Raw genomic sequence first — 440,824 nt, 5'->3', positions numbered from 1 at the left:
AAGGCCAGGTCGCCGACCTTGCGCGTGGTGTTGCGCAGGCGGTCGGCCATCTGGCTGCCCAGAGCGTAGAGAATCTCCGGGTCCTGCTGGGTCAGCTCGCGGAACTTGGCGTAGCTCAGCTCCGCCACCTCGCACTCGGTCTTGGCGCGCACCCAGGCGCTGCGCTCCTTCTCGGTGCCTTCCTTCTCGAACAGGCCCATTTCGCCGAAGAAGTCGCCGGCGTTGAGGTAGGCGATGATCATTTCGCGGCCGTCGTCGTCCTCGATGAGGATGGTGACCGAGCCCTTGATGATGAAGAACAGGGTCTCGCAACGGTCCCCTGCATAGATGATGGTGCTCTTGGCGGTGTAGCGGCGGCGGTGACAGTGCGCGAGCAGCTTGTCGATGTTCTTGATCTTAGGTGTAAGGGTAATAGCGACCATGCCCGAGTCCCGAAAAGTGAGTAAGCCTTTGTCCAGCAGGCGAATTTCTTATTAGTTATCCGAACAAGTGTGCCAGTTATCCGCCGCCAGCTTAACAGACACTCGGGGTGCGGCAACGCGAATTTGCGACGCAGTCAACACTGACCGTGGCCCATTGCCGCGAAATGGCGTGTCAGGGCCGTGCTGGGGCGCTGTGTTAAGCTAGCGACCTTTTTCGGGCAGTGGAGTCCTGGCGATGAAAGCACGCATTCAATGGGCCGGCGAGGCCATGTTCCTCGGTGAATCCGGCAGCGGCCACGTGGTGGTGATGGACGGCCCGCCCGAGGCCGGTGGTCGCAACCTCGGCGTGCGCCCGATGGAAATGGTGCTGATCGGTCTGGGCGGCTGCAGCAACTTCGACGTGGTTAGCATCCTGAAGAAGGCGCGCCAGCCGGTGGAGAGCTGCGAAGCCTTCCTCGAGGCCGAGCGCGCCGACGAAGATCCCAAGGTGTTCACCAAGATCCACCTGCACTTCGTGGTCAAGGGCCGTGGCCTCAAGGAGGTGCAGGTCAAGCGCGCCGTCGAGCTGTCGGCGGAGAAGTACTGCTCGGCCTCGATCATGCTCGGCCGGGCCGGTGTCGAGATCACCCACGACTACGAGATCGTCGAACTGGGCTGACCCGCGTTCGTCATCTCGGGCGCGCATGCTCTGGCGGAGCCGGTCCCGGCTCTGCATAATGCGCGCCTTTTCGCGGGCACCCGCCCGCAACCCCAAACCACAATCGCCATCGCGAAGAGGTGTTAACCGTCCTACGCAGCTGAGTCGTTCCCAGCTGACGGGCATGCTCGATCACGCGGCAGGGCCGCATCCACATAGAGAGTTCCAAACGGTGAAAAGCAAACTCAAGCTCCACGGGTTCAACAACCTGACGAAGACCTTGAGCTTCAACATCTATGACATCTGCTACGCGGAAACCCCGGAAGACCAGCAGGCCTACGTGCAGTACATCGACGAAGAGTACGATGCCGAGCGCCTGACGCAGATCCTCACCGATGTTGTCGACATCATCGGCGCCAATATCCTGAACATCGCCCGTCAGGACTACGACCCGCAAGGCGCCAGCGTGACCATCCTGATCTCCGAGCAGCCGGTGGAGCCCACCGCCAGCCAGATCGAGGAATCCCCGGGGCCGCTGCCGGAGACCATCCTGGCGCACCTGGACAAGAGTCACATCACCGTGCACACCTACCCGGAGATCCATCCGGTCGAGGGCATCGCGACTTTCCGCGTGGACATCGACGTGTCGACCTGTGGCGTGATCTCGCCGCTGAAGGCGCTCAACTACCTGATCCACCAGTTCGACTCGGACATCGTCACCGTCGACTACCGCGTGCGTGGCTTCACCCGCGACGTGGAAGGCAAGAAGCACTTCATCGACCACGAGATCAACTCGATCCAGAACTATCTCTCCGACGACACCCTCGACGCTTATCAGATGATGGACGTCAACGTGTACCAGGAGAACCTGTTCCACACCAAGATGCTGCTCAAGCAGTTCTACCTGGACAACTACCTGTTCGGCGACGCCACCCGCAACCTCACCGCCGAGCAGCGCAAGCAGGTGGAAGAGCGGGTGCGTCACGAGATGCTGGAGATCTTCTACGCGCGCAACATGCCGCGCTGAGTTTCCCGCCAGAAAAAAGCCCGCCGATTGGCGGGCTTTTTCATGGTTGCCGGCTCAGATCCGGTAGGTGCTCTTGGTCATCACCTTGGACAGCAGACTCATGCCCAGCTTGACCGGTGCCGGGAAGCGCAGGCCGCCGGCCTCCAGGGCGCTGGTGGCATGCTGCTGCTCGTCCTCGCGCATCTGCTCGAGGATGGCGCGGGTCTTGGCGTCGTCCGCCGGGATCTGCTCCAGGTGCTCGTCCAGGTGCTTGACCACCTGATCCTCGGTGGCGGCGACGAAGCCCAGGCTGACCCGGTCGCTGATCAGCCCGGCGACCGCGCCGACGCCGAAGGAAAGGCCGTAGAACAGCGGGTTGAGCAGGCTCGGCTGGCTGCCCAGCTCGCGGATGCGCTGCTCGCACCAGGCCAGGTGATCGATCTCCTCGTCGGCGGCATGCTCCATGGCCTGGCGCACTTCCGGCAGCCGGGCGGTCAGCGCCTGGCCCTGGTACAGCGCCTGGGCGCAGACTTCACCGGTGTGGTTGATGCGCATCAGCCCGGCGACGTGGCGGGCCTCGTCGTCGCTCAGCTCCGACTCGTTCTGCAGGATGGCCGGCGAGGGGCGCGCCGGGGCGCCGCTGAACGGCAGCAGGGTGCGCATGGCGGCATCGGCCTGGATCAGCAGGCGGTCGACGGGGGAAAACTGGCGTTCGTTGCTCATGGCCACCTCCACGGAAAGCATGCCGGCAGTTTACCCGAAGCCCGGCGGACAAATCCGCCCGGCGACAAGAGGCCGCACCGTCAGCCCGGCGGCCAGTGCAGCTGGCGCTGGCCGAGCACGTGCATATGGATGTGATGCACGGTCTGCCCGCCCAGCTCGTTGCAGTTCATCACCAGGCGGAAGCCTTCTGCACATCCCTCCTGCATGGCCAGGCGCTGGGCGGTGTAGAGAATGTGCCCGGCCAGTGCCCGGTCATCTTCGGTGAGCTGGTCGGGGCGGGCGATGTGGCGCTTGGGGATCACCAGGAAATGCACTGGCGCCTGCGGGCCGATGTCGTGGAAGGCCAGCACCTGGTCATCCTCGTAGAGCTTGCGGGCCGGTATCGCGCCGGCGACTATGCGACAGAACAGGCAGTCCATGCGCTTTCCTCCGAAGGCGGTGGGTATGCTGCGAGTTTAGGGTCTGTTGCCGTTTCGCCGCGACCGCGACGGAGCCAGTTTTTGTGCGGAGCTAGGCGCGAGACGCGAAGTTTGGCCATCCAAATGAGCCGTCGAGTAACGATGATCCGCACAAAAACTGGCCCGGCCCTCCGGGTTGCGCGGAAAATCGCGCCATGCGTCGTTGCGGAACTTGGCAAGGGATCACCATTCCCTGCGTCCCGCGCCTAGCCTGGCGCGATTTTTCGCGGCAACGCGGCTTGCGCCGAAACGGCAACAGACCCTAATGCTGCACAAGGAGAGGCTGTGAAGAACGACGTACACGATCTGGGGCTGGTGCTGGAGTCCCGCGTCAAGCTGGTGGTGATCGAGTCCTGGGACGAGCCGCGGGTGCTGGAGACCCTCACCTCGCTGGCGATCAAGCGCGGCCTCGGCATCTACACCTGGGCGGTGACCGAGGGCCTGCAGCGCCTGGGCTTCGGCGGCGAGCCGGTGGGCGAGCTGGACAGCCGCGAGCCGGAGCAGGCGCTGCGCCTGATCAAGGCCGACCCGACGCCCAATCTCTACGTGATGTGCGACCTGCACCCGTTCCTGGTCGACAACCCCAAGCTGGTGCGCCTGCTCAAGGAAATCGCCATGAGCGAGGTGGCGCACAAGCCGACCCTGGTGCTGGTGTCGCATGCCCTCAAGCTGCCGGTCGAGGTGCAGCGCTACGCCGCGCGCTTCAGCCTGGCGCTGCCGACCGAGGAGGAGCTGCTGACCATCGTCCGCGACGAGGCCACGCGCTGGAGCGAGCGCAACCGCGGTGCGCGGGTGCGCACCGACAACCGCACCCTGCAGCAGGTGGTGAAGAACCTGCGCGGCATGAGCCACGCCGAGGCGCGGGCGCTGGCGCGCAACCTGATCTGCGACGACGGCGCCATCACCCAGGAAGACCTGCCGGAACTGAACAAGGCCAAGTTCCAGCTGCTCGACCTGGAGGGCGTGCTGAGCTTCGAGCATGACACCGCGCGCTTCGCCGAGGTCGGCGGCCTGGTCAACCTGAAGCGCTGGCTGGGCGAGCGCCAGGAGATCTTCGCCAGCGGCAAGGGCACCGACATGCCGCGCGGCGTGCTGCTGGTCGGCGTGCAGGGCGGTGGCAAGAGCCTGGCGGCCAAGGCGGTGGCCGGTCTCTGGGGCCTGCCGCTGCTGCGCCTGGACTTCGCCAGCCTGTACAACAAGTTCTTCGGCGAGACCGAGCGCAACCTGCGCGAGGCGCTGAAGATGGCCGAGCAGATGGCGCCCTGCGTGCTGTGGATGGACGAGATTGAGAAGGGCCTGGCCACCGGCAGCAACGACGACGGCGTCAGCCAGCGTGTGCTCGGTACCCTGCTGACCTGGATGGCCGAGCGCAAGGCGCCGGTGTTCATGGTCGCCACCGCCAACGCCATCGACCGCCTGCCGCCGGAACTGGTGCGCAAGGGCCGCTTCGACGAGCTGTTCTTCGTCGACCTGCCGGATGCCGAGGTGCGCGCGGAGATCTTCGCCATCCACCTGCGCCGTCGCGAGCTGGACCCGGCCCAGTTCGATCTGGCGGCGCTGGCGGCGGCCTGCGAGGGCTTCTCCGGCGCGGAGATCGAGCAGGTGGTGGTCAGCGCCCTGTATTCCGCCCAGGCCCGCCAGCAGGCGGTGGACCAGGCATTGCTGCTGAGCAACATCCAGGGCACGGCGCCGCTGTCGGTGGTGATGGCCGAGCGCCTCACGGCGCTGCGCGCCTGGGCCGCCGGGCGCACGGTGGACGCCGGCTAGGTCTCCTCGGCGCCCGCGCGTGGCAGCAGCGGGCGCACCATGTGCATGGCGATGCGCCGTACCAGTGCGCGCGGGGTCAGGCGCAGCAGCTGCGGCAGCAGGCGGTGGCGCCAGCCGGGGATGATGATGGCGCGGTTGCGCTGCAGGCCCTGCACGGTGATCTGCGCGATCCGCTCCGGGCTCTCCAGCAGCTGGCGGCGCTGCAGGCCCTCGCTGCGCAGGCGGGCACGGCGGAAGAAGGCGGTGGCTACCGGCCCCGGGCAGAGCACCGAGACCTTCACGCCGAAGGGCGCCAGCTCGCTGCGCAGCGCCTCGGAGAGGTGCAGCACATAGGCCTTGCTGGCGAAGTAGTTGCTCATCAGCGGCCCCGGCTGGAAGGCGGCCAGCGAGGCGACGTTGAGAATCTGCCCACCGCCGCGGCGCTTCATGTCCGCACCCAGGGCGTGGCACAGGCGGGCCAGCGCCAGCATGTTGAGCTCGATCAGGTCCTGTTCGTGGCCCCAGTCCTGCTCGACGAACAGCCCGGCGCTGCCGATCCCGGCGTTGTTCACCAGCAGGTCGATGTGGCGCTCGCCCTGTTCCAGCTCCTGGATCAGGCCGGTGAGCTGCAGCGGCTCGGTCAGGTCGCAGACGCGCAGCAGCGCCTCGATGCCGAAGCGCTGGCTCAGCTCGCAGGCGATGCTCTCCAGCGCATCGCGCTGGCGCGCCACCAGGATCAGGTTGTGCCCGCGCCGGGCCAGCGCTTCGGCCAGGGCCAGGCCGAGGCCGCTGGAGGCGCCGGTGATCAGGGTGTAGGCGCTCACGTCTTACTCCCCTGCTGAGGGTTTATTGAAAGCGCCGTATCTATTTAGCCTGCTGGGCGCAAGTTTTGTTTCATGTGGCCAGCACATCCTGCTTAGTCCTTAAGCACCAAAGTTCCGGCAATCATGTCATGCAGTGCCTGCTTCTTCTCAGTGAATGCAGCCATGATGTAGCCAATACACAAGATGATTGCAGAAAGTATTTTTGCCCAATAGCGGGCATTAGCCCTGCCGAAACCAATTCTATTGCCATTCAAGTCAGTAGCCCGCAATCCAAGCATCTTCTTCCCTGGGGTGGCTTGCCATCTAGAGGATTCAAAGATGGTGAAATACAGCCAACTTACAATCCAGCCGAACACATTTCCCATGCTTTCACTTATCGACTCGATCTGCTGTGCGGGGCTTCCAGCCATTGATGCGCCAAATGCGAAGGCAAGAGGGAGTACCAGAATGATCGCGGCAATAGTGCTCAATATCGTATCTATCAACAGGGCTAGCGCTCTATACCAAAAGCCTGCATAGATTTGTGCCGACATTGTTGGGTGGAGCGATGACTCAGGAGTGCGGTATGGCGATTGTGTTGGGCTGTCGAGCGTTGTCTGTGCCTGACGTGCTTGGTACTTCTCGATGATGATGCCGCAGGCCGCGCACTCGGGCGCCTTGGCCTGCTCGTGGCCGCACTTGGGGCAGCTCATTCTGGCGTCGGCGGCAGCCTCTGCCGGGCGGTGATCATCGGTGTCCACCAGGCTGAGACCAGCGCCGATGTCGCGTTCCTTGCGCACCAGGGCGCCGGCCTGCTGCAGGGCGGCCAGGTACTTGTCGGCTTCGGCCTCGGCCAGGTCGCGCTTGAGCGCCACCGGCGAGCCGCTGAACAGTGCATCGATCTTGCTCTGGTCGCTCTTGAACAGGCGGGCCAGGTTGTTCTTCACCGTATCCAGCGCCATTTCCGGCATCAGCTGGCCGTCGAAGACGATCTTGTAGCGGGCTTCGGTCATGCGTGCATCCCTGTCTGCTGTATTGAAGTGCCAGAGCCTAGGGGCTTTGCCGTGGGTGAACAAGCGAACGCCTGCGCAAAATGCCGCTCAGCGCGGCCAGCGCTGGGCCAGCTGCAGACCGCGGCTCTGGGCGGCGCGGTATTCGGCATCCAGGCGGGCCACCAGTTCGGCCACCGAAGGCAGGTCGTCGATGCCGCCGACGCCCTGGCCGGCCGACCACACGGTCTTCCAGGCCTTGGCCTCGTCGCTGATCGGTTTGAGCTTCTCGCCGTAGTTGACGTCACCCTTGTCCTGCAGGCGCCCCAGGTCGTAGCCGGCCTTTTCCAGGCTCTGCCGCATGAAGCTGGCCGGCACGCCGGACACCGCCGGGGTGTGGATGATGTCGGCGGCGCGGGCGCCGAGGATCATCTGCTTGTAGTCGGCGTCGGCTGCGCTCTCGCGGGTGGCGATGAAGCGCGTGCCCATGTAGGCCAGGTCGGCGCCGAGCAGCTGGGCGGCGAGGATTTCGTGGCCGTGGTTGAGGCAGCCGGACAACAACAGGGTCTTGTCGAAGAACTGGCGGATCTCGGCGATCAGGGCGAACGGGCTCCAGGTGCCGGCATGCCCACCGGCACCGGCGGCCACCGCGATCAAACCATCCACGCCGGCCTCGGCGGCCTTCTCCGCATGGCGGCGGGTAGTCACGTCGTGGAACACCAGGCCGCCATAGCCGTGTACCGCATCCACCACTTCCTTGACCGCGCCCAGGCTGGTGATCACCACCGGCACCCGGTGTTCGACGCAGATGGCCAGGTCGGCCTGCAGGCGCGGGTTGCTGCCGTGCACGATGAGGTTGACCGCATAGGGCGCCGAGTCTGCCGCAAGGCCGGCCTCGATCTCCTCCAGCCAGGCTTTGAAGCCGCTGCTCTCGCGCTGGTTCAGCGCCGGGAAGCTGCCGAGCACGCCGCTGTGGCAGCAGGCCAGCACCAGCTGCGGGTTGGACACCAGGAACATCGGCGCGGCGACCACCGGCAGGCGCAGGCGTTGGTCGAGCAGGGCGGGCAGGGACATGGGGCTTTCCTCTTGTTATCAGAAGGGTTTGACCACCACCAGGATCACGATGCCCAGCAGGAACAGCACCGGCACTTCGTTGAACCAGCGGTAGAACAGATGGCCGCGGACGTTCTCGCCGCGTGCGAAGCGCCGGAGCTGGGCGCCGCAGACATGGTGGTAGCCGACCAGCAGAACCACCAGCAGCAGCTTGGCATGCAGCCAGCCCATCTGCAGCCAGGCCGGGTTGAGGTAGAGCAGCCAGGCGCCAAGGACCAGGGTGGCAACCATCGAGGGGTTCATGATGCCGCGGTACAGCTTGCGCTCCATGATGCAGAAGCGCTCGCGACTGGGCTGGTCCTCGGCCATGGCGTGGTAGACGAACAGGCGCGGCAGGTAGAACAGGCCGGCGAACCAGCAGACGATGGCGATGATGTGTAGGGCCTTGACCCAGAGATAGAGCATGGACGTCATCCGGCGGCAGATTTGCCGTCGATAGTAGAGAAAGCCATGCCCGTGCGTCACCCATGAGGTTGGCCGTCGCGGCCCGTGGCCTTATCATCGGCAGCCTTTCTCAACGGTCGCGTAGCGGGGGTGTGCAATGGTCAAGGTCGGAATCGTCGGCGGCACGGGTTACACCGGGGTGGAGCTGCTGCGCCTGCTGGCCCAGCACCCGCAGGCCGAAGTGGCGGTGATCACCTCGCGCTCCGAGGCCGGGGTCAAGGTCGCCGACATGTACCCCAACCTGCGCGGCCACTACGACAACCTGGCCTTCAGCGTGCCGGACGTGGCCACCCTGGGCGCCTGCGACGTGGTGTTCTTCGCCACCCCGCACGGTGTTGCCCATGCCCTAGCCGGCGAGCTGCTGGCGGCCGGCACCCGGGTCATCGACCTGTCCGCCGACTTCCGCCTGCAGGACGCCGAGGAGTGGGCCAAGTGGTACGGCCAGCCGCATGGCGCGCCACAGCTGCTCCCCGAGGCCGTCTACGGCTTGCCGGAAGTCAACCGCGAGGCGATCAAGGGCGCGCGCCTGATCGCCGTGCCGGGTTGCTACCCGACGGCCACCCAGCTTGGCCTGATTCCGCTGCTGGAGGCCGGCCTGGCCGACCCGAGCCGCCTGATCGCCAACTGCGCCTCCGGCGTCAGCGGTGCCGGGCGTGGCGCCAAGGTTGGGTCGCTGCTGTGCGAGGCCAGCGAGAGCATGATGGCCTATTCGGTCAAGGGCCACCGCCACCTGCCGGAGATCAGCCAGGGTCTGCGCCGCGCCGCCAAGGGCCCGGTCGGCCTGACCTTCGTGCCGCACCTGGCGCCGATGATCCGCGGTATCCATGCCACCTTGTACGCCACCGTCGCCGATCGCGGCGTCGACCTGCAGGCGCTGTTCGAGCAGCGCTACGCGGGCGAGCCCTTCGTCGACGTGATGCCCGCCGGCAGCCATCCGGAGACCCGCAGCGTGCGTGGTGCCAACGTCTGCCGCATCGCCGTGCACCGTCCGCAGGGCGGCGAGTTGGTGGTGGTGCTGTCGGTCATCGACAACCTGGTCAAGGGTGCGTCCGGCCAGGCCGTGCAGAATATGAACATCCTCTTCGGCCTGGACGAGCGCCTGGGCCTGGCCCACGCCGCGCTGCTGCCCTGATCGCGGTGGCGCCTGCGGTGGCTTGAATTCGCCGCAGGTACTCCTATCTAAAGCGGTAGGGGCTAGTGCCTCTGTCGTCGCGCAATAATTGACCGATTTGCTCGGGTAAGCGGATAATCGCCGCCCGTGTGGTACGTAACATGGCGCCTGGCGCCGGGAGAGCAGCAAGATGAGCGTCGAGACCTTCACTCCAACCCCCCTGATCTTCACCCAGGGTGCGGCGAACAAGGTGAAGAGCCTGGTCGATGAGGAAGGCAATCCGCGCCTGAAACTACGGGTGTTCGTCACCGGTGGTGGCTGCTCGGGCTTCCAGTACGGCTTCACCTTCGACGAGGACGTGGCCGACGACGACACCATAGTCGAGCGCGAGGGTGTCAGCCTGGTGGTCGACCCGATGAGTTTCCAGTACCTGGCCGGGGCCGAGGTGGACTACCAGGAAGGCCTGGAAGGTTCGCGCTTCGTGATCAACAACCCCAACGCCACCACCACCTGCGGTTGCGGTTCGTCCTTCTCGATCTGAGCCCGCTGTCCTGCAAGAAGCCGCGCATCTGCGCGGCTTTTTCGTTTCCGTATGGCGCGCTTCAGGCCGGATAGATGGCGCCCAGCACCCGTGGGCCACGGGCGCCGCTGACGCTGGGGCGATTGGCCGGGATGCGTTCCAGGCAGCAATGCGCCAGCCAGGCGAAGGCCATGGCCTCGACCCAGTCCGGCGGCACGCCGCGCACGGCGGTGCTGGCCACCTGGCAGTTCGGCAGTAGTTCCTTCAGGCGCTGCATCAGCGCGCCGTTGTGCGCGCCGCCGCCGCACACCAGCAGCTCGCTGGTGCCGTTCTGGGCCTGCCGCAGCGACTCGACGATGCTGCGTGCGGTCAGCTCCAGCAGGGTGCGCTGCACAACGGCCGGTTCCAGGCCGGGAAGCGCGGCGAGATGGGCTTCCAGCCAGGGCAGGTTGAACAGTTCGCGGCCGGTGCTCTTCGGGCCCCGGCCGGCGAAGTAGGGATCGCCTAGCAGCCGTTCCAGCAGTGCCTGGTTCGGCGTGCCGCTGGCGGCCCAGGCGCCATCGCGGTCGAACGACTCGCCGCGCACCTTGCCAATCCAGGCGTCCAGCAGCACGTTACCCGGGCCGCAGTCGAAGCCGCGTACCGGCTGGCCGGGGTCGATCAGGCTGAGGTTACTGAAGCCACCGACATTGAGCACCGCGCAAGGCGCGCCGCGGTTGTCGAACAGCGCCTCGTGGAAAGCCGGGACCAGCGGTGCGCCCTGGCCACCGGCGGCGACATCGCGGCGGCGGAAGTCGGCGACCACCTCGATGCCGGTCAGCTCGGCCAGCAGCGCCGGATTGCCGATCTGCACGGTGAAGCCGCGGGCTGGCTCGTGGCGCACGGTCTGGCCGTGGCTGCCGATGGCGCGGATATCGCCCGGGCTCAGCTGCTCGCGTCGCAGCAGCTCATGGATGCCGGCGGCCGCCAGTTCGACCCAGCGCTGCTCGGCGATGGCGGCGCGCGCCAGCTCGTCCGGGCCGGGTGCGCACAGGGCTAGTAGCTCGGCGCGCAGGGCGTCGGGCATGGGCAGGTAGTGATGGGCGAGCAGGGTGGGGCGGGTGTCTTGCTGGATCAGGGCGATGTCCAGCCCGTCGAGGCTGGTACCGGACATCACCCCCAGGTAGCGCGGCATCTCAGGGCTGCTTGTTGGCGGCCAGCAGGGTGGCCCTTTCCTGGTCCATGCGCGCCATCAGCGGCTTGCTCAGCTGCAGGAAGCGCTGCTTCTCGTTGCGCGCGATGGGGTCGGCCATCGGCAGCTTCTGGCTGAGCGGGTCGACGTGGCGGCCATTGACCTGGAACTCGTAGTGCAGGTGCGGCCCGGTGGACAGGCCGGTAGTACCGATGTAGCCGATGATCTGCCCCTGCTTGACGTTGGCGCCGGTACGCACGCCTTTGGCGAAGCCCTGCATGTGCGCATAGAGGGTGCGGTAGCTGTTGCCGTGCTGGATGACCACGGTGTTGCCGTAGCCACCCTTGCGTCCGGCCAGCTGTACGCGGCCATCACCGGCGGCCTTGATCGGCGTGCCGCGTGGCGCGGCGTAGTCGACGCCCTTGTGCGCGCGGATCTTGTTCAGGATCGGGTGGCGTCGGCCCATGGAGAATTTCGAGCTGATGCGGGCGAAGTCCACCGGGGTGCGGATGAACGCCTTGCGCATGCTCATGCCGTCGGCGTTGTAGTAGCTGGAGACGCCCTGCTTGTTGGTGTAGCGCACGGCGGTGTAGGTCTTGCCGCGGTTGGTGAAGCGAGCGGAAAGGATGTTGCCACTGCCGACCTGCTTGTTGCCCACCACCTTCTCTTCATAGATCAGTTCGAATTCGTCGCCCTCGCGGATGTCCATGGCGAAGTCGATGTCGTAACCGAAGATATTGGCCAGATCCATGGTCAGGCTGTGCGACAGGCCGGCGCGTTTGGCCGAGAGGAACAGCGAGCTGTTGATCACGCCGTGGGCGTAGGTGGTGCGCACATCCGGCTTGACCAGTTCGCGCTTGAAGGAGAAGCCCTTGTCGCTACGCGCGAGGGAGATGCTCTCGAGGTCGTTCAGCTTGCTGCTCAGGCGCTCCAGGCGGCCATCGCTGGTCAGCTTGAAGTCCAGAACCTGGCCGACGTGCAGGCGGCCGAAGCGCTTGGCTTCCTTGCTGCTGCCAAGGGCTTCATGCAGGGCGTTGGCATCCAGGCCGACTCGTGCGAACACGGTCGACAGGGTGTCGCCATTGGCGACGGTAACGCTTTTCTGCAGTGGGTCTTGGGGCTGAGAAAACTGGCTGTCTTCGTTCTTTTTGTTCGCGTCTTGTCCGGCGCTGTTCTGAGTGCTGGCGAGGCGGCTGAAGGGCGCATCGCCTCTATCCCCGGCTGCGGAACCTGGTCGGAGGTCGTCCTTTTCCTGCACCAGCTGTTCGGCGCCGTTGTCCAGTTCCAGGCTCAGGTAGGTCTTCTTCGCCTCGACTTCGCGGGATGGGAACACCAGCAAGGCCAGGCTAAGCAGCGCCGCTACACCGCTGGCGGCCAGCAGGTGGCTCCTCGGGTAGGGCGGCGGGGCTTTGGGTACGGAATGCGTCATGGCTCAGGGTGTTTCTTGGAAGAATGCATTAACTGATTAAAATATAATCAAAATTCTCTATAGGCAACCCTGAATGCAGGTTATCGGCCCAATGGCTCGAGCCGGTCGCAAGGCTTGTAATTGGTCAATGATCTTGTATGGTTGGCTCCCTTTTGGTTTGCGAGTGGCAACGAGTCCTGTCATGAAGTCGGTAGAAGAGCAGCTGGCGCTGATCAAGCGTGGTGCGGAAGAGGTCCTGGTCGAGTCCGAGTTGGTAGAGAAGCTCAAGCGCGGCCAGCCGCTGCGCATCAAGGCCGGTTTCGATCCGACCGCCCCCGACCTGCACCTCGGCCATACCGTGCTTATTAATAAGCTGCGCCAGTTTCAGGAGCTCGGCCATCAGGTCATCTTCCTGATCGGTGATTTCACCGGGATGATCGGTGACCCCAGCGGCAAGAGCGCGACTCGTCCGCCGCTGACCCGCGAGCAGGTGCTGGACAACGCCGAGACCTACAAGGCTCAGGTATTCAAGATCCTCGATCCGGCCAAGACCGAAGTAGCCTTCAACTCGACCTGGATGGATCAGCTGAGCCCGGCGGATTTCATTCGCCTGGCTTCCCAGTACACCGTGGCGCGCATGCTCGAGCGCGATGATTTCCAGAAGCGCTATGAAGGCAACCAACCGATTGCCATCCACGAGTTCCTTTACCCGCTGGTGCAGGGATATGACTCGGTGGCCCTGCGTGCCGACGTCGAGCTCGGTGGCACCGACCAGAAGTTCAACCTGCTCATGGGGCGTGAGCTGCAGCGTGCCTATGGTCAGTCCTCGCAGTGCATCGTCACCATGCCGCTGCTGGAAGGGCTGGATGGCGTGAAGAAGATGTCGAAGTCGCTGGGTAACTATGTGGGTATCCAGGAGGCTCCGGGCGTCATGTACAGCAAGCTGGTCTCCATGCCCGATGCGCTGATGTGGCGTTACTTCGAGCTGTTGAGCTTCCGTTCCATGGAGGAGATCGAGCAGTTCAAGGCGGATGTCGACAAGGGCGCCAATCCGCGCGATATCAAGATCAAGCTGGCCGAAGAGATAGTCGCGCGCTTCCATGGCGAGGAGGCTGCTGCCAATGCGCACCGTTCCGCAGGCAATCGCCTGAAGGATGGCGAGCTGCCGGACGACCTGCCGGAGGTCGAGCTGCTTTCTATAGAGGATATGCCGATCTCTTCCGTCCTTAATAAGGCTGGCTTGGTGAAGAATGCCGCCGCCGCACGCGATCTGCTGAGCGCAGGTAGCGTCAAGGTGGATGGCCAGGTGGTTGATCGTGGCTTCACGTTCAAGCTGGGCGCGAGCCACGTGTGCCAGGCCGGCAAGAAGGCCTTCGCGCGCATCTCCTTGAAGGCAGAGTGAAAATCTTTGCAGAAAGGAGTTGACGGTTAAATTTGGTCCCCTATAATGCGCACCACTTCCGGCGCAGTCCCCTCAGAAAACTCCTTGAAAATCAAAGAGTTGGATGAAAAAAGAGGTTGACCGGATGGCGGATTCGAGTAGAATGCGCCGGGCTGACAGGGTGGTGGTTGAGTCCTGTTGGTGCTTCGGTCGAATGGATCGGAAGCGGTTGAAAGAGGTGGTTGACAGCGGTTTTGAGCGCTGTAGAATGCGCCTCCCGCTGACGAGAAGAAGTTTGGCTCTTAAGCGCAAGCGGTTGAGAAGAAACGAAAAATTCTTCAAAAACAGCTTGACAGATTGAAAGGCTGCTGTAGAATGCGCGGCCTCGGTTGAGACGAAAGACTTGATCGAAACGCTCTTTAACAACTGAATCAAGCAATTCGTGTGGGTGCTTGTGGAGTAAGACTGATAGTCGCCTGATTATCAGCAACACAAGTAACACTCGTGAATTCGAGAGTTTATTTGCGATTGCTGGGCCAAGTTTAGGGTTTTCTCAAAGCCCAAGCAGTATTGAACTGAAGAGTTTGATCATGGCTCAGATTGAACGCTGGCGGCAGGCCTAACACATGCAAGTCGAGCGGATGAGTGGAGCTTGCTCCATGATTCAGCGGCGGACGGGTGAGTAATGCCTAGGAATCTGCCTGGTAGTGGGGGACAACGTTTCGAAAGGAACGCTAATACCGCATACGTCCTACGGGAGAAAGCAGGGGACCTTCGGGCCTTGCGCTATCAGATGAGCCTAGGTCGGATTAGCTAGTAGGTGAGGTAAAGGCTCACCTAGGCGACGATCCGTAACTGGTCTGAGAGGATGATCAGTCACACTGGAACTGAGACACGGTCCAGACTCCTACGGGAGGCAGCAGTGGGGAATATTGGACAATGGGCGAAAGCCTGATCCAGCCATGCCGCGTGTGTGAAGAAGGTCTTCGGATTGTAAAGCACTTTAAGTTGGGAGGAAGGGCAGTAAGTTAATACCTTGCTGTTTTGACGTTACCAACAGAATAAGCACCGGCTAACTTCGTGCCAGCAGCCGCGGTAATACGAAGGGTGCAAGCGTTAATCGGAATTACTGGGCGTAAAGCGCGCGTAGGTGGTTCAGCAAGTTGGAGGTGAAATCCCCGGGCTCAACCTGGGAACTGCCTCCAAAACTACTGAGCTAGAGTACGGTAGAGGGTAGTGGAATTTCCTGTGTAGCGGTGAAATGCGTAGATATAGGAAGGAACACCAGTGGCGAAGGCGACTACCTGGACTGATACTGACACTGAGGTGCGAAAGCGTGGGGAGCAAACAGGATTAGATACCCTGGTAGTCCACGCCGTAAACGATGTCGACTAGCCGTTGGGATCCTTGAGATCTTAGTGGCGCAGCTAACGCATTAAGTCGACCGCCTGGGGAGTACGGCCGCAAGGTTAAAACTCAAATGAATTGACGGGGGCCCGCACAAGCGGTGGAGCATGTGGTTTAATTCGAAGCAACGCGAAGAACCTTACCTGGCCTTGACATGCTGAGAACTTTCCAGAGATGGATTGGTGCCTTCGGGAACTCAGACACAGGTGCTGCATGGCTGTCGTCAGCTCGTGTCGTGAGATGTTGGGTTAAGTCCCGTAACGAGCGCAACCCTTGTCCTTAGTTACCAGCACCTCGGGTGGGCACTCTAAGGAGACTGCCGGTGACAAACCGGAGGAAGGTGGGGATGACGTCAAGTCATCATGGCCCTTACGGCCAGGGCTACACACGTGCTACAATGGTCGGTACAAAGGGTTGCCAAGCCGCGAGGTGGAGCTAATCCCATAAAACCGATCGTAGTCCGGATCGCAGTCTGCAACTCGACTGCGTGAAGTCGGAATCGCTAGTAATCGTGAATCAGAATGTCACGGTGAATACGTTCCCGGGCCTTGTACACACCGCCCGTCACACCATGGGAGTGGGTTGCTCCAGAAGTAGCTAGTCTAACCGCAAGGGGGACGGTTACCACGGAGTGATTCATGACTGGGGTGAAGTCGTAACAAGGTAGCCGTAGGGGAACCTGCGGCTGGATCACCTCCTTAATCGAAGACTTCAGCTTCTTCATAAGTTCCCACACGAATTGCTTGATTCACTTGCGAAAAGCGATTGGGTTGAGACCCGAGAGTGACGATTGGGTCTGTAGCTCAGTTGGTTAGAGCGCACCCCTGATAAGGGTGAGGTCGGCAGTTCGAATCTGCCCAGACCCACCAATTGTCGGGATGGCCAGTGTCTAAACGGGGCCATAGCTCAGCTGGGAGAGCGCCTGCTTTGCACGCAGGAGGTCAGGAGTTCGATCCTCCTTGGCTCCACCATCAACTCAAGATCGCTGAAAGCTCAGAACTGAGCATCTGCCAAGACTGGTTGAGATGTTGAGTTCTGGACTTTGCGCCAGAACTGTTCTTTAAAAATTTGGGTATGTGATAGAAGTGACTAACAATGTGTTTCACTGCACATTGTTAATCAAGGCAAAATTTGCGAGTTCAAGCGCGAATTTTCGGCGAATGTCGTCTTCACGTTACGAATCTATAACCAGATTGCTTGGGGTTATATGGTCAAGTGAAGAAGCGCATACGGTGGATGCCTTGGCAGTCAGAGGCGATGAAAGACGTGGTAGCCTGCGATAAGCTTCGGGGAGTCGGCAAACAGACTTTGATCCGGAGATCTCTGAATGGGGGAACCCACCCAGCATAAGCTGGGTATCATGCACTGAATACATAGGTGTATGAGGCGAACCAGGGGAACTGAAACATCTAAGTACCCTGAGGAAAAGAAATCAACCGAGATTCCCTTAGTAGTGGCGAGCGAACGGGGATTAGCCCTTAAGCTTCTTTGATTTTAGCGGAACGCTCTGGAAAGTGCGGCCATAGTGGGTGATAGCCCTGTACGCGAAAAGGTCTTAGAAGTGAAATCGAGTAGGACGGCGCACGTGAAACGTTGTCTGAATATGGGGGGACCATCCTCCAAGGCTAAATACTACTGACTGACCGATAGTGAACCAGTACCGTGAGGGAAAGGCGAAAAGAACCCCGGAGAGGGGAGTGAAATAGAACCTGAAACCGTATGCGTACAAGCAGTGGGAGCCTACTTTGTTAGGTGACTGCGTACCTTTTGTATAATGGGTCAGCGACTTATATTCAGTGGCGAGCTTAACCGAATAGGGGAGGCGTAGCGAAAGCGAGTCTTAATAGGGCGTTTAGTCGCTGGGTATAGACCCGAAACCGGGCGATCTATCCATGGGCAGGTTGAAGGTTAGGTAACACTGACTGGAGGACCGAACCGACTACCGTTGAAAAGTTAGCGGATGACCTGTGGATCGGAGTGAAAGGCTAATCAAGCTCGGAGATAGCTGGTTCTCCTCGAAAGCTATTTAGGTAGCGCCTCACGTATCACTCCAGGGGGTAGAGCACTGTTTCGGCTAGGGGGTCATCCCGACTTACCAAACCGATGCAAACTCCGAATACCTGGAAGTGCCGAGCGTGGGAGACACACGGCGGGTGCTAACGTCCGTCGTGAAAAGGGAAACAACCCAGACCGTCAGCTAAGGTCCCAAAGTTATGGTTAAGTGGGAAACGATGTGGGAAGGCTTAGACAGCTAGGAGGTTGGCTTAGAAGCAGCCACCCTTTAAAGAAAGCGTAATAGCTCACTAGTCGAGTCGGCCTGCGCGGAAGATGTAACGGGGCTCAAACCATACACCGAAGCTACGGGTATCACGTAAGTGATGCGGTAGAGGAGCGTTCTGTAAGCCTGTGAAGGTGAGTTGAGAAGCTTGCTGGAGGTATCAGAAGTGCGAATGCTGACATGAGTAACGACAATGCGAGTGAAAAACTCGCACGCCGAAAGACCAAGGTTTCCTGCGCAACGTTAATCGACGCAGGGTTAGTCGGCCCCTAAGGCGAGGCAGAAATGCGTAGTCGATGGGAAACGGGTTAATATTCCCGTACTTCTAGTTACTGCGATGGGGGGACGGAGAAGGCTAGGCCAGCACGGCGTTGGTTGTCCGTGTTTAAGGTGGTAGGCAGAGATCTTAGGTAAATCCGGGGTCTTAATGCCGAGAACTGATGACGAGCGTTCTTTTAGAATGCGAAGTGGTTGATGCCATGCTTCCAGGAAAAGCCTCTAAGCTTCAGGTAACTAGGAACCGTACCCCAAACCGACACAGGTGGTCGGGTAGAGAATACCAAGGCGCTTGAGAGAACTCGGGTGAAGGAACTAGGCAAAATGGCACCGTAACTTCGGGAGAAGGTGCGCCGGTGAGGGTGAAGTATTTACTACGTAAGCCCATGCCGGTCGAAGATACCAGGCCGCTGCGACTGTTTATTAAAAACACAGCACTCTGCAAACACGAAAGTGGACGTATAGGGTGTGACGCCTGCCCGGTGCCGGAAGGTTAATTGATGGGGTTAGCGCAAGCGAAGCTCTTGATCGAAGCCCCGGTAAACGGCGGCCGTAACTATAACGGTCCTAAGGTAGCGAAATTCCTTGTCGGGTAAGTTCCGACCTGCACGAATGGCGTAACGATGGCGGCGCTGTCTCCACCCGAGACTCAGTGAAATTGAAATCGCTGTGAAGATGCAGTGTATCCGCGGCTAGACGGAAAGACCCCGTGAACCTTTACTGTAGCTTTGCACTGGACTTTGAGCCTGCTTGTGTAGGATAGGTGGGAGGCTTTGAAGCGTGGACGCCAGTTCGCGTGGAGCCATCCTTGAAATACCACCCTGGCATGCTTGAGGTTCTAACTCTGGTCCGTCATCCGGATCGAGGACAGTGTATGGTGGGCAGTTTGACTGGGGCGGTCTCCTCCCAAAGAGTAACGGAGGAGTACGAAGGTGCGCTCAGACCGGTCGGAAATCGGTCGCAGAGTATAAAGGCAAAAGCGCGCTTGACTGCGAGACAGACACGTCGAGCAGGTACGAAAGTAGGTCTTAGTGATCCGGTGGTTCTGTATGGAAGGGCCATCGCTCAACGGATAAAAGGTACTCCGGGGATAACAGGCTGATACCGCCCAAGAGTTCATATCGACGGCGGTGTTTGGCACCTCGATGTCGGCTCATCACATCCTGGGGCTGAAGCCGGTCCCAAGGGTATGGCTGTTCGCCATTTAAAGTGGTACGCGAGCTGGGTTTAGAACGTCGTGAGACAGTTCGGTCCCTATCTGCCGTGGACGTTTGAGATTTGAGAGGGGCTGACCTTAGTACGAGAGGACCGGGTTGGACGAACCTCTGGTGTTCCGGTTGTCACGCCAGTGGCACTGCCGGGTAGCTACGTTCGGAAAAGATAACCGCTGAAAGCATCTAAGCGGGAAACTTGCCTCAAGATGAGATCTCACTGGAGCCTTGAGCTCCCTAAAGGGCCGTCGAAGACTACGACGTTGATAGGTTGGGTGTGTAAGCGCTGTGAGGCGTTGAGCTAACCAATACTAATTGCCCGTGAGGCTTGACCATATAACACCCAAACAATCTGTAGATTGTCGGTGATGGTGAAGTCGACAAACGAACCGAAAGTTCGCTAAGAACCGCAAAGCCAAGATCACATACCCAATTCGCTGTGGCGGCTTAACACCGACACAGCAACCGAATTGCTTGACGACCATAGAGCGTTGGAACCACCTGATCCCATCCCGAACTCAGTAGTGAAACGACGCATCGCCGATGGTAGTGTGGGGTTTCCCCATGTGAGAGTAGGTCATCGTCAAGCTCCTATCCCCAAACCCCCATCCGCGAAAGCGGGTGGGGGTTTGGCCTTTCTGGGCGAAAAACTTTCCAGGGCTGCTGTCTCGGCAGTCCGAGGGCAAAGTGCGCAGGCCGCATGCGTGAATCGCGCGCATTAAAAAGCCACCGCACCGGTGGCTTTTGTCTCTGTGGCAAGTCGGCGCGGCTCTTGTGCTCTGCGCGGGGTCACATTTCTAGGCATTTCCGGGCCGCATCGTTATGATGCCTGCCTCTTTGCCTGGGCGTTATTTTGATGCGCGAAGTGCTGCAACTGCTGCGAGATGGCGAGTTTCATTCCGGTGAGGCCCTGGGGGCTTTGCTGGGGGTGAGTCGTGCGGCTGTATGGAAGCGCCTGGAGCATCTCGAGGCCGAGCTCGGTCTGGTAATTCACCGGGTGCGTGGTCGGGGCTATCGCCTTGCGTCGCCGCTGTCTCTTCTGGATCGGGAGGCGATTGTCTCCGCCTCCCGCGATGCCGGTTGGAATGCCTTGGTCTTTGATAGTCTCGACTCGACCAATGCCGAAGTGCTGCGCCGTCTGGCGGCGGGAGAGGCGGCGCCCTTGCTGGTCCTGGCGGAGCGACAGGAGAGTGGTCGTGGTCGCCGCGGTCGGGCCTGGGTGAGTCCTTATGCCGAGAATCTCTATTACAGCCTTGGTCTGCGTCTGGAGGGTGGGGTCTTTTCTCTCGACGGCCTCAGCCTCTCCGTGGGTCTTGCGGTGTTGCGTAGCCTGCATGAGTTTGGGGTGACCGATGCCGGGCTCAAGTGGCCCAATGATCTGCTGGTGGCGGGGCGCAAGATAGCCGGCGTGCTGCTGGAGCTTTCGGGCGACCCTGCCGGTGCTTGTCAGGTGGTGATAGGCATTGGCGTGAACGTGAATATGCTGCCAGGCCCCGGCGTCGCTATCGACCAGCCTTGGACGTCGCTGCGTGAGCGCTGTGGCCGCCTGGTCGGGCGTACCGAATTGGCCCTGGCGTTGGGGCAGTGGTTGCGGCATTACCTGGGGCGGCATGAGCGCGGGGGATTCGCGGCGTTGCGCGAGGAATGGGAGTCCTGCCACCTCTGGCAGGGGAGAGAAGTCAGCTTGTTAGCTGGCCCGCAATGCATCGATGGTGTCGTTCTGGGGGTGGATCACCAGGGGGCATTGCGCCTGGATGTGGCGGGACGGGAGCGGCAGTTCAGTGGTGGCGAGCTTAGCCTGAGGTTGCGTGATGATTCTTGAGCTGGACTGCGGGAATAGTCTGATCAAATGGCGATTGCTGGGTCGTGATCCGGTCGGCGGTGTGGTCGGCTCCGACGATGAGCTGCTGCGAGCGCTGCGTGCTATGGCCGGGCTCGTTCTCGAAGGCTGTCGGTTGGTCAGTGTACGCAGCGATGCGGAAACCTCCGCGCTGGTCGCGGCACTGACTGCCGAGTTCGGCTGTCGAGTACTGTGCGCGCAGCCGGCGCAAGTGTTGGCCGGGGTGCGCAATGGCTATGACGAGTATGCGCGGCTGGGGTTGGACCGCTGGCTGGCTGTGGTAGGCGCCTACCAGTTGGCTCGGGGGGCTTGCCTGGTCCTGGATCTCGGTACCGCGGTGACTTCCGATTTCGTCGCGGCTGACGGCGAGCACCTGGGGGGCTTCATCTGCCCGGGGCTGCCGCTGATGCGCAACCAGCTGCGTACCCATACCCGGCGCATTCGTTATGACGATGCTGCGGCCATGCAGGCCTTGCAGAGCCTGGTACCGGGGCGTTCGACGGTGGAGGCTGTCGAGCGTGGATGCGCCCTGATGCTGCGCGGCTTTGTCCTGACGCAGGTCGAGATCGCTCGAGAGCGCTGGGGTGATGAGTTCAGTATCTACCTGACCGGGGGGGACGCCGGGCTCGTTTGCGAGGTGCTGCCGCAGGCCAGGCTGGTGTCTGACCTGGTGTTTGTGGGGCTGGCGCAGGCCTGTCCATTGTCTGGAGACTGAGCATGCGCTGGTTCTTTCTGCTTCTACTGGTTCTCAACCTCTTCTATTACGTCTGGCATCAGCAGCAGGCGCCGCTGAGGGTGAAGGAGGTCGAGCCCATGCTGCTGTATCAGGGCGGGCAGCAGGGGTTGCGTCTGCTCGATGCCGCGGATCGTGCCAAGGTTCGTCCCGAGGCTCCGCAGCCTTCGCTGGTGGCGCAGGGGGAGACCTGTCTGTATCTCGGCAGTTTCCAGCAGGAGGATGGCGCACGGCAGGTGGAGCAGCGTCTGATGGCGCTGGATATTCAGGCGCAGGTGCGTGCTGTCGATGCGGCGGCCGGGCTGGATTACTGGGTCTACCTGGCTCCCCTGGCATCACGGCAGGCGTCGCTGCGTCAGCTCAAGGAGCTGCAGGCGCGCAAGATCGACAGCTACATCATCACCCAGGGGGATCTGGCCAATGGCATTTCTCTGGGTATCTTTCCGCGCAGTGATTCGGCGGCGAGTGTCATGCAGCGTTTGCGCGATGCGGGCTATGAGCCGCTCCTGCGCGAGTTGCCGCGAGCGCAGCGCAGTTTCTGGGTGCGCATCGCCCCCGAGAGCAGGCGCCTGGCGGATGATGCGCTGCCGCAGCTCGCCTCGGACTTCAAGGAGCTGCAGCATCAAATAATGCCATGCGAAAACGTTGCAACTGCCCAATAGTTTGCATAGAATGGCGCCCGCTTTGCGGGGGTGGATTCGCAGAGTTGCTGTCAGACATTGCTAACCTCAAGTTTTTATTGAGAAATTGCTTGACAGTAGGGTGGCATGAGAAGAGAATGCCGCCTCCATTTGGAGGGGTTCCCGAGCGGCCAAAGGGATCAGACTGTAAATCTGACGTCATAGACTTCGAAGGTTCGAATCCTTCCCCCTCCACCAGATTAAAGCGTGAGCTGCAGGCTCCGCGGGCATAGTTCAGTGGTAGAACCTCAGCCTTCCAAGCTGATGATGCGGGTTCGATTCCCGCTGCCCGCTCCAAGTTTGTTGTTCGTGCAAAGTGTTTCGCTCATGTAGCTCAGCTGGTAGAGCACACCCTTGGTAAGGGTGAGGTCAGCGGTTCAAATCCGCTCATGAGCTCCACTTCAACAAAGGCAGATATGCAGATATCTGCCTTTGTTTTAATGGCAGTGTCAGTTCTCAATTCCTTGTTCGGAGACGAGTCAGATGGCTAAGGAAAAATTCGAGCGTAACAAACCGCACGTCAACGTTGGCACCATCGGTCACGTTGACCACGGTAAAACCACTCTGACCGCTGCTCTGACCCGCGTCTGCTCCGAAGTGTTCGGTTCGGCCAAGGTCGAGTTCGACAAGATCGACTCGGCTCCGGAAGAGAAGGCTCGTGGTATCACCATCAACACTGCTCACGTTGAGTACGACTCGGCTGTGCGTCACTACGCGCACGTTGACTGCCCGGGCCACGCCGACTACGTGAAGAACATGATCACCGGTGCTGCCCAGATGGACGGCGCGATCCTGGTGTGCTCGGCTGCCGACGGCCCCATGCCGCAGACCCGCGAGCACATCCTGCTGTCCCGTCAGGTAGGTGTTCCCTACATCGTCGTGTTCCTGAACAAGGCCGACATGGTTGACGATGCCGAGCTGCTGGAACTGGTCGAGATGGAAGTTCGCGACCTGCTGAGCACCTATGACTTCCCGGGTGATGACACCCCGATCGTCATCGGTTCCGCTCTGATGGCTCTGAACGGTCAGGACGACAACGAGATGGGTACCACCGCTGTCAAGAAGCTGGTCGAGACCCTGGACTCCTACATTCCGGAGCCGGTTCGTGCCATCGACATGCCGTTCCTGATGCCGATCGAAGACGTGTTCTCGATCTCCGGTCGCGGCACCGTGGTTACCGGTCGTGTCGAGCGCGGTATCGTCAAGGTTCAGGAGGAGATCGAGATCGTCGGTCTGCGTCCGACCACCAAGACCACCTGCACCGGCGTGGAAATGTTCCGCAAGCTGCTCGACGAAGGTCGTGCCGGCGAGAACTGCGGCGTGCTGCTGCGCGGCACCAAGCGTGATGAAGTCGAGCGTGGCCAGGTTCTGGCCAAGCCGGGCACCATCAAGCCGCACACCAAGTTCGAAGCCGAAGTGTACGTGCTGTCCAAGGAAGAAGGTGGTCGTCACACCCCGTTCTTCAAGGGCTACCGTCCGCAGTTCTACTTCCGTACCACCGACGTGACCGGTTCGTGCGAACTGCCGGAAGGCGTTGAGATGGTAATGCCGGGCGACAACATCAAGATGGTTGTCACCCTGATCAAGCCGATCGCCATGGACGACGGCCTGCGTTTCGCGATTCGCGAAGGCGGCCGTACCGTTGGCGCCGGCGTGGTTGCCAAGGTCATCGAGTAATCGGTTGATCTGACTCGGTAAGGCCGGCATAATGGTCGGCCTTACTTCGATTTAGGCCAGTAGCTCAATTGGCAGAGCGGCGGTCTCCAAAACCGCAGGTTGGGGGTTCGATTCCCTCCTGGCCTGCCAGATTCCTGGTTAGAAGTGGATCTGGCGTTTCTTTCAACAGGGTTTTCTCATGAATGCCAAAGCTGAAGCTCAAAACTCCCGCTTTGATGTGCTGAAGTGGTTCGCTGCAGCTGCTCTGGTCGTCGCAGGTGTTGTCGGCAATCAGTATTTCTCGGCTGAACCGCTTCTGTATCGCGTGCTGGCTTTGCTGGCGCTGGCCGTTGTGGTCGGCTTCGTCGCGCTGCAGACTGCGAAAGGTCAGGCGTTCTTTGCTCTGGCAAAAGAAGCGCGCATCGAGATCCGCAAGGTGGTCTGGCCGACGCGCCAGGAAACCACCCAGACCACGCTGATCGTGGTCGCCGTGGTGCTGGTGATGTCGCTGGTCCTGTGGGGCCTGGACAGCCTGCTGGGCTGGCTTGTTTCGTTGATTGTCGGTTAAGGGTGTCCCGTGGCTAAGCGTTGGTACGTCGTGCATGCTTACTCGGGTTACGAGAAGCATGTCATGCGCTCGTTGATCGAGCGCGTCAAGCTGGCTGGCATGGAAGGCGAGTTCGGCGAGATTCTGGTCCCCACCGAAGAAGTGGTGGAGATGCGTAACGGCCAGAAACGCAAGAGCGAGCGCAAGTTCTTCCCTGGCTATGTGCTGGTGCAGATGGAAATGAACGAGGCGACCTGGCACCTGATCAAGGATACGCCGCGCGTCATGGGCTTCATCGGTGGTACCGCCGACAAGCCGGCGCCGATCACCGAGAAAGAGGCTGACGCCATCCTGCGCCGGGTTGCCGACAGTGGCGACAAGCCGAAGCCGAAGACCCTGTTCGAGCCGGGCGAAACCGTCCGCGTCATCGACGGTCCGTTTGCCGACTTCAATGGCGTCGTCGAAGAAGTTAACTACGAGAAGAGCCGGATCCAAGTGGCCGTGCTCATTTTCGGTCGCTCCACGCCGGTGGAGCTGGAGTTCAGTCAGGTCGAGAAGGCATAACTGGACAATGCATCCCGTACCCCGCAGCCATAGGCTGCGGGGTTTTGTCGTCACTGGGATAAATGCGTACTAACCGGGGAGCCTCGCCGAGGCGTCTGACCCGATATTGGAGTAGCTCATGGCTAAGAAGATTCAGGCTTACATCAAGCTGCAAGTGAAGGCCGGCCAGGCCAACCCGTCGCCGCCCGTCGGTCCCGCTCTGGGTCAGCACGGCGTGAACATCATGGAATTCTGCAAGGCGTTCAACGCCAAGACCCAGGGCATGGAGCCTGGTCTGCCGACTCCTGTGATCATCACCGTTTACAGCGACCGCAGCTTCACCTTTGAAACCAAAAGCACCCCGGCTTCGGTGCTGCTGAAGAAGGCTGCCGGCCTGACCAGTGGTTCCGCTCGTCCGAACACCGTCAAAGTGGGCACCGTTACCCGTGCTCAGCTGGAAGAGATCGCCAAGGCCAAGCAGGCCGATCTGACCGCAGCTGACCTGGATGCGGCCGTGCGTACCATCGCCGGCTCCGCGCGTAGCATGGGCCTCAACGTGGAGGGTGTGTAATGGCTAAGCTGACCAAGCGCCAGAAGGCTATCGCCGAGAAAGTCGAAGCCGGCAAGGCATACAACTTCGAAGAGGCCGCCAAGCTGCTGGCCGAGCTGTCCACCGTCAAGTTCACCGAGTCCTTCGACATCGCCGTGAACCTGGGTGTGGATCCGCGTAAATCCGACCAGGTCGTGCGTGGCGCCACCGTGCTGCCGAACGGCACTGGCAAGACCGTCCGCGTTGCCGTGTTCACCCAGGGGCCGGGCGCCGAAGCCGCTCTGGCCGCCGGTGCCGACAAGGTCGGTATGGACGACCTGGCCGCCGAGATGAAGGCTGGCGATCTGAACTACGACGTGGTCATCGCTTCCCCGGACGCCATGCGTGTCGTCGGCCAGCTGGGCCAGGTTCTCGGTCCGCGTGGCCTGATGCCGAACCCGAAGGTCGGTACCGTGACTCCGGACGTGGCTACTGCCGTGAAGAACGCCAAGGCCGGTCAGGTACGTTTCCGTACCGACAAGAACGGCATCATCCACACCTCCGTCGGCAAGGTCGGCTTCGACGCCGCCGCGCTGAAGCAGAACGTGGAAGCCCTGCTGACCGACCTGAAGCGCCTGAAGCCGTCGACCTCCAAAGGTATCTACGTCAAGCGCGTGACCCTGAGCACCACCATGGGTCCGGGTCTGGTGATCGATCAGGCTTCTCTGGAAGCATAAGTGACAAGGCCGGCGGATTCGTCCGCCGGCCCGCAAGATTGGGGTCCCTGCCTGGCGGGGGCTATCCAAGACCGTAGGCGGCGCAAGCCTTAAACCAGGACGTTCTCAAGCCTACGCAGATGGTGCTCCCGATTCTACCGAATCAGACACCAAAACGACGTCAGCCCTAGGGCCGACGAAACGGTAACATCCAGGAGTAAACCCGTGGCAATTAAACTCGAAGACAAGAAGGCCATCGTCGCTGAAGTCAACGAGGCTGCCAAAGCCGGTCTGTCCGCTGTCGTGGCTGATGCCCGTGGCGTGACCGTCGGCGCAATGACCGGACTCCGTAAAGAGGCCCGCGAAGCTGGCGTATACGTGCGTGTCGTGCGTAACACCCTGCTCAAGCGCGCCGTTGAAGGCACTCAGTTCGACGTGCTCAGCGACGTGTTCAAAGGCCCGACCCTCATCGCTTTCTCCAACGAGCATCCGGGCGCTGCCGCCCGTATCTTCAAGGAGTTCGCCAAGGGTCAGGACAAGTTCGAGATCAAGGCAGCTGCGTTCGAGGGTCAATTCCTCGCAGCCAATCAGATCGACGTACTGGCAACTCTGCCGACCTACAACGAAGCCGTTGCCCAGCTGATGAGCGTGATTCAGGGCGCCACCAGCAAGCTGGCTCGTACTCTGGCGGCTATTCGCGACCAGAAAGAAGGCGCTGCCGCCTGATTCAGGCGCGACGTCCCTTTCCCGTTAATTTGTTTAATTCGATGGCCGCGAAGGCTGTCACCCCAATACAGGAATTAGAGTCATGGCTCTGACCAACGAAGACATCATCAACGCCGTATCCGAAATGTCCGTCATGCAGATCGTTGAACTGATCAAGGCGATGGAAGAGAAGTTCGGCGTAACCGCCGCTGCCGCCGTTGCCGCTGGCCCGGCTGTTGCTGCTGCCGCTGCTGAAGAGCAGACCGAGTTCAACGTCGTTCTGGCCGAAGCCGGCGACAAGAAAGTGAACGTGATCAAGGTCGTTCGCGAACTGACCGGTCTGGGTCTGAAAGAAGCCAAAGAGAAAGTCGACACCGCTCCTCAGGTCGTTGCCGAAGGCCTGACCAAGGAAGCTGCCGAAGACGCCAAGAAGAAGCTGGAAGAAGCTGGCGCCAAAGTCGAGCTCAAGTAAGCGACGACCTTGCGTCTACAGCCCGAGCTTTGAGCGAAAGGCTGATGGCTGGTGGCAAATGCCACCGGCCTTTTTCCGTTATGGGCAGCTGGCCGAAAAGCCGCTGCCCATGGCGTGAAAACCCCGCCCGAGGGCGGCGCAAACCGAGGGGTTTGCACGATTTTCTGGTTGTTGCCGTCGGCAGCGACCAAACAAGCAGGTGACCAAGCTGGGGAACGCTGATGGCTTACTCATACACTGAGAAAAAACGTATCCGCAAGGACTTTAGCAAGTTGCCGGACGTGATGGATGTGCCTTATCTCCTGGCCATCCAGCTGGATTCGTATCGCGAATTCCTGCAGCAAGGAGTGAGCAAGGAGCAGTTCCGCGACGTTGGCCTGCATGCGGCCTTCAAGTCCGTATTCCCGATCATCAGCTACTCCGGCAACGCCGCTCTGGAGTACGTCGGCTACCGCCTGGGCGAGCCCGCGTTCGACGTCAAAGAGTGCGTGCTGCGTGGCGTGACCTTCGCCGTGCCGCTGCGCGTTAAAGTCCGTCTGATCATTTTCGACAAAGAATCGTCGAACAAGGCGATCAAGGACATCAAAGAGCAAGAAGTGTACATGGGCGAAATTCCGCTCATGACCGAGAACGGTACCTTCATCATCAACGGTACCGAGCGTGTGATCGTTTCCCAGCTGCACCGCTCCCCGGGTGTGTTCTTCGACCACGACCGTGGCAAGACCCACAGCTCCGGCAAGCTGCTTTACTCCGCGCGCATCATCCCCTACCGCGGCTCCTGGCTGGACTTCGAGTTCGACCCGAAAGACTGCGTGTTCGTCCGTATCGACCGTCGCCGCAAGCTGCCGGCCTCCGTCCTGCTGCGCGCCCTGGGCTACAGCACCGAGGAAGTGCTGGACACCTTCTATGCCACCAACGTGTTCCACGTGAAGGGCGAGAACCTCAGCCTGGAACTGGTGCCGTCGCGTCTGCGTGGCGAGATCGCCGCGTTCGACATCAAGGACGAGAAAGGCAAGGTCATCGTTGAGCAGGGCCGCCGTATCACCGCGCGCCACATCAACCAGATCGACAAGGCCGGCATCAAGGAGCTGGAAGTTCCGCTCGACTACGTGCTGGGTCGCACCACCGCCAAGGCCATCGTCCATCCGGCCACCGGCGAGATCGTTGCCGAGTGCAACACCGAGCTGACCGTCGACCTGCTGGCCAAGATCGTCAAGGCCCAGGTGGTCCGCATCGAGACCCTGTACACCAACGACATCGACTGCGGTCCGTTCATCTCCGACACCCTGAAGATCGATTCCACCGGCAACCAGCTGGAAGCCCTGGTCGAGATCTACCGCATGATGCGTCCGGGCGAGCCGCCGACCAAGGATGCCGCCGAGACCCTGTTCAACAACCTGTTCTTCAGCGCCGAGCGTTACGACCTGTCCGCCGTCGGCCGCATGAAGTTCAACCGTCGTATCGGTCGTACCGAGATCGAAGGCTCCGGCGTGCTGTCCAAAGAGGACATCGTCGACGTGCTGAAGACCCTGGTCGACATCCGTAACGGCAAGGGCATCGTCGACGACATCGACCACCTGGGTAACCGTCGCGTACGTTGCGTCGGCGAGATGGCCGAGAACCAGTTCCGCGTCGGTCTGGTCCGCGTCGAGCGTGCCGTCAAAGAGCGTCTGTCGATGGCCGAGAGCGAAGGCCTGATGCCGCAGGACCTGATCAACGCCAAGCCGGTTGCGGCGGCGGTGAAGGAGTTCTTCGGTTCCAGCCAGCTCTCGCAGTTCATGGACCAGAACAACCCGCTCTCCGAGATCACCCACAAGCGCCGCGTCTCCGCACTCGGCCCAGGCGGTCTGACCCGCGAGCGCGCCGGCTTCGAAGTCCGCGACGTACACCCGACCCACTACGGTCGCGTGTGCCCGATCGAGACCCCTGAAGGTCCGAACATCGGCCTGATCAACTCGCTGGCCGCCTATGCCCGCACCAACCAGTACGGCTTCCTGGAAAGCCCGTACCGCGTGGTGAAGGACACCCAGGTCACCGACGAGATCGTGTTCCTGTCCGCCATCGAAGAGGCCGATCACGTGATCGCCCAGGCTTCGGCGACCATGAACGCCAAGGGCCAGCTGGTCGACGAGCTGGTGAACGTACGTCACCTCAACGAGTTCACCGTCAAGGCGCCGGAAGACGTGACCCTGATGGACGTGTCGCCGAAGCAGGTCGTCTCCGTCGCTGCCTCGCTGATTCCGTTCCTCGAGCACGACGACGCCAACCGTGCACTCATGGGTTCGAACATGCAGCGTCAGGCCGTGCCGACCCTGCGTGCCGACAAGCCCCTGGTCGGTACCGGCATGGAGCGCAACGTCGCCCGTGACTCCGGCGTCTGCGTCGTGGCCCGTCGTGGCGGCGTGATCGACTCGGTCGACGCCAGCCGTATCGTGGTGCGTGTGGCCGATGACGAAGTCGAAACTGGCGAAGCCGGCGTCGACATCTACAACCTGACCAAGTACACCCGCTCCAACCAGAACACCTGCATCAACCAGCGTCCGCTGGTGAGCAAGGGTGACGTGGTTTCGCGCGGTGACATCATGGCCGACGGCCCGTCCACCGACATGGGTGAACTGGCGCTGGGCCAGAACATGCGCGTGGCGTTCATGCCGTGGAACGGCTTCAACTTCGAAGACTCCATCTGCCTGTCCGAGCGCGTGGTCCAGGAAGACCGCTTCACCACCATCCACATCCAGGAACTGACCTGTGTGGCGCGTGACACCAAGCTCGGCCCAGAGGAAATCACCGCGGACATCCCGAACGTCGGTGAGGCCGCGCTGAACAAGCTGGACGAGGCCGGTATCGTCTACGTCGGCGCCGAAGTCATGGCCGGCGACATCCTGGTCGGCAAGGTCACCCCGAAGGGCGAGACCCAGCTGACTCCGGAAGAGAAGCTGCTGCGTGCGATCTTCGGTGAGAAGGCGTCCGACGTGAAGGACACCTCCCTGCGCGTGCCGACCGGCACCAAGGGCACCGTCATCGACGTGCAGGTGTTCACCCGTGACGGCGTGGAGCGCGACAGCCGCGCCCTGGCCATCGAGAAGCAGCAGCTCGACGAGATCCGCAAGGACCTCAACGAGGAGTTCCGCATCGTCGAAGGCGCCACCTTCGAGCGTCTGCGTTCCGCCCTGGTCGGTGCCAAGGCTGAAGGCGGCGCCGGCCTGAAGAAGGGTGCCGTGATCACCGACGAGTACCTGGACGGTCTGGAGCGCGGCCAGTGGTTCAAACTGCGCATGGCCGACGACGCTCTCAACGAGCAGCTGGAAAAGGCCCAGGCCTATATCAGCGACCGTCGCCAGATGCTCGACGACAAGTTCGAAGACAAGAAGCGCAAGCTGCAGCAGGGCGACGACCTGGCGCCGGGCGTACTGAAGATCGTCAAGGTCTACCTGGCCATCAAGCGCCGCATCCAGCCGGGCGACAAGATGGCCGGCCGTCACGGTAACAAGGGTGTGGTCTCGGTGATCATGCCGGTCGAAGACATGCCGCACGACGCCAACGGTACTCCGGTCGACATCGTCCTGAACCCGCTGGGCGTACCTTCGCGTATGAACGTCGGGCAGATCCTCGAAACCCACCTGGGCCTGGCGGCCAAGGGCCTGGGCGAGAAGATCAACCGCATGCTCGAAGAGCAGCGCAAGATCGCCGAGCTGCGCAAGTTCCTCAACGAGATCTACAACGAGATCGGTGGCCGTCAGGAAAACCTCGACGAGTTCTCCGACGCCGAGATTCTCGAGCTGGCGAAGAACCTGAAAGGCGGCGTGCCGATGGCTACCGCCGTGTTCGACGGTGCCAAGGAAACCGAGATCAAGGCCATGCTGAAGCTGGCCGATCTGCCGGAAAGCGGCCAGATGCGCCTGTTCGACGGTCGTACCGGTAACCAGTTCGAGCGTCCGACCACCGTCGGCTACATGTACATGCTCAAGCTGAACCACCTGGTCGACGACAAGATGCACGCCCGTTCCACCGGTTCCTACAGCCTGGTTACCCAGCAGCCGCTGGGTGGTAAGGCGCAGTTCGGTGGTCAGCGCTTCGGTGAGATGGAGGTCTGGGCGCTGGAAGCCTACGGCGCCGCCTACACCCTGCAGGAAATGCTGACCGTGAAGTCGGACGACGTGAACGGCCGGACCAAGATGTACAAGAACATCGTGGACGGCGATCACCGCATGGAGGCCGGCATGCCCGAGTCCTTCAACGTGCTGATCAAAGAGATCCGCTCGCTCGGTATCGACATCGAACTGGAAACCGAATAACACGCCTTGCTGCGGCCGCATCGCCGGCCGCAGCAAGTCTGTGAGGAGGAAAGGCCTTGAAAGACTTGCTGAATCTGTTGAAAAACCAGGGTCAAATCGAAGAGTTCGATGCCATCCGTATTGGCCTGGCCTCGCCCGAGATGATCCGCTCCTGGTCCTTCGGTGAAGTGAAGAAGCCGGAGACCATCAACTACCGTACCTTCAAGCCGGAGCGCGATGGCCTGTTCTGCGCCAAGATCTTCGGCCCGGTGAAGGACTACGAGTGCCTGTGCGGTAAGTACAAGCGCCTCAAGCACCGCGGCGTGATCTGCGAGAAGTGCGGCGTGGAAGTGGCCCTGGCCAAGGTCCGTCGTGAGCGCATGGCGCACATCGAACTGGCCTCGCCGGTCGCCCACATCTGGTTCCTGAAGTCGCTGCCGTCCCGTATCGGCCTGCTGCTGGACATGACCCTGCGTGACATCGAGCGCGTGCTCTATTTCGAGAGCTACGTGGTGATCGACCCGGGCATGACCACCCTGGAGAAGGGCCAGCTGCTGAACGACGAGCAGTACTTCGAAGCCCTCGAAGAGTTCGGTGACGACTTCGACGCGCGCATGGGCGCCGAGGCCGTGCGCGAGCTGCTCAATGCCATCGACCTGGATCACGAGATCGGCCGCCTGCGCGAGGAAATCCCGCAGACCAACTCCGAGACCAAGATCAAGAAGCTGTCCAAGCGCCTGAAGCTGATGGAAGCCTTCAAGGACTCCGGCAACCACCCGGAGTGGATGGTCCTGACCGTTCTGCCGGTACTGCCGCCGGACCTGCGTCCGCTGGTTCCTCTGGATGGCGGCCGCTTCGCGACTTCCGATCTGAACGATCTGTACCGTCGCGTGATCAACCGTAACAACCGCCTGAAGCGCCTGCTCGACCTGGCTGCGCCGGACATCATCGTGCGCAACGAAAAGCGCATGCTGCAGGAAGCGGTCGACGCCCTGCTGGACAACGGCCGTCGCGGTCGCGCCATCACCGGCTCGAACAAGCGTCCGCTGAAGTCGCTGGCCGACATGATCAAAGGTAAGCAAGGTCGCTTCCGTCAGAACCTGCTCGGTAAGCGCGTGGACTACTCCGGTCGTTCCGTGATCACCGTGGGCCCGACCCTGCGTCTGCACCAGTGCGGTCTGCCGAAGAAGATGGCCCTCGAGCTGTTCAAGCCGTTCATTTTCGGCAAGCTCGAAGCCCGCGGCATGGCCACCACCATCAAGGCGGCCAAGAAGATGGTCGAGCGCGAACTGCCCGAGGTCTGGGACGTTCTCGCCGAAGTCATCCGCGAACATCCCGTGCTGCTCAACCGCGCACCGACCCTGCACCGTCTGGGCATCCAGGCGTTCGAACCGGTACTGATCGAAGGTAAAGCCATCCAGCTGCACCCGCTGGTCTGCGCCGCGTACAACGCCGACTTCGACGGTGACCAGATGGCCGTGCACGTCCCGCTGACCCTCGAGGCCCAGCTGGAAGCCCGCGCGCTGATGATGTCGACCAACAACGTGCTGTCGCCCGCCAACGGCGAGCCGATCATCGTGCCGTCGCAGGACGTGGTTCTGGGTCTGTACTACATGACCCGTGAAGCCGTTAACGCCAAGGGCGAAGGTCGCGTGTTCGCCGACCTGCAGGAAGTCGACCGTGTGTTCCGCGCCGGCGAGGCCTCGCTGCACGCCAAGGTCAAGGTGCGCATCAACGAGACCGTCAAGCAGAAGGACGGCAGCCTGGTCAAGAACACCCGCATCGTCGACACCACCGTCGGCCGTGCCCTGCTGTTCCAGATCGTCCCGGCCGGCCTGTCCTATGACGTGGTCAACCAGTCGATGAAGAAGAAGGCGATCTCCAAGCTGATCAACCAGTGCTACCGCACCGTGGGTCTGAAGGACACCGTGATCTTCGCCGACCAGCTGATGTACACCGGTTTCGCCTACTCGACCATCTCCGGTGTGTCGATCGGCGTGAACGACTTCGTCATCCCGGACGAGAAGGCGCGTATCATCGACGCCGCCACCGAGGAAGTGAAGGAAATCGAATCGCAGTACGCCTCCGGCCTGGTAACCCAGGGCGAGAAGTACAACAAGGTGATCGACCTCTGGTCCAAGGCCAACGACGAAGTGTCCAAGGCGATGATGGCCAACCTCTCGAAAGAGAAGGTCATCGACCGCGAGGGCAAGGAAGTCGAGCAGGAGTCCTTCAACTCCATGTACATGATGGCGGACTCCGGTGCGCGTGGTAGCGCCGCCCAGATCCGTCAGCTGGCCGGTATGCGTGGCCTGATGGCCAAGCCGGACGGCTCCATCATCGAGACCCCGATCACCGCGAACTTCCGTGAAGGCCTGAACGTACTGCAGTACTTCATCTCCACTCACGGTGCGCGTAAAGGTCTGGCGGATACCGCACTGAAGACCGCGAACTCCGGTTACCTGACCCGTCGTCTGGTCGACGTGGCCCAGGACCTGGTGGTGACCGAAGTCGACTGCGGCACCGAACACGGTCTGCTGATGACTCCGCACATCGAAGGCGGCGACGTGGTCGAGCCGCTCGGTGAGCGCGTCCTCGGCCGCGTGATCGCCAAGGACGTGCCGAAGCCGGGCAGCGACGAGATCATCGTCCCGGCCGGCACCCTGGTCGACGAGAAGTGGGTCGAGTTCATCGAGCGCAACAGCATCGACGAAGTGGTCGTGCGTTCGCCGATCACCTGCGAAACCCGCTACGGCATCTGTGCCAAGTGCTACGGTCGCGATCTGGCCCGTGGTCACCAGGTCAACATCGGTGAAGCGGTCGGCGTCATCGCCGCCCAGTCCATCGGTGAGCCGGGTACCCAGCTGACCATGCGTACCTTCCACATCGGTGGTGCGGCTTCGCGTACCTCGGCTGCCGACAACGTCCAGGTGAAGAACGGTGGCGCGATCCGCCTGCACAACCTGAAGCACGTCGAGCGCGCCGACGGCAACCTGGTGGCCGTGTCGCGTTCCGGCGAGCTGGCCGTGGCCGACGAGTTCGGTCGCGAGCGCGAGCGCTACAAGCTGCCGTACGGCGCCGTGATCTCGGTGAAGGAGGGCGACAAGGTCGAAGCTGGCGCCATCGTCGCCAAGTGGGACCCGCACACCCACCCGATCGTGACCGAAATGAAGGGTACCGTGACCTTCGTCGGCATGGAGGAGGGCATCACCATCAAGCGCCAGACCGACGAACTGACCGGTCTGACCAACATCGAAGTCCTCGATCCGAAGGATCGTCCGGCTGCTGGCAAGGACATCCGTCCGGCGATCAAGATGGTCGACGCCAATGGCAAGGAACTGCTGCTGCCGGGTACCGACGTTCCTGCCCAGTACTTCCTGCCGGCCAACGCCCTGGTCGGTGTGGCCGACGGTGCGCAGATCGGTGTCGGTGACGTCATCGCGCGTATCCCGCAGGAAACCTCGAAGACCCGCGACATCACCGGTGGTCTGCCGCGCGTGGCCGACCTGTTCGAAGCTCGTCGTCCGAAGGAGCCGTCGATCCTGGCGGAAATCAGCGGCACCATTAGCTTCGGCAAGGAGACCAAGGGCAAGCGCCGTCTGGTCATCACTCCGACCGATGGCAGCGATCCGTACGAGGAGCTGATTCCGAAGTGGCGCCACCTGAACGTGTTCGAGGGTGAGCAGGTCAACAAGGGCGAAGTGATCTCCGACGGCCCGAGCAACCCGCACGACATCCTGCGCCTGCTGGGTGTCAGCGCGCTGGCCAAGTACATCGTCAACGAGATTCAGGACGTGTACCGCCTGCAGGGCGTGAAGATCAACGACAAGCACATCGAGACCATCCTGCGTCAGATGCTGCGCAAGGTCGAGATCACCGAGTCCGGCGACTCCAGCTTCATCAAGGGCGACCAGATGGAGCTGACCCAGGTGTTGGAGGAGAACGAGCAGCTGGCGAGCGAAGACAAGTTTATCGCCAAGTTCGAGCGCGTCCTGCTGGGTATCACCAAGGCCTCGCTGTCCACCGAGTCGTTCATCTCCGCGGCTTCCTTCCAGGAAACCACCCGCGTGCTGACCGAAGCGGCCGTGACCGGCAAGCGCGACTACCTGCGCGGCCTGAAGGAGAACGTCGTGGTGGGTCGTCTGATCCCGGCCGGTACCGGTCTGGCCTACCACAGCGAGCGCAAGCGCAAGCGTGACGCCGACAAGCCGCAGCGCGTGAGCGCCAGCGAAGTGGAAGCGGCGCTGACCGAGGCGCTGAACTCCAGCGGCAGCTGATAAGGCAAGCCCCGGTCGAGCGATCGTCCGGGGCTTCGTCTTGACTGGGGCGGTGAGTCTCTTTAGACTCATGCACCCCTAAATTTGGCAGGGCGCTTGGCTCTGCCATTTTGCTTTAGGGCAATAGCGTCGAAAGACAACAGTGGAGCTTATAGATGGCAACTATCAACCAGCTGGTACGCCAGCCGCGCAAGCGTCTCGTCGAGAAGAGCGACGTGCCTGCGCTGCAGAACTGCCCGCAGCGTCGTGGCGTGTGCACTCGCGTGTACACCACCACGCCGAAGAAACCGAACTCCGCACTGCGTAAAGTGTGCCGTGTTCGTCTGACCAACGGTTTCGAAGTCACCTCCTACATCGGCGGTGAAGGTCACAACCTGCAGGAGCACAGCGTAGTGCTGATCCGCGGCGGTCGTGTAAAAGACCTCCCGGGTGTGCGTTACCACACCGTGCGCGGCTCGCTGGACACCACCGGTGTCAAAGACCGTAAGCAGGGTCGTTCCAAGTACGGTACCAAGCGTCCGAAGTAATTCGGTGCACCCTTTTTCTTTTTATTGAGTCGATAAGAGTAAGGTCGGGCGTAATCAACTGGTTATGGTCCCGGGCTAACCTGAAGACCGTTTGAGGGCTTATCATGCCAAGACGTCGTGTAGCAGCTAAGCGTGAGATTCTGGACGATCCGAAATACGGAAGCCTGATTCTCGCCAAATTCATGAACCACGTGATGGAAAGCGGCAAGAAGGCCGTTGCCGAGCGCATCGTTTATGGTGCTCTGGATACCGTCAAGACCCGCAAGAACACCGACCCCCTGGAAGTCTTCGAGAAAGCTCTCGACGCCATCGCTCCGCTGGTCGAAGTCAAGTCCCGCCGTGTAGGCGGTGCTACCTACCAGGTTCCGGTCGAAGTTCGTCCGTCCCGCCGTAATGCGCTGGCCATGCGCTGGCTGGTGGAAAGTGCGCGCAAGCGTGGTGAGAAGTCCATGGCTCTGCGCCTGGCTGGTGAGCTGCTGGACGCCTTCGAAGGCAAAGGCGCCGCCGTCAAGAAGCGTGAAGACGTGCACCGCATGGCCGAAGCCAACAAAGCGTTCTCGCACTACCGCTTCTAATCACGGCATCCATTCTTTTGCGAGGGCTTTATGGCTCGTACCACACCAATTAACCGCTACCGGAACATCGGTATCTGCGCCCACGTTGACGCGGGCAAGACCACCACGACCGAGCGGATCCTGTTCTACACAGGTCTCAGCCACAAGATGGGTGAGGTGCACGACGGCGCTGCTACCACCGACTGGATGGTGCAGGAGCAGGAGCGCGGTATCACCATCACTTCCGCGGCGATCACCACCTTCTGGGAAGGTTCGCGCGGTCAGTACGACAAGTACCGTGTAAACGTCATCGACACCCCCGGCCACGTAGACTTCACCATCGAAGTCGAGCGCTCCCTGCGCGTACTGGACGGTGCTGTCGTGGTGTTCTGCGGCACCTCCGGCGTTGAGCCGCAGTCCGAAACCGTATGGCGTCAGGCCAACAAGTACGGCGTTCCGCGTATCGTCTACGTGAACAAGATGGACCGCGCCGGCGCCAACTTCCTGCGCGTCGTCGGTCAGATCAAGAACCGTCTGGGTCACACCCCGGTTCCGGTTCAGCTGGCCATCGGTGCCGAGGATGACTTCCAGGGTCAAGTCGACCTGCTGAAGATGAAGGCCATCTACTGGAACGAAGACGACAAAGGCACCAGCTACCGCGAGGAAGAGATTCCGGCCGAGCTGGTCGACCTGGCCAACGAGTGGCGCTCCAACATGGTCGAGGCTGCGGCCGAAGCCAACGAGGAGCTGATGAACAAGTACCTCGAAGAGGGTGACCTGTCCATCGAGGAGATCAAGGCCGGTCTGCGTCAGCGCACCATTGCCTGCGAAATCGTTCCGGCCGTCTGCGGCTCCTCGTTCAAGAACAAGGGCGTGCCCCTGGTTCTCGACGCGGTGATCGACTTCCTGCCGGCCCCGACCGAGATCCCGGCGATCCAGGGTATCCATCCGGATCACATCGACGACGGCGACGAAGCTCCGAAAGACGAGCGTCATGCCGACGACAATGCGCCGTTCTCCGCGCTGGCGTTCAAGATCGCGACCGACCCCTTCGTCGGTACCCTGACCTTCGTTCGCGTCTACTCGGGCGTTCTGGAGTCTGGCCAGTCGGTCATCAACTCCGTGAAAGGCAAGAAAGAGCGCGTTGGTCGTATGGTGCAGATGCACGCCAACCAGCGTGACGAGATCAAGGAAGTGCGCGCGGGCGACATCGCCGCCCTGATCGGCATGAAGGACGTCACCACCGGTGACACCCTGTGCGATCCGGAAAAGCCGATCGTTCTCGAGCGCATGGACTTCCCGGAGCCGGTTATCCACGTAGCCGTCGAGCCGAAGACCAAGGCTGACCAGGAGAAGATGGGTATTGCACTGGGCAAGCTGGCCCAGGAAGACCCGTCGTTCCGCGTCAAGACCGACGAAGAGTCCGGCCAGACCATCATCGGTGGTATGGGTGAGCTGCACCTGGACATCATCGTCGACCGCATGAAGCGCGAGTTCGGCGTTGAGGCCAACATCGGCAAGCCGCAGGTGGCCTACCGCGAAACCATCTCCAAGGACAATGTCGAGATCGAAGGCAAGTTCGTTCGTCAGTCCGGTGGTCGTGGTCAGTTCGGTCACTGCTGGATCCGCTTCTCGTCCGCCGATGTCGACGACAAGGGCAACATCACCGAAGGTCTGGTGTTCGCCAACGAAGTCGTGGGCGGTGTGGTTCCGAAGGAATACATCCCGGCGATCCAGAAGGGTATCGAAGAGCAGATGAAGAACGGCGTTGTCGCCGGCTACCCGCTCATCGGCCTGAAGGCAACCGTGTTCGATGGCTCGTACCACGACGTCGACTCCAACGAGATGGCGTTCAAGATCGCGGCCTCCATGGCGACCAAGCAGCTGGCCCAGAAGGGTGGCGGTAAGGTGCTTGAGCCGATCATGAAGGTCGAAGTGGTGACCCCCGAGGACTACATGGGTGACGTGATGGGTGACCTGAACCGTCGTCGTGGTCTGATTCTGGGTATGGAAGATTCGGTTTCCGGTAAGGTAATCCGTGCCGAAGTTCCGCTGGGCGAGATGTTCGGTTATGCGACCGACGTTCGTTCCATGTCTCAGGGTCGTGCCAGCTACTCCATGGAATTCTCCAAGTACGCCGAAGCTCCGTCGAACATCGTCGAAGCGCTGGTTAAAAAACAAGGCTAATCCCGCCCTTTAAGTAAGAGGTTTACTGTCGTGGCTAAGGAAAAATTCGAACGTAACAAACCGCACGTCAACGTTGGCACCATCGGTCACGTTGACCACGGTAAAACCACTCTGACCGCTGCTCTGACTCGCGTCTGCTCCGAAGTGTTCGGTTCGGCCAAGGTCGAGTTCGACAAGATCGACTCGGCTCCGGAAGAGAAGGCTCGTGGTATCACCATCAACACCGCTCACGTTGAGTACGACTCGGCCGTGCGTCACTACGCGCACGTTGACTGCCCGGGCCACGCCGACTACGTGAAGAACATGATCACCGGTGCTGCCCAGATGGACGGCGCGATCCTGGTGTGTTCGGCTGCCGACGGCCCCATGCCGCAGACCCGCGAGCACATCCTGCTGTCCCGTCAGGTAGGTGTTCCCTACATCGTCGTGTTCCTGAACAAGGCCGACATGGTTGACGACGCCGAGCTGCTGGAACTGGTCGAGATGGAAGTTCGCGACCTGCTGAGCACCTATGACTTCCCGGGTGATGACACCCCGATCGTCATCGGTTCCGCTCTGATGGCTCTGAACGGCCAGGACGACAACGAGATGGGTACCACCGCTGTCAAGAAGCTGGTCGAGACCCTGGACTCCTACATTCCGGAGCCGGTTCGTGCCATCGATATGCCGTTCCTGATGCCGATCGAAGACGTGTTCTCGATCTCCGGTCGCGGCACCGTGGTTACCGGTCGTGTCGAGCGCGGTATCGTCAAGGTTCAGGAAGAGATCGAGATCGTCGGTCTGCGTCCGACCACCAAGACCACCTGCACCGGCGTGGAAATGTTCCGCAAGCTGCTCGACGAAGGTCGTGCCGGCGAGAACTGCGGCGTGCTGCTGCGCGGCACCAAGCGTGATGAAGTCGAGCGTGGCCAGGTTCTGGCCAAGCCGGGCACCATCAAGCCGCACACCAAGTTCGAAGCCGAAGTGTACGTGCTGTCCAAAGAAGAAGGCGGTCGTCACACCCCGTTCTTCAAGGGCTACCGTCCGCAGTTCTACTTCCGTACCACCGACGTGACCGGTTCGTGCGAACTGCCGGAAGGCGTTGAGATGGTAATGCCGGGCGACAACATCAAGATGGTTGTTACCCTGATCAAGCCGATCGCTATGGACGACGGCCTGCGTTTCGCGATTCGCGAAGGCGGCCGTACCGTTGGCGCCGGCGTGGTTGCCAAGGTCATCGAGTAATCGACGACTGCTGGAGAAAGGGGCCCTTCGGGGCCCTTTTCTTTTGATTGGTTAAAAGTTGACACCCCCCGGGGGCATCCGTACAATCACGCCTCCTTTTAACGGGCGTAGTCCGTCCGTTGGGGAAAGCAGAGATAGAGTCTGAGGTCAAAATGCAGAACCAACAAATCCGTATTCGGTTGAAGGCTTTTGACCATCGCCTGATCGATCAATCCACCCAGGAAATCGTGGAAACCGCGAAACGTACTGGTGCTCAGGTGCGTGGTCCTATTCCTCTGCCTACTCGCAAAGAGCGGTACACCGTTCTGATCTCTCCGCACGTCAACAAAGACGCGCGTGATCAGTACGAAATTCGTACCCACAAGCGTGTGCTGGACATCGTCCAGCCGACGGATAAAACCGTCGACGCGCTGATGAAGCTCGACCTTGCGGCAGGCGTGGAAGTGCAGATCAGCCTCGGCTAAAACCTGGCGGTTTTAGTCGTGTAACGCTCTGAAATGGGCGGCCATAGCGGGTGAAAGCCCCGTACACTCATGAGGTTTACAACATGACTATTGGTGTAGTCGGTCGTAAGTGCGGCATGACCCGCATTTTCACCGAAGAAGGTGTCTCCATTCCGGTCACGGTCATCGAGATCGAGCCGAATCGCGTCACCCAGTTCAAATCCGAAGAAAGCGATGGCTACCGCGCTGTGCAGGTAACCGTGGGCGAGCGTCGTGCTTCCCGCGTTACCAAGGCTCAGGCCGGTCACTTCGCCAAAGCTAATGTCGCTGCTGGTCGTGGCGTCTGGGAATTCCGCCTGGAAGAAGGCGAGTACCAGGCTGGCGATCAGATCACTGCCGAACTGTTCCAAGCTGGCCAGCTGGTAGACGTTACCGGCGAGTCCAAGGGTAAAGGCTATGCCGGTACCATCAAGCGCTGGAACTTCCGCGGTCAGGACAATACCCACGGTAACTCCGTTTCCCACCGCGCTCCGGGCTCCATCGGCCAGTGCCAGACTCCTGGTCGTGTATTCAAGGGCAAGAAAATGTCCGGTCATCTTGGCGCCGAGCGCGTGACCGTACAGTCCCTGGAAGTGGTCCGTGTCGACGCCGAGCGTAACCTGCTGCTGGTCAAGGGTGCCGTTCCGGGCGCTACCGGTGGCGACGTGCTGGTGCGTCCGGCTGTCAAAGCTCGCGGTTAATAGGGGAACTGAGATGCAACTGAATGTAAATGGCGCTCAGGCTATCGAAGTCAGCGAGCGCACTTTCGGCGGCGAGTTCAACGAGACTCTGGTGCACCAGGCTGTCGTCGCCTACATGGCTGGCGGTCGTCAGGGCTCCCGTGCTCAGAAGACCCGCGCTGAAGTCACCGGTGGTGGCAAGAAGCCGTGGCGTCAAAAGGGCACTGGTCGTGCTCGTTCCGGCTCCAGCGTTGGCCCGATCTGGCGTGGCGGTGGCGTGACCTTCGCGGCCAAGCCGCAGGATCACAGCCAGAAGCTGAACAAGAAGATGTACCGCGCTGCTCTGCGCTCCATCCTCTCCGAGCTGGTACGTCTGGATCGCCTGGTCGTGGTTGAAGACTTCGCCGTCGAAGCTCCGAAGACCAAGGCTCTGCTGGGCAAGCTGAACGGCATGGGTCTGAACGACGTGCTGATCGTCACCGAGGCCGTCGACCAGAATCTGTACCTGGCTGCGCGCAACCTGCCGCACGTTGATGTTCGCGACGTTCAAGGCACCGATCCGGTCAGCCTGATCGCCTTCGACAAAGTGCTGGTAACCGTGTCGGCCGTGAAGAAATTCGAGGAGCTGCTGGCATGAACCAGGAACGCGTATTCAAAGTGCTGGTTGGCCCGCACATCTCCGAGAAGGCCTCCGTGCTGGCAGATGGCAAGAGCCAATTCGTTTTCAAGGTTGCCGTTGATGCAACCAAGCTGGAAATCAAGAAGGCCGTCGAAAGCCTGTTCAGCGTGAAAGTGGACGAGGTCCGCACTGTCAATGTACAGGGCAAGACCAAGCGTACCGCTCGCGGTCTGGGCAAGCGCAACGACTGGAAGAAGGCGTATGTCTCCCTCCAGGCTGGCCAAGATCTCGATTTCACCAGCAGTGCTGAGTAAGGTAGGGGCGCATCATGGCAATCGTTAAATGCAAACCGACTTCCGCTGGCCGCCGTTTCGTGGTCAAAGTGGTCAATCAGGAGCTGCACAAAGGCGCTCCTTATGCTCCGCTGCTCGAGAAGAAGTCGAAAACTGGCGGCCGTAACAACAACGGTCGTATCACCACTCGCCACATCGGCGGTGGCCACAAGCAGCACTACCGTCTGGTCGATTTCCGCCGCAACAAGGATGGCATTCCTGCCGTCGTTGAGCGCGTGGAATACGATCCGAACCGTACCGCCCACATCGCTCTGCTGAAATACGCCGACGGTGAGCGTCGCTACATCATCGCGCCGAAAGGCGTGAGCGCTGGCGACCAACTGGTATCCGGTGCCGCTGCTCCGATCAAGGCCGGTAACAGCCTGCCGCTGCGCAACATCCCCGTTGGTTCGACCGTTCACGCGATCGAGCTGAAGCCGGGTAAAGGCGCTCAGCTGGTTCGCTCCGCTGGTGCTTCCGCCCAGCTGGTAGCTCGTGAAGGTGCCTACGTCACCCTGCGTCTGCGCTCCGGCGAGATGCGCAAGGTTCTCTCCGAGTGCCGTGCAACCCTGGGTGAAGTGTCCAACTCCGAGCACAGCCTGCGTTCCCTGGGTAAAGCCGGTGCCAAGCGTTGGCGTGGCGTTCGCCCGACCGTTCGTGGTGTTGCCATGAACCCGGTCGACCACCCGCATGGTGGTGGTGAGGGTCGTACTTCTGGTGGTCGTCACCCGGTTTCGCCGTGGGGCTTCCCGACCAAGGGTGCGAAGACCCGTGCGAACAAGCGTACCGACAACATGATCGTTCGCCGCCGTAAGTAATTAGAGGGATACGACAGTGCCGCGTTCTCTGAAAAAAGGTCCTTTTATCGATCTTCACCTACTGAAGAAGATCGAAGTGGCGGTGGAAAAGAACGATCGCAAGCCGGTTAAAACCTGGTCGCGTCGCTCCATCATTCTGCCGCAGATGGTCGGTCTGACCATCGCTGTGCATAACGGTCGTCAGCATGTCCCGGTCCTCGTGAACGAAGACATGGTCGGCCACAAACTCGGCGAGTTCGCTGGTACCCGCACCTATCGTGGGCACGCTGCGGACAAGAAAGCCAAGCGTTAAGGGGTAAGGAAAGATGGAAGTAGCCGCTAAGCTGTCGGGCGCTCGAATCTCCGCCCAGAAAGCCCGCTTGGTCGCCGACCAGATCCGCGGGAAGAAGGTGGGCGAAGCGCTCAACCTGCTGGCTTTCAGCTCGAAGAAAGCCGCCGAGATCATGAAGAAAGTGCTGGAGTCGGCCGTTGCCAACGCCGAGCACAACGAAGGCGCAGACGTTGATGACCTGAAGGTCAGCACCGTTTTCGTCAACGAGGGGCGTTCGCTTAAGCGCATCATGCCGCGTGCCAAAGGCCGTGCTGATCGCATCGTCAAGCGGTCTTGCCATATCACTGTCAAGGTTGCGGACAAGTAACGGAGTCGATCAGATGGGTCAGAAAGTACATCCCGTTGGCATCCGCCTGGGAATCGTCAAGGAGCACACCTCCGTCTGGTACGCAGACAAGCGTCAATACGCTGATTATCTGCTGGCCGACCTTCAGGTTCGTGAGTACCTCCAGGACAAACTAAAAAGCGCGTCCGTAAGCCGCATCGACATCGCTCGCCCGGCTCAAACCGCACGCATCACCATCCACACCGCTCGTCCCGGCATCGTGATCGGCAAGAAAGGTGAAGATGTTGAGAAGCTGCGTCAGGACCTGACCAAGCAAATGGGTGTGCCGGTGCACATCAACATCGAAGAGATCCGCAAGCCGGAGCTCGACGGTATGCTGGTAGCTCAGAGCGTTGCTCAGCAGCTGGAGCGCCGCGTCATGTTCCGTCGCGCCATGAAGCGCGCCGTGCAGAACGCCATGCGCATTGGTGCCAAGGGCATCAAGATCCAGGTGAGCGGTCGTCTCGGCGGCGCGGAAATCGCCCGTACCGAGTGGTATCGCGAAGGTCGTGTGCCCCTGCACACCCTGCGTGCCGACATCGACTACGCCACCTACGAAGCGCACACCACCTACGGTGTGATCGGTGTGAAGGTTTGGATCTTCAAGGGTGAGGTCATTGGTGGCCGCACTGAAGAGCTGAAGCCGCAAGCGCCCGCTCCTCGTAAAAAAGCTGCTAAGTAAGGAGTACGCAAAATGCTGCAACCCAAGCGTACAAAATTCCGCAAGCAGATGACCGGCCACAACCGTGGTCTGGCTCATCGCGGTAGCAAGGTCAGCTTCGGCGAATTCGCCCTGAAAGCTGTTTCCCGTGGTCGCCTGACTGCCCGTCAGATCGAGGCAGCCCGTCGCGCCCTGACCCGTCACGTGAAGCGTGGCGGCAAGATCTGGATCCGCGTGTTCCCGGACAAGCCGGTTACCAAAAAGCCCCTCGAAGTTCGTATGGGTAAAGGTAAGGGTGGCGTGGAGTACTGGGTAGCCCAGATCCAGCCGGGCAAGGTGCTGTACGAGATCGAAGGTGTTCCGGAAGAGCTGGCGCGTGAGGCTTTCGCCCTGGCTGCTGCAAAGCTGCCCCTCGCCACCTCCTTTGTTAAGCGGACGGTGATGTGATGAAAGCGAAAGAACTCCGTGAAAAATCGGTTCAGCAGCTGAACGAGCAACTGCTCGGCCTGCTGCGCGACCAGTTCAATCTGCGCATGCAGAAGGCGACTGGTCAGTTGGGGCAGTCTCACCTGCTCTCGCAAGTGAAGCGCGACATCGCTCGCGTGAAAACTGTGCTCAACCAGCAGGCAGGTAAGTGATCATGGCTGAAGCAGAGAAAATCGTCCGTACGCTGACTGGCCGTGTCGTCAGCGACAAAATGGACAAGACCATCACCGTCCTGATCGAGCGCCGCGTCAAGCACCCGATCTACGGTAAATACGTGAAGCGTTCGACCAAGCTGCACGCTCACGACGAGAACAACCAGTGCAAGATCGGCGACAAGGTCACCATCCGTGAGACCCGTCCGCTGGCCAAGACCAAGTCCTGGGCGCTGGTGGAAATCGTCGAACGTGCCGTGGAAGTCTAAGGACTAAGGGTCGGAGAAAGATATGATTCAGACTCAATCCATGCTCGACGTCGCTGACAACAGCGGTGCTCGTCGCGTTATGTGCATCAAGGTCTTGGGTGGTTCGCACCGTCGTTATGCCGGTATCGGCGACATCATCAAGGTCACCGTGAAGGAAGCGATTCCGCGCGGCAAGGTGAAGAAAGGCCAGGTGATGACCGCTGTCGTGGTCCGCACCCGTCACGGCGTACGTCGTGCCGACGGCTCGATCATCCGCTTCGACGGCAACGCCGCTGTTCTGCTGAACAACAAGCAAGAGCCGATCGGCACCCGTATCTTCGGGCCGGTGACTCGTGAACTGCGTTCCGAGAAGTTCATGAAGATCGTCTCGCTCGCCCCCGAAGTGCTGTAAGGAGAAGCCGTCATGCAAAAGATTCGTCGTGACGACGAGATCATCGTCATCGCCGGCAAAGACAAGGGCAAGCGCGGCAAGGTGCTGAAAGTGCTGGCTGACGATCGTCTGATCGTCGGCGGCATCAACCTCGTCAAGCGTCATACCAAGCCGAACCCGATGATCGGTGTTCAGGGCGGTATCGTCGAGAAAGAGGCGCCCCTGCACGTTTCCAACGTCGCCATCTTCAACAGCGAAACCAACAAGGCTGACCGCGTTGGTTTCAAGGTCGAAGACGGCAAGAAAATTCGTGTCTTCAAGTCCACCCAAAAGCCGGTTGGCGCTTGAGAATCATAGGTAAAACACCATGGCACGACTGAAAGAGATTTACCGGAAAGAAATCGCGCCCAAGCTGAAGGAAGAACTGCAGCTGGCCAACGTGATGGAAGTTCCGCGCGTTACCAAAATCACCCTGAACATGGGTCTTGGCGAAGCGATCGGTGACAAGAAGATCATCGAAAACGCTGTTGCCGACCTGGAAAAGATCACCGGTCAAAAGCCCGTCGTGACCTTCGCCCGCAAGTCCATTGCCGGCTTCAAGGTTCGTGAAGGTTGGCCGATCGGTGTCAAGGTGACCCTGCGTCGCGATCGCATGTACGAATTCCTGGATCGCCTGCTCTCCATCTCCCTGCCGCGCGTGCGTGACTTCCGCGGCCTGAATGCCAAGTCCTTCGATGGTCGTGGCAACTACAGCATGGGCGTGAAAGAGCAGATCATCTTCCCGGAAATCGATTACGACAAGATCGATGCTCTGCGCGGCCTGGACATCACCCTGACCACCACCGCCCGTACGGACGATGAAGGTCGCGCCCTGCTGCGCGCCTTCAACTTCCCGTTCCGCAACTGATTGGAGTAGGACATGGCCAAGAAGAGCATGAAGAACCGCGAGCTGAAGCGTCAGCTGACGGTTGCTAAGTTCGCTAAGAAGCGCGCTGAGCTCAAAGCTGTGATCGCCAACCCGAACTCCACTCCGGAGCAGCGTTGGGAAGCCCAGATCGCCCTGCAAAAGCAACCGCGTGACGCCAGCGCCAGCCGCCTGCGTAACCGTTGCCGCATCACCGGCCGTCCGCACGGCGTGTACCGCAAGTTCGGCCTCGGCCGTAACAAGCTGCGCGAAGCTGCGATGCGCGGTGATGTACCGGGTCTGGTGAAAGCCAGCTGGTAAGAAAAGCGAAGCCGGCCTAGCGCCGGCTTTGTTTTTAACGATCAAGCCCCTTTGGGGCTTGATTCATTTTTGATCGATCTCTATAATGTCCGGCTCTCCTGAGCCTGGCATTTCTGGGCTCGAGGATGGTTCCAGCCGCAAGGCTGTTCTTTTTGTATCAGGAGCATCTAGCCCATGAGTATGCAGGACCCGTTAGCGGACATGCTAACTCGTATCCGTAATGCCCAGATGGCTGAAAAGTCGGTAGTAAGCATGCCGTCTTCCAAGCTGAAGGTGGCAGTAGCCAAAGTTCTCAAGGACGAAGGCTACATCGCGGGATACCAGGTCAGCAGCGACGCCAAGCCGCAGCTGTCCATCGAGCTGAAGTACTTCGAAGGCCGTCCGGTCATCGAGGAAGTCAAGCGCGTCAGCCGTCCTGGCCTGCGCCAGTACAAGCCTGTCGACCAGCTGCCGAAAGTTCGCGGCGGTCTGGGCGTTTCCATCGTCTCCACCAACAAAGGTGTGATGACTGATCGCGCTGCACGCGCTGCCGGTGTCGGCGGTGAAGTGCTCTGCACCGTGTTCTAAGGGGGGATAAGCATGTCTCGCGTTGCTAAGAACCCCGTCAAGCTGCCGGCAGGCGTCGAGGTCAAACTCGCTGGCCAGCAGCTCTCGGTCAAGGGCGCCAAGGGCACCCTGGAGCTGAATGTGCACCCGTCCGTGGAAGTCATCCAGGACTCCGGTGAGCTGCGTTTTGCCGCCCGCAATGGCGATCTGCAGAACAAGGCCATGGCCGGTACCACCCGTGCACTGGTCAACAACATGGTCATTGGCGTGAGCCAAGGCTTCGAGCGCAAGCTGCAGCTGGTCGGTGTGGGCTACAAGGCCCAGGCCAAAGGCCAGGTGCTGAATCTCGCGCTGGGCTTCTCCCATCCGATCGACTACGAACTGCCGCAGGGCATTACCGCCGAAACCCCCAGCCAGACCGATATCCTGATCAAGGGCATCGACAAGCAGCTGGTCGGTCAGGTGGCTGCGGAGATCCGCGACTTCCGTCGTCCTGAGCCGTACAAGGGCAAGGGTGTGCGTTACGCCGATGAAGTCGTACGTCGCAAAGAAGCTAAGAAGAAGTAGGGCATAGCAAATGAGCGTAAAGAAAGAAACTCGTCTGCGTCGCGCTCGCAAGGCACGCCTGAAAATGCGCGAGCTGGAAACCGTACGCCTTTGCGTGTACCGCTCTTCCCAGCACATCTACGCCCAGGTCATTTCGGCCGACGGCGCCAAGGTTCTGGCCAGCGCCTCGACCCTGGACAAAGAACTGCGTGACGGTGCCACCGGCAACGTCGACGCGGCCAAGAAAGTCGGCCTGCTGGTTGCCGAGCGCGCGAAAGCCGCTGGCGTTACCCAGGTAGCGTTCGACCGTTCTGGCTTCAAGTACCACGGCCGCGTGAAAGCGCTGGCTGATGCTGCTCGTGAAGGCGGGCTGGAGTTCTAAGTTATGGCAAATCACGAGCAAAAGCGCGATCGCGACAATCGCGGTGACGACGCCCAGGGCGAAGGCTACATCGAGAAGCTGGTCCAGGTTAACCGCGTTGCCAAGACCGTTAAGGGTGGCCGTATCTTCACCTTCACCGCGTTGACCGTGGTGGGTGATGGTAAGGGCCGCGTCGGTTTCGGTCGCGGCAAGTCCCGCGAAGTGCCGGCCGCCATCCAGAAGGCGATGGAAGCTGCGCGTCGCAACATGATCCAGGTCGACCTGAACGGCACCACCCTACAATACCCGATGAAGTCCGTGCATGGCGCTTCCCGCGTCTTCATGCAGCCGGCTTCCGAAGGTACCGGCATCATCGCCGGCGGCGCCATGCGTGCCGTGCTGGAAGTGGCTGGCGTGCAGAACGTTCTGGCCAAGTGCTACGGCTCTACCAACCCGGTGAACGTGGTGTACGCCACCTTCAAGGGTCTGAAAGCCATGCAGTCGCCGGAATCCGTGGCTGCCAAGCGTGGTAAGAGCGTCGAGGAGATTCTCTGATCATGGCTACCGTCAAAGTCACTCTGGTCAAGAGCACCAATGGCCGTCTGGCCAACCACAAAGCTTGCGTCAAGGGCCTGGGCCTGCGTCGCATCGGTCACACCGTCGAAGTTCAGGACACTCCTGAAAACCGCGGCATGATCAACAAGGCTTACTACCTGCTGAAGGTGGAGGGTTAATCATGCAACTGAACGATCTGCGTTCCGCGCCGGGTGCCCGTCGCGAAAAGCACCGTCCGGGCCGTGGTATCGGTAGCGGTCTGGGCAAGACCGGTGGCCGTGGCCACAAGGGTCAGACCTCCCGTACCGGTGGCTCCATCGCCCCGGGCTTCGAGGGTGGTCAGCAGCCGCTGCACCGCCGTCTGCCGAAGTTCGGCTTCGTTTCCCTGAAGGCCATGGATCGCGCTGAAGTGCGCACTTCCGAGCTGGCCAAGGTGGAAGGCGACGTCGTAACCCTGCAGTCGCTGAAGGATGCCAACGTGATCAACCAGAACGTACAGCGTGTGAAAGTCATGCTGTCCGGCGAGGTTACTCGTGCGGTCACCCTGAAAGGTATCGCCGCCACCAAGGGTGCGCGCGCGGCTATCGAAGCAGCTGGCGGTAAGTTCGAGGACTAAATGGCTAAGCAAGGTGCTCTCTCCGCGCTCAGCAATGGCGGGTTGTCCGAGCTCTGGGCTCGACTGCGTTTCCTGTTCCTGGCGATCATCGTCTATCGGATCGGTGCGCACATTCCGGTGCCCGGAATCAACCCTGACCGGCTGGCCGACCTGTTTCGGCAGAACGAGGGGACCATTCTTAGCCTGTTCAACATGTTTTCCGGCGGCGCGCTGGAGCGGATGAGCATCTTTGCACTGGGGATCATGCCGTACATCTCGGCCTCGATCATCATGCAGCTGATGACCGCTGTCAGCCCGCAGCTGGAGCAGTTGAAGAAGGAAGGGGAAGCTGGCCGTCGCAAGATCAGCCAGTACACCCGCTACGGCACCCTGGTGCTGGCCGTGATTCAGGCAATCGGCATGTCCGTTGGTCTGGCGGGTCAGGGCGTGGCTTTCTCGGCTGATTTCGGCTTCCACTTCGTGGCGGTGACGACCTTCGTGGCCGGCGCCATGTTCATGATGTGGCTGGGCGAGCAGATCACCGAGCGGGGTGTCGGCAACGGTATTTCGATGCTGATCTTTGCTGGCATCGTGGCCGGTCTGCCGTCGGCAATCGGGCAGTCTTTCGAGTCTGCACGCCAGGGCGATATCAACATCTTCGCCCTGATTGCCATCGGTCTGCTGGCGGTAGCGATCATCGGTTTCGTGGTGTTCATCGAGCGTGGTCAGCGTCGCATTGCGGTGCACTACGCCAAGCGTCAGCAGGGCCGCAAGGTTTTCGCTGCGCAGACCAGCCACCTGCCGCTGAAGGTGAACATGGCGGGCGTGATCCCGGCCATCTTCGCCAGCAGCCTGCTGCTGTTCCCGGCTTCGCTGGGTACCTGGTTTGGTCAGTCCGAAGGTCTGGGCTGGCTGCAGGATATTTCGCAGGCGATCGCTCCCGGACAGCCGTTGAACATTCTGCTGTTTAGTGCAGGGATCATCTTCTTCTGCTTCTTCTACACGGCGCTGATGTTCAACCCGAAAGACGTAGCGGAAAACCTGAAGAAGTCCGGTGCCTTTATTCCGGGCATCCGTCCGGGCGAGCAATCCGCGCGCTATATCGATGGCGTGCTGACCCGCTTGACCATGTTCGGTGCTCTTTACATGACGGCCGTTTGCCTCCTCCCGCAGTTCCTGCAGGTGGCAGCCAACGTTCCGTTCTACCTTGGCGGGACCTCGTTGCTGATCGTGGTCGTGGTTGTGATGGACTTTATGTCGCAAGTACAATCGCACCTCGTTTCGCACCAGTACGAATCCCTGATGAAGAAAGCCAACCTGAAGGGCTATGGCGGCGGCATGCTCCGCTGACATGGTTTCCGTAAGGTTCTAGGAGTTACTGATGAAAGTTCGTGCATCGGTCAAGAAGCTGTGCCGTAACTGCAAGGTCATCCGTCGCGACGGCGTCGTGCGCGTGATCTGCAGCGCGGAGCCGCGTCACAAACAGCGCCAAGGCTGAGTGTGATCCACGCGTAATGAGCCCGGCAGCTAGTGCGCTGCCGGGTTGATTCTTTGTTATTACAGCGCTAATATCGCGCGCCCTATTTCTTGGCTTCCAGGGCGTGGGTAGCTGTCAATTGGAGTTCCACTGAATGGCCCGTATTGCAGGCGTCAACATTCCGGATAACAAGCACACTGTTATCTCGCTGACCTACATCTACGGTGTTGGTCGCACCACTGCGCAGAAGATCTGCGCAACCACCGGTGTCAATCCGGCGGCAAAGATCAAGGATCTCTCTGACGAGCAGATCGAGCAGCTGCGTGGCGAAGTCGCCAAGCTCACCACCGAAGGTGACCTGCGCCGCGAAATCAACATGAAGATCAAGCGTCTGATGGACCTGGGCTGCTACCGCGGTCTGCGTCACCGCCGTGGCCTGCCGGTCCGCGGTCAGCGCACCAAGACCAACGCGCGCACCCGCAAGGGCCCGCGTAAGCCGATCCGCAAGTAATTGCGCCCGCGAATCGACAGGAAATAAGTCATGGCTAAGCCTGCTGCTCGTACTCGTAAGAAAGTCAAAAAGACAGTGGTGGATGGCATCGCCCATATCCACGCTTCTTTCAATAACACCATCGTGACCATCACCGACCGTCAGGGCAATGCTCTGTCTTGGGCGACCTCCGGTGGTTCCGGTTTCCGCGGCTCCCGTAAGAGCACCCCGTTCGCTGCCCAGGTGGCTGCCGAGCGTGCCGGTCAGGCTGCTCTGGAATACGGCCTGAAGAACCTCGACGTGAACGTCAAGGGCCCGGGCCCGGGTCGCGAATCCGCTGTGCGTGCTCTGAACGCCTGCGGCTACAAAATCGCCAGCATCACCGACGTGACGCCGATCCCGCACAACGGGTGCCGTCCGCCGAAGAAGCGTCGCGTGTAATAGGAGACAGTGAAGAATGGCTCGTTACATTGGTCCCAAGTGCAAACTGTCTCGTCGTGAAGGCACCGATCTCTTCCTGAAGAGTGGTGCGCGCGCGCTCGAATCCAAGTGCAACATCGAATCGGCTCCTGGCCAGCACGGCGCTCGCCGCGGCCGTCAGTCCGACTACGGTACCCAGCTGCGTGAGAAGCAGAAAGTCCGTCGTATCTACGGCGTGCTGGAGCGTCAGTTCAGCGGTTACTACAAGGAAGCTGCCCGTCGCAAGGGTGCTACCGGCGAGAACCTGCTGCAGCTGCTGGAATGCCGTCTGGACAACGTGGTTTACCGCATGGGCTTTGGTGCCACCCGCGCCGAATCCCGCCAGCTGGTATCGCACAAAGCCATCACCGTGAACGGTTCGACCGTGAACGTCCCGTCCTACCAGGTCAAGGCTGGTGACGTGGTTGCGGTTCGCGAAAAGGCCAAGAACCAGCTGCGCGTTGCCCAGGCTCTCGAGCTGTGCGCCCAGCGTGGTCGTGTTGAGTGGGTCGAAGTGGATGCTGAGAAGAAGTCCGGCGTGTTCAAAAGCGTCCCGGCTCGCAGCGATCTGTCCTCCGACATCAACGAAAGCCTGATTGTCGAGCTCTACTCCAAGTAAGGGCTAGAAAATAGGTGCATCCATGCAGATTTCGGTAAATGAGTTCCTGACCCCCCGTCATATCGACGTTCAGGCGGTCAGTCCGACCCGCGCCAAGATCACCCTCGAGCCCCTCGAGCGTGGTTTTGGCCATACCCTGGGCAACGCGCTGCGTCGCATCCTGTTGTCCTCCATGCCTGGCTGTGCAGTAGTCGAGGCCGAGATCGACGGCGTACTCCACGAGTACTCCGCCATCGAAGGTGTGCAGGAAGATGTCATCGAGATCCTGCTCAACCTGAAAGGTCTGGCCATCAAGCTGCACGGTCGTGACGAAGTCACCCTGACTCTGGCCAAGAAGGGCTCGGGTGTGGTCACCGCTGCCGATATTCAGCTGGATCACGATGTCGAGATCGTCAATGGCGATCACGTGATCGCCAATCTGGCGGACAACGGCGCTCTGAACATGAAGCTCACCGTGCGTCGTGGCCGTGGCTACGAGCCGGCCGATGCCCGTCAGAGCGACGAGGACGAGAGCCGCAGCATCGGTCGTCTGCAGCTGGACGCTTCGTTCAGCCCGGTTCGCCGTGTGGCCTACGTGGTTGAGAACGCCCGCGTCGAGCAGCGTACCAACCTGGACAAGCTGGTCATCGACCTGGAAACCAACGGCACCCTGGATCCTGAAGAGGCCATCCGTCGTGCCGCGACCATCCTCCAGCACCAGCTGGCGGCTTTCGTCGACCTGAAGGGCGACAGCGAGCCGGTGGTGGTCGAGCAGGAAGACGAGATCGACCCGATCCTGCTGCGTCCGGTAGACGACCTCGAACTGACCGTGCGTTCGGCCAACTGCCTGAAGGCGGAGAACATCTACTACATCGGCGACCTGATCCAGCGTACCGAAGTAGAGCTGCTCAAGACTCCGAACCTGGGCAAGAAGTCCCTGACCGAGATCAAGGACGTCCTGGCCTCCCGTGGTCTGTCCCTCGGCATGCGCCTCGACAACTGGCCGCCGGCAAGTCTGAAGAAGGACGATAAGGCGACTGCCTGATCGTCCGTAATCACCGAACCGAAAGTTTGGTAAGGAATTAATCATGCGTCATCGTAAAAGTGGCCGTCACCTCAGCCGCACCAGCGCTCACCGCAAGGCCATGTTCCAGAACATGGCGGTGTCGCTGTTCGAACACGAACTGATCAAAACCACCCTGCCGAAAGCCAAGGAACTGCGTCGCGTTGCCGAGCCGCTGATCACCCTGGCCAAGGTAGACAGCGTCGCCAACCGTCGCCTGGCCTTCGACCGTACCCGTTCGAAAGCCATCGTCGGCAAGCTGTTCAACGACCTGGGCAAGCGTTACGCCACCCGTCAGGGCGGCTACCTGCGCATCCTCAAGTGCGGTTTCCGCGCTGGCGACAACGCCCCCATGGCGTACGTCGAGCTGGTTGACCGCAAGGTTGCTGGCGAGGCCGTAGAAGCCGCCGAGTAAGCGACTTCTGCTTCACGAAGAACCGGGCCTAGGCCCGGTTTTTTGTTTTCAGGGCTTCGGGTTTGCCCGCGCTGGCGCTCTATCAAGAGACAAAAGCTATCAGGTCGTTACTCTCCATAAATTGGTTCTTCGGATAAGGCGGGTCTACTCTTGATCCATCGTCGGCCGCAGTCGATGGGACCGACCCGGTGAGAAGAAAGGAGAGAGCGATGTCGAACCAAGGTAAATGTCCGTTCCACCATGTCGCCGGTGGCGGCACGACCAACAGGGACTGGTGGCCGAACCAGCTGCGCGTGGATCTGCTCAACCAGCACTCGGAAAAGTCCAACCCACTCGGCGAGAAGTTCAACTACGCCGAAGAGTTCAAGAAGCTCGATTACAAGGCGCTCAAGGCGGATCTGGTCAGACTGATGACCGACTCGCAGGACTGGTGGCCCGCCGACTTCGGCCACTACGGCCCGCAGTTCATCCGCATGGCCTGGCACGCTGCCGGCACCTATCGCACCACCGACGGCCGCGGTGGCGGCGGTCGCGGCCAGCAGCGCTTCGCTCCGCTGAACTCCTGGCCGGACAACGTCAACATCGACAAGTCGCGGCGTCTACTGTGGCCGATCAAGCAGAAATACGGCCAGCAGATTTCCTGGGCCGACCTGCTCATTCTCGCCGGCAACGTTGCACTGGAGTCCATGGGCTTCCGTACCTTCGGCTTCGCCGGCGGTCGCGAGGATGTCTGGGAACCGGACCAGGACGTCAACTGGGGCGCCGAGATGCAGTGGCTGGGCGTCGACCCGGAGCGGGTCAAGGATAATCGCGAGCTGAACGGCCCGTTCGGCGCCACCCACATGGGCCTGATCTACGTGAACCCGGAAGGGCCCAACGCCAGTGGCGACTACCTGGAGGCGGCCAAGGATATCCGCGCCACCTTCTACCGCATGGCCATGAACGACGAGGAAATCGTCGCGCTGATCGCCGGTGGCCACACCTTCGGCAAGGCCCATGGCGCTGCGCCGGAGTCGCACAAGGGGCCGGAGCCGGAAGCCGCGCCGATCGAGGCCCAGGGCCTGGGCTGGATGAGCAACTTCGGCAGTGGCCATGGCAAGGACACCATCTCCAGCGGCATCGAGGTCACCTGGACCAAGACCCCGGCGCTGTGGAGCAACAACTTCTTCGAGAACCTGTTCAAGTACGAGTGGGAGCTGACCAAGTCGCCGGCCGGCGCCAAGCAGTGGGTGGCCAAGGATGCCCCGGAGATCATTCCGGATGCGCACATCCCGGGCAAATTCCACAAGCCGACCATGCTCACCACCGACCTGACCCTGCGCTTCGATCCGGAGTTCGGCAAGATTTCCAAGCGCTTCCTCGATGATCCGCAGGCCTTCGCCGAAGCCTTCGCCCGCGCCTGGTTCAAGCTGACCCATCGTGACATGGGGCCGAAGGCCCGCTACCTGGGCCCGGAAGTGCCGAAGGAGGACCTGATCTGGCAGGACCCGCTGCCGGCTGCCACGCACAACCCGAGCGCGGCCGATATCGCCGACCTCAAGGACAGGATCGCCGCCTCCGGCTTGTCGGTGGGCGACCTGGTGTCGGTGGCCTGGGCCTCGGCCTCGAGCTTCCGTGGCAGCGACAAGCGCGGTGGCGCCAATGGTGCGCGCCTGGCGCTGTCGCCGCAGAAGGACTGGGCCGTCAACCAGCGGGCGATCAAGGCCCTGCCCAAGCTGGTGGAGATCCAGAAGGCCTCGGGCAAGGCTTCGTTGGCCGACGTGCTGGTTCTGGCCGGTAACGTGGGCGTGGAGCAGGCCGCCAAGGCTGCCGGTGTCAGCGTGGATGTGCCGTTCGCGCCAGGGCGGGTCGATGCCCGTCAGGACCAGACCGACGTCGAGTCCTTCGCCGTGCTGGAGCCGGTCGCCGATGGCTTCCGCAACTACAACAAGGGCAATCTGGGCGTGCCGACCGAGGCCATGCTGATCGACAAGGCGCAGCTGCTGACCCTGACCGCGCCCGAACTGACCGCGCTGGTCGGCGGCCTGCGGGTGCTCGGTGCCAACTACGATGGTAGTGCCCATGGCGTGTTCACCGACAAGGTCGGTGTGCTGTCCAACGACTTCTTCGTCAACCTGCTGGACATGGGGCTGGAGTGGAAGGCGACCGGCGCCGATGCCGAGCTGTTCGAGGGCAAGTGCCGCAAGACCGGCAAGGTGCAGTACACCGGCACACGCAACGACCTGATCTTCGGCTCCAACTCGGTGCTGCGCGCCTACGCCGAGGTTTACGCCAGCGCCGACGGCAAGCAGAAGCTGGTCAAGGACTTCGTCGCCGCCTGGACCAAGGTGATGAACCTGGATCGCTTCGATCTGGCCTGATTCACCTGCGCCCAGAAAAAAGCCCCGCATCTGCGGGGCTTTTTCATGCTGGCGACGGTCAGGCGCGATCGCGTTCCAGCAGGGGCTTGAGGAAGTGCCCGGTATGCGACGCCGGGTTGGCGGCGACCTCCTCCGGGGTGCCGGTGGCGATGATCATGCCGCCCTTGGAGCCGCCCTCGGGGCCGAGGTCGACGATCCAGTCGGCGGTCTTGATCACGTCCAGGTTGTGCTCGATCACCACCACGGTGTTGCCGTGGTCGCGCAGGCGGTGCAGCACGTCGAGCAGCTGCTGGATATCGGCGAAGTGCAGGCCGGTGGTCGGCTCGTCGAGGATATACAGGGTCTTGCCGGTGTCGCGCTTGGACAGCTCGCGACTCAGCTTGACCCGCTGCGCCTCTCCGCCGGACAGGGTGGTCGCGCTCTGCCCCAGCTTGATATAGGACAGGCCGACGTCGACCAGGGTCTGCAGCTTGCGCGCCAGGGCCGGCACGGCGTCGAAGAAGTCGCGGGCCTCCTCGATGGTCATGTCGAGCACCTCGGTGATGCTCTTGCCCTTGTACTTCACCTCCAGTGTCTCGCGGTTGTAGCGCTTGCCCTTGCACACGTCGCACGGCACGTAGATGTCCGGCAGGAAGTGCATCTCCACCTTGATCACGCCGTCGCCCTGGCAGGCCTCGCAGCGCCCGCCCTTGACGTTGAAGCTGAAGCGGCCCGGGCCGTAGCCGCGCGAGCGGGCCTCCGGCACGCCGGCGAACAGCTCGCGGATCGGGGTGAACAGGCCGGTGTAGGTTGCCGGGTTGGAGCGCGGCGTTCGGCCGATCGGGCTCTGGTCGATGTCGACCACCTTGTCCAGGTGCTGCAGGCCGTCGAACGAGTCGTGCGGCGCCGTCTCCAGGGTGGTGGCGCCGTTCAGCGCGGTGGCGGTGATGGGGAACAGGGTGTTGTTGATCAGCGTCGACTTGCCCGAGCCGGACACGCCGGTGACGCAGGTGAGCAGGCCGACCGGGATCTCCAGGTCGACGTTGCGCAGGTTGTTGCCGCGGGCGCCCTTGAGCTTGAGCAGCTTCTTCTTGTCGCGCGGGGTGCGGCTGGCCGGGTAGCGGATCTTTTCGCGGCCGGAGAGGTACTTGCCGGTCAGCGAGTCGGGGTGGTTCATCACCTCGTCTGGGGTGCCCTCGGCGACCACGCGGCCGCCGTGCACGCCGGCGCCGGGGCCGATGTCGACCACGTAGTCGGCCAGGCGGATGGCGTCCTCGTCGTGCTCGACGACTATCACCGTGTTGCCCAGGTTGCGCAGGTGGGTGAGGGTGCCCAGCAGGCGCTCGTTGTCGCGCTGGTGCAGGCCGATGCTGGGCTCGTCGAGGATATACATGACTCCGACGAGTCCCGCGCCGATCTGGCTGGCCAGGCGGATGCGCTGGGCCTCGCCGCCGGACAGGGTGTCGGCGCTGCGGTCCAGGGTCAGGTAATCAAGGCCGACGTTGACCAGGAACTGCAGGCGTTCGCGGATTTCCTTGAGGATCTTCTCGGCGATCTCGCCGCGGCGCCCGGTCAGGCTCATGCCGCCGAAGTAGTCGCAGGCCTCGCCCACCGGCAGTCCGGTGACCGCGGGCAGGGTGCGCTCGCCGACCCACACGTGGCGCGCCTCGCGGCGCAGGCGGGTGCCGCGGCAGTCCGGGCAGGGCTGTGTGCTGAGGAACTTGGCCAGTTCCTCGCGCACGGTGGCCGACTCGGTCTCGCGGTAGCGCCGCTCCAGGTTGGGGATGATGCCCTCGAACGGGTGCGAGCGTTTGACGATGTCGCCACGGTCGTTGAGGTACTTGAAGTCGACGTTCTGCGTGCCGCTGCCGAACAGGATGACCTTCTGGTGCTCGGCGGCCAGGTCGTCGAACGGCTCCTCCAGGCTGAAGCCATAGTGCGCGGCCAGCGAGCCGAGCATCTGGAAGTAGTAGACGTTGCGCCGGTCCCAGCCGCGGATGGCGCCCTCGGCCAGGGTCAGCTCGCCGTTGACCAGGCGCTTGGCGTCGAAGAACTGCTTCACGCCCAGGCCGTCGCAGGTCGGGCAGGCGCCGGCCGGGTTGTTGAAGGAGAACAGCTTGGGTTCCAGCTCGCTGATCGAGTGGCCGCAGTGCGGGCAGGCGAAGCGCGCGGAGAAGATGATCTCGTCGCCTTCTTCATCGTCCATGGGCGCGACCAGGGCAATGCCGTCGGCCAGGTTGATGGCGGTCTCGAAGGATTCGGCCAGGCGCTGCTGCAGGTCCTCGCGCACCTTGAAGCGGTCCACCACCACGTCGATGCTGTGCTTCTTCTGCTTGTCCAGCTTGGGCAGCTCGTCCAGTTCATAGAGCTTGCCGTTGACCCGGGCGCGGACGAAGCCCTGGGCACGCAGCTCGTCGAACACCGCCAGGTGCTCGCCCTTGCGCTCGCGGATCACCGGGGCCAGCAGCATCAGCTTGCGGCCCTCGGGCAGGGCCAGCACCTGGTCGACCATCTGGCTGACGGTCTGCGCCTCCAGCGGCACGTCGTGGTCCGGGCAGCGCGGGATGCCGACGCGGGCGTAGAGCAGGCGCAGGTAGTCGTAGATCTCGGTGATGGTGCCGACCGTCGAGCGCGGGTTGTGCGAAGTGGACTTCTGCTCGATGGAGATGGCCGGGGAGAGGCCCTCGATGGTGTCGACGTCGGGCTTCTCCATCATCGACAGGAACTGCCGGGCGTAGGCCGACAGGGACTCCACGTAGCGGCGCTGGCCTTCGGCGTAAAGGGTGTCGAAGGCCAGCGACGACTTGCCGGAACCGGACAGGCCGGTGATCACGATCAGCTTGTCGCGCGGCAGGGTCAGGTCGACGTTTTTCAGGTTATGGGTGCGCGCACCCCGGATCAGAATCTTGTCCACGAACGGCCTCGCAGGTGGGCGGGCGGAAACCACGCAGTATACGGCCGCGGGCTGGCACGCGGCAAAGCGCCGCGCCTGTATCGGCGCGGGGATGGCTGCTAGAATCGCCGGCCAATTTGTTCAGGGTTTTTCCATGCACGATCCGCACAGCGAACGCATGAGCGCCAGCGAGACGCGCGCCGCGAGCGGCCTGGCCCTGGTGTTCGCCTTCCGCATGCTGGGCATGTTCATGGTCCTGCCGGTGCTGGCCACCTACGGCATGGACTATGCCGGCGCCACGCCGGCACTGATCGGCCTGGCCATCGGCGCCTACGGCCTGACCCAGGCGCTGCTGCAGATTCCCTTCGGTGTGCTCTCCGACCGCATCGGCCGCCTGCCGGTGATCTACGTCGGCCTGCTGATCTTCGCCGCCGGCGCCGCCCTCGCCGCTACTGCCGACTCCATCTGGGGGGTGATCGCCGGGCGCGTGCTGCAGGGCGCCGGGGCCATCTCGGCGGCGGTGATGGCGCTGCTCTCGGACCTGACCCGCGAGCAGCACCGCACCAAGGCCATGGCCATGATCGGCATGAGCATCGGCCTGTCGTTCGCCGTGGCCATGGTGGTCGGCCCGCTGCTGACCCGCGCCTTCGGCCTGTCCGGGCTGTTCTGGGCCACCGCCGGCATGGCCCTGCTGGGCATGCTGATCATCGCCGCCTTCGTCCCGCGCGCCTCCCGCACGCTGCAGCACCGCGAGTCCGGTGTCGCCCGTCAGGCGCTGCGGCCGACCCTGCGCAACCCCGAGCTGCTGCGCCTGAACCTGGGCATCGGCGTGCTGCACGCGATTCTCATGGCCAGCTTCGTGGTGCTGCCGCTGGCGCTGGTGGAGCAGGGCGGGCTGGCCAGGGAGGAGCACTGGTGGGTCTACCTCAGCGCCCTGCTGATCGGCTTCTTCGGCATGGTGCCGTTCATTATCTACGCCGAGAAGAGGCGCCAGATGAAGCGCGTGCTTTCCGGTGCGGTGCTGGTGCTGGTGCTCTGCGAGCTGTACTTCTGGGCCTTCGGCCACAGCCTCTCGACGCTGGTGCTGGGCTTCATCCTGTTCTTCACCGCCTTCAACCTGCTAGAGGCTTCGTTGCCTTCGCTGGTGAGCAAGGTGGCGCCGGCCGGCGGCAAGGGCACGGCCATGGGCGTGTACTCCACCAGCCAGTTCCTCGGCGCCGCGCTGGGCGGCATCCTCGGCGGCTGGCTGTACCAGCATGGCGGCCTCGGCCTGGTATTCGTCGGCTGTGCGGCGCTGGGGGTTTTCTGGCTGCTGGCAGCTGCTACTATGCGCGAGCCGCCTTATGTGACCAGTCTGCGCCGCCCGCTTGCCGAGACGGCGCTGGCCGACAGCGGACTGGTGGGGCGACTCCTCGCGATACCCGGCGTCAGCGACGCCATCGTGGTGGCCGAGGAGGCCGCGTTGTACATCAAAGTGGACACCCAACAATTGGACCGCGCGTTGCTCGAGCAGGTGCTCGAAGAGGCCGCGGAGACGCATTCAGCTTAGGAGAACGAAATGGCCCGTGGGGTTAACAAAGTCATTCTGATCGGCAACGTCGGCGGCGACCCGGAAACCCGTTACCTGCCCAATGGCAATGCGGTGACCAACATCACCCTGGCCACTACCGACAGCTGGAAGGACAAGCAGACCGGCCAGCAGCAGGACCGCACCGAATGGCACCGCGTGGTGTTCTTCGGCAAGCTCGCCGAGATCGCCGGTGAATACCTGCGCAAGGGCAGCCAGTGCTACGTCGAAGGCCGCCTGCAGACCCGCGAGTGGGAGAAGGACGGCGTCAAGCGCTACACCACCGAGATCGTGGTCGACATGAACGGCACCCTGCAGCTGCTCGGCGGCCGCGGTGGCAACCAGGAAGGCGGTGGTGACTACGCCCCGCGCCAGCAGCAGTCGCGCCCGGCCCCGCAGCAGGCCGCCCCGCGCCCGGCGCCGCAAGCGGCGGCCCAGCAGCCGGCCCAGGACTTCGACAGCTTCGACGACGATATTCCGTTCTAAGCCCGGCCGAAGGTCCACGAGAAGCCCGCCCCGTGCGGGCTTTTTGTTGTCTGCGGGGTGCGACGCCGTGTCCAGCGCGCCGCCCGGGCCTGGTCGCTAGAATGCCCGGCCCATGACCCCCCTCAGCCGCAGTTTCCGCGATTGGCTCTACGCCTTTGCCCTGGTGGGCATGCTCCTGCGCGTGAGCATGCCGCTGTGGGCATTGCCGCAGATGAGCGATGCGGCCTTCATGCTGATGTGCACCTCGCATGGTCTGCAGTGGCAGATCGGTGGCGAGGAAGACGCCGGCCTGGCCGCCCAGCAGCTGCCCTGCGTGCAGTGCGGCGCACAGCTGGCCAGCCTGCAGTCGTTTCCCTTCACACCACCGCCGCCTCCGGTCGCCGCCCCCGAGCGGCCGCGTTTCGCCGAGGCGCTGAACCTCAGCCCGCCGTTCCTGGTGGCGCCGCCCGGCAGGGCCCCGCCGGCCATTTCCTGATCCAGCCATTCAGCGCCCTCCGTGCGAGGGCTTAGCGCTGTCTTTTTTTCAGGAAATACCATGAACGCATCCGTATTCGTGCCGGCACGTGGCTGCCGTCTGCCTTTCATCCTTTCTGCCCTGAGTCTGGCCATCGCCGCGCCGGCCTTCGCCGCCGAGTCTGCCGATGTCGAGTTGGCACCTGGCGTGGTCACTGCCGTGCAGCAGAGCTCGCCGCTGACCGTGATCGCCGACCCCAAGGACGCCCGCCAGCCGGTGCCGGCCAGCGACGCCACCGACTACCTGAAGACCATCCCCGGCTTTTCCGCCATCCGCAGCGGCGGCACCAATGGCGACCCGGTGCTGCGCGGCATGTTCGGTTCACGCATCAACCTGCGCAGCAACGGCGGCCTGATGCTGGGCGCCTGCCCGGGACGCATGGACGCCCCGAGTTCCTATATCGCCCCGGAGACCTACGACCAGCTCACCGTGATCAAGGGGCCGCAGACCGTGCTCTGGGGGCCGGGTGCCTCGGCCGGTACCGTGCTGTTCGAGCGCCAGCCGGAGCGTTTCGGCGAACTCGGTACGCGACTGCATGCCAGCCTGCTCACCGGCTCCAACGGCCGCTTCGACAAGGTGCTGGACGCTGCCGCGGGCGGCGAGCAGGGCTACCTGCGTTTCGCCGGCAACCAGGCGCAGTCCGATGATTACGAAGATGGCGACGGCGACAGCGTGCCGTCGCGCTGGCAGAAGTGGAACGGCGACCTGGCCATCGGCTGGACACCGGACGCCGACACGCTGCTCGAGCTCAGTGCCGGCAAGGGCGATGGCGAGGCGCGCTACGCCGGGCGCGGCATGGACGGTGCGCAGTTCGCCCGCGAGAGCCTCGGCTTGCGTTTCGAGAAGGGCAACCTGGGCGGCGTGCTGGATAAGGTCGAGGCGCAGGTCTACTACAACTACGCCGACCACATCATGGACAACTTCAGCCTGCGCGATCCCGACCCGAGCAGCATGATGCCCATGCCGATGGCCTCGCAGGTCGACCGCCGCACCACCGGCGCACGCGTGGCGGCCACCTTCGCCTGGAGCGAGGTCGAGCTGGTCGCCGGGCTGGATGCGCTGCGCAGCGAACACCGCGCCCGCGCCTCGCGCTACCGTATGCCGATGATGGGCCAGCCGGCGCAGTACACCGATGCCGACCAGTTCCCCTGGACCAAGGACTCGGTGATGCACAACTACGGCGCCTTCGCCGAGCTGACCTGGCAGGCCGCCGAGCGCAGCCGGGTGATTGGCGGCGCGCGCCTGGACCGTGCCGACGCCACGGACTACCGGCAAACCGTCACCCACATGAGCCTGGTGCAGGCCAACCCGACCACCGGAGAGCAGCGCAGCGACACCCTGCCCAGCGGCTTTGCCCGCTACGAGTATGACCTGGCCGACTCGCCGACCACCCTCTATGCCGGTATCGGTCATGTGCAGCGCTTCCCCGACTACTGGGAGCTGTTCTCGCCCAAGCGCGCTCCCGAGGGCGAGGTCAACGCCTTCGACGGGATCGAGCCGGAGAAGACCACCCAGCTCGATTTCGGCGTGCAGTACGCCGGTGAGGACCTGCAGGCCTGGGCATCCGGCTATGTCGGCCAGGTGCGCGACTACATCCTGTTCAGCTACAGCCGCAACATGATGGGCAGCCTGGTCTCCCAGGCCGACAACATCGATGCGCGCATCCTGGGCGGCGAGCTGGGTGTCGCCTATGACCTCACCGACGCCTGGAAGACCGATGCCACCCTGGCCTACGCCTGGGGCAAGAACAGTTCCGATGGCGAGGCGCTGCCGCAGATGCCGCCGCTGGAGGCGCGCCTGGGGCTGACCTACGAACGCGAGTCCTGGAGTGCCGGCGCCCTGTGGCGCGTGGTGGCCCAGCAGAACCGCGTGGACGAGGGCAAGGGCAACGTGGTCGGCCGCGACCTCGGCAAGAGCGCCGGCTTCGGCGTGTTCTCGCTCAATGGCGCCTACCGCGTCAGCGAGCAGGTCAAGCTCAGCGCCGGCGTCGACAACCTGTTCGACAAGGACTACGCCGAACACCTCAACCTGGCCGGCAACGCCGGTTTCGGCTACCCGGCAGCCCCCGTGGCCATCGACGAGCCGGGACGCACCCTGTGGACCAAGGTGGAGCTGAGCTTCGACTGAACGGCGCCGCGCCTTGGCCGCGAACAGGCGCTTGGCTGGCCGTTTGGGCCCTCATCTGTCGCTGGGTGCTGCTCTAGTGTGATGGCATCGAAACGACAGCGAGCGTGGGAGAGGGCTATGCGGGCAGTGTGGGGCAAGGGCTGGCGCGGCCGGGCCGCGGTGCTGGGGCTGTGTGTGGGGCTGGCAGGCTGCGGCGAGGAGGCCGGCACGCCGTCGCCGGTCGCAGCGGTGCAGGCCATGCCGGCGGATGCGGCACTGGCGCAGCTGTATGGCGCCAGTTGCCGGCAGTGCCATGCCAACCCGGCCGCCGGCGCACCGCTCAGCGGTGATGTCGCGGCCTGGGCGCCGCGCCTGGAGAAGGGCATGGACACCCTGCTGGAGCACAGCATCAACGGCTTCCAGGGCATGCCGCCGATGGGCATGTGCATGCAGTGCTCGGAGCAGGAATTCCGCGCGCTGATCGCCTTCATGGCGGGCGCCTCCGCGGCGCAGGAGCGCTGACATGGGCCAGCCGTTCTCGCGTCGTCAACTGCTGCAGCGTGCCAGCCTGCTGGGCGCCCTCCTGGCGTTGCCGGGGCGCGGCCTGTGGGCCGAGCCGGCCGGCGCGGCGCGGCCCATGCCCTGGCGCAACTGGTCGGGCGCGCAGAGCTGCCTGCCGCTGCAGCGCCTGGCCCCCAGGGACCTCGACGAGCTGGTGCAGGCCATCCGCCGGGCGCCGGGCAAGATCCGCCCGGTGGGCTCCGGGCATTCCTTCAGCGCGCTGGTGCCCACCGATGGCACCCTGCTGTCGCTGAGCCACTTCGCCGGTCTGCTCGAACACGACGCCCGGACCCTGCAGGCCGAGTTCGGCGGCGGTACGCCGATGTCGCAGATGGGCGCGCCGCTGCAGGCGGTCGGCCAGGCGCTGGTCAACATGGCCGACATCGATTACCAGACCCTGGCCGGGGCCATCGCCACCTCGACCCATGGCACCGGCATCGAGTTCGGCTCCTATTCCACCCAGGTCTGCGGCCTGCAACTGGTCAGCGCCAGCGGCGAGGTGTTCGACTGCAGTCGCGAGCAACGCCCCGAGCTGTTCGACGCCGCCCGCGTGTCGCTCGGCGCGCTGGGCGTGGTGACCCGCGTGCGCCTGCAGAACCGCACGGCCTACCGCCTGCGCGAGCGCCAGTGGATCGCCAGGACCGAGGAGCTGCTGGAGGACGTCGACAACCTCAAGCGCGACAACCAGCACTGGGAGATGCTGGTGGTCACCCACTCCGACTATGCCCTGGCGGTGGCGCTGAACGAGACCGAGGACCCGGCGACGCCGCCGCTGGCGCCGGACGAGGAGGGCGGCAACGGCTTCATCGGCCTGATCGAGGGGCTGGACAAGCACCTCAGCGACTTCCCCGAGCTGCGCCGCAGCCTGCTCAACAACCTGCGCCACCTGGCCAGTTTCGAGGACCGCGTGGGCGCCTCCCACGAGGTCTTCGCCAACGTGCGTAACGTGCGCTTCAACGAGATGGAGTACTCGGTGCCGGCCGAGCATGGCCCGGCCTGCCTGCGCGAGATCCTCAAGCGCATCGACGACGGCAACCTGCGCACCTGGTTCCCCATCGAGTACCGCTACATCAAGGCCGACGACATTCCCCTGAGCATGTTCGAGGGGCGCGACAGCTGTGCGATCTCGGTGCACCAGCACTATGCGATGGACCATCACAACTTCTTCGCCGCCATCGAGCCGATCTTCTGGAAGTACCAGGGCCGGCCGCACTGGGGCAAGCTGCACAGCCTGGGCGCGCGCCAGCTGCAGGCGCTGTATCCGCGCTGGCAGGAATTCACCGAGGTGCGCCAGGCGCTGGACCCCCAGGGGCGCTTCGTCAACGCACACCTGGCCGGCCTGTTCGGCCTCGCCTGAGGGATTAGCATGAAACGACGTGCATTGATGCTGGGCGGGCTGGGGGCCGCCGGCGGGCTGCTGGCGGCCGCCTGGCTGCGCCCGGGAGATCGCGGGCAGCCGCACGACGCCTATTTCCAGGCGCTCAACCGCGAGCTGCAGGCCAACGGGCCGATGCGCCCGGTGCTGCTGATCGACCTCGACCGGCTCGACCACAACATCGAGGTGGTGCGCCAGTTCCTCGCCCGCAGCGGCAAGCAGCTGCGCCTGGTGGAGAAGTCGCTGCCGTCCCCCGAGCTGCTGCGCTACCTCGGCGAGCGCCTCGGCACGCGGCGCCTGATGTCCTTCCACCAGCCCTTCCTCAACCACGATGCGCGGCTGTTTCCCGAGGCCGACATCCTGCTCGGCAAGCCCTTGCCGGTGCGTTCCGCGCAGCTGTTCTACCAGCAGCACCGCGGCCCCTTCGACCCGGCGCGCCAGCTGCAGTGGCTGATCGACAGCCCCGCGCGCCTGCAGCAGTACCTGGCGCTGGCCCGGGGGCTGGGCACGCGGCTGCGCATCAACATCGAGCTGGATGTCGGCCTGCACCGTGGCGGGGTGGGCGAGGCGCAGGCGCTGGCGCCGCTGCTGCAGCTGATCGCGGACCATCCGCAGCACCTGCAGTTCGCCGGCTTCATGGGCTACGACCCCTTCGTCGGGATGAACCTGCCGGCGCTGCTCGGCACCCCGGACGAGCTGCTGGCCAAGGTCATGGCGCGCTACCAGGGCTGCGTCGACTTCACCCGCCAGCGCTTCCCCGCGCTGTGGCGCGAGGGCCTGACCCTGAACACCGCCGGCAGCCCGAGCTACCGCGCCCACGAGCAGGAGACCCTGAGCAGCGAAGTGGCGATCGGCACCGGCCTGCTCAAGCCCAGCCACTATGACCTGCCGTCGCTGGCCGAGCATGTGCCGGCGGTATACATCGCCACGCCGGTGCTGAAGAGCACCGGGGCCCTGCGCCTGCCGGCACTGGACGAGAAGTCGCGGCTGCTGGCCTGGTGGGACGTCAACCGGCGCGAGACCTTCTTCATCTATGGCGGCAACTGGCAGGCCGACTTCGCCTCGCCGGCCGGGCTGCAGCTGAGCGGCCTGTACGGGCGCAGCTCGAACCAGGAGCTGCTCAACGCCTCGCCGGCGGCGGGGCTGCGGGTGGACGACCAGGTGTTCCTGCGGCCGACCCAGAGCGAGTCGGTGCTGTTGCAGTTCGGCGACCTGCTGGCCGTGCGCGGCGGGCGGATCGTCGAGCGCTGGCCGGTCTACCGGGAAAGCTGAGGGCCCTGCCGGGGCGTCGACTCGGCGCTAGTGCTGCGGGGCGATGCGCTGCTTCGCCGTGCGCGGCGTGACCCCGGTCCAGCGCTTGAAGGCGCGGCGGAAGTTGCGCACATCACTGAAGCCGGTGGCGCAGGCCACGTCGATCAGGCGGTTGTCGCGCTGGCCGAGCAGCTGCAGGGCGCGGGTGCGGCGCAGCTCGTCGACGATGCCGGAGTAGCTCAGGCCCGCCTCGCCGATGCGCCGGCGCAGGGTGCGCTCGCTCAGGTTCAGCTGGCGCGCCAGCTGGCCCAGCGACGGCGGCTCGCCGAGGTTCTTGCGCACCTCGCGCTCGATGGTTTCGACCAGGTCGCTCAGGCCCTGGTCGTGACGGATGGTCTCGTCCAGCAGCAGGCAGGCCTCGGCTACCACGTAGTCGTCGCGGGTCGGCAGTGGCAGCTCCAGCCAGGCGAGCGGGAACTGCATCAGGTTGTGCTCGCCGGAAAAGCGCAGCGGGCAGCGGAACAGCTCGGCATAGCGTTGCGCGTGCGCCGGCCTGGGGTACTGCACCTCGATGCGGCTGGCGACCAGGTCCTGCCCGGCGAGGAAGCGCACGATGGCCAGGCTGCTGGAGAAGGCCTCCTCCAGGTAGAACACCGCCACTTCCGGGTCGAAGAAGCGCGGCGTGGCATGCACCAGTACCTGGTCGCCGGCGATCTCCATGCGGTAGTCGAGCAGGCTGCCGATGTGCCACTGGTAGCGCAGCGCCAGTTGCAGGGCCGTGCCCAGGTCCGCACAGGCCAGCATGGCCAGGCCGACCAGGCCCCAGGACACCGGGGTCTGCCGGCTGCCGACGGTCAGGCCCAGGCCGCCGTCGTCCAGCAGCTGCTGGGCGCGGCGTACCAGCTGGTAGCTCTGGCGGAAGGACAGGCGATAGTCCGGCCGCTTCAGGTCGTCCGGGGCGAAGCCAAGGCCGCGGCACAGCAGCGCCGGGTCATGCCCGCAGGCGCGTGCGTGCTGCAGCAGGAAGCGGGAAATCTGCGGCGGCGCCGAGGCCTCCGAATAGCGCGGATCGACTATGGGTTTCACCCTGCATTCCCCCCTGCGGTAGTCGTCGGGCAGTGTGCCGCAAATGCCTGGCAGGCGATGTGTTTAAAAATGTGACAGGCCTGCAGAGCCCTCTTTTTTGTCCGTTACGGCCCCATGCCGATTTTTTTGTTGCCGTTAATTTCAAGCGGACTCAGGAGGAGCGTATGTCGCACAACAAAAGCAAGATGACATTGGCGATCGGGTTGGGGCTGGGCGTTTTCGGGGCGCCCGTGCAGGCGTTCGAGATCGACACCGGGCCCCATTTCACCACCTCGCTGGAAAGCGTCGCCGAGTTCACCTCGGTGTACCGCACCAGTTCGCCCGAGCGCATCGAGCGTGGCGGGCAGAACATCTTCGCCAACAACAACGACGGCAGCGAGTACTACGACACCGGCTTCGTCTCCAACGAGTTCAAGCTGACCTCGGAGCTGCACGTGCGCACCGAGCAGGATGGCCTGTTCGTCCGCGGCACCGCCTGGTACGACACCCAGATCATGGATCACGAGCCCAGCGGGGATGCGTTCGCCACCCACAACACCGACAGCGATGAGCGCTACCCCTCGGACCTGGAGAACCGCGCCGGCCACCGCGCGCGCCTGCTCGACACCTACCTCTACACCAACCGCTACGTCGGCGAGATGCCCTACAGCGTGCGGCTGGGGCGCCAGGTGATCAACTGGGGCGAGGGCATCTACTACGCCGACGGGCTCAACGTGGTGAACCCGGTGGACATCGGTCGCGTGGTGCTGCCCAACGCCAGCTTCAAGGACGCCCTGCTGCCGACCAACATGATCTCCGGCCAGCTCGGCCTGACCGACGCCTTCAACGTCGAGGCCTTCTACGGCCTGGAGTGGAAGGGCCATGAGCTGATCCCCACCGGCGCCTTCCTCAACAACCAGGACTACTTCGGCAAGGGCAGCAACGGCGTGCTGGTCGACCTGCGTGGCGAGCTGGGCCCGCTGGCCGAGCTGGTGCCCGGGCTCAACGGCGAGAACGGCATAGTCGCCGGTGCCCGCTACGGCCGCGAGCACGACGCCCGCGACGACGGCCAGTTCGGCATGGCCCTGCGCTACCTGGTGGAGGAGTGGAACAACACCGAGTTCAGCCTCTACTACCTCAACTACCACAGCAAGGTGCCCTTCCTGCGCATCCAGAAGGGCCAGTCCATGGCCTGCAGCGCCGGCAGCGGCGGGCGCTTCGCCGACCTCTGCGGCCTGGCCCAGGCGCTCGACCCGGCCTCGGTGCCGCTGGTCGACGGCCTGGCCCTGCTCGACAGCACCTACTACGACCTCATCTACCCCGAGGACATCCGCCTGTTCGGTTTCAGCGTCTCCGGTACGGTGGGCGACACCAGCGTCGCGGGGGAGCTGACCTACCGGCCCAACGCGCCGCTGGAGCCCTCGATGACCTACGAGCTTGAGCAACTGGCCGAGGGTGCCCTCGGCGGCGGCGGGGCCAGCGGCGGTAGCATCGACCTGGGCGAGTTCGGCGACGGCTCGGCCAACGATCCGCGGCGCAGCATCGACCTGTACCGGCGTCACGAGCTCTACACCGGCTCGCTCTCGCTGATCCACAGCTTCGGCCCGCTGGCCGGCCTGGACGACCTGCTGGTGCTGGGCGAGGCGGCCTTCAACCATGTGCCGGGCAGCCTGCTGGATACGCCCAACTACGCCTACCTGGATTCCTTCGCCTGGGGCTACACGGTTAACCTGTCCGGCCTGATCCAGGACGTGCGGCCGAACTTCGACCTGCTGCCGGCCATCACCTTCCGCCAGGACGTCGCCGGCACCTCGCCGGCACTCAACGAGAACTTCATCCAGGGGCGCAAGTCGGCCACCCTCGAACTGGGCGCCAAGTACGGCCAGACGCTGGCCGGCAAGTTGGCCTACACCTCGTTCTGGGGCGCGCGCAAGGACAACGCGCTGATCGACCGCGACCACGTCGCCCTCAATCTTTCCTACTCCTTCTGACAGCAGGACCACCATGACCCGTACAGCACTCACCTCCGTCCTGCTCTCCCTCGGCCTGCTGCTGCCGCTGGCCGCCCAGGCCAGGGTGGGCGCCGAGCAGGCGGCGCAGCTCGGCACCTCCCTGACCCCCTTCGGCGCCGAACGCCAGGGCGATGCGGCCAAGGGCATCCCCGAGTGGAGCGGCGGTCTGGCCCAGCCGCCGGCCGGCTACGGCGGCCCGGGCAGCTTCCATGTCGACCCCTTCGCCGGCGAGCAACCGCTGCGGGTGATCGACGCACAGAACATGGGCGCCGACGAGGCCAACCTCAGCCCCGGGGTCAAGGCGCTGCTCAAGGCCTACCCGCAGAGCTTCAGGGTGCCGGTCTACCCCAGCCACCGCAGCTTCGCCGCGCCGCCGGAGATCTACGCCAACACCCGGCGCAATGCCGAGCAGGCGACCCTGGCCGATGGCGGCAACGGCCTGGTGGGCGCCTATGCCGGCATTCCCTTCCCGATTCCGGCCGATGGCCGCGAGGCGATCTGGAACCACATCGCCCGCTGGCAGGGGCGCTACATCGACGAGGTGGCCCTGACCGCCCAGGTCACCACCAGCGGCAGCTACTCGCTGCTGCGCGAGCGTATCCAGCTGCTGTCCAACTACTACCATCCGCAGAAGGATGCCGGCAGCCTGGACAACCAGCTCTACTACTTCGCCAGCGAGCTGCTGCCGCCGTCGCGCGACGTCGGCCGCGCGCTGCTGGTGCACGAGCCCATCGATCAGGTTGCCGAGCCGCGTTCGGCCTGGATCTACAACCCCGGCCAGCGCCGCGTGCGGCGCGCCCCGACCCTGGCCTACGACACGCCGATCGATGGCATCTACGCCGACGACACCGACATGTACAACGGCGCCACCGACCGTTACGACTGGAAGCTGCTGGGCAAGCAGGCCCTGCTGGTGCCCTACCACAACTACGCCATGGAGCAGCCGGGGCTCAAGCCGGACGAGCTGATCCGGCCGGGCCATCTCAATCCCGACCTGACCCGCTGGGAAATGCATCGCGTCTGGGTAGTGGAGGCCACCCTGCGCCCGGGCCAGCGCCACGTCCATGCCAAGCGCCGCTTCTACCTGGACGAGGACAGCTGGTACGCCCTGATGGTGGAGAACCATGATGCCCGCGGCGAGCTGTGGCACGTCAACCTGGCGTTCAGCAAGAACGCCTACGAGGTACCCACCATCGCCCCGGTCAATCTGGTGTTCCATGACCTGGTCGCGCGCAGCTACACGGTCATCGGTCTGCGCAACAACGAGAAGGCACCGCGGCAGTTCCTCCTGGCGGCGCCGCCGCAGAGCTACTTCACCCCGGCCAGCCTGCGCCGCAAGGGCACGCAGTAGCCCTGGGCCGGCCGGTGCATTGCCGGCCATGTGGGGCAGAGGCGAGCCTGTGGCGTCGGGCGGGAAAGCCGGGTTCCCGTGAGGCCGGCGCCGGGCTGTGCGCCCTAGGCGCTTCTTGGCAGCTGCTGTCTCCCCGGGCCCGCAAGGCACTCGCCTCACGCGGCGGGCCCGCTGCGTTTTTCTCCTGGGTGTGGGGCCTGTAGCGCGGAGATTTTAAAACTTATACAAAGCCTATTGCTTGTATAGAAATAATTGTGGGTCGCCGGGCTGGGATGATGTCACTATGGCATCAGATTGACGCCATTTTCCCATCTCGCTACGGAGCCTATTATGCGCACGCCCATGAGCATCGCCCTGCGTCTCAGCCTGGGCTTTGGCCTGATCCTGTCCCTCATGCTGCTGATCAGCCTGATCGGCGTTCAGCGAGTCGGCTTCATTGATGCCACGCTGACCGACGTCAGTGAGGATGCCGCGCTGAAGCAGCGCTATGCCATCAACTTCCGCGGTAGCGTGCATGACCGCGCCATCGCCATTCGCGATGCGGTGCTGGTGGATGACGAGCAGGCATTGCAGGCCCATCTGCGCGATATCGAGCGGCTGGCCGGCTTCTATGCCGAGTCCGCTGCCCCGATGAGTGCGCTGGTGGTCGATACGGGCGCCTCTGCCCAGGAGCGGCGCCTGCTGGAGCAGATCAACGAGATCGAGCGAAGCACCCTGGCCCTGACTGGCCAGCTGATCGCCGAACGCCAGGGCGGCGAGCGCGAGCGTGCCGTGCGCCTGTTGCTGGATGAGGTTTCTCCCGCCTACAGCGAATGGCTCAGGCGCATCAATGCCTTCATCGACTTCCAGGAGGCGATCGTCAACCAGAAGGTCGGCGCCGTGCGCGAGGCCGCCACCGGCTTCAAGTGGCTGATCCTGCTGGCGACGCTGATCAGTGCCGTGCTCAGTGCGGTCATCTCGCTGGTGATCATCCGCCAGTTGAAGTCCACCCTGGGTGCCGAGCCCTATCAGGTGGCCGAGGCGATCCGCAACCTGGCGGCGGGGCAGCTGCAGCAGAAGCTGGACACCCGCTACCCGGACAGCGTGATGGGGGCCCTGCACGGCAGCCTGGGCAACCTGGCGCAAACCATAGTGCAGGTGCGTAGCGCCTCCGAGCAGCTGGCTGCAGCTGCCGCGCAGCTGCAGCAGACCGCCGACAGCAACCAGGAGCAGATTCGTCTGCAGTCCGACGAGGCGCAGCAGATGGCGGCTGCCGTCAACCAGATGGCGGCCACCGTCAGCGAGGTCGCGAACTATGCCGGCACTGCCGCCGCGGCCACGCGCAATGCCGACAGCGAGGCCGACCAGGGCGACCGCCTGGTCAAGGACAGCGCCGGCGGCATCCAGCACCTGGCGCAAACCCTGGAGAACGCGGCCGTCACGGTGCAGCAGGTGTCCCACGACAGCGCCGACATCGAAACCATCATCGAGGTGATCAATTCCATCGCCGAGCAGACCAATCTGCTGGCCCTCAACGCGGCCATCGAGGCGGCCCGCGCCGGCGAGCATGGCCGTGGTTTCGCCGTGGTGGCCGACGAGGTGCGCTCCCTGGCGAGCCGTACCCAGGAATCGACCCGCGAGATTCGCGAGATGATCGGCAAACTGCAGGATGGCGCCGGCAAGGCCGCCGCGGTGATGCATGCCAGTCGGGATCTGGCCCGGCAGACGGTGGAGCAGACCAGCCAGGCGGAGAACGCGCTGGCCAGGATTCGCCAGGAGGTCAGCGCGATCAACAGCATGAACGCGCAGATCGCCAGCGCCTCGGAACAGCAGAGCCAGGCGGCCGAGGAGGTGAGCCAGAATATCAGCCGTATCCACCTGGCGACCCGGCAAACGGCGGTCGGTTCGGAGCAGGTGGCGGCGGCCAGCCGGGAGCTGGCGGGGCTGGCCACCCTGCTGAGCAGCCGGGTGAGCTTCTTCCAGGCGTGACGGGGCCATGATCGGTCCGTGCTAGTGACGCGCCACCGCGAAACCCGCAGAATGCCGTTTTCGCCCCGCCGCCAGGCGGGGGCTTCTTCGGGTCTGTCGGGTCTTGTGCTGAATCATGCGAATGCGGCTGTTGTTGCTGGGAGGGGGTAATGCCCTGGGTCAGGCGCTGGTGCGCCAGGGCGCCGAGGAGGACATCGGCTTCCTCGCCCCGCGCCCGCCGGAAGGTGGCTGGGATGTCGCCAGCCTCACCCAGCTGCTCGACGAGACCCGCCCGGACGCGCTGATCAATCTGGCCTATTACCACGACTGGTTCCAGGCCGAGGGCTGCGATGCGGCGCGTTTCGCCCAGCAGGAGCGCGCCGTGGAGCGCCTCGCCGAGCTGTGCCAGCACCACAACATCCTGCTCCTGCAGCCCTCCAGCTACCGGGTGTTCGATGGCGCGCGCGCCACCGCCTACAGCGAGAAGGACGAGCCGGTGCCGCTGGGCCAGCGCGGCCAGGCCCTGCTGCGCATCGAGCAGAGCGTGCGCGCCACCTGCCCGCGGCATGTGCTGCTGCGCTTCGGCTGGCTGCTGGACGACAGCGCCGACGGCCTGCTCGGGCGCTTCCTGAAGCGTGCCGCGGAGGACCAGGAACTGCTGATGGCCGACGACCGCCGCGGCAACCCGACCCTGGTGGACGACGCCGCGCGGGTCATCCTCGCCGTGCTCAAGCAGCTGGACTGCCAGAGCCCGCTCTGGGGCATCTATCACTACGGCGCCCATGAGGCCACCACGCCGCTGGCCCTGGGGCAGGCGCTGCTCGGCGAGGCGCGCACGCGCCACCCGCTGCGGGTCCAGGAGATCACGCCCCAGGCCCATGCCGCGCGCCCCGATGCGGCCGAGGAGCCGCAGCACGCGGTGCTGGCCTGCAAGAAGATCCTGCACACCTTCGGCATCAAGCCCAGGGCCTGGCGCGCCGGCCTGCCGGCGCTGCTGGACCGTTACTACCGTCACGCCTGAGGCCCGTATGTCCGATTCCCTGATTCTCATCACCGGCGGTGCCGGCTTCATCGGCTCGCACCTGTGCGATGCCCTGCTGGCTGCCGGCCATCGGGTGCGCGTGCTGGACAACCTGTCCACCGGCAAGCGCGCCAACCTGCCGCTGCACGATGCCCGCGTCGAACTGATCGAGGGCGACGTCGCCGATGCCGCCCTGGTGCGCCGCGCCGTGGCCGGCTGCGCGGCGGTGGCGCACCTGGCGGCGGTGGCCTCGGTGCAGGCCTCGGTGGACGATCCGGTGGCCACCCACCAGAGCAACTTCATCGGCACCCTGAATGTCTGCGAGGCCATGCGCGAGGCCGGCGTGCGCCGCGTGCTGTTCGCCTCCAGCGCCGCCATCTACGGCAACAACGGCGAAGGCGTGGCGGTCACCGAGGACACGCCGAAGGCACCGCTCACGCCCTACGCTGCGGACAAGCTGGCCAGCGAGCACTACCTGGATTTCTACCGCCGCCAGCATGGCCTGGAGCCGGCGATCTTCCGCTTCTTCAACATCTTCGGCCCGCGCCAGGACCCGTCCTCGCCCTATTCCGGGGTTATCAGCATCTTCACCGAGCGGGCCCTGAAGGGCGCGCCGATCACGGTGTTCGGCGACGGCGAGCAGACCCGCGACTTCTTCTACGTGGCCGACCTGGTGCCGCTGCTGGTGCAGGGCCTGACCCGCACCGAGGTGGTGGGCGAGGCGGTGAACGTCGGCCATGCCCAGTCGATCAGCCTCAACCAGCTGCTGGCGGCCATCGGCGAGGTGCTCGGCCAGCTGCCGCCGGTTCTCCATGCCGAAGCCCGCCCCGGCGACATCCGCCATTCGCGGGCGGACAACCGCCTGCTGCGCCAGCGCTACCAGCTGGCGCCGGCCACCCCGCTGCGCGACGGCCTGGCCCGCCTGCTCGGCCGCTGAGGCCTCACAGCTCGCGGCGCAGCTCGGCGATGCGTGCGTCCTTGTCCTGCCACAGCGCGCTGACCCAGGCCTGCACGTACTGGCGGAACTGCGGGTCGCCCTCGTAATCGCCGGCCCACAGCTGGGCATCCAGCTCGCGGGTGCGGATATCCATGATCACCCGCGGCACCTGGCCGCTGATCAGCGCCCAGAAACCCGGCGCCTGACCGCCGGGGTAGACCAGGGTGACGTCGAGCAGGGCGTCCAGTTGCGGGCCGAGGGTGGCCAGGGTGAAGGCCACGCCGCCGGCCTTGGGCTTGAGCAGGTGCTGGTAGGGCGAGCCCTGCTGGGCCTGCTTGGCCGCGGTGAAGCGGGTGCCCTCCAGGTAGTTGACCACGGTCACCGGCAGGTCCTTGAAGCGCTCGCAGGCGCGCCGGGTGATCTCCAGGTCCTTGCCGGCCATCTCCGGGTGGCGCGCCAGGTAGGCCTTGGAGTAGCGCTTCATGAAGGGGTAGTCGAGGGCCCAGAAGGCCAGGCCGAGGAAGGGCACCCAGATCAGCTCCTGCTTGAGGAAGAACTTGAAGTAGGGCGTCTTGCGGTTGAAGGCCTGGACCAGCGCGGGGATGTCGACCCAGGACTGGTGGTTGCTCACCACCAGGTAGGAGCGGTCGCGGCGCAGCCCCTCGCCGCCGCGGATGTCCCAGATGGTCGGGGTGAGGCTGGCGAAGATCAGCTTGTCGATCTCCGCCCAGGTTTCCGCCACCCACATCACCTCGCGCGAGAACAGGGCACGCAGGCGCCGGTTGGGCGCCGCCAGCTTGAGCAGGGCGATCAGCAGCAGCGGGCCGATCAGGACCAGGGTGTTGAGCAGCAGCAGGAGCAGGACACTGAGGGCGGTAAGCGAGCGGCGCATGAGGTCTTCCATGGGTTGGGCTGCGGCGATGATAGCCGGCGCCGCCTCTGTCGCGAATGCTCGGCGCAGCCTAGAATCCCCCGTGATAGCAATGTGCCCTGATTTGGCGCCGGGGGTCCGCGCCAGGCACAGGCTGCCGATTTGCGGTCATCCACTGTGCTGAAACGTATCGCCGTTGCCGAGCTGTGCCTCGGCATGTACATCCACGAGTTCTGCGGTTCATGGATGGACCACCCGTTCTGGAAGGGGCGCTTCCTGCTCGACAGCGAGCGTGACCTGCAGCGCATCCGCGACACCAACATCCACGAGGTATGGATCGACGTCAGCAAGGGCAAGGACGTGGCGCCGGGCCACGCCAGCCGCTCGGTCGAGGAGGTCGAGGCGGAGACCGAGGCGCAGCTGCTGGCGGCGGCCGAGGCCAGCCCGACGCCGGCGCGGGCCAGCCTGGAGGAGGAAGTGCAGCGCGCCCGCCAGCTGTGCGCGCGCTCCAAGCAGGCCATAGTCGAGATGTTCCGCGACGCGCGCATGGGCCAGGCCATCGAGCTGGAGCATGCGGCCGAGCTGGTCGAGGAAATCTCCGCCTCGGTGCTGCGCCATCCCAATGCGCTGATCAGCCTGGCCCGGCTGAAGACCAGCGACGAATACACCTACATGCACTCGGTGGCGGTGTGCGCCCTGATGATCGCCCTCAGCCGCCAGCTTGGCCTGGGCGAGGAGCAGGTGCGCGAGGCCGGCATGGCCGGCCTGCTCCACGACGTCGGCAAGATGGCCATTCCCGATGCCATCCTGAACAAGCCGGGCAAGCTCACCGACAGCGAATTCGGCACCATGCGCCGCCACCCCGAGGCCGGTGCCGAGCTGCTGCTGGAGAACCGCCAGGTCAGTGCCCTGGTGCTCGATGTGTGCCTGCACCACCACGAGAAGTTCGACGGCTCCGGCTACCCGCACCGCCTGGCCGGCGAACAGATCAGCCTGTTGGCGCGCATGGGGGCGATCTGCGACGTGTACGACGCCATCACCTCGGACCGGCCCTACAAGCAGGGCTGGGACCCGGCCGAGGCGATCCGCAAGATGGCCGAATGGCAGGGCCATTTCGACCCGCAGCTGTTCCAGGCCTTCGTCAAGTCGGTGGGCATCTACCCGGTCGGCGCCCTGGTGCGCCTGGAGAGCGGCCGCCTCGGGGTGGTCATGGAGCAGCACGCCAAGTCGCTGCTCACGCCGCGGGTCAAGGTGTTCTTCTCCGCCCGTTCCAGGGTGCCGATCCCGACCGAGGTGATCGACCTGGCCAAGCTGGTCGGGCGCGACAAGATAGTCGGGCGCGAGTCGGCCGAGGAATGGGGCTTCCGCCACATCGAGGAACTCTGGTCCGGCCTGGAGGCGCCCAGGGGCTCCTACTTCGGCTGACGCCGTGCCGTTCGTCGGCAACCCGGCGGCCCCGGCCGGGTGCGAACGAATGGCGAACGCAGCCTCGTCAACCTGTTCCCGTGACCCCCGGCAGAGCGCCGGTGGGCATGGCTGGCCACCAGCGAGGAAGTCGGTGGCGCTCCTTCAGGAACGACGAGGAACACACCATGTACCAGAAACTCGCGGCCATCTGCCTGGCCCTGTCCTTCTCCCTCTCCGCCTGGGCCGCCGAGGCCGGCGTCGGCACGCCGCGCGAGGCCGCCGGCGAGCTGCCGCCCAAACCCCACCAGCCCACCTCGCCGCACGCGCCCCGGCAGCAATAGGGCTGCGAACGCTGGGCGAACGTTGCGCCGGACAATGGCCCGGGCCGGTGATGCTCCCGAGGGCGTCACCGGCGTTATCCGGCAGATGAAATGGTGACAAGGATGAAGGATTTGCAGTACCAGGCCTGGCCGACCAGCTCCGCGCTGACCGCCCGGCTGCTCGCGGTGGAACCCGAGTTCATTGGCCTCGAACGCATCGCCGGGCTGGCCGGCGACGGCTACCTGCGAGTCGGCGCGGTAAGCGCGGACGGCCTGCACGTGGTCGGCATGCTCGCCGATCCCGCCGACGCCCTGCACCTGCGTGCGTTCATCTGGACCCGCGCCGGCGGCCTGCAGCCGCTGGCCGGCCTGAATGGCGGGCGCTATTGCTCGGCCGAGGGCATCAGCGCCTACGGCCGGGTGGTGGTCGGCACCGCCGAGGATGGCGAGGCTGGCGGCGCCGACCGCGCCTTCCGCTGGACCCGCCAGGGCGGCCTGCACAACCTCGGCACGCTCAACGACGGCCGCTACTCCCAGGCCTATGCCTGCAGCGCCGACGGCCTGGTGGTGGTCGGCGATGCCGCCGACGGCGCCGCCGGCCATGCCTGCCGCGGCTTCTACTGGACCTTCGCCAGCGGCATGCGCAGCCTCGGCGTGCTCAACGGCGGCCTGACCAGCCATGCCTGCGCGATCAGCGCCAACGGTCGGGTCATCGCCGGCTACGCCGACGATGGCACCCGCGACAACGCCCGCCGAGCCGTGCGCTGGACCGAGCAGGACGGCCTGCGCAGCCTGGGCACGCTGAACGGCGGCCACTATTCCACGGCCACGGCGATCAGCGCCGACGGCAGCACCATAGTCGGGGTGGCCAGCGACGGCCAGGCCGGCGAGGCCCTGCGTGCCTTCATCTGGCGCGAGGACACCGGCATGCGCAGCCTCGGCGGGCTCAACGGCGGCCTGGTGTCGCGGGCCAACGCCCTCAGCGCCGATGGCGCGGTGGTGGTCGGGGTGGCCAGCGACGGTCATGCCGGCGACGAGGAGCGCGGCTTCGTCTGGACCGCCGAAGACGGCATGCGCACGGTCGAGGACTGGCTCTACGCGCACTCGCTGGCCGCCGCCGCGGTGCCGGTGGTACAGGTCAGCGGCATCAGCGCCGACGGCCAGCTGCTGGTCGGCCAGCTGGAGGGCGAACGCGCCTTCATCGCCAGCGTGCGGCCGCGCTGGCCGCTTGCCTGAGTGTGGGCGCCACGGCCGGCGCCCTTGCTTTGCACTGTTTGTCACGGGTGGACAGGGACGTCGCCCACCTATTTCGGGAGACCTCACCATGGAGCAATGGCTGATCGCCGGCGCGCTGCTGCTGATCTACCTCAGCGGCCTGTATGTGGCCGGGCGCGATTGACGCCATGGGCGGCATGCGGCACCGTGCCCGGCAAGTTCCAGCCCGCCCGCACGGACGCCATGCCGCACATCCTCATAGTCGAAGACGAAGCCGCCATCGCCGACACCCTGGTGTTCGCCCTGCAGGGCGAGGGCTTCACCACCACCTGGCTGAACCTGGCCGAGGCCGCGCTGGAGTACCAGCGGCGCACCCCGGCGGACCTGCTGATCCTCGACGTCGGCCTGCCCGACATCAGCGGCTTCGAGGCCTGCAGGCGGCTGCGGCGCTTCTCCGAGGTGCCGGTGATCTTCCTCACCGCGCGCGACGCCGAGATCGACCGGGTGGTGGGCCTGGAGATCGGCGCCGACGACTACGTGGTCAAGCCGTTCAGCCCGCGCGAGGTGGCCGCGCGGGTGCGTGCCATCCTCAAGCGCATGGCGCCGCGCTCGGCCGAGCCGCCGCTGGAGGCGCACGGGCCGTTCCGCGTGGATGCCGAGCGGGTGCAGATCCACTACCGCGAGCAGCTGCTGGTGCTGACCCGGCACGAGTTCCGCCTGCTGCAGGCGCTGCTGGCGCAGCCGGAGCGGGTGTTCTCCCGCGAGCAGCTGCTCGACGCCCTCGGCGTGCCGGCCGACGCCGGCTACGAGCGCAACATCGACAGCCACATCAAGAGCCTGCGCGCCAAGCTGCGCCAGGTGGCGGCAGAGGCCGAGCCGATCCAGACCCATCGCGGCCTGGGCTACAGCTACAGCCCGAGGCGCGCCTAGCCGGCCAGCAGCGCCGCGGCGTCGCGCAGGTCCGGCGTCTCCACGCCCTCGACGAAGCTCGCCAGCGCCTCGCGCAGCGCCTCGCGGTGGTCCGCCGTCGGCTGCCAGCGCAGGCGGGTCATGGCCAGGCGCAGTCGCCAGGCGTTGGCGCCCAGGCGTTCGGCCAGCGCTCCGGCCTCGTCCAGCAGCGCCGCCACGCCGGTGGCGCGGCCCAGCGCGAGCATGGCCTCGGCCTGCAGGCGCAGCACCTCCGGCAGCAGGTAGTAGTCGCCGCGGCGATGGGCGATGGGCACCAGGCGGCTGGCCAGCTGCAGCGCCTCCTCGTGCCGCTGCAGGCGCAGCAGGGCGTCCAGCTGCAGGCTGCCGAGGGTCACCTCGATGCTCGACATGGACTGGCGGTTGCCGGCCACGCCGCGCTCGATGTCGGCCAGGCCGCCGGCGTCGCCCTGGGCCACCCGGGCCCAGCCGGCCATCACGTCGGCGATGTCGTGCCACACCTGCAGGCCGTTGCGCTGGCAGTGGCCGATGGTCTCCGCGGCCATCTGCGCCACCTGCTGTGGCTCGCGCAGCAGGCAGTGGAGCATGGAGGTGAACACCAGCGAGTAGCAGATGGCGTTGGCGAAGCCGCCGCTGCGTACCTCCTCGAGCAGCTCGGTGCAGACCTGGCGCGCGCGTCCCGGCTGGCCGGCCACCCAGAGGCCGAGCAGCAGGTAGTTGCGCGCATTGACCAGCGGGTCCTCGCCGTAGTCGCGCAGGCATTCCAGGCGCGCCTCCGGCTCGCACTGGCCGATCATCGCCTCGGCCAGCTCGCGGCTCTCGCGCAGCGGCTGGCCCCAGAAGGAGCCGACCAGGTAGCAGTTCTGTCCGAGCAGGCGGTTGGCCAGGCGCCCGGTGCGCTCGGCGGCCTCCAGCACCTGGCGGCCGAGCACCCGCACCTGGTCGTGCGACACCTGCGAGCCGGCGCCGCCCCACAGGCCGAACAGGGTGCGGAAACGCAGCTGCGGGTCCGCCACCGTGGCGGCCAGTGCCTCGGCGCGGGCGAAGGCGGCCAGGGTGGTGGGCGCGCCGTAGCCGTCGGCGGAGTTGAGCACCGTGCCCAGGGCCAGCTGCAGCTCCAGTTCCAGGCTGTCGCGTTTGGCGCCGGCCGGCAGCTCGGCCAGGCAGGCCAGGGCGCGCTGCAGGCAGTCGGCGGCCTCGCGGTTGGCCGACAGGCGCCGGGCGTTGGCGGCGGCCCGCTGCCAGTGCGGGATGGCCTCGGCGGCCAGGCCGGCCTCGGCCAGGTGATGGGCGAGCTGGGCCGGCGCCTGCCGGGCCCGGGCCGGGAAGCGCTGCAGGAGGATCTCGGCGATGCGCCCATGGCTGCGTCGGCGCTGGGTACGGGTCTGCGACAGGTAGGCGGCCTGGTGGATCAGCGCGTGCTTGAACTGGTACAGGCTCGACTGCCGGCCGGGGTTGACCAGGCCGCTGCGCAGCAGGTCCTTGAGGTGGCCGTGCAGCAGCGCCGGGTCGCCCTCGTACAGGGCCTCGAGCAGTTCGATATGGAACTCGCGGCCGATGCCGGCGGCCAGCTGGGCGGTGGCGCGGGCGTCGCCGAGCCGGTCGATGCGCGCCATCAGCAGGTCGTTGAGGGTCAGCGGCAGGCCCTGCTGGGCGTCGTCGCTGGCCGCCCACTGCACCAGTTCCTCGATGAACAGCGGCACCCCGTCGGCCAGCGCCAGCACCCGCTGCAGCTCGCCGCGCTCGAGGCCCTCGGCCAGCCCGGCGACCATGCCGCGGGCCAGCTCGGTACTCAGGTGCGGCAGCTCCAGGTGGTGCGCGCCGGCGTCGATCCAGGGCTGCGCGGCGAACTCCGGGCGCGCGCTGAGCAGGAGCAGCAGCGGGCGCTGCTGCGGCTCGCGCAGCAGGCGCTCGAACAGCTGCAGGGTCGAGGAGTCGGCCCAGTGGGCGTCCTCCAGCACCAGCAGCAGCGGTTGCTGGCGGTTGGCGCGGACGATGGTCAGCAGGGCCTCGTGCATGCGCTCGCGCCACAGCTCGGTGGGCATCCCGTGCACCGGCGAGGTCGGCGGCAGCGGCAGGTCGAGCAGGTCGGCGATCAGGTCGCGGCCCTCGGCGTCGAGGTCGAATACCCGCAGCACCTCGTCGAGCCGCTGGTAGCGCTGCTCCGCAGTGGTGTCCGGGCGGAAGCCGGCCAGGCCGCGGATCAGTTCGGCGCAGGGGTACAGCGGATCGCTGCGGTGCGGCTCCAGGCAGCGCAGCTCGACCTGGCGGCCGGGCAGGGTGACCGGCAGGCGCTTGCCCAGCTCGTGGATCAGCCGCGACTTGCCCACCCCCGGGTCGCCCGACAGCAGCAGGCCCTGGCTGCTCCTCTCCTCGTGCACCTGCTGCCACAGTGCGAGCAGCTGCTGCAGCTCGGCGTCGCGGCCGACCAGCGGGGTCAGCCGCGGCTGCGCGGCCAGGCGGTGGCGCGCCGCGCTGGCCGCCTCGGCGCGGTAGATGGTGCCGGCGCTGGCGCCGGTGCCGAGCAGGCACAGCTGCAGCGGCAGGCAGCGGAAGTAGCCCTGCACCAGGCGGAAGGTGGCGCTGCTCAGGGTCACTTCCTGGTAGCCGGCGAGCTGGCGCACCTGGATCGCCAGGTCGGAGGTGAAGCCGGTGGCATCGGGCATCTGCTGGCCCGGCGCGGTGACGATCTGCCCGGTGTGCAGGCCGCAGCGCACCTGGGCCGGCTCGCAGGCGGCGGCCAGCGACAGGGCGGCCTGCACGGCGATGCGCGCGGCATCCTCGCGCGCCTGGGGATAGCCGAAGTAGGCCAGCAGGCCGCCGCCGTGGGCCTGCACCAGGTAGCCGCCGTGGGCGCGGATCACCTGGGCGCACTGCGCCTGGGGCTCGGCCAGCAGGGCCAGGGCTTCCTCGGGGTCGGCGCTGGCGCCGGTGGAAATCTCGCAGTACAGCACGGTGACCTGGCGCAGCTCGGCCGGCGGTGGCGGCAGCGCCACCGCGCGTGCCGGCGCCGGGATGGGCGCCGCGCCCAGCTCGCCGCGGCTGATGCGCTGCTGCAGGGCCTGGCATTCCCTGCTCGGGTGCACGCCCAGCTCCTTCCACAGCTGGTTGCGGAAGCTCTCGTACTGCGCCAGGGCGGCGGCGCTCTGGCCGTTGCGGCTGAGCAGGCGCATCAGGCGCTGCTGGCCGCTCTCCTGCCAGGGGTCGAGTTCCACCAGGCGGCGGGCGTGGGGCAGGGCGCGCTGCAGCTCGCCATGCTGCTCGAAGTGGTTGCTCAGGTGTTCCAGCAGGGCCAGGGCGTGGCAGCGCAGCGACTCGCGCTGCAGCAGCAGCCAGTCCTCGAAGTCGGGGCAGTCGGGCAGGTCGAGGCCGGCGAGGAAGTCGCCGCGGTACAGCGCCACCGCCTCCTCCAGTTCCGCGATGCAGCTGGGGCACTGCTGGCAGGCCGGGCTCGCGCTGCAGCGCTGCGGCGTCTGGCGAAAGCGCAGGGCGTCGATGCGCCCGGCGGGCAGGAAGCGCAGGCTGTTCTTGCCGGCAGCGAACAGTTCCAGGCCGGTCGGCGCCTCCAGCACCCGGCGCAGGTCGGACAGGGTGCGCCGCAGGTTGCCGCGCCAGGTGCTGGCCGGACTGGACTCCCAGAGCAGGGCGGCGAGGGTCTCGCGGCTGTGTTCGCGCGTGTGCTCCAGGCTCAGGTAGGCGAGCAGGGCGCGCATCTTGTCGTAGTTGAAGCCGTCCAGCGGCTGGCCGTGCCAGAGGGCGGCGAAGTTGCCGAGCAGGTTCAGCTGCAGCGGCGTGGCGGAGGTGACAGCATCCATGTCGGGGCTTTCCCGGCCGGTGGGCTCGGGCTCTGGGCGGGTGGGGCAGATCCGGTTCTGTTGTACGGTATGCTGGCCTTGTCGTTCGCGCATCCCGCCGCCCATTCGGGCGGTGTCGGCCATGACCGCGACGCTATTCTGCCACCGAAGCGGCGCGCGGCGACAGCCACGCCGGACGCCCGCCACAGCACAGGGACGTAAGCATGTCATCGAGCCAGCTGCAGCGCACGGGAGGGCGGCCATGCCGCTAGGCGTCCGGATCTTCCTGGTGTACTTCTTGTTCGTCGGCCTGGCCGGCTGGTTCGTGCTGAGCACGGTGATGGACGAGATCCGCCCCGGCGTGCGCCAGTCCACCGAGGAGACCCTGGTGGACACCGCCAACCTGCTGGCCGAGATCCTGCGTGACGAGGTCAAGAGCGGCCAGCTGGCCCAGGGCCGCCTGCCGGCGCTACTCGAGTCCTATGGCCGACGCCAGCCGCAGGCGCAGATCTGGGGTGTGGAGAAGCGCGCGGTGAACCACCGCATCTACGTCACCGACGCCCGCGGCATCGTCCTGCTCGACTCCAGCGGCGTGGCCGTGGGCCAGGACTACTCGCGCTGGAACGACGTCTACCTGACCCTGCGCGGCCAGTACGGCGCGCGCTCGACCCGCGAGGACCCGGCCGACGAGGACAGCTCGGTGATGTACGTGGCGGCGCCGATCAAGGATGGCGAGCGGATCATCGGCGTGGTCTCGGTGGCCAAGCCGAACCAGTCGCTGCAGCCCTACATCGAGCGCTCGCAGCGGCGCCTGGGCTGGCTCGGCGCCGGGCTGATCGGCCTCGGCCTGCTGATCGGCGGGGTGTTGTCCTGGTGGCTCAGCGGCTCGCTGCGCAAGCTCACCCGCTACGCCCAAGCGGTCAGCCAGGGCCAGCGCGCCGAGCTGCCGGCCCTGCGCGGCGGCGAGCTGACCCAGCTGGCCCAGGCGGTGCAGAAGATGCGCACCGAGCTGGAGGGCAAGGCCTACGTCGAGCAGTACGTGCACACCCTGACCCACGAGTTGAAGAGCCCGCTGGCGGCCATCCGCGGCGCCGCCGAGCTGCTCGAGGGCGAGATGCCGGCCGAGCAGCGCCAGCGTTTCGTGGCCAACATCGCCAGCGAGGGCGCGCGCCTGCAGCAGCTGATCGAGCGCCTGCTCAACCTGGCCCAGGTGGAGCAGCGCCAGGGCCTGGAAGAGCGCGTGGCGATAGCGCTGCATGACCTGGTCGACGAACTGCTGCAGGCCCAGGCGGCGCGCATCCAGGCCGCCGGACTGCAGGTGGAGAACGCCATCCCGGCCGCTCTTGGCGCGCTGGGCGAGCGCTTCCTGCTGCGCCAGGCGCTGGCCAACCTGCTGGACAACGCGCTGGACTTCAGTGCCCCCGGCGGCCAGCTGCGCTTCACCGCCCAGCTGCAGGGCAGCGACGTGGAGCTGGCGCTGTTCAACCAGGGCGAGGCGATTCCCGAGTACGCCTTGCCGCGCCTGACCGAGCGCTTCTACTCGTTGCCGCGCCCCGCCAGCGGGCGCAAGAGCACCGGTCTGGGGCTGAATTTCGTGCAGGAGGTGGCGCTGCTGCACGGCGGCGCGCTGGCCCTGGCCAATGTCGCCGGCGGCGTGCGTGCCAGCCTGCGCCTGCCGGCCGCCTGAACGATCCGCGAACGCTGCGGCGCCACAGTGCGGCTCCCGATCCCCGCTGCAGGAGCCGCCCGATGATCCGCCCGCTGTCGTCCCTCGTCCTCGTCACCCTGCTCGCCGGCTGTGCCAGCGCCGAGCAGAACCAGTTGCTCGGCGACATGCTCAGCCGCGCCATGCAGGAAACCTCGCTCAGTGGCGCCGACCAGGGCCTGGCGGTGAAGACCGTGCAGGTGGCGGCGCAGGGGGCCGGGCAGGCCAGCAGCGCGGCGCGTAGCGAAGGCAACGGCAGCGCCGCCGCCGAGCCGGCCGCCGACGCCGAAGCGGACTGGTAGTGCGCCTGCCGTCGCTGCAGGCGCTCGGCCTGCTGCTGGCGCTGGGTGCCTGGGGCAGCGCCTGGGCGACCGTCCCGGTGCCCCTGCTCGACGCGCCCGGCTCGGTCGGCGTCGCCCGCCTGGATATCCAGGGCCGTCCGTTGCCTCAGGCCGAGGTGCCGCGCCTGCGCGCGCGCCTCGACGACCTGCTGGCGCAGCTGCGGCAGACCCCGGCGCTGGCGCCCCTGCGCGGCTTCGCCATCGACCAGGGGCTCGGCCTGTTCGAGCAGGACGCCGGGCTGCCCGGCGCGCCGGCGATCGGCCAGGCGCTGCTGCTGGTGCGGCGGGTCGATCCGGCGCGCAGCGAGCCGGCCGCCCAGGGCGGCTGGCGCGGCTATGGCGAGGGGCCGGGCATAGTGCTGCGGATCAACGACCCGCGCGCGCTGTTCGGCTACCCGGTGGGCCGGGATGCGCTTGGCGACTACTACCAGGTGGCGGTCAAGCCGCGGCGCCTGCAGGGCATGCCGGTGCTGCAGGTCGGCAACAAGGATGTGGTGGTGGTGCACAAGCCGGGGCGCAAGCCGTTCACCCATGTCAGCCGGCAGCGTTATCTCGAGGGCCTGCTGGGCAGCGAGCGCGAGCACCTCGCCGGGCTGCAGCAGCAACTGGCCGCGGCCGGCGATGCCGAGAGCCGCCAGCAGCTGCAGCAGTTCATCCGCCAGTGGCAGGGCACGGTGGCGCAGAAGCAGGCGCTGCTCGACGGCATGGGCGAGGCCGAGCGGCGCGCGCCGACCTGCCAGAGCAGCAGCCAGCGCCTGGGCCAGCTGTTCGCCGCCTGCAGCGACCCCGCCGCGGTCTACTATGTCAGCCCCGCCGCCGACTACTTCCAGACGGGCCTGCCGGCCAGCAGCGTGCAGCTGCTGACCCTGAGCGTGGTCAACAAGGGGTTCCTCAACGACCACACGCTGGGCCTCAAGGTACGCCAGGCCGTGGCCCAGCTCGATCTGCCGGCCCTGCAGCGGAGTCTCGACTGAGCTGCGCTATGCTTCGTCACAGGCGGGGCCGGCCGGCAGGCTGGCAGGAATCCTGCTTGATGGGGAACGACCACAGCCCGGGGAGGCGATGCATGAAGACCGTTGCAGAACTGCTCAGAACCAAGACCAATGCCTATCTCTACAGCGTCACACCGGACAGCTCGGTACTCGACGCGGTCAAGCAGCTGGCCGAGAAGCGCATCGGTGCGCTGGTGGTGATGGCCGGAGGACGCCTGGTGGGCATCGTCAGCGAGCGTGACTATGTGCGCAAGCTGGCCGAGCTGGAGCGCGCCGCCTTCGATGCCAAGGTCAGCGACATCATGACTGCCGAGGTGATCACCGTCGGCCCGCGCGACAGCGTGCAGCACTGCCTGCAGCTGATGAGTGATAGGCGCCTGCGCCACCTGCCGGTGGTCGCCGAGGGCGAGGTGATCGGCCTGTTGTCGATCGGCGACCTGGTCAAGCAGACCATCGACGACCAGGCCAGCCTGATCCAGCAGCTGGAGCAGTACATCCGCGGCGAGTGACAACGGGCTTTGCGCCGGCCCGGCGTGGTTGAAGCCAGCCGCGGGATGCTCACCACGCCACAGTGATTTCCGCTCCTTCGGCCCGCCTGGTCTGACTCCGGCAGTCCTCGCGGCCACACAAACTCCACACAGTCTCCACATTTCGCGCATGGCGCCGCCACGGGCGCCGTCGAGACTCTCCCCACGGTCCAACCCAAGGAGAGTCCCATGAACCGCAACCTGCTGCTCAAGCTCGGCGCCATCGCCGCGCTGATCTTCCTGCTGATGATTCCCATCCTGATGATCGACGGCATGATCGAGGAGCGCCAGAGCCTGCGCGACGGCGTGCTGGAAGACATCGCGCGCAGCTCCAGCTACAGCCAGAAGATCACCGGCCCGCTGCTGGTGGTGCCCTACCGCAAGACGGTGCGCCAGTGGAAAACCCACGCCAAGACCGGCGAGCGCTACCTGGAGGAGGGCGAGGCCAGCGGGCGCCTGTACTTCCTGCCGGAGCGCCTGGCCCTGGGCGGCGACATCAGCACCGAGCTGCGCGCCCGCGGCATCTACCAGGCGCGCCTGTACCACAGCAACAGCCGCCTGGCCGGCCACTTCGCCCTTCCGGCCAACTTCGGCGTGACCGAGGATATCGGCGACTACCGCTTCGGCGAGCCCTTCGTCAGCGTCGGCATCAGCGACATCCGCGGCATCAAGAACAATCTGGTGCTGCAGCTGGGCGAGCGCCGGCTGCCGTTCCAGCCGGGCAGCGCCGACCCGCTGCTGGGCGCCGGGGTGCATGCGCCGCTGCCGCTGGCCGTGGCGGACACCCACCAGGCGCAGCGCCTGGAGTTCGCCTTCGACCTGCTGCTGCAGGGCACCGGCCGGCTCGACATCGCCCCGGTCGGCCGCGAGACCCTGGTCGACCTCAGTGCCGACTGGCCGCACCCGAGCTTCGTCGGCGAGTACCTGCCGAGCGAGCGCGAGATCACCGCCACGGGCTTCTCCGCGCGCTGGCAGACCAGCTTCTTCGCCACCAACATGGAGGAGGCCCTGGCCGCCTGCACCAGCGGCGGCGAATGCCACGCCTTCGAGAGCCGCCAGTTCGGCGTCAGCTTCGTCGACCCGGTGGACCAGTACCTCAAGAGTGACCGCGCGCTGAAGTACGCCCTGCTGTTCATCGCCCTGACCTTCGCCGGCTTCTTCCTCTTCGAGGTGCTCAAGCGCCTGGCCGTGCATCCGGTGCAGTACGGCCTGGTCGGCCTGGCGCTGGCGATGTTCTACCTGCTGCTGCTGTCGCTGGCCGAGCACATGGCCTTCGCCCAGGCCTATGTGCTGGCGGCCGCGGCCTGCGTGCTGCTGATCGGCTTCTACGTCAGCCACGTGCTGCACAGCTGGTTGCGTGGCGCCGCCTTCACCGCCGTGCTGGCCGGGCTCTACGCCATGCTCTACGCCCTGCTGTCCGCCGAGGACTACGCCCTGCTGATGGGCTCGCTGCTGGTGTTCGGCCTGCTCGCCACGGTGATGCTGCTGACCCGCAAGCTGGACTGGTACGGCCTGGGCAAGCCGGCCGCCGCCTGATATCGACCGGGCGCGGCGGCTGCCGCGCCCCTCTGCGAGGAGATCGCCATGTTTCGTCTGCTGCTGCAGTTCTGCGCCTGTTTCGCCCTCGGCCTGGTGGTGGCCGGGCTGCTGCTGATCGGCCTGATGTTCTTCGGCCAGTTCGACCTGATCCACGGCCTCAACTTCACCGGCCGGCCGCTGGCCTGGCTGGCCCTGCAACTGCTGCCGGCCGGCTTCTGGGCGGAGCTGACCGGGCTCGCCGACGCCGCGAGCAACCCCCACGTGCAGTCCTTCCTGCAGCTGTGCGCGGCCCTGGGGCAGGTGGCCCTGCTGCTGGCCGCCGGCTTCTTCCGCCTGTGGTACCGGCCATGAGCGGGCATCTGGGCCTGCGCGAGGAGGCGCGCCGCGCGCACCTGCTGGCGCGGCGCATCGCCCGCCTGTTCCCGCGTGCGCCTCAGGCGGGGGCGCTGGCCTGCATCGAGGGGCGCCGCTCGACCTCGGCGAACCAGGCGGCCAGGCCTGGGTAGCGCTGGCGCCAGCCCAGCTGCGGCTGGCGCAGATCGAGGTAGCCGAGGGCGCAGGCCAGGCCGATGGCAGCGATGTCGAAGTGACTGGCGAGCTCGGCCAGGCAGTCGTGTTCGAAGTAGGCCAGGCTGCGCTCGATCTTGTCCTGCTGTGCGTCTTCCCAGAGCTCCCAGCGCTTGTCCGCGGGACGCAGGAAGGTCTCGTAACGCAGCAGCACGGCGGCGTCGAGGATGGCGTCGGCCAGCGCGGCCAGGCTGAGGCGGCGCCAGCGTGCATGGCCGCTCGGCGGGATCAGCGGCGCGCCGACGTGCTGGGCGTCAAGGTAGTCGAGGATCACCCGGCTGTCGTAGAGCAGCGAGCCGTCGGCCAGGCGCAGGACGGGGATCTTGCCTGCCGGGTTGCCCTGCAGCACCGCGCTGCTGGGGTTCACCGGGGTCAGCTGTACCTCCTGCAGGGCCACGCGGTCCTGCTGGCCGGTCTCGTGCAACAGGACCCGCACCTTGCGCACGAAGGGCGAGGCAGGGGAGTGGAACAGGGTCATGGTGCTCATGGGGCCTCCGCGGCGTCTGTGGCTGTGTTCAGGCTGGCACCCGGAGCCGCGCAGGGCAATGCCAGGGGCGTATGCGACCAAAGTCTAGTGGCCGATAGCGAACGGCTTGCTAGGGTCTAACCGGCTCCAGAACAAAAACAACAATCCCCGGAGGTCCCCATGTCCTTGTCCAAGCAAGAGGCAGCCGCTGCGTATTGGAAAGCCAACCTGCGCCTGATGCTGTCGCTCCTCGTGGTCTGGTTCGCCGTGTCCTACGGCGCCGGCATCCTGTTCGTCGAACAGCTCAACGCCATTCAGTTCTTCGGCTTCCCCCTGGGCTTCTGGTTCGCCCAGCAGGGTTCCATCTACACGTTCGTGGCGATGATCTTCTTCTACGTGTGGAAGATGAATGCCTACGACCGCAAGTACGACGTCCACGAAGACTGAGGCCGCGCATGGATACCCAAACCCTGATCTACCTGATCGTTGGCGCCACCTTCGCCCTCTACATCGGTATCGCCATCTGGACCCGTGCCGGCTCCACCAGCGAGTACTACGTGGCCAGCAAGGGCGTGAGCCCGGTGATGAACGGCATGGCTACCGGCGCCGACTGGATGAGCGCCGCCTCCTTCATCTCCATGGCCGGCATCATCGCCTTCGCCGGCTACGACGGCTCGGTCTACCTGATGGGCTGGACCGGCGGCTACGTGCTGCTGGCCATGTGCCTGGCGCCCTACCTGCGCAAGTTCGGCAAGTTCACCGTGCCCGAGTTCATCGGCGAGCGTTACTACTCGCAGACCGCGCGGGTGGTAGCGGTGATCTGCGTGATCTTCATCTCCTTCACCTACGTGGCCGGGCAGATGCGCGGCGTCGGCATCGTCTTCTCGCGCTACCTGGAAGTCGACATCAACACCGGCGTGATGATCGGCATGGCCATCGTGTTCTTCTACTCGGTGCTGGGCGGCATGAAGGGCATCACCTACACCCAGGTGGCGCAGTACTGCGTGATGATCTTCGCCTACATGGTGCCGGCCATCTTCATCTCGATGATGATCACCGGTAACCCGATCCCGCAGCTGGGCTTCGGCAGCGAAGTGACCGGCACCGGCCAGAGCGTGATCGAGCGTCTCAACGGCCTGGGCGCCGAACTGGGCTTCAGTGCCTACACCGATGGCAGCAAGTCGACCATCGACGTGTTCTTCATCACCATGGCGCTGATGGTCGGCACGGCCGGCCTGCCGCACGTGATCGTGCGCTTCTTCACCACCCCGACGGTGAAGGACGCGCGCAAGTCCGCCGGCTACGCCCTGCTGTTCATCGCCATTCTCTACACCACCGCGCCGGCCGTGGCGGCTTTCGCCCGTACCAACCTGTTCACCTCGGTGCCGAACGTGGCCTACCAGGAAGCACCGGCCTGGCTGAAGACCTGGGAGAACGCCGGTCTGATCGCCTGGATGGACAAGAACCAGGACGGCGTCATCCAGTACGGCCCCGGTGCGCCCTTCGCCGGCAAGCCGGAGTTCAGTGCCGAGCGTGGCGCACACAACGAGCGCCTGCTCACCAACGCCGCCACACCGGCAGCCAACGAACTGTATGTCGACAACGACATCATGGTGCTGGCCAACCCGGAAATCGCCGATCTGCCGGGCTGGGTGATCGCCCTGATCGCCGCCGGTGGCCTGGCCGCCGCGCTGTCCACTGCCGCCGGCCTGCTGCTGGTGATCTCCACCTCGATCTCCCACGACCTGCTCAAGAGCAACATCCGGCCCAACATCAGCGAGAAGGGCGAGCTGCTCGCCGCGCGCATCGCCGCCGGTGTCGCGGTGGTAGTGGCCGGCCTGTTCGGCATCTACCCGCCGGCCTTCGTCGCCCAGGTGGTGGCGTTCGCCTTCGGCCTGGCGGCGGCCTCGTTCTTCCCGGCCATCGTCATGGGCATCTTCTCCAAGACCATGAACAAGGAAGGGGCGATTGCCGGCATGGTGGTGGGGCTGGCCTTCACCTTCAGCTACATCGTCTACTTCAAGTTCATCGAGCCGACCGCCACCGCGGCCGACTGGTGGTTCGGCATCTCGCCGGAGGGTATCGGCACACTGGGCATGCTGTTCAACTTCGCCACCGCCGTCGTGGTGGCCAAGCTGACCAGCGCGCCGCCGGAGCGCATCCAGCACCTGGTAGAGGACATCCGTGTGCCGCGTGGCGCCGGCGCTGCCATCGACCACTGAGCCCTGTCACAGACCGCGCCCCGGCTCGCCGGGGCGTTGGCATTTCAGCGCGTCATCTTCTTCACGAACACCACCACGAACAGGGCCATGGTGAAGCTGCCGGCGAACGCCTCGAAGGCGGCGATGGGGCGCGCCAGGCCGTGCGGGGTGATGTCGCCGTAGCCCAGGGTGGTGAAGGTCACCACGCTGTAGTATAGGCAGTCGAGCAGGTCGCCCAGGTTGGCCGCCCAGCCGCGTTCCAGGGCCAGGCCCAGCGGCAGGTCGCCGTGGCGCACGCCGACCAGGAAGAACAGCAGGCCGCAGGCCAGGATCAGGCCGAGGGAGAACAGCACCACGTTGAGCGGCTTCTCGCCATAGCCGCAGAACAGGTCGACCAGCCAGGACAGCAGGCGTCTTCCGCTCAGGCGCGGCATCTGCAGGCGGCGCATGGCCATCTCGCGGTGGAAGAACTGCCCTGCCTGCTCGAACAGGCCGGCCTTTTCCAGGCGCAGGCGCAGGTTGCGGTAGGTCTCCTCGGCCTCCTCGAACAGCTGCCGCGCGCCCGCCGCGTCGCCGTCCCGGCGGCGCTCGCGGCCGCGGCGCTCCTGGATCAGCTGGCGGTCCCAGACCACGTTGTCCAGCCGCGCACCCTCCAGGCGCACGCCCAGCAGGTTGCAGTCGCGCAGGTCGGCGCAGTGCAGGTTGGCGCCGCGCAGGTCGGCCTTCATCAGCGAGCTGCCGCGCAGGTCGAGGGCGAACAGGTGGGCGTTCTGCAGGTCGGCGCGGTACAGGTCGGCGCCCTGCAGCTCCCAGCCTTGGCGCTGGCCATGGTTGACCAGGTCGATGCCGGCGAGGTCGGCGTACTTGAGGCGGAAGCCGTGCATCGGCTGGCCGCTGCGCGCCCGCGCCTGCAGCGCCTCGACCAGCGACCCGGCCTGGCGCCGGTCCTGGTCCGGGTCGAGCCAGTCGCTGTCATCGAGCTGCTCTGTGTTCATGGCGTTCTCCTGCACATGAGACAAGCCTAGTCGTCTCCGTGTAGGGGGATGAACGGTCTAAAGCTTTTCCTAACACCGCCGAAGAGTCTGACGATAAGTCGTAAAAGATTTGGTGGCCGCGACTATGGAGTGGTTGTTGCTCAAAGGACTGTTCGGATGGCGTTGACCCTCACCAACGTATCGTCACTCGGCGTTCAGCGTGCGCTGAACGAGTCGACGCGTGCGCTGGAAACCTCGATGCAGCGGCTGTCCACCGGCTTACGCATCAACAGCGCCAAGGACGATGCGGCCGGCCTGCAGATATCCAATCGTCTGGGCAGCCAGATAAGTGGCATGGGCGTGGCGGTGCGCAACGCCAACGACGGCATCTCCCTGGCGCAGACCGCCGAGGGTGCGCTGCAGCAGTCCACCAGTATTCTTCAGCGCATGCGCGACCTGGCCCTGCAGGCGGCCAATGGCTCCAACTCGGGCAGCGAGCGCGACGCCCTGCAACAGGAAGTGGCGCAGCTGCAGCAGGAACTGACGCGCATTGCCGAGACCACCAGCTTCGCCGGACGCAAGCTGCTCGACGGAAGCTTCGGCGCCCAGGCTTTCCAGGTCGGCGCCAACGCTTTCGAGACCATCCCCGTCGGCCTGGGCAACTTCCGCGCCGATCGCCTGGGCAGCCATGTGCGCGACCTGGTCAATGGCACCGCCGGCAGCGCGACCGGCGATCAGCTGGGCGGCCTGCTGCAGCAGGCCGGAGCCCTGCCGGACAACGACGTGACCGGCGAACTGACCATCGCCGGCCGCAAGACCCTGAGCTTCGACGTCTCCGGCTCGGCCTGGGAGGTGGCGCGCGCGATCAACAAGCGGTCCGACGCAACCGGGGTGGTGGCGGATGCGCGCACTCTGCTGCAGCTGAGCTTCAGCGGCGACGACCACTACTCCTTCGACCTGTACGGCTCCAACGAGGATGCGGTGAGCATCAGCGCCGAGATCGAGGACGGCGACCTCGGCCTGCTGGCCGATGCGATCAACGCCGAGTCGGCGCGTACCGGGATCAGCGCCAGGGTCGAGGGCGATCGGCTGTGGATGACCAGCGAGCGTGGCGACGATATCGCGCTGGAGAATTTCCAGTCCCGGGACGTCGGTACGGCCCAGGCACAGAACTTCGACTACGAAGGCGGGGAAGAGCTCATCGCCTCGGTCGCCACCCTGACCGACGACTCCGCCATGCGCGCCATCGGCGTGGTTCGCCTCAATAGTGCCAAGGGCTTCAGCACCGCGGTGGATGTGGCGACTGTGGATGGCAGCACGGCGACCAACACCAGCCGCTTCGAGCAGATCAACGAGGTGGACCTGCTCACGGATGTCGGTGCACAGACGGCGATCGGTTTGATCGATGGGGCGTTGAGTACCATCGACAGTGCCAGGGCGGATCTCGGCGCCGTGCAGAACCGTCTTGAATACACCATCGCCAACCTGCAGAACATGGCGGAGAACCTCTCCGCCGCGCGCAGCCGGATCAGGGATACCGACTATGCGACCGAGGTGTCCAACCTGGTCCGGCAGCAGATACTGCAGCAGGCGGCGACCGCCATCCTGGCCCAGGCCAACCAGCGGCAGCAGGCCATTCTCAGCCTGCTGCAGGGTCTCTAGCCCTTCACATGCCGCTCCACCCAGGCGGCGTAGGCGTCGATGAACTTCTGCAGGAAGCCCTCGATGCCGGCGTCCAGCTTGCCGCTCTCGTCGAAGAACTTGCCGGCGCCGCCCAGGTAGGACTCGGGCTGCTGCAGCATGTAGACGTCGAGGAAGACCATCGACTGGCGCAGGTGGTGGTTGGCGCCGAAGCCGCCGATGGCGCCCGGCGAGGCACTCAGCACGGCCCCCGGCTTGCCGCCGAAGACGCTCTGGCCATAGGGGCGCGAGCCGACGTCGATGGCGTTCTTCAGCACGCCCGGCACCGAGCGGTTGTATTCCGGGGTGACGAACAGCAGGGCGTCGGCGGCTTTCACCTGCTGGCGAAAGCGCGTGTAGGCCTCGGGCGCGGGGCTGACGTCGATGTCCTCGTTGTACAGCGGCAGCTCGCTGATCTCGACCAGCTCCAGCTGCAGCGAGGGCGGCGCCAGTTCGGCCAGGGCCAGTGCCAGCTTGCGGTTGATCGAGGCCTGGCGCAGGCTGCCGACCAGGACGGCGACCTTGTAGGGCGTGCTCATGCGGATTCCCTCGCGGGTGGGCGGAGCTGAAACTATAGCCCCGGCGCGGTTGACGCGGCCGCCGACTGCGCAGAAATTGATCAGGTGCCAGTGCCGAGCTGGCCACGCGAACAATGGTCATCTGCGACGCACAGACTGACCCGACAAGAACAAGACCGATGCCTACCGAACTGCCGACAGTCCACCACTGTTGAGGAATTCGTCATGGATACATTCGATCTGTTCGACCCGCGCTACCAGCTGGAAGCCGAGGAACCCGCGCCCACGCCGCGGGTGCACGAGGAAATCCAGCTGACCCTGCTGTCCCTCGAACGCCTGGCCGGGCAGCTGCGCGAGCGCGTCGGCGAGCCCGCGGCGCCGCGCGGCCGGCACCGCTCGGACTGACCGCGGCCGTGCGCCCCCGGCCGGCTAGCGCAGGATCATGCAGGTGGCGGTGCCGTAGGCGTAGAGGGTGCCGTCCTCGTCGCGGATGCTGCCTTCGGAGATGACCAGGCGTGAGCTGACGTTGATCACCTTGCCTTCGGCGCGCAGCGTGCGGTTGAAGGGGATGGCCTTGCTCATCTTCACGTTCAGCTCGATGGTGCCGTAGCTCTCGCCCGCGCCGAGGGCGGTGTGGGTGGCGCAGCCGGTCACCGAGTCCAGCACGGTGGCGGCGAAGCCGCCATGCACGCCGCCCAGGGGGTTGGTGTGGCGCTCGTCGGCGGTGACGGCGAAGACCACGCGGTTGGCCTCCACGATTTCCACTTCCATCGGCATGGTCTTGGCGATGCCGGGCTTGGGGAAGTGGCCGGCGGCGAAGGCCTGCATGATCTGCAGGCCGGTCATCTGTTGCGGGTTCATCACGCGGTTCTCCGGGTAGGGGCGGCCGCTCAGGCGGCCTGGCGGTTGTGCTGCAGTTGTTCGAACCAGCCCAGCGCCTCGTCCCACAGCGCGCTGGCGCTGCTGCGAAAGTAGCCCATGTGGCCGATGGCGCCGAGGCCCTCGGCCTGGGAGTCGATGGTGCGGGCCTGGTAGGGCGCGGCGCTGTAGGCGGCCATGAAGGCATCGCGCGAGCTGGGTGGTGCCCACAGGTCGTCGAGGCTGTTGGCGGCGACGATCGGCGTGCGCACGCTGGCGAAACGGGCGGCCAGGTGCTGCTGCTCGGGGTCGTCGAAGAAGTAGCGCGGGTAGCGGCACCAGCGCTTCCACTGGCGGTACACGCCGAGCGGCAGGTCTTCGCCCATGCCCAGCCTGCTCCAGGCCAGATAGCCCTTGCGCAGGACGATCAGCGGGCCGACCAGGTTCCACATCAGCTGCACGCGCAGGCGCTCCAGCGGCGGCATCCAGCCATGCCAGCCGGCGCCGGTGCCGAAGGTGTAGAAGCCGGCGACGCGCTCGTGCCCCGGCAGCAGGCCGAAGGCATGGCCGCCGAAGGAGTGGCCGATCATGAAGGTCGGCAGGTCGTCGGCGTGCAGGTGGTCGAGGGCGGCGGCCAGGTCGAGGTGGGCCCAGTCCAGGTAGCGCATCTCGAAGCCGCGCAGGCGCGCCGGCCTGGACTGGCCGATGCCGCGGTAGTCCAGGCTCAGGGTGCTGTAGCCGCGCTGCGCGGCGTATTCGGCGAAGCGCCGGTAGAAGCCCTGTGGCACGCCGGTGGCGCCGCCGATCAGCAGGCGCGCGCGTGGCTGCGGGGCGTGGTAGAGGGTGGCGCGCAGCGGGTAGCCGTCGGCGGCGGCGAGCTGCAGCTCCTCGCGGCGGATGTCCTGGGTGTCACTGGTCATGGCGGTTCTCCCGCGGGTAGTCATGCAGTAGTTGGAAAAGCGCCGCGCTGGCGCGTTGCAGAGGCTCGCTGCTGCCGGCCACGCGGGCCTGCAGCAAGCCGCCCTCATAGAGCGAGATGAACAGGTTGGCGAAGCCTTCCGCGCTGTCGCCGTGGAAGCCGACGCCGCGCAGCTGGGTGGCCAGGGCCTGGCGCAGGCGGGTGAAGCAACCGGACAGGGCGGCGCGGATCTCGACATCCTCCGGGCCGCTCTCCAGGGCCACGGTGGCCAGCGGGCAGCCGCGCTCGAAGCGGCTGCCCTCGAGCTGCTGCAGGGTGTTGTCGAGCCAGCGCTGCATGGCCCGCAGCGGGTCCGGGTGGTCGCGGAACAGCTGGGCGAAGAAGCCGTCGATGCGCTGGCCGATGTGCTCGATGGCGGCCACCGCCAGCTCGTTCTTGCCGCCGGGGAAGTGGTGGTAGAGGCTGCCCTTGGGCGCCTGGGCCTGGGCCAGCAGCTCGTTGAGACCGGCACCATGCAGCCCCTTGCGTTGCAGGGTGTCGGCCATGGCGGCGATCAGTTTGTCGCGGGTGCTGAGGTTGGATGTGTGCATGGCGCTATATGTAGACCAGTCGGTCCAGTGCTGGGAAGCGTCAGTTAGGCCGATTCAGCGGGTGAATCGGTCGCCATATCAGGCGAAGGCCGCCAGCAGGTCCTCGCAGAGCGCCCGCTGCGCCTCGCTGGGTAGGCGCGCGCGGTGCTGCGCCAGGTGGAACTCGACGACGAAGCCGAGGCGCTCCGGCAGCAGCGCGCGCAGCTGGCCGCGGCGCTCCCAGGGCGCGGCGATGTGGTCGGGCAGGTAGCCGACATGGGCGCCGGAGAGGATGAAGGCCAGGCTGCCTTCCACCTGCTCGCTGTGCGCGCTGCTGGCGCCGGTCTGCCAGGGGGCGACGAAGCGGTAGGGGTGCAGCACGCCGTCGCAGGCCAGCAGCGCGCTGTCATCCCGTGGCGGGCGCTCGAACAGCGGGTGGCCGCGGCCGCAGTACAGCTGCTGCTGTTCGCGGAACAGCGGGTGGTAGTCGAGCGCCGTCTGGCGGCCGGAGAAGTAGCCGATGGCCAGCTGCAGCTGGCCCTGCAGCAGGCGCCGCTCCAGCTCGGCGGGCATGGCGCTGAGCAGCCCGATCTGCACCGCCTGGTTGCGCCGGCGGAAGGCGCCCAGGGCCGCGCCGAGGCGCTCCAGCACCTCGTCGGCGAGGGCCTCGGAGAGGCCGACGTGCAGCTCGCCGAGCAGCTTGTCGGCCATGCCCTGGGCCTCGCCCTTGAAGGTCTCGATGGCGGCGAACAGGCGCCGGGTGGCGGCCAGCACCTGCTCGCCCTTGGGCGTCAGGCGAAAGCCGGCCTTGCCGCGCTCGCACAGGCGAAAACCCAGGCGCGTCTCCAGCTTGGCCATCTGCGTGCTGATGGTCGACTGGCCGATCCCCAGCTCGCCCTGGGCGGCGCTGAAGCCGCCACTCTCCACCACCGTGACGAACAGGCGCAGCAGTTGCAGGTCGAGGTCGCGCAGCTGGCTGAGCATGACGGCTCCATACATTGATCGCTGTAGATGCTGGAGTAGATCACTTCGTATTTATCCGAAGCAAATGCCGGCGCAGGATGCCGCCATCGCCCAGGTCGCCGCAGAGCGGCCGGGCACACCGCCAACGCCGGAGGAAACCCGCCATGCGCCTTGCCGCCAGTCTGTTGCTCACCGCCCTCGCCCTGCCGCTGCAGGCCGCGGAGCAGACCCTCAACCTGTACAACTGGGCCGACTACGTGGCGCCTGAGGCGCTCAAGCGCTTCCAGGCCGAGAGCGGCATCCGGGTCAAGTACGACACCTTCGACAGCACCGAGGTGCTGGACGCCAAGCTGCTCACCGGCGGCAGCGGCTACGACGTCGTGTTCCCGGCCTCCAGCGGCCTGGCCCGGGCCATCCAGGCCGGGGCCGTGCAGCCGGTGGGCGCGCTGGGCAACGCCGCCAACCTCGATCCGGAGATGCTCGCCAAGCTGGCCTTCATCGACCCCGGCAACCGCTACGGCGTGCCTTACACCTGGGGCACGGTCGGCCTCGGCCTCAACAAGCAGGCGGTGGAAAAACGCCTGCCCGGGGTGGCGCTGGACAGCCTCGGCCTGCTGTTCAAGCCGGAGTACGCCGGCAAGCTCAAGGACTGTGGCATCGCCGTGCTCGACTCGCCGCAGGAGGTGGTGGCCATCGCCCTCAACTACCTGGGACGCAAGCCCTACTCCCACGACGCGCAGGACCTGCAGGCGGTGAAAGGACTGCTCGCCGGGCTGCAGCCCAACCTGCGCTATGTCGCCACCGCACGGCACATCGACGACCTGGCCAAGGGCGAGATCTGCCTGGCGCTGACCTATACCGGCGACGCCGGCATGGCCGCCGCCCGCGCCGCCGAGGCCGGGCAGCCGTTCGAGGTGGTCTACCGCATCCCGCGCGAGGGCACGCTGATCTGGTTCGACACCATGGCCATCCCCGTCGACGCGCCGCACCCCGAGGCCGCACGCGCCTTCATCGACTACATGCTCAGGCCCGAGGCGATCGCCGAGCTGACCAACTCGCTGTACTTCGCCAACGCCAACCGCGCCGCCACCCCGTTGCTGGACGCGGCGGTGAGTGGCGATCCGCACATCTACCCGCCCAGGGCGGTGCGCGAAAAGCTGTTCGCCGAGCAGATCCTGCCGCTGCGCGTGCAGCGCGAGCGCACCCGGCTATGGGCCGCCTTCCGCACCCAGTACTGAGAGGCAGTCTCGGCTCTCTTGATCGTCGGCCAGGCTGCGTTGAAATTGGGCTCGGGCTGCTCATTTACAGCTCGTAAACTCCGCGCCCTCGCACAATTTCGCCTTGCCTGGCTCTAGCTCAAAAGACCCGAAACAGCCTCTGCCCAGCCGTATGACCGCTCCGGCCATGAGCGGTCCGTTCCCTTCGAGTAAGCGACCATGGACCACGCCTTCGACAACGACCAGGCCATCACCCGCGACAGCCTCTACGGCACCTGTGCCGAGCCGACCTACGCCGGCATCACCAGCTTCATGCGCCGCCGCTATACCCGCGATCTGCGCGGCGTGGACCTGGTGGTCAGCGGCGTACCCTTCGACACCGCCACCACCAACAGGCCCGGGAGCCGCTTCGGCCCGCGCGCCATCCGTGCCGCCTCCATTCAATCGGCCTGGGCCCGGCATTTCCCCTGGGAGTTCGATCCCTTCGACCTGCTGGCCTGCATCGACTACGGCGACTGCCATTTCGACCACGGCACCCCGCAGGCCACCCCGGCGGCCATCGAGGCCCACGCCGAGAGGATTCTCGCCGCCGGCTGCGCCATGCTCACCCTGGGCGGCGACCACTTCATCAGCTACCCGCTGCTCAAGGCCCATGCCCGCAAGCATGGCCCGCTGGCGCTGATCCACTTCGACGCGCACAGCGACACCTGGCCGGACGAGGAGGGCGCACGCATCGACCACGGCACCATGTTCTACCACGCCGCCCGCGAGGGCCTGGTCGACCCGGCGCGCTCGGTGCAGGTCGGCCTGCGCACCACCAACGACGACGTGATGGGCTTTGCGGTGCTGGATGCACGCCAGGTCAACCGCAGCACCCCGGAGCAGATCGCCGAGCTGATCCGCGCCCGTGTCGGCGACCAGCCGGTGTACCTGACCTTCGACATCGACTGTCTCGATCCGGCCTTCGCCCCCGGCACCGGCACGCCGGTGTGCGGCGGCCTGTCCAGCCACCAGGCGCTGGAGATACTGCGCGGCCTGCGCGGCATCAACCTGGTCGGCATGGACGTGGTGGAGGTGGCGCCGCCCTACGACCACGCCGAGGTCACCGCCCTGGCCGGGGCAACCCTGGCGATGGAGATGGTCTGCCTGTATGCCGCGCGGCATAAGCTGGGCGAGCGCTGAGGGGGCAAGCCGCTGCCGTAACGACTGAGCCACGAGAATATTGCCCGGAATAAAAAAGCCGCCCCGAGGGGCGGCTTTTGCGTTGCGGCGGAATCAGAGGCCGTTGGCGGCCTTGAACTCGCGGCGGCGACGGTGCAGGACTGGCTCGGTGTAGCCGTTCGGCTGCTTGGTGCCTTCGACCACCAGCTCCAGGGCGGCCTGGAAGGCGATGTTGCTGTCGAAGTTCGGCGCCAGCGGGCGGTACAGCGGGTCGTTGGCGTTCTGCCGGTCGACCACCGGGGCCATGCGCTTGAGGCTCTCGACGATCTGCGCCTCGGTGACCACGCCGTGGCGCAGCCAGTTGGCCAGCAACTGGCTGGAGATGCGCAGGGTGGCGCGGTCTTCCATCAGGCCGACGTCGTTGATGTCCGGCACCTTGGAGCAGCCGACGCCCTGGTCGATCCAGCGCACCACGTAGCCGAGGATGCCCTGCGAGTTGTTGTCCAGTTCGTTCTGGATTTCCTCGGCGGTCCAGTTGGTGTTCGGCGCCAGCGGGATGGTCAGGATGTCGTCGATGGACGCCGGGGTGCGCTTGGCCAGCTCGGCCTGACGGGCGAACACGTCGACCTTGTGGTAATGCAGGGCGTGCAGGGTGGCGGCGGTCGGCGACGGCACCCAGGCGGTGTTGGCGCCGGCCATCGGGTGGACGATCTTTTGCTCGAGCATGCCGGCCATCAGGTCGGGCATGGCCCACATGCCCTTGCCGATCTGCGCGCGGCCCTGCAGGCCGGTGGCCAGGCCGATGTCGACGTTGTTGTTCTCGTAGGCACCGATCCACTTCTCGCTCTTCATGGCGGCCTTGCGCACCATGGCGCCGGCTTCCATGGAGGTGTGGATTTCGTCACCGGTACGGTCGAGGAAGCCGGTGTTGATAAATACCACGCGCTCGCTGGCGGCCTTGATGCAGGCCTTGAGGTTGACGGTGGTGCGGCGCTCTTCGTCCATGATGCCGACTTTCAGGGTGTTGCGCGGCAGGCCGAGGACGTCCTCGACGCGGGAGAAGATTTCGGCGGCGAAGGCCACTTCTTCCGGGCCGTGCATTTTCGGCTTGACGATGTACACCGAGCCGGTGCGGCTGTTCTTGCGGCTGGTGTTGCCATTCAGGTTGTGGATGGCGATCAGGCTGGTGAACAGGCCGTCCTGGATGCCTTCCGGAATCTCGTTGCCGGCGGCGTCGAGGATCGCCGGGTTGGTCATCAGGTGGCCGACGTTGCGCACGAACAGCAGGCTGCGGCCGTGCAGGGTCAGCTCGGAGCCGTCGGCCTTGGTGTAGACGCGGTCCGGGTTCATGGTGCGGGTGAAGGTGGTGCCGCCCTTGGAAACTTCCTCGGCCAGGTCGCCTTTCATCAGGCCCAGCCAGTTGCGGTAGACCACGACCTTGTCGTCGGCATCGACGGCGGCCACGGAGTCTTCGCAGTCCATGATGGTGGTCAGCGCGGACTCCATCAGCACGTCCTTCACGCCGGCTGCGTCGGTCTGGCCGATCGGGCTGCTCGGGTCGATCTGGATCTCGAAGTGCAGGCCGTTGTGCTTGAGCAGCACGGCCTTCGGCTGGGCTGCATCGCCCTGGAAGGCGACGAACTGGGCGGCGTTCTGCAGGCCGACTTCGCTGCCGTTCTTCAGGGTTACGGCCAGCTGGCCGTTCTTCACCACGTAGGCGGTGGCGTCGACGTGGGAAGCGCCTTCCAGCGGGGCGGCTTCGTCGAGGAAGGCGCGGGCGAAGGCGATCACCTTGTCACCGCGGACCTTGTTGTAGCCCTTGCCCTTCTCGGCGCCGTTCTCTTCGCTGATCACGTCGGTGCCGTAGAGGGCATCGTACAGCGAGCCCCAGCGGGCGTTGGAAGCGTTCAGGGCGAAGCGCGCGTTCATCACCGGCACCACCAGCTGCGGGCCGGCCAGGCGGGCGATTTCCTCGTCGACGTTCTGCGTGGTGGCCTGGAAGTCGGCCGGTTCCGGCAGCAGGTAGCCGATTTCCTGGAGGAACGCCTTGTAGGCGACGGCGTCATGCGCCTGGCCCTTGCGGGCCTGGTGCCAGGCGTCGATCTGGGCCTGCAGGGCATCGCGTTTGGCCAGCAGGGCGCGGTTCTTCGGAGCCAGCTCGTTGATCACGGCTTCGGCGCCGGCCCAGAACTTGTCGGCAGCGATGCCGGTGCCGGGGATGGCTTCGTTGTTGATGAAGTCGTAAAGGGCCTTGGCGACCTGCAGACCACCTACTTGAACGCGCTCAGTCATTGCTTGCCTCACTTGATGCAGAACAGGGCCGGAAGGCCATGTAGTAAGAGTCGGCGGATACTACATGACTCGTCGTGAAAAATCAGTCACAAACTGTGCGCGCCTGTCGGGCGGCGCGGGCTGCTGCCGGGCTGGCCGGGGCCTTGCCGCATGGGGCTCCCCGCCCGGGGCTATACTGCGGGCTTTGCCGATCCCGGAGGCAGTATGCCGATCAGTCGTGCCCAACCCGCCGATCTCCCCGAACTGGCCGAGCTGTTCGCCGGCTACCTGGACTTCTACCGGGTGCCGCGCCCGCTGCCCGAGGTCAGTGCTTTCCTCGCCGCCCGCCTTGAGCGCGGCGACTCGGTGCTGTTCATCGCCCGCGACGAGGCCGGCCAGGCGCTGGGCTTCGTCCAGCTGTACCCCTTTTTCGCCTCGTTGCACATGGCGCAGGCTTTCCTCCTCAGCGATCTGTACGTCAGCCCGGCGGGACGCCGCCAGGGCCTGGCCGAACAGCTGATGAACGCCGCCCGCGCCCATGCCGAGGCCAGTGGCGCCTGCGGCCTGCAGCTGGAGACGGCGAAGGACAATCTGGCCGGCCAGGCGCTCTACGAAAAGCTTGGCTATGTGCGCGATGAGGTGTTTTATACCTACTGGCTCGGCCTCAAGCCCTGAACAAGGAGTTGCACGTGGATCATCTGGTACTCACCGTCATCGCCCCCGACCAGCCCGGCCTGGTCGAACGTATCGCCCAGTGCATCGCCGCGCACGGCGGCAACTGGCTGGAGAGCCGCATGTCGCGCATGGCCGGGCAGTTCGCCGGTATCCTCAAGGTGGCGGTACCCGCCGAGGGTTACGACGAGCTGGTCGAAGGCCTGCAGGCCCTGAACAGCCAAGGCATCCGCGTGCTGGTGGCGGAGAGCGGCATCGAGCCGGTCTGCACCTGGAAGCCCATCCATCTCGACCTGGTGGGTAACGACCGCCCGGGCATCGTCCGCGACATCACCCGCCTGCTCGCCGAGCACGGCGTCAACCTGGAGAGCCTGACCACCGAGGTGGCGCCGGCGCCGATGAGCAGCGAGCCGCTGTTCCATGCCGAGGCGCTGCTGGCGGTACCGCTGGACCTGTCGCTGGACCAGCTGCAGGACAAGCTGGAAACCCTGGCCGACGACCTGATGGTGGAGCTGAACCTGCGCAGCGAGGAGTGATCCCCAGAATGCGTGGGTGAAGCTGTGGATAGTCTGGGGAGCCCCGGCGCACTGCCTAGTGCCCCGGGGCTTTTTCATGCCTGGTCAAAAAAGCTGCAGATTCAAGGGCTTGTGCACAAATGGCGGGGATGGCTCTGTGGGCGGCATGGGGATAAGTCCGCCCATCCCGCGGGCGGCGCGGTCTGCGGCCTGTTGCGCGTTTTTCAGCCAGCGCCCGGTGTCGGGTGGATATCCCCGAAAGCTGTGGATGAAGCTGTGCGCAGGCTGGGGGATGGCCGCTGCGCGCCAGGCCTGCCGCGGGCTCCCGCGTTTCGCTCAGAAAACCAGCAATATCAAGCGCTTGTGCACAAAGACTGGGGATGAGGCTGTGGATAGCCGGCGGACTTATCGCTGTGCGCCAGGCCGGGCGCGGCCTGCAGCCGCCTGGGTGTTTCCTGATCAGCCGTCCGGCCGGCGCGTCGCGGTGGATAAGGCCGGGTCGCAGGCTGGGAAGCCTATCCCCGGGAAACGGGGAAAGAGCTGTGGACAGTCTGCGGACTCCTTGCTGCAGCCCGCGCCTGGCGTGGGTTGCAGCGGTTCGCTCAGCAAATGCACAGCTGCGCCGGGCTTGTGCACAGAGCCTGGGGATGGCCCTGTGGAAAAGCTCGGGAGCAACCACGCCAGCCCCCGGCCGGCGTGACTTCGCCCGAGCTGGTCGTTTTCTAGGCGACCTGGCCCCGGCGGCGCAGGCCCAGCCAGATGTCCAGGCTGTAGATGAACAGCGCCGCCCAGATGCACACGAAGGACAGCAGCTTGCTCGATTCCAGCGTCTCGCCGAACAGCAGCACCGCCTGCAGCAGCACCAGGGTGGGCGCGAGGTACTGCAGGAAGCCCAGGGTGGTGTAGGGCAGGTGGCGCGCCGCGGCGTTGAAGCACAGCAGCGGCACCAGGGTGATGGGGCCGGCGGCGATCAGCCAGAGCGCCTCGCTGCTGCTCCAGAAGCCGGCCTGGGTACTGGCCGCGGCCGGGTGCAGCCACAGCCAGCCGAGCGCCAGCGGCAGCAGCAGCCAGGTTTCCACCACCAGGCCTGGCAGGGCGGCCACCGGCGCCTGCTTGCGGATCAGGCCGTAGAAGCCGAAGGTCAGCGCCAGCACCAGCGACACCCAGGGCAGGCTGCCGACCTGCCACAGCTGCTGCAGCACGCCGAGGGTGGCCAGCCCCACCGCCACCCATTGCAGGCGGCGCAGGCGCTCGCCGAGCAGCAGCATGCCGAGCAGCACGTTGATCAGCGGGTTGATGTAGTAGCCCAGGCTGGCCTCCAGCATGCGCCCGTTGTTCACCGCCCAGACATACACCAGCCAGTTGCTGGCGATCAGCAGGCCGCTGGCGGTGAGCACCGCCAGGCGCTTGGGGTTGTCACGCAGTTCGCGCCACCAGCCGGGGTGTTTCCACAGCGCCAGCAGCAGGGCGCCGAACAGCGCCGACCAGATCGCCCGGTGGGCGATGATCTCCAGCGCCGGTACGGCCTCGATAGCCTTGAAGTACAGCGGGAACAGGCCCCAGATCAGGTAGGCGGCGATGCCGAGGGCATAGCCGCGGCTGGGGTGGGCGGAAGGCATGGCAGTCCTTGATGGATAGGCGGCTAACTAAAGACTGCTGATTCTAGTGCGGCCGGGTAGGGGTTGTCTGGATGATCAGCTTTGCTGGCGGGGTGGTGGTGCAAACTCGATGTCATGAAAGGTTTACAGACGTGCGGCTCGCCGTGCTTCCCGGTTCGATTTGGACCTGGGGCAGTTTCATCTGTCGATCAATGTGAACGCCAAGGAGGTGGCAGCGCGCTTCGCCCAGGATTGCCCATGAGCGGCCGGCAACACGGGTGCCGTGTGGAAGAAAAAGTGCTCCGGATGGAATTTCATTCCGGAGCACTCTGGCACATCAGGCGTGCAGCAGCGCATCGAGCCCGCCCTTGTGGTCGAGGCTTGCCAGATCATCGAAACCACCGACATGCACCTCACCCACGAAGATCTGCGGGACGGTTCTGCGCTGGGATCGCTGCAGCATTTCCGCCAGAGACTGCGGCGACTCCTCGACATTGATTTCGAGGGGGGTGACCCCCTTGCTCGCCAGCAGTCGCTTGGCACTTACGCAGTAAGGGCAGTGCCGGGTGGTGTAGATAGTCACTTGGCTCATGGCGGTTACCCTCCTAGCGTGCCGACGGCGGGAAATCGATATCGGTCGTGGCGATGTTGTTCAGGTAGTTGGTCAGGGTCAGCAGCGTGACCTGGGCCACTACCTCGACGATCTGGCCATCGCTGAGGCCGGCCTCGCGCGCAGCGGCGATCTGCTCGTCACTCAATTGCCCGCGGCTTTCGGTGATCTGCTGCGCCAGCGTTGCGACCGCGCTGAGGGTACCGCTGCGGGCTTGGCGAATGGCCTCGTCGTTCAAGCCTGCCTTGGCGCCAAAGAAGGTGTGTGCGGCCAGGCAGTAGTCACAACCGTTGACTTGCGAGGTGGCGAGGGCGACGACTTCGCGCTCGGCGGCGCTCAGCGAGCTTTTACCCAGGGCCTGGGCGAGGCCCAGGTAACCGCTGAGTGCGGCCGGGGAGTGGGCCAGGGTCTTGAATGCGTTGGGAATGAAGCCGAGACCTTTCTGAATGCCTTCGAGGGCAGCGCGCGAGCCAGCGGGGGCCTGGTCCAGCGAGAGAGCGGCGATACGAGTCATGGTGGTTCTCCAGTAGGTTGATTAACCGGCTTGTCGATCAAGCTTGGAGTCCATACTAGGAAGGCTGTCTTTCCTTTCGGATTCAGATCGTCGAACTTATGCAACAGATCGTCTAAATCTGGGCGCGCCATGGACCGACTGTCGACACTGCTCAAACACTTCAACCTGCACGCTTCCACCTTTCACCAGGGCGGGTTCTGTGGAACGACCAGCCTTTATGGGCAACACAGCGTCGGCCACGCCCATCTGCTGCGTTCGGGGCGCCTGGCCTTCAGGGACAAGCGCGGCCAGCTCAGCGAGCTGACCGAGCCGAGCCTGATTCTGGCGGTGCGCCCGCAGGAGCATCAGCTGTTGGCGAGCGAGGCTGATGCCGCGGAGTTGGTGTGTGCCACCTTGCAGTTCGATGGCGGGGCCAACAACCCGCTGACCCTGGCGTTGCCGGACTTCATCATCAAGCCGCTGCGCGAACTGCAGGGCCTCGATGGCACCCTCGACTGGCTGTTCGATGAAGCCTTCGGCGCCGAGTGTGGGCGCGATGTCATCCTCAATCGCCTGTTCGAGCTGATGGTGATCCAGCTGCTGCGCCACCTCCTCGCCAGCCGCAGCATCGACTCCGGGATGATGGCCGGGTTGGCCAATCCTCAGTTGTCCCGCGCGCTCGTGGTCATCCATAACGAGCCTCAGCGCAACTGGTCGGTGGCGGAACTGGCGAATCGCTCGGGCATGTCGCGGGCGAGCTTTGCTGCGCACTTCCGCGAGACCGTGGGGGTCACCCCGGCGGATTACCTGGCGAACTGGCGCATCAGCCTGACGCAGAAGCGCCTGCGCGAAGGCCGCCCCATTGCCCTGATCGCCGATGAGGTCGGCTACGAAAGCCCGTCTGCACTGGCCCGCACCTTTCGCCGCAAGGTGGGCGCAAGCCCGCGGGAATGGCTGCAGCAGAACACGGCATGATGCCCAGCAGGCTTGCCCGTTAGGGCAATGCGCGCAGGCCTGCGCCCCGCTCGTGGGCAGCTACAAATGCTCGCGGAGAAAATCGATGAAGGCCAGTGTCCGTGCCGAGCGTCGTCGCTCACGGCTGAACACGGCGCTGACCGGCAGCGCGGTGGTCTGGTAATCGTCGAGCACGCTGCACACACGGCCCTGTTGGACGTCCGCGGCGAACAGCCATTGTGGCGAGAGGGAAATGCCCAGGCCGCCGAGGACCATTTCCCGGATGGCCTCGCTGCTGTTGCTGGTGACGTTGCCGGTGATGGCGACAGCGAGCGCCTGCGCTCCGCGGGCGAAGTGCCAGCGGTCGTAGTGCTCCAGCAGGGTGAAGGCGATGCAGTTGTGGTCTGCCAGTTCGGCGGGCTCGCGGGGCAGGCCGTGGCGTTCCAGATAGGCCGGCGCGGCATAGACCCGCCGGGGGCTGTTGCCGAGGGGCACGGCTACCAGGCCTTCGCTCTTGACCACCCCGATGCGGATCGCCAGGTCGATGTTTTCCTTGAGCAGGTCTTCGTTCTGATCGCTCAGGCGCAGGTCGATCCGCACCTGCGGATAGCGCTGCAGAAAACTCGCGATCAGCGGCGCAATGCTCAACCTCCCGTAGCTGACGGGTGCGGTGATGCGCAGCGGGCCGGCGATCTGCTCTTGGCCGCTGGCGAAGCTGCGGGTGGCAGTGTCGAGCTGGCCGAGGATGTCCTGGCAGTGCCTGTAGAAGCCCTGCCCCTGGTCGGTGAGGGCCAGGTGCCGGGTGCTGCGGGCGAATACCGGGCCGCCCAGGTAGTGCTCCAGGGCACGGATCTGCTTGCTCACCGCGGGTTGCCCCATGTTCAGTTCGCGCGCGACCGCCGAGAACGAACCACGTTCCACCACGCGGACGAAGATGCGCATGCTGTCGAACAGATCCATCGCTATTGGGCCTCTTCGAGGAATAAGTGATATGAAAATTTAGTTTCTTATCGGAATGGGGAAGGCGGAGCAACCTGTAAGCGTCCACTCAATCAGAGGTTTCCGCCATGAATCAGACCATGCTTGCTGCCATCGCTGAATCCGCCCGGGCCCCGCTGGCCGTGCGCCACATCACTCGCCCTGTTCCCGGCAAAGGCCAGGTGCTGGTCAGGGTTCACGCCGCGGGAGTCAACCCGCTCGATACCAAGATCGCCGCCGGCGCCGGAGCGCATGCTCGCCAGGCGTTGCCAGCGGTGCTCGGCCTGGATCTGGCCGGCACGGTCGTCGGGCTGGGCGAGGCGGTCGAGGGTTTCACCACTGGCCAGGAGGTCTTCGGCATGGCCGGCGGTATCGGCGGCGCCCAGGGCACCATGGCCGAGTACATCGCCGTGGATGCCCGGCTGATCGCGGCAAAGCCGCACGCACTGGGCATGCATGAGGCGGCCGCCCTGCCGCTGGTGTTCATCACGGCCTGGGAAGGCCTGGTGGATCGCGCCAACGTCCGTGCCGGCCAGCGCGTGCTGGTCCATGGCGGTGCGGGTGGGGTCGGCCAGGTCGCCGTGCAACTGGCCAAGGCGCGCGGCGCCGAAGTCTACGCCACCGGTTCGGCGGCGAGTCTCGACTTCATTCGTTCGCTGGGGGCCACGGCCATCGACTACCAGACGCAGAGCGTGGAGTCCTACGTCGAGCACTACACGGCCGGCGAAGGTTTCGACATCGTCTACGACACCGTGGGCGGCAGCACGCTGGATGCGTCGTTCCAGGCCGTGAAGCCTTATACCGGGCACGTCCTGAGTTGCCTCGGCTGGGGCCAGCACAGCCTTGCGCCGCTGTCGTTCAAGAGCGCCACCTACTCGGGCGTATTCACCCTCACTCCGCTGCTTACCGGCCAGGGGCGCGAGCACCACGGGGCCATCCTGCGCGAGGCCGCTGTGCTGGCCGATGCCGGGCAGCTGACCATTCGAGTCGATCCGCAGCAGTTTGCCCTGGATGAGGTCAACGAGGCATTTCGCCAGGTTGCCGAGGGCCGCGGCCAGGGCAAGACGGTCATTCGCTTGGTCAATGAATAGTCGGCGCTTCTGTTCCAGCCAGGGCTTTCGGCCGGATGCCTGTGCTTCCGGCCGAAATAAACCCACCATGGATATCTCTTGACCGGATGGGACAGCCGGTTGCTGGGCCTGTGATTACAGGCCCAGCTCCGACAGGCCCGGATGCTCATCCGGACGGCGGCCCAGCGGCCAGCGGAACTTGCGCTCGGCCTCGGCGATGGGCAGGTCGTTGATGCAGGCGAAGCGGTGGGTCATCAGGCCGTTGTCGGCGAATTCCCAGTTCTCGTTGCCGTAGGAGCGGAACCAGTTGCCGGAGTCGTCGTGCCATTCGTAGGCGTAGCGCACGGCGATGCGGTTCTCGGTGAAGGCCCACAGCTCCTTGATCAGGCGGTACTCGTGTTCCTTCTGCCACTTGCGGGTGAGGAACGCCTCGGCCTCGGCGCGGCTGGTGGCGAACTCCACGCGGTTGCGCCAGCGGGTGTCGGGGGTATAGGCGAGGGCCACCTTGGCGGCGTCGCGACTGTTCCAGCCGTCCTCGGCCATGCGCACCTTGAGGATGGCAGTCTCGCGGGTGAAGGGCGGCACCGGTTGGCGGATTTCGGACATGGACATGGGCTTGCTCCTGTTGGCGACGGTGATGGGGACCTCAGTGGCGCACGGCGCCGGCTTGCGGCTGGCGGATGCCGGTGCGCAGCGCGCGCCACAGGCTGGCCAGGCGGCCGGCCGAGGCGGCGGAGCAGGGGTGTTCCAGCGCGGCGGCCATCTGCGGTAGCAGCAGGTTCGCCTCCCACTCCATGGCGTCACGGTTCGGCGACGAAGATGTGGGGGCGTCGTGCCACTGCACGGGCGTTTGCATTTGCCAGCTACGCCAATCGCTTCTGTTCATCTCGCGGCCTCCTCGTCAGATATCCAGCACCAGGGGTTGTGGGCTGTCTGCGCTTTGCGCCGGCACGGCGCAGCAGATCAGCACCCTGTCGCCATCCGGCAGCTGCGCCGGCGGGTTGGGGTAGTGCACGGCGCCGCTGACCAGCCGGGCGGCGCAGGTGCCGCAGGAGCCGCCGCGGCAGCTGAACTCGGGCGTCAGGCCGCGGCTTTCGGCCAGTTCCAGCAGGCTGCCGCTGTCGGGTTTCCAGCGTGCCTCGGTGGCCGAGGCGGAGAAGTACACCGGCACCGGCTGCGTGGCTGCCGGTGGCTGCTCCAGGCCTGGCTGTTGCTCGCTCTGTGAACGGCGCAGGGCGGAGGGGCCGAAGGCCTCGGCGTGGATGCGCTGGTCGGCGATGTTGAGGTCGCGCAGGCCGTCGTACATGTCCTGCAGAAAGCCGCTGGGGCCGCACAGGTAGAAGTCGTAGTCGTCCAGCGACAGGCGTGCCTTGACCTGGGCGAAGCCCAGGCGGCCGGCCAGCTGGTAGTCGCGGCCGAGCTGCGCCTCCACGCCCGGGCTGCTCAGGGCCCGGTGGATATGCAGGAGTCCGTCCGCCTGCTGTTGCAGCGCGTTCAGCTCGTCGCGGAAGGGCAGGTCGGCCAGGCTGCGGGCGCTGTGGAACAGATGGATGTGCCGCGCGCGTTGGTGCTGGCGGTTCTGCGCCACCAGCTCGCGGGCCATGGCAATCAGCGGGGTGATGCCGACGCCGGCACCAATCAACACCGCGGGTCTGGCCAGCTCATCGACCAGGGTGAAGCTGCCCAGCGGGGCGCGCACCTCCAGCAGGTCGCCGACCTGAACCTTCTCGTGCAGGTGGCGCGAGGCCTGGCCCTGCAGTTTCACGCTGATGCGGATATGCCCGTCGGATGGCGCGCTGGAGAGGCTGTAGGTCCTGACCAGGGCCTCATCGCCGGCCTGCAGGCGAATCGGCAGGTGCTGGCCGGCGGTGAAGGGCACGCGGGAATGGTCCAGTGGGGCGAGGAACAGCGAGCGGATGTCGCGGCTCTCCTGCTGCACGTGAGTGACCCGCCATTGCTGCCATTGCCGGCGCTGTTCGGATTGGCGCACGCGCTCGTCGGCCTCGGCCCAGGTGCCGGTGGCCAGGCTGGTGGGGGCGTAGTCATGGAACCGCCAGCGCACGCCCACGGCCGCCGGGCGTAGCACCACCTGCTCGACCTCGACCGTCCACAGCCGCTCGGCACCTTCGAAGGCCCTGAGCAGGGGGCTGTCGAGCAGCAGCTCGGTGCGCCCGCTGACCTGCAGCATGTCGCCGCTGGCGAAGTCGACGAACAGCAGGCCGGCGATCGGATTGACCTGCAGGTTGCCCAGGGTGTTGAAGAACAGGTTGCCGGCGTAGTCGGGAATGGTCAGACGGTTGCCTTCGACCCTGACGAAGCCGGCGCGGCCGCCACGGTGGGAGACGTCCACGGAGCGATGCCCCGCGTCATGCTCGACGTAGCTGGCGACGAAGAAGGTGTCGGCGGCGCGGATCAGCGCGCTGCTGTAGTCGTCCAGGCCGGTGAAGTCCCGGCGTGGCGGTTTGCCGTTTGCCGGCGCGGTGACGCGGCGGTAGGAGCGCTCCTGGATGTACTTGGGGCAGTTGCCGTAGGAGTGTTCGACCTCCACGGCGAAGCCTGCGGCCGAGGCCTGCTGGATCACGCCGTTGATGCGGTTGCGCCGGCGCGTATGCAGCTCGATGCCGAGCAGGCCGATGGAGTTGCCCGCCTGCAGGCCGGCGGCGGCCGGGTCCTGCAGATCGGGTTGAGTGGCGATGAACAGGTGCTGCGGATCGGCGGAGGTGACAAAGCCTTCCGGTCCTTCGAGCAGAGTCGCCCAGGGGCGGCCATCGGCATCCACCGCGCCGACCACCATGAACGGCAGCTGCTGATAGAACTCCCGGTGCTGGTCGGGCATGTAGTCGCGGATGACCTTCTGCCCGATCACTTCCATCCGCTCGGTGGCGTGAACGCTTTCCTGAAGCAGTTTTTCCCCGGCATGCCAGGGTGACTTGCGGTGCTTGGGCAGATGGTCCATGACGCTGCTCCTCGAGCGAGCTGCCGGGAGGCCCGGCAGCGGGGGCGGTACTCAGGCGGCGTGCAGGCCGGCGGCGGTGCGCTGCATGGGCACGAAGCCGGGCAGGGCCTCGATGCGTTGCAGCCAGGCCCGCACATTCGGGTAGGCCTCCAGCGCCACGTTGCCTTCCGGGGCATGGGCGATGTAGCTGTAGTTGGCGACATCGGCGATGCTCGGCGCGCTGCCCGCGAGGAACGGGCTGGCCGCCAGTTCGTGCTCCATCACCTTGAGCAGGGTATGGGCCCGGTTGATGACTTCGTCGGCATTGAAGGCGGCGCCGAACACCGTGATCAGGCGTGCGGCGGCCGGGCCGTAGGCGACCTGGCCGGCGGCCACCGACAGCCAGCGCTGCACGCGTGCCTCGGTGAGCGGATCGTTCAGCTGCCAGCTGCCGCTGCCGTACTTCTTCGCCAGGTAAACGAGGATCGCGTTGGAGTCGCTGATGACGGTGCCGTTGTCATCGATCACCGGCACCTGGCCGAAGGGGTTGATGGCCAGGAACTCGGCCTTTTTGTGCTCCCCCTTGGCCAGGTCGACGAACACCAGCTCGGTGGGCAGGTTGAGCAGCGAGAGCAGCAGCTCGACGCGGTGGGCGTGGCCGGACAGCGGGTGGCGATAGAGTTTGATGGCGTTGGACATGGGCATGGCTCCGAAACGGTGGGTGGTCAGCGCGAGGTCTTAGTGTTGCGCTGGTGGAGCCATGCTGCGCCTGTGCGAGTTCGAGCAGAATCACCACGCTGGGCAATCCATAATTCCGTTTTATGAAAGAATGGCGCGTGCGCGTCAGTCGCAGAAGGCGGGATGGGCGCGCAGCCGCGGGGCGGCGAAATCGATGAAGCTGCGTACCCGCGCATCGGCGCGGCGGCCATGCCGGTAGATCAGGTGCGCCGGCACGCCCGGGCCGGCGAAGGGCTGCAGCACGGCTTCGAGCTGGCCGCTCTGCAGCTCGGCATGGGCCTCGTAGCTCATGCAGCGGACCAGGCCCAGGCCCAGGGTGGCGGCATGGATGGCCGCGCGCTGCGTGGTGCAAGTCAGCACTGGCGCGGGCCGCACCTGCTGCGTGCGGCGCACCCCACGGAACTGCCAGGCGGCGTCGTAACCGGGGGGCGAGGCCAGCACGGCGCGGTGGCGGCCCAGTTCTTCCGGCGTCTGTGGCCGGCCCCATTGGGCCAGGTAGGCCGGGGCGGCACAGACGATGGGGTGAACCGTGCCCAGCGCCATGGCGAACTCGGACGAACTGGCCAGATGGCCCACCACCAGGGCGGCATCGATGCCGTCCTCCAGCAGCCTGGGCATGCCGTGACTGGCCCGGGTGGCCAGGTGCATGTCGGGAAAGGCGTCCAGGTAAGCCAGTGCTATGGGGGTGAGTACCTGCTGGTCCATCAAGGGGGGCAGCGCCAGGCTCAGCAGTCCGCTGGGGCAGGCATGCACGCCCGCGGCGGAACGCTCGGCCTCCTCGGTTTGCTCCAGCAGCTGTCGAGCGCTCAGGGCCAGCTGGGCGCCGGCCGGGCTGAGGCTGACGCCCCGGTGGCCGCGGATGAGCAGCCTGGCGTTGAGGCGGGCCTCAAGGGCGCCGATGTTGCGCATGATGGTCGCCACCGACAGTTCCAGCCGGCGCGCCGCTGCGGCCAGGCTGCCGGCCTGCGCCACGGCATCGAACACCTGCAGCTGCCGATAGCGGTCCATGCTTCAGGTCGCCGGCGTGGTCTGCAGCGCCGGGTCTTGCTGGAAGCGCCGGGTACAGTGGTCGACGAAGGTGCGCACCTTGGCCGATATCCGGCGGCTGCCCTGATACAGCACATGCACGGGGAACGCCGCGGTCTCGTAGTCGGCGAGGACGACCTCCAGCTCGCCCCTGGCCACCAGCTCGGCGACCTGGTACGACAGCACCCGCGTCAGCCCCCAGCCCAGGCGCGCGGCATTGATGGCGGCCTGGTTGGAGCTGACCACCAGGCGCGGCTTGGGATGCAGGGTGAGGGCACCCCGGGGGCCCTCGAAGTGCCAGTCGGTGAGCAGGCTGCTGGCCGACGACATGACGATGGGGGCGCTCATCACATCCTCGGGAACCCGTGGCCGGCCGGCCCGTTCGAGAAAGGCGGGAGCGGCGCAGATGACCGGGCGGATTTCCCCGACCCTGACCGCCTGCAGGCCGGTGTCGGGCAGCCTGCCGATGCGGATCGCCACGTCCACCCCTTCTTCGACCATGTTCACCAGGCGATCCACCAGCAGGGCGTTGACCGATACCTCCGGGTGCGCGGCGAGGTATTCGGTGATCAGCGGGATCAGGAACAGCTCGCCGAACATCACCGGCGCCGTCACGGTCAGGTTGCCGCGGGCTCGGCTGGCGCTGCCGGCGGCCAGCTCCTCGGCTTCCTCGAGTTCCAGCAGGATGCGCCTGCAGTCGTCGACATAACGCCGGCCGGCCTCGGTCAGGCGCAGGCTGCGGGTGCTCCTGGCCAGCAGCAGGGTGCCGAGGCGATTCTCCAGGCCGGCGATCACCCGCGTCACGCTCGGCGCCGACAGGCCCAGCAGTTTGGCGCCGCCGGCAAAGCTCTCCGCTTCCGCGACGGCCACCAGCACCTTCATTTCCTGAAACCTGTCCACAGTCACCGCCAGTCAGCACAAGGGATCGATGGTCAACAGCCTAGCGCCTGAAGATAGCCCGGTAGCGCCGGCGCCGACGGCATCAGAACAAGCGCAACGGCTCCTCGTCCAGCGCCGCCAGCTGCTCGCGCAGCATCAGCACCTGGTCGCCCCAGTAGTGCTCGTTGGCGAACCAGGGAAACGCCAGCGGGAAGGCCGGGTCGTCCCAGCGCCGGGCGATCCAGGCGCTGTGGTGCATCAGGCGTAGCGCGCGCAGGCCTTCGATCAGCGGCAGCTCGCGGGCCTCGAAGTCGTGGAACTCGTTGTAGCCGTCGACCAGTTCGGACAGCTGGCCCAGGCGCTCCTGGCGGTCGCCGGCGAGCATCATCCACAGGTCCTGCACGGCCGGGCCCATGCGGCAGTCGTCGAGGTCGACGACATGGAAGGCGTCGTCGCGGTGCAGCAGGTTGCCGGGGTGGCAGTCGCCGTGCAGACGAATCGGCGTGTAGCGCACGCGGGCGAACAGTTCGTCCAGGCGCCCGAGCAGGTCGCGCGCCACCGATTCATAGGCCGGCAGCAGGCTGCGCGGCACGAAGCCGCCTGCCAGCAGGGTATCGAGGGAGGCATGGCCGAAACCCGCCACCGTGAGTGTCTCGCGGTGCTCGAAGGGGCGGCTGGCGCCCACTGCGTGCAGGCGGCCGAGCAGCTGGCCGAGGCGGTACAGCTGGTCCAGGTTGCCCGGCTCCGGGGCGCGGCCGCCGCGGCGGGGGAACAGGGCGAAGCGGAAGCCGGCGTGCTCGAACAGGCTTTCGCCGTCGCGCTGCAGGGGCGCCACCACGGGCACCTCGCACCCGGCCAGCTCATGGCTGAAGGCATGCTCCTCGCGGATGGCCGCATCGCTCCAGCGGTCCGGTCGGTAGAACTTGGCGATCAGCGGCTCGCTGTCCTCGATGCCCACCTGGTAGACGCGGTTCTCGTAGCTGTTCAGCGCCAGCACGCGGGCGTCGCTGAGGTAGCCGAGGCTCTCCACGGCGTCGAGCACCAGGTCGGGGGTGAGGGTGGCGAAGGGGTGGCTCATGGCGGGCTCCAGTCAGGGCGCCCAGTGTAGCGCCAAGAGCGGGCGTGCAGGCCGTCGGCGCGGGCAAGCGGCTGGCGAGGGCCGCCTGAGCCGGCGCTCAGCTGCGCATCGGCGTGGCGCGGCGGGTGTCGCCCAGGCCGTAGACCAGCAGCAGGAGCAGGAACGACAGCCCCAGCAGGCAGGCTGCCAGGCGGTGCGCCTCGCCGTAGCGCAGCGCCTCGACGTGCTGGAACAGGGCGATGGACACCACCTGGGTCTCGCCGGGGATGCTGCCGCCGAGCATCAGCACCACGCCGAACTCGCCCAGGGTGTGGGCGAAGCCGAGGGTGGCGGCGACCAGCAGGCCGCGCCGCAGCAGCGGCAGCACCACCCGCAGCAGGCGTTGCCAGCGGTTGGCGCCGAGGCTGGCGGCGGCCTCCAGCAGGCTCTGCGGGATCTCGCGCAGGGCCACGGTCAGCGGCTGCACCACGAAGGGCAGCGAATAGATCACCGAGCCCAGCACCAGGCCGGCGAAGCTGAAGGCCAGGCCCTGGCCGGTGAGCCAGTGCCAGGCCTGGCCGAGCGGGGTGTCCGGGGCGAACAGCACCAGCAGGTAGAAGCCCAGCACCGTGGGTGGCAGCACCAGCGGCAGCGCCAGCACGGCATCGAGCATGCGCCGCAGCGGCGTCTGCTTGCGCACGCGCCAGGCCGCCAGCGGCAGGCCGATGGCCAGCAGCAGGGCGGTGGAGATCGCCGCCAGCTGCAGGGTGATGGCCAGCGCCTGCCAGTCGCTGTCAGTCAGCAGCACAGCCGGCCTCGCCCGGCAGGCCATAGCCTGCCGTCTTCAGGGTGTCCTGCTGGGCATCGAAGAAGGCCGCGAAGGCCGCTGCGGCGGCCTGGCGCTCGCCCTTGGCCAGCAGTACGCGCTTCTGTACCAGAGGCTCGTAAAGCGCGGCGTCGACCTGGCTGTACTGCGCGACGGGTGTCCCGGCCGCGCTCAGCTGGCTGAGGGCGACGAAGCCGCTCGGGGCATTGCCGCTGTGCACGAACTGGTAGGCCTGGCCGATGTCCTGGGCGTACACCAGGTGCGGCTTGAGCCGCGCCAGCTGGCCGCTGCGCTCCAGCGCCTGCAGGGCGGCGCGGCCGTAGGGCGCGGTGTCCGGCTGGGCGATGGCGACCTTGCCGGCCGGCAGTGCGGCGAGCGTGGGCTTGGCCCTGGGCGTCCACAGCGCCAGGCGCCCGCAGGCATAGGTACGGCTCGCCGTGGCGGCGCCGCTGGCGGCCAGCAGGTCCGGGCGCTCGGCGTCGGCCGAGTAGAACAGGTCGAAGGGTGCACCGCGGCGGATCTGCTCGAAGAAGGCGCCACTGGAGCCACCGGCCAGCTGCACGGCGTTGCCGGTCTGCTGGCGGTAGTCCCTGGCGATCTGCTCCATCACCGGCAGCAGGTTGGCGGCCACGGCGATGCGCAGCGGTTCGCCGGCCTGGGCGGTGGCGCTCAGCGCGAGGGTGAAGAACAACAGCGGCAGACGCATGCGCGGGCTCCGGCGAAGACGTGCGCCGAGTATCGGTCAAAGGCACGCTCCGGCGCCACGCTCAGTCGCCCGGCTTGGGCGTGCGCGCCAGGCAGTAGATGTCCACCCGCACCGCCCCGGCCCGCAGCAGCAGGCGCGCCAGCGCCTCGGCGGTGGCGCCGGTGGTCAGCACGTCGTCGACCAGCGCGACATGCCGGCCCGCCGGCGTGGCCTGCGCATGCAGGGCGAAGGCCCGGCGCAGGTTGCGCTTGCGCGCGGCGGCGTCCAGTTCCTGCTGGTGTGCCCCCTCCTGCGGGCGCAGCAACCAGTGGCGCTGCAGCGGCAGGTCCAGCGCCGCCGCCAGCCAGGTGGCGAGCATCTCGGCCTGGTTGAAGCCGCGGCGGCGCAGGCGCTTGCGCCCGAGCGGCACCGGCAGCAGCAGGTCGGGGCGCGGCAGGCCCTCGGCGAAGGCGTGCTGCAGGTGATGTGACAGCAAGGCGGCCAGCAGACGTCCCATGGGCCACTGTGCCTGGTGCTTGAAGCGGGTGATCAGGCTGTCGAGCGGGAAGGCATAGCGCCACGCGGCTTCGACCCGGCTGAACGCCGGTGGTCGCCTGAGGCAGGCGCCGCAGGTCAGCCCCTGGCCCGGCAGGGGCAGGGCGCAGATCCGGCAGTGTCCGCCGAGCCAGGGCAGCTCGCCCTCGCAGGCACTGCACAGCGGCTGTCCGGTATCCGCCGGTTCATCGCACAGCAGGCAGGATTGTTCGTTTTTTGTCCAGATGTAAACCTGGTCGTCCGCGAATGGTTGACAGCGCATGGTCCTTCCCTTGACGATGCCTCAGCCGTGTTGCATAGCCTAGAACAAGGAATACCCGATGAGCGCCACCACCGCCGCCACCCGTCACGACTGGACCCTCGCCGAGGTCCAGGCGCTGTTCGAGCAGCCGTTCAACGACCTGCTGTTCCAGGCCCAGACCGTGCACCGCGCGCATTTCGACCCGAACCGCGTGCAGGTCTCGACCCTGCTGTCGATCAAGACCGGCGCCTGTCCCGAGGACTGCAAGTACTGTCCGCAGTCCGGCCACTACAACACCGGCCTCGATAAAGAAAAGCTGATGGAAGTGCAGAAGGTGCTGAAGGCCGCCGAGGAGGCCAAGGCCATCGGCTCCACGCGCTTCTGCATGGGCGCGGCGTGGAAACACCCCTCGGCCAAGGACATGCCCTACGTGCTGGAGATGGTCAAGGGCGTGAAGAAGCTCGGTCTGGAGACCTGCATGACCCTGGGCAAGCTGACCCAGGAGCAGACCCAGGCGCTGGCCGAGGCCGGCCTCGACTACTACAACCACAATCTGGACACCTCGCCGGAGTTCTACGGCAACATCATCACCACCCGTACCTATTCGGAGCGCCTGCAGACCCTGGCCTACGTGCGCGAGGCGGGTATGAAGATCTGCTCCGGCGGCATCCTCGGCATGGGCGAGTCGGTGGACGACCGCGCCGGCCTGCTGATCCAGCTGGCCAATTTGCCGGAGCATCCGGAGAGTGTGCCGATCAACATGCTGGTCAAGGTCAAGGGCACCCCGCTGGCCGAGGAGAAGGACGTCGACCCCTTTGACTTCATCCGCACCCTGGCCGTGGCGCGCATCATGATGCCCAAGTCGCACGTGCGCCTGTCCGCCGGCCGCGAGCAGATGAACGAGCAGATGCAGGCCCTGGCCTTCATGGCCGGCGCCAACTCGATCTTCTACGGCGAGAAGCTGCTGACCACCGCCAACCCCCAGGCGGACAAGGACATGGCCCTGTTCAAGCGCCTCGGCATCCAGCCGGAGGAGCGCGAGGAGCACGCCGACGAGGTGCACCAGGCCGCCATCGAACAGGCGCTGGTCGAGCAGCGCGACTCCAAGCTGTTCTACGACGCCGCGGTCTGACGCAAACACCCCTCTCCTGTTGATGGGAGAGGGTGGGAAGAGGGCGGTCTCAACCCTCTTCCCCGGCTCCTCTCCCGCACACGGGAGAGGAGAGTCAAAGCCTCATTCGAGATAGCCATGCCTTTCGATCTCGCCACCCGTCTCGCCGAGCGCCGCGCCGCTCACCTGTATCGCCAGCGCCCGCTGCTGGACGGCCCGCAGGGGCCACTGGTGCGGGTCGACGGCCGCGAGCTGCTGGCCTTCTGCGCCAACGACTACCTGGGCCTGGCCAATCACCCCGAGGTGATCGCGGCCCTGCGCGCCGGCGCGGAAAAATGGGGTGTCGGTGGTGGCGCCTCGCACCTGGTGATCGGCCACAGCACCCCGCACCACGCGCTGGAAGAAGCCCTGGCCGAGTTCACCGGGCGGCCCCGCGCGCTGCTGTTCTCCACCGGCTACATGGCCAACCTGGCGGCGGTGACGGCGCTGGTCGGACAGGGCGACACGGTGCTGGAGGACCGCCTCAACCACGCCTCCCTGCTGGACGCCGGCCTGCTGTCCGGCGCGCGCTTCTCGCGCTACCTGCACAACGACGCGGCCAGCCTGGGCAAGCGCCTGGACGGTGCCTCTGGCAACACCCTGGTGGTGACCGACGGCGTGTTCAGCATGGACGGTGATCTGGCCGACCTGCCGGCGTTGTGCGCCGAGGCGCGCAGCAAGGGGGCCTGGGTGATGGTCGACGACGCCCACGGCTTCGGCCCGCTGGGCGCCACCGGCGGCGGCATCGTCGAGCACTTCGGTCTGGGCATGGAGGACGTGCCGGTGCTGGTCGGTACCCTGGGCAAGGCCTTCGGCACCGCCGGCGCCTTCGTCGCCGGCAGCGAGGAGCTGATCGAGACGCTGATCCAGTTCGCCCGCCCCTACATCTACACCACCAGCCAGCCGCCGGCCGTGGCCTGCGCCACGCTGAAGAGCCTGGAGCTGCTGCGCACGGAAGGCTGGCGCCGCGAGCACCTCAGCCGGCTGATCGCCCGTTTCCGTGCCGGCGCCGCCGAGATCGGCCTGAGCCTGATGGCCAGCCCGACGCCGATCCAGCCGATCCTGGTCGGCGACAGCGCGCGCGCCCTGCAGCTCTCGGCGCTGCTGAAAGAGCGCGGCCTGCTGGTCGGCGCCATCCGTCCGCCGACCGTGCCGGCCGGCAGCGCGCGCCTGCGCGTGACCCTGTCCGCCGCCCACAGCGAGGCGCAGCTGGAGCGCCTGCTGCAAGCCTTGGCCGAGTGCTGGCCGCAGGTGGCCCGCGATGCGTGACCAGCTGATCCTGTTGCCCGGCTGGGGCCTGGGTAGCCTGCCGCTGGAAGTGCTGGCCGAGGCCCTGCGCGGGCTCGACCCGGCACTCAGGGTGGAAATCGAGCCGCTGCCGGAGCTGGCGTCAGGCGAGCCGCGCGACTGGCTGCTGGAGCTGGACGAGCGTCTGCCGCCGCATACCTGGCTGGGCGGCTGGTCGCTCGGTGGCATGCTTGCCAGCGAGCTGGCGGCCCTGCGCGGCGAGCGTTGCCGCGGTCTGCTGACCCTGGCCAGCAACCCCTGCTTCGTCGCCGGGGCGGACTGGCCCTGCGGCATGCACGAGGCCACCTTCGCCGCCTTCGTCGCCGGCTGCCGCGACAATCCCGCCGCCACCCTCAAGCGCTTCAGCCTGCTCTGCACCCAGGGCTCGGCCGAGGCGCGCGGCCTGGCGCGCCAGCTGCAGGCCGCGGCGCCGCACCTGGCGCCCGAGGTGCTGCTGGCCGGGCTGGAAGTGCTCGGCAACTTCGACGGGCGCAGCGCCCTGCAGCGCTTCGCCGGGCCGCAGCTGCACCTGCTGGCCGGCGCCGATGCGCTGGTGCCGGCCGAGGTGGCCGGCGAGCTGCTGATGCTGCAGCCGGACATCGAGGTCGGGCTGATCGAGGACGTCAGCCACGCCTTCCCGCTGGAGCGCCCGCACGAGGTGGCGGCGGCGGTACTGGCCTTCCTCGGCGAGGCCGACCATGACTGACTGGCACGAGCAGAGCGGCCTGCCGGACAAGCGCCGGGTCGCCGAATCCTTCTCCCGCGCGGCGGACAGCTACGACAGCGTCGCCGCCCTGCAGCGCGATGTCGGCATCGAGCTGCTGGCACGCCTGCCGCTGAGCCTGGCGCCGCGGCGCTGGCTCGACCTCGGCTGCGGCACCGGGCATTTCAGTCGGGTGCTGGCCGCGCGCTACCCGGCGGCCGAGGGCGTGGCCCTGGACCTGGCCGAGGGCATGCTGCGCCATGCCCGTCCGCTGGGCGGGGCGCAGCACTTCGTCGCCGGCGACGCCGAGCGCCTGCCGCTGCGCGAGGCCGGCTGCGACCTGATCTTCTCCAGCCTGGCCGTGCAGTGGTGCGGCGACTTCGCCGCCGTGCTGGCCGAGGCGCGCCGCGCGCTGCGCCCGGGCGGCGTGCTGGCCTTCAGCAGCCTGTGTGTCGGCACCCTGCAGGAGCTGCGCGACAGCTGGCAGGCGGTGGACGGCTTCGTCCACGTCAACCGCTTCCGCCGCTTCGCCGACTACCAGCAGCTGTGCGCGGCCAGCGGCCTGCAGCCGCTGGCGCTGGAACGGCGGGCCAAGGTGCTGCACTTCCCCGACCTGCGCGCCCTGACCCACGAGCTCAAGGCCCTCGGCGCGCACAACCTCAACCCGGGGCGTCCCGGCGGCCTGACCGGGCGCGCGCGCATCCGCGCCCTGGTCGAGGCCTACGAGCGTTTCCGCCAGCCCCAGGGGCTGCCGGCCACCTACCAGGTGGTCTACGGCGTGCTGCAACGGCCCGAATAGGCGCCCCGCGATTCCGAGGAACCACTTCATGTCCCAGGCCTTCTTTGTCACTGGCACGGATACCGAGATCGGCAAGACCACCATCGCCGCCGGCCTGCTGCACGCCGCGCGCCTTGCCGGGCTGAGCACGGCGGCGGCCAAGCCGGTGGCTTCCGGCTGCGAGCAGACGCCCGAGGGGCTGCGCAACGACGATGCCCTGGCCCTGCTCGGGGAATGTTCGCTGGCGCTGGACTACGCCGAGGTCAATCCGTTCGCCTTCGCGCCGGCCATCGCCCCGCACCTGGCGGCGCGCGAGGCGGGCGTCGAGCTGAGCGTGGCGCGCCTGCAGCCGGCGGTGCGCCACGTGCTGCAGCGCGGCGCCGATTTCACCCTGGTCGAGGGCGCCGGCGGCTGGCGCGTGCCGCTGGCCGGTCGCGAGACCCTGGCCGACCTGGCCGTGGCGCTCGGCCTGCCGGTGATCCTGGTGGTCGGCGTGCGCCTGGGCTGCATCAACCACGCGGTGCTCACCGCCGAGGCCATCGCCCGCGACGGCCTGCGCCTGGCCGGCTGGGTGGCCAATATCGTCGACCCGCACACCTCGCGCCTGGAGGAGAACCTGGCGACCCTCACCGAGCGCCTGGCGGCGCCCTGCCTGGGGCAGGTGCCGCGCCTGGCGCAGGCGAGCCCGGCGGCGGTGGCGAGCCATCTGCGACTCCCCGCGTTATAAGCCGCTGATCGACCATAGCGCATTGCTTGTACGTTTTTTGAGCATTTTCTGCTTCAATTGCTGCATGAGTCTGTCCCCATCAGGGAGTCGCAAGCATGGAAATCTCCGGTAACGCCTTCAGCGCGGGTCTCAGCGGCATCCAGGCCGGGCAGCGTCGCGTCGAGCAGGCCGCCAGCGAAATCGCCAGCAACACCCTGCCAACCCAGCCGTCGGCCGAGACGCCCCCTGCCCAGCAGGTCGAGCCGAGCCAGCAGAGCCAGGCCAACACCCAGGCCGATCTGGCCGAGAGCCTGGTCGGCCTGACCCAGGGCCGCAACGAGGTGCAGGCCAGTGCCCGCGTGGTCGAGACCGCCGACGAGGTGCTGGGCACCCTGATCGACACCCGCGCCTGACCGGAGCGTCGGCGCCGCAGTAGATAGAGGGCTCGCCCGCCCGGGCGAGGAGGAGTCCGATGCAGATCGGCAGCGCCACGTCCTATGTTGCGCCTCTGCCGTTGTCCCAGGCGGCCCGTCCCGTTTCGTCCAGTCTTTCCCAGCCCGCCCCCTCCGAGGAATCGCTTCCTGCTGGCCAGTCAGTCGCCGCCGGCGATGATGCTGCCCTGCGCGACGAGGCGGCCAGCCCGGCACGCGGCGAGGCGGAGGAGGAAAAGGCATCCCCCCGCGAAGTCCAGCAGCAACGCCAGGAGCAGCTGGAAATCGCCGAGCTGGCCAGCCGCGACCGCGAAGTGCGCGCCCACGAGCAGGCCCACGCGGCGGTCGGCGGCGCCTATGCCGGCGCTCCCACCTATACCTTCGCCCGCGGCCCCGATGGCAAGCGCTACGCCGTCGGCGGCGAAGTGAGCATCGACACCAGCCCCATTCCCAACGACCCCGAAGCCACCCTGCGCAAGATGGAGCTGGTGCAGCGCGCGGCCCTGGCCCCGGCCGAGCCTTCGGCCCAGGATCGCCGGGTCGCCGCCCAGGCCGCCGCCCAGGCCGCCGAGGCGCGCGCCGAGCTGGCCCAGCTGCGCCGCGAGGAGCAGGCCGCGAGCGCCGAGGAGCGCGTGCTGCAGCGCGAGGAACGGCTGGCCGCGGAGGAAGAGCGCCAGGCCCGCGAGGAGGAGGGGCGCGAGGAGGAAGAGCGGCAGGCGCTGCCGCCAGCGCCTAGACTGGATCTGTATCTGCGTCTGGCCCAGCTGCAGGCCCCGGTGCCAGCGGTCGACCTGCTGGTCTGAAAGGTCGCTGGCGGGTGCTTGACAAGGGTAGGGCGTAAACGTATGTTTCAAACGCCTGTTTGATTGCCAGGCCGGTTCGTGCCTGCCGGGCGTCGGGAGAAATCCCGCGAACGACCGCTCCAGACGGTCACCCCCACACTAAGGAATCCACCGTAGAGGTTTACCGCTATGCCTGAGTACAAGGCCCCCTTGCGTGATATCCGCTTCGTTCGCGACGAACTGCTCGGCTACGAAGCGCACTATCAGAGCCTGCCGGCTTGCCAAGATGCTACCCCGGACATGGTCAACGCCATCCTCGAAGAAGGCGCCAAGTTCTGCGAGCAGGTAATCGCTCCGCTGAACCGTGTGGGTGACATCGAGGGCTGCACCTGGACTCCGGAAGGCGTGAAGACCCCGACCGGCTTCAAGGAAGCCTACCAGCAGTTCGTCGAAGGCGGCTGGCCGAGCCTGGCCCATGACGTCGATCACGGCGGTCAGGGCCTGCCGGAATCCCTGGGCCTGGCCATCAGCGAAATGGTTGGCGAAGCCAACTGGTCCTGGGGCATGTACCCGGGCCTGTCGCACGGCGCCATGAACACCATCTCCGAGCACGGCACCGACGAGCAGAAGCACACCTACCTGACCAAGCTGGTTTCCGGCGAGTGGACCGGCACCATGTGCCTGACCGAGCCGCACTGCGGTACCGACCTGGGCATGCTGCGCACCAAGGCCGAGCCCCAGGCCGACGGTTCCTACAAGGTTTCCGGCACCAAGATCTTCATCTCCGCCGGCGAGCACGACATGTCGGGCAACATCGTCCACATCGTGCTGGCCCGCCTGCCCGACGCCCCGCAGGGCACCAAGGGTATCTCCCTGTTCATCGTGCCGAAGTTCCTGCCGAACGCCGATGGTTCCGCCGGTCAGCGCAACAGCGTTTCCTGCGGCTCGATCGAGCACAAGATGGGCATCCACGGCAACGCCACCTGCGTGATGAACTTCGACGGCGCCACCGGCTTCCTGATCGGCCCGCCGAACAAGGGCCTGAACTGCATGTTCACCTTCATGAACACCGCTCGCCTGGGTACCGCTCTGCAGGGCCTGGCCCACGCCGAGATCGCCTTCCAGGGCGGCCTGAAGTATGCCCGCGAGCGTCTGCAGATGCGTTCCCTGACCGGTCCGAAAGCGCCGGACAAGGCCGCCGACCCGATCATCGTCCACCCGGACGTGCGTCGCATGCTGCTGACCATGAAGGCCTTCGCCGAAGGCAACCGCGCCATGGTCTACTTCGCCGCCAAGCAGGTTGACCTGGTCAAGTACAGCCAGGACGAAGAGCAGAAGAAGGCCGCCGACGAGCTGCTGGCTTTCCTCACTCCGATCGCCAAGGCCTTCATGACCGAAGTCGGTTTCGAAGCCTCCTCCCACGGCATGCAGATCTATGGCGGCCACGGCTTCATCGCCGAGTGGGGCATGGAGCAGAACATGCGCGACTGCCGTATCTCGATGATGTACGAAGGCACCACCGGCGTTCAGGCCCTCGACCTGCTGGGTCGCAAGGTACTGATGACCCAGGGCGGCGCGCTGAAGAACTTCACCAAGATCGTGCACAAGTTCTGCCAGGCCAACGAAGGCAACGAGTCCGTCAAGGAATTCGTCGCACCGCTGGCCCAGCTGAACAAGGAGTGGGGCGACATCACCATGAAGATCGGCATGGCTGCGATGAAGGATCGCGAAGAAGTCGGCGCCGCTTCCGTGGACTACCTGATGTACTCCGGCTACGCCTGCCTGGCCTACTTCTGGGCCGACATGGCGCGCCTGGCCGCCGAGAAGCTGGCTGCCGGTACCGACGACGAAGCCTTCTACAAGGCCAAGCTGCAGACCGCGCGCTTCTACTTCCAGCGCATCCTGCCGCGTACCCGCACCCACGTGGAAGCCATGCTGTCCGGCGCCAACAACCTGATGGACATGAACGAAGAGCACTTCGCTCTGGGCTACTGAGTCCGGTTCGACCTCGGGTCAGAAAACCGCAGCCTTCGGGCTGCGGTTTTTTTTCGCCCGCGCCAGGGCGCTGCGTCGCGCAATCGTCAGAATGAGAAGGATTGCCGCTGCCCTTTGCGTCCGATACAGGCAGAATGCCGCATCTTCCGCTGCTCACGACTCCGACCTTGCCGCCACTCAGTGCCTACCGCCCCGCCCATCTGCTGACCGCCCTGCCGCTGCTGCTGGCCGGCCTGCTGGTGGCTCGCCTGGGCGAGCTGAGCGAGTTCTTCCTGTCGCTGTTCAACGTGTTGCCGACCCTGCTCCTGCTGCTCGGCGGCACCTTCTGCGTGGTCTATGGCCGCCAGCGCGAGTTCTCCCTGCTGGCGGTGGTCTACCTCGCCTACTTCCTGCTGGATATCCAGACCGACCATTTCCGCGAGCAGGGCCAGGTGCGTGCCGATGCGGCCCTGGTGTTCCACCTGTGCAGCCTGCTGCTGCCGCTGCTCTACGGCCTGTATGGTGCCTGGCGCGAGCGTAGTCACCTAGTGCAGGACCTGGTCGCCCGTGCCGCCGTGCTGCTGGCTGTCGGCGGCACCGCGCTGGCCCTGGCGCGGCGCTTTCCCGCACAGCTGCAGGGCTGGCTCACCGAAGTCCACTGGCCGCTCTGGCATGGCCAGTGGATGAGCCTGGTCCAGCTGGCCTACCCGCTGTTCCTGCTCGCCGGCGGGCTGCTGCTGGTGCAGTACCTGCGCCAGCCACGGCCACTGCATGCGGCGCTGCTGCTCGGCCTGCTCGGTCTGCTGTGGATGCTGCCCAATACCTTCATCCTGCCGCATGCGCTGCAGGTAATGAGCAGCCTGGTGATGCTGATGATCGTGGCGGCGGTGGTGCATGAGGCCTATCAGATGGCCTACCGCGACGAGCTCACCGGCCTGCCCGGGCGCCGCGCGCTGAACGACCGCCTGGAGCGCCTGGGGCGCAGCTACGTGATCGCCATGGCCGACGTCGACCACTTCAAGAAATTCAACGACACCCATGGCCACGACGTTGGCGACCAGGTGCTCAGGCTGGTCGCCAGTCAGCTGCGCAAGGTCGGTGGCGGTGGCAAGGCCTACCGCTACGGCGGCGAGGAGTTCACCCTGGTGTTCCCCGGCAAGTCCATCGACGAGTGCCGGCCGCACCTGGAGGCGGTGCGCCAGGCGGTGGAAGGCTATCCGCTGCAGCTGCGCGACAAGCGCCAGCGGCCGCAGAACGACAAGGAAGGGCGCCAGCGGCGCAAGGCCGCCAGCACGGCCAGCGTGTCGGTGACCATCAGCATCGGCGTGGCCGAGCGCGAGGCGCACCAACGCGGTGCCGAGGAAGTGATCCGCAATGCCGACAAGGCGCTCTACGCTGCCAAGCGCGCCGGGCGCAACTGCGTGGTGGCCCAGGGTGAGAACCGCCGTGGCGCAGTGCGGGTGAGCGAGGCGCAGGGCTAGGCGGCCGACGTCCGGTCAGGGCGGCAAGTGCCTGTTTTTTCAGGGCTACCACAGTCCGGTCTAGGCGTGAGCGCGGCGTGGATTATTGGTCACTATTCGACCTCTTATCTCCTATTGGTTGTTCCGCTAAACTCGATCGCCTCTGTGTTCGCGGTCCGTCGACCGCACCGTCGTCTCGTTCGAGGATTGCTCCATGGCCGACTACAAAGCTCCCCTGCGCGACATGCGCTTCGTTCTCAATGAAGTCTTCGACGTCTCCAAGCTGTGGGCCGAGCTGCCCGGCCTGGCCGAAGTGGTCGACGCCGACACCGCCGCCGCCATCCTCGAAGAGGCCGGCAAGGTCACCGCCGGCACCATCGCCCCGCTGAACCGCAGCGGCGACGAGGAAGGCTGCAGCTGGACCGACGGCGCGGTGAAGACCCCGGCCGGCTTCCCCGAGGCCTACCAGACCTACGCCGAAGGCGGCTGGGTCGGTGTCGGCGGCTCGCCGGAGTTCGGCGGCATGGGCATGCCCAAGGTGATCGGCGCCCAGGTCGAGGAGATGGTCAACTCGGCCAACCTGTCCTTCGGTCTGTACCCGATGCTGACCGCCGGCGCCTGCCTGTCGATCCTCAACCACGCCAGCGAAGAGCTGAAGCAGCAGTACCTGCCGAACATGTACGCCGGCGTCTGGGCCGGTTCCATGTGCCTGACCGAGCCGCACGCCGGTACAGACCTGGGCATCATCCGCACCAAGGCCGAACCGCAGGCCGATGGCAGCTACAAGATCAGCGGCACCAAGATCTTCATCACCGGCGGTGAGCACGACCTGACCGAGAACATCATCCACCTGGTGCTGGCCAAGCTGCCGGACGCCCCGGCCGGCCCGAAAGGCATCTCGCTGTTCCTGGTGCCGAAGGTGATGGTCAATGCCGACGGCTCGCTGGGCGCGAAGAACTCGCTGGGCTGCGGCTCGATCGAGCACAAGATGGGCATCAAGGCCTCGGCCACCTGCGTGATGAACTTCGACGGCGCCACCGGCTACCTGGTCGGCGAGGTGAACAAGGGCCTCAACGCCATGTTCACCATGATGAACTACGAGCGCCTGGGCGTCGGCATCCAGGGCCTGGCCCTGGGCGAGCGTTCCTACCAGAGCGCCGTCGAGTACGCCCGCGAGCGTATCCAGAGCCGCGCGCCGACCGGCCCGGTGGCCAAGGACAAGGCGGCCGACCCGATCATCGTGCATCCGGACGTGCGCCGCATGCTGCTGACCATGAAGGCGCTGAACGAGGGTGGCCGCGCCTTCTCCAGCTACGTCGCCATGCAGCTGGACACCGCCAAGTACAGCGAAGACAAGGCAACCGCCAAGCGCGCCGAGGAGCTGGTCGCCCTGCTGACCCCGGTGGCCAAGGCCTTCCTCACCGACATGGGCCTGGAAACCACCGTGCACGGCCAGCAGATCTTCGGCGGCCACGGCTTCATCCGCGAGTGGGGCCAGGAGCAGCTGATCCGCGACTGCCGCATCACCCAGATCTACGAAGGCACCAACGGCATCCAGTCGCTGGACCTGATGGGCCGCAAGATCGTCGGCAGCGGTGGCAGCTTCTACAAGCACCTGTCCGACGAGATCAAGGGCTTCGTCGCTTCCGCCGATGCCTCGCTGGCCGAGTTCACCGGCCCGCTGAAGGCCGCCGTGGAGAACCTCGATGCCCTGACCCTGTGGGTGATCGAGCAGGCCAAGGCCAACCCGAACGAGATCGGCGCCGCCTCGGTGGAGTACCTGCACGTGTTCGGCTACACCGCCTACGCCTACATGTGGGCGCTGATGGCCCGTGCCGCGCTGGGTAAGGAAGGTCAGGACGACTTCTACGCCAGCAAGCTGGGTACCGCGCGCTTCTTCTTCGCCCGCCTGCTGCCGCGCATCCACTCGCTGACCGCCTCGGTCAAGGCCGGTAGCGAGTCGCTGTACCTGCTGGATGCCGCGCAGTTCTAAGCGCTGTCCGGTGACGAAAGCCCCGCCTCGGCGGGGCTTTTTCATTTCCGTGAGCCAGGCCCTGCGCAGCGGCGGGCCGCAACCCGGAGGAAAGTAAGCAAGCGAAGCGTTGTGTCTGTGCGCCAGTTGGCCTACGTCTTTGTAGTGTCTCGCAGGTGCGCCGATATACTCGCAGCTCCTCCCAGGGACTTCGCCTCAACGGCTCGGGAATTACTGCATGCAATGGATCTTCATGCTGGTCGGCCTGGTGCTCGGTGCACTGGCCGGAGAATCGGTGACCTCCGCCCTGCTCGGCGGGCTGATCGGTCTGGGCCTGGGCCAGGCACTGCGCTTGCAGCAGCTGGCGGCCGACAATGCGCGGTTGCGCCAGGAGCTGAAGGGCTTCGCCGAGCGCTTCGAGCGCGGCACCACGGCCGTGGTCGAGCGCCTGGTCCGGCTGGAGAGTGGCCAGCCGGCGGGCGCCGCAGCCGAGTCGCAGGCGCCGGCTGCAGCCACAGCCACTCCACCCAGGCCTGGGCCCGAACCGGCACCGGTCGAGGCAGGGCCTCTGCCTGAGAGATCGGCCGACGAGCTGGTCTGGGAACTGCCGGAACTGCCCGCCACCCCGGCCCCGGAGCCCCAGCTACAGGCTGAACCGGTCGCTGCACCTGTCGAGCCTTCGCCATCTCCCCGCCCGGCTACCCCGCGTCAGCCGGCGCCGCCGCGCGAACCCTCGCCCATCGCCCGCGCTTTCGCCCTGGCCAAGGCCTGGTTGCTCGGTGGCAATACCGTGCTGCGCGTTGGTGTGGTGCTGCTGTTCCTCGGCCTGGCCTTCCTCCTGCGTTACGCCACCGAGGGCATGGTGGTGCCGGTGGAACTGCGCTATGCCGGCGTGGCGGCCAGCGCCATCGCCCTGCTCGGCCTCGGCTGGTGGTTGCGCTGGCGCAACCCCAGCTACGGCCTGATGCTGCAGGGCACCGGCATTGCCGTGCTGTACCTGACGGTGTTCGCCGCCATGCGCCTGCACCCGCTGCTCGACCCCAAGCTGGCGCTCGGCCTGCTGGTGCTGGTCACCGCCTTCTCGGCCATCCTCGCCGTGGCGCAGAACGCCCTGGGCCTGGCAGTGGCGGCGGCACTCGGCGGCTTCGCCGCGCCGATCCTCACCTCCACCGGCAGTGGCAACCATGTGGCGCTGTTCAGCTACTTCATCCTGCTCAACGCCGGCATCCTCGCCATCGCCTGGTTCAAGGCCTGGCGCCTGCTCAACCTGGTCGGCTTCCTCGGCACCTTCGGCATCGGCTTCGCCTGGGGCCTGCGCTCCTACACCCCGGAGCTGCTGTGGAGCAGCGAGCCGTTCCTGATTGTGTTTTTCCTGATGTACGTGGCCATCGGCCTGCTGTTCGCCCGGCGCAAGCTGCGCGAGGCGGCGGACGCGCCGGAGGGTCGCGACGAGTTGCTGCGCTGGTCGCGCGGGCGCGCCGACTATGTCGACGCCACCGTGCTGTTCGGCCCGCCGCTGGTGGGCTTCGGCCTGCAGTACGCCATCGTCCAGCACCTCGAATTCGCCGCCGCCTTCAGCGCCCTGGGCCTCGGCCTGTTCTACCTGCTGCTGGCGCGACTGCTGCGCGGGCGCCATGTGCTGCTGTTGATGGAGACCTGCCTGGCGCTGGGCGTGGTGTTCGCTACCCTGGCCATCCCGCTGGGCCTGGATGCGCGCTGGACTTCCGCCGCCTGGGCGGTGGAGGGCGCCGGCATCTACTGGCTGGGCCTGCGCCAGGGGCGGCCGCTGGCGCGCATCTTCGCCCTGCTGCTGCAGGCCGGTGCGGCGCTGGCCTTCCTCGGCCAGGTCGATATCGGCTACGACAACCTGCTCGACGGTGCGCCGCTGGGTGCGCTGATGCTCGGCGTGGCGTTGCTGTTCAGCTTCTGGCAGCTGCGTCGTGCGCCGCAGGAGGCGAGTCGCGACTGGGAGCGTCGTGGCCTGCCCTGGCTGGCGGTGGCGGGCCTGCTGTTTCTCTACCTGATCGCGCCGCTGTGTTTCGGCGCCGAGGGTACGGCCATCGTCTGGGCGCTGGCGGGGCTGGCCACCTTGTTCGTTGGCCTGCGCCTGCAGGCGCGCAGTTTCCTGTTCACGGCCTTCGCCGTGCAGTTGCTCGGTGGCGCGGTGTTCCTCACGCAGATGCAGGGTAGCGGGCTGGGCGAGTCCGGGGTGTTCTATTCCGGCTGGCGCGGCCTGCTGGTCTGCTCGCTGATCGGCCTGGCACTGGTGGCCGGCATGCTGATCGCGGTGCGCGACAAGCTGGTCAGCGAGGATCGCCGGCTGATGCGCGGCCTGTCGCTGGTGATGCTGGTCGGCCTGCTGTTCGTCAACCTCGCCGTGCTGTTCGTGCTGCCCTGGCAGAGCGCCGCGGCGGTGTGGGCCGGCAGCGGCCTGCTGATCCTCTGGCTCAGCCTGCAGCTGCAGCTGCGCGCCAGCTTCCTGTTCGGCCTGTTGCTGCAGGTGGTCGGTGGCATCGCCTTCCTCGCCGCCAGCCCATTGCTGCTCGGTTATTTGCCCAGCGAGGGGCTGCGTCCGCTGGCGCATTCCGGCTTCTGGGCGCCGCTGGTGCTGGGCCTGGCCGCGCAGGTCGGCGCCTGGCGCCTGCGCCATGTACTACTGCGCCAGCAGGCCGGCAGCCTGGGTAGCCTGAGCCTGCAGCGTTTTTCCCAGCTGTTGCTGGCCTGGGGCGCCGGCTGGTGGGCGCTGGCCCTGGCCAGCGAGGTGCTGCGTTTCGTCGCGGCCGAGCTGCAGGGCGCCGCGCTGCTGGCGCTGGCCGCGCTCAGCGTGGCGCTGTGGGCCTGGCTGGCCGGGCGCCTGCGCTGGCGCTCCCTGGCCCTGCTGTGCACCTTGCTGGTGCCGGCCGGCTTGGTGATTCTGCTGCACCTGGCGCACCACCTCTACCATCCAGCGGTCGGCTTCGGCTGGCTCGGCTGGGGCCTGCTGTTCGCCGTGCACCTGTGGTCGCTCAAGCGCCTGGCCGAGCTGCTGCCGGCGGGTGTGCGCAGCGCGGCCCATGTGCTGGGCTGCTGGCTGATTCTCGGCGTGCTGGCCCTGGAGTTGCGTTATGGTCTGATGCTGCTGGCCGAGCACTACAACGCCTGGCGTTGGCTGGGCTGGGCCGTGTTGCCGAGTGCCTTCCTCCTGGCCATGGCCGCACCGCGCGCCTGGCCCTGGCCGGTAGCGGCCTACCCGCGCGAATACCGGGTGCTGGCGGCCGCGCCACTGGCGCTGCTGATGCTCGGCTGGTTGTGGCTGGCCAACATCGCCAGCGACGGCAGTGCCGATCCGTTGCCCTACCTGCCGCTGCTCAACCCGCTGGAGCTGGGCATGCTGCTGGTACTGCTGGCGATCTACACCTGGCTGCGCGGCGGCCTGCCGCAGCTGGGGCTGGCGGCGTATGGCGAGCGCATCGCGCAGACCGTCGCCGGTGCCTCGCTGTTCGTGGTGCTGACTGCCAGCGTATTCCGCGCGGCCCATCATTGGGGCGGCGTGCCCTACGAGCTGGATGCGCTGCTCGACTCGATGCTGGTGCAGGCCGGCCTGTCCATCGTCTGGACCCTGATCGCCCTGCCGCTGATGATCCTCGGCCACCTGCGTGGCCGCCGCGAGCTTTGGCTGCTGGGCGCGGCGCTGATCGCCGTGGTGGTGGCCAAGCTGTTCTTCGTCGAGCTGGGCAACCGCGGTGGCCTGGAGCGCATCGTTTCCTTCATCGGCGTCGGCGTTCTGCTCCTGGTGGTCGGCTACTTCGCCCCGCTGCCTCCGCGCAAAGCCGAGCCCACACAGGTGAACTCATGAACAAGTACCTCTCGATTGCCCTCGCGGCGCTGCTCATGGCGCCGCTGGCGCGGGCCGACTATGCGACCCAGGTGCCGCTGGCGCTGGAAGGCGAGGGACCCTGGTATCGCCTGGAGCTGCCGCTGTCACTGCAGATGGCTGCCCGTCATACCGACCTGCGTGACCTGCGGGTGCTCAATACCGAGAGCGAGGAGCTGGCCTATGCCCTGACCCTGGGCAGCGCCCAATCCGAGGAAAAACGCCGGGAGGCGGCGGTGAAATGGTTCCCGCTGCGCGGCACGGCCGATACCCAGGCGGTACCGGCCATTCGCGTGCAGCGCAGTACCAGCGGCACCCTGGTGGAGGTGGCGCCGGAGCAGGCCGGGCAGGACGAGCAGATCCTGCGCGGCTGGCTGCTGGATGCCAGCACCTTCGATCAACCGCTGCACCGTCTGCAGCTGGACTGGAGCGCCGAGCAGGAGGGCTTCCAGCGCTTCTCCATCGAGGCCAGCGACGACCTGCAGCACTGGCAGCGCTGGGCGGATGGGCAGATCGCCCGCCTGAGCTTCGATGGCGAGCGTGTCGAGCAGCGCGAGGTGGCGCTGCCGGGCGCCAAGGCGCGCTACCTGCGCCTGCTCTGGCAGGCGCCGCAGCAGGCGCCGGCGCTGCTTGCCGTGCGTGTGGTGAGCATCGAGAACCAGGCGGCCGCCCCCTCGCTGGCCTGGTCCGCGCCGCTGCGGCCGACTTCGAGCAAGGCCGGCGAGTACAGCTGGGAGCTGCCTCTGTCGCTGCCGCTGCAGAAGATTCGTGTCGAGCTGCCGGCCGGCAACGTGCTGGCGCCGGTCAGCCTGGCCTCGCGCGGTGCCGGCAAGCTGGACTGGCGACCACTGACCAGTGGCCTGCTCTATCGCCTGCCGCAGGACGGCAAGGAAGTGCTGCGGGACGAGATCGAGCTGTGGGGCACGCCGGTGCAGCAGCTGCGTATGCGTGTCGACGCCCGCGGTGGTGGCCTCGGCAGCGAGGGGGCGACCATCCGGGTGGCGGTGCGCGCGACCCAGGTGGTGTTCCTCGCCCGCGGTTCCGCGCCCTATCGGTTGGCCCTGGGCGATGCCTCGGCACGCTCCGCGGCACTGCCGCTGGGCACCCTGATCCCCGGCTACGAGCCCAGGCGCCTGACCAGCCTGGGGCGCGCAACGGCGCCCGAGACGGTGCCGGCGGCGGTGCGTCAGGCCGCCTCTGCAGCGCAGTCTGCCGCAGACTGGAAACGCATCGGCTTATGGGGCGTATTGCTGGCCGGAGTCGCCTTGCTCGGCGCCATGGCCTTCAGTCTTCTGCGTGGCGCGAAGGTCGGTGAACACTAGTGCTCCCGAAGCAAACGCTTGCTGAATTGAGAGGAAAATCACGTTAAAGTCGGCGAGTTCCAACCGGTCCAATAACAATCATAAGGACATTCCGATGAAGCGCTTACTGACTCCGCTGGCGGCCGCTTGCCTGCTGGCCAGTACTTCCCTCTCGCTGCAAGCCTCCCCCTATTCGAGTCTGATCGTATTCGGCGACAGCCTCAGCGATGCCGGCTGGAACACGGGCCCCGATGGTCCCATCCGCTTTACTAACAGGGTTGGCCCGACCTACGGTGCTGGTGAAGCCTACGGGCCGGTCGCCCCCATGTTGCTGGGCAGCGAGTTGGGCTTCGGTGCCGACGGGCTCGCCGCTGCGAATGCCGGCGGCAACAACTGGGCCGTTGGCGGTTACCGCACCGATCAGATACTCGATACGGTCAATAGTAATTACCTGGCGGCCAATGGCTTTCGCGCCGACCCCGATGCGCTGTACTACATCACCGGCGGCGGCAACGACTTTCTCCAGGGGCGAGTGACCAGTACCGCTACTGCTCAGGCCGCTGCGGGGCGCCTGGTCGACAGCGTGGAAGCACTCCGCGCCGCAGGTGCCCGCTATATCGTGGTCTGGCTGTTGCCGGACGTAGGCAAGACCCCGGCGCTTTCCGGAACCGGCGTAGGGGCTGCTGCCTCCCAGCTGGGTGTCGACTTCAATGCCGAGCTGGTGCGCCAGCTGTCCTCGGTGAATGCCGAGATTATTCCGCTGAATGTGCCACTGATGCTTTCCGAGGTGCTGGCCGATCCTGGGCGCTATGGTCTGGCGACCGATCAGAATCTGATCGGGACCTGCTTCGACGATTGCTCGGCCCAGAATCCTGTGTACGGTATCAATGGCACTAATCCGGACCCGACCAAACTGCTGTTCGATGACGGCGTACACCCGACCATCGCCGGCCAGCGGTTGATCGCCGATTACGCCTACTCGCTGCTGGCTGCGCCCTGGGAGATCAGCCTGCTGCCGGAGATGGCCCATGGCACCCTGCGCTCCCACCAGGACCAGCTGCGTGCCCAGTGGCAGGCAGACTGGGAGGCTTGGCAGGCAGTCGGCCAGTGGCGCACCTTCGTCAACGGCGGCGGCCAGCGTCTGGACTATGACGTCTACGACAGCTCGGCCGATGGCAATGGCTACAGCCTCAACCTCGGCGGTAGCTACCGCCTCAACGAGGCCTGGCGCGTCGGCCTGGCTGCCGGTCTCTACGAACAAGGTCTGGAGGCCGGCGAGGCCGATTCCGACTATGACCTGCGCAGCTACCTGGCCACCGCCTTCGCTCAGTACCAGCACGACCGCTGGTGGGGCGAGGCTGCCGTCAGCATCGGCTACCTGGACTATCACGACCTGGAGCGCCAGTTCGATCTCGGGCCGGCCAGTCGTGGCGAGAAGGGGGATACCGATGGCGACCTCTGGAGTCTGAGCGGGCGCATCGGCTACGACATCGCCCAGAGCCCGGACAGCCAGTGGCACCTGAGTCCCTTCGTCAGCGCCGACTATGCGCGGGTCGAGGTGGACGGCTACTCGGAGAACAGCAACCTGTCGACGGCGCTGAACTATGGCGACCAGAAGCGCAGTTCCAAGCGCCTGGGTATTGGTCTGCAGGGGCTGTTCGACCTCAATCAGCAGACCCGCCTGTTCGGCGAGGTGGCGATGGAACGCGAGTACGAGGATGACGCCAGCGAAGTCGACATGTCGCTGCGTAGCCTGCCGACCATCGGTTACACGCTGGAAGGCTACGTGCCGGATGACAAGACCTGGCGTGCCAGTTTCGGCGTCAGCCACCAGCTGGCTCCCGGTCTGGCCCTGCGCGGTGCCTATACCTACCGCGACGCCGATGACAGCGACCAGCAAGGCATCAATCTGTCCCTGTCCTGGGATATCTGAGTCACATCGGGCCTCGTTCGAGGCCCCGCTTCTTTGGCCTGGGCGCCGAGCGGGCCGAGACGCGGCGGTCACGGAACGGTTAAACTGCGCGCGATTTTCACTGCCTCCCCGGAGCCTCTCCATGTCGCGCGTCACCCTCAGCCGCTATCTGATCGAACAGACCCGCAGCCACAACACCCCAGCCGATCTGCGTTTCCTCATCGAAGTAGTGGCGCGTGCCTGCAAGGAAATCAGCCATGCCGTGTCCAAGGGGGCGCTGGGCGGCGTGCTCGGCAGCATGGGCACCGAGAACGTGCAGGGCGAGGTGCAGAAGAAGCTCGACGTGATCTCCAACGAGATCCTGCTGGAAGCCAACGAATGGGGCGGGCACCTGGCCGGCATGGCCTCCGAGGAAATGGACAACGCCTACCAGATCCCCGGCAAGTACCCCAAGGGTGCCTACCTGCTGGTGTTCGACCCGCTGGATGGCTCCTCCAACATCGACGTCAACGTCTCGGTCGGCACCATCTTCTCCGTGCTGCGCTGCCCGGATCAGTACCTCAACCAGAACGGCAGCCTCGACGAGCAGGCCTTCCTCCAGCCGGGTACCGAGCAGGTAGCCGCCGGCTACGCCATCTACGGTCCGCAGACCATGCTGATGCTGACCCTCGGCGATGGCGTCAAGGGCTTCACCCTGGACCGCGAGCTGGGCAGCTTCGTGCTGACCCACGACAACATCCGCGTGCCGGAGGCGACCAAGGAATTCGCCATCAACATGTCCAACCAGCGCCACTGGGAGGCCCCGGTGCAGCGCTACGTGTCCGAGCTGCTGGCCGGCGAGACCGGGCCGCTGGGCAAGAACTACAACATGCGCTGGATCGCCTCCATGGTCGCCGACGTGCATCGCATCCTCACCCGCGGTGGCATCTTCATGTACCCGCGCGACGGTCGCGAGCCGGAGAAGCCGGGCAAGCTGCGCCTGATGTACGAGGCCAACCCGATGGCGATGATCATCGAACAGGCCGGTGGCGCCGCCACCAACGGCGCCCAGCGCATCCTCGACCTGAAACCTGAGAGCCTGCACCAGCGCGTGGCGGTGTTCCTCGGCTCCAAGGAAGAAGTGCTGCGCATCAGCGCCTACCATCGCGGCTGAGCCATGCAGCCCTGGCAGCCCCTGCTCGACTGGTGGTTCGGAACCGGCGCAACCGCCAGCGAGGTGGCGGCTGAGCGCAGCGGGCTGTGGTTCGGCTATCGTGCCGAGCAGGACGAGAAGGCGCGCCAGCGCTTCGGCCCGCACTGCGAGCAGGCGCTGGCCGGCGGCCTGGGCGACTGGGCCGGGCAGCCGGACGGCTGGCTGGCCTTGCTGCTGTTGCTCGACCAGCTGCCGCGGATGATCCATCGCGGCACGCCGCAAGCCTTCGCTGGCGATGCGCGGGCCCGCCAGCTGGTCCGCCAGGGCCTGGAGCAGGGCTTCGATGCCAGGCTGCCGGCCATCCGCCGGGTATTCGCCTACCTGGTGCTGGAGCATGCCGAGGACCTGGCCCTGCAGGACGAGGCGGTCGCCCGCTTCGGCGCGCTGCGCGACCAGGCGGCGCCGAGCGAGCGCGCATTGTTCGACGGCTATCTGGATTACGCCGTGCGCCACCAGCGGGTGATCCAGCGCTTCGGCCGCTTTCCCCATCGCAACGCCGTGCTCGGCCGTCCTTCCACGGCCGAGGAGGCGCAGTTCCTCACGGAACCCGGCTCACGCTTCTGAGGTCCGAAGGGCGCAATCGAGCCCGGCTTGTGCCAAGCTCTTGCGCAGTCCCATTTCCCAGGAGCCACCCCATGTCGCCGCGTTCACTCGTCGTCCTCGCCGCCTGTGTCCTGCTCGCCGCCTGCAGCAAGATCAACCAGGAGAACTATTCCAAGCTCAAGGCCGGCATGGCCAAGAGCGAGGTGGAAAGCCTGCTCGGCAGCCCCAGCGAGTGCTCCGGCGCCATCGGTCTGACCAGCTGCACCTGGGGCGATGACAAGACCTTCATCAGCGTGCAGTTCGCCGGCGACAAGGTGATGATGTTCGCCGGCCAGGGCCTGAAATGATGCGCGCCCTGTTCTGTACCCTGGCACTTACCCTGCTGGCCGGCTGCGCCAGCTCGTCCGCGGAAGCACCGCCGGCCAGCGCCGGCCAGGTCGATCTGCAGCGCTACCAGGGCACCTGGTACGAACTGGCGCGCCTGCCGATGTTCTTCCAGCGCAACTGTGCCCAGTCCGAAGCGCATTACCTCTTGCAGGACGATGGCAGCATCGGCGTGACCAACCGTTGCCGCACCCTGGAGGGCGAGTGGATCGAGGCGCGCGGGCGCGCCGTGGCCCAGGAGGCCGGGCGCACCGACAAGCTGTGGGTGAGCTTCGACAACTGGTTCAGCGCGCTTTTCCCCGGCGTGGCCAAGGGCGACTACTGGGTGCTCTACCTGGACCAGGACTACCAGCACGTGCTGGTCGGCAACCCCAACCGCGAGTACCTCTGGCTGTTGTCGCGCACCCCGCAGGTCTCGGCGCAGACCCGTGAGCAGCTGCTGGCCGAGGCGCGGGCGCGCGGCTACGACACCGATGCGCTGATCTGGCGCGTGGCGGAAGCGCAGATCGCGCCCTAGCGACGCTTGCGCGGTGCTTGCAAGCGCAGCGTGACCAGGCTGTCCGCCTCGCCATGGGTGAACAGGCAGGCCCGTGGCGAGGGCTTGCCCTTGAGCAACGAAGGGTTGCCCGAGAAACCCACCGGCTCCTGCGGCACGCCGCGCGGGCTGAGGTCGAGCCGGCCGTTGCCGTTGCTGTCCTGGTACAGCTGCACGGCATAGCGCCCCGGCGGCACGTCTGGCAGGCGCAGTTCGCCCGTCCCGGCGTGCAGCTGCTGCAGCGGGCGATCGCCCCAGTCGTCACGGTCGGCGGGTGCCAGCGCCAGATAGAGGTTGCCGCTGGCCTGTATGCCCTCGACCCTGACCACTATGTCGCCGGCGCGCACCGGCGAGCTGACGAACAGCAGTGCCGCCAGGCAGGGCCAGGTTACGGTTTGAAGAAATCGCTGTGGCATAATCCGGCCATTTTGCAGGGAATCGGCAGCGGATGCGTCAGGTTTTAGTGGTTCATTTCTCCCAAACCGGCCAGCTGGACCGTCTGGTCCGGTCGGTATGCGCGCCCCTGGAGAAAGACCCCGGCGTGCAGGTCGACTACCTGCCGCTGCAGCCGGCCCAGCCCTTTCCCTTCCCCTGGCCCTTCCTCGGTTTCTTCCGCATCTTCCCCGAGACGGTGCTGATGCGCCCGGCGCCGCTGCTGCCGCTGCAGGTGGACGCGGACAAGCGCTACGACCTGATCATCCTCGCCTACCAGGTGTGGTTCCTCTCGCCGTCGTTGCCGGTGACCAGCTTCCTCGCCTCGCCGGAGGCGGCAAAGCTGTGCAAGGACACCCCGGTGGTGACCCTGATCGGCTGCCGCAACATGTGGCTGATGGCCCAGGAGAAGGTCAAGACCAGGCTGGCCGAGCTGGGCGCGCGCCTGGTCGACAACATCGCCCTGACCGATGCCTGCGGCACTGCCGCCAGCTTCCTGGCCACCCCGCTGTGGATGTTCACCGGCCGGCAGAAACCCTATGCCTGGGTGCCGCGCGCCGGCATCGAGGAGGGCGAGATCGCCGCCGCCAGCCGTTTCGGCGAGGCCATGGCGCAGCGCCTGACCCGCGACGCCCAGCCCATCACCGAGCCCATGCTCAAGGGCCTCGGTGCCGTGCGCGTCGACGAGAAACTGATCGGCAGCGAGAAGGTCGGCAACCGCAGCTTCCAACTGTGGAGCCGCCTGCTCGCCGCCCTCGGCCCGCAGCAGAGCCGCCGCCGCGGTGCTGGCCTGGTGGTCTACATCGTCTTTCTGATCTGCCTGATCATCACCGTGGTGCCGCTCGGCGCCCTGCTCAAGAAACTGCTGGCTCCGCTGTCCAGGGATCGGACTCTGCGTGAAAAGGCCTACTTCGCCGGTCCGTCCGGCGAGTGAAGTGACCCGAGGATTCAACGTGGCCAACCCTGTCTTCATCAATCGCATCAGCGCCTATCTGCCGTTCGACCCGGTCGACAACGAACAGATGGAGGAGCGCCTCGGTCTGGTCGGCGGCCAGCCGTCGCGGGCCCGCCGCCTGGTGCTCAAGCGCAACGGCATCCAGAGCCGCCACTACGTGATCGACCCGGCCAGCGGCGAGCCGGCGATGAACAACGCGCAGCTCAGCGCCGCCGCCATCCGCGGCCTCGAGGCGCCAGGCTTCGACCTGGGCGAGCTGGACTGCCTGGTGGCCAGCACCTCCTCGCCGGACCAGACCATGCCCGGCCATGCGGTGATGGTGCATGGCGAGCTGGGTAACCCGCCCAGCGAGGTGGTGACCACCGCCGGCATCTGCCTGTGCGGCGTCACCGCGCTGAAGTACGCCTACCTCAGCGTGGCCAGCGGCGAGAGCCGCAACGCCGTGGCCTGCGGCTCGGAGGTCGCCTCTACGCTGATGCAGGCGCGCAACTTCGACGCCGAGTACGAGCGCCGCGCCGCCGAGCTGGAGAGCCACCCGGAGATCGCCTTCGAGAAGGACTTCCTGCGCTGGATGCTGTCCGACGGTGCCGGCGCCGTGTGGCTGCAGGACCGCCCCAACACCCGTGGCCTGAGCCTGCGCATCGACTGGATCGACATCCTCTCCTTCGCCGACCAGATGCCGCCCTGCATGTACGCCGGCGCCGAGATGGAGGAGGGCGGCCTGACCGGCTGGAGCCGCTACGACGCCGCCGAGCGCGGCCGCCGTTCGGTGATGGCGATCAAGCAGGACGTCAAGCTGCTCAACGACAACATCGTGCGCGTCACCGTGGTCGAGGCGCTCCGGCGCATCCTGCACAAGCGCGAGCTGCGCGCGGCGGATATCGACCACTTCCTGCCGCACTACTCCTCCGAGTACTTCCGCGAGCGCCTGGCCGAGGGCCTGGCCGAGGCCGACCTGCCGATTCCCCAGGAGCGCTGGTTCACCAACCTGACCAGCAAGGGCAATACCGGCGCCGCCTCGATCTTCATCATCCTCGAGGAACTGTTCAACGGCGGCCGCCTGCGCCGTGGCGAGCGCCTGCTCTGCTACGTGCCCGAGAGCGGGCGCTTCTCCAGCGCATTCATGCATCTGACGGTGGTCGGCGATGAAGCTTGACGAGGTTCCCCAGGATCACAGCTCCACCTACGGCGGCCACAGCAAGCTGGTCTACGCCGTGGACGCCGAGGGCCACTACCAGCGCGCGCAGAGCGACGGCTGGGACACCGAGGCCTACGCCACCCAGCTGGCCGTGGCCGAGCTGCAGGCCCAGGAGGCCGAGGCCGAGGCGGCCTGGCAGCGTGGCGAGCTGTCGCCGCTGAAATGCCTGATGTACCGCTACCGCCTGGACGAGCCGGCGCTGGCGCAGATCACCGGGCTGTGGCAATGGCGTATCCGCCGGCACTTCCGCCCGGCCGTCTACCGGCGCCTCAGCGCCTCTATCCTCGCCCGTTACGCCGACGCCTTCGGCCTGCCGGTGGAACAACTGATCGGCTACCAGAAGGCCCCGGCATGAGCAGCTTCGAACCGCATTTCCAGCACCGCCAGAGCGCCCACTGCGAGAGCGGGGTGATGGCCAGCCTGCTGAGCCACGCCGGCCTGCCGATGAGCGAACCGATGGCCTTTGGCCTGGCCTCGGGACTGGCCTTCGCCTACCTGCCGATCGTCAAGCTCAGCGGCATGCCGCTGATTGCCTATCGCATGCCGCCCAGGCACCTGATCAAAACCCTGAGCAAGCGCCTCGGCGCGCGCCTCAACAGTCGCACCTTCGGTAACCCCGAGCAGGGCCGCCGCGAGCTGGATGCGCTGCTCGACCAGGGTCGCCTGGCCGGCCTGCAGAGCTCGGTGTTCTGGCTGCCGTACTTTCCGCCGGAGATGCGCTTCCACTTCAATGCGCACAACCTGCTGGCCTACGGCCGCGACGGCGACGAATACCTGATCAGCGACCCGGTGTTCGAGGAGCCGGTGCGCTGCGCCGCCGCCGACCTGCAGAAGGCACGCTTCGCCAAGGGCGCGCTGGCGGCCAAGGGCCTGATGTACTGGCTCGACGACGTGCCCCGGGAGCAGGATTGGGAGACGCTGATCCGCCAGGCCGTGCTCGGCACCACACGCATCCTCGACGGCATGCCGCTGCCGTGGATCGGCATCCGCGGCATCCAGCACCTGGCCAGGCAGGTCGAGCAGCTCGACCCGGCGCAGGCCAAGTACAACCGCCTGTACCTGACCCACATCGTGCGCATGCAGGAAGAGATCGGCACCGGCGGCGCCGGCTTCCGCTTCATGTACGCCAGCTTCCTGCAGGAGGCCGGCGAGAAGATCGGCGCGGCCGAGCTGGGCGAGGCTTCGGCACGCCTGACCGCCATCGGCGACGACTGGCGCCAGTTCGCCTCGGCCTGCGTGCGCGCCAGCCGCAGCAAGGGCGAGGCGCCGGACTTCCGCCCGATCGCCGAGATGCTGCGCGGCATCGCCGGCCAGGAGCGGGCGCTGATGAAGGAACTGGGCGCCTGGAGCAAGCGCAAGGGCTGAGTTGAAGTTCCCTCTCCCGTTTACGGGAGAGGGTTAGGGAGAGGGAAGGCGTCATCGCCCTCTCCCCCGGCCCCTCTCCCACAAGTGGGAGAGGGGAGGTGTCGACCTACAGATCCAGCCGCAACGCTGCTATTCCCGCTGTCAGCGCCGCGAAGTCCTCTGCCACGTTGGTCTGCGTGCCGCGCTCCAGCAACACCGCCTGCACGCGGAAATCGCCCAGGTCCTCGACCACCAGCAGCAGCGCCTGGCTGACCAGGCCGTCGGCCAGGTCCAGCGCGGCCAGCCGCTGCAGCTGTGGCCATACCCGTGGCCCGGCGCCGATAAACAGGTTCGGGCCTTCCAGTCCCAGTTGTTGGGCAACATGGAAGCCGGCGGCGTTGCTCACGCTGTTGACGAACTCGAAGGGCTTGGGCTGGCGTTGCTGCACGCACACGGCGTCGAGCAGCGCGCCCATGGTCGGCCGCGCCGGGTGGCGTGAGGCCAGGTACAGGCCGCAGTCGCTGCGCACCTGCTCCTTGAGCAGGGCCGCGCCGAGCAGGGCCTGGAAGATCAGGCGGTCGATGCGCCGTGGCGGGCTTGCCAGATACTGGCTCAGCGCGGCCTTCAGCGCCTTGTCGTCGAGGGCTGCGCTGCCGTGGATCTCGCTGGCGGCGATGACGTTCATTGCGCGATCCCCTGCAGCACCAGGCTGGCGTTGTTGCCGCCGAAGCCGAAGAAGTTGGCCAGCAGCAGGGCGTCGGGCGCAATGGCCGTCGGCTCGCTGGGCAGCGGCAGCAGCGCCTCGCCGGCATAGTCCAGCGCCGGCAGCGCGCCGCGGCGCAGGGCGGCGAGCAGCAGCAGCGTCTCGCTCAGGCCGCAGGCGCCCAGGCTGTGGCCGAGCCAGGGCTTGAGCACGGCCAGCGGCGGTAGCGCCTCGGGGTAGAGCAGGCGCATGCCGGCGCTTTCGGCCAGGTCGTTGGCGCCGGTGGCGGTGCCGTGCAGCTTGGCCAGGCCGATCTGCCCGGCCTCGACCCCGGCGACCTGCAGGGCGCGGCGCATCACCCAGTCGATATGGCTGCCATCCTCGCGGGTGGTGGTCAGGCTGCTGGTATCGCAGGCGCTGAAACCGCCGAGCAGTCTGGCCAATGGTGCCTGCCCTGGTTCGCGGCCGAGCAGGGTGGCGCAGTAGCACTCGCCCAGCACCAGGCCGTCGCGCTCCGGGTGGAAGGGTCGGTAGGCGCCGCTGGGGCTGGTCAGGTCGAGGGCGCCGAAGCCTTGCTGAGCAATGGCGCTGGGCGTCTCGAAGGCCAGCACCAGTACCTGCTTGTAGTCACCGCTGGCGAGCAGTCGCGCGCCATACAGCAGTCCGTTGGCGGCGCTGGTGCAGGCGGTGTTGAGGGTGAAGGCCTCGGCGAAGCCGTGGCGCTGGCGCAGCCGCTCGGCCATCAGGTCCAGCGGCGTGGAGTGTTCGAAGCGGAAGCCTCCGTCGGCTGCCACTTGGGTTTCCAGCTCGGTGATGTCCAGCGCGGTGCTGGCGACGATCAACAGGCAGTCACCGGCCGCTGCGTCGCCCAGGGTTTCGCCGAGCAGACGATCCAGGCGTGCGTCCAGCGTCTCGTCAGTGGCAGCGGCGAGGTAGGGGCGCGGCTGCTGCAGTTCGTGCAGCAAGAAGGGCGTCGGTTGTGGCCGGCGGTCGGCCAGCAGGTTGCTCGCCGCTTCGCTCAGGTCGGCGCCGAGGGCGCTGTGCAGGGCGCCGCGCTGCAGGTAGACGGGGATCATTGCTGGCTGCGGATAAAGGCGGCGATATCGGCGATGCTGGCGAGGATCTTGCGACCGTCCTTGGCGCCCTCGATGCGCACGCCGTAGTGCTGCTGCAGGGCCAGCGACACCTGCAGGGCGTCCAGGCTGTCCATCTGCACGCGGCTCTTGGCGCCGAACAGCGGCTCGTCGTCGGCGATGCTCTGCCAGTCGATGTCGTCTTCCTTGTCGCACTCGCGAATCAGCAGTTGCTTGAGTTGTTGTTCTAGAAGGTCGTCCATTGCGTTTGCTGCACTCGTCTGCGGAACAGGAGCCAGCCACCGCCGCCCAGCAGGGCGGCCATCAGCAGCAGGCGGAAACAGTAGGGGGCGATGTCGGCGAGCGAACCCTGGCCCACCAGCAGGGTGAGGAAGGCGTCCAGCGCCCAGCTCATCGGCGAGACTTCCGCCAGTTGGCCCATGGCGGCCGGCATCACGCTCTTCGGCACCATGATGCCGCCCAGTGCGGCGAGGATGATATTGATCCCGCCGCCGAGCAACAACGCCTGCTCGGCGCTGCGCGCCAGGGCTGCGAACAGCAGGCCGAGGCCGCAGGTGGCCAGGCTCAGGCTGATGGCGAGCAGGGCATAGGCCGCCGGGCTGCCGGGCAGGCTCAGGCCCTGCAGGCCGAGCAGTGGCAGACCGTGCACACCGATGCTCAGCAGCAGGGCGAACTGCACCAGATTGATGGCGAAGTAGGGCAGCAGCTTGCTCAGGGCCAGGGTGGCCAAGCTGAGGTCGAGGGCGCGGAAACGCAGGAGGGCGCCGCTCTGCTGTTCGCGCTGGAAGCCGCCGGCCATCGGCAGGGCGACGAAGAACATGCCGAAGATCAGCCAGGCCGGCACGCTCAGCTGGCTGGCGTTGGCGCGGCCGCTGAGGTCGCCGCTGGCCAGCAGCTCGTGTTCCTCGACCCTGCTTTGCGTGCGTTGCTGCACCAGGGCCAGGCGCTCGGCCAGCGGCAGGCTGGCATCCAGCTCGCCGCTGTCTTCGAGGAAGGCGAGCAGGCGGGTCTGCGCCAGGGCGATGCGCACGGCGCTGCGCAGGTGCTGGCGCGACAGCTTGTCCAGCTGCGGCGGGAAGCTCAGGGCCAGGCCCTGGCGCTGATCATCCAGGAGGCTCTCGCTGAAGTCGGCGGGCAGGCTGATCCTGGCACTGCGCGCATCGCCCTGAGCCAGCAGTTCGCTGCCCGGCAGCTGGGCCTCAAGGGCGGCGCGGAATACCTGCTCGTAGCTGCCATTCGGCGTGGCCTGCAGCACCACACGCAGGACCGGCGGCTTGTCCTGCAGGTAGTTGGACATGGCGCCGGCCATCAGCACCAGGAACAGGGTCGGCATGATGAAGAGCACGGCCAGCGCGTGGGGGTCGCGCAGCATCAGCAGGAATTCCTTGCGCACCAGGGCCCGCAGTCTCATAGGCGCCCTCCGTTGAGGCGCAGGTAGAGCTGTTCCAGCGAGGGCCGGCCGAAGCGCAGCAGGTGCGGCAGCTCGGGGCGCTCGGCGAGGAAGCGGGTGATCTCCAGCAGCTGTGGGCCGTCCAGGCTGGAGATGCGCAGGCCGCCTGGCAGCGCCTCGGCGCTGAGGTGCAGTTTCGCCAGCAGCTCGCGCAGGCCGGCGGGCTCCTCGCCCTGCCACTCCAGCAGCAGGCCGTGGCCGTCGTCGAGCAGCTGGCGGCTGTCCAGGTCCAGGCGCACCCGCCCCTCGTGCAGCAGGACGATGCGCTGGGCCACACGCTCGATCTCGTCGAGGTAGTGGCTGGTGTAGATCACTCCGTGGCCCTCGGCAGTGAGGTGCTCGACGGCGCCCAGCAGCAGCTGGCGGCTGGCGGCGTCGACGCCGACCGTGGCCTCGTCGAACAGATACAGGCGTGCCGGCTGCAGCAGGCCTATGGCGAAGTTCAGGCGCCGCTGCTCGCCGCCGGACAGGCGCGCGGCGCGGCGTTGCAGCTTGCTCTCCAGCACGGTGCTGGCGATGCACAGCTCCAGGCGGCGGGCGCGCTCGGCGCCGCGCAGGCGGTAGAGGTCGGCGAACAGTTCGAGGTTCTCGCGCACCTTGAGTTCGGCATAGAAGGCCAGCTGCTGCGGCACCAGGCCGAGGCTGCGCTCGCCGTCCCAGCGGATCTCTCCCTGCTGCAGCGGCAGCACGCCGGCCAGCAGGGAGAGCAGGGTGGTCTTGCCGGCGCCGTTGCTGCCGAGCAGGCCCAGGCACTGGCCGGCCTGCAATTGCAGGTCGATGCCCTGCAGCGCCGGGGTGTCGGCGCCGGGGTAGCGGTGGGTGATATTGGTTAGCTCAAGCACGGACCAGCACCAGCAGGAGCTTGCCGTCCAGCAACAGGCGCTGCTCGGCGTGGATGCTGAAGGCGTAGAGGGCGCCGGCCGGGCTTAGCGTCTCCTGGGTGGCGCTGACGTGCAGCGCGCCCTCGCGGCGCGGTGGTTCATGGTGCAGCTGCAACTGCGACAGCTTGCCCACCAGGGCCATGTCGATGGCGCTATCCTCGCCATATAGGGCACCATGCGCGGCGCACAGCTGGGCCGCGGCCTCGAACAGCAGGCAGGGCGAGGCGTCGTGGCCCAGGGCGTGCAGATGGTGCCAGGCGGACAGGCCCTCGATGCGTTCGGCATCGTGGCCGAGCAGGGCGTCCAGCCACAGGGCTTGGCCCTGGTGCGGCAGCAGGCAGTGCAGTTGGGTGCGGTCCATTGCGGGCGGTCGTTAGGATTTGGCCAGCAGTGTACCAGCAGAGCGCCCGGGTTCGATCGATACGAGGCAAGGAGTGACGGGATGCTGTGGATACAGGCGACGGCCTTCGTGCTGGGCTCGCTGGCGCTGCTGGGGATTTCCTGGCGGGCGCTGAAGAACACCCGCTCCCATGGCTTCTACCGCTTCCTCGCCTGGGAGGCGATGCTGGCGCTGCTGGTGCTCAACGCGCCGGTCTGGTTCGAGGATCGCTATGCCCTGCACCAGAAGGTCTCCTGGGTGCTGCTGTTCACTTCGCTCAGCGTGCTGCTGCTTGGCATCTACCAGCTGCGCCGCGACGGCAAGCCTGGCGAGCAGCGCCAGGACGACGAGCTGTACGCCTTTGAGCGCACCTCGCAGCTGGTCACCGGCGGCATCTACCGCTTCATCCGCCACCCGCTGTTCTGCTCGTTGCTGCTGCTGACCTGGGGCATCGCCTGGAAAGACCTGCACGCGCTCACCCTGGTCCTCGCCCTGCTGGCCAGCGCGTTGCTGTACCTGGCGGCGCGACGTGACGAGGCCGAATGCCTGGCCTACTTCGGCGAGGACTATCGCGCGTACATGGGTCGTAGCCGGATGTTTATTCCCTACCTGTTCTAGCTGGTGTAGAGCGGATGAAACCCGCGTTGACCCTGGAAGCAAGCGCGGGTTTTACCCGCCCTATGGCTATTCCCAGTCCAGCCGCGCCAGCTGCCACTCGCCGTCCTCCAGCCACCACTCCAGGGTGACGCTGTAGTGCCGAGCACTGTCCGGGATCAAGCCCTCGGCGCCGGTCAGGGCCACCTCGGCCTGGGTGCGGCCCTTGCTGCTGTAGGTAGGATCGATCTCGCTGCGGCTGCCGATGGCCAGGATGCGCACCTGCTTGTGGCGCAGGAACAGCAGAGCCATGGTGCGCCGTGCCCACTCGCGGTCGTATTGCTGCTGGGCGGCGAACTGCGGATGCAGCTGCTCCAGCACCGCATCGTTGCGCTTGGCTTCCAGGTTGTCCTGCAGCTGCTGCACGGCCGCCTCCAGGGCGGCCTGCGGATCGTCGCGGCCGCAGCCGGCGAGCAGTGCGCAGATCAGCAGAAAAGGCAGGGCAAATCGCTTGGCTGGCATGCTCAACTCCTGATTCATGGTTATGATGCCCGGCACGGCTGGCTGCCGTCAGGCAGCTACAGGGACCTTACGCACAGACTCGGGAGTGCGCCATGCTGACTTTGTATCCGGAGATCAAACCCTACGCCCGCCATGAGCTGGCGGTGGAGGAACCGCACGTTCTCTACGTGGACGAAAGCGGCTCTCCGGACGGCCTGCCGGTGGTGTTCATCCACGGCGGCCCGGGTGCCGGCTGCGATGCCGCCAGCCGCCGCTACTTCGACCCGAACCTGTACCGCATCGTCACCTTTGACCAGCGCGGCTGCGGCCGCTCCACCCCGCACGCCACCCTCGAAGGCAACACCACCTGGGACCTGGTTGCCGACCTGGAGCGCATCCGCGAGCACCTGAGTATCGACAAGTGGGTGCTGTTCGGCGGCTCCTGGGGCTCGACCCTGTCCCTGGCCTACGCGCAGAAGCATCCCGAGCGCGTGCATGGCCTGATCCTGCGCGGCATCTTCCTCTGCCGGCCGCAGGAGATCAGCTGGTTCTACCAGGAAGGCGCCAGCCGCCTGTTCCCCGACTACTGGGAAGACTATGTGGCGCCGATCCCCGCCGAGGAGCGCGGCGACCTGGTGCAGGCCTTCTACAAGCGCCTCACCGGCCCGGACCAGATCGCCCAGATGCACGCGGCCAAGGCCTGGTCGACCTGGGAAGGCCGCACCGCCACCCTGCGCCCCAACCCGCAGGTGGTCGACCGTTTCAGCGAGCCGCACCGCGCGCTGTCGATCGCCCGCATCGAGTGCCACTACTTCGTCAACAACGCCTTCCTCGAGGAAGACCAGCTGCTGCGCGACATGCCGAAGATCGCCCACCTGCCGGGCGTCATCGTGCACGGTCGCTACGACGTGATCTGCCCGCTGGACAATGCCTGGGCCCTGCACCAGGCCTGGCCCAACAGCGAGCTGCAGATCATCCGCGACGCCGGCCACTCGGCGGCGGAGCAGGGCATCACCGACGCCCTGGTGCGCGCCGCAGACCAGATGGCCCGGCGCCTGCTCGACCTGCCGCCGGAAGAGGCATGAAGCTGCTGATCCAGCGGGTGCGTGGCGCCCGCGTCGAGGTGCAAGGCGAGACAGTCGGTGCCATTGACCAGGGCCTGCTGGCGCTGGTCGGCATCGAACCGCAGGACGATGCGCAGACGCTGGCCAAGGGCCTGCAACGCCTGCTCAGCTACCGGGTGTTTGCCGACGCCGCCGGCAAGATGAATCTGTCACTGAAGGACGTGAACGGCGGTCTGCTGCTGGTCTCGCAGTTCACCCTGGCCGCCGATACCAGCAGCGGCCTGCGCCCGAGTTTTTCCACGGCGGCGCCGCCGGCCCAGGGCCTGGCGCTGTTCGAGCGCCTGGTCGAGCTGGCCCGCGAGCAGCACCCGCAGGTCGCCACGGGCCGTTTCGGCGCCGACATGCAGGTGTACCTGGTCAACGATGGGCCGGTGACCTTCCTGCTGCAAATCTGAGCCTCAGGCGGCCGCCACGGCGGTGGCCCGGCGCGGCAGCAGGCCGCCGGCGTACAGCGTCCACAGGATGATCAGCGGCTGGAACGGCAGGCGCAGCCAGTAATACCACTGTTCCTGCGGCAGGCCGTCCACGGTCAGGCCATTGAGGGCATTGTGCAGGTTGGCCGGGAATACGCAGACGAAGTACAGCGCCAGCAGGGCGGCCGCCAGGCGCCGCGTACGCGGCAGCAGCAGGCCGAGCGCGCCGGCGATCTCGCAGGTTCCGGTGAACAGCACCAGCGGCAGATGCCAGGGCAGGTAGTCGGGCATCATCGGCAGGTAACGTTCCGGTGTCAGCCAGTGATCGATTCCCGCGAAAACCAGTGCCGCAGCCAGGGCCAGGCGCATGCGCGCCGGCCAGTCGGCGAGGCCGGGCAGTCCCAGGCGGTGGGCGCCCCAGGCGCCGATGCAGAGCACTATCAACAGGGCGACGAAGAACATGGCTGGCCTCTCGGGTTGGTTTGGCTATGATGTTGCTCGTGTCAACATAGAAAAGGATGTTGTCGGTGTCAACTTCGAGAGAAGAGCGTTCCTATCATCATGGCGATCTGCGCATGGCCCTGTTGCGCGCGGCGGCCGAGTTGCTGGCGGAGCAGGGCGAGGCCGCCATCAGCCTGCGCGAGGTGGCGCGCCGGGCACAGGTCTCGCACAACGCGCCCTATCGCCACTTCACCGACCGCGAGGCATTGCTGGCGGCACTGGCCGAGCAGGGCTTCGCCGAGTTGCTGGAGCGCATGCAGGTGGTCGCGCGGGAGGGCAAGGCCGAGGCCAGGCTGGCGGCGCTGGGGCGCTGCTATGTCGACTTCGCCCTGCAACGACGTGGTCTGTTCCGCCTGATGTTCAGCGGTGCATTGGAGCGCAACCGTTACCCGGCCCTGTTGACGGCGGCACAGGCGCTGCATCGTCAGCTGGAGGAGGCGGTGGCAGTGCTGGTTGCAGATGTGGACGGCATTGCCAGTCTGTCGGCCTGGAGCCTGGTTCATGGTTTGGCGCAGCTGCTACTGGAAGGGCAGGTCGCTGTGGATGAGGGCCGCCAGGTCTTGATCGAGCGGGTTACCAGCGAATTTGCCGAGGGCCTGCTGCGCAGGGGCTAGTGCTCGGCTGCAGCTCGTTCTCTTCCAGCCAGTCCTGGGCCAGTTCGCGCAGGCGCTCGGCCTCGAAGGTCTGCCAGGCCTGCAGGAGGGCGGGGTAGTGCATCAGCACGTGGTTGAAGGTGCGCACCGGGCGGCGGCTCTCCAGGGCCTGTTGCAGCTCGCCGTAGGCATGCGGATGGATGACCTCGGCGAGGAATTCGCGCATCAGCGCCAGGCTGTCGCCGGGCTGCAGCGGCTCGACCAGCAGGAAGCGCTCCGGCTCCTCGCGCAGCAGCGCCTCCAGTTCGGGATCGGCGTCTGTTTCGGGAATCAGCAGCAGCTTGCCGCTGAGCAGGTCGAGGTAGTGGTCCAGCCCCTCGGTGTTGAGGGCGCAGGCCAGTTCGTCCAGGTCGATGGTCAGCGGGCGCATGGCGAACTCCATATTGGCCGGCGTGGCTCCAGCCTAAGCCCGTGCGTATGGCAAAACAACGCCGTTCAGAACAGGCGAGCCAGCAGGGCCGGGACCGCCGTCTCCACCCGCAGGATGCGCTGGCCCAGCTGTACCGGCGCCAGGCCGGCCTCGCGCAGTTTCTCCACCTCGTAGGCAATCCAGCCGCCTTCCGGGCCTATGGCCAGGGTCACCGCCTCGTTGACCGCGCGCGGACAGGCGGGGTAGTCGCCGGGGTGGCCAACCAGGCCCAGGGTGCCGGCGGCGATGGCCGGCAGGCGGTCCTCGACGAAGGGCTTGAAGCGTTGCTCGATGCTCACCTCGGGCAGCACGGTGTCGCGGGCTTGCTCCAGGCCCAGAATCAGCTGCTCGCGGATCGCCTCGGGGCTGAGGAAAGGGGTCTGCCAGAAGCTCTTTTCCACCCGGTAGCTGTTCAGCAGCACCAGCCGCGGCACGCCCATGGCGGCCACCGTCTGCAACACGCGCTTGAGCATCTTCGGCCTGGGCAGGGCCAGCAACAGGGTCACTGGCAGCTTGGCCGGCGGTGGCTGGTCCAGTTCGACGCGCAGTTCGGCGTGCTGCTCATCCAGGGCCAGCAGGGTACCGCGGCCCATCGGCCCGCCGAGGCGGCCGACGCGCAGGCTGTCACCGCTCTCGGCACCGTGGACTTCATGCAGGTGCTTGAGGCGGCGGCCGCTGAGCACGGCGCGATCCGCCGCGACGAAGTCGGCGTCCTCCAGCAGCAGCAGGTTCATTGCAGCGGCGCGGGTGGCTGGTCGTCGGGACGCTCTTCTGGCGTCTCGTGCTCGTCGCGCTTGCGCACCAGCCCGCCAAACAGCAGGCCGGCTTCGAACAGCAGCCACATGGGCACGGCCAGCAAGGTCTGCGAAAACACATCCGGCGGGGTGAGGAACATGCCGACCACGAAGCAGCCGACGATCACGTAGGGACGGCTTTTCTTCAGCGTCTCGACGTCGACGATGCCGACCCAGATCAGCAGGAAGGTGGCCACCGGAATCTCGAAGGCCACGCCGAAGGCGAAGAACAGGGTGAGGACGAAGTCCAGGTACTGGCCGATGTCCGTCATCATCGCCACCCCTTCGGGCGTCACGCTGGCGAAGAAGCCGAACATGATCGGGAATACCACGAAGTAGGCGAAGGCCATGCCGGCGTAGAACAGCAGGATGCTGGAGATCAGCAAGGGTACGGCGATGCGTTTTTCATGCTGGTACAGGCCCGGGGCGATGAAGCCCCAGATCTGCTGCAGCACCACCGGCATGCTGAGAAACAGTGCCACCACCAGCGTCAGCTTGAACGGCGTGAGGAAGGGGGAAGCAACGCCGGTGGCGATCATGGTCGCGCCCTCCGGCAGGTAGGCGCGCAGAGGGGCGGCGACCAGTGCGTAGATGTCCTGAGCGAAGTAGAACAGCGCGGCGAAGATCAGCAGCACGGCGATGACGCAGCGCAGGATGCGGTTGCGCAGCTCGGTGAGATGAGCGACCAGCGGCATTTCCTGGTCGTCGCGGGACGTTTCACTCATGGCGGGCTGGGCTTGTCCTGGCTATCGGTATTGGGTGCCGCTGGCGCCGGTGGCTGAACGCTCTGCTTCATCTCGCGCTCCAGCTCCAGGATGTGCTCGTTGTGCAGTTGGCGGCGGATCTCGTCGGCGCCGATTTCGCGCTCCACCTCGGTCTTCAGGCTGTTGAAGCTGCGTTTGAGGCGGCCGATCCACAGGCCTGCCATGCGTGCAGCCACGGGCAGGCGCTCGGGCCCGAGCACCAACAGGGCGATCAGGCCAACCAGCAGCAGTTCGGAAAAGCCGACGTCGAACATGGTCTCAGTCTTTCTTCACCGGCTCTTCGACCTTGCGTGCTTCACCAGCAATGGTCTGACCCTTGGCTTCTTCGACCGCCGGCTTGGTCTCTTCCTCGCCCTGGTTCATCGACTTGCGAAAGCCCTTGATCGCGTCGCCCAGATCGGAGCCCAGGCCCTTGAGGCGCTTGGTGCCGAACAGCATGACGACGATGAGCAGGATGATCAGGAGTTGCCAGATGCTGATGCCGCCGATACCCATGATGAATCTCCGAAGGTTGTGAAATCAGGATTGCGGGCGTGCGGCTTTTTCCGCATGCCCGGACAGGCCGAAACGGCGGTCCAGCTCGTCCAGCACGGCCTGGGGGTGCTGGCCGAGGGCGGCGAGCATGACCAGGCTGTGGAACCAGAGGTCCGCGGTTTCGTAGATCAGGTCGCTGCAATCGCCGTTGATGGCCGCGTCCTTGGCCGCAAGAATGGTCTCGACCGACTCTTCGCCGACCTTCTCCAGAATCTTGTTCAGGCCCTTGTGGTACAGGCTGGCCACGTAGGAGCTGTCCGGCGCCGCGCCTTTGCGCGCCTCCAGCACCTCGGCCAGGCGGGTGAGGGTGTCACTCATGCTTGTGTTCCTGGTAGATGGCGTGCGGGTCCTTGAGTACCGGATCGACGCTGTGCCACGCGCCATCTTCCCAGACCCGGTAAAAGCAACTTTCGCGCCCGGTATGGCAGGCGATGCCGCCGAGCTGCTCCACCTGCAGGATGATCACGTCGGCGTCGCAGTCCAGGCGCAGCTCATGCAGCTTCTGCACATGGCCGGACTCCTCGCCCTTGCGCCACAGCTTGCCACGCGAGCGTGACCAGTAGATGGCACGGCCTTCGGCCGCGGTGAGGCTCAGGGCCTCGCGGTTCATCCAGGCCATCATCAGCACGCGCCCGGTCTTGTGATCCTGGGCGATGGCCGGCACCAGGCCATCCTCGTTCCAGTGAATTTCGTCGAGCCAGTCGGTCATCTCTGCATCCGCCCGTAGCGGGCACTCTCATGGCGCCTGTGCGGCACCGGTTGTGCACCCTGCGGGTGCGATCAGGCTAAGTGTGCCAGCCGCAGCCGGCACTGGCTATCGGCGCAGGACCAGTGCCAGGCCGGCGCCCAGGCTGAGCCAGGCGGCCCAGGCCGCCGGGGCCAGCGCCAGGCCCTGGCTGACGCCACCGGCCACCAGCGCCGCGCCGAGCAGGCGCAGCGGCCAGGCGGAGCCCTGCGGCGCGGCAGCGGGGGCCTCGGTGCGCGGCTGGTTGAGACGCTCCAGGGTGTCGCGGGCCATCTGCGACAGGTGCGGCACCTGCTCGGCCTGCTGCTGCAGGTTGCGCAGCAGGTGCAGGGGGCTGACGCGCTCGCGCATCCAGCGCTCGAGGAAGGGCTGGGCGGTGCTCCACAGGTCCAGGTCCGGGTACAGCTGGCGGCCCAGGCCCTCGATGTTGAGCAGGGTCTTCTGCAGCAGCACCAGTTGCGGCTGCACTTCCATGTTGAAGCGCCGCGCGGTCTGGAACAGGCGCAGCAGCAGCTGGCCGAAGGAGATGTCCTTCAGCGGCTTCTCGAAGATCGGCTCGCACACGGTGCGGATGGCCGCCTCGAACTCGTTGACCTTGGTCTCCGCCGGCACCCAGCCGGAGTCGATGTGCAGCTGTGCCACCTTGCGGTAGTCGCGCTTGAAGAAGGCGATCAGGTTGCGCGCCAGGTAGTCCTGGTCCTCGTCGGTGAGGCTGCCGATGATGCCGCAGTCGATGGCGATGTACTGCGGGCTCCAGGGAGTGCGGGTGGCGACGAAGATGTTGCCGGGGTGCATGTCGGCATGGAAGAAGCTGTCGCGGAACACCTGGGTGAAGAAGATCTCCACGCCGCGTTCGGCCAGCAGCTTCATGTTGGTTCGCTGGTCGGCCAGGGTTTCCAGGTCGGTCACCGGCACGCCGTAGATGCGCTCCATCACCAGCACCTTGGGTCGGCACCAGTCCCAGTGCACCTGCGGCACGTAGAGCAGTGGCGAGTCGGCGAAGTTGCGTCGCAGCTGGCTGGCGTTGGCCGCCTCGCGCAGCAGGTCGAGCTCGTCGAAGATGGTCTTCTCGTAGTCGGCCACCACTTCCACCGGGCGCAGGCGGCGCGCGTCGACCGAGGCCTTCTCGGCGATGCGCGCGGCGAGAAACAGCCAGGCGAGGTCAGAGCGGATGACCGGCTTGAGTCCGGGGCGGATCACCTTGACCACCACTTCCTCGCCGCTTTTCAGCTGCGCGGCATGCACTTGGGCCACCGAGGCCGAGGCCAGCGGCTCGACATCGAAGCGGGCGAATACCTCGCCGACCTTGGCGCCCAGCTGCTGCTCGATGCGTGCCACGGCGTGCTCGGGGTCGAACGGCGGCACCTGGTCCTGCAGGCGCGCCAGCTCGTCGGCGACGTCCGGCGGCAACAGGTCGCGGCGGGTGGAGAGCAGCTGGCCGAACTTGATGAAGATCGGGCCGAGGTCTTCCAGGGCCAGGCGTAGCGCCTCGCCGCGGCTCAGCTCCAGTTTCCCCCTCGGCAGCCAGCGCCAGGGCAGGGCGAAGCGCAGGGCGCGCATCCAGGTGGGCAGTGGCAGGGTCAGCAGCAGGTCGTCCAGGCGGTAGCGGATGACCACGCGCAGGATGCGCAGCAGGCGGCGGGTGGCGAGCAGGCTCATGAGTTCTTGTGCAGATTCCGGGCGAGGCGGTCGATGCGCGCGTCGAGGCGATCGAGGGCCAGCTTGAGGTCGTCCAGTTCATCGAAGCGGGCCTGGGCTTCGCGCTCGCCGACCAGGCTGCGCGATTCCTCGGCCAGGTAGTCGGCCAGGGTCTGGCGCAGGCTGTCGAGGCTGTCGCCGGCCCAGTTCACGCGGCTGCGCAGGTGGCCAGCGAGCAGCTGGCTGCCGACCGGGCCGAGCCAGCGCGACAGTTCGTATTCCCAGTCCAGCTCCAGGTCCTGGAGGATGCCGGCCAGCTCCAGCAGCACGGCGCTGTCACCGCTGAGGCTGACTTCCGGGCGGTGCAGGATGGCGGTCTTGTCCTTGGTCAGGGCCAGCTTGAGCAGGCTGCTGGCGGGCGCGCTGAGCACGCAGTCGGCGCCGTCCCAGTGGCTGGCCAGTTGCAGGCCCTCGGCACCGGGGAGGATGAACAGCTTGAGCGCCGGGCTCTGGCAGTCGACCTCGATCAGCTTGCCTTCCAGCCGGGCCAGGCGCGGCAGCGCGGTGCTGTCCATGGCCAGCACGCGGTTGAGGCCGAGCTCAACGCCCGCCAGCAGCGCCTGGGTCAGCATCAGGGCTTGATACCGCGGTGCAGGGCGACGATGCCGCCGGTCATGTTGTGGTAGGTGACGCGCTCGAAGCCAGCCTCGACCATCATCGCCTTGAGCGTTTCCTGGTCCGGGTGCATGCGGATCGACTCGGCCAGGTAGCGGTAGCTGTCGGCGTCGTTGGTGATCAGCTTGCCGGCCAGCGGCATGAAGCTGAACGAGTAGGTGTCGTAGGCCTTGGCCAGCAGCGGGTTGCCCGGTTTGGAGAACTCCAGCACCAGCAGGCGGCCGCCCGGCTTGAGCACGCGCAGCATGGAGCGCAGGGCGTTCTCCTTGCGGGTCACGTTGCGCAGGCCGAAGGCGATGGTGACCACGTCGAAGTGGTTGTCCGGGAAGGGCAGCGCCTCGGCATCGGCTTGGACGAACTGCACGTTGCCGGCCACGCCCTTGTCCAGCAGGCGGTCACGACCGACCTTGAGCATGGAGTCGTTGATGTCGGCCAGCACCACTTCGCCGCTCGGGCCGACCAGGCTGGAGAACTTGCGGGTGAGGTCACCGGTGCCGCCGGCGATATCCAGCACGCGGTTGCCCGGGCGCACGCCGGACAGCTCGATAGTGAAGCGCTTCCACAGACGGTGCAGGCCGCCGGAGAGCACGTCGTTCATCAGGTCGTACTTAGCCGCCACCGAGTGGAAGACTTCGGCGACCTTCTCCGCCTTCTGGCTTTCCGGGACGTCCTGGAAGCCGAAGTGGGTGGTCTTTTCCTGCTCTGGGGCCTTGCGCGGGTCGTTCATGTCGCGTCACCTGAATCGAAGTGGCGGCCATTCTAAACCCCCTGCTGGCCTTTGTCTTGGCGCCGGGTGGAGCTGTTATAGTCGCGTGACACCAGGTCGCAGCAGGAGTCGCGCATGTCCCGCATCACCGTCGAACGCACCCATTCCCTCGGCCTTGCCGTCGCCCGCGAGAAGGCCGAGGCGCTGGCCCGGCGCCTGGCCAGCGAGTATGACGTGAAGTACCGCTGGAACGGCGACACCCTGGAGTTCAAGCGCAGCGGCGCCGACGGGCATATCGACGTGGCCGCCGACAGCGTGCGCGTGGAGCTCAAGCTGGGCCTGCTGCTGTCGGCACTGGGCGGCACCATCCGGCGCGAGATCGAGGAGACGCTCGACAAGCACCTGCAGGCCTAGAGTGCTGGCTCTGCCGGTGCTCGGATTGTCGGCTGCCTCAGGCCATGGCGCGGAGCGGCAAGGCCGGATGGCGCTACCGGGACGCCTGCGCAGTGCGACAGTTTTTTCGCAACAGCGCACTAGTATGTGATTTCTAATTTTTCCCTCTACCTTGCGCTCAAGTCCCGCGAAGGGACGAACCTTCCACCACATTGAGCGTGAGGTGCACCATGGCCACTAAAGTCGCCGTTAAGAAGAAAGTCGAAGCTGTCGAAAGCAAAGTCACCGTTCTGACCGACGTGAAGGCCTACGCCCGCAAGGTCTGGCTGGCCGGCCTGGGTGCCTATGCCAAGGCCGGTGCCGAAGGCGCCGACTACTTCAAGGAGCTGGTCAAGGCCGGCGAAGGCGTCGAGAAGCAGGGCAAGAAGCTGGTGAGCGAGCAGGTCGATGCCGCCAACAGCCAGATCGAATCGCAGCTCAAGAGCGTCAAGAGCAGCGTCTCCGAAGTCAAAGGCAAGGTCGAGGTGCAGTTCGACAAGATCGAGAAGGCCTTCGACAGCCGCGTTGCCAGCGCGCTCAATCGCCTGGGTATTCCCTCCAAGCAGGATGTTGAGGCACTCTCTGCTAAGCTGGACGAGTTGAATGCTTTGCTTGAGCGAGTGGCGCGTACCCAATAAGGAGAGCAGGATGGCTGTTAAGAAAACTACCGCAGCAAAACCGGCGGCAAAACCGGCAGCGAAGAAGCCGGTTGCCAAAAAGGAAAGCAACTCCTGGATCGGTGAGGTCGAGAAGTACTCGCGCCAGATCTGGTTGGCCGGCCTCGGTGCCTATTCCAAGATCAGCAAGGACGGCAACAAGCTGTTTGACGGCCTGGTCAAGGACGGCGAGAAGGCCGAGAAGAAGGCCAAGAGCGAAGTCGACAAGCAGCTCGACGTGGTCAAGTCCAGCGTCGGTTCCACCGTCGGTACTGCCAAGTCCAAGGTCGATGAGGTCAAGGACAAGGCCCTGGGCAAGTGGAACGAACTGGAAGAGGCCTTCGACAAGCGCCTGAACAGTGCCATCTCCCGTCTGGGCGTGCCCAGCCGCAACGAGGTGAAGGCGCTGCAGACCAAGGTCGACAGCTTGACCAAGCAGATCGAGAAACTCACCGGTGTATCGGTGAAGTCGGTCGCCAAGCCTGCGGCTAAACCGGCTGCCAAGCCGGCTGCCAAGGCTGCCGCGAAACCCGCTGCGAAGCCTGCCGCCAAGCCGGCTGCCAAAGCTGCGGCCAAACCCGCAGTGAAGGCAGCGGCCAAGCCTGCTGCCAAACCGGCTGCCAAGCCCGTTGCGGCCAAGCCGGCGGCTGCCAAGAAGCCGGTGGTGAAGAAGCCCGCTGCGCCGAAGCCGGCCGCCAAACCGGCTGCTGCCAAGCCTGCCGCCCCGGCTCCAGCTGCTGCCCCGGCTCCGGTCGCCGCTCCGGCAACCCCCGCCACCCCGTCCTGATTTTCTCAGGATGTACAAGCGCCCGGCCCAGTGCCGGGCGTTTGCATTTCAGGCTTCCAGATAGCGCTGCGCGAGTCGCTCGGCGGCGTGACGCGGCGCGTCGGTGAGGTGCGGGGCGACCAGCATCATCACCTGGAACACCACCAGGCGCACTTCGCCGTCGGCGCCGAGGATGCGCTGGTAGTCGAGGGAGAACAGCAGGGTCAGGGTGATCTGCTCCACCAGCTGGCCGAGGGCCTGGGTGTCGCTGCGCAGCTGGCCATGGGCCTTGAGTCGCGCCAGCAGGCTGGCCAGGGTGCGCTTGAGCTGATTGAGCCACAGGCGGATGCCGCGGGCCAGCTTGGGCAGGCGCCCGGCCAGGTTGGACAGGTCCTGGAACAGGAAGCGGTACTGGGCCAGACGCTCGACGATCAGGTGCAGGAACAGCCAGTAATCCTCGACGCCCAGCTCGGCATCCTCGGGCGGATCAAGCAGCGGCGCCAGGTCGCTCTGGAAGCGCTCGAACAGCTCGAGGATCAGCGGTTCCTTGCCGTGGAAGTGGTAGTAGAGGTTGCCCGGGCTGATGCCCATTTCGGTGGCGATTTCGAGGGTGGAGACGTTGGGCTCGCCCTGCTGGTTGAACAGCAGCAGGGCGCATTCGAGGATGCGGTCGCGGGTCTTCATTCCATGATCTTGTGGTGGCCGCCGGAGTGCCGACGATAACCGGCCAGGCACCCGCCCGGCCAGCGCCGAGTGCCGCTTTCAGCGCACATGCACATAGGTGCCGGGGGCCGACTCCATCGCCGGGTGCTTGTTGCCGCCGACGCTGAACACGGTTTCGCGCAGCTCGCCCGAGCGCTGCTGGATCCATTCCAGCCACTGCGGCCACCAGCTGCCCTCCTGCCTTTGCGCATCGTGATACCAGGCGCGCGGGTCGCTGGTCAGCTTGGCGGCCTCCAGATAGGTGGCCTTGGGGTTGCCCGGTGGGTTGAGAATGCTCTGGATGTGGCCGCTGTTGGACAGCACGAAGCGGCTGTTGCCGCCGAGCAGCAGGGCGGAGCGGTAGACCGCGTCCCAGGGAGTGATGTGGTCGTTGATGCCAGCCACGCTGAAACTGTCCAGGTTGACCTTGGACAGGTCGATCGGCGTGCCGCAGATCTCCATGCCGCCGGCGCGGGTCAGCGGATTGTGCTTGAACAGGTCGAGCAGGTCGCCGTGCAGGGCGGCCGGCAGGCGGGTGTTGTCGTTGTTCCAGTAGAGGATGTCGAAGGCTGGCGGTTCCTTGCCCATCAGGTAGTTGTTGACCCAGTAGTTCCAGATCAGGTCGTTGGGGCGCATCCAGGCGAACACCCGCGCCATGTCGCGGCCATCCAGCACGCCGCTCTGGTAGGAGCGGCGCTTGGCCGACTCCAGCGTCTGCTCGTCGGCGAACAGCATCGCCGGGCTGTCCACCTGGGCGTCCAGCAGGCTGACCAGGTAGGTGGCGCAGCCGATCTTGCGCAGCTGGCGCTTGGCCTGCAGGTGGCCCTGCAGGGCGGCGATGGTCAGGCCACCGGCGCAGGCGCCGAGCAGGTTGACCTCCTTGCTGCCGGTGATGGCGCGGCATACGTCGGAGGCTTCCTCCACCGCCTGCACGTAGCTGGACAGGCCCCATTCGCGATGCCGTGCGTCCGGGTTGCGCCAGCTGATCATGAACACCTGTAGGCCGTTCTTCAGGCAGTACTGGATGAAGCTCTTCTCCGGCGACAGGTCGAAGATGTAGAACTTGTTGATCTGCGGCGGCACCATAAGCAGCGGGCGCTCGTACTGCTTCTCGCTCATCGGCTTGTAGTGGAGCAGCTCGAACATCTCGCAGCGGTACACCACCGCGCCTGGGGCGACGGCCAGGTTGCGGCCGACCTCGAAGGCGCGCTTGTCGACCTGCTGCGGCATGCCGCTGTTGTGCAGCAGGTCGTCGAACAGCTGGCGCGCACCGCGCAGCACGCTGCTGCCGCCGCTGTTGAACAGCTCCTTGACCGCCAGCGGGTTGAGCAGGGTGTTGGATGGCGCCAGGGCATCGTTGAGCAGGGAGAACAGGAAGTGCGCGCGGGTGCGGTCGTCCGGCGACAGGTCGCTCTCGTCGATCCACGCCTTGAGCTGCTTCTGCCAGGCCAGGTAGGCCTGCAGGCTGCGCCGGTAGAAGGGGTTGAGCTGCCAGGTCGGATCGGCGAAGCGGGCGTCCTGCGGATTGGGCCGGTAGGGGGTGTCGCCGAGCATCACGCGACCCAGCTGCTTGCCGAAGGCCAGCAGGTGGCGGGAGCTGTGCACCGGCTGGCGCAGGCCTTGGAAGGCCAGGGTGCGCAGGGTGGAGAACAGGTCGCGGCCGCGCAGGCCGACCATCGCACTCTGCGCGTTCATGAAGTTTGCGGGTACCGGCAGTGATCCCGGTGCAGTCTTGTCACGCATGGGGCAGGCTCCGTCGTCAAACTGTCATATCCGATGACAGCAAGGCTTGTACCAAGGCGCGCCGGAGGGCATTCCAGACTGCCGCGCAATAATTCCTCCTTGTCCGGCTGGCCTCGCGTTGGGGCGAGCCTGCCGGAGTAGCACTACAGTTGTGCGATCAGTGGCTGCGCACGGGCAGCGGCTGCGGGTGCATCACCGCGCGCTGCCGTTCCTCCTGGAGGAACTTCATGATGATAGGCGCCACGGCCTCGGCGCGGGTCACGAGGAACAGATGACCGTCGTCGATCACGTGAAGTTCCGCGTTGGGGATGCGCCAGGCCAGCAGGCGCATGTTGACCAGCGGGATGATCGGGTCGTCGTCGCCGGCCAGTACCAGGGTGGGCTGGCGGATGCGGTGCAGCCAGTGGATGCTGGTCCAGCCGAGGCCGGCGAACAGCTGCCAGTAGTAGCCCATCTTGCCGCCCGAGCGCACCTTGCTGGCGTGCGAAAGGGCCAGCTTGGGGTCGCGGCGGAAGGCGCCGCCGTAGATGTCCGGGGCGATGTGCACGCCGTAGGACGGCTGGATGTAGCGCCGCGGGCTGGCCATGCGCCAGAGCACCTTGGGCTTACCCGGCACCATCACTGCGCCGGCCGAGGTGGCGGCCAGCACCAGCTTCTTGCAGCGCTCCGGGTAGTCGTGGGCGAACTGCTGGGCCAGCGCGCCGCCCCAGGACACGCCGATGGCGTTGACCTGGCCATAGTCCAGGTAGTCGAGCATGCGCGCGGCCAGCTTGGCCAGGCCGGGGAAGCGGTAGGGCGTGCTCGGGGTGGAGGAGCCGCCGACGCCGGGAACGTCGAAGGCGATCACTTCCAGATCGGGGTCGAGCGCCGAGACGAAGGGCATCACCAGCTCCAGGTTGGCGCCGATGCCGTTGAAGATAAGCAGCGGCGTCAGGCTGCTGCCGCCGGGGCGGACCGCGGTGCGGATGGTCTGGCCATCCAGCTCGATGGTACGGAATACGAATGGTTGCGGCATGCACTAGGCCCTATACATGGATCAGCGGCGAGCGGCCTTCCGAGGCGGCTCGCCAGTCTCCCGCCAGGCGGGGCGCCGCGGGGCCCGGAGGCCCGCTGCGGCGTGCGGCACATCCGGGTGCCGCGGGCAGTACTGCGCAAGGTGCAGCATTGTCGGTAGCGCTGTTGTCATCAGCGTTCGTGGACATAGGTTCCCGGTGCGGCCTCGCCCGGGGCGTGGCTCTTGCTGCCCAGGCTGGCCGGAGCCTTCTTCAGCTTGCCGGAGCGCTCGCCCAGCCACTGCTGCCAGTGCAGCCACCAGGAATCGGCGTGCTTGGTGGCCTTCTCCTGCCATTCGCGGGCGCTCGCCGCCGGCTCGCTGTTAGTGACGAAGCGTGCCTTGGGGTTGCCCGGCGGGTTGAGGATGCTCTGGATGTGGCCGCTGTTGGACAGCACGAACTCGACCTTGCCGCCGAACAGCAGCGAGGACTTGTAGCAGGCTTCCCAGGGGGTGATGTGGTCGGTGGTGCCGGCCACGCAGTAGATGTCGCAGGTGACCTGCTTGAGGTCGATCGGCGTGCCGCAGACTTCCAGGGCGTTGGGCCGGGTCAGCGGGTTGGTCTTGAACAGCTCGATCAGGTCGCCGTGGAAGGCGGCCGGCAGGCGCGTGGTGTCGTTGTTCCAGTAGAGGATGTCGAACACCGGCGGCTCGTTGCCCAGCAGGTAGTTGTTGACCCAGTAGTTCCAGATCAGGTCGTTGGGGCGCATCCAGGCGAACACCTTGGCCATGTCCTTGCCCTCCAGCACGCCGGACTGGTAGGAGCGGCGCTTGGCGGCCTCCAGGGTCTTCTCGTCGGCGAACAGGGCGACCTGGGTGTCCAGCTTGGTGTCGAGCACGCTGACCAGCAGGGTCATGGAGTTGACCTTCTTCTCGCCGATGGCCGCGTAGTGGCCGAGCAGCGAGGAGATGGTGATGCCGCCGGAGCAGGCGCCGAGGATGTTGACGTCCTTGCTGCCGGTGATTTCGGTGACCACGTCGACCGCTTCCTTGAGCGCCTCGATGTAGGTCGACAGGCCCCACTCGCGCTGCGCCTTGGTCGGGTTGCGCCAGCTCACCACGAAGGTCTGCACATGGTTGCGCAGGAGGAAGCGCGCCACGCTCTTCTCCGGCGACAGGTCGAACACGTAGAACTTGTTGATCTGCGGCGGCACCACCAGCAACGGGCGCTCGTGCACCTGCTCGGTGGTCGGCTTGTACTGGATCAGCTCCAGCAGGTCGTTGCGGAAGATCACCGCGCCTTCGCTGGTGGCCAGGTTCTTGCCGACCTCGAAGGCGTCCATCTTCACCTGGCTGGGCATGCCGCCGTTGTTGACGATGTCCTTGGCCAGGTGCGAGAGGCCGTCGAGCAGGCTCTTGCCGCCGGTCTCGAAGAAGCGCTTGACCGCCGCCGGGTTGGCCATGCTGTTGGTCGGTGCCATGGCCTCGGTCATCAGGTTGATGACGAAGTGGCCGCGGCTGGTGTCCTGCTCGGAGAGGTTGCTGTCCTCGATCCAGTCGTGCAGTTCCTTGCGCCAGGCCAGGTAGGTCTGCAGGTAGCGGCGGTACAGGGGGTTCTGGCTCCAGGCCGGGTCGGCGAAGCGGCGGTCGCCGTCTTCCGGTGACAACTCCGACTGGCCAAGCAGGACGTTCTTCAGCTCGAGGGCGAAGTGGGTGACATGCTTGGCGCTGTGGAAAGGTTGCTTGATGGCCTGGGCCAGCACCATCCGGGCAGAGGTGAGTAGATCCTTGCCGCGCAAGCCGATCACCGGGTTCAAACCCAGGGTGTTCTCCGAGGCTTGGCGATGCAGGTCTTCATTATTCTTCTGGGTCATCTACGACGCTCCATTGTCCTGAGACGAATACCAACTGCAGCTGTGAAAGGGCACAGGGCGAAGGGCTGGTACTGCTCGGGTTTACCGGGTGCGGAGCGAACTCCGCGCTTTCTTCGCATTTGCCGAGGGCAAATGCACGGAACCTGCCAGTTCCTTGGTTACCCGAGTTTCCTCTTTTGCGCAAGTTCGCGAATGCTGATTGAACGGCGCGCGGGAGTATGCCGAGGGCGATTAGAAAATGCGCCCTAGGTATGAAGGGAATATTGCGCGAGGCTCAAGCTAGAGCCTGCTGCGAGGCTATTGGGAAGATGCCCTAGAGCATCAGGCGAACGACCGATTCGTCTGGGTCGCGCGACTTGCCGGCGGCGGCCAGCTGGGCCAGGTAGTCGGCCCACAGCTCATCCTGGCGGGTGGCGAGCTGGTAGAGGTAGTCCCAGGTGTACAGGCCGCTGTCGTGGCCGTCGTCGAAGCACAGTTTCAGTGCATAGTTGCCGGCCGGCTCGATGCGCTCGAGCGCCACCTTCAGCTTGCCGTGCTGCAGGATCGGCCTGCCGTGCCCCTGCACCTCGGCCGAGGGCGAGTGCACGCGCAGGAACTCGGCGCTGAGGCTGTAGCTCTGCTCGCCGTAGCGCAGCTCCAGGGTTCTGGAGGCCTTGTGCAGTTTGATCGCGCTGGGCGTGGGCATGCTCGTTTCCAGAGGCTGGGCGGCCCGGATGCGCTCTGGGCCGCGGGGCTGTGTTTACAGAATGTAGCGCGACAGGTCTTCGTCCTGCGCCAGCTCGCCGAGGTGGCCGTTGACGTAGGCGGCGTCGATGCGGATCGGCGTGCCGTTCTGCTGCCCGGCCAGGTCGCCGGCGCTGAAGGAGACTTCCTCCAGCAGGCGTTCGAGCAGGGTGTGCAGGCGGCGGGCGCCGATGTTCTCGGTCTTCTCGTTGACCTGCCAGGCGATCTCGGCCAGGCGCTTGATGCCGTCCGCGGCGAACTCGATGTCCAACCCCTCGGTCTTGAGCAGCTCGCGGTACTGCTCGGTGAGCGAGGCGTGCGGCTCGCTGAGGATGCGCTCGAAGTCCTGCGGCGACAGGGCCTTGAGTTCGACGCGGATCGGCAGGCGGCCCTGCAGCTCGGGCACCAGGTCGCTGGGCTTGGCCAGGTGGAAGGCACCAGAGGCGATGAACAGGATGTGGTCGGTCTTGACCATGCCCAGCTTGGTGTTGACCGTGCAGCCCTCGATCAGCGGCAGCAGGTCGCGCTGCACGCCCTCGCGGGAGACGTCGGCGCCGCCGACATTGGCGCGCTTGGCGACCTTGTCGATCTCGTCGATGAAGACGATGCCGTGCTGCTCCACCGCCTCCAGGGCGCGGGCCTTGAGTTCCTCCTCGTTGACCAGGCGCGCGGCTTCCTCGTCGCGGATCAGCTTGAGGGCGTCCTTGACCTTGAGCTTGCGGCTCTTCTTCTTGCCCTTGCTCAGGCCGGAGAACAGGTTCTGCAGCTGGCTGGTCATCTCCTCCATGCCCGGCGGGGTCATGATTTCCACGCCCAGCGGCGCCTCGGCGACCTCGATGTCGATCTCCTTGTCGTCCAGCTGGCCCTCGCGCAGGCGCTTGCGGAACAGCTGGCGGGTGTTGGAGTCCTGGGTCGGCTGCGGGTCTTCGTTGAAGCCGACGCGGGCCGGCGGCAGCAGGGCGTCGAGGATGCGCTCCTCGGCGGCGTCCTCGGCGCGATGGCGCATCTTCTGCACTTCCTGCTCGCGCAGCAGCTTGAGCGCGGCGTCGGCCAGGTCACGGATGATCGACTCGACGTCGCGGCCGACATAGCCGACCTCGGTGAACTTGGTCGCCTCGACCTTGAGGAAGGGTGCGTTGGCCAGCTTGGCCAGGCGCCGGGCGATCTCGGTCTTGCCGACGCCGGTGGGACCGATCATCAGGATGTTCTTCGGCGTCACTTCCTGGCGCAGCTCGGCCGGCAGCTGCATGCGCCGCCAGCGGTTGCGCAGGGCGATGGCCACGGCGCGCTTGGCGTCGTCCTGGCCGATGATGTGGCGGTTGAGCTCGGAAACGATCTCGCGGGGCGTCATGGACATAAATGTGGCTCCGGAAGCCGCGCTCATTCGGCGCAGTCTTCTTCCTCGATGGTCAGATTCTGGTTAGTGAAGACACAGATGGAGCCGGCAATGTTCAACGCGGTCTCGGTGATTTCGCGGGCGGACAGCTCGGTCTTCTGCAACAGGGCCATGGCCGCGGCCTGGGCGAAGCCGCCGCCGGAGCCCATGGCGATCAGGCCGTGCTCGGGTTCGACCACGTCGCCGTTGCCGGTGATGATCAAGGAGGCGTCCTTATTGGCCACTGCCAGCATGGCTTCCAGGCGGCTCAGCGAACGGTCGGTGCGCCAGTCCTTGGCCAGCTCGACGGCGGCGCGCACCAGGTGGCCCTGGTGTTTTTCCAGCTGGCCCTCGAAGCGCTCGAACAGGGTGAAGGCGTCGGCGGTGGCACCGGCGAAGCCGGCCAGCACCTGGCCGTGATAGAGGCGGCGGACCTTCTTGGCGTTGCCTTTCATCACGGTGTTGCCGAGGGAAACCTGGCCGTCGCCGCCCATGACGACTTTGCCGTTGCGGCGGACTGAAACGATGGTGGTCAAGGGGTGGATCTCCACGCAGCGGGGCAGAAGTGCCCGAATGGAGACTCAGATGGGGTGGCCCGCCCGGCTTTTCAACCGGGCGGTCACAAATCGCGGATCAGCGGGACTGGCGCTGCTGTAACAGCAAGTTGCTGAAGCCGCTGGCGGCCAGCTGCTTCTGCGCGGTGGCCAGCTGCTCGCGGCTGGCGTAGGGGCCGACCAGCACGCGGAACCAGTTCTCCTCGCGCACCTTGCCCGACTCCACCTGCACGTTCTGGCCGAGCAGGAGGATCTGCGCGCGCACCTTGTCGGCATCCTCGCGCTTGCGGAACGAGCCGGCCTGGAGGAAGAACTGGGTGGTGACCGGCGCCTTGGCCACCACCACCGGCGGCGGTGGCGGGGTCTGGCCGTTGAGCGCGGCCTCGGCGCGGGCGGCGTCGATCTTGGCGGCCTCCTCGGGCGTCACCGGCTTCTGCTCCGGCGGCTTGGGTGCGTCGGCCGGCGGCAGGGCATCCGGCGGCACTATGACCTCGGACTCCGGCAGCAGGGTATAGAAGTCGTACTTGGGCTTGGCCGGCTCCGTTGCCACCGGCGGCTTCTGCTGCTGCGCGGCTGCTCGCTTCTGCTCCTCGGGCTTGCTGCGCTTCACCTCGTCGCGGCCCGGCTCCAGGCTGAACAGGAACATGAAGAAGGCGCCGACGGCGGCGCCGCAGGCCAGCCATACCCAGCCCGGCACCGGCTTCTTCGCCGGCGCCTGGTAGCGGCTGGCGCCGCGCTTGGGCGCGGGCTTCTTCTTCGCTGCCGCCACTTACATGCGCTCCAGGGTCTGCAGGCCGAGCAGCTCCAGGCCCTGCTTGAGGGTGCGGCCGGTCAGCGCGGCCAGGCGCAGGCGGCTCTGCTGGGTGGCTTGGTCCTCGGCGGCGAGGATCGGGCAGTTCTCGTAGAAGCTGGAGAACAGGCCGGCCAGGTCGTACAGGTAGGCGCAAAGCAGGTGCGGCTCGCCCTTGCCGGCGACGTTGCCCAGGGTGTCGGCGAACTGCGCCAGCTTGCCGGCCAGGGCCTGCTCCTGCGGCGCCTCGATGCGAATGCGCCCGCCGATCTCGGCCACTTCCTTGCCCAGCTTGCGCAGCACGCTGGCCACGCGGGTGTAGGCGTACAGCAGGTAGGGCGCGGTGTTGCCCTCGAAGCTGAGCATCAGCTCGAAGTTGAAGCGGTAGTCGCTGGTGCGGTGCTTGGACAGGTCGGCGTACTTCACCGAGGCGATGCCGACCACGCGGGCGATGTGGCGCAGCTCGTCTTCGGAGAGCTCCGGGTTCTTCTCCTTGACCAGGGCGTAGGCGCGCTGCTCGGCCTCGTCGAGCAGCTCGACCAGCTTCACCGTGCCGCCGTCGCGGGTCTTGAACGGCTTGCCGTCCGGGCCGTTCATGGTGCCGAAGCCCATGTGCTCCAGCGCCATGTCGGCCGGCACGAAACCGGCCAGGCGCGCGCAGGCGAAGACCATCTGGAAGTGCAGGGCCTGGCGCTGGTCGACGAAGTACAGGGCACGCTCGGCCTTGAGCACATTGGCGCGGTAGCGGGTAGCGGCCAGGTCGGTGGTGGCGTACAGGTAGCCGCCGCCGGCCTTCTGCACGATCAGTGGCAGCGGGTTGCCCTCGGCGTTCCTGAACTCGTCCATGAACACGCACTGGGCGCCGTTGTCCTCGGTGAGCAGGCCCTTGGCGGCGAGGTCGGCGATGACCTGGGGCAGGTCGTCGTTGTAGGCGCTCTCGCCCTTGACGTCGGCCATCGACAGCTTGACGCCGAGGCGGTCGTAGATGGCCTGGCAGTGGCTCAGGGAAATGTCGTTGAAGCGGTTCCACAGGCGCAGGCACTCGGCGTCGCCGGCCTGCAGCTGGACCACCAGCTCGCGGGCGCGGTCGGCGAACTCGGCGGACTCGTCGAAGCGCTTCTTCGCCGCGCGGTAGAAGGACTCCAGGTCGGCCAGCTCGGCGTCGCTGCCGACCGGCTGCTCCTGCATGTAGGCCAGCAGCATGCCGAACTGGGTGCCCCAGTCGCCGACGTGGTTCTGGCGGATCACGGTATCGCCGAGGAACTCCAGCACCCGCGCCACGCCGTCGCCGATGATGGTCGAGCGCAGGTGGCCGACGTGCATCTCCTTGGCCAGGTTGGGCGCCGACAGGTCGACCACCACGCGCTGCGCCGGACCGTTCTTGCGCACGCCGAGGCTGGCGTCGGCCAGCGCCGCTTCCAGGCGCTGGGCCAGGGCGTCGCTGTTCTGGAAGAAGTTGAGGAAGCCGGGGCCGGCGATTTCCACCTTGGCGATGCCGGCGTCGGCCGGCAGGGCGGCAACCAGCTTCTCGGCCAGGTCGCGCGGCTTCATGCCGGCCGGCTTGGCCAGCATCATGGCGATGTTGCTGGCGAAGTCGCCGTTGCTCCGGTCCTTGGTGTTCTCCACCTGGATGGCCGGGCTCAGGTCCGCGGGCAGCACGCCCTCGGCGGTGAGGCGGGTCAGGGCTTGCTGGATCAGGTGGCGAATGCTGTCTTTCATGGTCTGCTCGGTCGGCCGCGGCTGGTCGAAAACTATGCATTATCGGCGCCCGAGGGGCGCAGCTTCAAGCTTTGACGGCCGGCAGCCCGCAGGCGGTCTCGCCAGCTGGGGAAAACCGGGCGAGGTTGCGGGGCTCGCCGACGGCGCGAGTCGCCGTTTTCGCCGTGTCGCAGGGCGCTCAGAACAGGTCGATGGGGTCGACATCCAGCGACCAGCGCACCGCGCGGCCGGCCGGCATGGCTTCGAGAATCGGCAGCCAGTGCGCCAGCAGCCTGTGCAGCGGCGCGCGGCTGGCGCACTGCAGCAGCAGCTGGGCGCGGAAACGCCCGGCGCGGCGCTCCATCGGCGCCGGCACCGGGCCGAGCAGCTCGATGCCGCTCAGCTTGAGCTCCGCACACAGCTGCTCGGCATAGGTGCAGGCGTCGTCGAGGAAGGCCTCGGCCTGGCCCGGCTTGTGCGCCTCGCCGCGCAGCAGGGCGAGGTGGGCGAAAGGCGGCAGGCCGGCACCGCGGCGCTCGCTCAGGGCCTGCTCGGCGAAGGCCGGGAAGCCTTGCTCGGTGAGCTGGACCAGCAGCGGATGGTCGGCCAGGTGGCTCTGGATGATCACCTTGCCCGGCTCCTCGGCACGCCCGGCGCGCCCGGCGACCTGGACGATCAGCTGGGCCATGCGCTCGCTGGCGCGGAAGTCGGCGGAGAACAGGCCGCCGTCGGCGTCGAGGATGGCGACCAGGGTCACGCGCGGGAAGTGGTGGCCCTTGGCGAGCATCTGGGTGCCGACCAGGATGCACGGCTCGCCCTGGTTGATGGTGGCGAACAGCTTGTCCATGGCGCCCTTGCGCGCCGTGCTGTCGCGGTCGATGCGCAGCACCGGGAACTGCGGGAAGAGGATGCCCAGGCGCTCCTCGGCGCGCTCGGTGCCGGCGCCGACCGGGCGCAGGTCGACCTTCTGGCAGTCCGGGCAGTTGTGTGGCGTGCGCTCGACATGGCCGCAGTGGTGGCAGCGCAGCTCGTGGTGGCGCTGGTGCAGGGTCATGCGCGCGTCGCAGCGCGGGCACTGGCTGATCCAGCCGCAGTCGTGGCACAGCAGGGTGGGGGCGAAGCCGCGGCGGTTGAGGAACACCAGCACCTGCTGGCCGGCCTCCAGGGTCTGGCCGATGGCCTGCTGCAGCGGGCGCGAGATGCCGGCGTCGAGCGGCAGGCTCTTCACGTCCAGGCGCAGGAAGCGCGGTGGCTTGGCGTTGCCGGCGCGCTGGCCGAGCTTGAGCAGGGCGTAGCGGCCGGCGTGGGCGTTGTGCAGGCTCTCCAGCGAGGGGGTGGCCGAGCCCAGCACGATCGGCAGGTTCTCCTGGCGCGCGCGCACCAGGGCCAGGTCGCGGGCGTGGTAGCGCAGGCCTTCCTGCTGTTTATAGGAGGCGTCGTGTTCCTCGTCGACCACGATCAGCCCGGGGTTCTTCAGCGGGGTGAACAGTGCGGAACGGGTGCCGATGACGATGTCGGCCTCGCCGTCGCGCGCTGCCAGCCAGGCATCCAGGCGCTCGCGGTCGCCCACGCCGGAGTGCAGCAGGGCGATGCGCGCATTGAAGCGGCGGGCGAAGCGTTCCACCGTCTGCGGCCCCAGGTTGATCTCGGGGATCAGCACCAGGGCCTGCTTGCCGGCTTCCAGGCAGTGGCGGATCAGCTGCAGGTAGACCTCGGTCTTGCCGCTGCCGGTGACGCCGTACAGCAGGTAGGCGCCGAAACCGCCCATGCCGGCCTGCACGGCGTGGAAGGCGGCGCGCTGCTCGGGGTTGAGCGGCAGCTCCGGCTGCGCCAGCCAGCCGCCATGGCGGGTGAGCGGCGCGCTGCGGCGTACCTCGACGCGCACCAGGCCCTTGTCCAGCAGCAGGTCGAGGCTGTCCTTGTTCAGCTGCAGCTTGCTCAGCAAGGCGTGCGGCACGCCGTGCTGGTGCTGCGCCAGGGCGCGCAGGGCCTCGCGCTGGCGCGGCGCGCGGGCCAGGCGCGGATCGTCGGCGCTGGCGCCTTCCACGGCATGCCAGTAGCGCTCCTGGCGCGCCTCGGCCGGCTCGCCCTGGCGCAGCAGCACCGGCAGGGCCCAGCTGAGGGTGTCGCCGAGGCTGTGCTGGTAGTACTGCGCCGTCCACAGGCACAGCTTGAACAGCGGCGCCGGCAGTGGCGGCGTGCGGTCGAGCAGCTGCAGGGCCGGCTTGAGCTTGTCCGCCGGCACCTCGCTGTGCTGCGCCACCTCCACCAGCACGCCTACCACCTCGCGGCGGCCGAACGGCACGCGCAGCCGTACCCCCGGCTGCAGCGCGGTGCGCGGCACCCCATGCGGCGCCAGGTAGTCGAACAGGCGGCGCAGCGGCGAGGGCAGGGCGAGGCGCAGGATGGTGTCGGGCACGGCGAACTCCGGAATTCGAGGCGGCGATGCTAGCACGGCCGCACGTCGCCACGGCGTGCCGGCGGCTTGCGCGCGAATGGCGGTCTGGTATAGTGCGCGGCCTATTTCCGTGCGGTACTCGGCAGCGAGCCGGGTGGCGGCACACCCAACCGAGGAAAAAGCGATGAAAGCCGATATCCATCCGCAGTACGAAGAAGTCACCGCTACCTGCAGCTGTGGCAACGTCATCAAGACCCGTTCCACCCTGTGCAAGCCGCTGAGCCTGGACGTGTGCTCCGAGTGCCACCCGTTCTACACCGGCAAGCAGAAGGTCCTGGACACCGGCGGCCGTATCGATCGCTTCAAGCAGCGTTTCGGCGTGTTCGGCAGCAAGTAAGCCGAATGGTGGTGCAGACCACGTTGCTGAAAAAGGCGTCCCTGGTGGGCGCCTTTTTCGTTTCTGCCTGCCTGGCCCTGCCGGCCCAGGCCTTCTGCCCGCTGCGCGCGGACCTGCCGCAACAGCGCGTGGCCAAGGTGGTGGATGGCGACACCCTGCGCCTGGCCGATGGCCGCAGCGTGCGCCTGATCGGCGTCAACGCGCCGGAGCGGGCGCGCGACGGACGTCCGGCCGAGCCTTTCGCCGAGGCGGCGCAGCGGCGCCTGCAGGCGCTGGTGGCGGCCAACGACGGCCGCGTCGGCCTGCGCCTGGGCGCCAAGCCGCGCGATCACTACGGGCGCACCCTGGCGCATGCCTACGACCGCGCCGGCCACAATCTGGAAGCGCAGCTGCTGGCCGAGGGCCTCGGCTACCGGGTGGCCTTCGAGCCGGCGAATGGGCTGGAGGACTGCCAGCGCAGCGCCGAGCAGGCCGCGCGCCAGCAGCGCCTCGGCCTCTGGCAGGGGCGGCAGGTGCTCAGCGCCTTCGATCTGCGTGGCGGCGGTTTCGCCCTGGTGCGCGGGCGCGTGGACCAGGTGCAGCGCAATCGCGGCGGCCTGTGGATCGAGCTGGACGGACCGCTGGTACTGCGCGTCGAGCCGAAGCTGCTGCGCCACTTCGATGTCGAGGCCCTGCAGACCCTGGTCGGACGCCAGGTGGAGGCGCGCGGCTGGGTGATTGACCGCTCCCGGCGCGGCGGCGTACAACCGGGGCAGGCCCGCTGGATGCTGCCGCTGAGCCATGCGGCGATGCTCGAGGTGCTGCCATGAAACTGCGTCTGTTGCTGCTGTTGCCCCTGCTCCTGCAATTGCTCGGCTGTGCCGTCAACCCGGCCACCGGCAAGACCGACTTCGTGATGATGAGCGAGCAGCAGGAGATCGACCTGGGTCGCAGCTATGCCCAGGAGATCGCCAAGCAGTACCCGCGCTACGCCGACGAGAAGCTGCAGGCCTATGTGCAGCGGGTCGGCGAGCGGGTCGCCCGGCACGGCCACCGCAGCAACCTGGACTACCGCTTCACGGTGATCGACAGCCCGGACATCAATGCCTTCGCCATTCCCGGCGGGCACATCTATATCCACCGCGGGCTGATGGCCTACCTCGGCTCCGAGGCGGAGCTGGCCGCCGTGCTCGGTCACGAGGTCGGCCACGTCACCGCACGCCACAGCGTGCGCCAGCAGAGCCAGTCCACCGCCTGGAACATCCTCGGCCAGGCCGTGGCCATCGGCACCGGGGTGGGCGCCGCCGGCGACCTCGCCAGCACCCTGGGCAACGCCTTCGTGCGCGGCTACGGCCGCGACATGGAACTGGAGGCCGACGGCTTCGGCGCCCAGTACCTGGCGCGCAGCGGCTACGACCCGCAGGCGATGATCGAGGTGGTCAAGGTGCTGAAGAACCAGGAGGACTTCGCCCGTGACGAGGCCCTGGCCAAGGGCCAGGAAGTGGCGCCGGCCGGCTACCACGGCCTGTTCGACACCCACCCGGACAACGACACCCGCCTGCGCCAGGTGGTGGCCGCCGCCACCCCGCTGGCCACCGGCCAGGGCGAGGTGGGGCGCGAAACCTATCTGCGGATGATCGCGGGCATGCCCTTCGGCGACTCGGCCGAGGCCGGCGTGCGCCGTGGCCAGCGCTTCTACCATGTCGGCCTGGATTTCACCCTGGGCCTGCCGCAGGACTGGGAGCTGATCAACCGGCCCGACGCGCTGATCCTGCACAGCCCGGACCAGCAGGCCTTCATGGTCATGAGCATGCAGGGGCTCAAGGACGCGACCAGTGCCCAGGAGTTCATCCGCCAGCGCACCGGCGGCCGCGGCCTGAGCGGCGAGCAGAGCTTCCGCCAGCACGGCCTGGAGGTGACCACCGGCGTGCTGCCCGGCAATGGCGCCAAGCGCGTGGCGGTGGTGATGCGCGGGCGCGACGCCTTCCAGTTCGTCGGTGCGGTCAAGGGCCGCGCTTCGCTGGAAAGCGCCGACGATCGCTTCATGGACATCGTGCGCAGCTTCCGCCCGCTGCAGGCGGACGAGCGCCGCCTGGGCGAGCCGCGGCGCCTGGCTCTGGTGCAGTTCCAGCGCGGGCAGAGCCTGGAGGAGCTGAGCCGGCAGATGGAGGGCGAGGGTGACCGGCTCAAGCGCTTGCGTCTGCTAAATGGTCTGTATCCGACCGGTCAGCCACTTCCTGGCGATTGGCTCAAAGTGGTTCGCTGAGTCGCTGCGAGCCCCGGCCTTGTGGGGCCTGGCCTTCTTGCGTATGCTCGCTCGCCTGCCTTTCACAGCAAAGCGGAAATAGCCGAAATGTCCGATCTGAAAACTGCCGCTCTCGAGTATCACGCTCAGCCCCGTCCGGGAAAGCTCAGCGTCGAACTGACCAAGCCCACCGCCACCGCCCGTGACCTGTCCCTGGCCTACAGCCCGGGCGTGGCCGAGCCGGTACGCGAGATTGCCCGTGACGCCGAGCTGGCGTACCGCTACACCGGCAAGGGCAACCTGGTGGCAGTGATTTCCGACGGCACCGCGATCCTCGGCCTGGGCAACCTCGGCCCGCTGGCCTCCAAACCGGTGATGGAAGGCAAGGGCGTGCTGTTCAAGCGCTTCGCCGGCATCGACGTGTTCGACATCGAGGTCGACTCCGAGAGCCCGCAGGCCTTCATCGACACCGTCAAGCGCATCTCCATCACCTTCGGCGGCATCAACCTGGAAGACATCAAGGCGCCCGAGTGCTTCGAGATCGAGCGCGCGCTGATCGAGCAGTGCGATATCCCGGTGTTCCACGATGACCAGCACGGCACTGCCATCGTCACCGCCGCCGGCATGCTCAACGCCCTGGAAATCGCCGGCAAGACCCTGGCCGAAGCCAAGATCGTCTGCCTCGGCGCCGGCGCCGCTGCCATCTCCTGCATGAAGCTGCTGGTGAGCATGGGGGCCCAGGTCGAGAACATCTTCATGCTCGATCGCAAGGGCGTGATCCACGCCGGCCGCGACGACCTCAACCAGTACAAGGCGGTGTTCGCCCACGCCACCGACAAGCGCAGCCTGTCCGACGCCCTCGACGGCGCCGACGTGTTCGTCGGCCTGTCCGGTGCCAACCTGCTGAGCCAGGAAGACCTCAAGCGCATGGCGCCGAACCCGATCGTCTTCGCCTGCTCCAACCCGGACCCGGAGATCAAGCCGGAGCTGGCCCGTGAGGCGCGCCCGGACGTGATCATGGCCACCGGCCGCTCGGACTACCCGAACCAGGTCAACAACGTGCTCGGCTTCCCCTTCATCTTCCGCGGTGCCCTGGACGTGCGCGCCACCCGCATCAACGAGGAAATGAAGATCGCCGCCGCCAACGCCCTGCGCGAGCTGGCCAAGCTGCCGGTGCCCAAGGAAGTCTGCGAGGCCTATGGCGGTATCGAGCTGAGCTTCGGCCGCGAGTACATCATTCCCAAGCCGATGGACGCGCGCCTGATCACCGTGGTCGCCGATGCCGTGGCCAAGGCCGCGATCGAGAGCGGCGTGGCGACCCTGCCCTATCCCAAGCACTACCCGCTGAAGTCGGTGGATGACGTGTTCAACGGCTGATCGCCAGCGCCATGAAAAAGCCCCGCCAGTGCGGGGCTTTTTTGTGCCCGCGCGGTCGTGCCTCGGGCAGCAAAAAGGCCCGCACCGCGTGGCGCGGTGCGGGCCCTCGAGGGTTGCCGGGCGGCTTAGAACTTGTAGCCCAGGCCGACCATGTAGACGAAGGGATCGACGTCCACGTCCACCTCGACTTCGCGGCCGCCGAAGCTGGTGCTGCCCTGGGTGTCGATGTCGATGTAGCGCACCTGGGCGTTGAGCATGACGTTGTCGGTCAGCATGTAGTCCATGCCCACCTGGGCGGCCAGGCCCCAGGAGTCGTCCAGATCCAGGCCGCTGAAGCCCTTTTCCTCGGCCTCGCCGGTCAGCTCGGTGTCGAAGAACCAGGTGTAGTTGATGCCGGCGCCGACATAGGGCTGGAAGGCCGAGCCGGCGTCCAGCGGGTAGTACACCACGCTCAGGGTCGGCGGCAGGTGCTTGAGCTCGCCGAGCTTGCCGTTGAGGCCGGCGAACGGACCGGGCATGCCCTTGACGCCGACGTTGTGGCTGAACGGGGTAGCGGCCAGCAGTTCGATGCCGACGTGGTCGGTGACCATGTAGGCGAAGTTCAGGCCCAGCTGGGTGTCGCTGTCCAGGGTGGCCTTGGTGCCGGCCACATCGGTGCCGAGGGCGCCGACCCAGATGTCGCTGCTGTCTTCGTGCGGGTCGACGGTGGCGGCGCCGGCACGGACGATGATGTCACCGGCCTTGTGGGCCTGGGCCAGCGGGGTGGCCAGGGCGAGGGCGATCAGGGATGTGGCGAGCAGGGTCTTCTTCATCTTGGGGGCTCCGGGGGAGTCAGCAATGTGTGTTGGCTGACGTTCATCCTAAGGAGCCCCGCGGGCGATCACTTGACCTGGCTCAATGGCCGCGCACCCCGGGGTGCGGCGGCCTGTCGCACTACATCTCGTAGGGATAGATCTTTTCCGCGGCCATGCGGTAGCCGGCCTCGGCCAGTTCGCTGCTGACCTGCTCGGTGCGCAGCGGCCCCTCGATCCAGAAAGGCTGGTACAGCGCGTCCATCAGCACGCCCAGTTCGCTGGTGACATGCACGATCTGGTTGGACGGTGGCGGCGGCACGTGGATGCAGGCGCCGAAGTAGGGCACGAAGAGGAACTCGGTTACCCGGCCTTCCTCGGTCACGTCCAGCGGCACTATGTAGCCGGGCAGCCTGATCTGTTGGCCGTCCAGGGCCTTGACCACCGGTGCGGCCGGCGATTGCTGCCTGGCCGCCGGGCCGCTCTCGGCGGCCAGGGCGTCGGCCAGCTGGGTGAGATCGTGCATCGGCATCTGCTGCGCCGGTTGCGGCGGTGCGTCTGGCGGGACCAGTTCGCTCCAGGTCAGCTCGCGCGGCTCCGCGGCCCAGAGCGAAGTGGTACAGAACAGCAGGGCGAACAGCAGATGACGCATGGACAACCTCACAGGCGAATGGACAGGCCGTCGGCCAGCGACTGCCGATAGGCGCGCCAGGCCGGCACGCCCCCCATCAGCAGGGCGGCGCCCAGAATAGCGCCGAGCAGGCTCCACTCATAGGCGCTGGGCAATGCCAGCGGCAGATACAGGCCGTACTGCGCCTGCACCCAGCCCTGGCTGGCGGCGATGCCGCCGTACAGCAGGGCCAGGCCCAGCGCCGCGCCGGCCAGGGCCAGCACCAGCGCCTCCAGCACCAGCAGCCCGGCGATATGCCAGGGGCGCGCGCCGACCGAGCGCAGGATGGCCATCTCGCGGCGGCGTTCGTTGAGGCTGGTGAGGATGGCCGTGAGCATGCCGATCAGGCCGGTCAGCACGACGAACAGCGAGACCACGAACAGCGCCTTCTCCGCCGTGCCCATCAGGCTCCACAGCTCCTGCAGGGCCACGCCGGGGAGGATCGCCAGCAGCGGCTCGCCGCGGTACTCGTTGACCTGGCGCTGCACGGTGAAAGTGGCGACCTTGCTCTTCAGGCCGAGCAGCACGGCGGTGATGGCCTTGGGTTGCAGGTGCATCTCGCGCGCCTGCTCGGCGCTGACCCTGGCCGCGCCGCGTGCCGGCATGCCGTTCTGCCAGTCGACGTGCAGCGCCTCCATGCCGGCCAGCGAGATGTGCAGGGTGCGGTCGACCGGCGTGCCGGTGCGAGCGAGGATGCCGACCACACGGAACGGCTTGTCGTCGTGCTGGGTCAGGCTGACGGTGGCCACGCCGTGGGCCAGGACGATCTGGTCTCCCAACTTGTACTTCAGTGCCTCGGCCACTTCGGCGCCGAGCACCACCTCGAACAGGTCGGCGAAGGGCTTGCCCTGGGCCAGCTGCAGAGGCTGGCCGCGGCCGTAGCGGTAATGCTCGAAGTAGCCGGTGTCGGTGCCCAGCACCCGGTAGCCGCGGTGCGAGTCGCCCAGCGACAGCGGGATGGCCCACTTCACTTGCGGGTGTCTGGCCAGGGTCTCGAAGCTGTCCCAGCGAATGTTGTTGGTGGCGTTGCCGATGCGGAACACCGAGTACAGCAGCAGGTTAACGCTGCCCGAGCGCGCGCCGACGATCAGGTCGGTGCCGCTGATGGTGCTGGCAAAACTGGCGCGCGCCTCGGTGCGCACGCGCTCGACGGCCAGCAGCAGGCACACCGAGAGGGCGATGGCGAACACCGTAAGCAGGGCGGTGAAGCGGCGGTTGGCCAGGCTGGCCAGGGCGATGCGTAATAAATGCATGTCAGACCTCCGCCGGTTTGCTGGCGCGGTTCAGCTCGGCCAGCGAGACACTGCGATCGAACAGTGGCGCCAGGCTCTGGTCGTGGCTGACGAACAGCAGGCTGGCGCCCGCTGCGCGGCACTCGGTGAACAGCAACTGGAGGAAGGCCTCGCGGGCGTCGTGATCCAGCGCCGAGGTCGGTTCGTCGGCGATCACCAGCTCCGGCTGGCCGATCAGCGCGCGGGCGGCGGCGACCCGCTGCTGCTGACCGATCGACAAGGAATCGGCGCGGCGCTCCAGCAGCTCGGCCTTCAGACCCAGGTGCTGCAGCAGTTGAGCGGCGGCATTGTCGACGCTGCCGTGGCGCTCGCTGGCGCGGCGGGCGCGGCTCTTGGAGAAGCGGCAGGGCAGCTCGACGTTCTCGCGCACCGAGAGGAACGGCAGCAGGTTGAACTGCTGGAAGATGTAGCCGGTGTGGTCGACGCGGAAGCGGTCGCGGGCGCCGGAAGACATCTGCGCCAGCTCCTGGCCGAGCAGCTTGAGGTTGCCTCGGCCAGGCTTCTGCACGCCGCCGAGCAGGCCGAGCAGGGTGGTCTTGCCGCTGCCGCTGGGGCCTTTGAGGAACAGGCTCTCGCCGCGGCGCAGGGTGAAGGCGGGGATATCCAGCAGCTCGGCCTGGCCGGGCCAGGCGAAGCCTAGGTCGGTGAGTTCGATCAGTGCGTCGGACATGGGCGATCCGCGAGTCGGAGAAGGCGACAGCTTAAAGGCAAGGAGAGCGCCGGCGCACCCGCAGGATGCGCCGGCGTGTTTCAGAAGCTCAGGCGCGAATTGCTCGGGGTCAGCTCGGCGCCCTGCTGGCCGCTCGGGCCGATCAGCTGTACGTCCAGTTTCTCGGTGGCCGGGAAGGTGCCGAAGAAGCTGCCCAGCTCCAGGGTCTGCAATGCCCCGGCATTGGCGCAGACGAAGCGGTAGCTGGCCTCGATATCACTATGGCCGGGCTCGTCGCCGTGGTCATGATGCTCATGCTCATGCTCATGCTCATGCTCATGCTCATGCTCATGCTCATGCTCGGCGAACAGCGGGCTTTTCAGCTCGTTTTCCTGCACTGCGCACTGGGCCTCGGCCGGCAGGGCGAACAGCGCCTGCGGTTGCTCCAGGTGCTGGCGTGCGGCGGTGACCTTGGCCTTGTCGGCGTCGCTCTTGGCCTCGTGCTCGAAACCGACCAGGTTCATGGCCGGGCTCTGCAGCTGGATCTCCAGGGTCTGGCCATCCAGCGCCACATTGAGGCTGGCCACGCCATGCTCATGCTTGCCCAGGCTGCCGTGCTCCTCATGGGCATGATCGTGCTCGTGGCTGGCGGCCTGGGCGATGGTCAGCGGCAGCAGGGCGAGAGGCAGGGCGAGCAGGATGCGGCGCATGGGGCGAACTCCGGTGATGGATTGTTAGGTTATGTTGTAACATTTGTCCGTGGCGATTGGCCAGTCTCGGCGCGCATGGCAGCATGGCGGCCTGCTGTTCGGGAGAGTGAAGATGCTGCGAATCAAGGGGCGGGTCGGCGACTGGCCGGTGGACCTGACGCTGGAGATGGATGCCGAGGACTGGGCTCGGCTGGCGGCGCATTTGCCGCTGGAAGCGCCACCCGGCGCGGTGCGCAGTGTTAGTCCGGCCGACGACCTGTGGCACCAGGCGCAGGAACTGCTGCAGCGCGCCGGCAGCCTGGAGGGGCCGCAACTGCTCGGCGAACTGGCCGCCCTGGCCGGTGGCGAGGCGGCCGGCAAGCGCCTGCTGGTGCGCCTGCGTCATTGCCCGCAGGTGCAGGTGGAAAGCGCCGAGGCGGCGCCGCTGTATCGCTGGATCGGCTAGCCGGCCTGATTGATCGTCACACCCGGTGCGCCGCGCTCCAGCTGGGCGCGGATGGCCTCGGGGATGGCGACCTTGGTGAAGGCCCGGGCATCGACCATCACATAGGTGACCTCGGCGCGGGCGATGGCGGCCTGGTCGGCTTGGCGGCGGATGTCCACTTCCAGGCTGAACGAGCTGTTACCCAGGCGCAGGCTGCGCACCTCCAGCTGCAGCACGTCGTCGAAGCGCGCCGGCGCGCTCCAGTCGGTGACCATGCGCACCACCTGGCTGTCCAGGCCCTGCTCCAGCAGAGCCTGGTAGCTGCCGAACACGGCGCGGTAGAACTCGGTGGCCGCCACGTCCACGTAGTCGCCGTAGCGGGCTTTGAACACCACCTGCTGGGCGTCGCACTCGCCGTAGCGCACCCGCAGCAGTAGGCGGAAGGGCGCCATCAGTAGATCGCCTGGTACAGCTTGCGGCGGTACAGGGTGACCAGCGGGTGGTCGTTGCCGAGCAGGTCGAACACCTGCAGCAGGGTCTTGTGCGGCAGACCTTCCTGGAAGCTGCGGTTGCGTACGAACAGCTTGAGCAGGCCGTCCAGCGCCGCCTCGTACTGCTGGCGCGCCAGCTGCTGCACCGCCAGCTGGTAGCTGGCCTCGTCGTCGTCCGGGTTCTGCGCCAGACGGCTCTTCAGCTCGGCGCCATCCGGCAGGCTGGCGGCCTGGCGCAGGAAGGTCAGCTGGGCGCGGGCCGCGGCCAGGGCCTGCTTGTGCTCGTCGCCCTTGACCGCGTTCAGCACCGCCTCGGCTTCGCCCAGCTCGCCGCGTTCGGCCAGGCAGCGGGCGTAGAGGATCAGCGCCGCGCCGTTCTCGTTGTTCTCGGTCAGCACCTGCTTGAGCAGGGCCTCGGCCTCGCCGAAGCGCTCCTCGGCGAACAGCGCCTGGGCCGTCTCCAGCGGATCGGCGGCCAGCGGCGCCGGCTCCGCCACATGCGGCTTGAGCATTTCGCGGATGGCCGACTCCGGCTGGGCGCCGGCGAAACCGTCGACCGGCTGGCCGTCCTTGAACAGCACCACGGTCGGCAGGCTGCGGATGCCGAAGCGCATGACGATGTCCTGCTCGGCGTCGCAGTCGACCTTGGCCAGCAGCAGTTCGCCGCGGAACTCCTCGGTGATCTTCGCCAGCAGCGGCATCAGCGCCTTGCACGGCGCGCACCACTCGGCCCAGAAGTCGACCAGCACCGGCTTGTGGAAGGAGTTCTGGATCACCAGCTGCTCGAAATTGGCGGCACCGGAGACGTCGAAGATGTAGGGGGTATCGCTCATGGCTGTTCTCGGAGAGGCGAAAGGCTGGAACTATAAATGCGGGCAAGGCGCCACGGATACAAGTAGCCCGGATCAGGCGCGCTTGGCGTGGTACAGGCTGACATTACGGAATTCCGCCGGCTCGGCCAGGTCCGGCCAGGTGCAGGCCTCCAGCAGGCCGAGGCGGGTGTAGCGCGGGTGCTGGAAATCCTTGACCCGCGAGTCGGCCACCAGCGCCTCCCGGCCGCGCGTTAGGAAGGCATCCAGCAGCGGCAGGTTGGCGCGGTCGTAGAGCACGTCGGCGACGATGATCAGGTCGAAGCGGTCTTCCTCGGCGAAGAAGTCCAGCGAGTAGCTCAGCTCGACGCCGTTCAGCGCGGCGTTGGCGCGGCAGGAGGCAATGGCCAGCGGGTCGAGGTCGCAGGCCACCACTTCCGCCGCCCCGGCCTTGGCCGCGGCGATGGCCGCCACGCCGGAGCCGGCGCCGAAGTCCAGCACGCGCTTGCCGCGTACCCACTCGGGGCGCTCCGCCAGCCAGCGCGCCAGGGCCAGGCCGCTGGCCCAGCAGAAGCTCCAGTAGGGCGGCTCCTCGAGGATGCGTCGGGTCTCCTCCGGGCTGAAGCTGCGCTCCATATTGCTCGGATCGACCAGCCACAGGCGGATGTCGGTGCCGGGCAGGGTCTCGGCGCTCAGGCGGGCGTCGCCGAGCAGCTGTTGCAGGGCGTTCTGCAGTTCGGCGGGGGCGTTCATGGTGCGCTGACCAGGGGCAGGGCGCCGAAGTCGCGGCTGTCGGCCTGCAGCACCCGCTGCGGCGGCAGGCGCAGGATCAGGCGGCCGGACTGGCTGATGCGTGCGCGCAGCTCGATCCGCGCGCCACCGGGAAACTGTTGCGGGTCGAAGCGCAGGCGAAAGGGCAGGGCGTTGCCGGTGCCCGCCAGCGCCTGGCTGGCCAGCAGGCGCTGCGGGCGATCGCGCTCGTCCACCACCAGCAGTGCCAGCTCCACGTCGCTGCCGGCCGGCGGGGTCAGCAGGCTACCACGCAGCTCGCGCAGATGGGCGGGCAGCGGCTGCTCGATGGGCGCGGCAGGCTTGATCGCCACCGAGGGTTTGGCCGGAGCGGGCGCTGTCACGGGCTTGGGCGCTTCGCCGGCGCAGGCGGCCAGCAGCAGGAACAGGCAGGCGAGAAGGGGGCGGCGGGGCATGGCGGCATCCGATGCGGCAGATGATTCTGGAATAGCGCAAAAAACGCGCGCCTGTATACCGCAAAGCCTGCGGCTTGTCTTGCCGGGACCATGCGCTACCATGGGCCACCGTTCCGTAGGGCCTCTTCCTTCATGCACTGTCCGTTCTGCTCCGCCAACGACACCAAGGTCATCGACTCCCGCCTGGTCGCCGAGGGCGAACAGGTGCGCCGCCGCCGCGAATGCGTGGCCTGCGGCGAGCGCTTCACCACCTTCGAGACCGCCGAGCTGGTGATGCCGCGCCTGATCAAGTCCGACGGCAGCCGCCAGCCGTTCGACGAGGACAAACTGCGCGCCGGCATGCAGCGCGCGCTGGAGAAGCGCCCGGTGAGCGTCGAGCGCCTGGAGGAGGCCATCGCCCACATCAAGCACCGCCTGCGCGCCACCGGCGAGCGCGAGATCAAGTCGCGGGTGCTCGGCGAGCTGGTGATGACCGAGCTGCAGAAGCTCGACGAGGTCGCCTATATCCGCTTCGCCTCGGTGTATCGGCGCTTCCAGGACCTCAACGAGTTCCGCGAGGAGATCGAGCGCCTGGCCCGCGAGCCGTCGAAAGAATGAGCGCGGTCGACCAGCAGTTCATGGCCCGCGCGCTCGAGCTGGCGCGCAAGGGGCTGTACTCCACACATCCCAATCCACGGGTCGGCTGCGTCATCGTGCAGGACGGCAGGATCGTCGGTGAAGGCTGGCACGCCAAGGCCGGCGAGCCGCATGCCGAGGTGCACGCGCTGCGCCAGGCCGGCGACAAGGCGCGCGGCGCGACCGCCTACGTAACCCTGGAACCCTGCAGTCATCACGGCCGTACCCCGCCGTGCGCCGATGCGCTGGTGGCGGCCGGCGTGGCGCGGGTGGTGGCGGCCATGCAGGACCCCAATCCCGAGGTCTCCGGCAAGGGCCTGCTGCGCCTGATGCACGCCGGCATCGCCGTGCACAGCGGCGTGCTGGAGGCCGAGGCCAGGGCGCTGAATGCCGGTTTCATCAAGCGCATGGAGCAGGGCCTGCCCTACGTGCGGGTCAAGCTGGCCATGAGCCTGGACGGCCGCACGGCGATGGCCAACGGCGAGAGCCAGTGGATCACCGGGCCCGAGGCGCGCGCCGCCGTGCAGCGCCTGCGCGCCCGCGCCAGTGTGATCATCACCGGCGCCGATACCGTGCTCACCGATCAGGCTCGCCTGACCGTGCGTGCCGAGGAGCTGGGCCTGAATGCCGAGCTGACCGCCCTGGCTCTCGACCGCCCGCCGCTGCGCGTGCTGGTCGACGGGCGCCTGCGCGTGCCGCTGACCGCACCCTTCTTCCAGGCCGGCCCGGCGCTGGTCGCCACCTGTGCGGCGGCCGCCGCCCGCGACCGTTTCCTCGAAGATGGCCACGAGCTGTTGGCGGTGCCCGGCAGCAATGGCCACGTCGACCTGCGCAAGCTGCTGCTGGAGCTGGCCGCGCGTGGCGCCAACGAGGTGCTGGTGGAGGCCGGGCCCAAGCTGGCCGGCGCGTTCGCCCGGGCCCATCTGGTCGACGAGTACCAGCTGTTCGTCGCGCCCAAGTTCCTCGGTTCCAGCGCCCGCCCGCTGCTGGATTGGCCGCTGGCGCGCATGGCCGAGGCGCAGGAGCTGGATATCCGCGAGATGCGTGCCATCGGCGACGACTGGCGGATCACCGCCGTGCCCAGGGCGCACTGAGCCGTTCGATGGGTTTGATCGAAGCGCCGCCATGCAGCGGTGCGGCAAATATGGTAAAAAGCCAGCCGCGGCCGTTCGCCGGTCGCAACGTTCTCAGGGCGGGGTGAAATTCCCCACCGGCGGTAATGGCGCGTAGCGCCTAGCCCGCGAGCGCCTTTCCAGCGAAAGGGACAGCAGACCCGGTGCGATTCCGGGGCCGACGGTATAGTCCGGATAAAGAGAGAGCGGGATTCCCTTCCGGGGCGCCGTCCGTCTGCGCCCGCGAAAATCCCTATCGATCGGCATTGCCCTGTTTTTGACCAAAACAGGAGTTCGTCCATGCTGCATTGCACCAGTTTCCGGGAGGACGCATGTTCACCGGCATAATCGAATCCATCGGTACCATCCGTGCGATCACGCCCAAGGGTGGCGACGTGCGCGTCTACGTCGAGACCGGCAAGCTGGACCTCGGCGACGTCAAGCTGGGCGACAGCATCGCGGTCAACGGCGTCTGCCTCACGGCGGTCGAGTTGCCGGGTGACGGCTTCTGGGCCGACGTCAGCCGCGAGACCCTGACCCGCACCGCCTTCGTCGACCTCAAGGCCGGCAGCCGCGTCAACCTGGAGAAGGCCCTGACCCCGACCACCCGCCTCGGCGGCCACCTGGTCAGCGGCCATGTCGACGGCGTCGGCGAGATCATCAAGCGCGAGGACAACGCCCGCGCCATCCAGTTCAGCGTGCGCGCCCCGCGCGAGCTGGCCAAGTACATTGCGCTGAAGGGCTCGATCACCGTCGACGGCACCAGCCTGACGGTCAACGCCGTCAACGGCGCCGAGTTCGAGCTGACCATAGTGCCGCATACCCTGGTCGAGACCATCATGGCCGACTACCGGCCGGGGCGTCGGGTCAACCTCGAAGTGGACCTGCTGGCGCGCTACCTGGAGCGCCTGCTGCTTGGCGACAAGGCCGCCGAGCCCAGCGCTTCCGGCATCAGCGAAGCTTTCCTGGCCGAACACGGCTACCTGAACAAGTGAGACGCGCCGCCATGGCCCTGAATACCGCAGAAGAACTGATCGAAGACATCCGCGCCGGCAAGATGGTCATCCTCATGGATGACGAGGACCGCGAGAACGAGGGCGACATCATCATTGCCTCGGAATGCGTGACCGCCGAGCACATCAACTTCATGGCCCGCTTCGCCCGCGGCCTGATCTGCATGCCGATGACCCGCGAGCGCTGCGAGCTGCTCAAGCTGCCGCTGATGGCGCCGCGCAACGGCTCCGGCTTCGGCACCAAGTTCACCGTCTCCATCGAGGCGGCCGAGGGCGTCACCACCGGCATCTCCGCCGCCGACCGCGCGCGTACCGTGCAGGCCGCGGTGGCGCGCAACGCGGTGGCCGACGACATCGTCAGCCCCGGCCACATCTTCCCGCTGATGGCCCAGCCCGGCGGCGTGCTGGCCCGCGCCGGCCACACCGAGGCGGCCTGCGACCTGGCGCGCATGGCCGGCTACGAGCCGAGTGGCGTGATCTGCGAGATCATGAACGACGACGGCACCATGGCCCGTCGCCCGGAGCTGGAAGTGTTCGCCGCCGAGCACAATCTCAAGATCGGCACCATCGCCGACCTGATCCACTACCGGCTGATCCACGAGCGCACCGTCGAGCGCGTCAGCGAGCAGCCGCTGGACACCGAGCTGGGCCAGTTCACCCTGGTCACCTACCGCGACGGCGTGGAGAACACCGCGCACATGGCCCTGACCCTGGGCAAGGTGTGCGCCGAGGAGCCGACCCTGGTGCGTGTACACAACATGGAGCCGCTGCGCGACCTGTTCCTGGTCAAGCAGCCGGGGCGCTGGAGCCTGCGCGCGGCCATGGCCGAGGTGGCCAGGGCCGGCAGCGGCGTGGTGCTGCTGCTCGGCAACCCGCTCACCGGCCCGGAACTGCTGGCCCACCTGGGCAAGCAGCCGGCGCCGAGCCCGGCCACCTACAGCACCGTCGGCGCCGGCTCGCAGATCCTGCGTGATCTGGGCGTGCGCAAGATGCGCCTGATGAGCTCGCCGATGAAGTTCAACGCCATATCCGGCTTCGACCTGGAAGTTGTAGAATACTTGCCCGCTGAATGACGACCCCGGCCGAGCGCAGCCTGCGCCCGGCCTGGCTTTTCGTTCTACATTGATACCCACGGGGTGCCCAAGGCGCCCCGGCTCTTTATACAGACTGAGACTCGCCCATGACCCTGAAGACCATCGAAGGTACCTTCATCGCCCCGCAAGGCAAATACGCCCTGGTGGTTGGCCGCTTCAACAGCTTCGTCGTCGAGAGCCTGGTCAGCGGCGCCGTCGACGCCCTGGTCCGCCACGGCGTGAAGGAAAGCGACATCACCGTGATCCGCGCGCCGGGTGCCTTCGAGATTCCGCTGGTCACCCAGAAAGTCGCCCAGCGCGGCGAGTTCGCCGCCATCATCGCCCTCGGCGCGGTGATCCGTGGCGGTACCCCGCACTTCGAATACGTCGCCGGCGAGTGCACCAAGGGCCTGGCCCAGGTGTCCATGGAGTACGGCGTACCGGTCGCCTTCGGCGTGCTGACCGTCGACTCCATCGAGCAGGCCATCGAGCGCTCCGGCACCAAGGCCGGCAACAAGGGCGCCGAAGCCGCCCTGTCCGCCCTGGAAATGGTGAGTCTGCTGGCGCAGCTGGAGGCCAAGTGAGCCTGAATCACGACGACAGCCAGGACGCTCCGCAGCCCAAGGCCAAGGGCAAGATCGCGCAGCGCCGCGTGGCCCGCAGCCTGGCCATGCAGGCGCTGTACCAGTGGCACATGGCCGGTCAGTCGCTGAACGAGATCGAAGCGCAGTTCCGCGTCGATAACGACTTCAGCGGCGTCGACGGCGCCTACTTCCACGAGATCCTCACCGGCGTGGCCCGGCAGAAGCCGGAGCTGGATGCCGCCTTCGCGCCCTTCCTGAGCATTCCGCTGGAAGAGCTGGACCCGGTCGAACTGGCCATCCTGCGCCTGTCCGCCTGGGAGCTGAAGAGCCGCGTCGACGTGCCCTACAAGGTGGTGATCAACGAAGGCATCGAGCTGGCCAAGGTGTTTGGCGCCACCGACGGGCACAAGTTCGTCAATGGCGTGCTGGACAAGTTGGCCCCGGTGCTGCGTGCGGCCGAGGTCAAGGCCGGCAAGCGCTGAGCCGGCATTCCCCGCGTGGGTGAGTTTGAGCTGATCCGCCGCTACTTCGCCGCCGCGCCCTGTGCGCAGGCGGCCGCAGGCATCGTCCTCGGCATCGGCGATGACTGCGCCCTGCTGCAACCGGCCGTTGGCGAGCAACTGGCCGTGTCCACCGATACCCTGGTGGCCGGCGTGCATTTCCCCCAACCCTGCGATCCGTTTCTGCTCGGCCAGCGTGCCCTGGCGGTCAGCGTCAGCGACCTGGCCGCCATGGGCGCCGCGCCGCTCGGTTTCACCCTGGCGCTGACCCTGCCCGATGCCGAACCTGCCTGGCTGGAGGGCTTCGCCCGCGGCCTGTCGCAGATGGCGCAGAGCTGCGCCATCGCCCTGGTCGGCGGCGACACCACCCGCGGTCCGCTGAGCCTGACCCTCACCGTGCTCGGCCAGGTGCCGGCGGGCCAGGCGCTGACCCGCGGTGGCGCGCGGCCGGGTGACCTGCTCTGCGTCGGCGGCAGCCTGGGCGATGGCGCCGGGGCGCTGCCGCTGGTATTGGGCGAGCAGCGGGCCGAGGGCGAGGCGGCCGATTATCTGCTGCAGCGCTACTGGGCGCCGCAGCCGCAGCTGGCCCTGGGCCAGTGGCTGCGCGGCCGGGCTACGGCGGCGCTGGATATCTCCGACGGCCTGCTGGCCGACTGTGGCCATATCGCCGCGGCGTCCGGCGCCTGCCTGCAGGTCGAGCTGCCGCGCCTGCCGTTGTCGCCGGCCCTGCAAGCTCTGGCGGGCGAGCGGGCGCGGGATTGTGCGCTGGCCGGTGGCGACGACTACCGGCTGGCCTTTACCCTGGCGGCCGAGCACCTGCCGGCGCTGCAGGCGCAATGGCCCGAGGCCGTGGTGATAGGCCGGGTCGTGGCGGGGCAGGGTGTGCAGTTGCTGGATGGCCAGGGCCGCCTGCTCGAACCGCCGCGGGCGGGCTATCAACATTTCGCACAAGATTTAGGACTGCATGGTGACTGAAGTCGTCAAAGTCGCGCCGCAGGTCTGGCGCAATCCCTGGCATTTCCTCGCCTTCGGCTTCGGCTCCGGGCTGATGCCCAAGGCCCCGGGCACCTGGGGTTCGCTGGTGGCGCTGCCCTTCATTCCGCTGTGGCAGCTGCTGCCGGACTGGGGCTACTGGCTGATGCTCGGCGTCACCATGCTGTTCGGCTTCTGGCTGTGCGGCCGGGTGGCCGACGACATGGGTGTGCACGATCACGAGGGCATCGTCTGGGACGAGATGGTCGGCATGTGGATCACCCTGTGGCTGGTGCCCGAGGGCTGGTACTGGTTGCTGCTAGGCTTTCTGGTATTCAGGGTGTTCGACATCCTCAAGCCCTGGCCGATCCGCTGGATCGACCGGCATGTGCACGGCGGCGTCGGCATCATGCTGGACGATGTGCTGGCCGGGGTGTTCGCCTGGCTGGCGATGCAGTTGCTGGTCTGGGGCCTGACCTGAGGCGGAGGTGAGCATGCGCGCCTGGCTGTTGGGGTTGCTGTTGAGCCTGGGGGGGCAGGGTGCCCAGGCCGCCGAGGACGTGCCTCACGAGATCATGCTGGTCAGCGAGCACTGGGCCGGGCATACCAACCCGGACGGCACTGGCCTGGCCTGGGAGGTTCTGCGTCAGGTGTTCGAGCCGGCCGGTGTGCGGCTGCGCTGGCGCAACGAGCCCTACATGCGCTCGATAGGTCTGGTCCAGCGTGGTGAGGCCGATGCCTTCCTCGGCTCCTATCGCCACGAGGTCGACGAGCGGGTGCACTATCCGCGCCGGCCCTACGATGCCGATGTGATAGTAGCCCTCGGCCTGACCAGCCAGCCAATCCCCAGCCTGCAGACGCTCGCGCGCCATCGTCTGGCGTGGATGCGCGGCTATGGCTACCAGCAGTATCTGCCGGGGCCGCTGAACTTTCAGGAGATCGAGCGGCGCAGCGGCATCCTCGGCATGCTCGAGCGCGGGCATGCCGATTTCTACATCGACGCCAATACCGAGGTGGCCGATGTGCTGGCGGCGGCGCCGAACCCGGAACGCTTTCGCAGCACCAGCCTGACCCGCTTGCCGCTCTACCCCGGCTTTACCGATACTGCCCGCGGTCGCGCCCTGGCCGCAGTCTACGACCAGCGCATGGCCAGTCTGGTGCAGGACGGCAGCCTGCGGCCGATCTTCCGCCGCTGGCAGCAGCCGTACCCCTTCGACGAGGACATGGAGATTCCCGATGCGTCGCCTTGAGCTGTTCGCCGCCAGCGCGCTGCTGGCCCTCAGCCCGCTGCTGCAGGCCGAGACCCAGGTGCAGGTGGTCGGTCTGTTCCCCAATGCCGCCGTGCTGCTGGTCGATGGCCAGCGCAAGCTGGTCAAGGCCGGGCAGACCGGGCCGGGCGGGGTCAGGGTGCTCAGTGCCGACAGCAAGGGCGCGCTGCTCGAGGTGGATGGTGTGCAGCGCAGCTACGGCCTGTCGCGCGAATACAACCAGGCCGGCAGCGCCGCGCCGCAGAAGACCCAGGTGAGCATCAGCAAGGGCGTCGGCAACCACTACTGGATCGCCGGCTCCATCGACGGCCATCCGGTGCAGTTCATGGTCGACACCGGCGCCACCTCGGTGGCGATGAACGAGGGCCAGGCGCGCCGCCTGGGCATCGACTACCGTGTCGACGGGCTGCCCATGGTGGTCGGCACCGCCGGCGGCAACGTGCGGGCCTGGCGCATCAAGCTGAACAACGTCAAGGTCGGTGGCCTGGAGGTGCTCGGCGTCGAGGCCGCGGTGCTGGAAGGCGACTCGCCCACCGAGGTGCTGCTGGGCATGAGCTATCTCAGCCGGGTGCGCTGGCGCGAGGAGAATGGTGTGCTGCAGCTGGAGTCCAAGCTCTAGCCGACCCATCGGCCAGGCCGATGCTTATCCCCGACAATTCAGGCTGAGCCGGCTGCCGTCGTGGCTGGTACAATGCCGGCCTTTTCTGCCGAACGTCCAACAGGAGCACCCGGTGTCCGTCGTCTTCGTCGCCGCCTCCAAACTGCCCACGCCCTTCGCGGTGTTCACCATGCACGGTTTCCTCGATGAGGAGAGCGGCAAGGAGCACGTGGCCCTGACCCTGGGCGACGTCGCCGACGGCCAGCCGGTGCTGGGTCGCCTGCACTCCGAGTGCCTGACCGGCGATGCCCTGTTCAGCCAGCGCTGCGATTGCGGCGCCCAGCTCGAGGCCGCCCTGCGCGCCATCGCCGCCGAGGGCCGCGGCGTGCTCCTGTATCTGCGCCAGGAAGGCCGGGGTATCGGCCTGCTGAACAAGATCCGCGCCTACGAGCTGCAGGATGGCGGCGCCGATACGGTGGAGGCCAACGAGCGCCTGGGCTTCGCCGCCGACCAGCGCGACTACTCGATCTGCCAGCCGATGCTCGACCACTTGGGCATCCGCGCGATCCGCCTGATGACCAACAACCCGCGCAAGGTCAAGGCGCTGGAGGGCTTCGGCGTGCGCGTGGCCGAGCGTCGGCCGCTGGAAATCGCCCTCAACCCGCACAACCGCAAGTACCTGGCGACCAAGGCCGGCAAGCTCGGCCACATGCTGGGGCTGCAGCACCAGGAAGAAACCGAGTGACCCGCGCCGAGGTGCGTCGCCGGCTCGCCCTCGAGTGGTGGCGCTGGCTCGGCTTCGCCCTGGCGCCGCTGTTCTTCCTCAACCTGCTGTTCGGCGGCAGCCAGGCACTGGGCAGTGTGCTGGAGATGCCGCTGTTCATCGCCGGCCTGGCCTCCATGTTCGTCAGCCTGCCGCTGTTCTCCGCCTACAAGCGCGCGCTGATCGCCACCGAGGCCGCGCTGGACGGTGAACACGAGCGCGAGGCCTGGCTGGCACTGGCCGCGCAGCGGCGCAGGGCCTTCCTCGGTGCCGGCCTGCCGGCCTGGATCGCCGCCATTGCCCTGTTTAGCGGGCTCAATGCCGTTGCCCTGATCCTCCTGGCCCTGAGCAGCGTGGTGCTGTTCTGCCTGTACCGCATTCCCCGCCAGCTGGGTTGATGCGCGCGCTGCTGGCTGCCTGTCTGCTCGCCCTCAGCCCGGCGCTGACGGCGGCCGAACGGGTGGTCAGTCTGGCCCCTTCGATGTCGGAAATCATGCTGGAGCTGGGCGCCGAGTCGCGCCTGGTCGGCCTGCTCGATGGCGGGCCGCGTCCGCCGGCGCTGGCGGGTGTACCTTCGGTCGGGCGCTATGGCCAGGTCGAGCTGGAAACCCTGCTGGCGCTCAAGCCGGACCTGCTGCTGCTCTGGCCCGGCAGTGTGCCCGAGGCCCAGCAGGCGCAGCTGCGGGCCTTCGGCATCCCGCTGTATGTCGGCGAGCCCCATGATCTGCAGGCGCTGGCCGAGCAGTTCGCTGAGGTGGGTCGGCTGGTCGGTGCCGAGGCCCATGGGCGCGAGCTGCGCGACCGCTTCACCACGCGCCTGGCCGAGCTGCGCCGGCGCTACCGTCGCAAGCCGCCGCTGGCGGTGTTCTACCAGGTCTGGAACGAGCCGCTGTACACCCTGGGCGGGCGGCAGATCGTCAGTGACGCGCTGCGGGTGTGTGGCGCGCACAACGTGTTCGCCGATCTGCAGTTGCCGGCCCCCCAGGTCAATGTCGAGGCGGTGCTGGGGCGCGCGCCCGAGGTGATTCTGGGGGGCAGCGAGGCCGAACTGCAGCGCTGGCGAGCCTGGCCGCAGCTGCCCGCGGTGCGTCTTGGCCAGCTGTGGACGGTACCGGACAAGGGCCTGGAGCGCCCCAGCTTCCAGATGCTGGCGGCCACCGAACAGCTCTGCGAACTGTTGGCCAGGGCCCGTTGAGGTATTGAGAAAAAAGGCCCCTCGCGGGGCCTTGTTCGTTTACAGCCTGGGAGTCCAGACGAACCCGAGCAGGGCCGTGCGGCCTTCCTGGCGGTAGCCGTAGCGTTCGCCTTCGTGCTCGTACAGGGCGCGCTGGTAGTCCTTGTCCAGCAGGTTGTCGATCTTCGCCTCCAGCTTCAGCTCGCCGCTCGCCTGCCAGCTGCCGCGCAGGCCGAGCAGGCCGTAGCCGCCCAGTTCGTGCTGGTTGTCCGGGTCGTCGTAGCTGCTGCTCGCCAGCTGCCAGGTGGCACCGACGGCGAAGGCACCGAAGGCGCGATCCAGGTCCAGGCTGAGGGTGCGGCGGGCACGGCGATTGAGGGTGTGGCCGCTGTCGCGGTCGCGCGGATCGACGAAGGCGATGCCGAGCTGGCCCTGCCAGCCGAACAGCTCCTGCTGCAGGTTGGCCTCGAAGCCGTGGATGCGGGCTTCGGCGATGTTCTGCGGGATGAAGTTCTGGTCGCTGGCGATCGCGTCCTCGATATCGGTGCGATACAGCGAGGCCTCCAGGCGTGTGCGCTCGGCCAGTTGGCTGCGCCACTGCAGCTCATAGCTTTTCGAGTGCTCGGGCTTGAGGTCCGGGTTGCTGTAGTCCGGGTAGTAGAGATCGTTGAAGGTCGGCGCGCGGAAGCCCTCGCTGTACGACAGCACCAGGTCATTGCCGGCGTTCAGCGGCAGGGTCAGGGCGCCGCTCCAGGTATTCTCGCTGCCGAACTGCTCGTTCTTGTCGTGGCGTACGCCCAGCTCGGTGGAGAAGTGCTCGCTCTCATAGCGATGCTGGACAAACGCGGCCTGGTTCCAGCGCTGCTGCTCGGCGAAGGCGGTGTTGCTGTTGAGCTGATCCTCGTACCACTCGCCACCCAGCAGCAGGCCGTGGCTGTCGCTCAGGGCCAGGGTGTTGAGCCAGTTCACCGAGTCGCGATAGGTGTTGAACACGCCACGCTCGTCGCTGAGCTTGTCCAGGCTTTCCTCGCGGTTCTCGCTGTGGCCGACTTCCAGGCGGCTGCTCCACAGGTCGTTGACCTGCGCGTCCAGGTAGCTGGACACGCTGCTGAGGGTGAAGTCGCTGTAGGGCTCCTGGCCGACCGACTCGAAGGTGGTCATGTCGAAACGGCCGAAGGGGTTGTCGAACTCGGTACGGCCGCGCTGGTCGAGGACGTTGACGCCGGCTTCCAGCTGTTCGCTGAAGCTGTGGCTCAGGCTCAGGCTGAAGGCCTTGTTGCGGTAGGCGTCGTGGTCCTGGTCGGAGTCGTAGGAGATGCCGGTGCGATCGATGCCGTCGCTCTCGTCGAGGCTACCGGCCAGGCTGAAGCGGGTCTGCTGGTCGCCGCCGGAGAGTCCGGCGCTGCGTCGCCAGCTGTCGTTGCTGCCATAGCTCATGCGTACGAAGGGCTGCAGGCCCTCGCCAGCGCTGCGGCGGGTGAAGATCTGCACCACGCCGCCGATGGCGTCGGCACCGTACACCGCCGAGCGTGGGCCGCGCAGCACTTCGACGCGCTCGATCTGGTCGACATTGAGGAACTGCAGGTTGCTGTCGCCGGAGCTGGCCGAGGCGATGCGCATGCCGTCTACCAGCACCAGGCTCTGTGCCGACTTGGTGCCGCGGATATACAGGCTGGCCAGGCTGCCGGCACTATTGTCGGTCACCTGCACGCCGGGGGCGCGGCGCAGCAGGTCACTGACCGAGGCCGGCTGCAGGCGTTCGATGTCGGCGCGGGTGAATACGGTGCTCGCCGTGCTGCTGGCATCGCGTTGCTGCACGTCGCGGTTGGCGCTGATCAGCGTCTCGGGCAGCTTGAGCGCGGCGTCCTGGCCGGCGGCCAGCGCGAGACCAGCAGGCAGCAGAGCCAGGCTCAGCGCCGAGAGAGGCAGGGTGTGGGACAGTTTCATCGGGGTTCCTCAAAGACAAAGACTTCGAGGAGGGCAGAAAGCAGGCGCACGGCGGCGCCTGACGGTGCGGCCCTCCGCAACACCAGTCGAATCCGTCAGGCCGGTCTCCGGGCTCTCGATTCCGCTCCGCGCGCCTTCCCGGTTGACCCAGTGGCTGTTGCGCGGATCTGCAGCAGGGCTGCGATCGATTACCGTTGCGGGGGCAGCGCCGGGATTGCTCATGGAGCGCACCGGCTTCCCGATTATCGCCGGCATTGACCGGCGCACCTGATGGAAAAGAAAACGCCGCGCACCTTAGTGCACGGCGTGTTGAAGCTCAAGCAAGTTTAGCGTGCCTCAGCTTGAGCTTTGCTCAAGTTGCTGCAGGCGGCGACGGACGGCCGCCTCGATGCCGGCCAGGTCCAGGCCGCACTCGGCGAGCATCTGCGCCGGCTTGGCGTGCTCCACGTAGTAATCGGGCAGGCCCAGGTGCAGCAGCGGCTTGACCAGGTTCTCGGCGGCGAGGAACTCGCTGACCGCTGAGCCTGCGCCGCCCATCACGGCGTTTTCCTCGATGGTCACCAGCAGCGCGTGGCTGGCCGCCAGTTCGCGCAGCAGGGCCTCGTCCAGCGGTTTGACGAAGCGCATGTCGACCACCGTGGCATCCAGGCTTTCGCCCACGCGCAGGGCCTCGGCCAGCTGCACGCCGAAGACCAGCAGGGCCACGCCCTGGCCCTGGCGACGCAGCACCGCCTTGCCGATCTCGACACTGTCCAGTGCCGGGTCGATGGGCGCGTTGGGGCCGCTGCCACGCGGATAACGCACGGCTGCCGGGCCCTGGAAGTGGTAGCCGGTGGTCAGCAGCTGGCGCAGCTCGTTCTCGTCGCTGGGCGTGGCGATCAGCATGCCGGGGATGCAGCGCAGGTAGGAGATGTCGAAGCTGCCGGCATGGGTCGGGCCGTCTTCGCCGACCAGGCCGGCGCGGTCGATGGCGAACAGCACGTCGAGATTCTGCACCGCCACGTCATGGATCAGCTGGTCGTAGGCGCGCTGCAAGAAGGTGGAGTAGATCGCCACCACCGGCTTGGCGCCGTCGCAGGCCATGCCGGCGGCCAGGGTCACCGCATGCTGCTCGGCGATGGCCACGTCGAAGTAGCGTTCGGGGAAGCGCTCGCTGAAGGCCACCAGGTCCGAGCCTTCCTTCATCGCCGGGGTGATGCCGACCAGGCGCGGATCTTCGGCGGCCATATCGCACAGCCACTGGCCGAACACGCTGGAGTACTTGGGCCCGGAGGGTTGCTTGGGCGCGACCGGGGCGTTGATCGGCTCCAGCTTGGTGATGGCGTGGTAGCCGATCGGGTCGGCCTCGGCCGGGGCGAAGCCCTTGCCCTTCTTGGTCACCACGTGGAGGAACTGCGGGCCCTCCAGGTCGCGCATGTTGCGCAGGGTGGCCAGCAGGGTGGGCAGGTCGTGGCCGTCGATCGGGCCGACGTAGTTCCAGCCCAGTTCCTCGAACAGGGTGCCGGGCACCAGCATGCCCTTGGCGTGCTCCTCGACCTTGCGCGCGATCTCCCAGGCGCCGGGCAGGCGCGAAAGAATCTTCTTGCTGCCCTCGCGCATGCTCGAATAGGTGCGGCTGGAGATGATCTTGGCCAGGTAGTTGGACAGGCCGCCGACGTTCTTGGAGATCGACATGTCGTTGTCATTGAGTACGACCAGCATGTTGGCCTTGACGTCCGACGCATGGTTGAGCGCCTCGAAGGCCATGCCGGCGGTCAGCGCGCCGTCGCCGATCACCGCCACCGCCTTGCGCCGCGAACCCTGCATGCGCGCGGCGATGGCCATGCCGAGGGCGGCGCTGATGCTGGTGCTGGAGTGGCCCACGCCGAAGGTGTCGTACTCGCTCTCGCTGCGGCGCGGGAAGGCGGCCAGGCCGTCCTTCTGGCGCAGGGTGGCCATGCGCTCGCGGCGGCCGGTGAGGATCTTGTGCGGGTAGGCCTGGTGACCGACGTCCCACACCAGGCGGTCATCCGGGGTGTCGAAGATGTAGTGCAGGGCGATGGTCAGCTCGACCACGCCGAGGCCGGCGCCGAAATGCCCGCCGGTCTGGCCGACGCTGTACAGCAGGTACTGGCGCAGCTCGTCGGCGAGGGTCTCCAGCTCGCTTTCCGCCAGGCGGCGCAGGCCGTCCGGGGTCTCGGCACGGTCGAGCAGGGGCGTGGCGGGGCGCTCGCGCGGAATCTCGTGGAAGGTGGTCGGCATCAGGCGAATCGTTATGGGCGTGCAAAAGATGCGGCAGTTTACCCGAAGCGCCGGGAACAGCCCAAACACCCTGTAAGCGGATCAGCCCGCGGCGTAGTGCCGCCCCAGGAAATCCAGCAGCAGCGCACTGACCCGCGCGCCGTCCTCGCTTTGCAGCCAGTGGCCGCAGCCGGGCAACAGGTGCTGTTCCAGGCGCGGCACCTTGGCCGCCATGCGCGCCAGGGTCGGTGCCTCGAAACGGCCGACCGGGTCGCGCTCGCCGAGCAGGAACAGGGTCGGCTGCTCGACCCGCAGTGCGGCCAGGTGCTCGGTGCGTTGCCAGTTGCGCTCGAAGTTGCGGTACCAGTTCAGCGCGCCGTAAAAGCCGCGGCCGGCGAAGGTCCGCTCGTACACGGCGAACAGCTGGGGCGGGCACCAGGCCGGCAGCGGCAGGTCATCCGCGCCGTCGAACAACCGGGCGTCAGCCGGCTTGTCCTGCAGCAGCGCACCCTCCAGGCCACCGAGCAGCAGGCGCAGGCTGCGGCCTATGTCGGCGTCCAGCTCGGCTTCGGCCAGCCCCGGCTGCTGGAAGTAGAGGATGTAGTGGAAGCGCCCGGCGTAGGCCTCGCGCATCATCTCGATGGCCGGGCGTTTCGGTCGCCCGCCGAAGGGCACCGACAGGGCGCCGAGGGCCTGCACCCGCGTGGGCTCCAGCAGGGCCAGGTGCCAGGCCACCGGCGCGCCCCAGTCATGGCCGACCACGGCGACGGCGCTCTGGCCGAGGGCGTCCATGGCGCCCTGGATGTCGCCACACAGGGTCAGCAGGTCGTAGGCGGCCGGGTCGCGTGGCGCGCTGCTCTGGCCGTAGCCGCGCATCTCCGGGGCGAACACCCGGTAGCCGGCGGCGGCCAGCGCCTCGATCTGCGGATGCCAGGCGTACCAGCACTCGGGAAAGCCGTGCAGCAGCCAGATCGGGCGGCCGCCTTCGGGGCCGGCGCTGTAGAGGCTGAGGTCGATGCCGTTGACGGCGAGGAGCCGATGTTCGATGGGCATGGGCGAGTTCCTTACCAGGTATCGACGAAGGGCCGTTTCTTGCCCGCGCGTGGCGCCGGCGCGGGTGCCGCGTTGAGCCCGCGCAGCAGCCAGGCGCGGCTCTCGGCCGGGTCGATCACCGCGTCGATCTCCAGATAGCTGGCCATGTTCAGCGCCTTGCCGTTGTCATAGGCCTTGGCCACCAGCTTGTCGAACAGCGCCTGGCGGCTGGCGTCGTCCGCCTGGGCCGCCAGCTCCTTGGCGAAGCCCAGGCGCACCGCGCCCTCCAGGCCCATGGCACCGAACTCGCCACTGGGCCAGGCGGCGGTGAACAGCGGCGCGTGGAAGCTGCCGGCGGCCATGGCCTGGGCGCCCAGGCCGTAGCCCTTGCGCAAGACCAGGGTGAAGAAGGGCACGCTCAGGCTGGCGGCGGTGACGAACAGGCGCGACACATGGCGTACCGTGGCCTGTTTCTCCGCTTCGGGGCCGACCATGAAGCCAGGGGTGTCGCATAGCGAGACGATGGGCAGGTCATGTGCGTCGCACAGCTGCAGGAAGCGCGCGGCCTTGTCGCCCGCCAGCGCGTCGATGGCGCCGCCCAGGTGGGCCGGGTTGTTGGCGATCAGGCCGAAGGGCTTGCCCTCGATGCGGATCAGCGCGGTGATCAGGCCCGGGGCGAACTGGCGGCGCAGCTCCAGCACGCTGCCGTTGTCGGCCAGCAGCTCGATGACCTTGCGGATGTCGTAGACGCGCAGGCGGTTCTCGGGGATTACATGGCGCAGCTCGCGTGGGTCGCTGCACTGCCAGTCGGCCAGTGGCCCCTGGAAGTAACTCAGGTACTGCTTGGCCACCTGCACCGCCTCGGCTTCGTCGGCCGCCAGCACGTCGATCACCCCGTTGGGGCCTTGCACGCTGGTGGGGCCGACTTCCTCGGGCTTGTAGCTGCCCAGCCCGCCGCCTTCGATCATCGCCGGGCCGGCCATGCCGATGGTCGCGTTCTGCGTGGCGATGATCACATCGCAGCAGCCGAGCAGCGCGGCGTTGCCGGCGAAGCAGCGGCCGGAGACCACGCCCACGGTCGGCACCAGGCCGGACAGCCTGGCCATGCCGACGAAGGTGTGGCAGTCCAGCCCGGCCACGCCGACGAAGTCGGTATCGCCCGGCCGCCCGCCGCCGCCCTCGGCGAACAGCACCACGGGCAGGCGCCACTGCTCGGCCAGGGCCAGCATGCGGTCGGTCTTCTTGTGATTCATCACGCCCTGGGTGCCGGCGAACACCGTGTAGTCGTAGGCGATGGCCAGGCAGCGCGCGGCCTGTTCGCCGAACAGCCCGGCGTTGACCGTGCCGATGCCGGCCACCAGGCCGTCGGCCGGGCTCAGCTCCAGCAGCTCCTCGGCGGAACGGCGGCGGCGCTGGGCGGCCAGGGCCATGGCGCCGTATTCGCTGAAGCTGCCCTCGTCCAGCAGGTCGGCGAGGTTTTCCCGCACGGTGCGCTGGCCGGTCTTGCGCCGCTTGGCAACGGCCTCGGGGCGCCGCGCGTCGGTGAGGCGCTGGTGGCGCTCCAATACTTCGGCCAGGTCGGCGCGGATATGTTCGAGGTCGAGGCTCTCCTCGCTGGCGCCGCCAGCGCCGGCTACTTCGGCCGGCTCGAGGAACAGCAGGGCCTGGCCCTCGGCCAGCGCGTCGCCGGGCGCGACGGCCAGGGCGCGGACGATGCCGCCGCGCTCGGCGCGCACCTCGAACTCCATCTTCATCGCCTCCAGCACGGCGAGCACCTGGCCGGCGGCCACGGCGTCGCCTTCGGCCACCTGCAGGGCGACCAGCACGCCGCTGCTCGGCGCGGCCAGGGCGAGGGTGCCGGGCGGTGCCTCGACGCCATGCCGGGCCGTGCTGTCCGCCGCGCCGCTGCCGGCGAAGTAGCGGTGCGGATGGGCCTCGCCATGGGCGGTGAGCAGCTCGCCGAGGTGGCGCTCGACGAAGCGGGTGTCGACCCGGTTGGCGGCGACCTCCTCGCGCTGCAGCAGGTTCTGCAGCAGGTGCAGGTTGCTCGCCACACCCTCCAGGCGGCACTCGCAGAGGGCGCGGTAGGCGCGGCGCAGGGCGCCCGGGTAGTCGGCCGCGGTGGCGATCAGCTTGGCCAGCAGCGAGTCGTAGGCCGGGCTGACCGGGTAGCCGGCGTAGCCGTGGCCGTCCACCCGCAGGCCGGGGCCGGAGGGCGGCTGGTAGGCGCTCAGCGTGCCGGCGGCGGGGCGCGCGCTGCCGTCGGCGTGCAGGGTCTCCAGGTTCAGGCGCAGCTGCACGGCGCAGCCCTTGGGTGCCGGCGGGCTGGCCAGGCCGAGTTCGGCCAGGCGGCTGCCGGCCGCCAGGTGCAGCTGGGTGTGCAGCAGGTCGACGCCGGTGACCTGCTCGGTGACGGTGTGTTCGACCTGCACCCGCGGATTGGCCTCCATGAAGTAGAAGCGGCCCGGGCGGTCCAGGTCGAGGAGGAACTCGAAGGTGCCGATGCCGCGGTAGTTCACCTCGCCGGCCAGGCGCAGGGCGCAGGCGATGATTGCCTCGCGGGTCGCGCCGTCCAGGTCCGGGCTGGGGGCGATCTCCACCAGCTTCTGGTGGCGCCGCTGCAGGCTGCAGTCGCGCTCCCACAGGTGGCTGACGGCGTTGCCGTCGCCCAGCACCTGCACCTCGATATGGCGGGCGCGGTGCACCAGCTGCTCGACGTACAGTGCGCCGTCGCCGAAGGCGTTCCGCGCCTCGGAGCTGCAGCGCGCATAGGCCTCGACCAGCTCTTCGGTGGTACTGACCGCGCGCATGCCGCGGCCGCCACCGCCGGCCAGGGCCTTGAGCATCACCGCACCGTGCTCGGCCTGGAAGGCGAGGGCCTCGGCGAGGCTCACGGCACGATTGAGCCCCGGCACCAGTGGCACCTCGCAGCGTTCGGCCAGGGCGCGGGCGGCGGTCTTGTCGCCGAACAGTTCGAGGGTCTCCGGCGCCGGGCCGACGAAGGTCAGGCCGGCGGCCTGGCAGCGCCGGGCGAACTCGGCATTCTCGGCGAGGAAGCCGTAGCCGGGGTGGATGGCGTCGCAACCCTGCTCGCCGGCGATGGCGAGCAGCTGCTGCATGTCCAGGTAGGCCGGTACGCCGCGCCCGGTGAGCGGCACGGCGGCATCGGCCTTGCGCGTGTGCAGGCAGGCCGCGTCGTCCTCGGCGTACACCGCCACCGAGCGGATGCCCAGGTCGGCGCAGGCCTGGGCGATGCGGATGGCGATCTCGCCGCGATTGGCGATCAGCAGGGCGGAAAAGGGCATGGCCGGCCACTCCGGGCTTCTTGTCATGAAGCCATCTTAGGGGCTCGGGCGCGGCGGTAAAGCAAGCCTTATGCGGCGAAAGGCGGGGTATTTGCGCGAGTGATGGTGCGGCTCAGCTGCGCCGCTCGACGATGTAGCGGGCCAGGTCGCGCAGCGGCTCGGCGCTGTCGCCGAACAGGCGCAGGGCATGCAGGGCCTGGTCGCGCAGCTCCAGGGCATAGGCCTTGGCCGCGTCGAGGCCGAGCAGGGCGGGGTAGGTGGGCTTGTCGTTGGCCTGGTCCTTGCCCTGGGTCTTGCCCAGAGTGGCGGTGTCGCTTTCCACGTCGAGGATGTCGTCCTGCACCTGGAAGGCCAGGCCGATGGCCTGGGCGTACTGGGCCAGGGCACGCAGAGTGTGTTCATCGGCGCGGCCGCTGGCCAGGGCGCCGAGCTGCACGCTGGCCTCGATCAGTGCGCCGGTCTTGTGCCGGTGCATGGCCTCCAGGGCCTGCTGGTCGAGGCGCCGGCCGACCGAGGCGAGGTCGATGGCCTGGCCGCCGACCATGCCCGCCGGGCCGGCGGCGCGGGCCAGGCCCATGACCATGGCCAGGCGCAGCTCGGCGTCTTGCGGGTTGCGCCGGGCGTCGGCGAGCACTTCGAAGGCCAGGCTCTGCAGGCCGTCGCCGGCGAGGATGGCGCAGGCCTCGTCGAAGGCGATGTGGGTGGTCGGCTGGCCGCGGCGCAGGTCGTCGTCGTCCATCGCCGGCAGGTCGTCGTGCACCAGCGAGTAGGCGTGGATCAGCTCCACCGCGCAGGCGGCGCCGTCGGCGCGGTCGAGGTCGCCGTCCAGCGCCTCGCAGGCGGCGTAGACCAGCAGCGGGCGCACGCGCTTGCCGCCGTTGACCACGCTGTAGCGCATGGCCTGGTAGAGGCGCTGCAGGTCGTGGCGGGGGGCGGCGAACAGGTCTTCCAGCGCCGCGTCGACGCGGGCGGCGCAGCGCTGCTGGTAGGCGGCGATCATGCCGGTTCGTCCGCGTCGAAGGGGGCTTCTGCGAGTTCGCCGTCGCGCTCCAGCAGCACCTGCACCTTCTGCTCGGCCTGGGCCAGGGCGGCCTGGCAGTCGCGGGTCAGGCGGATGCCCTGCTCGAAGGCACCGAGGGAATCCTCCAGCGACAGCTCGCCGCTTTCCAGGCGCTCGACCAGGCTCTGCAGCTCGGCGAGGGAGGTTTCGAAATCGGCGGCTTTCTTGCGGGCCATGGGCACTGTCTCGGCGGGTGTTGGAACGGGCGCGACACTAGCAGAGCCGCGCCGCCTGGGGCAAATCAGCGGGCGTAGGTGGCCCAGAAATAGTAGAGGGTCATGCCGCCGCCCACGCCGATCACCAGGGCGCGCAGCAGGCGCGGCGGCAGTTTCTCGCCGAGCGCCCCGCCGGCATAGCCGCCGGCCGTGGCGCCGGCCAGCAGGACCAGCAGCTCGGCCCAGCTGACCCGCCCGGCGAAGATGAAGGTGAGGCTGGCGACGCTGTAGATCACCGCCGAGATCAGGTTCTTCAGGGCGTTGGCGCGGGCCAGCGGGTGGCCCTCGATGGAGAAGGCGGCCAGCTGCAGGATGCCCATGCCGGCGCCGAAGTAGCCGCCATACACCGATACGCCGACATGGGCGCCGAGCGACAGCGGGCCGTGCGGCGGGCGCCCGGTGTCGCGCCGGCGCGCGGCCAGGGCGCGGCTGAGCCAGGGGCTGGCGGCGAACAGCGCGGTGGCGGCCAGCAGCAGCCAGGGAATCAGGTGGCGGAAGATCTCGTCGCCGCCGGCCAGCAGCAGCAGGCCGCCGAGCAGGCCGCCGGCCAGGCCGGCCAGCAGCAGTGGCAGCAGGTAGCGTCCCAGCGGTCGCAGCGAGCCGCGCGCGGCCCAGGCCCCGGCCAGGCTGGCCGGCCACAGGGCCACGGCATTGGTGGCGTTGGCGGTCACCGGCGGCAGGCCGCTGGCCAGCAGGGCGGGGAAGGAAAAGAAGGTGCCGCCACCGGCCAGGGCGTTCATGCCGCCGGCGGCGAAGCCGGCCAGGGCCAGCAGGAGGATATCGGTCGCGCTCATGGGGTCGGCAGCCTACCCGCTTGGCGCCGCGCCGGCCAGCCGACCAAGGTCGGGCTCAGAAGCGCAGCACGTCGCCGGTGCTCGGGGTCGGGCCGACCATGGGGATCTTCGGGCCCGGCTGTGGCGGGCGGGCCGGGCGTGCCGGGGCCGGCGCCGGCTTGGTGGCCTCGGCCACCGGCTGGTTGCGCAGCGGCTCGATGGCGTCGGCCAGCTGCCGGGCCAGCTGGCGCAGCAGGCGGCTCTGCGCCTGCGCCTGGTCGGCGAGGGTGCCGCTGTGCGCTTCTTCCAGGCGCAGCAGGCGGCTGTCGCGCAGCTGGCCGTTGCGGTCGAGCAGGCGCCACTGCGCTTCCAGCACGGCCGGCAGGGCCGGGCCGGAGTCCAGGCGGATGATGTTCAGCAGTACCTGCACGTCGGCCTTGAAGGTGGCGCTGGTCGGCGCCAGCACGGTGCGCTGGCTGTCCAGGTTCGAGGCCAGCTGGCGCAGCAGCAGCTGGTCGATGTCGGCGGCCAGGCTGCCGGCCCAGCGCGCGTCTTCGGCGGTCAGCAGGCTGCCATCGAGCTGGCGCTGGAGGAAGGCCTCGCGCTGCAGGTAGTCGGCCACCGAGATCGGCCCGAGCAGCACGGCGATGCCCTGTTCCTGGGTCGGCAGCGCGGCGTTGCCGTTGTCCAGCTGGTACAGCGGCACCGGGCGGTGCGCGGTACAGCCGGCCAGGCCGAGCAGGCCGGTCAGCAGCAGGACGGAGGCGAGGTGCAGCGGTTTCATTCTTTCACCCTGGGGCCGCGGCGGCGGCCGGAAAACAAGTGCGAGGCGGCCGCGTATCATCCGTCAAAGCGGCGCGCGACTCCAGCGCCAGCCGCTCAGCTGCCGGCCGACAGGGCCTGCACGGCCTCGGCCAGGCGCTGGCCGAGGCGCTCGACCAGGCGCCCCTGGGCGGCGACCTGGTCGTCCAGGCTGCCGTCGTGCGTCTCGCTCAGGCGCAGCAGGTCGCCGGCGCGCTGCCGGCCCTGGGCGTCGAGCAGGCGCCAGCGCGCTTCCAGTACCGCCGGCTGTTGCGGGCCGGAGTCCAGGCGGGCGACATGCAGGACCAGCTGGGCGTCGGCGCGGAAACCGATGCGGTCCGGGTAGAGCGCCAGGTTGCCGCTGTGCAGGCGCTCGGCCAGGGTGGCCAGGAGCAGGCGGCCGACATCGTCCTGCAGGCTGCCGGCCCAGCGGTCGTCGGTGCTGAGGTCGAGGCGCTGGTCGCTGCGGCGTTGCACCAGGTTCTCGCGCTGCAGGTAGTCGGCCAGCTGCAGCGGGCCGAGCAGTACCGCCGGGCCCTGGGCGCCTGGCTGCGCCGGGGTGGCCGGCACGGGCAGCTGGTAGAAGCGCTGCGGCGTGCTGGTGGCGCAGCCGGTCAGCAGCAGGAAGGCGAGGGGCAGCAGGTAGCGGCTCATGGCTGGGGTTTCCCGAAGATCAGCGCTTGCGGTTGCTGTTCCAGGCTCTCGGCGGTGCGCTGCAGCGCCTTGCTGGCGCGGCCGAGTTCCTGCAGGGTGGTGTTCAGCTGGTACTGCAGTTCGGATTCCGGGCCCAGGCTGCGGCGGCCGTCGCCGAGCAGCGCGTTGGTCTGCTCCAGGGTCTGGCGCAGGCCGGCGGAGGCCTGGCGGATCTCGCCGAGGGTGGCGTTGAGTTCGCCGCTGCTGCGCTGGGCGGAGCTGAGCAGGGCCGGCAGCTGGGTTTCCAGGCGCCGGCTCAGACGGTCGAGGTTGGCCAGGGTGGACGCCAGGCTGCGCAGGCCCTGGTTCAGGTCGTCGGAGCGGCTCAGGCGCTCGATGCCCTGCATGGCCAGGGTGGCCGAGTCGATCAGCTCGCGCAGCGGCAGCTCGCGCACGTCGGCGACCAGGTCGCCCAGCAGGGTGGCGGCCTGGTCGATGCGCGACGGCACGCTGGGGATGGCCGGCAGCTCGACCTCGTTGGGTTCGCGCACGTAGCCGGGTTGGTCGGGGAACATGTCCAGCGCGACGATGGCCTTGCCGGTGAGCAGGCTGGGGGTCTGCAGCTGGGCGCGCAGGCCGCGCTGCACCAGCTGTTCGAGGATCTGGTCGAAGCTGCGCCGGCCGGCCGTGCGATTGGGCTGGATGCGCAGGATCACCGGCATCACCACGTCCTTGATGTTGCGGTCGTAGGACAGGCGGATCTCGCGCACGCTGCCGATCTTCACCCCGCGGTAGGTGACGTCGGCGCCGACGTCGAGGCCGTCCAGCGCGCCTTTGAAGTACACCACGTACTCGGTCGGCTGGCTGAACCAGCTGTCGCGCGACAGCAGCAGGGTGCCGACGACCAGCAGGAACAGGCCGCCGAGCAGGAAGCTGCCGATCAGCAGGGGCTTGCGGGTTTCGCTCATGGGGCCTCCTTGGCCGGGTGCGGGCTGCGGCCGAGGAAGCGGCGCACCGCCTCCGGGCCATGGGCCAGCAGCTCGTCGGGCGGGCCGAGGGCCAGCTGGGTGCCGGCCTGGCCGTCGAGGAACAGGCAGGTGTCGGCGACGGCGAAGATGCTCGGCAGCTCGTGGGTCACCAGCACGATACTGGAGCCGAGGCTGTCGCGCAGCTGCAGGATCAACTCGTCCAGGGCCATGGAGCTGATCGGGTCGAGGCCGGCCGAGGGCTCGTCGAAGAACAGCACCTGCGGGTCCAGCGCCAGGGCGCGGGCCAGTGCGGCGCGCTTGCGCATGCCGCCGGACAGCTCGGCCGGGTACAGCTCGTCGCAGCCGCCGAGGCCGACCAGGGCCAGCTTGAGCGCGGCCAGCTCGTCCAGTTCGGCGCGGGACAGGTTGGGGCGGTAGGTTTCCAGCGGCAGGCAGATGTTCTCGCGCAGGGTCATCGAGCCCCACAGCGCACCGTTCTGGTAGAGCACGCCGAATTCCTGCTGCAGCGTGGCGCGGCGCGCCTCGGACTGGGCCCAGAAGTCCTCGCCGTTGAACAGCAGGCGCCCGGCCAGCGGCGCCTGCAGGCCGATCAGGTGGCGCAGCAGGGTGCTCTTGCCGCAGCCGCTGCCGCCCATGATGACGAACACCTCGCCGCGCGCGATGCGGAAGTTCAGGCCGCGCTGGATCACCCGCTGGCCGTAGCCGGCGGAGAGGTTTTCGGCAATCAGCACGGCCTTGCTCATCTCAGATCCCCAGCTGGGTGCAGATCAGGGTGATCAGCGCATCGCTGACCACCAGCGCGACGATGATGCTGACCACCGCGCGGGTGGTGGCCTGGCCCACGGCCTGGGCGTTGCGCCCGCAGGCCAGGCCGTAGTGGCAGCCGATCAGGCCGATCAGCACGGCGAACACCAGGCTCTTGAAGATGCCCAGGAGGAAGTCGGTGAGGCTGAGCATCTCCAGGCTCTGGTTGAGGTACTGGGTGGCAGAGATGTCGAACAGCCCGGCGCCGATGACGAAGCCGCCGAGGATACCCAGGGCGTCGGCGAAGGCGCACAGCAGCGGCATGGCCACCAGTAGCGCCAACAAGCGCGGCAGCACCAGGAACTCCAGGGGCGGGAAGCCGAAGGTCTTCAGTGCGTCGATCTCCTCGTTGGCCTGCATGCTGCCCAGTTCGGCGGCATAGGCGGCGCCGGTACGCCCGGCCATGATCACCGCGGTCATCAGCGCGCCCATCTCGCGGGTCATGCCGATGGCCACCATGTTGGCGATGTACAGCTGGGCGCCGAAGGCCTCCAGCTGGGCGGCGCCGACGAAGGCGAGGATCAGGCCGACCAGGGTGGCGATCAGCGCGACTATGGGCAGGGCGCCGGGGCCGCACTGCTGCAGGGCCAGCCAGAAATCGCCGGCGCGCAGGCGCGCGCGGCCGCGCAGCAGGTTGAGCAGGGCCAGGCAGATTTCACCGAGGAAGGTGGCTGCGGTGGCCAGGCTGGCGAGGGTGGACATGGCCACCAGGCCCAGGCGGGTCAGCGGGCCGCCGCGGCGCTGAGCGCTGCCGGCGGGCTGGATCGGGTGCGTGCTGCCCATCTGTAGCAGGCGCTCGACGCCGTCTGGCAGTTCCAGCCAGCGCAGCTGCAACTGGCGCTCCGCGGCCAGGCGCTGCAGGCGCCGCAGCAGGGCCAGCAGGCTGCTGTCCCAGGCCGCGACCGTCACCCGTACCGGCAGTTCGCCGCCGGGACCGGCGAAGGACTCGAACACCGCCTGCAAGTCCGGTTTGCGCGTGGCCAGGGTCCAGTGGCCGCTGACGCAGAGCTGCGTGCGACCCTGGGTATCCTGTTGCCAGCGCAGTTCGGCGGCGGCCATCTCGTCTCTCCCTTAGCTGCCGCTCTCCACCAGCAGCTGGTCGACCCGCTGGAAGCCGCGCGGCAGCTTGTTGCCGCGGCGGCCACGCTCGCCCTTGTAGTGTTCCAGGTCGTCCGGCTTGAGCGACAGGGTGCGCTTGCCGGCCTGCAGGACCAGGGTAGCGCCCGCCGGCAGCACGGCCAGGTCGGTGAGGTATTCCTCGCGGCTGGCCACCCGCTCACCGGGGATGCCGATGATCTTGTTGCCCTTGCCTTTGCCCAGCTGCGGCAGGTCGCGTACCGGGAACAGCAGCAGGCGACCCTCGGTGGTCACCGCCGCCAGCCAGTCCTCCTCGACGCTGGCCACCGGCTTGGGCGGCACCACCAGTGCGCCGTTGGGCAGGGTCAGCAGGGCCTTGCCGGCCTTGTTCTTGGCCTGCAGGTCCTCGCCCTTGACCACGAAGCCGTAGCCGGCGTCGGAGGCGATCACGTACAGGGCACTGTCATCCGGCAGCAGCACGCAGTCGAAGGTCGCGCCGGGCGGCGGGGTCAGGCGCCCGGTCAGCGGCTCGCCCTGGCCACGGGCCGATGGCAGCGAGTGGGCGGCCAGCGAGTAGCTGCGTCCGGTGGAGTCGATAAACACGGCGTACTGGTTGGAGCGGCCCGGCGCGGCGGCCTTGAAGCCGTCGCCGGCTTTATAGGACAGGCCGGTGGCGTCGATATCGTGGCCCTTGGCGCAACGTACCCAGCCTTTTTCCGAGAGCACCACGGTCACCGGCTCGGTCGGCATCAGTTCGGTTTCCGACAGGGCGCGGGCCTCGGCGCGGGCGACGATCGGCGAGCGGCGGGCGTCGCCGTACTTCTCGGCATCGTCGAGGATTTCCTGGCGCACCAGTTTCTTCAGCTTGGCTTCGCTGCCGAGCAGGGCCAGCAGCTTGTCGCGCTCCTTGGCCAGCTCGTCCTGTTCGCCGCGGATCTTCATCTCTTCCAGACGGGCTAGCTGGCGCAGGCGGGTGTCGAGGATATAGTCGGCTTGCAGTTCGCTAAGGCCGAAGCGCGCCATCAGCACCGGCTTGGGCTGGTCCTCGGTGCGGATGATATGGATCACTTCGTCCAGATTGAGGAAGGCAACCAGCAAGCCCTCCAACAGGTGCAGGCGCTTCTCCACCTTGTCCAGGCGGAACTGCAGGCGGCGGCGCACGGTGCCGACGCGGTAGACCAGCCACTCGGAGAGCAGGGTGCGCAGGTCCTTCACCTGCGGCTTGCCGTCCAGGCCGATGACGTTGGTGTTGACCCGGTAGCTGGACTCCAGGTCGGTGGTGGCGAACAGGTGGGTCATCAGCTCGTCGGCATCCACGCGGTTGGAGCGCGGGATGATGACGATGCGGCAGGGGTTCTCGTGGTCCGACTCGTCGCGCAGGTCGGCGACCATCGGCAGCTTCTTGGCCTGCATCTGCGCGGCGATCTGCTCCAGCACCTTGGCCCCGGAGACCTGGTGCGGCAGCGCGGTGACCACGATATCGCCGTCCTCGACACGGTACACGGCGCGCATGCGCACCGAGCCACGGCCGCTTTCGTAGATCTTCAGCAGGTCGGCCTTGGGCGTGATGACCTCGGCCTCGGTGGGGAAGTCCGGACCCTGGATGTGCTCGCACAGCTGCTCGACCGTGGCACCCGGCTCATCGAGCAGGCGCACGCAGGCGCTCGCCACTTCACGCAGGTTATGCGGCGGCACATCGGTGGCCATGCCCACGGCGATACCGGTGGTGCCGTTGAGCAGCAGGTTGGGCAGGCGCGCCGGCAGGGTCGCCGGCTCGTCCAGGGTGCCGTCGAAGTTCGGCACCCAGTCCACCGTACCCTGGCCCAGCTCGGCCAGCAGCACTTCCGAATAGCGCGACAGGCGCGCCTCGGTGTAGCGCATGGCGGCGAAGGACTTGGGATCGTCCGGCGCACCCCAGTTGCCCTGGCCGTCGACCAGGGTGTAGCGGTAGCTGAACGGCTGCGCCATCAGCACCATGGCCTCGTAGCAGGCGCTGTCGCCGTGCGGGTGGAACTTGCCGAGCACGTCGCCGACGGTGCGCGCCGACTTCTTGTGCTTGGCGTCGGCGTCCAGGCCCAGCTCGCTCATGGCATAGACGATGCGCCGCTGCACCGGTTTCAGGCCGTCGCCGATATGCGGCAGGGCGCGGTCCATGATCACGTACATGGAGTAGTTCAGGTAGGCCTGCTCGGTGAAGTCGGCCAGCGACCGGCGTTCGACGCCTTCCAGGCTCAGGTCGAGGGTGTCGCTCATGCGTGCCTCATTAGCGTGTTGATTGGCGCAGCACCAGGGTGCCGCCTTTCTGAGTGAATTCGAGTTGCTTGAGGGCGCTCATGCCGAGCAGCACCTCTTCGCCGTCCATGCCGGGGGTGACCAGTGCCGCCACGTTGCGTAGCTGGATGTCGCCGAGCTGCAGCAGGCCGAGGCGGGTGCGCCAGCCGGTGACGGTGCCGTTGGCGGTGCGGATCTGTACCGGCGCGCCGCGTTCCAGGTCGAGGCGCTCGGCCACCGCCTTGGGGATGGCCACGGCGGTGGCGCCGGTGTCGAGGAGGAAGGTCAGGTTGTGGCCGTCGATCTGCCCGTCCAACAGGTAGTGACCGCCACGCCCGGCGGCCAGGCGCACCTCGATGTAGCCGTCGCCATGCACCGACTGCGGCTGGCGGTTGGGGTTGATCTGCTGCTCTTCCCAGTCGCCGAACCAGTAGGTGGCCAGGGCCAGGGCGGCGGCCCAGGCGAGGATCAGCATGACGCGGGCGGCGCGCTGGCCGGCGACGGGCTCGCTCATGGCGCGCTCCAGCCGCCTGGCGGCGCCTTGAACTGCCAGAGCAGAGAGCGCTGCTCGCCGTCGGCGCGGGCCATGCCGTTGTTGTCCAGGCCCAGCCAGGCGCCATCCTGGTCCAGCCACAGGGCCTCGGCGTTGCCGTAGGGCTCCGGGTAGCTGCGCCCGCTGGCGAGGGCTGCGGCGACGAAGGACCAGCACTTCTCCTGGGCACCGGTATTGGGATCGCGGCGGCAGATGCGCTGTTCCAGGCGCTCCAGGCTGAACAGCTTGCCATCCCAGAAGGCCAGGTCGCCGAAGCTGCGCGGATAGCGCGCCTCGCTCTGCGGGGCGAGCGGCGAGCGACGCTGGCCGGCCTCGGACATCAGTACGCAGCCGCCGGTGCAGCGCCAGCGGCCATTGATCTTGTGCAGTACCAGCAGGCCGCGGCGTTCGCGCTCGGCAGCCAGCCACAGGCGATCGCCGGCGGGGTCGATGACCAGCCCTTCGAGCAGCGCGTTGTGGCGCAGCAGCATGCCGCTGGCGCGAGCCTGGCGAATCAGGCTGGCGGGCAGCTCCAGCCATTCGGCCATGCCGCTGGGACCGACCTGCAGCAGGGCGACGTGTGCCTCGCTGAGCAGGTAGCGGTTGCCCTTGGCGTCGCAGGCCAGGCTTTCGAAGTCCAGCTCGCCACCGCGCAGCTTGCTGGCCAGCCAGCCGTGCATGCGCAGGCCCCAGGGCAGCGCGCTGGGCGGCGGTGGCGGGGCGGAGAAGGTCTCGGCCTCGGCCTGCCAGGCGCCATCGCCCGGCTGCAGGCGATACAGGCGGTCGTCCTCGCGATCGGACAGCGCCAGCCACTCCCCGCCGCAGCGGGTCAGGCCGGACAGGTTGCCGGCGGCCATGCCCGTGATCGGGTGTTCGGCCAGCAGTTCCAGCTCGACCACTGGCGCGGGCGACTCGGCCGCGTGCGCGCCGCCGGCGAGCAGCAGTAGGGCGAGGGCGAGGCTCGGCCTCACGCCAGGACCTCGGCCAGGTTGCCCTTGGTTTCCAGCCAGCTCTTGCGGTCGCCGGCGCGTTTCTTCGCCAGCAGCATGTCCATCATCTCGTGGGTGGCCTGGAAGTCGTCCAGACCCAGCTGCACCAGACGCCGGGTGTTGGGGTCCATGGTGGTTTCGCGCAGCTGCAGCGGGTTCATCTCGCCGAGGCCCTTGAAGCGGGTGACCTGCGGCTTGCCGCGCTTCTTCTCGGCGGTCAGGCGTTCCAGGATGCCGTCGCGCTCGGCCTCGTCGAGGGCGTAGTAGACCTCCTTGCCCAGGTCGATGCGGTACAGCGGCGGCATCGCCACGTAGACGTGGCCGGCCTCCACCAGCGGGCGGAAGTGGCGGACGAACAATGCACAAAGCAGGGTGGCGATGTGCAGGCCGTCGGAGTCGGCGTCGGCGAGGATGCAGATCTTGCCGTAGCGCAGCTGCGACAGGTCGGCCGAGCCCGGGTCGATGCCGATGGCCACCGCGATGTCGTGCACTTCCTGGCTGGCCAGCACCTCGCCGCCGTCCACTTCCCAGGTGTTCAGGATCTTGCCGCGCAGCGGCATGATGGCCTGGAACTCCTTGTCGCGCGCCTGCTTGGCCGAGCCGCCGGCGGAGTCGCCCTCGACCAGGAACAGTTCGGAGCGCATCGGGTCCTGCCCCGCGCAGTCGGCCAGCTTGCCGGGCAGCGCCGGGCCCTGGGTGATCTTCTTGCGCTCGACCTTCTTGCCGGCCTTGAGGCGGCGCCCGGCGTTGCTGATGGCCAGCTCGGCCAGGGCCAGACCGGTTTCGGGATGAGCGTTGAGCCACAGGCTGAAGGCGTCCTTGACCACGCCGGAGACGAAGGCGGCTGCCTCACGGGAGGACAGGCGCTCCTTGGTCTGGCCGGAGAACTGCGCCTCCTGCATCTTCATCGAGAGGACGAAGGCGATGCGTTCCCAGACGTCTTCCGGCGCGAGCTTGACCCCGCGCGGCAGCAGGTTGCGGAACTCGCAGAACTCGCGCATGGCGTCCAGCAGGCCCTGGCGCAGGCCGTTGACGTGGGTGCCGCCCTGGGCGGTGGGGATCAGGTTGACGTAGCTCTCCTGCAGCGACTCACCGCCTTCCGGCAGCCACAGCAGGGCCCAGTCGACCGCCTCCTTGTTGCCGGCCAGCGAGCCGCAGAAGGGTTCCTCGGGCAGGCGCACGTGCTCGCTGACCGCGTCGGTGAGGTAGGAGCGCAGGCCGTCCTCGTAGTACCAGCGGGTGGTCTCGCCATTGCTTTTGTCGCTGAAGGTGACTTCCAGGCCGGGGCAGAGCACGGCCTTGGCCTTCAGTACATGTTTCAGCCGGCTGATGGAGAACTTCGGCGAGTCGAAGTACTGCGGGTCGGGCCAGAAGCGCACGCTGGTGCCGGTGTTGCGCTTGCCGACCGTGCCTATCACTTCCAGGTCGCTGGCCTTGAAGCCGTCGGCGAAGGTCATGCGGTACTCGCTGCCGTCGCGCTTGACCTTGACCTCGACCTGATTGGACAGCGCGTTGACCACCGAAATGCCGACACCATGCAGGCCACCGGAGAACTGGTAGTTCTTGTTGGAGAACTTGCCGCCGGCGTGCAGCTTGGTGAGGATCAGCTCGACGCCGGGAATGCCCTCTTCCGGGTGGATGTCCACCGGCATGCCGCGGCCGTCGTCGATCACTTCCAGCGAGTTGTCGTCGTGGAGGATCACCTGGATCGCGCTGGCGTGGCCGGCCAGCGCCTCGTCGACGCTGTTGTCGATGACTTCCTGGGCCAGGTGGTTGGGCCGCGACGTGTCGGTGTACATGCCCGGGCGCTTGCGCACCGGGTCCAGACCGGACAGTACTTCGATGGCATCGGCGTTGTAGGCGTTCTGCTGGGCCATAAGCGGTTCAGGTCTTCTTCAAAGGGTGGAAAAGTCGAAATCGGCCCACAGGGCCGGAGCGAAGCCGGCCAGCGCGAGGATTTCCGGGATACGCTGGGCGAAGCCCTGGTAGCTGTGGTCGCCGCCTGGCTGGATGTCCAGCGTGCAGCCCCGGTAATAGGCCTCGGCCTGGCGGTAGTCCAGTGTCTCGTCGGCGGTCTGCAGCCACACCCGGTAGCGCCGGGCATCACGCGGCTCGGGCACTTCCAGCTCGGCCAGGGCGGCGACGTGATCGTGGGTCAGCAGCCAGGTTTCGCCGCTGTAGTAGTTGGTCTGCAGCTCTTCCTTGCCGCCGAACAGCCGGTGTGGGCGCACCGCCGGGTTGATCAGCAGGGCATCGAGGCCATGCTGCTCGGCGAGGTAGGTGGCGTAGAAACCGCCCAGAGAGCTGCCGACCAGCAGTGGCCGGCCCAGCTCGGCGATGGCCGCCTGCAGCTGGAGCATGGCCTGGCGCGGATGATGGTGCAGGGCCGGCACGCGCAGCTGGCGGGCGATGCCGCAGTGTTCGGCGACCCGGAGCAGCTGGCTGGCCTTGGTCGAGGCCGGCGAACTGTTGAGGCCGTGGATATAGAGGATGCTGGGATTCATGGAGCGGGAGGCTACAAGCTAGGCGACGCCAGCCGCAAGCATTGACATCCGGCCGTGCGGACTTAGTAGCCTTTGACGCTGTAGTCGACTTCGAAGTGGATGCCGGTGACCCGCGACACGCCGGTCTCCAGCCGCCCGTCGGCGTGCAGGCGCAGCCAGCGGTAGCCGGGCGCCGTGGTGTCGACCTGGAATTCCTCGCTGCCGGGGGCGAACTGCACACAGGTCGAGGGCGAGGCGAGCAGGCGAATGCCGCCGCGCTGCTGGTCGAACTCCTGGTGGATATGCCCCCAGAGCACCGCGCGCACCTGCGTGTGGCGCTCCAGCACGGCGAACAGGGCTTCCGGATTGCGCAGGCCGATCGGCTCCATCCAGCGGCAGCCGATGGAGACCGGGTGGTGGTGGAAGCACACCAGGTGGTGGCGTTCGGGGGCTTCGCTCAGGGCGCGCTCCAGCAGCTGGAGCTGGTCGTCGGCCAGGTAGCCCGGCACCGCACCGGGGATCGAGGAGTCGAGCAGGGTGATGCGCCAGTGGCCCAGGTCCATGATCGGTTGCAGCAGGTCGCTGCCGTTGCAGGCGGCGCGCATGGCTGGCAGTTCGTCATGGTTGCCGGGGAACCAGCGGGCCGGCGCGTTGAGCTGCGCGCTGAGGTCGCGGAAGCGTTGGTAGGAGACCAGGCTGCCGTCCTGCGAGAGGTCGCCGCTGGCGAGGATCAGGTCGATCTGCGGCTGTTCCGCCTGCACCCGCGCGATGACCTTCTCCAGGCTGTCGCGAGTGTTCATGCCCAGCAGCTTGCCGTCTTCCTCGGCAAATAGGTGACTGTCCGAGAGCTGCACCAGCAGCACCGGGCGATCGGAGGCAAGAGACGACGGGCGCGACAAGGGCCAACTCCTGAACGGGTTCCCAGGATTATGGTGGGTGAAATGCGATTCGGTAAACCCGGCAAACGTGAACCTGTCACATTTGCGCAGTTGTGATCACAGGACGGGTATCAGCTCGTGACCGCAGGCGATGCAGTGGCTCAGCCACTCGCCGAGGAACAGGTTGAGCTGGGTCTTCTCGTCCGGCTGGTGCATGGCCGCGTTGGGGTAGGGGTAGATGCCGCGGAAACGCCGGGCATTTTCCGCGCCTATCACTTCGGCCATGCGCGCGTCGTGGTAGGCACGCACTTCCAGGCGCGGCACCGGCAGCCAGGGCAGGCTGTGCTCCTGGCGCACTTCCAGGGTGGTGGTGTAGGGGCAGTTCTCGGTGACGCGGATCAGCAGCACGCCGAGCAGCAGGTCGCCCTGGCTCAGGGCCACGCGTCGCTCGCCCTGTGCCTCGCGCATGTCCGGCAGTAGGCGCAGCAGGCGCGCGTAGTTGGCTTCGCAAGCGGCCTGCAGCTCGACCAGGTCGACCCGGTAGCGCTCGCGCAGCAGGTTCATGACCACAGCCCTCGCACTTCGGCGCGGTTCAGTGCCAGCCACTGCAGGGCGATGATGCTGGCGGCGTTGTCGATACGGCCGTCCTTCACCGCCTGCAGGGCGTCCTCCAGCGGCCAGACATGCACGCGGATGTCCTCGCCTTCCTCGGCCAGGCCATGCACGCCGCCGACTCCCAGGCTGTCGCAGCGGCCGACATAGAGGTGCACGCGCTCGTCCGAGCCGCCAGGGGAGGGATAGTACTGGGTGATCGGCCACAGCGCGGTCAGCTGCAGGCCGGCTTCTTCCTCGGCTTCGCGGTGGGCGACGTCCTCGGGCTGCTCGCCCGGGTCGATCAGCCCGGCCACCAGCTCCAGCAGCCAGGGGTTGCTGCTCTTGTCCAGGGCACCGACGCGGAACTGCTCCACCAGCACCACGGCGTCGCGCTGCGGGTCATAGGGCAGCACGCAGACCGCATCGTGGCGCACGAACAGTTCGCGGCTCAGCTGCGGGCCCATGCCGCCGGCGAACTGGCGATGGCGCAGGTGCAGGCGGTCCAGGCGGTAGAAGCCCTGAAAGCAGGTCTCCCGCTGGATCAGCTCGACATCGGCCTGTGACATGTATCCCCCTCGTGTATCGCAGCGGGGCCCGCGCCCCGTGTCGGTAATGGTGCTGAATGTGCGCGCCGCGCTGGTGCTTTGGCAAGCTGGCGAAACGCCTGCGGCACTGGAGGTTCGCCGGCTTCCTGCTTAATGGCCGCAACATGGCGGCAGATATGCCGAATTGCCGGGCATTTCGCAGATGAAAGCCTTTTTCATCGGATGTCGCCGAGTATACTCGGAGCGGCCCATGGCGACTTCAACAGGGAGGTGTGGAATGCGCGCTGCCGAGCTGATCGATCTGCTCAAGCAATACGATCCGGACACGGATATCCCGGTGGCCTACACCGACGCCGAGTTCGGTGCGCAGCCCGGGCTGCAGGTCGCCAGCTGCTATAGCACCGGCGACACGCGCTGCTACCAGAACCTGGTAGAGCAGGCTCAGGAAGGACTGGTAGTGCTCGATCCCTTCGGCCGCGTCACCTACATGAACCCCTTCATGCAGCAGTTCCTCGGCTATGCCCCGACCGAGGTGCTGGGCCGGCCGCTGGCCCAGGTGATCAGTGCCGACCTGGTCGAGGTGGTGTTGATGCAGCGCCGCCAGGGGCCCTCTGCCGAGCGCTATCCGATGCGTATCCAGGCCGGTGATGGGCAAGTGCGCTGGGTGCAGATGAGCGCCGCCCCCATCCCGAGCGCCGACGGCAGCGATCGCGGCAGCCTGCTGACCATCACCGACATTTCCCACCGCGAGAGCCATGCCGACAAGCTCGGCGACCAGGAGAGCCTGGGGCAGAAGGTCTGGCGCATCTCCGAGCAGCTGGACAGCCTCAGGTCCCTGCGCATGAACCTGCTGGCCGAGCTCGCGGCCCTGCAGGATTCGCCGCGCATCGCCGCCACCCCCTACTGGCATCAGCAGCGCTATCTCTACCTGGTGCGTCCGCAGAAGGATGGCAAGCGCGTGCGCGAGTACATCGGCGCACAGCCGGAGCGGATCAGCGAGGCGCTGGCCGCCGTACGCCGCGAGCAGCGCTACCAGGAGGTATGCCGTGAACTGCAGGACATGGAGGAGAAGATCCGTACTTCCACCTTCAAGCTCGACAGCTTTCTCTGGGAGCTGGCCAGGGTGCCGCAGGATCTGCACAAACTGGTGAGCTAGAGCCTCGCGAGCGACTTTTTCGATGACAGTTGCATGACCGACCGCCCCATTACGGGGCGGTCGTCGTTTGTGGGCGTCAAATTTCTGTGATCACATATAAAATATATATATAAAACAACATCTTGCGTAATTGTCTGGTTAATGACAGCGAGCTCCCATTGGTCCTTGTTGTGCCATTAAAACGCTGAATAGGATGCCCGCCTTCCCATTCAGCAGGACGCAACCCATGACCCATCCACAGCCTCCCCTGGATCACGACCAGTTCTACCGCGAACTCACCCTGCGCAATGCCGGGTTCATCAGCAGCGACGACCAGTGCGGCCTGCGCGAGGCGGTGATTCTCATCGCCGGCTGCGGTTCCACCGGCGGCAGCGTGATCGAGCTCCTGGTGCGCAGTGGCGCCGAACACCTGATCCTCGCCGACAACGGCAGCTACGAGCTGAACAACGCCAACCGGCAGAACATGGTGGCTAGCGACGTCGGTCGGGCCAAGGTCGAGGTATTCGCCGAGCGCGTGCGGCAGATCAACCCCTATATCAAGCTGGAGCTGCACGGCCATGGCGTCACCCCGGACAACGTCGAGGCCATGGTCGCCCAGGCCGACGTGGTGGTGGACGCCATCGACGTCACCGGCCGCGCCGGCCTGGAGATGAAGTTCCTCCTGCACCGCATCTGCCAGCGCCAGTACAAGCCGGTGGTCTGCGGTTACGACATGGCCGCCGCGCAGTACATTCCGGTGTTCGACTACCGCAACCCGGACCTGCAGGTGCTGGACAACCAGCTGAGCGCCGAGCAGGTGGCCACCCTCGATCCGATGCAGGCCTGCAGCTTCCTGGTGCCGGTGGAATGCGTGCCGCTGGAGATGTACGCCGAGCTCGACCGCCACTTGGCCGGCAAGGACTACACCTCGCAGCTGGGTATCGCCGCCCACCTGTTCGGCACCCTGGCCACCGCGCTGGTGCTCGACCTGGTCAATGATCGCCCGGTGCGCGATGCCATCTATGTCGACGTCTGGGAACTGACCCGGCGCCGCGACGCCCAGGCTGAACGCGAGCACCAGCAGCAGCTGGAGCAGGGGCGCCAGGCCCTGGCGCAGTGGCGCCAGCTGCCGCCGGAGCGACCCGATGCGTTCTTCCTCGAACGCTCGGTGAAGCACTACCAGGCGCCACTGCTGGCCGGCCTGCAGGGCTACCAGCAGTTCTGCATCGACCGCCGCGCCGGCATCGCCACCTATGCCATTCCCAACTACCAGCTGGACAACAAGCTGACCCGCCAGCTGCTGCGCTTTGCCTTCGTCCATTACGCCAAGGTCGGCTTCATCAACCCGCAGGTGGCGGCGCTGCGCCAACTGCATGCCGAGCCGCTGGAGCACCTGGCCCAGGAGGACGTGCATATCGTCCTGGTACGCGACAGCGACCAGCAGCTGCTGGCCTATTCCACCCTCAAGGCGCCGATCGCCCGCGGCAAGCGCTTCGACGACGAGCAGCGCCCGGCCTTCGGCGTGGAGACCGCCTTCGGTCGGGACCTCTACGCGCAGATCGGCGAGCTGCAGGACCTGCCGGTGGAACAAGTGCGCGAGATCGGCCGGGTGACCAAGGCCCAGGTCGGCGACCCGGTGCTCGAGGCCAAGGCCGGCATGCTCTTGCTCAGCGCCTACGGCCGCCTGCTGTGCCGCGCCGACAGTGGTGTGGCGGCGATGGTCGGCGACGGCGAACGCCAGGTGACCCTGCGCAACCTCAGCTTCTTCGGCTTCCGCCCGCAGATCATGCCGGCGCGTACCGCCTGCATCCCCGCCGAACACCTCTACGCCAACCGCTACCAGGGCCGCGAGGTGCATCCCTTCTGGCTGCGCCTGGACGCCATCGACCACCAACGGGTGGCGCAGATCGAGGCGCTGATCAAGCTCGAGGGCGACGAATTCCTTTCCCGGCTGCGCGACGCCAAGCAGCAGAACACCCTGCACATAGGAGCATGAACATGAACGGTATCTGGAACGAACAACAGCAGGCGATTCGCGAACACTACCTGCGGGTCGGCCGCGAACTGGTGCGCCCGACCTCGGCCCAGCGTGATCAGGAACTGGGTTTCGACCGCGAGCTGTGGCGCGCCCTGGGCAGCAGTGGCCTGTTCGGCGTACACATGCCCGAGCGCTTCGGCGGCCAGGGCCTCGGCGTGTGGGAATTCTCCGCGGCGCTGGAGGGGTTCTCCGAGGGCTGCCAGGACATGGGCGTGCTGGTCTCCTTCGTCGCCCAGGTGGCGCTGGTGCAGGCCGCGCTGCTCAGCTACGGCAGTGAGACGCAGCTGCAGCGCTGGCTACCGCCGCTGATCAGCGGCGAGAAGATCGGCTGCTTCGCCATCACCGAGCAGGGCTGCGGCTCCGACGTGCGCTCGCTGAAGCTGGCGGCCAGCCGCGATGGTGCCGGCTACCGCCTCAACGGCATGAAGTGGAACATCACCAACGCCCCGGTGGCCGACATCTGCATGACCTTCGCCCGTCTCGAGGAGGCCGGCCCCAACGCCATTTCCTGCTTCATCACCGAGACGGCCGCCCCCGGCCTGGTGCAGTCCGCGCCGTTCGAGCTGATGGGCAACCGCGGCACGCCGATCGGCAGCCTGACCTTCAATGACGTGGCGCTGGCCGCCGACAGCCTGGTCGGCAGCGAAGGCCAGGGCCTGCGCGTGCTGTACTTCGGCTTCCTGGTCGAGCGCATCTTCACCGGCGTGTCCATCGTCGGCTGCATGCAGCCGGTGATCGACGAGTGCCTGCAGTACAGCCTCAAGCGCGAGGCCTTCGGCCGGCCGATCAGCGACAACCAGTACGTCCAGGGCCACATCGTGCAGGCCTACACCCAGCTGGAGCTGTTGCGCAGCGTGGTGGTGCGCGGCCTCGCCGCCCTGGAGAAAGGGCAGGACTGCTCGACCCTGGCCTCGATCATCAAGATGCTGGCCAGCGAGGCGATGCACGAGGCCTGCCTGAATGCCATGCGCATCCACGGCAACTACGGCTACCGCCGCGACTTCCACTTCGAGCGCCTGCTGCGTGATTCCATCGGCCTGTTCTTCGCCGGCGGCACCAGCGAGATCCACAAGACGGTGATCTGGGCCAACCTGGTGGCCGAGGCGCAGAACCGCAGCAAGGCCAAGGACGACCTGCGCCTGGACGCCTATACCGGCGCAGGAGCCGCCGCATGAAGACCCGCGCCTTCACGCTGCTCTCCAGGATGCTGCACCGGCCCTGGCTGATGCTCGCCATCCTGCTGCTGATCACCGCTGCGGCGGTGGTCGCGATGGGGCGCCTTGAGATCAACAGCACGCCCTACATGATCGACAAGAGCCACCCCAGCCGGATGGCCGATGCCGACAACAAACGGCTGTTCTCCAACACCGGCGAGCAGGCCTTCGTCGCCCTGGAAAACCCCCAGGGCAATATCTTCAACCCGGACAGCCTGCAGCGGGTGGCCGAGCTGACCCGTGCCTTCCAGGCCATCGAGATGGTCCTGCCGGCCGACAGCGACAAGCTGCGCGCGCTGGCCGAGGATCCGCGCCTGCAGGCTGATGTCGAGGCCATCCTCGAAGGCGGCCTGACCCCGGCCGACCAGCCGCGCCTGGCCACGCTCAAGCAGCGCCTGGCCGAGGCCGGCGAGCTCAGCCATACCCAGGAAGCCTGGCTGGACAGCCTGCACACGCGCCTGGTGCCGATCCGTAAGGTGCGCAGCCTGGTGACCATCGAGAACCTGCTGACCATCGACGAGGCGCTCGACGTGCATCCGCTGATGCCGCGCGTGCCCACCGACCAGGCCGGGCTCGACGCCCTGCGCGCCGAGGCCATGGGCAACCCGCTGTTCCTCGACAGCCTGGTCTCGCGCGACGGCAGCGCCACCACCATCCAGGTCGAGTTCAACATCGCCCAGGACGACTCGCCGGCCATGCTGCAGGTGTACCAGGCCATCGTCGACATCACCGACAAGGTGCAGGGCGACGATCGCATCTACCTCAGCGGCCCGCCGATGATCGCCGCGCAGACCGCGTCGAACATGGAGCAGGACAACCAGACCCTGCTGCCGGCGGTGCTGCTGGTGATCCTGCTGGTGCTGTTCGTCAGCTTCGGCCGCGTGCAGGGCGTGGTGGTGCCGCTGCTGATCGCCGTGCTGAGCCTGATCTGGACCCTCGGCCTGATGGCCGCCTGCGGGGTGAAGCAGAACATCATCACCTCGATCATGCCGGTGTTCATCATCTCCATCGCGGTATGCGACGCCATCCACTTCCTTGCCGACTACTACCGCAACCTGCCGCCCGAACCGGATCGCCAGGCACGCATCGATACGGCTGCGCACGTGATGCGACAGCTGTTCTGGCCGATGTTCGTGACCTCCACGACCACCCTGGGAGGGTTCCTCTCGCTGGCCTGGACCGATGTCACCTTCATTCGCGAGTTCGGCCTGTTCACCGGGATCGGCATCTTCTTCGCCTGGCTGATCACCATCGTCTTCCTGCCGGCGCTGCTGATCCTCTGGCGGGCCGAGGCCCCGCGCCACGGCCTGCTGGCCAGCGACCGCCTGGACCGCATGATCGCGACCCTCGGCCGCTTCGCCCGCTACGGCAGGCGCCTGGCCTTCGGCATGCTGGCGGCCATCCTGCTGTGTGGCTGGTACGTGGTCGAACACCTGACCGTGGACAACCAGGTGATCGGCTACTTCGAGGACGATAGCCGCATCCGTCAGGACGACGCGGCGATCAACGCCCTGTTCGGCGGCACCACGCCGATCAGCGTGATGATCGAAAGCGACAGGGCCGACGCCTTCAAGGATCCGGCGGTGATCCAGGGCGTGGCCAGGCTGCAGGAACACCTGCGCCAGCAGCCGCTGGTCGGCTTCACCTATTCGCCGGCCGACTTCGTCAAGCGCCTGCACCAGGTGACCCAGGAAACCTTCGCCGCCGAGCAGTACCGCCTGCCGGCCGACATCAGCGCGACCCTGCTGGCGCAGTACTACCTGCTCTACGAGAACGCCAATGGTCGCGACCTGTTCGACGTGGTCGACCGTCGCTTCCAGAACGGCCGGGTGCTGGCGATCCTGCATACCGATCGCTCTTCCGAGGTCGGTGCGGTGATGCGCGATGCCCTGGCCAAGGCCCGCGAGGTGCTGCCGGCCGGCATGACCGTGCGCGTGTCCGGCTATGGCGAGGTGCTGGTAGCCACCACCGATGCGGTGGTGTGGGGGCAGGTCAGCAGCATCCTGTTGTCGCTGGCGCTGATCGCGCTGATGGTCATGGCCATGTTCCGCTCGGTGCGCCTGGGCTTCGCTGCGCTGCTGCCGCTGCTCTTCACCCTGGTGGGCATCGGCGCGCTGATGGCGCTGACCGGCACCGACCTGGATATCGGCACCTCGATCATCGCGGCGATTTCCGTGGGTATCGGTATCGACTATGCCATCCACGTGATCGCCGCGATGCGGCGCAGCCGGGGTACGCCGGAGCAGGTGACCCAGTCGGCATTGCAGCACAGCGGCAAGCCGATCCTGATCAACACCTTCGCGCTGGGCCTGGGTTTCCTGGTGCTGTGCCTGTCGGGCTACCAGTCGCTGGTCAACCTGGGGCTCTTCATCTCCCTGACCATGCTGCTGGCCGCACTGTTCGCCTTGCTGGTACTGCCGGTCTTCGTCAATGCCGCCCGGGCGGCACAGGCCGAGGCGCAGCTGGAGCCGGCCAATGCGTAAGCACCTGCTCTGGCTGCTCTGCCTGGCCCTGCCGGCCGGCGCCCAGGACTGGCTGGCGCTGACCCTCTACCCGGGCGGCGAGCTGTACCAGGCCGGGCACCTGCAGCGCCTGGTCGGCGCCACGCAGAACCTGTGGGAAGTGAAGGATGCCCGGGGGCGCACGCCGATCCAGTCCCTGGACAGCCTGGCCAGCACCAATGCCATCGCCGCCCAGGGTGACGACGTGCGCTTCCGTCGCCTGATCGAGACCCGCGAGCTGACCCCCGCGGGCCTGCAGACCCTGGCCGGGCTGGTGGAGCGCCATCCGCTGCTCGGCCCGCGCCTGGTCACCAGCGCCGGCGACGGCACGCACTTCTGGCTGCGCCTGGCGCGGCCCTATGCCGAGGCGGACAAGGCCGAGCTGCTGCAGCACTACGCCAGGCGCCTGGCCGCCGACTTCGCCCCCGGCTGTCGGGTAGCCAGCGGCGCCGAGGGCGCCCTGCAGGGCCTGCACCTGCAGGAGTGGGCGCTGCAGGCCGCAGGGCCGGTGCCACCCCATAGCGTCACCCTGCAGGCACTGCAGCAGGCTACCGCGAGCCTGCGCCAGCGCAGCCTGCAGGCCTACTCGGCCGCCGACATCCTGGTCTACCTGCGCCAGGTGCTCAATGGCGAGTCCGGCCTGCCGGCCAGCGACGGCGAGGTGGCGCAGTTCTACCTGGTCGCCGAGAGCCTGCGTAGCCGCGACCTGCAGGACCTGGCGCGGCCGGACTTCCAGCGCCTCAAGCTGGTCGCCCTGGGCCGCGAGCACGCCGAAGTCCCGAGCCTGCCCGGCTACCACCTGGAGACCACCGCGCAGTGGTCGTCCACCCCGAACAGCTACCTGACAGTCGACTGTCGTTAAGGAGTTTTGCCATGCGTATTTCCCTGCTCGCCCTCGGCCTGCTGCTGAGCTTCCCGGCCCTCGCCGAGGCCCTCGACCCCGCCGCCATCATGCGCGCCGTGCGCGACCGCGACGAAGGCCAGGACCGCCGCTCCGAGGTGACCCTGGTGCAGACCATGGCCGACGGCTTCGTGCGCGAGCGCAAGCTGCTGATGCTGGAGAAGGAGTACGGCGAGGAGCGCAAGTCCACCCTGTACTTCACCGCGCCCAGCGATACCGCCGGCACCGGCATCCTCATGCACAGCTATGCCGAGGCCCAGGCCCGCGAGGACGACCAGTGGCTGTACCTGCCGGCGCTGCGCAAGACCCGGCGCATCGCCACCAACTCCAAGGAAGGTCCGTTCCTCGGTACCGACTTCTCCTTCGCCGACATCGAGCGCATGCGCGTCGACGACTACCAGTACCGGCTGCTGCGCGAGGAGGAGTACAAGGGCCGCCCGGTCTACGTGATCGAAGCGCGCACCGCCGACGGTCTGGAAAACCCGCGCACCGGCTACAGCCAGCGCCTGGTGTACGTCGACCGCGAGCGTCAGCTGATCCTGCGCGACGAGTTCTTCCGTGGCGGCCGCCAGATCAAGACCTTCGAAGTGGTCGATGTGAGCCAGGTGGAAGGTTTCTGGACGGTCAACGAATCGTTGATGAGCAACCTGGTCGAGGGTGGCCAGACCCGCCTGCTGCGCACCGCCGCCGACTACAACCTGGACCTCGGCGACCAGAACTTCAGCGAGCGCGCCCTGCGCAACGGGATTCGCTGATGCGCGCACCCTTGCTCGGCCTGTCCTGTGCCCTGTTCAGCCTGCCGCTGGCCGCCGCGGGCCTGAGCGGTCGCGGCCACCTGGAGGACGGCTACCACCACGACACCACCGGCGCCAGCAGCTCCGGCCACCGCGTCGAGGCGCTGCTGGAAAGCCGCATCAGCCAGGGCAACTGGACTCTCGACAGCGTGCTGCTCGGTCGCTACCGCAGCCAGTACGACGATGCCGGCGGCAAGCTGGAGGATCGCATGGAGTCCGATCAGGACCTGCGCGAACTCTACCTGACCTGGGTCGGCGACAACTGGCAATGGCGCCTCGGCCAGCAGCAGATCGCCTGGGGCCGCGGCGACTACTTCCGCCTGGTCGACGTGCTCAACCCGCTGGACCTGCGCGAGTTCCTGCTGCCCTACATCGACGACTACTCCCTCGGCCGGCAGACCCGGCCGATGGCGGTGGTGGAGGTCTACGGCGACAGCCTGGAACAGCAGTTCGTCGTCGCGCCCAGGGCCAAGACCACCCGCTACGCCCCGGCTGGTGCCGACTTCGCCATCGCCGGGCGGCCGGAGGGGCTGGACGAGGACGACGAGCACGAGCGCCCGGACATCGGCTGGCGCGGCAAGATGCTGGTCGACGGCACCGACCTGGACTTCTACCTGTTCGACGGCCTCAGCCCCGACCCGCTGTATGTGATGGATGAGGGGCAGATGGTCGAACAGCAGCGCCGGCGCAGCCTGGTCGGCGCCTCGTTCGCCCGCCCGGCCGGCGACTGGGTGGTGCGCGGCGATCTGGTGCACCTGTTCAACGAACCGCTACAGACCCCGGAAGGCGCGGAGAACGTGCCCAAGTCGGCGGCGCTGCTCGGCCTCGACCTGACGCGCAACGAGTGGACGGTCAACCTGCAGGCCACGGTCAGCCACCGTCATGGCGCGCCGGACAGCCTGCCGCGCGAGACCGGCTGGGAAGCCTCGGCGGCGCTTCTCAAGGACTGGTCCAAGCAGCGCCTTAACGCCGGGGTGCTCTGGCTGTACAACCGCGAGGTGCAGAGCAGCCACCTGGTCAAGGCCAACCTCGGCTACCGGCCCTGGAACCAGTGGTACCTGGAGGCCGGCTACATCGCCTTCAGTGGCGGGCAGAGCACCCAGTACGGCCAGTTCGACAACCGCGACCGTGTCTACCTGCAGGTGCGCCGCGACTTCAGCCTGTGATTCGGCCCACTTGGATGGCGCCGCGCGGGCGGCGACAATGGCCGCCGCCGCACCCGGGAACGCCGGGTGCGGCGTGCAGTCGAAACGCCCGTCGCCGTCCCGAGGAGAATCCATGCGTGCCATCGCCGTTGCCGGCCTGCTGTCCCTGTCGCTCCTGCTCAGTGGTTGCCAGGCATTGCTGCTCGCCGCCAAGCCCGACTCGGGGTTGGCCGTCAGTCGCCAGGCCTGGGAGCACCGCGCGCCGGGCTGCGAGGGCAAGGACTGCGCGCTGATCAATATCGATCTGCAGACCTTCGACGATCTGCCGGAGCTCAACGCGCGCATCGAGCAGGAGCTGCTCAAGCTGACCATCGAGCTGCCGGGCGATCCGCCGCCACCCTCGCTGGCGCTCTACGAGCAGGAGTTCCTGGCCACGGCCAAGCCGGGCTGGATGAGCTACCTGCAGGCCAAGGTGCTGGAGCAGCACGGCCGCCTGGTGGTGATCGAGCTGTCCAGCTACCGCTTCACCGGTGGCGCCCACGGTATCCCCGGGCGCGCCTACCTCAACTACGACCGCGACAAGGGCCGCCTGCTGAGCCTCGATGACCTGTTGTTGCCGGACGAGCAGGTCGCCTTCTGGCAACAGGCCGAGCTGGCGCACCAGACCTGGCTCAAGACCAATGGCCTGGACCAGGACCTGGACTACCAGGCCGAATGGCCCTTCGTGCGCACCGCTAACGTCGCCCTGCTGCGCGGCTCGGTGATGCTCAAGTACGAGGTCGGCCGTATCGCCCCCTACTCCAGCGGTCATCCCGACCTGCGCATTCCCTACGCGCGGCTGAACGGCATCCTCAAGCCCATCTACTTTCCCTCGCCGCGCTGAACGGCGCACATGAAAAAGCCGGGGCATGCCCGGCTTTTTCAGCTCTGCAGCGCGGCTCAGACCTGCTTGTAGATCACCGCGCCTTCTTCCTTGAAACGCTCGGACTGCTCGGCGAAGCCGGCCTCGATGGCCTTCTGCTCGTCGGTCAGGCCGTGCTCGGCGGCGTACTCGCGCACCTCCTGGGTGATCTTCATCGAGCAGAACTTCGGCCCGCACATGGAGCAGAAGTGCGCCACCTTGGCCGACTCCTTGGGCAAGGTCTCGTCGTGGAAGGCACGCGCGGTGTCCGGGTCGAGGCCGAGGTTGAACTGGTCTTCCCAGCGGAACTCGAAGCGCGCCTTGGACAGGGCGTTGTCGCGGATCTGCGCGCCCGGGTGGCCCTTGGCGAGGTCGGCGGCATGCGCGGCGATCTTGTAGGTGATGATGCCGGTCTTCACGTCATCCTTGTTCGGCAGGCCCAGGTGCTCCTTGGGCGTGACGTAGCAGAGCATGGCGCAGCCGAACCAGCCGATCATCGCCGCACCGATGCCCGAGGTAATGTGGTCGTAGCCGGGGGCGATGTCGGTGGTCAGCGGGCCGAGGGTGTAGAAGGGCGCCTCGTCGCAGCATTCCAGCTGCTTGTCCATGTTCTCCTTGATCAGCTGCATCGGCACGTGGCCGGGTCCTTCGATCATGGTCTGCACATCGTGCTTCCAGGCGATCTTGGTCAGTTCGCCGAGGGTTTCCAGCTCGCCGAACTGCGCGGCGTCGTTGGCGTCGGCAATCGAACCCGGACGCAGGCCGTCGCCCAGCGAGAAGCTGACGTCGTAGGCCTTCATGATTTCGCAGATTTCCTCGAAGTTCGTGTAGAGGAAATTCTCCTTGTGATGCGCCAGGCACCACTTGGCCATGATCGAGCCGCCGCGGCTGACGATGCCGGTGACCCGCTTGGCGGTCAGCGGCACATAGCGCAGCAGCACGCCGGCGTGGATGGTGAAGTAGTCCACGCCCTGCTCGGCCTGCTCGATCAGGGTGTCGCGGAACAGCTCCCAGGTCAGGTCCTCGGCGATGCCGCCGACCTTCTCCAGCGCCTGGTAGACCGGTACGGTGCCGATCGGCACCGGCGAGTTGCGGATGATCCATTCGCGGGTCTCGTGGATGTGCTTGCCGGTGGACAGGTCCATGACCGTGTCCGAACCCCAGCGGATGCCCCAGGTCAGCTTGGCCACTTCTTCTTCGATCGAAGAACCCAGCGCCGAGTTGCCGATGTTGCCGTTGATCTTCACCAGGAAGTTGCGGCCGATGATCATCGGCTCCAGCTCCACATGGTTGATGTTGGCCGGGATGATGGCGCGGCCGCGGGCGATCTCGCTGCGGACGAACTCGGGGGTGATTTCCTTGGGGATACTGGCGCCAAAGCTCTGCCCGGCATGCTGCTCTTTCAGCAGGCCGGCCTCGCGGGCCTCGGCCAGCTTCATGTTCTCGCGGATGGCCACAAACTCCATCTCGGGCGTGATGATGCCCTGCCTGGCGTAGTGCATCTGGCTGACGTTCTGCCCGGCCTTGGCGCGGCGCGGGTTGCGCACGTGGGCAAAGCGCATCCTGGCCAGCTCGGCATCGTTCAGGCGGCGCTGGCCGAACTCGGAGGACAGACCCGGCAGCTTCTCGGTGTCGCCACGATCCTCGATCCAGGCGCTGCGTACGTCCGGCAGGCCCTTGCGTACGTCGATCTGCACGGCGGGGTCGGTGTAGGGGCCTGAGGTGTCGTAGACGGTGACCGGGGCGTTGATCTCGCCACCGAAGGCGGTGGGGGTGACGTCCAGGCTGATCTCGCGCATCGGCACGCGGATGTCCGGGCGCGAACCCTGCACGTAGACCTTCTGCGAACGGGGGAAGGGCTGTACGGACTGCTGGTCGACCTGTGCGCTTTCGCTGAGGTTCTTCTGGTGTTGCACGCTCATCGGCTTCTCCGGGCTGGTTGTCGGAGCGAACCTGAAGGCGGCGGGCGCACCGGGAGCGGTGCCAGAGGGGGTCGCCAGGGCGGCGAGCACATCTTGTTCCCTACGCAGGCCTTAACCTGATCAGGTTCAACGGGATCCGGAACTGTCCGATCTCAGCCCACGACTCTGGGCACCCCGACAAGAACTGCCGGCAGTCTAATCAAGCATGTGATGGAACACCAATGGGCATCCGGCGTTTCGTCGGGAATTCGCAACCTGGCCGGTGGGATGTGGAAATTGTTGCAGTCAGGCAACAAAGCTTGTTGCAAACTGTCCGGCGGCCGCCTTGACCAGCGTCGGCGGCCACCTTAGCCTTGCCCGATTACCCCCGTATCTAGGATTGATCATGCTACGCAGACTCTCTCTGGCGCTCGCAGTAGCTGCTGCCACCACAGGAATGGCCTGGGCCGAAGACGCCCCCCTGGCAAGCAAGACCGACCTGGTCACCGTCTATAACGAGGCGGTGAAGAACAACGCCGACCTGGCCGCCGCACGGGCCAACTACGAAGCGATCCGCGAGGTGGTGCCGCAGGCGCGCGCTGGTCTGCTGCCGAACCTGTCCGCTGGAGCCGATGCGACCAATACCGACACCCAGGTCGATCGACGCGATATCGATGATCTGGATGCCTCGCGCAGCGGCCTGTCCTACCAGGCCAACCTGAGCCAGCCGCTGTTCCGCGCCGACCGCTGGTACCAGTTCCAGGCGGCCAAGGCCACCGACCAGCAGGCGGCCCTGCAGCTCTCGGCCACCGAGCAGAACATGATCCTGCTGAGCGCCGAGACCTATTTCGCCGTGCTGCGCGCCCAGGACACTCTGGCTTCGACCAAGGCCGAGGAAGCGGCGTTCAAGCGCCAGCTGGACCAGGCCAATGAGCGCTTCGATGTGGGCCTGTCGGACAAGACCGACGTGCTCGAAGCCCAGGCCGGCTACGATACCGCCCGTGCCAACCGCATCCTCGCCCAGCGCGCCGTGGAGGACGCCTTCCAGGCCCTGGTCACCCTGACCAATCGCGAGTACGCCTCCATCGAAGGCATCCAGCACACCCTGCCGGTACTGGCGCCGACGCCGAACGACGCCAAGGCCTGGGTGGATACCGCCGCTCAGCAGAATCTCAATCTGCAGGCCAGCAACTACGCGGTCGATGCCGCCGAGGAGACCCTGCGCCAGCGCAAGGCCGGTCATGCGCCGACCCTGGATGCCGTGGCCCGGTACCAGAAAGGCGACAACGACTCCCTCGGCTTCACCAACAGCGACCTGGCTGCACCCTATAACGGCGACGCCGAGCAGACCAGCATCGGCCTGCAGCTGAACATCCCGATCTACAGTGGCGGCCTGACCAGCTCCCAGGTGCGCGAGGCCTTCCAGCGCCTGAGCCAGAGCGAGCAGGAGCGCGAGAGCTTGCGCCGGCAGATCGTCGAGAACACGCGCAACCTGCACCGTGCGGTGAACACCGACGTGGAAACCGTACAGGCGCGCCGCCAGTCGATCATCTCCAACCAGAGCGCCCTGGAAGCCACCGAGATCGGCTATCAGGTCGGTACCCGCAACATCGTCGACGTGCTCGATGCTCAGCGCCAGCTGTACAGCTCGGTGCGCAACTACAACGACGCCCGCTACGACTACATCCTCAACAACCTGCGCCTGAAGCAGGCCGCCGGCACCCTGGCGCCGACCGACCTGGAGGCCCTGTCGAGCTTCCTCAAGCCGGACTACGACCCGGACAAGGACTTCCTCCCGCCGGACCTGGCCAAGGCCGCCGAAGCCCAGCTCAAGGGCAACCCGGAGTACTGAGTCGAACCAGTGAAGAAAGCCCCGCCCCGCGCGGGGCTTTTTTTTATGCTGGCATTTGGCCTATACCTTGCCTTAGCTTCAGCTTTGCCGAATGCGGCCGATGCACAGGCATAGGGTCGCCCGACCGGAGGGAGTTCCGCAGTGTCCGTTCTGTTCTCGCTGTTGCGCAGCCGCCTGCTGCGTCCTGTATTCATTGCCCTGGGGCTGGCCATGCTGGCCCAGGTCGGCCTGGCCGTGTGGCTGACGCGTGCCACCGTGGACGGCCTGGTCAGCGATCTGACCGAGCGCCTGGGGGGCGAAAGCCAGCGCCTGGCCGGCGAGCTGGGCAGTGCCGAGGAGGAGATGCGCGCCGGCCTGGCCGCACTCTCCACCAATACCCGCGAGCGCCTGGCCAGTGGTCTGTCCGGCCAGCTCAAGGACGAGCAGGCGCAGCTGCGCCAGGTGCTGGAGCAGAACCTTAAGCAGTCCGGCAACTCCATCGCCCAGCTGCTCGCCGGTGTCGCGCCCAAGGCCATCTGGGACAACGATGCTCCGGCGCTGACCGCGCTGACTCGCATCGTCCAGCGTGATCCTGCAGTGCTCTTCGCTGTGTTCTACGACGCCCAGGGTCAGCGCCTGACCCGCAACTTCAACCGCAGCAGCCCGCGGGTGCGCGAGCTGGTGGCGGCCGGGCAGGGCGACACGGCGCTGGCCAAGCTGGTCGACGCCGCCTCCCGCGACCCCAAGGTGCACATGGTCGAAGTCGACATCAACCCGATGGGCGCTTCCATTGGCAAGGTCCAGCTGGGCATGTCGCTGGATGGCGTGGAGCAGGAGCTGGGCGCCCTGGATGCGCGCTTCGCCACCCTGGTCGGCAGTGCCGGCGAGCTGGTCGACAAGAGCCTCTCGGGGGCTGCCCAGGAAAGTACCCAGGCCCTGCAGCAGCGTCTGCAGCTGGCCGAGCAGGCTACCGCGGACATGGCGCGCAACGGCAGCGAGACCGTGCAGCAGGCGGCCGACAGCCTGCGCTGGCGTATCGCCAGCGGCCTGCTGGTGGTCGGTCTGCTGACCCTGGCGGTGGTCGCTCTGGTGCTCGGCTGGCGTGTGCTCAGCCGCCTGCAGTTGTTGATCGTCGCGCTCAAGGACCTGGCCGCCGGCGAGGGCGACCTGACCCGCCGGGTGCAGCTGGACAGCAACGACGAGGTCGGCGAGATGGCCGACGCGGTCAACCAGTTCATCGCCAAGCTGCAGCCGATCGTGCGCGAGGCCGGCGAAGTGGCCCAGCGTACCGGCGAGGAGATCCGCAGCCTGGCCCAGCGCAGTGCGGCGGCGGAAGCAGCGGCCGGGCGCCAGCGCGACGAGGTGGCCGGCAGTCTGCAGGCCCTGGAGGAAATGGCGGCGGCGGCCCAGGCCGAGAGCCAGGCCATGCACGATGCCCAGCAGCGGGTCGCGGCGATCCGCCAGGCGGCCCACGAGAATGCGGCCATCGCCGCCAAGGTCGGCAGCCTGATCGAGGCGCTGGTGGCGCGGGTGGAGAGCGGCTCGGCGGTGATCGAGAAGCTGGCCAAGCAGAGCGAGCAGATCGAGGTGGTGCTGACGGTGATCCAGTCCATCGCCGAGCAGACCAACCTGCTCGCGCTGAATGCCGCCATCGAGGCGGCGCGGGCCGGGGAGAGCGGCCGCGGCTTCGCCGTGGTGGCCGACGAGGTGCGTGCCCTGGCGAGCAAGACCCAGCAGTCCACCGGCGACATCCAGGCGCACATCACCGCCCTGCAGCAGGGCGCCCGCGAGGCGGTGGCGGTGATCGGCCAGGCCGGTGGCCAGGCAGCCGAGGGTCTGCAGGCCCTGCGCGACAGCGCGCGCCTGCAGCAGTCGGTGCAGGCCTCGGTGGACGAGGTGCACGGCGCCATCGACACCGCCACCCGCTCGGCTGCCCACCAGGCGGACGGCGCTTCGGCGGTACGCGGTCGGGTCGAGGTGATCCACAGCGAGGCTCAGCGCGCGGCCCAGGCGGTCAGCGAGACGGCGGCCAGTGGTCGGGTGGTGGATGGACTGGTCAGCCAGCTGAAGGCCAGCTTCGCCCAGTTCAAGGTCTGATGCTACGGATTGGCGGGAGCGGCCTGGCTGCTCTCGTCGAGAGGGTTTTCAGGCGGCAGAAACGAAAAAACCGAGCCATTGGCTCGGTTTTTTCTTGAAGAGTGGTGCCCAGGAGAAGACTCGAACTTCCACGGTGTTGCCACCGCTAGGACCTGAACCTAGTGCGTCTACCAATTCCGCCACCTGGGCACATTGCGACGATCGCTCGCCGGCTTTTGCAGCATTCACCGCTTTTGACGGTACGGAAGCTGCTCCGTTAAATGCGAAACCGAGCTGTCGCTCGGTTTCTGAAGAGTGGTGCCCAGGAGAAGACTCGAACTTCCACGGTGTTGCCACCGCTAGGACCTGAACCTAGTGCGTCTACCAATTCCGCCACCTGGGCACGGGAAACTATGATTACTCGGTCGTTTCCGTGTTACAACGTCTCAGCAACGTTGTGGGCGCGAACTATACGGACGCCGTTTTTGCTTGTAAACCCCTGACGGCGAAAAAATTATTGTGCTGACCCCCGATGCCGTTTCGCGCTTCAATAGGGGTATGGCACACCCTCTATATATGCGTAAAGGTGATTTCACTTAATGGCCGATTGGCAATCCCTCGATCCTGAGGCCGCCCGCGAGGCGGAAAAATACGATAACCCGATTCCCAGCCGCGAGCTGATCCTGCAGCACCTGTCCGAGCGCGGTTCCCCCGCCGCCCGCGAGGAGCTGGTGGCCGAATTCGGCCTGACCACCGATGAGCAGCTGGAAGCGCTGCGGCGCCGCCTGCGCGCCATGGAGCGCGATGGCCAGCTTATCTATACCCGCCGCGGCACCTACGCCCCGGTGGACAAGCTTGACCTGATCCGCGGCCGCATCAGCGGGCACCGCGACGGCTTCGGCTTCCTGGTGCCGGACGACGGCAGCGACGACCTGTTCCTCAGCCCGGCCCAGATGCGCCTGGTGTTCGACGGCGACCGCGCGCTGGCCCGCGTCTCCGGCCTCGACCGCCGCGGCCGCCGCGAAGGCGCCATCGTCGAGGTGATCGAGCGTGCCCACGAAACCATAGTCGGGCGCTATTTCGAGGAGGCCGGCATCGGCTTCGTCGAGGCCGACAATCCGAAGATCCAGCAGGAAGTGCTGGTCACCCCGGGGCGCACCGCCGGCGCCAAGATCGGCCAGTTCGTCGAGATCAAGATCACCCACTGGCCGACCGCGCGCTTCCAGCCGCAGGGCGACATCGTCGAGGTGATCGGCAACTACATGGCGCCGGGCATGGAGATCGACGTGGCGCTGCGCAGCTACGACATCCCGCATGTCTGGCCCGAGGCGGTGCTCAAGGAAGCGCGCAAGCTCAAGCCCGAGGTGGAGGACAAGGACAAGGAGAATCGCGTCGACCTGCGCCATCTGCCGTTCGTCACCATCGACGGCGAGGACGCCCGCGATTTCGACGACGCCGTCTACTGCGAGAAGAACAGCGGTCGCTGGAAGCTGTTTTCCGGCGGCTGGAAGCTCTATGTGGCCATCGCCGACGTGTCGCACTACGTCAAGGTCGGCTCGGCGCTGGACGAAGAGGCTTCGAAGCGCGGCAACTCGGTGTACTTCCCCGAGCGCGTGGTACCCATGCTGCCGGAGGAGCTGTCCAACGGCCTGTGCTCGCTGAACCCGCAGGTCGATCGCCTGGCCATGGTCTGCGAGATGAGCATGTCCAAGTCCGGCGAGCTGGTCGACTACCAGTTCTACGAGGCGGTGATCCACTCCCATGCGCGGCTGACCTACAACAAGGTCAGCTACATGCTGGAGCAGCCCAAGAGCAGCGAGGGCAAGGCCCTGCGCGAGGAGTACAAGCAGGTCCTGCCGCACCTCAAGGAACTCTACGCCCTGTACAAGGTGCTGCTGGCCGCCCGCCACGAGCGCGGCGCCATCGACTTCGAGACTCAGGAGACGCGCATCGTCTTCGGCGCCGGGCGCAAGATCGCCGAGATCCGCCCGACCCAGCGCAACGACGCGCATAAGCTGATCGAGGAATGCATGCTGGCGGCCAACGTGGCCACCGCGCGCTTCATGCTGGATCACGATATTCCCTCGCTGTACCGTGTGCACGACGGCCCGCCGGCCGAGCGGGTGGAGAAGCTCAAGGCCTTCCTCGGCGAGCTGGGCCTGGCGCTGCACAAGGGCAAGCAGGGGCCGGTGCCGAAGGACTACCAGAAGCTGCTGGCCAGCATCCAGGGGCGCCCGGACTTCCACCTGATCCAGACCGTGATGCTGCGCTCGCTGAGCCAGGCGGTGTACAGCGCCGACAACAACGGCCACTTCGGCCTCAACTACGAGGCCTACACCCACTTCACCTCGCCGATCCGCCGCTATCCGGACCTGCTGGTGCACCGCGCCATCCGCAGCGTGATCCGCTCCAAGCGCGAGACCAAGCACGTGCAGCGCGCCGGTGCGGCGAGCATGCCCAAGGCGCGCATCTATCCGTACGACGAGGCGGCCCTGGAGAAGCTCGGCGAGCAGTGCTCGATGACCGAGCGCCGCGCCGACGAGGCCACCCGCGACGTGGTCAACTGGCTGAAGTGCGAGTTCATGCAGGATCGCGTCGGCGAGACCTTCGAGGGCGTGATCACCGCGGTGACCGGCTTCGGCCTGTTCGTCGAGCTGAAGGACATCTATGTCGAGGGCCTGGTGCACGTCACCGCGTTGCCGGGTGACTACTACCACTTCGACCCGGTGCACCACCGCCTGGCGGGCGAGCGCAGCGGCCGCAGCTTCCGTCTCGGCGACAGCGTGGCGGTCAAGGTCATGCGCGTCGACCTGGACGAGCGCAAGATCGACTTCGAACTGAGCGAAGGCAAGGCCGACAAGGCGCCGGCGCCCCGCGGTCGCGGCGGCGATAGCCGCAAGAAGGCGCCCGGCCCGGGCAATACCGACGTGCAGAAGAGCCGCGACGTGAAGAAGGCCCTGCTCGAGGGGGCCAAGCAGGGTGGTGGCAAGGGTGGTAAGCCCTCGTCCCATCGCAAGGGCGCGCCCAAGGCCGGTGGTGCTGCCGACGGCGGCAAGCCGAGCAAGCGCAAGGCCAAGCGATGAGCCAGCTGGAGAGGGTCTACGGCGTACATGCCGTCGAGGCGCTGCTGCGCCACCATCCCAAGCGGGTCAAGCAGCTGTGGCTGGCCGAGAGCCGGCATGATCCGCGGGTGCAGAGCCTGCTCGAACTGGCCGGGCAGAACCGCGTGGCGGTGGGCCACAAGGACCGCCAGGAGCTGGACGAGTGGGCCGAGGGCGTGCACCAGGGCGTGGTCGCCGAGGTCAGCCCGAGCCAGGTGTGGGGCGAGAACATGCTCGACGAGCTGCTCGAGCGCAGCGAGGGGCCGGCGCTGCTGCTGGTGCTGGACGGCGTGACCGACCCGCACAACCTCGGCGCCTGCCTGCGCACCGCCGACGCCGCTGGCGCCCAGGCGGTGATCGTGCCCAAGGACAAGTCGGCCACCCTCAATGCCACCGTGCGCAAGGTGGCCTGCGGTGCGGCCGAGGTGATCCCGCTGGTGGCGGTGACCAACCTGGCGCGCACCCTGGAAAAGCTGCAGAAGAAGGGCCTGTGGGTGGTCGGCACCGCCGGCGAGGTCGAGCAGGAACTGTACCAGCTGGACATGACCGGGCCCACGGTGCTGGTGATGGGCGCCGAGGGCAAGGGCATGCGCCGCCTGACCCGCGAGCACTGCGACTACCTGGTGAAGCTGCCCATGGGCGGCAGCGTCAGCAGCCTCAACGTCTCGGTCGCCACCGGCGTGTGCCTGTTCGAGGCGGTGCGCCAGCGCCGCGCGGCGGGCAAGGTCTGATCAAATAATCGCCAATTCGCCTTGCGCGCGGCAGGGGGCTTCTCTAGAATGTCGCCCCTTGCCGTGACGGCAGGCGCTTGCGCGCCTTCGCTTCGGCAAGTCCAAACGAGTCATTCACTCCTTGCCTGACCACATTACCGTTGGCAGGCTGCAACCCGTAAGGAGCATTCATGCGTCATTACGAAATCATCTTCCTGGTTCACCCGGACCAGAGCGAGCAAGTCGGCGGCATGGTCGAGCGTTACACCAAGCTGATCGAAGAAGACGGCGGCAAAATCCACCGTCTGGAAGACTGGGGTCGTCGTCAGCTGGCCTACGCCATCAACAACGTTCACAAGGCTCACTACGTGATGCTGAACGTCGAGTGCAGCGGCAAGGCCCTGGCCGAGCTGGAAGACAACTTCCGCTACAACGACGCCGTGATCCGTAACCTGATCATCCGTCGCGACGAAGCCGTTACCGGCCAGTCCGAGATGCTCAAGGCCGAAGAAAACCGCAGCGAGCGCCGCGAGCGCCGTGAGCGCGTTGAAACCGAATCCGCCGAAGGCGAAGACGGTGACAACAGCGACAACGCTGACGAGTAATCCACGGATCTATTGAGGAGCCACATTCATGGCACGTTTCTTCCGTCGTCGTAAATTCTGCCGTTTCACCGCCGAAGGCGTGAAAGAGATCGACTTCAAGGATCTCAACACCCTGAAGGCCTACATCTCCGAAACCGGCAAGATCGTTCCCAGCCGTATCACCGGTACCAAGGCCAAGTACCAGCGTCAGCTGGCCGTTGCTATCAAGCGCGCCCGCTACCTGGCCCTGCTGCCCTACACCGACAGCCACGGCCGCTGAGATCGGGTCGTTCGAGAGCTGAGAGATAGATCGCATGCGCGCCTTTGCTGAATTCGTGATGCGCGGCCGCATGCAGGCCACCCTCGGGGTGGCGGGTTCCATAGCTGTACCGTTGTTGTTCTGGCTGGGTGCCGCCGGTGGTGGTTTGGTGCTGCTGCGGCGTGGCCTGAGCGACGCGTTGAGTATTCTGTTCTGGGCGTTGTTGCCCGCCTTGCTCTGGTGGTACCTCGGTGATCCGAGCATCCTCCTGATCATGGCCGGTACGCTGGTGCTGGCGCAGGTTCTGCGCGCCACCACCTCCTGGGTCTGGGTGCTGTTGTCCAGTGTCGTGCTTGGCATGGTGTTCATCGCGTTGTTGAGCACCGTATCCCGAGGGCTGATCGAGTCGCTGGTGGACGCTGTCCGCCCGATGATTCCCCAGCTGATGAAGGATCTGCCGGCCGACCAGCTCGCCGCTGTACAGGAGTCGCTGAAACCGACTCTGACGGGGCTGATTGCGTCCTCCTTCCAGGCCGCATCGTTGCTCTGTCTGGTACTGGCGCGCTACTGGCAGGCGGCGCTGTTCAACCCCGGCGGCTTCGGACAGGAATTCCGCGCGGTTCGCTTGCCCCCGGCTCTGGCCATCGCTCTGCTGGCCGGCGTGCTCCTCGCTCCGGCGTTGGGCGTCGAGGCGGCTGCGTTGTCACCGATCTGCATGGTGCCGCTGCTGTTTGCCGGTGTCGGGCTGGGTCATGGGTTGATCGCCCTGAAGCGTCTTTCCAGCTTCTGGGTCATCGGTCTGTACGTGGCGGTATTGCTGGCTGGGAACCTGATTTGTCTGTTGGCGGTTATCGACGGTCTGTTTGATTTTCGCGGACGCCTCGCGCGCAAGAACGGCGCCGGCCCCGCGAACGGTGAAGGTTAAAAGTTAAGAGGTAAGACCCAAATGGAAGTTATCCTGCTGGAAAAAATCGCCAACCTGGGCAACCTGGGCGACAAGGTGAACGTCAAGGCCGGTTACGGCCGTAACTACCTGCTGCCGCAGGGCAAGGCCACCGCCGCTACCGCCGAGAACGTTGCTGCGTTCGAAGCCCGTCGCGCCGAGCTGGAAGCTGCCGCTGCCGCGAAGAAGGCTTCGGCCGAAGCGCGCGCCGCTCAGCTGGCCGAGCTGGAAGTCACCATCACTGCCGTGGCCGGTGACGAAGGCAAGCTGTTCGGTTCCATCGGTACCCACGACATCGCCGAAGCCCTGACCGCTTCCGGCGTGGAAGTGAGCAAGGCCGAAGTGCGTCTGCCGCACGGCACCATCCGCCAGATCGGCGAGTTCGACGTTGCCGTGCACCTGCACACCGACGTCGAAGCCACCGTCAAGGTGGTCGTGGTAGCTGCCTAAGGCATGCGACCTGCGGGCTTGCACGAAGGTGCGGGCCTGCCGACAATCGGGCACTCATCGCATACGCGGTGCGTGCCCGTTGTTTTTTGCGAGAGCCTTTTGCAGAGCCCGCCTCCGTAAAAGCCTCTGAGTTCCCGGAATCACAGGTGCCATGAACGACATCAGCATCCCTCAGCAATACGATCTGGAAACCGCCGCCCTCAAGGTGCCGCCGCATTCCATCGAGGCCGAACAGGCCGTGCTGGGCGGCCTGATGCTCGACAACAACGCCTGGGAGCGGGTCTCCGACGCGGTCTCCGATGGCGACTTCTACCGGCATGACCACCGGCTTATTTTCCGCGCCATCTTCACCCTGGCCGAGCGCAACTCGCCGTTCGACGTGGTGACCCTGTCCGAGCAGCTGGACAAGGAAGGTCACCTGAGCCAGGTCGGCGGCCTGGCCTACCTCGGCGAGCTGGCCAAGAACACCCCCTCGGTGGCCAACATCAAGGCCTACGCGCAGATCATTCGCGAACGTGCCACCCTGCGCCAGCTGATCGGCATCAGCAACGACATCGCCGACATGGCCTATGCCCCGCAGGGCAAGAGCGCGGTGGAGGTGCTCGACGAGGCCGAGCGGCAGATCTTCCAGATCGCCGAGGCGCGGCCCAAGGCCGGTGGCCCGGTGGGGATCAACGAGATCCTGGTCAAGACCATCGACCGCATCGACGAGCTGTTCAACACCAACGAGGGCCTGACCGGCATCTCCACCGGCTTCACCGACCTTGATGGCATGACCAGCGGCCTGCAGCCGGCCGACCTGGTGATCGTCGCCGGCCGTCCGTCCATGGGCAAGACCACCTTCGCCATGAACCTGGTGGAGAACGCCGTGCTGCGCACCGACAAGGTGGTGCTGGTGTTCTCCCTGGAGATGCCCAGCGACTCGATCGTGATGCGTATGCTCTCCTCGCTCGGTCGCATCGACCAGACCAAGGTGCGTTCCGGCAAGCTGGACGACGACGACTGGCCGCGCCTGACCTCGGCGGTCAACCTGCTCAACGAGCGCAAGCTGTTCATCGACGACACGGCCGGCATCAGCCCGACCGAGATGCGCGCCCGCGCGCGCCGCCTGGCCCGCGAGCACGGCGAGATCGCCATGATCATGGTCGACTACCTGCAGCTGATGCGCATCCCGGGCTCCAGCGGCGACAACCGCACCAACGAGATCTCCGAGATCTCGCGCTCGCTCAAGGCCCTGGCCAAGGAATTCAACTGCCCGGTGATCGCCCTGTCGCAGCTCAACCGCTCGCTGGAACAGCGCCCCAACAAGCGCCCGGTCAACTCCGACCTGCGTGAATCCGGGGCGATCGAGCAGGACGCCGACATCATCATGTTCGTCTACCGCGACGAGGTGTACCACCCGGAGACCGAGTACAAGGGCGTGGCCGAGATCATCATCGGCAAACAGCGTAACGGTCCCATCGGCACCTGCCGCCTGGCCTTCATCGGCAAGTACACGCGCTTCGACAACCTCGCCCCGGGTATGTACAACTTCGAGGAAGACTGACCTCCGCGCAGGACTGATCCTGCGCAATGAAAACGGGCGCCCAGCGGTTAAGATGGGCGCCCGTTTTCGTTTGCGGAAGAGTCCCATGCGCCCCCTCGTCGCCACCATCGATCTGGCCGCCATCGTCCACAACTACCAGCTGGCCAAGCGCTGCGCGCCGGGGCGCCAGGCCTTCGCGGTGGTCAAGGCCAACGCCTACGGGCACGGCGTGCGCGAGGTGGTCAGCGCCCTGCACGGCGAGGCCGACGGCTTCGCCGTGGCCAGCCTGGAGGAGGCCGCCGAGGTGCGTGCCCTGCACGGCGAGGCGCGCATCCTGCTGCTGGAGGGCTGTTTCGCCGCCAGCGAGCTGCCGATGGCGGCGCACCTGGGCCTGGACCTGGTGGTCCAGGGGCCGGAACAGGCCGAGGCCCTGCTTGCCGCCGAGCTGGCGCGGCCGCTGAATATCTGGCTCAAGCTGGACTCCGGCATGCACCGCCTGGGCCTTGCGCCCGATGCCGTGCGCGAGCTGTTCCCGCGCCTGCGCGGCGCCGCCCAGGTGGCCGAGCTGAACCTGCTCAGCCACTTCGCCTGCGCCGACGAGCGCGGCCACTCGCTGACCGAGGTGCAGCTGGAGTGCTTCCTCGACCTGCTCGACCTGGACTTCGACCAGCGCAGCCTGGCCAACTCGGCGGCCCTGCTGATGATTCCGGCCGCGCACATGGACTGGCTGCGCCCCGGCATCATGCTCTACGGCGCCTCGCCCTTCGCCGACCTGTCCGCCGTCGAGCTGGGGCTGCGCCCGGCCATGAGCCTGAGCGCCGAGCTGATCGCCGTGCGTGATATCGCCCCGGGCGAAAGCGTCGGTTATGGCGCGACCTGGGTCGCCGCGCGGCCATCGCGCATCGGCACGGTCAGCTGCGGCTACGCCGACGGCTACCCGCGCCATGCGCCGAGCGGCACCCCGCTGTGGGTCGGCGGGCGCCGCGTGCCGCTGGCCGGACGGGTATCGATGGACATGCTGACGGTCGACCTCACCGACCTGCCCGGGGCGGCGGTCGGCGATGCGGTGGAGCTGTGGGGGGCCAACCTGCCGGTCGACGAGGTGGCCCGCGCCGCCGGCACCCTCGGCTACGAGCTGCTGACCAAGGTGACGGCCCGGGTGCCGCGGCGCTACTTCTCCTGAGCCGCCTCAGCTCAGTCCGCTGGGCACCTTGAGCACGTCCAGCATCAGGCAGGTGTGCTGGCTCAGTTCGCCGTCGCAGCCCTGCAGCACGAAGCCGGAGCGGCCCTTCTGCTTGGCGCGGTACATGGCCTCGTCGGCCGCCTTGTAGAGGCCGGTGAACTGCAGCGCATGCTGCGGGTACAGGGCTCCGCCGATGCTGATGGTCACCGCCAGGCGGTTGGCGCCGTAGAGCACCGGGCGCGACAGCTCGGCGAGCAGGCGGCCGGCGATTTCCTGGGCGTGGCGCTCGGCCTCCGGGCCGCAGACCAGCACGGCGAATTCGTCGCCGCCCAGGCGCGCCACCATGTCGTTGGTGCGCACGTGCTCGCGCAGGCGATGGCCGATGGTGCGCAGCAGCAGGTCGCCGGCGTCGTGGCCGTAGCGATCGTTGATCGGCTTGAAGTGGTCGAGGTCGACCAGCATCAGCGCCACCGACTCGTTGCGCCGCTGGGCGTCGGCCAGGGCCAGTTCGGCGCGCTCGATCAGGTAGCGGCGATTCGGCAGCTCGGTCAGCGGATCGTGGAAGGCGGCATGCTGCAGGCTCTGCTCGCGCTCGCACAGCAGGTGGTTGGCCTCGGCTAGCTCGGCGGTGCGCAGGCGCACGGCTTCCTGCAGCTCGTCGGCGCTGCTCTGCATCTGCGCCAGGCGCGCGGTCTTCTCGCGGTCGGCCTGCAGCAGGGCCTCGGCTTTCTCCTGCTTGAGCATCTGGATGCGGTAGGCCAGGGCGAAGGAGAACAGGATCGACTCGGCGGCCACCGCCAGGGGGAACACGTAGGCATTCCAGGTGGCCGGCTGCACCAGGCCGGTGGAACGCATCAGCGCCAGGCTAATGCTGCCGAGGATCAGGCCGTAGCCGCAGAGGTAGAGCAGGGCGGGGAAGTAGCCCTGGCGCCAGCGGATCAGCGCCGAACCGAGGGCCGCCGGGATGCTGGTCAGCGACAGCAGGGCGATCAGCCAGGCGGCCAGGTTGCGCTGGCCGAAGGCCTCCAGGGTCACGGCGATCACGTAGCAGGCGCAGGCGAAGCTCAGCAGGTGGTGCGCCCAGCGCACGTGCTGGCGGGTCTGCAGCAGGGTCTGGGTGAAGCGGCAGGCGCAGAAGCCCCAGAGCGAGGGCAGGGTGATGCGGTCCAGCCAGAAGGGCACCGGGCCGTCCGGCCACAGGTACTGGAAGCCGTGGCCGCTCATGCTGACGATCATCAGCAGGGCGCCGGCGGTGGTCAGCACGTACCAGAAGTAGGCCTTGTCGCGTAGGCTGAAGAAGATGAACAGGTTGTACAGCAGCAGGGCGGCGATGATGCCGTAGATCAGGCCCAGACCGAGGTTTTCCTGGCTGGCCAGGTGGTCGAGCTCGTCGAGCTGCCAGACCCGCAGCGGGAAGGAGTTGCCGGCCGGATCAAGGCTGCGCAGGTAGATGGTGGTCGGCTGCGTGCCCAGTTCGGGGAGTGCGAGGACCATGCGCCGGTAGGGGTGGTCGCGCCCCTCGGCGAAGCCGACCCGTTCGCCGGACTGGCGCAGGGTCCAGCCGCCCTGGCCGTCGGGTAGGTACAGCTGCAGGTCGAGCTGGGTCACCGCGCCGATTTCCAGCCACCAACGGACCGGGGCCTGCGCGTCGCGTTGCAGCTGCAGCTTGATCCACCAGGGATTGGGGTTCTGGCCGACGCTGGCGCGCCCGCGCGCAGGCTGGAAGCGTTGCTGCACGGCGGGATCGGCCATGTCGGCGATGCTCAGGCGGCCGCCGACATCCTCCAGCAGCTCGATCTGCCCGTTCAGTTCACGGCCGCTGTCGCCGGCCTGCAGAATCGCCGGCGCAGCCCGAAGCTGGCCGCAGACGGCGGCCAGGCACACCAACAGCAGTGCCTGCAGGGTTGCGCATCGCACTGTTTACGCTCCTTGTTTCGGCGTCAGGGGCCGCTTGGGCAATCCGGCTGGAGTATAGACACAAGCGTGCCTGTGATCACAAATTGATGGCACGGGCAGGTGGGGTTTGGCAGAGCGCCACAGTCGGACTCTGTATATTTTTTGTGCTATATTCCGCGCCCCCCGAGAAAGCCCGGTTGATCAAGAAATATGCAAGCCGCCAAGCCGCTGTTCGACTATCCCAAGTACTGGGCCGAGTGTTTCGGTCCTGCACCCTTCCTGCCGATGAGCCGGGAAGAGATGGATCAGCTCGGCTGGGACAGCTGCGACATCATCATCGTCACCGGCGACGCCTACGTCGACCACCCGTCCTTCGGCATGGCCATCATCGGCCGCCTGCTGGAAGCCCAGGGCTTTCGCGTCGGCATCATCGCCCAGCCGGACTGGCGCTCGAAGGACGACTTCATGAAGCTCGGCCAGCCGAACCTGTTCTTCGGCGTGGCCGCCGGCAACATGGACTCGATGATCAACCGCTACACCGCAGACAAGAAGATCCGCAGCGACGACGCCTACACCCCCGGCGGCGTCGCCGGCAAGCGCCCCGACCGCGCCAGCCTGGTCTATAGCCAGCGCTGCAAGGAGGCCTACAGCCACGTGCCGGTGATCCTCGGCGGCATCGAGGCATCCTTGCGCCGCATCGCCCACTACGACTACTGGCAGGACAAGGTGCGCCGCTCCATCCTGATGGACGCCACCGCCGACATCCTGCTGTACGGCAACGCCGAGCGCGCCGTGGTCGAGATCGCCCAGCGCCTGGCCGCGGGCGAAACCGTCGAGCAGATGACCGACATCCGCGGCACCGCCTTCGTGCGCAAGGACACCCCCGAGGGCTGGTACGAGGTGGACTCCACCCGCATCGACCGCCCGGGCAAGATCGACAAGATCATCAACCCCTACGTCAACACCCAGGACACCGCCGCCTGCGCAATCGAGCAGGAAAAGGGGGCGGGCCCGTTGGAAGACCCCAACGAGGCCAAGGTCGTCGAGCTGCTGCCCAGCCCGAAGATGACCCGCGCCAAGACCGTGATCCGCCTGCCTTCCTTCGAGAAGGTACGCAATGACCCGGTGCTCTACGCCCACGCCAACCGCGTGCTGCACCTGGAGACCAACCCGGGCAACGCCCGCGCCCTGGTGCAGAAGCACGGCGAGGTGGACGTGTGGTTCAACCCGCCGCCCATCCCGATGAGCACCGAGGAAATGGACTATGTGTTCGGCATGCCCTATGCGCGCGTGCCGCACCCGGCCTATGGCAAGGCGAAGATTCCGGCCTACGAGATGATCCGCTTCTCGGTCAACATCATGCGCGGCTGCTTCGGCGGCTGCACCTTCTGCTCGATCACCGAGCACGAGGGCCGCATCATCCAGAACCGTTCGCACGAGTCGATCATCCGCGAGATCGAGGAGATGCGCGACAAGGTCCCGGGCTTCACCGGCGTGGTTTCCGACCTGGGCGGACCGACCGCCAACATGTACCGCATCGCCTGCAAGGACCCGGAGATCGAGAAGCACTGCCGCAAGCCGTCCTGCGTGTGGCCGGGCATCTGCGAGAACCTGAATACCGACCACAGCTCGCTGATCGAGCTGTACCGCAAGGCCCGTGCCCTGCCGGGCGTGAAGAAGATCCTGATCGCTTCCGGCCTGCGCTACGACCTGGCCGTGGAGTCGCCGGAATACGTCAAGGAGCTGGTCACCCACCACGTCGGCGGCTACCTGAAGATCGCCCCGGAGCACACCGAAGAAGGCCCGCTGTCGAAGATGATGAAGCCGGGCATCGGCAGCTACGACCGCTTCAAGCGCATGTTCGAGAAGTACTCGAAGGAGGCGGGCAAGGAGCAGTACCTGATCCCCTACTTCATCGCCGCGCACCCGGGTACCACCGACGAGGACATGATGAACCTCGCCCTGTGGCTCAAGCGCAACGGCTTCCGTGCCGACCAGGTGCAGGCCTTCTACCCCTCGCCGATGGCCAGCGCCACCGCCATGTACCACTCGGGCAAGAACCCGCTGCGCAAGGTCACCTACAAGAGCGACGGCGTGACCATCGTCAAGAGCGAGCAGCAGCGCCGCCTGCACAAGGCCTTCCTGCGCTATCACGACCCGAAGAACTGGCCGCTGCTGCGCGAAGCGCTGACCGCGATGGGCCGCAGCGACCTGATCGGCAACGGCAAGCACCAGCTGATCCCGACCTTCCAGCCGCAGACCGACGAGTACCAGAGCGCGCGACGGAAGAACTCCACCCCGTCCGGCAGCAAGAAGGCCGGCGGCGAGAAGGGCAAGACGGTCGGGCGCATCCTCACCCAGCACACCGGCCTGCCGCCGCGCGGCAGCGACGGCAGCAAGAGCTGGGACAAGCGCGAGCAGGCCAAGGCCGCCGCCGAGGCGCGGCGCAAGGCGGAGAAGGCCGGCGCCGGCAAGGACAAGAAGCCGGCCCGTCGCCCGGTGGCGCCGCGCTGAGCGGCTTGCTCCCCTCGTCCACTTGTGGGAGAGGGGCCGTGGGAGAGGGCTGGCCCCCACCCTCTCCCGTGAACGGGAGAGGGGGCTATCCGCATATCACCCGCCTGCATCACGCCATCCCCTCCTGGAAGCTGGCGCCTTTTCCGTGCGCCAACCCCGGGCGCTCCGCACGGCCGCCCCATTCTGGTGCCTATATCCCGGCGCGCGCCGCCTAAAGCCTGCAAAACCACTGGCATAACTCTTGCGCAGCCCTGGTATCGCCCTGGCTCGCAGGAGGCACGCCGTGTCGATCCATGTCGCACTGCAGCACGTCACGCATTACCGCTACGACCGCCCGATCAACCTCGGCCCGCAGGTGGTACGCCTGCGCCCGGCGCCGCACAGCCGCACGCGCATCCTCTCCTATGCCCTGCAGGTCTGGCCTGGCGAGCACTTCGTCAACTGGCAGCAGGACCCGCAGGGCAACTACCTGGCGCGCCTGGTGTTCCCGGAGAAGACCGAAGAGCTCAAGGTCACCGTCGACCTGGTCGCCGAGATGGCGGTGTTCAACCCCTTCGACTTCTTCCTTGAACCGCATGCCGAGAAGATTCCCTTCGCTTATGTCGAGGCCGAGCGGCGCGAGCTGGCGCCCTATCTGGTCACCGAGGCCGGCGGGCCGCTGTTCGCCAAGTACCTGGCCGGCGTCGAGCGCAAGCCCACGCCCAGCGTCGACTTCCTGGTGGCGCTCAACCAGCGCGTGGCGCAGGACATCCGCTACCTGATCCGCATGGAGCCGGGCGTGCAGGCGCCGGAAGAAACCCTGCAGCTGGCTTCCGGCTCGTGCCGCGATTCGGCCTGGCTGCTGGTGCAGCTGCTGCGCCACCTGGGGCTGGCGGCGCGTTTCGTCTCCGGCTACCTGATCCAGCTCACGGCCGACGTCAAAGCCCTCGACGGCCCCAGCGGCACCGAGCAGGACTTCACCGACCTGCACGCCTGGTGCGAGGTGTACCTGCCCGGCGCCGGCTGGATCGGCCTCGACCCGACCTCCGGCCTGTTCGCCGGCGAAGGCCATGTACCGCTGGCCTGCAGCCCTGAACCGTCCTCGGCGGCGCCTATCTCCGGGGTGCTCGACGAATGCGAGTGCGAGTTCGCGCACGACATGCGCGTACAGCGCATCTGGGAGGCGCCGCGGGTCACCAAGCCCTACAGCGACGAGCAGTGGCACGACATCCTCAGCGTCGGCCGCCAGGTCGATGCCGAGCTGGCCTATGGCGATGTGCGTCTGACCATGGGCGGCGAGCCGACCTTCGTCGCGCTCGACTACCCGGACGATGCCGAGTGGAACACCGCCGCCATGTGGCCGAACAAGCGCCGCCTGGCCGCCGAGCTGTTCCACCGCCTGCGCGCGCACTATGCGCCGCACGCCCTGGTGCATTTCGGCCAGGGCAAGTGGTACCCGGGCGAGCAGCTGCCGCGCTGGTCGCTCAACTGCTTCTGGCGCAAGGACGGCGAGCCGATCTGGCAGGACCCGGCGCTGTATGCCGACGAAACCCGCTACTACGGCGCCGACTCACGCCTGGCCGCGCGCTTCCTGGCCAGCCTGGCCGGGCGCCTGGGGCTGTCCGCCGAGCATGTGTTCCCGGCCTACGAGGACTGGCTCTACTACCTGTGGCGCGAGCGCCGCCTGCCGGCCAACGTCACCCCGGAGGATGCGCGCCTGAGTGACCCGCTGGAGCGCGAGCGCCTGCGCAAGGTGTTCTGCCGCGGCCTCGGCGAGGTGGTCGGGCATGTCCTGCCGCTGATGCGCAGCGCCAGTGATGATGCCTGGCTGACCGGCCCCTGGTTCCTGCGCGACGAGCACTGCCGGCTGATCCCTGGCGATTCGCCGCTGGGCTACCGCCTGCCGCTGGACTCGCAACCCTGGGTCGGTGAGCTGGACTACCCCTACGTCACGCCGCAAGACCCGCACCAGCCTTTCCCGCCGCTACCGAGCCGGCAGAGCATCCAGCAGCAGCTGCGCACCCCGCTGCACCCGGGCAATGGCCATGGCAAGCCGGCCGAGGGCGAGGGACCGGCGGCGCCGGGGCCGTTCGAGTCGGCCGGCGGCGTGGTGCGTACCGCGCTGTGTGCCGAGCCACGCGACGGTCGCCTGTACCTGTTCATGCCGCCGCTGCAGCGCCTGGACGACTACCTGGAACTGGTCGCCGCCATCGAGGCCACTGCCCGCGAACTGCGCTGCCCGGTGCTGCTGGAGGGCTACGAGCCGCCGGCCGACCCGCGCCTGACCCATTTCCGCGTCACCCCGGACCCGGGCGTGATCGAGGTGAATATCCACCCGGCGGCGAGCTGGGACGAGCTGGTCGAACGTACCGAGTTTCTCTACGAGGCGGCGCGCCAGTGTCGCCTCTCCAGCGAGAAGTTCATGCTCGACGGCCGCCATACCGGCACCGGCGGTGGCAACCACTTCGTCCTCGGCGGCGCCACCCCGGCGGAATCGCCGTTCCTGCGCCGGCCCGACCTGCTGCGCAGCCTGATCAGCTACTGGCACAACCACCCGTCGCTGTCCTACCTGTTCAGCGGTCTGTTTATCGGCCCGACTTCGCAGGCGCCGCGCGTCGACGAGGCGCGCAACGACGCGCTCTACGAGTTGGAGATCGCTTTTGCGCAGATGCCCGAGCCGGGCCGCGAGTGCCCGCCCTGGCTGGTCGACCGCCTGCTGCGCCACCTGCTGGTGGACGTGACCGGTAATACCCACCGCGCCGAGTTCTGCATCGACAAGCTGTACTCGCCGGACAGCGCCAGCGGCCGCCTCGGCCTGCTCGAACTGCGCGCCTTCGAGATGCCGCCGCATGCACGCATGAGCCTGGCCCAGCAACTTCTGCTGCGCGCCCTGGTCGCGCGCTTCTGGCACGAGCCTTACCGTCCGCCGCGCCTGGCGCGCTGGGGCACCGAGCTGCACGACCGCTTCCTGCTGCCACATTTCGTCGAGCAGGACTTCGCCGACGTCATCCAGGAGTTGAATGCCGCCGGCTACCCACTACGCGCCGAGTGGTTCGCCCCGCACCTGGAGTTCCGTTTCCCCAAGCTGGGCGACTATGCGGTGAAGGGCATCGATCTGGAGCTGCGCCAGGCCCTGGAGCCCTGGCATGTGCTGGGCGAGGAGGGCGCCGTCGGCGGGACCGTGCGCTATGTGGATTCCTCGCTGGAGCGGGTGCAGGTGCGCCTCGCCGGCCTGGCCCCGGACCGCTACCTGCTGACCTGCAATGGTGTGCCGGTACCGCTGCGCCCCACTGGCAAGGTCGGCGAGTTCGTCGGCGGTGTGCGCTACCGCGCCTGGCAGCCTGCCAGCTGCCTGCAGCCGACCATCGGCGTGCACGCGCCGCTGGTGTTCGACCTGGTGGATACCTGGATGCAGCGCTCGCTTGGCGGTTGCCAGTACCATGTGGCGCATCCCGGCGGGCGCAATTTCGAGGCGCTGCCGGTGAATGCCTACGCGGCCGAGAGCCGGCGCCTGGCGCGGTTCTTCCGCCACGGGCACAGCCCGGGCGAGCAGACGCTGAGCGAGCCGATCAACAATAATGAACTGCCCATGACTTTGGATTTGCGCCGCGTTTAGCTCCCTTTCCCGCTTGCGGGGGAGGGTTGGGGAGAGGGCTGTCGACCACCCTCTCCCCCGGCCCCTCTCCCATAAATGGGCGAGGGGAGTCCTGCGCCTGATAGAGCCTGCCATGCCTGACCTGCTTGCCGATTACCCGCGCCCCCACGCGGCCTACCACGAACTGCTCGATGCCCAGGGCCAGGTGCGTCCGCATTGGCGGCGCCTGCTCGACCAGCTGCAGCGCAGCACCCCGGCGCAGCTGCAGCAGCGCCAGGCCACGCTGGCGCGGCAGATCCAGGAAAACGGCGTGACCTACAACGTCTACGCCGACCCGGAGGGCGCCGACCGCCCCTGGGAACTGGACCTGCTGCCCAACCTGATCCCCGCCGACGAGTGGCAGCAGATCGCTGCTGGCGTGGCCCAGCGTGCCGGCCTGCTGAATTCCGTGCTGGCCGATCTGTACGGCCCGCAGCAGCTGCTCGCCGAGGGCCTGCTGCCGAGCGAGCTGGTGTTCGGCCACGACAACTTCCTCTGGCCCTGCCAGGGCGTGCAGCCGCCGGGCGGCACCTTCCTGCACCTCTATGCGGTGGACCTGGCCCGTGCGCCGGACGGCCGCTGGTGGGTCACCGCCGACCGCACCCAGGCGCCGTCGGGTGCCGGCTATGCACTGGAGAACCGGCAGATCCTCTCGCGCGCCTTCCCCGAGCTGTACCGCGACCTGCGCGTGCAGTACCTGGCCGGTTTCTTCCGCACCCTACAGGACACCCTGGCCCGGCAGGCGCCGGTAGATGGCGGTGAGACGCCGCTGGTGGTGCTGCTCACCCCCGGGCGTTTCAACGAGAGCTATTTCGAGCACCTGTACCTGGCGCGCCAGCTCGGCTACCCGCTGGTCGAGGGCAGCGACCTGACCGTGCGCGACGCCAAACTCTACCTCAAGACCCTGGCCGGCCTGCGCCGGGTGCATGCCGTGCTGCGCCGGCTGGACGACGACTACTGCGACCCGCTGGAGCTGCGCACCGACTCCGCCCTCGGCGTGCCCGGCCTGCTGGAGGCGGTGCGCCAGGGCAACGTGCTGGTCGCTAATGCGCTCGGCAGCGGCGTGCTGGAATCGCCGGGCCTGCCCGGATTCCTGCCGGCGATTGCCGAGAAACTGCTCGGCGAGGAGCTGCTGCTGCCCTCCATCGCCAGTTGGTGGTGCGGCGAGGCGCCGGTGCTGGACGAGGCGCTGGACAAGCTCGACGAGCTGCTGGTGCGCCCCAGCTTCCCCTCGCAGAGCTTCGCCCCGGTGTTCGCCCGCGACCTCGACGAGGCGCAGCGCCGCGCGCTGGCCGAGCGCATTCGTAGCCGTCCCTATGCCTATGTGGCGCAGGCCCGCGCCCAGCTCTCGCAGGCGCCGGTGTGGCTGGCCGAGGAGGGCGGCCTGGCGTCGCGCGCCATCGGCATGCGCGTGTTCGCCGTGGCCAGTGCCGAAGGTTACCGGGTGCTGCCCGGTGGCCTGACCCGCGTGGCCGCCGATGCCGACGCCGAGGTGGTATCGATGCAGCGCGGCGGGGCGAGCAAGGACACCTGGGTACTCGGCGAGCGCCACCCCGGCGGCGAGCCCTGGCAATGGCTGCGTCCGCTCGGCGTGGCCGATCTGGTGCGCAGCGACCCCTACCTTCCGTCGCGGGTGGTGGAGAACCTGTTCTGGTTCGGCCGCTATGGCGAGCGCTGCGAGGACAGTGCGCGCCTGCTGCGCATCCTGCTGCAGCGCTATGTCGACGATGACGATGATCCACAGGCCCTGCAGGCTGCGCTGGCCCTGGCCGAAGGCCTCGGCCTGCTGCCCGGGGCGGCCAGCGGCTCGCTGCAGGCCCGCCTGCAGCAGGCGTTGTTCGGTGCCGACTGGCCGACCAGCCTGCGCGCCAACCTGCAGCGCCTGCAGTGGGCTGCCGGCAGCGTGCGCGGCAAGCTGTCCCAGGCCAACTGGCAGGCGCTGGTGGAGCTGCAGCGCGAGGCCCAGGCGCTGGAGGGCCAGCCCGCCGACTTCGGTGAGCTGCTGGATTTTCTCGATCGCCTGCTGATGTCGCTGGCGGCGCTGTCCGGCTTCGCCCTGGATGACATGACCCGCGACGACGGCTGGCGCTTCCTCATGCTCGGCCGCTGCATCGAGCGCCTGCAGTTCCTCTGCGAGAGCGTCGCCGGGCTGCTGCGCAGCCACGCCGCGCAGGACCAGTCGGCGCTGGAGTGGCTGCTGGAGCTGGGCAACAGCATCATCACCTACCGCACCCGCTACCTGGCCGCGCCGCAGCTGATCCCGGTGCTCGACCTGCTGCTGCTCGACGAGCAGAACCCGCATGCGGTGCTGTTCCAGCTGCGCCAGTTGCTGCGTTCGCTGGAGCGTCTTGAGGAAGGCTTCGACTTCCGCGCCGGCCCCACCCTGGGCGAGCTGGCGAGCAAGCTCGCCGCCTTCCGCCTGGGCAGCCTGGAGAGCCCGCTGTTCGGCAGTTCCGGGCAGCGCGCGGTGCTCGGAGGCCTGGCCGACCTGCTGCTGCAGATCGCCGAGGTCTCCGGGCGGGTTTCCGACCAACTGGCGCTGCGCTTTTTCGTGCATGTCGATGCCAGCCGCGGGACACTTTCCTCATGAAACGCGCCCTGTACCAAGTCCTGCACGATACCCACTACCGCTACTCGGCGCCGGTGTCCCTGGCCCAGCAGCTGGCCCACCTGTGGCCGCGCGACTGCGCCCGGCAGCTGTGCCAGGAGCGGCACCTGACCGTCACCCCGCAGCCGACCGCGCGCCAGGACGGCCTCGATACGTTTGGCAATCCGCTGACCCGCCTGGTCTTCGAACGCCCGCACGAGCAGTTGCGCGTGATCGCCAGCCTGCGCGTCGAGGTCCTGGCCCGCTACAGCCTGGTGCTGGACGACTCGCCGGCCTGGGAAAGCGTGGTAGCGGCGCTCGGCTACTCCGGCCAGCCGCTGGCCCCGGAGCTGCTGGAGGCCGCGCGCTACCGCTTCCAGTCGCCCTACGTGCACCTCAAGCGGCTGTTCGCCGACTACGCCGCCGACTGCTTCGCGCCTGGCCGTCCCCTGCTGCGTGCGGCGCAGTTGCTGATGCAGAAGATCTTCCGCGAATTCACCTTCGATGCCGCCGCCACCCAGGTGGCGACGCCGCTGGTGCAGGTGCTGGAACAGCGCCGCGGCGTGTGCCAGGACTTCGCCCACCTGATGCTCGCCTGCCTGCGCTCGCAGGGCCTGGCCGCGCGCTATGTCAGCGGCTACCTGCTGACCCAGCCACCACCCGGCCAGCCTCGCCTGATCGGCGCCGATGCCTCGCACGCCTGGATCTCGCTGTACTGCCCGCGCCACGGCTGGGTCGACTTCGACCCGACCAACAACCTGCTGCCCAACCTGGAACACATCACCCTCGGCTGGGGCCGCGACTTCGCCGATGTCTCGCCGCTGCGCGGGGTAATACTCGGCGGCGGCAGCCACGATCCGGACGTGCGGGTGACGGTGACGCCGTTGGAGGCGCCGCTGCCGGCGGTGGGCTGACAGGCTGCATTTCGCAAACGCGCACGTCGCCAACACGCATGTCGCAAAACTGATGACCCATTACGCGGAACCTCTTGTTGGGCGGGGGCATAATGCGGCCAGTGCGCCGGGAAGGCGCCTTAGTCGCCGATATCCATCACTACGACGCAGGGCGCATGTTCAGCGTCATGATGCCCGAGGGGTATTCGCCGTACGACTATGTGAAACGCTCTATTCAGGAGTATCTGGGGCCATGAGCCTGACAAGGATCGCGGCTGCGCTGCTGATCGCGCTGAGCTGCTCGGCCTGCATGAAGGACCATCATCAGCCGATCGCCAACCTCGCCTACCTGCGCGCAGAGCCCGACGCCGGGCGCATCAGCTTCAACCTGTTCTTCGCTTCCGATCTTGATCTTGACGAGGTCTATTCGCGCCTGGATGGCAGCGGCAAGATTGGCCAGTCGCTAAGCTGCTCCCTGAAGCGCGAGCCGGTGTTTGCCATGGATCATGTGATTCCGCTGTTTGGCTCTGGCACGGTGGAGCTAGTCGGTCAGGAGCAGGGGCGTTTCCTCTACCGCTCCAGCCTGCATTTCTCGGAAACCACGGATGAGGGGCGCTCGGAGCGCTTCATCGATCAGCGGCGCTTCAATGAGGCTCTGGCCGGGCGTGCGACCGTGCCGTGCAAGGTAGTGATGACTGCCTATGGCTATCGTGCTTACTTCTCCAACACCCTCATGCTGCCGGCTGGTGAATTGCTGCCTTTATTGCCGCGGGAGTGATGCACTGACTGTCCTAAAGGGCTCGTGGCTGGTGTCGAGCCTCTAGTCGGCGGGTTACAGAGCACCGCGCTGGCGCAACCACTGCAGTGCGCCCAGCCCGGCTACGCGGCCGCTGGCAAAGCAGACGGTGAGCAGGTAGCCGCCGGTGGGCGCCTCCCAGTCGAGCATTTCGCCGGCGCAGAAGGTGCCGGGCAGGGCGCGCAGCATCAGGTTGTGGTCCAGCGCCGCGAAGGTCACGCCGCCGGCGCTGGAGATCGCCTCGTCCAGCGGGCGGGGGTGCAGCAGTTCGATCGGCAACGCCTTGATCGCCCGGGCCAGACGGCTCATGTCGGCGAAATCCTCGCTGCTGGTCAGCTCGCGCAGCAGCGCGGCCCTCGCGCCGTCCAGGCCGAGCTGGCGGTGTAGATGCTTGGCCATGGAGGCCGAGCCGCGCGGCTTGTTGAGCAACGCCTCCACTTTCTCGATCGTGCGATCCGGCTGCAGATCCAGATAGACCCGCGCGCTGCCGCTCTGCTCGATGCGCTGGCGGATGGTGGCGGACAGCGCATAGACCAGGCTGCCCTCGATGCCGTGCTCGGTGAGGACGAACTCGCCACGTCGCGGCGCCTCGCCGTCCAGCGCCAGGGTGACGTTCTTCAGCGGCGCCCCGGCGAACTTGCCGCGCAGGTGCTCGCTCCAGCCGGCCACCTCGAAGCCGCAGTTGGCCGGGCGCAACGGCGACACCTCGACTCCGCGCTGCTGCAGCAGCGGCGCCCAGGCGCCGTCCGAGCCGAGCCGTGCCCAGCTGCCGCCGCCCAGGGCCAGCACACAGGCATCGGCCTGCAGCTGGCGCTCGCCCTCGGGCGTGGCGATGCGCAGCGCGCCGGCCTCGTCCCAGCCCAGCCAGCGGCTGCGGGTATGGATGGCCACGCCGGCCTCGCGCAGGCGCTTGAGCCAGGCGCGCAGCAGTGGCGCGGCCTTCATGTCGGTGGGAAACACCCGGCCGGAGGTGCCGACAAAGGTGTCGATGCCCAGGCCGTGAATCCAGGCGCGCAGGGCTTCGGCATCGAAGTCCGCCAGCAGCGCGGCGATCTCCGGCTCGCGCTCGCGGTAGCGCGACAGGAAGGGCGCCTTGGCCTCCGAATGGGTGATGTTCATGCCGCCGACCCCGGCCAGCAGGAACTTGCGCCCGACCGAAGGCATGGCGTCGAACAGCTCGACCCGCACGCCACCGGCGGCCAGCACCTCGGCGGCCATCAGCCCGGCGGGACCGCCGCCGATAATGGCGACCAGGGGAGCGGAGGACGTGCTGTCGATGGGCATGGCGATTCGCGGCTAGGGGGAGTGGGCCGGCATTCTACCCGAGCCACCCGCGGGTCGATCAGCTCAGTAGCTCGGCGTCGTGAAAGGCTTGGAGCCACTGTTTTTCGTCATAGATCTGCAGGCCCCAGTGCCCTTGCCCTGGACGCTTGCTTTTGGCCGCCACTATGAAGCAATCCAACTGGACCTGACCGAGCCCCTCCAGTGTCCTCGGGGTCGTGGCCTTGGCGAGGGCAAGCACCCTCATCGCGTGGCCCTGCGACCAGGGCTGCGGAGAGTGGCCGAAGAGCAACTGGTAGGCGCCCTTGTAGGTGTGGAGTCGTGGCGATCCGGCTCGATACGAGGCGATGAGTTCATCCAGCAGCATTTGGGCGTTGTCGTTTTCGGCGTGCGTCATGCTCGATTCTCCCGTGGTGCAGACGGTCAGGATCTGCCCTTCGCGCAGGCTGCCGCCCGAGTCCTGCTGCAGGGGTAAGCCTGACCAGACGGTTGCAAGCCCGGGCCGGGGGCGGTGATGGGCGGCCGCCAGCAGGGCGCAGAGGCAGGCATCCAGGCGGTCGTGGCTGGGCAGCTCCGTGAGTCCGCGCACACCCATGCGCTCCAGCAACTCACGGCGTTGCCGCCGTCCATCATGCGACGATTTCTTGGCCAGTCCGGTGCCGAGTCGTTTCCACACCGCTCCCGGATAGGTCTCGGCAATCGGCGTATTCGGGCGCAATCCGGCATGGGCCAGGGCGGCAAAGAGCTCCAGCGAGGAACGGACGAACCCGGCATAGGGACCGCTGCCGGGCGGAGCGTCGGGAGTCTTACCGGCGGCGGCGAGTTTGCGTTCACAGTCGCGCATGGTCTGGCCCGGCAGCGCCAGGGCCTGTGGGCCATCGATCAGGGTGAGCCTGGCGCCGCGCAACTCTGGCAATAACGAGTCGACCTGCACTGGGAGTTCTGGAGCATCCCAATTCCATTGCCAGAATTCGGCGTGAAGTTGGCCGGCCGCGTCTGGGGTGAGTCCGCAGACATCGATGGGGCGCCGCCCCTTGGCATAGCGGTCGGTGAGGTCCGCGCCCAGATACCAGGCCTTCGGTGGTCCTTGGCGGGTGGTTTCCATAAGCGCTCCCGCAGGTTCGGAGCAGGAAGTTTAGGTCAGGCTTGCCAACACCCGCGCCGCGCTGTGATGGAGGATGCCGTGGCGGCGGGCGAGGACGGCGCGGTCCTTGTCGTAGCCGCCGCCGATCAGGCCGACCACCGGGATGTCGCGCTCCAGGCAATGACGGAACACCGCTTCGTCGCGGGCGGCGATGCCGGCGTCGGTCAGTTGCAGATAGCCAAGGGCGTCGTCCTTGTGCACGTCGACGCCGCCGTCGTAGAGGACGATATCGGGCTGGTACAGGGCCAGCAGGTAGCCCAGGCTGTCGTGCACCACCTTGAGGTAGTCGGCGTCGCCCATGCCGATCGGCAGGCCGATGTCCCAGTCGCTTCTGGCCTTGCGCGCCGGGAAGTTTTTCTCGCAGTGCAGGGATACGGTGATGGCGTCCGGTACGTTCTCCAGCAGGCGCGCGGTGCCGTCGCCCTGGTGCACGTCGCAGTCGTAGATCAGCACCCGGCCGGCGCGCCCGCTCTCCAGCAGGTAGCGGGCGACCACGGCCAGGTCGTTGAAGATGCAGAAGCCGGAGGCCTCGTCGAAATGCGCGTGGTGGGTGCCGCCGGCCAGATGGCAGGCGATGCCGTGGTCGAGTGCCAGCTCGGCGGCCAACAGCGAGCCGCCGACCGCGCGCACGGTGCGCCGGGCCAGCGGCTCGCTCCAGGGCAGGCCGAGGCGGCGCTGCTCCTGGTAGGTCAGCTCGCCGCTGGCGAAGCGCTCGATATAGACCGGGCAGTGGGCCAGGGCGAGCACGTCCGGCGGGCAGATCTCGGGGCGATGCAGCTCGGCGTCGCTCACCAGGCCGCTGTCCACCAGGTGGTCGCGCAGCAGGCGGAACTTCTCCATGGGGAAGCGGTGGTTGGCCGGGAAGGGCGGGCTGTAGTCGTCGTGGTAGACCAGCGGCAGCATAATGAACAACTCACGAATTCGAGCGCCAGTATATGAGCACAACCCTGAGCAGCGAACGCCTGATCCTGCGCCCCTGGCGCGAGGACGATCTCGACGCCCTGGCGCAGCTGTGCGCCGACCCCGAGGTGATGGCGCATTTCCCCGCGACCCTGGATCGCGTCGGCAGCGCCGAGCTGCTCGCCCGGCTGATGGCGCACCAGGCCGAGCATGGCTTCACCTTCTGGGCGCTGCAGCGGTGCGAGGACGCTGCCTTCGTCGGCTTTACCGGTCTGGCGAGGGTCCGCTTCGAAGCGCCCTTCGTGCCGGCGGTGGAGATCGGTTGGCGCCTGGCTCGACCCTACTGGGGCCAGGGTTATGCCCTGGAGGCGGCGCGGCGTGCGCTGCAGTTCGCCTTCGAGGACTTACAGCTGGATGAAGTGGTGTCCTTCACCGTGCCGGCCAACCAGCGTTCCTGGGGCGTGATGCAGCGTCTGGGCATGCGCCGCGATGCGGCCGGCGACTTCGAACATCCGCTTCTGCCCGAGGGGCATCCGCTGCGACCGCACCTGCTCTATCGCATCAGCCGGGAGGACTGGCATGGACGCTGAACGGCAGGTGCGCGCCTATCACGCGCTGAGCAAGCATGCGCCGAACGCCTATGCGCCGGGACCCGGTCACCTGGACTGGGCGACCCAGCCGGCCCCCTTCCGCCGCTATACCGGGGCGCGCCTGATCGAGCTGTGGCAGCGCCCGCTGGAGGAGACGCCAGGCTACGACGCGCCCTTCGCCGGCCCCATCGGCGCGCCGCAGCCGCTCGATCGCGCCAGCCTTTCGCAACTGCTGTACGACAGCCTGGCCCTGTCGGCCTGGAAGGAAGCCGGCGGCAACCGCTGGGCGCTGCGGGTCAATCCCTCGTCCGGCAACCTGCACCCGACCGAGGCCTATCTGCTGTTGCCGCCGGGCAGCCTCGAGGAGGCGGGGCTGCTGGTGCACTACGCAGCGGATGCGCACGAACTGGAGGTGCGCGCCGAGCTGCCGACAGCGCTGGCCGAACAGTTGGCGGCGGCCTTGCCGAATGGCGGCTTCCTGCTCGGCCTGGCCAGCATTCCCTGGCGCGAGGCCTGGAAGTACGGCGAGCGTGCCTATCGCTACTGCCAGCACGACCTCGGCCATGCCCTGGCCTGTGTGGGTATCGCCGCGGCGATCCAGGGTTGGCAGGTGCGCCTGCTGCGCGGGGTGGCCGAGGCACGCCTGGATGGCCTGCTGGGGCTGGAGCGCGAGGGCTTCCACGAGGCCGAACATGGCGACTGCCTGCTGTGGATCGGTCCGGCCGGGATCGGTCCGGCCGGGATAGGCCCTGCACAAGAGGAAGAGTTCGCCCTGCCCGAAGCGCTGCTGCGCGGGCTGGCGGCGCTGGAGCTGCATGGCGCGCCCAATCGCCTGTCGCGCCAGTACCGCGAGTGGCCGGAGCTGGCGCGGGTGCATGGGCTGTGTCGGGCACCGGCCTTGCCGGCCCTGAGCTGGCAGACGCCGAGCGGGCACAGCGGCAGCGACAATCCCGGCCTGCCGCTGCGCCCGATCCTGCACCGGCGGCGCAGCGCCCAGGCCTTCGATGGTCGCTCCGGTATCCAGGCCGAGCTGCTGTTCGCCTGGCTGCGGCGCCTGTTGCCGGAAAATTCGCCGGTGCCCTTCGCGCTGAGCGGCGAGCCGGCGCGGGTCGATCTGCTGCTGTTCGTCCACCGCGTGCAGGGGCTACAGCCGGGGCTGTACTGGCTGGCGCGTTGTGACGGCCAGCCCCAGCCGCAGGGGCTGCGCGGCGATTTCAGCTGGCAACGCGTGCATCAGGAGCTGCCGCTGTACCGCCTGCTGCAGGGCGATGCCCGCGGCCTGGCCGGCTTCCTCTCCTGCGGCCAGGACATCGCCAGCGACGGCTGCGTGGCCCTGGCCATGCTGGCGCGCTTCGATGCGGCGCTGGCCGCTGGCGCCTGGCACTACCCGCGGCTGTACTGGGAGTGCGGGCAGATCGGCCAGCTGCTGTACCTGGAGGCCGAGGCAGCGGGGCTGTCCGGCACCGGCATCGGCTGTTTCTTCGACGATCAGGTGCACGAATTGCTGGAACTGGCCGACAGCCGCTGGCAAAGCCTTTACCATTTCACCATCGGTCGCGCGGTGTGGGATGAGCGCCTCACCAGCGCGCCGGCCTATGACGAATTGCGTGTGCCGCCGAGGAGCGATGTATGAGCCAAGTGCTGGATGATCTGGTGTCCCTGCTGAGCATGGAGCAGATCGAGGAAAACCTGTTCCGTGGGCGCAGCCAGGACCTGGGCTTCCGCCAGCTGTTCGGCGGCCAGGTGCTCGGCCAGTGCGTCTCCGCCGCCAACCAGACGGTGGAGCCGGCGCGCCATGTGCACTCGCTGCACGGCTACTTCCTGCGCCCCGGCGATGCCGGCCTGCCGGTGGTGTACAGCGTCGACCGGGTGCGCGACGGCGGCAGCTTCAGCACCCGGCGCGTCACCGCGATCCAGAAGGGCCAGCCGATCTTCACCTGTAGCGCCTCGTTCCAGGCCGACGAGGAGGGCTTCCACCACCAGCTGGCGATGCCCGAGGTGCCCGGCCCCGAGGGTCTGCCCTCGGAAACCGAGCTGGCGCGCCAGGTGGCGCATCTGATTCCCGAGCGCATGCGCGAGCGCATGACCAGCGACAAGCCGATCGAGATCCGCCCGGTGACGCGCATCAACCCCTTCGCCCCGCAGCCCTGCGAACCGGTGAAGTACGTGTGGTTCCGCGCCGCCGGCGAGCTGCCTGCCGAGCCGCAGCTGCACAAGCTGCTGCTGGCCTATGCCAGCGACTTCAACCTGCTGACCACCTCGATGCAGCCGCATGGCGTGTCGGTGTTCCAGAAATTCATGCAGGTGGCCAGCCTCGACCACGCCCTGTGGTTCCACGGCGACCTGCGCATGGACGACTGGCTGCTGTACGCCATGGACAGCCCCTGGGCCGGCAACGCCCGGGGCTTCTCCCGTGCCAGCATCTTCGACCGCAGTGGCCGCCTGGTGGCCTCCTCGGCGCAGGAAGGCCTCACCCGCCTGCGCGAGGACTGGCGTTGACGGTCGCGGCGCTGCGCGCCTGCCGCCACTGGGTGTTCGACATGGACGGCACCCTGACGGTGGCCGTGCACGACTTCCCGGCGATCAAGCGCGCGCTGGACATCCCCCAGGACAGCGACATCCTCCATCACCTGGCCGCGCTGCCCGCCGCCGAGGCGGCGGCCAAGCACGCCTGGCTGCTGCAGCACGAGCGCGAGCTGGCGCTGGGCTCGGTGGCCGCGCCCGGTGCAGTGGAGCTGGTGCGCCACCTGCACGGGCGCGGCTGTCGCCTCGGCATCCTCACCCGCAACGCCCATGAGCTGGCGCTGCTGACCCTGGCCGCCATCGGCCTGGACGACTATTTCGACAGCCTGGACGTGGTCGGCCGCGACGAGGCGCCGCCCAAGCCGCACCCAGGCGGCCTGCTGCACCTGGCGGCGCGCTGGCAGGTGGCGCCGCAGGCGCTGGTGATGGTCGGCGACTACCGCTTCGACCTCGACTGCGCCCGTGCCGCCGGCGCCCGCGGCGTGCTGGTCAACCTGGCGGACAATCCCTGGCCGGAGCTGGCGGACCTGCACGCGCCGGATTGTGCGCAGTTGCTGGCGCGCATCGGCTGTGCCGAGGGGCTGGCGCTCTAGGCGTCCATGCATCCCGTTACATTTGCGGCAGCGCTCGGCGGGCCTGGCGCAGTACCCTGCGGCAAACGAGCAACCTGGTGACGACAAGCACATGGTCATCCTTCTCAACGGACCGCTGGGGATTGGCAAGTCGACCCTGGCCGAGGCGCTGGCCGAGAGCCTCGACGGGGCGGTGATGCTCGATGGCGACCAGCTGATCGCCATGACCCCGGCGCCGGCCGATGAAGTGGACTACCTGCATGGCATCCTCGCCCTGCTCATCGGCCACCATCGCGCCGCGGGCTACCGCCACTTCGTCATCAGCCACCTGTGGCGCACGGCCGAGGAGCTGGCCGATCTGCGCCGCAGGCTCCTGTCTTTCTACGCTGCGACGGACATTCGCTGTTTTCTCCTCACCCTGCCGCTCGAGGACAACCTGCGCCGCATCCGCCGCCGCCAGAGCGCCCGCGCCCTCGATGAGGCGGAGTTTGAAAGCAGGACTGTTTTGGCTGAGCGAGAACTACTGTTCACGGCAGGTAGCGAAAGCGTGGGTGAGCCTTTTGATGCGTCAGCTTCGCCGGAGGAGTTAGTCGCGAAGCTGCTGATCACTCTTGGAATCGACGGGCGTACAGAGCCCTAGAGTCCGGGACTGACGGATCAATGCTTTGATGGGAGTGCCAGAGTCTTGTTGATTTAATGCTTGCGATATTGAAGTCCAGATATATGGCTATGTATGAGGAGTTGATCTTGGTCGGGTCATTGTCACTCTGTTGATTGTCAATTTTAGCGCCTTTGTGTATCGCTAAGTTTCGCGGTAGATGCTGTCTCTTGTGTCGCTTTTTTGCGCTTTTTATACGTATGTTTCAAGTCGGATATCCCTTTGGAAATTGATCTCGAACAAGGTTGAGCTCAATGCCATGTTCAAGCCATGACTTGAGTCCAGCAAGGACTATTGTGTAGCCCCCTTTTGCATCAACTGCTTGGGATAATATTTTTTCAAGACTCCCTGGGAAGCCCCAGTTAGCTATTTTGATTAAAGTGGCGTCTTCGCCAATAGGTTCAAAATTTAATTCTACTTTAGTTAGATCGGAATCCCATTCGATTAGTATGCGATGGTTTTCCTTCAATTCTTTGACTGTGAGGGTGTCGCTAGCTCCGAACATTTCCCAGTCCCAGCGTACTTTTCTGCCAATTGCAAGGCGGTCGCTGCTTTTCGTGAACCAAAATTTGGTTGTGATTTTTGGATTAATAAATGCTTCGAAACAATCAGCTGCAGAGCGCAGGATAAGCATCTGGGACTCTACTAAAAAGTTGCTAATTTCCATTAAGGCGACTCCAAGCTTTGAGCCAGGCTCTGGTCGTATGTAAAACCAGAGACTGACTAGATTCTGTGTGGTCCAAGCCCCCCTTTAATCTTCGGTCGCTAGTAGCGGTAGCTGCCGGCTAGGATCGCGGCGTGCAGCTCGTCGGTCAGCGGCACATAGCTCGCCGTGCCGGGCAGCCAGGCGTACAGCGGGTCGGCGCAGCGCTGCGGGTCGAACCCCTGTTCCTTGAGCGGTGCCTTCTTGTGCTTGAAGGTGCCGGTGGTCTCCAGCTGCGCGCTCAGGCGCAGGAACAGCGGGATGGCGTAGGCCGGCAGTGCCTGGCGCAGCTGCCCGAGCAGGGCGTGGAAGTCGAAGTCCGCTGCCGCGCAGTCCAGGCGCACGCAGGCCATGCCGGCGCGGCCGTTGGTGCCGGGGATTTCCACGCCGTAGACCACCGTCTCGCTGATGTGCTCGATGCCGTCGAGCACGGCCTCGACCTGGGTGGTGGAGACGTTCTCGCCCTTCCAGCGGAAGGTATCGCCGAGACGGTCGACGAACTGCGCGTGGCGGAAGCCCATGTCGCGCATCAGGTCGCCGGTATTGAACCAAGCGTCGCCCGGCTCGAACACGTCGCGCAGGATGCAGCGCTCGGTGTCACGCGCGTCGGTATAGCCGTGGAAGGGCGTCTTGTCGGTGATCTTGCCCAGTAGCAGGCCGGTTTCGCCCTTGGCCACGCGCTGCAGGCGGCCGTTCTCGCGTAGCGGCGCCTCGCGCTCCTGGTCGTAGCGGACGATGGCGTAGGGGTAGGGCGAGAAGCCCACGGTGTTGTCCAGGTTGAGCAGGTTGGTGAAGCCGATATTGCCCTCGCTGGAGGCATACAGCTCGACCACCCGCTCGACCGCGAAGCGCTGCTTGAATGCCTGCCAGAGACTGGGGCGCAAGCCGTTGCCGACCATCACGCGGATTGGGTTGTCGCCATCCTCGGGGCGCGGCGGCTGGTCGAGCAGGTAGCGGCAGAGTTCGCCGACGTAGCCGAAGGCGGTCGCCCGGTGCCGTTGCACCTCGTCCCAGAAGCGGCTGGCGCTGAACTTGCGCACCATGATCAGCGCCGCCTGGCCTGCCAGCACCGAGCCCCAGCACACCACCATGGCGGTACCGTGGTAGAACGGCAGGCTGACGTACATGCGGTCCGCGCGGCCCAGGCGCACGGCGGCGAAGCCGAAGGCGCCATAGCCCTTGATGAAGCGCCCGTGGTTGAACACCACGGCCTTGGGCAGGCCGGTAGTGCCCGAGGTGTAGATGAAGAAGCACGGGTCGTCGGCGCGCACGGCGCGCTCCAGCAGCGGCGCCTCGCTGGGGTAGTCGTGCAGCGTGGCGGCCGGGTGCAGCCAGCCGTTCGGTGCCTTGCCCGGGTCGCGCCAGGTCGGGCGGTCGGCGAAGTAGAGGCGGGCATCGGCGGGCAGTGCCGTGTCCTCGGCGACTTCGTTGAAGGCCTCCAGCAGCTCCTCGCCGACCAGCGCCATGCGCGGCGCCGCCAGGCCGATGCTGTGCGCCAGCACGCGGCCGCGCTGGCTGCTGTTGATCAGCGCGCTGACCGCGCCGAGCTTGGCGCAGGCGATGACCGCGGCGAGCAGCTCGAAGCGGTTCTCGAACATCAGCGCGGCGCGGTCGCCCTGGCGCAGGCCATGGGCGCGCAGGTAGTGGGCCAGCTGGTTGCTCCAGCGCTCGAGCTCGGCGTAGCTGAGCTGCTCGTCGTCCTGGATCAGCGCCACGCCGTCGGGGTTCTCGCGCGCGGCCGTCTCGACGCAGCGGGCCAGGCTGGCGGGGTAGGCGCCGCGGCTGCGGTTGCCGATGTGCAGGCCCTTGACGATGCCGGGCAGGTCGACGAGCAGGCGGGGCAGGCGGGACAGCAGGCGGGGCAGGGTGATCAGGTCGGCATGGCTCATGGCGCGGACTCCAGGCGGTGCGAGGCACTCGGTGTTGTTGTTTGCCGGCCAATCTAGTCAGTCGCCGCCGCGCTGTTGATAGCCAGGGGTCGCACGAAACTGGCAATTCGTCTCATGCGCGGCGCACAATCGGACTCCTTCGATTGGCGCAAGGAGCCCCCATGTCGCTGCCGAACAGCCCCAGCGCGACCGCCTCGCAACTGCTGGACCTGTACCTGTCGCTGCAGGGTTTCGGCCTGGTCGGCCCGGCGGATCTGCAGGTGCTGGGCATCGAGCTGGAACAGCTGAGGAACCTGGAGATGCGCGTGCCGGTGCGCTGGGCCGTGCATCTCTGGGAGCGCGCGGCCAGTCGCGGGGCGCCGCCGGAGATCGGCCTGCTGGTCGGCCAGCGGCGCGGCCTGCATACCCGCGGGCCGGTTGCCCACCTGGCGGCGCAGAGCGCCACCCTGGGCGAGGCGGTGGAGCTGTTCCGCCGCTACATCCCGGTGATGAGCGAGGGCGAGAGCCTGCGGGTCGAGGCGCTCGGCACGCGCATTCGCGTGCACGTCCTGTTCCATGCCCCGCTGCTCGGGCACGCCGTGGCCTGCGAGCACAGCCTCAGCTCGGCGCTGTGCTGGGCGCGCCAGCTCACGGCGGTGCGCCTGGTACCGCAGGCGGTGGGCTTTCGCCATGCGCCGCTGGCGGCACCGGCGATCTATCGCCAGGTGTTCGGCGTGGCGGTGCGTTTCGGCGAGGACGCGGACTACCTGGAGTTGCTGGCAAGTGACCTGCAGCTGCCGGTGCCGAGCGCCAATGACTACCTCAAGGGCCTGATGCAGCAGCGGGTGAGCGCCATGCAGGCGCAGCTGCCGGCGCAGCACAGCCTGCGCGCCCGGGTGCTGCAGCAGATCGAGCATGGCTTGCCGAGCGGCGAGCTGTCGGTGGCGGGGGTGGCGCGGCGCCTGGGGATCAGTCGGCAGACCCTGCACCGCCACCTGCGCGCGGAGCAGTGCAGTTTTTCCGGGTTGCTGGCCGAAGTGCGCCGCAACTACGCCCTGCAGCGCCTGGCGCAGCCGGGGTGCCGGGTCGAGCAGCTCAGCCGCGAGCTGGGCTTCGCCGAGCCGAGCGCTTTCTACAAGGCGTTCAAGGGCTGGTTCGGCGTTTCCCCCAAGGCCTGGCGCCGGGAGGCCTAGAGCCGGGCCGCCTTGAAGGTGTCGCAGCGCCCCGGCTCACCGTGCTCGAAGCCGGTTCTGAACCAGCGCTCGCGCTGCGCCGAGGTGCCATGGGTGAAGGAGTCCGGCACCACGGTGCCGCGCGACTGTTGCTGCAGGCGGTCGTCGCCGATGGCGTTGGCGGCGTTCAGCGCCTCCTCCAGGTCGCCCGGCTCCAGCCAGTCCAGGCGCTGCTGGGCGTGGTGCGCCCAGACCCCGGCCAGGCAGTCGGCCTGCAGCTCCTGGCGCACCAAGAGGCCGTTGTCGCCCTCCACCCGCTCGCCGCGCTGGCGCGCCGCGTGGACCCTGGCCGAGACGCCGAGCAGGCTCTGTACGTGGTGGCCGACCTCGTGGGCGATCACGTAGGCCTGGGCGAAATCGCCGGCGGCGGCGAAGCGCGTCTCCATCTCGCGGAAGAACGACAGGTCGAGGTACACCTGCTGGTCGCCCGGGCAGTAGAAGGGGCCGACGGCGGCATCGGCGAAGCCGCAGGCCGAGCGCACGCCGCCGCTGAAGAGGATCAGCTTGGGGTCCTGGTACTGCTTGCCGGAGGCCTGGAAGATGGCGCGCCAGGTGTCCTCGGTGTCGCCGAGCACGGCGCGGACGAATTCGCTTTGCGGGTCGTTGGCGGCCGGTGCCCGCTGCTCCTGCACCGGCGCGCCCTGCTGCAGGCCCTGGTTGACCACGTTGCCGAGAATGGTCAGCGGGTCCTGGCCCATCAGCAGGCCGATCACCACGATCACGGCGATGCCACCCAGGCTCAGGCCCTTGCCGCCGCCGAGGCGCATGCCGCGGCCACTGCCGCGGGCGTCGACTACGTTGTCACTGCGTCTGCCGCGTTCCCAGCGCATGGCCGTGCTCCTTTTCTCCGTCCGGGGCTGACAGTGTCGTCCCCGGACGGGCGCGGCGCCAGCGGAGCGTCACTCGGCCGGATAGTCGGCCAGCACGCTCTGCTTGCCGTCCTGGCCCAGGCCGATCACCTGGTAGGCATCCACCCGACCGGTCTCCATGCCCGGCGAGCCGTGCGGCATGCCCGGCACGGCGGCGCCGAGCAGGTCGGGGCGGCCCTGCAGGGCGAGCACGTCGCGGGCCGGTACGTGGCCCTCGACGAACTTGCCGTCGATCACCCCGGTGTGGCACGAGGCCAGGCGCGGCGGTACGCCCAGGCGCTGCTTGACGGCGGCCATGTCGGTTTCGACATGGTCGTTGACCTGGATGCCGTTGGCTTCCAGGTGGCTGATCCAGGCCTTGCAGCAGCCGCAGTTGGCGTCGCGGTGCACGTCCATGGTGACGGGCTCGGCGGCTTGCGCGGAGGCGACGAAGAGCAGGGTGGCGAGAGGCAGCAGGCGCATGGGGGAGTCCTCGATTCTGGCATCAGGTGGCTAGGATAAATCGCCGGGCCGAGCGCGCCCAGGCCGCGACTGTTTCCGTGTGAGTCGCCAGCGCCTATGCTCGCAGCCAGTCCAACCAGGGAGATTGCCGATGCTGCCGGTGCGCCTGTTCCTCATTGTCCAGAGCCTGATCCTCGCCGGCTTCGGCCTGGCCTACTTCGTCCGTCCGCACGAGCTGGCCAACCTCAGCGGCATGCTGCTGATGGCGCCGGCGGCGATCACCGACGTAAGGGCCTACTACGGCGGCCTGCAGCTGGGGCTGGCGGCCTGGCTGGGGCTGGCACTGCTGCGTGGCGAGCTGCTGCGCCCGGCGCTGATGCTGCTGGTGCTGCTCTACAGCGCGCTGCTGCTCGCCCGCCTGGGCGGGCTGTGGCTGGACGGCGGCGCGCAGCAGACCTTCAACCTCTACGCCATGCTGTTCGAGGGCGTCTCCGCCGCGCTGGCGTTCTGGCTGTTGCGCGGGCTGGGGCAGCGTTAGGGATGCTGGGCTCAGCGGCGCTGCAGCAGTACCCCGGCTTCCATGTGATGGGTCCAGGGAAACTGGTCGAACAGCGCCGTCTTCACCACCGCGTGGCTGTCGTGTAGCTGGGCGATGTTGGCGGCCAGGGTCTGCGGGTTGCAGGAGATGTACAGGATGTTGTCGAAGCGCCGGGTCAGCTCGCAGGTGTCCGGGTCCATGCCGGCACGCGGCGGGTCGACGAATACCGTGCCGAAGTCGTAGGCCTTCAGGTCGATGCCGGCCAGGCGACGGAACGGGCGCACTTCGTTGAGGGCCTGGGTCAGTTCTTCGGCGGACAGGCGCACCAGCTCGATGCTGTCGATGCCGTTGCCGGCCAGGTTGGCCAGGGCGGCGTTGACCGAGGTCTTGCTGATCTCGGTGGCCAACACCTTGCGCACCCGGGTGGACAGCGGCAGGGTGAAGTTGCCGTTGCCGCAGTACAGCTCCAGCAAATCATCCTGGCGCTGGCCGAGGGCATCGAAGGCCCACTGCAGCATCTTCTGGCAGACCGTGCCATTGGGCTGGGTGAAGGCGCCTTCCGGCTGGCGGTAGCGGAAGGTGCGACCGGCCACGCTCATCTCTTCCTCGACGTAATCACGGCCGATCACCAGGCGCTGGCCGCGCGAACGGCCGACCAGGCTGACGCCGAGATCAGCGGCGAGGCGCTCGGCCTCGGCCTGCCACTCGGCGTCCAGCGGGCGGTGGTAGCACAGGGTGATCAGCGCATCGCCGGTCAGGGTGGTGAGGAACTCGACCTGGAACAGCTTGAACGACAGGACCCGGCTACCCTGCCAGGCGGCCTTGAGCTGAGGCATCAACTGGTTGATGCGCGCGCTGGCGATGGGGAACTGCTCGATGAGGATCGGCGTGTGCTTGTCGCCCGCCTCGAACATCGCGTAGTGGCGCTCCTCCTGCTCGCGCCACAGGCGGAACTCGGCACGCAGGCGGTAGTGCTCGCGCGGCGAGTCGAACACCTCGGGCTCGGGGGCGGCGAAGGGCGCCAGCAGCTCGCGCAGGCGCGCGACCTTGTCGTCCAGCTGGGCGGCATAGGCCGCCTGGTCACCGATGCGGATCATGCGTTGGCGCCGAAGGCGAACTTGACCACGAAGATCGCGGCGAGGATCACCAGGGCCGGGTTCAGTTCCTTGAAGCGGCCGGCCAGGGCCTTGATCAGCACCCAGGCGATGAAGCCGAAGGCGATGCCGTTGGCGATGGAGAAGGTCAGTGGCATGGCCAGGGCGGTGATCACCACCGGCGCGGCGACGGTGATGTCTTCCCAGTCGATCTCGGCCAGGCCGGAGGTCATCAGCACGGCGACGAACAGCAGCGCCGGGGCGGTGGCGAATGCCGGCACGGTGCCGGCCAGCGGGGCGAAGAACAGCGCCAGCAGGAACAGCACGGCGACCACCATGGCGGTCAGGCCGGTGCGGCCGCCGGCGGCCACGCCCGAGGCGGATTCGATATAGCTGGTGGTGGTGCTGGTGCCCAGCAGCGAGCCGCCCATGGCCGCGGTGCTGTCGGCGATCAGGGCGCGGCCCATCTTCGGCAGGTGGCCGTCCTTGCCCATCAGCCCGGCGCGCTTGGCCACACCGATCAGGGTGCCGGTGTTGTCGAACAGGTCGACGAACAGGAAGGCGAAGATCACGCTGATCATGCCCACTTCGAAGGCGCCGGCGATGTCCAGCTGGAGGAAGGTCGGCGCCAGCGACGGCGGCATCGACACCACGCCGCCGAACGGGGTGACGCCCAGGGCGATGGCGATGGCGGTGACCACGAGGATGCCGATCATCACCGCGCCGGTGACGCGGCGGGCCTCAAGGGCGACGATCAGGAAGAAGCCGAGCACGGCCAGCAGCGGGCCGGGGGCGGTGAGGTCGCCGAGGCCGACCAGGGTGGCCGGGTTGTCCACCACCAGGCCGGCTTCCTTCAGCGCGATCAGCGCCAGGAACAGGCCGATGCCGGCGGCGATGGCCGAGCGCAGCGGCAGCGGGATGCTGTTCACGATCCACTCGCGGATGCGGAAGATCGACAGCAGGAAGAACAGGGTGGCGGAGATGAACACCGCGCCCAGTGCGGTCTGCCAGGTGTAACCCATGTGCAGCACCACGGTGTAGGTGAAGAAGGCGTTGAGGCCCATGCCGGGGGCCAGGGCGATCGGGTAGTTGGCGATCAGGCCCATCACCGCCGAGCCGATGGCCGCCGCCAGGCAGGTGGCGACGAATACCGCGCCCTTGTCCATGCCGGTCTCGCCGAGGATCGCCGGGTTGACGAAGAGGATGTAGGCCATGGTCAGGAAGGTGGTGACACCGGCCAGGATCTCGGTGCGCACGGTGGTGTTGTGTGCCTTGAGTTGGAACAGCTTTTCCAGCATGGTGGGGCTCCCGTTAGGCTGGTGCGGCAAGGTGGGCGGACTGCGCGAAAGCAAAGCACAAAGGCTGCCAACTCGACGAAAAACGAGGGCGGATTCGTGCTTGATCCGGAAAAGCCGCGCACTATACCAGCTCACCCCCGAGCGGTGAATTTATGACCGGACGGACAGCATCGGTTTCCGTTCGGCGAGGAGAACGACCATGACAGCCCGCGCCCTGATCGCCGTCGCCGACGGTGTGGAAGACCTGGAAACCGTGACCCTGATCGACGTGCTGCGCCGCGCCGAGGTGGAAGTGGTGATTGCCAGCATCGAGAACCGCCGCATGTTCACCGCCGCCCGTGGTACCCGGCTGACCGCCGACGCCATGCTGGTCGACGTGCTGGCCCAGGACTTCGACCTGATCGTGCTGCCCGGCGGCATGCCCGGTGCCCAGCACCTGGCCGAGCATGAACCGCTGGCCGACAAGGTGCGCGAGCAGGCCAGGGCCGGCAAGTTGTTCGCCGCCATCTGCGCCGCTCCGGCCCTGGCCCTGCAGGGCTACGGCGTGCTCAAGCAGCGGCGCATGACCTGCTACCCGGCGTTCAGCGATCGCCTGTCCGGCTGCACCTTCGTCGACCAGCCGGTGGTGGTGGATGGCAACTGCATCACCAGCCAGGGGCCGGCGACGGCTCTGGAGTTCGCCCTGACCCTGGTCGAGCAGTTGGTCGGCAAGGGCAAGCGTAGGGCGGTGGCCGAGGCCATGCTGGTGCCGGCGTGAGGACGCTGCTGGCGGCGCTCGCCCTGGCGCTGCTGGCCGGCTGCGCCAGCGAGGCGCGCCTGCCGACTACCGAGCATCGCCTGGGCATCCACCTGGCACGCGGTGCCAGCGCCGAGGGCCTGCAGGCCATGCGCGACCGCCACAGTGGCGTGCGCCTGTGGCTGGCGCCGCAGCCGGTGCTGACCGAGGCGGACGTGCGCCAGGCGGAAATGGCCTTCACCCTCGCGGGCGAGCCGGCCGTGGTGCTGACCCTGAGCGATGCCGGGCGCGCCACCCTGGCCGAGCTGACCCGCACCCATCTGGGCCAGCCGCTGGCCTTCGTGGTCGACGGCGAACTGCGCCTGGCGCCCATAGTCGAGGAGCCGGTGCTCGATGGCCGTGTGGCCCTGACCGGCTTCGATTCGCTGCAGGAAGCGGAAGAGCTGGTGCGCGACTGGAGTCGCTGAGCCCAGTAGCTGGGGCAGGTGTGGCCTGCTTCCCGGATTGCATCCGGGCTACCTGCCTTACAGGCAGCACTCGCGGCTATCCAGCGCCTCCAGCAGCCGACAATGCTCGGCATGGCCGCTGTGACAGCCGGCCAGCTTGCTCAGCTCGGCCTGCATGTTCTGCAGGTCGCGGATGCGTGTGGCGATGGCGTCCAGATGTTCGCGCACCATCTGGTCGGCGCTGGCGCAAGGACTCTCGGGGTGGGCGGCCAGCTCCAGCAGGCTGCGGATTTCCTCCAGGCTGAAGCCCAGCTCGCGGCCGCGGCGGATGAAACGCAACCGGCGCACATCCTCCGGCTGGTAGTGGCGATAGCCGGCAGGGCTACGCTGTGGTGCCGGCAGCAGGCCGCTGCGCTCGTAGAAACGGATGGTTTCCAGGTTCACGCCGCTGTCGCGGGCCAGCATGCCGATGGTGATGGGTTTGCCCATGTTGACTCCGTAGCGACTACAGGGTTTAGCCTAGTCTGCACCTGAACCAAAGGAGATACCAAATGGGTGCTCATTGCTGCGGCCCCGATACCGCTCCCAAGCACGACGACGGTCGCTACCGGCGCATCCTGTGGATAGCGCTGCTGGTCAACCTGGCCATGTTCCTGATCGAGATCGGCGCCGGCCTGCGGGCCGGCTCGGTGTCGCTGCTGGCCGATTCGCTGGATTTTCTCGGTGACGCCGGCAACTACGCCATCAGCCTCTGGGTGCTCGGCATGGCCCTGAGCTGGCGGGCCCGTGCAGCCCAGTTGAAGGCCGTCAGCATGCTGCTGTTCGGCCTCGGCGTACTGGCTGCGGCGCTCTGGCACTGGTGGCAGGGCGGTGTGCCCAGTGCGCCGACCATGGGCCTGGTAGGCAGCCTGGCACTGCTGGCCAACCTCGGTGTGGCGGCGTTGCTGTATGCCTACCGCGAGGGTGACAGCAACATGCGTAGCGTCTGGCTGTGCACCCGCAACGATGCGCTGGGCAACCTCGCCGTGCTGGCGGCGGCGCTCGGCGTGTTCGGCACCGGCAGTGCCTGGCCGGACCTGGCCGTGGCCGCCATCATGGCCAGCCTGGCCGTGCATTCGGCCATCGCGGTGCTGCGTCATGCCGATGGCGAACTCAATGGCGGACACGAGCATGCGCACTGAACTGAAAGCGGCGTTGCAACAGGCCTTCGCCGAAGGCGAGGCGGCGCTGGCGCGCGGCGATCTGGACAGCGCCTACGCCTGGCTGGAACGCGCCCATATCCTCGGCCAGCGCATGCCGCTGCGCCACGCCTGGTCGCACTGGCTGATGCTGCGCGCCGGCTGGCGGGCGCGCGACTGGCGCGAGGTGGCCGGGCAGCTGCCGCGCATCCTCGCCGCATTGCTGTTCTCGCGCCTGTGGGTACCGCTGGGCAACAGCGGGCGGGCGCGGGTCAGCGCGTTCCAGCCGATGCCGCTCAGCGAGGAGCTGCGTCGCCTGCTGGACTGAGCGGCGGGTGCAGCGCGCGCAGCCGCGCGCCCAGGTGGCTGCCCGGCAGCGCCTCGACGAAGTCGCGCAGGCGCTGCGGGTAGTCGGGCGCCACCGCGGCGATCACGCTGGGGCGCCGCAGCAGGGCCTGGCGCCAGGCGTGCAGACGGGCCAGTTGCGGCGGCAGACGCGATTCCGCCAGCAGGTCGAAGACCTCCCAGTAGCGCAGCACCGGGGCGAACAGCGCATCGACCAGGCAGAAGCTCTTGCCGCTGAAGAAGGGCCCCTCGCCGAGCGCCTGCTCCAGCTCCGCGAGGCGTTGGCGCACCCGCTGCAGCGCCTCGTCGAAGCGCTCCGGGGTGGCCCGGTAGAGCGCGGCGATATCGTTCAGCAGGGCCGAGGCGAACTCCATCCAGGCGCGGTGGCGGGCCCGCTGCAGCGGCTGCTGCGGGTGCAGCTTCGGCTCTGCGATCTCCTCCAGGTACTCGACGATGGGCCCGGACTCGAACAGCGTGTATCCGTCGACCCGCAGCAGGGGCACCTTGCCCAGCGGCGACAGGCGCAGGAACCAGTCCGGCTTGTGGGCGAGGTCGATGTCGGTACGGCTGAAGGCGATGCCCTTTTCCGCCATGACGATGGCGGCCCGCTGCACATAGGGGCAGAGCGGGTGGCTGACCAGCTGCAGAGGGAGCATGGCGCTCACCACTTCAGGGCCAGGCGGCCGTCGCCCAGCAGCACGTGCGCCAGCGAGGCGCCGGCCAGGAACAGCGGGTATTCCCAGCCGCCACCGGCATTGCTGAAGACCCAGCCGTTGCCAGCATGGACCCAGATGGCGCCGAACAGGATCGGCAACAGGGCGAGCGAGACCCAGCGGCCGTGCAGGCCCAGCAGGATCAGCAGGCCGCCGAGGCTTTCGGCCAGGATCAGTGGCCAGGCCAGGGCCCCGGGCAGGCCGGTCGCGACCAGCCAGGCGCTCAGCCCGGCGGCGCCATAGGTCAGCAGTTTGAGCAGCAGCCCGTGGCTGAGCCACATGCCGGCTAGGGCCGCGCGCAGGAGCAGCAGGCCGAGGTCGGGGCGAACGGAGAGGGTGAGCGTGGACATGGCGACTCCCGAGCGAGTGATGGATGGCCAGTCTGCGCTTTGCGTGGATGCCTGAAAATTTGCATTATCTGCATTTGTCTTATGCGGAAATGCACAGATGGACTGGAGCGATCTGCAGTTCTTCCTCGCGGTTGCCCGGCACGGCTCGCTCAGTGCCGCCGCCCGCCAGCTCGGGGTCAACCACAGCACCGTGCTGCGCCGGCTGCAGCACTTCGAGCAGGGGCTGGGAGTCGCCGTGTTGCAGCGCCAGTCCGGGGGCTATGTGCTGACCCCGGCCGGGGACGAGCTGGTGGCGCGGCTGGGCGGCCTGGACGAGCAGATCAGCGGCGCCGAGCGCCAGGTGCGCGGACTGGAGCAGCAGATCCGCGGCAGCATCCGCCTGACCTCCACCGACACCCTGTTCGCCAGCCTGCTCACGCCGCTGCTGGCCGACTTCCAGCGCCTGCACAGCGCCGTCAGCCTGCAGCTGGTCAGCCGCAACGAGTTCCTGCGCCTGACGCCGCGGGAAGCGGACATGGCGGTACGCGGCACCCACGAGCCACCCGAGCATCTGCTGGGGCGTTGCGCCGGGCGCATCCAGACCGCGCTCTACGGCTCTCGCGACTACCTGGCGAGAATGGGTGAGCGGTCCTTGAGCGAGCACCTGTGGGTCGGCCTCGATGAGTCGCTGGCGCACCTCAAGCAGGCCGCTTGGCTGTCCGAGCATGTGCCCGCCGGACAGGTGGTGGCGCGCAGCGACAGCCTGGTCGGCATGCTGCAGTGCGTGCGCCAGGGCATGGGGCTGGGGCTGCTGCTCTGTCCGCTGGCCGAGGGCTGCGCCGAGCTGGTGCGGCTGGCGGAGCCCCGGCCCGAGCTGGATACGCCGATCTGGATTCTCACCCACCCCGACCTGCGCCGGGTGGGGCGTATCCGCGCGCTCTCTGACTTCCTCTACGAACGCCTGAGCGGCGATCCGCGCCTGGCCCACTAGGCCAGGCCCATGCCCCACTTGATGACATAGGCGAGCAGGCCGACGGCCGCCACGCCGCCCAGCCAGAGCAGTACGAACCAGGCCAGGCGCTTGGCCAGCGGTTGTTTGACCTCGTGCATCAGTGATAGCCCTCGCCGACCTTGACCTTGCCGCGGAACACCCAGTAGCTGTAAGCGGTGTAGATCAGGATGATCGGCACCATGAACACCACGCCGACCAGGGCGAAGGCCTGGCTGCTGGCGGGCGCCGAGGCCTCCCAGATGCTCACCGCCGGCGGGATGATGTTCGGCCACAGGCTGATGGCCAGGCCCGTGTAGGCCAGGGCGATCAGCGCCAGGGTCAGCACGAAGGGCTGCCAGTCGATCTTCAGGTGCACGGCGCGGACGATGCCGAGGATGGTCACCGCCACCAGGGTCGGCACCGGTATGAAGTAGAACAGGTTGGGCAGGGTGAACCAGCGCTGGGCGATGCTCTCATGGGCCAGCGGCGTCCAGATGCTGACCACAGCGATGAACAGCAGCAGCAGGCTGGTCAGCGGCAGCATCAGCTTGTACATCTTGTGGCGCAGCTTGCCCTCGGTCTTCATCAGCAGCCAGGCGCAGCCGAGCATGGCGTAGCCGGCCACCAGGCCGGCGCCGCAGAACAGCGGGAAGGGCGCCAGCCAGTCGAAGGCCCCCCCGGCGAACTGCCGATTCTCCACCTTGATCCCTTCGATAAAGGCACCGAGCACCACGCCCTGGGCGAAGGTGGCGACGATCGAGCCCCAGATGAAGGCGGCGTCCCACACATGGCGGGTGCGCTTGGCCTTGAAGCGGAACTCGAAGGCCACGCCGCGGAAGATCAGCGCGATCAGCATGATCAGCAGCGGCAGGTAGAGCGCCGTGAGCACCACCGAGTAGGCCAGCGGGAAGGCGGCGAACAGCCCGGCGCCGCCCAGCACCAGCCAGGTCTCGTTGCCGTCCCAGATCGGCGCCACGGTGTTCATCATGGCGTCGCGCTCGTCCTTGTCACGGAAGAAGGGGTAGAGGATGCCGATACCCAGATCGAAGCCATCCATCACCACGTACATGAAGATGCCGAAGGCGATCACCCCGGCCCAGATCAGCGGCAGGTCGATGCTCATGGGCGTTGCTCCTGTTCGTCTTCGACACTGTCTTCGGCGGCCGACAGTGGGCGCGACGGCGTACGCGAGTGGCCCGGGCCACCGGCTTCGGCGGGTTCATGGGCATGCAGCAGGCCCAGCACCGGGCCCTTGCGCATCATGCGCAACAGGTAGGTGATGCCGACGCCGAACACGGCGAGGTACACCACCACGAAGATGCTCAGCGACACGCCCATCTGCGTGGCGCTGTGGTTGGACACCGCGTCCGAGGTGCGCAGCAGGCCGTAGATCACCCAGGGCTGGCGGCCGACCTCGGTGGTCACCCAGCCGGCGAGGATGGCGATCAGCCCGGACGGGCCCATCAGCAGCATCAGGCGCTGGAAACCGCGCGCCTCGTACAGCCGGCCGCCACGGCGCAGCCACAGGCCGATGACGCCGCAGAGGATCATCGCCAGGCCCAGGCCGACCATCACGCGGAAGCTCCAGAACACGATCGGTACGTTGGGCCGGTCCTGCGGCGCCCATTCCTTGAGGCCCTTGATCTCGCCGTCGAGGTCATGGGTGAGGATCAGGCTGGCCAGGCGCGGGATGCCGATGGCGTAGTGGGTGGTTTCCGCCTGCATGTCGGGGATGCCGAACAGCAGCAGCGGCACGCCGCGGGAGGTTTCCCAGTGACCCTCCATCGCCGCCACCTTGGCCGGCTGGTATTTCAGGGTGTTGAGGCCGTGCAGGTCGCCGATGAAGGCCTGCACCGGCGCCACCAGCAGTGCCATCCACAGCGCCATGGAGAACATCATGCGGGTGGCCTCGTCGCGCTTGCCCTTGAGCAGGTGCCAGGCCGCCGTGGCGCCGACCACGAAGGCGGTGCTGAGGAAGGCCGCCACCGCCATGTGCGCCAGGCGATAGGGGAAGGACGGGTTGAACACGATGTCCCACCAGCTTTCCGGGTAGAACACCCCGTCGACCAGGCTGTGACCCTGCGGAGTCTGCATCCAGCTGTTCGAGGAGAGGATCCAGAAGGTCGAGATCAGCGTGCCGATGGCCACCATCAGGGTGGCGAAGAAGTGCAGGCCACGGCCGACCTTGTTCATGCCGAACAGCATGATCCCGAGGAAGCCGGCCTCGAGGAAGAAGGCGGTGAGCACCTCGTAGGTCAGCAGCGGGCCCATGATGCTGCCGGCGGCGGTGGACAGCCCGGCCCAGTTGGTGCCGAACTGGTAGCTCATCACCACGCCGGAGACCACGCCCATGCCGAAGGTCACGGCGAAGATCTGCAGCCAGAAGCGGTACAGGTCGTAGTAGACCTCGCGCTTGGTTTTCAGCCACAGGCCCTCGAGCACGGCCAGGTAACTGGCCAGGCCGATGCTGATGGCGGGAAAGATGATGTGGAAGGAGATGGTGAAGGCGAACTGCAGGCGCCCCAGCTCCAGTGCATCGAGGCCGAACATGATGGGCCACTCCGGAAATTGATCTGGATCAATACTCCGTCAAGCGGGACCTGGGGCGTAGTCGGCGGATTGTCGCATTGGGCAATTTGTCGCAGCGCTGCTCAGGACGAGCAGCTGATCTCCAGGTGCTTGCCCCATTCCGGCGGGCGCTCGGTGTAGCGCTGCATGCCCGGCTGTTCCTCGAAGGGGCGCGCCAGCACGGCGTGCAGTTCGCGCACCGGGCCGTAGTCGCCCTGTTCGGCGGCGGTGATGGCGTTCTGCGTCAGGTAGTTGCGCAGCACGTAGAGCGGGTTGACCGCGTGCATGCGTGCCTGACGTTCCTGCTGGGTGCCGCCCTCCTGCTCGACGCGGGCCTGGTAGTCGCGGCCCCACTGGTCGAAACCGGCGAGGTCGGCGAAGTCCTCGCGCAGCCGCGCCAGGGCCGCTGCCGGCGCCTGCTCGCCGAGGCGACGGAAGAACAGCGAGTAGTCCACCGCGCTGCCCTGCATCAGTTGCAGCAGGCGCTCGACCAGCGCCGCGTCGCGTTCGTCGGCCGTGGCCAGGCCCAGGCGGCGGCGCATCAGGTCCAGGTAGTGGGCCTGCTGCAACGGCAGGAACAGGCCGAGCGTCTCGCGCAGCTGCTCCACGGCGACGAAGGGAGTCAGCGCCTGGGCCAGGGCGGCCAGGTTCCAGTGGGCGATCGGCACCTGGTTGGCGAAGCTGTAGCGCCCCGTGTCATCGGAGTGGTTGCAGATGTGATTGGCGTCGAAGTCGTCGAGGAAGGCGTAGGGGCCGTAGTCGAAGGTGATGCCGAGGATCGACATGTTGTCGCTGTTCATCACCCCGTGGCAGAAGCCGTAGGCCTGCCACTGGGCGATCAGCGCAGCGTTGCGCTCCAGCACCTCGCGGAACATGGCCGCCCAGGGGTTCTCCGCCGCCAGGCAGTCGGGGAAATGACAGGCCAGCACGTGCTCGCCGAGTTCGCGCAGGCGCTCGTGCTGGTTGCTGTAGTAGAAGTACTCGAAATGACCGAAACGCACGTGGCTGGGCGCCAGGCGCAGCAGCATGGCGCCGCTCTCCTGGCGCTCGCGCCACACCGGGGTGCTGGAGCCGGTGACGCACAGGGCGCGGCTGGTGGGAATGCCGAGGGCGTACAGGTATTCGCTGGCGAGGAATTCGCGGATCGATGAGCGCAGCACGGCGCGGCCGTCGCCCATGCGCGAGTAGGGCGTCTGCCCGGCGCCTTTGAGGTGCAGGTCCCAGTGCTCGCCGGCAGCGTTGACCACCTCGCCCAGCAGCAGGCCGCGACCGTCGCCCAGGCGCGGGTTGTAGACGCCGAACTGGTGCCCGGAATAGACCATGGCGCGCGGCTCGGCCTCGCTCCACAGCTTGTGCCCGGAGAACAGCTGGGCGAACAGCTCGGTGTCGGCCTCGCTCGGGTCGAGGTCGAGCAGGGCCATGGCCGCCGGGCTCGCCACCACCAGGCACGGCTCGTCCAGCGGTTCGGGCAGCACGGGGCTGGAGAAGGCGTCGCCCAGGCGGGCAAAGCGGTTATCGAAGACGAGGTCGGCGAGGGCTTTCAACGGCGGGCTCCAACGAAAAAGCCCGAGCATTGTGCTCGGGCTTGTCGTGGGCCGTCCAGCGCCGCTATTCCTCGTCCTGCGCCGCCGGCGCGTCGGGCTTGCCGTCCTGGCCGGCGCTCTGCGGCTTGTTCTGGAGCAGCCGATACTCGCCGCCTTCCAGGTTCTTCACATGCACTTCGAGCTGGCGGAAGGAGATGTCGATGCCCTGCTTCTTGAACTCGCGGTCGATGAAGCGGTTGATCTCGTCGATCGCCGGATTGCGGTCGCCGAGGTCGCGCACGTGGACGCGCAGCTCATGGTTGAGGGTGCTCTCGCCGAAGGTCAGGAAGTACACCAGCGGCTCCGGCTCGCGCAGTACCCGCGGGTTCTCCCGGGCCGCCTGCAGCAGCAGCTTGCGCACCAGCTCCAGGTCCGAGCCGTAGCCGACGCCGATCTGGATGGTGACGCGGGTGACGGTGTCGGTCAGCGACCAGTTGACCAGCTGGCCGGTGATGAAGGTCTTGTTCGGGACGATGATTTCCTTGCGGTCGAAGTCGGTGATGGTGGTGGCGCGGATGCGGATGCGGCTGACCGTGCCGGACAGGTTGCCGATGGTGACCACGTCGCCGATGCGCACCGGGCGCTCGAACAGGATGATCAGGCCGGAGATGAAGTTGGCGAAGATCTCCTGCAGGCCGAAGCCGAGGCCCACCGAGAGTGCCGCCACCAGCCACTGCAGCTTGTCCCAGCTGACGCCGAGGGCCGACAGGGTGGCCACCGCGCCGATGCCGCTGATGGCGTAGGACAGCAGGGTGGTGGTGGCGTAGGCGCTGCCCTGCGCCAGCTTCAGGCGCGACAGCACCAGTACCTCGAGCAGACCCGGCAGGTTGCTGGCCAGGGCCACGGTGATGGCCAGGATGATCAGGCCGCCGAGCAGGTCGAGCAGGCTGATCGGTACCATGCTCACGGCCTCGCCGCTGCCGCTGCTGTACTCGTACAGGGTGATGTTGTCGAGGTAGGTGAACACGCCGATCAGGTCGGCCCAGACCCAGTACAGGCAGGCGATGAAGCCGCCCATCAGGGCCAGGCGCATCAGGCGCAGGGACTGCTGGTTGACCTGCTCGATGTCCAGGGTCGGCTCTTCCTGCGGTGCCTCGCCCTCCGGGCCTTCCTTGGGCTGCGCCTGGCGCTTGGCCAGGGCGCGGGCATAGGCCAGGCGCCGTGCGGCCACGGCCAGGCCGCGCTCGACGGCGGCCTCCAGCACCAGCCAGAAGATCAGCAGGTAGAGGGTGTCGATCAGGCGGTCGGTGAGCTTGAGCGCGGTGTAGTAGTAGCCGAAGCCCACCGCGACGATCAGGCCGATGGGCAGCGCGGTGAAGGCCAGGCCGATCAGCAGGCGGAACGGCGAGCTGTTCTCGCGCATCGGCCCGGACAGCAGCAGGCGGCTGAGCAGCCAGGCCATCAGGGCGAAGCCGGAGAGCACCACGAAGATGCCGATCACGTCGTCGGCCAGCACTGCCGGCTGGTGCTCGGCCACGGTGACCACCGCCACCAGGGCCAGTACCACCATGCCCAGGCGGCGCACCTGGGTACGCAGGTAGGCCACCAGCGGGCGGGTCCAGCGGAAGTGCAGTTCGGCCACGCCGCCCGGGGCGAGGATGCGGTACAGGGTGTAGAACACCAGCCAGGCCTGGGCCATTTCCAGCAGGGCGCTGCCGAGGGTGGCGTTCTGCCCGCGGGCGTCGATCAGCAGGGCCAGGCCGCAGAGGGCGAGGAACAGGGTCACCGGCAGGGCCAGCAGCACGTTGAGGAGGATCGCCAGCGGGGTATGCAGCTGGCTGTCGCGCTTGTAGTGGCCGATGTCCTCATGCAGCGCCTGCAGCTTGCCGAACAGCCAGCTGCGCCGCCACAGCAGGGCGCCGATCACCAGCAGCAGCGGGATGAACAGCCAGGGCCGGTCGAGCAGGCCGGCGCCCAGCTCGCGCACGCCGGAGCCCCAGGGCATGGCTGCCAGCTGGCGTTCCAGCAGGTGCGGCACCTGCTTCAGCCAGGCCAGGTCCAGCGGCTTGTTGCTGGGAATCCAGAACATCTGCTCGTCGAGGGTGGCGCGCAGGCTGCTGATGGTGTCCTGCAGCTGCTTCTGGTTGAGCTGCAGGGTGATGGACTCGTTGAGCAGGGCGTTGAGCTCACGGTTCATCCGTTCCAGCAGCTCGCTGCGGGTGGTGGCCAGCTCCAGCAGGGTGCGGCGCAGCTCGGGGGTGACCTGCTCGGCGGGCTGGTCGGCGAGCAGACCGTCGACGTAGTCCTGCAGGTTGCCCAGCTTGTCGCGCTGCTGGTTCAGCTCGAACTGGTAGAGACGGATGTCGGCGATCTCGTCGGCCAGGTTGCGGTCCAGCTGCAGCTTGGGCAGGCCTTCCTTCTGCTGGTAGAGGATGCGCGCCAGCAGCAGGCTGCCGCGCAGCACGTCGATCTGCTCGTCCAGGGCCTGGTCGGCCTGGTTGACGCTGTCCAGCTGCTGCTTGGTCTCCAGGTTCTGCCGGGTCAGCTCGTTGAGCCGCTCGGTGGCGCGCAGCAGGTAGTCGGAGATCTTCAGGTTGGCCGCGCTTTCCCTGGCCAGCAGGCTGTCCGGGGTGGCCTTTTCGGCCTCGCGCGAGAGTTCGGCGACGGTCTGTTCCGAGCTCTCGCGGCGCTTGTCGCTGATCAGCGCCTGCAGGTCCAGGCTCTCCTGCTCCAGGCGGCGGATGCGTTCCTGCAGCAGCTCATGGCGGGCGCTGCCGAGGTCCTGCAGCAGGCTGTTGCCGGCCAGCTCCTGACGGCGCAGCTCGGTCTGCGCCTCCAGCTGCGCCAGTTCGGCACCCAGCTGGTCGCGCTGCTCGGCGGACAGTGGCTTGCCGGCCTCCTTGCCAACCTTGAGCAGGTTGTTGATCTGCAGGCTGCGGCTCTGGTTGGCGCTGATTTCCGCCTGGGCCCGCTCCGGGCGAGTCTGCGCGGTGATCAGCAGGCTGTTGGCCTCGGCCAGCTCCTGTTGCCAGCTGCTCAGCTGGCTGCTGCGCTCGGCGAGCATCTGCTCCAGCTGCGGCACGCTGGACTTGGCGTAGCGCTTGGCCACCTCGACCGGCGCGGTGGCCTTGAGGCGGTTCAGCTCGCGCTGTGCCGCGGCGATCAGGGTCGGAGCATCGCGCAGCTGGCGCTTGAGCGCCTCCAGCTTCTGCTGGCTGTCGTCACGCCCGGCGAGCAGCGCCAGGGTCTGCTCCAGGCGCGCCTGCAGGGCCTTGTGCTCGGCCTCCGGCAGCTTGCGCTCGGCGAGTTGGTCCAGGCTCTGCTGCACTTGCGCGCTGCTCGGCGGCTCGGCGGCGAAGGAGGGGAGGGTGATGCTGCAGCCAAGCAGCAGGCTGAGGACGAGGGGACGGAGGAAAGGCATGGTCGCTATCGCGGCTCGGTAAAAAGAATGCGGCTAATGATATGCCAGGCAAGCAGTCGCTGCCGCCAAGCATGGCTCAGAGTCGTGCGCCCCTTGGCCAGTGGCTGCGCCGCGGGCTTGCCGTGGCTGCGGACGCTCAGAGGAACAGGCCGGGGCCGGGCTTGCCCTGGCCTTCGGGGAATCTGACGCCGACCTTGCGCACCTTGTTCCCTTCCATCAGCGCCACGGTCCAGGTCAGGCCGTTCCACTCCACCTGGTCGCCCACCACCGGCTCGCCGCCGATCTCGTGGGCGATGAAGCGGCCCAGCGGCTGGCTGCCGTCCTCCTCGCCGAGCTTGAGGCCGTACAGGGTGGCGACGGCGGCGAGCTGGGCGTCGCCCTCCAGCACGAAGTCGCCGAAGAAGCGCAGGTCCAGGCCGCGCTGCGGCGCCTGGCTGAACAGCTTGCCGAGGGCCGGCAGGTCGTGTTCGTGGCCGACCACGCAGAGGATGTCGCCGGCATCCAGGGTGGTGCTGCCGGACGGGTGCAGCAGTTCTTCGCCGCGGAACAGCGCGGCCACGCGGGTGCCCTCGGGCATCTTCAGTTCGCGCAGCGGCGCGCCGATGCACCATTTTTCCGCGCCGAGGCGGTAGACGAACAGCTCCCACTGGCTGGTCGGATGGATCTCCAGTCCGGCGCGCGAGATCGGTGCCGGGTCTGGCGGTACCGTCACCTTCATCAGCTTGGCCGCCCAGGGCAGGCTGGTGCCCTGCAGCAGCAGCGAGACCAGGACGATGAAGAAGGCCACGTTGAAGAACAGCTGGGCGTTGTCCAGCCCGGCCATCAACGGGAACACGGCCAGGATGATCGGCACCGCACCGCGTAGGCCGACCCAGGCGATGAAGGCCTTCTCGCGGTCGTGGAAGGCACGGAATGGCAGCAGGCCGAGGAAGATCGACAATGGTCGGGCGAACAGGATCATCCACAGCGCCAGGCCCAGGGCTGGCAGGGCGATCGGCAGCAGCTCGCGCGGGGTGACCAGCAGGCCGAGGACCAGGAACATGCCGATCTGCGACAGCCAGGTCAGGCCATCGAGCATGTGCAGGATGCCGTGGCGCGAGCGGATCGGCTGGTTGCCCAGCAGCAGGCCGCACAGGTAGATGGCGAGGATGCCGCTGCCGCCGACGGCGTTGGTGATGGCGAAGATGATCAGGCCGCCGCTGACCACCAGCAGCGGATAGAGGCCGCCGGCCAGGCTGATGCGGTTGACCAGCTGCAGCAGCAGCCAGCCGCCGCCGAGGCCAAACAGACCGCCGAGGCCGAACTGCTGCAGCAGTTGCACGGCGAAGCTCCAGCTGAAGCCGGCCTGGCCCTTGATCAGCATGTCGATCAGGGTGACGGTGAGGAACACCGCCATCGGGTCGTTGCTGCCGGACTCGATCTCCAGGGTGGCGCTGACCCGCTCGTTGAGCCCGCGCCCGCCGAGCAGGGAAAACACCGCGGCGGCGTCGGTGGAGCCGACGATGGCGCCGATCAGCAGGCCTTCCAGCCAGTGCAGGTCGAACAACCAGGCGGCGGCCACGCCGGTCAGTCCGGCGGTGACCAGCACGCCGAAGGTGGCCAGCGACAGCGACGGCCACAGGGCCACGCGGAAACTGGAGACGCGGGTGCGCATACCGCCGTCGAGGAGGATCACCGCCAGCGCCAGGTTGCCCACCAAGTAGGCGGTGGAATAGTCGTTGAAGACGATGCCGCCGGGGCCGTCGACGCCGGCCAGCATGCCGACGGCGAGGAAGATCACCAGAATCGGGATGCCGAAGCGCGAGCCGAATGCACTGACCAGGATGCTCATGCCCACCAGCAGCGCACCGATCAGAAACAGGCTATTGATGGCGCTGGCGTCCAAGGCTTACTCCGGGGCAGAGGGGCGGGTGGGGCGCCTCTGGGCATGCAGAGGTCATGCCGGATTCTAACCCGCGCCTTCGCGCCACTGTCAAAACAAAAGCGGGCCCCGGGGAAGCAATTTTTAACCGCTGAATCAGAGGCTTGGCTCCGCCGGGAGAAGCCGGAGAGAGACATCGCCGGCTACTTGGTAGCCCTGAGCACCACGAACTTGGGATTGGCCGCCACCTGCTGCACGCCGCGGAACAGCCGGGCCAGCTTGGCGTGGTAGCCCAGGTGGCGGTTGCCGACTATCCACAGCTCGCCGCCGGTGACCAGCGCCGCGCGGGCCTGCTGGAACATGCGCCAGGCAAGGAAGTCGCCGACCACCTGCTGCTGGTGGAAGGGCGGGTTGCACAGCACCAGGTCCAGCGAGTCCCTGGGCTGGTCGGCCAGGCCGTCGGCGGCGCGGAAGGTCGCCGGGCGCTCACCGAGTGCCGCGCGCCAGTTCGCCTCGGCCGACTGCACGGCCATGTAGGACTCGTCCACCAGGGTCAGCTCGGCCTGTGGGTTGGCCAGGGCGAAGGCGATGGCCAGCACGCCGTTGCCGCAGCCGAGGTCGGCCACCCGCTGCGGCACCAGTGACTTCGGCAGATGCGGCAGGAAGGCGCGGGTACCGATATCCAGGCCTTCGCGGCAGAACACATTGGCGTGGTTGAGCAGCGCGATGGCCGGTTTATCCAGCTGATAGCGCGTGGGATAGGGCGATACCGGCGCCGGCCGGGCCTCGGGCGTGGCCGTCAGCAGGCGCGCCTTCTTCACCGCCAGCGAGGCCTGCACCGGGCCGATGTACTGCTCCAGCAGGTCGCCGGCGGCACGCGGCAGGTGCTTGATCATGGCGCCGGCGATCACCCGCGCGCCGGGGGCGAGCTGGCCGTGCAGGCGGATCAGCTGCTCCTCCAGCAGGGCCAGGGTCTTGGGCACGCGGATCAGCACCCAGTCGAACGGCCCCTCGGCCACTGCGCTGGCCGGCACGAAGTTGACACGGTCGGCGGCCAGGCCGTTGCGCGCCAGGTTCTTCTGCAGGGCCAGATTGCCCAGGTGCGAATCGCCGCTGCTGGTCACCCGGCAGTGCGCCGCCAGCGAGCAGGCCAGGGCGCCGAAGCCGTCGTTGAGCAGCAGTACCCGGCTGTCTGGCCCGAGGCCCTGCTCGTGCAGGTGGGCCAGCAGGTACTCGTCGGCGGCATCGAAGGCCTGCAGCGGTTCGTTGGCCATCTCCGGCTGGCGGATCAGGTCGAGCTGGGCGAAGGGCGTGGCGAGAATAGGCATGGAAACCGTCGGTGTTTGTAGGCGGCGCTTTGCGCGAGACTGCACAAGATCTGATGCGCGTCGGCCGGGCGTCGTTGCATAAGGGCCTGGCGCCGCCACTTCTGAACAGGAGCCGGGAGCGTGCATGAAGGGGGAATTATGACCGCCAGCGAAGAGAAGTTCACTCGCCAGACCCTCACCGAGGTGCGCAGCTGGTCGCCCAGCCTGTTCAGCCTGCGTTGCACCCGCGACGCCGGCTTTCGCTTCCGCGCCGGGCAGTTCGTCCGCCTGGGCGTGCGCAAGGCCAGCGGCTGCATCGTCTGGCGCGCCTACTCGGTGGTGTCGGCGCCGCATGACGACTACCTGGAGTTATTCTCCATCGTGGTGCCCGGCGGCGAGTTCACCAGCGAGCTGAGCCGCCTGCGTGCCGGCGACGAGCTGCTGGTGGAGAAGCAGGCCACCGGGTTTCTCACCCTCGACCGCTTCGCCGACGGCCGCGATCTCTGGCTGATCGGCACCGGCACCGGCCTGGCGCCCTTCCTGTCGATACTGCAGGACCTGGAAGCCTGGCAGCGCTTCGAGCGCATCGTCCTGGTCTACAGCGCCCGCGAGCGCGGCGAGCTGGCCTACCAGGAGCTGATCGCCGAGCTGCCGCAGCGCGAGTGGCTGGAGGGCGCGGGGCACAAGCTGCGCTACATTCCCGTGGTGACCCGCGAGCAGGTGCCCGGCGCGCTGCACGCGCGCATCACCAGCCTGATCGAGAATGGCGAGCTGGAGCGCGCCGCCGGCCTGGCGCTGGAGCCCGAGCACTCGCGCATCATGCTTTGCGGCAACCCGCAGATGATCGAGGACACCCGTGCCGTGCTCAAGGCGCGCAACCTCAACCTGGCGCTGACCCGCAGGCCCGGCCAGGTGGCGGTGGAGAACTACTGGTAGGGCGCCGCACGCCGGCCTGTTAAGAATTGGTAACTTTTTCCGGCTTAGGAATGGGCGGGTGAGCCGTTAGCATGGTGCTCCCTTTTCCCTTCCACGGAACCCATGGACAGCGATTGTTGCCAGCCGCCCCCGAGCGGCCACCCCTCCCTTGGCGCCCTTGCGCGCCTTGCCCCGAACTCCGTCGATAGCCACGCCCTGCGCCGCGATGTCCGCGTCCGCGCAGCGCTCACGGCTGCCCGGAGGAGCGCATGATCTTCGAATGGATGGCCGACCCCACCGCCTGGCTCGGCCTGCTGACGCTGATCGTCCTGGAAATCGTCCTGGGCATCGACAACCTGGTGTTCATCGCCATCCTCGCCGACAAGCTGCCGCCCCACCTGCGCGACCGCGCGCGGCTTATCGGCCTGAGCCTGGCCCTGCTGATGCGCCTGGGCCTGCTGGCCAGCATCTCCTGGCTGGTGACGCTGACCGAGCCGCTGATCGAGGTGTTCGGCAAGAGCTTCTCCGGACGCGACCTGATCATGCTGTTCGGCGGCGTGTTCCTGTTGTTCAAGGCCACCATGGAGTTGCACGAGCGCCTCGAGGGGCGTACCCACCAGCCGAGTGGCGGCCGTCGCACCTACGCGCTGTTCTGGCCGGTGGTGGCGCAGATCGTGGTGCTCGATGCGGTGTTCTCGCTGGACGCGGTGATCACCGCGGTGGGCATGGTCGAGCATCTGGAAGTGATGATGATCGCCGTGATCATCTCCATCGGCCTGATGATCGTCGCCAGCAAGCCGCTGACCGCTTTCGTCAACGCCCACCCGACAGTGATCATGCTGTGCCTGGGCTTCCTGATGATGATCGGCTTCAGCCTCACCGCCGAGGGCCTGGGCTTCCATATTCCCAAGGGCTACCTGTACGCGGCCATCGGTTTCTCCATCCTCATCGAGCTGGCCAACCAGCTGGTGCGGCACAAGCGCAAGCGCCAGCTGCAGAACGGTCGTGGCATGCGTGAGCGTACCGCCCACGCGGTGCTGCGCCTGCTCGGTGGCAAGGTCGAGGCCGACGAGGTGGGCGAGGAGATCGCCGACATGCTCGAAGGTGGCGCCGGCGAGGCTGCGCTGTTCGACCGCCGCGAGCGGGTGATGATCCGCGGCGTGCTGGGCCTGGCCGAGCAGTCGATCAAGACGGTGATGACTGACCGCGTGCAGGTCGACCATATCGACCTGGCCCATGAGCCCGAGCAGATCCGCCAGGCCCTGCTGGCCTCGCCGCACTCGCGCCTGCTGGTGATCCGGGATGGCCAGGTCGACGAGCCGCTGGGCTTCGTGCACAAGAAGGAACTGCTCAAGGAGCTGCTGGAGCAGCGCGAGCCGGATATCGAGGGTCTGCTGCGCCAGCCGCTCAACCTGCCGGACAGCTGCTCGGTGCTCGGCGCCCTGGAGCAGATGCGCCAGGCCTCGACCCACGTGGCCTTCGTGGTCAACGAGTTCGGCGGTTTCGAGGGCCTGCTGACCCTGACCGACATCCTCGAGGCCATCGCCGGCGAACTGCCGGATGCCAGCGAGGTGGACGGCCCGGACATCGAGCCGGATGGCGCGGGTTTCCGCGTCAGCGGCGCGCTCAACCTGGCCCTGCTGCGCTCGCGCATCGGCCTGCAGGCCCAGGCCACCGAGGACTATCAGACCCTGGCCGGGCTGGTGATGAGCCTGCTCGACCGCCTGCCGGTGGTGGGCGACGAGGTGGAGTTCGCCGGCTGGCGCATGCGCGTCGAGGAAGTGCACGAGCGGCGGGTCAACCGCCTGCTGCTTACGCCCGAGCACTAAAAGGAAACGGCGCCCTTGGGCGCCGTTTTTCTTTACTGCTTCTGCTGGTTCTTCAGCAGGTCGCGGATCTCGGTGAGCAGCTCCTGGTCCTTGGTCGGCGCCGGCGGCTCGGCCGGGGAGGCGGCTTCCTCGCGCTTGAGGCGGTTGATCACCTTGACCCCCATGAAGATGGCGAAGGCGACGATGACGAAGTCCAGCACGGTCTGGATGAACTTGCCGTAGCTCAGCATCACGGCCGGGATGTCGCCCTCGGCGGCCTTGAGGGTGATGGCCAGGTCGCTGAAATCGACCCCGCCGATCAGCAGGCCGATCGGCGGCATCACCACGTCGCCGACGAAGGAGCTGACGATCTTGCCGAAGGCGGCACCGATGATGATGCCGACGGCCATGTCGACCACGTTGCCCTTGACCGCGAAGGCCTTGAATTCGCTGAGGATGCTCATGTTTCACTCCCTGGGTTTCTGGTTATGTCGTCCAGTGTAAGGGCTAAGCGGGGTAATGCACCTCGGGCAGGTTCTCGAAACCGGGCTTGGCCAGCAGGTAGCCCTGGAACAGCTCCACCCCCATCTGGCGCAGGCAGTCCAGCTCGGCGGGGGTCTCGATGCCCTCGGCGATGACGCGGATGCCGAGCTTGCGGCACATCTCCAGGGTGGTTTCGACCAGCACCTGGCGTACCCGGTCGCCATCCACGCCGCGGATAAGATCCATATCCAGCTTGATCAGGTCCGGCTGGAAGTCGGCCAGCAGGTTGAGTCCGGCGTAGCCGGCGCCGAAATCGTCGATGGCGGTCATGAAACCCTGCTGGCGGTAGGCGCGCAGGATGCCGGTGAGGTGCGGGATATCCAGCACCTGCTCCTGCTCGGTGACCTCGAAGATGATGCGGTCGAGCGGGAAGTTGCAGCGCGCCGCCGCCTCCAGGGTGGCGCGGATGCAGGTCTCCGCGCGGTACACGGCATTGGGCATGAAGTTGATCGAGACCATGGCCGGCACCTGCAGGCGCGCGGCCCACTCCACGGCCTTGATCCGGCAGCTCTGGTCGAAGGCATAGCGGTTGTCGCTGTCGACCCGCGCCAGCAGGCTGCCGGCCGACTCGCCGGCGCTGCCGCGGACCAGGGCCTCGTGGGCGAATACTTGGCGGCGCTGCAGGTCGATGATCGGCTGGAAGGCCATGCTGATGGGGAAGTCCAGTCCCTTGCCCTCACGGCAAGCGGAACAACCTGGGTTTGTAGTCATGGAGCGGCTCTCGCTGGATTTGTCCCAAGCTAAGCAAAAAAAGCCCGGGCTGTCTCCTCCGATCCCGGTGCCGCCCTCATCCGCCGGCACCATTGGCCTTGCGCAGACGTTCGGCGATCTGGTCCTTGAGCGCCACCCGCTCGTTCTTCAGGGCCTGCAGGGCCAGGTCGTCGAGGGCCTGGCGGCCGTCCTCTATCTCGTAGATGCGCCTGTCCAGGCTCTCGTAGTGCTGCGCCAGCTGGGCGAAGTGCGCATCGCTGGCGTGCAGGGCCTGCAGCTGCTGGCGGTATTCGGGAAACTCGCGGGACAGCGGGTGGTGTTCGAGGGGCATGGCGTTCACTCCCTGCGGGTGCATGTCCTGTCAGCCTAGCTCAGTAGCCGCCAGCGGCAGCGCCGAGATGGCGGGCGGTCGGCTTGATCCGGGTCAATGGCCCGGATGCGGCGCCCGGTTAGGGTGGGGGCATTGACCTCAGGAGCCTGCACCATGCATGTCGAACACCACCCGCTGATCAAGGATTTCCCCGAGCTGCGCGAGCAGCTGCATCATCTGCGCCAGGACGACGCGGAGTTCGCCCGCCTGGCCGAGGAATACGAGGCGCTGGACAAGCGCATCTGCCGCATTGAGGAGGGCAGCGAGCTGCTCGACGATGCCGCCCTGGGGCTGCTCAAGCAGGCCCGCGTCGGCCTCAAGGATCAGCTGGCGCGCCGTCTCAAGCGCGCCGCCGGGCAGTGCTGTGGCTGTGGCAATGGCTGCGCGGGTCAGTGAGCGGCGGGGCCGATCAGGTAGTTGAGCAGCTCCGGTTCGTCGTCCAGGGCGATCTGCCGTACCGGCCGCGCTAGCTCCGCCAGGACCTGGCGCCAGAAGGCCACGGCCACCCGGTCGTCGGGGTAGCAACGTACCAGCCAGGTCTGCCCGTCGCTCAGCACCTGCTGCGCCAGGGCGCGGCCGATGCCTTGGCGGCGGTACTTCTTGAGGATGAACAGGTCGGCGAACTCCAGGGCGTCCAGCCCCGGCAGTTCGCTGCGCTCGATCAGCAGGAAGCCGGCGATGAAGCCGTCCGCCAGGATCAGGCTGGCGCTCCACTGCGGCTCGTTCCAGTAGCGCCGCAGGTGCGGCTCGTGGACATAGAAGCGGCCGTCCGTCTCGACCTCTTCCCCCTCCCAGTCGGAGCTCTCGTAGGCATAGTACTGGTAGAGGTTGGCGATCAACGGGAGTTGGTCAATGCTGGTGGGGTGAAGTTCTATCTGCATCAGTGATCCTCGTTCAGGACCCATTATCACCGCTTTGGCGTGGAGGAGGCTTTGATGAAGCTGGCACTGCTGTGGGCCTCTGTGCTGATGACCTGGTCGCTCACGGCCAGTGGCGAGGTCGGCAGCCTGCCGCCTGCCGAACTGAGCGCGGCGGAGAAGTCCGAAGTGGACGCCATGGTGCTGCCGGTGCCGCCGGCCTGGATCGGCGATCTGGATGGCATGCGCGCCAGCCGTACGGTGCGCATCCTGGTGCCGCACAGCAAGACCTTCTATCAGGTCGACCGCGGTCAGCAGGAAGGCGTGGTCTACGAGTATGGCAAGGCCTTCGAGAAGTGGCTCAACCAGCATCGCCCGCTGGGCCAGAAGTCGCAGCGCTGGCAGGTGATGTTCATCCCCACCGCGCGCAATGAATTGCTGCCCAAGCTGTTGTCCGGGCACGGCGATATCGCCGCCGGCGGCCTGACCGAGACCGAGGGGCGACTGAAGACCGTGGATTTCACCGATCCGGTCTATTCCGATATTCGCGAGGCCGTGGTCAGCGGCCCCAGCGGTCCCGTGCTGGAGCGCATCGAGGATCTGGCCGGGCAGGAAGTCTATGTACGGCCTTCGAGCAGCTACTTCGAACACCTGGTGCAGCTCAACGAGCGTTTCAGGGCCCGGGGCCTGGAACCGGTCAAGATCATGCCGGCCAACGAGAACCTGGAGACCGAGGATCTGCTGCAGATGGTCAATGCCGGCCTGTATGGCATCACCGTGGCGGATCGCCATATCGCCAACCTGTGGCAGCCGCTGTACAGCGACCTGCGGATTGCCGAGACCTTCTTCCTCAACGAGGGCGGCAAGCTCGGCTGGGCGATCCGCAAGGGCAGCCCGCAGCTCATGGAGGCGCTGAACACCTTCGGCAAGGGCCACAAGATCGGCACCGAGTTCGGCAACATCATGCTGCGGCGCTATTTCCGCAACAGCGAGCGCATCCTCAATGCCACCTCCGAGGCGGAAATGCGCAAGTTCAAGGCGCTGGTCGGGCTGTTCGAGAAGCACGCCGGCACCTATGAGTTCGATCACCTGCTGCTGATGGCCCAGGGCTTCCAGGAGTCGCAGCTGGATCAGGGCGCGCGCAGCCGGGCCGGGGCGGTCGGCGTGATGCAGCTGTTGCCGAGCACGGCCAAGGAGCTGGGCATCCAGGGTGTCGAGAGCAGTGCCGATCGCAATATCGAAGCCGGCAGCAAGTACCTGCGGCTGATCGCCGACACCTACCTCAAGGACGCCGAGATCACCCCGGTCAACCGCCTGCTGCTCAGCTTCGCCGCCTACAACGCCGGCCCCGGCAACCTGATGAAGTTCCGCCGCCTGGCGGAGAAGTCCGGGCTTGACCCGAATGTCTGGTTCGGCAATGTCGAACAGGCCGCCGCTCGCATCGTCGGGCGCGAGACGGTGGATTACGTGGGCAACATCTACAAGTACTACGTGGTCTACAAGCTGGCCGAGCAGAGGCTGCGCGAGCGCCAGGCCGCCGCCCCGCCCGAGCGTCCCTGAACGCGCCGCGCTATGATCGGCGCTTTTCCAGCGGGCGGAGAGTTCCATGGCCAAGGCCAAGCGCATGTATGGCTGCACCGAGTGCGGCGCCACCTTTCCCAAGTGGGCCGGGCAATGCGGCGAGTGCGGGGCCTGGAACACCCTGACCGAGACCGTGATCGAGAGCGGTGGCGCCGCGGCACCCTCCGGGCGTGGCGGCTGGGCTGGGCAGCAGGCGCAGATCAAGACCCTGGCCGAGGTCAGCGTCGAGGAGGTGCCGCGCTTCTCCACCGTCTCCGGCGAGCTGGACCGGGTGCTCGGCGGCGGCCTGGTGGATGGCTCGGTGGTGCTGATCGGCGGCGACCCCGGCATCGGCAAGTCGACCATCCTGCTGCAGACCCTGTGCAATATCGCCCAGAGGCTCCCCGCGCTGTATGTGACCGGCGAGGAATCGCAGCAGCAGGTGGCCATGCGCGCGCGGCGCCTGGAGCTGCCGCAGGACAAGCTCAAGGTGATGACCGAGACCTGCATCGAATCGATCATCGAGGTGGCGCGCCGCGAGCAGCCCAAGGTGATGGTGATCGACTCGATCCAGACCATCTTCACCGAGCAGCTGCAATCCGCCCCCGGCGGCGTGGCCCAGGTGCGCGAGAGCGCGGCGCTGCTGGTGCGCTACGCCAAGCAGAGCGGCACGGCGATCTTCCTGGTCGGCCACGTGACCAAGGAGGGCGCCCTGGCCGGCCCGCGCGTGCTGGAGCATATGGTCGATACGGTGCTCTACTTCGAGGGCGAGTCCGACGGCCGCCTGCGCCTGCTGCGGGCGGTGAAGAACCGCTTCGGCGCGGTCAACGAGCTGGGCGTGTTCGGCATGACCGACAAGGGCCTCAAGGAAGTCACCAACCCCTCGGCGATCTTCCTCACCCGCGCCCAGGAAGCGGTGCCCGGCAGCGTGGTGATGGCCACCTGGGAAGGTACCCGGCCGATGCTGGTGGAGGTGCAGGCGCTGGTCGACACCAGTCATATGGCCAACCCCAAGCGGGTGACCCTGGGCCTGGACCAGAACCGCCTGGCCATGCTGCTGGCCGTGCTGCACCGGCATGGCGGCATCCCCACCTACGACCAGGACGTGTTCCTCAACGTGGTCGGCGGGGTCAAGGTGCTGGAGACCGCTTCCGACCTGGCGCTGATGGCGGCGGTGATCTCCAGCCTGCGCAACAAGCCGCTGCCGCACGACCTGCTGGTGTTCGGCGAGATCGGCCTGTCCGGCGAGATCCGCCCGGTGCCGAGCGGCCAGGAGCGGCTGAAGGAGGCGGCCAAGCACGGCTTCAAGCGCGCCATAGTGCCCAAGGGCAATGCGCCCAAGGAATCGCCGAAGGGACTGCAGGTGATCGCCGTCACGCGCCTGGAGCAGGCGCTGGACGCGTTGTTCGAGTAGGGCCCTGCGGCGCTCTGTCGCTGTTTCGCCTTGGCCGCCTTTGCCGCAGGTCAATTATTCGGCGCTGGCCGAGGGCGAGCATGGCGTCATGTTCATGACAAGGAGATGGCCCATGTTCCTTTTCTTCGACTTCTTCGCCAGAACCCTCAACTACGAGCCGGGGCGCCCGTGCGACAGCATCGAACAGCGCCGCGAGGCGAGTCTGGGCGCGCGTCGGGTACAGGCCCGGCGCTGGTGGCAGAAGCCGGTGGCCGCGCCGCGCCAGCGTTAGGCGGGAAGCAAGGCGCCGGCCTGGTGGCCGGTGCGCTCAGTCTTCCTCGCCGAGGGCGGCCAGTTCGCGCTCCAGCAGGCTTTCGTCGCCCAGGTTGAGCTCCACCAGGCGGCGCAGGTGGCTGATCGACTCCAGGTCGATATGCCGGCAGACGAAGCCGAGCAGGTCGTCGCGGGTGCGGGTCAGCACCACTTCCATCTGCAGGCGGGTCTCGGCATCCAGGTTGATGGTGGCGTCGAACGGCATGTGCGGATCGCCGTTCCAGTCACGCGGGCGTTTGACCAGCAGGCCCTTGAGCGACACATCGTGCAGCGCAACCGTCCAGCGCCGCTCACCCTGGGCGAGCTCGGTGGCGGCGTCGAAGGCGATGCGCTGGAAGCGCCGACGCTCGGTGGTCGTATCACTCATGACGGGTTTCCTCTGTGGTTTTGTCCACTATAGCCAAGCCTCGGCCCGGCTGCTCTGCCGGTCGCCGATACGAAAAAGCCCGGCGGGTGCCGGGCTTTTCCTGTCGCGTCAGGCTCAGTTGCCGTAGACCGGGAACTTGGCGCAGATCGCCTTGACCTTCTCGCGCACCGCGTCGACCACGGACTCGTCGCCCATGTTCTGCAGGATGTCGCAGATCCAGCCGGCCAGCTCCTTGCACTCGGCTTCCTTGAAGCCGCGGGTGGTGACGGCCGGGGTGCCGATGCGCAGGCCGGAGGTGACGAAGGGCGAGCGCGGGTCGTTCGGCACGCTGTTCTTGTTCACGGTGATGTAGGCGCGACCCAGGGCGGCGTCGGCGTCCTTACCGGTGATGTCCTGCTTGATCAGCGAGAGCAGGAACAGGTGGTTCTGGGTGCCGCCGGAGACCACGTCGAAGCCGCGCTCGATGAACACGCTGGCCATGGTCTGGGCGTTCTTCACCACCTGCTGCTGGTAGGCCTTGAACTCGGGCTGCAGGGCTTCCTTGAAGCAGATGGCCTTGGCGGCGATCACGTGCTCCAGCGGGCCACCCTGGGCGCCCGGGAAGACCGCGGAGTTGAGCTTCTTCTCGATCTCCTCGTTCTTGCGCGCGAGGATCAGGCCGCCGCGCGGGCCGCGCAGGGTCTTGTGGGTGGTGGTGGTGACCACGTCGGCGAAGGGCACCGGGTTCGGGTACACGCCGGCGGCGACCAGGCCGGCCACGTGGGCCATGTCGACGAACAGGTAGGCACCGACCTTGTCGGCGATGGCGCGGAAGCGGGCGAAGTCCAGCACCTGGGAGTAGGCGCTGAAGCCGGCGACGATCATCTTCGGCTTGTGCTCGACGGCCAGGCGCTCGACTTCGTCGTAGTCGATCAGGCCGGCGTCGGTGATGCCGTACTGTACGGCGTTGTACAGCTTGCCGGAGGAGGACACGGAGGCACCGTGGGTCAGGTGGCCGCCGTGTGCCAGGCTCATGCCGAGGATGGTGTCGCCGGCCGAGAGCAGGGCCAGGTAGACGGCGGCGTTGGCCTGGGAGCCGGCGTGCGGCTGGACGTTGGCGTAGTCGGCGCCGAACAGCTGCTTGGCGCGGTCGATGGCCAGTTGCTCGACCACGTCGACGTACTCGCAGCCACCGTAGTAGCGCTTGCCCGGGTAGCCTTCGGCGTATTTGTTGGTCAGCACGCTGCCCTGGGCTTCCATCACCGCCGGGCTGGTGTAGTTCTCGGAGGCGATCAGCTCGATGTGCTCTTCCTGGCGCTGGGCTTCCTGCTCCATGGCGGCAAAGAGTTCGGCATCGTAGCGGGCAATGGTCAAATCACGGCTGAACATGGTGGTCACCTGATCTATCAGCGGGCGGTAAAAGGGAGGCGCGCATTCTACCCGATGTGCCGCGCCCTGGCACATGAAAGGCGGTCAAGTGGCGGACAAGCGGTGTTCACCCTGCGCCGGCGCGGGCCGTTCAGCTGAGCACGAACAGGGCGTTGCCGCCGAACAGCGCCTCGAACTGGGCGGCCGCCATCGGCTTGCCGAACAGGTAGCCCTGCACCTCGTCGCAGCCGTGCTCGCGCAGGAAGTCCAGCTGCTCCTGGGTCTCCACGCCCTCGGCGATCACCGCCAGGTTCAGGCTGTGGGCCATGGCGATGATGGCGCGGGCGATCTGCGCGTCCTGCTCGCCGCCGGGCACGCCGTCGACGAAGCTGCGGTCGATCTTCAGCACGTCGATGGGGAACTGCTTGAGGTAGTTGAGCGAGCTGTAGCCGGTGCCGAAGTCGTCCACCGCGATGCACAGGCCGAGCTTCTTCAGGCTGGTCAGCATCTGCAGGGTCTCGCCGACGTCGCGCATCAGGATCGACTCGGTCAGCTCCAGCTCCAGGCAGGCCGGCGGCAGGCCGCTGTCACGCAGGATGCGGGAGATGCGCATGCCCAGCTGGCCGTCGCCGAACTGGCGGGCCGACAGGTTCACCGAGACCTTGGGCACGCGCACCCGGGCCTCGTGCCAGGCTCTGAGCTGGCGGCAGGCCTCGGTGATCACCCAGTCGCCGACCTGGACGATCAGGCCCAGCTCCTCCAGTACCGGGATGAACTCGTTGGGCGCCACCAGGCCACGGCGCGGATGGCTCCAGCGCAGCAGCGCCTCGACGCCGGTCAGGCGCTTGCCATCGCCGGACAGCTGCGGCTGGTAGTAGAGCTGGAACTGGCCCTGCTCCAGGGCGTGGCGCAGGTCGCTCTCCAGTTCCAGGCGCTGCAGCGCGGTGGCGTTCATCTCCGCCTGGTAGAACTGGAAGTTGTTCTTGCCGCGCTCCTTGGCGTGGTACATGGCGGTGTCGGCGTTCTTCATCAGCTGGCTCAGCTCGTCGCCGTCCTGCGGCGCCAGGGCGATGCCGATGGAGGCGGTGACGAAGAACTCGCGGCCCTGCAGGACGAACGGCTGGGCCAGGCTGGCGAGGATCTGCTCGGCCACGTGGATGGCCCGGTTCAGCGCGCCCTCGCGGGTGTTGCGCGGTTGCAGCAGCAGGGTGAACTCGTCGCCGCCCATGCGCGCCACCGTGTCGTCCTCGGCGACGCAGGCGGCCAGGCGCACGGCCACGTCCTTGAGCATGCGGTCGCCGGCGGCATGGCCGAGGGAGTCGTTGATCGGCTTGAAGCGGTCGAGGTCGAGGAACATCAGCACCACCCACTCGGCGTGCCGTTCGGCGTGCTGCAGGGCGGTGTGCAGGCGGTCCTGGAACAGGGTGCGGTTGGGCAGCAGGGTCAGGGCATCGTAGTAGGCCAGGCGGTGGATGCGCTGCTCGCTGGCCTTGCGCTCGCTGATGTCGTTGAAGAAGCACACGTAGCTGACCAGGTCGCCGTCGTCGTCCTGCACCGCGGTGATGCCGACCCAGGCCGGGTACTGCTCGCCGTTCCTGCGCTTGAGCCACAGCTCGCCTTCCCAGCTGCCTTGCTGGTTGAGCTGGGCGAGGATGTAGGTGAGCTGCGCCGCCTGCTGGCGGTCCGCGGTGAGCATGCGCGGCAGCTGGTCGAGCACCTCGGCGCCGGCGTAGCCGGTGATGCGCTGGAAGGTTTCGTTGATGCGCACGATGTAGCCGGCCGGGTCGGTGACCAGGATGGCCGCGGTGGAGTGCTCGAACACCGTGGCGGCCATGCGCAGGTCGCGCTCGGCGCGGCGCTGCTGGGTGATGTCGCGGCCGATGCCGAGTACGCCCTCGAAGCGCTCCTGCTCGTCCCACATCAGGGTCAGGCGCATCTCCACGGTGATCTTGCGGCCGTCGGCGCGCAGGCAGTCGAAGACGAAGGGCTTGCCGCTCAGGCGTTCCTGCAGGCCGAGCAGCTTGTCGTGCTCGCCGAGGGATTGGCGCAGCTCCTCGATCAGCTGCAGCAGGCTGGCCAGCTGGCGCGGGTTGGCCACGGTGCCGAGCAGGCCGTTCTCCAGCAGCCATTCCGGGCTGTAGCCGAAGAAGGCCTGCGACGAGGGGCTGACGTAGTTGATCTGCAGCTCGCTGTTGCTGGACAGGATCACGTCGCTGATGCTTTCCGCCAGCAGGCGGTAGCGCCGTTCGCTGTCGCGCAGGCTGGCCTGGGCGGCGATCTCGCCGGTGATGTCCTTGGCCACGCCGATCAGGCGGCTGACCCGGCCGTGGCGGTCGCGGCTGAGGGCGTGCTCGCGGATCTCGAACCAGTGCCAGCTGCCGTCGCGGTGCCGCCAGCGCAGCTGGCACTGCAGCAGCTGGCCATTGCCGACCACCTTCTGCAGATTGCGCATGCGCTGGTACAGCTCGACGTCGTCCGGGTGGAGGATCTTCTCCCACAACCTGTCGCCCAGCTGGCGCAGCTCTTCCTTGCTGTAGCCGAGGTCGGGCCCCAGGCGGTTGTTGCTGAACAGCACCCGCAGGTTGCTCATGTCGTGCACGTAGAGGGTGTCCGGCACCGCACGCAGCACGTCGGACCAGAAGCGTTCGCGCTCGACCAGCGACAGCTCGACGCGCTTGCGGCTGGTGATGTCGTGGATGCTCAGGGTCACCGCGCGCAGCTCCTCGCGCCGGCGCGGCAGCTGCAGGGTCAGCCAGAGATAGCGCTCGTGCCCCTGCGGGGTCTTCATGCGGCTCTCGACCATCATGTCGCGGTTGCCGTCGAGCAGGGCGCAGATCAGTGCATGGCGCGAGCCGCCCGGGCGCAGCGGGCTGCCGCCGATCAGGTGGCCCCAGACCTCGTCCGGGCTGTCCAGGCCGAGCAGCTGTAGCGCCACCCGGTTGACCTCGCTGATGCGCACCTGCCCGAGCAGCTCGGCATGACGCCGTTCGTCCTGCTCCAGCCAGGGCAGCAGCTGGGCGCTGTGGCGCAGGCCCTGGGCCTCCAGGTAGTCGCGCAGGTCGAACAAATCGAGCACGCACAGCGCCACACCGCTGCCCTCGAAGATGTCCTGGTAGCGCCGGCGAGTGTCCTGCAGCACGCGCAGGTTCTGCTGGCGCTCGGTGACGTCGCGCAGCACCCAGGCCCGGCCGGGCTCGGGGTTGTCGGTGTAGAGGGCGTGGCAGGTGGCGTCGAACAGGCGGGTGCGGCCGTCCTGCAGCAGCTCGATGGGCTCGCCCTGCTCGTGGAAGCTGTTGTCCAGCCAGGGTTTGAGTGCCGGCAGCAGCTCCAGCAGGTGCATCTGGCTGGCGCCGGCCAGGTCCAGGCCGAACATCTGTTCGGCACGCGGGTTGAGGTAGCTGATGCGACCGTCCGGCTGGGTGACCAGCACGCATTCGTCGATGGCGCCGAGGGCGCCGATGGCGTCCTCCAGGGAGCGCCGCGACAGCGCATGGTAGGCGTGCAGGCTGCGCTGTTCGCGCAGCAGGCCGAACAGGGCGAGCAGGGCCAGGGCGGCGCAGAGAATGAACAGCAGCAGCTTGCCGGCCTGCAGGGGCAGCAACTCGCTGCGCAGGCGCGCGGCATCGAACAATGCCTCGATGCGCCAGTCGCTGCCGGCTACGGGCAGCTGGGCGATGCTCTGTTGCCGGCTGCTGGCGCGCTGCTCGGTCGTCGCTGCCGGCAGGCGTAGCAGCGTCTGTGCGCTGTGTACATCCTGCAGCAACCAGGGCAGGTCGGCCGGTTGTTGCGGCAGCCAGTTGCCCAGGGCCGCCGGGCGCAGGCGGACCAGCCAGCTGCCCGCGGCCTGCGGCTGGGCCAGGCGCAGCAGGATCAGCCCGCCGGCCTGCGCCGAGTAGGTGTAGTGATAGGGCTGGCGCGCGGATTGGGCCAGGTCGCTGCTGCCCGGGGCGCTGTCGGCCAGGACCTGGCCACTGGCGTCCAGCCAGGCCAGGCTGTGCAGTGCCGGGTAGATGCCGCGCAGATTCTGCAGCAGCTGCGGCAGCCCGGCAGCTGGTGGCGGCGTGGTCGCGTGGCTGGCCAGGAAGGTCTGCCCGGCCTCGGCCTTGAGCCGCAGCACCAGGGACAGGTGATCGCGCAGCTGGCTGGCATGCTCGAGGCTGCGCTGGCGCTGGCCATCTTCGAGCTGCCGCGTCTCCTGGTGCAGCTGCCACAGCAGCAGGCCCAGCATCAACGCCACCAGCAACGCCAGGGCACCCTTCAGCGAGCTACGCACGGGACGGGCGAGCGGGTCGCGGGGCGGGCGAGAAAAGTAGCGGCGGGATAGTGACAACGCGTTAGACCCTGCTGATGAGGCTGCCGTAGCGGAGGCAAGGAGCGGGCGACAAGAGCCGCCTAGCATGCCCGGAAATGCGGCCAAGTGCCATTACTGCCCGTCGCCCGGTTTGCCCCACGGCGAGCATTCCGGTAGCTTTGCCGCACGCGCGCGGGCGCAGGACTAATCTGCCCATTCGACCGGGGTTTCGGCGCAGTCGTTCGCCCTCCGGTGCCGCATTTATCGGTTATTCATCAAGGTCATTCCATGGCTCAATACGTCTACACCATGCATCGGCTGAGCAAAGTAGTGCCGCCGAAGCGGGAAATCCTCAAGAACATCTCCCTGTCGTTCTTCCCGGGCGCCAAGATCGGCGTGCTCGGCCTCAACGGCGCCGGTAAGTCGACCCTGCTGCGCATCATGGCCGGTGTCGACACCGAGTTCGACGGCGAAGCCCGCCCGATGCCGGGCATCAATGTCGGTTACCTGCCGCAGGAGCCGCAGCTCGACCCGAGCAAGACCGTGCGCGAAGTGGTGGAAGAGGCCGTCAGTCAGATCAAGGATGCCCAGGCGCGCCTGGACCAGGTCTACGCCGCCTATGCCGAGCCGGACGCCGACTTCGACGCCCTGGCCGCCGAGCAGGCCAAGCTGGAGGCCATCCTGCAGGCCTCTGACGGTCACAACCTGGAGCGCCAGCTGGAAGTCGCCGCCGACGCCCTGCGTCTGCCGCCGTGGGACGCCAAGGTCGAACACCTGTCCGGTGGCGAGAAGCGTCGCGTGGCACTGTGCCGCCTGCTGCTGTCGGCCCCCGACATGCTGCTGCTGGACGAGCCGACCAACCACCTGGACGCCGACTCGGTGGCCTGGCTGGAGCGTTTCCTCCACGACTTCCCGGGCACCGTGGTGGCCATCACCCACGACCGCTACTTCCTCGACAACGTCGCCGGCTGGATCCTCGAGCTCGACCGCGGCGCCGGCATTCCCTACGAGGGCAACTACTCCGGCTGGCTGGAAGCCAAGTCCGAGCGCCTGGCGCAGGAATCCAAGCAGCAGTCGGCCCACGAGAAGGCCATGAAGGAAGAGCTGGAGTGGGTGCGCAAGGGCGCCAAGGCCCGCCAGGCCAAGTCCAAGGCGCGCCTGCAGCGCTTCGAGGAGATGCAGTCGCAGGAATTCCAGAAGCGCGCCGAGACCAACGAGATCTACATCCCGGCCGGTCCGCGCCTGGGCGACAAGGTCATCGAGTTCAAGAACGTCAGCAAGGGCTATGGCGATCGCGTGCTGATCGACAATCTGTCCTTTAGCATGCCCAAGGGTGCCATCGTCGGCGTGATCGGCGGCAACGGCGCCGGCAAGTCGACCCTGTTCCGCATGATCATGGGCAAGGAAACCCCGGATTCCGGCAGCATCGAGATCGGCGATACCGTGCAGCTGGCCTGCGTGGACCAGAGCCGCGACGACCTGGACGGCAGCAAGACCGTGTGGGAAGCGGTGTCCGACGGCCTCGACATGATCAAGATCGGCAACTACGAGGTGCCGTCGCGCGGCTACGTCGGCCGCTTCAACTTCAAGGGCGGCGACCAGCAGAAGTTCGTCAAGGACCTCTCCGGTGGTGAGCGGGGCCGCCTGCACCTGGCCCTGACCCTGAAGCAGGGCGCCAACGTGCTGCTGCTCGACGAACCGTCCAACGACCTCGACGTGGAAACCCTGCGCTCCCTGGAAGAGGCCATGCTGGACTTCCCCGGCGCCGCCATCGTGATCTCCCACGATCGCTGGTTCCTCGACCGCGTGGCCACCCACATCCTCTCCTACGAGGATGACGGCAGCGTGGTGTTCTTCGAGGGCAACTACACCGAGTACGAGGCCGATCGCAAGAAGCGCCTCGGCGATGCGGCCAGCCAGCCGCACCGGGTGCGCTACAAGAAGCTGGCGCAGTAAGCGCTTGCTGCCAACGACAACGGGGCCTGCGGGCCCCGTTGTCGTTTCGGCGCGGTGCTCAGCCCTTGACGCAGACCACCTGGCGCAAGGTGTGCACCACTTCAACCAGGTCGCGCTGGGCTGCCATCACCGCGTCGATGTCCTTGTAGGCCATGGGAATCTCGTCGATCACCCCCCTGTCCTTGCGGCACTCCACGGCGGCGGTGGCGCGGCGCTGGTCCTCCAGGGTGAAGCGCTTCTTCGCCTGGCTTCGGCTCATCAGGCGCCCGGCGCCATGGCTGCAGGAGCAGAACGATTCCGGGTTGCCCAGGCCGCGCACTATGTAGCTTCTGGCCCCCATCGAGCCGGGGATGATGCCGAGCTGGCCGCGCTGCGCCGATACCGCACCCTTGCGGGTGACCAGCACCTCGCGGCCGAAGTGCTGTTCGCGCTGCACGTAGTTGTGGTGGCAGTCGACCGCCTCCAGGCGTGCCTCGAAAGGCCGGCGCAGCACGCGGCGGGTGGCGTCCAGCACCGCCTGCAGCATCAGCGCGCGGTTCTGCCGGGCATAGTCCTGGGCCCAGCCCACCGCCTCCACATAGTCGGCGAAGTGCCGGCTGCCTTCCTCGAAGTAGGCCAGGTCGCGGTCCGGCAGGTTGGCCAGGTGCTGGCGCATGTCGGCCTGGGCCAGCTCGATGAAGTGCGTGCCGATGGCGTTGCCGACCCCGCGCGAGCCGCTGTGCAGCATGATCCAGACACGCTCGTCCTGGTCCAGGCAGACCTCGATGAAGTGGTTGCCGCCGCCCAGGGTGCCGAGGTGGTGGCGGTGGTTACTCTTCTCCAGGCGCGGGTATTTCTCGGTGATGGCGCGAAAGCGCCCGGCCAGGGCCTGCCAGGCCTGGTCGGCGGCGGCCGGCACCTCGCTCCAGGCGCCCCGGTCGTGCTTGCCGAAGGTCTTGCCGTGGGGCACGGCCTGCTCGATGGCGCTGCGCAGGCCGTGCAGGTGGTCCGGCAGGTCGCAGGCGCGTAGCGAGGTGCGCGCGGCGCTCATGCCGCAGCCGATGTCGACACCGACGGCGGCGGGGATGATGGCGCCGAGCGTGGGGATCACGCTGCCGATGGTCGAGCCCTTGCCCAGGTGCACGTCCGGCATCACCGCCAGATGCCTGAAGATGAACGGCAGCTGCGCCGTGTTGATCAGCTGCCGGCGCGCCGCGTCCTCCACCGGCACGCCGTGGGTCCAGAGTTTGATCGGCTTGCCGCCGGCGACTTCCAGCAGCTGGGGTGGGCGATGCTTCATGCCTGACTCTCGTGGGGCTGTGGGGACTATTGTGCGCCTTGATGCGGGTCAGTGCAGAGCGCCCGGAAAGGTCCACACTGGAAACATCAGTCCCAAGGAGCTTCTGCCATGACCGCACTCGATCCGCGCGCCGCCCTGGATGCGCTGTATGACGAATACAGCCGGCGTGCCAACGCCATCCGCCGCGACCTCGGCCTGCAGCGCAACGCCGATTTCGCCGAGCAGGCCGTGGAGCGGCAGAACGACGAGGTGCTGCAGGCCCTGCTGGCCGAGGCCGAGGCCGGCATGCGGCAGATCGGCCTGGCGCGCCTGCGTCTGGCCGACGGCAGCTACGGCATCTGCCAGCGCTGTGGCGAGGCCATAGAGCCGGCCCGCCTGCAGGCCCTGCCGGCGGCCGAATACTGTCTGGCCTGCGCCGACCGGGTCGGCGGCTGACGCCTTGCCAGGGGCGTCAGGGCGGCGCCAGAATGGTCCCATCTTGCGGCCCGTCCGCTCCGACAAGGACTTCCGATGCCTGAATCCTTCGCTGCCGGCCTGCGCCTGGCGCCCGATGCCCTGACCCGCCCCTTCGCCCCCGACCAGTTCAACTTCGCCAGCACCGACGATCTCGAGCCGTTCCGCGGCGTGCTCGGCCAGGAGCGCGCGGTCGAGGCCCTGCAGTTCGGCGTGGCCATGCCGCGCCCCGGCTACAACGTGTATGTCATGGGCGAGCCGGGTACCGGCCGCTTCTCCTTCGTGCAGCGCTACCTGCGGGCCGAGGCCAAGCGCCAGGCCACGCCGGTGGACCGGGTCTACGTCAACCATTTCGACGAGCCGCGCGAGCCGCGCGCGCTGGAGCTGCCGGCCGGCACGGCGGCGGCCTTCATCGCCGATATCGGCCACCTGATCGACAACCTGCTGGCGACCTTCCCGGCGGTGTTCGAGACGCCGACCTACCAGCAGAAGAAGAGCGCCATCGACCGCGTGTTCAACCAGCGCTACGACAAGGCCCTGGACCTGATCGAGAAGCTGGCGCTGGAGAAGGACGTCGCCCTCTACCGCGACAGCGCCAACATCGCCTTCACCCCGATGAAGGACGGCAAGGCGCTGGATGAGGCCGACTTCGCCCAGCTGCCGGAGGCCGAGCGCGAGCGCTTCCATGACGACATCGCGGCGCTGGAGGAGCGTCTCAACGAGGAACTGGCCAGCCTGCCGCAGTGGAAGCGCGAGTCGAGCAACCAGCTGCGCCAGCTCAACGAGGAGACCATCAGCCTGGCCCTGCAGCCGCTGCTGGCGCCGCTGTCGGAGCAGTATGCGGAGAACGCCGGCGTCTGCGCCTACCTGCAGGCGGTGCAGGTCAACCTGCTGAAAACGGTGGTCGACCAGCTGCTGGACGACAAGCCCGACGCCCAGCGCCGCGAGATGCTCGAGGAACAGTACTGCCCCAGCCTGGTGGTCGGCCACCACGGCGATGGCGGCGCGCCGGTGGTGTTCGAGTCGCACCCGACCTACGACAACCTGTTCGGCCGCATCGAGTACAGCACCGACCAGGGCGCGCTCTACACCAGCTACCGCCAGCTGCGCCCCGGCGCGCTGCACCGGGCCAACGGCGGCTACCTGATCGTCGAGGCGGAGAAGCTGCTCGGCGAGCCCTTCGTCTGGGACGCGCTCAAGCGTGCCCTGCACTCGCGCCAGCTGAAGATGGAGTCGCCGCTCGGCGATCTCGGCCGCATCGCCACCGTGACCCTCAACCCGCAGGTCATCCCGCTGCAGCTGAAGGTCATCATCATCGGCTCGCGCCAGCTGTACTACACCCTGCAGGACCTCGATCCGGACTTCCAGGAGATGTTCCGCGTGCTGGTGGACTTCGACGAGGAGATCCCGCTGGCCGACGACAGCCTGGAACAGTTCGCCCAGCTGCTCAAGACGCGCACCTCGGAGGAGGGCATGGCGCCGCTCACCGCCGCCGCGGTGGCGCGCCTGGCCACCTACAGCGCGCGCCTGGCCGAGCACCAGGGGCGCCTGTCGGCGCGCATCGGCGACCTCTTCCAGCTGGTCAGCGAGGCCGATTTCGTGCGCCAGCTGGCGTCCGACGCGGTGACCGACGTCGGCCATATCGAGCGCGCGCTCAAGGCCAAGGCCGACCGCACCGGGCGCGTCTCGGCGCGGATCATCGACGACATGCTGGCCGGCATCATCCTGATCGACACCCAGGGCTCGGCCATCGGCAAGTGCAACGGCCTGACCGTGCTGCAGGTCGGTGACTCGGCCTTCGGCGTGCCGGCGCGCATCTCCGCCACCGTCTACCCGGGTGGCAGCGGCATCGTCGACATCGAGCGCGAGGTCAGCCTGGGCCAGCCGATCCACTCCAAGGGGGTGATGATCCTCACCGGCTTCCTCGGCAGCCGCTACGCCCAGGAGTTCCCCCTGGAAATCTCCGCCAGCATCGCCCTGGAACAGTCCTACGGCTACGTCGATGGCGACAGCGCCTCGCTCGGCGAGGTCTGCACCCTGATCTCGGCGCTGTCGCGCACGCCGCTCAAGCAGTGCTTCGCCATCACCGGCTCGATCAACCAGTTCGGCGAGGTGCAGGCGGTCGGCGGGGTCAACGAGAAAATCGAGGGCTTCTTCCGCCTGTGCGAGGCGCGCGGCCTGACCGGCGAGCAGGGGGTGATCATCCCGCACTCCAACGTCAGTAACCTGATGCTCGACGAGCGGGTGCTGCAGGCGGTACGCGCCGGGCAGTTCCATGTCTACGCCGTGCGCCATGTCGACGAGGCCCTCGGCCTGCTGCTTGGCGAGCCGGCCGGGGCGCCGGACGACCGGGGCCAGTTCGCCAAGGGCAGCGTCAACGCCCGGGTGGTCGAGCGCCTGCGCAGCATCGCCGAGATGGGCATGGACGATGAGGAGAAGGACAAGGAAGCGGCCAAGGCCAAGGAGAGCAAGCCGCGCGCCAAACCGGCACCGAAAGCCGCCAAGGAGTAACGGCGACAACTGGTCAGTCACTGGCCAGGCGCGCGACGCCCGCAAAGGGCGTCGTGTGCAGCGGCTTTCCCCCGCTCCGTCCACAGAGTTATCCACAGGGCACGGGGATAACTTTCACCTTCCCGAAGCGGCGCGCCGGGGTGTAGGCTGGAAGCCAGACCTCGCGAGGACCGCCGTCATGCCGCGCAGCCTCTGCCTCACCCGTCAGTGCCTCGGCCTGACCACCCGCATCGAATGCGAGATCCGTCCGCTGGCCGGCGGGCGCGGGTTGTGGACGCTGCTCTGCGCGGCCGGCATGTCCGCCGCCCAACCCTCGGCGATCAAGGCGCAAGGCCCGTTCCACGGGCCTCTGGTGGCCGAGGAGATCCTCGATTCGATTGCCCTGTGCCTGGCCCAGCAGGGCTACCTGCCCTGCCTGGAGCCGCCGATCTGGCGCCTGCATCTGCAGGCCGAGCTGCGCCGACTGAACGCCGCAGGCTACCGCGGCCTGGGCGACTACCAGTTCCATCCGGAAAGCTGAGGCGCCCGCTGAGCGCTTTTTGCGCAAGCGCCGGGTCGCCGCGGCGCAGGCGGTTCGCCGCGCTTGTTCCCGAGCCTGCCCACAAGGTTATCCACAGTTGCCCGGGATAAAAAACCGGTAAAGCTTGTCGCCTTGCCCGCAGGGCCTGGCTGGGTATACTCGCGACCAGTTTTTCCCACTCGGCGAGATCCCATGGAACGCTTTATCGAGAACACGATGTATGCCTCGCGCTGGTTGCTGGCGCCCATCTACTTCGGCCTGTCCCTGGCTGTTCTGGCCCTGGCCCTGAAATTCTTCCAGGAGCTGTTCCACATCCTGCCGCACGTGTTCGAGAAGGCCGAGGCGGACCTGATCCTGGTGCTGCTATCGCTGGTCGACATGGCCCTGGTCGGCGGCCTGCTGGTGATGGTGATGATCTCCGGCTACGAGAACTTCGTGTCGCAGCTGGACATCGACGAGAGCAAGGAGAAGCTCAACTGGCTGGGCAAGATGGACTCCGGCTCGCTGAAGATGAAGGTGGCCGCCTCCATCGTGGCGATCTCCTCCATCCACCTGCTGAAGATCTTCATGGATGCCAAGAACTACGATCCCGAGCACCTGAAGTGGTACGTGATCATCCACATGACCTTCGTCGCCTCGGCCTTCGCCATGGGCTACCTGGACAAGCTGACCAAGCACGACCACTGATCCTGTTTCCCGTGTAAACGCCGCCCGGCCGTTGCAAAACGGACGGGCGGTTTTGTTTCGGCCTTGCGTTGTCATTTATTTGTACAAGTATTAGCTTTGTACAAATATTGGTGAGCGAGGCAAGCCCAATGAAACTCCATGACCTGCAAAACCACGCCCATGCCGGGCAACTGGATGCCCTCAACCTGATCTCCCTCGAGGGCGGCACCTATGTGCTGGAGGCGCGCATCGGTGGCCAGGCCCTGTGCGTGCACAACGAGCAGGGTGGCGTGCTGCACCTGCGCTCGGTCGAGCACGCCCGCGATCTGTTGCTGGGCATGCCCGAGGTGCCCTTCCACCTGGTGCATGCCGAAGTGCACGACGAGATGTGCGGCATGCCGCCGGCGGCCAGCGAGCCGCTGCGCGTGCCCATCTCGCTGCGCTCCGCCTGGTGAAGGCGCGTCGCCTGGGGCTGGTACTGGGTGACCAGCTGTCCTTCGACCTCGCCTCGCTGCAGGCGCTCGACCCCGCGCAGGATGTCATCCTGCTGGCGGAAGTGGCCGAGGAAACCGCCTACGTGCCGCACCATCCGCAGAAGATTGCGCTGATCTTCAGCGCCATGCGTCACTTCGCCCAGGCCCTGGGCGAGCGTGGCTGGCGGGTGTGCTACGTGAAGCTGGAGGATGCCGGCAACTCCGGCTCGATCGTCGGCGAGCTGCGCCGCTGCTGCGAGCGCCTCGATGCCCGCGAGGTGCACCTGACCGAGTGTGGCGAATGGCGCCTGCAGCAGGCGCTGGCAGACAGTGGCTTGCCGCTGGTCTGGCACGAGGACCGACGTTTCGTCTGTTCCCGGGCCGAGTTCGCGGCCTGGGCCAAGGGCAAGCGTCAGCTGCGCATGGAGTTCTTCTACCGCGAGATGCGGCGCCGCTGCGGCCTGCTGATGAACGGCGACGGCACGCCGGTCGGGGGCGCCTGGAATTTCGATTCCGACAATCGCAAGGCCCTGCCGCGCCACTGCCGGGCGCCGCTGACGGCGCACTTCGGCCAGGACGCCACCACCCGTGAGGTGCTGCAGCTGGTCGACCGCCGCTTCAGCCACCACTACGGCGCGCTGGCGGCATTCGACTACCCGGTGACCCATGCCCAGGCCGAGCAGCTCTGGCAACACTTCCTCGACTTCGCCCTGCCGGCCTTCGGTGACTACCAGGACGCCATGGCCAGCGGCGAGCCCTACCTGTTCCATGCGCGCATCAGTGCGGCGCTGAACATCGGCCTGCTCGACGTGCGCCGGCTATGCGCCGACGTGGAGTCGGCCTATTGGGCCGGGCGGGTGCCGCTCAACGCGGCCGAGGGCTTCATCCGCCAGTTGATTGGCTGGCGCGAGTACGTGCGCGGCATCTACTGGCTGCAGATGCCCGACTACGCCACGCGCAATGCCTTCGGCAACACCCGTGCGCTGCCCGAGTTCTACTGGACCGGGCAGACGCGCATGAACTGCATGCGCCAGGCCATCGGCCAGACCCTGGAGCTGGCCTACGCCCACCATATCCAGCGGCTGATGGTCACCGGCAACTTCGCCCTGCTTGCCGGCATCGTCCCGCAGCAGGTCTGCGACTGGTACCTGGCGGTGTACATGGACGCCTTCGACTGGGTCGAGCTGCCCAACACCCTGGGCATGGTGATGCATGCCGACGGCGGCTACCTGGGCTCCAAGCCCTACTGCGCCAGCGGCCAGTACATCAAGCGCATGTCGGATTACTGCGGCGACTGCGCCTACAAGGTCGGCGAAAGCACCGGCGAGTCGGCCTGCCCGTTCAACGCGCTGTACTGGCACTTCCTCATGCGCCACCGCGACCAGCTGCACGGCAACCAGCGCCTGGGCATGGTCTATCGCAACCTGGAGCGCATGCCGGAGGAACGCCAGCAGGCGCTCTGGCAGCGCGGCGAGCAACTGTTGGCGCGCCTGGACGCCGGGGAGGCGCTGTGAGGAAGAAGGCCGACCTGCCCAGCAAGCCCTGTGCGACCTGCGGCCGGCCGCTGGTCTGGCGGCGCAAGTGGGCGGCCTGCTGGGACGAGGTACGCCACTGCTCCGAGCGCTGCCGGCGCAACCGTGCGCGTCCCGGCGGGTCTTGAGTCGCCGCCTGTGCTAGGCTTGCCGGCCTTTTTACCCCTGTGGAGCCCGGCCATGTCCGAACTCGATCTTTCCACCGACCAAGCCCGCGTCAGCTATGGCATCGGCCGTCAGCTGGGCGACCAGCTGCGCGACAACCCGCCGCCCGGCGCCAGCCTGGAAGCCATAGTCGCCGGCCTGCGCGACGCCTTCCATGGCCAGCCCAGCCAGGTTGACCCCGAGGCGCTGAACGCCAGCTTCCGCGTGATCCGCGAAATCATGCAGGCCGAAGCCGCCGCCAAGGCCGAGAAGGCCGCTGCCGCTGGCCGCGACTATCTGGTGGAGAATGCCAAGCGCGAAGGCGTGACCGTGCTCGAGTCCGGTCTGCAGTACGAAGTGCTGGTAGCCGGCGAGGGCGCCAAGCCGTCGCGCGACGACCACGTGCGCACCCACTACCACGGCACCCTGATCGACGGCACCGTGTTCGACAGCTCTTACGATCGCGGCCAGCCGGCCGAATTCCCGGTCGGCGGCGTGATCGCCGGTTGGGTCGAGGCCCTGCAGCTGATGAACGCCGGCAGCAAGTGGCGCCTGCATGTGCCGAGCGAGCTGGCCTATGGTGGCCAGGCCGTCGGCAGCATCCCGCCGCACAGCGTGCTGGTGTTCGACGTCGAGCTGCTCGACATCCTGTAAGAAGCGATGCCCGGGTCATCGTCCTGACCGATCCGGGCATCCGCAGGAGCGCCGTTGCTCCTGCACATGGGCCATGCCCATGTCCCGGCGCTTCCCTCTGCCGGGGTAGTTGCGCAGAGCGACCGCCGTTGGTCGCTCGCCTTGCGTCGCTCAGTGCAGTTCGCCCTGCGGCCGCAGTGCCCGGGCATAGCAGAACAGGAACAGGCCGCGCACCAGCTCCTTCAGTACGCCGGGTTCGCTGGAGCCGAAGTCGTGCAGATCCAGTTCACCCTGTTCGCGCAGCTCGCTGAGGGCGTCCTCGTGCAGCATGGCGCAGACCTCACCGGTCTCGCGGTTGAGGATGCGCAGGTAGGGATGCGGGCGATCCAGCCAGGCATCGATCAAATAGGTCATGGCTCATCTCCTTGTCGTCCAAGCGGCTAGATATGAGAATAATTCCTATTATCAATATAGCAAGTCTCAATCGTACTTTTCGTCGGGCAACAAAAAGCCCGTCACAGGGACGGGCTCGGGTGCTGCCGGGCGTGCCTCAGTGGGTGCGGGCGACGGCGAAGCGGCTGAGTTCGATCAGGGCATCGCGGTAGGCGTTGTCCGGCAGCGCGTCAAGGCAGGCGATGGCCTGATCGGCGTGCTGGCGGGCCAGGCGCGCGGTGTAGTCCAGGGCGCCGCTGGCCTGCACGGCAGCGCGGATGCTCTCCAGGTCCTCGATGCCGCCTTTCTGGATCGCGGTGCGCACCAGGGTCGCCTGTTCGACGCTGCCTTCGCGCATGGTGTAGATCAGCGGCAGGGTCGGCTTGCCCTCGGCCAGGTCGTCGCCGACATTCTTGCCCAGGGTGGCGGCGTCGCCCTGGTAGTCCAGCAGGTCGTCGACCAGCTGGAAGGCGATGCCGAGGTGGTCGCCGAAGCGCTGCAGGGCGTCGCGCTGGGCCGCCGATGCTGCGGCCAGGGCGGCGGCGCTGTGGGTCGAGGCCTCGAACAGCATGGCGGTCTTGCCGCGGATGACCTCCATGTAGGTCTCCTCGGTGGTGCTGGCGTCGCGCACCTTGGACAGCTGCAGCACCTCGCCCTCGGCGATCACCCGGGTGGCGCGCGAGAGGATCTGCATCACCGGCATGGAGCCGAGCTCGACCATCATCTCGAAGGAGCGCGAATAGAGGAAGTCACCGACCAGCACGCTCGGCGCGTTGCCCCACTGGGCGTTGGCGGTGGCGCGGCCGCGGCGCATACCGGACATGTCGACCACGTCGTCGTGCAGCAGGGTGGCGGTGTGCAAGAATTCGATGGTCGCGGCCAGCAGGCGCAGATCATCGGCCTGGTAGCCCAGGGCCTTGCCGCTGAGCAGCACCAGCAGCGGGCGCAGACGCTTGCCGCCGGCGGAGATGATGTAGTCGCCGATCTTTTCCACCAGGGGCACGCGGGATTTCAGCTGCTGGCGGATGATCCCGTCGACGGCGGCGAAATCGTCCGCCACCACGCTGTAGAAGGCCTGGGGTTGCATCGTTGACGGGGGCTCCTGAAACGAGGCCGGCAGTCTTCGCGCGGCGAAGGCGGCTGGATGGTCGGGCGAGACGGCCCGACCGGGCTGCGCGGCATGCTAGGGGGCAGGGTAGGGGCTGTCAAGGCGAGGCCCGGCGGGGCTTGCCTCGGCATCGGGCTTTCCGTACAATCGCGGCCCCAAACTTCTATGGGCAACTCCCTGCCTTACGCAATTGCACGGGTGTCAGTTCCGGCCCCATGCAGCCATGCCGGCCAATAACTCTTCCCATAAAGAGTCGGGTGAGCAGGTTTAACGGAGAAAAATCCATGTACGCAGTAATTGTTACCGGTGGCAAGCAGTACAAAGTCGCCGAAGGTGAATTCCTCAAGGTCGAGAAGCTGGAAGTCGCCACCGGCGAATCCGTGACTTTCGACCGCGTTCTGCTGGTTGGCAACGGTGACGACGTGAAAATCGGCGCTCCGGTGGTCGATGGTGCCAAGGTTGTCGCCGAGGTGGTCTCCCAGGGCCGTCACGACAAAGTGACCATCATCAAGTTCCGCCGTCGTAAGCACCACATGAAGCGTCAGGGCCACCGTCAGTGGTTCACCGAAATCAAGATCACCGGCATCCAGGCCTGATCCCCTTTTAGGAGGCTATGACTCATGGCACACAAAAAAGCTGGCGGTAGTACTCGTAACGGCCGCGATTCCGAAAGTAAACGCCTTGGCGTGAAGATGTACGGCAGCCAGGCCATCAAGGCCGGCAACATCATCGTGCGCCAGCGCGGCACCCAGTTCCACGCCGGCTACGGCGTTGGCATGGGCAAGGACCACACCCTGTTCGCCAAGATCGACGGCGTGGTCAAGTTCGAAGTGAAGGGCGCTTTCGGCCGTCGCTACGTGAGCGTCGTGACTGCCTAAGTCGCTGCTCGCTGAAAAAGCCCTGTCTCGCGACGGGGCTTTTTTGTTTCTGTATATCCTGTATTCCAGTGTTCACTAGCCCGCCGCTGCGGTGGGAGGCAACCCAATGAAATTCGTCGACGAAGTTTCGATATTTGTAAAAGCCGGCGACGGCGGTAACGGCATGATGAGCTTCCGTCGCGAGAAGTTCATCGAGAAGGGTGGCCCCAACGGCGGCGATGGCGGTGACGGTGGCTCGGTATTCCTCGAGGCCGACGAGAACCTCAATACCCTGGTGGACTATCGCTACACCCGCCGCTTCCAGGCGCAGAATGGCGAGAAAGGCGGCAGCACCGAGTGCACCGGTGCCAAGGGCGAGGACCTGATCCTGCCGGTGCCGGTCGGCACCACGGTGATCGACGCCGCCACCCAGGAAGTCATCGGCGACCTGACCAAGGCCGGTCAGCGCCTGATGGTGGCACAGGGCGGCTGGCACGGCCTGGGCAATACCCGCTTCAAGTCCAGCACCAACCGCGCGCCGCGGCAGACCACGCCGGGCAAGCCGGGCGAGCAGCGCGATCTCAAGCTGGAGCTCAAGGTACTGGCGGACGTCGGTCTGCTCGGTTTGCCGAATGCCGGCAAGAGCACCTTCATTCGTTCGGTGTCCGCGGCCAAGCCGAAGGTCGCCGACTATCCCTTCACCACCCTGGTGCCGAACCTGGGGGTGGTCAGCGTCGGGCGCTACAAGAGCTTCGTCATTGCCGATATCCCCGGTCTGATCGAGGGCGCTTCCGAAGGTGCCGGCCTGGGTATTCGTTTCCTCAAGCATCTGGCGCGTACCCGCCTGCTGTTGCATCTGGTGGACATGGCGCCGCTGGACGAGAGCGATCCGGCCGAGGCGGCCGAGGTGATCATTCGCGAGCTGGAGAAGTTCAGCCCGGCGCTGGCCGAGCGCGAGCGCTGGCTGGTGCTGAACAAGGCCGACCAGCTGCTCGACGACGAGCGCGAGGAGCGCATGCGCGCCGTGGTCGAGCGTCTGGAGTGGAAGGGGCCGGTGTTCGTCATCTCCGCCCTGGAGCGCGAGGGTACCGAGGCGTTGAGCCAGGCCATCATGCGCTACATGGACGAGCGCGCCGAGCGCATCGAGGAAGATGCGGAATACGCTGCCGAGCTGGCCGAGCTGGATCGGCGCATCGAGGACGAGGCGCGTGCCCGTCTGCAGGCGCTGGACGACAAGCGCGCGCTGCGCAAGGCCGGTCTGAAGAGCGTCGACGATATCGGCGACGACGATGACTGGGATGACTTCGAGGATGATGAAGACGGTCCCGAGATCATTTACGTCCGGGACTGAGAGTAGGTATCGTGCAGCGCCGCTTTATAGCGGCGTTGTGCTGACTGGCTGGGGTAGAGGGCATCATGCGGGACAAGGTGACCGGCGCGCAGCGCTGGGTGGTGAAAATCGGCAGTGCGCTGCTGACCGCCGATGGGCGTGGTCTCGACCGTTCCGCCATGGCGGTGTGGGTCGAGCAGATGGTGGCCCTGCGCGAGGCGGGGGTGGAGCTGGTGCTGGTGTCGTCCGGCGCGGTGGCGGCGGGCATGAGTCGTCTCGGCTGGCATTCGCGGCCAAGCGCCATGCATGAGCTGCAGGCCGCTGCCGCCGTAGGGCAGATGGGGCTGGTGCAGGCCTGGGAGTCCAGCTTCGCCGAACACGGCAAGCATACGGCTCAGGTGCTGCTGACCCATGACGACCTGTCTGATCGCAAGCGCTACCTGAATGCCCGCAGCACCCTGCGTACCCTGGTCGACCTCGGCGTGGTGCCGGTGATCAACGAGAATGACACCGTGGTCACCGACGAGATCCGTTTCGGCGACAACGACACCCTGGCCGCCCTTGTGGCCAACCTGGTGGAGGCTGATCTGCTGGTGATCCTCACCGATCGCGACGGCATGTTCGACGCCGACCCGCGGCACAATCCCGATGCGCAGCTGATCTTCGAGGCGCGTGCCGACGATCCGTCGCTGGATGCGGTGGCGGGTGGCACCGGCGGCGCCCTGGGTCGCGGTGGCATGCAGACCAAGCTGCGTGCGGCGCGCCTGGCGGCGCGTTCCGGCGCGCACACGGTGATCGTCGGCGGGCGTATCGAGCGGGTGCTCGATCGCCTCAAGGCGGGTGAGCGTCTGGGTACCCTGCTGGCGCCCGAGCGCGGTCTGCTGGCGGCGCGCAAGCAGTGGCTGGCCGGCCATCTGCAGACCCGCGGCACCCTGGTGCTGGATGCCGGCGCAGTGAAGGCGCTGACGGTCGATCACAAGAGTCTGCTGCCGGTCGGGGTGCGCGAAGTGCAGGGCAGCTTCCGTCGTGGCGAGATGGTGGTCTGTGTGGGTCCCGACGGTCGCGAGATTGCCCGTGGTCTGGCCAACTACAGCGCCCTGGAGGCGCAGAAGATCGTCGGTCAGCCGTCCGACGCTATTGAGAGGCTGCTGGGCTACGTCGACGAGCCGGAGCTGGTGCACCGGGACAATCTGATTCTGGTCTGAGGAGATCGCGCGATGCGCATCATCAAGGGATTGCTGGGGCTGTGCCTGGCGCTGCCGCTGGCGGTGCGGGCGGAGGAGATTGGTGAGGTCTCCACCGTGTTCAAGTGGGTGGGGCCGAACGACAAGATTGTGGTCGAGGCCTTCGATGATCCCAAGGTGGAGGGGGTGACCTGCTACCTGTCGCGGGCCAAGGCCGGTGGCGTCAAGGGTGGTCTGGGGCTGGCCGAGGATCGCGCCGAGGCCTCCATCGCCTGCCGTCAGGTCGGCCCCATCCGCTTCACCGACAAGCTCAAGGATGGCGAGGAGGTATTCAAGGAGCGCACCTCGCTGGTGTTCAAGACCATGCAAGTGGTGCGCTTCTTCGACCAGAAGCGCAATACCCTGGTCTATCTGGTGTACAGCGACCGGGTGATCGAGGGCAGTCCGCAGAATGCGGTGACGGCCATTCCGATCCTGCCGTGGGCGGCGCAGTAGGCAGGAAAAAGCCGGAGCATGCTCCGGCTTTTTGTGTCGCTTCTATAAAACGCAGGCAATAAAAAACCGGCCCTGGGGCCGGTTTTTCAAGAACACAACCAATCAGGCGGCGGTAGCCAGTGCCTTGATGTGGCCGTTCAGGCGGCTCTTGTGGCGAGCGGCCTTGTTCTTGTGGATGATGCCCTTGTCGGCCATGCGGTCGATGACCGGAACGGCCAGGGTGTAGGCGCTCTGGGCCTTTTCCAGGTCCTTGGCGTCGATAGCCTTGACCACGTTCTTGATGTAGGTACGGACCATGGAGCGCAGGCTGGCGTTATGGCTACGACGCTTCTCAGCCTGTTTGGCGCGTTTTTTGGCAGAAGGTGTATTGGCCACCGTCAAGCTCCTCGAAAACTAGGGGGGATAGCAACAAATAAGGCCGCGAATCATGCCGATGCGGCGCGTCCCTGTCAAGTGCAGAAGTGCCGGCATCTGCTGGCCTGACCAGCGGCGGCTGGTTACACTCGTTGCCTTTACCCGTCGGCCGCTTGCGCCGGCCCGCAGACAGTCGAAAATCCATGAACCTGCTCAAGTCCCTGGCTGCCGTCAGCTCGCTGACCATGCTTTCCCGCGTGCTGGGCTTCGTGCGCGACACCATCATCGCGCGCATCTTCGGCGCCGGGGTGGCCTCCGACGCCTTCGTCGTTGCCTTCAAGCTGCCCAACCTGCTGCGCCGCATCTTCGCCGAGGGGGCCTTCTCCCAGGCCTTCGTGCCGATCCTGGCCGAGTACAAGACCCAGCAGGGCGAGGAGGCGACCCGCACCTTCCTGGCCTATGTTTCCGGCCTGCTGACCCTGGTGCTGGCGCTGGTGACGCTGCTCGGCATCCTGGCCGCGCCCTGGATCGTCTGGGCCACGGCGCCCGGGTTCGCCGACGAGCCGGAGCGCTTCGCCCTGACCGTCGAGCTGCTGCGGGTGACCTTTCCCTATATTTTCCTGATCTCCCTGTCTTCCCTGGTCGGAGCGGTGCTCAACACCTGGAACCGCTTCTCGGTGCCGGCCTTCGTGCCGACCCTGCTGAACATCAGCATGATTGTCTTTTCCCTGCTGCTGACGCCCTATTTCGACCCGCCGATTCTGGCGCTGAGCTGGGCCGTGCTGGTCGGCGGCCTGGCCCAGCTGCTCTGGCAGCTGCCGGCGCTGAAGCGCGTCGGCATGCTGGTGCTGCCGCGTCTCAGTCTGCGCGACACCGGCGTGTGGCGCGTGCTCCGGCAGATGGGGCCGGCGATCTTTGGTGTATCAGTGAGCCAGATCTCGCTGATCATCAACACTATCTTCGCCTCCTTCCTGGTGGCCGGCTCGGTGTCCTGGATGTACTACGCCGACCGCCTGATGGAGCTGCCCTCGGGGGTGCTCGGCGTGGCGCTGGGCACCATCCTGCTGCCGGTGCTGGCCAAGACCTATGCCAGCGCCGACCGCGCCGAGTACTCGCGGCTGCTCGATTGGGGGTTGCGCCTGTGCTTCCTGCTGGTGCTGCCCTGTACCCTGGCGCTGGCGATCCTGGCCGAGCCGCTGATCGTCTCGTTGTTCCAGTACGGCAAGTTCACCGCCCATGATTCGCTCATGACCCGGCAGGCTCTGGTGGCCTACGCCGTCGGCCTGCTCGCGCTGATTCTGGTGAAGATCCTGGCGCCGGGCTTCTATGCCCAGCAGAACATCAAGACGCCGGTTCGCATCGCCATCGTCAGCCTGTTGGCGACTCAGGCGATGAATGCGTTGTTTGTCTTTGGCTTGGACCTCAAGCATGCCGGCCTGGCGCTGTCGATCAGCCTGGCGGCCTGCCTGAATGCCGGCCTGCTGTACTGGCAGCTGCGGCGCCGGCGCATGTACCAGCCGCAGCCGGGCTGGACGGCGTTTCTCGGCAAGCTGATGGTGGCGGTGACGGTCATGGTTGGCGTGCTGCTGGGCGTGATGCACTTCATGCCGGCCTGGGAGCAGGGTGGCATGCTGCTGCGCCTGCTGCGCCTGGGGGCGCTGGTGCTGGCGGGGTTGCTGGCTTATTTCGGCATGCTGGCGCTGCTGGGCTTTCGTCCGCGTGACTTCGCCCGTCGCAGCGCACACTGAGGGTGGACGTGTTGCCTGTTGCCGATAGCCGCCTGTGCGTATAATCGGCCACTTTGTAAGCAAGAAGCGCGCTATGCAGCTGGTTCGAGGCCTCCACAATCTGCTACCCCTTACCCAGGGATGCGTTGCCACCATCGGCAATTTCGATGGTGTGCACCGTGGTCACCAGGCGATCCTGGCGCGCCTGCGCGAGCGCTCGATCGAACTGGGCGTGCCGAGCTGCGTGGTGATCTTCGAGCCGCAGCCGCGTGAATTCTTCGCCCCGGACACCGCGCCGGCGCGCCTGAGCCGCCTGCGCGAGAAGCTCGAACTGCTCGCCGCCCAGGGCGTCGACCGGGTGCTGTGCCTGGCCTTCAACCGCCGCCTGCGCGAGCTGTCGGCCGACGAGTTCGTGCGCCAGGTGCTGGTCGAGGGGCTGCGGGTCAGGCACCTGGAAGTCGGCGACGACTTCCGCTTCGGTGCCGGTCGCAGCGGTGATTTCGATTTCCTGGTGCAGGCCGGTGAGCGCCATGGATTCAGCGTCGAGGCGGCGCTGACCGTCGAGCTGGATGGCGAGCGCATCAGCAGCACCCGCGTGCGCCAGGCCCTGCAGGCTGGCGAGCTGGAGCTGGCCGAGCGCCTGCTGGGGCGCCCCTACGCCCTGGCCGGCCGCGTGCTGCATGGGCAGAAGCTGGCACGCCAGCTCGGCACGCCGACCGCCAACGTACAGCTCAAACGGCGCAAGCCGCCGCTGCGCGGCGTGTTTCTGGTCAGCGCGCTGCACCAGGGGCACAGGTTCCATGGCGTGGCCAATATCGGCCAGCGCCCGACGGTGGCCGGCGACGGCAGCCCACACCTGGAAGTGCATTTGCTGGAATTCGCTGGCGAGCTCTACGGCCAGCGTCTGACGGTGGAGTTTCACCACAAGCTGCGCGATGAGCAGCGTTTCGCCTCCCTGGAGGCGCTGAAGACGGCGATCGACGCGGATGTCGCCGCCGCCCGGGCCTACTGGCTTGGCCAACCGCTTGATTGATCGAAGAGCCTGAGATGACCGACTACAAAGCCACGCTGAACCTCCCGGAAACAGCCTTCCCGATGAAAGCCGGCCTGCCGCAGCGCGAGCCGGAGACCCTGGCGCGCTGGGACAGCATCGGCCTGTACCAGAAGCTGCGGGAAATCGGCGCGAACCGGCCGAAGTTCGTCCTGCATGACGGCCCGCCCTACGCCAACGGCAGCATCCACATCGGTCACGCGGTCAACAAGATCCTCAAGGACATGATCGTCCGCTCCAAGACCCTGGCCGGCTTCGACGCCCCCTACGTGCCGGGCTGGGACTGCCATGGCCTGCCGATCGAGCACAAGGTGGAGACCACCTTCGGCAAGAACCAGCCGTCCGACCTGACCCGCGAGCGCTGCCGCAGCTACGCCGGCGAGCAGATCGAGGGGCAGAAGGCCGATTTCATTCGCCTCGGTGTGCTGGGCGAGTGGGAAAATCCTTACAAGACCATGGCCTTCGCCAACGAGGCCGGCGAGATCCGCGCGCTGGCCGAGATGGTCAAGCAGGGCTTCGTGTTCAAGGGCCTGAAGCCGGTCAATTGGTGCTTCGACTGCGGCTCGGCGCTGGCCGAGGCCGAGGTGGAGTACCAGGATAAGAAGTCCGATGCCATCGATGTCGCCTTCGGCGTCGAGGATGCCGACAAGCTGGCCGCCGCCTTCGGCCTGAGCGCCCTGATCAAGCCGGCCGCCATCGTCATCTGGACCACCACGCCCTGGACCATCCCGGCCAACCAGGCGCTGAATGTCCACCCCGAATTCACCTATGCCCTGGTCGATACCGGTGAGCGCCTGCTGGTGCTGGCCGAGGAACTGGTGGAAAGCTGCCTGCAGCGCTACGGCCTGAGCGGCGAGATCATCGCCCGCGCCGAAGGGCGCGCGCTGGAGCTGATCCGCTTCCGCCATCCGTTCTATGAGCGCTTCTCTCCGGTCTACCTGGCCGAATACGTCGAACTGGGCGCCGGTACCGGCATCGTCCACTCGGCGCCGGCCTACGGCGAGGACGACTTCCGTTCCTGCAAGCAGTACGGCATGAGCAACGACGACATCCTCAGCCCGGTGCAGAGCAACGGCGTGTACGTCGCCGACCTGCCGTTCTTCGGCGGCCAGTTCATCTGGAAGGCCAACCCGGCCATCGTCGAGAAGCTCGCCGAAGTGGGCGCGCTGCTCAAGCACGAGAGCATCCAGCACAGCTACATGCACTGCTGGCGCCACAAGACTCCGCTGATCTACCGCGCCACCGCGCAGTGGTTCGTCGGCATGGACAAGCAGGCCACCGACGGCAGCACCCTGCGCGAGCGTGCCCTGTCCGCCATCGAGCAGACTCAGTTCGTGCCGAGCTGGGGCCAGGCGCGCCTGCACGGCATGATCGCCGGGCGCCCGGACTGGTGCATCTCGCGCCAGCGCAACTGGGGCGTGCCGATCCCGTTCTTCCTGCACAAGGCCACGGGCGAGCTGCACCCGCGCACCGTCGAGCTGATGGAGGAAGTGGCCAAGCGCGTCGAGCAGGAGGGCATCGAGGCCTGGTTCAAGCTGGACGCCGCCGAGCTGCTCGGCAGTGAAGCCGCCGACTACGACAAGATCAGCGACACCCTGGACGTCTGGTTCGACTCCGGCACCACCCACTGGCATGTGCTGCGTGGTTCGCACCCGCTGGGCCACGAAGTCGGCCCGCGCGCCGACCTCTACCTGGAAGGCTCCGACCAGCACCGCGGCTGGTTCCATTCGTCCTTGCTGACCGGCTGCGCCATCGACGGCCATGCGCCCTACAAGGCGCTGCTGACCCACGGCTTCACCGTGGACGAGAACGGCCGCAAGATGTCCAAGTCGCTCGGCAACGTGATCGCCCCGCAGGAAGTAACCGACAGCCTGGGCGCCGACATCCTGCGCCTGTGGGTCTCGGCCACCGACTATTCTGGCGAGATGGCCGTGTCCAAGGTCATCCTGCAGCGCAGCGCCGATGCCTACCGGCGTATCCGCAACACCATGCGCTTCCTGCTGGCCAACCTCGGCGACTTCGACCCGGCCAAGGACCTGCTGCCGGCCGAGCAGATGCTCGACCTCGACCGCTGGGCGGTGGACGCCGCCGCGCGCCTGCAGGCCGAGATCATCGAGGCCTATGGCGAATACCGCTTCTGGAACGTCTACTCCAAGGTGCACAACTTCTGCGTGCAGGAGCTGGGCGGCTTCTACCTGGACGTGATCAAGGACCGCCAGTACACCACCGCTGCCGACAGCCAGGCGCGCCGCTCCTGCCAGAGCGCGCAGTACCACATCGCCGAGGCGCTGGTGCGCTGGATCGCGCCGATCCTGGCTTTCACCGCCGACGAAATCTGGTCCTTCCTGCCGGGCGAGCGCAACGAGTCGGTGATGCTCAACACCTGGTACGAAGGCCTGGATCGTCTGCCGGAAGGCTTCGAGCTGGATCGCGCCTACTGGGAGCAGCTGACCGAGGTGCGTGCCGCGGTGAACAAGGAGCTGGAGAACCTGCGCAACAGCAAGGCCATCGGCGGCAACCTGCAGGCCGAGGTCACCCTGTATGGCGACGAGGCGCTGCAGCAGTCCCTGGCCAAGCTCGACGACGAGCTGCGTTTCGCCCTGATCACCTCCGCCGCCACCGTCGCGCCGCTGGCCGACGCCCCGGCCGACGCGGTGGCCACCGAGGTGCCGGGCCTGAAGCTGAAGATCGTCAAGTCGGCGCACGCCAAGTGCGGCCGTTGCTGGCACTTCCGTGCCGACGTGGGCAGCAACGCCGCCCATCCGGAGCTGTGCCAGCGCTGCGTGAGCAACATCGAAGGCGCGGGCGAGGTGCGCAAGCATGTCTGATGCCTCGCGTTTCGGCCGCCTGGCCTGGCTGTGGCTGGCCGTGCTGGTCCTTGTCCTCGACCAGGGCAGCAAGCAGATCGTGCTGCAGGTGCTGGAGTACGGCCAGCGGGTCACCGTGATCGACGGCTATTTCGACTGGACCCATGTGTACAACCGTGGCGCCGCCTTCAGCTTCCTGGCCGGCGAGTCGGGCTGGCAGCGCTGGTTCTTTGCCGCCATCGCGGTCGGCGTCAGTGCCGTGCTGGTGGTGTGGATGAAGCGCCTGAAGGCCGACGAGACCTGGCTGGCCGTGGCCCTGGCCCTGGTGCTCGGCGGCGCGCTGGGCAACCTGTACGACCGTGTGGTCCTCGGTCATGTGGTCGATTTCATCCTGGTGCACTGGCAGAACCGTTACTACTTCCCGGCGTTCAACCTGGCCGACAGCGGCATCACCGTCGGCGCCGTGATGCTGGCGCTGGATATGTTCAAGAGCAAGAAGTCCGGAGAACCCGCGCATGACTGAGCAACGTATCGGGCCGGATAAGGAAGTCACCCTGCATTTCGCCCTCAAGCTGGAAAACGGCGATGTGGTCGACAGCACCTTCGACAAGCAGCCGGCCACCTTCAAGGTCGGCGACGGCAACCTGCTGCCGGGCTTCGAGGTGGCGCTCTACGGCTTCAAGGCCGGTGACAAGCGCAGCCTGCAGATCGCGCCGGAGAACGCCTTCGGCCAGCCCAACCCGCAGAACGTGCAGGTGATGCCGCGCAGCCAGTTCCAGGACATGGAGCTGTCCGAGGGGCTGCTGATCATCTTCAACGATGCCGCCAACGCGGAGCTGCCGGGGGTGGTCAAGGCCTTCGACGAGCAGCAGGTGACCATCGACTTCAACCATCCTCTGGCCGGCAAGACCCTGAGCTTCGATGTGGAGATCATCGCGGTTCGTCCGGTCTGATCTGCCTCAGCGGGGAGAGGCGTAGACTCTCCCCATCGCCTCCATCGCGCGCCGAGATTCCCTGCATGCAAATCAAACTCGCCAACCCCCGCGGCTTCTGCGCCGGCGTCGACCGTGCCATCGAGATCGTCAATCGCGCGCTGGAAGTGTTCGGCGCACCGATCTACGTGCGCCACGAAGTGGTGCACAACAAGTTCGTGGTCGAGGACCTGCGTGCCCGCGGGGCGGTGTTCGTCGAAGAGCTGGATCAGGTGCCGGACAACGTCATCGTCATCTTCAGTGCCCACGGCGTGTCCCAGGCCGTGCGCCAGGAGGCTGAGCGCCGTGGCCTCAAGGTGTTCGACGCCACCTGCCCGCTGGTGACCAAGGTGCATATGGAAGTCGCGCGCTACAGCCGCGACGGTCGCGAATGCATCCTGATCGGCCACGAGGGGCACCCGGAGGTCGAGGGCACCATGGGCCAGTACGACGCCAGCAATGGTGGCGCCATCTACCTGGTCGAAGACGAGGCCGACGTGGCCGCCCTGCAGGTGCGCGACGCCGAGAATCTGGCCTTCGTCACCCAGACTACCCTGTCGATGGACGATACCAGCAAGGTCATCGATGCCCTGCGCGCCAAGTTCCCCAGCATTGGCGGCCCGCGCAAGGACGACATCTGCTACGCCACCCAGAACCGGCAGGATGCGGTCAAGCAGCTGGCCGCCGAATGCGACGTGGTGCTGGTAGTGGGTAGTCCCAACAGCTCCAATTCCAACCGCCTACGCGAACTGGCCGAGCGTATCGGTACTCCGGCCTACCTGATCGACGGCGCGGAAGATCTGGCGCGCGAGTGGTTTACCAATGTGCAGCGCATCGGCATCACTGCCGGCGCCTCGGCCCCCGAAGTGCTGGTGCGTGGTGTGGTGGAGCAGCTGCGCGAGTGGGGGGCGGTAGGGGCGGAGGAGCTGGATGGACGGCCGGAGAATGTGACCTTCTCGATGCCGAAGGAGTTGAGGGTTAGGGCGGTAGACTAGAAGAAGGCCTGGTATTAGCAGGCCTTTCTGATTGTGGTGAATTCACTTCCAGCACTGGTCTAAGGGCTTTGTGCCCGTGCGCCCCTTGTCGCCTATAGCGTTTAATGTCAGGTTTCCACAACCGGTATCACCAAATCGTTGTGTTGCCGTGAGAGTGTATCCTCCATCCCCTGCAACTGAACTGACACTCAGCTCATAATATCCATTTTCCGATCGCACAACTGTGCCTGAAGTATTGCGCAGGGCAAGTAGGTTGATTTCGGCTCCGCTGGTTACATAGCGGTTGTTCTGTGCAAAAAAACGCTCTTGACGTGCTGCGGCTTCACTCAAAAGAGCGTGTCCTTCTGAGCGGCTGCTGCGAGTGAGGTACTCGGTATAGTTTGGGATGGCAATGGCTGCCAGTATTCCGACAACCACCACCGCTATCATCAATTCAATTAGGGTGAAACCAGATTGCCTGTTGGTCATTGGAATTCCTCGGGAATGATATGCCAGCTCTGACGACCAGAGGTGTTGGGGTCGTCACCTACGACAGCCGGATCCCCCGAGCCATCGCTGCCAAAGACTTTGTTCCCAGGTGCAAGAGTGAAGCCTCCGATAGCAGGGAAGCGTCTTCCTGAAACAATATCCCCTGCGGCCCCGTACTGGTCTTTAGCACTGACGATTTTATCGTTGTTCAGATCAAGTACATTGAATTTGGTGCGTCCGCCCGTGGCTGCGTCAATGCCGTAGAGCCAAGTATCAGCACCCGCTGCACAGGGGTCTTCATTGGGGGTCAGGCTGGCAAAAAATAGCACCCTGCCGATGGCGGACATATTGTTTATCACCATTTCGCCTTTCAGTTGATTTCCCACTGACAAGTCAAGCGCCCAGCCCCAGCGCTCGACGGATGAATCGTGGGTGATCTTATTCGAGTCGGCGTTAGGGTTGCTGGCGTTGTAGTCCTTGAACCATTTGACAGGATTCTCACTCAGCAGGCGGATGTCGTTTATGTCGTTCTGAGTTGCATCGCCAATGACTGCGCCGTCGACTTGTAGTGAGAAGCTTTGTGCCTGCAGATTATTACGTTCTGTCGCTTTTGCCGTAGAGAGTGAAGTCCTCTGTCGCTTAGTCTGGCGATCCCAGACGCCGTAGAGTGTCATGGCTCGGCTTGTATCGACATTGGCGTCGCTACTTTCAAAATACTTGCCGGTGCCAATCAGCACCAAGTAGCCAACCCTGGACGGATGGCGAACTATTGATGGTTGAATAGTAATGGCTTGGCGTTTTTCAGAGCCACTTACTGAGTCCCGGGCTGTAAATATCGGCGTGCCTCCGTAGGAGATGCTGAAATCATTAACGGCGACATTTGTGAGTGAGGTGCGTGCAAATGGATCTCCCGTCAAAGCGGTTAGTGTGCTGCCTGAGCCAGTTGTGCTCACGGTGGGTACCAGATCAAAGCGCCACAGATTACCTTGAAGGTCGCCTGCATAAGCGTAATCGACTAGGCCGTCACCATTGTTGTCTGCACCGCGGACACTGGATAGTCCGTTGGGCAAAGTTGCACCGGACTCGACAACTGGCGGTACAGTGAGCTTCTTCAACAGGGCACCTGTTTTGATGTCAATGATCATCATGGCTGCTCGGTCGTTGGTGCTGTTGTAGCCATTGCCCATCAGGACAGCCCATTGGCCGGAGTGTAGGCGGACAACTTCCGGCTGAGCGAAGGTGTAACCCAGATCACTGTCTGTAGTCGAGTCAAACTCCCAAAGCAGCTTGATTCTGTCTGGGTCGGTAATGTCTAGAGCAAATAGTGCTTTTCCACCTGCTCTTAATGTCCCTATCAGTACTGTTCGCCAGCCTTCATCGCTTCCGTTGCCAAAGTAAACATCTCGAACAACAGGGCTGCCGTCGACAAAGTAGCGATGCTCGGCGCCGGTATAGTTCTGGCCAGTGAGGCGATAAAGATTCTTGATGACTTCGGTGGGTATGAATGCAAATTCCTCTACGCCAGTTGATGCGTTGAAGCCATGCAGCATTCCGTCATTACCGCCCACATAGATCATTTCCTTGCGTAAAGGCTTTTTGTTGGCTGCTTTAAAGGCAGCATAGCTTTGGTAGCCATTGATACTGCCAGTAGGGTTTTCGATGGCGTCAGCTTGATAGGACAGGTAACCAGGGGTGCCAACAACTACGGGGCTGGAGTTCACTATATCGCCAAGGATTGTGCTGCGTGCACGGAAGGAGGGGCTAGTAGTGCCTTCCAGGCTGCGGTCTCCTCTAATGTAGTCAACTCTTTGCGGGCCTCTGTTGTCTGTAGCACCGACCAAGCTCTCCGGGTTGATGTTGAGCAGGTTTTGCATCGTTCCCAGATTGTTCCAAGTGAAATTTTTCAACCCTGTTGTTGGATTGGTCGAATCCTTGATCATGACCTTTCGAGTGTCGGCTGCGAGGTTTTGGTTCGCTGCTTGCGCTTTCCATTGGATTGTTTGCAGGCCACTAGCATCGATCTTGGTTTTGATGAGTTCCCCGCTCCAATCGGTGCTGGAGAATTGAGTGGCGTAGACATTGCTCTGAATCGCGCTGTCATCCGCATCGGATACAAAGGAGGCGGATACTGCCGGACGCGCTGCAGTGGCGGTACGCTCGGCAATGCGGTTCAGGATATCCTTGAATGCTTGAACCATGGCATCGGGGCTGTCGACGCTGAAGAATTCGCCGCGAGAGTTGATTGCTGCGTGCCAAAGATCGTAAACATTATTAGGGCTATCTGCTGAAGCCGCAGGCCAGGCACGGTTTCCGCTTGCCAAGTTTTCATAGCCAGTGCCACCGAACGTTCCCTGGCTAGGGTCCCATTGCAGTCCTGGTTGACTCATGGCGCTGGTCAGGCCGAGGCCCATGGTGAAATTGACCATGTGTTGCCAAGTGGCCGGGTCATTGCGTGCATCCCAATAGGCTGTCGCAGGATTATTGTTCTTGAATGGCGTGAAGGGCTGCAGGCGATTGGCCAGGCCCGTTCTGAGGTCTGTCGCCCAATAGTGGAATGCCAAGTCTGCCACTGTTTGCTGCTGGCTATCGGCGTAAGGCGGGCGTGTACCGTTATAAACGGTGCCATCCGGAAGCGTTGTGCTGGAAGAGTCGTCCTTGTAATCGGCCGGCTGAGTAAAGCCCTGGTTCCAGATACCGTCCGTCATCAGAATGTGATAGCTGGGGCGGCAGGCATATGTATTGCCAGTGGTGTTTGTCTGGCTGTTGTCATTTGGATACTTCTGCCAGGGGGTGGCGGTCTTGAAGAACTCGCCCGCCCTGTACATGGCGCCGCGCAGAGGTGTACTGCCGTCGAAGGGGGGGTCCTGCAGCCAGGCCATCAACTGACCTTTATGGGCGTTGGTGTACTCGCGGAGCCTGTTATCTTGGCAGTTGGCTGTATTGCCTCCAGTGAAGGTTGTGCAGTTGGTCAAGTTCTGCCAGGTAAGACGTACTTCTGGTGGGAGGCTGGCGAAGGCGATCTGGGCAGCGGACTGAGTCGCAAGGGCGCGATTGCGATAGAAGGAGTACCATATGGCGAAATTGCTGCGTTCATCGGTGCCCGCTGCAGCATCGTCAGCACGTGGCTGGCCAGAAGTAGCGGAAACGAATACAAGGCGGTAGCAGTCTTCGTCGGCAGGGTCTGTGGCGGTGCAGTTGGTTAAACTGTTATCACGAACGTAGTAATAGGCTTGGCGGCCTACTTGGCGAGCATCAATAGTAACTGTGTAATTGTTATTGCTGCGGCTGCAGGTTGCTCCAACGCCACTCAGTGTATCTGGGCGTGTGGAGACGCTAACTGTACAGCCAGTACCTGTAGTGGTCCGGGTGACAGTAAAGGATACGCCTGATGTAGTGCGTGATAGCGAACTACCATTGGCAATGCCGCTACTGAAGGCGTCTTGGAAATAGAAGTCGGCCGCCGGGTTTCGTGCGAAACGGCTGGAGGTGTTGCTATAACCGTAAGCAGTGGTATTGGGTAGTGTTCCCCGAGGGTCGTATGTCCAAGTCACACGATAATCGGTGGACAGGTTGTAGCTGCCGCGTCCTGAATTGAAGCCGTTGTTGAAGGCGTTGGTGAAGCTGGTGCTGAATGGGGTTGCCGCCACATTGCCGTTGCTGTCGTAGCGAGTCGGAATACGGTAGGTGACGTTGGGGTTGTAGTACAGCGGGTTGAATGCCGATGACTTGGCCCTGCGGGTTTCATGTACGCCGTTGATAGCGTCGGGTACAAAGGCCCAACGCATACTGCCCGAGTCGTCAATGGTCAGGAGCAGGTTGGGTGCCACAGTCTCGTTGAGGATCAGTGGTTTCTGGCTGATATTGAGTGCCGCCCCGCTGGCTTGCAGGGTGCCGGCAAAGTAAAGGCCAAAGCCCAGTGCAGAGAACAGGGAACGGCTTTTGAACATTGATGCGATCATTGAGTTTCTCCCCGGAAGCGAGTGTCCGAGCTGCACGTTTAGTTGCTTTCAATCAGCCCTTTCGAGTTGAGCGCGACTGTTGTCCTGATGGCGGCCTGGCTGCCGTTATTGCTGGCCATGCCATTGATCTCATAGCGAAATACGCCTATACCCATGGCGCTATTGCCATACTCCGGGTTTTCATTTTCGCCGGTGTCACTGCCAGCAGGTGCTGGGATTGCGTACCAGCGTGCAGCGCCGGTCATGACCGTGCCATCATTGGGCGAGTAAACCTGAGCGCTGGCCATATCTAGGCGATAGTCTGGCGTGCGATTCAGAAGACATAGTTTGCGTAACGGGATATTCGCGCAATCGTCAGTCGGCTCCTGTGGGCCGCGTGCAACTGTTCGCCGCTCGCCGTCACGGGTGGCGGCGTCGGCCACATTCATAAGCTGCTTGCTCTCTATCAAGTTTCCCGTGATGCGCGACTCCAGTGAAACTTCGCGTAAGTTGGCAATTGCCAGTACGGTAATGATAAGAAGAAATACTAGGGCAATGACCAAGCTGACACCTTTTTGGGTTCTGATGAGAACTGGTCGCGCGGCATGTGGAGTATGTTTCATGGCATTAGATTCCTCATGCTGGTGCTAGTAGAAAGCATGGTGTATAGCTTTTTGTCAGTTTGTGTGGTTCCGAACCAGTGCGTGTAAGTTGTGCTGGTGACGCCTTTTGTAATTTCGGTGGGGCTGGCGGCCAGTATCGAGAACTGCAGGGCGCGTATTGTTTCATTGGCGGCCGGTGCGGTGGTGTATTTGGAAACAATCTTCTCGTCGTTGTTGTTGACGCCATATTCAAAGCGTACCGCAGATATATTGGCGGCAATGACACTGAGGGTGCCGTTGTTGCCTTTGCAGGCAAGCTGAAGCGAGTTGTCGGCATCGGCGGGGTCGGTGTCGACCAAGGTGTAGAACTCAACTACTGCATCGGTAGCCACATAGGGTCGTGCGGGAATATTGGCAATGTCGTCACCCGTGCAGGTTTTGGAGCCAGTGAAGGCAGGTTGATAGCGGATGCAAAAAGAAGTGTCGCTAACTTTCTTGGCGACCTGGCCTGCGCTCATGATTCCGCAGTCGGCGGTTGACGTTGCTGGGAAGGCGTATTCCATTTCAACGTCGGGCGCGCGTCTAAAACCTGTCTTGGACAGGGCTTGCTCCAGAATCAGAATAGAAAATCGGGCGTTCTCAAGATTTCCTCCCTGACTCTGCTGGTACAGGTTGTTCTCTTTGTTATCGAGGTAAACCTGGGTGACACCTAGGATTAGGAAAGTGCTGATGAGGAGTGAAATCATGACCTCAATTAGCGATAGGCCAGCCTGCTTGTGTGTCATTACAGTTCTCCCCTCAGGCGGAATCGGCATACACCGGGGTCTGGGTTGGCGGCGGCAGAGGCGTCTAGGCAGCCATCGCCGGGCGCACGCCAGGCAATCTGAATTTCTACGGCCTGGCCAGCAGCACATACGCCGGGGCTGGGAGAGCGGCACACATAGAATTGATCCGCCAGCGCTTCGGCATCAGGCAGCATCAGGCGTACCTTATTGGCCCAGCAGGTTAGTTGCTTGGCTGTGTCGTTGGCTTGTATTGGGGATGCAGTGTCACAGGTTCCGGCGCTGGGCAGCGTTGTCAGCAGGTAGTCGTTGAGCGCGGAGGGGTTGGCGCGAATCTGCTCGAGTAAATTGCTGGCCAGCATCGCAGCGTTATTGCGCTGAACCGAGTCTGCCGTGTACTGAATGCCGCGACCCTGCATGGCTACGAGCCCAAGAATGCCAATCGTCAGCAATATCAAGGTAACCATGACCTCTATGAGGCTGAAGCCCCGGTGGCGTTGGTGAGTGTGCTTCATGGCACGCAATCTCCCAGAAGAGTGGTATCGCTATCATGACCGCGGTTATGTATGCGGCTACTGCCGCTGGGTTCGATGGTTACCAAATAAGCAAAGTTGGCCATGTCATCCCTGCAAACGATGATCCGAGTCTCTCCTACCGAGGAGGAGGCACCGTTAGAGCTGTAGGTCAGGCTCAGGGGGCTTGGCGAGGTTGCAATGTCGGCTTGGCCGGTATCAAAGGTTTCTCGCCTGAGAACTTCTGTGCTGGTTGAAACTGTCCAGACATTCCCTGCATTGCTTATGGTCACAGGTGTTCTGCGTATGACTGCTTCGGCACGGGCAAACTGCATCAGGCTATTGATGGTCTGCGCTTGTGCCTCGACTTGTTGATTGCGCACCATGCGAGTCAGATTGGGCGTGGCAATGGCAAGGGCAATGCCTAGCAGGCTGATGGTGATCATCAGCTCTATCAGGCTGAATCCTTTTGTGCTCGGGCGACACGGCATGATCTTCTCCTCATGGTCTACTTGCATACTCCCTCAGCGGCATTCCAGATGTCACAGTGCTCTGGATGGCTGGCGTCATAGTCCGGATGACCGGTGGCGCTGGAGTTACTTGGTGCATCTGGAGCTGGCTTGCAGGTTTTCGGCGCGGGTGGCCTGGCGTACGCGGCCCTGTCGATTGAGGATGAGCTGCCAGGCGATTTTTCCCTCGGCGCATTGATAGAAGCGGCCGTTGCTGGCTGGAGTGGTACCGTTTGGGTGAAACAGGATGGTTTTGCCAAAGCCCGTCCATTCAAGATGCGTGTCTGGCTTGGTTTGGAATCTGTGCAGCAGAGTCGGAGTGTCTCCGCTGCGGCGAGTCATCCAGCCTTTTCTCCAGTCAGTTACACAGCTCAGTCCGTCAGTGCTGGCGCAAATTTCTACCTTTTGGCGATTTAGTATCGCAACTGCGCGTCCCTGATGAAGTGATGTCAGTAGGGTTTCTCGCAAAGAGTCCTGCCTGTTCTTATTGATCAGGCTGACGAGGTTGGGGGTTGCAAGGGCGATTGCCAGAGACAGCAGGCTGATGGTGAGGATGGTTTCTAGCAGACTGAAGGCTATCTGGTTTTTCCGGAGCATGTTGTATCCCTGTGATTGAGTTGCCGTCCTGGCAGCTAGGGGTTTAGACGTGCACCGGTGGTTATGCAAACGGAGGGCGTGTGAGGCGTGTATTGATAGTGGGTGGGGGGATTATGGGGCTCCTGGCTGCGCGTTTGCTTGCCCAACAGGGCCTCAAGGTGGAGTTGATGGACTCGGGTGGGTTGGGCGCCGAGGCCTCGTGGGCCGGGGGTGGGATCGTTTCACCACTTTACCCGTGGCGCTATGCCGCGCCAGTTGGTGAGCTGGCACGTTGGTCGCAGGGCTACTATCCGCAGCTGGGTACTGATCTCTCGTCGAGCACTGGCATAGATCCAGAGGTGCAAAAGACGGGGCTGTATTGGCTTGACCTGGAGGATGAGGCGCGGGCACTTGCCTGGGCGAGGACTGAAGAGCGCCCGCTGGTCTGCTTGCCAAGATCTGAAGTGCTTGAGCGCTTGCCAATGCTGGGTGCTGATTTCGCGCGAGCTCTTTATCTATCGGATTTGGCGAATGTCAGGAATCCGCGACTTTTGCGTGCCCTGCAGCGGCTTTTGCTGCAATACGACAATGTATCGCTTTTACCGGGGTTTCGTGTCGAGTCGTTGCTGGTTGGTCGCGGTCGGGTATCTGGGGTGCGTACGGCTTCGGGAGAGGAGCATGCTGCCGATGCTGTTGTTTTAACGGCAGGTGCCTGGAGCGGTCAGTTGCTGGCGACCCTGGGGCTGGATCTGCCAGTCGAGCCGGTCAAGGGGCAGATGATTCTCTACAAGTGCGCCGAGGGCTTCCTGCCGGCCATGGTGCTGGCCAAGGGACGTTATGCCATTCCGCGCAAGGACGGGCACATCCTGGTCGGCAGCACCCTGGAGCACGTGGGCTTCGACAAGACACCGACCGCTGAGGCGCTGGCCAGTCTCAAGGCGTCCGCCGAGGCGTTGCTGCCGGCGCTGGCCGAGGCCGAGGTGGTCGGGCATTGGGCCGGGCTGCGGCCGGGGTCGCCGGATGGCGTGCCCTTCATCGGCGAGGTGCCGCAGTATCCCGGGCTGTGGCTGAACTGCGGGCATTACCGCAATGGCCTGGTGCTGGCGCCGGCATCCTGCGAGTTGTTGAAGAACCTGATGCTGGGCGAGACGCCGATCGTCGATCCGATACCTTATTCACCGGCGGGGCGCTTGGGGGCGGCCTGAGGTGAGTGCAGCTCGCGGCTTCAAGCGCCGCAAGCTGCCTGGCTGATATCAGTCGATGCCCAGCTTCTTCAGGCGGTAGCGCATGGAGCGGAAAGTCAGCCCCAGGCGCTGGGCGGCGGCGGTGCGATTCCAGCGGGTTTCCTCCAGCGCCTGCATGATCAGCTTGCGCTCGATCTCTTCCAGGTAGTCTTCCAGATTGTCGATCTGCGCCAGCGAGGCGTCGCCGCTGTCGCTGGCCGGGGCGGCGTCCGCCAGGCGCAGGTCGGCGGCCTGGATCAGGTCGTCCTCGCACAGGGTGTAGGCACGCTCGAGCATGTTCTCCAGCTCGCGCACGTTGCCGGGGAAACGGTAGCACTTGAGCTTGTCCAGGGCCTCGCCGGTGAGCCTGGCCGCCGGCAGGCCGCTGCCTTCGGCCAGGCGCCGGAGCATGGTGTCGGCCAGCAGCGGGATGTCCTCGCGGCGCTCGCGCAGCGGCGGTACGCGCAGCTCGATGACGTTGAGGCGGTAGAACAGGTCCTGGCGGAAGCGCCCGGCGGCCACCTCGGCGGCCAGGTCCTTGTGCGTGGCGCAGAGGATGCGCACGTCCACCACCACCTCCTGTTGGCCGCCGACGGCGCGCACGGCTTTTTCCTGGATGGCGCGCAGCAGCTTGACCTGCATGGTCAGCGGCAGATCGGCGACTTCGTCGAGGAACAGGGTGCCGCCATCGGCGGCCTGGAACAGGCCCTGCTTGTCCTCGATGGCACCGGTGAAACTGCCCTTCTTGTGGCCGAAGAACTCGCTTTCCATCAGTTCCGAGGGAATGGCGCCGCAGTTGACCGGCACGAAGGGCTTCTCCGCGCGCGGGCCCTGCTCGTGGATCAGGCGCGCCACCAGCTCCTTGCCGCTGCCCGACTCACCGCTGATGTAGACCGGCGCCTGGCTGCGCGCCAGCTTCTGGATCTGCTGGCGCAGGGTTTTCATTGGCGGCGACTCGCCGAGCAGGCGGGTGTCCACCGGGCCCTCGCTGTTCTCGCCGCTGCGCAGGCGCAGGGCGGTGGCCACCAGTTCGCGCAGGCGGCCGAGGTCCACCGGCTTGGTGAGGAAGTCGAAGGCGCCGGCCTTGAGGGCGTTGATCGCGGTGTCCAGGCTGCCGTAGGCGGTGATCATGGCCACCGGCACCTGGGCATGGCGCTGCTGGATGTGCTGAACCAGCTCCAGGCCGGTGCCGTCCGGCAGACGCATGTCGGTCAGGCACAGGTCGAACGGCTCGCGCGCCAGCCACTCGCGGGCCTCCTTGACGTTGCGCGCGCTGCGCGTGTCGAGCTTCATGCGCCCCAGAGTGATCTCCAGGAGTTCGCGGATGTCGGGTTCGTCGTCGACGATCAGGGCTCTCTGCCGGGTGCTCATGGTCAGCTCAGCTTGCGTGGGTGGGCGAAGGTGATGCGGAAGCAGCTGCCGCCACCTTCGCGCGGTTTGTAGTCGAGGCGTGCCTGATTGCTTTCGCACAGCTCGCGGGAGATGTACAGGCCCAGACCGGTGCCCTTGTTGTCGGTGGTGTAGAAGGGTTCGAAGATGTGCTGTACCTGGTCGGGTGGCACGCCGGGGCCGTTATCCAGCACTTCCAGGGTCGGCAGGTCGCTCTCGCTATCGCGATACAGCTTCAGCCAGACCTGGCCGAGCTGGTGTTTCTGCGCGCTGTAGCGCAGGCCGTTCTGCACCAGATTGGTCAGCACCTGGTTCAGCTGATGCGGGTCCATGCGCGTCTGCAGGCCGCTGCCGAGCGTCTCCAGGTGCAGGGTCTGGTCGATCCGCGCCGAGTTGCGGAATTCGCTGGCGAAGCGGTGCAGCCAGTACTTCAGGTCGAGCAGCTGCGGCTCGGCCTGGCGCCGGCGCGACAGCTGCAGGACGTTCTCGATGACCATGTTCATCCGCCGCGAATGGTCCTGGATGATCTGCGCCAGGCGCCGGTCCGGATCGTCCAGGGCCTCGGACTCCTGCAGCAGCTGCGCGGCATGGCTGATCGCGCCCAGCGGGTTGCGGATCTCGTGGGCGATGCCGGCGGTCAGCCGGCCGAGGGAGGCCAGCTTGAGCTGCTGGGCCTGCTGGGTGATCTGCGAGATATCGTCGAGGAAGACCAGGGTGTGCTGCTCCTCGCCGCGCTGCAGGGGGATGAAGCTCGGCTGCAGCACCGGCCCCTCCGGTATGGCCTGCAGGCTCTGCGGGCGCAGGGTGGGGTTGTGCTGCCACTGTTGCAGGCGCCTGACCAGCTCCGGGCAGTATGGGGCGAGCACCTTGCCCTCGAGCTTGCCGCGGCCGAGCATGCCGAGGGCGCCCTGGTTGGCCAGCAGCACCCGGTGCTGCTTGTCCAGCACCAGGATGCCGGTGCGCATGCGCTGCAGGATCAGCGAGTTGAGCGCCTCCAGGCTGGCCACGTCGACCGCGCGCTGCTCGGCCAGGCTCTCGCTCTGCTGCAGGCGCCGGGTCAGGCCCTGGAGGAACAGCGCCGCGGCGAAGCACAGGGCGCCGAGGGCGCCGGCCTGGACGAATTGGGCGGTGGCGGCCGAACGGGTCAGGCTCAGGTAGAAGGTCAGGCTGAGCATGCCGATGGCGGCGACGGCGGCGATCAGCAGGCCGATGCGCCCGCGCAGCAGGATGTTGGCGATGGCCACCGCCACCACCAGCAGGTTGCCGATGCCGCTGGGGGTGCCGCCGGCCGAGTAGAACAGGGCGCACAGCAGCAGCACGTCGAGCAGTGCCAGGCCGAACACCTGGGCCAGGTGCCGTGGACGCTGCATGAACACGGCGACCAGCACGTTGAAGATCAGGTAGGCCCAGCTGCCGTAGCGGAACAGCTGGACGTGGGCCAGCTGCAGCAGTTCCTGATCCAGCTGGCTGGAGATCAGCAATACCAGGGCCAGGCCGACGGTGACCCGGTACAGGTTGTACAGGCGCAGGATGCGGCGGCCGGGCAGCTCGCCGAGGGTCAGGGCGTCAGCGGTCACTGCTGTGGTTGCTCTGTTCCAGATGGGCCTGGCTGCAGTACCAGTGCTCGCCCCGGGGTAGGGCCTTGTCGCGCGGCACATGCACGCCGCACTGGGCGCAGCGCACCATGGGCGCCGGCTCTGCGGGCGGCGGGGTCGTCGGAGCGGCCGGGCGTTTGAAACGCCGCCAGAGCCAGAAGGCGGCGGCGATCAGGGCGATCCAGAACAGCAGACGGAACATTGGCGTGCTCTTCTTGTTGGCAAAGGCGCAGTTTAGCCAAGTGCGCCGGCGCAGCGCAGCAGCTACGGCGGCGGGCATGAAAAAGGGAGGCCTGGGCCTCCCTTCGGTTGATACGGCGAACTCAGTCGAACAGGCCGAAAGTCATGTAGCTGAACCAGGAGCGGTCAGCGGAATTGCCTTCGGCTTCGCTTTCCAGGTCTTCCTCGGCTTCTTCCTGGTTTTCCGGCTGCAGTTCGTCCGGGATCTCTTCCTGGGCTTCCTCGTACTGGCGGATGACGTCCTGGCTGGCGCGGGTCTCGCCCGGCGGCAGCGGCGCATCGGACTCGATCAGGCCGAGGGTGGCCTTGGCCAGCCAGGAGCGGTTGTCGGCTTCCTCTTCGAGGGGCACGAACTGGCCATCGACCAGGGTCGGGTGATCCGGGTAGTTGAGCTTGAGGGTGTCCAGGCTGGTAGCGGCCAGGTCGTCCAGCTCCAGGCGCTGGTAGGCCTCGACCATCAGGGCCAGGCCATCGCCCACGGCCGGGGTCTCCTGGAAGTTCTCCACCACGTAGCGGCCACGGTTGGCGGCGGCGACGTAGGCCTGGCGGGTCAGGTAGTAGCGGCCGGCGTGGATCTCGTAGGCGGCCAGCAGGTTGCGCAGGTAGACCATGCGCGCCTTGGCGTCCGGCGCGTAGCGGCTGTTGGGGAAGCGGCTGGTGAGCTGGGCGAATTCGTTGAACGAGTCGCGGGCGGCGCCCGGGTCACGCTTGGTCAGGTCCAGCGGCAGGAAGCGGGCCACCAGGCCGCGGTCCTGGTCAAAGGAGGCCAGGCCCTTGAGGTAGTAGGCGTAGTCGACGTTGGCATGTTGCGGGTGCAGGCGGATGAAACGCTCGGCGGAGGCCTTGGCGGCTTCCGGCTCGACATTTTTGTAGTAGGCGTAGATCAGCTCCAGCTGCGCCTGCTCGGCATAGCGGCCGAAGGGGTAGCGCGATTCCAAGGCCTTGAGCTTGGCGATGGCGTTGTTGTAGCTGTTGCTGTCGAGATCGTCCTGGGCCTGCTGGTACAGCTCGGTCTCGCTGAGGTTTTCGTCCACTTCCGGCTTGTTGGACGAGCAGGCGGCGGTGAGGGCGAGGGTGGCGATCAGCAGCAGGTGTTTCACTTGCATGGTGGCTTGCGTCCCTGTGACGGCGGCTGTCTAGGCCTCGGCCGTCCTGTTATGATGAGCGCCCCGGAAATGGCCGGGACAAAGACGTCGTATTTAACCACAGCGTGCCGCCGAAACCAAAAGCCGCACCGCCCTCCGCAGCAGCCCATGTCCGAAGACTCCGATCAGCTCATTCAACTCACCGCCGAAGTGCCGTCCGACCTCGGTGGTCAGCGCCTCGACCAGGTCGCCGCCCAGCTGTTCGACGAGTATTCGCGCTCGCGCCTGACGGCCTGGATCAAGGAGGGCCGCCTTACCGTCGACGGCGCCCTGCTACGGCCGAAGGATGTCGTCCACAGCGGTGCCGTGCTCGACCTGCAGGCCGAGCAGGAGGCCCAGGGCGAATGGGTGGCGCAGGACATCCCGCTGAACATCGTCTACGAGGACGAGCACCTGCTGGTGATCGACAAGCCGGCCGGCCTGGTGGTCCATCCGGCCGCTGGGCATGCCGACGGCACCCTGCTCAACGCCCTGCTGCACCATGTGCCGGACATCATCAACGTGCCGCGCGCGGGCATCGTCCACCGCCTGGACAAGGACACCACCGGCCTGATGGTGGTGGCCAAGACCCTGCAGGCGCAGACCAGGCTGGTCGACCAGCTGCAGAAGCGCACGGTCAGCCGCATCTACGAATGCATCTGCATCGGCGTGATCACTTCCGGCGCCACCATCGACGCGCCGATCGGTCGCAGCTCGGCCAACCGCCAGCGCATGGCGGTGATCGACGGCGGCAAGCCGGCCGTGACCCACTATCGGGTGCTGGAGCGCTTCCGCTCGCACACCCACGTGCGGGTCAAGCTGGAGACCGGGCGCACCCACCAGATCCGCGTGCACATGACCCATGCCGGCTACCCGCTGGTGGGCGACCCGCTGTACGCCGGGCGCTTCCGCATTCCGCCGGCGGCCAGCCCGACCCTGGTGCAGACCCTCAAGGAATTCCCGCGCCAGGCCCTGCACGCGCGCTTCCTCGAACTGGAGCATCCGGTGACCGGGCAGCGCATGAAGTGGACCTCGCCGCTGCCCGAGGATCTGGTCTGGCTGCTGTCGCTGCTGCGCCAGGACAATGAATCCTTCGTCTGACTGGCTGCTGCCGGACTGGCCGGCGCCGGCCAACGTACGCGCCTGCGTCACCACCCGGGCCGGCGGCGTCAGCCAGGCACCCTTCGACGGCCTGAACCTCGGCGACCATGTCGAGGACGAGCCACAAGCCGTGACTGAGAACCGCCGCCTGCTGGTCGAGCGCCTCGGCTGCCGTCCGGCCTGGCTGAAGCAGGTGCACAGCCCGGATGTGGTCGCAGCTGATCCGGCACAAGTGCCGACCGCCGATGCCAGCTGGACGGCCACGCCGGGTACCGCCTGCGCCGTGCTGACCGCCGACTGCCTGCCGGCGCTGTTCTGCGACCGCGCCGGCACCCGGGTGGCGGCGGCGCATGCCGGCTGGCGCGGGCTGGCCGGTGGCGTGCTGGAAAATACGGTGGCCGCCCTCGGCGGCAAGCCGGACGAGCTGCTGGTCTGGCTGGGGCCGGCCATAGGCCCGCAGTCCTTCGAGGTCGGCGCGGAAGTGCGCGAGGCCTTCGTTGCACAGCACGCCGAGGCCGAGCGGGCCTTCGTGCCGAGCGCCAATGCCGGCAAGTACCTGGCTGATCTCTACAGCCTGGCGCGCATCCGCCTGGCGGCCATCGGCGTCACCGCCGTGCATGGTGGCGGGCTGGATACCTTCAGCGACCCGCGCTTCTTCTCCTACCGCCGCGCCGCCCGTACCGGGCGCTTTGCCTCGCTGGTCTGGCTGGCCGACTGATCTCCGTCAACGCGCCGCCGCTTGAATCGGGAAAAACTGTCCTCATCTAGAGAGCAATTCCGGGCTTCACTATCGGGAGCAGTTCAGCGCTCCGGCCCGCTCATCGTAGGAAGGACATATTCATGCGCATCGACCGTCTCACCAGCAAGTTGCAACTTGCCCTCTCCGACGCCCAGTCCGTCGCCGTGGGCCTCGACCACTCCGCCATCGAACCGCTGCACCTGATGCAGGCCCTGCTGGAACAGCAGGGCGGCTCGATCAAGCCGCTGCTGATGCAGGTCGGCTTCGACGTGGTGGCCCTGCGTCAGGCCCTGACCAAGGAGCTCGACCAGCTGCCCAAGCTGCAGAACCCCACCGGCGACGTGAACCTGTCGCAGGACCTGGCGCGCCTGCTCAACCAGGCCGACCGGCTGTCGCAGCAGAAGGGCGACCAGTTCATCTCCAGCGAGCTGGTGCTGCTCGCCGCCATGGACGAGAACACCCGGCTGGGCAAGCTGCTGCTCGTTCAGGGCGTATCGAAGAAGGCCCTGGAGAACGCCATCGCCAACCTGCGCGGTGGCCAGGCGGTCAACGACCCGAATGCCGAGGAGTCGCGCCAGGCGCTGGACAAGTACTGCGTCGACCTGACCAAGCGCGCCGAGGACGGCAAGCTCGACCCGGTGATCGGCCGTGATGACGAGATTCGTCGCACCATCCAGGTCCTGCAGCGCCGCACCAAGAACAACCCGGTGCTGATCGGCGAGCCCGGCGTCGGCAAGACCGCTATCGCCGAGGGCTTGGCCCAGCGCATCGTCAACGGCGAGGTGCCGGACGGCCTCAAGGACAAGCGCCTGCTGGCCCTGGACATGGGCTCGCTGATCGCCGGCGCCAAGTTCCGCGGCGAGTTCGAGGAGCGCCTGAAGGCCGTGCTCAACGAACTGGGCAAGCAGGAAGGGCGCATCATCCTGTTCATCGACGAGCTGCACACCATGGTCGGCGCCGGCAAGGCCGAGGGCGCCATGGACGCCGGCAACATGCTCAAGCCGGCCCTGGCGCGCGGCGAGCTGCACTGCGTGGGCGCCACCACCCTGGACGAGTACCGTCAGTACATCGAGAAGGACGCCGCGCTGGAGCGCCGCTTCCAGAAGGTGCTGGTGGACGAGCCCTCCGAGGAGGACACCATCGCCATCCTGCGGGGCTTGAAAGAACGCTATGAGGTGCACCACGGCGTGACCATCACCGACGGCGCCATCATCGCCGCGGCCAAGCTGAGCCACCGCTACATCACCGATCGCCAGCTGCCGGACAAGGCCATCGACCTGATCGACGAGGCCGCCAGCCGCATCCGCATGGAGATCGACTCCAAGCCGGAGGAGTTGGATCGTCTGGATCGCCGCCTGATCCAGCTGAAGATCGAGCGCGAGGCGCTGAAGAAGGAAGACGACGAGGCGGCCAAGAAGCGCCTGGAGAAGCTGCAGGACGACATCGCCAAGCTGGAGAAGGAATACGCCGACCTGGAGGAAATCTGGAAGTCGGAGAAGGCCGAGGTGCAGGGCTCGGCGCAGATCCAGCAGAAGATCGAGCAGGCCAAGGCCGACCTTGAGGCGGCGCGGCGCAAGAGCGACCTGCAGCGCATGGCCGAGCTGCAGTACGGCATCATCCCCGACCTGGAACGTAGCCTGCAGATGGTCGACCAGCACGGCAAGAGCGAGAACCAGCTGCTGCGCAACAAGGTGACCGACGAGGAGATCGCCGAGGTGGTCTCTAAGTGGACCGGCATCCCGGTGAGCAAGATGCTCGAGGGCGAGCGCGACAAGCTGCTGCGCATGGAAGACGAGCTGCACAAGCGCGTCATCGGCCAGCACGAGGCGGTGGTGGCGGTGGCCAACGCCGTGCGCCGCTCGCGCGCCGGCCTGGCCGATCCGAATCGTCCCAGTGGTTCCTTCCTGTTCCTCGGCCCGACCGGGGTGGGCAAGACCGAGCTGTGCAAGGCCCTGGCCGAGTTCCTCTTCGACACTGAGGAGGCCATGGTGCGCATCGACATGTCCGAGTTCATGGAGAAGCACTCGGTGGCCCGCCTGATCGGCGCGCCGCCCGGTTACGTGGGCTACGAGGAGGGCGGCTACCTGACCGAGGCGGTGCGCCGCAAGCCTTACTCGGTGATCCTCATGGACGAGGTGGAGAAGGCTCACCCGGATGTGTTCAACGTGCTGCTGCAGGTGCTGGAGGACGGTCGCCTGACCGACAGCCAGGGCCGTACCGTGGACTTCAAGAACGCCGTGGTGGTGATGACCTCCAACCTCGGCTCGGCGCAGATCCAGGAGCTGGTCGGTGATCGTGAGGCGCAGCGTGCGGCGGTGATGGATGCGGTGAGCAGCCACTTCCGTCCGGAGTTCGTCAACCGCATCGACGAGGTGGTGGTGTTCGAGCCGCTGGCCCGCGAGCAGATCGCCGGCATCGCCAACATCCAGCTGGCCCGCCTGCGTCAGCGCCTGGCCGAGCGCGAGCTGGCCCTGGAGCTGACCGACGAGGCGCTGGACAAGCTGGTGGCGGTCGGTTTCGACCCGGTCTACGGCGCGCGGCCGCTCAAGCGGGCAATCCAGCGCTGGATCGAGAACCCGCTGGCGCAGCAGATCCTGGCCGGCACCTTCCTGCCGGGGGCGACCATCCATGCCCGGGTCGAGGGCGAGGAGATCGTCTTCGCCTAAGTGCCGTGCCTATGAAAAGCCCCGGTAGACCGGGGCTTTTTCGTTCAGGCCTGCAGGTAGCGCAGCAGCAGGGCCAAGGCGGCGGCCTGGTCATCGGCCAGGTCGATGATATGGAAGCCGCACCAGCCATTGTGCCCGGGCTCCGCCGGCCGGCTCCACAGGCAGTCGGCGCCGACACGGATCTCGTGGATACCCTCCAGGGGCTGATCCAGTACCAGGCGGCATTCCCATACCGAGTCGGCCTCCGGCGGCGTCTCGCTGACCAGCATGAAACCGTCCTCGGACAGGTCGACCACCCGTCCCAGGCGTCGGCCGCTGTGCAGGTCGAGGACTTCGATGTTGAGTTGCGCGCTATGCCGGCTGTGCTGGCGACGGTCGTCCATTCAGGCTCCTTGTCCGACTTCTTGGGCGCGTCCGGTGAAGCGCTGGAGGACGCGATAGATGGCGCCGAGGGCGCGATCGACCAGAGGCGCGCTGCGCTCCGGGGTGACGATGCGGGCCAGGCCCTGTTCCATTTCGCCGGCCAGCTGGCGGATCGGCTTGACCGCCACGCGCTGGCCGCTGTGATCGACGAACATGTAGTTGTGCGTGGTCGGGCTGAACCAGGATAGCTTGAGGGTCACGCTTTCCTTGCCCTGGACGAACTCGAACCAGGTCCCGAACTCCAGCTGCTGCAGTTCCTTGATCAGCGCCTGCGCGCGCGGTGATGGCGGTGTCTCGCGCCGGACCGGCTCGGCCAGGGCAGCATCCTCGCCGAGCATGGCGCCCAGCGGGCTTTCCGGCAGTTGTGCCTTGATCTGCGCGGCCAGCTGCGGCTGCTGGGCCTGCACCGCGTGCTGGCAGGCGACTATATCCTGCAGCAGCCGGCGGATGCCGTCCTCGTGGTAGCCGCCGAGCAGCTCCAGGCCTTTGCGCAGCTCGTCCAGCAGGGCCACACGCAGGCCCTGCAGGCGGGCGCGGCCGGCCTCGTCCAGGGGGGTGCCGCTCCAGGCCAGCTGCTCGGCCACCTCGCCGGCGCGCTGCCACTCGGCGCTGCGTTCGCCATGACGCAACAGGACGAAGACCAGCACGTCGGCCCAGGTCAGCTCGAGGAAGTTGTGGATGATGCTGGGTAGCCGGCGCCCCTTGAGTACGCCCTGGATCACTCCGACCGCCAGCTGGCGGGCGCCGAGCAGCTTGTCGCGGCCCTTGGCTGCCTCCACCGCGCGGCGCTCGCGCAGCTCGACCCTGTGCTTGAGGGTGGCGACGAACTCGTTGAACTCGTCGAGCAGGCTCTCGAACAACAACAGGTCGCCGGCGAAACCGTGGATCACCCGTTCCACCACCCAGTGGATCTTTGCCAGCAGCCCGCGCTCGTCGCCTTCGCTGCCGTACAGCACGCCGGCCTGGGCCATGGCGTTGAGCAGGCGGCGCGCCGGGTGATGATGCTGGGTGAACAGCGCCTTGTCCTGCAGGGCTACCTTCAGATAGGGGGTGTGCAGGTGAGACAGGGCGGTCTTGCAGGCGTTGGGTAGATTGTCGTCATCGAGGATGAAGTCGAACAACATGCCGACCAGGTCGATCACGTCGGCTTCCTGGTCCGCCAGCTTCTGCTGGCCGGGCAGGCGGCTGTGGGCTTCCAGTTGCTGCTGCAGGTTGACCTTGAGTTCTTCTACCGGCTGCGGGCCCTGCAGGCGCTCGGCCAGGGTGCTGGCGGACTGTTGCTGCAGGCGGGTCAGCGCCTCCAGCAGCTCGCCGGCGCTGTAGGTGCTGGTGGCCGTGCGCGGGGCGAAGCTGGCGATGCTGCGGGTGCCGCCGGGCAGGGGCGCATCGAGGTCCTGCTGGCGGCGTTCGCCGAGCAGGGCGGTGAGGCCGCCGAGCAGCTGGCCGGGATCCTGCGGTGGCGGCGCGCTGAGATCGGCCGGTGCCTGGATGATCGGTGCCGGCTGGGGCATGGATGGTGAGCCGGCCGTGCCGCCGCTCACGGGGGCGGTGCCCGGGCCGGTAGCGCTGGCCTGCGGTGCGCTGGCCGCCGAGCCCTCGGGCTTCGCCGGTGGTGTGGCGGACGGTGTGCGCTGGGCAGTGAACTTGAGGTTGGGCAGGATGCCGGCGTTGATCAGGCGCTGGTTGAGCATCTCGTAGAGGGTGTCCAGACCCTGCATCACGTGGCGGTCGAACAGCGTGTAGAGGATCAGCTTGATGCGCAGCGGCAGCGGATGTGGCGCCAGGGCCAGGCGGAAAGCCTCGGCCAGGGCCTGCGGACCGAAGGGGTTGGCGTCCTCGAGCAGTTTCTGACCGTTGTTGAGCAGGGCCAGGCGCTGCTCCAGGGCGAACAGGGTGCGCGTGCTGCGCGCCTTGACCCGGCTGACCATGTTGGTCACCTGCAGGCTTTCCTCGTAGTCCTCGTTCTGCACCAGGCTGAGGCTGTCGGTATCCAGTTCGGCGTTCTGCGGCCTGGTCTTGAGCTTGCCGTCGAGGAAGTCGGCGAAGTTCTGCGCGACGCGCTGGTGATAGCTGCGTTCGATCTGCGGGCGCAGCTTGCGCAGGTCGCGCATGGCATCGAAGAACAGGCTCTGCACCTTGTTGTTCTCGGCCTTTTCCGCACCTTCGAAGAGGGTGTCGTCGAGCTGGGCGAACAGCCCGCCGAGGTGTTCGGCCAGGTTGTTCATCACCAGCTTGCGGCAGTCTTGCACCAGCTCGCCGAAACGCGGCTGGATGGCGCGGCTGGCGACGCCGGGGATGCTGGGGGGAGTCGGTGGGGTGTCCTTGGGAGGCATGGATTGTCCTGGAGGCGTCGATTGGGCGCCGTGTAAAGCCGTTCATGCTGTCAGGAATATCCTAGCCGGTTATTGGTACGCCGGTGCGAATCAAATAAGTCGTTGTCAGGGTTGACATAAGCATGTGGCTACGTAAAATGGCGCGCCTCTGATGCGGGAATAGGCGAAAGCCTTCCGAGGAAGAGATTGGAAGCTCGTCGTTCCGCGATAGCTCAGTCGGTAGAGCAAGTGACTGTTAATCACTGGGTCCCTGGTTCGAGTCCAGGTCGCGGAGCCAACTTCCAGGCGGGGTATAGCGCAGTCCGGTAGCGCGCCTGCTTTGGGAGCAGGATGTCGGGAGTTCGAATCTCTCTACCCCGACCATCATGGGTCGTTAGCTCAGTCGGTAGAGCAGTTGGCTTTTAACCAATTGGTCGTAGGTTCGAATCCTACACGACCCACCATGATTCAAGACAAAGAGCCCGCCTAGCGCGGGCTTTTTGTTGTTTGTCGGGAAATGGGGCGGCGCGCCGCCCCTCCCGTTTCAGTGCAGCTTCAGGCGCGGCTCGGTGCTGCGGCCGATGCGGTCGCCGAGCATCAGCAGGGCGGTGCGCAGCGTGCCGTACAGCGCCATCTGGTGCATGCGGTACAGCGACACGTAGAACATCCGCGCCAGCCAGCCCTCCAGCTTCACGCTGCCCATCAGATTGCCCATCAGGTTGCCCACCGCCGAGAAGCGCGACAGTGAGATCAGCGAGCCGTAGTCGCGGTAGCGGAATTCCGGCAGCGCCTGGCCGTCCAGGCGCAGCTTGAGTGCCTTGGCCAGCAGTGAGGCCTGCTGGTGCGCGGCCTGGGCGCGCGGCGGCACGTTGCGTTCGCCTTCGCCGAGCGGGCAGGCGGCGCAGTCGCCAAAGGCGAAGATGTTGTCGTCCAGGGTGGTTTGCAGGGTTGGGCGCACCAGCAGCTGGTTGATGCGATTGCTTTCCAGGCCATCCAGGCTGCCGAGGAAGGCCGGTGCGCGAATGCCGGCGGCCCACACCTTGAGACTGGCGGGAATCTCCATGCCCTGAGCGGTGATCAGCGCCTCGGCGTTGACCTGGCTCACCGCCGTGCCGGTCAGCACGGTCACGCCGAGCTTCTCCAGGGTCCTGTGCACCGGCCCGCTGATGCGCTCCGGCAGCGCCGGCAGCACGCGCGGGCCGGCCTCGATCAGGGTGATGCGCATGTTCTGCGGCTGGATGCGGTCCAGGCCGTAGGCGGCCAGCTCGTGGGCGGCGTGGTGCAGCTCGGCGGCCAGCTCCACGCCGGTGGCGCCGGCGCCGACGATGGCGATGCTGATGCGGCTGTCGTCGCTCTTGCCGGCATGGGCGCGCAGGTAGTGGCTGAGCATCTGCCGGTGGAAGCGTTCGGCCTGCTCGCGGGTATCGAGGAAGATGCAGTGCTCGGCGGCACCGGGGGTACCGAAGTCGTTGGTGGTGCTGCCGACGGCGACCACCAGGCTGTCGTAGGCCAGTTCGCGTTCGGGCAGCAGCTCTCCGCCGTCCTCGTCGAGGGTGGCGGCCAGGCGGATCACCTGGCGCGCGCGATCCAGGCCGCTCATGCGCCCGAGCTGGAACTCGAAGTGGTTCCATTTGCCCTGGGCCACGTAGTTCAGCTCGTCCTCGGAGGAGTTCAGCGAGCCGGCAGCGACTTCGTGCAGCAGCGGCTTCCAGATGTGGGTGAGGTTGGCGTCGACCAGCACGATGCTGGCCCGTTTGCGTTTGCCCAGGGTCCTACCCAGGCGGGTAGCAAGCTCCAAGCCGCCGGCGCCGCCGCCGACGATCACGATGCGATGGGTCATGGGGATATCTCACAAGGCTTGAGGAAAGCGGTAGGCCCGGCTGGGCGAGCGCGAGGCAGCTCACAGCACCAGTCCGGCGAGCAGGCGGGAGAGCAGGCCGAGGCCGATCGTCACGGCGATTACCAGCAGCAGGAGAAACCAGGGGCGGAACGGCTTGCGTTGCACCTGATGCTGCGGAGCGCTGAGGTACTGCTCGACGCGCTGCTGGTCTTCCGGGCTGAGGCGGCTGGACATGGCGGTTCTCTCTCCGAGGATGCGGCCATTCTAGACGGGCGGCTCACAGGGGCTCAATGCGGACGTGGTCGTCCAGGCGAATGACGCCGCCGGCGATGACCCGGGCGGTGATGCCGCCGTGGCCGCGCATGGCCTGGAAGGTGCCGGGGCCCAGGCGTTCTTCGAGGCGGGCGCAGGGCTGGCACCAGCCGGTGGTTTCCAGCAGCGCCTGGCCGATATGGAAGCGCCGGCCCTTGAGGCTGAACAGGTTGATGCCGCTGACGGCGATGTTGCGGCGCAGGTCGGCCGGGGCGATCTCGCGCCCGAGCAGGGCGCTGACCACCGCCAGGTGCTCCCACTGGATCAGCGTCACCTGCCTGGCGTTGCGTGGGCCCGGGCGGGCATGGTCGCCGGTCAGTCCGGCCTCGCGCCTGGCCTCCACGGCGTCGAGCTCGAGCATCGCGCCGCGCGCCTGCGGGCGTACGCCGAGCCAGCGCACCCGGCCCTGCTGCGGCACCGCGGCGAGCAGCCCCTGCAGCGGGCTCACAGGCTGATGCCCACGTCGAACAGCACGGTGCGGCCCAGGTTGTGACGCAGGAAGTCCGGGGCATCGCGGTGGGCGAACAGCACCCGGGCGTAGTTGGGGCCGACCAGCGACAGCGAGCGCCAGCCCTGGCGCAGGTATTCCCCGGGAGGCGGGAAGGGGCTGTTGAAGTCGGGGATGTCGCGCTTGAGGTTGACGTAGGCCAGCAGGTCCAGCTCGCCCAGGTCGAGGCCGCGCTCGCGGTAGTTGTGCGCCTTCTTGCGCAGGGTCGGCGCCAGGCGTGCCTGCAGTTCGGCAGCCGGGATGCGCCGCGGGCGCGCCTCGCGGCGCAGCAGCTGGCTGAGGGAGAGGGCGCTGCGGCGGCGTTGCAGTTCTTCGCGCCACTCGTCGTTGAGCCGACGGCCGTGGTCGAGGACGAAGAACACCTCGAAGTTGGCGTCGCGGAACAGCACGTCCGGTGGTTCCTGGCCGGCGGCGAATTCGTCCTGCCGGTGACGCTGGTTGAGCGCCAGCAACAGGCGCTGGCAGACCCAGCGCTCGCGTTCCCACTTGCGCGCGTTGGAGAGAAAGGCGTTGGCCTGTTCGGCCTGGCGAGTGAGCAGGCGCAGGTAGTCGGCGTCGTCCATGGGCGCAGCATAGCGCAAAAGCCGTGCGCATCCCGGCGGTGTAAACTGCAGCGGCCAGCCCTGGGAGTTTCCATGCAGATCCGTGCCATCAGCCCCGCCGATCATGCCGCGTTGCTCGACCTGTGGCGTCGCACGCCCGGGCTGTGCGTGCGCGCCGAGGATGCCTACGAGCCGTTCTGCCGCTACCTGGCGCGCAACCCGGGGCTGAGCCTGCTGGCGGAGGTCGACGGGCAGCTGGCCGGCTGCCTGCTGGTCGGCCACGACGGTCGGCGCGGCTACCTGCAGCACCTGGTGGTCGACATGCCCTGGCGCGGGCGCGGCCTGGCGCGGGCGCTGCTCGACGAGGCGCTGAGCCGGCTGGCGGCGCTCGGCGTGGGCAAGTCCCACGTCTTCGTCCTGCGCGATGCGCCCGTGGCCCTGGCCTTCTGGCAGGCGCAGCGGGGCTGGGGCGAGCGCGGGGATATCCAGGTCTTCTCTACGCAGGGTGGCGCCGGATGATCGCGGCCGAGCTGCTGCTGCCCGCCACGCTGTGGCTGGGCTGGCTGGTCTACCTGGGCGTGCTGCTGTGGGCGTGCTGGCGCACGCCCTGGGTCGAGCTGCTCAGCGACCAGCGCCGCCAGCACCTCCTGTTCGGCACCATGCTGGCGCTGTTCCTGCTGTGGCTGGTGCGCCGCGACTTCGCCTCCGGCCTGTCCTTCCATTTCATCGGCATGACGGCGGTGACCCTGCTGCTCGACTGGCCGCTGGCCGTGCTCTGCGGCCTGGCTGCGCAGCTCGGCCTGCTGGCCCTGGGTCGGCTGGATTTCGCCGCGCTGGGGGTCAATGGCCTGCTGCTGGTGGCCGTGCCGGTGCTGATCACCGAATTCTGTGCCTTGCAGGTGGAGCGTCGGCAGCCGCGCAACCTGTTCGTCTACATCTTCTGCTGCGGCTTCTTCCCCGCGGCGCTGACGGCGCTTGCTTGCCTGCTCGGTGGGCTGGCGCTGCTCTGGCACGACGGACTATATGCGATGCCGCCCTGGCTGGAGGACTCCGTCGGCTACCTGTGGCTGGTGATGTTCCCCGAGGCCTTCATCAACGGCATGCTGGTCACCGGCCTGGTGGTGTTCTACCCGGACTGGCTGGAGACTTTCAATCGCACGCGCTACCTGTCCGCGCCCTGGAAGGACAGCGATCCGCCGTGATGGCGGATCATCGCTGGCGCTGATGTCGCCGCCCGGGCTGACCTGGATCAAGCGTCGGTTGCTGCTACCCGGCACGCTGGGGGAAAACGGATGGAGGACAACTGCATGACGGTGCACCGATGGGCGCGGGAAGAGCTGGAGGCCAGCTTGCAGCGGGCGCAGGAGCGGGGCTTCGATCCGCTGCTGAGCCTGCGCGCGCTGCTCAGCGAGGTGGTGGAGCTGAACCGCCTGGGGCGCGAGCCTGGCGACCTGGCGCAGGAGCTGCAGTTCCTTGCCGACAATCTCGACCCGGAGCGCGACTACGCCTTCATGCGCCCCTGAGGCTCAGTGCTCGCGTGGCGGCAGGTCGTCCGAGAAGGGCGAGTCCTCCAGCGAATCGCCGGGGATGGCGTGGGCCTCGGAGGCCCAGGCGCCCAGGTCGATCAGCTTGCAGCGCTCGCTGCAGAAGGGCCGGAAGGGGCTCTGCGGCCCCCATTCCACCGGCGCGCCGCAGGTCGGGCATTCCACGGTAGTGCTCATGGCTGGCCTCCGCGCAGGGTCAGGTAGAAGTCATGCAGGCGCTCGACCTCGCGTTTCAGCCAGGCCAGGTCGCGGTCGTTGAGCAGCACGTCGTGGGCGTGGCGCAGGCGCTCTTCGCGGCTGGCCTGGGCCTTGAGGATGGCGCGGATCTGCTCCTCGGAGCTGGCGTCGCGGGCCATGCTGCGCTGCAGCTGCAGTTCCTCCGGGGCGTCCACCACCAGCACCCGCTGGGTCATGCGGTGCTGGCCGGACTCCACCAGCAGCGGCGAGACCAGGATGGCGTAGGGCGATTCGGCGCGGCTCAGGTACTGGTCGATTTCCTGGAAGATCAGCGGATGCAGCAGGCTCTCTAGCCAGCGCCGCTGCGCCTCGTCCTGGAACACCTGTTGGCGCAGGGCGGCGCGGTCGAGCGTGCCGTCGGCCTGCAGAACCTGCGGGCCGAAACGCTCGACGATACGCGCGAGGGCCGGACGCCCCGGCTCCACCACCCAGCGGGCGGCCTGGTCGGCGTCTACCAGGTGCACGCCGAGGTCGATGAAATGTTGGGCAACGGCGCTCTTGCCGCTGCCGATGCCGCCTGTGAGGCCGAGAATCCAGGGTTTGTTCATTTGAAACCGGCGAACTGCAGATAGGTCCCGGTTATTTGATCACCCCAGAGCAATGCGATCCAGCCGGCGATGGCCAGGTAGGGGCCGAAGGGGATGGGCGTGCTGGTCTCCTGGTTGCGCAGGCGCAGCAGCATCACCCCGAGCACGGCGCCGACCAGCGACGACAGCAGGATGGTCAGCGGCAGAATCTGCCAGCCCCCCCAGGCGCCGAGCATGGCCAGCAGCTTGAAGTCGCCATAGCCCATGCCTTCCTTGCCGGTCACCAGCTTGAACAGCCAGTACACCGACCACAGGCTCAGATAACCGCCGATGGCACCCCACAGGGCGTCTTCCAGGCTGGCGAACAGGCCGAAGTGGTTGGCGATCAGCCCCAGCCAGAGCAGCGGCAGCACCAGGGAGTCCGGCAGCAGCTGGTGATCGCAGTCGATCAGGCTCATCGCCAACAGGCCCCAGGTCAGCACCAGCACCCCGGCCGCCTGCCAGCCGAAACCGTAGTGGAAGGCGACATAGCCGGACAGCAGCCCGCAGGCCAGCTCGACCAGCGGGTAGCGCGGGCTAATCGGCGCCTTGCAGCCTGCGCACTTGCCGCGCAGTGCCAGGTAGCTGAGCAGCGGGATGTTCTCCCAGGCGCGGATCTGGTGGCCGCAGTGGGGGCAGCAGGAGTTCGGCAGGAGCAGGTTGAAGGTGCCCTGCGCCGGCTCTTCCGGCAGTTCCAGGATCTCGCGCGCCTGCTGGCGCCAATCGCGCTGCATCATCACCGGCAGGCGATAGATCACCACGTTGAGGAAGCTGCCGATGATCAGGCCGAGCAGGGTGACGGATAAAACAAAGGCCGGCAGATTGCCGGCCAGGAAGGAAGGTAGCGACATCAGCCGATTACACCGCCCAGGCTGAAGATCGGCAGGTACATGGCGATGATCAGGCCGCCGACCAGCACGCCCAGCACGGCCATAATCAGGGGCTCTAGTAGGGTTGTCAGGTTGTCCACGGCATTGTCGACTTCTGCTTCATAGTAAGAAGCGACTTTATCTAGCATTTCATCGAGCGCACCAGACTCTTCGCCGATGGCAGTCATCTGGGTTGCCATTGCCGGGAATACACCTGTAGTGCGCATAGAAAAGTTCAGCTGCATGCCTGTGGAAACATCCTGCTTGATCTTGTTCACCGCATTTCGGAATACCACGTTGCCGGTGGCGCCTGATACAGAGTCCAGTGCGTCGACTAGCGGCACGCCTGCAGAGAAGGTGGTTGCGAGTGTTCGACCGAAGCGCGCCACTACAGACTTGTAGAGAATGTCGCCGAAGATAGGAAGTTTAAGAAGTGTCCTGTCCATACCGTCGCGGAATTTTTCGCTGCTCTGGTGAAGCTTCTTAAAGCCGAAGCCGAAGGCGAAAATGCCGATCAGGAATGCAAACCACCATGCCTGTAGGAATTCGGACATATGAATGACCATCATGGTGAAGGCCGGTAACTCGGCACCAAAGCCGGCAAAGACACCCTGGAATGTCGGCACAACCTTGATCAGCAGAATTGCGGTAACAATCACCGCAACCACTATCACGGCGATCGGGTAGGTCATTGCCTTTTTTATCTTTGCCTTGAGTGCTTCGGTCTTTTCTTTATAGGTGGCGATACGGTCCAGCAACTGTTCCAGAGAGCCTGACTGCTCGCCTGAGTCAACCAGGTTGCAATATAGATCGTCGAAATAAAGCGGGAACTTGCGCAGGGAATTGGCAAGGCTGTTACCAGCGGCTACCTCCTGTTTAATGTTCTCGATCAGGGTGCGCATGTTGGCGTTTTCGACTCCATCGGCGATGATGTCGAAGGATTGGAGCAAGGGAACGCCTGCTCCCATCATGGTTGCCATCTGCCTAGTGAACAGGCAAATGTCCATAGGTTTGATTTTCTTGCCGGCGCCGCCAAAGAGTGGTTTGGGTTTTTTCTTGACCTTTTCGGCGGCGATGCCCTGTGAGCGAAGTTGCGCTCGCACCAGCGCGATCGATGTGCTGTTGGTCTCGCCCTTCAGCTTGTTGCCTCTCTTGTCCTTGCCCTCCCATTGGAAGGTGCTGGTCTTGAGCGCTTTATCCGCCATTTTGTTTTAATCCTTGGTCACGCGGTTGATTTCCTCGAGGCTGGTCAGGCCTTGTATGGCCTTGAGTAGGCCCGAGGTGCGCAGGTCGTTGAAGCCGTCTTTGCGCATCTGGTCGGCGATATCTATGGAGTTGCCTTCTTCCATGATAATCCGCTGAAGCGCTGGCGTGTTTTTAACCACTTCATAAATCCCTACGCGCCCTTTGTAGCCGCCTTTGCAGTGATCGCAGCCAACTGGGCCATAGAGCTTGAATGTGCCAACCCGTTCAGCAGGAAATCCCTCTGCGACCTGTACCTCGGGTGGAATGCTCACTTCTTTCTTGCAGTTGCTACATAGCTTGCGGGCCAGTCGTTGGGCGATGATCAGGTTGACCGAGGTGGCGATGTTGAAGGAGGGGACGCCCATATTGCGCAGGCGGGTGAGGGTTTCTGCTGCGCTGTTGGTGTGAAGGGTAGACATCACCATGTGACCAGTCTGGGCTGCCTTGATGGCGATTGATGCGGTTTCCAGGTCGCGGATCTCGCCGACCATGATCACATCCGGGTCCTGGCGCAGGAAAGCTCGTAGCGCCTGGGCGAAGTCCATACCCTGCTTGGGGTTGACGTTGACCTGGTTGATGCCTTCCAGGTTGATCTCCACTGGGTCTTCGGCGGTGGAGATGTTCACGTCCACCGTGTTGAGAATGTTCAGGCCGGTATAGAGCGATACCGTCTTCCCCGAACCGGTGGGGCCGGTGACCAGAATCATCCCCTGGGGTTTGGCCAGGGCATCCATGTAGAGTTGCTTCTGGTCTTCCTCATAGCCCAGTGCGTCAATCCCCATCTGCGCGCTGGAGGGGTCGAGAATACGCATGACGATTTTCTCACCCCAGAGGGTCGGGCAGGTGTTGACGCGGAAGTCGATGGCCTTGGTCTTCGAGATTTTCATCTTGATTCGGCCGTCTTGCGGCTTGCGCCGTTCGGATATGTCCATGCTGGCCATGACCTTCAGGCGCGCCGAAATGCGGGAGGCCAGTTGAATGGGGGGCTTGGCCACCTCGTGCAGGACGCCGTCGGTACGGAAACGTACGCGATACACTTTTTCATAGGGTTCGAAGTGCAGATCCGAGGACCCGCCTTTAATGGCATCCAGCAGCATCTTGTTGACGAATTTGACCACTGGGGCATCGTCGGCATCGCCGCCGGTAGAGTTGTCCTCCCGTTCTTGATCCCCGCTCTCGATTTCCAGGCCGTCTTCCAGATCGATGTCGCCCAGACCCTCCATGGTCTTGTTGTCGCTTTCGAAGTAGCGATCAATGGCGGCATCCAGGCGGTCATCCTGCACCAGTACCAATTCGGTGTTGAGCCCGGTGCTGAACTGGATGTCTGTTACCGCCTGCTGCAGGGTCGGGTCTGACATGCCTATATACAGCTTGTTGCCACGCTTCCACAGTGGCAAGGCGCGATGCTGGCGCGCCAGCTTCTCGCTGATCAGGTCTTTTGGTTGTTGATCTTTATCCAGTGCGCTCAGGTCAAAGTAGGGGACGCCGAACTGCTCGGCAGCCTGGCTGGCCAATGCGGTGCTGTTGACCAGTTTGTTTTGTACCAAATAGGTGACCAGTGGGATCTGGTTGCGCTGGGCTTGTTGAACCGCCCGGCCGGCGGTCGTTTCATCGATCAGTTCGGCCAGCACCAGTTGCCTGGCAAGGCCGGTCAGGACGGGAGAGTTGCTCATGGTCATGCCGCGTGGCTCGGATGCAAATGAATAGACTTATAACCGAGAAGCTTTGGGGCTGCTACTTGAAGGAGTACGTGTGACGCTTATTGTCACTTTTGGGCTGAATGGGGTTGGCTTGCTGGTGCTGGCGGCTACAACAGCTCCTCTAGTGAGGCGCTCGCGAGATTGGCACGCGCTTTGTATGTGTTACGTCAGACGAGGTGTTAAGCCTCGCTCCCCATGTCACCAGGAGACCATCTCAAATGTCGAAGAAAGTTCAGAAGGGCTTTACCCTCATCGAACTGATGATCGTGGTTGCGATCATCGGTATTCTCGCGGCCGTTGCCATTCCGCAGTTCCAGGACTATCAGGCTAAAGGCTATGACAAGTCGGCTCAGTCCGATGCTCGTAACATCCTGACCGGCGCCATCGCCAACTCGAACTGATTAGAGAAGGGCTAACAAGATGAAAAAGATTATCGTTGCCTCCCTGGCCGTCGCAGGTCTGATGAGCTCCACCGCGTTTGCCGCCTCTGCCGGTACTCCAAGACTGGATGTGACCCTGGCCGATGGTTACAACGAAATTGCAGGGCTTGATCGTGAGATCAATTTGGCTCAAGCCGGCACTATGACTGCAATTGCCAGCCGCGCAGGTTTTGTGAAGAACAATTTTGACTTCACCATCTCCGCAAACGTGGTGCTCGGTGTGATCGATGATGGTGACAACAGCCGTTTCGGTGCCATCGCCGGTTCCAACAAAGGTTACAATGTGTTCACTGGCTCTTCCGTTGGTGGCAGCATTTCCCAGTGCGGCGATCAGTTGGAAAAGACTGTTGAGAATCTCGCCGCCAGTGCAGTCGTCGAAGGTAGCATCGATCTCGATGAAGCCAATGGTTGCGGTCGCTAATAAGCGTTTCGTAGGTTGAAAGACAGGCCCTGGTGGCCTGTCTTTTTTTGTCCGGATTTTATGGGGGTGGAATGGCTGAGCTAGTGCTGCTAGGTGTTAAAGCCGGCATTCGTGGTGTGGGGCTGCGAGTGTTGCTGATGGTGGCTGCCTTGGTGCTGGCTGTCAGTCTCCTGGCGTCAGGCTTTTCCGGGCGCCAACCAGTCACTGTTGCCCTGGATGTGGGATTGAGCGGCCTGCGTTTCGTGATGCTGATCCTGGTGCTGCTCTGGGTACAGGATCTGTTCGCTCGGGATATTGAGCGCAAGACGGTCTACTTCATGCTGGCCTACCCCATTACGCGCTGGCAGTATTTGTTGTCGCGCTTTTTGACTGTGGCGCTGCTGGCGCTGCTGGCGCTGTGTCTGATTGGGGTGGTGTTGTGGCTGTCTCTTCAGCGCGACATGAGCTATGTCCAGGCTCAGCCAGTTGGGTTGGGCTACAAGTACCTGCTAGTGATTTTGGCGATATGGTTGGATGCTCTGGTAATCGCCGCCTTTGCACTCTTGTTGGCCAGTCTTTCGACCACCCCTTTTCTGCCGCTACTGCTGGGTTTCGCCTTTGGCATTGCAGCGCGAGGCTTGGGGCCGGCCTTGGATTTTCTGCGCAGTGCACGCTCGGACCCGGTGCACGTATCTATATTCGGGCCTGTTCTGGAATATTCCTATGTTTGGCTACCGGATCTGTCCCGCCTCGACTGGCGGCCGCTGGCGCTGTATGACCTGCCAGTGCCTTGGGCTGGGTTGGGGTTAGCTGTGCTCAGTGCGCTGGGTTTCCTGGGCCTGATGCTGGCTCTGGCCGGCCTGATCTTCCAGCGGCGCAATTTCGTATGAGGCTGTGGACCGGCTTCCTTGCTGCCGGCTTGGCCTGGGTGGTCTTCGCCGGCGCGGGCTACAGTCTGCGTGAGCAGCCGCGCCTTGAGGTGCAGAGCGAGCATCTGCGCGTTCGTCTGCCGTTACTGGTGCAGTTGGCCTATTCCGGCGGAGACCCCTTTCTGGCAGCCAATACCAATGTTTTTCGCAGCCTGATGGTGGACGCCAAGATCACTGAGGGCGAAACCTACCGCATTCAGGGGCAGTTGCAGGTGGATGCCGCGCGTTTCAATCCCCGGCACGAGGACAACTATTATGTGGGGGCGGCGATTCTGCCGTGGAACGGCCAGGTCGAGGCCGGGCAGTTCGTGCTGCTGAGCGCCGCCAGGTTGCGCGACTGGGACATGTGGCCGGCGTTCTACTATGCCTTCAATGCCATGTACTTCGAGCGCGACATGGCGCGTGCCGGGCACTGGGCGGAAGTGGCGGCGCAGCGCCATCCGCGCAATGCGCCGGCGCTGCGCAGCATGGCGGCGGCCTGGTATGAGCGCGGGGATGACCCGCGTGATGCCATGGGCATTCTGCAGGCCATGCATGATCAGAGTACGGATGAAAATTTCCGCGCCCTGTTGCAGGCGCGCATGCAGCGCCTGGCGGGGTTGTCGGCGTTGCGCCAGGCGGCCGTTGCCTATCGCCAGCAGCATGCTCGCCCGCCGACCAGCCTGGAACAGTTGCTGGGCTATGCCGGGCTGGAGGCGCTGCCGCAAGACCCGCTGGCAATAGGCTACAGTCTCGACCAACAGGGGCAGCCGCAGCTGGCGGATCACCTAACCCGTGGACAGGATTCTCAATGAAGGTAATCGAGGTCAATGGCCTGCATAAGGCCTTCAAGCTCAAGGGCAAGTCCATCAAGGCTCTGGATGATGTGGGCTTTTCCGTTGATATGGGGCAGTCCGTTGGCTTTATCGGGCAGAACGGGGCTGGGAAGAGCACGACTATCAAAATCCTCTTTGGCGCCCTGCGCGCCGATGCTGGTGAGGCTCGTCTGATGGGGCGTCCGGCTGAGGATGCTCTGTCGCGGCTGGGTGTGGGCTATGTGCCGGAGAATCCCTATCTGTATGAGCAGCTCACCCCGCGCGAGGTGGTGAGCAGTGGTCTGCGCCTTCACGGTGTGCGTGGCGCCGAGTGTGAGCGGCGCACCGAGCTCTGGTTGGAGAAGCTGGGTATCGCCTATGCGGCCGACAAACGCATTCGCAATCTGTCCAAGGGCATGACGCAGCGTACGGCGCTGGCTCACGCGTTTGCTATTCAGCCCAAGGTGTTGGTGCTGGATGAGCCCATGTCGGGGCTCGATCCTGTTGGTCGTCGCCAGGTGGCGGATCTGATGCAGGAGTATCGTCTAGCGGGAGGTACGCTGTTCTTCTGCACACACATTTTGCATGACGTGGAGCGTCTCGCCGACCGCTTTGTCATGATTGACCGCGGGAGGGTGCGCGCTCAGCAAGGCGTAGCCGAGCTGCTGGCCAGTCAAGGCAACATGGTCGTGCGTTATCTCGGGACAGAGGCTCTGCCGGGGTTCGAGCGCGATGCCGGGCAGGTCTGGAAGGGGTTGTTGCCACGGCGTGCGCTGGCGGAGGTACTGATGCAGATCGAGATTATGCAGGGCGTTCTACTCAACATACATCCGCAGAACTCCCTGGAGGAGTTGTTCGATAGCGTTGTGGGTGAGGCTGTGCTGGGGTGACGCCTATCGGCTATGTGGCGGGGCTTGATGGCTTGCGCGCACTGGCCATTGTGCTGGTGCTGCTATTTCATGCCAATGCCCCCGGGCTGCCTGGCGGCAATATCGGCGTAGATCTTTTTCTTGTGCTCAGTGGTTTTCTGATCACTTCTCTGCTGTTGGAGGAGTGGCGCACTTGTGGTGGTATCGAGCTGTGGCGTTTTTATATGCGCCGCGCTTGGCGCCTCATGCCGGCATTGCTGCTGATGCTGTTGCTCTATGTAGTCCTGGCACCCCTGTTCTGGCCCGACTACTTCTTTCATCTACGTGATCTACTGATCGCTCTGCTGTACATAAGCAATCTGGCTGCTTCCGTTGGGACTTTGCCGGAGAAACTGCTGCATACGTGGTCTCTTGGCCTGGAAGAGCAGTTTTATCTGCTCTGGCCGCTTGCTTTACTTGCGTATTTAAGGTTTTTGCGTAGGCCGCCTTTATGGGTTTTCCTCTTGCTGCTCTATCTAGGGCTGTATGCCTGGCGTGTGTGGTGTCTTCATCGTCCCGAGATTGTCGTGAGCTTGGCCTACTACCGTCCTGATCTTCATGCAGGTGGTTTGGTGTTGGGGGCGGCCCTTGGTGCTTGGTGGCAAGAGCGTAGCGCTAGGCCTGTACCGGCCTCTCTTGGCTGGCTGGGCTGGCTGGCGATTCTGGTCGCTCTCGTTGCGGAGCAGACCGAGTTCATGCACCTTTTGCTTTACATCCCTTTGGCCGAAGTCGGAACGACCTTTTTGATCATGGCTATTCTGTCGGGCCGGCAGGCAGGTTTTTCCGACAAGCTGCCGGTGCACATCGGTCGAATGTCTTACGGTCTCTATCTCTTTCACTACCCGATCATGCTGTATATGGTGGAGAGCCGCCAGCACTGGCTTGTGGTGATATCTACTGGTGGTCTGCTGGCATATGGCTTGGCCTTGTTGAGCTTCCATAGCGTCGAGGCCTGGGCGCGGAGGTGTCGAGAGCGGCGTTGGTCGAAAGCCTCTGTAACAGGTTGTTGAGTTGTCCATTGCGGGTTGCTATAAGGGCTCCGCGCCGGTGTAGCTCAGCTGGTAGAGCAGCGCATTCGTAATGCGAAGGTCGCAGGTTCGACTCCTGTCTCCGGCACCATTCAGAAAGGCCCAACTTAGGTGGGCCTTTTCATTTACAGACTCAGTCGCATCGACAGGTCGATGGCTTTGACGTCCTTGGTCAGGCTGCCGATGGAGATGTAGTCCACGCCGGTCTCGGCGATGCTGCGAAGGGTGCTTTCGTTGATGCCGCCGGAGGCTTCCAGCTTGGCGCGGCCGGCGGTGAGGGTGACGGCGGTGCGCATGTCGTCGAGGCTCAGTTCGTCGAGCATGACGATGTCGGCACCGGCCTCCAGGGCCTCGCGCAATTCGTCCAGGTTTTCCACTTCCACTTCCACCAGCTTGCCGGGGGCGATGCGATGGGCGGCGGTGACGGCCTGGGCGATACCGCCGCAGGCGGCGATATGGTTTTCCTTGATCAGGAAGGCGTCGTACAGGCCGATGCGGTGGTTGTGGCAGCCGCCCTGGGTGACGGCGTATTTCTGCGCCAGGCGCAGGCCGGGCAGGGTCTTGCGGGTGTCCAGCAGCTTGACCCGGGTGCCCGCGACCAGGTCGGCGAAGTGGCGGCAGCGCGTGGCGACGGCAGACAAAGTCTGCAGGAAGTTCAGGGCGCTGCGCTCGCCGCTGAGCAGGGCACGGGCTGGTCCTTCCAAGTGGAAGAGTGCCTGGTTGGCGTCGGCCCGCTCGCTATCGGCCACCTGCCAGTGCACGGCAACGCGCGGGTCGAGTTGGCGGAACACGGCGTCGACCCAGGCGGTGCCGCAGACCACCGCCGGCTCGCGGGTAATCACCGTGGCACGGGCCAGGCGCTCGGCGGGAATCAGTTGCGCCGTGATGTCGCCACTGCCGATGTCCTCACGCAGCGCGCAGCGCACATTGGCATCTATTTCGGCGCCGAGGTCGGCGAGGGTCAGGTTAGGCATGGTGGCCTCCGCAGTCAGGTGGCGCGATTATAGGGGCAGCCGACGGCTGGTGCAGCGGGGCAGGAGAATGTCCGGCCTTTCTGCTAGACCCATACGTGCGTCTGTTTTCTGCGACCGTCTGTAAGTTGGACCTGCAGCTATGTGATCTGGATCATGTCTGTATCAGGGAGGATTTGGTCATGCTTCGCATCCCCCTATACTGGCGGCATGTGGTTATTTTGACGCCGTCTGCTTGACGTTAGAATGGCCTTCAGCCGAATCGCATGCGGGCCGCCCTGATCAGGCGGCCGGCGGGAGACACTCAATGAAGACCGACGCGAATGTGGTGCGCCTGAGCAAGGTCGCCCCCGATCACTCGCCAACTTCTCCGGCAGGAAGGCTTCCCGTGGCCCTCATCCAAGTGCGCGACAAGGCTGCCCAGCAGCTCAAGCAGGCATTGCAGGGGCTGTTCGACAATGCGGATGACACGCTGTTCGAGATGGCCGATCGTGCGTCCAGCAATGCCGAGCAGAATGCCTTCTTCGAGGCCATGCGCGACCTGCGCCTGAAGCGCAAGAGCATCGAGCGCGGCTTCCTGCAGAAGGTCTTCGAGGGCTTCAACACCCTCAATCAGTATGAGATAGGCAAACCGCCGGCCCTGCAGCCCGGCGTGTCCTTCGAGAGCCTGTCGCTGGTCCAGGACGACGTGCTGGAAGAGTCGGTGGCCGTGGAGGCCATGGTGTCGCGGGTCATGACCCGCGCCGGGGTGGCGCTGGGACACCTGACCACCCGCCTCAACGCGATGATCAGCCAGAAGCTGGAGGACAAGACCAATCCGCTGGGGCCGCGGGTACTGTGCGAGCAGTTTCTGGGGGCCTGCGAGGTGCTGGGCGTTGAGATCCGCGTCAAGCTGATCATCCTCAAGTTGTTCGAGAAATACGTGCTGGCTGAACTCGACCAGCTGTATGCCACGGCTAACCAGCAGCTGGTCGAGGCCGGTGTGTTGCCGGAACTTAAATCCACGCCGCCGTTGCGCCGCCAGCCTGGGCACTCGCCGCAGGTCGCGAGGAGCGCTCGCGAGACGGGCGACGGGCAATCCGGGAGCGCGCAGGGGTACGCCGACGAAGGCGCACAGGAAGTATTCGGGGCATTGCAGGAGCTGCTGTCGCAGGTGCGTGGCAGTCCACTGCTGCCGCGTCGCGAGGTGCCTGCCGATGCCGTGCCCATCTCCAGCGGCGACCTGATGCGCCTGCTGTCGCACCTGCAGCAGCGCCTGCCGGCTGGCGAGCAGGGTGCGGGGGACGACTTCGATCTGCGCAACCAGCTGGAGAATCTGCTGGTCCGCGCCAGTGCCAAGAGCGGCAAGGCCCGGGTGGTGGGTGAAGTCGACGAGGATGTGATCAATCTGGTGGCCATGCTGTTCGAGTTCATCCTCGACGACCGCAGCCTGCCGGATTCGCTCAAGGCCCTGATCGGCCGTCTGCAGATTCCCATGCTCAAGGTCGCGGTACTGGACAAGACCTTCTTCAGTCGTGGCAGCCACCCGGCGCGGCGCCTGCTCAACGAGATCGCCTCCGCTGCCCTGGGTTGGAACGCCCAGGGCGATGCACAGCGTGATGCCCTTTACCAGCGCATCGAGCAGGTGGTGCAGCGCCTGCTCAATGACTTCACCGATGATCCGGCGATCTTCTCCGACGTGCTCGCCGAGTTCATTGCCTTCACTGGCGACGAGAAGCGGCGCAGCGAGCTGCTCGAGCAGCGCACCCGCGATGCCGAGGAGGGCCGGGCCAAGGCCGAGCTGGCACGCCAGCAGGTCGAGCAGGCGCTCAATGCCCGCCTGCTCGGCAAGACCCTGCCGGAAGTGGTGGTGCGCCTGCTGCAGGAGGGCTGGAGCAAGGTGCTGCAGCTGACCTGCCTCAAGCATGGTGCCGAGTCCGAGGAGTGGCGTGCAGCACTGGCGGTGATGGACGATCTGGTGTGGAGCGTCGAGCCCCACGAGTCGGCCGAGGATCGCCTGCATCTGCTGGAGCTGGTACCCAGCCTGCTCAAGGCCCTGCGTGACGGCCTGGCGGGCGCGGCCATCGACCCGTTCGTCACCAGCGAGTTCTTCAGCCAGCTGGAAGCCGTGCATGTGCAGGCCTTCCAGCGTTTCAAGCGGGTCATGCCGGAAGAGCCGGCCGCTGCCGGCGAACCGCTGTCGGCCCCTGCCGCTGACCTCCTGCCGGGGCTCGGCGAGGCCCCGCTGCTGGAGCTGCCGCCGGCCGAGCCGGAAGTCGAAGCGCCGGCGATGGTCGAGGTGGTCGAAGAGATCATCCTGCTGGCGCCGGGCGAGAGTCGGCCGCAGGAGCCTGAGCTCAGCCTGCCGGACGACGACGAGGCGCTGCAGCAGGTCGACAGCCTGCGCGTCGGCAGCTGGGTGGAAATACAGGAAGACGAAGAGCACAAGCTGCGCTGCAAACTGGCGGCCATCATCAAGCCCACCGGCAAGTTCATCTTCGTCAACCGCACCGGCATGAAGGTCATGGAGAAGACCCGCATGGGCCTGGCAGTGGAGTTCCGCCGCGGTGCCGTGCGCCTGCTCGACGATGCCCTGTTGTTCGACCGGGCGCTGGAGTCTGTGATCGGCAACCTGCGCCGGCTCAAGGGCGCCTGATTTCCCGGGGGGGCGCCGCAGGCATTCCCGCGGGTGCAGTTCTGCTAGAGTGGCGCCAGTCATCAAGGAGCCTCTATGCAGCTGGACCCTGCCAGCGGCTGGTGTGACGGCATCCGTCACTGCCCCTCGCCGAATTTCAATGCGCGCCCGCAGGGAGAGGTTTCCCTGCTGGTCATCCACAACATCAGCCTGCCGCCGGGACAGTTCGGCACGGGCAAGGTGCAGCAGTTCTTCCAGAACCGCCTGCCGGTCGACGAGCATCCCTACTTCGCCGGCATCGCCCAGCTGACGGTCTCCGCGCATTTCCTCATCGAGCGTGACGGCGCCGTCACCCAGTTCGTGTCCTGCAACGCGCGCGCCTGGCATGCCGGCGTGTCGAGTTTCGCCGGTCGCGAGAACTGCAATGATTTCTCCGTGGGCATCGAGCTGGAGGGCACCGACGAGCTGCCGTTCAGCAACGCCCAGTACCAGGCCCTGATCGGGCTGACCCGCCAGCTGCTGGACGCCTATCCTCAGCTGAGCGTCGAACGCATCTGTGGTCACAGCGACATCGCCCCCGGACGCAAGACCGATCCGGGCCCCTGTTTCGACTGGGCACGCCTGCGCGCGGCCCTGCAAGGAGAGCGGTAGATGAATTTCCTCGTGCTTCTGTTGGTGCTCTGGGTGGAGAAGTTCTCCGCCGGGCGCGCACGCATTCAGCAGGACGGACCCTGGCTGCGCTGGCTGGCCAGCGTGGAGGGCGGTGTGCCCTGGCGCGCCCTGCTGCTCGTGGTGCTGCTGCCGGTGCTGCTGCTCGGCCTGCTGCTGCTGGCCCTGGAGCCGCTGGCCTATGGCTGGCTGGCGTTGCCCGTACACTTGCTGGTGCTGGTCTACAGCCTGGGGCGCGGCGATGTGCTGGCGGCGCTCGGGCCGTTCCGCGATGCCTGGCGGCGTGGCGACGACCAGGCCGCGCTGCACGTGGCCGAGCGTGACCTGGGCGTGGCGGCGGATGGCGAGGCCGAGCTGTTGCAGCGGGTGCAGGATTACGAGCTGTGGCAGGCCTATCAGGGCTTCTTCGCGGTGATTTTCTGGTACGCCCTGCTCGGGCCGTTACCGGCGCTGGCCTATCGCCTGCTGGCCCTGGCCGCCGAGCACTCCGCCCAGCCGGCGGTGGCCGAGCGCGCGGCGCAGCTGCGCCATGCCCTGGACTGGCTGCCGGTGCGGGTGCTGGCGGCCAGCTTCGCCCTGGTCGGCAACTTCGCCGCCGTCAGCCGCGCCGTCCTGCACGACCTGCTGGCCTGGGACGTCGCCGCCGCGCAGCTGGTGGCCAGTGCCGGGCGCGCCGCCGGCGAGCTGCCCGAGCCGCAGGCGGGCGAGGCCGGCGTCGACAGCCTGGACGAGCTGTGGCAGCTGCTGATCCGTGCCGCGGTACTCTGGTATGCCGCCTTCGCCGTGTGGATTCTGCTGCTATAGCCTACCCGCCTCAGGGCCACAGCCAGGCGGCTCCGCGCACGCCGCTGGAGTCGCCGTGGCGGGCCTGTACCAGGCGGGTGTTCACCTGGTCCGAGAACACGTGGCGGACCAGCAGCGGTGGCACCCGCTGGTAGAGTGCGGGGATGTTCGACAGGCCGCCGCCGAGCACTATCACCTGCGGGTCGATGACGTTGATTACCGAGGCCAGCGCCCTGGCCAGCTGCTCGCAGTAGGTGTCCAGCGCCTGTGCGGCGGCCGGCTCGCCGTCTTGCGCCAGTCTGGCCAGGTCCGCGGCGTTCAGGCCCAGGGCGCTGCGGGCGGCCCAGCCGGGGCCGCTGAGGAAAGTCTCGATGCAGTCGTCCAGGCCGCAGTAGCAGCGCCGCGCCGGCCCGTCGGCGGGAGTGCGCCAGGGCAGGGCGTTGTGCCCCCACTCGCCGGCGATGGCATTCGGCCCCGCCAGCAGTCTGCCGTGGATGACGATGCCGCCGCCGACGCCGGTGCCGAGTATCACCCCGAATACGCTGGCGGCGCCGGCGCCGGCACCATCGCTGGCCTCGGACAGGGCGAAGCAGTCGGCATCGTTGGCCAGGCGCACCGGGCGCTGCAACAGGTGCTGCAGATCGCCCTGCAGGTCCTGGCCGATCAGGCAGGTGGAGTTGGCGTTCTTGATTCGCCCGTGGTCCGGCGAGCGGGTGCCGGGGATGCCGATGCCGACGCTGCCGCGCGCGCCCAACTGCTGCTCGGCTTCCTGCACCAGGCGGACTATGGTCTGCACGGTGGCGGGGTAATCGCCCTGCGGGGTCGGCAGGCGCCGACGTAACCGTTCGTCGGAACCATCCAGTGCGATGATTTCAGTCTTGGTGCCACCCAGATCAATGCCGAAGCGGAGGGATGTGCGCATTCTTAACCTTAAGTTACAGAGGCCAGGGCCGATATCCGGTATACAAGCCGTCGGGGGAGTGCGTCTGGCCAGTGGCCACTCCCGCTAGAATCCCAGTGATACCGCTACCTTGCCGTTCAATAGATCAGCCCGCTCCCGGCTGGCATAAAACAATAATGGCAACAGGAGACGTTCTAGTGAATAGCGTGTTGTACCCTGCCATCGCCCTGATGAACCGCCTGAGCTTCGGCATGAAGTTCAGCCTCATCAGCGTACTGTTCTTCCTGCCCATGCTCGTCACCAACTATTTCCTGGTGCGCGAGTCCTATGATGCCTTCGTCGACACCCGTACCGAGCTGCAGAGCCTGGAGCTGCTCAAGCAGAGCCTGACCATGCGCCAGCAGCTGGAACGGCTCAATGACCTCTACGAGATCAATGCCGTACTCGGGCAGTCCGGCGAGTCGGAGAAGCTGGCCGGGATGATAGGCGAGCTGGAAACCAGTGTCGCCGCGATTCTCGGCGGCCTGGCGCCGAGCAGCAGCGACGCGCAGAAGGTCGAGGAATTCAACGCCCAGCGCGACGCCATCAAGACCGCCCTCGATGCGGTGGCGGCCGAGAGTTCGCTGCGCAGCAAGGCCGGCCTGGTGACCAAGGCGCTGGACAATGCCGAGGTGTTCATCAAGTTTGTCGCCAGCCAGTCCGGCTTGAGCCAGGACAGCGAGCTGACCGTGCGTCAGATGACCGAACTGCTGACCAGCGCCAGCCTGCCGGTGACCAAGGCCCTAAGCCAGGGCCGGGCGCTGGGCTCCTATTCCCTGGGCCAGGGCATCCTCGGTTCCTCCGACAGCACCAAGCTCGACGAACTCCTGCTGGAGCTGGAAAAGCTGCACGCGGAATACGGTTTCAAGCTGCAGAGCGCGCTGCAGGGCAATGCTCAGGCACAGCGTAGCCTGGGCCAGCTGGCCGAGGCCAGCCGCAACACCCTGAACGAGAGCAGCGTGGTGCTGGAAGAGCAGCTGCTCATGGCCGACACCCTGGATGCGCCCTGGCAGGGCTTCTATGACCAGACCACGGCGGCCATCGACAAGACCTATGCCCTCAACGAGGCGGTGCTCGGCTTTCTCGGCGAGGAACTGAGCGTGCGCCTGGAGCAGAAGCGCGTGCAGATGATCCTGCTGGTGGTCGCCCTGGTCGGCATCTTCCTCGCCATCGGCTATCTCTACGGCGGCTTCTACGTCTCGACCCGCGCCACCCTCAAGGGCTTCGGCCAGACCCTCGGCCAGGTCGCCGCCGGCGACATGACCGTGCGCGTCAACGTGCGCAGCCGCGACGAGCTGGGCGAGCTGGGCGAGGTGTTCAACGGCACCGTGGCGAAGATTCGCGACCTGATCGAGCTGGTCGGCCAGACCGTCACCGAGGTCGAGCGCCAGGCCGATCGCGTCGAGCTGGTGTCCGGCGAGAGCAGCCAGGCGGTCAGCGCCCAGCGCGGGCAGATCGAGCAGGTGGCCACGGCGATGAACCAGATGTCCGCCACCGCCCAGGAAGTGGCGCGCAGCGCCGCCGCCGCGGTGGGCAGCGCACAGAGCGTCAACGACGAGACGGTCAGCGGCCGTGCCATGGTCGAGGCGCAGGTCGGCAGCATCCAGCGCCTGGCCAGCGAGATCGAGCAGTCGGTGAACGTGATCAACCAGCTGGCCGCCGACAGCGCCTCGATCAGCCAGGTGCTGGACGTGATCAAGGGCATCGCCGGGCAGACCAACCTGCTCGCCCTCAACGCCGCCATCGAGGCGGCGCGCGCCGGCGAACAGGGGCGTGGCTTCGCCGTGGTGGCCGACGAGGTGCGCAACCTGGCCAAGCGTACTCACCAGTCCACCGAGGAGATCGAGCAGATGATCGGTCGCCTGCAGGGCGGTGTGGGCGCCACCGTGACCGCCATGAACGGCAGCCACCAGATGGTCGAGAGCACCGTCAGCCAGTCGGCGCAGGTGCAGCAGGCGCTGGAAAACATCCTCGGCGCGGTCGGCATGATCGTCGACCAGAACCAGCAGATCGCCGCCGCCGCCGAGCAGCAGACCGCCGTGGCCCACGACATCGACATGAACATCGTCGAGATCAACCAGGCCGGCGAGCGTACCGCCGAAGGCGCGGTACAGACCGAACAGGCCAGCCGCGAGCTGTCCGATCAGGTGGCGCGGCTCAAGGAGCTGATCAGCGCCTTCCGCGTCTGATCCGTCCTGCGCAGTGCACAAGGCCCGCCATCCGGCGGGCCTTGTCGTTTAAGTGCTCCAGCCGAACAGTTCGGCGGCGTTGCGGCTGCTGGCCGCGGCCAGTGCCTCGGGCGTCTCGCCGCGCAGTTCGGCCAGTGCCGTGCAGATGGCCGGCAGGTGCTCCGGGCTGTTGCGCAGGCCCGCATACATGGCCGGTGCCATGTCCGGGGCGTCGGTCTCCAGCACTATGGCCTCCAGCGGCAGCTGCGCCACCACCTTGCGCAGGCGCAGCGCCTGCGGCCAGGTCGGCGCCCCGCCCAGGCCCAGCCTGAAGCCGAGGCGCAGGTATTCGCGGGCCTCCTCGTAGCTGCCGGCGAAGGCGTGGACGATGCCGCCGCGCGGCAGCCGGAAACGCTTGAGGGTGGCGATGGTGGCCGCATGGGCGCGGCGCACATGCAGCAGGGCGGGCAAGCCGAACTCGACGGCCAACGCCAGCTGGGCCTCGAACAGCGCCTGCTGGCGCTGGCGGTCGAGGCTCTCGATGAAGTAGTCCAGGCCGAACTCGCCCACCGCGCACAGCTTCGGGTGGCCGGCCAGGCGCTGCAGCCAGTCGCGCAGCGCGTCCAGGTCCTCGGTGCGGTGCTGGTCCAAATAGACCGGGTGCAGGCCGAAGGCGGCATGGATGCCGTCCTCCGCCAGGGCCAGGTCCCACAGCCGTTGCCAGTTGCCCTGGTACACGCCGAGCACCACCAGGCGCTCCATGCCGGCGGCGCGGCTGCGCTCCAGCAGCTCGCTGCGGTCGGCATCGAAGTCGGGGAAGTCCAGGTGGGTGTGGGTATCGATCAGCTGCATGGACGCATCATAAGCCCGGGGCAGGTAAACTGTGCGCCTCGTCTTCATCCGGTTGCCGCATCATGACCTTCGCCACCCTCGGCCTGATCGACCCCATCCTGCGTACCCTCGAGGCGCTCGACTACCGCGAGCCCACGCCGGTGCAGAAGCAGGCCATCCCCGCCGTGCTCAAGGGCCGCGACGTGCTCGCCGCGGCGCAGACCGGCACCGGCAAGACCGCCGGTTTCGCCCTGCCGCTGCTGCAGAAGCTGACCATGGAAGGTGGTCAGGTGGCGGCCAACTCGCTGCGCGCGCTGGTGCTGGTGCCCACCCGCGAGCTGGCCGAGCAGGTGCAGCAGGCGGTGCAGCAGTACGCGCAGAACCTGCCGCTGCGCACCTACTCGGTGTACGGCGGGGTCAGCATCAACCCGCAGATGATGAAGCTGCGCAAGGGCATCGACCTGCTGGTGGCCACCCCCGGGCGCCTGCTCGACCTGTACCGGCAGAACGCGGTGCGTTTCGACCAGCTGCAGGCGCTGGTGCTGGACGAGGCCGACCGCATGCTCGACCTGGGCTTCGCCAGGGAGCTGGACGAACTGTTCAGTGCGCTGCCGCGCAAGCGCCAGACCCTGCTGTTCTCCGCCACCTTCTCCGACGCCATCCGCCTGATGGCCAAGGAGCTGCTGCGCGACCCGCTGTCCATCGAGGTCAGCCCGCGCAACACCACGGCCAAGGGGGTCAAGCAGTGGCTGGTGACGGTGGACAAGAAGCGCAAGAGCGAGCTGCTGCTGCACCTGTACCGCGAGCGCGGCTGGGACCAGCTGCTGGTGTTCGCCAAGACCCGCAAGGGCGTCGACGAGCTGGAGCAGCTGCTGCTGGCCGAGGGCATCGCCGCCGACTCGATCCACGGTGACAAGCCGCAGCCGGCGCGCCTGCGCGCCCTGCAGCGGTTCAAGGCCGGGGAGGTGCGTGTGCTGGCGGCCACCGACGTGGCCGCGCGCGGCCTGGACATCAGCGAGCTGCCGCGGGTGGTCAACCTCGACCTGCCGATCGTCGCCGAGGACTACGTGCACCGCATCGGCCGCACCGGCCGCGCAGGCGCCAGCGGCGAGGCGGTGTCGCTGGTGTGCGCCGACGAGGTGGAGCTGCTGGCGGCCATCGAGACGCTGATCGGCCAGGTCATCCGCCGCCAGGACGAGCCGGGCTTCGAGCCGGACCACCGGGTGCCGCAGACCGCGCCCGGTGGCGCGGTGCTGAAGAAGCCGAAGAAACCCAAGGTCAAGCTGGTACCCGGTGCCGGCAAGGGCAAGATCCACCTCGGCAACTGGTTCGAGGAGGAGCCGGCCAAGCCCAAGGTCAAGGCCGTGCGCGCGGTGCCCAAGTTCGGCGAGAAGCCAAGGCCGAAGAAGAAGTAGCCGGCCTAGGGCGCCTGGCGCAGCTGCGCCTCGGCGGCCTCGGTGGCGTCGTAGATCACCAGGCAGACGTGCTCGACCTGGCCGGCGGTGGCGGCCAGCGGCAGGATGGTGAGGTTCTGGTACATGAAGTCGGACTGCCCGGTGATCGGCCGGTAGGTTTCGAAACGCAGCAGGTAGGGGCGCTGCTGCCACAGGCTGAAGGCGCGGGTGCCCAGGCGCAGCACGCTGCCGACCTTGCGCTCCAGCCAGACGCGGTCGATGTCCGGGAACAGCTGGAACAGGCTCTGTCCCTGCACCTGGTCGGCGCCCAGGCCCGAGTGGTTCTCCATGAAGCTGTTCCACACCTCGATGCGGAAGTTGCGGTCCATCACCAGCACGCCGACATCCAGGCACTGCACGATGTCGAGCAGCCAGTGCAGTTCGCGCAGGTCGATCTGGGCTTGGCCGGCCATGTTCTACTCCATCAGGTACTGGATCTTGGCGGTCAGGCGCGGTACCGAGGCCTCGGTGAACAGCAGCAGCAGGTCGAAGTGCACCGCGTGCTCCTCCAGGCCGTAGCTGATCTCCACCGCCAGGGTCTGGCGCCAGCGCGCCCGGTTGAACTGGATCAGCTCGTCGATGCTGCGTGCGTGCTGGCCGAGCAGTTGCGGGTGGCCCTGGGAGAAGCGGATGTCGAGCTGCTCGGCGATGCCGGCCAGGCAGGCGCCGATGAGGATGCTGGCCAGGTCCAGGAGCATCTCCGAGGTGGCCGCGTCGCCACCCGGGCGCAGGCCGAGCAGGTGGGCGATATCGGCCACCTCCGAGTCGTGGAACAGCAGCAGCGCCTCGCCGGCGATGGCCTCGCCGACGAAGCCCTGGCACACCGCGCTGAGGCGCTCGCCACGGTTGGCGTCCTGCAGGGCCATGTGCAGCTCGCTGGCTTCGAACAGCTCCACCGCCGGGATCGGCAGCTGCACGAAGACCCCGAGTTCCTCCGCCAGCAGGGCGGCGGCGCGGCCCATGGCGACGTTGCTGACCTCGCGCAGGGCGTCGCGGAAGCCGACCCGGAAGGCCGGCTCCTGGCGTGCCGGTGGCGCCGCCGCGCTCGCCGCCGGCTGGAACAGGCCCAGGCGCAGCAGGGTGGCGCGCAGCTCCTCGGCCGGCGCCGGCTTGCGCAGGAAGCCCAGGGCGCCGAGCTCGGCGACCCGGCGCTGGGCCTCGTCCTGGACGTCGCCGGAGACCACCAGGATGCGGCAGTCCAGGCCCTCTTCGCGCACCCGCGCGAGCACCTGATAGCCATCCATCACCGGCATGGTCAGGTCCAGCAGCACCACTTCGCCCAGACCCTGGCGGATCGCGGCCATGGCCTCCTCGCCGTGGCTGGCCTGGGTGATGCTCACCGGCCAGTCGGGGGGCAGGGCGCGGATCAGCTGCTTGCGCGCCATCGCGGAGTCGTCGCAGACCAGCAGTGGGAGCACCGGGTTCACCTGGGGTTGGGGGCGATAGGCCAAGCATAGACGGCGCTGCAACCGGGGCGCGATCAGGCAATCGCTGAGTCGGCTCAGCGCGGTTCGCTGGCCTCGAAGTTGTAGGTGTTGCGCCCGGCGTTCTTGGCCGCATACATGGCGCGGTCGGCCTGCTGCAGCAGCGACTCGATGTCGTCGCCGTCGCGCGGGAACAGGCTGACGCCCATGCTGGCCTGGACCTGTACCTCGTGGCCGTCGAGCAGCATGGGCAGCTGGAAGCGCTCGTGCAGCTTGTGCAGCACCGCGATCACCTGATGCGGGTCGTCCAGCTGCTCGATCAGCACGACAAACTCGTCGCCGCCCAGGCGCGCCACCGTGTCGCTCTCGCGGGTGGCCGAGCGCAGCAGGTTGGCCACCGCCTGCAGCACGCGGTCGCCGATGCTGTGGCCGAGGCTGTCGTTGAGTTCCTTGAAATGGTCCAGGTCGACGAACAGCACCGCCAGCGGGTGGGCATTGCGCCGTGCGCTGGCCAGGGCATGCTCCAGGCGCTCGAAGAACATGCGCCGGTTCGGCAGGCCGGTCAGCGGATCGTGCCGGGCCAGGTGCTCCAGGGCACTGCGGCTCTGGTTAAGCGCCTCCAGCTGGTCGAGGATGTCCTCCTGCATCTGCGCGAAGCTGCGCGCCAGCTGGCCCAGTTCGTCCTGGCGCTCCAGCGGCAGGGGGCTGCTCTTGCGCTCGCTGGCGAATTGCTGCACGGCCAGGTTGATGCTCTTCAGCGAGCGGGTCATGGCCCGCGAGGCGATGGCCGCGACCAGCAGGGCCAGCAGGCTGGCCAGCAGCACCACCTGGGCGATGCGCTGGCCGAGGCGCGAGATCTCGGCCAGCACCTGGCGCTCCGGCTGGGCCAGGCCGAGGACGACGAAACGCTCGGGGCTGCCGTTGCTGATGCCCAGGCGCACGAAGGCGGCGATCAGCTCCTCGCGTTGCAGGCCGCCACGGCTGACCAGGCTGGCCGGTTTGCTGATGTCGAGCAGGCTGGCGACCTCGGCGAACTCTTCCTGGATGAACAGCCGGCGGCCTTGGTCGAAGCCGAAGGTGCGGTTCGGATCCGGGTGGATCAGCAGGTCGCCCCAGCGGTTGCTCAGGTACACCTGGTAGTGCTCGGGCAGGTCGCTCCTGAGCTGGCCGAACAGGCGCTCCAGGTCGATGTTCACCACGATCAGGCCGAACACCTGGCCGTCGCTGCCGGCCACCGGGGTGGACACGTGCAGGGTCGGCTTGCCCAGACCGGAATGTGCGCCCAGCTCGTGGTTGATGACGATGGATGACAGGCGCACGCTGCCCGGCTTCATCTTCAGGGTGTCGAAGACGTAGGCGTAGTGCCCCTTCTCCTGCAGGTCCGCGCTCTGCACCTGGACCAGGCGCTCGCCGTCGCGATCCACCCTGACCTGTTCCAGGCCGTGCCCGGCGGCGCTGATCAGGCGCACCTGCAGGTACTCGGGATGGACCAGCATCAGCGCGCGGAACACTTCGGCCAGGTCGCGTTCGATGTCGCTGCGCGCCGGCTCGCCGGCGGCCTGCGGCAGGTCGCGCTCGCTGGTCACCGCGGCCAGCAGGCGGGCGTCGCGGGCGGCGCCGTCGATGCTGCCGAGCAGGTTGCGGCCGAGCACCTGGGTGGCGGTCAGCAGGTCGCGCTCGGCGGCCTTGAGCACCAGGCTGCGGCTGCTGGAGTAGGAGTAGTAGCCGGTCAGGCCGCAGGCCAGGACGCCGAACAGGCCGAGCAGGCAGGCCAGCTTGAAGGCGATGCCGAATCTCATGGCGCCTCCGCCAGCGGCGGGCGCTCGCCGGAAAGGATGCGCTCCCACAGGCGCGCGCGGCGTTCGGCGTCCTCCACCGGGCGCAGCCAGACCAGCCGGCCCGGCACATCGGCACCGGCCGGCTCCTCCAGGGTGTTGGACAGGCCCTGGCGCTCCACCAGGGCCTGGCTCATCGGCGGCTCCAGGGTGAAGTCGATCCACGCCTCGGCCAGCTGCAGGTCGCGGGCACCGCGGCTGATGGCCCAGCAGTCGAGCCAGGCCAGCGCCCCCTCGCGGGGAATCACGTAGCCCACGTCGGCGCCGGCATCGCGCAGTTGCTTGAGCTGCTGGCGCCCGTAGTTGGCGAACAGCAGCGCCACCTGGTGTTCGCGGAACAGGCTGGCGGCTTCCTCGGGCAGCGAATAGAAGGTCAGCACGTTGCGGCGCAGGGCGATCAGCTGTTCACCGATCTGCGGGAAGTCCTCGGCGGCGATGCGGAAGGGGTCGCGGCCGCGCGCCTGGCTGGCCAGGGAGAAGTTGTGGCTGCTGCCGTTGAAGGACAGCACCCGGCCCTGCAGGCGCGGGTCCCACAGACTGGTGATGGAGTTGGGCGGGGTGGCGAACTGGCGGCGGTCGTAGATCAGGCCCATTTCCGAGTAGGTGTAGGGGATGGCGTAGACCTTGCCGTCCCGGGTGATGCCGGGAATCTTCGGGTAGTCGCGGAAGCGCCAGAGCTGGCGCGTGGTATTGATGATCTGAGTCGGCTGTAGCGGCTGCAGCAGCTGTTCGGCGACATAGTGCTCGATCTCCGCAGTGTTGGCGGCGATCAGGTCGAAGTCGGCACCCTTGTTGCGGGTCAGGCGGCGCCGCAGCACGTCGTCGCTGCCGACCAGGGTGACTTCCACCCGCACGTCGTGGCGCTGCTCGAACTGCTCCACCAGGTCGGCGTCGGCGTAGCCGGGCCAGGCGAGCACGCGCAGTACCCGTTCCGCGCCACCGGCAACGGGGGCCAGGACGCTGAGCAGGGCGGCGGAAAACAGTGGGAGCAGGCGTGGGAACGTCATGGACCAGGCCGTTAGCGAAGGCGCTCATGGAGTGTATACGATGGCAAATCGCCTTGCCGGGTGCTTGATCCAGGGCAAGAACGGGCAGGTTAGGCGCTGCGTGCTAGGGTTTTTCGGGTCATCCCCCACTTCGTGCAGGTCCGCCGTCATGGAAGAGAACACCCTGATCACCGTCGGCACCGCCAAGGCCAACCAGCTGCTGCAGCTGGTGACCGACTACGGTGCCGCCTTCGCCGTGAAAATCCTCGCCGCCATCGCCTTCTGGGTAGTCGGGCGCTGGCTGATCGGCTTCGCCGTCGGCCTGGTGCAGAGAGGCCTGGGCCAGCAGAAGGTCGACCCGACCGTGCTGCGCTACCTCGGCAACTTCATCACCGTCACCCTCAACATCCTGCTGGTGATCGGCATCCTCGGCTACTTCGGGGTGCAGACCACCACCTTCGCCGCCTTGATCGCCGCGGTCGGCCTGGCCATCGGCATGGCCTGGTCGGGGCTGCTGGCCAACCTGGCGGCGGGCGGCTTCATCATCGTCCTGCGGCCGTTCAAGGTCGGCGACTTCATCTGCGCCGGCGGGGTCACCGGTACGGTCACCGAGATCGGCCTGTTCGTCACCGCGATCAACACGCCGGACAACGTGCTGACCCTGGTGGGCAACAACAAGATCTTCGCCGACAACATCCAGAACTTCTCGCACAACGCCTTCCGCCGCGTCGATCTGAAGGCCCAGCTGGCCGGCGCGACCGACTGGAAGGCCGCCGCTGCACTGCTCAGGCAGCGCATCGCGGCCATCGACAACGTGCTGGCGAGCCCGGCGGTGGAGGTGGAGATCCTCGAGTTCAACCTGGTCGGCCCGGTATTGGCGGTGCGCCCCTACTGCCACACCGACCATTACTGGCATGTGTATTTCGACACCAACAAGGTGATCAAGGACGCCCTCGGCGAGGCCGGCTTCCCGGCGCCGATGCCGGCGCAGACGGTGATCGTCCAGCAGGCCGGCTGAAGCCGCCGGTCACTGCGGCTCGCGGTCGACCCACTTGGGCGCGGCCGTGGGCTGCCAGGCGTCGAGCCGCTGCAGCAGCTCGGCCGGCGATTCGCTGATCTGCAGGATGGCGCGGTGTTGCTCGCGGACGAAGCGCTCGGCCACCAGATGGTCGAGGAAGGCGGTCAGGCGCGCATAGAAGCCGTCCACTTCGAGCAGGCCGAGCGGCTTGGCGTGATAGCCGAGCTGGCCCCAGGTCCACACCTCGAACAGTTCCTCCAGGGTGCCCAGGCCGCCGGGCAGGGCGATGAAGGCGTCGGCCAGCTCGGCCATGCGCGCCTTGCGCGCGTGCATGCCGTCGACCACCTCCAGGCGGGTCAGGCCGCGGTGGCCGATCTCGGCGCGCTCCAGGCTCTGCGGGATGATGCCGATCACCTCGCCGCCGGCAGCCAGGGCGGCATCGGCCACCAGGCCCATGAGGCCGACCGCGCCACCGCCATAGACCAGGGTCAGGCCCTGCTCGGCCAGACTGCGGCCGAGCTGCTCGGCCGCTTCTCGATAGATCGGGCGGGCGCCGGGGCTGGCGCCACAGAATACGCAGACGGACTTCAGGCTCATGCACGGTGCTCCCTTGGCTGCAGGGCGCACAGGGTAACCCTGTCCGATCGGTCAGGCGAGTTCTTGCGGGCAGCTGCCGCTGGCGCCGGCGGCATAGGCGGCCAGCAGGCAGCGGAGGAAGTCGTGTATGGGCATGGGGTGATCCTCGCGGGTGGTGCTGTACAGCCTAGACCGGCCGGTGCGACCGGGCCGGTTGATAGTTTCGATGGCCGTCATAGCGATTCGCCCAGCGAGGTCAGGTCCTGGGTGGCACGCTCGGCGAAGAAGCGCTCCAGCCAGGCCCGGTAGTGGGCGCGGGTGGCAGGTGGCAGGTAGCTGCGCTGGGCGTCGCGGAAGGCCTGCAGGACGTCCGCCTGGCGCGCCACCCGATCTACCGCGCGGACCAGCTCGGCACCGGCGGCGCTGCGCGTGCAGTAGATGCCGCTGAGGGCCGGCTGGCCAGCCTCGTGCAGCGGCAGCAGGACGAGTTGCTGCGCCTCGCCGCGACCCTGCACGTGCTGCAGCACCTCGGCGTACTCCAGCAGGTAGTCGATGCGCCCGTGTTCGAGCATGCGCAGCAGGTTGTGCCCGGCGTCGCTGCTCTGGATCTGCAGCAGCCGCGCCTGCGCCGCCGGGGCGCGCAGCAGCGGGTCGAGCATCGGGCCGTAGCTGCGGTCCTTGAGCAGGCCGCCGCGCCAGGCCGTGTCGCCGAGCAGCTGGCGCAGCGACACCTCGTCGCGACCGGCGAGGAAGGCGGCGCGGTCGCTGCGACGCACCACCAGCTGGTGCGGCATGCCGACGAACAGGCCGACATAGTGGCCGAGGCGATCGCGCTCGGCGGTACGGAAGGTCGGCAGCAGGCAGTTCAGCTCGCCGCGCTGCAGGTGCTCCAGGCCGCGGCTGAGGTTGATCAGGCTGTAGCGATGCTCGTAGGCGGGCAGGCGCGTGGTGATCTGCTGCAGCAGCTCGACGATGATGCCGCCCTGCGGCTGACCGTCGCGGGCATCGACCAGGCCCGGCCAGGGGCTCATGCCCCAGGTTACGGTCGGGCGATCCTGGGCGTGGGCGGCCGGCCATGCACAGAGCAGTGACAGGCCGAACAGCACGGCGGGCAGGCGAGGGCGCATGGAGGGGACCGCAGCAGCAGGGTTCTGTGCAGTCTAGTCGGCTGCCGCCCGGCTGCGCGGTCCCCGGCTTCAGCCGGCCAGCAGCCAGGCGCCGGTGCCCGCCGCCGAGGCGCCGGCCAGGCGCACCAGCGGCGCGGCGGCGCGCGGCAGGCTGCGCACCAGGGCGTAGCCGGCCGCGTGCAGGGCGGCGGTGGCGGCGAGGAAACCGGCGGCGTAGCCCCAGGGGCTGGCCAGTGCCGGCAGCTCCAGGCCGTGGGCCAGGCCGTGGCCAAGGGCGAACAGCGCGGTCAGGCTCAGCGCTGCGGCCAGCGGCAGGCGCGCGGCTACCGCCACCAGCAGGCCGAGTGCCAGCACCGAGCTGGCGATGCCGGTCTCCAGCAGCGGCAGTGTCAGCCCGGCGAAGCCGAGCAGGCCGCCGAGCAGCATGCTGGCGACGAAGGTCAGCGGCAGCGCCCAGCGCGCCGCGCCGGACTGCTGCGCTGCCCACAGGCCGACGGCGAGCATCGCCAGCAGGTGATCGAGGCCCAGCAGCGGGTGGGCCAGGCCGGCCAGCAAGCCGGCGTGGTCGTGGCCGGCGTGGGCGAAGGCCAGGCCCGGGGTACAGAACAGGGCGAGGGCGTAGAGGCTTTGGCGCAACTTCATGGAGGTCTCCTTGACTCGGGTGGTGGGGCTCAGGCGGCGCCGAGCATGCCCTGGCGTTCGATGAAGGCGATGATCTGCTCCAGGCCCTGGCCGATCTTCTGGTTGCTGAAGACGAAGGGCTTGTCGCCGCGCATCTTCAGGGTGTCGCGCTCCATCACCTCCAGCGAGGCACCGACCATGGGCGCCAGGTCGATCTTGTTGATCACCAGCAGGTCGGACTTGCAGATGCCCGGGCCGCCCTTGCGCGGCAGCTTGTCGCCGGCCGACACGTCGATCACGTACAGGGTCAGGTCCGACAGCTCGGGGCTGAAGGTGGCCGAGAGGTTGTCGCCGCCGGACTCGACGAGGATCAGGTCGAGGCCGGGGAAGCGCCGGTTGAGCTGCTCGACCGCCTCCAGGTTGATCGAGGCGTCCTCGCGGATCGCCGTGTGCGGGCAGCCGCCGGTTTCCACGCCGATGATCCGTTCGGGCGCCAGGGCCTCGTTGCGCACCAGGAACTGGGCGTCTTCCTGGGTGTAGATATCGTTGGTCACCACGGCGATGTTGTAGCGCTCGCGCAGGGCACGGCACAGGGCCAGGGTCAGGGCGGTCTTGCCGGAACCGACCGGGCCGCCAATGCCGACGCGCAGGGGTTGGCTGTTCATGGGGTGTTTCCTTTTTTCATGAGCGGAAGAGACGGCTGTACTGGCGCTCGTGCGCCATGCTGGTCAGGGCCAGGCCGAAGGCGGCGCTGCCCCAGTGTTCGGTGGGCCGGTCGCGGGCCTCGCGCTGCGCCTGCTCCAGCAGCGGCAGCAGTGCCGAGGTCAGGCGCTGGGCGGCCTGCTGGCCCAGCGGCAGGGTTTTCATCTGCACCGCCAGCTGGTTCTCCAGCCAGCCCCACAGCCAGGCGGCCAGGGCATCCTCGGCGTCGATGGCCCAGGCGCGCGCGGCCAGGGCCCAGGCCGGCGCCAGGCCGAGCTCCGGCTGCGCGGCGAGGAAGGCACGGGCCGGCGCATCCAGTTCCGGCAGGCCCTCCAGCAGCTGCTTCAGCGAGTAGCCCATCTGCCGGCTCTCCAGGGCCAGTTCGCGGGTCTCGCGGCTGGCGCGCTGGCGCTCGGCGAGGTCGGCCAGGCTGGCCCAGTCGCCTGCCGCGGCGGCGCGGCAGTGGGCCAGCAGCAACGGCGCCTCGAAGCGCGCCAGATTGAGCAGCAACTGGTCGGCGATCCAGCGCCGGGCGCTCTCCGGGTCGCGCACCAGACCGCTATCCACCGCCATTTCCAGACCCTGGGAGTAGCTGTAGCCGCCGATCGGCAGCTGCGGGCTGGCCAGGCGCAGCAGTTGCCAGGCCGGATTCACAGGCGCACGCCGAACTGGTGCAGGCGCGGGCCGTAGTTGAACTCGGCGTCGCCGTGGTGCGAATGGTGGTGGCCGCCGCCGTAGGCGCCATGTTCGGGCTGGAAGGGCGCCTCGACCGTGCAGGTGCTGGCGCCGAGCTGGTCGAGCATGGCCCTGAGCACGTGGTCGTCGAGCAGGCGCAGCCAGCCGTCGCCCAGTTGCAGGGCGACGTGGCGGTTACCCAGGTGGTAGGCGGCGCGCATCAGCTCGAAGGGGCTGGCGCAGGTGACGTGCAGCAGCGGTTCCGGGCGCGCGCAGACGCGCACGATGCGGCCATCCTCGGCGCGCAGGTAGTCGCCGTCGCGCAGCGGCGGCTGGCCGCGCTCGAGGAACAGGCCGACGTCCTCGCCGGCGGCGCTGAAGCAGCGCAGGCGGCTCTTGCTGCGCGCCTCGTGGCTGAGGTGCAGTTCTTCGTCCCAGTAGGGTTGGGGGGCGAGGCGGTGGTGAATCACCAGCATGCTGGGCTAGTCCGGCCAGGAAGTTACCTGTCGGCAGAGCAAGGGCCTTGCCAAGCCCGGCGCGGCCCGTGGTTGGCGGTGTCGTGCCTGAAGTTGGGGCTTGGTCGTGCCTTGTTGTGGTGCGCGAGTGCTGTGCGCGGGCTGTTCTGGTGCGTCTAGTCGCGGCCCTGGCCCAGACCGTGCCAGTGCTTGGCGCCGATGAAGATGAAGCGCAGCTGCTGGATCATCTTGGCTTCCGGGGTCAGGTGCGCCGGCAGGCTGGCGCTGGGCGGGTCGATCAGCTCCGGCAGGGTGGCGAACACGGTCTTCACCACCAGGTCGGAGACCACGTCCAGCGCGGCGTCGTCCAGGTGCGGGGTGCGGTTCATCAGCTTGAGGTCGGCGGCCAGGTCATCGGTGATCTGCTGGCGCAGGCGGCCGATGGCCTGGCGCACCGGCTGCGAGCCGCCGTACTGCTCGCGGGCGAGGAAGAGGAACTGGTTGCGGTTGGCGCTCACCGCATCGAGGAAGATGCGTGCGCTGGCCTCGATGATGCTGCCCATCTCGAACTGGCTGCGGCGCACTTCGCGCAGGGTGCTGCGGAAGGTGGCGTCGACCTCGGCGACCAGCGCCAGGCCCAGCTCGTCCATGTCCTGGAAGTGCCGGTAGAAGCCGGTCGGCACGATACCGGCGGTGCGGCTGACCTCGCGCAGGCTCAGGCTGCCGAAGCCGCGCCCGCTGTCCATCAGGCCGCGCGCGGCATCCATCAGGGCCTGGCGGGTCTGCTGTTTCTGTTCGGCGCGTGGCGACATGGCGTTAGGTTGGCAGCGGAAATTGCGCCGCACTCTAGCAAAAGCCCTCCGGCGGCGTCGAACCGGACTCGGTGAACAAGTGTTGACTGAGCGACGAGTGGTTTGCCATTCTGTGTACAAGTGTTCACTAGAGTGTCGCCATGTCCCTGTTGCCGCTGTTTCTCGTTCGTCGCCTGACGTTCCTGCTGCGGCCGCTGCGGGCCCTGGTGGCAGGGGGCTGGCTGCGCGAAGCGGAGGTGGACGTCGTGCTCGCCTGGCTGCATCCGGCCTGGCGCCTGAACCGGGTATTCGCCCAGGTCGAGGGGCGCGAGTGGGTCAGCGACGACCTGCTCGCCCTGCGCTTGCGCTGTAACGGCAATGCCCGCGGCTGGCATGCCGGCCAGCATGTGCAGCTGTACCTGGAGATCGACGGGGTGCGCCACGGGCGCAGCTACAGCTTGACCCGGGTCCGCGCCGGCGGGCGGGTCGAGCTGGGGGTCCGTCGTCAGCCTGGCGGGCGCCTGTCCAACCGCATCCTCGATCACCTGCCGGTGGGGGCGCTGGTGGAGCTGGGCCAGGCCCAGGGCGAGCTGCACTGGCCACAGGGCAGCGCCGGTGTCGGGCTGCTGGCCGCCGGCAGTGGCATCACCGCGCTGCTCGGCCTGCTGCGCGAGGCCCTGGCCCGCGGGTACGCGGCGCCGATCCGGCTGCTGCACTGCGTGCGCCGGGCCGGCCAGCGCGCCTACGTGGAAGAGCTGCAGCAACTGATGCGACGCCACCCCAACCTTGAGGTGCGCTGGCTGCTCAGCGGGCAGAACGGACGCCTGCAGCCGCAGCACCTGGCCGACATGCACGGCCTGGCGCTGCTGGCCTGCGGGCCGGCGGGGTTCGTCGCGGACCTGCGCGGGCGCTACGGCGAGGCGCTGCAGGCCGAGGCCTTCAGTGCCCCGGTGCGCGACGCCGATCCGGGGCGAGCGGTGCGCCTGGGCTTCGTGCGCAGCCGCGTCGAGGCGCTGGGTGACAGCAACCGCAGCCTGCTGGAGCTGGCCGAGGCCGCCGGCCTGCGCCCGGCCCACGGTTGCCGCCAGGGCATCTGTGCCAGCTGCACCTGCACCCTGCTGGCGGGGGCGGTGCGCGACCTGCGCAGCGGCACGCCGTTCGCCGAGCCCGGCCAGGCAATCCGCCTGTGTGTCAGCGTGCCGCTGGGCGATGTGCAAATCGATCTGTGAGGAAACCGTCATGCGTGTGGATCGTGAATTGAATGCCGCCGAACTGCAGGCCTTCGCCAGTGAACTGGACGAGTTGCGCCGGCACACCCTGGCCGATCTCGGTGCCGCCGACGCGCGCTACATCCGCCGCGTGCGCGGCGCCGTGCGCCTGTGCTGCTGGAGCGGCCGGGCGCTGCTGATGTGCGGCTGGTTCCCGCCCACCTGGCTGCTCGGCAGCCTGTTGCTGGGCCTGGGCAAGATCCTCGAGAACATGGAGCTGGGCCACAACGTGATGCACGGCCAGTACGACTGGATGAACGATCCCGAACTGGCCGGCACCCGCTACGAGTGGGATATCGCCGGGCCGGCCGATTTCTGGCGGCACACCCACAACCACCTGCATCACACCTGGACCAATGTCATCGGCATGGACGACGACGTCGGCTACGGCCTGGTGCGGCTGTTCCCCGAGCAGCGCTGGAAGCCCTTCTACCGCTGGCAGCCGCTGTGGGTGACGCTGCAGGCGCTGCTGTTCCAGTACGCCGTGGCCATCCAGCACCTGCGCCTGGACCAGTGGTACAAGGGCCGCATCGGCGCGGCCGAGGTGCACCCGCTGCTGCGCCAGCTGGGCGCCAAGCTGCTGCGCCAGTGGGGCAAGGACTACCTGCTGTTCCCGTTGCTGGCGCTGCTGCTCGGTGCCAACGCCCTGGCGGTGCTGGCCGGCAACGCGCTGGCCAACCTGCTGCGCAACCTGTGGACCTTCCTGGTGATCTTCTGCGGCCACTTCACCGAGCGCGCCGCGGTGTTCGCCAAGGAATCGGTGGCCGGCGAGAGCCGTGGCCACTGGTACCTGCGCCAGCTGCGTGGCTCCAGCAATCTGGAGGGTGGCCGCCTGTTCCACATCCTCACCGGCAATCTCAGCCACCAGATCGAGCACCACCTGTTCCCCGACCTGCCGGCTCGGCGCTATGCCGAGCTGGCGCCGCGCGTGCGCGAGATCGCCGCGCGCTACGGCCAGGTCTACAACAGCGGCCGGCTCTCTGCGCAGTTCGCCAGCGTGCTGCGGCGCATCTGGATCCATCGCCTGCCGGCGCTCGCGGCGACGCCATAAAAAAGCCCGGCGGATGCCGGGCTGGGTGGGTGTTGCCGATCTCAGGCGGTATGGCGGCCGACGCGCTCGCTGCCGTTCTCGGCCAGGTCGCGGCCTTCGATCAGGCGGTCGGAACCGCCCTCGGCAATGCGGAAGGCCTTGGTGCGTTCGCTGCCGTTCTCGGCTACGTCGCGGCCCTCGATCAGGCGGTCGGAGCCACTTTCGGCGATGCGGAAGACCTTGGTGCGCTCGCTGCCATTTTCGGCCAGGTCGCGGCCTTCGATCAGGCGGTCGGAGCCACCTTCGGCGATGCGGAAGGCCTTGGTGCGCTCGCTGCCGTTCTCGGCTACGTTGCGGCCCTTGATCAGGCGGTCGGAGCCGCCTTCGGCGACGCGGAAGGCCTTGGTGCGCTCGCTGCCGTTCTCGGCCAGGTCGCGGCCCTCGATCAGGCGGTCGGAGCCACCTTCGGCGATGCGGAAGGCCTTGGTGCGCTCGCTGCCGTTCTCGGCCACGTTGCGGTCTTCGATGAGACGGTCGGAACCACCTTCGGCGACGGTAGCCGGGGTGCTGATGTGCTGCAGTTCGGTCAGCGGCGGTTGTTCGTCACCCGGCAGGGCGAAGGCGCTGGTGGTCAGGGTGGCCAGGATCAGGCTGGCGAGAATGTGCTTTTTCATCTTGGGCTCCTCGTGGGGGCGTCAGTGAGTACGGGGGCCATACTACCGGCGCCGCGCCAAGACAAAAGTTGACCCTCCTGATAGTAACCATCAGTGCCCTCGATGGAGGTGGCGAGGCGCTCTGGGACGCGCTCTAGCGGGCCTGCTCGCGGGCGAACAGACAGGTCAGGTAGCGGTTGCTGAAGCCGTAGCGCAGCATCGCCGCCAGGCGCGCGAACAGGTACCAGGGGTGTGCGCGGTAGTAGCTCAGCACGGCATTGCCGACGCCTTCGCTGCGGTGGCGCTTGGCGTGGTCGCGGCTCCGCGAGAACAGCCCCTTGAACTGCCAGGGCTGCACCTGTTCGAGCTGCTGCACGGCACACAGGCGCTGGCCGCGGAACAGGGCGAGGAAACTGCGCCGGCTGAAGTCGTGCAGGTGGTGGGGGTTGCCATCCAGGGTAGGGGTGATCGGCACCGAGGCGATCACCCGGCCGCGCTCGGTCAGCAGGCGCGCGTAGTTGGCGATCAGGCGCGACGGATGCGGCAGGTGCTCGATGGTTTCCAGGCTGACGATGCTGTCGAAGTCGTCCTCGGCCTCGAAGCATTCGGCGTCGGCGCAGACATAGCGCAGGTTGGGCAAGCGATAGTGCTGGCGGGCATAGGCGATGGCCTCCGGGTCGATGTCCACCCCGGTGACCTGCTTGTCCGGGTGGCGCTCGGCCAGCAGGGCGGTGCCGTAGCCGCAGCCGCAGGCCATGTCCAGCACCCGCTCGCCGCTCAGGTGCTCGGCGGCGAAGGCGTAGCGCTCGAGGTGGATGCGCAGCGTCTCGCTGTCGGCCGCGCTGTACGGGTCCAGGTCCTTCGGGTAGATCCGTTCGATGCTGTGCATGCTGCCCATCCTGTGCAGTGGCCCGGATGCTCGGGCGCCGGGCGGCGCCATGCGTTCAGCCCAGGCGTTGGCGCTTCTGTCGCCACTGGCTCCACTCGAAGCCGAGCACCACCAGCAGCGACAGGGCGAAGGGTAGCAGCAGGTAGAAGACGCGGAACACGATCAGCGCCGCCAGCACGTCGGCGGTGGCCAGTTCGGGCAGGGCGGCGAGGAAGGTCACCTCCAGCACGCCGAGGCCACCCGGGGCGTGGGACAGCAGGGCCAGGGAGAAGGAGGCGAGGAACACGCCGAGCACCACCAGATAGCCGGGGTTGCCCTCGGCCGGCAGGGCGAAATAGATGATCGCCGCCGCGCACAGCAGTTCCAGCGGGCCGGCCAGCAGCTGGCGGGCGACTATGCCCAGGCGCGGGTACTCGACGTGCAGCTTGCCCCACTTCCAGGGCTTGAAGTGGCGCCAGGAGCCGAGCACGTAGAGCGCCACCAGGCCGAGCATGAGCAGGCCGATGGCCACCGACAGCCAGGGGCTGACATCGGCCACGCGCTTGATCAGGTCCGGCTGGCAGACCAGCACGGCGCCGCCGGACAGCAGGGTGCCGAGGGCGAAGGTGAAGGAGCAGAAGAAGATCAGGATGCCGATCTCCGACGGCGTCAGGCCCTTGCTGCTGTAGGCGCGAAAGCGCACCACGGCGCCGGAGAACACCGAGGCGCCGATATTGTGGGCCAGGGCATAGGTGGTGAAGGAGCAGAGGGTGATGAAGCGCCAGGGAATCTTCTTGCCCAGGTGGGCGATGGCGATGCGGTCGTACCAGGCCAGGGCGAAATAGGCGCCGAGGGTCGCGCCGGCGGCCAGCAGCCAGTTGTGCAGAGAAATGGCGTGGAGGCTGTCCTGCAGCTCGTCGAGGGAGATGGTGCGGATCTCCTTGTAGAGCAGGAAGCAGGAAAACACGACTGCGGCCAAACCGATGAGGGTCCAGATCCAGTCGCTTCTTTTCATCATCGGGGATGACTCCTTGAACCCGTCACGCTCCCGGCGCCGGCAAATCCCTTGGCCTTCGGGGAGGGCGCTGACCGCGGAGTACAACGGGCTTGGCAGGCAATGCGGCGCGCAAATCGCCGTGCAGTATCCCGGAGCCGGGCGCCGGGCTCAAGTTGCACCGCGCGGGTGGGCGTAACCGGCTGTTACAGGCGGGCGGGCGCCGTTAGGCGCGGCGGAACTGGGGGCGAGGTGAGCCGCTGGCCGGGTTGTCCATTCGTCGGAGTGTCAAAAATATAAAACTGGCTGGCTTGCCGCTCTCGGGAAAAAGACCGGCTGGTCATCGGCTTATCTGGCTTGCCCGATCAGTGTCGGGAAAAATGTGCAGGCATTTCGTCATTTTTGTTTGACATATTTTACGGTTTTGCCAGACTGCGCGGCCGAGCCTGTCGGGCTGGTCGAGCCTCGGGCTCGGTACAGGCCAGGACGGCCATAACAAAAACCTGTTGTCCGCCGTCCCAGCCCCTCCGCCTTGCGGGGCAGCATGCGGCGGACCGATGTCACTGGAACGGGAAAACATGCTGATCTGGTTCGTCGCGCTGTACCTGCTGGCCACAGTCGCCATCGGTTTCTATGCCTCCACTCGGGTGCACAACACCCGTGACTTCGCCGCCGGCGGTCGCAGCATGGGCTTCCCCATCGTCGCGGCCATGGTGTTCGCCACCTGGTTCGGTTCCGAGGCGGTGCTGGGCATTCCCGCCACCTTCCTCGAGGAAGGCTTCGCCGGCATCGTCGAGGACCCCTTCGGTTCCTTCTGGTGCCTGTTCATCGTCGGCGCGATCATCGCTCGCCCGCTTTACCGCCTGAACCTGCTGACCATCGGTGACTACTTCAAGAAGCGCTATGGCTCGCAGGTCGAGCTGATCGTCAGTCTGGTCATCGTCATGTCCTACCTGGGCTGGATCGCCGCGCAGCTGATCGCCCTCGGCGTGGTGTTCAACGTCATCTCCGACGGTTCCATCAGCACCACCCAGGGCATGCTGCTCGGCACCTTCATCGTGCTGCTGTACACCCTGTTCGGCGGCATGTGGTCGATCGCCCTGACCGACTTCTTCCAGATGATCATCATCGTGGTCGGCCTGGTCTACCTGGTCTGGCTGTTCAGCGACATGGCCGGCGGCGCCGATGTGGTGATCAGCCAGGCGGCCAGCGAGGGCAAGTTCACCTTCATGCACAGCTTCGAGCCGAAGGACATAGTCGCCTTCATCGGCGCGGCGGTGACCATGATGCTCGGCTCCATTCCGCAGCAGGACGTGTACCAGCGGGTGATGTCGGCCAAGAACGAAAACGTCGCCGCCCGCGCCTCCATGGCCGGCGCCGTGTTCTACCTGGGCTTCTGCATGCTGCCGATCTTCCTGGTGTACGCCGCCTCGATGATCGACCCGGCTCTGGTGCAGAAGTGGCTGGCCGAGGACTCGCAGATGATCCTGCCGCTGATGATCCTGGAGAAGACCCCGCTGTTCGCCCAGATCATGTTCTTCGGCGCGCTGCTGTCGGCCATCATGTCGACCGCCTCCGGCACCCTGCTGGCACCCTCGGTGACCCTGGCCGAGAACGTGTTCAAGCGCTTCCTGCCGGAACTCAACGACAAGCAGTTCCTGCTGCTGATGCGTTGCACCATCCTGGCCTGCGCCGCCGCCACCCTGACCTTCGCCCTGAACTCCGATGCCAGCATCTACGAGATGGTCGGCAGCGCCTACTGCGTGACGCTGGTCGCCGCCGTGGTGCCGCTGTTCGCCGGCCTGTTCTGGAAGCGCGCCACCACCCAGGGCGCCCTGGTTTCCATCGCCTTCGGCCTGGTGTCCTGGATCTACCTGGAGTTCACCTGGACCGAGGAGGCGTTCTGGCCGCCGCAACTGGCCGGCCTGCTGTTCAGCCTGGCCGGCATGGTCATCGGTTCCCTGCTGCCGCAGTTCAAGCGCAACGACAACGACCTGCTGGCGGCCCAGCCGCAGTAAGCGTCAGGTGCTGACAGACAAGACCCCGCCTCGGCGGGGTCTTTTCGTTGCGGCCGGCAATTCGGCATAGGGGGAGAGGGCATGCACAGGCCCGGCCTGATGTAGCCCGGCTGCAATCCGGGAACGGGGCCGCCTGCCTCCCCGGATTGCATCCGGGCTACCTGCCCTCAGCTCAGCCGGCGCAGCAGGCCCAGATAGCAGTGTGCGTGCTGGCCGTGCAGGTGCAGCTCGCCCGGCTCGTCGTTCAGCAGCAAGGCCTGGTGGGGGCGCAGGGCGAACTCGCGGCCGTCCTGCAGGCGCACCCTCAGCATGCCGGCACTGCACAGCAGCAGACGCACCTCGGCGAGCTCGGCCAGTGGCATTTCCCCATGCAGCTGCAGAGAGCGCAGCACCTGCTGCCACTCGTCGCGCCGACTCATCAGGTTCAGATCGAACACCTCGCCGGCCAGCGGCGTGGCGCTGATCGCCTCTTCGCCGGGAAAGTCCAGCGCTTCGCCGCCGGCGCGCAAGGTCGTGGTACCGCTCTGCCGTTGCAGCAGCAGTTCGCCCTCCAGCAGCGCCAGGCTGCGCTGGATGCCGGGGAAGGCGGAGAAGGGGCCGGCGCCGCTCACCCGCGCGCAGCTGATGCGCCAGGCGAAGTCATCCAGCCCGGCCGCGGCCGGGGCGATGGCCAGCTGGCGGGTGCTGCCACCGCCGTTCTTCCAGGGGCTGGCGGGCAGACAGTCGAGGTCGATGAGCTGGATGGGCATGTTTTTCTCCCCTTAATGTATATACATATTTGAGCAAAAGACGGCTCCCCGTCCATCCCGTGGTGCGGTTTTCAATATGTATTTATGCAAGTTTGGCTGCCTGGATTGCAGTGTGGGGGTTGACGACTCGCTGGTCACGGTTTAAATGTATATACATTAACGCCGAGGATAGCTCCGCAATGTCCCAGTCTTCCCGCAAGCGCCTGCTCTGGCGCGACCTGACCCTCTTCGATGGCCTGCAGGTGCTGCCCGAGCCCATGGCCGTGCTGGTGGAGGGCGACCACATCGCCGGCCTGTGGCCCGAGCGCGAGTTCGACCCGGCCCTGGCCATCGGTGCCGAAAAGGCCGGGCGCGGCGGGGTGATGACGCCGGGCCTGGTCGACTGCCACACCCATCTGGTGTACGCCGGCGACCGTGCCGGCGAGTTCGAGCAGCGCCTGGAAGGCGTCAGCTACGAGGAAATCGCCCGCGCCGGCGGCGGCATCCTCAGCAGCGTGCGCGCCACCCGCGCGGCCAGCGAGGACCAGCTGGTCGCCGCCAGCCTGCCGCGCCTCGATGCGCTGCTGGCCGATGGCGTGACCACGGTGGAGATCAAGTCCGGCTACGGCCTGACCGTCGCCGACGAGCTGAAGATGCTGCGCGTGGCCCGCCAGCTCGGCGAGCTGCGCCCGGTGCGGGTGGTGACCACGCTGCTCGGCGCCCATGCCTTGCCGCCGGAATACGCCGGGCGCGCCGACGACTATGTGAGCCTGGTCTGCGACGAGATGATCCCGGCGGCTGCCAGTGAAAGCCTGGCCGACGCGGTGGACGTGTTCTGCGAGGGCATCGGCTTCTCCCCGGCGCAGTGCGAGCGCATCTTCCAGGCCGCGCGCGAGCATGGCCTGGCGATCAAGGCGCATGCCGAGCAGCTGTCCAATCTCGGTGGCAGCGCCCTGGCCGCGCGCTACGGCGCACTGTCCGCCGACCATGTCGAATACCTCGACGAGGCCGGTGTGCGCGCCATGGCCGAAGCCGGCACGGTGGCGGTGCTGTTGCCCGGCGCCTTCCAGGTGCTACGCGAGACCCAGCTGCCGCCCATCGAGCTGCTGCGCCAGTACCAGGTGCCGATGGCCGTGGCCAGCGACGCCAACCCCGGCACCTCGCCTATCTGCCTGCCCACCCTGATGGCCCACCTGGCCTGCACCCTGTTCCGCCTCACCCCGCGCGAGGCCCTGGCCGGCATGACCGCCCACGCCGCCCGCGCCCTGGGCCGGCCGGAGCTGGGTCGCATCGCCGTCGGCGCGCCCGCCGACCTGTGCCTGTGGGATATCCGCCAGCCCGCCGAGCTGGCCTACGCGGTGCAGGCCGGGCGCCTGCGCCAGCGCATCTTCTGCGGAGAGATTACCCATGCAAGCTGACCGCCTTTCCATGGCCTGCTGGAGCGGGCGCATCGACCCCGAGCCGGACAGCCCGCGCTGGCACCAGCGCATTCGCGCGCTGAGCGAAGACAGCCAGCCGGGCCTGGCCCTGCTCGGCTTCGCCTGCGACGAGGGCGTGCGCCGCAACCACGGCCGCGCCGGCGCCGCCGGCGGACCGCAGGCCCTGCGCAAGGCCCTGGCCAACCTGGCCTGGCATCGCCAGGCGCCGGCCTATGACGCCGGCGACGTGGCCTGCGAAGACGGCGACCTGGAAGGCGCGCAGGCGCGCCTGGGGCGCAACGTCTGCGCGCTGCTGGATGCCGGCCACTTGCCCATCGTCCTCGGTGGCGGCCACGAGGTGGCCTTCGGCAGCTGGTCGGGCCTGGCCGAGCATCTCTCCGGCACTCCGTCCCCAAAGATCGGCATCGTCAATTTCGACGCCCATTTCGATCTGCGCGACCCGGCCCATGTGCATTCCTCCGGCACCCCCTTCGCCCAGATCGCCGAGGCCAGCGCCGCGCGCGGCTGGCCGTTCCGCTATGCCTGCCTCGGCGTCAGCCGTGCCAGCAATACCCGCGCGCTGTTCGCCCGCGCCGCCGAGCTGGGCGTACTGGTGCGCGAGGACCGCGAGATCCGCGAGTCGACCCTGGACGCCATCGGCGCCGAGCTGGACGCCTTCGCCGCCGGCTGCGACGCCCTCTACCTGACCTTCGACATCGACGTGCTGCCGGCCTGCGAGGCCCCCGGGGTCAGCGCCCCGGCCGCCCGCGGGGTGCGCCTGGAGCTGCTGGAACCCTTGATCGAACGGCTCAAGGCCAGCGGCAAGCTGCGCCTGGTCGACTTCGCCGAGCTCAACCCCGAACACGACATCGATAGCCGCACCGCCAAGGCGGCGGCGCGCCTCATCCACCTGCTCAGCCTCTGAGCGCCGAACAACAAGAGGAAACCGCTGTGACCACCAAGTACCGTGACGTTGAAATCCGCGCCCCGCGCGGCACCACGCTGAACGCCAAGAGCTGGCTGACCGAAGCGCCGCTGCGCATGCTGATGAACAACCTCGACCCGGACGTGGCCGAGAACCCCAAGGAGCTGGTGGTGTACGGCGGCATCGGCCGCGCCGCGCGCAACTGGGAGTGCTACGACAAGATCGTCGAGACCCTGAAAGCGCTGAACGACGACGAGACCCTGCTGGTGCAGTCCGGCAAGCCGGTCGGCGTGTTCAAGACCCACAGCAATGCCCCGCGCGTGCTGATCGCCAACTCCAACCTGGTGCCGCACTGGGCCAGCTGGGAACACTTCAACGAACTGGATGCCAAGGGCCTGGCCATGTACGGCCAGATGACCGCCGGCTCGTGGATCTACATCGGCAGCCAGGGCATCGTCCAGGGCACCTACGAGACCTTCGTCGAGGCCGGCCGCCAGCATTACGGCGGCAACCTCAAGGGCCGCTGGGTGCTGACCGCAGGCCTCGGTGGCATGGGCGGCGCCCAGCCGCTGGCCGCGACCCTGGCCGGCGCCTGCTCGCTGAACATCGAGTGCCAGCAGTCGCGCATCGACTTCCGCCTGCGCAGCCGCTACGTCGACGAGCAGGCCAACGACCTCGACGACGCCTTGGCGCGCATCGCCAAGTACTGCGCCGAGGGCAAGGCCATCTCCATCGCCCTGCTGGGCAACGCCGCCGAGATCCTGCCGGAGCTGGTCAAGCGCGGCGTGCGTCCGGACATGGTCACCGACCAGACCAGCGCCCACGATCCGCTCAACGGCTACCTGCCGATCGGCTGGACCTGGGAGCAGTACCGCGACCGCGCGCAGACCGACCCGCAAGCGGTGGTCAAGGCCGCCAAGCAGTCGATGGCCGTGCATGTGCAGGCCATGCTCGACTTCCAGAAGCAGGGCGTGCCGACCTTCGATTACGGCAACAACATCCGCCAGATGGCGAAAGAGGAGGGGGTGGCAAACGCCTTCGACTTCCCCGGTTTCGTTCCGGCCTATATCCGCCCGCTGTTCTGCCGTGGCATCGGCCCGTTCCGCTGGGCGGCGCTGTCCGGTGATCCGCAGGACATCTACAAGACCGACGCCAAGGTCAAGCAGCTGATCCCGGACGACGCCCACCTGCACCGCTGGCTGGATATGGCCAGGGAACGTATTTCGTTTCAGGGTCTGCCGGCGCGTATCTGCTGGGTCGGCCTGGGCCTGCGCGCCAAGCTGGGCCTGGCCTTCAACGAGATGGTCCGCTCCGGCGAGCTGAGCGCGCCCATCGTCATTGGCCGCGACCACCTCGACAGCGGCTCGGTGTCCAGCCCCAACCGCGAGACCGAGGCCATGGCCGACGGCTCCGACGCCGTGTCCGACTGGCCGCTGCTCAACGCCCTGCTGAATACCGCCAGCGGCGCCACCTGGGTTTCCCTGCACCATGGCGGCGGCGTGGGCATGGGCTTCTCCCAGCATTCCGGTATGGTCATCGTTTGCGATGGCACCGACGAAGCCGCCGCGCGCATCGCCCGCGTGCTGACCAACGACCCGGGCACCGGGGTGATGCGCCACGCCGATGCCGGCTACCAGATCGCCATCGATTGCGCCCGCGAGCAGGGCCTGAACCTGCCGATGATTGGTTGAGGAAAGAGATTCCATGAATACGCTGAACCTGAAACCCGGCCAGCTGACCCTGGCCCACCTGCGCGCCGCCTACCAGGCCCCCGTGCACCTGACCCTGGACGCGAGCGCCCATGAGGCCATCGACGCCAGCGTCGCCTGCGTCAACCAGATCATCGCCGAGGGCCGCACCGCCTACGGCATCAACACCGGCTTCGGCCTGCTGGCCTCGACCCGCATCGCCAACGCCGACCTGGAGAAGCTGCAACGCTCGCTGGTGCTGTCGCACGCCGCCGGCATCGGCGAGCCGCTGAGTGATGCCATGGTGCGGCTGATCATGCTGCTCAAGATCAACAGCCTGGCACGCGGCTTCTCCGGCATCCGGCGCAAGGTGATCGAGGCGCTGATCGCCCTGGTCAACGCCGAGGTCTATCCGCATATCCCGCTGAAGGGCTCGGTGGGTGCCTCCGGCGACCTGGCGCCGCTGGCGCATATGTCGCTGGTGCTGCTCGGCGAAAGCCAGGCTCGCTATAAAGGAGAGTGGCTGCCGGCCACCGAGGCGCTGGCCATCGCCGGCCTGGAGCCGATGACCCTGGCCGCCAAGGAGGGCCTGGCCCTGCTCAACGGCACCCAGGTGTCCACCGCCTACGCCCTGCGCGGGCTGTTCGAGGCCGAAGACCTGTACGCCGCCGCCAGCGTCTGCGGCGCCCTCACCGTGGAAGCGGCGCTGGGCTCGCGGGCGCCCTTCGATGCGCGCATCCATGCCGCCCGAGGGCAGAAAGGCCAGATCGACGCGGCTGCCGCCTACCGACACCTGCTCGGCGCCAGCAGCGAAGTCGGCCGCTCCCACGCCGCCTGCGACAAGGTACAGGACCCCTATTCGCTGCGCTGCCAGCCGCAGGTGATGGGCGCCTGCCTGACCCAGCTGCGCCAGGCCGCCGAGGTGCTGGCGGTGGAGGCCAACGCGGTGTCGGACAACCCGCTGGTGTTCGCCGCCGAGGGCGAGGTGATTTCCGGTGGCAACTTCCACGCCGAGCCGGTGGCCATGGCCGCCGACAATATCGCCCTGGCGATTGCGGAGATGGGCTCGCTGTCCGAGCGCCGTATCTCGCTGATGATGGACAAGCATATGTCGCAATTACCCCCGTTTTTGGTGGCGAACGGGGGCGTGAATTCCGGCTTCATGATCGCCCAGGTCACGGCCGCGGCCCTTGCCAGCGACAACAAGGCCCTGGCTCACCCGCACAGCGTCGACAGCCTACCCACTTCGGCCAACCAGGAAGACCATGTGTCGATGGCGCCGAACGCCGGCAAGCGCCTCTGGGACATGGCCGCCAACACCCGTGGCGTGCTCGCCGTGGAATGGCTGGGCGCCTGCCAGGGCCTGGACTTCCGCGAGGGCCTGCACAGCTCGCCGGCCCTGGAGCAGGCCCGTGAGCTCCTGCGCGCCAGGGTGCCCTACTACGTCGAGGACCGCTTCTTCGCCCCGGACATCGCCGCCGCCGACGCCCTGCTGGCCGAGCGCGTGCTGACGCCGCTGCTGCCGGCCGGACTGCTGCCGTCGGTGGGCTGATGTACTAAAGAAGCGGGCTACGGACTGAAGGGACATACGGGCCGCCCCCTCTCCCGTTCACGGGAGAGGGTTGGGGAGAGGGCTGGGCCAGTACCCTCTCCCTACGCGGGCTGCCCCGTCCCCTCTCCCACCAGTGGGAGAGGGGCGCCAAGCTCCGCTATCATCCGCCGCAACCGGGCATTTCCAAGGAGCCACCGTGACCAGCAGCACCCCGCGCTACAAGGCCATCGAGGACTTCCTGCTCGAACGCATCCGCGGCGGCGCCTACCCGGTTCACCACCAGATTCCCCCGGAAGAGCAGCTGGCGCGTGACTTCGCCGTCAGCCGCATGACCGCCAACAAGGCCATCAACAACCTGGTGCAGCAGGGCTACCTGGTGCGCCAGGCCGGCCTCGGCACCTTCGTCACCGATCGCAAGGCCGAATCCTCGCTGCACGAGGTGATGAACATCGCCGCCGAGGTGCGCGGCCGTGGCCATGCCTACAGCAACGACGTGCTGCGCTGCGAGGCGCTGGCGGCCGACGACGAGGTGGCCCTGCGCCTCGGCCTGCGCCTGGGCGCCCAGGTGTTCCACAGCATCCTGGTGCACCGCGAGGATGGCGTGCCGATCCAGCTGGAAGACCGCTTCGTCAACCCGCGCTGGGTGCCGCACTACCTGGACAGCGATTTCAGCCAGCAGACGCCCAACGAGGTGCTGGTGGCCAGCTGCCCGATCTCCGACGTCGAGCACGTGGTCGAGGCGGTGCTGGTGGACGCGCAGACCGCCGCCTGGCTGGACATCGACCCGGCCACGCCCTGCCTGTCGATGATCCGCCGCACCTGGTCGGACGAGCACCTGGTCAGCTACGCCCGCCTGATCCACCCCGGCGACCGCTACAAGCTGCGTTCCCATACCAAGCGCCGCTGATGGCGCTGTGCCGGTAGCCATCCGTCGCGGCGGGTGCACGTCGGCGCCTCACTGGTTAGGCTCTTGGGTCTGGCATTAGCAGGGACAGGGCCGATGGACCAACAACAAGAGACGATCGAACGAGCGCTGGAGCGCCTTTACCGCGAGGAATCGCGCCGGGTGCTGGCCACCCTGATTCGCCTGCTGGGCGACTTCGACCTGGCCGAGGAGGCGCTGCACGAGGCCTTCCGCGCCGCCCTGGAGCAGTGGCCGGAACAGGGCGTGCCGGCCAACCCGCGCGCCTGGCTGGTGTCCGCCGGACGCTTCAAGGCCATCGACCAATTGCGTCGCGGCAAGCGCTTCCAGGCCCTTGACGAGGTCGAGGAGCCGGTCGGCGGCGAGGCCCAGAACCTGGATCAGTATGGCGAGCACCTGGAAGACGACCGTCTGCGCCTGATCTTCACCTGCTGCCACCCGGCCCTGGCGTCCGACGCCCAGGTGGCGCTGACCCTGCGCGAAGTTTGCGACCTCACCACCGAGGAGATCGCCAGCGCCTTCCTGGCTTCGCCGCCGACCATCGCCCAGCGCATCGTGCGGGCCAAGAACAAGATCCGCGATGCGCACATTCCTTATGAAGTGCCTGGCCGGCGCGAGCTGCCCGAGCGCCTGGAGGCGGTGCTGCGGGTGGTCTACCTGGTGTTCAACGAAGGTTACTTCGCCAGTTCCGGCGATGCGCTGACCCGCCAGCACCTGAGTGCCGAGGCCATCCGTCTCGGCCGCCTGCTGTGCGAGCTGCTGCCGGAGTCCGAGGTGCGCGGCCTGCTGGCGCTGATGCTGCTGCACGAGTCGCGGCGCGCCGCGCGCAGCGACGCCGAGGGCCTGCCGGTGCTGCTCGAGGAGCAGGACCGCGGCCTGTGGGACCGCGCGCTGATCGCCGAGGGCCAACAGCAGGTGCAGGCGGCCTTCGCTTCCGGCGAGGTCGGCCCCTACTGCCTGCAGGCGGCCATCTCCGCCCTGCATGCCGAGGCGGCGGACATCGAGTCCACCGACTGGGCGCAGATCGTCGGGCTGTACGAGGTACTGCTGGCCGCCAACCCGTCGCCGGTGATCGAGCTCAACCGCGCCGTGGCCCTGGCCATGCGCGACGGTGCCGAGGCCGGGCTGCGCCAGGTGGAGGCGATTCTCGGCCGTGGCGAGCTGGCCGACTATCACCTGGCCCATGCCGCGCGCGCCGACCTCAACCGCCGCCTGGGCCGCTGGGAGGAGGCCCGCGCCGCCTACCGGCGCGCCCTGCAGCTGAGCCAGCAGGGCATGGACCGGCAGTTCCTCGAGCGCCGCCTGGCCGAGCTGCCGGGCGGCTGAAAACTTTTTTCGCGGCCCTGTCGAAATGTCGATGCGCCGTTCGACCAGAGGATGACAGCAGCGATTTCCGCTGCCAGGGAGGAGAGCGATGAAATACCTGTGCCTGATCTACAGCGACGAAAGCGTCCTGCACAACTCGCCGGACAGCCCGCGCGACGGCGAGTGCTACGACTACTTCCAGAGCGTCCAGCAGAGCGGTCGCATGCTCGCCGCCGAGCCGCTGGAGCCGGTGGCCACCGCCACCACGGTGCGCGTGCGCGGCGGCAAGCTGAGCATCACCGACGGCCCCTTCGCCGAGACCAAGGAGCAGCTGGCCGGCTTCTACCTGATCGAGGCGCGTGACCTCAACGAGGCATTGCAGATCGCCGGCGGCATTCCCGCCGCGCGGGTCGGCAGCGTCGAAGTGCGGCCGGTACGCCAGCTGCAGCTCGAGGGCTGAGGCCGTGTGCCCGCTCTGTCTGGCCGCCCTGGCCCTGGGCGGCGCCAGCGTCGCCGGTGCCGGCAGCATCGGCCTGTGGCTCGGCTGCCGCCGCGCCGCCACGAGGAGGAACAACGATGCATCCTGAGTATCCGCAAGTCGCCAGCCGCGAAGAGTGGCTGGCCGCCCGCCTGCAGCTGCTGGCCGAGGAGAAGGCCCTGACCCGCCAGCGCGACGCGCTCAACGCCCGGCGCCGTGCCCTGCCGATGGTGGAGATCGAGGCGGACTACCGCTTCAACGGCCCCGAGGGCGAGGTCGGCCTGGCCGAGTTGTTCGCCGGCCGGCGCCAGCTGATCGTCTACCACTTCATGTACCACCGCGACAAAGGCGAAGGCTGCCCCGGCTGCTCCTTCCTCGCCGACAATATCGGCCACCTGGCCCACCTGCATGCCCGCGACACCAGCCTGGTGCTGGTCTCCAACGCGCCGCTGGCGGAGCTGCAGGCGTTCAGGAAGCGCATGGGCTGGGACCTGCCCTGGTACTCCTCGTTCGGCAGCCGCTTCAACTACGACTTCCACGTGACCATCGACGCCAGCCAGGCTCCGGTGGAATACAACTACCAGGGCGAGGCCGAGCTGAAACGCATGGGCCAGCTGGACATGATCAAGGGCGAGCTGCCCGGCGCCAGCGTGTTCCTGCGCGACGGCGCGCGGGTATTCCACACCTACTCCACCTACGCCCGTGGCCTGGACATGCTGATGAACGCCTACCACTACCTCGACCTCACGCCCTTCGGCCGTGGCGAGGGCTGGGGCGGCATGGCCAACCTGGACGGCAAGGGCCTCAACTGGACCCGCCTGCACGACCAGTACGACGGTGCACCGGCCGCCCAGCACGACTGCTGCGCCTGAACGCGAGGAAACAAATCCATGAGCACTATATCGAGTGAACTGAACGCCCTGGTCGACAGCTGGGAAGCCGCCAACCGCGCCGGCGACGTCGAGGCCATCCTCGGCCACTACGCCGAGGAGCTGGTCGCCTTCGATGCCATCCTGCAGCTGCAGTTCAAGGGCCGCGAGGCCTACAAGGCGCACTGGAAGGCCTGCCTGGAGATGTGTGGCGGCCCCATGACCTTCGCGGTGCACCAGCTGCAGCAGTGGGGCGAGGGCGACGTCGGCTTCGGCCACTTCCTCTGCCATTGCGGCGGTACCGATGCCGAGGGCAACGCCCATAGCTGCTGGATGCGCGTGACCCAGGGCTACCGGCGCATTGGTGGGCAATGGCGCATCGTCCACGACCACTTCTCGGCGCCGTTCAATCCGGAGAATGGCCAGGCGCTGTTCGAACTGCAGCCGTGAACCGGGCGCACCCCTCTCCCGTGAACGGGAGAGGGGGCAGGACCAGGCTGGATGCCACCTTGGAGACAACCCCGATGCAAGGAAGGAAGAGCATGAGCATTCTGATCGTCGTCGTACTGCTGGTGGCCGGCCTGGCGGTGTTCGTCGCCAGCCGCTCGGACCAGTTTCGCGTCGAGCGTTCGGCGCTGATCCAGGCGCGGCCCGCCGCACTGCAGGCGCAGATCGAGGACTTCCACCAGTGGCCGCACTGGTCGCCCTGGGCCAGGCGCGACCCGGCTATGCAGGTGGACTACGCGGGTGCCGAACGCGGCGTTGGCGCCATCCAGCGCTGGGCCGGCAACAAGGGGGTGGGCAAGGGCAGCGCGACCATTATCGAGAGCGAGCCGGGCCAGCGGGTACTGATCCAGCTGGAGTTCCTCGAACCCTTCCGCGCCAGCAACCTGGCCGAGTTCCGCTTCACCCCCGAGGCTGGCGGCACCCGCGTGACCTGGAGCATGAGCGGGCGCAACGGCTTCATCGGCAAGGCCATGGGTCTGCTGTTCGACATGGACAAGATGGTCGGCGGCGACTTCGAGCAGGGCCTGGCCAGCCTCAAGGCCCTGGCCGAGGCCGAGCGAACCTGACCCCGGCGCCAAGCTTTGCCCACCGCCGCGGCGGCTCCTGCTCTACAATCGGCGTTTTCCCGTCAGACCAAGGAGCCGCCGTGGAATCGGTAATCGCGGTCGAGAACCTGAGCAAGACCTACAAGTCCGGCCATCCGGCCCTGCAGAACATCAATCTGGAGATCCGCAAAGGCGAGATCTTCGCCCTGCTGGGCCCCAACGGCGCCGGCAAGACCACCCTGATCAGCATCATCTGCGGCATCGTCAATCCCGGCGCGGGCCGGGTGCGGGTCGCCGGCTTTGATATCAAGGCCGACTACCGCGCGGCGCGCTCGGCCATCGGCCTGGTGCCCCAGGAGCTGGTCAACGACGTGTTCGAAACCGTTTGGGCCACGGTCAGGTTCAGCCGCGGCCTGTTCGGCAAGAAGCCCGACCCGCAGTACCTGGAGCAGCTGCTCAAGGACCTGTCGCTGTGGGACAAGCGCGACGCCAAGATCTTCGAGCTGTCCGGCGGCATGAAGCGCCGGGTGATGATCGCCAAGGCATTGAGCCACGAGCCGTCGATCCTGTTCCTCGACGAGCCCACCGCCGGGGTCGACGTGGAGCTGCGCCGCGACATGTGGAACATGGTGCGGCGCCTGCGCGAGCGCGGCGTGACCATCATCCTCACCACCCACTACATCGAGGAAGCCGAGGAGATGGCCGACCGCATCGGGGTGATCCGCAAGGGCGAGATCATCCTGGTGGAGGACAAGCAGGTGCTGATGCACAAGCTCGGCAAGAAGCAGCTCACCCTGCAGCTCAAGCATCCGCTGGCCAGCGTGCCGGCGGAGCTGGCCAGCTACGGCCTGGAGCTGGTCGATGAGGGCCACGCCCTGCTGTTCACCTTCGACGCCCAGCGCGAGCACACCGGCATCGCCGAGCTGCTCAAGGACCTGGCCCAGCACGGCATCGACTTCAAGGACCTGCAGTCCAGCGAGAGCTCGCTGGAGGACATCTTCGTCAGCCTGGTGCACGACAAGGAGCGCGCATGAACCTCTATGCCATCAAGGCCATCTACCTGTTCGAACTGGCCCGCACCTGGCGCACCCTGCTGCAGAGCATCGCCACCCCGGTGATTTCCACGTCGCTGTACTTCGTGGTGTTCGGCTCGGCCATCGGCAGCAGCATGACCGAGGTGCACGGCGTCAGCTACGGCGCCTTCATCGTGCCCGGCCTGATCATGCTGGCGCTGCTCACCGAGAGCATCGGCAACGCCTCGTTCGGCATCTACATGCCCAAGTACTCGGGGACCATCTACGAGATCCTCTCGGCGCCGGTGTCCTACTTCGAGATCCTGGTCGGCTACGTCGGCGCGGCGGCGACCAAGTCGGTGATCCTCGGCCTGATCATCTTCGCCACCTCGATGCTGTTCGTCGATTTCGAGCTGGCCCACCCGTTCTGGGCCCTGGCCCTGCTGATCCTCACCGCCATCACCTTCTGCCTGTTCGGCTTCATCATCGGCGTGTGGGCCGATGGCTGGGAGAAGCTGCAGATCGTGCCGGCGCTGATCGTCACGCCGCTGGCCTTCCTCGGCGGCAGCTTCTACTCGATCAGCATGCTCCCCGAACTGTGGCAGAAGATCACCCTGTTCAACCCGGTGGTGTACCTGATCAGCGCCTTCCGCTGGGCCTTCTTCGGCGTCGCCGACGTCAGCCTGGGGCTGAGCCTGGGCATGATCGGCGGCTTCCTGCTGGCCTGCGTGCTGGTGGTCAGCTGGATCTTCAGGACCGGTTATCGCCTGCGTCACTGAGCGTCAGGCGCAGACAAGAACGGAGGCCGAGGCCTCCGTTTTCATTGGGCAGTCAGTCGCCGCGCTTGCGCGGCCGCTTGCGCCGTGGCGGCTCCTGGTTCGGCACGTGCAGGTAGGACAGCACGCTCTCGGTCAGCTCGGCGGCCAGGCGCACGGCTTCCTTGTTGCGCGTCATCACCGCCGCCACCAGGCTCTCGATCAGCGCCAGCACGGCGATGTTGGAGCTGATCAGCACCGGATGCTCGGCGGTGGCGAACAGGCTGTGGTCGGCGATCGGTGCCAGCGGCGAGGCCGGCGAGTCGGTGATGGCCAGCACCTTGGCGCCGCGCTCCAGGGCGTAGCGCGCCAGCTGCAGGGTATCCAGCGAGTAGCGCGGCAGGGAGATGGCCAGCAGGGCATCCTCGGCGGTGATGCTGGCCAGGCGGTAGGCGGCGTTCTCGTTGCCGCCTTCCATGCTCACCGCCACTGCGTCGGCGCAGTAGGGCACCAGGTTGGCGGCGGCCAGGCCGGCCAGGTAGGCGCTGTTGCCGAAGCCGAGGATGTACACCCGGCGCGCCTTGGCCAGGACCTCGACGACAGCGGCGAAGGTGTCCTGGCTGTTGCCGTTGGCGGTGCTGCCCAGGTTGCTGCCGGCGATGCGCATCTGCTCGTGCAGACCGAAGCTGCCGTCGCTGCGCTGGGCCAGTTCGTTGCGCAGCTTGTCCACCGGCGAGACCAGGTCCTGCAGGGTCGCCACCAGCGCCGTCTTCAGCGCGCTGAAGCCGCCGAGCTGCATGGCGCGCGCCAGGCGGTTGACCGCCGCCGGCGAGGTGCCGGTGGCCTGGGCCAGTTCCTCGATGGTCAGGGTCGCGGCCTTCAGCGGGTGGCGCAGGATGAAGTCGGCCACCTTGCGCAGCGAGGGCTGCAGGTCGGGGGCGACAGCGGCGAGCTTGCGCATCACCGGGGAGGCGTAGACCGTGATATTGCTCGGGGCGGGCGTCATGGTAGGTGCGTCCTGCTGGAGAAGGGCTGCAGTGTATCCGATGGGCGCGGCGCGAGTCCCCGCGCGCGGCCCAATGAAAAAGGGGGTATCCGCACGCTGGCGGATACCCCCTTCGGCGGCAGGCGCTTACTGACCGTAGATGTCGTAGGCGAAGTACTTGCCTTGCACTTCCTGGTACTTGCCGTTGGCGCGCAGGGCGGCGATGGCCGCGCTGAACTTGTCGGCGGTGGCGCTATCGCCCTTGCGCACGGCGATGCCGGCGCCGTTGCCAAAGTACTTGGGATCGTTGAAGTCCGGGCCGACCAGGGCGAAGCCCTTGCCGGAGTCGGTCTTGAGGAAGCCTTCGCTGATGTTCACCACGTCGGCCAGGGTGGCGTCGATGCGGCCGGAAGCGAGGTCGAGGAAGGCCTCGTTCTGCGAGCCGTAGCGCACCACTTCGATACCGGCATCGGCGAAGCGGTCGCTGGCGTAGCGGTCATAGGTGGAGGCGCGCTGCACGCCGACCTTCTTGCCTTTCAGGTCGACCAGCGGGTCCTTGACCTCGCTGCCGGCCTTCATCACCAGCTTGCCCGGGGTGTGGTAGTACTTCTTGGTGAAGTCGACCGACTTCAGGCGGTCCGGGGTGATCGACATGGACGACAGTACCGCGTCGACCTTGCGCACCTTGAGCGAGGGAATCAGGCCGTCGAAGGCCTGCTCGACCCATTCGCACTTGACCTGCATCTCGGCGCACAGGGCATTTCCGATGTCGTAGTCGAAGCCGCTGATCTGGCCTTCCGGGGTCTTGAAGGCGAAGGGCGGGTAGGCCGCCTCGATGCCGATGCGCAGGGTGTCCTGGGCCTGGGCCAGGGTGGCGCAGGCGGACAGGGCCAGGGCGCCGAGCAGAGCGATCTTGTTCATCTTGTAACTCCTGTGGTGGGCGGTGGTGCCCGCCGCGTGGCGGGCGCTTGGATCGGGTGTTGCGGCGAGGGCCTTGTGGGCCCCGGCCCCGTCGCGGCCACCCCGGTAGGGCGGCCCAGCTACGAAATGAGGAAAGGGGTGACGCGCTGTGTGTCGGCAAAGCTAAGATCAAGAAAAAATTGTGTCAACAGTGTTGTTTGGTGAAAAAAAATATTTCAATGCGATTGGCCGGCGTGCAAGGCGCTGGCTAGACGGATAAGCGCCCGCAAATCTGATCGAACGGTTATGAAAGGCTGGTGATTCAGGGCTTGTCGAGCGAAAATGGTTGATATACAAGATTTCAAAAATATGATTTCTTGAAAAAAATAAATCACATCGAGCGCCGCCTGAGCGGCCGATGAAAGCCCGTATTCATCAGAACAAGAGCAACAAGAACATGAGAATGCACGCGAAATCCGGCGCCTTGCTCGCCGCCCTGATCCTGGCCGGCCATGCCGCGCCGGTCCTGGCCGAAGGCCACCTGCTGGCCGTCGGCGGCATGCTGCGGGCCAGCAACAGCGAGGTCTACGAGAAGCTCATCGAACTGGCCGGCGGCCGCCAGCAGGCGCGCATCGCCATCATGCCCACGGCCAGCGGCAGCCTGGGTTCGAGCAAGCGCTTCCAGGCCGAGCTGCAGGCCCTCGGCGTGCCGGCCGAGCGCATCAGCATCGTCGGCATCGACAAGCAGAACTACCAGAGCACCATGAACGATGCGGCCGTGCTCAAGCCGCTCGCCGAGGCCAGCGCCGTGTGGTTCGTCGGTGGCGACCAGGCGCGCATCGCCCGGGCCCTGTACAACGCCGACGGCAGCGAGTCGCTGACCCTCAAGGCGGTGCGTGGCGTGTTCGACCGCGGCGGCGTGGTCGCCGGCACCAGTGCCGGGGCGAGCATTCTCGGCGCCACCATGCCCACCGCCTATGGCGTGGTGATGGACACCCTGGACTTCGGCGTGGCGGCCAGGGCCGACCAGCGTGGCACGGCGCTGCTCAAGGGCGCGGGCCTGTTCAAGGCCGGTATCATCGACCAGCACTTCGACCAGATCGAGGAAACCAGCACCGGCCGCGCCGCGCGCATGGCCAGCTACCTGGTCGGCCAGCAGCCGGCGCGCGGCTTCGGCCTGGACACCAACACCGCACTCTGGGTACAGCCGGGCGGCCAGCTGCAGGTGCTCGGCGAGGGCTACCTGACGGTGATGGACGCCGCCGAGGCGCGCAAGGAATTCGGCCTGTATGGCACGCGCCTGGAAAACGTGCGCCTGGCCATGCTCGGCCAGGGCGACCGCTACGACCTGGACAGCGGGCGTATCCAGCCGGCGGAAGGCAAGGCGGCAATCGAAGCCGGCAACGAATACCTGGTGGGCAACCAGCTGCTCACCGACCTGTCGGCGGTCTCCGCCGTCTCGCGCGCGGTGCTCTATGGCTTGGCCGACAATACCGCCACCCGCCAGGTTGGCCTGATGACCCGCTACAACCCGGCCAACGGCTACCACTACGGCTACCGCTTCGTGTTCAGCGAGGCGCCGGGCTTCCAGGCCCACAGCCGCTTCCACGATTCGCTGACCAACTACACGGTGCAGAACGTGCGCCTGGACATCGCCCCGGTGGACGCCTTCCTCGGCGACCCGGCGCGCAGCAGCCCGAGCGACGCCGCCGCCAGCCGCTGGCCGGACGCCGTGCGTGCGGTGGCCTTCCGCGGCCTGATGACCAGCGACGCGGCCAACCGCTTCGAGCCCAAGCGCGCGCTGACCCGTTTCGAACTGGCCAACGCGCTGCAGATGACCCTGGCCGCCGAGCCGGTGCTGGACCAGCTGCCGAAGCTGGCCGACGTGCCGGCCGCGCACCCGCTGCGCGAGCAGGTCGAGGTGGCGGTGTCCAACGGCTGGCTGCAGGCCGAGGGGCGTTTCGATGGCGAACGCGCGGTCAGCCGGGGCGAGTGGGCACTGGCCTGCAAGGCGCTGGTCGAGCGCTTCCGCCGCGCCCCGCTGCAGCGCCAGGCCAGCCTCAGCGATACCGCCGGGCTGCCGGCGCCGCTGGCCGAGGCCGCCGCCCTGCTGGTCGGCGAGGGCTGGATCGAGGCCGCCGGTGGGCGCTTCGAGCCCGAGCGCCCGCTGACCCGCGAGGAAGCGGCCTACAGCCTGGCGCGCCTGATCGGCCTCGCCCAGTCCACCTGAGTCTTACCGGATTACGCGGAAATCGCCCCGTCACGGCGGGGCGAAACGGGACCTCCATGCCCGTGCAATGCCAAACGAGAGTGTGCCCATGCAACTGAATCACCTGGAGATCTTCGCCCTGGACAAGCTGCTGCAGGACCGCCCGCCGGTAGCCGAGGCCCTGTTCGGCGAGAGCGCCCGCGTGCTGGAGCGGGTCGAGACGCCGGCCGGCTTCTACGCGGTGATCGACCTGCAGCGCGACCTGCGCGATGTCGGCGGGCTCGCCGAACGCGAATGGCGCTTTCGCCTGAAGCGGCAGAAGAGTGCGGGCTACTTCGTCTGCTGGCCGGACGGCGACTCGCGCCTGTGCCTGGAGGCGGTGATCAACAGGGGCGCGCGCCCACCGGTGCTGACGCCGGAACTCTTTGTCTGACCGGGCAAAAACCAGAAAGGGCCGCAAAGGCCCGCCAACACACCCAAAACGGAGTAAGGCATGAATCTTGTGAAACTGAGCTGTCTCGCACTGGCGGTCGCTGCCGCCAGCACCCAGCTGGCCATGGCCGGCCAGGCCGACGCCAAGGGCTTTGTCGAGGACAGCGAGCTGAACCTGCTGAACCGCAACTACTACTTCCAGCGCGACTTCAAGAACAACCCCGGTGGCCAGAACTACCGTGAGGAGTGGGCGCACGGCGTGATGGCCGAGTTCGCTTCCGGCTTCACCCAGGGCACCGTCGGCTTCGGTGCCGATGCCTACGGCTACATGGGCATCAAGCTGGACAGCGGCCGTGGCCGCACCGGCACCGGCCTGCTGCCGATCAGCGACGAGGGGCGCCCGCAGGACGAGTACGGCGAGGCCGGCGGTGCGGTCAAGCTGCGCGTGTCCGAGACCGTGCTGAAGTACGGCGAGATGCGCACCGAGGCGCCGGTATTCGCCACCTCGCACAGCCGCCTGCTGCCGGAAACCGCCACCGGCTTCCACGTCGCCAGCGGCGAGATCGATGGCCTGTCCCTGGAGGCCGGTCACTTCACCGCTTACAACAACCGCAACTCGACCAACAGCGACGAGGACCTGAACCTCAACTACGGCAGTGGCGAGATCGGCAAGACCCTCGACTTCGCCGGCGGCTGGTACAGCGTCAACGATGACCTGAGCCTGGGCTTCTACACTTCGCGCTTCGAGGACACCTGGAACCAGCACTACGGCAACCTCAACTACACCCTGGGCATCAGCGAAGGGCAGAGCCTGAACTTCGACCTGAACCTGTACCGCACCACCGATACCGGCGATGCCCTGCAGGGTGACATCGACAACACCACCTACAGCCTGGCGGCCACCTACGGCCTGGGTTCGCACTCGATCCTGCTGGCCTACCAGCGCGTCAACGGCGACACCCCGTTCGACTACGTCGGCGGCGACTCGATCTTCCTCGCCAACTCCATGCAGTACTCCGACTTCAACGCCCCCAACGAGAAGTCCTGGCGTATCGGCTATGGCTATGACTGGGCCGGCCTGGGCATCCCCGGCCTGACTACCAAGGTCACCTACGTCAAGGGCAGCGATATCGACGGCACCGACGCCGACGTCAACGGTGGCTACGTCGGCTACTACGGCGAAGACGGCGAGCACAGCGAGACCGACATCGACATCAAGTACGTGGTCCAGGAAGGCCCGGCCAAGGACCTGTCGATCCGTCTGCGCCAGGCTTTCCACTATGCCAACGATGACCAGGGCGAAGGCGACCTGCACGAGTTCCGTGTAATCGTCGACTACCCGCTGAGCATCCTGTGATGGCCGGCCCACGCCCTGCGGAACGAACCACGTCCCGCAGGGCGTGGGTCGTCGCTAGGGCGTCGGCTCCCGTACCTCATGCGCGGGCGCCGGCAGCTTTGATTCAAGGTCTGCTCTGATTGCTCCTTTGGCCTTGAGGCGCCGGCCCGGCGCCTTTTTTTTGCCTGTGCAGTCCGAGCCATGCGCGAGTATGGAATATGCGAGTCTGCTGGTTGTTGTTGCTTCTGTCGCTACCGCTGGCGGCCCAGGCCGAAACCCTGCGCATCGCCATGGAGGGGCAGTTCCCGCCTTTCGAGGAAGTCGACCCCCAGGGGCGCCTCAAGGGCTTCAACGTCGATATCGCCCACGCCCTGTGCACGCAGATGAAACGCCACTGCGAACTGCAGCGCTTCGCCTGGGACGACCTGATTCCCGCCCTGCAGGAGGGGCGCACCGACCTGATCCTGGCCTCCATGTCGATCACCGAAGAGCGCCAGCAGCAGGTCGAATTCACCCGCAAGTACGCCCAGACCCCGGCCTTCTTCTTCGCCCGCGCCGGGACGATCAACGAAGTGATCATCACCCCGCGCCGGCTGCGCGGTAAACGCGTCGGCGTGCAGCGCGAGACCACCTACGACCGCTTCCTCACGGCGCGCTACCAGGAGCACGTGCCCATCCTGCGCTACGCCAGTGCCGCCGACACCTACCAGGCCCTGCAGCGTGGCGAGGTCGACCTGGTGCTGGACGACGCGGTGTCCGGCTATTTCGGCTTCCTCCAGTCGGAGCGCGGGCAGGGCTTCGAGCGGGTCGGCAACGCCGTGCGGGCCTCCAAGTTTTTCGGCAAGGGGCAGGGCATCGCCGTGCGCAAGGGTGACGATGCCCTGCGTAGCAGCCTGGACCAGGCCCTGGTGGCGATTCTCGACAACGGCATCTACCGCCGTATCGAGCGCCGCTACTTCCAGCGTTTCAGCGTTTATTGATCCACCCGTTTTCGCAGTACCCGTTGCACTACATCCACAACAACGCTGCAGCACCTGCAGCCACGGAGAACTGAAGATGAAACTGAGCAAGCTGTGTCGCCATGCCGTTCTGGTCATGGCTCTGATCCCCGGTCTGGGGCATGCGGCCGGAGCGCTGCTGCTGGTGGGAGGCGGGCTCAAGGACGACAACACCGCGGTCTACCAACGCTTCATCCAGCTGGCCGGCGGTAGCGGTCAGGCCAAGATCGGGGTGATCACCGCCGCCTCGATTCCCGAGAGCCAGGACCCCGATGCCGGCACCGCCAACGCGGCCAACTCCAAGGCCAATGGCCTGTACTACGCCAATCTGCTGAAGACCTACGGCGCGGCGGACGCGCAGTGGATCCCCATCGACCTGGACAACATCGCCAACAGCAGCAACCCGACCGTGGTCAACCAGATCAACGGCATGACCGGGTTCTTCTTCGGTGGCGGCGACCAGTCGCGCCTGGTGCAGACCCTGCTGACCAGCAGCCGCGCCGACACCCCGGCGCTGGCGGCGATCCGCAGCAAGTACAACGCCGGCGCCGTGCTGGCCGGCACCAGCGCCGGCACCGCGATCATGGTCGACGGGCCCATGGTCACCGGCGGCGAGAGCTACGAGGCTCTGCGCTACGGCCCCTACACCACGCCCTCCGGTGACGACCTGTCCTACGACCCGGACGGCGGCTTCGGCTTCTTCAACCACGGCCTGCTCGACACCCACTTCAGCGAGCGCGGGCGCCAGGGCCGCATCGTGCGCCTGGCCGACTACACCGGCGTGCCCTTCGCCTATGGCGTCGACGAGAACACCGGCCTGCTGGTGCAGGACAACCCCAGCCTGGGCCAGGTAGAAATGGAAGTGATCGGCACCGGCGGCGTGTTCGTCTTCGACCTGCGCAATGCCGAGCGCGGCACCGGCAGCAGCTGGGCGCTGTACGACGTGCTGGCCAGCTACCTGACCAGCGGCGACAAGTTCCGCCCGCAGAGCGGCCAGTTCGTCATCGGCGCCGGCAAGACCAGCCTGCGCGGCCGCGAACAGTACAGCAGCGCGATGACCGCCACCGGCGACATCTTCAGCAGCCCCAACAACAGTGGTGCCAACGGCCGCCGCAAGCCGCGCGAGTTCGTCATCGTCAGCGCCGACCTGTTCAACAGCCGCGTCACCAGCACCCTGGGCCGCACCTACGAGCGCAACCCGCGCTACCGCGTCGACCTGATCAAGAGCACGCAGTTCGACAGCCACGGCTACCAGGGCACGGTCGGCGGCAAGAGCCTGACCTCCTACCTGCGCCTGCTGACCGACTTCCGTCCCGACTGAAGCCTCAGCACTCGATGATGTTGACCGCCAGGCCCCCCTGGCGGTTTCCTTGTACTTGCTCTTCATGTCCGCGCCGGTGTCGCGCATGGTGCGGATCACCCGATCCAGCGAGATGAAGTGCTGACCGTCACCGCGCAGGGCCATGCGCGCGGCGTTGATCGCCTTCACCGAGCCCATGGCGTTGCGCTCGATGCAGGGTACCTGGACCAGTCCGCCGACTGGGTCGCAGGTCAGCCCCAGGTTGTGCTCCATGCCGATCTCGGCAGCATTCTCCACCTGTTGGATGGTCCCGCCCAGCACTTCGCACAGGGCCCCGGCGGCCATCGAACAGGCCACCCCGACTTCCCCCTGGCAGCCGACCTCGGCACCGGAGATCGAGGCGTTCTCCTTGTACAGGATGCCGATGGCCGCGGCGGTGAGCAGGAAGCGCACCACCCCGTCGTCGCTGGCGCCGGGGACGAAGCGCCGGTAGTAGTGCAGCACCGCCGGTACTATGCCCGCCGCGCCATTGGTGGGCGCGGTGACCACGCGGCCGCCGCTGGCATTCTCCTCGTTGACCGCCAGGGCGTAGAGGTTGACCCAGTCGATCACCGTCAGCGGGTCGCGCAGGCTGGCCTCGGGGTTCTGGCTGAGCTGTCGGTGCAGGGCGGCGGCGCGGCGGCGCACCTTGAGGCCGCCGGGCATGGTGCCCTCGTTGCGGCAGCCGGCTGTGACGCAGTCCTGCATCACTTGCCAGATGTTCAGCAGGCCGGCACGGGTCTCGGCCTCGGGGCGCCAGGCCGCCTCGTTGGCCAGCATCAGCTGGCTGATCGACAGGCCATGTTCGGCGCACAGCGCCAGCAGCTGCTTGGCGGTCTTGAAGGGGTAGGCCAGCTCGGTGCGGTCCTCGACGATACGGTCGGCGCCGGCCGCTTCCTCGTCCACCACGAAGCCGCCGCCCACCGAGTAGTACTCGCGGGCGCGGATCTGCAGGCCGGCGGCGTCGAAGGCGCGGAAGATCATGCCGTTGGGGTGGTAGTCCAGGGGCCTCCTGATCAGCGCCAGGTGCTCCTTCTCGACGAAGCGGATGACCTTTTCGCCGCCCAGCCGCAGCTCGCCGCTGGCGCGCATGGCGGCCAGACGGCTGTCGATGGTCGCGGTATCGACCGTGTCCGGCTGCTCGCCCTCCAGGCCCAGCAGCACCGCCTTGTCGCTGCCGTGGCCCTTGCCGGTGGCGCCCAGCGACCCATACAGCTCGACCTTGAGGCTGGCGGTGGCCGCGAACAGCCCCTCGCGCCGCAGCCCGTCGACGAAACGCGCGGCGGCGCGCATCGGCCCCACGGTGTGCGAACTGGAGGGGCCGATGCCGATTTTGAAGAGGTCGAAAACGCTGAGGGCCATGCGCTGCTCCTGTGACTGATTAGTCAGCAGCTTACACCGGATGGCCTTGTCGGTCGGTCAGGGAAGCGACTAGCAGTTGCCTTTCTTCGCCTGCCCCGGCGGGCAGAAGCTGCCGCCATGGCCGCCGATATCGATGCCGATGCCCGGTAAATGCAGGCTGCAGCCGCCGAGCGTGAGCAGTGCCGCGAGGGCAAGGGGGGACAGGTACTTCTTCATGGGATACTCCTTATATTCCACGGGTGCAGGCTACCTGAAGGTTGGATGATCGATTCGCCACACTGTTCAATTCGTATACTGGCTGGCAGCCGTTCTGTGGGGCAGTCGACATTGCAGAGACAGGGTGGTTAGCGCTGAAGCTGGGAGCCGCATTCGGCCAGTCGAGATCGACGGTGGAGGCATGCCCGGCCTCCCTCGACAGTCGTAACGTCGAACGGGTACAAGTTCCTATCGAGGGTGCATCTGGGCACGGGGGAGACGGAGTGGACATGCGGCCAGGCAAAGACCCGATTCCGGCACATGGAGGCCTGATCGAAACCCCACTCGGCAACATGATCGCCCTGCTGAACGAGCAGGGCGCCCTGCAGTGCCTGGAGTTCCTCGACGAGCCATGGCAGCAGGTGTCTTTGAGCAGCTGGCGCGGTGTTGAGTTGTTGCATGACTCGCAGGCCGTGGCGCCGATTGCCAGTCAGTTGCAGGAGTATTTCGCCGGCCGGCGCCGAGTTTTTGATCTATCGCTGGCACCCAGGGGCAATGACTTTCTACAGGAAGCCTGGCGCCATCTGCGCGAGGTGCCCTACGGCACTACCCTGACCTACGGTGCGTTGGCCCAGCGCCTGGAGCGCAGGACCTCGGCTCGCGCCATCGGCCGGGCCAATGCGGTCAATCCGATCGCCATCATCGTGCCCTGCCACCGCATCATCGGTGCCGACGGTAGCCTCACCGGCTACGCCGGCGGACTGGCGCGCAAGCAGGCTCTACTGGAGCTGGAGGGCGGCTACCTGCCGGCGCGGCAGCGAGCACTGTGGTAGGTGCGGGTGCCCACCCTCTTCTGGTGGAGGTGGCGCGGGCATCGGAGCATTCACGAGGCCCGCGGCAATTCATTGATTTGACTTGAAGCCTCAGTTCCCAGCGGACGGCAGCGGAAACATTTGCATTGATTAGCGGGTTGCCGATAGGTGCGGCAGATGATGGGGGTACTCATGATGAACTCTCATGTCGGGCGGGCCGGCTTCTTGCTCGGGCTCGCGTCTTGTATGGCCGGGAATCCAGGCATGCGTAGACAGGCTGGTTTACCGGTGGGTATTTGTCTCGACAGGAGGTGACGCCAGTAGGGACGATTGAGATCAAGCAGAACTGCCGCATGAGCCTTGTCGGTCAAGGAGCTGCAGGAGTGAGGGTCGGCTTGTATCAATGCTGCGCATCGGCACTGCTTCCGATCTCAGGGAAGCAGAGCTTACGCTCAAGTGGAATGGTGTTCCGGATACATGCCGTGTCCAGGTCGGACTGCATAGCCGCATGGCTCAGGATGGCTGCTGCCATCTGCGCCTATCACCTTGCGGGTGCGGAAGTCTACCACGTTATCGCATGGGCAACGCCGGATATCGGCACTTTTCCTGCGCTCAAAGAAAAGCCCCTGAAAACTCTTTGATTTTCAAGGGCTTGTTTGGTGGAGCCGGGGGGATTTGAACCCCCGTCCGCCAGCTCTCCGCTATCGGTTCTACATGCTTAGCCATCTCTACTGAGTTAACTCCGCGCCGCCCGAGTGGCAGGGTGCTTGGAGCGAGCTGCATGAGTTTTAGCCGTTACGCCTGCAGCGTGCTTGGCGGCGATCCTGTTCTATCTGACAGACCAAATCTTCGGGTTTACAGGCATCCCCTAGGGTCTGCTGGCGCCCTTAGGCGGCCAGAGCGTAGTTGTCGTCGTTGGCAACTATGAAGGTGTGGCAGCGGATTTACGAGAACTGTCACCTACTCGGCATGCCCCTCAAGTTTTGTTACCGGCGTCGAATCCTAATCGGCCCCATAACTCTCTTGCGAGGTTGGAGCGCAGTGTACGGCAAAGGTTCCCCAGCGTCGACCGCCGATCTGCCCTTACAATGGCTTCATCACCGCTCTCGGCTGGCCGTTGTGCGGCCTTGTGCCATTCTCTGTCTGTCCCGAATTCAAGGAATGCCGGCATGCCGCCCGCACCGCTCAAGCCCCTGCGCCGCTGGATCTGGCGCGCCTTCCTGCACAGCGCGCTGATTCCCCTGGTTCTGGTGGAGTCGGTACTGATCGGCGTGTACCTGTACACCAACGAGTCGATCCGCGAGGCCCAGGTCGGCTACCTGCAGAGCAGCGCGCTGCAGGACCTGGACAGTGCGGTGCGTCGCGAGGGCCAGGTGATCGACAGCCGGCTCAAGGCCATCGAGGCGCAGGTCGGCATCTTCCGCGACGCGGTGGGCGAGGCTCTGGCCGATCGACGCTTCGAACCGGACGAACTCGAGCGCATGCGCCATGCCAGCAGCCCGCAGGGGGTGTTCTACAGCCGTAGCGACGACGGTCGTGCCGCTTCCTTCTACTCCGCCAGCACGCCGCCGGCGCGCCAGGATCGCGCCAAGGCATTGCGCCTGTCGCGGGTCGACCCGCTGATGCGCTCGATCAGGCAGGCCGACCCGCTGGTGGCGGCCGTCTACTTCAACAGCTGGGACAGCTACAACCGTATCTACCCCTACTTCGACGTGCTGCAGCAGTACCCGCACGACATGGACATCCCACAGTACAACTTCTATTACCTGGCCGACGCCAAGCACAACCCGCAGCGCCGGCCGGTGTGGACCGAGGTCTACCTGGACCCGGCCGGTCAGGGCTGGATGATGTCCGCCATCGCCCCGGTGTACCGCGACGAGTTCCTCGAAGGCGTGGTGGGGCTGGACGTGACGGTCGGCCAGATGCTCGCCGAGATCGGCAGCCTGCAGGTGCCCTGGCAGGGCTATGCGCTGCTGGTGGGACGCGACAACGGCATCATGGCTCTGCCGGCGGCGGGCGAGAAGGATTTCGGTCTGCGCGAATTGACCAGCTATTCCTATGCCGAGGCGGTCAGTCGCGAGGTGCTCAAGCCCGCCGACTTCAAGCTGGACCGCCAGGAGGGCCTGCGCCCGCTGCAGAAGGCCATGGCCGAGCGACCGCATGGCGTGCAGGAGGTACAGCTGGGCGGCCGGGCCCAGCTGATGGCCTGGAGCGAGATTCCGCAAACCGGTTGGCGCCTGCTGCTGGTGGTGGACGAGGCCAACATCTTCCGCGAGACCAACCGTCTGGCCGAACAGTACCTGAAGATCGGCTACCTGCTGATCGCCGGCCTGGTGTTCTTCTACCTGCTGTTCGGCAGCTGGATGTGGCTGCGCTCGCGGCGCCTGAGCGATGAGCTGGCGCAGCCGATCACCGGCATAGTCGGCATGATGCGCAGCCTCGCGGTCGGCGAGCGGCGGCCGGCAGCGCCGCCCACGGTGATCCAGGAAATGGCCGAGATGGCCGAGGAAGTTCAGCACGCCGGGCAGCAGCTGCAGGCCAGCGAGGAGAGTCGCCTGCAGGTGCAGCGCACCCTCGAGCTGGTCCTGGAAAGCACCACGGAAAGCCTCTGGGAAGTGGAGGCCGCCAGCCTCAGCATCCGCGTCAGCGAGCGTTTCGTGCGGCGCTTCGGCCTGCACGCCGACTGCATGCCCTTCGCCGAGTTCAACCAGCGCGTGCACCCGGACGACCTGCCACGGGTGCGCCACCTGCGCCTGAGCCTGGCCGACGATAGCAGCGAGGACTTCTTCGAGGCCGAGTATCGCTACGCCGATGCCCTGGGGCATTACGTCTGGCTGCTCAGTCGCGGCAAGGTGATCGAGCGCGATGCCCAGGGGCGTGCGGTGCGCGCCGCCGGGACCCATGTCGACATCAGCAGCCTCAAGCAGACCCAGGACGAGCTGCGCCGCGCCAGCCTGGAGGCGCAGGCCGCCAGCCAGGCCAAGAGCCGCTTCCTGTCCAGCATGAGCCACGAGCTGCGCACGCCGCTCAACGCCATCCACGGCTTTGCCCAGCTGATCGAACTGGAGGCGGCGCCAGACGAGGCGCGTCACCAGGAGGCCGAATACGCGCGGGAAATCGTCCTGGCCAGCCGGCACCTGACGGCCCTGGTGGACGACATCCTCGACCTGTCCAGCATCGAGAGCCGCCAGCAGCAGCTGCAACTGCAGCCGGTGGACATCGGCCCGTTGCTGCGGGGCTGCGCCGAGCTGGTGCAGCCGGAGGTACAGCAGCGCCAGCTGCAGTTGCAGGTGCAGGCCGAGGCACACCCGCCGCTCTACGTGCTGGCCGACCCGCGCCGCCTGCGCCAGGTGCTGCTCAACCTGCTGTCCAATGCGATCAAGTACAACAGCCCGCGGGGCATGATCCGGCTCGGCTACGAGGTGCGTGCCGGCGGCGTGCGGCTGTGGGTGGAGGACAGCGGTCCGGGACTCAGTCCCGAGCAGCAGGAGCAGCTCTTTCAGCCGTTCCAGCGCCTGGGGCGGGAGAACTCCAACATCCCCGGCACCGGCATCGGCCTGGTGCTATGCCGCGAGCTGGCCGAGCTGATGGGGGGGAAATGGGCTTTGCCAGCAACGTCGGCCTGGGCAGCCGCTTCTGGATCGAGCTTCCCGGCGCGGCCGAGCCCGCGGCCCAGGCCGAGGCGGCCGAGACGGATACGCCGGCCTCGACGCGGATGCTGGCGCCGGTGCTGTGCGTGGAGGATCACCCGGCCTGCCTCAAGGTCCTGCAGGAAGGGCTGCGTGACCTGGCCCGGGTGGAGGGGGCGACCTCGGTGCGCCGCGCCCTGCTGCACCTGGCCGAGCAGACGCCGGCACTGGTGCTGCTGGATCTGGACCTGCCCGACGGCAGTGGCCTGGAGGTGCTCGAGCGGATGCGCGAGGAGGCGCGCCTGGCCGAGGTGCCGGTGCTGGTGGTCAGCGCCGCGGCCGACGAGGGGCTGCTGGCCGAGGCGCGTGCCAAGGGCGCCCAGGCCAGCCTGCTGAAGCCGGTGGACCTGCAGCAGCTGCGCCAGGTGGCGCGGGTACTGCTGGGCGAAGAGGCCTAGGGGCGGGCGGTTACTCGCTGGCCTGCAGCAGGTTCAGCGCCTCTTCCAGCACCTTGACCGACTCGCCATGGTTGCCGGCCTTGTGCAGGGCTTCGCCTTCGGCGCGCAGGCGCTGCACCTCGGCGAGCACTTCCGGATCGGCGGGTGGGTCGGTCTTGAGCATGGCGTCGATCTTGGCCATGTCCTGCGGGCAGTGCATGGCCATCAGCGGGGTGCTGAGCAGGGCGGCGGCAAGAAGCAGGGTCAGGCGGCGCATGGCGGCTCTCCAGTGGCGGTGCTGCAGCCAGTATAGGCAAGCCGTGGCGTGCCGCGTCGTCAGGTGGCGAGCGGCTGGCTGACCCGGTCCAGCAGGTAGACCAGCGAGTGGTAGTCGATGCCGCTGTGGTGAGACAGGCCGATCTCGCAGGTCCGGCTGGTCGAGATACCTTCATTGCAGTGCTGCACGGCGCCTTTGAGCGAGCGCAGCGCATGGGCGTTCAGCTCGGGGGTGGTGAAGCCCTTGTCGCCGGCGAAGCCGCAGCAGTGGATGCCCTCCGGAATCACCACTGTCTTCGCGCAGCGCCGGGCGATCTCGATCAGGTGTTCGGCCTCGCCCAGGTGCTGGGTGGAGCAGGTGACGTGTACCGCCACCGGCGCTTCCTGCGGGGTGATCTCCAGCCTGTCTAGCAGCTGTTCACGAATGAATTTCACCGGGTCGTAGAGGCGCAGCCGACGATCGGCTTTGCCTTGTACCAGGCGCAGGGTGCAGGGGCTGGTGTCGCAGTAGATGGGGTCCTGGCCATTGCGGCTGGCGCCGAGCAGGGCGGCGAGCAACTCGTCGCGCTTGGCGTCGCCCTGCTTCGCATAGCCCTTGGAGGTGAAGGGCTGGCCGCAGCACAGGTTGTCCAGCCCTGCGGGGAAGATCACCTCGAAGCCGGCCTTCTCCAGCAGGGCGCGGGTCTTGTCCAGCAACGTGCTCTGTTCGGCATCGGCGAAGGCCGGGCCCATGGCGCGCGACACGCAGGCGGGCAGGTAGACCACCCGTGGCTTTTCGCTGGGCACCGGCGGCACCCATTTCAGCGGCTGCGCCACTTGAGGCATGGCCGCTGTCCACAGTGGCGTGCCGAATTGCTGGTGCAGACCGGCGGCCCAGTGCGCCAGGCGCGGTGCGCCGAGCAGGCGGCGTGCCGTGTCGGCGGCCAGCAGGCCGAGGCGGGCGCCCCTGAGGGCGGTGGCGAAATGCCCGGCCAGCCAGTTGGCCGTGCCGCCGTGCCGGGCCTTGTGGCCGCGCAGTTGGCGCACCAGCTCGCCGGTGTTGATGCCCACCGGGCAGCGTTGGGCGCACAGCCCCGTGGCTGCGCAGGTGTCGAGGCCGTGGTGCTGGTAGGCGGCTTCCAGCTCGCGGGTGTCGATGCCGGCACGCTTGCGCGCCTGGATATCGCGCCAGATGACGATGCGCTGGCGCGGCGTCAGGGTCAGGCCGCGCGAGGGGCACACCGGTTCGCAGAAGCCGCACTCGATGCACTTGTCGACGATCGCGTCGGCGGCCGGTAGCGGCTTGAGGTTCTTCAGGTGCAGCTCGCGGTCCTCGGAAAGGATCACGTCCGGGTTGAGGATGCCCTGCGGATCGAGCAGACGCTTGATCGTCCACATCAGCTGGTAGGCCTCGCGGCCCCATTCGAGTTCCACAAAAGGCGCCATATTGCGCCCGGTGCCGTGCTCGGCCTTGAGCGCGCCGCCGAACTCCACCGCCACCAGCTGCGCCACCTCGCCCATGAAGGCGTCGTAGCGGGCGACCTGAGCCGGGTCGTCGAAGCCCTGGGTGAACACGAAGTGCAGGTTGCCTTCCAGGGCGTGGCCGAAAATGATCGCCTCGTCGTAGCCGTGACGGTCGAACAGTTCGAGCAGACGGTTGACGCCCTCGGCCAGGCGCTCCACCGGGAAGGTGACGTCCTCGATGATCACCGTGGTGCCGGTGGCACGCACCGCGCCAACGGCGGGGAAGGTGTCCTTGCGGATCTTCCACAGCTGGTTGTACACGGCCGGGTCGCTGCTGAAGTCGACCCGCTTCTCCAGCGGGAACTCTGCGATGGCGGCCATGATCCGTTCGATCTGCTCGGCCAGCACGGAGGCCGTGGCGGCCCGGGATTCGATCAGCAGGGCGCAGGCGCCGCCGGACAGGCTCTTGACCCACTCGGGCATGCCGGGCTTGTCCTGCACCGAGCGCAGGCTGCGCCGGTCCAGCAGCTCCACGGCGGAAACCGGCTGCTGCTTGAGCACAGGCACGGCGCGGCAGCAGCTTTCCACGTCGGAGAACACCAGCAGGGCGCTGGCCTTGTGCGGGTGCTCGGGCACCGTGTGGTAGGTCACCGCGCTGATAAAGCCCAGGGTGCCTTCGGAACCGACCATCAGGTGGCTCAAGATATCCAGCGGCTCATCGAAATCGACCAGTGCGTTGAGCGACAGGCCGGTGGTGTTCTTCAGCCGGTACTTGTGCCGAATCCTCGCTGCCAGTTCGCTGTTGGCGCGGGTCTGCCGGCCCAGTTCGGCCAGCTGCGCCAGCAGCCCGGCATGGCTGGCGCGGAAGGCCGCGACGCTGGTCTCGTCCTCGGTATCCACGAGCGTGCCGTCGGCCAGCACCAGGCGCAGGCCGGCCAGGGTGTGGTAGCTGTTCTGCGCGGTGCCGCAGCACATGCCGCTGGAGTTGTTGGCGACTATGCCGCCGATCTTGGCCGCGTTGATCGACGCCGGGTCGGGACCGATCTTGCGCTGCAGCGGGGCCAGTACGGCGTTGGCGCTGGCGCCGATCACGCCCGGCTGCAGGCGGATCTGCGCGCCGCCCGCGCGAATCTCCCGGCCGTTCCAGTTGTCGCCCAGCACGATCAGCACCGAGTCGGAAATCGCCTGGCCGGAGAGGCTGGTGCCGGCGGCGCGGAAGGTCACCGGCACGCGGTGGGTGCCGGCCAGCTTGAGCAGTTCGACCACCTCCCGCTCGCTTTCGACGCGTATCACCAGCTGGGGGATCAGCCGGTAGAAGCTGGCGTCGGTGCCGAAGGCCAGGGTCGACAGCGGATCGTCGAAGCGCCGCTCTTCCGGGATCAGGCGGGCGGCGGCTTGGAGAAAGGCAGCAGGCAGGCTCATGGCGGCTCCGGGGTCAGGACGCGGCGTGGCGCAGTTCGCGCACCAGCGAGTCGGCACTGATCTCGCCGATCGAGCGGGCACCGGTGAGGGTCATGGCCACGCGCATTTCCTTGTCGAACAGCTCCAGCAGGTTGCTCACCCCGGCACCGCCGGCGGCGGCCAGGGCGTAGACGAAGGCGCGGCCGAGCATCACGCCATCGGCGCCGAGGGCGAGCATGCGCACCACGTCGAGGCCGGTGCGGATGCCGGAGTCGGCGAGGATCCTGATCTCGCCCTTCACCGCGTCGGCGATCGCCGGCAGGGCGCGGGCGCTGGACAGCACGCCGTCGAGCTGGCGGCCACCGTGGTTGGACACGACGAGGCCGTCGGCGCCGAAGGTCACGGCGTCGCGGGCGTCCTCGGGGTCGAGGATGCCCTTGATCACCATCGGCCCGTCCCAGAAGTCGCGGATCCACTCCAGGTCCTTCCAGGAGATCGACGGGTCGAAATTGGCGCCCAGCCAGCCGATGTAGTCGGCCAGGCCGGTCGGATTGCCACGGTAGGCGGAGATGTTGCCCAGGTCATGCGGCTTGCCCAGCAGGCCCACGTCCCAGGCCCAGGCCGGGTGGGTCATGGCCTGCAGCACCCGGCGCAGCGGCGCGTTCGGCCCGCTCATGCCGGAGTGGGCGTCGCGGTAGCGGGCGCCGGGCACCGGCATGTCGACGGTGAACACCAGGGTGGTGACGCCGGCGGCCTTGGCCCGTTCCAGGGCGTTGCGCATGAAGCCGCGGTCCTTCAGCACATAGAGCTGGAACCACATGGGCCGGTCGATGGCCGGGGCCACTTCCTCGATCGGGCAGACCGAGACGGTGGACAGGGTAAAGGGGATGCCCTTGGCCGCCGCCGCGCGGGCCGCCTGCACTTCGCCGCGGCGGGCGTACATGCCGGTGAGGCCGACCGGGGCCAGGGCCAGCGGCATGGCCAGCCGCTCGCCGAACAGCTCGGTGGACAGGTCCAGCTCGGCCATGTTCTTCAGCACGCGCTGGCGCAGCGCGACCTCGGCCAGGTCGGCGACGTTGCGCCTCAGCGTGTGCTCGGCATAGGCGCCGCCGTCGATGTAGTGGAACAGGAAGGGCGGCAGCTTGCGCCGGGCGGCTTCGCGGTAGTCGGTGGAGGCGGAGATGATCATGGCTCTAGTCCTATGGGGCTGGAGCGGCAGCGCCCCGACTGTGCGGGGCGCTGCCGGGGTTGCGGTCAGCGGGCGAGCAGCGGATCGCTGATACCCAGAGCGTAGATCGCCAACAGGGCGATCAGGCCGGTGAACAGTACGTAGTACAGGGTGGGCCAGACGGTCTTGCGCAGGGTGGTGCCTTCGCGCCCGAGCAGGCCGACCGTGGCCGAGGCGGCCACCACGTTGTGGATGGCGACCATGTTGCCGGCCGCCGCGCCGATGGCCTGTACGGCGACGATCAGCGCGGTGGAGATGCCCAGGTTCTGCGCCACGCCGAACTGGAATTGCGCCAGCATCATGTTGCTCACCGTGTTGGAGCCGGCGATGAAGGCGCCCAGGGCACCGACGCTGGGCGCCAGCAGCGGGTAGATGCCGCCGACGCTGTCGGCCACGTAGCGCGCCATGGTGATCGGCATGCTGGCCAGTTCCGCGCCGTTGACCCCGGAGTTGATCAGGATGCGCACCATCGGCACGGTGAACAGCAGGACGAAGCCGGCGCCGAGCAGCACGCCGGTCGATTCCCTCACCGCCGCGCCCAGCTCGCGCACCTTCATGCCATGCAGGAAGAAGGTGGCCAGCACCACGGCGACCAGGATGCCGCCGGGCAGGTACAGCGGCATGAAGTCGGCCTTGATGCCGGCCTCGCCGAGGATGTCCGGGAACACCAGCACCACGGATTTCAGTGCGGCGCCGACTTCCGGGAATACCCGGCTGACCACCAGCAGGGCACCGACCAGCACATAGGGCAGCCAGGCGCGCAGGGTGCCCATGGGCTTGACGGTGAGGCTGTCGAGCTTCATCTCGACGCTGCCCAGCCACTCGCTCGGCCATTCGTTGGCCGGGGCGAAGTCCCAGGTCTTCTTCGGTACCAGGAAGCCGAGGCGGGCGGCGCTACAGACGATGGCCAGGCCGATCAGGCCGCCCAGCAGGGAAGGGAATTCCGGGCCGAGGAACACGCCGGTGGCGGCATAGGGCAGGGTGAAGGCCAGGCCGGCGAAAATGGCGAAGGGCAGCACCTCGAAGCCGGCCTTCCAGCTTTTCTCGCGGCCGAAGAAGCGGGTCAGCATCAGCACCATGATCAGCGGCATCAGGGTGCCGACCGTGGCATGGATGATCGCCACTTCGCTGGTGATCAGCTGCAGGTAGGCCTCCCAGCTGGAGCCCTGGGCGGTCAGCTGCGTGCCGATGCCGGCGCTGTCCAGGCCGGTGTTGAGGCCGACCAGGATCGGCGTGCCGACCGCGCCGAAGGACACCGGCGTGCTCTGCACCAGCATGCCGAGGATCACCGCGGCCAGCGCCGGGAAGCCGATGGCCACCAGCAGCGGCGCGGCGATGGCCGCCGGGGTGCCGAAGCCGGAAGCGCCCTCGATGAAGCAGCCGAACAGCCAGCCGATGATCAGCGCCTGGATGCGCCGGTCCGGGCTGATGGTGGCGAAGCCGGCGCGGATCGCGGTGATGCCGCCGGAGTGCTTGAGGGTGTTGAGCAGCAGGATGGCGCCGAAGATGATCCACAGCACTCCGCCGGTGATTACCAGGCCCTGGACGGTGGAGGCCAGGATGCGGTTGAAGCTCATGTCCCACACGGTCAGGCCGATGCCGGCGGTGAGCAGGTAGACCAGCGGCATGGCGCGTTTGGCTGGCCAGCGCAGGCCGATCAGCAGCACGGCGGCCAGCAGGATGGGGGAGAAGGCGAGAAGGGCGAGCAATCCGGAGGACATGGCGAGTTCTCCGTTCAGTGACGCGCCAGGCGCGGCAGTCGGGGGGTGAAGGGCATCTTGTTACCTCGGCGCATTCTTGGAGTTGTTGGGCGCGCTCTGCATAATTGGTAATACCAATTTACAAAGTGGCTGGGCCAGAGTAAAAGTCCGGCCGCGCTTCTGTCAATTTCATGGCTTGCGACTTTGGTCGAAGTGCCTCTGGTTGCCCGCCCGTGGCTGCACCTTTAGGCTTGCTGGAACGCAAGGCAGCAGAGCCATGCAGGTGGTCAAACCAGTGGGAGCGGGATATGGAAGTGGGGCCGGTACGTCAGCGCCGTCTGTCGGATGACATCGTCGGGCAGCTGGAGACCATGATCCTCGAGGGCACGCTGAAGGCCGGCGAGCGGTTGCCGGCGGAGCGGGTGCTGGCCGAGCGCTTTGGCGTGTCGCGGCCCTCGCTGCGCGAGGCGATCCAGAAACTGGTGGCCAAGGGCTTGTTGGTCAGCCGCCAGGGCGGTGGCAACTATGTGGCAGCCGAGCTGGGATCGACCTTCAGTGATCCCCTGCTGCACCTGCTGGAGAGCAATCCGGATGCCCAGCGCGATCTCTTGGAGTTCCGCCACACCCTGGAGGGCTCCTGTGCCTTCTATGCGGCGCAGCGTGCTACTGCCCTCGATCACGAGCGCCTGCGGGCGGCCTTCGACGAGCTGCAGCGCTGCTATGCGCCGAACAGCAAGGCCAGCCGGGCGGAGGAGGGTGCCGCCGATGCGCGCTTCCACCTGGCCATCGCCGAGGCCAGTCATAACGCCGTGCTGCTGCACACCATTCGTGGGCTGTTCGACCTGCTCAAGCACAACGTGGTAACCAACATCGGCGGCATGTACCTGCAGCGCAACGAGACTCGCGATCAGCTGCGCGCGCAGCACCAGGCGTTGTTCGAGGCAATCATCGCGCGCCGTGCCGAGGAGGCGCGCGAGCTGTCCAACCGGCATATCCACTATGTGCAGGAGGTGCTGGCCGAGGCTCAGCAGGAGGCGCGCCGGCTCGAGCGGGCGCAGCGGCGCCAGGGGCTGTAGTGCGGGCGGGCATGAAAAAGGGCGGATATCCGCCCTTTTCTTATTCTTCCTTGCCCTTGCTGCGCATGGCGCGGGAGATCTCCCGGTCGGAATCGCGCTCCTTCTCGGTGGCGCGCTTGTCGAATTCCTTCTTGCCCTTGGCCAGGGCGATCTCGCACTTGATCAGGTGCTTCTTCCAGTACAGCGCCAGGGCCACGCAGGCGTAACCCTTCTGCTGCACGGCGCCGAACAGCTTGCCCAGCTCGCGCTTGTGCAGCAGCAGCTTGCGCGTGCGGGTCGGGTCGGCGATGACGTGGGTGCTGGCGGTCTTCAGCGGCGTGATGTGGGCGCCGAACAGGTAGGCCTCGCCGTCCTTGAGCAGCACGTAGCTGTCGACCAGCTGGGCCTTGCCCGCGCGCAGGCTCTTCACTTCCCAGCCGGACAGGGCGATGCCGGCCTCGAACTTGTTTTCGATGGAATAGTCGTGCAGCGCCTTCTTGTTCAGCGCGATGGTTCCGGTGGGGTGTTTCTTCTGCTTGGCCATAGGGCGCGCATTATAGGGAGTCGGCGCGGCCCTGGCGACAGGCGCGCTTGAGGGGGCTGGTCGAATTCCGCACAATGCGCGCTCCGTGGCGCCGGCGAGCCGGCGCAGCAGTTCAGGAATCCAAGGCTGATGAGTACCCGCATCCAACGCTCGGCCCTGCTGCCCTATCCGGCGCAGGTCCTCTACGACCTGGTCAACGATGTGGCCAGCTACCCGCAGTTCCTGCCCTGGTGCTCGGCCGCCGAAGTGCTGGAAGAGAGTGCCGAGGCAATGCGCGCCAGCCTGACCGTGGCCAAGGGTGGGGTCAGCCAGCGCTTCATGACACGCAATCGCCTGGTGCCGGGCAAGTCGATCGAGATGCAGCTGGAAGAGGGGCCCTTCACCCAGTTGCAGGGCACCTGGGAATTCAAGGCGCTGGGCGACAAGGCCTGCAAGATCAGCCTGGACATGACCTTCGACTATGCCGGGCCATTGGTCAAAGCTACCCTGGGGCCGCTGTTCAACCAGGCGGCCAACACCCTGGTCGATGCATTCTGTCAGAGGGCCAAGCAACTGCATGGATAAGCCGAACATCAGCGTCGAGGTGGTCTATGCCCTGGCCGAGCGGCAGAAGCTGCTGCGCCTGAGCGTGCCCGTCGGCACCACGGTGCGCGAAGCGGCGCTGCGCTCGCGCCTGGACGAGCATTTCCCCGGGCTGGATCTGGCCAGCGCACCGCTGGGGATATTCGGCAAGGCGGTGGCCAGGCCCGAGGAACGGGTACTGGAAGAGGGTGAGCGGGTGGAAATCTACCGGCCGCTGATCGCCGACCCCAAGGAAGTGCGCAAGCAGCGCGCGGCCAAGGCTGCGGCGGCCAAGGCGGGCGACGACTGAAGTTGGCTCCGCAATGAAAAAGCCCCGCACTTGGCGGGGCTTTTTCGTATCCGGCTATTACTGCGGCATCGGGTCGAGCGGTTCCGGCACGGGAACCGGGATCGGCTCGGCGGCATCCACTTCGTCCTGGATCTGCTCCAGCAGCGAGCCCGGCTTGGCCGGTTCTTCCCGGACCTCGGTCTGCGGCTGTTGCACGCTGGTGTCGCTGCCTTCGCCGAGGATTTCCTGGTCGCGGCTGACGCCCGGCATGAAGTCGCCGGCCAGGCCGATCAGCTGGTCATTGCCGTCGAACATCAGGCTGATGCGCTCCTGGTAACGCTGACGGCCACCCGGCTGGATGCTGTACAGGTAGTCCCAGCGCTTGGCGTGGAAGGTATCGGTGATCAGCGGGTTGCCCATGATAAACCGCACTTGGCGCTGGGTCATTCCAGGCTTCAACTGGTCTATCATGTCCTGTGTAACGACATTGCCCTGCTGGATGTCGATCTTGTAGACCCCGGGAAACGAACAGCCGGCGAGCGCGAACAGACCCACGAGGGTGAGGCTGGGCAGCAAGAGCTTGGTGTTTTGCATCGGTGGGTGACTTCCACTATCTTGGCTGGGCAAATTAAACCCCGATCATACCCGCATTAACGGGAGCTGCGAAGCAGCAACCACGAGAAAGCTGACCATGGTTGAAAACAACGAACTGCGCAAAGCTGGCCTCAAGGTCACTCTGCCGCGTGTGAAGATTCTGCAGATGCTCGACTCCGCCACTTCCGGCCAGCGCCACATGAGCGCCGAGGACGTGTACAAGGCCCTGATGGAGGCCGGCGAGGACGTCGGGCTGGCCACCGTCTACCGCGTGCTGACCCAGTTCGAAGCCGCCGGCCTGGTCGAGCGCCACAACTTCGACGGCGGCCATGCCGTGTTCGAGCTGGCCGACGGTGGCCATCACGACCACATGGTCTGCGTGGACACCGGCGAGGTGATCGAGTTCTTCGACCCGGAGATCGAGAAGCTGCAGAAGGACATCGTCAAGCAGCACGGCTTCGAGCTGGTCGACCACAACCTGGTGCTCTACGTGCGCAAGAAGAGCTAAGCGCACAGCGAGCCAATGAAAAAGGCGCCCCGCGGGGCGCCTTTTTCGTTTTCAGGCCTGGGCGCGGGTCACCATCTTGCGGGCGTGCTGCAGGGACTCCTTGGTGAGGTCGACGCCACCGAGCATGCGCGCCACTTCCTCGACCCGCTGTGCCGTATCCAGGCTGGCCACGGCGGTGCGGGTCTCCGCGCTGTCGCGCTGCTTGTGCACGAACAGGTGGTGGTGGCCCTGGGCGGCGACCTGCGGCAGGTGGGTCACGGTCAGCACCTGGCCGCGCTCGCCGAGGCGGCGCAGCAGCTGGCCGACCACTTCGGCGGTGGGGCCGCCGATGCCGACGTCGACTTCGTCGAATACCAGGGTCGGCACCCGCGAGGTCTGCGCGGTGATCACCTGGATGGCCAGGCTGATACGCGACAGCTCGCCGCCGGAGGCGACCTTGGCCAGCGACTTCAGCGGCTGGCCGGGGTTGGCGCTGACCAGGAACTCCACCTGCTCCAGGCCGTGCGGGTGCGGTTCCTCGCCGCCAAGTGGCAGCAGTTCGATGCTGAAGCGCCCGCCGGGCATGCCGAGGGTCTGCATCTCCACCTGCACGGCTTCGGCCAGGCGGCTGGCGGCCTGCTGGCGCAGGGCGCTAAGTTCGACGGCCTTGTCCTGGTAGTGGCGTGCGTAGGCGGCCAGCTCTTCGCCGAGGCGTTCGACCGCCTCGTCGTCGGCGTTGAGGCTCTCCAGTTCCTCGAGCAGGCGTTGCTGCAGTTCGGCCAGCTCGGTGGGCTGCACGCGGTGCTTGCGCGCCAGGCTGTAGATGGCGTCCAGGCGTTCTTCGAGGAGTTGCTGGCGCTGCGGGTCGGCGTCGAAGTGGTCGATGAAGCGGTTCAGCTCGCCGACCGCCTCCTCTACCTGGATCTGCGCGCTGGCCAGCAGGTTGGTCGCCTCGCTCAGGGCGCCGGGCTGGTTGGCGAAGCCGCCGAGGCGGTTGAGGCTGGCGGTCAGCGCCGACAGCACGTTGCCGGCATCGCTCTCGCTGCATAGCTCGAGGACCTGGCGGCAGGCGCCGAGCAGCTGCTCGGCGTTGCTCAGGGTCTTGTGTTCCTGTTCCAGCTGTTCCAGCTCGTTGTCGCCCAGGGCCAGGTTTTCCAGCTCTTCCAGCTGATAGCTGAGCAGCTGGTGGCGGGCACGCTGTTCGTCGCCGCTGGCGGACAGGCGCTGCAGCTCCTGGCGGGTCTGGCGCCAGCGCTGGGCGGCCAGCTGCACCTGGCGCGCCAGTTCCTGGCTGCCGGCGTATTCGTCGAGCAGGCGGCGGTGGGTGTCCGGCTTGAGCAGCGACTGGTGCTCGTGCTGGCTGTGGATGTCGATCAGCAGCTCGCCCAGGGCCTTGAGGTCGCCCAGCGGGCAGGGGCTGCCGTTGATGTAGCCGCGCGAGCGGCCCTCGCTGGTGATGACCCGGCGCAGGATGCACGGGCCGTCGTTGTCCAGGTCGCGCTCGGCCAGCCAGGCGCGGGCTTCGGCGATGTCCTCCAGGTCGAAGCTGGCGAGGATGTCCGCCTTGTCCGCGCCGGGGCGCACCACGCCGCTGTCGGCGCGGTCGCCCAGGGCCAGGCCGAGGGCGTCGAGCATGATCGACTTGCCGGCGCCGGTCTCGCCGGTGATCACCGACATGCCGCGCTGCAGTTCGAGGTCCAGGTGTTCGACGATGGCGTAGTTGTGGACGGACAGGTGCACCAGCATGAGGAGCGCTCCCAAAAGTTGTGCTGTCTATTTATACAGTGTTTTGTTTTGCCTCGGCAATAACCCTTGAAACCCTGTGGCAGGCCCCCATATAGGCGACCAGAAGCGCGGGCCACGACCCGCTGTCGCATTCACAGGAGGACCCAATGGCAGACGAACAGACCCTGGACACGGCAACCCCGGAAGAGCAACTGGCGCCCGAGGCGACCGCCGGCGACGATCTGGCCGCTCGCGTGCAGACCCTCGAAGAGCAGCTGGCCGCGGCCCAGGATCAGTCCCTGCGCATGGCCGCCGATCTGCAGAACGTGCGCCGTCGCGCGGAGCAGGACGTGGAGAAGGCGCACAAGTTCGCCCTGGAGCGGTTCGCCAACGACCTGCTGCCGGTGGTCGACAGCCTGGAGCGCGGCCTGGAGCTGACCAGCGCCGCCGACGAGGCGAGCAAGGCCATGCGCGAGGGCATGGAGCTGACCCTCAAGCTGTTCCACGACACCCTCAAGCGCTACCAGCTGGAGGCGCTCGATCCGCATGGCGCGCCGTTCAACCCGGAGCATCACCAGGCCATGGCCATGGAGGAGAGCATCCATGCCGAGCCGAACACCGTGCTCAAGGTGTTCCAGAAGGGCTACCTGCTCAACGGTCGCCTGCTGCGCCCGGCCATGGTGGTGGTGAGCAAGGCGCCGCTGACCCCGCCGCCGTCGATCGACGAGCAGGCTTGAAATACCCGGTAACGGCCCCATCTACAGGGCAAGCGATTCAGTAGCTGACGCCGTGTGCCGCAGGCCGCGACGTACTCAAGGTTAAAGACAGAGTTTCGGAGAATATTCATGGGCAAGATCATCGGTATCGACCTGGGCACCACCAACTCCTGCGTGGCCATCCTGGAAAACGGCAACGTCAAGGTCATCGAGAACGCCGAGGGTGCGCGTACCACCCCCTCCATCATCGCCTACACCAACGATGGCGAGACCCTGGTCGGCCAGAGCGCCAAGCGCCAGGCGGTGACCAACCCGCACAACACCCTGTTCGCGGTGAAACGCCTGATCGGCCGCCGCTTCGAAGAGGACGTGGTGCAGAAAGACATCAAGCTGGTGCCTTACAAGATCGTCAAGGCCAACAATGGCGACGCCTGGGTGCAGGCCGGCGGCAAGGACATGGCGCCGCCGCAGATCAGCGCCGAAGTGCTGAAGAAGATGAAGAAGACCGCCGAGGACTACCTGGGCGAGCCGGTCACCGAGGCGGTGATCACCGTTCCGGCCTACTTCAACGACAGCCAGCGCCAGGCCACCAAGGATGCCGGCCGCATCGCCGGCCTGGACGTCAAGCGCATCATCAACGAGCCGACCGCCGCGGCCCTGGCCTACGGCATGGACAAGGCCAAGGGCGACCACACCGTGATCGTCTATGACCTGGGTGGCGGTACCTTCGACGTATCGGTGATCGAGATCGCCGAAGTCGACGGCGAGCACCAGTTCGAAGTGCTGGCCACCAACGGCGACACCTTCCTCGGTGGCGAGGACTTCGACATGCGCCTGATCGACTACCTGGTCGACGAGTTCAAGAAAGAGTCCGGCATGGATCTGAAGAACGATCCGCTGGCCCTGCAGCGCCTGAAGGAAGCCGCCGAGAAAGCCAAGATCGAGCTGTCCTCGAGCCAGCAGACCGACGTCAACCTGCCGTACATCACCGCCGATGCCAGCGGTCCGAAGCACCTCAACGTGAAGATTTCCCGCGCCAAGCTGGAAGCCCTGGTCGAGGATCTGGTCGCCCGTACCATCGAGCCGTGCCGCATCGCCCTGAAGGACGCCGGCATCGACGCCAGCAAGATCGACGACGTGATCCTGGTCGGTGGCCAGACCCGCATGCCGCTGGTGCAGCAGAAGGTCGCCGAGTTCTTCGGCAAGGAAGCGCGCAAGGACGTCAACCCGGACGAAGCCGTGGCCATCGGTGCCGCCATCCAGGGCGCCGTGCTGGCCGGCGACGTCAAGGACGTGCTGCTGCTCGACGTCTCCCCGCTGACCCTGGGCATCGAGACCATGGGCGGCGTGATGACCCCGCTGATCGAGAAGAACACCACCATCCCGACCAAGAAGTCGCAGGTGTTCTCCACCGCCGACGACAACCAGAGCGCCGTGACCATCCACGTGCTGCAGGGCGAGCGCAAGCAGGCCGCGCAGAACAAGTCGCTGGGCAAGTTCGACCTGGCCGAGATCCCGCCGGCGCCGCGCGGCGTGCCGCAGATCGAAGTGACCTTCGACATCGACGCCAACGGCATCCTGCACGTGTCCGCCAAGGACAAGGCCACCGGCAAGCAGCAGTCCATCGTGATCAAGGCCAACTCCGGCCTGTCCGACGAGGAAATCGAGCGCATGGTGCGTGACGCCGAGGCCAACGCCGAGGAAGACCGCAAGTTCGAGGAGCTGGCCGCGGCCCGCAATCAGGGCGACGGCCTGGTCCACGCCACCCGCAAGATGATCACCGAGGCCGGCGACAAGGCCACTGCCGAGGAGAAGGCGGCCATCGAAAAGGCCATCGGCGACCTGGAAGTGGCCCTCAAGGGTGACGACAAGGCCGAGATCGAGGCCAAGATCAACGCCCTGTCCGAGGCCACCACTCCGCTGGCGCAGAAGATGTACGCCGAGCAGCCGCAGCCGGGCGCAGCCGCCCAGGGCGCCGAGGGTGCCAAGGATGCGGCCGACGACGTGGTCGACGCCGAGTTCGAAGAGGTCAAGGACAACAAGTAAGCCCCGCTTACTAGGGTGCCAGCCGGCTGCGTTGCGGTCGGCGATTCTCCGCGCGGGGGCTTGCTCCCGCGTTGGCGTGTCTGGAGCCTGTGAATCAGAGGTGTTGAGGATTTATGGCCAAACGTGACTATTACGAAGTGCTCGGAGTCGAGCGCGGCGCCAGCGAGGCGGACCTGAAGAAGGCCTACCGCCGCCTGGCGATGAAGTACCACCCGGACCGCAACCCGGATGACAAGGCAGCGGAAGAGAAATTCAAGGAGGCCAACGAGGCCTACGAAGTGCTCTCCGACGCCGCCAAGCGCTCGGCCTACGACCAGTACGGCCACGCCGGGGTCGATCCGCAGATGGGTGGCGGTGCCGGTGGTTTCGGCGGCGCCAACTTCTCCGACATCTTCGGTGACGTGTTCAGCGACTTCTTCGGCGGCGGCCGCGGCGGCTCGCGCGGCGGCGCCCAGCGCGGCTCGGACCTGCGCTACACCCTGGAGCTGGACCTGGAAGAAGCGGTGCGCGGCACCACCGTGACCATCCGCGTGCCGACCCTGGTTGGCTGCAAGACCTGCGATGGCTCGGGCGCCAAGAAGGGCACCAGTCCGGTGACCTGTACCACCTGTGGCGGCATCGGCCAGGTGCGCATGCAGCAGGGCTTCTTCTCGGTGCAGCAGACCTGCCCGCGCTGCCACGGTAGCGGCAAGATGATCACCGACCCCTGCGGCAGCTGCCACGGCCAGGGTCGCGTGGAGGAGAGCAAGACCCTGTCGGTCAAGGTGCCGGCGGGCGTCGATACCGGCGATCGCATCCGCCTGTCCGGCGAGGGTGAGGCGGGCTCCCATGGCGGGCCGGCCGGTGACCTCTACGTGGTGGTCAACGTGCGCGAGCACCCGATCTTCCAGCGCGACGGCAAGCACCTGTACTGCGAGGTGCCGATCAGCTTCGCCGACGCAGCGCTGGGTGGCGAACTGGAAGTGCCGACCCTGGACGGCCGGGTCAAACTGAAGATTCCGGAAGGCACCCAGACCGGCAAGCTGTTCCGCCTGCGCGGCAAGGGTGTGGCTCCGGTGCGTGGTGGCGGTGCCGGCGACCTGCTGTGCAAGGTGGCGGTGGAAACCCCGGTCAACCTGGACAAGCGTCAGCGCGAGCTGCTGGAGGAATTCCGCAAGTCGCTGGAGGGCGACAGTTCCCACTCGCCCAAGGCCAGCGGCTGGTTCGATGGGATGAAGCGTTTCTTCGGTGACATCTAAGGATTCGGCTATGCGACGTATTGCAGTGATGGGCGCCGCCGGGCGCATGGGCAAGAACCTGATCGAGGCAGTCGGCCAGGCCGAGGGCGCGCAGCTGAGCGCCGCCATCGACCGTCCCGACAGCAGTCTGATTGGCGCCGATGCCGGCGAGCTGGTGGCGCAGGGCAAGCTGGGCGTGCAGCTGGTGGGCGACCTGAATGCCGTGCTGGATCAGTTCGACGTGCTCATCGACTTCACCCACCCTTCGGTGACCCTGAAGAATCTGGAAATCTGTCGGCGCGCCGGCAAGGCCATGGTCATCGGCACCACCGGCTTCTCGCCGGAGGAGCGGCAGCAGCTGGAGGCGGCCGCGCAGGAGATCCCGATCGTCTTCGCCGCCAACTACAGCGTCGGCGTCAACCTCTGCCTGAAACTGCTGGACACCGCTGCGCGCGTGCTGGGCGACGAGGTGGACATCGAGATCATCGAGGCGCACCACCGGCACAAGGTCGACGCACCGTCCGGTACCGCGCTGCGCATGGGCGAGGTGGTGGCCAATGCTCTTGGGCGTGACCTGCACAAGGTCGCGGTCTATGGCCGTGAAGGCCAGACCGGCGCGCGCGAGCGCGAGACCATCGGCTTCGCCACCGTGCGTGCCGGCGACGTGGTGGGTGATCACACCGTGCTGTTCGCCGCCGAGGGCGAGCGCGTGGAGATCACCCACAAGGCCTCCAGTCGCATGACCTTCGCCAAGGGCGCGGTGCGCGCGGCGCTGTGGCTGCAGGCGCAGCCGGCCGGTCTTTATGACATGCAGGACGTGCTGGGCCTGAACTGAAATACCTTTTCGGTCCATGCAATTGCTGGACCGAAAAGGGCTTTTCCTGTAAGCTGCCCGCTTTAGTGTGTCCACTAAAAGTTACGCAGAATGAATCAGATAAAGAAGCGGGGTGACGGTCAATACGTCATCCCGCTTTTTTACAACCTGCGTTTGAACAAGCAGCAGATCTAAGGGAGGTCTTCTTGACTAAGCCAGCCATACTCGCACTCGCTGACGGCAGCATTTTCCGCGGCGAAGCCATTGGTGCCGATGGCCATACCATTGGTGAGGTGGTGTTCAACACCGCCATGACCGGCTATCAGGAAATCCTCACCGATCCTTCCTATGCCCAGCAGATCGTCACCCTGACCTACCCGCACATCGGCAACACCGGCACCACGCCGGAAGACGCCGAATCCAACCGCGTGTGGGCCGCCGGCCTGATCATCCGCGACCTGCCGCTGATCTCCAGCAACTGGCGTGACAAGCAGCCGCTGGATGAGTACCTGAAGGAAAACGGCACCGTCGCCATCGCCGGCATCGACACCCGTCGCCTGACCCGCATCCTGCGCGAGAAGGGTTCGCAGAACGGCTGCATCCTGGCTGGCGAAGGCGCGACCGAGGAAAAGGCCCTGGAACTGGCGCGCAGCTTCCCCGGCCTCAAGGGCATGGACCTGGCCAAGGTGGTCAGCTGCACCGAGCGCTACGAGTGGCGTTCCAGCGTGTGGAACCTGCAGACCGACAGCCACCCGGAAATCGCCGCCAGCGAGCTGCCCTACCACGTGGTCGCCTATGACTACGGGGTCAAGGTCAACATCCTGCGCATGCTGGTCGAGCGCGGCTGCCGCCTGACCGTGGTGCCGGCGCAGACCCCGGCCAAGGATGTGCTGGCACTGAACCCGGACGGCGTGTTCCTCTCCAACGGCCCCGGCGACCCCGAGCCGTGCGACTACGCCATTGCTGCGATCAAGGAAGTGCTCACCACCGACATCCCGGTGTTCGGCATCTGCCTCGGTCACCAGCTGCTGGCCCTGGCCTCTGGTGCCAAGACCCTGAAGATGGGCCACGGCCACCACGGTGCCAACCACCCGGTGCAGGACCTGGATTCCGGCGTGGTGATGATCACCAGCCAGAACCACGGTTTCGCCGTGGATGAAGCCAGCCTGCCGGGCAACTTGCGCGCCACCCACAAGTCGCTGTTCGACGGCACCCTGCAGGGCATCGAGCGCACCGACAAGGTGGCCTTCAGCTTCCAGGGTCACCCGGAGGCGAGTCCCGGCCCGCACGACGTGGCCCCGCTGTTCGATCGCTTCATCGAAGCCATGGCCAAGCGCCGCTAAGCCCCGCCGACTGACCCAAGGATTCGAGTAAGAAACATGCCAAAACGTACAGACATCAAAAGCATCCTGATTCTCGGCGCCGGCCCCATCGTCATCGGCCAGGCCTGCGAGTTCGACTACTCAGGCGCCCAGGCCTGCAAGGCCCTGAAGGAAGAAGGCTTCCGCGTCATCCTGGTGAACTCCAACCCGGCCACCATCATGACCGACCCGGCCATGGCCGACGCCACCTACATCGAGCCGATCAAGTGGGCCACCGTGGCCAAGATCATCGAGAAGGAGCGTCCGGACGCCCTGCTGCCGACCATGGGCGGCCAGACCGCGCTGAACTGCGCCCTGGACCTGGAAAGGCACGGCATCCTGGAGAAGTTCGGCGTCGAGATGATCGGTGCCAACGCCGACACCATCGACAAGGCCGAAGACCGTTCGCGCTTCGACAAGGCCATGAAGAGCATCGGCCTGGCCTGCCCGCGCTCCGGCATCGCGCACAACATGGAAGAAGCCTACGGCGTGCTGGAGCAGGTGGGCTTCCCCTGCATCATCCGTCCGTCCTTCACCATGGGCGGCACCGGCGGCGGCATCGCCTACAACCGTGAAGAATTTGAGGAAATCTGCGCCCGCGGCCTGGATCTGTCGCCGACCAGCGAGCTGCTGATCGACGAATCGCTGATCGGCTGGAAGGAGTACGAGATGGAGGTGGTCCGCGACAAGAAGGACAACTGCATCATCGTCTGCTCCATCGAGAACTTCGATCCGATGGGCGTGCACACCGGCGACTCGATCACCGTGGCCCCGGCGCAGACCCTGACCGACAAGGAATACCAGATCATGCGCAACGCCTCCCTGGCGGTGCTGCGCGAGATCGGCGTGGAAACCGGGGGCTCCAACGTGCAGTTCGGCATCTGTCCGAACACCGGGCGCATGGTGGTGATCGAGATGAACCCGCGCGTGTCGCGTTCCTCGGCGCTGGCCTCCAAGGCCACCGGTTTCCCGATCGCCAAGATCGCTGCCAAGCTGGCGGTCGGCTACACCCTCGACGAGCTGCAGAACGACATCACCGGCGGCCGCACCCCGGCCTCGTTCGAGCCGGCCATCGACTACGTCGTCACCAAGATCCCGCGTTTCGCCTTCGAGAAGTTCCCCAAGGCCGACGCCCGCCTGACAACCCAGATGAAGTCCGTGGGTGAGGTCATGGCCATCGGCCGCACTTTCCAGGAATCCGTGCAGAAAGCCCTGCGCGGCCTGGAAGTGGGCGTCGCCGGTTTCGATCCGAAGCTCGACCTGAACGACCCGGAAGCCGAGAGCACCCTTCGTCGCGAGCTGACCGTGCCCAGTGCCGACCGCATCTGGTACGTGGCCGATGCCTTCCGCGCCGGCAAGAGCGTGGCCGAAGTGTTCGAGCTGACCCGCATCGACGAGTGGTTCCTGGTGCAGATCGAGGACCTGGTCAAGGACGAGGAGAAGGTCAAGACCCTCGGCCTGTCCGCCATCGACTACGACCTGATGTTCAAGCTCAAGCGCAAGGGCTTCTCCGACGCGCGCCTGGCCAAGCTGCTCGGCGTCTCCGAGAAGAGCCTGCGTGCCCATCGCCACAAGCTGAAAGTGCTGCCGGTGTACAAGCGCGTCGACACCTGCGCCGCCGAGTTCGCCACCGACACCGCCTACATGTACTCGACCTACGAGGAAGAGTGCGAGGCCGCGCCGTCGACCCGCGACAAGATCATGATCCTCGGCGGCGGTCCCAACCGCATCGGCCAGGGTATCGAGTTCGACTACTGCTGCGTGCACGCGGCGCTGGCCATGCGTGAAGACGGCTACGAGACCATCATGGTCAACTGCAACCCGGAAACCGTCTCCACCGACTACGACACTTCCGACCGCCTGTACTTCGAGCCGGTGACCCTGGAAGACGTGCTGGAAATCGTCCGCGTCGAGCAGCCGAAAGGCGTGATCGTGCAGTACGGTGGTCAGACCCCGCTGAAGATCTGTCGTGCCCTGGAAGAGGCCGGCGTGCCGATCATCGGCACCAGCCCCGAGGCCATCGATCGCGCCGAAGACCGCGAGCGCTTCCAGCAGATGGTCCAGCGCCTCGGCCTGCGCCAGCCGGCCAACGCCACCGCGCGCAGCGAAGACGAGGCCCTGGCCCTGTCCAAGGGCATCGGCTACCCGATGGTCGTGCGTCCGTCCTACGTGCTGGGCGGCCGGGCGATGGAAATCGTCTACCAGGAAGAAGAGCTCAAGCGCTATATGCGCGAAGCGGTGAAAGTGTCCAACGACAGCCCGGTGCTGCTGGATCGCTTCCTCAACTGCGCCATCGAAGTGGACGTGGATGCGGTGTGCGACGGCGAGACCGTGGTGATCGGCGCCATCATGCAGCACATCGAACAGGCCGGCGTGCACTCCGGCGACTCCGCCTGCTCGCTGCCGCCTTACTCTCTGCCGGCGCACATCCAGGACGAGATCCGCGAGCAGGTCAAGAAGATGGCCCTGGAGCTCGGCGTGGTCGGCCTGATGAACGTGCAGATGGCCGTGCAGGGTGAGGACATCTACGTCATCGAAGTGAACCCGCGCGCCTCGCGTACCGTGCCGTTCGTCTCCAAGTGCGTCGGCGAGTCGCTGGCCAAGGTGGCCGCCCGGGTCATGGCCGGCAAGAGCCTGGCCGAGGTTGGCTACACCAAGGAAATCATCCCGCCGTTCTTCAGCGTCAAGGAAGCGGTGTTCCCCTTCGCCAAGTTCCCGGGTGTCGACCCGATCCTCGGCCCGGAAATGAAGTCCACCGGCGAGGTTATGGGCGTCGGCGACAGCTTCGGCGAAGCCTTCGCCAAGGCTCAGGTCGGTGCCAGCGAGATCCTGCCGAACTCCGGCTGCGCCTTCATCAGTGTGCGCGAGGATGACAAGGAGCAGGCGGTGCAGGTAGCGCGTGACCTGGTGGCGCTGGGCTTCGAGGTGGTCGCCACTGCTGGCACCGCCAAAGTGATCGAGGCGGCCGGTCTGCCGGTGCGCCGGGTGAACAAGGTGACCGAAGGTCGTCCGCATGTCGTCGACATGATCAAGAACGACGAGGTCACCCTGATCATCAACACCACCGAGGGGCGTCAGTCCATCGCTGACTCCTACTCGATCCGTCGTAACGCTCTGCAGCACAAGATCTACTGCACCACCACCATCGCGGCGGGGCAGGCGGTCTGCGAGGCACTCAAGTTCGGTCCCGAGAAGACCGTGCGCCGGCTGCAGGATCTGCATGCAGGAATCAAGGCATGAACAAGTACCCCATGACCGTCCAGGGCGCGCGCGCCCTGGAAGAGGAACTGGCACATCTGACCAAGGTGCGCCGCCCCGCACTCAGCCAGGCGATCGCCGAGGCTCGTGAGCTGGGTGACCTCAAGGAAAACGCCGAATACCACGCCGCCCGCGAGGAGCAGGGCATGGTCGAGGCGCGTATCCGCGATATCGAGGGGCGTCTGCAGCATGCGGTGGTGATCGACGTCACCACCATCCCGCACAGCGGCAAGGTGATCTTCGGTACCACCGTCGACATCGCCAACTGCGATACCGACGAGACCGTGACCTACCAGATCGTCGGCGAGGACGAGGCCGACATCAAGGTCGGCAAGCTGTCGGTCAGTTCGCCCATCGCCCGCGCCCTGGTGGGCAAGGAGGAGGGTGACGTGGTGGCGGTTCAGACCCCCAGCGGCCTGGTCGAGTACGAGATTGTCGAAGTCCGCCATATTTAAGCGTCAGCGACCGCTGCGTGCTGGCAGCATCAGTTGGCAGCTGGCCCAGACCTTCTGGGTCGGCGGCCTCTGGCTGCTGCATTTCGTCATGCTGCCGGCGCTGGAAAAGCTGGGGCTGGCGCCGCTGCTGATCGCCGAGATCAGCAGCGTGCTGGCGCCGCTGTTGATCGGCTTCGCCGCCTTCTGCGCGCTGTTGCAGGGCATGGTGCTGGCTCAGGCCGAGGGGCTGCCCAGCCTGTGGCGCGACATGCGCGGTCAGCTGTTGCTGGTGGTGCTGGGCATGGCTGCGGCCTTCTTCGTCGTGCGCCACTGGCTGCCGGATGCCCAGCGCTGGCTGCAGTTCAACTACCTGGTGCTGGCTCTGTGCGGCCTGGTGCTGGTGCTGCAACCGCTGCCGGGGCAGCGGAGCGAGTAGGGCGGGTCGCTATCAGGCCTGATAGCGATGGATGTTCGACAGGTTCTTGTTCGGCTTGGGGTTCTTGCGGTAGATCAGGGCCATCTTGCCGATCACCTGGACCAGCTCGCAGCGGCTGACGGCGGCCAGTTCGTCGATCAGGGCGCGGCGATCATCGCGCTCGGTCAGGCGGAACTGCACCTTGATCAGCTCGTGATCATTGAGTGCGCGCTCCAGTTCGGCCAGCACGCCTTCGGTCAGGCCGTTCTCGGCCACGATCAATACCGGTTTCAGGTGGTGACCGATAGATTTGAAGTGTTTCTTCTGTTCGTTGGTAAGCGCCATAATCTGACCCTGTTGCTATGGAAGTCGGCCCTGCTGGACGGGTTGGCCCTAGCCATTGACCATCCTGTTGCCGGTGCGCCGGCCGAAAACCCCATAGTTTACCCGAGCCGGCACGGCTACGCCCGTTTCTATTCGGGGCGGGAATGTGGCATTGGTGAGGGTGCATTGCGTCGCTATGCGGAGCCTGTGGGCCTTGTGATTTGCAGCATGGCCCCAATATGAGTGCGGTGAGGGTTTCCGCTCGTCGCGTGGCTGTTCTGCGGGATGCGGGGGCGAGCTGCCGCGGTACTCGGTTGGCCTGGGTTTTCCAGGGCGCCTAGACTGGAACCGCTGGCTTGCCGGACGGGTCCGATGATCGAGGTCTCATAAAGGGTTACAGACGGTCCCTGCCTGCCGCGGCGGGTTGTGTAGTAAGTTAGGTTGGTAATCCACCAGCCGTCATGTGAAGCGTGTTTCAGGACGGGGCTCGTTTCCGAGGGTAGCGAATTGAACGACATGGCAAAGAACCTGATCCTGTGGCTGATCATCGCAGCCGTCCTGGTCACGGTGATGAACAACTTCTCCAGCCCGAGCGAAGCCGGCAAGCTGAACTATTCCGAGTTCATCCAGCAGGTCCAGGAAGGCAAGGTCCGGCAGGTCACTGTCGATGGCTACATCATCAGCGGCAAGAATCTCGATGGCACCACCTTCGAGACCGTGCGTCCGGCTATCGAGGACCGTGGCCTGATCAAGGACCTGATCGACAACAACGTCGAGATCGTCGGCAAGCAGCCGGAGCGCCAGAGCATCTGGACCCAGCTGCTGGTCGCCAGCTTCCCGATCCTGGTGATCATCGCCGTGTTCATGTTCTTCATGCGCCAGATGCAGGGCGGCGGCGGTGGTCGTGGCGGCCCGATGAGCTTCGGCAAGTCCAAGGCGCGCCTGCTCTCCGAAGATCAGGTCAAGACCACCCTGGCCGACGTCGCCGGTTGTGACGAGGCCAAGGAAGAAGTCGGCGAGCTGGTCGAGTTCCTGCGTGATCCCGGCAAGTTCCAGCGCCTCGGCGGGCGCATCCCGCGCGGCGTGCTGATGGTCGGTCCGCCCGGTACCGGCAAGACTCTGCTGGCCAAGGCCATCGCCGGTGAGGCCAAGGTGCCGTTCTTCACCATTTCCGGTTCCGACTTCGTCGAGATGTTCGTCGGTGTCGGCGCCTCCCGCGTGCGCGACATGTTCGAGCAGGCCAAGAAGCATGCGCCCTGCATCATCTTCATCGACGAGATCGATGCCGTCGGTCGCCATCGTGGCGCCGGTCTGGGCGGTGGTCACGACGAGCGCGAGCAGACCCTCAACCAGCTGCTGGTGGAGATGGACGGCTTCGAGATGAACGATGGCATCATCGTCATCGCAGCCACCAACCGTCCGGACGTGCTGGACCCCGCGCTGCTGCGTCCGGGCCGCTTCGACCGCCAGGTGGTGGTTGGCCTGCCGGACATCCGTGGTCGCGAGCAGATCCTGAAAGTGCACATGCGCAAGGTGCCGGTGGGCGACAACGTCGAGCCGGCCGTGATTGCCCGCGGTACCCCGGGCTTCTCCGGCGCCGACCTGGCCAACCTGGTCAACGAGGCTTCGCTGTTCGCCGCCCGTGCCAGCAAGCGCCTGGTGGAAATGAAGGAGTTCGAGCTGGCCAAGGACAAGATCATGATGGGCGCCGAGCGCAAATCCATGGTCATGTCCGAGAAGGAGAAGCTCAACACCGCCTACCACGAGGCCGGCCATGCCATTGTCGGGCGCCTGGTGCCCGAGCATGATCCGGTCTACAAGGTGTCGATCATTCCGCGCGGCCGCGCTCTGGGCGTGACCATGTTCCTGCCGGAAGAGGATCGCTACAGCCTGTCCAAGCGCGCCCTGACCAGCCAGATATGCTCGCTGTTCGGCGGTCGTATTGCCGAGGAGATGACCCTGGGCTTCGATGGCGTCACCACCGGCGCCTCCAACGACATCATGCGCGCCACGCGTCTGGCGCGGAACATGGTGACCAAGTGGGGTCTGTCCGAGAAGCTCGGTCCGCTGATGTACGCGGAGGAGGAGGGTGAGGTATTCCTCGGTCGCAGCGCCGGCAGTCAGCACGCCAACGTTTCCGGCGAGACCGCCAAGGCCATCGACGAGGAGGTGCGCAGCATCATCGATGGCTGCTACGGTACTGCCAAGCGCCTGCTGGAAGAGAATCGCGACAAGCTCGACATGATGGCCGACGCGCTGATGAAGTACGAAACCATCGACGCCGACCAGATCGACGACATCATGGCTGGTCGTACTCCGCGCGAGCCGCGTGACTGGCAGGGTGGTTCCGGGACTCCGGCATCCAAGGAGCAGGCCGAGCGCCCGGAGACCCCGATCGGCGGCCCGGCGGGTGAGCACTAAGGCCCGCACATGATTCTTCCGCAGTACCCGCTCCGGCTGCCCTGTGGCAGCCGGATGCTCGATCTGGCCCAGCCTCAGGTGATGGGCATCCTCAACGTCACTCCCGACTCCTTTTCCGATGGTGGCCGTTTCGCTGCGCGTGACGCTGCCTTGCGTCATGCCGCCGCGATGGTGGCGGCTGGTGCCACCCTGATCGATGTAGGGGGCGAGTCAACCCGTCCCGGTGCGCGGCCGGTCTCCCCTGTCGAGGAGCTCGAGCGGGTGGCACCGGTGGTCGAGGCCATCGCTGCCGAGCTGGACGTGATCATCTCCCTCGATACTTCGACTCCTGCTGTCATGCGTGAGGGGGCTCGTCTTGGTGCGGGCCTGATCAACGACGTGCGTTCACTGCGTCGTGATGGCGCCCTGGAAGCCGCGGCCGACACCGGGTTGCCGGTCTGCTTGATGCACATGCTGGGTGAGCCGGGCAACATGCAGCAGAATCCGCAGTATCAGGATGTGGTGGGCGAGGTGCGCGATTTCCTGGCTCAGCGCATGGTCGAGTGCGCCGCTGCCGGCATCCCTGCGGAACGACTGGTTCTCGATCCGGGCTTCGGTTTTGCCAAGACGCTCGGGCACAATCTGAGCCTGTTCAAGCATCTGGAGGCGCTGCACGAGCTGGGGCGGCCGTTGCTGGTCGGAGTTTCGCGCAAGAGTATGATCGGCCAGGCGCTTGGGCGCGAGGTGCACGATCGATTGGCTGGTGGCCTCGCCCTTGCCGCACTGGCAGTGGTGAAGGGGGCCTGTATCCTGCGGGTTCACGATGTCGCCGAAACGGTCGATGCGGTACGCATGGTCGCCGCCGTGCAGGCAGCAGAATAGGAAATTGGAGTGACTATGGGCAGAAAGTATTTCGGCACCGACGGTATTCGCGGTCATGTCGGCCAGTTTCCCATCACGCCCGAGTTCATTCTCAAGCTGGGATGGGCGGCCGGCATGGCTTTTCGCAAGCAGGGTAAATGCCGCATTCTGATCGGCAAGGACACGCGGATTTCCGGTTACATGTTCGAGTCGGCCCTGGAGGCAGGCCTGGTTGCGGCTGGTGCGGATGTGATGCTCCTGGGGCCGATGCCGACGCCGGCCATCGCCTACCTGACTCGTACCTTTCAGGCCGAGGCCGGTATCGTCATCAGCGCCTCGCACAATCCGCATCATGACAACGGTTTCAAGTTCTTCTCCGGCAAGGGTAAAAAACTGCCGGACGAGATCGAGCTGATGATCGAGGAGTTGCTCGACCAACCGATGACGGTGGTGGAGTCCGAGCAGCTCGGCAAGGTCTCGCGCATCAACGATGCGGCGGGTCGCTACATCGAGTTCTGCAAGAGCAGCGTGCCGAGCAGCACCAGTTTCGCCGGGCTCAAGCTGGTCATCGACTGCGCCCATGGCGCCACCTACAAGGTTGCGCCCAGCGTGTTTCGCGAGCTGGGCGCCCAGGTTTCCGTGCTCTCTGCGCAGCCCAATGGGCTAAACATCAACGATAACTGCGGTTCGACGCACGTCGAGGCACTGCAGGCTGAAGTGCTGGCGCAGCAGGCGGATCTGGGTATCGCCTTTGACGGCGATGGCGATCGCGTGCTGATGGTCGACCATACCGGTGCTGCCGTGGATGGCGATGAGCTGCTCTACATCATCGCGCGCGATCTGCTGGAGCGCGGCAAGCTGCAGGGCGGGGTGGTCGGAACGTTGATGAGCAACCTTGGCCTGGAGCTGGCCCTGGTCGAGCTGGGCATCCCCTTTGTGCGCGCCAAGGTTGGCGATCGTTATGTGATGGCCGAGCTGCAGGAGCGCGACTGGCAGCTGGGTGGCGAGAACTCGGGGCATCTGGTGTGCTGCCAGCACACCACCACGGGGGATGCGATCATCGCTGCGCTGCAGGTGCTGATGGCGCTCAAGCGTGCCGATGTGAATCTGGCGCAGGCCCGGCAGGCACTGCGCAAGTGTCCTCAGGTATTGATCAATGTTCGCCTGAATGGCTCGGTCGACCCGGTCGAACATCCGGCGGTGCAGGAAGCCTGCGCGCGCGTGACCGAGCGCATGGCTGGGCGTGGTCGTGTGTTGCTGCGCAAGTCCGGAACCGAACCGCTGGTGCGAGTAATGGTCGAGGGTGACGACGAGCGACAGGTGCGTGCCTATGCTGAGGAGCTGGCCAAGGTAGTTGCCGAGGTTTGTGCCTGAATCGGCTTGCGAGGGTGGAGGCTCTTGGGTAACATCTGCGCCCACTTTGAACGACGAGGTTCGGCATGCGTCGCCCCCTGGTAGCTGGTAACTGGAAAATGCACGGTACCCGCGCCAGCGTCGCAGAGCTGATCAAGGGTTTGCGCCAGCTGGCGCTGCCGACAGGTGTTGAGGTCGCGGTAATGCCCCCCTGTCTGTATATCGGTCAGGTGCTGGTCGGTCTCGAAGGCAAGGCAATCGCGGTTGGTGCGCAGAATTCTGCGGTCGAGCCTATGCAGGGTGCCCTGACTGGAGAGATTGCGCCGAGTCAGCTGGCCGATGCGGGCTGCAGCATGGTGTTGGTTGGTCACTCCGAACGTCGTCTGGTTCTTGGCGAGCGCGATGATCAGGTGGCGCGTAAGTTTGCGGCGGCCCAATCCTGTGGGTTGGTACCCGTGCTGTGTGTGGGGGAGACGCTGGAGCAGCGGCAGTCCGGCCAGACTCTGGCGGTGGTGTCTGCCCAGCTGGGTAGTGTCATCGATGAGTTGGGCGTTGGGGCGTTTGCCAGTGCCGTAGTGGCTTACGAGCCGGTCTGGGCCATAGGCACCGGACTGACCGCCTCCCCGCAGCAGGCGCAGGAAGTGCATGCGGCAATTCGCGCACAGCTAGCTGCCGAAAGTGCTGAAGTGGCGCGCGGTTTGAGGATTCTGTATGGCGGCAGTGTGAAGGCTGCCAATGCTGCCGAGCTGTTCGGCATGCCGGATATCGATGGGGGGCTCATTGGTGGAGCCTCCTTGAATGCGGATGAGTTCGGTGCGATCTGTCGCGCTGCAGGAAACTGAGAAAATGCTGGAAACCATCGTTGTTGTGTTGCATCTGTTGGTGGCTCTCGGGGTCGTCGGTTTCGTGCTGATCCAGCAGGGCAAGGGTGCCGATGCGGGTGCATCCTTCGGTGCCGGTGCGTCGGCCACCGTGTTCGGTAGCCAAGGTTCCGCTACCTTTCTGAGTCGCTTTACTGCTATACTCGCTACGGTTTTTTTCATTACCAGCTTGGGCTTAGCGTATTTTGCTAAAGAAAAAGCTGATATGCTGACGCAAGAAGGTCTGCCGGATCCGGCGGTTCTCGAGGTGCAGCAGAAGCCGGCCGTCGAAGACGTTCCGGTGC

424 protein-coding genes, 12 tRNA genes, 3 rRNA genes, 1 other RNA gene, 6 pseudogenes and 3 riboswitches (2 of these 449 cut by a window edge) are annotated in these 440,824 nt (G+C 66.6%); of the genes and pseudogenes, 265 read left to right on the top strand and 181 right to left on the bottom strand.

Going from position 1 to position 440,824, the window contains the following annotated elements:
• Window positions 1-422 carry the 5' portion of a cAMP-activated global transcriptional regulator CRP gene (crp, locus tag AAG092_RS09275; RefSeq protein WP_021702474.1) on the bottom strand. It extends 223 nt beyond the left edge of the window, so the window shows 422 of its 645 coding nt (coding positions 1-422); the start codon lies at window positions 420-422; its stop codon lies off the left edge, out of view.
• 235 nt (window positions 423-657) lie between these two features.
• Here crp and AAG092_RS09270 point away from each other — a divergent pair, with 235 nt between their 5' ends.
• Together AAG092_RS09270 and speD are read left to right on the top strand one after the other, a co-directional pair.
• Window positions 658-1,080, top strand: coding sequence for an OsmC family protein (locus AAG092_RS09270; RefSeq protein ID WP_373389448.1), 423 nt, complete (start codon window positions 658-660; stop codon window positions 1,078-1,080).
• Between the two features lie 211 nt (window positions 1,081-1,291).
• Window positions 1,292-2,086 (top strand): adenosylmethionine decarboxylase, encoded by a 795-nt coding sequence (gene speD, locus AAG092_RS09265; protein ID WP_373389447.1) that lies wholly within the window; start codon window positions 1,292-1,294, stop codon window positions 2,084-2,086.
• Between the two features lie 54 nt (window positions 2,087-2,140).
• Here the strand turns inward: speD and coq7 are convergent, their stop codons facing one another.
• Window positions 2,141-2,788, bottom strand: a complete 648-nt coding sequence (coq7, locus tag AAG092_RS09260) for a 2-polyprenyl-3-methyl-6-methoxy-1,4-benzoquinone monooxygenase (protein ID WP_373389446.1) — start codon at window positions 2,786-2,788, stop codon at window positions 2,141-2,143.
• Between the two features lie 80 nt (window positions 2,789-2,868).
• A complete protein-coding gene (locus AAG092_RS09255) occupies window positions 2,869-3,207 on the bottom strand; it encodes a histidine triad nucleotide-binding protein (protein WP_373389445.1) in 339 nt (112 codons plus the stop codon).
• Between the two features lie 324 nt (window positions 3,208-3,531).
• On the opposite strand from AAG092_RS09255, the gene AAG092_RS09250 reads away from it, so the two are divergent.
• Window positions 3,532-5,013 (top strand): AAA family ATPase, encoded by a 1,482-nt coding sequence (locus AAG092_RS09250; RefSeq protein WP_373389444.1) that lies wholly within the window; start codon window positions 3,532-3,534, stop codon window positions 5,011-5,013.
• Here AAG092_RS09250 and AAG092_RS09245 read toward each other — a convergent pair.
• The 4 genes from AAG092_RS09245 to hemJ all read right to left on the bottom strand — a co-directional run bounded on the left by AAG092_RS09245 (window position 5,010) and on the right by hemJ (window position 8,302).
• A complete protein-coding gene (locus AAG092_RS09245; RefSeq protein WP_373389443.1) occupies window positions 5,010-5,816 on the bottom strand; it encodes an SDR family NAD(P)-dependent oxidoreductase in 807 nt (268 codons plus the stop codon). The genes AAG092_RS09250 and AAG092_RS09245 overlap by 4 nt on opposite strands.
• A 92-nt stretch (window positions 5,817-5,908) precedes the next feature.
• Window positions 5,909-6,808: an RDD family protein gene (locus tag AAG092_RS09240; protein ID WP_373389442.1), complete on the bottom strand. Its 900-nt coding sequence runs from the start codon at window positions 6,806-6,808 to the stop codon at window positions 5,909-5,911.
• 87 nt (window positions 6,809-6,895) lie between these two features.
• Window positions 6,896-7,858, bottom strand: coding sequence for an NAD(P)H-dependent flavin oxidoreductase (locus AAG092_RS09235; RefSeq protein WP_373389441.1), 963 nt, complete (start codon window positions 7,856-7,858; stop codon window positions 6,896-6,898).
• Between the two features lie 18 nt (window positions 7,859-7,876).
• A complete protein-coding gene (gene hemJ / locus AAG092_RS09230) occupies window positions 7,877-8,302 on the bottom strand; it encodes a protoporphyrinogen oxidase HemJ (RefSeq protein ID WP_373389439.1) in 426 nt (141 codons plus the stop codon).
• Between the two features lie 136 nt (window positions 8,303-8,438).
• Between hemJ and argC the strand changes: the two genes are divergently transcribed.
• Both argC and erpA read left to right on the top strand, forming a co-directional pair.
• The gene (argC, locus tag AAG092_RS09225) at window positions 8,439-9,473 is read left to right on the top strand and encodes an N-acetyl-gamma-glutamyl-phosphate reductase (protein WP_373389438.1); all 1,035 of its coding nucleotides are present in this window, start codon (window positions 8,439-8,441) and stop codon (window positions 9,471-9,473) included.
• 169 nt (window positions 9,474-9,642) lie between these two features.
• Window positions 9,643-9,993: an iron-sulfur cluster insertion protein ErpA gene (gene erpA / locus AAG092_RS09220; protein ID WP_021702463.1), complete on the top strand. Its 351-nt coding sequence runs from the start codon at window positions 9,643-9,645 to the stop codon at window positions 9,991-9,993.
• A gap of 61 nt (window positions 9,994-10,054) precedes the next feature.
• On the opposite strand, the gene AAG092_RS09215 is transcribed toward erpA, so the two are convergent.
• Together AAG092_RS09215 and AAG092_RS09210 are read right to left on the bottom strand one after the other, a co-directional pair.
• On the bottom strand, window positions 10,055-11,146 hold the full coding sequence (locus AAG092_RS09215) for an anhydro-N-acetylmuramic acid kinase (RefSeq protein ID WP_373389437.1): 1,092 nt from the start codon (window positions 11,144-11,146) through the stop codon (window positions 10,055-10,057).
• A gap of 1 nt (window position 11,147) precedes the next feature.
• Window positions 11,148-12,572: a peptidoglycan DD-metalloendopeptidase family protein gene (locus AAG092_RS09210; protein ID WP_373389436.1), complete on the bottom strand. Its 1,425-nt coding sequence runs from the start codon at window positions 12,570-12,572 to the stop codon at window positions 11,148-11,150.
• A gap of 181 nt (window positions 12,573-12,753) precedes the next feature.
• Here AAG092_RS09210 and tyrS point away from each other — a divergent pair, with 181 nt between their 5' ends.
• Complete coding sequence (gene tyrS / locus AAG092_RS09205; RefSeq protein WP_373389435.1) at window positions 12,754-13,953, top strand: tyrosine--tRNA ligase; 1,200 nt, start codon at window positions 12,754-12,756, stop codon at window positions 13,951-13,953.
• Window positions 13,954-14,044: 91 nt separating this feature from the next.
• Here the strand turns inward: tyrS and AAG092_RS09200 are convergent, their stop codons facing one another.
• Window positions 14,045-14,425, bottom strand: coding sequence for a hypothetical protein (locus AAG092_RS09200; protein WP_373389434.1), 381 nt, complete (start codon window positions 14,423-14,425; stop codon window positions 14,045-14,047).
• Between the two features lie 79 nt (window positions 14,426-14,504).
• On the opposite strand from AAG092_RS09200, the gene AAG092_RS09195 reads away from it, so the two are divergent.
• From AAG092_RS09195 to katG, 54 genes are all read left to right on the top strand, one after another.
• Window positions 14,505-16,040 (top strand): 16S ribosomal RNA (locus AAG092_RS09195).
• 91 nt (window positions 16,041-16,131) lie between these two features.
• Window positions 16,132-16,208: transfer RNA gene (locus AAG092_RS09190), tRNA-Ile, on the top strand.
• A 26-nt stretch (window positions 16,209-16,234) separates the two neighbouring features.
• Window positions 16,235-16,310 (top strand) — tRNA-Ala (locus AAG092_RS09185).
• Window positions 16,311-16,548: 238 nt separating this feature from the next.
• A 23S ribosomal RNA gene (locus tag AAG092_RS09180) occupies window positions 16,549-19,440 on the top strand.
• A gap of 137 nt (window positions 19,441-19,577) precedes the next feature.
• A 5S ribosomal RNA gene (gene rrf / locus AAG092_RS09175) occupies window positions 19,578-19,693 on the top strand.
• The 16S, 23S and 5S rRNA genes sit together here with 2 tRNA genes alongside, the layout of an rRNA operon.
• A gap of 267 nt (window positions 19,694-19,960) precedes the next feature.
• Window positions 19,961-20,926, top strand: a complete 966-nt coding sequence (birA, locus tag AAG092_RS09170) for a bifunctional biotin--[acetyl-CoA-carboxylase] ligase/biotin operon repressor BirA (protein WP_373389432.1) — start codon at window positions 19,961-19,963, stop codon at window positions 20,924-20,926.
• On the top strand, window positions 20,916-21,659 hold the full coding sequence (locus AAG092_RS09165) for a pantothenate kinase (protein WP_373389431.1): 744 nt from the start codon (window positions 20,916-20,918) through the stop codon (window positions 21,657-21,659). Before birA ends, AAG092_RS09165 begins: the two co-directional genes overlap by 11 nt.
• A 2-nt stretch (window positions 21,660-21,661) precedes the next feature.
• Window positions 21,662-22,339 carry an SPOR domain-containing protein gene (locus AAG092_RS09160; protein WP_373389430.1) on the top strand — a complete coding sequence of 226 codons (678 nt, stop codon included), beginning with the start codon at window positions 21,662-21,664 and terminating at the stop codon, window positions 22,337-22,339.
• A gap of 131 nt (window positions 22,340-22,470) precedes the next feature.
• Window positions 22,471-22,555: transfer RNA gene (locus tag AAG092_RS09155), tRNA-Tyr, on the top strand.
• A gap of 25 nt (window positions 22,556-22,580) precedes the next feature.
• Window positions 22,581-22,654: transfer RNA gene (locus tag AAG092_RS09150), tRNA-Gly, on the top strand.
• Between the two features lie 26 nt (window positions 22,655-22,680).
• Window positions 22,681-22,756, top strand: a tRNA-Thr gene (locus AAG092_RS09145).
• Window positions 22,757-22,840: 84 nt separating this feature from the next.
• The gene (tuf, locus tag AAG092_RS09140; RefSeq protein ID WP_110683324.1) at window positions 22,841-24,034 is read left to right on the top strand and encodes an elongation factor Tu; all 1,194 of its coding nucleotides are present in this window, start codon (window positions 22,841-22,843) and stop codon (window positions 24,032-24,034) included.
• A gap of 53 nt (window positions 24,035-24,087) precedes the next feature.
• A tRNA-Trp gene (locus AAG092_RS09135) sits at window positions 24,088-24,163 on the top strand.
• Window positions 24,164-24,212: 49 nt separating this feature from the next.
• Entirely contained in the window at window positions 24,213-24,581 is a 369-nt protein-coding gene (gene secE, locus AAG092_RS09130) for a preprotein translocase subunit SecE (RefSeq protein ID WP_373389429.1), read from the top strand.
• 9 nt (window positions 24,582-24,590) lie between these two features.
• Entirely contained in the window at window positions 24,591-25,124 is a 534-nt protein-coding gene (gene nusG / locus AAG092_RS09125; protein WP_373389428.1) for a transcription termination/antitermination protein NusG, read from the top strand.
• Between the two features lie 118 nt (window positions 25,125-25,242).
• Window positions 25,243-25,674, top strand: coding sequence for a 50S ribosomal protein L11 (rplK, locus tag AAG092_RS09120; RefSeq protein WP_110683326.1), 432 nt, complete (start codon window positions 25,243-25,245; stop codon window positions 25,672-25,674).
• Entirely contained in the window at window positions 25,674-26,369 is a 696-nt protein-coding gene (gene rplA / locus AAG092_RS09115) for a 50S ribosomal protein L1 (protein WP_110683327.1), read from the top strand. The genes rplK and rplA overlap by 1 nt, the downstream gene beginning before the upstream one ends.
• A gap of 204 nt (window positions 26,370-26,573) precedes the next feature.
• Window positions 26,574-27,074, top strand: a complete 501-nt coding sequence (gene rplJ / locus AAG092_RS09110) for a 50S ribosomal protein L10 (RefSeq protein ID WP_110683328.1) — start codon at window positions 26,574-26,576, stop codon at window positions 27,072-27,074.
• A gap of 82 nt (window positions 27,075-27,156) precedes the next feature.
• Window positions 27,157-27,525, top strand: a complete 369-nt coding sequence (gene rplL, locus AAG092_RS09105; RefSeq protein ID WP_110683329.1) for a 50S ribosomal protein L7/L12 — start codon at window positions 27,157-27,159, stop codon at window positions 27,523-27,525.
• A 221-nt stretch (window positions 27,526-27,746) separates the two neighbouring features.
• Complete coding sequence (rpoB, locus tag AAG092_RS09100) at window positions 27,747-31,820, top strand: DNA-directed RNA polymerase subunit beta (protein ID WP_110683330.1); 4,074 nt, start codon at window positions 27,747-27,749, stop codon at window positions 31,818-31,820.
• A gap of 56 nt (window positions 31,821-31,876) precedes the next feature.
• Window positions 31,877-36,076, top strand: coding sequence for a DNA-directed RNA polymerase subunit beta' (gene rpoC, locus AAG092_RS09095; RefSeq protein WP_110683331.1), 4,200 nt, complete (start codon window positions 31,877-31,879; stop codon window positions 36,074-36,076).
• Window positions 36,077-36,231: 155 nt separating this feature from the next.
• Complete coding sequence (rpsL, locus tag AAG092_RS09090) at window positions 36,232-36,603, top strand: 30S ribosomal protein S12 (RefSeq protein ID WP_110683332.1); 372 nt, start codon at window positions 36,232-36,234, stop codon at window positions 36,601-36,603.
• A gap of 104 nt (window positions 36,604-36,707) precedes the next feature.
• Window positions 36,708-37,178 carry a 30S ribosomal protein S7 gene (gene rpsG, locus AAG092_RS09085; RefSeq protein WP_110683333.1) on the top strand — a complete coding sequence of 157 codons (471 nt, stop codon included), beginning with the start codon at window positions 36,708-36,710 and terminating at the stop codon, window positions 37,176-37,178.
• A gap of 30 nt (window positions 37,179-37,208) precedes the next feature.
• Window positions 37,209-39,344, top strand: coding sequence for an elongation factor G (fusA, locus tag AAG092_RS09080; protein ID WP_110683334.1), 2,136 nt, complete (start codon window positions 37,209-37,211; stop codon window positions 39,342-39,344).
• Window positions 39,345-39,374: 30 nt separating this feature from the next.
• Window positions 39,375-40,568, top strand: a complete 1,194-nt coding sequence (gene tuf / locus AAG092_RS09075; RefSeq protein ID WP_110683324.1) for an elongation factor Tu — start codon at window positions 39,375-39,377, stop codon at window positions 40,566-40,568.
• A 152-nt stretch (window positions 40,569-40,720) separates the two neighbouring features.
• Window positions 40,721-41,032, top strand: coding sequence for a 30S ribosomal protein S10 (gene rpsJ / locus AAG092_RS09070; RefSeq protein ID WP_003243886.1), 312 nt, complete (start codon window positions 40,721-40,723; stop codon window positions 41,030-41,032).
• A gap of 83 nt (window positions 41,033-41,115) precedes the next feature.
• On the top strand, window positions 41,116-41,751 hold the full coding sequence (gene rplC / locus AAG092_RS09065; protein WP_076580073.1) for a 50S ribosomal protein L3: 636 nt from the start codon (window positions 41,116-41,118) through the stop codon (window positions 41,749-41,751).
• Between the two features lie 13 nt (window positions 41,752-41,764).
• Window positions 41,765-42,367 carry a 50S ribosomal protein L4 gene (gene rplD, locus AAG092_RS09060; protein ID WP_110683335.1) on the top strand — a complete coding sequence of 201 codons (603 nt, stop codon included), beginning with the start codon at window positions 41,765-41,767 and terminating at the stop codon, window positions 42,365-42,367.
• Complete coding sequence (gene rplW / locus AAG092_RS09055) at window positions 42,364-42,663, top strand: 50S ribosomal protein L23 (protein WP_021702707.1); 300 nt, start codon at window positions 42,364-42,366, stop codon at window positions 42,661-42,663. The genes rplD and rplW overlap by 4 nt, the downstream gene beginning before the upstream one ends.
• Window positions 42,664-42,677: 14 nt before the next feature.
• Window positions 42,678-43,499, top strand: coding sequence for a 50S ribosomal protein L2 (gene rplB, locus AAG092_RS09050; RefSeq protein WP_043310307.1), 822 nt, complete (start codon window positions 42,678-42,680; stop codon window positions 43,497-43,499).
• 16 nt (window positions 43,500-43,515) lie between these two features.
• Window positions 43,516-43,791 carry a 30S ribosomal protein S19 gene (gene rpsS, locus AAG092_RS09045; RefSeq protein WP_003448728.1) on the top strand — a complete coding sequence of 92 codons (276 nt, stop codon included), beginning with the start codon at window positions 43,516-43,518 and terminating at the stop codon, window positions 43,789-43,791.
• 13 nt (window positions 43,792-43,804) lie between these two features.
• Entirely contained in the window at window positions 43,805-44,137 is a 333-nt protein-coding gene (gene rplV, locus AAG092_RS09040) for a 50S ribosomal protein L22 (protein WP_003103908.1), read from the top strand.
• Window positions 44,138-44,150: 13 nt separating this feature from the next.
• On the top strand, window positions 44,151-44,837 hold the full coding sequence (rpsC, locus tag AAG092_RS09035; RefSeq protein ID WP_110683336.1) for a 30S ribosomal protein S3: 687 nt from the start codon (window positions 44,151-44,153) through the stop codon (window positions 44,835-44,837).
• Between the two features lie 12 nt (window positions 44,838-44,849).
• Window positions 44,850-45,263 (top strand): 50S ribosomal protein L16, encoded by a 414-nt coding sequence (rplP, locus tag AAG092_RS09030; RefSeq protein ID WP_110683337.1) that lies wholly within the window; start codon window positions 44,850-44,852, stop codon window positions 45,261-45,263.
• Window positions 45,263-45,454 (top strand): 50S ribosomal protein L29, encoded by a 192-nt coding sequence (rpmC, locus tag AAG092_RS09025; RefSeq protein WP_021702703.1) that lies wholly within the window; start codon window positions 45,263-45,265, stop codon window positions 45,452-45,454. Before rplP ends, rpmC begins: the two co-directional genes overlap by 1 nt.
• Before the next feature lie 2 nt (window positions 45,455-45,456).
• Window positions 45,457-45,723, top strand: a complete 267-nt coding sequence (rpsQ, locus tag AAG092_RS09020) for a 30S ribosomal protein S17 (protein ID WP_110683339.1) — start codon at window positions 45,457-45,459, stop codon at window positions 45,721-45,723.
• Window positions 45,724-45,745: 22 nt separating this feature from the next.
• Entirely contained in the window at window positions 45,746-46,114 is a 369-nt protein-coding gene (gene rplN, locus AAG092_RS09015) for a 50S ribosomal protein L14 (RefSeq protein WP_003243907.1), read from the top strand.
• A gap of 12 nt (window positions 46,115-46,126) precedes the next feature.
• The gene (gene rplX, locus AAG092_RS09010) at window positions 46,127-46,441 is read left to right on the top strand and encodes a 50S ribosomal protein L24 (RefSeq protein WP_110683340.1); all 315 of its coding nucleotides are present in this window, start codon (window positions 46,127-46,129) and stop codon (window positions 46,439-46,441) included.
• Between the two features lie 19 nt (window positions 46,442-46,460).
• A complete protein-coding gene (rplE, locus tag AAG092_RS09005) occupies window positions 46,461-47,000 on the top strand; it encodes a 50S ribosomal protein L5 (RefSeq protein ID WP_110683341.1) in 540 nt (179 codons plus the stop codon).
• A gap of 12 nt (window positions 47,001-47,012) precedes the next feature.
• Complete coding sequence (gene rpsN, locus AAG092_RS09000) at window positions 47,013-47,318, top strand: 30S ribosomal protein S14 (RefSeq protein WP_021702699.1); 306 nt, start codon at window positions 47,013-47,015, stop codon at window positions 47,316-47,318.
• Window positions 47,319-47,492: 174 nt separating this feature from the next.
• Entirely contained in the window at window positions 47,493-47,885 is a 393-nt protein-coding gene (gene rpsH / locus AAG092_RS08995) for a 30S ribosomal protein S8 (protein ID WP_110683342.1), read from the top strand.
• A gap of 12 nt (window positions 47,886-47,897) precedes the next feature.
• Window positions 47,898-48,431, top strand: coding sequence for a 50S ribosomal protein L6 (gene rplF / locus AAG092_RS08990; protein WP_110683343.1), 534 nt, complete (start codon window positions 47,898-47,900; stop codon window positions 48,429-48,431).
• A 10-nt stretch (window positions 48,432-48,441) separates the two neighbouring features.
• Complete coding sequence (gene rplR / locus AAG092_RS08985; RefSeq protein WP_110683344.1) at window positions 48,442-48,792, top strand: 50S ribosomal protein L18; 351 nt, start codon at window positions 48,442-48,444, stop codon at window positions 48,790-48,792.
• Between the two features lie 3 nt (window positions 48,793-48,795).
• Window positions 48,796-49,326: a 30S ribosomal protein S5 gene (gene rpsE / locus AAG092_RS08980; RefSeq protein ID WP_110683345.1), complete on the top strand. Its 531-nt coding sequence runs from the start codon at window positions 48,796-48,798 to the stop codon at window positions 49,324-49,326.
• Window positions 49,327-49,328: 2 nt separating this feature from the next.
• A complete protein-coding gene (gene rpmD, locus AAG092_RS08975) occupies window positions 49,329-49,505 on the top strand; it encodes a 50S ribosomal protein L30 (protein ID WP_110683346.1) in 177 nt (58 codons plus the stop codon).
• A gap of 2 nt (window positions 49,506-49,507) precedes the next feature.
• Complete coding sequence (gene rplO / locus AAG092_RS08970; RefSeq protein WP_110683347.1) at window positions 49,508-49,942, top strand: 50S ribosomal protein L15; 435 nt, start codon at window positions 49,508-49,510, stop codon at window positions 49,940-49,942.
• Complete coding sequence (gene secY / locus AAG092_RS08965) at window positions 49,943-51,271, top strand: preprotein translocase subunit SecY (RefSeq protein ID WP_110683348.1); 1,329 nt, start codon at window positions 49,943-49,945, stop codon at window positions 51,269-51,271. It begins immediately after the preceding gene.
• A gap of 31 nt (window positions 51,272-51,302) precedes the next feature.
• A complete protein-coding gene (rpmJ, locus tag AAG092_RS08960) occupies window positions 51,303-51,419 on the top strand; it encodes a 50S ribosomal protein L36 (protein ID WP_043217073.1) in 117 nt (38 codons plus the stop codon).
• 133 nt (window positions 51,420-51,552) lie between these two features.
• A complete protein-coding gene (rpsM, locus tag AAG092_RS08955) occupies window positions 51,553-51,909 on the top strand; it encodes a 30S ribosomal protein S13 (RefSeq protein ID WP_021702691.1) in 357 nt (118 codons plus the stop codon).
• Between the two features lie 30 nt (window positions 51,910-51,939).
• Complete coding sequence (gene rpsK, locus AAG092_RS08950) at window positions 51,940-52,329, top strand: 30S ribosomal protein S11 (protein WP_021702690.1); 390 nt, start codon at window positions 51,940-51,942, stop codon at window positions 52,327-52,329.
• A gap of 16 nt (window positions 52,330-52,345) precedes the next feature.
• Window positions 52,346-52,966: a 30S ribosomal protein S4 gene (gene rpsD, locus AAG092_RS08945; RefSeq protein ID WP_110683349.1), complete on the top strand. Its 621-nt coding sequence runs from the start codon at window positions 52,346-52,348 to the stop codon at window positions 52,964-52,966.
• A gap of 22 nt (window positions 52,967-52,988) precedes the next feature.
• The gene (locus AAG092_RS08940) at window positions 52,989-53,990 is read left to right on the top strand and encodes a DNA-directed RNA polymerase subunit alpha (protein WP_110683350.1); all 1,002 of its coding nucleotides are present in this window, start codon (window positions 52,989-52,991) and stop codon (window positions 53,988-53,990) included.
• A 43-nt stretch (window positions 53,991-54,033) separates the two neighbouring features.
• On the top strand, window positions 54,034-54,423 hold the full coding sequence (rplQ, locus tag AAG092_RS08935) for a 50S ribosomal protein L17 (RefSeq protein ID WP_110683351.1): 390 nt from the start codon (window positions 54,034-54,036) through the stop codon (window positions 54,421-54,423).
• Between the two features lie 209 nt (window positions 54,424-54,632).
• The gene (katG, locus tag AAG092_RS08930) at window positions 54,633-56,783 is read left to right on the top strand and encodes a catalase/peroxidase HPI (protein WP_373389416.1); all 2,151 of its coding nucleotides are present in this window, start codon (window positions 54,633-54,635) and stop codon (window positions 56,781-56,783) included.
• 58 nt (window positions 56,784-56,841) lie between these two features.
• Here the strand turns inward: katG and uvrA are convergent, their stop codons facing one another.
• Window positions 56,842-59,676, bottom strand: coding sequence for an excinuclease ABC subunit UvrA (gene uvrA, locus AAG092_RS08925; RefSeq protein WP_373389415.1), 2,835 nt, complete (start codon window positions 59,674-59,676; stop codon window positions 56,842-56,844).
• A 133-nt stretch (window positions 59,677-59,809) separates the two neighbouring features.
• Here uvrA and AAG092_RS08920 point away from each other — a divergent pair, with 133 nt between their 5' ends.
• The 7 genes from AAG092_RS08920 to AAG092_RS08890 all read left to right on the top strand — a co-directional run bounded on the left by AAG092_RS08920 (window position 59,810) and on the right by AAG092_RS08890 (window position 67,536).
• A complete protein-coding gene (locus AAG092_RS08920) occupies window positions 59,810-61,204 on the top strand; it encodes an MFS transporter (RefSeq protein ID WP_373389414.1) in 1,395 nt (464 codons plus the stop codon).
• A 9-nt stretch (window positions 61,205-61,213) separates the two neighbouring features.
• On the top strand, window positions 61,214-61,708 hold the full coding sequence (locus tag AAG092_RS08915) for a single-stranded DNA-binding protein (RefSeq protein WP_373389413.1): 495 nt from the start codon (window positions 61,214-61,216) through the stop codon (window positions 61,706-61,708).
• Window positions 61,709-61,820: 112 nt separating this feature from the next.
• Window positions 61,821-62,183 (top strand): hypothetical protein, encoded by a 363-nt coding sequence (locus AAG092_RS08910; RefSeq protein ID WP_373389412.1) that lies wholly within the window; start codon window positions 61,821-61,823, stop codon window positions 62,181-62,183.
• Between the two features lie 60 nt (window positions 62,184-62,243).
• Window positions 62,244-64,349, top strand: a complete 2,106-nt coding sequence (locus AAG092_RS08905) for a TonB-dependent copper receptor (RefSeq protein WP_373389411.1) — start codon at window positions 62,244-62,246, stop codon at window positions 64,347-64,349.
• A 117-nt stretch (window positions 64,350-64,466) separates the two neighbouring features.
• On the top strand, window positions 64,467-64,850 hold the full coding sequence (locus AAG092_RS08900) for a cytochrome c5 family protein (protein ID WP_373389410.1): 384 nt from the start codon (window positions 64,467-64,469) through the stop codon (window positions 64,848-64,850).
• Window positions 64,851-64,965: 115 nt separating this feature from the next.
• Entirely contained in the window at window positions 64,966-66,246 is a 1,281-nt protein-coding gene (locus AAG092_RS08895; RefSeq protein ID WP_373389577.1) for a D-arabinono-1,4-lactone oxidase, read from the top strand.
• Window positions 66,247-66,321: 75 nt separating this feature from the next.
• Window positions 66,322-67,536: a DSD1 family PLP-dependent enzyme gene (locus AAG092_RS08890; RefSeq protein ID WP_373389576.1), complete on the top strand. Its 1,215-nt coding sequence runs from the start codon at window positions 66,322-66,324 to the stop codon at window positions 67,534-67,536.
• 27 nt (window positions 67,537-67,563) lie between these two features.
• Here AAG092_RS08890 and AAG092_RS08885 read toward each other — a convergent pair whose 3' ends face one another.
• Window positions 67,564-68,601: an AraC family transcriptional regulator gene (locus AAG092_RS08885; RefSeq protein ID WP_373389408.1), complete on the bottom strand. Its 1,038-nt coding sequence runs from the start codon at window positions 68,599-68,601 to the stop codon at window positions 67,564-67,566.
• A 164-nt stretch (window positions 68,602-68,765) separates the two neighbouring features.
• Between AAG092_RS08885 and AAG092_RS08880 the strand changes: the two genes are divergently transcribed.
• The 6 genes and pseudogenes from AAG092_RS08880 to AAG092_RS08855 all read left to right on the top strand — a co-directional run bounded on the left by AAG092_RS08880 (window position 68,766) and on the right by AAG092_RS08855 (window position 75,848).
• Window positions 68,766-70,571: a DUF1302 domain-containing protein gene (locus AAG092_RS08880; protein WP_373389406.1), complete on the top strand. Its 1,806-nt coding sequence runs from the start codon at window positions 68,766-68,768 to the stop codon at window positions 70,569-70,571.
• A gap of 13 nt (window positions 70,572-70,584) precedes the next feature.
• Window positions 70,585-71,943, top strand: a complete 1,359-nt coding sequence (locus AAG092_RS08875; protein WP_373389405.1) for a DUF1329 domain-containing protein — start codon at window positions 70,585-70,587, stop codon at window positions 71,941-71,943.
• Window positions 71,944-72,273: 330 nt separating this feature from the next.
• Window positions 72,274-72,795: pseudogene (locus tag AAG092_RS08870) on the top strand (MCP four helix bundle domain-containing protein); the annotation flags it as partial.
• 234 nt (window positions 72,796-73,029) lie between these two features.
• Complete coding sequence (locus AAG092_RS08865; protein ID WP_373389575.1) at window positions 73,030-73,911, top strand: methyl-accepting chemotaxis protein; 882 nt, start codon at window positions 73,030-73,032, stop codon at window positions 73,909-73,911.
• A 115-nt stretch (window positions 73,912-74,026) separates the two neighbouring features.
• Window positions 74,027-74,911 carry a sugar nucleotide-binding protein gene (locus AAG092_RS08860; RefSeq protein ID WP_110683360.1) on the top strand — a complete coding sequence of 295 codons (885 nt, stop codon included), beginning with the start codon at window positions 74,027-74,029 and terminating at the stop codon, window positions 74,909-74,911.
• A gap of 7 nt (window positions 74,912-74,918) precedes the next feature.
• Window positions 74,919-75,848 (top strand): NAD-dependent epimerase/dehydratase family protein, encoded by a 930-nt coding sequence (locus AAG092_RS08855; protein ID WP_373389404.1) that lies wholly within the window; start codon window positions 74,919-74,921, stop codon window positions 75,846-75,848.
• A gap of 4 nt (window positions 75,849-75,852) precedes the next feature.
• On the opposite strand, the gene AAG092_RS08850 is transcribed toward AAG092_RS08855, so the two are convergent.
• Window positions 75,853-76,740, bottom strand: a complete 888-nt coding sequence (locus AAG092_RS08850; RefSeq protein ID WP_373389403.1) for an acyltransferase — start codon at window positions 76,738-76,740, stop codon at window positions 75,853-75,855.
• Window positions 76,741-76,896: 156 nt separating this feature from the next.
• Here AAG092_RS08850 and AAG092_RS08845 point away from each other — a divergent pair, with 156 nt between their 5' ends.
• From AAG092_RS08845 to creB, 4 genes are all read left to right on the top strand, one after another.
• On the top strand, window positions 76,897-78,144 hold the full coding sequence (locus tag AAG092_RS08845) for an HD-GYP domain-containing protein (RefSeq protein ID WP_373389402.1): 1,248 nt from the start codon (window positions 76,897-76,899) through the stop codon (window positions 78,142-78,144).
• 167 nt (window positions 78,145-78,311) lie between these two features.
• Window positions 78,312-78,467, top strand: coding sequence for a hypothetical protein (locus AAG092_RS08840; protein ID WP_373389401.1), 156 nt, complete (start codon window positions 78,312-78,314; stop codon window positions 78,465-78,467).
• 102 nt (window positions 78,468-78,569) lie between these two features.
• A complete protein-coding gene (locus AAG092_RS08835; protein WP_373389399.1) occupies window positions 78,570-79,682 on the top strand; it encodes a hypothetical protein in 1,113 nt (370 codons plus the stop codon).
• A 222-nt stretch (window positions 79,683-79,904) separates the two neighbouring features.
• Window positions 79,905-80,591 carry a two-component system response regulator CreB gene (gene creB / locus AAG092_RS08830; protein ID WP_373389398.1) on the top strand — a complete coding sequence of 229 codons (687 nt, stop codon included), beginning with the start codon at window positions 79,905-79,907 and terminating at the stop codon, window positions 80,589-80,591.
• Here creB and AAG092_RS08825 read toward each other — a convergent pair.
• The gene (locus AAG092_RS08825; protein WP_373389396.1) at window positions 80,588-84,403 is read right to left on the bottom strand and encodes an AAA family ATPase; all 3,816 of its coding nucleotides are present in this window, start codon (window positions 84,401-84,403) and stop codon (window positions 80,588-80,590) included. The genes creB and AAG092_RS08825 overlap by 4 nt on opposite strands.
• A gap of 241 nt (window positions 84,404-84,644) precedes the next feature.
• Here AAG092_RS08825 and creC point away from each other — a divergent pair, with 241 nt between their 5' ends.
• The 6 genes from creC to AAG092_RS08795 all read left to right on the top strand — a co-directional run bounded on the left by creC (window position 84,645) and on the right by AAG092_RS08795 (window position 89,837).
• Window positions 84,645-86,069, top strand: coding sequence for a two-component system sensor histidine kinase CreC (gene creC, locus AAG092_RS08820; RefSeq protein ID WP_373389395.1), 1,425 nt, complete (start codon window positions 84,645-84,647; stop codon window positions 86,067-86,069).
• 62 nt (window positions 86,070-86,131) lie between these two features.
• The gene (locus AAG092_RS08815; protein WP_373389394.1) at window positions 86,132-86,389 is read left to right on the top strand and encodes a hypothetical protein; all 258 of its coding nucleotides are present in this window, start codon (window positions 86,132-86,134) and stop codon (window positions 86,387-86,389) included.
• The gene (locus AAG092_RS08810) at window positions 86,389-87,402 is read left to right on the top strand and encodes a hypothetical protein (RefSeq protein ID WP_373389393.1); all 1,014 of its coding nucleotides are present in this window, start codon (window positions 86,389-86,391) and stop codon (window positions 87,400-87,402) included. The genes AAG092_RS08815 and AAG092_RS08810 overlap by 1 nt, the downstream gene beginning before the upstream one ends.
• 92 nt (window positions 87,403-87,494) lie before the next feature.
• The gene (locus AAG092_RS08805; protein ID WP_110683370.1) at window positions 87,495-87,929 is read left to right on the top strand and encodes a CBS domain-containing protein; all 435 of its coding nucleotides are present in this window, start codon (window positions 87,495-87,497) and stop codon (window positions 87,927-87,929) included.
• 207 nt (window positions 87,930-88,136) lie between these two features.
• Window positions 88,137-89,483: a cell envelope integrity protein CreD gene (gene creD / locus AAG092_RS08800; protein ID WP_110683371.1), complete on the top strand. Its 1,347-nt coding sequence runs from the start codon at window positions 88,137-88,139 to the stop codon at window positions 89,481-89,483.
• A 48-nt stretch (window positions 89,484-89,531) separates the two neighbouring features.
• A complete protein-coding gene (locus tag AAG092_RS08795; RefSeq protein WP_373389392.1) occupies window positions 89,532-89,837 on the top strand; it encodes a hypothetical protein in 306 nt (101 codons plus the stop codon).
• Between the two features lie 82 nt (window positions 89,838-89,919).
• Here the strand turns inward: AAG092_RS08795 and AAG092_RS08790 are convergent, their stop codons facing one another.
• Window positions 89,920-90,540: a glutathione S-transferase family protein gene (locus AAG092_RS08790; protein ID WP_373389391.1), complete on the bottom strand. Its 621-nt coding sequence runs from the start codon at window positions 90,538-90,540 to the stop codon at window positions 89,920-89,922.
• A 159-nt stretch (window positions 90,541-90,699) separates the two neighbouring features.
• Between AAG092_RS08790 and AAG092_RS08785 the strand changes: the two genes are divergently transcribed.
• Together AAG092_RS08785 and AAG092_RS08780 are read left to right on the top strand one after the other, a co-directional pair.
• Complete coding sequence (locus AAG092_RS08785; RefSeq protein ID WP_110683374.1) at window positions 90,700-90,966, top strand: DUF4212 domain-containing protein; 267 nt, start codon at window positions 90,700-90,702, stop codon at window positions 90,964-90,966.
• A gap of 8 nt (window positions 90,967-90,974) precedes the next feature.
• Window positions 90,975-92,741, top strand: a complete 1,767-nt coding sequence (locus tag AAG092_RS08780) for a sodium:solute symporter family protein (RefSeq protein ID WP_373389390.1) — start codon at window positions 90,975-90,977, stop codon at window positions 92,739-92,741.
• A gap of 44 nt (window positions 92,742-92,785) precedes the next feature.
• On the opposite strand, the gene AAG092_RS08775 is transcribed toward AAG092_RS08780, so the two are convergent.
• Window positions 92,786-93,715: an ion channel gene (locus tag AAG092_RS08775; protein ID WP_373389389.1), complete on the bottom strand. Its 930-nt coding sequence runs from the start codon at window positions 93,713-93,715 to the stop codon at window positions 92,786-92,788.
• Between the two features lie 156 nt (window positions 93,716-93,871).
• Between AAG092_RS08775 and AAG092_RS08770 the strand changes: the two genes are divergently transcribed.
• Window positions 93,872-95,356 carry a flagellin gene (locus AAG092_RS08770; protein WP_373389388.1) on the top strand — a complete coding sequence of 495 codons (1,485 nt, stop codon included), beginning with the start codon at window positions 93,872-93,874 and terminating at the stop codon, window positions 95,354-95,356.
• On the opposite strand, the gene AAG092_RS08765 is transcribed toward AAG092_RS08770, so the two are convergent.
• On the bottom strand, window positions 95,353-95,913 hold the full coding sequence (locus tag AAG092_RS08765; protein WP_373389387.1) for an NADPH-dependent FMN reductase: 561 nt from the start codon (window positions 95,911-95,913) through the stop codon (window positions 95,353-95,355). The genes AAG092_RS08770 and AAG092_RS08765 overlap by 4 nt on opposite strands.
• 204 nt (window positions 95,914-96,117) lie before the next feature.
• Here AAG092_RS08765 and AAG092_RS08760 point away from each other — a divergent pair, with 204 nt between their 5' ends.
• Entirely contained in the window at window positions 96,118-96,297 is a 180-nt protein-coding gene (locus AAG092_RS08760; protein ID WP_373389386.1) for a hypothetical protein, read from the top strand.
• Window positions 96,298-96,321: 24 nt separating this feature from the next.
• On the opposite strand, the gene AAG092_RS08755 is transcribed toward AAG092_RS08760, so the two are convergent.
• The 4 genes from AAG092_RS08755 to AAG092_RS08740 form a co-directional block, all read right to left on the bottom strand.
• Window positions 96,322-96,753 carry a PaaI family thioesterase gene (locus tag AAG092_RS08755; RefSeq protein WP_110683379.1) on the bottom strand — a complete coding sequence of 144 codons (432 nt, stop codon included), beginning with the start codon at window positions 96,751-96,753 and terminating at the stop codon, window positions 96,322-96,324.
• A 29-nt stretch (window positions 96,754-96,782) separates the two neighbouring features.
• Window positions 96,783-97,670 (bottom strand): alpha/beta fold hydrolase, encoded by an 888-nt coding sequence (locus tag AAG092_RS08750; RefSeq protein ID WP_373389385.1) that lies wholly within the window; start codon window positions 97,668-97,670, stop codon window positions 96,783-96,785.
• Window positions 97,660-98,259, bottom strand: a complete 600-nt coding sequence (locus AAG092_RS08745; RefSeq protein WP_373389384.1) for a TetR/AcrR family transcriptional regulator — start codon at window positions 98,257-98,259, stop codon at window positions 97,660-97,662. The genes AAG092_RS08750 and AAG092_RS08745 overlap by 11 nt, the downstream gene beginning before the upstream one ends.
• Window positions 98,260-98,337: 78 nt before the next feature.
• Window positions 98,338-99,222, bottom strand: coding sequence for a LysR family transcriptional regulator (locus tag AAG092_RS08740; RefSeq protein WP_373389383.1), 885 nt, complete (start codon window positions 99,220-99,222; stop codon window positions 98,338-98,340).
• A 143-nt stretch (window positions 99,223-99,365) separates the two neighbouring features.
• Between AAG092_RS08740 and AAG092_RS08735 the strand changes: the two genes are divergently transcribed.
• Together AAG092_RS08735 and speB are read left to right on the top strand one after the other, a co-directional pair.
• The gene (locus AAG092_RS08735; RefSeq protein WP_373389381.1) at window positions 99,366-100,439 is read left to right on the top strand and encodes a polyamine ABC transporter substrate-binding protein; all 1,074 of its coding nucleotides are present in this window, start codon (window positions 99,366-99,368) and stop codon (window positions 100,437-100,439) included.
• Window positions 100,440-100,637: 198 nt separating this feature from the next.
• Window positions 100,638-101,600, top strand: coding sequence for an agmatinase (gene speB / locus AAG092_RS08730; protein ID WP_373389379.1), 963 nt, complete (start codon window positions 100,638-100,640; stop codon window positions 101,598-101,600).
• Between the two features lie 93 nt (window positions 101,601-101,693).
• Here speB and AAG092_RS08725 read toward each other — a convergent pair whose 3' ends face one another.
• Window positions 101,694-103,871, bottom strand: a complete 2,178-nt coding sequence (locus tag AAG092_RS08725) for a malate synthase G (protein ID WP_373389378.1) — start codon at window positions 103,869-103,871, stop codon at window positions 101,694-101,696.
• Window positions 103,872-104,075: 204 nt separating this feature from the next.
• Here AAG092_RS08725 and AAG092_RS08720 point away from each other — a divergent pair, with 204 nt between their 5' ends.
• Window positions 104,076-104,525, top strand: a complete 450-nt coding sequence (locus tag AAG092_RS08720) for an N-acetyltransferase family protein (RefSeq protein WP_373389377.1) — start codon at window positions 104,076-104,078, stop codon at window positions 104,523-104,525.
• 14 nt (window positions 104,526-104,539) lie between these two features.
• Entirely contained in the window at window positions 104,540-105,058 is a 519-nt protein-coding gene (locus AAG092_RS08715; RefSeq protein WP_110683386.1) for a glycine cleavage system protein R, read from the top strand.
• A gap of 701 nt (window positions 105,059-105,759) precedes the next feature.
• Here AAG092_RS08715 and rarD read toward each other — a convergent pair.
• The 3 genes from rarD to AAG092_RS08700 form a co-directional block, all read right to left on the bottom strand.
• Window positions 105,760-106,656: an EamA family transporter RarD gene (gene rarD, locus AAG092_RS08710; protein WP_373389376.1), complete on the bottom strand. Its 897-nt coding sequence runs from the start codon at window positions 106,654-106,656 to the stop codon at window positions 105,760-105,762.
• Window positions 106,657-106,972: 316 nt separating this feature from the next.
• On the bottom strand, window positions 106,973-107,227 hold the full coding sequence (gene grxC / locus AAG092_RS08705; protein ID WP_110683388.1) for a glutaredoxin 3: 255 nt from the start codon (window positions 107,225-107,227) through the stop codon (window positions 106,973-106,975).
• Between the two features lie 13 nt (window positions 107,228-107,240).
• Window positions 107,241-107,759, bottom strand: a complete 519-nt coding sequence (locus tag AAG092_RS08700) for a carboxymuconolactone decarboxylase family protein (protein WP_373389375.1) — start codon at window positions 107,757-107,759, stop codon at window positions 107,241-107,243.
• Between the two features lie 129 nt (window positions 107,760-107,888).
• Between AAG092_RS08700 and AAG092_RS08695 the strand changes: the two genes are divergently transcribed.
• Window positions 107,889-108,713 (top strand): cupin domain-containing protein, encoded by an 825-nt coding sequence (locus AAG092_RS08695; protein WP_373389374.1) that lies wholly within the window; start codon window positions 107,889-107,891, stop codon window positions 108,711-108,713.
• 60 nt (window positions 108,714-108,773) lie between these two features.
• Here the strand turns inward: AAG092_RS08695 and AAG092_RS08690 are convergent, their stop codons facing one another.
• Window positions 108,774-109,652 (bottom strand): LysR family transcriptional regulator, encoded by an 879-nt coding sequence (locus tag AAG092_RS08690; RefSeq protein ID WP_373389373.1) that lies wholly within the window; start codon window positions 109,650-109,652, stop codon window positions 108,774-108,776.
• Window positions 109,653-109,759: 107 nt separating this feature from the next.
• Here AAG092_RS08690 and AAG092_RS08685 point away from each other — a divergent pair, with 107 nt between their 5' ends.
• Entirely contained in the window at window positions 109,760-110,761 is a 1,002-nt protein-coding gene (locus AAG092_RS08685; RefSeq protein ID WP_373389372.1) for a zinc-dependent alcohol dehydrogenase family protein, read from the top strand.
• A gap of 114 nt (window positions 110,762-110,875) precedes the next feature.
• On the opposite strand, the gene AAG092_RS08680 is transcribed toward AAG092_RS08685, so the two are convergent.
• From AAG092_RS08680 to AAG092_RS08635, 10 genes are all read right to left on the bottom strand, one after another.
• Window positions 110,876-111,352, bottom strand: coding sequence for a DUF1348 family protein (locus AAG092_RS08680; RefSeq protein ID WP_373389371.1), 477 nt, complete (start codon window positions 111,350-111,352; stop codon window positions 110,876-110,878).
• Window positions 111,353-111,386: 34 nt separating this feature from the next.
• Entirely contained in the window at window positions 111,387-111,626 is a 240-nt protein-coding gene (locus AAG092_RS08675; protein ID WP_373389369.1) for a hypothetical protein, read from the bottom strand.
• 15 nt (window positions 111,627-111,641) lie between these two features.
• A complete protein-coding gene (locus tag AAG092_RS08670) occupies window positions 111,642-113,696 on the bottom strand; it encodes a pyridoxamine 5'-phosphate oxidase family protein (RefSeq protein ID WP_373389368.1) in 2,055 nt (684 codons plus the stop codon).
• Window positions 113,697-113,747: 51 nt separating this feature from the next.
• Window positions 113,748-114,374, bottom strand: a complete 627-nt coding sequence (locus tag AAG092_RS08665) for a glutathione S-transferase family protein (RefSeq protein ID WP_373389367.1) — start codon at window positions 114,372-114,374, stop codon at window positions 113,748-113,750.
• Window positions 114,375-114,518: 144 nt separating this feature from the next.
• Window positions 114,519-115,421 carry a LysR family transcriptional regulator gene (locus AAG092_RS08660; RefSeq protein WP_373389366.1) on the bottom strand — a complete coding sequence of 301 codons (903 nt, stop codon included), beginning with the start codon at window positions 115,419-115,421 and terminating at the stop codon, window positions 114,519-114,521.
• 3 nt (window positions 115,422-115,424) lie between these two features.
• A complete protein-coding gene (locus tag AAG092_RS08655; protein ID WP_373389364.1) occupies window positions 115,425-116,321 on the bottom strand; it encodes a LysR family transcriptional regulator in 897 nt (298 codons plus the stop codon).
• A 100-nt stretch (window positions 116,322-116,421) separates the two neighbouring features.
• On the bottom strand, window positions 116,422-117,396 hold the full coding sequence (locus AAG092_RS08650; protein WP_373389363.1) for a serine/threonine protein kinase: 975 nt from the start codon (window positions 117,394-117,396) through the stop codon (window positions 116,422-116,424).
• 97 nt (window positions 117,397-117,493) lie between these two features.
• Window positions 117,494-118,207 carry a molybdate ABC transporter permease subunit gene (gene modB / locus AAG092_RS08645; RefSeq protein WP_373389362.1) on the bottom strand — a complete coding sequence of 238 codons (714 nt, stop codon included), beginning with the start codon at window positions 118,205-118,207 and terminating at the stop codon, window positions 117,494-117,496.
• Window positions 118,170-118,907 carry a molybdate ABC transporter substrate-binding protein gene (modA, locus tag AAG092_RS08640; protein WP_373389361.1) on the bottom strand — a complete coding sequence of 246 codons (738 nt, stop codon included), beginning with the start codon at window positions 118,905-118,907 and terminating at the stop codon, window positions 118,170-118,172. Before modA ends, modB begins: the two co-directional genes overlap by 38 nt.
• Before the next feature lie 61 nt (window positions 118,908-118,968).
• Window positions 118,969-119,703, bottom strand: coding sequence for a ComF family protein (locus AAG092_RS08635; RefSeq protein ID WP_373389360.1), 735 nt, complete (start codon window positions 119,701-119,703; stop codon window positions 118,969-118,971).
• A 58-nt stretch (window positions 119,704-119,761) separates the two neighbouring features.
• On the opposite strand from AAG092_RS08635, the gene bioB reads away from it, so the two are divergent.
• From bioB to AAG092_RS08550, 17 genes are all read left to right on the top strand, one after another.
• The gene (gene bioB, locus AAG092_RS08630; protein WP_373389358.1) at window positions 119,762-120,814 is read left to right on the top strand and encodes a biotin synthase BioB; all 1,053 of its coding nucleotides are present in this window, start codon (window positions 119,762-119,764) and stop codon (window positions 120,812-120,814) included.
• Window positions 120,815-120,931: 117 nt separating this feature from the next.
• A complete protein-coding gene (bioF, locus tag AAG092_RS08625) occupies window positions 120,932-122,101 on the top strand; it encodes an 8-amino-7-oxononanoate synthase (protein WP_373389357.1) in 1,170 nt (389 codons plus the stop codon).
• On the top strand, window positions 122,094-122,825 hold the full coding sequence (locus AAG092_RS08620) for an alpha/beta fold hydrolase (protein WP_373389356.1): 732 nt from the start codon (window positions 122,094-122,096) through the stop codon (window positions 122,823-122,825). Before bioF ends, AAG092_RS08620 begins: the two co-directional genes overlap by 8 nt.
• Complete coding sequence (gene bioC, locus AAG092_RS08615; RefSeq protein ID WP_373389355.1) at window positions 122,818-123,621, top strand: malonyl-ACP O-methyltransferase BioC; 804 nt, start codon at window positions 122,818-122,820, stop codon at window positions 123,619-123,621. Before AAG092_RS08620 ends, bioC begins: the two co-directional genes overlap by 8 nt.
• Before the next feature lie 28 nt (window positions 123,622-123,649).
• Window positions 123,650-124,327: a dethiobiotin synthase gene (gene bioD / locus AAG092_RS08610; protein WP_373389354.1), complete on the top strand. Its 678-nt coding sequence runs from the start codon at window positions 123,650-123,652 to the stop codon at window positions 124,325-124,327.
• 95 nt (window positions 124,328-124,422) lie between these two features.
• Complete coding sequence (locus tag AAG092_RS08605; RefSeq protein WP_373389353.1) at window positions 124,423-124,719, top strand: pyrroloquinoline quinone biosynthesis protein PqqE; 297 nt, start codon at window positions 124,423-124,425, stop codon at window positions 124,717-124,719.
• A 59-nt stretch (window positions 124,720-124,778) separates the two neighbouring features.
• On the top strand, window positions 124,779-125,540 hold the full coding sequence (locus tag AAG092_RS08600; protein WP_373389352.1) for a putative metalloprotease CJM1_0395 family protein: 762 nt from the start codon (window positions 124,779-124,781) through the stop codon (window positions 125,538-125,540).
• A gap of 168 nt (window positions 125,541-125,708) precedes the next feature.
• Window positions 125,709-127,514 carry a phenylacyl-CoA dehydrogenase gene (locus AAG092_RS08595; RefSeq protein WP_110683407.1) on the top strand — a complete coding sequence of 602 codons (1,806 nt, stop codon included), beginning with the start codon at window positions 125,709-125,711 and terminating at the stop codon, window positions 127,512-127,514.
• A 167-nt stretch (window positions 127,515-127,681) separates the two neighbouring features.
• Window positions 127,682-128,974, top strand: coding sequence for a diguanylate cyclase (locus AAG092_RS08590; protein WP_110683557.1), 1,293 nt, complete (start codon window positions 127,682-127,684; stop codon window positions 128,972-128,974).
• A 193-nt stretch (window positions 128,975-129,167) separates the two neighbouring features.
• The gene (locus AAG092_RS08585) at window positions 129,168-130,946 is read left to right on the top strand and encodes an acyl-CoA dehydrogenase C-terminal domain-containing protein (RefSeq protein WP_373389350.1); all 1,779 of its coding nucleotides are present in this window, start codon (window positions 129,168-129,170) and stop codon (window positions 130,944-130,946) included.
• 217 nt (window positions 130,947-131,163) lie between these two features.
• Window positions 131,164-134,760, top strand: coding sequence for a DUF2339 domain-containing protein (locus tag AAG092_RS08580; RefSeq protein WP_373389349.1), 3,597 nt, complete (start codon window positions 131,164-131,166; stop codon window positions 134,758-134,760).
• Window positions 134,757-136,100, top strand: coding sequence for a DUF3999 domain-containing protein (locus AAG092_RS08575; protein WP_373389347.1), 1,344 nt, complete (start codon window positions 134,757-134,759; stop codon window positions 136,098-136,100). The genes AAG092_RS08580 and AAG092_RS08575 overlap by 4 nt, the downstream gene beginning before the upstream one ends.
• A 94-nt stretch (window positions 136,101-136,194) precedes the next feature.
• Window positions 136,195-138,012 carry an autotransporter domain-containing protein gene (locus tag AAG092_RS08570; RefSeq protein ID WP_373389346.1) on the top strand — a complete coding sequence of 606 codons (1,818 nt, stop codon included), beginning with the start codon at window positions 136,195-136,197 and terminating at the stop codon, window positions 138,010-138,012.
• 121 nt (window positions 138,013-138,133) lie between these two features.
• Window positions 138,134-139,144 carry a class 1 fructose-bisphosphatase gene (locus tag AAG092_RS08565; RefSeq protein WP_373389344.1) on the top strand — a complete coding sequence of 337 codons (1,011 nt, stop codon included), beginning with the start codon at window positions 138,134-138,136 and terminating at the stop codon, window positions 139,142-139,144.
• Between the two features lie 3 nt (window positions 139,145-139,147).
• Entirely contained in the window at window positions 139,148-139,747 is a 600-nt protein-coding gene (locus AAG092_RS08560; protein ID WP_373389343.1) for a DUF924 family protein, read from the top strand.
• Window positions 139,748-139,818: 71 nt separating this feature from the next.
• A complete protein-coding gene (bamE, locus tag AAG092_RS08555) occupies window positions 139,819-140,073 on the top strand; it encodes an outer membrane protein assembly factor BamE (RefSeq protein ID WP_373389342.1) in 255 nt (84 codons plus the stop codon).
• Complete coding sequence (locus AAG092_RS08550; RefSeq protein ID WP_373389574.1) at window positions 140,073-140,627, top strand: lipocalin family protein; 555 nt, start codon at window positions 140,073-140,075, stop codon at window positions 140,625-140,627. The genes bamE and AAG092_RS08550 overlap by 1 nt, the downstream gene beginning before the upstream one ends.
• Here the strand turns inward: AAG092_RS08550 and AAG092_RS08545 are convergent.
• On the bottom strand, window positions 140,624-141,061 hold the full coding sequence (locus AAG092_RS08545; protein WP_373389341.1) for a DUF2141 domain-containing protein: 438 nt from the start codon (window positions 141,059-141,061) through the stop codon (window positions 140,624-140,626). The two genes, AAG092_RS08550 and AAG092_RS08545, sit on opposite strands and share 4 nt — an antisense overlap.
• Before the next feature lie 32 nt (window positions 141,062-141,093).
• Here AAG092_RS08545 and AAG092_RS08540 point away from each other — a divergent pair, with 32 nt between their 5' ends.
• From AAG092_RS08540 to AAG092_RS08525, 4 genes are read left to right on the top strand one after another with little or no spacing between them, the layout of a single operon-like run.
• Window positions 141,094-142,011, top strand: a complete 918-nt coding sequence (locus AAG092_RS08540; RefSeq protein WP_373389340.1) for a dialkylrecorsinol condensing enzyme — start codon at window positions 141,094-141,096, stop codon at window positions 142,009-142,011.
• Window positions 142,012-142,030: 19 nt separating this feature from the next.
• Window positions 142,031-143,188 (top strand): beta-ketoacyl-ACP synthase III, encoded by a 1,158-nt coding sequence (locus tag AAG092_RS08535; RefSeq protein ID WP_373389339.1) that lies wholly within the window; start codon window positions 142,031-142,033, stop codon window positions 143,186-143,188.
• On the top strand, window positions 143,178-143,585 hold the full coding sequence (locus AAG092_RS08530) for a hypothetical protein (RefSeq protein ID WP_373389338.1): 408 nt from the start codon (window positions 143,178-143,180) through the stop codon (window positions 143,583-143,585). Before AAG092_RS08535 ends, AAG092_RS08530 begins: the two co-directional genes overlap by 11 nt.
• Window positions 143,582-144,595: a BtrH N-terminal domain-containing protein gene (locus tag AAG092_RS08525; RefSeq protein ID WP_373389337.1), complete on the top strand. Its 1,014-nt coding sequence runs from the start codon at window positions 143,582-143,584 to the stop codon at window positions 144,593-144,595. Before AAG092_RS08530 ends, AAG092_RS08525 begins: the two co-directional genes overlap by 4 nt.
• Window positions 144,596-144,701: 106 nt before the next feature.
• On the opposite strand, the gene AAG092_RS08520 is transcribed toward AAG092_RS08525, so the two are convergent.
• Genes AAG092_RS08520 through AAG092_RS08495 form a run of 6 tightly spaced genes read right to left on the bottom strand, consistent with a single transcriptional unit; the run spans window position 144,702 to window position 149,063 of the window.
• Window positions 144,702-145,259: a hypothetical protein gene (locus AAG092_RS08520; protein WP_373389336.1), complete on the bottom strand. Its 558-nt coding sequence runs from the start codon at window positions 145,257-145,259 to the stop codon at window positions 144,702-144,704.
• Entirely contained in the window at window positions 145,256-146,353 is a 1,098-nt protein-coding gene (locus AAG092_RS08515; RefSeq protein ID WP_373389335.1) for a beta-ketoacyl synthase N-terminal-like domain-containing protein, read from the bottom strand. The genes AAG092_RS08520 and AAG092_RS08515 overlap by 4 nt, the downstream gene beginning before the upstream one ends.
• The gene (locus tag AAG092_RS08510) at window positions 146,350-146,613 is read right to left on the bottom strand and encodes an acyl carrier protein (protein ID WP_203790292.1); all 264 of its coding nucleotides are present in this window, start codon (window positions 146,611-146,613) and stop codon (window positions 146,350-146,352) included. Before AAG092_RS08510 ends, AAG092_RS08515 begins: the two co-directional genes overlap by 4 nt.
• Complete coding sequence (locus AAG092_RS08505; protein ID WP_373389334.1) at window positions 146,598-147,782, bottom strand: ABC transporter permease; 1,185 nt, start codon at window positions 147,780-147,782, stop codon at window positions 146,598-146,600. The genes AAG092_RS08510 and AAG092_RS08505 overlap by 16 nt, the downstream gene beginning before the upstream one ends.
• Window positions 147,779-148,663 (bottom strand): ABC transporter ATP-binding protein, encoded by an 885-nt coding sequence (locus AAG092_RS08500; protein WP_373389333.1) that lies wholly within the window; start codon window positions 148,661-148,663, stop codon window positions 147,779-147,781. Before AAG092_RS08500 ends, AAG092_RS08505 begins: the two co-directional genes overlap by 4 nt.
• On the bottom strand, window positions 148,656-149,063 hold the full coding sequence (locus AAG092_RS08495) for a beta-hydroxyacyl-ACP dehydratase (RefSeq protein ID WP_373389332.1): 408 nt from the start codon (window positions 149,061-149,063) through the stop codon (window positions 148,656-148,658). The genes AAG092_RS08500 and AAG092_RS08495 overlap by 8 nt, the downstream gene beginning before the upstream one ends.
• 81 nt (window positions 149,064-149,144) lie before the next feature.
• Here AAG092_RS08495 and AAG092_RS08490 point away from each other — a divergent pair, with 81 nt between their 5' ends.
• Complete coding sequence (locus AAG092_RS08490) at window positions 149,145-149,699, top strand: isoprenylcysteine carboxylmethyltransferase family protein (RefSeq protein WP_373389331.1); 555 nt, start codon at window positions 149,145-149,147, stop codon at window positions 149,697-149,699.
• 66 nt (window positions 149,700-149,765) lie between these two features.
• Here AAG092_RS08490 and AAG092_RS08485 read toward each other — a convergent pair whose 3' ends face one another.
• A complete protein-coding gene (locus tag AAG092_RS08485; protein WP_373389330.1) occupies window positions 149,766-150,197 on the bottom strand; it encodes a hypothetical protein in 432 nt (143 codons plus the stop codon).
• Between the two features lie 92 nt (window positions 150,198-150,289).
• Between AAG092_RS08485 and pip the strand changes: the two genes are divergently transcribed.
• Together pip and dtd are read left to right on the top strand one after the other, a co-directional pair.
• Window positions 150,290-151,261, top strand: coding sequence for a prolyl aminopeptidase (gene pip / locus AAG092_RS08480; protein WP_373389329.1), 972 nt, complete (start codon window positions 150,290-150,292; stop codon window positions 151,259-151,261).
• A complete protein-coding gene (dtd, locus tag AAG092_RS08475) occupies window positions 151,258-151,695 on the top strand; it encodes a D-aminoacyl-tRNA deacylase (protein ID WP_373389328.1) in 438 nt (145 codons plus the stop codon). Before pip ends, dtd begins: the two co-directional genes overlap by 4 nt.
• A gap of 3 nt (window positions 151,696-151,698) precedes the next feature.
• Here the strand turns inward: dtd and AAG092_RS08470 are convergent, their stop codons facing one another.
• Complete coding sequence (locus AAG092_RS08470; RefSeq protein ID WP_220034084.1) at window positions 151,699-152,175, bottom strand: DoxX family protein; 477 nt, start codon at window positions 152,173-152,175, stop codon at window positions 151,699-151,701.
• Between the two features lie 65 nt (window positions 152,176-152,240).
• Here AAG092_RS08470 and AAG092_RS08465 point away from each other — a divergent pair, with 65 nt between their 5' ends.
• Complete coding sequence (locus AAG092_RS08465) at window positions 152,241-152,828, top strand: TetR/AcrR family transcriptional regulator (protein ID WP_373389327.1); 588 nt, start codon at window positions 152,241-152,243, stop codon at window positions 152,826-152,828.
• Here the strand turns inward: AAG092_RS08465 and AAG092_RS08460 are convergent.
• From AAG092_RS08460 to ubiE, 10 genes and pseudogenes are all read right to left on the bottom strand, one after another.
• On the bottom strand, window positions 152,788-153,237 hold the full coding sequence (locus tag AAG092_RS08460; protein ID WP_373389326.1) for a UPF0158 family protein: 450 nt from the start codon (window positions 153,235-153,237) through the stop codon (window positions 152,788-152,790). The two genes, AAG092_RS08465 and AAG092_RS08460, sit on opposite strands and share 41 nt — an antisense overlap.
• Before the next feature lie 65 nt (window positions 153,238-153,302).
• Window positions 153,303-154,010, bottom strand: coding sequence for a 16S rRNA (uracil(1498)-N(3))-methyltransferase (locus tag AAG092_RS08455; protein ID WP_373389325.1), 708 nt, complete (start codon window positions 154,008-154,010; stop codon window positions 153,303-153,305).
• The gene (gene tatC / locus AAG092_RS08450) at window positions 154,007-154,795 is read right to left on the bottom strand and encodes a twin-arginine translocase subunit TatC (RefSeq protein WP_110683432.1); all 789 of its coding nucleotides are present in this window, start codon (window positions 154,793-154,795) and stop codon (window positions 154,007-154,009) included. Before tatC ends, AAG092_RS08455 begins: the two co-directional genes overlap by 4 nt.
• A pseudogene (gene tatB / locus AAG092_RS08445) lies at window positions 154,795-155,088 on the bottom strand (Sec-independent protein translocase protein TatB); the annotation flags it as partial. The pseudogene tatB and the gene tatC, both read right to left, overlap by 1 nt.
• Before the next feature lie 4 nt (window positions 155,089-155,092).
• Complete coding sequence (tatA, locus tag AAG092_RS08440; protein ID WP_110683434.1) at window positions 155,093-155,329, bottom strand: twin-arginine translocase TatA/TatE family subunit; 237 nt, start codon at window positions 155,327-155,329, stop codon at window positions 155,093-155,095.
• Between the two features lie 24 nt (window positions 155,330-155,353).
• Window positions 155,354-155,686 (bottom strand): phosphoribosyl-ATP diphosphatase, encoded by a 333-nt coding sequence (locus AAG092_RS08435; RefSeq protein WP_110683435.1) that lies wholly within the window; start codon window positions 155,684-155,686, stop codon window positions 155,354-155,356.
• The gene (hisI, locus tag AAG092_RS08430; RefSeq protein WP_110683436.1) at window positions 155,679-156,077 is read right to left on the bottom strand and encodes a phosphoribosyl-AMP cyclohydrolase; all 399 of its coding nucleotides are present in this window, start codon (window positions 156,075-156,077) and stop codon (window positions 155,679-155,681) included. Before hisI ends, AAG092_RS08435 begins: the two co-directional genes overlap by 8 nt.
• 105 nt (window positions 156,078-156,182) lie before the next feature.
• Window positions 156,183-157,772: a ubiquinone biosynthesis regulatory protein kinase UbiB gene (ubiB, locus tag AAG092_RS08425; protein ID WP_373389324.1), complete on the bottom strand. Its 1,590-nt coding sequence runs from the start codon at window positions 157,770-157,772 to the stop codon at window positions 156,183-156,185.
• Window positions 157,769-158,383: an SCP2 domain-containing protein gene (locus AAG092_RS08420; protein WP_373389323.1), complete on the bottom strand. Its 615-nt coding sequence runs from the start codon at window positions 158,381-158,383 to the stop codon at window positions 157,769-157,771. Before AAG092_RS08420 ends, ubiB begins: the two co-directional genes overlap by 4 nt.
• Entirely contained in the window at window positions 158,383-159,153 is a 771-nt protein-coding gene (ubiE, locus tag AAG092_RS08415) for a bifunctional demethylmenaquinone methyltransferase/2-methoxy-6-polyprenyl-1,4-benzoquinol methylase UbiE (RefSeq protein WP_076582727.1), read from the bottom strand. The genes AAG092_RS08420 and ubiE overlap by 1 nt, the downstream gene beginning before the upstream one ends.
• A gap of 114 nt (window positions 159,154-159,267) precedes the next feature.
• On the opposite strand from ubiE, the gene AAG092_RS08410 reads away from it, so the two are divergent.
• The 3 genes from AAG092_RS08410 (at window position 159,268) to AAG092_RS08400 (ending at window position 161,007) form a co-directional block, all read left to right on the top strand.
• Window positions 159,268-159,546 carry a polyhydroxyalkanoic acid system family protein gene (locus AAG092_RS08410; protein ID WP_373389322.1) on the top strand — a complete coding sequence of 93 codons (279 nt, stop codon included), beginning with the start codon at window positions 159,268-159,270 and terminating at the stop codon, window positions 159,544-159,546.
• Window positions 159,547-159,755: 209 nt separating this feature from the next.
• Window positions 159,756-160,202, top strand: coding sequence for a phasin family protein (locus AAG092_RS08405; protein WP_373389321.1), 447 nt, complete (start codon window positions 159,756-159,758; stop codon window positions 160,200-160,202).
• 10 nt (window positions 160,203-160,212) lie between these two features.
• Window positions 160,213-161,007: a phasin family protein gene (locus AAG092_RS08400; protein ID WP_373389320.1), complete on the top strand. Its 795-nt coding sequence runs from the start codon at window positions 160,213-160,215 to the stop codon at window positions 161,005-161,007.
• A gap of 48 nt (window positions 161,008-161,055) precedes the next feature.
• Here the strand turns inward: AAG092_RS08400 and AAG092_RS08395 are convergent, their stop codons facing one another.
• From AAG092_RS08395 to AAG092_RS08350, 10 genes are all read right to left on the bottom strand, one after another.
• Window positions 161,056-161,670 carry a TetR/AcrR family transcriptional regulator gene (locus AAG092_RS08395; RefSeq protein ID WP_110683442.1) on the bottom strand — a complete coding sequence of 205 codons (615 nt, stop codon included), beginning with the start codon at window positions 161,668-161,670 and terminating at the stop codon, window positions 161,056-161,058.
• A 78-nt stretch (window positions 161,671-161,748) separates the two neighbouring features.
• On the bottom strand, window positions 161,749-163,431 hold the full coding sequence (gene phaC / locus AAG092_RS08390; protein WP_373389318.1) for a class II poly(R)-hydroxyalkanoic acid synthase: 1,683 nt from the start codon (window positions 163,429-163,431) through the stop codon (window positions 161,749-161,751).
• A gap of 157 nt (window positions 163,432-163,588) precedes the next feature.
• Window positions 163,589-164,446 carry a poly(3-hydroxyalkanoate) depolymerase gene (gene phaZ, locus AAG092_RS08385; protein WP_110683444.1) on the bottom strand — a complete coding sequence of 286 codons (858 nt, stop codon included), beginning with the start codon at window positions 164,444-164,446 and terminating at the stop codon, window positions 163,589-163,591.
• Between the two features lie 170 nt (window positions 164,447-164,616).
• A complete protein-coding gene (phaC, locus tag AAG092_RS08380) occupies window positions 164,617-166,296 on the bottom strand; it encodes a class II poly(R)-hydroxyalkanoic acid synthase (protein WP_110683445.1) in 1,680 nt (559 codons plus the stop codon).
• Between the two features lie 313 nt (window positions 166,297-166,609).
• The gene (locus AAG092_RS08375) at window positions 166,610-166,981 is read right to left on the bottom strand and encodes a gamma-butyrobetaine hydroxylase-like domain-containing protein (protein ID WP_373389317.1); all 372 of its coding nucleotides are present in this window, start codon (window positions 166,979-166,981) and stop codon (window positions 166,610-166,612) included.
• A 54-nt stretch (window positions 166,982-167,035) separates the two neighbouring features.
• Entirely contained in the window at window positions 167,036-168,376 is a 1,341-nt protein-coding gene (hslU, locus tag AAG092_RS08370) for an HslU--HslV peptidase ATPase subunit (protein WP_110683447.1), read from the bottom strand.
• Between the two features lie 23 nt (window positions 168,377-168,399).
• The gene (gene hslV, locus AAG092_RS08365) at window positions 168,400-168,930 is read right to left on the bottom strand and encodes an ATP-dependent protease subunit HslV (protein WP_068824557.1); all 531 of its coding nucleotides are present in this window, start codon (window positions 168,928-168,930) and stop codon (window positions 168,400-168,402) included.
• 97 nt (window positions 168,931-169,027) lie between these two features.
• Window positions 169,028-169,717, bottom strand: a complete 690-nt coding sequence (locus AAG092_RS08360; protein ID WP_373389316.1) for an SPOR domain-containing protein — start codon at window positions 169,715-169,717, stop codon at window positions 169,028-169,030.
• A complete protein-coding gene (gene argS / locus AAG092_RS08355) occupies window positions 169,718-171,457 on the bottom strand; it encodes an arginine--tRNA ligase (protein ID WP_373389315.1) in 1,740 nt (579 codons plus the stop codon).
• A gap of 178 nt (window positions 171,458-171,635) precedes the next feature.
• The gene (locus tag AAG092_RS08350) at window positions 171,636-173,855 is read right to left on the bottom strand and encodes a primosomal protein N' (protein WP_373389314.1); all 2,220 of its coding nucleotides are present in this window, start codon (window positions 173,853-173,855) and stop codon (window positions 171,636-171,638) included.
• Between the two features lie 163 nt (window positions 173,856-174,018).
• On the opposite strand from AAG092_RS08350, the gene rpmE reads away from it, so the two are divergent.
• The 4 genes from rpmE to AAG092_RS08330 all read left to right on the top strand — a co-directional run bounded on the left by rpmE (window position 174,019) and on the right by AAG092_RS08330 (window position 177,832).
• Window positions 174,019-174,231, top strand: coding sequence for a 50S ribosomal protein L31 (gene rpmE / locus AAG092_RS08345; RefSeq protein ID WP_110683452.1), 213 nt, complete (start codon window positions 174,019-174,021; stop codon window positions 174,229-174,231).
• Between the two features lie 5 nt (window positions 174,232-174,236).
• Window positions 174,237-175,040, top strand: a complete 804-nt coding sequence (locus AAG092_RS08340) for a thermonuclease family protein (protein WP_373389313.1) — start codon at window positions 174,237-174,239, stop codon at window positions 175,038-175,040.
• Entirely contained in the window at window positions 175,037-176,476 is a 1,440-nt protein-coding gene (locus AAG092_RS08335; protein WP_373389312.1) for a M48 family metalloprotease, read from the top strand. Before AAG092_RS08340 ends, AAG092_RS08335 begins: the two co-directional genes overlap by 4 nt.
• Before the next feature lie 87 nt (window positions 176,477-176,563).
• Window positions 176,564-177,832 (top strand): malic enzyme-like NAD(P)-binding protein, encoded by a 1,269-nt coding sequence (locus AAG092_RS08330; protein WP_110683454.1) that lies wholly within the window; start codon window positions 176,564-176,566, stop codon window positions 177,830-177,832.
• A gap of 125 nt (window positions 177,833-177,957) precedes the next feature.
• Here the strand turns inward: AAG092_RS08330 and AAG092_RS08325 are convergent, their stop codons facing one another.
• From AAG092_RS08325 to AAG092_RS08305, 5 genes are all read right to left on the bottom strand, one after another.
• On the bottom strand, window positions 177,958-178,644 hold the full coding sequence (locus AAG092_RS08325; RefSeq protein WP_373389311.1) for an OmpW family protein: 687 nt from the start codon (window positions 178,642-178,644) through the stop codon (window positions 177,958-177,960).
• 121 nt (window positions 178,645-178,765) lie between these two features.
• A complete protein-coding gene (locus tag AAG092_RS08320; RefSeq protein ID WP_110683456.1) occupies window positions 178,766-179,275 on the bottom strand; it encodes a DUF3299 domain-containing protein in 510 nt (169 codons plus the stop codon).
• 8 nt (window positions 179,276-179,283) lie between these two features.
• Window positions 179,284-180,546 carry an ABC transporter permease gene (locus tag AAG092_RS08315; RefSeq protein WP_373389309.1) on the bottom strand — a complete coding sequence of 421 codons (1,263 nt, stop codon included), beginning with the start codon at window positions 180,544-180,546 and terminating at the stop codon, window positions 179,284-179,286.
• 1 nt (window position 180,547) lies between these two features.
• Window positions 180,548-181,255: an ABC transporter ATP-binding protein gene (locus AAG092_RS08310; protein WP_373389308.1), complete on the bottom strand. Its 708-nt coding sequence runs from the start codon at window positions 181,253-181,255 to the stop codon at window positions 180,548-180,550.
• An 80-nt stretch (window positions 181,256-181,335) separates the two neighbouring features.
• Window positions 181,336-181,944, bottom strand: a complete 609-nt coding sequence (locus AAG092_RS08305) for a DUF2796 domain-containing protein (RefSeq protein WP_373389307.1) — start codon at window positions 181,942-181,944, stop codon at window positions 181,336-181,338.
• Between the two features lie 112 nt (window positions 181,945-182,056).
• Here AAG092_RS08305 and AAG092_RS08300 point away from each other — a divergent pair, with 112 nt between their 5' ends.
• Window positions 182,057-182,389 (top strand): hypothetical protein, encoded by a 333-nt coding sequence (locus tag AAG092_RS08300; RefSeq protein ID WP_373389306.1) that lies wholly within the window; start codon window positions 182,057-182,059, stop codon window positions 182,387-182,389.
• Here the strand turns inward: AAG092_RS08300 and AAG092_RS08295 are convergent.
• From AAG092_RS08295 to AAG092_RS08280, 4 genes are all read right to left on the bottom strand, one after another.
• A complete protein-coding gene (locus AAG092_RS08295; protein ID WP_373389305.1) occupies window positions 182,386-182,820 on the bottom strand; it encodes an acyl-CoA thioesterase in 435 nt (144 codons plus the stop codon). The two genes, AAG092_RS08300 and AAG092_RS08295, sit on opposite strands and share 4 nt — an antisense overlap.
• Window positions 182,820-183,692, bottom strand: coding sequence for a thioredoxin (gene trxA, locus AAG092_RS08290; protein WP_373389304.1), 873 nt, complete (start codon window positions 183,690-183,692; stop codon window positions 182,820-182,822). Before trxA ends, AAG092_RS08295 begins: the two co-directional genes overlap by 1 nt.
• A gap of 72 nt (window positions 183,693-183,764) precedes the next feature.
• A complete protein-coding gene (locus AAG092_RS08285) occupies window positions 183,765-184,421 on the bottom strand; it encodes a methyltransferase (protein WP_373389303.1) in 657 nt (218 codons plus the stop codon).
• Entirely contained in the window at window positions 184,418-184,873 is a 456-nt protein-coding gene (locus AAG092_RS08280) for a YbaY family lipoprotein (RefSeq protein WP_373389302.1), read from the bottom strand. The genes AAG092_RS08285 and AAG092_RS08280 overlap by 4 nt, the downstream gene beginning before the upstream one ends.
• Before the next feature lie 132 nt (window positions 184,874-185,005).
• Between AAG092_RS08280 and nrdR the strand changes: the two genes are divergently transcribed.
• The 13 genes from nrdR to AAG092_RS08215 all read left to right on the top strand — a co-directional run bounded on the left by nrdR (window position 185,006) and on the right by AAG092_RS08215 (window position 194,566).
• Window positions 185,006-185,470 carry a transcriptional regulator NrdR gene (gene nrdR, locus AAG092_RS08275; protein ID WP_021700999.1) on the top strand — a complete coding sequence of 155 codons (465 nt, stop codon included), beginning with the start codon at window positions 185,006-185,008 and terminating at the stop codon, window positions 185,468-185,470.
• Window positions 185,467-186,582 (top strand): bifunctional diaminohydroxyphosphoribosylaminopyrimidine deaminase/5-amino-6-(5-phosphoribosylamino)uracil reductase RibD, encoded by a 1,116-nt coding sequence (ribD, locus tag AAG092_RS08270; RefSeq protein WP_373389300.1) that lies wholly within the window; start codon window positions 185,467-185,469, stop codon window positions 186,580-186,582. The genes nrdR and ribD overlap by 4 nt, the downstream gene beginning before the upstream one ends.
• Before the next feature lie 85 nt (window positions 186,583-186,667).
• A riboswitch (FMN riboswitch) is annotated at window positions 186,668-186,812 on the top strand.
• A 120-nt stretch (window positions 186,813-186,932) separates the two neighbouring features.
• The gene (locus AAG092_RS08265) at window positions 186,933-187,595 is read left to right on the top strand and encodes a riboflavin synthase (RefSeq protein WP_021701001.1); all 663 of its coding nucleotides are present in this window, start codon (window positions 186,933-186,935) and stop codon (window positions 187,593-187,595) included.
• A gap of 11 nt (window positions 187,596-187,606) precedes the next feature.
• Window positions 187,607-188,686 carry a bifunctional 3,4-dihydroxy-2-butanone-4-phosphate synthase/GTP cyclohydrolase II gene (ribBA, locus tag AAG092_RS08260; RefSeq protein ID WP_373389299.1) on the top strand — a complete coding sequence of 360 codons (1,080 nt, stop codon included), beginning with the start codon at window positions 187,607-187,609 and terminating at the stop codon, window positions 188,684-188,686.
• Window positions 188,687-188,793: 107 nt separating this feature from the next.
• Entirely contained in the window at window positions 188,794-189,270 is a 477-nt protein-coding gene (ribE, locus tag AAG092_RS08255; protein ID WP_373389298.1) for a 6,7-dimethyl-8-ribityllumazine synthase, read from the top strand.
• Window positions 189,271-189,272: 2 nt separating this feature from the next.
• The gene (gene nusB / locus AAG092_RS08250; protein ID WP_258371565.1) at window positions 189,273-189,752 is read left to right on the top strand and encodes a transcription antitermination factor NusB; all 480 of its coding nucleotides are present in this window, start codon (window positions 189,273-189,275) and stop codon (window positions 189,750-189,752) included.
• Between the two features lie 15 nt (window positions 189,753-189,767).
• Window positions 189,768-190,745, top strand: a complete 978-nt coding sequence (gene thiL / locus AAG092_RS08245) for a thiamine-phosphate kinase (protein ID WP_373389297.1) — start codon at window positions 189,768-189,770, stop codon at window positions 190,743-190,745.
• On the top strand, window positions 190,738-191,223 hold the full coding sequence (locus AAG092_RS08240) for a phosphatidylglycerophosphatase A (protein WP_373389296.1): 486 nt from the start codon (window positions 190,738-190,740) through the stop codon (window positions 191,221-191,223). Before thiL ends, AAG092_RS08240 begins: the two co-directional genes overlap by 8 nt.
• Before the next feature lie 13 nt (window positions 191,224-191,236).
• Entirely contained in the window at window positions 191,237-191,992 is a 756-nt protein-coding gene (locus AAG092_RS08235) for a substrate-binding periplasmic protein (protein ID WP_373389295.1), read from the top strand.
• Window positions 191,979-192,629, top strand: coding sequence for a TIGR02281 family clan AA aspartic protease (locus AAG092_RS08230; RefSeq protein ID WP_373389294.1), 651 nt, complete (start codon window positions 191,979-191,981; stop codon window positions 192,627-192,629). The genes AAG092_RS08235 and AAG092_RS08230 overlap by 14 nt, the downstream gene beginning before the upstream one ends.
• Window positions 192,630-192,741: 112 nt before the next feature.
• A complete protein-coding gene (gene ribA / locus AAG092_RS08225; protein ID WP_110683471.1) occupies window positions 192,742-193,353 on the top strand; it encodes a GTP cyclohydrolase II in 612 nt (203 codons plus the stop codon).
• A complete protein-coding gene (locus tag AAG092_RS08220; RefSeq protein ID WP_373389293.1) occupies window positions 193,350-193,769 on the top strand; it encodes an MFS transporter in 420 nt (139 codons plus the stop codon). The genes ribA and AAG092_RS08220 overlap by 4 nt, the downstream gene beginning before the upstream one ends.
• The gene (locus AAG092_RS08215) at window positions 193,769-194,566 is read left to right on the top strand and encodes a helical backbone metal receptor (protein ID WP_373389292.1); all 798 of its coding nucleotides are present in this window, start codon (window positions 193,769-193,771) and stop codon (window positions 194,564-194,566) included. Before AAG092_RS08220 ends, AAG092_RS08215 begins: the two co-directional genes overlap by 1 nt.
• A 39-nt stretch (window positions 194,567-194,605) precedes the next feature.
• Here AAG092_RS08215 and AAG092_RS08210 read toward each other — a convergent pair whose 3' ends face one another.
• The 20 genes from AAG092_RS08210 to AAG092_RS08115 all read right to left on the bottom strand — a co-directional run bounded on the left by AAG092_RS08210 (window position 194,606) and on the right by AAG092_RS08115 (window position 217,714).
• On the bottom strand, window positions 194,606-196,492 hold the full coding sequence (locus tag AAG092_RS08210) for a TonB-dependent receptor domain-containing protein (RefSeq protein WP_373389291.1): 1,887 nt from the start codon (window positions 196,490-196,492) through the stop codon (window positions 194,606-194,608).
• An 80-nt stretch (window positions 196,493-196,572) separates the two neighbouring features.
• A riboswitch (cobalamin riboswitch) is annotated at window positions 196,573-196,778 on the bottom strand.
• A 50-nt stretch (window positions 196,779-196,828) separates the two neighbouring features.
• Entirely contained in the window at window positions 196,829-198,733 is a 1,905-nt protein-coding gene (gene dxs / locus AAG092_RS08205) for a 1-deoxy-D-xylulose-5-phosphate synthase (RefSeq protein ID WP_373389290.1), read from the bottom strand.
• A gap of 81 nt (window positions 198,734-198,814) precedes the next feature.
• Window positions 198,815-199,765 carry an alpha/beta fold hydrolase gene (locus tag AAG092_RS08200; RefSeq protein WP_373389289.1) on the bottom strand — a complete coding sequence of 317 codons (951 nt, stop codon included), beginning with the start codon at window positions 199,763-199,765 and terminating at the stop codon, window positions 198,815-198,817.
• An 11-nt stretch (window positions 199,766-199,776) separates the two neighbouring features.
• Complete coding sequence (locus AAG092_RS08195) at window positions 199,777-203,049, bottom strand: carboxyl transferase domain-containing protein (protein WP_373389288.1); 3,273 nt, start codon at window positions 203,047-203,049, stop codon at window positions 199,777-199,779.
• 112 nt (window positions 203,050-203,161) lie between these two features.
• The gene (gene ispA, locus AAG092_RS08190; protein ID WP_373389287.1) at window positions 203,162-204,049 is read right to left on the bottom strand and encodes a (2E,6E)-farnesyl diphosphate synthase; all 888 of its coding nucleotides are present in this window, start codon (window positions 204,047-204,049) and stop codon (window positions 203,162-203,164) included.
• On the bottom strand, window positions 204,046-204,285 hold the full coding sequence (locus tag AAG092_RS08185; protein ID WP_373389286.1) for an exodeoxyribonuclease VII small subunit: 240 nt from the start codon (window positions 204,283-204,285) through the stop codon (window positions 204,046-204,048). The genes ispA and AAG092_RS08185 overlap by 4 nt, the downstream gene beginning before the upstream one ends.
• A gap of 65 nt (window positions 204,286-204,350) precedes the next feature.
• Entirely contained in the window at window positions 204,351-205,118 is a 768-nt protein-coding gene (locus tag AAG092_RS08180) for a sulfite exporter TauE/SafE family protein (RefSeq protein ID WP_373389284.1), read from the bottom strand.
• A gap of 55 nt (window positions 205,119-205,173) precedes the next feature.
• A complete protein-coding gene (locus tag AAG092_RS08175) occupies window positions 205,174-205,881 on the bottom strand; it encodes a membrane integrity-associated transporter subunit PqiC (protein WP_373389282.1) in 708 nt (235 codons plus the stop codon).
• A gap of 95 nt (window positions 205,882-205,976) precedes the next feature.
• Entirely contained in the window at window positions 205,977-206,552 is a 576-nt protein-coding gene (locus AAG092_RS08170; RefSeq protein WP_373389280.1) for a membrane integrity-associated transporter subunit PqiC, read from the bottom strand.
• A complete protein-coding gene (locus AAG092_RS08165; protein ID WP_373389279.1) occupies window positions 206,549-207,499 on the bottom strand; it encodes an MlaD family protein in 951 nt (316 codons plus the stop codon). Before AAG092_RS08165 ends, AAG092_RS08170 begins: the two co-directional genes overlap by 4 nt.
• Window positions 207,496-208,263, bottom strand: a complete 768-nt coding sequence (locus AAG092_RS08160) for an ABC transporter ATP-binding protein (RefSeq protein ID WP_373389278.1) — start codon at window positions 208,261-208,263, stop codon at window positions 207,496-207,498. Before AAG092_RS08160 ends, AAG092_RS08165 begins: the two co-directional genes overlap by 4 nt.
• A gap of 1 nt (window position 208,264) precedes the next feature.
• Entirely contained in the window at window positions 208,265-209,383 is a 1,119-nt protein-coding gene (locus AAG092_RS08155) for an ABC transporter permease (protein WP_220034085.1), read from the bottom strand.
• 12 nt (window positions 209,384-209,395) lie between these two features.
• A complete protein-coding gene (parC, locus tag AAG092_RS08150) occupies window positions 209,396-211,654 on the bottom strand; it encodes a DNA topoisomerase IV subunit A (protein WP_373389276.1) in 2,259 nt (752 codons plus the stop codon).
• Between the two features lie 10 nt (window positions 211,655-211,664).
• Window positions 211,665-212,186 (bottom strand): TIGR02281 family clan AA aspartic protease, encoded by a 522-nt coding sequence (locus AAG092_RS08145; protein WP_110683486.1) that lies wholly within the window; start codon window positions 212,184-212,186, stop codon window positions 211,665-211,667.
• Window positions 212,183-213,175, bottom strand: coding sequence for an esterase-like activity of phytase family protein (locus AAG092_RS08140; RefSeq protein ID WP_373389274.1), 993 nt, complete (start codon window positions 213,173-213,175; stop codon window positions 212,183-212,185). Before AAG092_RS08140 ends, AAG092_RS08145 begins: the two co-directional genes overlap by 4 nt.
• Window positions 213,172-215,070: a DNA topoisomerase IV subunit B gene (gene parE, locus AAG092_RS08135; RefSeq protein ID WP_110683487.1), complete on the bottom strand. Its 1,899-nt coding sequence runs from the start codon at window positions 215,068-215,070 to the stop codon at window positions 213,172-213,174. Before parE ends, AAG092_RS08140 begins: the two co-directional genes overlap by 4 nt.
• A gap of 18 nt (window positions 215,071-215,088) precedes the next feature.
• A complete protein-coding gene (locus tag AAG092_RS08130; protein ID WP_373389273.1) occupies window positions 215,089-215,697 on the bottom strand; it encodes a YqiA/YcfP family alpha/beta fold hydrolase in 609 nt (202 codons plus the stop codon).
• A gap of 62 nt (window positions 215,698-215,759) precedes the next feature.
• Window positions 215,760-216,575, bottom strand: a complete 816-nt coding sequence (gene cpdA, locus AAG092_RS08125) for a 3',5'-cyclic-AMP phosphodiesterase (protein WP_373389272.1) — start codon at window positions 216,573-216,575, stop codon at window positions 215,760-215,762.
• Window positions 216,576-216,671: 96 nt separating this feature from the next.
• Complete coding sequence (locus tag AAG092_RS08120; RefSeq protein ID WP_110683490.1) at window positions 216,672-217,124, bottom strand: DUF1249 domain-containing protein; 453 nt, start codon at window positions 217,122-217,124, stop codon at window positions 216,672-216,674.
• On the bottom strand, window positions 217,115-217,714 hold the full coding sequence (locus tag AAG092_RS08115; RefSeq protein WP_110683491.1) for an NUDIX domain-containing protein: 600 nt from the start codon (window positions 217,712-217,714) through the stop codon (window positions 217,115-217,117). Before AAG092_RS08115 ends, AAG092_RS08120 begins: the two co-directional genes overlap by 10 nt.
• Before the next feature lie 256 nt (window positions 217,715-217,970).
• Between AAG092_RS08115 and AAG092_RS08110 the strand changes: the two genes are divergently transcribed.
• The 8 genes from AAG092_RS08110 (at window position 217,971) to AAG092_RS08075 (ending at window position 228,304) form a co-directional block, all read left to right on the top strand.
• On the top strand, window positions 217,971-218,849 hold the full coding sequence (locus AAG092_RS08110) for a PAS domain S-box protein (RefSeq protein ID WP_373389271.1): 879 nt from the start codon (window positions 217,971-217,973) through the stop codon (window positions 218,847-218,849).
• Between the two features lie 226 nt (window positions 218,850-219,075).
• Window positions 219,076-220,824 carry a ThiF family adenylyltransferase gene (locus AAG092_RS08105; RefSeq protein ID WP_373389269.1) on the top strand — a complete coding sequence of 583 codons (1,749 nt, stop codon included), beginning with the start codon at window positions 219,076-219,078 and terminating at the stop codon, window positions 220,822-220,824.
• Window positions 220,825-220,826: 2 nt separating this feature from the next.
• Entirely contained in the window at window positions 220,827-222,041 is a 1,215-nt protein-coding gene (locus AAG092_RS08100; RefSeq protein ID WP_373389268.1) for an acyl-CoA dehydrogenase family protein, read from the top strand.
• Window positions 222,038-224,563, top strand: a complete 2,526-nt coding sequence (locus AAG092_RS08095; RefSeq protein ID WP_373389267.1) for an RND family transporter — start codon at window positions 222,038-222,040, stop codon at window positions 224,561-224,563. The genes AAG092_RS08100 and AAG092_RS08095 overlap by 4 nt, the downstream gene beginning before the upstream one ends.
• On the top strand, window positions 224,556-225,443 hold the full coding sequence (locus tag AAG092_RS08090) for a hypothetical protein (protein ID WP_373389266.1): 888 nt from the start codon (window positions 224,556-224,558) through the stop codon (window positions 225,441-225,443). Before AAG092_RS08095 ends, AAG092_RS08090 begins: the two co-directional genes overlap by 8 nt.
• 11 nt (window positions 225,444-225,454) lie before the next feature.
• Window positions 225,455-226,237 (top strand): outer membrane lipoprotein-sorting protein, encoded by a 783-nt coding sequence (locus AAG092_RS08085; protein WP_110683497.1) that lies wholly within the window; start codon window positions 225,455-225,457, stop codon window positions 226,235-226,237.
• Window positions 226,237-227,442: a DUF1302 family protein gene (locus AAG092_RS08080; RefSeq protein WP_373389265.1), complete on the top strand. Its 1,206-nt coding sequence runs from the start codon at window positions 226,237-226,239 to the stop codon at window positions 227,440-227,442. The genes AAG092_RS08085 and AAG092_RS08080 overlap by 1 nt, the downstream gene beginning before the upstream one ends.
• 112 nt (window positions 227,443-227,554) lie before the next feature.
• Entirely contained in the window at window positions 227,555-228,304 is a 750-nt protein-coding gene (locus tag AAG092_RS08075) for an RsiV family protein (RefSeq protein ID WP_373389264.1), read from the top strand.
• A 56-nt stretch (window positions 228,305-228,360) separates the two neighbouring features.
• Here the strand turns inward: AAG092_RS08075 and thiC are convergent, their stop codons facing one another.
• On the bottom strand, window positions 228,361-230,244 hold the full coding sequence (gene thiC, locus AAG092_RS08070) for a phosphomethylpyrimidine synthase ThiC (RefSeq protein WP_110683500.1): 1,884 nt from the start codon (window positions 230,242-230,244) through the stop codon (window positions 228,361-228,363).
• 80 nt (window positions 230,245-230,324) lie between these two features.
• Window positions 230,325-230,431: riboswitch (TPP riboswitch) on the bottom strand.
• A 198-nt stretch (window positions 230,432-230,629) separates the two neighbouring features.
• Here thiC and AAG092_RS08065 point away from each other — a divergent pair.
• From AAG092_RS08065 to AAG092_RS08055, 3 genes and pseudogenes are all read left to right on the top strand, one after another.
• Window positions 230,630-232,075, top strand: a complete 1,446-nt coding sequence (locus tag AAG092_RS08065; RefSeq protein WP_373389263.1) for a TolC family outer membrane protein — start codon at window positions 230,630-230,632, stop codon at window positions 232,073-232,075.
• A 210-nt stretch (window positions 232,076-232,285) separates the two neighbouring features.
• A pseudogene (locus AAG092_RS08060) lies at window positions 232,286-233,293 on the top strand (HAMP domain-containing protein); the annotation flags it as partial.
• A complete protein-coding gene (locus AAG092_RS08055; protein ID WP_373389573.1) occupies window positions 233,267-234,151 on the top strand; it encodes a methyl-accepting chemotaxis protein in 885 nt (294 codons plus the stop codon). The pseudogene AAG092_RS08060 and the gene AAG092_RS08055, both read left to right, overlap by 27 nt.
• A gap of 102 nt (window positions 234,152-234,253) precedes the next feature.
• Here AAG092_RS08055 and AAG092_RS08050 read toward each other — a convergent pair.
• Both AAG092_RS08050 and AAG092_RS08045 read right to left on the bottom strand, forming a co-directional pair.
• Window positions 234,254-234,340 (bottom strand) — tRNA-Leu (locus tag AAG092_RS08050).
• A 106-nt stretch (window positions 234,341-234,446) separates the two neighbouring features.
• Window positions 234,447-234,533: transfer RNA gene (locus AAG092_RS08045), tRNA-Leu, on the bottom strand.
• Window positions 234,534-234,729: 196 nt separating this feature from the next.
• Here AAG092_RS08045 and rnr point away from each other — a divergent pair.
• From rnr to alr, 8 genes are all read left to right on the top strand, one after another.
• The gene (gene rnr, locus AAG092_RS08040) at window positions 234,730-237,213 is read left to right on the top strand and encodes a ribonuclease R (protein ID WP_373389262.1); all 2,484 of its coding nucleotides are present in this window, start codon (window positions 234,730-234,732) and stop codon (window positions 237,211-237,213) included.
• Window positions 237,210-237,962, top strand: coding sequence for a 23S rRNA (guanosine(2251)-2'-O)-methyltransferase RlmB (rlmB, locus tag AAG092_RS08035; protein ID WP_110683504.1), 753 nt, complete (start codon window positions 237,210-237,212; stop codon window positions 237,960-237,962). The genes rnr and rlmB overlap by 4 nt, the downstream gene beginning before the upstream one ends.
• A 170-nt stretch (window positions 237,963-238,132) precedes the next feature.
• Window positions 238,133-238,546 (top strand): 30S ribosomal protein S6, encoded by a 414-nt coding sequence (gene rpsF, locus AAG092_RS08030; RefSeq protein ID WP_110683505.1) that lies wholly within the window; start codon window positions 238,133-238,135, stop codon window positions 238,544-238,546.
• Window positions 238,547-238,574: 28 nt separating this feature from the next.
• Complete coding sequence (gene rpsR, locus AAG092_RS08025; protein WP_021701047.1) at window positions 238,575-238,805, top strand: 30S ribosomal protein S18; 231 nt, start codon at window positions 238,575-238,577, stop codon at window positions 238,803-238,805.
• 34 nt (window positions 238,806-238,839) lie between these two features.
• Complete coding sequence (locus tag AAG092_RS08020) at window positions 238,840-239,709, top strand: hypothetical protein (RefSeq protein ID WP_110683506.1); 870 nt, start codon at window positions 238,840-238,842, stop codon at window positions 239,707-239,709.
• Window positions 239,710-239,730: 21 nt separating this feature from the next.
• A complete protein-coding gene (gene rplI, locus AAG092_RS08015; RefSeq protein WP_110683507.1) occupies window positions 239,731-240,177 on the top strand; it encodes a 50S ribosomal protein L9 in 447 nt (148 codons plus the stop codon).
• A gap of 151 nt (window positions 240,178-240,328) precedes the next feature.
• Window positions 240,329-241,723, top strand: coding sequence for a replicative DNA helicase (gene dnaB, locus AAG092_RS08010; protein WP_110683508.1), 1,395 nt, complete (start codon window positions 240,329-240,331; stop codon window positions 241,721-241,723).
• An 85-nt stretch (window positions 241,724-241,808) separates the two neighbouring features.
• A complete protein-coding gene (gene alr / locus AAG092_RS08005) occupies window positions 241,809-242,885 on the top strand; it encodes an alanine racemase (RefSeq protein ID WP_110683509.1) in 1,077 nt (358 codons plus the stop codon).
• A gap of 6 nt (window positions 242,886-242,891) precedes the next feature.
• Here alr and AAG092_RS08000 read toward each other — a convergent pair whose 3' ends face one another.
• Complete coding sequence (locus tag AAG092_RS08000) at window positions 242,892-244,763, bottom strand: diguanylate cyclase domain-containing protein (protein WP_373389572.1); 1,872 nt, start codon at window positions 244,761-244,763, stop codon at window positions 242,892-242,894.
• Between the two features lie 228 nt (window positions 244,764-244,991).
• Between AAG092_RS08000 and AAG092_RS07995 the strand changes: the two genes are divergently transcribed.
• The 5 genes from AAG092_RS07995 (at window position 244,992) to AAG092_RS07975 (ending at window position 255,166) form a co-directional block, all read left to right on the top strand.
• Window positions 244,992-247,295 (top strand): YgiQ family radical SAM protein, encoded by a 2,304-nt coding sequence (locus tag AAG092_RS07995; protein WP_373389260.1) that lies wholly within the window; start codon window positions 244,992-244,994, stop codon window positions 247,293-247,295.
• Between the two features lie 283 nt (window positions 247,296-247,578).
• Window positions 247,579-250,890 carry a DUF2126 domain-containing protein gene (locus tag AAG092_RS07990; protein ID WP_373389259.1) on the top strand — a complete coding sequence of 1,104 codons (3,312 nt, stop codon included), beginning with the start codon at window positions 247,579-247,581 and terminating at the stop codon, window positions 250,888-250,890.
• A 112-nt stretch (window positions 250,891-251,002) separates the two neighbouring features.
• Window positions 251,003-253,498 carry a circularly permuted type 2 ATP-grasp protein gene (locus tag AAG092_RS07985; protein WP_373389258.1) on the top strand — a complete coding sequence of 832 codons (2,496 nt, stop codon included), beginning with the start codon at window positions 251,003-251,005 and terminating at the stop codon, window positions 253,496-253,498.
• Window positions 253,495-254,409: a transglutaminase N-terminal domain-containing protein gene (locus tag AAG092_RS07980; RefSeq protein ID WP_373389256.1), complete on the top strand. Its 915-nt coding sequence runs from the start codon at window positions 253,495-253,497 to the stop codon at window positions 254,407-254,409. The genes AAG092_RS07985 and AAG092_RS07980 overlap by 4 nt, the downstream gene beginning before the upstream one ends.
• Before the next feature lie 232 nt (window positions 254,410-254,641).
• Window positions 254,642-255,166 carry a hypothetical protein gene (locus AAG092_RS07975; RefSeq protein WP_373389255.1) on the top strand — a complete coding sequence of 175 codons (525 nt, stop codon included), beginning with the start codon at window positions 254,642-254,644 and terminating at the stop codon, window positions 255,164-255,166.
• Window positions 255,167-255,220: 54 nt separating this feature from the next.
• Here the strand turns inward: AAG092_RS07975 and AAG092_RS07970 are convergent, their stop codons facing one another.
• Genes AAG092_RS07970 through AAG092_RS07960 form a run of 3 tightly spaced genes read right to left on the bottom strand, consistent with a single transcriptional unit; the run spans window position 255,221 to window position 258,515 of the window.
• Entirely contained in the window at window positions 255,221-256,468 is a 1,248-nt protein-coding gene (locus AAG092_RS07970; RefSeq protein WP_373389254.1) for a TIGR03862 family flavoprotein, read from the bottom strand.
• Between the two features lie 58 nt (window positions 256,469-256,526).
• Window positions 256,527-257,570, bottom strand: a complete 1,044-nt coding sequence (locus AAG092_RS07965; RefSeq protein ID WP_373389253.1) for a DUF429 domain-containing protein — start codon at window positions 257,568-257,570, stop codon at window positions 256,527-256,529.
• Between the two features lie 30 nt (window positions 257,571-257,600).
• Window positions 257,601-258,515 carry a histone deacetylase gene (locus AAG092_RS07960; protein ID WP_373389571.1) on the bottom strand — a complete coding sequence of 305 codons (915 nt, stop codon included), beginning with the start codon at window positions 258,513-258,515 and terminating at the stop codon, window positions 257,601-257,603.
• A 29-nt stretch (window positions 258,516-258,544) separates the two neighbouring features.
• On the opposite strand from AAG092_RS07960, the gene AAG092_RS07955 reads away from it, so the two are divergent.
• The 5 genes from AAG092_RS07955 (at window position 258,545) to AAG092_RS07935 (ending at window position 262,834) form a co-directional block, all read left to right on the top strand.
• Window positions 258,545-259,099: a GNAT family N-acetyltransferase gene (locus AAG092_RS07955; RefSeq protein WP_373389252.1), complete on the top strand. Its 555-nt coding sequence runs from the start codon at window positions 258,545-258,547 to the stop codon at window positions 259,097-259,099.
• Entirely contained in the window at window positions 259,089-260,732 is a 1,644-nt protein-coding gene (locus AAG092_RS07950) for a SagB/ThcOx family dehydrogenase (RefSeq protein ID WP_373389251.1), read from the top strand. Before AAG092_RS07955 ends, AAG092_RS07950 begins: the two co-directional genes overlap by 11 nt.
• Window positions 260,729-261,598 carry an acyl-CoA thioesterase II gene (gene tesB / locus AAG092_RS07945; RefSeq protein ID WP_373389250.1) on the top strand — a complete coding sequence of 290 codons (870 nt, stop codon included), beginning with the start codon at window positions 260,729-260,731 and terminating at the stop codon, window positions 261,596-261,598. Before AAG092_RS07950 ends, tesB begins: the two co-directional genes overlap by 4 nt.
• Window positions 261,595-262,215: an HAD family hydrolase gene (locus tag AAG092_RS07940; protein WP_373389249.1), complete on the top strand. Its 621-nt coding sequence runs from the start codon at window positions 261,595-261,597 to the stop codon at window positions 262,213-262,215. The genes tesB and AAG092_RS07940 overlap by 4 nt, the downstream gene beginning before the upstream one ends.
• Window positions 262,216-262,306: 91 nt before the next feature.
• Entirely contained in the window at window positions 262,307-262,834 is a 528-nt protein-coding gene (locus tag AAG092_RS07935) for a Gar/GrdA family gentamicin resistance ATP-binding protein (RefSeq protein WP_373389247.1), read from the top strand.
• 223 nt (window positions 262,835-263,057) lie between these two features.
• Here AAG092_RS07935 and AAG092_RS07930 read toward each other — a convergent pair whose 3' ends face one another.
• Complete coding sequence (locus AAG092_RS07930; RefSeq protein ID WP_373389246.1) at window positions 263,058-263,519, bottom strand: SRPBCC family protein; 462 nt, start codon at window positions 263,517-263,519, stop codon at window positions 263,058-263,060.
• A 98-nt stretch (window positions 263,520-263,617) separates the two neighbouring features.
• Entirely contained in the window at window positions 263,618-265,444 is a 1,827-nt protein-coding gene (locus tag AAG092_RS07925) for a long-chain-acyl-CoA synthetase (RefSeq protein WP_373389245.1), read from the bottom strand.
• Window positions 265,445-265,605: 161 nt separating this feature from the next.
• Here AAG092_RS07925 and AAG092_RS07920 point away from each other — a divergent pair, with 161 nt between their 5' ends.
• Window positions 265,606-266,616: an AraC family transcriptional regulator ligand-binding domain-containing protein gene (locus AAG092_RS07920; RefSeq protein WP_373389244.1), complete on the top strand. Its 1,011-nt coding sequence runs from the start codon at window positions 265,606-265,608 to the stop codon at window positions 266,614-266,616.
• On the opposite strand, the gene AAG092_RS07915 is transcribed toward AAG092_RS07920, so the two are convergent.
• Together AAG092_RS07915 and AAG092_RS07910 are read right to left on the bottom strand one after the other, a co-directional pair.
• Entirely contained in the window at window positions 266,613-267,485 is an 873-nt protein-coding gene (locus tag AAG092_RS07915; RefSeq protein WP_373389243.1) for a neutral zinc metallopeptidase, read from the bottom strand. The two genes, AAG092_RS07920 and AAG092_RS07915, sit on opposite strands and share 4 nt — an antisense overlap.
• A gap of 69 nt (window positions 267,486-267,554) precedes the next feature.
• Window positions 267,555-267,986, bottom strand: coding sequence for a DUF411 domain-containing protein (locus tag AAG092_RS07910; RefSeq protein WP_373389242.1), 432 nt, complete (start codon window positions 267,984-267,986; stop codon window positions 267,555-267,557).
• 130 nt (window positions 267,987-268,116) lie between these two features.
• Between AAG092_RS07910 and AAG092_RS07905 the strand changes: the two genes are divergently transcribed.
• The gene (locus AAG092_RS07905) at window positions 268,117-268,503 is read left to right on the top strand and encodes a DUF4345 family protein (protein ID WP_110683528.1); all 387 of its coding nucleotides are present in this window, start codon (window positions 268,117-268,119) and stop codon (window positions 268,501-268,503) included.
• Between the two features lie 11 nt (window positions 268,504-268,514).
• Here AAG092_RS07905 and trmA read toward each other — a convergent pair whose 3' ends face one another.
• Together trmA and AAG092_RS07895 are read right to left on the bottom strand one after the other, a co-directional pair.
• On the bottom strand, window positions 268,515-269,600 hold the full coding sequence (trmA, locus tag AAG092_RS07900) for a tRNA (uridine(54)-C5)-methyltransferase TrmA (RefSeq protein WP_373389241.1): 1,086 nt from the start codon (window positions 269,598-269,600) through the stop codon (window positions 268,515-268,517).
• Window positions 269,597-270,895, bottom strand: a complete 1,299-nt coding sequence (locus AAG092_RS07895; protein ID WP_373389239.1) for an NCS2 family permease — start codon at window positions 270,893-270,895, stop codon at window positions 269,597-269,599. The genes trmA and AAG092_RS07895 overlap by 4 nt, the downstream gene beginning before the upstream one ends.
• Before the next feature lie 199 nt (window positions 270,896-271,094).
• Here AAG092_RS07895 and AAG092_RS07890 point away from each other — a divergent pair, with 199 nt between their 5' ends.
• Both AAG092_RS07890 and AAG092_RS07885 read left to right on the top strand, forming a co-directional pair.
• On the top strand, window positions 271,095-271,652 hold the full coding sequence (locus AAG092_RS07890; RefSeq protein ID WP_110683531.1) for a DJ-1 family glyoxalase III: 558 nt from the start codon (window positions 271,095-271,097) through the stop codon (window positions 271,650-271,652).
• Window positions 271,649-272,098, top strand: coding sequence for a hypothetical protein (locus AAG092_RS07885; RefSeq protein ID WP_373389238.1), 450 nt, complete (start codon window positions 271,649-271,651; stop codon window positions 272,096-272,098). The genes AAG092_RS07890 and AAG092_RS07885 overlap by 4 nt, the downstream gene beginning before the upstream one ends.
• A gap of 57 nt (window positions 272,099-272,155) precedes the next feature.
• On the opposite strand, the gene AAG092_RS07880 is transcribed toward AAG092_RS07885, so the two are convergent.
• Window positions 272,156-272,566 (bottom strand): MerR family DNA-binding protein, encoded by a 411-nt coding sequence (locus AAG092_RS07880; protein ID WP_373389237.1) that lies wholly within the window; start codon window positions 272,564-272,566, stop codon window positions 272,156-272,158.
• A gap of 62 nt (window positions 272,567-272,628) precedes the next feature.
• On the opposite strand from AAG092_RS07880, the gene AAG092_RS07875 reads away from it, so the two are divergent.
• Entirely contained in the window at window positions 272,629-273,258 is a 630-nt protein-coding gene (locus AAG092_RS07875) for a cation transporter (protein ID WP_373389236.1), read from the top strand.
• Window positions 273,248-273,583, top strand: a complete 336-nt coding sequence (locus AAG092_RS07870) for a DUF3703 domain-containing protein (RefSeq protein WP_373389235.1) — start codon at window positions 273,248-273,250, stop codon at window positions 273,581-273,583. Before AAG092_RS07875 ends, AAG092_RS07870 begins: the two co-directional genes overlap by 11 nt.
• Here AAG092_RS07870 and AAG092_RS07865 read toward each other — a convergent pair.
• A complete protein-coding gene (locus tag AAG092_RS07865) occupies window positions 273,552-274,256 on the bottom strand; it encodes a glutathione S-transferase family protein (RefSeq protein ID WP_373389234.1) in 705 nt (234 codons plus the stop codon). The two genes, AAG092_RS07870 and AAG092_RS07865, sit on opposite strands and share 32 nt — an antisense overlap.
• A 5-nt stretch (window positions 274,257-274,261) precedes the next feature.
• Window positions 274,262-274,663: a DoxX family membrane protein gene (locus tag AAG092_RS07860; RefSeq protein WP_373389233.1), complete on the bottom strand. Its 402-nt coding sequence runs from the start codon at window positions 274,661-274,663 to the stop codon at window positions 274,262-274,264.
• Window positions 274,664-274,760: 97 nt separating this feature from the next.
• On the opposite strand from AAG092_RS07860, the gene AAG092_RS07855 reads away from it, so the two are divergent.
• Window positions 274,761-275,633: a LysR family transcriptional regulator gene (locus tag AAG092_RS07855; protein WP_373389232.1), complete on the top strand. Its 873-nt coding sequence runs from the start codon at window positions 274,761-274,763 to the stop codon at window positions 275,631-275,633.
• Here the strand turns inward: AAG092_RS07855 and AAG092_RS07850 are convergent.
• The 7 genes from AAG092_RS07850 to AAG092_RS07820 all read right to left on the bottom strand — a co-directional run bounded on the left by AAG092_RS07850 (window position 275,630) and on the right by AAG092_RS07820 (window position 286,334).
• Window positions 275,630-275,752 carry a DUF2474 family protein gene (locus tag AAG092_RS07850; protein ID WP_146224924.1) on the bottom strand — a complete coding sequence of 41 codons (123 nt, stop codon included), beginning with the start codon at window positions 275,750-275,752 and terminating at the stop codon, window positions 275,630-275,632. The genes AAG092_RS07855 and AAG092_RS07850 overlap by 4 nt on opposite strands.
• Complete coding sequence (gene cydB / locus AAG092_RS07845) at window positions 275,752-276,756, bottom strand: cytochrome d ubiquinol oxidase subunit II (RefSeq protein ID WP_237046388.1); 1,005 nt, start codon at window positions 276,754-276,756, stop codon at window positions 275,752-275,754. The genes AAG092_RS07850 and cydB overlap by 1 nt, the downstream gene beginning before the upstream one ends.
• Window positions 276,753-278,183 (bottom strand): cytochrome ubiquinol oxidase subunit I, encoded by a 1,431-nt coding sequence (locus AAG092_RS07840; RefSeq protein ID WP_373389231.1) that lies wholly within the window; start codon window positions 278,181-278,183, stop codon window positions 276,753-276,755. Before AAG092_RS07840 ends, cydB begins: the two co-directional genes overlap by 4 nt.
• 101 nt (window positions 278,184-278,284) lie before the next feature.
• Window positions 278,285-279,745: a protein adenylyltransferase SelO gene (selO, locus tag AAG092_RS07835; protein ID WP_373389230.1), complete on the bottom strand. Its 1,461-nt coding sequence runs from the start codon at window positions 279,743-279,745 to the stop codon at window positions 278,285-278,287.
• Window positions 279,746-279,809: 64 nt separating this feature from the next.
• Window positions 279,810-283,145: a mechanosensitive channel MscK gene (gene mscK / locus AAG092_RS07830; protein WP_373389229.1), complete on the bottom strand. Its 3,336-nt coding sequence runs from the start codon at window positions 283,143-283,145 to the stop codon at window positions 279,810-279,812.
• 136 nt (window positions 283,146-283,281) lie between these two features.
• Window positions 283,282-285,030: a potassium/proton antiporter gene (locus AAG092_RS07825; RefSeq protein ID WP_373389228.1), complete on the bottom strand. Its 1,749-nt coding sequence runs from the start codon at window positions 285,028-285,030 to the stop codon at window positions 283,282-283,284.
• Between the two features lie 179 nt (window positions 285,031-285,209).
• Window positions 285,210-286,334 (bottom strand): methyltransferase, encoded by a 1,125-nt coding sequence (locus AAG092_RS07820; protein WP_373389227.1) that lies wholly within the window; start codon window positions 286,332-286,334, stop codon window positions 285,210-285,212.
• A 138-nt stretch (window positions 286,335-286,472) separates the two neighbouring features.
• Here AAG092_RS07820 and AAG092_RS07815 point away from each other — a divergent pair, with 138 nt between their 5' ends.
• Window positions 286,473-287,249, top strand: a complete 777-nt coding sequence (locus tag AAG092_RS07815; RefSeq protein WP_373389226.1) for a ferredoxin--NADP reductase — start codon at window positions 286,473-286,475, stop codon at window positions 287,247-287,249.
• A 248-nt stretch (window positions 287,250-287,497) separates the two neighbouring features.
• Window positions 287,498-289,057: a transporter associated domain-containing protein gene (locus AAG092_RS07810; protein ID WP_373389225.1), complete on the top strand. Its 1,560-nt coding sequence runs from the start codon at window positions 287,498-287,500 to the stop codon at window positions 289,055-289,057.
• A gap of 32 nt (window positions 289,058-289,089) precedes the next feature.
• Here AAG092_RS07810 and mscL read toward each other — a convergent pair whose 3' ends face one another.
• The 3 genes from mscL to AAG092_RS07795 all read right to left on the bottom strand — a co-directional run bounded on the left by mscL (window position 289,090) and on the right by AAG092_RS07795 (window position 290,621).
• A complete protein-coding gene (gene mscL / locus AAG092_RS07805; protein WP_373389224.1) occupies window positions 289,090-289,500 on the bottom strand; it encodes a large-conductance mechanosensitive channel protein MscL in 411 nt (136 codons plus the stop codon).
• 43 nt (window positions 289,501-289,543) lie between these two features.
• On the bottom strand, window positions 289,544-290,290 hold the full coding sequence (locus tag AAG092_RS07800; protein ID WP_373389223.1) for an EAL domain-containing protein: 747 nt from the start codon (window positions 290,288-290,290) through the stop codon (window positions 289,544-289,546).
• 76 nt (window positions 290,291-290,366) lie between these two features.
• Entirely contained in the window at window positions 290,367-290,621 is a 255-nt protein-coding gene (locus AAG092_RS07795; RefSeq protein WP_110683545.1) for a YdcH family protein, read from the bottom strand.
• Window positions 290,622-290,774: 153 nt separating this feature from the next.
• Between AAG092_RS07795 and AAG092_RS07790 the strand changes: the two genes are divergently transcribed.
• Window positions 290,775-291,056: a YdcH family protein gene (locus tag AAG092_RS07790; protein ID WP_373389221.1), complete on the top strand. Its 282-nt coding sequence runs from the start codon at window positions 290,775-290,777 to the stop codon at window positions 291,054-291,056.
• On the opposite strand, the gene AAG092_RS07785 is transcribed toward AAG092_RS07790, so the two are convergent.
• Complete coding sequence (locus AAG092_RS07785) at window positions 291,050-291,541, bottom strand: GNAT family N-acetyltransferase (RefSeq protein ID WP_373389220.1); 492 nt, start codon at window positions 291,539-291,541, stop codon at window positions 291,050-291,052. The genes AAG092_RS07790 and AAG092_RS07785 overlap by 7 nt on opposite strands.
• Window positions 291,542-291,595: 54 nt before the next feature.
• On the opposite strand from AAG092_RS07785, the gene AAG092_RS07780 reads away from it, so the two are divergent.
• From AAG092_RS07780 to AAG092_RS07770, 3 genes are all read left to right on the top strand, one after another.
• Window positions 291,596-293,077, top strand: a complete 1,482-nt coding sequence (locus AAG092_RS07780; RefSeq protein WP_373389218.1) for a transglycosylase SLT domain-containing protein — start codon at window positions 291,596-291,598, stop codon at window positions 293,075-293,077.
• A gap of 46 nt (window positions 293,078-293,123) precedes the next feature.
• Window positions 293,124-294,491 carry a DNA repair protein RadA gene (radA, locus tag AAG092_RS07775; protein WP_373389217.1) on the top strand — a complete coding sequence of 456 codons (1,368 nt, stop codon included), beginning with the start codon at window positions 293,124-293,126 and terminating at the stop codon, window positions 294,489-294,491.
• Window positions 294,492-294,603: 112 nt separating this feature from the next.
• Window positions 294,604-294,762, top strand: a complete 159-nt coding sequence (locus AAG092_RS07770; protein ID WP_181418803.1) for a hypothetical protein — start codon at window positions 294,604-294,606, stop codon at window positions 294,760-294,762.
• A gap of 36 nt (window positions 294,763-294,798) precedes the next feature.
• Here the strand turns inward: AAG092_RS07770 and AAG092_RS07765 are convergent, their stop codons facing one another.
• From AAG092_RS07765 to AAG092_RS07755, 3 genes are all read right to left on the bottom strand, one after another.
• The gene (locus AAG092_RS07765; RefSeq protein ID WP_373389215.1) at window positions 294,799-295,170 is read right to left on the bottom strand and encodes a PilZ domain-containing protein; all 372 of its coding nucleotides are present in this window, start codon (window positions 295,168-295,170) and stop codon (window positions 294,799-294,801) included.
• Window positions 295,171-295,284: 114 nt separating this feature from the next.
• Window positions 295,285-296,538, bottom strand: a complete 1,254-nt coding sequence (gene glyA, locus AAG092_RS07760; protein ID WP_110683551.1) for a serine hydroxymethyltransferase — start codon at window positions 296,536-296,538, stop codon at window positions 295,285-295,287.
• 130 nt (window positions 296,539-296,668) lie between these two features.
• A complete protein-coding gene (locus AAG092_RS07755; RefSeq protein ID WP_373389570.1) occupies window positions 296,669-300,745 on the bottom strand; it encodes an EAL domain-containing protein in 4,077 nt (1,358 codons plus the stop codon).
• A gap of 351 nt (window positions 300,746-301,096) precedes the next feature.
• Between AAG092_RS07755 and ettA the strand changes: the two genes are divergently transcribed.
• Entirely contained in the window at window positions 301,097-302,764 is a 1,668-nt protein-coding gene (gene ettA, locus AAG092_RS07750; protein ID WP_373389214.1) for an energy-dependent translational throttle protein EttA, read from the top strand.
• 58 nt (window positions 302,765-302,822) lie between these two features.
• On the opposite strand, the gene AAG092_RS07745 is transcribed toward ettA, so the two are convergent.
• Window positions 302,823-304,043 carry an RtcB family protein gene (locus AAG092_RS07745; RefSeq protein ID WP_373389213.1) on the bottom strand — a complete coding sequence of 407 codons (1,221 nt, stop codon included), beginning with the start codon at window positions 304,041-304,043 and terminating at the stop codon, window positions 302,823-302,825.
• A 108-nt stretch (window positions 304,044-304,151) separates the two neighbouring features.
• Between AAG092_RS07745 and AAG092_RS07740 the strand changes: the two genes are divergently transcribed.
• From AAG092_RS07740 to AAG092_RS07705, 8 genes are all read left to right on the top strand, one after another.
• Window positions 304,152-304,478: a TraR/DksA C4-type zinc finger protein gene (locus AAG092_RS07740; protein WP_110680780.1), complete on the top strand. Its 327-nt coding sequence runs from the start codon at window positions 304,152-304,154 to the stop codon at window positions 304,476-304,478.
• A gap of 75 nt (window positions 304,479-304,553) precedes the next feature.
• Entirely contained in the window at window positions 304,554-307,007 is a 2,454-nt protein-coding gene (locus tag AAG092_RS07735) for a Lon protease family protein (protein ID WP_373389212.1), read from the top strand.
• 178 nt (window positions 307,008-307,185) lie between these two features.
• The gene (locus AAG092_RS07730) at window positions 307,186-307,527 is read left to right on the top strand and encodes a hypothetical protein (protein ID WP_110680782.1); all 342 of its coding nucleotides are present in this window, start codon (window positions 307,186-307,188) and stop codon (window positions 307,525-307,527) included.
• Window positions 307,528-307,719: 192 nt separating this feature from the next.
• Window positions 307,720-308,214 (top strand): TIGR00645 family protein, encoded by a 495-nt coding sequence (locus tag AAG092_RS07725; RefSeq protein WP_110680783.1) that lies wholly within the window; start codon window positions 307,720-307,722, stop codon window positions 308,212-308,214.
• Window positions 308,215-308,342: 128 nt separating this feature from the next.
• Window positions 308,343-308,648, top strand: a complete 306-nt coding sequence (locus AAG092_RS07720; protein ID WP_110680784.1) for a DUF6482 family protein — start codon at window positions 308,343-308,345, stop codon at window positions 308,646-308,648.
• The gene (locus AAG092_RS07715; RefSeq protein WP_373389569.1) at window positions 308,642-310,180 is read left to right on the top strand and encodes a cryptochrome/photolyase family protein; all 1,539 of its coding nucleotides are present in this window, start codon (window positions 308,642-308,644) and stop codon (window positions 310,178-310,180) included. Before AAG092_RS07720 ends, AAG092_RS07715 begins: the two co-directional genes overlap by 7 nt.
• Complete coding sequence (locus AAG092_RS07710) at window positions 310,177-310,326, top strand: DUF2256 domain-containing protein (RefSeq protein ID WP_021702942.1); 150 nt, start codon at window positions 310,177-310,179, stop codon at window positions 310,324-310,326. Before AAG092_RS07715 ends, AAG092_RS07710 begins: the two co-directional genes overlap by 4 nt.
• A gap of 52 nt (window positions 310,327-310,378) precedes the next feature.
• Window positions 310,379-310,996: an FKBP-type peptidyl-prolyl cis-trans isomerase gene (locus AAG092_RS07705; protein ID WP_373389211.1), complete on the top strand. Its 618-nt coding sequence runs from the start codon at window positions 310,379-310,381 to the stop codon at window positions 310,994-310,996.
• 150 nt (window positions 310,997-311,146) lie between these two features.
• On the opposite strand, the gene AAG092_RS07700 is transcribed toward AAG092_RS07705, so the two are convergent.
• A complete protein-coding gene (locus AAG092_RS07700; protein WP_021702940.1) occupies window positions 311,147-311,389 on the bottom strand; it encodes a hypothetical protein in 243 nt (80 codons plus the stop codon).
• Window positions 311,390-311,525: 136 nt separating this feature from the next.
• Window positions 311,526-312,494 (bottom strand): polyprenyl synthetase family protein, encoded by a 969-nt coding sequence (locus tag AAG092_RS07695; protein WP_373389210.1) that lies wholly within the window; start codon window positions 312,492-312,494, stop codon window positions 311,526-311,528.
• Between the two features lie 305 nt (window positions 312,495-312,799).
• On the opposite strand from AAG092_RS07695, the gene rplU reads away from it, so the two are divergent.
• The 5 genes from rplU to AAG092_RS07670 all read left to right on the top strand — a co-directional run bounded on the left by rplU (window position 312,800) and on the right by AAG092_RS07670 (window position 316,381).
• Window positions 312,800-313,111, top strand: coding sequence for a 50S ribosomal protein L21 (gene rplU, locus AAG092_RS07690; RefSeq protein WP_043308929.1), 312 nt, complete (start codon window positions 312,800-312,802; stop codon window positions 313,109-313,111).
• 24 nt (window positions 313,112-313,135) lie between these two features.
• Window positions 313,136-313,393, top strand: coding sequence for a 50S ribosomal protein L27 (rpmA, locus tag AAG092_RS07685; protein ID WP_110680787.1), 258 nt, complete (start codon window positions 313,136-313,138; stop codon window positions 313,391-313,393).
• Between the two features lie 106 nt (window positions 313,394-313,499).
• Complete coding sequence (gene cgtA, locus AAG092_RS07680) at window positions 313,500-314,723, top strand: Obg family GTPase CgtA (RefSeq protein ID WP_110680788.1); 1,224 nt, start codon at window positions 313,500-313,502, stop codon at window positions 314,721-314,723.
• A 65-nt stretch (window positions 314,724-314,788) separates the two neighbouring features.
• Entirely contained in the window at window positions 314,789-315,907 is a 1,119-nt protein-coding gene (proB, locus tag AAG092_RS07675) for a glutamate 5-kinase (protein ID WP_373389209.1), read from the top strand.
• A gap of 12 nt (window positions 315,908-315,919) precedes the next feature.
• Window positions 315,920-316,381: a CreA family protein gene (locus AAG092_RS07670; protein ID WP_373389208.1), complete on the top strand. Its 462-nt coding sequence runs from the start codon at window positions 315,920-315,922 to the stop codon at window positions 316,379-316,381.
• 102 nt (window positions 316,382-316,483) lie between these two features.
• On the opposite strand, the gene rpsT is transcribed toward AAG092_RS07670, so the two are convergent.
• Window positions 316,484-316,756 (bottom strand): 30S ribosomal protein S20, encoded by a 273-nt coding sequence (gene rpsT, locus AAG092_RS07665; RefSeq protein ID WP_110680791.1) that lies wholly within the window; start codon window positions 316,754-316,756, stop codon window positions 316,484-316,486.
• Window positions 316,757-316,938: 182 nt separating this feature from the next.
• Here rpsT and murJ point away from each other — a divergent pair, with 182 nt between their 5' ends.
• The 6 genes from murJ to ispH all read left to right on the top strand — a co-directional run bounded on the left by murJ (window position 316,939) and on the right by ispH (window position 324,286).
• Window positions 316,939-318,483, top strand: a complete 1,545-nt coding sequence (gene murJ / locus AAG092_RS07660) for a murein biosynthesis integral membrane protein MurJ (RefSeq protein WP_373389207.1) — start codon at window positions 316,939-316,941, stop codon at window positions 318,481-318,483.
• A gap of 73 nt (window positions 318,484-318,556) precedes the next feature.
• Complete coding sequence (gene ribF / locus AAG092_RS07655; RefSeq protein WP_110680793.1) at window positions 318,557-319,495, top strand: bifunctional riboflavin kinase/FAD synthetase; 939 nt, start codon at window positions 318,557-318,559, stop codon at window positions 319,493-319,495.
• A gap of 14 nt (window positions 319,496-319,509) precedes the next feature.
• The gene (gene ileS, locus AAG092_RS07650; RefSeq protein WP_373389206.1) at window positions 319,510-322,341 is read left to right on the top strand and encodes an isoleucine--tRNA ligase; all 2,832 of its coding nucleotides are present in this window, start codon (window positions 319,510-319,512) and stop codon (window positions 322,339-322,341) included.
• Window positions 322,334-322,843 (top strand): signal peptidase II, encoded by a 510-nt coding sequence (gene lspA, locus AAG092_RS07645; protein ID WP_373389205.1) that lies wholly within the window; start codon window positions 322,334-322,336, stop codon window positions 322,841-322,843. The genes ileS and lspA overlap by 8 nt, the downstream gene beginning before the upstream one ends.
• Window positions 322,836-323,273: an FKBP-type peptidyl-prolyl cis-trans isomerase gene (fkpB, locus tag AAG092_RS07640; RefSeq protein WP_373389204.1), complete on the top strand. Its 438-nt coding sequence runs from the start codon at window positions 322,836-322,838 to the stop codon at window positions 323,271-323,273. Before lspA ends, fkpB begins: the two co-directional genes overlap by 8 nt.
• A gap of 65 nt (window positions 323,274-323,338) precedes the next feature.
• Window positions 323,339-324,286 (top strand): 4-hydroxy-3-methylbut-2-enyl diphosphate reductase, encoded by a 948-nt coding sequence (ispH, locus tag AAG092_RS07635; protein WP_373389202.1) that lies wholly within the window; start codon window positions 323,339-323,341, stop codon window positions 324,284-324,286.
• Window positions 324,287-324,328: 42 nt separating this feature from the next.
• On the opposite strand, the gene AAG092_RS07630 is transcribed toward ispH, so the two are convergent.
• The 7 genes from AAG092_RS07630 to AAG092_RS07600 all read right to left on the bottom strand — a co-directional run bounded on the left by AAG092_RS07630 (window position 324,329) and on the right by AAG092_RS07600 (window position 331,694).
• Window positions 324,329-324,754 (bottom strand): type IV pilin protein, encoded by a 426-nt coding sequence (locus tag AAG092_RS07630; protein WP_373389201.1) that lies wholly within the window; start codon window positions 324,752-324,754, stop codon window positions 324,329-324,331.
• Window positions 324,751-328,713, bottom strand: coding sequence for a pilus assembly protein (locus AAG092_RS07625; protein ID WP_373389200.1), 3,963 nt, complete (start codon window positions 328,711-328,713; stop codon window positions 324,751-324,753). The genes AAG092_RS07630 and AAG092_RS07625 overlap by 4 nt, the downstream gene beginning before the upstream one ends.
• A 38-nt stretch (window positions 328,714-328,751) precedes the next feature.
• A complete protein-coding gene (locus tag AAG092_RS07620) occupies window positions 328,752-329,315 on the bottom strand; it encodes a PilX N-terminal domain-containing pilus assembly protein (RefSeq protein ID WP_110680799.1) in 564 nt (187 codons plus the stop codon).
• Window positions 329,312-330,079, bottom strand: a complete 768-nt coding sequence (locus AAG092_RS07615; RefSeq protein WP_373389198.1) for a PilW family protein — start codon at window positions 330,077-330,079, stop codon at window positions 329,312-329,314. Before AAG092_RS07615 ends, AAG092_RS07620 begins: the two co-directional genes overlap by 4 nt.
• Window positions 330,079-330,591 carry a type IV pilus modification protein PilV gene (pilV, locus tag AAG092_RS07610; protein ID WP_373389197.1) on the bottom strand — a complete coding sequence of 171 codons (513 nt, stop codon included), beginning with the start codon at window positions 330,589-330,591 and terminating at the stop codon, window positions 330,079-330,081. The genes AAG092_RS07615 and pilV overlap by 1 nt, the downstream gene beginning before the upstream one ends.
• Window positions 330,588-331,079: a GspH/FimT family pseudopilin gene (locus AAG092_RS07605; protein WP_110681358.1), complete on the bottom strand. Its 492-nt coding sequence runs from the start codon at window positions 331,077-331,079 to the stop codon at window positions 330,588-330,590. Before AAG092_RS07605 ends, pilV begins: the two co-directional genes overlap by 4 nt.
• Before the next feature lie 105 nt (window positions 331,080-331,184).
• Entirely contained in the window at window positions 331,185-331,694 is a 510-nt protein-coding gene (locus AAG092_RS07600) for a GspH/FimT family pseudopilin (RefSeq protein ID WP_373389196.1), read from the bottom strand.
• 113 nt (window positions 331,695-331,807) lie between these two features.
• Here AAG092_RS07600 and AAG092_RS07595 point away from each other — a divergent pair, with 113 nt between their 5' ends.
• Window positions 331,808-332,878 carry an NAD(P)/FAD-dependent oxidoreductase gene (locus AAG092_RS07595; protein ID WP_373389195.1) on the top strand — a complete coding sequence of 357 codons (1,071 nt, stop codon included), beginning with the start codon at window positions 331,808-331,810 and terminating at the stop codon, window positions 332,876-332,878.
• Window positions 332,879-332,926: 48 nt separating this feature from the next.
• Here the strand turns inward: AAG092_RS07595 and AAG092_RS07590 are convergent, their stop codons facing one another.
• The 4 genes from AAG092_RS07590 to AAG092_RS07575 all read right to left on the bottom strand — a co-directional run bounded on the left by AAG092_RS07590 (window position 332,927) and on the right by AAG092_RS07575 (window position 337,226).
• A complete protein-coding gene (locus AAG092_RS07590) occupies window positions 332,927-334,267 on the bottom strand; it encodes a sigma-54-dependent transcriptional regulator (protein WP_373389194.1) in 1,341 nt (446 codons plus the stop codon).
• 2 nt (window positions 334,268-334,269) lie between these two features.
• Entirely contained in the window at window positions 334,270-335,862 is a 1,593-nt protein-coding gene (locus tag AAG092_RS07585) for a PAS domain-containing sensor histidine kinase (RefSeq protein WP_373389193.1), read from the bottom strand.
• Window positions 335,852-336,082, bottom strand: a complete 231-nt coding sequence (locus tag AAG092_RS07580; protein WP_373389192.1) for a PP0621 family protein — start codon at window positions 336,080-336,082, stop codon at window positions 335,852-335,854. Before AAG092_RS07580 ends, AAG092_RS07585 begins: the two co-directional genes overlap by 11 nt.
• 121 nt (window positions 336,083-336,203) lie before the next feature.
• Window positions 336,204-337,226 (bottom strand): outer membrane protein assembly factor BamD, encoded by a 1,023-nt coding sequence (locus AAG092_RS07575; protein ID WP_373389191.1) that lies wholly within the window; start codon window positions 337,224-337,226, stop codon window positions 336,204-336,206.
• A 147-nt stretch (window positions 337,227-337,373) separates the two neighbouring features.
• Here AAG092_RS07575 and rluD point away from each other — a divergent pair, with 147 nt between their 5' ends.
• The 3 genes from rluD (at window position 337,374) to clpB (ending at window position 341,750) form a co-directional block, all read left to right on the top strand.
• Window positions 337,374-338,345 (top strand): 23S rRNA pseudouridine(1911/1915/1917) synthase RluD, encoded by a 972-nt coding sequence (rluD, locus tag AAG092_RS07570; RefSeq protein ID WP_373389190.1) that lies wholly within the window; start codon window positions 337,374-337,376, stop codon window positions 338,343-338,345.
• Window positions 338,329-339,063, top strand: coding sequence for a peptidoglycan editing factor PgeF (pgeF, locus tag AAG092_RS07565; RefSeq protein ID WP_373389189.1), 735 nt, complete (start codon window positions 338,329-338,331; stop codon window positions 339,061-339,063). Before rluD ends, pgeF begins: the two co-directional genes overlap by 17 nt.
• A 122-nt stretch (window positions 339,064-339,185) precedes the next feature.
• The gene (clpB, locus tag AAG092_RS07560; RefSeq protein WP_373389188.1) at window positions 339,186-341,750 is read left to right on the top strand and encodes an ATP-dependent chaperone ClpB; all 2,565 of its coding nucleotides are present in this window, start codon (window positions 339,186-339,188) and stop codon (window positions 341,748-341,750) included.
• Window positions 341,751-341,794: 44 nt separating this feature from the next.
• Here clpB and AAG092_RS07555 read toward each other — a convergent pair whose 3' ends face one another.
• Both AAG092_RS07555 and AAG092_RS07550 read right to left on the bottom strand, forming a co-directional pair.
• The gene (locus AAG092_RS07555; protein WP_373389187.1) at window positions 341,795-342,133 is read right to left on the bottom strand and encodes a PilZ domain-containing protein; all 339 of its coding nucleotides are present in this window, start codon (window positions 342,131-342,133) and stop codon (window positions 341,795-341,797) included.
• Entirely contained in the window at window positions 342,134-344,506 is a 2,373-nt protein-coding gene (locus AAG092_RS07550) for a DUF1631 domain-containing protein (protein ID WP_373389186.1), read from the bottom strand.
• Between the two features lie 201 nt (window positions 344,507-344,707).
• On the opposite strand from AAG092_RS07550, the gene AAG092_RS07545 reads away from it, so the two are divergent.
• The 3 genes from AAG092_RS07545 to AAG092_RS07535 all read left to right on the top strand — a co-directional run bounded on the left by AAG092_RS07545 (window position 344,708) and on the right by AAG092_RS07535 (window position 344,949).
• Window positions 344,708-344,783: transfer RNA gene (locus tag AAG092_RS07545), tRNA-Asn, on the top strand.
• 9 nt (window positions 344,784-344,792) lie between these two features.
• Window positions 344,793-344,869, top strand: a tRNA-Pro gene (locus AAG092_RS07540).
• Window positions 344,870-344,873: 4 nt separating this feature from the next.
• Window positions 344,874-344,949: transfer RNA gene (locus AAG092_RS07535), tRNA-Lys, on the top strand.
• 80 nt (window positions 344,950-345,029) lie between these two features.
• Here the strand turns inward: AAG092_RS07535 and AAG092_RS07530 are convergent.
• The 4 genes from AAG092_RS07530 to AAG092_RS07515 are packed head-to-tail and all read right to left on the bottom strand — an operon-like array spanning window position 345,030 to window position 347,708.
• Window positions 345,030-346,325 carry an NAD(P)/FAD-dependent oxidoreductase gene (locus AAG092_RS07530; protein ID WP_373389185.1) on the bottom strand — a complete coding sequence of 432 codons (1,296 nt, stop codon included), beginning with the start codon at window positions 346,323-346,325 and terminating at the stop codon, window positions 345,030-345,032.
• A 60-nt stretch (window positions 346,326-346,385) separates the two neighbouring features.
• Complete coding sequence (locus AAG092_RS07525; RefSeq protein WP_061905382.1) at window positions 346,386-346,559, bottom strand: DUF3094 domain-containing protein; 174 nt, start codon at window positions 346,557-346,559, stop codon at window positions 346,386-346,388.
• Between the two features lie 43 nt (window positions 346,560-346,602).
• Window positions 346,603-347,085, bottom strand: a complete 483-nt coding sequence (locus tag AAG092_RS07520) for an MOSC domain-containing protein (protein ID WP_373389184.1) — start codon at window positions 347,083-347,085, stop codon at window positions 346,603-346,605.
• Window positions 347,082-347,708 (bottom strand): DUF1780 domain-containing protein, encoded by a 627-nt coding sequence (locus AAG092_RS07515; protein ID WP_373389183.1) that lies wholly within the window; start codon window positions 347,706-347,708, stop codon window positions 347,082-347,084. The genes AAG092_RS07520 and AAG092_RS07515 overlap by 4 nt, the downstream gene beginning before the upstream one ends.
• Window positions 347,709-347,780: 72 nt before the next feature.
• Between AAG092_RS07515 and AAG092_RS07510 the strand changes: the two genes are divergently transcribed.
• From AAG092_RS07510 to AAG092_RS07500, 3 genes are all read left to right on the top strand, one after another.
• Window positions 347,781-348,206 (top strand): GNAT family N-acetyltransferase, encoded by a 426-nt coding sequence (locus tag AAG092_RS07510; protein WP_373389182.1) that lies wholly within the window; start codon window positions 347,781-347,783, stop codon window positions 348,204-348,206.
• A complete protein-coding gene (locus AAG092_RS07505) occupies window positions 348,203-348,889 on the top strand; it encodes an energy-coupling factor ABC transporter permease (protein WP_373389181.1) in 687 nt (228 codons plus the stop codon). Before AAG092_RS07510 ends, AAG092_RS07505 begins: the two co-directional genes overlap by 4 nt.
• Before the next feature lie 105 nt (window positions 348,890-348,994).
• Entirely contained in the window at window positions 348,995-349,210 is a 216-nt protein-coding gene (locus AAG092_RS07500; protein WP_373389180.1) for a hypothetical protein, read from the top strand.
• A 3-nt stretch (window positions 349,211-349,213) separates the two neighbouring features.
• Here the strand turns inward: AAG092_RS07500 and yacG are convergent, their stop codons facing one another.
• The 5 genes from yacG to pilB are packed head-to-tail and all read right to left on the bottom strand — an operon-like array spanning window position 349,214 to window position 353,821.
• On the bottom strand, window positions 349,214-349,408 hold the full coding sequence (yacG, locus tag AAG092_RS07495; RefSeq protein WP_110680819.1) for a DNA gyrase inhibitor YacG: 195 nt from the start codon (window positions 349,406-349,408) through the stop codon (window positions 349,214-349,216).
• The gene (gene coaE, locus AAG092_RS07490) at window positions 349,405-350,016 is read right to left on the bottom strand and encodes a dephospho-CoA kinase (RefSeq protein WP_373389179.1); all 612 of its coding nucleotides are present in this window, start codon (window positions 350,014-350,016) and stop codon (window positions 349,405-349,407) included. Before coaE ends, yacG begins: the two co-directional genes overlap by 4 nt.
• Complete coding sequence (locus AAG092_RS07485) at window positions 350,013-350,885, bottom strand: A24 family peptidase (protein WP_373389178.1); 873 nt, start codon at window positions 350,883-350,885, stop codon at window positions 350,013-350,015. The genes coaE and AAG092_RS07485 overlap by 4 nt, the downstream gene beginning before the upstream one ends.
• Window positions 350,885-352,108, bottom strand: coding sequence for a type II secretion system F family protein (locus AAG092_RS07480; RefSeq protein WP_110680822.1), 1,224 nt, complete (start codon window positions 352,106-352,108; stop codon window positions 350,885-350,887). Before AAG092_RS07480 ends, AAG092_RS07485 begins: the two co-directional genes overlap by 1 nt.
• Window positions 352,109-352,114: 6 nt before the next feature.
• Window positions 352,115-353,821: a type IV-A pilus assembly ATPase PilB gene (gene pilB, locus AAG092_RS07475; protein ID WP_373389568.1), complete on the bottom strand. Its 1,707-nt coding sequence runs from the start codon at window positions 353,819-353,821 to the stop codon at window positions 352,115-352,117.
• Between the two features lie 245 nt (window positions 353,822-354,066).
• On the opposite strand from pilB, the gene AAG092_RS07470 reads away from it, so the two are divergent.
• The 7 genes from AAG092_RS07470 to AAG092_RS07440 all read left to right on the top strand — a co-directional run bounded on the left by AAG092_RS07470 (window position 354,067) and on the right by AAG092_RS07440 (window position 358,438).
• Complete coding sequence (locus tag AAG092_RS07470) at window positions 354,067-354,249, top strand: type IV pilin protein (RefSeq protein WP_110680823.1); 183 nt, start codon at window positions 354,067-354,069, stop codon at window positions 354,247-354,249.
• 19 nt (window positions 354,250-354,268) lie between these two features.
• Window positions 354,269-354,709, top strand: coding sequence for a hypothetical protein (locus tag AAG092_RS07465; protein ID WP_110680824.1), 441 nt, complete (start codon window positions 354,269-354,271; stop codon window positions 354,707-354,709).
• Window positions 354,710-354,780: 71 nt separating this feature from the next.
• Entirely contained in the window at window positions 354,781-355,578 is a 798-nt protein-coding gene (locus AAG092_RS07460) for an ABC transporter permease subunit (protein WP_110680825.1), read from the top strand.
• Entirely contained in the window at window positions 355,575-356,411 is an 837-nt protein-coding gene (locus tag AAG092_RS07455) for a hypothetical protein (RefSeq protein WP_110680826.1), read from the top strand. Before AAG092_RS07460 ends, AAG092_RS07455 begins: the two co-directional genes overlap by 4 nt.
• Entirely contained in the window at window positions 356,408-357,301 is an 894-nt protein-coding gene (locus tag AAG092_RS07450; RefSeq protein ID WP_373389177.1) for an ABC transporter ATP-binding protein, read from the top strand. Before AAG092_RS07455 ends, AAG092_RS07450 begins: the two co-directional genes overlap by 4 nt.
• Window positions 357,298-358,329: an acyltransferase family protein gene (locus AAG092_RS07445; protein ID WP_373389176.1), complete on the top strand. Its 1,032-nt coding sequence runs from the start codon at window positions 357,298-357,300 to the stop codon at window positions 358,327-358,329. Before AAG092_RS07450 ends, AAG092_RS07445 begins: the two co-directional genes overlap by 4 nt.
• 33 nt (window positions 358,330-358,362) lie before the next feature.
• Window positions 358,363-358,438, top strand: a tRNA-Thr gene (locus AAG092_RS07440).
• Window positions 358,439-358,472: 34 nt separating this feature from the next.
• Here AAG092_RS07440 and nadC read toward each other — a convergent pair.
• A complete protein-coding gene (gene nadC, locus AAG092_RS07435) occupies window positions 358,473-359,321 on the bottom strand; it encodes a carboxylating nicotinate-nucleotide diphosphorylase (protein ID WP_373389175.1) in 849 nt (282 codons plus the stop codon).
• Window positions 359,322-359,625: 304 nt separating this feature from the next.
• Here nadC and AAG092_RS07430 point away from each other — a divergent pair, with 304 nt between their 5' ends.
• The 3 genes from AAG092_RS07430 to ampE all read left to right on the top strand — a co-directional run bounded on the left by AAG092_RS07430 (window position 359,626) and on the right by ampE (window position 363,405).
• Window positions 359,626-361,953 carry a DUF1631 domain-containing protein gene (locus tag AAG092_RS07430; protein WP_373389174.1) on the top strand — a complete coding sequence of 776 codons (2,328 nt, stop codon included), beginning with the start codon at window positions 359,626-359,628 and terminating at the stop codon, window positions 361,951-361,953.
• A gap of 75 nt (window positions 361,954-362,028) precedes the next feature.
• The gene (gene ampD, locus AAG092_RS07425; RefSeq protein ID WP_373389172.1) at window positions 362,029-362,583 is read left to right on the top strand and encodes a 1,6-anhydro-N-acetylmuramyl-L-alanine amidase AmpD; all 555 of its coding nucleotides are present in this window, start codon (window positions 362,029-362,031) and stop codon (window positions 362,581-362,583) included.
• On the top strand, window positions 362,584-363,405 hold the full coding sequence (gene ampE, locus AAG092_RS07420) for a regulatory signaling modulator protein AmpE (RefSeq protein ID WP_373389171.1): 822 nt from the start codon (window positions 362,584-362,586) through the stop codon (window positions 363,403-363,405).
• Window positions 363,406-363,415: 10 nt separating this feature from the next.
• Here the strand turns inward: ampE and AAG092_RS07415 are convergent, their stop codons facing one another.
• Window positions 363,416-364,306 (bottom strand): ROK family protein, encoded by an 891-nt coding sequence (locus tag AAG092_RS07415; protein WP_373389170.1) that lies wholly within the window; start codon window positions 364,304-364,306, stop codon window positions 363,416-363,418.
• On the opposite strand from AAG092_RS07415, the pseudogene AAG092_RS07410 reads away from it, so the two are divergent.
• Window positions 364,297-365,658, top strand: a pseudogene (locus tag AAG092_RS07410) (HAMP domain-containing protein); the annotation flags it as partial. The gene AAG092_RS07415 and the pseudogene AAG092_RS07410 sit on opposite strands and share 10 nt — an antisense overlap.
• Window positions 365,659-365,799: 141 nt before the next feature.
• Window positions 365,800-366,513, top strand: a complete 714-nt coding sequence (locus AAG092_RS07405) for a methyl-accepting chemotaxis protein (protein ID WP_373389567.1) — start codon at window positions 365,800-365,802, stop codon at window positions 366,511-366,513.
• Window positions 366,514-366,561: 48 nt separating this feature from the next.
• Here the strand turns inward: AAG092_RS07405 and AAG092_RS07400 are convergent, their stop codons facing one another.
• Window positions 366,562-367,344: a TatD family hydrolase gene (locus tag AAG092_RS07400; protein WP_373389169.1), complete on the bottom strand. Its 783-nt coding sequence runs from the start codon at window positions 367,342-367,344 to the stop codon at window positions 366,562-366,564.
• Between the two features lie 62 nt (window positions 367,345-367,406).
• On the opposite strand from AAG092_RS07400, the gene AAG092_RS07395 reads away from it, so the two are divergent.
• The gene (locus AAG092_RS07395; protein WP_373389168.1) at window positions 367,407-368,738 is read left to right on the top strand and encodes a DEAD/DEAH box helicase; all 1,332 of its coding nucleotides are present in this window, start codon (window positions 367,407-367,409) and stop codon (window positions 368,736-368,738) included.
• A 5-nt stretch (window positions 368,739-368,743) separates the two neighbouring features.
• Here AAG092_RS07395 and AAG092_RS07390 read toward each other — a convergent pair whose 3' ends face one another.
• From AAG092_RS07390 to AAG092_RS07375, 4 genes are all read right to left on the bottom strand, one after another.
• The gene (locus AAG092_RS07390) at window positions 368,744-369,190 is read right to left on the bottom strand and encodes a PAS domain-containing protein (RefSeq protein ID WP_373389167.1); all 447 of its coding nucleotides are present in this window, start codon (window positions 369,188-369,190) and stop codon (window positions 368,744-368,746) included.
• Window positions 369,191-369,193: 3 nt separating this feature from the next.
• Window positions 369,194-370,195 (bottom strand): response regulator, encoded by a 1,002-nt coding sequence (locus AAG092_RS07385; RefSeq protein ID WP_373389166.1) that lies wholly within the window; start codon window positions 370,193-370,195, stop codon window positions 369,194-369,196.
• Between the two features lie 83 nt (window positions 370,196-370,278).
• Entirely contained in the window at window positions 370,279-372,000 is a 1,722-nt protein-coding gene (locus tag AAG092_RS07380; RefSeq protein ID WP_373389164.1) for a diguanylate cyclase domain-containing protein, read from the bottom strand.
• Window positions 371,997-373,043, bottom strand: a complete 1,047-nt coding sequence (locus AAG092_RS07375; protein ID WP_373389163.1) for a PotD/PotF family extracellular solute-binding protein — start codon at window positions 373,041-373,043, stop codon at window positions 371,997-371,999. The genes AAG092_RS07380 and AAG092_RS07375 overlap by 4 nt, the downstream gene beginning before the upstream one ends.
• Window positions 373,044-373,191: 148 nt before the next feature.
• Here AAG092_RS07375 and AAG092_RS07370 point away from each other — a divergent pair, with 148 nt between their 5' ends.
• The gene (locus tag AAG092_RS07370) at window positions 373,192-374,040 is read left to right on the top strand and encodes a mechanosensitive ion channel family protein (protein ID WP_373389162.1); all 849 of its coding nucleotides are present in this window, start codon (window positions 373,192-373,194) and stop codon (window positions 374,038-374,040) included.
• Between the two features lie 9 nt (window positions 374,041-374,049).
• Here the strand turns inward: AAG092_RS07370 and AAG092_RS07365 are convergent, their stop codons facing one another.
• The 7 genes from AAG092_RS07365 to fabR all read right to left on the bottom strand — a co-directional run bounded on the left by AAG092_RS07365 (window position 374,050) and on the right by fabR (window position 379,008).
• Window positions 374,050-374,637 (bottom strand): TIGR00730 family Rossman fold protein, encoded by a 588-nt coding sequence (locus AAG092_RS07365; protein WP_373389161.1) that lies wholly within the window; start codon window positions 374,635-374,637, stop codon window positions 374,050-374,052.
• A 212-nt stretch (window positions 374,638-374,849) separates the two neighbouring features.
• The gene (locus tag AAG092_RS07360) at window positions 374,850-375,743 is read right to left on the bottom strand and encodes a hypothetical protein (RefSeq protein WP_373389160.1); all 894 of its coding nucleotides are present in this window, start codon (window positions 375,741-375,743) and stop codon (window positions 374,850-374,852) included.
• A gap of 69 nt (window positions 375,744-375,812) precedes the next feature.
• Entirely contained in the window at window positions 375,813-376,385 is a 573-nt protein-coding gene (locus AAG092_RS07355; protein WP_373389159.1) for a HupE/UreJ family protein, read from the bottom strand.
• Between the two features lie 29 nt (window positions 376,386-376,414).
• On the bottom strand, window positions 376,415-377,029 hold the full coding sequence (gene ureG / locus AAG092_RS07350) for an urease accessory protein UreG (protein WP_110680845.1): 615 nt from the start codon (window positions 377,027-377,029) through the stop codon (window positions 376,415-376,417).
• A gap of 16 nt (window positions 377,030-377,045) precedes the next feature.
• Complete coding sequence (locus AAG092_RS07345; RefSeq protein ID WP_373389158.1) at window positions 377,046-377,720, bottom strand: urease accessory protein UreF; 675 nt, start codon at window positions 377,718-377,720, stop codon at window positions 377,046-377,048.
• Window positions 377,717-378,217, bottom strand: a complete 501-nt coding sequence (ureE, locus tag AAG092_RS07340; RefSeq protein WP_373389157.1) for an urease accessory protein UreE — start codon at window positions 378,215-378,217, stop codon at window positions 377,717-377,719. The genes AAG092_RS07345 and ureE overlap by 4 nt, the downstream gene beginning before the upstream one ends.
• 155 nt (window positions 378,218-378,372) lie before the next feature.
• Window positions 378,373-379,008: an HTH-type transcriptional repressor FabR gene (gene fabR / locus AAG092_RS07335; RefSeq protein ID WP_373389156.1), complete on the bottom strand. Its 636-nt coding sequence runs from the start codon at window positions 379,006-379,008 to the stop codon at window positions 378,373-378,375.
• Between the two features lie 140 nt (window positions 379,009-379,148).
• Between fabR and AAG092_RS07330 the strand changes: the two genes are divergently transcribed.
• Together AAG092_RS07330 and AAG092_RS07325 are read left to right on the top strand one after the other, a co-directional pair.
• Window positions 379,149-380,216: a flavin reductase family protein gene (locus tag AAG092_RS07330; RefSeq protein ID WP_373389155.1), complete on the top strand. Its 1,068-nt coding sequence runs from the start codon at window positions 379,149-379,151 to the stop codon at window positions 380,214-380,216.
• 10 nt (window positions 380,217-380,226) lie between these two features.
• Window positions 380,227-381,306 (top strand): fatty acid desaturase, encoded by a 1,080-nt coding sequence (locus tag AAG092_RS07325; protein WP_373389154.1) that lies wholly within the window; start codon window positions 380,227-380,229, stop codon window positions 381,304-381,306.
• A gap of 41 nt (window positions 381,307-381,347) precedes the next feature.
• Here the strand turns inward: AAG092_RS07325 and AAG092_RS07320 are convergent, their stop codons facing one another.
• From AAG092_RS07320 to AAG092_RS07310, 3 genes are all read right to left on the bottom strand, one after another.
• Window positions 381,348-381,959 (bottom strand): hypothetical protein, encoded by a 612-nt coding sequence (locus AAG092_RS07320; protein ID WP_373389153.1) that lies wholly within the window; start codon window positions 381,957-381,959, stop codon window positions 381,348-381,350.
• Window positions 381,960-382,092: 133 nt separating this feature from the next.
• Window positions 382,093-382,827 (bottom strand): class I SAM-dependent methyltransferase, encoded by a 735-nt coding sequence (locus tag AAG092_RS07315; protein ID WP_373389152.1) that lies wholly within the window; start codon window positions 382,825-382,827, stop codon window positions 382,093-382,095.
• A gap of 55 nt (window positions 382,828-382,882) precedes the next feature.
• Complete coding sequence (locus tag AAG092_RS07310) at window positions 382,883-383,824, bottom strand: lysylphosphatidylglycerol synthase domain-containing protein (RefSeq protein ID WP_110680853.1); 942 nt, start codon at window positions 383,822-383,824, stop codon at window positions 382,883-382,885.
• Between the two features lie 554 nt (window positions 383,825-384,378).
• Between AAG092_RS07310 and AAG092_RS07305 the strand changes: the two genes are divergently transcribed.
• On the top strand, window positions 384,379-385,818 hold the full coding sequence (locus AAG092_RS07305) for a sodium:solute symporter family protein (RefSeq protein WP_373389151.1): 1,440 nt from the start codon (window positions 384,379-384,381) through the stop codon (window positions 385,816-385,818).
• Window positions 385,819-385,985: 167 nt separating this feature from the next.
• Here AAG092_RS07305 and AAG092_RS07300 read toward each other — a convergent pair whose 3' ends face one another.
• Complete coding sequence (locus AAG092_RS07300) at window positions 385,986-386,567, bottom strand: HutD family protein (RefSeq protein WP_373389150.1); 582 nt, start codon at window positions 386,565-386,567, stop codon at window positions 385,986-385,988.
• Between the two features lie 179 nt (window positions 386,568-386,746).
• Between AAG092_RS07300 and hutI the strand changes: the two genes are divergently transcribed.
• The 13 genes from hutI to AAG092_RS07235 all read left to right on the top strand — a co-directional run bounded on the left by hutI (window position 386,747) and on the right by AAG092_RS07235 (window position 398,547).
• Window positions 386,747-387,964 (top strand): imidazolonepropionase, encoded by a 1,218-nt coding sequence (gene hutI / locus AAG092_RS07295; protein WP_373389149.1) that lies wholly within the window; start codon window positions 386,747-386,749, stop codon window positions 387,962-387,964.
• Window positions 387,954-388,889, top strand: a complete 936-nt coding sequence (gene hutG, locus AAG092_RS07290; RefSeq protein WP_373389148.1) for a formimidoylglutamase — start codon at window positions 387,954-387,956, stop codon at window positions 388,887-388,889. The genes hutI and hutG overlap by 11 nt, the downstream gene beginning before the upstream one ends.
• 26 nt (window positions 388,890-388,915) lie before the next feature.
• Entirely contained in the window at window positions 388,916-390,580 is a 1,665-nt protein-coding gene (hutU, locus tag AAG092_RS07285; protein WP_373389147.1) for a urocanate hydratase, read from the top strand.
• A 13-nt stretch (window positions 390,581-390,593) separates the two neighbouring features.
• Window positions 390,594-392,129, top strand: a complete 1,536-nt coding sequence (gene hutH / locus AAG092_RS07280) for a histidine ammonia-lyase (RefSeq protein ID WP_373389146.1) — start codon at window positions 390,594-390,596, stop codon at window positions 392,127-392,129.
• A gap of 196 nt (window positions 392,130-392,325) precedes the next feature.
• Entirely contained in the window at window positions 392,326-393,036 is a 711-nt protein-coding gene (gene hutC, locus AAG092_RS07275; RefSeq protein ID WP_110680860.1) for a histidine utilization repressor, read from the top strand.
• Window positions 393,037-393,129: 93 nt separating this feature from the next.
• Entirely contained in the window at window positions 393,130-394,377 is a 1,248-nt protein-coding gene (locus tag AAG092_RS07270; protein ID WP_373389145.1) for an RNA polymerase sigma factor, read from the top strand.
• Between the two features lie 88 nt (window positions 394,378-394,465).
• Window positions 394,466-394,816: a YciI family protein gene (locus tag AAG092_RS07265; protein ID WP_110680862.1), complete on the top strand. Its 351-nt coding sequence runs from the start codon at window positions 394,466-394,468 to the stop codon at window positions 394,814-394,816.
• 4 nt (window positions 394,817-394,820) lie between these two features.
• Window positions 394,821-394,943, top strand: coding sequence for a hypothetical protein (locus tag AAG092_RS07260; protein ID WP_373389144.1), 123 nt, complete (start codon window positions 394,821-394,823; stop codon window positions 394,941-394,943).
• Window positions 394,933-395,706, top strand: a complete 774-nt coding sequence (locus tag AAG092_RS07255; RefSeq protein ID WP_280001682.1) for a DUF899 domain-containing protein — start codon at window positions 394,933-394,935, stop codon at window positions 395,704-395,706. The genes AAG092_RS07260 and AAG092_RS07255 overlap by 11 nt, the downstream gene beginning before the upstream one ends.
• Window positions 395,707-395,724: 18 nt before the next feature.
• Window positions 395,725-396,153 carry a nuclear transport factor 2 family protein gene (locus tag AAG092_RS07250; protein ID WP_373389143.1) on the top strand — a complete coding sequence of 143 codons (429 nt, stop codon included), beginning with the start codon at window positions 395,725-395,727 and terminating at the stop codon, window positions 396,151-396,153.
• 92 nt (window positions 396,154-396,245) lie between these two features.
• Entirely contained in the window at window positions 396,246-396,776 is a 531-nt protein-coding gene (locus tag AAG092_RS07245; RefSeq protein WP_373389142.1) for an SRPBCC family protein, read from the top strand.
• An 80-nt stretch (window positions 396,777-396,856) separates the two neighbouring features.
• On the top strand, window positions 396,857-397,789 hold the full coding sequence (locus tag AAG092_RS07240) for an ABC transporter ATP-binding protein (protein ID WP_373389141.1): 933 nt from the start codon (window positions 396,857-396,859) through the stop codon (window positions 397,787-397,789).
• The gene (locus tag AAG092_RS07235) at window positions 397,786-398,547 is read left to right on the top strand and encodes an ABC transporter permease (RefSeq protein WP_110680867.1); all 762 of its coding nucleotides are present in this window, start codon (window positions 397,786-397,788) and stop codon (window positions 398,545-398,547) included. Before AAG092_RS07240 ends, AAG092_RS07235 begins: the two co-directional genes overlap by 4 nt.
• Window positions 398,548-398,599: 52 nt before the next feature.
• On the opposite strand, the gene AAG092_RS07230 is transcribed toward AAG092_RS07235, so the two are convergent.
• Window positions 398,600-399,529: a MurR/RpiR family transcriptional regulator gene (locus tag AAG092_RS07230; RefSeq protein ID WP_373389140.1), complete on the bottom strand. Its 930-nt coding sequence runs from the start codon at window positions 399,527-399,529 to the stop codon at window positions 398,600-398,602.
• Between the two features lie 126 nt (window positions 399,530-399,655).
• A complete protein-coding gene (locus AAG092_RS07225; RefSeq protein WP_110680869.1) occupies window positions 399,656-400,429 on the bottom strand; it encodes an ABC transporter substrate-binding protein in 774 nt (257 codons plus the stop codon).
• A gap of 442 nt (window positions 400,430-400,871) precedes the next feature.
• Between AAG092_RS07225 and AAG092_RS07220 the strand changes: the two genes are divergently transcribed.
• From AAG092_RS07220 to AAG092_RS07200, 5 genes are all read left to right on the top strand, one after another.
• Window positions 400,872-402,638: a cyanophycinase gene (locus tag AAG092_RS07220; protein ID WP_373389139.1), complete on the top strand. Its 1,767-nt coding sequence runs from the start codon at window positions 400,872-400,874 to the stop codon at window positions 402,636-402,638.
• An 88-nt stretch (window positions 402,639-402,726) separates the two neighbouring features.
• Window positions 402,727-403,050 (top strand): hypothetical protein, encoded by a 324-nt coding sequence (locus AAG092_RS07215; protein WP_373389138.1) that lies wholly within the window; start codon window positions 402,727-402,729, stop codon window positions 403,048-403,050.
• A 60-nt stretch (window positions 403,051-403,110) separates the two neighbouring features.
• Window positions 403,111-404,406, top strand: a complete 1,296-nt coding sequence (locus tag AAG092_RS07210; protein WP_373389137.1) for an OprD family porin — start codon at window positions 403,111-403,113, stop codon at window positions 404,404-404,406.
• A 197-nt stretch (window positions 404,407-404,603) separates the two neighbouring features.
• Entirely contained in the window at window positions 404,604-405,365 is a 762-nt protein-coding gene (locus AAG092_RS07205) for a transporter substrate-binding domain-containing protein (protein ID WP_373389136.1), read from the top strand.
• A 76-nt stretch (window positions 405,366-405,441) separates the two neighbouring features.
• Entirely contained in the window at window positions 405,442-406,704 is a 1,263-nt protein-coding gene (locus AAG092_RS07200; protein WP_373389135.1) for a cyanophycinase, read from the top strand.
• Between the two features lie 4 nt (window positions 406,705-406,708).
• On the opposite strand, the pseudogene AAG092_RS07195 reads toward AAG092_RS07200, so the two are convergent.
• Both AAG092_RS07195 and AAG092_RS07190 read right to left on the bottom strand, forming a co-directional pair.
• Window positions 406,709-408,084: pseudogene (locus tag AAG092_RS07195) on the bottom strand (L-serine ammonia-lyase).
• A gap of 69 nt (window positions 408,085-408,153) precedes the next feature.
• Complete coding sequence (locus tag AAG092_RS07190) at window positions 408,154-408,300, bottom strand: hypothetical protein (protein ID WP_181418725.1); 147 nt, start codon at window positions 408,298-408,300, stop codon at window positions 408,154-408,156.
• Window positions 408,301-408,569: 269 nt separating this feature from the next.
• Between AAG092_RS07190 and AAG092_RS07185 the strand changes: the two genes are divergently transcribed.
• Complete coding sequence (locus tag AAG092_RS07185; RefSeq protein ID WP_373389134.1) at window positions 408,570-409,112, top strand: methylated-DNA--[protein]-cysteine S-methyltransferase; 543 nt, start codon at window positions 408,570-408,572, stop codon at window positions 409,110-409,112.
• Between the two features lie 636 nt (window positions 409,113-409,748).
• Here the strand turns inward: AAG092_RS07185 and ssrA are convergent.
• Window positions 409,749-410,105, bottom strand: a transfer-messenger RNA (tmRNA) gene (ssrA, locus tag AAG092_RS07180).
• Window positions 410,106-410,260: 155 nt separating this feature from the next.
• Between ssrA and AAG092_RS07175 the strand changes: the two are divergent.
• Window positions 410,261-413,178 (top strand): annotated as a pseudogene (locus AAG092_RS07175) (ATP-binding protein).
• 10 nt (window positions 413,179-413,188) lie between these two features.
• Here the strand turns inward: AAG092_RS07175 and AAG092_RS07170 are convergent.
• The 4 genes from AAG092_RS07170 to AAG092_RS07155 all read right to left on the bottom strand — a co-directional run bounded on the left by AAG092_RS07170 (window position 413,189) and on the right by AAG092_RS07155 (window position 419,226).
• Window positions 413,189-413,434 carry a hypothetical protein gene (locus AAG092_RS07170; RefSeq protein WP_110680878.1) on the bottom strand — a complete coding sequence of 82 codons (246 nt, stop codon included), beginning with the start codon at window positions 413,432-413,434 and terminating at the stop codon, window positions 413,189-413,191.
• 59 nt (window positions 413,435-413,493) lie between these two features.
• The gene (locus tag AAG092_RS07165; protein WP_373389133.1) at window positions 413,494-416,298 is read right to left on the bottom strand and encodes an FAD-binding and (Fe-S)-binding domain-containing protein; all 2,805 of its coding nucleotides are present in this window, start codon (window positions 416,296-416,298) and stop codon (window positions 413,494-413,496) included.
• A 13-nt stretch (window positions 416,299-416,311) separates the two neighbouring features.
• Window positions 416,312-417,466, bottom strand: a complete 1,155-nt coding sequence (gene lldD / locus AAG092_RS07160) for an FMN-dependent L-lactate dehydrogenase LldD (RefSeq protein WP_373389131.1) — start codon at window positions 417,464-417,466, stop codon at window positions 416,312-416,314.
• Between the two features lie 65 nt (window positions 417,467-417,531).
• Window positions 417,532-419,226: an L-lactate permease gene (locus AAG092_RS07155; RefSeq protein ID WP_373389130.1), complete on the bottom strand. Its 1,695-nt coding sequence runs from the start codon at window positions 419,224-419,226 to the stop codon at window positions 417,532-417,534.
• A gap of 287 nt (window positions 419,227-419,513) precedes the next feature.
• Here AAG092_RS07155 and AAG092_RS07150 point away from each other — a divergent pair, with 287 nt between their 5' ends.
• Window positions 419,514-420,281, top strand: a complete 768-nt coding sequence (locus AAG092_RS07150) for an FCD domain-containing protein (protein WP_373389129.1) — start codon at window positions 419,514-419,516, stop codon at window positions 420,279-420,281.
• A 40-nt stretch (window positions 420,282-420,321) separates the two neighbouring features.
• Here the strand turns inward: AAG092_RS07150 and smpB are convergent, their stop codons facing one another.
• A complete protein-coding gene (gene smpB / locus AAG092_RS07145) occupies window positions 420,322-420,804 on the bottom strand; it encodes an SsrA-binding protein SmpB (protein ID WP_110680883.1) in 483 nt (160 codons plus the stop codon).
• A gap of 129 nt (window positions 420,805-420,933) precedes the next feature.
• Between smpB and AAG092_RS07140 the strand changes: the two genes are divergently transcribed.
• Window positions 420,934-421,368 (top strand): type II toxin-antitoxin system RatA family toxin, encoded by a 435-nt coding sequence (locus AAG092_RS07140; RefSeq protein ID WP_373389128.1) that lies wholly within the window; start codon window positions 420,934-420,936, stop codon window positions 421,366-421,368.
• On the top strand, window positions 421,361-421,675 hold the full coding sequence (locus AAG092_RS07135; protein ID WP_110680885.1) for an RnfH family protein: 315 nt from the start codon (window positions 421,361-421,363) through the stop codon (window positions 421,673-421,675). Before AAG092_RS07140 ends, AAG092_RS07135 begins: the two co-directional genes overlap by 8 nt.
• A 57-nt stretch (window positions 421,676-421,732) precedes the next feature.
• Here AAG092_RS07135 and AAG092_RS07130 read toward each other — a convergent pair whose 3' ends face one another.
• Window positions 421,733-422,248: an outer membrane protein assembly factor BamE gene (locus tag AAG092_RS07130; RefSeq protein ID WP_373389127.1), complete on the bottom strand. Its 516-nt coding sequence runs from the start codon at window positions 422,246-422,248 to the stop codon at window positions 421,733-421,735.
• A gap of 97 nt (window positions 422,249-422,345) precedes the next feature.
• Between AAG092_RS07130 and fur the strand changes: the two genes are divergently transcribed.
• Complete coding sequence (fur, locus tag AAG092_RS07125) at window positions 422,346-422,756, top strand: ferric iron uptake transcriptional regulator (RefSeq protein ID WP_110680887.1); 411 nt, start codon at window positions 422,346-422,348, stop codon at window positions 422,754-422,756.
• A gap of 51 nt (window positions 422,757-422,807) precedes the next feature.
• Here the strand turns inward: fur and recN are convergent, their stop codons facing one another.
• Window positions 422,808-424,481 (bottom strand): DNA repair protein RecN, encoded by a 1,674-nt coding sequence (gene recN / locus AAG092_RS07120; RefSeq protein ID WP_373389126.1) that lies wholly within the window; start codon window positions 424,479-424,481, stop codon window positions 422,808-422,810.
• A gap of 146 nt (window positions 424,482-424,627) precedes the next feature.
• Between recN and grpE the strand changes: the two genes are divergently transcribed.
• The 8 genes from grpE to AAG092_RS07080 all read left to right on the top strand — a co-directional run bounded on the left by grpE (window position 424,628) and on the right by AAG092_RS07080 (window position 434,742).
• Window positions 424,628-425,197, top strand: a complete 570-nt coding sequence (grpE, locus tag AAG092_RS07115; protein WP_373389125.1) for a nucleotide exchange factor GrpE — start codon at window positions 424,628-424,630, stop codon at window positions 425,195-425,197.
• Between the two features lie 108 nt (window positions 425,198-425,305).
• Window positions 425,306-427,222, top strand: a complete 1,917-nt coding sequence (gene dnaK, locus AAG092_RS07110; RefSeq protein ID WP_373389124.1) for a molecular chaperone DnaK — start codon at window positions 425,306-425,308, stop codon at window positions 427,220-427,222.
• Between the two features lie 113 nt (window positions 427,223-427,335).
• A complete protein-coding gene (gene dnaJ / locus AAG092_RS07105; protein ID WP_373389123.1) occupies window positions 427,336-428,460 on the top strand; it encodes a molecular chaperone DnaJ in 1,125 nt (374 codons plus the stop codon).
• A gap of 10 nt (window positions 428,461-428,470) precedes the next feature.
• Window positions 428,471-429,274: a 4-hydroxy-tetrahydrodipicolinate reductase gene (dapB, locus tag AAG092_RS07100; RefSeq protein ID WP_373389122.1), complete on the top strand. Its 804-nt coding sequence runs from the start codon at window positions 428,471-428,473 to the stop codon at window positions 429,272-429,274.
• A gap of 185 nt (window positions 429,275-429,459) precedes the next feature.
• Window positions 429,460-430,596, top strand: coding sequence for a glutamine-hydrolyzing carbamoyl-phosphate synthase small subunit (carA, locus tag AAG092_RS07095; protein ID WP_110680893.1), 1,137 nt, complete (start codon window positions 429,460-429,462; stop codon window positions 430,594-430,596).
• A gap of 36 nt (window positions 430,597-430,632) precedes the next feature.
• Window positions 430,633-433,854 (top strand): carbamoyl-phosphate synthase large subunit, encoded by a 3,222-nt coding sequence (gene carB / locus AAG092_RS07090; protein WP_373389121.1) that lies wholly within the window; start codon window positions 430,633-430,635, stop codon window positions 433,852-433,854.
• Window positions 433,851-434,327, top strand: a complete 477-nt coding sequence (greA, locus tag AAG092_RS07085; protein WP_110680895.1) for a transcription elongation factor GreA — start codon at window positions 433,851-433,853, stop codon at window positions 434,325-434,327. The genes carB and greA overlap by 4 nt, the downstream gene beginning before the upstream one ends.
• Window positions 434,328-434,340: 13 nt before the next feature.
• Complete coding sequence (locus AAG092_RS07080) at window positions 434,341-434,742, top strand: DUF4149 domain-containing protein (protein WP_373389566.1); 402 nt, start codon at window positions 434,341-434,343, stop codon at window positions 434,740-434,742.
• A gap of 12 nt (window positions 434,743-434,754) precedes the next feature.
• Here AAG092_RS07080 and yhbY read toward each other — a convergent pair whose 3' ends face one another.
• Entirely contained in the window at window positions 434,755-435,066 is a 312-nt protein-coding gene (gene yhbY, locus AAG092_RS07075; RefSeq protein ID WP_110680896.1) for a ribosome assembly RNA-binding protein YhbY, read from the bottom strand.
• Between the two features lie 495 nt (window positions 435,067-435,561).
• Here yhbY and ftsH point away from each other — a divergent pair, with 495 nt between their 5' ends.
• The 5 genes from ftsH to secG form a co-directional block, all read left to right on the top strand.
• A complete protein-coding gene (gene ftsH, locus AAG092_RS07070; protein ID WP_110680897.1) occupies window positions 435,562-437,466 on the top strand; it encodes an ATP-dependent zinc metalloprotease FtsH in 1,905 nt (634 codons plus the stop codon).
• A 9-nt stretch (window positions 437,467-437,475) separates the two neighbouring features.
• Complete coding sequence (gene folP / locus AAG092_RS07065) at window positions 437,476-438,327, top strand: dihydropteroate synthase (protein ID WP_373389120.1); 852 nt, start codon at window positions 437,476-437,478, stop codon at window positions 438,325-438,327.
• A gap of 15 nt (window positions 438,328-438,342) precedes the next feature.
• Entirely contained in the window at window positions 438,343-439,680 is a 1,338-nt protein-coding gene (glmM, locus tag AAG092_RS07060; RefSeq protein WP_373389118.1) for a phosphoglucosamine mutase, read from the top strand.
• 65 nt (window positions 439,681-439,745) lie between these two features.
• A complete protein-coding gene (tpiA, locus tag AAG092_RS07055) occupies window positions 439,746-440,501 on the top strand; it encodes a triose-phosphate isomerase (protein WP_373389117.1) in 756 nt (251 codons plus the stop codon).
• Window positions 440,502-440,505: 4 nt separating this feature from the next.
• Window positions 440,506-440,824, top strand: the 5' portion of a protein-coding gene (gene secG / locus AAG092_RS07050) for a preprotein translocase subunit SecG (protein WP_110680901.1). 62 nt of this gene lie beyond the right edge of the window; 319 of the gene's 381 nt are visible here — the first part of the coding sequence; it begins with the start codon at window positions 440,506-440,508; its stop codon lies off the right edge, out of view.

It is taken from the genome of Pseudomonas alcaligenes, assembly GCF_041729615.1.
Classification (GTDB): Bacteria; Pseudomonadota; Gammaproteobacteria; order Pseudomonadales; family Pseudomonadaceae; genus Aquipseudomonas; species Aquipseudomonas alcaligenes_B.
The sequence above is the reverse complement of the archived record's forward strand: the minus strand, read 5'-3'. Positions and strand labels throughout refer to the sequence as shown.

Excerpts from the sequence above, each read along its gene's own strand:
- AAG092_RS07480 (WP_110680822.1), bottom strand. The coding sequence starts at position 352,108 with ATGGCGGATAAAGCGCTCAAGACCAGCACCTTCCAATGGGAGGGCAAG.
- AAG092_RS08680 (WP_373389371.1), bottom strand. The coding sequence starts at position 111,352 with ATGTCCATGTCCGAAATCCGCCAACCGGTGCCGCCCTTCACCCGCGAG.
- rpsC (WP_110683336.1), top strand. The coding sequence starts at position 44,151 with ATGGGTCAGAAAGTACATCCCGTTGGCATCCGCCTGGGAATCGTCAAG.
- rplN (WP_003243907.1), top strand. The coding sequence starts at position 45,746 with ATGATTCAGACTCAATCCATGCTCGACGTCGCTGACAACAGCGGTGCT.
- AAG092_RS07955 (WP_373389252.1), top strand. The coding sequence starts at position 258,545 with ATGAGCACAACCCTGAGCAGCGAACGCCTGATCCTGCGCCCCTGGCGC.
- rlmB (WP_110683504.1), top strand. The coding sequence starts at position 237,210 with ATGAGCCAGCTGGAGAGGGTCTACGGCGTACATGCCGTCGAGGCGCTG.
- hutH (WP_373389146.1), top strand. The coding sequence starts at position 390,594 with ATGAATACGCTGAACCTGAAACCCGGCCAGCTGACCCTGGCCCACCTG.
- AAG092_RS08200 (WP_373389289.1), bottom strand. The coding sequence starts at position 199,765 with ATGCCCATCGAACATCGGCTCCTCGCCGTCAACGGCATCGACCTCAGC.
- AAG092_RS07720 (WP_110680784.1), top strand. The coding sequence starts at position 308,343 with ATGAAACTCCATGACCTGCAAAACCACGCCCATGCCGGGCAACTGGAT.
- AAG092_RS08105 (WP_373389269.1), top strand. The coding sequence starts at position 219,076 with ATGACCCATCCACAGCCTCCCCTGGATCACGACCAGTTCTACCGCGAA.
- nadC (WP_373389175.1), bottom strand. The coding sequence starts at position 359,321 with ATGCCTAACCTGACCCTCGCCGACCTCGGCGCCGAAATAGATGCCAAT.
- rpmJ (WP_043217073.1), top strand. The coding sequence starts at position 51,303 with ATGAAAGTTCGTGCATCGGTCAAGAAGCTGTGCCGTAACTGCAAGGTC.
- cydB (WP_237046388.1), bottom strand. The coding sequence starts at position 276,756 with ATGAGCATCGACCTGCCGCTGATCTGGGCCGGGGTGATCGCCTTCGGC.
- rplO (WP_110683347.1), top strand. The coding sequence starts at position 49,508 with ATGCAACTGAACGATCTGCGTTCCGCGCCGGGTGCCCGTCGCGAAAAG.
- AAG092_RS07870 (WP_373389235.1), top strand. The coding sequence starts at position 273,248 with ATGCGCACTGAACTGAAAGCGGCGTTGCAACAGGCCTTCGCCGAAGGC.
- dnaJ (WP_373389123.1), top strand. The coding sequence starts at position 427,336 with ATGGCCAAACGTGACTATTACGAAGTGCTCGGAGTCGAGCGCGGCGCC.
- hutG (WP_373389148.1), top strand. The coding sequence starts at position 387,954 with ATGCAAGCTGACCGCCTTTCCATGGCCTGCTGGAGCGGGCGCATCGAC.
- rplF (WP_110683343.1), top strand. The coding sequence starts at position 47,898 with ATGTCTCGCGTTGCTAAGAACCCCGTCAAGCTGCCGGCAGGCGTCGAG.
- AAG092_RS08840 (WP_373389401.1), top strand. The coding sequence starts at position 78,312 with ATGTACCAGAAACTCGCGGCCATCTGCCTGGCCCTGTCCTTCTCCCTC.
- AAG092_RS07135 (WP_110680885.1), top strand. The coding sequence starts at position 421,361 with ATGGATAAGCCGAACATCAGCGTCGAGGTGGTCTATGCCCTGGCCGAG.
- bioD (WP_373389354.1), top strand. The coding sequence starts at position 123,650 with ATGTCCCAGGCCTTCTTTGTCACTGGCACGGATACCGAGATCGGCAAG.
- bioB (WP_373389358.1), top strand. The coding sequence starts at position 119,762 with ATGAGCGCCACCACCGCCGCCACCCGTCACGACTGGACCCTCGCCGAG.
- mscL (WP_373389224.1), bottom strand. The coding sequence starts at position 289,500 with ATGAGCATCCTCAGCGAATTCAAGGCCTTCGCGGTCAAGGGCAACGTG.
- AAG092_RS08525 (WP_373389337.1), top strand. The coding sequence starts at position 143,582 with ATGAGCAGCTTCGAACCGCATTTCCAGCACCGCCAGAGCGCCCACTGC.
- AAG092_RS07975 (WP_373389255.1), top strand. The coding sequence starts at position 254,642 with ATGAGCCTGACAAGGATCGCGGCTGCGCTGCTGATCGCGCTGAGCTGC.
- AAG092_RS08490 (WP_373389331.1), top strand. The coding sequence starts at position 149,145 with ATGCTGTGGATACAGGCGACGGCCTTCGTGCTGGGCTCGCTGGCGCTG.
- AAG092_RS08790 (WP_373389391.1), bottom strand. The coding sequence starts at position 90,540 with ATGAGCACCATGACCCTGTTCCACTCCCCTGCCTCGCCCTTCGTGCGC.
- AAG092_RS07795 (WP_110683545.1), bottom strand. The coding sequence starts at position 290,621 with ATGCCCCTCGAACACCACCCGCTGTCCCGCGAGTTTCCCGAATACCGC.
- AAG092_RS07130 (WP_373389127.1), bottom strand. The coding sequence starts at position 422,248 with ATGCAAAACACCAAGCTCTTGCTGCCCAGCCTCACCCTCGTGGGTCTG.
- AAG092_RS08210 (WP_373389291.1), bottom strand. The coding sequence starts at position 196,492 with ATGAAACTGTCCCACACCCTGCCTCTCTCGGCGCTGAGCCTGGCTCTG.
- AAG092_RS07800 (WP_373389223.1), bottom strand. The coding sequence starts at position 290,290 with ATGACTACAAACCCAGGTTGTTCCGCTTGCCGTGAGGGCAAGGGACTG.
- ftsH (WP_110680897.1), top strand. The coding sequence starts at position 435,562 with ATGGCAAAGAACCTGATCCTGTGGCTGATCATCGCAGCCGTCCTGGTC.
- AAG092_RS08595 (WP_110683407.1), top strand. The coding sequence starts at position 125,709 with ATGCCTGAGTACAAGGCCCCCTTGCGTGATATCCGCTTCGTTCGCGAC.
- AAG092_RS07310 (WP_110680853.1), bottom strand. The coding sequence starts at position 383,824 with ATGATGAAAAGAAGCGACTGGATCTGGACCCTCATCGGTTTGGCCGCA.
- AAG092_RS08740 (WP_373389383.1), bottom strand. The coding sequence starts at position 99,222 with ATGCTCAGCCAGCTGCGCGACCTCGACCTGCAACTGCTGCGCCTGTTC.
- rpmE (WP_110683452.1), top strand. The coding sequence starts at position 174,019 with ATGAAAGCCGATATCCATCCGCAGTACGAAGAAGTCACCGCTACCTGC.
- bioC (WP_373389355.1), top strand. The coding sequence starts at position 122,818 with ATGACTGACTGGCACGAGCAGAGCGGCCTGCCGGACAAGCGCCGGGTC.
- rplW (WP_021702707.1), top strand. The coding sequence starts at position 42,364 with ATGAACCAGGAACGCGTATTCAAAGTGCTGGTTGGCCCGCACATCTCC.
- AAG092_RS07810 (WP_373389225.1), top strand. The coding sequence starts at position 287,498 with ATGATCTTCGAATGGATGGCCGACCCCACCGCCTGGCTCGGCCTGCTG.
- AAG092_RS08580 (WP_373389349.1), top strand. The coding sequence starts at position 131,164 with ATGCAATGGATCTTCATGCTGGTCGGCCTGGTGCTCGGTGCACTGGCC.
- hisI (WP_110683436.1), bottom strand. The coding sequence starts at position 156,077 with ATGACCGACTGGCTCGACGAAATTCACTGGAACGAGGATGGCCTGGTG.
- fusA (WP_110683334.1), top strand. The coding sequence starts at position 37,209 with ATGGCTCGTACCACACCAATTAACCGCTACCGGAACATCGGTATCTGC.
- AAG092_RS07695 (WP_373389210.1), bottom strand. The coding sequence starts at position 312,494 with ATGCAACCCCAGGCCTTCTACAGCGTGGTGGCGGACGATTTCGCCGCC.
- AAG092_RS07235 (WP_110680867.1), top strand. The coding sequence starts at position 397,786 with ATGAACCTCTATGCCATCAAGGCCATCTACCTGTTCGAACTGGCCCGC.
- AAG092_RS08735 (WP_373389381.1), top strand. The coding sequence starts at position 99,366 with ATGCGCCTTGCCGCCAGTCTGTTGCTCACCGCCCTCGCCCTGCCGCTG.
- AAG092_RS08685 (WP_373389372.1), top strand. The coding sequence starts at position 109,760 with ATGAATCAGACCATGCTTGCTGCCATCGCTGAATCCGCCCGGGCCCCG.
- AAG092_RS08170 (WP_373389280.1), bottom strand. The coding sequence starts at position 206,552 with ATGAGCCGCTACCTGCTGCCCCTCGCCTTCCTGCTGCTGACCGGCTGC.
- AAG092_RS08065 (WP_373389263.1), top strand. The coding sequence starts at position 230,630 with ATGCTACGCAGACTCTCTCTGGCGCTCGCAGTAGCTGCTGCCACCACA.
- AAG092_RS07890 (WP_110683531.1), top strand. The coding sequence starts at position 271,095 with ATGACAGCCCGCGCCCTGATCGCCGTCGCCGACGGTGTGGAAGACCTG.
- murJ (WP_373389207.1), top strand. The coding sequence starts at position 316,939 with ATGAACCTGCTCAAGTCCCTGGCTGCCGTCAGCTCGCTGACCATGCTT.
- AAG092_RS08400 (WP_373389320.1), top strand. The coding sequence starts at position 160,213 with ATGGCTGTTAAGAAAACTACCGCAGCAAAACCGGCGGCAAAACCGGCA.
- hemJ (WP_373389439.1), bottom strand. The coding sequence starts at position 8,302 with ATGCTCTATCTCTGGGTCAAGGCCCTACACATCATCGCCATCGTCTGC.
- AAG092_RS08875 (WP_373389405.1), top strand. The coding sequence starts at position 70,585 with ATGACCCGTACAGCACTCACCTCCGTCCTGCTCTCCCTCGGCCTGCTG.
- AAG092_RS08855 (WP_373389404.1), top strand. The coding sequence starts at position 74,919 with ATGTCCGATTCCCTGATTCTCATCACCGGCGGTGCCGGCTTCATCGGC.
- AAG092_RS08665 (WP_373389367.1), bottom strand. The coding sequence starts at position 114,374 with ATGTCCAACGCCATCAAACTCTATCGCCACCCGCTGTCCGGCCACGCC.
- AAG092_RS07875 (WP_373389236.1), top strand. The coding sequence starts at position 272,629 with ATGGGTGCTCATTGCTGCGGCCCCGATACCGCTCCCAAGCACGACGAC.
- rpsE (WP_110683345.1), top strand. The coding sequence starts at position 48,796 with ATGGCAAATCACGAGCAAAAGCGCGATCGCGACAATCGCGGTGACGAC.
- AAG092_RS07415 (WP_373389170.1), bottom strand. The coding sequence starts at position 364,306 with ATGCGCACATCCCTCCGCTTCGGCATTGATCTGGGTGGCACCAAGACT.
- AAG092_RS08750 (WP_373389385.1), bottom strand. The coding sequence starts at position 97,670 with ATGACCAGTGACACCCAGGACATCCGCCGCGAGGAGCTGCAGCTCGCC.
- hutI (WP_373389149.1), top strand. The coding sequence starts at position 386,747 with ATGTCCCAGTCTTCCCGCAAGCGCCTGCTCTGGCGCGACCTGACCCTC.
- AAG092_RS08815 (WP_373389394.1), top strand. The coding sequence starts at position 86,132 with ATGATCCGCCCGCTGTCGTCCCTCGTCCTCGTCACCCTGCTCGCCGGC.
- clpB (WP_373389188.1), top strand. The coding sequence starts at position 339,186 with ATGCGCATCGACCGTCTCACCAGCAAGTTGCAACTTGCCCTCTCCGAC.
- grxC (WP_110683388.1), bottom strand. The coding sequence starts at position 107,227 with ATGAGCCAAGTGACTATCTACACCACCCGGCACTGCCCTTACTGCGTA.
- rplB (WP_043310307.1), top strand. The coding sequence starts at position 42,678 with ATGGCAATCGTTAAATGCAAACCGACTTCCGCTGGCCGCCGTTTCGTG.
- AAG092_RS08165 (WP_373389279.1), bottom strand. The coding sequence starts at position 207,499 with ATGAGCGAAACCCGCAAGCCCCTGCTGATCGGCAGCTTCCTGCTCGGC.
- AAG092_RS08100 (WP_373389268.1), top strand. The coding sequence starts at position 220,827 with ATGAACGGTATCTGGAACGAACAACAGCAGGCGATTCGCGAACACTAC.
- AAG092_RS07735 (WP_373389212.1), top strand. The coding sequence starts at position 304,554 with ATGCCTGAATCCTTCGCTGCCGGCCTGCGCCTGGCGCCCGATGCCCTG.
- AAG092_RS07840 (WP_373389231.1), bottom strand. The coding sequence starts at position 278,183 with ATGTTCGGCCTCGATGCACTGGAGCTGGGGCGCCTGCAGTTCGCCTTC.
- secE (WP_373389429.1), top strand. The coding sequence starts at position 24,213 with ATGAATGCCAAAGCTGAAGCTCAAAACTCCCGCTTTGATGTGCTGAAG.
- AAG092_RS08375 (WP_373389317.1), bottom strand. The coding sequence starts at position 166,981 with ATGCCCACGCCCAGCGCGATCAAACTGCACAAGGCCTCCAGAACCCTG.
- AAG092_RS07215 (WP_373389138.1), top strand. The coding sequence starts at position 402,727 with ATGCAACTGAATCACCTGGAGATCTTCGCCCTGGACAAGCTGCTGCAG.
- AAG092_RS07770 (WP_181418803.1), top strand. The coding sequence starts at position 294,604 with ATGTTCCTTTTCTTCGACTTCTTCGCCAGAACCCTCAACTACGAGCCG.
- AAG092_RS07505 (WP_373389181.1), top strand. The coding sequence starts at position 348,203 with ATGATCGCGGCCGAGCTGCTGCTGCCCGCCACGCTGTGGCTGGGCTGG.
- AAG092_RS07580 (WP_373389192.1), bottom strand. The coding sequence starts at position 336,082 with ATGTTCCGTCTGCTGTTCTGGATCGCCCTGATCGCCGCCGCCTTCTGG.
- AAG092_RS07170 (WP_110680878.1), bottom strand. The coding sequence starts at position 413,434 with ATGCGCCGCCTGACCCTGCTTCTTGCCGCCGCCCTGCTCAGCACCCCG.
- AAG092_RS08395 (WP_110683442.1), bottom strand. The coding sequence starts at position 161,670 with ATGAAGACCCGCGACCGCATCCTCGAATGCGCCCTGCTGCTGTTCAAC.
- AAG092_RS07200 (WP_373389135.1), top strand. The coding sequence starts at position 405,442 with ATGAAACTGAGCAAGCTGTGTCGCCATGCCGTTCTGGTCATGGCTCTG.
- AAG092_RS08915 (WP_373389413.1), top strand. The coding sequence starts at position 61,214 with ATGGCCCGTGGGGTTAACAAAGTCATTCTGATCGGCAACGTCGGCGGC.
- AAG092_RS07555 (WP_373389187.1), bottom strand. The coding sequence starts at position 342,133 with ATGGACGACCGTCGCCAGCACAGCCGGCATAGCGCGCAACTCAACATC.
- secY (WP_110683348.1), top strand. The coding sequence starts at position 49,943 with ATGGCTAAGCAAGGTGCTCTCTCCGCGCTCAGCAATGGCGGGTTGTCC.
- AAG092_RS07590 (WP_373389194.1), bottom strand. The coding sequence starts at position 334,267 with ATGAGCACCCGGCAGAGAGCCCTGATCGTCGACGACGAACCCGACATC.
- AAG092_RS07400 (WP_373389169.1), bottom strand. The coding sequence starts at position 367,344 with ATGCAGCTGATCGATACCCACACCCACCTGGACTTCCCCGACTTCGAT.
- AAG092_RS07325 (WP_373389154.1), top strand. The coding sequence starts at position 380,227 with ATGCGTGTGGATCGTGAATTGAATGCCGCCGAACTGCAGGCCTTCGCC.
- AAG092_RS07270 (WP_373389145.1), top strand. The coding sequence starts at position 393,130 with ATGGACCAACAACAAGAGACGATCGAACGAGCGCTGGAGCGCCTTTAC.
- AAG092_RS08315 (WP_373389309.1), bottom strand. The coding sequence starts at position 180,546 with ATGCATTTATTACGCATCGCCCTGGCCAGCCTGGCCAACCGCCGCTTC.
- AAG092_RS07230 (WP_373389140.1), bottom strand. The coding sequence starts at position 399,529 with ATGACGCCCGCCCCGAGCAATATCACGGTCTACGCCTCCCCGGTGATG.
- AAG092_RS07915 (WP_373389243.1), bottom strand. The coding sequence starts at position 267,485 with ATGCGCTGGGAACGCGGCAGACGCAGTGACAACGTAGTCGACGCCCGC.
- folP (WP_373389120.1), top strand. The coding sequence starts at position 437,476 with ATGATTCTTCCGCAGTACCCGCTCCGGCTGCCCTGTGGCAGCCGGATG.
- AAG092_RS08765 (WP_373389387.1), bottom strand. The coding sequence starts at position 95,913 with ATGAGCACGCCCTACAAGGTCGCCGTCCTGGTCGGCAGCCTGCGCCAG.
- ribF (WP_110680793.1), top strand. The coding sequence starts at position 318,557 with ATGCAGCTGGTTCGAGGCCTCCACAATCTGCTACCCCTTACCCAGGGA.
- rplD (WP_110683335.1), top strand. The coding sequence starts at position 41,765 with ATGCAACTGAATGTAAATGGCGCTCAGGCTATCGAAGTCAGCGAGCGC.
- rpsL (WP_110683332.1), top strand. The coding sequence starts at position 36,232 with ATGGCAACTATCAACCAGCTGGTACGCCAGCCGCGCAAGCGTCTCGTC.
- AAG092_RS08545 (WP_373389341.1), bottom strand. The coding sequence starts at position 141,061 with ATGCCACAGCGATTTCTTCAAACCGTAACCTGGCCCTGCCTGGCGGCA.
- AAG092_RS07700 (WP_021702940.1), bottom strand. The coding sequence starts at position 311,389 with ATGACCTATTTGATCGATGCCTGGCTGGATCGCCCGCATCCCTACCTG.
- pip (WP_373389329.1), top strand. The coding sequence starts at position 150,290 with ATGCTGACTTTGTATCCGGAGATCAAACCCTACGCCCGCCATGAGCTG.
- modB (WP_373389362.1), bottom strand. The coding sequence starts at position 118,207 with ATGGCCTGCCGGGCGAGGCCGGCTGTGCTGCTGACTGACAGCGACTGG.
- AAG092_RS07140 (WP_373389128.1), top strand. The coding sequence starts at position 420,934 with ATGAGTACCCGCATCCAACGCTCGGCCCTGCTGCCCTATCCGGCGCAG.
- AAG092_RS08455 (WP_373389325.1), bottom strand. The coding sequence starts at position 154,010 with ATGAACCTGCTGCTGCTGGAGGACGCCGACTTCGTCGCGGCGGATCGC.
- AAG092_RS09210 (WP_373389436.1), bottom strand. The coding sequence starts at position 12,572 with ATGACGCATTCCGTACCCAAAGCCCCGCCGCCCTACCCGAGGAGCCAC.
- AAG092_RS08075 (WP_373389264.1), top strand. The coding sequence starts at position 227,555 with ATGCGTGCCATCGCCGTTGCCGGCCTGCTGTCCCTGTCGCTCCTGCTC.
- ribE (WP_373389298.1), top strand. The coding sequence starts at position 188,794 with ATGACCCTGAAGACCATCGAAGGTACCTTCATCGCCCCGCAAGGCAAA.
- AAG092_RS08180 (WP_373389284.1), bottom strand. The coding sequence starts at position 205,118 with ATGAGCGCGACCGATATCCTCCTGCTGGCCCTGGCCGGCTTCGCCGCC.
- tatA (WP_110683434.1), bottom strand. The coding sequence starts at position 155,329 with ATGGGTATCGGCGGCATCAGCATCTGGCAACTCCTGATCATCCTGCTC.
- AAG092_RS07815 (WP_373389226.1), top strand. The coding sequence starts at position 286,473 with ATGACCGCCAGCGAAGAGAAGTTCACTCGCCAGACCCTCACCGAGGTG.
- alr (WP_110683509.1), top strand. The coding sequence starts at position 241,809 with ATGCGCCCCCTCGTCGCCACCATCGATCTGGCCGCCATCGTCCACAAC.
- smpB (WP_110680883.1), bottom strand. The coding sequence starts at position 420,804 with ATGGCCAAGCAGAAGAAACACCCCACCGGAACCATCGCGCTGAACAAG.
- AAG092_RS07500 (WP_373389180.1), top strand. The coding sequence starts at position 348,995 with ATGACGGTGCACCGATGGGCGCGGGAAGAGCTGGAGGCCAGCTTGCAG.
- AAG092_RS08330 (WP_110683454.1), top strand. The coding sequence starts at position 176,564 with ATGTCCGATCTGAAAACTGCCGCTCTCGAGTATCACGCTCAGCCCCGT.
- AAG092_RS08895 (WP_373389577.1), top strand. The coding sequence starts at position 64,966 with ATGCCCTGGCGCAACTGGTCGGGCGCGCAGAGCTGCCTGCCGCTGCAG.
- AAG092_RS09235 (WP_373389441.1), bottom strand. The coding sequence starts at position 7,858 with ATGTCCCTGCCCGCCCTGCTCGACCAACGCCTGCGCCTGCCGGTGGTC.
- AAG092_RS07155 (WP_373389130.1), bottom strand. The coding sequence starts at position 419,226 with ATGTCCTCCGGATTGCTCGCCCTTCTCGCCTTCTCCCCCATCCTGCTG.
- AAG092_RS07150 (WP_373389129.1), top strand. The coding sequence starts at position 419,514 with ATGGAAGTGGGGCCGGTACGTCAGCGCCGTCTGTCGGATGACATCGTC.
- rplR (WP_110683344.1), top strand. The coding sequence starts at position 48,442 with ATGAGCGTAAAGAAAGAAACTCGTCTGCGTCGCGCTCGCAAGGCACGC.
- pilV (WP_373389197.1), bottom strand. The coding sequence starts at position 330,591 with ATGAAGCACACTCACCAACGCCACCGGGGCTTCAGCCTCATAGAGGTC.
- AAG092_RS07920 (WP_373389244.1), top strand. The coding sequence starts at position 265,606 with ATGTCGCTGCCGAACAGCCCCAGCGCGACCGCCTCGCAACTGCTGGAC.
- AAG092_RS08600 (WP_373389352.1), top strand. The coding sequence starts at position 124,779 with ATGCAGATCGGCAGCGCCACGTCCTATGTTGCGCCTCTGCCGTTGTCC.
- cgtA (WP_110680788.1), top strand. The coding sequence starts at position 313,500 with ATGAAATTCGTCGACGAAGTTTCGATATTTGTAAAAGCCGGCGACGGC.
- ampD (WP_373389172.1), top strand. The coding sequence starts at position 362,029 with ATGCAGCTGGACCCTGCCAGCGGCTGGTGTGACGGCATCCGTCACTGC.
- rpsD (WP_110683349.1), top strand. The coding sequence starts at position 52,346 with ATGGCTCGTTACATTGGTCCCAAGTGCAAACTGTCTCGTCGTGAAGGC.
- AAG092_RS08130 (WP_373389273.1), bottom strand. The coding sequence starts at position 215,697 with ATGAATCCCAGCATCCTCTATATCCACGGCCTCAACAGTTCGCCGGCC.
- ureE (WP_373389157.1), bottom strand. The coding sequence starts at position 378,217 with ATGCTGGTGATTCACCACCGCCTCGCCCCCCAACCCTACTGGGACGAA.
- creC (WP_373389395.1), top strand. The coding sequence starts at position 84,645 with ATGCCGCTAGGCGTCCGGATCTTCCTGGTGTACTTCTTGTTCGTCGGC.
- phaZ (WP_110683444.1), bottom strand. The coding sequence starts at position 164,446 with ATGCCGCAACCATTCGTATTCCGTACCATCGAGCTGGATGGCCAGACC.
- AAG092_RS08675 (WP_373389369.1), bottom strand. The coding sequence starts at position 111,626 with ATGAACAGAAGCGATTGGCGTAGCTGGCAAATGCAAACGCCCGTGCAG.
- AAG092_RS07855 (WP_373389232.1), top strand. The coding sequence starts at position 274,761 with ATGGACTGGAGCGATCTGCAGTTCTTCCTCGCGGTTGCCCGGCACGGC.
- hslU (WP_110683447.1), bottom strand. The coding sequence starts at position 168,376 with ATGTCCATGACGCCCCGCGAGATCGTTTCCGAGCTCAACCGCCACATC.
- AAG092_RS08755 (WP_110683379.1), bottom strand. The coding sequence starts at position 96,753 with ATGAACCCGCAACAGATGACCGGCCTGCAGATCATGCAGGCCTTCGCC.
- AAG092_RS08300 (WP_373389306.1), top strand. The coding sequence starts at position 182,057 with ATGCTGCGAATCAAGGGGCGGGTCGGCGACTGGCCGGTGGACCTGACG.
- creB (WP_373389398.1), top strand. The coding sequence starts at position 79,905 with ATGCCGCACATCCTCATAGTCGAAGACGAAGCCGCCATCGCCGACACC.
- AAG092_RS08565 (WP_373389344.1), top strand. The coding sequence starts at position 138,134 with ATGTCGCGCGTCACCCTCAGCCGCTATCTGATCGAACAGACCCGCAGC.
- AAG092_RS08335 (WP_373389312.1), top strand. The coding sequence starts at position 175,037 with ATGAAACTGCGTCTGTTGCTGCTGTTGCCCCTGCTCCTGCAATTGCTC.
- AAG092_RS07250 (WP_373389143.1), top strand. The coding sequence starts at position 395,725 with ATGAGCACTATATCGAGTGAACTGAACGCCCTGGTCGACAGCTGGGAA.
- rpmD (WP_110683346.1), top strand. The coding sequence starts at position 49,329 with ATGGCTACCGTCAAAGTCACTCTGGTCAAGAGCACCAATGGCCGTCTG.
- rnr (WP_373389262.1), top strand. The coding sequence starts at position 234,730 with ATGGCCGATTGGCAATCCCTCGATCCTGAGGCCGCCCGCGAGGCGGAA.
- rpsG (WP_110683333.1), top strand. The coding sequence starts at position 36,708 with ATGCCAAGACGTCGTGTAGCAGCTAAGCGTGAGATTCTGGACGATCCG.
- bamE (WP_373389342.1), top strand. The coding sequence starts at position 139,819 with ATGTCGCCGCGTTCACTCGTCGTCCTCGCCGCCTGTGTCCTGCTCGCC.
- AAG092_RS08670 (WP_373389368.1), bottom strand. The coding sequence starts at position 113,696 with ATGGACCATCTGCCCAAGCACCGCAAGTCACCCTGGCATGCCGGGGAA.
- AAG092_RS08695 (WP_373389374.1), top strand. The coding sequence starts at position 107,889 with ATGGACCGACTGTCGACACTGCTCAAACACTTCAACCTGCACGCTTCC.
- lspA (WP_373389205.1), top strand. The coding sequence starts at position 322,334 with ATGTCTGATGCCTCGCGTTTCGGCCGCCTGGCCTGGCTGTGGCTGGCC.
- AAG092_RS07530 (WP_373389185.1), bottom strand. The coding sequence starts at position 346,325 with ATGACCCATCGCATCGTGATCGTCGGCGGCGGCGCCGGCGGCTTGGAG.
- AAG092_RS07375 (WP_373389163.1), bottom strand. The coding sequence starts at position 373,043 with ATGACGTTCCCACGCCTGCTCCCACTGTTTTCCGCCGCCCTGCTCAGC.
- AAG092_RS08235 (WP_373389295.1), top strand. The coding sequence starts at position 191,237 with ATGCGCGCCTGGCTGTTGGGGTTGCTGTTGAGCCTGGGGGGGCAGGGT.
- proB (WP_373389209.1), top strand. The coding sequence starts at position 314,789 with ATGCGGGACAAGGTGACCGGCGCGCAGCGCTGGGTGGTGAAAATCGGC.
- AAG092_RS07620 (WP_110680799.1), bottom strand. The coding sequence starts at position 329,315 with ATGAAACATACTCCACATGCCGCGCGACCAGTTCTCATCAGAACCCAA.
- speB (WP_373389379.1), top strand. The coding sequence starts at position 100,638 with ATGGACCACGCCTTCGACAACGACCAGGCCATCACCCGCGACAGCCTC.
- AAG092_RS07980 (WP_373389256.1), top strand. The coding sequence starts at position 253,495 with ATGAAACGCGCCCTGTACCAAGTCCTGCACGATACCCACTACCGCTAC.
- AAG092_RS08865 (WP_373389575.1), top strand. The coding sequence starts at position 73,030 with ATGGGGGCCCTGCACGGCAGCCTGGGCAACCTGGCGCAAACCATAGTG.
- AAG092_RS07360 (WP_373389160.1), bottom strand. The coding sequence starts at position 375,743 with ATGCGCCCTCGCCTGCCCGCCGTGCTGTTCGGCCTGTCACTGCTCTGT.
- AAG092_RS08485 (WP_373389330.1), bottom strand. The coding sequence starts at position 150,197 with ATGCCAGCCAAGCGATTTGCCCTGCCTTTTCTGCTGATCTGCGCACTG.
- AAG092_RS08655 (WP_373389364.1), bottom strand. The coding sequence starts at position 116,321 with ATGAAGGTGCTGGTGGCCGTCGCGGAAGCGGAGAGCTTTGCCGGCGGC.
- AAG092_RS07780 (WP_373389218.1), top strand. The coding sequence starts at position 291,596 with ATGAAGCTGGCACTGCTGTGGGCCTCTGTGCTGATGACCTGGTCGCTC.
- fkpB (WP_373389204.1), top strand. The coding sequence starts at position 322,836 with ATGACTGAGCAACGTATCGGGCCGGATAAGGAAGTCACCCTGCATTTC.
- AAG092_RS07705 (WP_373389211.1), top strand. The coding sequence starts at position 310,379 with ATGTCCGAACTCGATCTTTCCACCGACCAAGCCCGCGTCAGCTATGGC.
- AAG092_RS07465 (WP_110680824.1), top strand. The coding sequence starts at position 354,269 with ATGAAAAAGATTATCGTTGCCTCCCTGGCCGTCGCAGGTCTGATGAGC.
- AAG092_RS08905 (WP_373389411.1), top strand. The coding sequence starts at position 62,244 with ATGAACGCATCCGTATTCGTGCCGGCACGTGGCTGCCGTCTGCCTTTC.
- AAG092_RS07395 (WP_373389168.1), top strand. The coding sequence starts at position 367,407 with ATGACCTTCGCCACCCTCGGCCTGATCGACCCCATCCTGCGTACCCTC.
- AAG092_RS08340 (WP_373389313.1), top strand. The coding sequence starts at position 174,237 with ATGGTGGTGCAGACCACGTTGCTGAAAAAGGCGTCCCTGGTGGGCGCC.
- AAG092_RS07740 (WP_110680780.1), top strand. The coding sequence starts at position 304,152 with ATGACCGCACTCGATCCGCGCGCCGCCCTGGATGCGCTGTATGACGAA.
- AAG092_RS08785 (WP_110683374.1), top strand. The coding sequence starts at position 90,700 with ATGTCCTTGTCCAAGCAAGAGGCAGCCGCTGCGTATTGGAAAGCCAAC.
- rplA (WP_110683327.1), top strand. The coding sequence starts at position 25,674 with ATGGCTAAGCTGACCAAGCGCCAGAAGGCTATCGCCGAGAAAGTCGAA.
- AAG092_RS08080 (WP_373389265.1), top strand. The coding sequence starts at position 226,237 with ATGCGCGCACCCTTGCTCGGCCTGTCCTGTGCCCTGTTCAGCCTGCCG.
- AAG092_RS07790 (WP_373389221.1), top strand. The coding sequence starts at position 290,775 with ATGCATGTCGAACACCACCCGCTGATCAAGGATTTCCCCGAGCTGCGC.
- rplC (WP_076580073.1), top strand. The coding sequence starts at position 41,116 with ATGACTATTGGTGTAGTCGGTCGTAAGTGCGGCATGACCCGCATTTTC.
- rplU (WP_043308929.1), top strand. The coding sequence starts at position 312,800 with ATGTACGCAGTAATTGTTACCGGTGGCAAGCAGTACAAAGTCGCCGAA.
- AAG092_RS08515 (WP_373389335.1), bottom strand. The coding sequence starts at position 146,353 with ATGATCCCCGTCTACCTGCAGCGCGGCGCCCTGCACAGCGCCCTCGGC.
- rpmC (WP_021702703.1), top strand. The coding sequence starts at position 45,263 with ATGAAAGCGAAAGAACTCCGTGAAAAATCGGTTCAGCAGCTGAACGAG.
- rplP (WP_110683337.1), top strand. The coding sequence starts at position 44,850 with ATGCTGCAACCCAAGCGTACAAAATTCCGCAAGCAGATGACCGGCCAC.
- AAG092_RS07245 (WP_373389142.1), top strand. The coding sequence starts at position 396,246 with ATGAGCATTCTGATCGTCGTCGTACTGCTGGTGGCCGGCCTGGCGGTG.
- AAG092_RS07220 (WP_373389139.1), top strand. The coding sequence starts at position 400,872 with ATGCACGCGAAATCCGGCGCCTTGCTCGCCGCCCTGATCCTGGCCGGC.
- AAG092_RS08880 (WP_373389406.1), top strand. The coding sequence starts at position 68,766 with ATGTCGCACAACAAAAGCAAGATGACATTGGCGATCGGGTTGGGGCTG.
- coaE (WP_373389179.1), bottom strand. The coding sequence starts at position 350,016 with ATGAACAAACCCTGGATTCTCGGCCTCACAGGCGGCATCGGCAGCGGC.
- AAG092_RS07600 (WP_373389196.1), bottom strand. The coding sequence starts at position 331,694 with ATGCTCCGGAAAAACCAGATAGCCTTCAGTCTGCTAGAAACCATCCTC.
- rplQ (WP_110683351.1), top strand. The coding sequence starts at position 54,034 with ATGCGTCATCGTAAAAGTGGCCGTCACCTCAGCCGCACCAGCGCTCAC.
- AAG092_RS07315 (WP_373389152.1), bottom strand. The coding sequence starts at position 382,827 with ATGCACAGCATCGAACGGATCTACCCGAAGGACCTGGACCCGTACAGC.
- AAG092_RS08405 (WP_373389321.1), top strand. The coding sequence starts at position 159,756 with ATGGCCACTAAAGTCGCCGTTAAGAAGAAAGTCGAAGCTGTCGAAAGC.
- AAG092_RS07485 (WP_373389178.1), bottom strand. The coding sequence starts at position 350,885 with ATGTCGCTACCTTCCTTCCTGGCCGGCAATCTGCCGGCCTTTGTTTTA.
- AAG092_RS07925 (WP_373389245.1), bottom strand. The coding sequence starts at position 265,444 with ATGAGCCATGCCGACCTGATCACCCTGCCCCGCCTGCTGTCCCGCCTG.
- mscK (WP_373389229.1), bottom strand. The coding sequence starts at position 283,145 with ATGCCTTTCCTCCGTCCCCTCGTCCTCAGCCTGCTGCTTGGCTGCAGC.
- AAG092_RS08850 (WP_373389403.1), bottom strand. The coding sequence starts at position 76,740 with ATGCGCCGCTCGCTTACCGCCCTCAGTGTCCTGCTCCTGCTGCTGCTC.
- AAG092_RS08660 (WP_373389366.1), bottom strand. The coding sequence starts at position 115,421 with ATGGACCGCTATCGGCAGCTGCAGGTGTTCGATGCCGTGGCGCAGGCC.
- tesB (WP_373389250.1), top strand. The coding sequence starts at position 260,729 with ATGAGCCAAGTGCTGGATGATCTGGTGTCCCTGCTGAGCATGGAGCAG.
- AAG092_RS07865 (WP_373389234.1), bottom strand. The coding sequence starts at position 274,256 with ATGCTCCCTCTGCAGCTGGTCAGCCACCCGCTCTGCCCCTATGTGCAG.
- AAG092_RS07880 (WP_373389237.1), bottom strand. The coding sequence starts at position 272,566 with ATGGGCAAACCCATCACCATCGGCATGCTGGCCCGCGACAGCGGCGTG.
- AAG092_RS07910 (WP_373389242.1), bottom strand. The coding sequence starts at position 267,986 with ATGCGCCTGCTGCCTCTCGCCACCCTGCTCTTCGTCGCCTCCGCGCAA.
- dtd (WP_373389328.1), top strand. The coding sequence starts at position 151,258 with ATGAAGCTGCTGATCCAGCGGGTGCGTGGCGCCCGCGTCGAGGTGCAA.
- AAG092_RS07355 (WP_373389159.1), bottom strand. The coding sequence starts at position 376,385 with ATGAAGTTGCGCCAAAGCCTCTACGCCCTCGCCCTGTTCTGTACCCCG.
- AAG092_RS08770 (WP_373389388.1), top strand. The coding sequence starts at position 93,872 with ATGGCGTTGACCCTCACCAACGTATCGTCACTCGGCGTTCAGCGTGCG.
- AAG092_RS08605 (WP_373389353.1), top strand. The coding sequence starts at position 124,423 with ATGGAAATCTCCGGTAACGCCTTCAGCGCGGGTCTCAGCGGCATCCAG.
- trmA (WP_373389241.1), bottom strand. The coding sequence starts at position 269,600 with ATGATCCGCATCGGTGACCAGGCGGCCTATGCCGCCCAGCTGGACGAC.
- AAG092_RS08805 (WP_110683370.1), top strand. The coding sequence starts at position 87,495 with ATGAAGACCGTTGCAGAACTGCTCAGAACCAAGACCAATGCCTATCTC.
- AAG092_RS08775 (WP_373389389.1), bottom strand. The coding sequence starts at position 93,715 with ATGAACACAGAGCAGCTCGATGACAGCGACTGGCTCGACCCGGACCAG.
- erpA (WP_021702463.1), top strand. The coding sequence starts at position 9,643 with ATGAGCGTCGAGACCTTCACTCCAACCCCCCTGATCTTCACCCAGGGT.
- AAG092_RS07510 (WP_373389182.1), top strand. The coding sequence starts at position 347,781 with ATGCAGATCCGTGCCATCAGCCCCGCCGATCATGCCGCGTTGCTCGAC.
- AAG092_RS07365 (WP_373389161.1), bottom strand. The coding sequence starts at position 374,637 with ATGAGCCTGAAGTCCGTCTGCGTATTCTGTGGCGCCAGCCCCGGCGCC.
- rluD (WP_373389190.1), top strand. The coding sequence starts at position 337,374 with ATGTCCGAAGACTCCGATCAGCTCATTCAACTCACCGCCGAAGTGCCG.
- fur (WP_110680887.1), top strand. The coding sequence starts at position 422,346 with ATGGTTGAAAACAACGAACTGCGCAAAGCTGGCCTCAAGGTCACTCTG.
- AAG092_RS08570 (WP_373389346.1), top strand. The coding sequence starts at position 136,195 with ATGAAGCGCTTACTGACTCCGCTGGCGGCCGCTTGCCTGCTGGCCAGT.
- ispA (WP_373389287.1), bottom strand. The coding sequence starts at position 204,049 with ATGATCGCCGCCTACCAGCAGCGCTGCGCCGCCCGCGTCGACGCGGCG.
- phaC (WP_373389318.1), bottom strand. The coding sequence starts at position 163,431 with ATGCGTGACAAGACTGCACCGGGATCACTGCCGGTACCCGCAAACTTC.
- AAG092_RS08055 (WP_373389573.1), top strand. The coding sequence starts at position 233,267 with ATGGCCGACGCGGTCAACCAGTTCATCGCCAAGCTGCAGCCGATCGTG.
- AAG092_RS07455 (WP_110680826.1), top strand. The coding sequence starts at position 355,575 with ATGAGGCTGTGGACCGGCTTCCTTGCTGCCGGCTTGGCCTGGGTGGTC.
- AAG092_RS08495 (WP_373389332.1), bottom strand. The coding sequence starts at position 149,063 with ATGGACCGCACCCAACTGCACTGCCTGCTGCCGCACCAGGGCCAAGCC.
- rpsR (WP_021701047.1), top strand. The coding sequence starts at position 238,575 with ATGGCACGTTTCTTCCGTCGTCGTAAATTCTGCCGTTTCACCGCCGAA.
- tatC (WP_110683432.1), bottom strand. The coding sequence starts at position 154,795 with ATGAGTGAAACGTCCCGCGACGACCAGGAAATGCCGCTGGTCGCTCAT.
- AAG092_RS07905 (WP_110683528.1), top strand. The coding sequence starts at position 268,117 with ATGCTGCCGGTGCGCCTGTTCCTCATTGTCCAGAGCCTGATCCTCGCC.
- AAG092_RS07185 (WP_373389134.1), top strand. The coding sequence starts at position 408,570 with ATGCGGCCAGGCAAAGACCCGATTCCGGCACATGGAGGCCTGATCGAA.
- AAG092_RS08320 (WP_110683456.1), bottom strand. The coding sequence starts at position 179,275 with ATGCGTCATCTGCTGTTCGCCCTGCTGTTCTGTACCACTTCGCTCTGG.
- thiC (WP_110683500.1), bottom strand. The coding sequence starts at position 230,244 with ATGAGCGTGCAACACCAGAAGAACCTCAGCGAAAGCGCACAGGTCGAC.
- rpoB (WP_110683330.1), top strand. The coding sequence starts at position 27,747 with ATGGCTTACTCATACACTGAGAAAAAACGTATCCGCAAGGACTTTAGC.
- AAG092_RS08470 (WP_220034084.1), bottom strand. The coding sequence starts at position 152,175 with ATGTTCTTCGTCGCCCTGTTGATAGTGCTCTGCATCGGCGCCTGGGGC.
- ubiE (WP_076582727.1), bottom strand. The coding sequence starts at position 159,153 with ATGAACGACCCGCGCAAGGCCCCAGAGCAGGAAAAGACCACCCACTTC.
- AAG092_RS07190 (WP_181418725.1), bottom strand. The coding sequence starts at position 408,300 with ATGAAGAAGTACCTGTCCCCCCTTGCCCTCGCGGCACTGCTCACGCTC.
- rplV (WP_003103908.1), top strand. The coding sequence starts at position 43,805 with ATGGAAGTAGCCGCTAAGCTGTCGGGCGCTCGAATCTCCGCCCAGAAA.
- AAG092_RS08700 (WP_373389375.1), bottom strand. The coding sequence starts at position 107,759 with ATGACTCGTATCGCCGCTCTCTCGCTGGACCAGGCCCCCGCTGGCTCG.
- AAG092_RS07450 (WP_373389177.1), top strand. The coding sequence starts at position 356,408 with ATGAAGGTAATCGAGGTCAATGGCCTGCATAAGGCCTTCAAGCTCAAG.
- AAG092_RS07390 (WP_373389167.1), bottom strand. The coding sequence starts at position 369,190 with ATGGCCGGCCAAGCCCAGATCGACCTGCGCGAACTGCACTGGCTGCTC.
- rplK (WP_110683326.1), top strand. The coding sequence starts at position 25,243 with ATGGCTAAGAAGATTCAGGCTTACATCAAGCTGCAAGTGAAGGCCGGC.
- phaC (WP_110683445.1), bottom strand. The coding sequence starts at position 166,296 with ATGACCCAGAAGAATAATGAAGACCTGCATCGCCAAGCCTCGGAGAAC.
- AAG092_RS08745 (WP_373389384.1), bottom strand. The coding sequence starts at position 98,259 with ATGCACACATCCAACCTCAGCACCCGCGACAAACTGATCGCCGCCATG.
- AAG092_RS08720 (WP_373389377.1), top strand. The coding sequence starts at position 104,076 with ATGCCGATCAGTCGTGCCCAACCCGCCGATCTCCCCGAACTGGCCGAG.
- AAG092_RS08560 (WP_373389343.1), top strand. The coding sequence starts at position 139,148 with ATGCAGCCCTGGCAGCCCCTGCTCGACTGGTGGTTCGGAACCGGCGCA.
- nrdR (WP_021700999.1), top strand. The coding sequence starts at position 185,006 with ATGCACTGTCCGTTCTGCTCCGCCAACGACACCAAGGTCATCGACTCC.
- AAG092_RS07935 (WP_373389247.1), top strand. The coding sequence starts at position 262,307 with ATGGTCATCCTTCTCAACGGACCGCTGGGGATTGGCAAGTCGACCCTG.
- AAG092_RS09215 (WP_373389437.1), bottom strand. The coding sequence starts at position 11,146 with ATGCCGCGCTACCTGGGGGTGATGTCCGGTACCAGCCTCGACGGGCTG.
- AAG092_RS08325 (WP_373389311.1), bottom strand. The coding sequence starts at position 178,644 with ATGAAGAAGACCCTGCTCGCCACATCCCTGATCGCCCTCGCCCTGGCC.
- rpmA (WP_110680787.1), top strand. The coding sequence starts at position 313,136 with ATGGCACACAAAAAAGCTGGCGGTAGTACTCGTAACGGCCGCGATTCC.
- grpE (WP_373389125.1), top strand. The coding sequence starts at position 424,628 with ATGGCAGACGAACAGACCCTGGACACGGCAACCCCGGAAGAGCAACTG.
- AAG092_RS08650 (WP_373389363.1), bottom strand. The coding sequence starts at position 117,396 with ATGAGCCACCCCTTCGCCACCCTCACCCCCGACCTGGTGCTCGACGCC.
- creD (WP_110683371.1), top strand. The coding sequence starts at position 88,137 with ATGAACCGCAACCTGCTGCTCAAGCTCGGCGCCATCGCCGCGCTGATC.
- rplX (WP_110683340.1), top strand. The coding sequence starts at position 46,127 with ATGCAAAAGATTCGTCGTGACGACGAGATCATCGTCATCGCCGGCAAA.
- AAG092_RS07930 (WP_373389246.1), bottom strand. The coding sequence starts at position 263,519 with ATGGAAATTAGCAACTTTTTAGTAGAGTCCCAGATGCTTATCCTGCGC.
- dapB (WP_373389122.1), top strand. The coding sequence starts at position 428,471 with ATGCGACGTATTGCAGTGATGGGCGCCGCCGGGCGCATGGGCAAGAAC.
- AAG092_RS09165 (WP_373389431.1), top strand. The coding sequence starts at position 20,916 with ATGATTCTTGAGCTGGACTGCGGGAATAGTCTGATCAAATGGCGATTG.
- AAG092_RS07860 (WP_373389233.1), bottom strand. The coding sequence starts at position 274,663 with ATGTCCACGCTCACCCTCTCCGTTCGCCCCGACCTCGGCCTGCTGCTC.
- fabR (WP_373389156.1), bottom strand. The coding sequence starts at position 379,008 with ATGTCGCCACGCGCCGAACAGAAACAGCAGACCCGCCAGGCCCTGATG.
- AAG092_RS08550 (WP_373389574.1), top strand. The coding sequence starts at position 140,073 with ATGCGCGCCCTGTTCTGTACCCTGGCACTTACCCTGCTGGCCGGCTGC.
- AAG092_RS07615 (WP_373389198.1), bottom strand. The coding sequence starts at position 330,079 with ATGACACACAAGCAGGCTGGCCTATCGCTAATTGAGGTCATGATTTCA.
- AAG092_RS07330 (WP_373389155.1), top strand. The coding sequence starts at position 379,149 with ATGTCCCTGTTGCCGCTGTTTCTCGTTCGTCGCCTGACGTTCCTGCTG.
- AAG092_RS08690 (WP_373389373.1), bottom strand. The coding sequence starts at position 109,652 with ATGGATCTGTTCGACAGCATGCGCATCTTCGTCCGCGTGGTGGAACGT.
- AAG092_RS07300 (WP_373389150.1), bottom strand. The coding sequence starts at position 386,567 with ATGCCCATCCAGCTCATCGACCTCGACTGTCTGCCCGCCAGCCCCTGG.
- AAG092_RS07265 (WP_110680862.1), top strand. The coding sequence starts at position 394,466 with ATGAAATACCTGTGCCTGATCTACAGCGACGAAAGCGTCCTGCACAAC.
- AAG092_RS07820 (WP_373389227.1), bottom strand. The coding sequence starts at position 286,334 with ATGCCTATTCTCGCCACGCCCTTCGCCCAGCTCGACCTGATCCGCCAG.
- AAG092_RS07405 (WP_373389567.1), top strand. The coding sequence starts at position 365,800 with ATGAACCAGATGTCCGCCACCGCCCAGGAAGTGGCGCGCAGCGCCGCC.
- dnaB (WP_110683508.1), top strand. The coding sequence starts at position 240,329 with ATGAACGACATCAGCATCCCTCAGCAATACGATCTGGAAACCGCCGCC.
- dxs (WP_373389290.1), bottom strand. The coding sequence starts at position 198,733 with ATGCCGACCACCTTCCACGAGATTCCGCGCGAGCGCCCCGCCACGCCC.
- bioF (WP_373389357.1), top strand. The coding sequence starts at position 120,932 with ATGCCTTTCGATCTCGCCACCCGTCTCGCCGAGCGCCGCGCCGCTCAC.
- rpsK (WP_021702690.1), top strand. The coding sequence starts at position 51,940 with ATGGCTAAGCCTGCTGCTCGTACTCGTAAGAAAGTCAAAAAGACAGTG.
- AAG092_RS07730 (WP_110680782.1), top strand. The coding sequence starts at position 307,186 with ATGCCGCGCAGCCTCTGCCTCACCCGTCAGTGCCTCGGCCTGACCACC.
- AAG092_RS08460 (WP_373389326.1), bottom strand. The coding sequence starts at position 153,237 with ATGCGCCCGCTGACCATCGACCTGGACGAACTGGCCTGCGCCCTCAAC.
- AAG092_RS08760 (WP_373389386.1), top strand. The coding sequence starts at position 96,118 with ATGGATACATTCGATCTGTTCGACCCGCGCTACCAGCTGGAAGCCGAG.
- AAG092_RS07965 (WP_373389253.1), bottom strand. The coding sequence starts at position 257,570 with ATGGAAACCACCCGCCAAGGACCACCGAAGGCCTGGTATCTGGGCGCG.
- AAG092_RS08090 (WP_373389266.1), top strand. The coding sequence starts at position 224,556 with ATGCGTAAGCACCTGCTCTGGCTGCTCTGCCTGGCCCTGCCGGCCGGC.
- AAG092_RS08860 (WP_110683360.1), top strand. The coding sequence starts at position 74,027 with ATGCGAATGCGGCTGTTGTTGCTGGGAGGGGGTAATGCCCTGGGTCAG.
- AAG092_RS07985 (WP_373389258.1), top strand. The coding sequence starts at position 251,003 with ATGCCTGACCTGCTTGCCGATTACCCGCGCCCCCACGCGGCCTACCAC.
- yhbY (WP_110680896.1), bottom strand. The coding sequence starts at position 435,066 with ATGGCGCTTACCAACGAACAGAAGAAACACTTCAAATCTATCGGTCAC.
- AAG092_RS07950 (WP_373389251.1), top strand. The coding sequence starts at position 259,089 with ATGGACGCTGAACGGCAGGTGCGCGCCTATCACGCGCTGAGCAAGCAT.
- AAG092_RS08435 (WP_110683435.1), bottom strand. The coding sequence starts at position 155,686 with ATGAGTGACACCCTCACCCGCCTGGCCGAGGTGCTGGAGGCGCGCAAA.
- AAG092_RS08825 (WP_373389396.1), bottom strand. The coding sequence starts at position 84,403 with ATGGATGCTGTCACCTCCGCCACGCCGCTGCAGCTGAACCTGCTCGGC.
- AAG092_RS08540 (WP_373389340.1), top strand. The coding sequence starts at position 141,094 with ATGCGTCAGGTTTTAGTGGTTCATTTCTCCCAAACCGGCCAGCTGGAC.
- AAG092_RS07210 (WP_373389137.1), top strand. The coding sequence starts at position 403,111 with ATGAATCTTGTGAAACTGAGCTGTCTCGCACTGGCGGTCGCTGCCGCC.
- AAG092_RS07765 (WP_373389215.1), bottom strand. The coding sequence starts at position 295,170 with ATGAGTGATACGACCACCGAGCGTCGGCGCTTCCAGCGCATCGCCTTC.
- ileS (WP_373389206.1), top strand. The coding sequence starts at position 319,510 with ATGACCGACTACAAAGCCACGCTGAACCTCCCGGAAACAGCCTTCCCG.
- AAG092_RS08620 (WP_373389356.1), top strand. The coding sequence starts at position 122,094 with ATGCGTGACCAGCTGATCCTGTTGCCCGGCTGGGGCCTGGGTAGCCTG.
- AAG092_RS08585 (WP_373389350.1), top strand. The coding sequence starts at position 129,168 with ATGGCCGACTACAAAGCTCCCCTGCGCGACATGCGCTTCGTTCTCAAT.
- AAG092_RS07575 (WP_373389191.1), bottom strand. The coding sequence starts at position 337,226 with ATGCAAGTGAAACACCTGCTGCTGATCGCCACCCTCGCCCTCACCGCC.
- AAG092_RS08305 (WP_373389307.1), bottom strand. The coding sequence starts at position 181,944 with ATGCGCCGCATCCTGCTCGCCCTGCCTCTCGCCCTGCTGCCGCTGACC.
- carB (WP_373389121.1), top strand. The coding sequence starts at position 430,633 with ATGCCAAAACGTACAGACATCAAAAGCATCCTGATTCTCGGCGCCGGC.
- ampE (WP_373389171.1), top strand. The coding sequence starts at position 362,584 with ATGAATTTCCTCGTGCTTCTGTTGGTGCTCTGGGTGGAGAAGTTCTCC.
- AAG092_RS08835 (WP_373389399.1), top strand. The coding sequence starts at position 78,570 with ATGAAGGATTTGCAGTACCAGGCCTGGCCGACCAGCTCCGCGCTGACC.
- AAG092_RS08940 (WP_110683350.1), top strand. The coding sequence starts at position 52,989 with ATGCAGATTTCGGTAAATGAGTTCCTGACCCCCCGTCATATCGACGTT.
- AAG092_RS07525 (WP_061905382.1), bottom strand. The coding sequence starts at position 346,559 with ATGTCCAGCCGCCTCAGCCCGGAAGACCAGCAGCGCGTCGAGCAGTAC.
- AAG092_RS08530 (WP_373389338.1), top strand. The coding sequence starts at position 143,178 with ATGAAGCTTGACGAGGTTCCCCAGGATCACAGCTCCACCTACGGCGGC.
- AAG092_RS09270 (WP_373389448.1), top strand. The coding sequence starts at position 658 with ATGAAAGCACGCATTCAATGGGCCGGCGAGGCCATGTTCCTCGGTGAA.
- AAG092_RS08280 (WP_373389302.1), bottom strand. The coding sequence starts at position 184,873 with ATGCCCCGCCGCCCCCTTCTCGCCTGCCTGTTCCTGCTGCTGGCCGCC.
- argC (WP_373389438.1), top strand. The coding sequence starts at position 8,439 with ATGGTCAAGGTCGGAATCGTCGGCGGCACGGGTTACACCGGGGTGGAG.
- ettA (WP_373389214.1), top strand. The coding sequence starts at position 301,097 with ATGGCTCAATACGTCTACACCATGCATCGGCTGAGCAAAGTAGTGCCG.
- AAG092_RS08020 (WP_110683506.1), top strand. The coding sequence starts at position 238,840 with ATGCGCGCCTTTGCTGAATTCGTGATGCGCGGCCGCATGCAGGCCACC.
- yacG (WP_110680819.1), bottom strand. The coding sequence starts at position 349,408 with ATGAGCACTACCGTGGAATGCCCGACCTGCGGCGCGCCGGTGGAATGG.
- katG (WP_373389416.1), top strand. The coding sequence starts at position 54,633 with ATGTCGAACCAAGGTAAATGTCCGTTCCACCATGTCGCCGGTGGCGGC.
- AAG092_RS07165 (WP_373389133.1), bottom strand. The coding sequence starts at position 416,298 with ATGAGCCTGCCTGCTGCCTTTCTCCAAGCCGCCGCCCGCCTGATCCCG.
- AAG092_RS07995 (WP_373389260.1), top strand. The coding sequence starts at position 244,992 with ATGCAAGCCGCCAAGCCGCTGTTCGACTATCCCAAGTACTGGGCCGAG.
- AAG092_RS07670 (WP_373389208.1), top strand. The coding sequence starts at position 315,920 with ATGCGCATCATCAAGGGATTGCTGGGGCTGTGCCTGGCGCTGCCGCTG.
- AAG092_RS07320 (WP_373389153.1), bottom strand. The coding sequence starts at position 381,959 with ATGAAAAAGCACATTCTCGCCAGCCTGATCCTGGCCACCCTGACCACC.
- AAG092_RS08780 (WP_373389390.1), top strand. The coding sequence starts at position 90,975 with ATGGATACCCAAACCCTGATCTACCTGATCGTTGGCGCCACCTTCGCC.
- AAG092_RS08215 (WP_373389292.1), top strand. The coding sequence starts at position 193,769 with ATGCGCGCGCTGCTGGCTGCCTGTCTGCTCGCCCTCAGCCCGGCGCTG.
- rpsQ (WP_110683339.1), top strand. The coding sequence starts at position 45,457 with ATGGCTGAAGCAGAGAAAATCGTCCGTACGCTGACTGGCCGTGTCGTC.
- AAG092_RS08265 (WP_021701001.1), top strand. The coding sequence starts at position 186,933 with ATGTTCACCGGCATAATCGAATCCATCGGTACCATCCGTGCGATCACG.
- AAG092_RS08115 (WP_110683491.1), bottom strand. The coding sequence starts at position 217,714 with ATGTCACAGGCCGATGTCGAGCTGATCCAGCGGGAGACCTGCTTTCAG.
- AAG092_RS07785 (WP_373389220.1), bottom strand. The coding sequence starts at position 291,541 with ATGCAGATAGAACTTCACCCCACCAGCATTGACCAACTCCCGTTGATC.
- AAG092_RS07305 (WP_373389151.1), top strand. The coding sequence starts at position 384,379 with ATGCTGATCTGGTTCGTCGCGCTGTACCTGCTGGCCACAGTCGCCATC.
- tuf (WP_110683324.1), top strand. The coding sequence starts at position 22,841 with ATGGCTAAGGAAAAATTCGAGCGTAACAAACCGCACGTCAACGTTGGC.
- AAG092_RS08285 (WP_373389303.1), bottom strand. The coding sequence starts at position 184,421 with ATGAACGCCCCCGCCGAACTGCAGAACGCCCTGCAACAGCTGCTCGGC.
- AAG092_RS08635 (WP_373389360.1), bottom strand. The coding sequence starts at position 119,703 with ATGCGCTGTCAACCATTCGCGGACGACCAGGTTTACATCTGGACAAAA.
- rplL (WP_110683329.1), top strand. The coding sequence starts at position 27,157 with ATGGCTCTGACCAACGAAGACATCATCAACGCCGTATCCGAAATGTCC.
- ribD (WP_373389300.1), top strand. The coding sequence starts at position 185,467 with ATGAGCGCGGTCGACCAGCAGTTCATGGCCCGCGCGCTCGAGCTGGCG.
- AAG092_RS07205 (WP_373389136.1), top strand. The coding sequence starts at position 404,604 with ATGCGAGTCTGCTGGTTGTTGTTGCTTCTGTCGCTACCGCTGGCGGCC.
- AAG092_RS07430 (WP_373389174.1), top strand. The coding sequence starts at position 359,626 with ATGAAGACCGACGCGAATGTGGTGCGCCTGAGCAAGGTCGCCCCCGAT.
- AAG092_RS08505 (WP_373389334.1), bottom strand. The coding sequence starts at position 147,782 with ATGAGACTGCGGGCCCTGGTGCGCAAGGAATTCCTGCTGATGCTGCGC.
- AAG092_RS07460 (WP_110680825.1), top strand. The coding sequence starts at position 354,781 with ATGGCTGAGCTAGTGCTGCTAGGTGTTAAAGCCGGCATTCGTGGTGTG.
- AAG092_RS08230 (WP_373389294.1), top strand. The coding sequence starts at position 191,979 with ATGCGTCGCCTTGAGCTGTTCGCCGCCAGCGCGCTGCTGGCCCTCAGC.
- rplE (WP_110683341.1), top strand. The coding sequence starts at position 46,461 with ATGGCACGACTGAAAGAGATTTACCGGAAAGAAATCGCGCCCAAGCTG.
- rpsJ (WP_003243886.1), top strand. The coding sequence starts at position 40,721 with ATGCAGAACCAACAAATCCGTATTCGGTTGAAGGCTTTTGACCATCGC.
- AAG092_RS08110 (WP_373389271.1), top strand. The coding sequence starts at position 217,971 with ATGCGCGCTGCCGAGCTGATCGATCTGCTCAAGCAATACGATCCGGAC.
- AAG092_RS08295 (WP_373389305.1), bottom strand. The coding sequence starts at position 182,820 with ATGGCGCCCTTCCGCCTACTGCTGCGGGTGCGCTACGGCGAGTGCGAC.
- pgeF (WP_373389189.1), top strand. The coding sequence starts at position 338,329 with ATGAATCCTTCGTCTGACTGGCTGCTGCCGGACTGGCCGGCGCCGGCC.
- AAG092_RS07605 (WP_110681358.1), bottom strand. The coding sequence starts at position 331,079 with ATGCCGTGTCGCCCGAGCACAAAAGGATTCAGCCTGATAGAGCTGATG.
- AAG092_RS07745 (WP_373389213.1), bottom strand. The coding sequence starts at position 304,043 with ATGAAGCATCGCCCACCCCAGCTGCTGGAAGTCGCCGGCGGCAAGCCG.
- argS (WP_373389315.1), bottom strand. The coding sequence starts at position 171,457 with ATGAAAGACAGCATTCGCCACCTGATCCAGCAAGCCCTGACCCGCCTC.
- greA (WP_110680895.1), top strand. The coding sequence starts at position 433,851 with ATGAACAAGTACCCCATGACCGTCCAGGGCGCGCGCGCCCTGGAAGAG.
- AAG092_RS07515 (WP_373389183.1), bottom strand. The coding sequence starts at position 347,708 with ATGGACGACGCCGACTACCTGCGCCTGCTCACTCGCCAGGCCGAACAG.
- AAG092_RS08910 (WP_373389412.1), top strand. The coding sequence starts at position 61,821 with ATGACCCCCCTCAGCCGCAGTTTCCGCGATTGGCTCTACGCCTTTGCC.
- recN (WP_373389126.1), bottom strand. The coding sequence starts at position 424,481 with ATGCTGGTGCACCTGTCCGTCCACAACTACGCCATCGTCGAACACCTG.
- dnaK (WP_373389124.1), top strand. The coding sequence starts at position 425,306 with ATGGGCAAGATCATCGGTATCGACCTGGGCACCACCAACTCCTGCGTG.
- AAG092_RS08520 (WP_373389336.1), bottom strand. The coding sequence starts at position 145,259 with ATGAACGTCATCGCCGCCAGCGAGATCCACGGCAGCGCAGCCCTCGAC.
- AAG092_RS08410 (WP_373389322.1), top strand. The coding sequence starts at position 159,268 with ATGTCCCGCATCACCGTCGAACGCACCCATTCCCTCGGCCTTGCCGTC.
- AAG092_RS08310 (WP_373389308.1), bottom strand. The coding sequence starts at position 181,255 with ATGTCCGACGCACTGATCGAACTCACCGACCTAGGCTTCGCCTGGCCC.
- AAG092_RS07970 (WP_373389254.1), bottom strand. The coding sequence starts at position 256,468 with ATGCCCATCGACAGCACGTCCTCCGCTCCCCTGGTCGCCATTATCGGC.
- parE (WP_110683487.1), bottom strand. The coding sequence starts at position 215,070 with ATGGCCCAGCAGAACGCCTACAACGCCGATGCCATCGAAGTACTGTCC.
- AAG092_RS07850 (WP_146224924.1), bottom strand. The coding sequence starts at position 275,752 with ATGCACGAGGTCAAACAACCGCTGGCCAAGCGCCTGGCCTGGTTCGTA.
- AAG092_RS08160 (WP_373389278.1), bottom strand. The coding sequence starts at position 208,263 with ATGAGCAAGGCCGTGCTGATTGCCGAAAACCTCTCCGCCGGCTACGGC.
- rpsH (WP_110683342.1), top strand. The coding sequence starts at position 47,493 with ATGAGTATGCAGGACCCGTTAGCGGACATGCTAACTCGTATCCGTAAT.
- radA (WP_373389217.1), top strand. The coding sequence starts at position 293,124 with ATGGCCAAGGCCAAGCGCATGTATGGCTGCACCGAGTGCGGCGCCACC.
- AAG092_RS08185 (WP_373389286.1), bottom strand. The coding sequence starts at position 204,285 with ATGGCCCGCAAGAAAGCCGCCGATTTCGAAACCTCCCTCGCCGAGCTG.
- AAG092_RS09240 (WP_373389442.1), bottom strand. The coding sequence starts at position 6,808 with ATGACCGAAGCCCGCTACAAGATCGTCTTCGACGGCCAGCTGATGCCG.
- AAG092_RS09160 (WP_373389430.1), top strand. The coding sequence starts at position 21,662 with ATGCGCTGGTTCTTTCTGCTTCTACTGGTTCTCAACCTCTTCTATTAC.
- AAG092_RS08420 (WP_373389323.1), bottom strand. The coding sequence starts at position 158,383 with ATGCTGACCCAGGCGCTGCTGGCGGGCGTTGAGCTCGGCCTCAACCGC.
- AAG092_RS07225 (WP_110680869.1), bottom strand. The coding sequence starts at position 400,429 with ATGAACAAGATCGCTCTGCTCGGCGCCCTGGCCCTGTCCGCCTGCGCC.
- tpiA (WP_373389117.1), top strand. The coding sequence starts at position 439,746 with ATGCGTCGCCCCCTGGTAGCTGGTAACTGGAAAATGCACGGTACCCGC.
- AAG092_RS07725 (WP_110680783.1), top strand. The coding sequence starts at position 307,720 with ATGGAACGCTTTATCGAGAACACGATGTATGCCTCGCGCTGGTTGCTG.
- AAG092_RS08155 (WP_220034085.1), bottom strand. The coding sequence starts at position 209,383 with ATGGCCGCCGCCGAACTGCGCTGGCAACAGGATACCCAGGGTCGCACG.
- ispH (WP_373389202.1), top strand. The coding sequence starts at position 323,339 with ATGCAAATCAAACTCGCCAACCCCCGCGGCTTCTGCGCCGGCGTCGAC.
- AAG092_RS08510 (WP_203790292.1), bottom strand. The coding sequence starts at position 146,613 with ATGGACGACCTTCTAGAACAACAACTCAAGCAACTGCTGATTCGCGAG.
- AAG092_RS07380 (WP_373389164.1), bottom strand. The coding sequence starts at position 372,000 with ATGAGATTCGGCATCGCCTTCAAGCTGGCCTGCCTGCTCGGCCTGTTC.
- AAG092_RS07755 (WP_373389570.1), bottom strand. The coding sequence starts at position 300,745 with ATGCTGGGCCTGCTGCTGTGGCAGCTGCACCAGGAGACGCGGCAGCTC.
- parC (WP_373389276.1), bottom strand. The coding sequence starts at position 211,654 with ATGAGCGACACCCTCGACCTGAGCCTGGAAGGCGTCGAACGCCGGTCG.
- AAG092_RS07550 (WP_373389186.1), bottom strand. The coding sequence starts at position 344,506 with ATGCCTCCCAAGGACACCCCACCGACTCCCCCCAGCATCCCCGGCGTC.
- AAG092_RS08145 (WP_110683486.1), bottom strand. The coding sequence starts at position 212,186 with ATGAGCGAGCCCGTCGCCGGCCAGCGCGCCGCCCGCGTCATGCTGATC.
- AAG092_RS07625 (WP_373389200.1), bottom strand. The coding sequence starts at position 328,713 with ATGATCGCATCAATGTTCAAAAGCCGTTCCCTGTTCTCTGCACTGGGC.
- AAG092_RS08195 (WP_373389288.1), bottom strand. The coding sequence starts at position 203,049 with ATGCCCTTTTCCGCCCTGCTGATCGCCAATCGCGGCGAGATCGCCATC.
- AAG092_RS07895 (WP_373389239.1), bottom strand. The coding sequence starts at position 270,895 with ATGCTGGAAAAGCTGTTCCAACTCAAGGCACACAACACCACCGTGCGC.
- AAG092_RS07255 (WP_280001682.1), top strand. The coding sequence starts at position 394,933 with ATGCATCCTGAGTATCCGCAAGTCGCCAGCCGCGAAGAGTGGCTGGCC.
- AAG092_RS08920 (WP_373389414.1), top strand. The coding sequence starts at position 59,810 with ATGCACGATCCGCACAGCGAACGCATGAGCGCCAGCGAGACGCGCGCC.
- rpsM (WP_021702691.1), top strand. The coding sequence starts at position 51,553 with ATGGCCCGTATTGCAGGCGTCAACATTCCGGATAACAAGCACACTGTT.
- AAG092_RS09255 (WP_373389445.1), bottom strand. The coding sequence starts at position 3,207 with ATGGACTGCCTGTTCTGTCGCATAGTCGCCGGCGCGATACCGGCCCGC.
- AAG092_RS08575 (WP_373389347.1), top strand. The coding sequence starts at position 134,757 with ATGAACAAGTACCTCTCGATTGCCCTCGCGGCGCTGCTCATGGCGCCG.
- rplI (WP_110683507.1), top strand. The coding sequence starts at position 239,731 with ATGGAAGTTATCCTGCTGGAAAAAATCGCCAACCTGGGCAACCTGGGC.
- trxA (WP_373389304.1), bottom strand. The coding sequence starts at position 183,692 with ATGAGCGATACCCCCTACATCTTCGACGTCTCCGGTGCCGCCAATTTC.
- glyA (WP_110683551.1), bottom strand. The coding sequence starts at position 296,538 with ATGTTCAGCCGTGATTTGACCATTGCCCGCTACGATGCCGAACTCTTT.
- AAG092_RS08095 (WP_373389267.1), top strand. The coding sequence starts at position 222,038 with ATGAAGACCCGCGCCTTCACGCTGCTCTCCAGGATGCTGCACCGGCCC.
- modA (WP_373389361.1), bottom strand. The coding sequence starts at position 118,907 with ATGCGTCTGCCGCTGTTGTTCTTCACCCTCGCGCTGAGCGCCACCGCC.
- AAG092_RS07370 (WP_373389162.1), top strand. The coding sequence starts at position 373,192 with ATGGAAGAGAACACCCTGATCACCGTCGGCACCGCCAAGGCCAACCAG.
- ubiB (WP_373389324.1), bottom strand. The coding sequence starts at position 157,772 with ATGAGCCTGCTCGCCACCCGCCGCCTGCTGCGCATCCTGCGCGTGGTC.
- tyrS (WP_373389435.1), top strand. The coding sequence starts at position 12,754 with ATGAAGTCGGTAGAAGAGCAGCTGGCGCTGATCAAGCGTGGTGCGGAA.
- AAG092_RS07470 (WP_110680823.1), top strand. The coding sequence starts at position 354,067 with ATGTCGAAGAAAGTTCAGAAGGGCTTTACCCTCATCGAACTGATGATC.
- glmM (WP_373389118.1), top strand. The coding sequence starts at position 438,343 with ATGGGCAGAAAGTATTTCGGCACCGACGGTATTCGCGGTCATGTCGGC.
- AAG092_RS08900 (WP_373389410.1), top strand. The coding sequence starts at position 64,467 with ATGCGGGCAGTGTGGGGCAAGGGCTGGCGCGGCCGGGCCGCGGTGCTG.
- AAG092_RS08725 (WP_373389378.1), bottom strand. The coding sequence starts at position 103,871 with ATGACTGAGCGCGTTCAAGTAGGTGGTCTGCAGGTCGCCAAGGCCCTT.
- AAG092_RS08795 (WP_373389392.1), top strand. The coding sequence starts at position 89,532 with ATGTTTCGTCTGCTGCTGCAGTTCTGCGCCTGTTTCGCCCTCGGCCTG.
- coq7 (WP_373389446.1), bottom strand. The coding sequence starts at position 2,788 with ATGAGCAACGAACGCCAGTTTTCCCCCGTCGACCGCCTGCTGATCCAG.
- AAG092_RS07630 (WP_373389201.1), bottom strand. The coding sequence starts at position 324,754 with ATGACCAACAGGCAATCTGGTTTCACCCTAATTGAATTGATGATAGCG.
- pilB (WP_373389568.1), bottom strand. The coding sequence starts at position 353,821 with ATGAGCAACTCTCCCGTCCTGACCGGCCTTGCCAGGCAACTGGTGCTG.
- AAG092_RS07595 (WP_373389195.1), top strand. The coding sequence starts at position 331,808 with ATGGGGCTCCTGGCTGCGCGTTTGCTTGCCCAACAGGGCCTCAAGGTG.
- lldD (WP_373389131.1), bottom strand. The coding sequence starts at position 417,466 with ATGATCATCTCCGCCTCCACCGACTACCGCGAAGCCGCCCGGCGCAAG.
- AAG092_RS08085 (WP_110683497.1), top strand. The coding sequence starts at position 225,455 with ATGCGTATTTCCCTGCTCGCCCTCGGCCTGCTGCTGAGCTTCCCGGCC.
- rarD (WP_373389376.1), bottom strand. The coding sequence starts at position 106,656 with ATGCCTTCCGCCCACCCCAGCCGCGGCTATGCCCTCGGCATCGCCGCC.
- AAG092_RS08175 (WP_373389282.1), bottom strand. The coding sequence starts at position 205,881 with ATGAAACCGCTGCACCTCGCCTCCGTCCTGCTGCTGACCGGCCTGCTC.
- ribBA (WP_373389299.1), top strand. The coding sequence starts at position 187,607 with ATGGCCCTGAATACCGCAGAAGAACTGATCGAAGACATCCGCGCCGGC.
- rpsF (WP_110683505.1), top strand. The coding sequence starts at position 238,133 with ATGCGTCATTACGAAATCATCTTCCTGGTTCACCCGGACCAGAGCGAG.
- rpsN (WP_021702699.1), top strand. The coding sequence starts at position 47,013 with ATGGCCAAGAAGAGCATGAAGAACCGCGAGCTGAAGCGTCAGCTGACG.
- birA (WP_373389432.1), top strand. The coding sequence starts at position 19,961 with ATGCGCGAAGTGCTGCAACTGCTGCGAGATGGCGAGTTTCATTCCGGT.
- ureG (WP_110680845.1), bottom strand. The coding sequence starts at position 377,029 with ATGAACAGCCAACCCCTGCGCGTCGGCATTGGCGGCCCGGTCGGTTCC.